Here is a 450,985-nt window from a genome sequence, read left to right as displayed (position 1 = left end):
GGCGAGGACATCTACGGCTGCTTCGTCAAGGACTACGAGCCCAGCCCCTGGTGAGGACGGCGCTGGTCAGCTGGGCTTGCGGCGACGTGAGCGTGGCTGACAGTGGCGGCACCAGAACAGGTTGCGGGCGGCCATCTCCGTACGACTCACGGGCGTCTCGCACACCAGGCAGGGCAGGCCCTCGCGGCGATAGACGTAGACCTCGCCGCCGTGCTTGTCGACGCGCGCTGGGCGTCCCATCGCCTCGGGCGTGTGCTCGGGCAGCACGGTGTCGATGCGGCCGTCACGCACCCCGAGCGGCATGAGCTCGACGAGGTCGTCCCACATCGCCTCGAACTCACCCCGTCGCAGGAACCGGCCCTGCATGAACGGGTCGATGCGCTGCCGGTAGAGCACCTCCGCGCGATAGATGTTGCCGACGCCGGCGAAGATCGTCTGCTCCATCATGAGCGCGCCGATGGCCTTGCGGGACCTACGGATTCGCTCCCAGGCGACCTCAGGATCGGCATCCGAGCGCAGTGGGTCGGGGCCGAGCTTGTGGACGATGGCGGCGACCTCGGCGGGGGAGCGCACCGCGACGACGGTGGCACCGCGCAGGTCCATCGTCATCGGCGGCTCGTCGGCCGACAGCCGCCAGCGCACCTCGCCCACGACCGGCGGCGCCGACTCGGCGGTGAAGAAGAACTTGCCGATCAGGCCGAGGTGGATGTTGACCTGCTGCTCGATGCCCTCGAAGCGCACGAACATCTGCTTGCCGTAGGCCTCGGCGTGGTCGAGCAGGTGCCCGTCGAACAGCGCCGCCTCGTCGCTGAACCGCCCCTGCGGGCTGGTCGAGCGCACCGGCCGGCCACCGAACGAGCGGGTGATCTCGCCGGCGATGCGGTGGACGACGTGGCCTTCGGGCACGGGTCAGCCGACGTGGGCCCGCGCGTTGCGGAACATCCGCAGCCACGGGCTCTCCTGCTCGATCGGCCCGTCGGTCCACGACATCTGCACGTTGCGCTGGACCCGCTCGGGGTGCGGCATCATCGCGGTGAACCGGCCGTCGGGCGTCGTCACAGCGGTGAGCCCCTCGGGTGAGCCGTTGGGGTTCGCCGGGTACGACGAAGCCGCCTCTCCCTGCGCGTCGACGTAGCGTACGGCGCGATGCACCGAGGCGAGGTCGCCGCGGGCGGAGAAGTCGGCGTACCCCTCACCGTGGGCGACCGCGATCGGCAGCCGGCTGCCGACCATGCCGCTGAAGAAGATCGACGGGCTGTCGAGCACCTCGACCTGCGAGAGGCGGGCTTCGTACTGCTCGGACACGTTGCGGGTGAAGCGCGGCCACGCCTCGGCGCCGGGGATGTGGTCGGCGAGCGCCGCGAACATCTGGCAGCCGTTGCAGATGCCGAGCCCGAACGTGCCTGTGCGGTGGAAGAACTCGTGGAACTGGTCGGTCAGGCGCGGGTCGAACAGCACCGAGCGCGCCCAGCCCTCACCGGCGCCGAGCGTGTCGCCGTAGGAGAACCCGCCGCACGCGACGAGGCCGGTGTAGTCGGCGAGCGACGTGCGGCCCTGCTGCAGGTCGGTCATGTGCACGTCGTAGGTGTCGAAACCCGCGCGGTCGAACGTGAACGCCGTCTCGACGTGGGAGTTGACGCCCTGCTCGCGCAGGATCGCGACCTTGGGTCGGGCGCCCGCGTTGAAGAACGGCGCTGCGATGTCGTCGGTCGGGTCGAACGTCGGGTTGACCTGCAGCCCAAGGGAATCCGAGCCAAAGGCCTCGTGCTCCTGGTCGGCCGACTCGGGGTTGTCGCGCAGGCGGCTGATGCGCCACGACACCTCGTCCCAGGCCTGGGCGAGGTCGCGCAGCGGCTCGTCGATGACGGTCTCGCCGGCGACCTGCACGCGCACCTGACGCTCAGCGGTCGGGCCGCCGACGACGCTGACGAGCTCGTCGCCGAGACCGGCGGCCTCGAGGCGGTCGAGCACGACGTCGAGGTGCTCGTCGGGCACCTCGATCAGGGCGCCGAGCTCTTCGGCGAACAGCTCGGCGACCGAGCTCAGGCCGAGCAGCTCGACACCGCAGCCGCCCGCGAACGCCATCTCGCACGCGGCCGCCCACAGCCCACCGTCGGAGCGGTCGTGGTACGCCGTGATCAGGTCGTCGCCGCGCAGCGCGTTGACGGCGTCGACGAGGCGTACGAGGTGGGCCGGCTCGTCGAGGTCGGGCACCTCACCGCCGAACTCCCCTGACACCTGGGCGAGTACGGACCCGCCGAGGCGGTTGCGCTCGGCGCCGAGGTCGATCAGGACGAGTGAGGTCTCGGGTCGGTCGCCACCGCCACCGCGCAGCTGCGGGGTGAGCGTGCGGCGTACGTCGGGCAGCGACGCGAACGCCGTGACAACCAGGGAAACCGGCGACGTGACCTGGCGCGCCTCACCGTCGGCGTCCCACTTGGTGCGCATCGACAGCGAGTCCTTGCCGACCGGCACGCTGATGCCGAGAGCGGGGCACAGCTCCATCGCGACGGCGTGCACGGTGTCGTAGAGCGCGGCGTCCTCACCGGGCTCACCGCACGCAGCCATCCAGTTGCACGACAGCTTGACGCCGCGCAGCGTGATCGGGGCGGCGAGCAGGTTGGTGATCGCCTCGCCGACGGCCATCCGGCCCGACGCGGGCGCGTCGACGGACGCGAGCGGGAAGCGCTCGCCCGTCGCCATCGCCTGACCGGCCAGCCCGGTGAGGTCCGACAGCGTCACCGCCACATCGGCCACGGGAACCTGCCACGGGCCGACCATCTGGTCGCGGTGGGTGAGGCCGCCGACGGTGCGGTCGCCGATGGTGATGAGGAATCGCTTGCTCGCGACGGTCGGGTGGCGCAGCACGTCGTACGCCGCCTGCCGGACGTCGAGACGCGTCACGTCGAGCGGGTCGCAGCCGCGCTCGACACGGCTGACGTAGCGGGTCATCCGCGGCGGCTTGCCGAGCAGCGTCTCCATCGGCATGTTCACGGGCGCGTCGCTGGTCGAGCCGTCCTCCCCGCTGGTTGAGCCGGACGAGGCGCTAGCCGAGTCCGTGTCGAAACCAGGCGCGGCCTCAGGAGACTCGGCGACCACGAGCTGGCCGTCGGCCTGCGCGACGCCGACGACGGCGTACGGGCAGCGCTCACGGTCGGCGAGCGCCGCGAACCGGTCGAGCGACTCGGGCGCGAGGGCGAGGACGTAGCGCTCCTGGCTCTCGTTGCACCAGATCTCCTTGGGCGCGAGGCCGGACTCCTCCAGCGGCACCGCCGACAGATCGAAGCGGGCGCCGAGGCCGGCGTCGTCGACGAGCTCGGGGAAGGCGTTGGACAGGCCGCCCGCGCCGACGTCGTGCACGGCCAGCACCGGGTTGTCGTCACCGAGCGACCAGCAGTGGTTGATGACCTCCTGCGCGCGCCGCTCGATCTCGGGGTTGCCGCGCTGCACCGAGTCGAAGTCGAGGTCGGCGGCGTTGGTGCCGGACGCCATCGACGACGCCGCGCCACCGCCCATGCCGATGCGCATGCCGGGGCCGCCGAGCTGCACCAGCAGGGTGCCCTCGGGGAAACGGACCTTCTCGGTCTGGCTCGCGTCGATCGAGCCCAGCCCGCCGGCGCTCATGATCGGCTTGTGGAAGCCACGGTGCACACCGGCGACGTCCTGCTCGTACACCCGGAAGAACCCGCCGAGCCCGGGCCGACCGAACTCGTTGTTGAAGGCTGCCGCGCCGATCGGGCCGTCGAGCATGATGTCGAGCGGCGAGGCGATGTGCTCGGGGCGGCCGTAGTCGTCGCCCTCCCACGGCTCGTCGGTGCCGGGCAGCCGCAGGTTGGAGACCGCGAAGCCGGTGAGCCCGGCCTTGGGCTGCGAGCCTCGACCGGTGGCGCCCTCGTCGCGGATCTCGCCGCCGGCACCCGTGGCTGCTCCCGGGAACGGGCTGATCGCGGTCGGGTGGTTGTGCGTCTCGACCTTCATCAGCACGTGCGCGTCGGTCTCGCGGGCGCCGTATCGCGTTGGCCCGTCGGGGGATTCGGGGATCCAGCGGGTGATCTTGCCGCCCTCCATGATGGAGGCGTTGTCCTTGTAGGCGACGACCGTGCCCTCGCCGGCGACCTTCTCGGTGTGGCGGATCATCCCGAAGAGGCTCGACGTCTGCACGTCACCGTCGACGATGAAGTCGGCGTTGAAGATCTTGTGCCGGCAGTGCTCGGAGTTGGCCTGCGCGAACATCATCAGCTCGACGTCGGTGGGGTTGCGCTGCAGCCCGGTGAACGCCTCGACGAGGTAGTCGATCTCGTCGTCCGACAACGCCAGCCCGTACGCCGTGTCGGCCTCCTCGAGCGCCGCGCGCCCGCGGGCCAGCACGTCGACGTGCTCCAGCGGCTCGGGCGTGCGCTCCTCGAACAGCAGCGCGCCGTCCTCGGGGCGGTCGAGCACCGACTCGGTCATCCGGTCGTGCAGCAGGGCCGCGACGGCGGTGCGCTGCTCGTCGGTGAGCGGCTGGTCGAGGGGGTGGACGACGTCGTACTCGGTCGCGCGCTCGACGCGGTGCAGGTCGATGCCGCAGTTGTGCAGGATGTCGGTGGCCTTGGAGGCCCACGGCGAGATGGTGCCGAGGCGGGGCGCGACCACCAGCGTCGTCGCACTGCCCGGGACGGGAGGTGCGGGAGGACCGTACGTCAGCAGCTGGGTGACCTTCGCCCGTGTCGTCTCGTCGAGCTCGGCCTCGCTCGCGACCCAGTGGACGTGGCGCGCGACGACGTCGGTCACCTGCGGCGCGACGGCCCGGAGGCGTTCGAGCAGGGCCCGGGTGCGGAACGGCGAGAGGGCGGCGCCCCCGTCGACAGTGGTCAGCACAGGGGCGTGCGACGAGCTCATGTCAGGTGTCTCCGGGGGCTGTTCGAGCGGGGGAGGGACCGCTCAAGGTTACCGACCGGCTTACGACGGCCCGTCACCGCGGCGTCGCGGGCGGGATGAGCTTCCAGCTGCCCTCGGAGATCACCTCGACCGTGCCGTCGACGACCGTGAGGGCGGTGTCGTCGTCGATCGCGTAGGTCGGGGCGGGGATCGTGGCCGCCCACGCCTCGACCTCGGCCAGCGGAGCGCCGTGCGCGTCGGGGTGGTCGAGGTGCGGGACGACCGTGAAGTCGACCAGCCCGAGCCCGTGCTCGGCGTCGTCAGCCATCGGGTGGCCGTCGGGCACGAAGCCGAGGTCGAACTCTGCGTCGACGTTGTGCGACGTGACCGCGATGGCGCCGGCGCTCACCCCGACGTAGACCGTGTCGGTCAGTGACGGGAACAGGTCGGCCAGCCCGGACGCGCGCAGCCAGTGGGTCAGGTAGAGCACGTCGCCGCCCCAGACCAGCAGCGCGTCGGCCTCGCGGACGGCGGGCACCCACATCTCGGGGCGGATCGTCGGCAGGGCGGTCAGCTCGAGGACGCCGAGCGTCCTCCAGCCCAGACCGACGAGCTGGTCGCTGCGGCTGCCGGACATCGCGTCCCACGCCATCCCGGCGCCGCCGCCGAACGGGTAGACGCCCGTCGGGACGAACAACGCGCTCGCCTCCTCGACCGGCTTGCCCAGCAGGTCGACGAGCGCGCCACGGATGCTGGGGTTGGTGACGCCCTGCGAGGTGAGCAGCAGCCTCATCGGACCAGGCCGTAGACCCGCTCGACGTGCAGGTGCAGCGGGATGCGCTCGTCCGCCACCATCGCCCGGCGGTAGTCGTCCCAGTCGGGGTGCTCACCGTTGGCCGCGCGGTAGAGGTCGATCAGCTCCTCGACACTCGCGTCGTGCTCGTCCCGGGCCACGGGCAGCAGCTCGGCGCGGGCCTCGGCGACGGCGTACGACCAGCCGTCCTCGGTCTGCGCCTGCACCGATGCGCGGGGGTCGCGGCGCAGGTTGGCGGTCTTGGCGCGTCCGGCGGTGATCGAGACGCGGATCAGGTCGCACTCGCGGTCGTACACGTAGGTGACGTTGGACAGCTGGGGGCGGCCGTCTCGCTTGAGCGTGGCGAGCACGCCCAGCTGTCGTGAGGCGATCAGGTCACGGAGTGCGTCGTCGCTCATGCGCACATCGTCACACTGCCGGGCGACAGACCGGCAGGTTTCGCAGAAGCGCCGCAGGTGCCGCGTCAGCCGAGCCACCCGCGCACGATCTGCTGCAGCTGGTACGCGCCCAGCGCCGCGAGCAGCAGCGTGTAGGCGAGAACCAGGCCGCAGCCCAGCAGGCCCCAGTCGAACTCGCGTGTCCCTGGCTCACCCGACCAGCGCTCGACTCCTGTGCGCTCTGCTCTCGGGAGTGAGCGCAGGTCGTGCCGCAGCTGGTCGAGTCGGGCCTGGCTAATCGTCCCTTCGGTGGGGGTGTCGACGTGCCAGGCCAGCTGGCTGAGCATCTCGCGCGGATGGCGACCGCGCGAGCGCGCGTACGCGAGGACCTCGTCGTCCGTGGCGTCCTCCAGCACGTAGCCCCAGCGTCCGGCTTGAGCAGGATCGAGAGCGGCGCGGCAGGCATCGCGCAGCGCCCGTCGTATCTCGAAGTCACCCGGGTACTGGGCGCGCAGGCTCGTGAGCCGTTGCCGTGCCATGCCCGCGTCGCCGCGCTCGATGTCGGCGGCTGCGCGCGCCAGCGTGTCCTCGATCGCCACGTCGTCTCCTTCCGGTCGCCGCAACCTAGCGCTCGCCGGCCGTGCGCACCGCGTGATTTCGCTGCGAGGCGGCGTGCCAAGGTCGGGCATGCGCACGGTCCTGCTCGTCCGCCACGCCATGCCCTCGGTCGACCCGACGACCGACCCGTCGACGTGGCCGCTGTCCGACGAGGGCCGCGCAGCCGCAGCTGATCTGTGCGCTCGCCTGCCCGGCGACGCGGTGCTCGTGGCCAGCGACGAGGTCAAGGCGTGGCAGACGCTGGAGCCCGCAGGCGTCGTACGCCGGGACGCTCGGCTCGGTGAGGTCGTGCGTGACGAGCCGTTCGGTGGCGACTTCAGGGCACGTCGCAGGGCATATATTGAGGGTGCTGACCACTCGGAAGGGGAGCCGAGAAAGCTTGTGGCGCAACGCTTCTCGGCAGTCGTCGCGGATGCGTTGTCTGGCGTCGGTACGCCAGTGCTCGGGACCCATGGCATGGCGCTCACCGTGTGGCTGACGTCCGGCGGGGCGCTCGCTGACCCGGGTGGGTTCTGGGGGGCGCTGCCGTTCCCCGCGCTGATCGAGGTCAACCTCACGGAAGGCGGTGCTCGGCTCGCCACTGAGCCGTGCTGACAGGGCTTGCTGTCACCTGACACGTGATGCAGGTCGTGCCAGGAGCGAGCAAGCCCTGTCACCAGGAAGAGAGCGCGTCAGCGCAGTCGCCAGCGGCCCGGGTCAGGCGGTGGGGGCGACGGCTCGCCGATGTCGTCGAACGCCGTCGCCGCCCGAGCGCGTCGCGCCAGGTCGGCCGTCCCGAGGACGCCGGTCGGGAAGTCCGCTCGGGCCGTACGGCGCCGCAGCTCGTCGACGTCGAACGGCGAATCCGAAGCAACGACAACGAGATTCCCGTAGCGCTTGCCCTTCAGCACCTCCTGCAGGGTGACCGCCGCGACGTGCGGAAACGCCGGCAGGAGCGTCGCGATGGCGCGGGCGACGTAGCGCAGGCCCGGCTCGTCGGCAAGATTCATCAGCAGGAGGCCGCCGGGCCTGATCACGCGGCTGGCAGCCGTGGCGAACGCCGCCGACGTGAGGTCGGCCGGCACCCGGCCGTCGTCGTACGCGTCGAGCACCACGACGTCAGCGCTCGCGTCCTTCAGCGCGGCCATGCCCTGGGCCCCGTCGACGGGCCGGACGCGGATGCGGTGACCGCGGGGGAGGGGCAGCTCACGGCGTACGAGCTCGGTCAGCTCGGCGTCGGGCTCGAGCACGATCTGCGGCGAACCGGGACGCGTGTGCTCGACGTAGCGCGCGAGCGTGAGCCCTGCGCCGCCGATGTGGGTGACGCCGACGCGCTCCGGCGCCGATGGTGTCAGCGCGTCGAGTGCGAGGGCGAGGTGCTGGACGTACTCGAACACGAGCAGCTCGGGGTCGTCCGGCTGGACGTACGACTGCGGGTGCCCGTCACGGACCACGGTGACGCCGCCCTGCTCGTCGCGGACCAGCTCGATCTGACTCACGCGCAGACAGTAGTGGCCGCCTCGGCCGGATCGCCCCACCGGCGGCTCCGGTGTGTGATCCTGACCACACTTTACTTGTGAGTAGCGCCACACTTGTGTGCCAGGAGCCCAGGACCCTCAGGAGCACCCATGCTCGTTCGTACGACCGCTGCCGCCGTCACGTCGGTCGCAGCCGCCCTCGCGCTGATCGCGGCGCCGGCCCACGCCGAGACGTCCCGCGGCGTCGAGATCCCCGCGTTCTACGACCCGCCCGCCTCGGTGCCCGCGGCTCCCGGCACGCCCATCCGCGGCGAGCCGATGCCGCTGGCGGTCAACCTGCCGGTGGTCTTCCCCGGCACCTCGACGCGCCTGATGTACTCCACGACCGACTCCAGCGGCAAGGCCACCGCGGTCACCGGAGCGCTCATCTCCTCGACCAAGGCCTGGACCGGTTCGGGCCCACGCCCTGTCGTCGCGTTCGCGGTCGGCACCATCGGCCAGGGCGACCAGTGCGCACCGTCGTACGGCCTGGAGCACCCGGTCGTCCTGGGCGTCGGTGACGGCACGACGACGTTCGGCGTCAACTACGACATGGCGCAGATGACGTTCCTGCTCAACAAGGGCTACGACGTCGCGCTCACCGACTACGTCGGCCTCGGCACGACCGATCGGCTGCACACCTACGTCAACCGGGCCGACCAGGCCCATGCGCTGCTCGACGTCGTGCGCGCTGCCCGGCAGGCTCCGGGGTCGCGCGTGACCGCGCAGACCCAGGTCGGCCTGTGGGGCTACAGCCAGGGCGGCGGTGCCGTCGCGGCCGCGGCCGAGGAGCAGCCGTCGTACACCGCCGACGTCAACCTCGTCGGCTCGTACGCCGGTGCCCCGCCTGCCGACCTCGAGGCCACCATCAAGGGCGTCGACGGCAACCTGATCGCGGGCGTGCTCGGGTTCACGATCAACGGTCTGCGTGAGTCGTACCCGCAGCTCAAGCCGGTCATCGACGCCAACCTCAACGCCAAGGGCGCGGCGGCGCTCGACAGCATCTCGACCGCGTGCATCGGTGACGCGATCGGCAGCTACGCGTTCGCGAAGTCGACGTCGTGGACCAAGGACGGCCGCTCGCTCTCGCAGATCGTGGCCGCTGATCCGGGTGTCCGCGCCATCGTGCAGGAGCAGCGCATCGGTACGCGCAAGCCCACCTCGCCGGTGCTCGTCACCTCCGACCTCGCCGACGGCACCGTCCCGCACGCCCAGGTGCGACGACTCGCCGTCGACTGGTGCGGCAAGGGTGCGCCGGTGACCTACAAGGGTCTCGGTCTGCCGCCGCTGCCCGGTGACACCGACCGACTCGCCGTGCACCACCTCGCGGGGGCGGCCGAGGGTCTGCCGAGCGCGCTGTCGTGGCTGAGCGACCGGTTCGCGGGCAAGCCGGTGACCAACAGCTGCGGCTCGCTCGGGGCGTAGCACCGCTCGACGCGTTCGGCGGGGCGGCAGGATGGACCCATGCCGCCCCGCCGACGCATCGATCCCACCGATGGCCGCGCGGCCGTCGTCCGCTGGCACGCCGACCCGGCTGCCGCTGACCGTACGACGACCGCCACCGCCGTCCGATACACGCTCGAAGAGCTCTCACTCCAGGCGCCCGGTCACAGCGTCGAGGTGCGGGTACCGCCGTTCGGGGCCGTGCAGGTGATCGAAGGTCCGCGGCACAAGCGCGGCACTCCGACGAATGTCGTTGAGATGCAAGCAGATTCGTGGCTTCGGATCGCCACGGGTCAGATCACCTGGGACGACGCCGACCAGGCCGGCCTCCTGCGTGCGTCGGGCCAACGGGCCGACCTGTCGGCGTACCTGCCGCTGATCCCGCTGGACGCCTAGTCTCGGCAGCATGCGATTCGGGATCACGATGCTTCCGGAGTATCCGTGGGCGCAGGCCGCCCCGCTGTGGCGGCGCGCCGAGGAGCTCGGCTTCGACCACGCGTGGACGTACGACCACCTCGTATGGGGCGGACTGCCCGACTCTCCCTGGTACGGCACGACACCCACGCTGACGGCCGCAGCGATGGTCACCTCGACGATCCGGCTGGGCACGTTCGTCACCTCGCCCAACTACCGACACCCGGTGACGTTCATGCGTGACCTGCTCGCGCTCGACGACGTGTCGGGTGGCCGGTTCATCTGCGGCATCGGCGCCGGCGGCGACCTCGACTCACGCCTGCTCGGCGGCCCTGACCTGAGCGGGCGCGAGCGGTACGAACGCCTCGAGGAGTTCACCGTCCTGCTCGACCGGCTGCTGAGAGAAGACCACGTCACCTCCGACGGCACGTACTTCTCCGCCCGCGACGCTCGTACGCTGCCGGGTCCGGCTCGCGCGCGCATCCCGTTCGTCATGGCGGCCAACGGTCCTCGCGCGCTGCGGCTCGCCGCGCGCACCGGCCAGGGCTGGGTCACGTACGGCAAGCCGGGCGGCACGTACGAGCAGTGGTGGGACTCGTTGCGCGAGGTGTCCGCTCGGCTCGACGACGCGCTCGACGCAGAGGGGCGGTCGGCCGACGGGTTCGAGCGGCACCTGAACCTCGACCCCTCGCCGTTCTACTCGCTCACCAGCGTCGAGCAGTTCGAGGACGCCGTCGGGCGGGCGAGCGAGCTCGGGTTCAGCGACCTGATTGCGCACTGGCCTCGGACGACCGACCCGTACGGCGGCACGGTGGACGTGCTCGAGACCGTCGCCTCCGACGTGCTGCCGCGCTGGCGTTGAGCCGGTCTCTGCCCGAGAGCGCACGAACGGCCCGTCACCTCGTCGGTGGCGGGCCGTTCGTGCGCAGTGGCTCGATCAGTCGTCGAGCGGCAGGGGCGACGTGCTCCAGTCGTCGCCGCCGGACGCCTTCGGAGGCTCAGGCTTCTTCTCGGGCTCGGGCTCGGGCTCGGGCTCAGGCTTCTTGTCGGGCTCGGGCTTCTTGTCGGGCTCGGGCTCGCTCGGTGCCTGTTCGTCCTGCGCCGGCGCCTGCTCGGGCGCGGCGCTCGTGGGAGCCGGTGTGCTGTCGTCGAGCGGCGGGGGCGGAGTACCCCAGTCGTCGCCACCGGAGGTTGCGGCGGCCGGCGCGGGAGCGGCTTCCTTCTTCTCGACCGGTGCTGCCGCGGGCTCAGGCTCGGACTGCGCTGCGGGCTTGGTGTCGTCGAGTGCGGGCGGCGGGGCGTCCCAGTCGTCGCCACCGGAGCTGGCCGGTGCAGCCGTCGCGGGAGCGGATGCGGCGGGCTTGGAGTCGTCGAGTGCGGGCGGCGGGGCGTCCCAGTCGTCGCCGCCGGAGCTGGCCGGTGCGGCCGTCGCGGGAGCGGATGCGGCGGGCTTGGAGTCGTCGAGTGCGGGCGGCGGGGCGTCCCAGTCGTCGCCACCGGAGCTGGCCGGTGCGGCCGTCGCGGGAGCGGATGCGGCGGGCTTGGAGCCGTCGAGTGCCGGTGGTGCTGCGTCCCAGTCGTCGCCATCGCTGGAGGCTGCGGGTGCAGCGGTGGCGGGCTTGGAGTCGACGGCGGGCGGCGGGGCGTCCCAGTCGTCAGCCGCGGGTGCGGCGGCTGCGGGCTTGGAGTCGACGGCGGGCGGCGGGGCGTCCCAGTCGTCAGCCGCGGGCTCGGTCTGTGCGACCGGCGCGGCAGCGGCCGCGGGCTTGGAGTCGACCTTGGCTGCGGTCTCGCCCTTGTCGGACGTCTTGGCCGCGGGTGCGGGCTTGGCCTCGGCGCTCGTGGGGGCGGCCTTGGTCTCGCCCTCCTGCGCAGGCGCGCTCGCGGAGTCAGCGGACTCGTCCGTCTCGTCCTGACGGCCGATCTTGTCCTTGGCATTGACGCCGTGGATGCCGACGGAACCACCGCGCGACTTGTTCGGATCACGCATGAACCACCACGCGATCGCAGCAAGAACGACCAGGACGACAAGGAGCCAGACCCACTTCATGACCCCGAACCCTACGCAGCAGTAGTTCTCCGCACCACAGGAGCCACGATGTGGCCACCCGGGGCGCGTCCAGGGCGACCATCTACCGTGGAGGACGTGTCTGATGCCGAGCCCGACCCTTCCGAGCGCACCCGCACCACGCTGCGTCCGGTGCGCCGCGCCCCCAACTTCGCCCAGTTCCTGATCACGGGCACGGTCGTCGGCGTCCTCCTGGGTCTGTGGGTGGGCTCGCGCGACGGCTCGGGCGGCTACTCCGACACGACGGCCATGGGCTTCTTCGCGGTGATCTTCGGCGGCCTCGGCGCCCTGCTCGCCGGCGCGATCGCCGTCCTCATCGACAAGCGTTCGCTGCGCTGAACGACGGGCCCTCGCTGCGCTGAGCGACGGGCCCTCGCTGTGCTCGGCCACGGCGGTCACGACGTCCGCGGGCTGACGCGATTCCGTCTCAGGTGAACGCGCATGGAACACTGGTGGGCGTGGCTGGCGACGGACGTCTTTCGCACGACCTGATTCCTGGTGAGAAGGGCCCGCAGGACGCCTGCGGGGTCTTCGGTGTCTGGGCTCCCGGTGAGGAGGTCGCCAAGCTCACCTACTTCGGCCTCTACGCCTTGCAGCATCGCGGGCAGGAGTCAGCCGGCATCGCCACGAGCGACGGCGACAGCATCCTTGTCTACAAGGACATGGGCCTGGTCAGCCAGGTCTTCGACGAGACGAGCCTGGGCTCGCTGCGCGGCCACCTCGCGATCGGCCACACCCGCTACTCCACGACCGGCGGCAGCACCTGGGAGAACGCCCAGCCCACCCTCGGCGGCAGCGAACGCGGCACCGTGGCTCTCGCCCACAATGGCAACCTCGTCAACACCGTCGAGCTGAGCGAGCTCGTCAAGGAGCGCCTCGGCGGCCGTCGCAGCAAGGGCGAGCTCGCCCGCGGCAACACCTCCGACACGGCCCTCGTCACGACGCTCCTGGCCGCCGACCCCGAGCAGAGCCTCGAGGAAGCCGCCATGGACGTCCTCCCGCGGCTGCGCGGCGCGTTCTGCTTCGTGTTCATGGACGAGAAGACGCTGTACGCCGCCCGCGACCCCCACGGCGTACGCCCCCTGGCCCTGGGTCGGCTGGAGCGCGGCTGGGTGGTCGCGTCCGAGACCGCGGCGCTGCAGACCATCGGCGCGAGCGTCATCCGCGAGGTCGAGCCCGGCGAAATGATCGCCATCGACGAGAACGGCCTGCGCAGCCACCACTTCGCCGAGCCGCAGCCCAAGGGCTGCGTGTTCGAGTACGTCTACCTCGCTCGCCCGGACGCCGTGATCCGCGGCCGGGTCGTCCACGAGGCGCGCGTCGAGATGGGCCGCCAGCTGGCGCGTGAGCACCCGGTCGACGCCGACCTGGTCATCGGCGTACCCGAGTCGGGTGTGCCTGCCGCGACGGGTTATGCGCAGGAGTCCGGTATCCCGTTCGGGCAGGGCTTCGTCAAGAACGCCTACGTCGGCCGCACGTTCATCCAGCCCAGCCAGACGCTGCGCCAGCTCGGCATCCGCCTCAAGCTCAACCCGCTCGAGCACAACATCAAGGGCAAGCGGATCGTCGTCATCGACGACACGATCGTGCGCGGCAACACCCAGCGCGCCCAGATCCGGATGCTCCGCGAGGCCGGCGCGGCCGAGATCCACGTGCGCATCTCGGCGCCGCCGGTCGAGTGGCCCTGCTTCTACGGCATCGACTTCGCCACGCGCGCCGAGCTCATCGCGCCGGGCCTGCAGGTCGAGGAGATCCGTGCCTCCATCGGTGCCGACTCGCTCGGCTACATCTCCGAGGAGGGCATGATCGCGGCCACCGAGCAGCCCGAGTCGCAGCTGTGCCGCGCGTGCTTCACCGGTTCTTATCCCATCGAGCTGCCCGAGGACGGCCACATCGGCAAGCACGTCCTCGAGACGTTGCCGATCCAGGTCCGCACCGGCCACGACGCCTCGATCCAGCACCGACCGCAGGACACCGTGCCGTCACGCGACGGGCAGGACGCCGAGGGCGTCTCGCTCGGCCTGTCCGGCGGCGGCGAGAACGCCCTGCTCCACCCGTGAAAGGTCCTTCCGTGAGCGATTCGCCGATCACCTATGCCGAGTCCGGAGTCGACGTCGAGGCCGGTGACAAGGCCGTCGAGCTGATGAAGGACTCCGTACGCCGGGCGCAGCGTCCCGAGGTGATGGGCGGCCTGGGCGGCTTCGCGGGTCTGTTCGACGCGTCGGTGCTCGCGCGCCTCGCGCACCCCGTGCTCGCCACCTCGACCGACGGGGTCGGCACCAAGGTCGCGGTCGCGCAGGCGATGGACGTGCACGACACGATCGGGTTCGACCTGGTCGGCATGGTCGTCGACGACATCGTGTGCTGCGGCGCCGAGCCGCTCTACATGACCGACTACATCGCCACCGGCAAGGTCGTGCCCGAGCGGATCGCCGCGATCGTGTCCGGCATCGCCGCCGCGTGCGAGCAGGCCGGCGTCGCCCTCATCGGCGGCGAGACCGCTGAGCACCCGGGCCTCCTGGCCCCCGACGAGTACGACGTCGCGGGCGCGGCCACCGGTGTCGTAGACAAGGCCGACCTGCTCACGCCTGACCGTGTTCAGGTCGGCGACGTCGTCCTGGGCCTGGCCTCCAGCGGCCTGCACTCCAACGGCTACTCGCTGGTGCGCAAGGTGTTCGCGAGCCAGGGCTGGGACTACGACCGTGACGTGCCCGAGCTGGGTCGCACGCTCGGTGAGGAGCTGCTCGAACCCACCCGGGTCTACTCGGCCGACCTGCTGCAGCTGATCCGCACCGAGGGCATCGACCTGCACGCGTTGTCGCACGTGACCGGTGGCGGTCTCGCGGCCAACCTCGCGCGGGTGCTTCCGCAGGGTGTGCTGGCCACGGTCGAGCGCAGCTCGTGGAACCCGGCACCGATCTTCGACCTGGTGCAGACGTTGGGTCAGGTGCCGACGGCCGACCTGGAGCGCACGCTCAACATGGGCGTCGGATTCTGTGCGGTACTGCCCGCTGACCAGGCCGATCTCGCGATCGAGGTCATGGAAGGTGTGGACATCCCGACGTGGGTGCTCGGCGAGGTGCAGGACCTCACGGCCGGTGACCCGGCGTACGGGGAGATCGTCAGTGGAGCCAAGGGCGTCGACGCGGGGGCCTGCCAGATGGTCGGGCAGCACCCGAAGATCTGAGGTCGCAGACCCCCGACGTCAGCGCACGCAGAGGGAGAAGGGCGAGCCGCTCAGCGGTCGCCCGACGCCCACTTCTCGTAGTCGCCGTAGTCGTCGTCGCCCTGATCGTCCTCGCTCGAGGCGTGCTCCGCCTCACGTGAGGAACTCGACGCACTCAGCTCACGCTCGAGTGCGTTCAGGTCGGTGTCAGGGGAGAAGTACTTCAGCTCCCGTGCCACCTTCGTCTGCTTGGCTTTGGCCCGGCCGCGCCCCATGGCGTGACCCCCTCTGTGTTTGCCCAGGGCGGCCAGAAATGCCCGCTGCCGCAGAGCGACAACAGGCACGCCGGAGGCCCTTGGGGATCTTCGGTCATGTCGTGTGACAAACGGTACCTCAGGCGGAGCCTGTCTCGCTCACCGCCATACCGTTCATGAGATGTTGACCCCGTCATTGCGGGTCAGAGGCGCGTCGCGACTCAGAAGTCGTCGTCGCGCAGGCGCCCGCGGGCGAGCACTGCCCCGCCCCCGATGAGCAGCAGGGCCACCACGGCAGCGCCGATGATCAGCACCGGATGGTTGGCCGTCTCGTCGGTGCCGACCTTGTCGACCGGCAGCGGGCCGGGGTCGGTGGAGGTCGTCGACGACGACCCGGTCGCCGCTGCGCTGGTGGCGCTCGAGGTCGTCGTACCCGTGTCGGCCGCGGCGCCCAGGGGACTCAACCCCAGCCCGAGCACGACGAGGGCGAGCAGCGGGAGCAGGACACGTCGGCGCACGGGCGCCAGCCTAGGCTCTCGGACGTGACTCCCGCCGCCTACACCACCGTGCAGGGCAGCACCGAGGCCGAGCACGAGGTCAAGCGGTCGCGGTTCCTGTGCCACCTCGAGCGTGTCGACGACGAGGCGGCGGCGCGCGCCGTGGTCGAGACCGCGCGCTCCGTGCACTGGGACGCCCGGCACCACGTGTCGGCGTTCGTGCTCGGGGCCGACGGCGCGGTGCAGCGCTCGTCCGACGACGGCGAGCCCTCGGGGACGGCCGGTACGCCGGTGCTCGACGTCCTGCGCGGCCGTGAGGTCAGTGACGTGGTCGCCGTGGTGACGCGATGGTTCGGGGGCACGCTGCTCGGTGCCGGTGGGCTGGTGCGGGCGTACGCGGAGGCCGCTCGACTCGCGCTCGACGAGGCCACGCTCGTACGACGAGAGCTGGTGCTGCTGGGCACGGTCGTGGTCGACCACGCCGATGCGGGGCGGATCGAGAACGACCTGCGGACGCGTGGCCTGGCCGTGCAGGGCACCGACTACGCCGAGCGCGCGACGGTGCGTGTCGGGGTCGCGCCCGCGCAGGTCGACGAGGCGCACGCCTGGGTCGCAGCCGCGACAGCCGGCCGGTCGAGCCTGGAGCTCGCGGGGGAGTCCTGGGTCGACCGGCCGATCTGAGGTCAGCGGCGCGGCACCCACACGAGCGCGTCGCCCACGTTGCGCTCGACGCCACCGGTGCCGCTCGGGTGGTTGAGCGGCCCGGCCTGCGTCGACATGGTTGTCGACCCGCCTCCGTCGAGGTTGAGCGAGTCGACCAGCCCGAGGCTGTCGGCCACCGCCGCCGTCTCGTCCAGGGTCGTGCCCACCGAGGTGGTCTGACGGCCGTCGAGAGTGGCCAGCACGATCGTGCCGTCCGCGGTGCGGCCGGCGATCGTGCGCGGGTTGCGGGCGAACATCGACCCGGTGCCGGCCGGCACGACGACCTTGCCGCCCTCGGTGAGGCGGTAGCGACCGTTGACGCCGGAGACGTTGCGAGACAAGGGAATTCGCTGACCCTGCTCGTCGCGCAGAGTGTTCTTCACGTCGAGGCAGCCGCTCTGGGTGGCGGCGAGCAGGGCGGCGGTGTCGGTGCCGGTCGCCTGCACGCTCGACTGACCGTGCGTGAGCGTCGTACCCCGCGTCGTCGCGGACGAGCGCACGACGCAGCCGCGCCCGTCGAGGACGACCTCCGCACCTGCACCGGCCGGCGTCGACGCCGCGAAGCCGTCGGTGAACAGCACCGTCTGGTTGGTGGTCGGCGGGTGGTCGACCGACTCCAGCGGCACCCGCTGCTCGGTGTCGCGGTTGGTCAACGAGCCCTCCCACGTGGTCTTGCCGATGAGCAGCCGACCCGTCGAGCTGTCGATCACGAGGTTCTGCTCGGCCTTGTCGGTGGTCGGCTCGCTGTGCAGCCGGCCGTCGTACACCCCGAGGCCCACCGGGTCACCCGGGTAGGTGGGGTTGGCCGTGAAGGTGAAGAACGAGCCGTTGACACCCACGAGGGCGTCCGCCTGCTGGACGAGGGAGGTGGTCGACTCAGTGCGAGCGACATCTGCTCCGTACGTCGAGGCGAGACGGCCGTGGGCGCGTCGCGGATCGATGGTCAGCACCTTCACGACCCAGGGGCCGCGGGTGGTCGTACCGATGTCCGCCGGGTCGGCGGGGGTGTCACCTCGGGTGATCGAGGTGACGGTGACGCCCGGGGCGAGCGTCTGGGTCGAGCGGGTCTCGGGCAGGTCCGCGTCGCCGAGCGGGAGGTGCTCCTGTGCGGCGTACGACGGGGTGACGAGAGCCAGTGAGGTCAGGGCCGCGAGCGAGGCGGCGGCGAGGACGGTCGGACGACGTCGGATGGTCACGAGTCCCGAGCGTGCTCGGGCTGGGCACAGACCGGGCGACGTGAACGTGACCAGTGGACGAACCTACGACGAAGGCCGCGACCCTGGTGCGGGTCGCGGCCCTCGATCGCGATGGTGGCCAGGGACGGGGTCGAACCGCCGACCTAGCGATTTTCAGTCGCTCGCTCTACCAACTGAGCTACCTGGCCAGGTAGTCGTACGTGAACGTACTGGCGACCCCGACCGGGCTCGAACCGGCGACCTCCGCCGTGACAGGGCGGCGCGCTAACCAACTGCGCTACGGGGCCTCGTAATGAGGGGTGATGCAAACTACTACGTATCCCCAACGGGATTCGAACCCGTGCTACCGCCGTGAAAGGGCGGGGTCCTAGGCCGCTAGACGATGGGGACCTGTCCATGTCAGGTCCCGCTCCGCCAAGCAGCAGCTCGGATCCGTCGAGGACTCGGTAAGCATAGGGGTAGGTCTGCCGAACCACCAAAACGAGGTCCGGACCCGCGTCATTCCGCGGGTTTCGGGCACTTCTGAGGTGCCCGCCGTCACACCCAGAAGTTGTCGTGAGCGGCGTAGAACGCGTCCTTCTCGTCCTGCGTCATCGTCAGACCCTCGCCGAGCTGTTTGAGCGTCTCGAAGTACGGCTCGCGCGGAGCGCCAGGCGCGAACAGAAGCAGCATCGACGCCGGCTCGCCCGACTCGTTGCGGAAGCCGTGGACGCCGCCCGCCGGCACGTGGACGAAGTCGCCGGCCGTGCGCTCGCCCCAGTCGCGGCCGTCGTGGATCGTGACGCGGCCGGACAGGATGAAGAACGACTCCGACATGGTGCGGTGGAAGTGTGGGTCGGGCCCGCTGACCGTCGTACCGAAGTTCCAGCGGTACAGCCCGAACTGGCCCGCGGTCTGGTCGCCGCGCGCGAGGTAGTCGACCGTGCCGCCGTTCGCGTAGGTCAGGTCGGGCGGCGCGTCACCCAGCCGTACCCACGCACTCTGCTCGCCGTGCTCGCCGTTGTAGATCGGCTCGGGATAGCTCATGACCTCATCGTGGCTGAAATCCGTTGGTACTGCTCATGATTTGTTGGCCCACCTCCACACGAAACGACCCGCTCCTTGCGAGACGACCCGCGGATCTGCGGGTCGTCTCGCAAAGTGCGGGTCGTCTCGAAGCGGGGCTCCGGGCGCATCAGTGCTTGCGCGCCCAGTCGAGGAGGCGGTCGCGCTCCCAGGTGTTGACGATGCGCTCGACGGGGACGCCGAGGCGTTCGGCGCGCTCGCAGCCGTACTGCTGGAAGTCGAGCTGTCCCGGAGCGTGCGCGTCGCTGTCGATGGAGAACAGGCAGCCCATGTCGAGCGCGAGCGTGAGCAGGTCGTCGGGCGGGTCCTGCCGCTCGGGGCGGGAGTTGATCTCGACGGCGACGTCGTGGTCGAGGCAGGCCTGGAACACCGCGCGCGCGTCGAACTGCGACTGGGGCCGCTTGCCCCGCTCACCCTGGACGAGGCGACCGGTGCAGTGGCCGAGGACGTTGGTGAACGGGTTCTGGGCCGCGCCGACCATGCGGCGAGTCATCGCTTCGGGGCCCATCTTGAGCTTGGAGTGCACGGACGCGACGCGCAGGTCGAGCAGGGCGAACATCTCGTCGGTCTGGTCGAGCGAGCCGTCGTCGAGGATGTCGACCTCGATGCCCTTGAGCAGGGTGAACTCGCCGTCGAGGTGGTCGTTGATCTGGTCGATGATCGTCAGCTGCTTCGAAAGGCGTTCTGCTGAAAGGCCGTTCGCGATCCGAAGTCGCGGCGAGTGGTCGGTGAGCACGAGGTAGTCGTGGCCGAGCTCCATGGCCGTCGTGACCATCTCGGGGATCGGCGAACCGCCGTCGCTCCAGTCGGAGTGGCAGTGGCAGTCGCCCTTGAGCGCGGCTCTGATCTCGGCGCCGCCGTCGACGAGGGGGCCTTCCCACTGCTCCTCGAGCGAGACGAGGTACGCCGGTCGGTCGCCCGCGAGCGCCTCGCGGACGACCGCCTCGGTCGACTTGCCGATGCCGGGGAGCTTGGCGAGCGTGCCGTCAGCGGCGCGCTGCTCGAGCTCGGCCCGCGGCGTACGTCGGACGGTGTCGGCGGCCTGGCGGAACGCCTTGACGCGGTAGGTGCCCGCGCGGGATCGCTCGAGCAGGAAGGCGATACGTCTGAGGGCGTCGAACGGCTCCACCCCGCGACAGTAGCCGAGCGGGGTCAGGCGACCAGGGGCTTCAGCGCCTCGGCGGCCATCGTCACGACACCGGGCACGTGCCCGTTGCCGATCATGTTGATGATGATGCCGTCGACGCCGGGGTCGAGCACCTTCTCCTTGAGCTGTCCGGCGACCTCGTCAGGGGTGCCGACGAACTGACGGCCCGATGCGCGTACCTGCTCGATGTCGAGGCCGAGCTTGCGCGCCTGGGTCTCCTGCAGCGCACGGGCCTCGTCGGTGGTCTCGGCCATCCAGACGGAGGCGAGGTAGCTGGTCGCGAGGGTCGAGCGGTCGCGGCCGAGCTCGTCGCACCGCTGCGCCAGCGCGTCGAGCTTGCGGGGCAGCTCGTCGGGCGCGCAGATGATGTTGAGGTGGTCGGCGTACTGGGCGGCGAACCGGAACGTCTTCCGCTCGCCCGCACCGCCGAGCATGATCGGCAGGGTGTCGCGGACACGCGGCTCGTTGAGGGTGTCGGCGGCGGTGTATCGCTTGCCCTGCAACGACGGTCGCTCGCCGCGCAGCATCGGCTCGATGATCTGCAGCGCCTCGCCGAGCCGCTCGAACCGGTCGGTGAACGTGCCGAACTCGTAACCCATCTGGTCGTGCTCGAGCTCGTACCAGCCGGCGCCGATGCCGAGGACCGCGCGGCCCCCGGAGACGACGTCGAGGGTCGTGACGGTCTTGGCCAGCATCGCGGGGTTGCGGTAGGTGTTGCCGGTGACCAGCGTCGACAGCTGGACCTTCTCGGTGACACCGGCGAGCGCGCCGAGCGCCGTGTAGGCCTCGAGCATCGGCTCCTCCGGGTCTCCGATACCGGGCAGCTGGTAGAAGTGGTCCATCACCAGGACGGTGTCGAAACCGGACGCCTCGGCCTCGCGGGCCTGAGCGGCGACGGTCGGGAAGATGGCCTCCGGGCCACCGGGATAGGTGAAGTTGGGGATCTGGTAGCCGAGTCGAATGGTCATGGCTCGGACGCTACGGCTTCGAGCGCGCTCCAACGCAAGACCCGCCAGCCACCCTGGATAGGGTCGCCTGCCATGAGGACCTGGCTGGTGCCGATCGCGCTCGTGCTCGGCGGCCTGTGGGCGTGGTGGGTGCGAGCGCGGCTGCGGTCGTCGTACCTCGAACGCATCGTCCGCGCGGCGCGCGGCAGCGCTGCGCGCGCTCGTACGGTCACGCTCACCTGGCAGACCACTGCCGCACTCGTCGCCACCGCCGCGGTCGCGGTGGCGATGGTCGCGCAGATCGCCTGGGACGCGGCGTACGTGCGAATCCCGTTGCTGTTGTTGGTGATTGCGGTCTACGTCCCGCTCACGACGCTCGCGAGCGGGCGCGACGAGACGGTGGGCAAGCAACGCAAGGTGCAGGTACGCCGATCGGTGCAGCAGCGACTCGCCGAGGCGGGGGCCAACGCCGAGGTGGCACGGGCCGTCGCCAAGGTCAGCCGACCGTTCTCGTACTACGGCCTGCTCGTGCTGGTCGCCTCAGCGGTGCTGCTGACCTGGCACGACGTCTGAGCGGCGGGCCTCAGCTGTCGCCGAGCAACCGGGTCGAACCGCTGGTGGGCAGGCGCGGGGCCTCGGCGCGGCTGCCTTCGATCTGAGGTCCGCCGTCGCCACCCTGCATGCGGGCTGCTGCCTGCTCGGCGGCCTTGGCCGCCCGGTCCTGCAGCACCTGCGCGACGAGCACGATGCCGACGACGCCGACAGCCATCACCAGTCGGGGGTGCTTGACCCCGCGCCCGAGCAGGAACTGCTCGGCCTTGGCGTCGGCCTTGAGCCCGATACCGGACGTGACCAGGGACAGCCCGCCGGTCACCGCGGCGAGCGTGCCCGCAGCACCACCGGCCATGGCGCCGCGGTCACCCAGCCGACCCGCCAGCGGTGCGGGGGCGCCGGTCGGGTCGGACGAGCCGCCCGTACCGAGCAGCATGGAGGCGCCGGTGCCCGCCGTGTTGGTGGCGAGCATGCTGCGCCGCAGCCACTTCGGGAAGCGCGCGGGACGCAGGAGCGTCACCGCGCCCGCTGCGCCGGCCGCTGCGAGGTTCTTGGCCAGGGGCGAGGTCAGGAAGGTGCTCTTGGAGCTCATGGCTGCACTGTATTGACGACGAGCGGTCGGTGTCGCGTCGCGGTCTCGGCACGTCCGAGAAGACCTGCTCCGCCCCACGCGATCGTGACGGCGAGGACGCCGGCCGCGACCGTCACGGCGAACGCCGGAGTGTGCCCGCCGTGGTCGGCGAGCCCACCCGCGAGAGCCGCTCCCGCGGCGTAGCCCAGCCCGCCCGATGCGGCGAGCAGGGTCATCGCCGCACTCACCCGGGAGGGCGGAGTGACCTGCTCGCCGAGCGTGAACGAGGTGATCATGTAGGGCGCGATGCTCAGGCCCAGCACGAGCAGCGCCGGCGCGAGGGTCATGAGCGAGCCGACCTCGAGCAGCGGCAGCGACAGCACGAGGAAGGCCAGCGAGAACCACCGCTGGCGGGTCGGCAGCGGGACGTGACGGGGGATCCGCGCGACGGCGAGACCGGCCGCCACGCTGCCGATGCCGAGCAGCGCGTGGAAGATGCCGGTGAGACCGGGCTGCCCGGCCGAGGTGGCGAGCACCGACGTGCCGGTCTGCACCGACCCGAACACCGAGCCGATCGCGACCTGAGCCAGGCACAGCACGACGAGCGCGGGCGTGACCAGCCGCCCCGCACCCGTGAGGTGAGCGGTCGCCGTACGGGTCGCTCGTGCTGTCGGGTGCAGCGCGAACCACGTGCCGAACACGAGGAGCAGCCCCGCCGCACCCGCGAGCGCGACCACCGGACTGCTGAGCGCCACCACCACGCCGACCAGGGCCGGCCCGATGACGAACGACGCCTCGTCGGCCGAGCCCTCGTAGGAGAACGCCGTCCGCATCAGCCGTACCTGGGCGCGCGGACCGAACCGCGCGGTGATCGGCCGCCACCGGACCCGGGCCAACGGGCCGACGTGCGGCAGCAGGAAGCCGGCGACGGCACTCGCGCCGGCGGAGTACGCCCACGGCAGGTCGGTGTGCGCGACAGCCAGGAGGGCACCGATCGCCACACTCGCCGACCACGCCTGGATGAGCACGACACGGCGCTGCCCGACCCGGTCGGCCCAGGCTCCCCACAGCGGTGCGCCCACGGCGTTGGCGACCGCGAGCGCACCCGCGCACGCACCGCCCGCGCCGTAGCTGCCGGTCGTGCCGGCGACCAGGAGCAGCACGCCGATCTGGGCCATCGCCAACGGCAGCCGTCCGAGGAACGCCACGACGACGTAGGTCAGCCCGGGCAGCGCGAACAGGCTCCGGTACGACGGGTCCGGGGCGGACAGAGCGGCGCGGGTCGCGGGCACGGGGCGACGGGACTCAGGAGGGCAGGCCGCGCTGGATGCGCTGCATGGCCGTGATCTGCGCCGACTGCACGGCGCCGATGTCGTTGGCCAGCCGTTCGGCGTCGTCGTCGGTGCCCGACTTGGCGCGGTCGGCGACCATCGTGAGCGCGCCCTGGTGATGACGGATCATCAAGGTCAGGAACTGGCGGTCCTTGGCCGGGCCGGTCGCCTTCTGCAGGTCGAGCAGCTGTTGCCTGGTCGCCATCCCGGGCATCGACCCGTGGTGACCGGTCGCGGTCATGCGGGTGTTGGTGGCCTGGGGCGGGACCTTCTCACCGTGCTTGTCGAGCCAGCGCTTCATCGCATCGATCTCGGGCTTCTGCTCGGCCTTGATGCGCCCGGCGAGCGAGCGCGCCTGGCTGTCGGTCAGGCCGGCCAGGGCGATGTCGACCATCGTGATCGCCTGCGCGTGGTGGACGATCATGCCCTGCATGAAGTCGACGTCCGCAGCCGCGGGCCTGGCTCGGGGCTTGGGCTGAGCGGCCGTCCCGGTGAGTGCGGTGTTGGCCTCGCCGGGCTTGCCCGGCTGCAGCACCGGCGCGTCGGGCGAGGACACGGAGGCGGTCGGCGTACCGGTGTCGTCGTCACTGCACCCGGCCGCCCCGAGGACGCCGAGCAGGACGACGAGGGCGGCGGTGCGGCGTACGGGCATTGGGCCATCATGGCCGCGACCGGCCGGTACGCGGAGCCAGCGGCTGCGCCTTTAACGATCCTTGACCAACGCAACCTTGTCGTCAGTCGGCGTTCACGGAAAGGTGAGGTGGCATCCACCTGTCACGAAGGGCGCGCCCGGTCAGCGGGCGCGAGGTGAGGAGCCACCATGACCGCATCGCGACGACGGCTCGGGCTGGCGGTGATCGCGAGCGCGGGACTCGCGATGAGCGTCGGACTCTCGGGCGCAGCCGCTGACCCGCTCAACGACCCGGCCGAGATCGGCCGCTTCGGCACCCAGCTGCAGGCCGACCAGATCGGCCGTAGCGCCAACGTCGAACGCGCCGCGAGCGTCGCCCCCAGCGGTCCACTTGCGACGGGCACCGGGACCGACATCGCGTTCCAGGGCAACAAGGCGTTCGTCGGCAACTACAACGGGTTCACGATCTTCGACGTCTCGAACCCCGCGCAGCCCAAGACCCTGTCGCAGGTGCTGTGCCCCGGTTCGCAGAACGACGTGTCGGTCTCGGGCAACCTGCTCTACCTGTCGACCGACTCGTCACGCTCGGACGACTCCTGCTCCTCGACGTCGCAGTCGGCGACGATCAAGGACAGCTGGGAGGGCATCAAGATCTTCGACATCTCCGACGTGACCAACCCGAAGTACATCAAGTCGGTCGAGACCGCGTGCGGGTCGCACACGCACACGCTCATCCCGGGTGCGACGTCGGAGTACATCTACGTGTCGAGCTACAACCCCGACAAGTCCTACCCCGACTGCCAACCGCCGCACGACGGCATCTCGATCATCGAGGTGCCCAAGGCGAACCCGACCGCGGCCAAGGTCGCCGCCACACCGGTGCTCTTCCCCGACGGCGGCACCGAGCGCGGCAACCTGCTCGCGGGCGGCACGAGCGGCTGCCACGACATCACCGCCTACCCGTCGAAGAAGATCGCGGCCGGTGCGTGCATGGGTGACGGCATCATCATGGACATCAGCAACCCGCTCGCGCCGAAGGTCATCAACCGGGTCACCGACAAGAACTTCGCGTTCTGGCACTCGGCGACGTTCAACAACGCCGGCACCAAGGTGGTCTTCACCGACGAGCTCGGCGGTGGAGGCGCAGCGACGTGCAACAAGCAGACCGGGCCCGAGCGTGGCGCCGACGCGATCTACGACCTGTCGGCCGACCACAAGCTGTCGTTCAAGTCGTACTTCAAGATCTCGCGCTACCAGACGAAGTCGGAGAACTGCGTCGCCCACAACGGCTCGCTGGTGCCGGTCAAGGGCAAGGACATCATGGTCCAGTCCTGGTACATGGGTGGTACGCAGATCTGGGACTTCACCGACTCGGCGCACCCCAAGGAGATCGGCTACTTCGAGCGCGGTCCGGCCGCCGGTGACGACGGCGGCGGCACCTGGTCGTCGTACTACTACAACGGCCACGTCTACTCCTCCGACCTCGGCAAGGGCTTCGACATCCTCAAGGTGAGCGGCCCCGATTTCGACGAGGCCGCGACGGTGCAGATGGACGAGTTCAACCCGCAGTCACAGCCGTACGTCGGCTGACGACCCGCGGTACGACGAAAGGCCGGGCCTCCCGAGTGGGAGACCCGGCCCTTCGGCGTACGGGCTGCTACTTCTGGTCGTCCAGGGCGCGAGCGGCCTTGTCCGCCAACGACTCCAGCGCATCGTCGTGCTGGGCGATCGCGCGCTGGGCACGCTTGCCGTTGCTCTGACCGAGCTGAGGCAGCAGCTGCGCGAGCATCAGCGTCGACAGGGCCGAGCTGTCGCCCGAGCCGCCGTCGGTCTGCACGATGACCGGCTGCGGTGCGCTGTTGGCCAGCTGGGCACCGACGTCGAGACGGCGGCGGGCGAGCTCGTACCCGAGCACCGCACGGTTGTCGCGGTACGCCGTCGCGAGCTGCTCCTGCGCGCGCGCTTCACCTTGTGCCGCAACGAGATTCGTACGACCACGCGTCTCGATCTCGTACTTGACGCGCTGCGCCTCGGTCTCCTGCTCCTCGAGCATCTGCGCGACGTCCTTGCGGGCCTTGTTGAGCGAGGCGTTGACCTCGATCACCTTGGCGTCGCGGACCTTCTTGGAACGCTCGATGTCCATGAGCAGGGTGTCGATGCGGCGCTTGCGGGTGAGCTCCCACTCCTTCTCGTACGCCGACAGCTCCTTGGCGACACGTTCGCGCGTCGAGATGTGCTGGCGGTACTGCGTCGGCAGCTGCACGTCGGGGATGTTGCAGCCGAGGATCTGCACGCCGTAGCGGGCGAGCTGACGGTTGAGCAGCTCCTGCATGTCGGCGACGTCGGAGCCGCGCAGGTCGTACGCGCGCTCGGTGCGCACCATGCGCGAACGCTGGCGGATGGCGTCCTGGACCGAGTTGGACAGCACCAGGTCGAAGTTGCCGGCGCCGATGGTCTGCACGAACTGCACCGCGTCGAGGATGCGGAACTTCAGGAAGAACTCGATCGACTTCAGCGGGACGTTCTCGTGCGTCGGGCACGCGAGAACCGGTGCGTTGTAAGGGATCTCGGTGGTGACGTCGACGACGTACGCGACCCGCGCCCACGGGTGCCACAGGTAGTGGCGGCCCGGCATCAGGCCCGGTCCGGCGATCGCCCCGAACTTGGTGAGGACGCCGACGGTGCCTTCCTCGATCTCGACGATCGAGCTGCGCCACCACCACAGGGCGGCGAGTGCGAGCGCGAGGACGGCGCCGAGAACGGCGGGCACCATCAGCCAGTCGGCGTCGGTGGTGGCTGAGATCGCGCCGGTCGCGAAGAGCCACAACGCGATCCACACCAGCGTCAGCCAGCGCAGACCACGGTTGTCCTTGGGGATGACGACCGGCACGATCGAGCCGGACTGGCCGCCGCGGAGCAGCTGGCGGATGTCACCCCAGCTGCCGAGCACCTCCTTGATGGAGGACATGCCGCGCGGGCGTCCGACGCCGGCGTCGGCCATCTGCTGCTGGACCATCTCGCTCATCGGTCGTTCTCCTGGGTGTCAGCGGCGTTGGGGAGGCGGTGACGCTCGGACCGCGTCTGCGGTGCAGCAGTCGACCCGCTGGTTGAGCCGGACGGAGCGCCAGCGGAGTCCGTGTCGAAACCAGGTACGACGACCGGCTGAGTCTCCCCGGGCGTCACGGGGTTTCGACTCGGGCTCGCGCCTGGGCGCTCGCCCGGCTCAACCAGCGGTGTGGTCGCGCCTGGGCGCTCGCCCGGCTCAACCAGCGGTGTGGTCGCGCCTGGGCGCTCGCCCGGCTCAACCAGCGGTGTGGTCGCGCCTGGGCGCTCGCCCGGCTCAACCAGCGGTGTGGTCGCGCCTGGGCGCTCGCCCGGCTCAACCAGCGGGGTGGCCGGCGTACTCGGCTCGGGCGTGTCCTGCTCGACCGACCTGCGGATCTCCTCCAGGCGGTCGGCGCCGGGCAGGGCGTCGTCGGCGGTCGTCGGCACGATCTCGTCGACCTCGACGGGCTCCGGCGGCTGCAGCAGCGACTCGATCGACGTCTCGCGCGAGCTGATGCGCGCGGAGATCTCGTCCTTGCGCTGGCGGATCTGGTCGAGCTCCTCGGAGGAGAACAGCTGCGCACCTGCGCCGCCGACCAGCCCCTGAGCGATCTTGAGGTAGTCGACGCTCTCGTCGTGGCCACCGACCTGGACGATCTGCGGCAGGGCGCCGCGGACCTGCTCCAGACGGGCCAGGAGGTCCTGCTGGTAGCGGTAGTCGAGGATCTCGGGGGCCTCGGCCGCGCTCATCGCACGGATGTCGAGCGCCTGCGCCTCGAGCAGCGCCGCGTTGGCGTTGGCCTCGGACTCGGCCTCGACGAACCGTTGGCGCGCAAGGGATTTCGCGCGGTTGGTCTCACGCTCCAGCGCGGTGTCCATCTGCGCCTGGTACTTGGCGATGTCGGCCTGGATCGAGCTCAGCGTCTCGTTGAGCGAGGCGAGGTCCTTGTTGAGGTCACCCTCGTTCTGCTCCTTCTTCAGCTGCAGCTCGTACTCGTAGGTGTAGGCCTCTTTGGCGACGCGCACCATCTCGGGCGCGGCGAGGTCCATGCGGTACTCCTGCGAGGACGGCTCGGCGTGCGTGATGTTGGCGTGGGTGAACTCCACGGCCGGCGAGAACTGGTGGTTGAGCTGCTCCAGCAGACGCTGCGTCGACTCGCCGACCAGGTCGTAGATGCCGGCGGCCTCCTGCTCGTAGATGAGCGAACGGGTCGTCTCGGAGATGGCGTTGTTGAGCTTGTCCTGGAAGCCCTGCACGGCGCCGAGCGAGAAGATGAACGCGCGCGGGTCGACGATGCGGAACTGCAGGAACAGGTCGACGCTCGCCTGCACACCGCTCTTGGTGGGGGCCTCGTGGATGGGCGCGTTGAACGGGTACTCGCGCGTGGTGTTGACGATGTACGAGACGCGCTTCCACGGGTTGAACAGGGTGACCAGGCCGGGGCCGACGAGGTTCTCGACCTTGCCGAAGCGGCTGATGAGCGCCTGGCATCCCTCGGGCACCATCACCATGCCGAGCCGCCACCACAGGAACGCGGCGAGCAGCACGAGGATGACCCAGTAGTGCGGTCCGAACAGCGCCATCGACAGCCCGTCGGCCGGCAGCAGCGCGATCGCGCCGGCGACGCCGATCACGGCGAGGACGAGCACCGGCAGCATCCCGATGAACCGGCGGCCCTTGGGCATGACCATCGGGGTGATCACGTGGACCGGACCCTGCGGGCCGGGCTGATAGCTGGACTGGTTGAGCGTCTCGCTGGCGTTGTCGAGCGAGCAGGTCTGCTGCACGATCCGGGTGCCGGTCGAGAAGCCCTGCTGGCGGGCGGTCGCGAAGTCGCCCGGGTCCAGGCCTGCGGGGAGCCGGTCCCCGGCGGCCTGCTGTACGACGTTGCTCACCGCCTCCCGCATGTCGCCGCCCTGCGCGAACTGCGCGGCGGCTTGCCGGATCCGATCTGCTCCTGCCATGGATGACCCCAAAGTCTCGTGTCGTGAGTTCCCCCGCAGCGCGGGGTCCGCGGTGCTGACGGAGTGTGGCACAGCCCGGTTCCCGCCTCGGGCGGATTCCCGACAGGCCGGGTCAGGTGGTGGACGCGGCCGCCATACGGGCACAACCTGGTAAGGGCCCCGTTCGTCGTACACCGATGTAGGGCGAGGGGTGACGTGGGTTGGGGGACTCATGGAGAAGGTCAGCAGAAGGGCTGCGCTGGGCGCGGCCGCCGTAGGAGCGAGCGCCGCGCTCGGGGCGTGCACCTCCGATGACATCAGGCCGCCGGCCGCACTGACCGGTCGGCGAACGCCGACACCCAAGACTTCGTCCACGAGCGCGTCACCGACGCCGACGGGTACGCCGATCGGTGACGGCTCGATGTCCGACACCGGTCCGCAGCCGCACCAGCCACCGCCACCGCAGCCGCTGCGTGCCGGGCAGCGACCGCCGCAGTTCGTGGTGATCTCCTGGGACGGCGGCGGCCAGACCGGCGCCGGGCTGAACTCCTACTTCCAGGACGTGGCGCGGGCGTACGACGCGAGGATGACGTTCTTCCTGTCGGCGATCTACTTCCTGCCGCAGGCCAAGAAGGCGCTCTACCACCCGCCGCACCACCGGGTCGGGGCGTCCGACATCGGCTACTTCCCGGACCGCTACGTCCACGCCACGATCGAGCAGACCGGCAAGGCGTGGCTGGCCGGCCACGAGATCGGCACGCACTTCAACGGCCACTTCTGCGGGCCGACCGGCGTCTCGGCGTGGTCGCCCGCGGACTGGAAGGTCGAGATCGAGCACGTGCACCGGTTCGTCGCGCAGTGGCGGACCAACACCGGGTTCACCGACCTGCCGTCGTTGCCGTTCGACTACCGCACCGAGCTGGTCGGCGGTCGTGCGCCGTGCCTGGAGGGCTCGGCCAACCTGCGCCGCGCCGCGTCCGAGCTGGGCTGGCGTTACGACTCCAGCGCCACCCGCCCGGCGTCCTGGCCGCGTAAGGACTGCGGCTTGTGGGACCTGTCGATGCAGCCGATCCCGCTGCCCGGCACGCGCGCCGGCGTCATCTCGATGGACTACAACTTCATGGCCAACCAGTCGGGCGGCCCGAACGGCGACCCCGCGATGCGGCCCGCCTGGAAGAAGGCGACCGTGGCGTCGTACACCGCGGGGTTCAGGCGGGCGTACGACGGCAACCGGGCTCCGCTGGTCATCGGCAACCACTTCGAGCAGTGGAACGGCGGCATCTACATGGAAGCCGTCGAGGAGGCGATGCGCGTGATGGCGCAGCAGCCCGACACCCGGTTCGTGACGATGCGCGGGCTGTGCGACTGGCTGGATGCGCAGACGCCCGCGGTGATCCAGCGGCTGCAGGCGCTGAACGGCGCGCCGACGGGCGGCTGGGACACCTACCTCCGGCTCACCTGACGTGCCCTCGCTGGTCGAGTAGGCACACCACCGCTGGTCGAGTAGGCGAGCGCCCCAGCGCGAGCCGTATCGAGACCCGGTGACGTCTACGCGACGTCCTGTGGGACGGCGTGCTCCTTGACCTCGTTCAGGGTCTGGACGATCGAGTGCACCTCAGTCATCGGGAAGACCTGGTCAGGCCCCTGGGGTGCGCGATCGGTGAACGGTGACTCGAACAAGCGGCTTGGCTCCATGACACCGTTGGCGGTCAGCTCGTCGACGATGAGCTCGACGAATCGCACCTGGTCGAGGGTGAACTCGCTGCCGCGCAGGTAGCGCGCGAACGCGTCGTTGACCGCGTCGCGGTCGAGCCCGACGAGCGACCGTACGAAGAGCCCGAGCCCGTGCGCCTCGCTCGCAGCCTGCCGCACGTCCTCGGCGTCACCGATGCCGTTGTCGATGAGCATGCGTTCCATCGCGCTGAGGTCGTCAGTGGTGAGCTGCTTGTTGCGCCGGAGTCGTTGCAGCGCAACGTGAGTCTGCTGTTTGCGCAGGAAGGCGGCGGCCTTGGCACGGAAGCGCTCGAAGTCGGTTCCAGGTGTGATGCCGGGCAGCTCGACGCTGGTCGGCTCACCGATCAGCTCGTCCGCGAAGTCGGTGTAGAGCGAGTTCTGCGGGGTGCGCTCGATGAACTGCACGAGCGATCGCACCTTGAGGCGTGCGTGCTCCAGCATCGGGAGCGTGACGTCCTGCCACCACTCGTCGTCGGCCATCTCGCCGAGCAGCTCAGCCTGCTGAGCGACCGACGGGATCGTGGTCTTGTCGAGCAGCGCGGCAGCGATCGCCTGGACTGTGCGGCAGATCTTCTCGGCCTCGCCGGCGTCGCCGTCGAGCTGAGCGAGCTGGCGCCGCAGCATCAGCAGGTCGAACCGCTTGGCGCCCTCGTCGGGGTCGCGGTCAGTCGAGGGGAGGCCCGCGAGGTCCTGGATGACATCGTGAGCATCGTCGGCGGTCAGGGTCGCCCAGGCGTCCCAGTCGGCGTACCGCTCGACCCACCTGCGGTGCGGGCGGACGATGACATTGTCGAGGTTCATCCCCGTCACGAACTCGTGCAGGGTACGAGCGGTGCTCGTGCGCAGGTCGGGCTCGGTGTGCGCGGCGTCAAGAGCTGTCACGAGGCCGACGCGAGCCTCGAACAGCCGCTGCGACAGCGACTTCTGGATCGAACCCTCGCTGCCGGGCAGGTCCTGGCTGAAGAACTCGAGGTTGCCGCAGAAGTCGAAGACGAGGAAGTCCTGCTTGTCCTTGCCGGGGCCGAACAGGTCGGGGCACAGCCGGGTGCCGCGGCCGATCATCTGCCAGAACTTCGACTTGGCACGCACCATCTTGAAGAACACCAGGTTGACGACCTCGGGCACGTCGATGCCGGTGTCGAGCATGTCGACCGAGATCGCGATGTGGGGCGCCTTGTCGGGCGTCGAGAAGTCGTCGATCAGGGTGTCAGCGTGCGACGTCGAGTGGGTGATGACCTGCGCGAAATGCCCTGCCAGCTCTGGGAACTGGGCGTCGAACCGTCGCTGGATGAACTCCGCGTGCCGTTGGTTCTTGGCAAAGATGATGGTCTTGCCGAGGCGGTCGCCACCGGCGACCTTGTGTCCCTCCGTCATCAGCGTGGCGATGGCCTTGTCGACGGTGTCCTCGTTGAACAGGAAGCGGTTGAGCTCCTCGGACCCGACCTCGCTGGGAGGGCCGTCCTCACCCCAGTCGAGAGCGTCCCAGCGGTCCTTCTCGTCCTCGCTGAGGTCGTCGTACCGGATGCCTTGACGCAGGAACTTGGTGCCGACCGAGACGCCGCGCGCGGGTACCAGCCAGCCGTCGTTGACGGCTTCGTCGAGGCCGTACGCGTCGGTCGGGACGCCGTCCTCGAGGTGGAAGAGGCGGTAGGTGTTGTGGTCGACCTCGTCCTTGGGCGTAGCGGTGAGGCCGACGAGCATGGCGTCGAACCAGTCGAAGATCGCGCCGTACTTCTGATAGACGGAGCGGTGCGCCTCATCGATGACGATGAGGTCGAAGAAGCCTGGTCCGAACTTCCGTGTGGTGACACCGTCGCCGTCGGCCGTCAGCCCGTTGATGAGGTTGAGCATCGTCGGGTAGGTCGAGGTGTAGACGCGACCCTCGCCGCTCCGTTCGGTCACGAGATTGACCGCAGTCGTCGACGGCAGGGTGGACTTGAACGCGTTGGTGGCCTGGCGTACGAGGGCGGTCCGGTCGGCGAGGAACAGCACGCGCTTGACCCAGCCGGCCTTCATCATCTGGTCGATCAGTGCGATGACCGTGCGCGTCTTGCCCGTGCCGGTCGCCATCACGAGCAGGGCCTCGCGCTGCTTGCGGTCGAACGCATCACCGACCGCCTTGATCGCGCGCAGCTGGTAGGGCCGACCGGCGATCTCAGCGTTGGCATCAGCGGTGGACAGGGCTTTGCGGGTCGCGCGGCGCTGAACCATCAGCTCCAGCTCGCCACGGGTGTAGAAGCCCTGGACCTCGCGCGGCGGGTAGCCGGCGGCATCGTCCCACAGCCAGTGCTCGTAGCCGTTGGTGAAGAAGATGACCGGGCGCCGGCCGAACTCGGCTTCGAGGCGGTCGGCGTAGAGCTTGGCCTGGTGCTGGCCGATCTGTGCGCTCTTGGTGGTGCGCTTGGCCTCGACGACCGCGAGCGGCAGACCGTCTGCGCCCCAGAGCACGTAGTCGACGAATCCCTTTCCAGTTGCCGACGATCCGGTGGTGCCGGACGCGATCGGCATGCCGGTGACGGGGTACTCGCGGTCGCGCGTCTCGGTGAGCGGCCAGCCGGCCTCGCGCAGGAGGACGTCGATCCACAGGTCGCGGGTCTGGGCCTCGGTGTAGTCGTGCTCGTCGGGCAGGACGTTGGCGGCCTGACCGGCCTTGATCTGCTCCTGGAGTCGGGCGATCTCGGCGTCCTTCTCGGCCGCGAGCTCGTCCTTCTCGGCCAGCGCCTTGGCGTGTGCGTCGTCCTGCGCCTTCATCTTCTGCGCGAGCGCGACGACCTCGGCGTGGGACAGCGGAGCGGATTGGGCCGCCCGCTTCGGGTCGAACTGCTCAGCCGTCGGCACCGCCTGTGGGGCAGGGGAGTGGTTGAACGCTGCCCACACCATGACGTGGTGCAGCTCGCGGAGCACCGACAACGCGACAGGCAACGGGATGGCTTTGGTGTCGTGCACCGCGGAGTTGCCGAGGCGGCGAATCAGGTTGAGCTTCTTGTTGATTCCGTTGCCGGTGACCCGCTTGAACTCGGCGGCGTCGATGCGCGCAGCGATGCGGTCGTCGTACGGAGCATGAAGCCCGAGGACGTCGTAGAGGTGCTTGACGAGGTGCTCGACCGCTCGCCTGCTCCAGAAGCAGGCCGACACCGGGTCGGTGGTGACGTAGGACTCGGCGCGGGCGCAGTCGTCGTACAGCTCGGGCAGGGTCGAACGGACAAAGGCGAAGTTGCTCATGAGCCCTCCCCGGCTCGGTGCCTGCCTCGTGTGCGCGCATATGCCTGGACAGCGCGTCTGCTGGTGCGCCACACGCCGTCGGCGCCCTGAACAGCCTCAAGGCGTCCGCGGGTCGCGGCTTGACGCAGCGCATTGACGGTGAAGTCGTCGTCAGCGAGCGCCGCGAGCGGCACCAGGCGGGCGGGCCCTGCGACGGCCGGCACGATGAAACGGTTGAGGTTGTCGTACATCGCGCGTGCCAGGATCTCGCCCAGCGGCCCGTGATCTCCCTGGTCGCTCTTGGCCATCGCGGACAGGTACGCCGGTCGCTGGGTCTTGAGCACGATGACCGGTGGGTAGCCGAGCCGCACGAGGATGAGGTTGAGGACGAGACGACCCGTGCGGCCGTTGCCGTCGATGAACGGGTGGATGCACTCGAACTCGTTGTGCAGCGACGCCAGGAGCTCGGCGAAGGGCGTATCCGACTCACGTGCCCGTCGGAGCTCGTCGGTGTGCTCCTTGACCTTGCCGACCCAGTCACTCAGCATTGACGGGATGAGCGGCCAGGTCGGTGGTGTCATGCCGCCGTCGAAGGCCGCGATCTCGTGCTCGCGATAGCGACCGGGAGCCTCTCGGTCGGTGGCCTCCGGATGAGGCGCTACCTGCCAGACAGGACTCATGGCGATGCGGTGGATCTCGCAGACCTCGGCCACCGAGATGAGGTCACCGTTGTGCCAGTCGCCCGGGTTGAGCGCCTGGGCGTAGACCCAGCGCGCCGCATCACCGTAGCCCTGGACCTCCATGTACTCCTTGAGCGGCTTCGCGCCGACTGCTCGGCCGTTCTCGAGGAGGGCTTCCACCTCGCGCAGAACAAGCGTGTTGCCTTCGAGCGCGGTGGAGTGATGGGCTTCGAGATGCCAGATGTCTGACCACACGTACTCGGACTCGCGCGGTGACGGCAGTCCGCCGAGACGGTCCTCGAGCTCGGCGATGGCAGCGTCAAGCCGTGCGTAGACGGTGACTCGTGACGTTCGTCCGCGGCCCATGCTTCCCCCTGTCGCGGAAGTTGATCACCCGATCGAACAGCTAATTGAACTTATCAACTTCGCCGCGCGATCGTGGCGATGACTACTCGAAGAAGTCCTCGTCGACCTCGACGACGTCGTAGGTCTGCTTGACCTGTACACCGACGCGGTACTTGATCATCAGGCCCACCAGGCGCTCGCCGTCGATCAGCACGATGCGGGTCGGGATGCTGCCGGCGTAGTCGCGGGCGTGCTGGGTGAACGAGCTGGTCGTGATGAAGACGCCGCGGTTGGCGCCGAAGCCGTGCAGCGCGCCGATGAACGCCTGGATCGTCTCGCGGCCGACGGTGTTGCCCTCGGCGTAGCGCTTGGCCTGCACGTAGATGCGTTCGAGACCGAGCGCGTCCTGGTCGATGACCCCGTCGACGCCACCGTCACCACTGCCGCCGACCCGCTTGCCGCGCTGCTCGGCGCCGCCGTAGCCCATCGCGAGCAGCACCTTGACGACCGCGTCCTCGAAGAACGTCGGGTGGCTGTCGCGCAACCGCTGGAGCAGGTCGTCGCTGACGGCGGCCTCGATGCGGTCGATGCCCGAGCTGATCTGCTCGACCGGGTCGACGTCGGTGCTGCCTTCGGATTCGACTGGTGTTGTCGCGGATTCGCCGTGGGCGGTGCGAGTGCCGGTCGGCCAGTACTCGTGGAATGTGCTCCGCGCCGTCGCGTAGTCGATGACACCGTCGGGGTGGTCGGCGAACCACGCGCGACCTGCTTCGGTGATGCGGTACGACGCTCGCACGGGTCGCTCGATGAGCGTCGCCTTGAGCAGGTTGCTGATGGCCCAGCTGATGCGTTGCTCAGAGCGGTAGCCGCCGGTGTTGAGGGTCTCAGCGCGAGCCGAGTCGGACAGCGCGGCGTGGTCGATGACCTGGTCGACCAGGTCGCGACGCGGCAGCGTTGAGCCATCGGACAGCACGGCGAGCACGTGTCGGACGAAGTGTGGCCAGATCGGCACCTCGCTCGCGCCGTTGTCGTCGGTCATCGGCCCTCCTCCCGGTCCAGATGGTCTCGCAGGCTTTGTTCCCACGCCTTGCACGCGACTGCGAACGCCTCGGTCGACACCGTCTCGTCATCCTGCATCCGCCACAGCTCGTGGTCGCGGTCCCACGGCATGCCGGTCGGGTCCATCCACCGTGACAACGGATCGCCTTGCGGCTCCTCGTCGTTCGAGCCGTCGCCGGTTCCGGGCTCGGGCTCCAGGTAGACCATCTCGGTCAGCACGACCTCCTCCGCCTGCCTGCGGATCGCGTTCAAGCGGCCGACCTTCTCCAGGTACGCCAAGCGCGCGAGGTCGTTGGCGTACTGCTCCTGCAGCTGCTCGCTCACGTCGACTACCCGATCTTGGACTTGCCGACCGAGGTCGGCGAAGAACGCCTGCGGGTCCGGGAGCGCGGCGTACCGCTGCGGCAGCCACCGCTTCCAGTGCTCCATCGCGCGATGTCCGTACGCGGTCATCACTGCCTCCCCTTGGTGTCGGTCTCCGCAGCCTCGACCCGGTCGAAGATCACGGCGTAGTCGTCGTACGTGATGTAGCCACGGCTCGTCGCGATGCCGAGGTCGTCCCACTCGTCGCCCATGCCCGCGACGTTCCACTCGACGATGTCGATGGGCTCGCGTGGTGGGTAGGGCCAGGTCGAGAGCTCGTCGAGCAGATGCTCCCGGTCGATCTCGCCGGCGGAGTAGCGCTCCGCGATCTCCAACGGCCGCTTGCCCGAGAACCGCTCAGCCATCGCGCTCGCCTGCTTCTCGCGCGGCTGTCGCTTTGGGCGCGCGTGTCTCGCTGTTGCGGTCGAGATAGCGGCGCACGGACTCGGTGCTGATGCCGAGGGTCTCGCCGATCGCGGTCTGGGTGACGCGGCCGTCTTCGTACGCTGCGAGCAGCGCCTCCTTGTACGCCGCCTCGGCCGCCTGCCGTGCGCGTGCCGCGTCGGCGAGGCGGGCGAGGTAGGCGTGCTGCTCGTCGGTCAGTCGTGTCTTGGTGCGTGCCATCAGAGCTCGCCCCGAAACGCCCGTGCTTGCAGCGACGCGAACAACGCATCGTCAGCAGCGAGGACTCTCGCCAGGGCCTTCTGCGAATCGTTGATTGCCTCGCTGCGCGCGGCGAAATCCTTTTGCAACGGAAGCGGAGGCACCTCGATCGGAAGGTTTGCGAGCCTGGCCTTTGAGATGTTCGGCATGCTCGCCGCCGAGCCGCTCGACAGATTTCGGACCTGCGAACGTTTGGACGGGGTCATCATCAGCGTCTGAAAATATCGGGAGTCCAGTTGGGTGCGGTCGATATCGAGGCGGAATATCAGGTCTGGAAGGAGGAGCCGTGGACGCACCTCGTCGACGACGGCTACTGCGCCAACAAGATCACGCGTATTCTTTCGGGTCATCAGTACGTCGCCCACGTGGACTTCGTTCGAGGCCATGGCGCCAAGCTCGCCCAGAAATGCCTTGTTCTCTGCCGCGCGGAAGTCGCCATAGGTGACTGCTCCCAATTTGAGGACGCCCCACTCGTTCTCGCCTGCGGGTCGTGCTTCGCAATTCGGGCTCGTGCCGTTTCCGATGACCGGAACAACGTCGCGAAATCTTTCCGTTCGCCAAGGAGCTGTTCCAAAGTTGAACATTTCGCGGAAGATCGACTGGGTGAGGGAGTTGAGGTGGGCGAGGACCTGGCGGCGCTTGGAGCGGATCGCGTCGGCCTGATCCAGGATCGCCGCAATTCGCCGCTGCTCGCCCAGACTGGGCAACGAAATTGGCATGGCCGATGCGAGCTTTAGATTCAAGTTGGAGATGTTGGTCGTCTTGTTGCTGAAGCTGCGTAACGTGGCCTGCGTTCGTGATGACGTGAACCAGCGGTACAGGTAGCGTGGATCGACGTCGGCAGAGGTCGGTCGCAGCGCGGTGACGAATCCGCCGATGGCCAAGCGTTCCGATGTGCGTGGTACCCAGCACGCGCGCCCGACCGCGTACCAACTATTTGCGCTTGAGACCAGCGTGTCGCCCTCGCGCAGATACTGATCGTCGCGCTTCACCATGCTTGCTGGAACTCGCATGATGTCGTCCAGTTCCAGGTATTCCTGCACATTTTTCGTGCGCATTACGCCCACGCCGTCATCTACCACATCGGAAGGCTTGAAGGTTATGCCACGCACGAAAGTGGAGACGTCGCCGAGTTGCACAGCCTTCATCGAAGCATGCCTTTGAGCTCGGCGAGGCCCTTCGCGATCTCGGCTTCGAGGGTCTCGATGTCGGCGATGATGTCGAGCGGCGCACGGTGCTCGACCTCGTCGTACTCGATCTCCTTGTAGCGGTTGAGCGACAGGTCGTAGCCCTGCTCGACGATCTCGGCCTTGGGCACCAGGAACGACTGCTCGGTGCGGGCGCGGTCCTTCTCGGCCGCGCGATTCGACCAGCGGCTCAGGACGTCGGGGAGGTCGTTGGCCTCGGTGGGATTGCGCTTGTCGTCGAGCGAGAAGCCGTCGGCGCGTACGTCGTAGAACCACACATCGTCGGTGCCGCCGACCCCGGTCTTGGTGAAGAACAGGATGGCCGTCGAGACCCCGGCGTACGGCTTGAAGACACCCGACGGCAGCTTCACGACCGCGTCGAGCTTGTGCTCCTCGACCAGGGCCTTGCGCAGGTCCTTGTGCGCCTTCGACGAGCCGAAGAGCACACCGTCCGGCACGATCACCGCTGCGCGGCCGCCGGCCTTGAGCAGCTTGAGGAAGAGCGCCAGGAAGAGCAGCTCGGTCTTCTTGGTCTTGACGGTCTTGAGCAGGTCCTTGGCCGTCGACTCGTAGTCGAGCGAACCCGCGAACGGCGGGTTGGCCAGGATCAACGTGTAGCGCTGGGTGTCCTCGCCCGCGACCTCCGACAGCGAGTCGCGGTAGCGGATGTCGGGGCGCTCGACACCGTGCTGCAGCATGTTCATGCTGCCGATGCGCAGCATTGTCGAGTCGAAGTCGTACCCGTGAAACATGCTCTCGTGGAAGTGATTTCGCTGCTTGGCGTCACTCAGCACGCCCGGGTGCTGGCGGCGGACGTACTCCGATGCGGCCACCAGGAAGCCGGCCGTGCCACACGCCGGGTCGCAGATCTCGTCGTCCGGTTTGGGTGCGGTCATCGCGACCATGAGGTCGATGATGTGGCGCGGTGTGCGGAACTGACCGTTGGTGCCGGACGTGCTCAGCTTGGAGAGCAGGTACTCGTAGAGGTCACCGTTGGTGTCGCGGTCGGTCAGCTCGATGCCGTCGATCATGTCGACGACGTTGGACAGCAGCGCCGGCGTCGGGATCGTGAAGCGGGCGTTCTTCATGTGTGACCCGTACGTGGAGCCGTCGCCGCCGAGGCCCTGAAGGAACTTGAAGACGCGGGTGTCGAAGAGCTCGTACATCGACTCGGCGTCGAGCTGCTTGAACCGCGACCAGCGCAGTTCCTGCTCCTCGCCCGGCATGAACACCGGGTCCTCGATGACGCCGCTGTTCAGCACAGCCTTCTTCTCGGCCAGGATCTGCCGGTCGTCCAGGCGACGCAGGAACAGCAGGTAGGTGATCTGCTCGATGACTTCCAGCGGGTTGGAGATGCCTCCTGACCAGAACGCGTCCCAGACCCTGTCGACCTTGCTCTTGAGCTCACCCGTGATCACACGGCGCAGCGTAGTCACGCTCTCAACAGCCATGACGGCCTCTCTGCTCGCCGGCATCTCCAGCGCAGCCGAGCAGGATGGCACCGACCACTGACAGGGGTCGGGAGCCTGGGTCTCCCTGGCAGTCGCGTTGGTTTCGACACGGGCTCGCCCTGTGGGGCTCGCCCTGTGGGGCTCGCCCGGCTCAACCAGCGGTGGCGGGCATGGTCTCGATACGGCTCCCGCTGGGGCGGTCGCCTACTCGACCAGCGGGTTGGAGCTCGCCCGGCTCAACCAGCGGTTGGGCCACCTGACCTGCGCCAGACCTGGCGGCTGTGAATCCGTCGGTCTCCGTCCGCCGTTCGTTCACGCCTGACGGCTAGGTTCCGAGATACCGGCTCCACGCCGGTGTTCCTGGGGTCGGCACGAGCGGAGTCAGGGTGATGCGGATCGGGGTGCTCGGACCGGTGTCGGTCCGCGTCGATGAGCAGTGGCGTGCGATCGGTGGCGCCAAGTGCCGTGCGGTGCTTGCCGCGCTCGCTGCGCAGGCGCCCGGTGTGGTGTCGATCGAGACCCTCATCGACGAGGTGTGGGGCACCGCGCCGCCCAAGACCGCGCCCACCCAGATCCACGGCTACGTGCTGCGGCTGCGTCGGCTGCTCGACGACGGCGTCGGCCAGGTGGTCGTCACCGAGCCGCCCGGATATCGGCTGTGCGTCCGCCCGGACGATCTCGATGCCGCGGCCGCCGCAGCCGGGCTGGCCGAGGCGACGGCCCTGATGCGCGGGGGCGACCCCGAGGCCGCGGTCGAGGTGCTCGACCGCACGCTCGCGCTGTGGCGCGGTGAGCCGTACGCCGATGTCACCGCGAGCGATCTCGTCCAGTCGCGCGTCGACCGGCTGCGTGAGCTGCGGCTGACACTGCTCGAGACCCAGGTCGACGCCCGCATCGAGGCCGGTCGGCACGGTGAGGTCATCGGCGGGCTGCGTGACCTGATCGCCGAGCACCCGTTGCGCGAACAGCTCTGGCACCGGCTGATGCTCGCGCTGCACCGCAGCGGTCGCCAGGCCGAGGCGCTGCAGGAGTACGCGCGGCTGCGGCGGATGCTCGTCGACGAGCTCGCGGTCGAGCCGTGCGGCACGGTGCAGGCCCTGCACCAGAAGATCCTCAGCGGTGAGGACGACGCCCCGGCGCAGGACCCCGCCCGGTCCGTCGTGTGTCAGCTGCCTGCCGACGTCGCCGACTTCACCGGCCGTCAGGACGAGCTGCGGTGCGTCGTCGACCAGCTCAGCGACAGCGACCCGACCCGACCGCCCGCGGTCGTCGTCGTCCACGGCTCGCCCGGTATCGGCAAGTCGACGTTCGCACTGCACTCGGCGCGCCAGCTCGCGTCGGCGTACCCCGACGGCCAGCTCTACCTCGACCTCGCCGGCACCGCCGACGCCCCGCGCGACCCGGCCGCGCTGCTCGCCGAGCTGCTCGGGTCGCTCGGCGTCAGCGGCCGCGCCATCCCGGACGAGTCGGCTGCCCGCTCGGCGCTGCTGCGCTCGGTGCTGGCAGACCGACGGGTGCTGCTGTTCCTCGACGACGCCTGCTCGGCCGAGCAGGTCAGGCCGTTGCTCCCACCGCACGGCGGCAGCGCAGTCGTCGTCACCAGTCGTCGCCTGCTGACCGGACTGGCCGGTGCGCGCCACGTGCAGCTCGACCCGCTCGACCCGGCCTCGGCGTACGACCTGCTGGCGCGGATCGTCGGATCCGACCGGGTGGCAACAGAATCCGAGGTCGCCCACGACATCACGCGCGCCTGCGGCTACCTGCCCCTGTCGATCCGGATCGCGGGCGGCAAGCTGCTCGGCCGGCCGGGGTGGACCCTCGCCGTGCTGCGCTCACGCCTCGCTGACGAGAGCCGTCGCCTCGAAGAGCTGCGCCTCGGCGACCTCGACGTGCGCTCCAGTGTCGACCTGTCGTTGCGGCTGCTCACCGACGAGGCCCGCCGCGCGTTCGCACTGCTCGGCCTGCTCGGCCTGCTCGGCTCGCACGACTGGCCCGGCTGGGTCGTCGCGCCGCTGCTCGACCGAGACCACGCCGACGACGTGCTCGACGCACTCGTCGACGCCAACCTCGTGTCGTTGACGTCGACAGACCGGCACGGCCAGCCGCGCTACCGGCTGCACGACCTCCTGCGGGTACGAGCGGTCGACCTGTGCGCCGACCTCACCCATGAGCAGCGCCGCGACGCCGTGGCCCGGGTCGTCGCCACCTGGCTGCACCTCGTCGAGGACGCCCGCCACCGACTGCCGCCGAGCCCGCTCGACCCGCCACGCGGCCGGGCGCTGCGCCGACCCGTCGACGACGCGCTCGCGGTCGCTCGCGCAGCCGACCCGTTCTCGTGGCTGGACGCCGAACGCCAGAGCCTCGTCGCCACGGTGCAGCTGGCCGCCGACTGGGACCTGGTCGAACCCTGCTGGGAGCTCGCCGCAACGCTCGCGGCGTACTTCGACGACCGGGCCCTGCTGGAGGACTGGCGGCACAGCCACGACACCGCGCTCGCGGCTGCCGGGGACGACCCGCTCGCGTGCTCGGTGCTGCTGCGCGGCCTCGCCCAGATCCACCTCTACCGGTCCGAGATCGGCGACGCCGCAACGCTGGCCGAGCGCGCGGTCGACCTCGCACGCACCGCGGGCGACCGTCGCGGGCAGGCGATGGCGCTCGGGGCGCTCGTCTCGGCGCACCGGCTGTCGGGGCGTCTCGACGACGCTGCGGCGCTGCTGCACGAGGCGTTGGCGCTGGGCGCCGAGCTGGGCGACCGGGCGTTCGAGGCGCACCTGCGCTGCTCGGCGGGCATGGTTCGGCTCGCTCAGGGCAGACTGCCCGAGGCGCGTCGGTGGTTCAGCCAGTCGCTGGTGATGGCCCGCGAGGAGGGTGACTCGCACCGCGAGGCGGTCGTGCTGCGTGAGCTCAGCCAGGTGCAGCACCGGTGCGGTGACGCGGCCGCAGCACTCAACGGGCTCGACCAGGCCGTCGAGATGCTCGCCGACCTGCAGGACGAGCGCTGCCTCGCGTTCACGCTCACCCGACGCGCCGACGTCCACACCCATCTCGGCCGTCTCGACGAGGCGTACGCCGACCTCGCGAGCGCGGCAATCACGTTCCGCCGCAACGGAACTCTCGCTGATGAGGCGACCTGCCGTCAGGCGATGGCCGCCCTCGACGCGACCCGCGGCGTACGGGCCGTGCGAGCGCCGTCAGCATGACCGACGGGCCGGGCGCCACGAGGCGACCGACCCGTCGGGGCACTGCTGGTCAGGCGTACGTGTCGTAGACCTGGTGGGCGTACGTCTTGCGGGTGGCCGTGTAGCAGGTGCCGCACCGCTCGAAGTAGTCCTGGAACACGACCGTCGCGCCGTCGATCGTGGTGGAGGCGACCAGCGGAGACTTGCCGTAGCCGCTGAACGTGTTGAGCTCGTACTGGATGAACTTCAGCTGCAACGTCAGGGAGTACGGCGACATACCCAGCTTGTTCGCGTACCAGACGACGTTGTCGTTGGCGTAGGTGTCCCACCGCCCACCGACGCTCCACTGGGCGATGCCGCGACCGGCGCCGCCCGCCTGTGACGCGAGCGGGTCGACGCCCGTGCCGGACTCCTGCATCAGGTTGCCGACGATGCCGGCCGACTGCCGCTTGGTGTAGCCGATGCCGACGAAGAAGTTGAACGCCGTCTGCTGGTTGTTGGTGTAGATCCGGTGGGAGGCGTTGTTGTTCTTCAGCGTGCTGTTGAGGTTGGCCTTCACGCCGGGCTGGATCGTCTGCGTCGCACCGAGGTAGCCGGTGTTGTAGTAGACCGTCACCGGTTTGGTGCTGCGGTTCCAGACCGAGGCGGCGTTGTTCTTGACGCACAGGCCCTGCCCGTTGCCGGCGCCCTTGAACTCGTAGCACGTGGGCTGTGTGGTGCCGTAGTCGGACACCGAACCGGTGAAGTCCGACACGGAACCGGCCTGGTAGGAGTTGTAGTAGTAGCAGAACTCGCCGTCGTTGCAGACGCCGTCACGACCGGCGGCCTGGGCCGCCGACGGGCTGACGACACCGGCCATGACGACACCGAGCGTGGCCACCGGGACGAGTGCGAGCGCCGTACGCCGGCGCAGCGGCTTGACGTTCACGTCACACCGCCGGGCAGTGCGTCTTGCGCGACAGGTTGACGGTGCTGTCCGGGTAGACCGGGCTGCCGTCGGCGAACGTCGACCGCTTCACGACACCGCTGAGCTTCTCCTCGAAGTGCAGGTGCGGACCGGTCGAGCCGCCCGTGCTGCCGACGCGGCCGATGAACGTCGTGTCGGAGACCGTCTGGCCGACGCTGACGTTCTGCGACTGCAGGTGCGCGTACAGCGTCTGCCAGCCACCGGCGTGGTCGATGACGATGTACTTGCCGTACGACGTGCCGCCCAGGTCGGCGACCCTGCTCACCTTGCCGGGGGCGGCGGCGTACACCTTCCAGCCGAGGTCGTCGGGGTAGTGGTTGAAGTCGACCGCGTTGGCCGGGCTGTGGTTGGAGCGGGTCTGCGCGGCCCACACCTCACCGCACGGGAACGGCAGGCGGAAGACACCGGTCGTGCCCGGGTTGAGCTGGTGGGAGGCGTTGTTGTTCTTCAGCGTGGTGTTGAGGTTGCCCTTGGTGCCGGCGGCGAAGTCCTGCGAGGCACCGGCGTAACCGGAGTTGTAGTAGACGCGCACCTTGGTGCCTGTGCGGTTCCAGACCGACGCGGCGTTGTTCTTGACGCACAGGCCCTGGCCGGCGCCGGCGCTCTTGAACTCGTAGCACTCCGGCTGCGTGGCGCCGTAGTCGGGGATCGACCCGGCGAAGTCGGAGACCGACCCGGCGTTGTCGGAGTTGTAGTAGAGGCAGAACTCGCCGGAGTCACAGACGCCGTCGCGGGCGGCGGCCTCAGCGGACGTCGGGGCGACGAACGCGGCGGTCGCGAGGCCGAGCGTGACCAGCGGGACGAGGGCGAACGATGCGTTGCGGGACGGGCTGGGCTTCTTCATCGACTTCTCCTGATCTGCTTGGTGTGCAACGGGATTCGGGGGTCAGGCACAGCAGATGTTGTATCCGCGCGCTTCCCAGAAGGTTGTCGGGTTCGGGTTGGTGAGGGTCGGGTCGCCGACGCTGACGGCAGCTGCGGTCTGCCGTCCGATGCGCACCTCGACGTGCGTGTGGGCGGCGCCGCTGGAGGAGATGCCGCGCCAGTCCTCGACCGCGATCTGCTGGCCCTTGGCGATCGACTGGCCAACGCTCAGGGCGACCGGGTCGGAGTGCAGGTAGACGACGGTGCGGTCGAGCGTGGCGTTGTAGATCGCGATCGTCGACAGGCCGTCGCCTCCGCGGGCGCCCTGCGTGACACGGGTGACGGTGCCCGACACCATCGCGTAGACCGGCGCGCCGATCGCGCGGGTCATGTCGACGCCCTCGTGGCGGCCGCTGGTGCTGAGGTAGCCGTCGAAGTACGCGCTCACCGTGCCGGTCGCCTTGTACGGACCGTCCGACAGCGAGCTGCGGGACGCGCTGCCGAACCGGTGGCCGGCGTTCTCGTTCTTGAGCGTGGACTTCAGGTTGGCCTTGGTGCCTGCGCTGATCGAGTCGATCGCACCGGCGTACCCGCTCTTGTAGAACACCGTGACGACGGCGCCGGTGCGGTTCCAGACGGACGCGGCGTTGTTCTTGACGCACAGGCCCTGGCCGGCGCCGGCGCTCTTGAACTCGTAGCACCCCGGCTGGCTCGCGCCGTAGTCGGAGACCGAACCGTCGAAGTCGGAGACCGAGCCGGCCTGGTCGGAGTTGTAGTAGAGGCAGAACTCGCCCGTGTCGCAGACGCCGTCGCGGGCTGCGGCGTGCGCGCTCGGGACGGCCAGGGCCGTGACACCGGCGGCCAGCACGCCTGCAGCGGCGAGGGTGAAGGCCGTGGAGCGGATGCGGATGGTCGACATGGCTTCCTCCTGAGGGGATGGGGTGAGGCGTCAGGCCTGGGCGCGCAGGTACTGCTCCCAGGTGACCTTGGTGACCTGCGGGCCGTCGTCGGGGAGGTTGTTCGCGAGGCCGTTGCGGCCCTGGTAGTAGCGGCCGACCTGCGTCTGGGCGGCGCGGGCGAGGTCGGTGTCGTTGACCGCCACGCCGTGGATGTGCAGCGGCCAGTCGCCCTGGCTCGGCGTCCGCAGCCACGCGGCGAACCCGACCTGACGCAGCGCCGTGACCACTCGGGTGCGGTGGGCGGACGTGAGGGCCTCGGCGTCGAGGTCGACCGCGCCGCCGCCGTCGTGCGTACCGCCCGAGGTCGGGTCGACGCCGGGGGAGTAGGAGCCCTGCTCGACCGCAGGCGTGACGCCCGCCAGCCGGAACGCCTCGCGCAGCATCGCGACCGTGCGAGCGTTGAAGGGGAAGCCCTGGTACGTCGTACGAGCGCCGACCGTGAGGGGACGGACGACGGTGAAGCGGGCGTCGCCGAGAGCGGTCAGCGACGTCTTACCCGGCAGCCCGTTCGCGGCGAGACCGCTGTAGCCGAGGCTCTCCTGCCACTTCCCGTACGCCGTGCGCGTCACCGTGCCGAAGTGGCCGTCGACGTACGACGCGTCGAGCAGGCCGTGCGCGACGAGCGCCTGCTCGACCTTGGTGACGCTCGGGCCCGCTCCGGTGGTGATGCCGGTGCCGGTCTTGACCGGGTCGAGCTGAGCGGCCAGAACGACCAGCTCCATGTCGACGGTGGGGAGAGCGGCGTGCGCGCTCGCGGGCCGCAGTGCCGTGCTCGCGGTGGCCGCGGCGGCGGTGAGCAGGACGGTGCGGCGGGACAGGTGGACCATGTCGACTCCTGGGGGTGAGCGATGTGGCGTGTGCCCACGGTGGCCCGGGTCGCTACTGCCCGGCTACGAACCCGCTACGAAGCCTGACGAAGTCTTGTCCGAACGACGGACCACCCCTGGTCCGACCCCGAGGGTGCGGCAGTAACTTTGGGCGAGAGCGGTGACCGGACAGGGCAACTCAGGCCTCGGAGGCTGACGTGCGAACGCGGATCGTGGGCTACGTCGTCATCGCGATGGTGCTCGTCGCCGGTGGCTACGCCGGCAAGGCCTGGTCGCAGAACCAGGCCGCGTCGCAGGACCACGCCACCAAGCTCACGCAGGCCCAGGCGTCCGCCCAGCTCGCGCAGGCCGGCATCACCTGGCGTTCCAGCGGTGACTGCACCGACTGGTACGGCGCGTCGTGCACGTCGGTGGAGCAGATCAACGAGTCGACCGTGATCGGGCTGATGGCGCTGCGGCGCGCGAGCGGCTGCCCGGTCGTCCTCACCGCCGGCACCGAGGTCGGCCACGACGACGGTGGCGCCCACTGGCGCGGCACCCGGGTGAGCATCGCCAAGAACGCGTGCCTGACCCGCCACCTGCGCGCCACGTACGACGGTGCCTCGGCTCCCGGCGGCTCCCGTGCGGAGTGGGCCACGCCGAGCGGTGTGCAGTTCGCGGACACCGGCAAGCAGTGGGACGTGACCTATCCCGCGGCGTGACCGGCGGCGTACGGACTGACGAAGAGCTCACGGCGAGAACCCATCTCGAGCTTGCGCAGCAGGCTGCGCACGTGCGTCTTGACGGTCGTGACCTCGATGGTGAGCGCGTCGGCGATCTGGGCGTTGGTGAAGTGGCCGAGCATGAGCCGCAGCACCTCGCGCTCGCGCTCGGTGAGCTGCGCGTGGTCGAGCAGTGCGGTGGCGCTGCTGCGCCGCTCAGGGTCGGGACCCGGCTGCCAGACGCGGCCGCCGCGCAGGATGGTGCGCATCGCGTGGAGCAGATCGGCGGGAGAGGCGGCCTTGCCGACGAGTCCGTCGGCGCCGGCCAGCACCGCGGCCTGGATGTCCTGGGCGTCGGTGAACGAGGTGTAGACCAGCGCCTTCGCCGTGGTGGTCGAACGCAGGTGGCGGCACAGCTCGATGCCGGCGAGACGGTCGCCGTCGAGGCGGACGGGCAGCACGATCAGCTCGGGCTCGACACCGCGGACGAACCGGCGTGCGGCGTCCGCGGTCTCGACCTCGCCCACGACGTCGAGGTCGGGCTGCCCGTCCAGCAGCCTGCTCAGGCCGTAGGAGATCAGCGGGTGGTCCTCGACGAGCAGGACCCGGTGCGGCGCGGTCACCCGATCATCATCCCTCGGGGATGAGGCGCAGGCCGCGCGGCCTGCCTAGCGTCGTCGTCATGGTGGACTCCTGTGACGTGATCGTGGTCGGCGCCGGTGTGGTCGGGGCGACCACGGCGTACGAGCTCGCGCGCCGTGGTGCGCGCGTGGCCGTGCTCGACCGGGCGCCCGACGTGGGCGGCGGCTGCTCGTACGCCAACGCCGGCGTGATCGCCGCATCGCACGTGGGGCCGCTCGCGACACCGGCGCTGGTCGCTGAGGGTGCGCACCAGGTGTTCACGAATCCGCCTGCTGTACGGGTGAATCCGCAGCCGTCGCTCGTGCCGTGGATGGCGCGACTGATGTCGTCCGCACGTTCGCGACGCGTCTCGATCGCAACTGCGCGGTTGCAGGAGCTCGCGCACCGCAGCGCCGCCCAGCACCGTGCGTACGCCGACGCCGGGCTGAGTGACACCTACCGCGAGACGGGTGCGCTGGAGATCTACGTGACCGACGAGGGGCCGGCGGGCGCGATCTCCGACGAGGAGGCGCACCGGCTCGTGCCCGCACTGGGACAGGTGCGGTCGGCGTACTGGCAGATCGACGAGGCCGTCGTCGAGAGCCGTTCGTACGTCCGGTCGATGCTCACGGCCGCAGGCAACGCAGGTGCTGAGGTGCGGTTCGGTACGCCGGTCGAGCGGGTCGTGGTCGACGCCGGACGCGTGCGCGGAGTGCAGGTCGGCGGCGAGCTGGTGACGGCCGAGAACGTCGTGCTGGCAACGGGACTCGACACTCCGGCGCTCGCGGGTGCCGCCGGTCTGCGCATCCCGTTGCGTGGTGGGCGCGGCTACGTGATCGACCTCGACGCCGACAACGCGCCGACGATCCCGGTGCGATTCAAGGAGCGCCGGATGGTCGTCTCGCCCATGCCCGGTCGGTTGCGGGTGTGCGGGCTGATGGAGTTCGGCGCCGAGGGTCGGCCGCTCGACCAGCGCCGCGCCGACGCGATGGTGCAGGTCGTCACGGACGCGCTGCCCGGCGTGCGGATCAACGGCGTGCTCGACACCTGGGCCGGCGAACGCCCTTGTGCCGCAGACGGGGTGCCCGTCATCGGGGCGAGCTCGGCGGCGCCCGGTGTGACGGTCGCAGCCGGTCACGGCATGTGGGGGCTGGTGCTCGCACCGGTCACGGCCGAGATGGTCGCGACCGGGTTGCTGGAGGGGGCGCCGACGCTGCACGACCCGCTCCTGACGCCGAACCGTTTCGGTGGCGTCCGAGGGCACGTCGCTGCCTGACCTCGCGCCGTTCGTCTCAGGGTCAACGGGAGTCCACCCGGGCTCGGTTGGGTGGGGTGATCCACCACACGTGACTGAGAGCATCCGAAAGGTGCCCCCATGACCGACATGCGCGACCGCACACCCACACCCGAGCCCGCCCGCGGCATCGACCGTCGTACCGCCCTGCGAGGTGGTCTCGCCGCGCTGGCAGCGCTCGGGCCGCTGCAGGCGCTCGGCGCTCGCACGGCCGGCGCCGCCCCGATGGCCAAGGCCCCGTTCAGCCCCGACTACGGCCCGCTCGCCCCGGTGAAGGACCACACCACCGGCCTGGAGCTGCTGCGGCTGCCGAAGGGCTTCGAGTACATCTCGCACGGCTGGACCGGCGACCCGATGACCGGCGGCGCCCCGACGCCGGGCGCCCACGACGGCATGGGCACGTTCACCGCGCCTGACGGCAAGACCGTCATCGTGCGCAACCACGAGCTGAGCGGCTACACGGGTGCGTTCGGCGGCACAGCGGCGTACGACCCGGCGGCGCGCGGCGGCACGACCACCGTCGTGTTCGACCGGGACGCCGGGCAGTTCCTCGGCACGACGCCGAGCCTCGCCGGCACGATCCGCAACTGCGCCGGTGGTGTCACGCCGTGGGGCAGCTGGCTCAGCTGTGAGGAGACCACCGAGATCGGGCCCGACGGCACCCGCCACGGCTACGTGTTCGAGGTGCCCGCCGACGGGCAGAGCAACGGCGTCCCGCTGAAGCAGATGGGTCGCTTCAGCCACGAGGCCGTGTGCGTCGACCCCTCGACCGACATCGTCTACCTCACCGAGGACGCGACCCCGTCCGGCTTCTACCGCTTCCTGCCGCACGAGCGGCAGAACCTCGCCGCCGGTGGCGAGCTGCAGATGATGGTCATCGGCGACAGCGGCCAGTCCTACGTGACGTACGACGACCCGACCGGCACGTCGTACCGCACCTCCTGGGTCACCATCGACAACCCCGACTACGCCCCCGGTGAGGTGCGTCCGGCACTGCAAGGTCAGGCCAAGGGGGCGGCCGTGTTCAAGCGGCTCGAAGGCGCCTGGTGGGGCAACGACCGCGCGTACGTCGTCTCGACCTCGGGCGGCCCGAAGGGTCAGGGACAGGTCTTCGAGTACGACCCCGCGACCGAGACGATGACGGTGCTGTTCGCCTCGCCGGACGCCACGGTGCTGAACAACCCCGACAACATCTGCGTGTCACCGCGCGGGGGCATCGTGCTGTGCGAGGACGGCGACGCCGGCGAGTACCTGCACGGCCTCACCCAGGACGGTCAGATCTTCCCGTTCGCGCTCAACCAGGTGGTCATCCCTGCCGGTGGTGTGCCCGGCAAGTCGGTGAAGCCCGGCGACTACTCCGGCTCGGAGTGGTGCGGCTCGGCGTTCGACACGGTCAACGGCAACTGGCTGTTCGCGAACGCGCAGACGCCGGGCATCACGTTCGCGATCACCGGCCCCTGGCGTACCGGCTCCCTCTGAAGCCCCACCCGAACAGGCGAGATGTGACCTCGAGGGTCGGTACAACAGCCCTTGAAGTCACATCTCGCCGTGGGAGTGGGGCTTGTCAGGCCCAGGTGCCGGCGATCTGGCGGACGCTGACGTTGAGGCGGTTCCAGACGTTGACCATCGCGACGTGCATGACGATCGCGGCCAGGCCCTCCTCGTCGTAGTGCTGCGTGGCCTGCTCCCACACCTCGTCCGGCACCGGGTCGCTGCTGTCGGCGATCCGGGTGATCGACTCCGCCAGCCGCAGCGCCGCACGCTCGGCGTCGTCGAACCACGGCGCCTCCCGCCAGGCCCCGACCGTCGCGAGACGCTCGTCGCTCTCGCCGGCCTTCTTGGCCGCCCGGACACCGAAGTCGAGGCACCACGCGCACCCGTTGATCTGACTGACGCGCAGGTGGACCAGCTCGAGCGTCGCCTCGGGTACGCCGTGCCCGTGCGGCGCCGCCGCGAGCGCCTGCAGCCGGTCGATCGCACCGAGAGTGGCTCCGGGGTTGGTCATGCGCTGTTCCATGTCGGTCTCCTTCGTCGACGGGGTCTCACCGGGATGACGTACGCCGTCCGCGGAGTGTGACGACCGGCGTACCTGTCACATCCGTGCGCTCGTACTCGTCACCGCAGTGACACCCCTGCCGATGAGGAAGAGTTGACGCCATGACCGATCACGACTGGCTGGCAGCGCAGTTCGAGGAGCAGCGACCACGGCTGCAGGCGGTCGCCTATCGCGTGCTCGGCTCGCACGCCGAGGCCGACGACGCCGTCCAGGAGGCGTGGCTGCGGCTGAGCCGGTCCGACGCTGACGCCATCGACAACCTGCGCGGCTGGCTCACCACGGTAGTGTCGCGGGTGTGCCTCGACATGCTGCGCTCGCGCAGGTCGCGCCGCGAGGACCCGCTCGACGAGTCGCCGGGCGACGTGGTCGAGGACGTCATCGAAGGCCCGGAAAGCCAAGCGTTGCAAGCGGATTCGCTCGGCGCGGCCCTCCTCGTCGTCCTCGACACGCTCGGTCCGGCTGAGCGGCTGGCATTTGTCTTGCACGACCTGTTCGGTCTGCCGTTCGACGAGGTCGCGCCGATCGTGGACCGTACGCCGGCTGCCGCCCGACAGCTCGCGTCGCGGGCTCGGCGTCGGGTCCAGGGTGCGTCGACCGAGACCGACCAGCGGCGACAGCGTGACGTGGTGGAGGCGTTCCTGAAGGCGTCGCGGGAGGGTGAGTTCGACCGGCTGCTCACGATCCTCGACCCCGACGTCGTGCTGCGCGCGGACCGGATGGCCGTCGAGTCGGCGTCGGCGGCGCTGGCGCAGGGCGGGGTTGCCGCCCAGCACGCGCCGCTGCTGGCCGGCATGGTCCGCGGCAGCGCCGGCGTGGCCGAGGTGTTCAACGGCCGGGCCGTCGGGGCACGGCTCGCCGTCATCGACGGTGCGTACGGCGCGGTGTGGGCGCCGGGCGGGGTCGTGCGCTCGGCGTTCGTGATGCAGGTGCGAGGCGACCGCCTGGTCGGGGTCGAGGTCGTCGTCGAGCCCGAGCACATCGCCGCGATGGACGTGCAGCTCATCGCCTGAGGGCGTCCGCGTCCGCGTCCGCTGGCACGCGTCGGCGTCGGCACGCGTCGGGTGCGTCGGGGTGCGCCGGCCGCGGCGTGCGGCGGTAGCGTCGGCGCCGTGACCGTGCCCGCCGAGCCAGCCCACGGCGTACCCCCACCTCGACTCGACGCCGGTCGTCTGCGCCGGGTCGTCCTCATCGTGGCGCTGCTGAACTTCGCCTACTTCTTCGTGGAGTTCTTCATCGCCCTGGCGTCCGGCTCGGTGTCGCTGCTCGCCGACAGCGTCGACTTCCTCGAGGACACCTCGATCAACCTGCTCATCTTCATCGCGTTGGGATGGCCGCTCGCGCACCGGTCGTGGGCCGGCAAGGCGATGGCGCTGGTGATCCTGGTGCCCGCCGGCGTCGCGGGGTGGGAGGCGATCGGCCGGTTCGCCGACCCGGTGGTGCCCCAGGTGCTGCCGGTCGTCCTCGCGTCGTTGGGCGCCGTCGTCATCAACGGTGTGAGCGCTGCGCTGCTGGCCAGCGTCCGGCACGGTGGCGGGTCACTGAGCCGGGCGGCGTTCCTGTCGGCTCGCAACGACGTGCTGGTCAACCTCGCCGTCATCGCGATGGCGCTCGTCACCGCGTGGACCGACTCGGGCTGGCCCGACCTCGTGCTCGGCTGCTGCATCGTGCTGCTCGCCGTGCACGCGGCGTGGGAGGTGTGGGAGGTCAGCGAGGAGGAGCGCCTGGCTGCCAAGGCGCTCTCCGGCGATGAGATCGACTGACGGCGCTCGCGGCCGCCTCGCCCAGTCCCGTTGCGTGGGACCGGGCCTCCGCCCTGGGTCTCAGCCGAACAGGTCGTCCAGGAACGACTTGCGCTTGTGCTGGCCGTAGCGCTGCTTGGAGCTGGCATAACGCTGGCCGCCGGGGTAGCCCTGCGCGTAGCGCTGCTTGGAGTTCGCGTAGCGCTGACCGGAGGGATAGGGCTGGGCGTAGCCGGGCTGGGGCGTCGGGGTGTACGGCTGCTGCGGCTGGGCGTACGGCTGCTGGGGCGGTGCGGCGTACTGAGGAGGAGCAGGCGGCGCCTGCGGCTGAGATGCCTGCTGCTGGTGCGCGACGTCCGGAGCCTGCTGCGGCTCGGGCTGCGCCTGCTGGTGCCAGGCGTTCTCGGCGGCGGACAGGGCTTCGAGCTCGCCCTTGTCGAGGAAGATGCCACCGCAGCCGGTGCACTGATCGACGAGGACGCGGTTGCGCTCGTACGACCGCATCTCGCTCTGGCACTTGGGACAGGTCAGCGTCTGGCTCATGGTCAGCCAACGCCCAGGTACGTCGACCGGTTCCGCTCGCGGCTACCCTTGCTTGGCGCGCTCGGCCAGCCTCGAGCGCCAGGGCCTCTAGCTCAATTGGCAGAGCTGCGGACTTTTAATCCGTAGGTTGTGGGTTCGAGCCCCACGGGGCCCACCACGGGTGATGTACGAAAAGGTGCTCATCACGTTGACGAAACTCGCCACAACGCCGTGCAGCAGGTGTGGCGAGCCGTTTACGGCTCTGGTTGGAGGTTCAGAAGGCCTGGTGAGGGCGTTCTGGGCGGCGCGTGGCGCGACTCCGGCAGCTCAGCGGGCGGTTGGCTCCTAACCTGGGCGTGCGGAGGCAGGGGCCATCGCCGACGGTCGGTATGGCCTATTGGGGTCGTTTCACTGGTCCGGTCTGTCGCCGTTTCGGAGGTCTTCGGCGACCGATCATCTGGTGCCATGCGGGCGCCGTATTCTTCGTCGGCGGTGCTGGCTTAATCGGGGAGTCCGGCAGCGCATTGCCTGGCTCGACCTGGTACCGGCTCGCGATCAGTCTGATGTTGACAGCACCGAGCGCGAATGCCACCCAGAGGCCTACCTTCAGAGTTCCGAAGACTTGGATGCTGCCGCGGGTGAGGCCGCCGTTGTGGGATTTCAGCATGGCGTTGCCCGACTCGACCGAGTTGCGGCGGTGGTAGTCAGCCAGCCACCTTGACGTGCCGTAGGGACTGCTGCACGAACAGGTGACAGTTGGTAGTCATGCCGCCTGATCGGCTGGCGTGGTCATGATGGTCTCGTACTCGATGGGGGTCAACTGGCCGAGGCGGTCTTGGCGTCGACGTCGGTGGTAGGTGCGTTCGGTCCAGGTGATGATCGCGATCCGCAGGTCTTCGCGGGTGTCCCAGGTGCGGCGGTCCAGGACGTTCTTCTGCAGCAGCGCGAAGAAGGACTCCATCGCGGCGTTGTCACCGGCAGCGCCGACCCGGCCCATCGACCCGGTCAGCGCGTGCTGGTTCAAGGCGTGCACGAACTTGCGTGAGCGGAACTGGCTGCCGCGGTCGGAGTGCACGATGCACCCGGTGACGTCCTGCCCCTGCGCGCGTCGCCGCGCGACGGCCGAGTCCAGGGCTGCGACCGCGAGGGTGGACTTCATCCGGTCGCTGATGGAGTAGCCCACGATCCGCCCGGAGCAGGCGTCCTTGATCGCGCACAGGTACAGCTTCCCCTCACCAGTGCGGTGCTCGGTGATGTCGGTCAGCCACACCTGGTTCGGCGCGGCGGCGGTGAAGGAGTGCCGGATCACACCGTGCTCGTCCTGACCAGCGAGCAGGTCATCGTGCACCGGTGGCCCGGGCTTCTTGCCGTGGCTGCCGCGCTTCTTGCCGAAGACCGACCACCACGCGTTCGCCGAACAGATCCGCCACGCCGTGCGCGGCGTCATCACCTCACCCGCGCCGGCGGCCTCCACAAGCAAGTACCGGTACCCGAACTCCGGATCATCACGGTGGGCATCGAACAACGCGTTGGCCCGGTAGGCCGCCTGCAGCTCACGACCGGTGACCGGACTGGCCAGCCAGGCGTAATACTTCTGACGGTGGAGCTTCAGGACCCGGCACGTGACCGTCACGGGAATCCCGTCAGCGGCCAGCTCACTCACGAGCGGGTAGAGCCTTTTCCCGGCAGATGCGCCTGAGACAGGTAAGCCGCCGCCCGGCGCAGCACCTCGTTCTCCTGCTCCAGCAGCCGTATCCGCCGGTTGGCCTCCCGCAGGTCAGCAGACTCAGCCGTGGTCGTGCCCGGCTTGTCGCCATCATCGATCGCGGCCTGGCGCAACCACTTGTTCAACGTCATCGGGTGGACACCGAAGTCCTTGGCGACCTGCTCCAGCGTCACACCCGGCTCACGACCTCGGGCGACGCGCACGACATCATCACGAAACTCTCGGGGGTAGGGCTTGGGCACAGCAACATCCTTCCAGGCCACCCTCACGGGCAAGCCAGATCAGATGTCACCTGTTCGTGCAGCAGTCCCCCCCGCTTGGGACGTAGGGTAGGCAAAGCCCACGGCCATGGCCCATGAGGCCACTGAGCTCTCTGCTGGCTGAGTGCTGGCCTGCCGCACCCACCCCCGATAGTCACCGGGGGTGGTGGCATGCCCATCATGACGGGTAGTCCGGGTCAGCCGGAACGGTGATTCGCGCTCAGCAGCACCCGGGTCAGGAGCTCGGGGACGTCCGCGCTGGCAGTGCCGAACCGCGCGTCGATGTCCAGCACCTGCGGGTTCCCGTCAGGGTCCCGCCGCACGAGTACGTGGACTGGCCCCACTAGCCCAACCGCGCGTACAGCAGCCAGGGCCACGCGGGACACGTCGGGGGCTTCGCTGTCGCCGAGCCGCCGCAGCTGGCTGGCGTCGTCTCCCAGTGCGGTCCGTTCGAGGACGACGACGAGCCGGTCAACGCTCTGGCCCGGGGATGGCCGGTAGGTGACCAGTGAGTACTCCGTGCCGGGGATGAATCTCTGGACGAAATGGTCCCCGCTCAGACCGTCCCAGTCGACGTCGGCTGGGCGGTGGTAAAGGCGCGGCGTGGCCTGGTTCGCACGCCTCTCGCGCGGCTTGACGATCAGTGGGCCGCCGAGGGCGGCAAATGCTGCCTCGGCGGAAGCGAAGTCGCCGATCGCGCCGAACGGCGGGGTGGGCACGCCCCGGGCGCGCAACTGCCACGCGGCGAAGAGTTTGTCGTGCGCGATCGAAACCGGTCCCGGGCCAGCCACCACGACCTCGATCGCTGACCCGAACGCGGACCGTGCTGCGGCAAGGCCGGGCAGCTCTTCACCCAGGGTCGGGATGATCAGGTCGACCTTCTCGCGGCGGGCGAGCTGACGCAGCGCGGTTACCCGCTCAGGAGTGATCGGCAGCGGGAGAACGTGTACAGGCAGCGGCATGTCAGCGGTGGCGGGGGAGGAGTCAACTGCGACGACAGCGATGCCGCGTTCGAGCAGCTGGGCGACAACTGAACGCCCGCTCGGGCTCAGCGCGCCGGTGACCAGCGCGCGCATCTAACAGGCCCCCCTAGCTGGTCGCTGGACAGAGGACGCGAACGGCTTCATCGCTGCGAAGGCAGCGATGAACGACAGCCGGACTTGCATTAGACGATCCCACCCATCACGAACGGACGACGTCGTACATGACGTCGTAGATCCGCAGTGCCCATGAATGGGGGCGGGGATGACAAACGCATTGGCCCCTCGCCCAATGCGCACAGCTCCGGGTCATTGGGTAGGCTGGTAACTCGAGCAACGCCCGCAGGGTTCCTCGGGGCCTGCCCACAACACCCAGGCGCGAACACTGTACGCACGCCGGGTGGGAGCAACAAGTTGTCTCATTTTTCGAGCGACCCGGATCGGCGAGGGCTCAGGTGTGCTAGCGCGCGGGCGAGTTGATCCGTGCGAGCGGCGGAAGGATCTGACAGTGCCCGACGCGGGGACTGGTGAACGCGGTGACCGCACCCGGGGCGACCGGGCGTCCACTCGTGCCGCGATCAAGCGCGCTGGCCGGCACCAGCTGCGCACCTCTGGGCCGGCCGGGGTCGGGATGCGCGCCATCGCGCGAAATGTCGGCATTCCACCCTCGAGCCTCTACCGCTTCTACGCTGACCGCGCCGCCCTACTGAACGACCTGCGTGTCGATGCCTACAAGCGCCTGATCGACGCGATCATCGCTGGCAGGGACGCTGCTGGGTCGAGCGATCCGCTGACGTGCTGGCATGCCGTGGCGACCGCCTTCAGGCGGTGGGCACTGGCGTTCCCGGACGAGTTCGGACTGCTGTACAACGCGCCGGGTAGCGGGGACGAGCCATGGTCGCCCGAGGTCTACGAGCAGCGCGGGCGGGCCGGAGCGGTGGTCGCGCAGCTCATCGCCGATGCCGTGCACGCGGGCCAGCTCACGCGGCCGACGGAAGGAACCTCGGTGCGTCAGGACCAGCCGCCGTGGACCGACCGGACATCACAGCACTTCGACCCGGTCGTTATACAGGTCGCCATGGGCGCGTGGGCAGCCCTGGTGGGCCACCTCAGCATTGAGTCGCGACGCACCGACCTCATCGTCGACCCCGAGCTGCACTTCAGCGAGTTCCTGGCTGCGGTGACCTACGGAATGGGCTTCGACCAGCCCGGACCGGCCGAGCGCTGAGGCTCCGGCCTGGTCGCCGGGGGCTAGGCCGGTGAGGTGGATCACCTCGGACGGGACGGACTTGCGCGACTCTTTCGACGCGTCTTAGCATCGCCAGTGGTTCGGGGGAATCACATCGCGGCACTGACCGACTCGCCATCCCATCGCAACGGATGCTTTGAGGCGGGGTCAGCAGCCGCTGGCAGCTCGCTGGTCGCGAGCCCGCACACAGGGGAACTCCAATGTCTGGGGCATCTAACGATGCCGTCGGCGAGCGCGGGCGTGCCCGTGCGGTCGAGCAGCTGCCCGTGCTCACCGGGTGGGCCCCGACGATCGTGGCGATCGTGCCCGCACACAACGAGGCCGAGCAGATCGGCGAGACGATCCGCTCGCTGCTCAACCAGAGCGTGCCGCCGACGCGGGTGGTCGTCGTGGGCGACAACTGCACCGACGACACCGTGGCGATCGCCCGGCGCTACCCGGTGACCGTCATGGAGACGGTGGACAACACCTTCCGCAAGTCGGGGGCGATGAACCAGGCCTGGCAGCGGTACGGGCGCGACGCAGAGTTCGTGCTGACGATGGACGCGGACACGACTCTGCAGTCCGACACGGTCGAGCAGATGCTGGCCGCGATCCTGGGTGGGCGTTCGCTGGGCGCGGTCTGCGCGCGGTATGCGGCCAAGGACTCCTCGGGTCTGGTGTGGCGGCTGCAGCGCCTGGAGTACGCCCGCTACGACGACAACCGCGAGCTGCGCGGCTGGACTGTGCAGGTCTCCTCCGGTGCGGCGTCGATGTACCGCGGCCAGGCTTTGCTGCGAGCGGTGGAGATGACGAAACGGCCTGTGCCCTGGGACAACTCGAGCCTCATCGAGGATTACGGGCTGACCCTCGACCTGAAGACGCTCGGCTACAAGGTGCGCGCCGCGGACGGGGCGCAGGTGCGCACCGACACACCCGCGACGTTCCGCGAACTGTGGAACCAGCGGCTGCGCTGGGGCCGCGGCGGTATCGACGAGTGCCGCAAGCGGGGCTGGACGCCGGCCACCCGACGCGACATCGCCGCGTACTGGATGTTCGGCGTCGGCATGCTGCTGCGGATCGTCTGGCTGCTGTACCTGGTTGCGCTGATCGTCCTGGCCCTCGGGTTCAGCATCTCCCTGATCGGCTGTATTCCGTTGGCAATCATGTGGATCGACCGCGTGACGTCCATGTGGAGGGTCCCGCAGCGCACACTGCGCGACGTTCTGCTCGCCGCCGTGATGCTGATCGAGGACGCCTACGGGATGTTCCTCGAGGTCTGCACCGCGGTCTGCGTCATCAAGAGTCTGCGCGCCGCGCAGCAGTCCTGGTAGGTCATGAAAGAGGAGAGTTTATCATGCAATACAACAACGGCTCGGGTCCGCTGGTGCAGGCGGGGATGGTCGGAGGCCTTACAGGCATCGGTGCAGGGGTCAGTGTCCTGCACGACGTGCTGTTAGGGGCCACGTTGCTGTTCACCGGCCTTGTGACCATCCGGTTGGTGCGCCGGGGCACGCGCAAGGCGACCCGGTAGTGCGCCGTGGTGGGCCGCTGGCGGCCGGTCTGCTGATCGCGCTGGCGGTCTCCACCTCGGCTGCGGCCAGCACGTCGTCACCGCCGCATCAGCCTGCTGCGGCGGCGTCCCAGACCCGGACAGAGCCCGGGTCGCGCGGCTTAGTCGCGCTGACGTTCGACGACGGCCCCACACCGGCGTACACCGCGCGTGTGCTGGACCTGCTACACAAGCACGGCGTCAAGGCGACCTTCTTCTTGCAAGGCTCGCACGTGGCGGCCTACCCGGACCTGGTGCGGCGGATCAAGGCCGAGGGCCACACCATTGGCAACCACGGCTACACCCATCCCGACTTCACGACACTGTCGGACGAGGAGGCCGACCGTGAGATCACCAGCACGAACACGGCCATCGCCGCGGTGACCGGGTCGACGCCAGTGCTGTTCCGGTACCCGTACGGCAACGAGAGCGCCGGCGGCAACGAGGTCATCCGGCGCGAGGGGATGTGGGGCGGGGTGCTGTGGCACTGGACCAACTCACTGCCGGGCGACTTCGAGTGCCCCGGGGCAACCGCGGTGGCCAGGTACGTCCGGTCCAACGCGGTCGATCAAGGCCTGATCCTGCTGCATGACGGCAACGACGTCACAGACTGTGGGCTCGGGCAGCTGCGCTACCTGGACATCGTGATCCCGCAGCTGAAGCACGACGGCTTCTCCTTCGGGGTTGTCGACATCGCATTCGCGCCGAGCCCGGTCAACCAGCAGTCCTGGGTCCAGGTCGTCCGGCCGTGAGCCGGATTGCCGTGGTACCGCGCCACGCCGGCGCGGTACCACGGCAGGCGGCGACGAGCTGAGTGACAGCTCGCTGCGGTGCGGGCCTGCAAGACCCAGACGCGGCACCGGCCTGCGCCGGTCGAGCGACGCAGGCCGGGGCAGGACCGCTGGGGGGGGGGAGGATCATGCCGGTCCCGCCTGGACGCCCAGGAGAGCCGGGCATCATGCACCGACGTTAGCCAGTTCCACACTGAGGCGGGCGGCGTTGCCGCAACAGGCAGCCGCCAGTGTCCATGCCCGCGCGGAGCCCTCACCGGTGTGGCGGGCACGCGCTGAGATCAGCTTGAGGCAGCCGGCCCGGTGGCGATGGCCGCGTTGAGCGGCTCAATGGTCACCGCAAGGTCATGGATCGACCTCGCCGGCACCTGGCGGTCCTGCAGTACAGCGACGAGGGCTCCGACGACCGTGTCCCAGGTCTGGTCGTTGATGGGCTCGCCGTGGCTGTTGATCACGCCACCGTGTCTGTCTTGCATCTTGCGCACCACGCCGACGGTGAGGCCTTGTTTGGTGACCAGCATCAGGGCGGCCAGGAAGTGGCGTTGCAGGACCTCCAGATCAGTGTCGCGGAAGTAGTCGGCCACATCGGGGTCGGCTGCGGTCCGGGTGTAGAAGTCGGCGACCACTTCCGACCAGGCGTTGTCGCCGGCGCTGTAGCGCAGCCACTCGTACAGCGGCACGTCGGAGCCGAGGTCGGCGACGACCGGGGCGGCAGTGAGCTGGTGGGTGTCCGGCAGGTCGGGGTAGAGCGGGCGGACGCTGCCGGATGCGAGACCGGCTCGCCGGTCCTTCGCGCGCGCCGCGTGCCGTGCCGGTCGTGGTCGGGAGGTTAGCCTGGCGATGAGCACGGCGGTCACGATGAGCGCGACGAGTGCTGCAAGCAGCCAAATCCACATGGTTCTCCTGTCCTGGGCCTGAGCCCACGGGCGGGCCTGGTCACCTGTCGGCTCACGCGCGATGCATGACGTGGGATCGTGAGCAGCGCCCGCCGCACCAAGGCAGCCGATGGTCTTGGTGCGGCGGGGGCTGCACGGGCGAGTTCCCGGCGCGAGCTCAGGCCGCCTTGGTGTGCTCGTTGACCGAGCGGCGCAGCAGGGCGAGGTTGGTGTTGGCCCTGCTGGCGGCCACGTAGATGAACGCGGTGCTGCTGTCCAGGAGCTTGATCAGGTGCAGCTGGTCGCTGAGCGTCAGCAGCATGTCCTCCAGCGTGCTGTCCAGGCGCAGCGCTTCCATCGTCTTGAACTTGCCCTTGACCATCTCGCTGTTGTAGGCGCTGGCCACCTCGAGGTCGAAGTCCGGGCTGGCCGATCGCGACGCGAGAGTCATCCCTGACTCCAGGTCCACGATCGACGCGCCGATGAACCCGTTGACCTCGTTCTGGATCCCCTCGAGGACCCGTTCGTAATCTGCCATTTCTCTCCTTAGGTTGGGACGCGTTGCGCGCCCGGTTTGGGAGGCCGGTGCGGGGCGCAGGCCGGCCTGCTGGGCCCAGCGGGACATGGTCTGTTGCCAGCCCAGGCTCACCCGGTGCCGATCACGAGCTTCTGGATGATTCGCTCGGCCACGCCTCGGGCCTTGACCAGCAGCAGCCCGAGCTGGATGTCCTCGGCGTACGCGCCGAGTACGAAGTGGCCCACACCCTTCAGTTCCACGGCTAGCAGCACGGTGTGGTCAGCCCCCGTGGAGATGTTCACCGTGGTGCCCTCGGCCCCGCCTGCAGTCATCGCCTGGCGATGTGCCGCCCCGACGCTGAACATGGAGCTGGTCAGCGCCGCCAGACGCCCGACGTCGCCCTCCGCGACGCCCAACGTGCATAGGTTGAGCCCGTCGGCGGTGCAGAAGAGCGCGGCGCGCAGCGCGGGCAGCTCGTCGGCGAGCTGGGCCAGGACCGGCTGGACCGCCATCCCTAGGCTGCGAGACCAGATGTCCCAGTCGCGGGCGAGATAGGCCTCAACGCCTTTGACGCCTTCGTCGCTCTCGATGCGCGAGCCGACGGTGGGGCCGCTGCTGGCCTGCGTGCTGGCCATGTCATTGCTCCGTTCTAGGGGTCGTGGCGCGGTCGAGGGCTGCGCGGACCACGCGCTCCACGTCGTGCCGGGCTCGAGGGTCCGCGGCCAGGACTGGGACGCCGGAGGCATGGGCCCCGAGCCGGGCTCGGAAGTCAGCCAGGTCGAGCCCGGGGCCAGGTGCGCCCAGCCTGGTGACCGCCACGCTGAGGCGCTCGTAAGCGCGGGCGTCGATCGTGTGCAAGTGGCGTAGCCAGAGCTCGGCCTCATCGAGTGCGTCCAGGCGGTCACCGAACAGCCACAGAACCAGCGTCGCTCCCGCACTCATGGCGTTGGCGCGGACCATGTCGAAGCGCAGCTGGCCGGGCGTCCCGTACACCGCCACGCGCGGGCGGCCCACCGGGTGCCACTCGCCGTAGTCGATGCCGACAGTGGTGGTCCTCTTGGCGGCATCCGCCGGCTCTGCGTCGGTAGAGGCTGAGCGGCGTACATCGGTGTCAGCCACCGTGACGTCGGAGATCGTCCGCACCGCCGTGGTCTTGCCGACGCCGAACGGGCCCACGAACGCGACCCGCTCCTGGGCGACCAGGCCCACGACGGAGGGCAGGCGGCTACTCACGCGGTCCCCGTCCGGTCCCCGTCCGGGCCTCGTCGACGGCGCTGCCCGGCTCGCGGACGCCCTGGTCCTGCGCACTGGCAGACAGGGCCGGGTGGGTTGCGAGTGCCTGCACCGAGCGCGCCAGCTGTGTGGACTGGCTCAGGGTGAGTGGGTTCGCGCCCTGCAGCATTCCGATCAGGTGCGCAGCGTGGATGGCGTGCTGTTCCAGGGAAGGCGCCAGGGAGTGCTCCAGGAGTGCCCTGATGAGGGGATTGCTGGCGTTGAGGACGACCTCGGCGGTGTGAGGGCCGGCTGCGGTCGGCCACCACAGCGCCAGCCGCTCAGAAGGGCCGAAGCTCTGCACATGCACAGAGAGCCCGTTCGCCAGGAGTGTCTGCGCGCGCTCAGCGAGCTCGTCGGCACGGGCGCGGTCCTCGCCGTCGGCGGGCGTGGTGAACGCGAAGATCGCCTCGTCGTCCACGCGGCGGAAGGTGGCCCGGTCGCTGTCCTGGCTGACGCGTGTCAGCAGATCTGGGTCGTAGGGGTCGTCTGCGCAGACGACGAGGATGTCGGAGTGGAACGCGATGTCACGCATCGCCTGGTAGCGCTCGGTGTCGTCCACGTAGGCGATCTCGCCGCCTGCCGTGACGAGCTCGTCGAGCGTGCGCGGACCTTGGCTGGTGGGGTAGTGCATCGTGGAGCGGACGAGGTCGCGCATGTCGGTGCTGGTGGCCGCCAGGGCCTTCATCCCCGAGGAGTGCAGGCGCAGGATGTCGCCGTACACCGCGGGGGCCCGGTCGTGAACCAGGACCAGCTCGCGCAGGATCTCGTAGCCGAGATGGTCACGGACCGCGTGCAGTGTCAGCGACTCTTGCAGCTGTTCGCGCGATGCGGTCAGCGGCAGGCTTCCCGCATCGAGGACGGCCCGGCAGAAGAAAGCCCAGCCGGGCAGCAGTTGGGTCTCGGAGTCGGCGACCAGCAGCCCGCGTGAGTAGATGCGGTCGCCGGTGCGGTGCCCGGGCGCGGCGGTGTAGGGCAGGACGAAGCAGACGCCAATGACATCCTGCGACTTGGCCTGCAGGGGGACGATGCCCATCGCATCGAAGCCGAACTCCCGGCGGCACCAAGCGATCTGGTCCTCGATGGTCATCTCCCACGGCCGGGGCTGCCCGGACAGCAGCACGCCGTCGACATGGACGTTTAGGCGCATCAGGCCGGCGGTGCGGGCGACGATGTCGGGGACGGCGTCCTTCTCGCACCAGTGCCGGTCCGGTGGCCTGGGGTGGATGCGGACCTCGGTGCCGGGAGCCTCCAGCGGCTCCTCGGCCACCGAGACGGCGTACGTGCCGTCGGCGTGCCCGGAGAAGGCGACGGTCTGCGCGTCAGCGGTGAGCGCGCTGCGGGTGCGCACCTCGATGTGGTCGGCGACTAGGAACGCCGACAGGATGCCGATGCCGAACTGCCCGAGGAACTTCTCGCGGGTGGCGGTGACGTCGTTGCGTTTGGACGAGCCGCCGACCGTGGCCATCAGCTCGTGCACCTGCGGCTGCGTCAGTCCAACACCGTTGTCGCGCACCGTCATCGGCTGGTCATCAGTCGCACTAGTGATGTGCACAGCGCCGCCGCTGAACTGCGGGTCCAGGCGCGTGCGCGCGTTGATGGCGTCAGACGCGTTCTGGACCAGCTCACGCAAATACACCTGCTCACTGCTGTACAGGTGATGACCCAGGATGTCGACGATGCCGCGCAGGTCGACCTTGAACTTCTCTCGCTCCACCGCGAAGGTGCCTCTCTCTGGACGGCGACCTGGGCCGCGCCGAGAGCGCGGCCCAGGAGGCGGCCGGGGTGTCAGATGGTGAGGTCCTGCTCAGCCTTGGACAGCCGGAACCGCGCCATCGCCAGGTTGGCTCGGTCCTTGTCCAGGACCAGGTAGAGGAAGATCCCCGGCTCCTTCCGGAACATGCGGATGATGTGGTACTGGCTGTCGAGCGTGATCAGGATGTCCTCGATGCTCTCCTCCAGGCCCAGGTCCTGCATCGTGCGGGCCTTGGCCTTCACCACGTTGCTGTTGCCTGCTGCGGCCACGGCCAGGTCGAGGTTCGGCGGGTTACCGGCGGTCGCCATGGCCATGCCGCTGGCGCTGTCGACCAGGGCGGCACCGAGGGCACCGTCAACCTGCATCGCGCTGTTGATCGTGTCGTTGTAGTCAGCCATGCGTGGATCGTCTTTCCGTGAGTGTGGTGCGGCCTCCGGTGGGGCAGCCTGGGTTGAGCCGGTGGCTCCGGCAGAGCCGTGGTCCGGCCAGTCCTGCGCGCCTTCGGCGGTGTGTGCGCCGGTGAGGGGCACTGCGGTCCGCCGCGGCAGGTTGTAGGTCCGCGGCCGCGTCGGCAGCGGCCGCGGCGGGCCCTGCGGGAGGCCCGGATCGAAGAACATGTCCTGGGCCGGCTCTGGGGCCGGTCGCGCCTGCTCGCGGTCGGGGCGCTGGGCATCGCCGGGCAGGTCGAGGGACTCGTCCTGCTCGCCGTCGGCCCGCTTCCACCACGCCATGTCAGGACCTCCTCGCGGCAGGCGGGCCGGGGAGGGGCCTCGTCGGCAGGCCCGCGAGTGATGCGTTCCCGCGGCCGACGGACCTTGGCCTGGCGCTACCCGAACCCGCGCGACCAGGGCGACCTGTTGACCCGCGCACGCTGCGCGCCACACCTGCTGCCACTGACTCCAACCCCTGTTCGCTGACTTCCGAGCGGACGCGCACCAGCACGTCCCCGTGAAACTGTGACGAATCCCGTGACTGCCAAAGCCCACAGGCCGCGCTGCGCGCTCTAACCTGGGACCGGCAGGGTGTTGTCCCGCCTGCGTTGGCATGGGTCAGCAATGCGCCATTGAACGCATGTGCACCCGCCCCGGCACATGCAGCCGGGGCTCTCCCCATCACTTCTCCCACCCCAGGATCAGCGCGCCCGCGGTCCAAGGCGTGAGCGTGAGCCGCGCCATGTCGCCAGGCGTCCACCACATGGCGTCCGCGGCGTAGCCAGCCGACGTGGCCAGTGCCGGGTGCAGCGCGTACAGCAGCCGTAGTTGCGCAGGCGCAGAGCCGGACCACACCGAGTGCGTGCCTATGAGGTCGGGACGCTCGGCAACGCCGAGATCGGCCGCGAGCTCAGCGGCCGTGGCCCGCGGGTCCTCGCTGACGGGAACAGCCCGTTCGGGCAGAGTCCACCCATGGGCTGCCGCGTCGCCCGACGGCGGGAGGACCAGGATGCGGTTGGCCCGGTCGCGCACGAGGACGCACGCTCGAAGGACATGCGTGGCCACCCCTGCGCCAACACGGTGCCGGGCAGTGAGGTCGGCTGCGCGCAGAGCCGCACGGCTGAGCGCCTCGGCGGTCGGTTCGAAGCTGGTCATGCGCCCTGGCACCTCGGCGCTGCGGCGAGGTCCTTCGCGGCGGTGTCGTAGGCCGACAGCTGCGGGCCGGCATCCTTGACCATGCCCCGCCAGGTGGCCATGTACTCGGCGAACGTCTTGGCCGCCTCGTCATGCGGCTTGCTCTTCATCATCTCCAGGTGATGTGCCCACCCGTTGTTTACCGGCCGGGCGGTGCGTGCAGCCTGGCCAAGCGCGCGGGCGTGCGCCTTGCACGCCTGTTGTGTGCCGCTGCTGCCCTGCAGCCGCTCACAGGTCCCGGCCACAGCCGTGTAGGCCCGGTCGGCGGAGGCGAACTCGTGCACGTCGCGCGGACCGAACTTCTTGGAGTCAGCCCATCGCCGGGCTGCGGTCTTCGCGCTGATCCGCCCGGCATCAACGTCGACCTGAGCGCGGGTGTGCGTCCGGTACTGCTCGGCCGAGGAGGCCGCAGCGCTGGCCAGCCGGCCGCCGGCCCGGACTTCGGCCTGGCAGGCTGCCAGGGTCGCCTCACCGGGTGTGGCCGAGGCCGCAGCAGCCGGTGAGCCTGGGCTGTGCGCGTGGTGCGCCTCGCCGCCGGTTCGCCTCGGCGTCGCCGTCCCCGGGACGGTCAGCTTCCCGACCGCGACAGCCGCTCCGACAGCGACGAGGGCCACAAGCACCAGGCCGATCAGAGCAGGCGCATAACCCCGGCCTCGCTGGGGAGCCAGGTGCCTACCAGCCATACTCGTTACCAGTTCTGACCGGCAGGCCAGCGCGACGGACTGCCCGGTGCAGCGCGCGACCAGACTCGGACGAATCCGGGCCACCGACCGAAGCTTTCCCGCCTACCGCGACAGTCGTGGCGACGCCGAACAGGCGGGGATGAGAACCGGCCGAACGCCCAAGATCGACGCTTCGCGTTGAGACCAAGCAGATGTCGCCAGCGCCGGAGACACGGCACCCACGACGACGGAACCCGTGCGAGGCCCAGCTGCACATCTCACTCTCCACCTGTCCCACGACCAGGCAACTAACCACGTGGTAGTTGCCAGAGTCCGCAGGGCCCACGAGTGGGGGCGGCGTGCAGCGAGCCGCCCTCCTGACCCGGCCCGCACACGGCAGCGACCGTTCGATACGCTGGCACGCGGTCCTGCTTCGTCAGCAGGCCGTTGTCAGGTCAATTGGTCGCGCGCGAACACTGTACGCGCGGCAATGTGGACCAGCCACAGATCTCACATTGTGGGACAGCCGCGGAGGCCACACCGCAATTGTCTCCCTCCGCTCGCACGATGTGGCACGCCCAGCTGCCCCCGTCGTGAGGACATTCCTGCCGTGACCGCCCCAGCGTCAGAAAGCTGCGAACGGGTGACCCGCGACGTCGGTGACCGCGACGCCACCAGCTCGGCGATCAAGGACGCCGGGCGCCGGCTGCTGCGCACGCGCGGCGAGACGGGAGTCGGCATGCGCGCCATCGCGCGCGAGGTCGGTATGCCGGTATCCAGCCTCTACCGGTTCTACGCGGACCGCTCAGAGCTGGTGACCGACCTGCGAACGGAGGCGTACGAGAACCTCGTCGCCGGTCTCGCCGATGCGCGCGACGCCAGCCAAGGCCCCGCGGCCGTCGACCGCTGGTGTGCCATGGCACACGCGCTTCGTGCGTGGCGGACCGCCAACCCCGACGAGTTCGCCCTGCTGTACTCGCCGGCAGGCAGCGAATGCGGCGCGCGGGCACCCCAGGTCCACCAACAGCGCATGAGCCCAGCCGCGTTGTTCGCCGACACCGTGTCGGAGGCAGTCGCCACCGGCGAGCTCATGCCGCGCGCCGGGATCAACTGCGTGCACGAGGGTACGCAGACCTGGCGTGACCGCCGCGGCGTACCGGTCACGCCGGCCGTGGTCCACCTGGTCATGAGCGGCTGGTCGGCCATGATCGGGTACCTGTGCCTGGAGCCCGCCCGCTCCGCGCTGACCGCGGACCCAGACCAGCAGTTCACGGAGTTCCTCCGAGTCGTCACGACAGGGATGGGGTTCGGCGAACGCAAACGCCCGCCTGCATGACGTGCACCAGGTCGAGATGCAGCAAAGCCCGATATTGCGGATAGATCTGGGCGGACGCGCCAAACTGTGAGGCAGTATGTCGAAGGCATCCGCGGACCAGGAGATTTTCCATCGCCATTGGGGGCGCCAGGCGGCGTCAAAGTGTGGGATTGGGGCAGCGTCAACGAATGGCTCAGAATGAGCAACCTTGGAGGAGATCCTGAGTATCACCCGACGCGAGAGGTGCTAGACGAGTTCAACTGCCACCTGGCGCGCTCACTGTGTTGAGGTGACCGCACCGGCAGCTCATCGAGACGGTTCGCAACGACGTAGCCGAGCGCTGACCGAGATCGTTGCCGTCGGCCGGACCCTGCAGCGCCGACGTCGTAGCCTACTTCGACCGACCGGTACCTCCAACAGGCATGCCGAGGCGACCAATGGCCGCTCCGCCCCCTCAAGTGTGAAGAGCCGGCAACCGTCGAATGACGGGCCCGTAACGTTCACCGTGCGCCACGCTGCAGGAAGTCGTGGCCCGTGGGCATCTGGTCCTAGGTCTGCCCGTCGAGGTCGCGGCCGTTCGACTTAGAGGTACGCCCGCCCCACTGCTTGAAGAAGAACGGCACCCCTGCCTCTAGACAGGTGTCACGGATGCCCCGCGCCCAACGCACGTCCATGGGTCTGTAGTTTTGCCCGGACTCACCGCCGGCGATGACCCAGTCGATTCCCGTGAGGTCCAGTCCATCGAGCGGTGCGAGTAGCGGTTCGCAGGACAGGAACCGCACGGCGGCGGGGACACGCCGCACGTACGCAACGACATTCGCGCGTTCCCCGCGAACGGGTACGGGCGGTCAAGACCCTAGGGCCACCCACCGACAGCCACCCGCCGCGAGCGGGGCCTACGGTGGCCTCTGTGAGCGCCTACGTCTATGCCGCAACCCGTACGCCGTTCGGTCGCTTCAACGGAGGCCTCGCCGGCGTACGCCCCGACGACCTCGCCGCGAGCGCGATCAGCTCACTGCTGGCGACGATCCCCGACCTCGACCGCGCAGCCGTCGACGAGGTGGTCTGGGGCAACGCCAACGGAGCCGGTGAGGAGAACCGCAACGTCGGCCGGATGGCTGCGCTCCTGGCCGGCCTGCCCACGTCGGTGCCGGGCTCGACGGTCAACCGGCTCTGCGGGTCCAGCCTCGACGCGGCGATGCTCGGCTCGCGCGCGATCGAGACCGGCGACGCCGACGTCGTCCTGGTCGGCGGCGTCGAGTCGATGACGCGCGCGCCGTGGGTGCTGCCCAAGCCGGCCAAGGGCTTCCCGGCCGGCAACGTCACCGCCGTGTCGACCACGCTCGGCTGGCGACTGGTCAACCCCGAGATGCCGAAGGAGTGGACGGCCTCCCTCGGTGAGTGCAACGAGCAGCTGCGCGACAAGCACGACGTGAGCCGCGAGCGGCAGGACGAGTTCGCCGTACGCTCCCATCGCCTCGCCGCACAGGCCTGGGACGACGGGTTCTACGACGACCTCGTGACGCCGGTCGAGGGCACCGAGCTCACCCGCGACGAGGGCATCCGACCGGACAGCAGCACCGACAAGCTCGCCGGTCTGCAGCCGAGCTTTCGCAAGGACGGCACGATCACCGCAGGCAACGCCTCGCCGCTGAGCGATGGAGCGTCCGCCGTGCTGCTCGGGTCGGGGGCCGCAGCTGAGCGGGTCGGCGCCGAGCCCATCGCGCGCATCGCCGGGCGCGGTGCGTACGCGCTCGACCCGCAGGAATTCGGGTACGCCCCCGTCGAGGCTGCCGGTCGCGCACTGGCCCGCGCGGGGATCGGCTGGGAACAGGTCGGCGCTGTCGAGCTCAACGAGGCGTTCGCGGTGCAGTCTCTGGTCTGTGTCGACGCCTGGCTCGCGCAGGGCCTGAAGGACCCCGAGCTGGTCAACACCCGGGGCGGCGCGATCGCGCTCGGCCACCCGCTCGGCGCGAGCGGCGGCCGGGTCCTCGGCACCCTCGCGGCGGTGCTGCGCGAGCGCGGTGAGCGCTGGGGTGTGGCGGCCATCTGCATCGGCGTCGGTCAGGGCCTGGCCGTCGTCCTGGAGAACCCCGCGGCGGCCTGACCCGACGGCCCTCGCCGACCGACGGGCGCACCAGGATTCGGGACCTGCCACCGGCGTACGACGGTGGCGAGGTCGCGAGGCGCGCAGGCTGGGGCGAGGCCCGAGACCCGGAGGCGTCCGCCATGAACAAGCCCCTGCTGATGATCGCCGGCACCTACCTCGCGGTGATCGGGCTGGCGCTGCTGCTGGTGCCCGCGCAATTCGGGGTGGACGCTGTGCCGGACGACCCGTCGACCGAGCTGGTCGCGCTGCTGCGTCTGCTCGGCGGGCCGTTCATCGGGATCGCGGTCCTCAACTGGTCGACCCGCTCCGCGGCCCCGCTGGTCGTGCGGCTCGTGCTGCTGGCCAACCTGGTCGGCTTCGGCGTGGTCGCCGCCAACGATGTCGTCGGGGTCGCGACCGGTGAAGCGCGTGATCTGGCAAGGGTTTTCGTGGTCGTGCACCTGGCGTTCGCGGTGGCCTTCGCGGTCGCCTGGGCGCGCGAGCGGCGTACGCCGGCCTGACCGGTCTCGGTCTCGTCCCACCGAATCGAGAGTTACTCTTTGCGCATGCACGCAAATCCGCAAGAACCCATCTGGTCCGAGGAGGTCGTCTCGCTGGCGGTCGAGGTCTTGCGGGTCCTCGCCGACCCGACCCGACTCCACCTCGCGGGGCTGCTGCTCAACGAGGAGCGATCGGTGTCCGAGCTCGCCTCCCTGCTCGGCAAACCCGTGCCGGGCGTGTCCCAGCACCTCGCTCGCATGCGGATGGCTCGGCTGGTGACGACCCGGAAGGAGGGCACATCCGTGCTCTATCGCGTCGAGAACTCCCATGTCCGCCAGCTCGTCGTCGACACGATCGGTCACGTCGAGCACCTGCTCGACGACGTCCCTGCGCACCACCGCCGACTGGAGTCGCTGTCGTGACGCATCGACTCAGCGCGACCGACCAGGCGCATCACCACCATCACGACGAGCACCACGACCACGAGCACGGCTCCGGCGTGCTCGCCGTGGTGCGGCATGCGCTGTCCGAGCTGTTCGGAGCGCATTCGCACGATCCGGCCGATCAGGTCGACGACGCGCTCGAGGCCGACGTCCGTGGCCGCAGGGCACTGTGGGTGAGCCTGCTCGCTCTCGGGGCCACCGCTGCCGTGCAGGCCGTGGTGGTCGTCCTCACCGGATCGGTTGCGCTGCTCGGCGACACCATGCACAACGTCGCCGACGCTGCGACGGCGATTCCGTTGCTGGTGGCGTTCGGGCTTGCGGCTCGCGGAGCCAACGATCGTTTCACCTACGGTTACGGCCGCGCAGAGGACCTCGCCGGTGTGTTCGTCGTCGTGATGATCGCGCTGTCGAGCGTGCTCGCGGCGTGGGAGGCCGTCGACCGCCTGCTCAACCCGCGTGACATCTCTCACCTGTGGGCGGTGGCCGCCGCCGGGGTGGTCGGCTTTGTCGGCAACGAGATGGTCGCGCGCTACCGCATGCGTGTCGGACGACAGATCGGGTCAGCAGCACTCGTCGCGGACGGCCTCCACGCGCGTACCGACGGATTCACCTCTCTCGCAGTTGTTCTCGGCGCCGGAGGCGCAGCGGTCGGGCTGCCCTGGGCGGATCCTGTGATCGGTCTGGTGATCGCCGTGGCGATCCTCGGCGTCCTGCGGTCTGCGGTGAACCAGGTCGGCGCGCGGCTGATGGATGCCGTCGACCCGGCGATGGTGGCGACCGCTCGTGAGGCGATCTGCTCGGTCGACGATGTACGCGGCGTACGCCAGCTTCGGTTGCGCTGGATCGGACACACTCTCCACGCCGATGCGGACGTGGTCGTACGCCGGACGCTCACCCTCGCCGAGGGGCACGAGGTCGCCCACCACGCTGAGGAGCATCTGCTCGAGATGCTGCCCAGACTCGCGGCGGCCGTCATCCATGTGAGCCCCGAGGCCGCGCACCAGGACACGCGAACGAGCTCGGCTGCCTGACAGTCCTGCTGTCAATGGACGTGCGCGAGCACCGGCTTCGCAGGTTATGCGGCCCGTGCTGCTCGCCAACCTGGTCGGCTTCGGTGTGGTTGCGGCCAACGACGTCGTCGGGATTGCGACCGGTGAAGCGCGTGATCTGGCAAGGGTTTTCGTGGTCGTGCACCTGGCGTTCGCGGTGGCGTTCGCGGTCGCCTGGGCGCGCGAACGGCGTACGCCGACCGGCCCGGCGTGAGCCGACGCAGGCGGACCGCGGTCGTGTCAGGACGCGATGGCGCGCCGCGAGCGCCCAGCCGCCGACGCAGATCAGCAGCACGGACAGCACGGCCAACGTCCACAGCCACGGCGTCGAGACGATCTCGCTGCGCTCGGGCTCGGCGGGGTCGTACATCACGGCGACGGTGGCCTTGCGGCGCGGCGCCCGCAGCAGCGGGGTGTCGGTGCCGCGTTGCTGCTCGCCGGTCGCGTCGACGTAGCGGTAGTTGAACGTCGTCTGCGTCTCGCCGGTGTTCTGCCGCTTGGTCCTGACCGAGGTCACCGTGCCGTCGACGCGGGTCCACCGGCGCCGGCGACTCATCGTGCGCCAGAGCATGATGAGGAACATCAGCGCGGTGAGCAGCATGATCACGCCGAACCCGACGAGCGTCCACATGTCGTTCATCCCGCTCCTGATCTCGATGCCGTCCACGCATGCTGGCACGTGCCACGGCGTCGCGGGCGGCTCAGGCGCTGTGGTCGCCCGTCAGATCACCATCTGTCTGATTACCAGCCGCCGTTGGCGAAATTCCGAGCGCGGGCCACATACTGGCTGCGATCAGCAGGGACATATCCAGATGTCCCTCGAGTGGTTCTCGCTAGCCCAGTTGCCAATGGCTTGAGCAAACCGTGACTTCTGGAACTCGTCGCAAGAGATCACTGCTCGGAGGCTTGCGGCGAGTGCCTTGTGGGGTACTGAAAGACCAATCTTCATGGAGATAAGCGCCGCCGTAGCGCGCGCGAGGTCATGACCGTTACAAATAGAAGAATCGTCCTGGGTTGGATAAAGAGAAATGACCTTCTTTCGAACTTCTGTCGCACGGTCGTCGTCGCAGTATTTCACGTCAAGGATTGCCGATATCGGATCAAGGGTATCCCTGGATGCATTTAGAACCAAGATCATCGGGAATGAGTCGAAGGACACTCCGTGCTCGAGCTGGATGGATGCAAGCCGTGCACATCCCACAACTTTCGCGGCAGCCACTATGTCTTGCCTGGCGCTTTCAAGCGTATCCGAGGCGACATCGGGAAGGTACGATTCCAATAAAGTACGCAATATTCGAGGATGACTGACGATGAAATGAGAGTCGATGTCATAGGCCTCGACTGGGACCACATTCTCCGGGATCTCATCCTCGTCATCAAAGTCGCGGTCAACGAGGCCAATAACCCAATCGTCGCCCGCTTCGCGGTGCTTGTTGGCCGCGGCGATCAGGTTCTTCTTTCCACTCGTTGGCGCCAGGCGGATGGATGTGGAATCAGCGTGCCGTCGAATGATGCTGACGTCATCGCTAGATTCAACCATGAGGACTATGCGCGCATCTTGTATGCGGAGCATTTTGTTTGTATTGAAGAAGTGATCGCCCGTGAGGCGCGCCGCCAAGGAATTCACGATTGTTTCAGCTCCACGGTCCGATCCCACCATTTGTCGATGATCTGCGGAGAATGGGTCGCGACAATGAATCTGATGTTGGAGAGTTCCGCGATGCGCGTGATGTCCGAAATGAAAACTGTCTGCCACGCCACGTGGAGGGAGATCTCCGGTTCGTCGATCAAGACGGTTGCGTTTGGAGGAGTGCGAAAGATGAGGTCGTACATGAGGACCAACTCATGCTGTTCCCCGGATGACAGATTAGCTACTCCAACGACATCGCCTGTATCGTCGCGAGTGATGGTCAGGCCACTGTCAATATCGATAGACACGGTCTTTCTCGTAAGTCGCTCATTCATTAGAGCAACAAAGAGCTCGAGGCGTTCTAGAATAGATTGGAAGGAGCCCAGTTTCTTCTCAGTGTCATCAAGGTAAGTCCAGAGGGTTCGGATCTCAATTTCCGTGAGACGTCGGGACGGCAGTGAGACGTCACCCTGCTGGCCGATCAGGTTGAATTGAGAAAGGCGAGAGCGTAGTTCGTTCTGCGTTCCGTATCGAGCTCTCACCGCCTCCTCGGTGGCGTCGGTCGGAACATCCTGCCCCATTATGCGTGATGGAAATGAGCGGTCTAGTTCCTGTCCAATGCGAGAATTATCGGTGATTGCAGCGGCAAGTTGTTCCTTTAGATGTTCGGAATGTTCATTAACGGCGCTCCGCCACCTTGGGCCGTGATTGCGCATGTAAGGCCGGTCGGGCTCCACAGCCTTGCTCTGAATCAGCAGGCGCTGAGTGTGAATGAGGTGGATATTTACGAGGCTCATAAAATCCTCGATCCGCTTCGGTGGCTTCGGCATATCTCTGGTCCCGAAGTCTTCGAGTGACCGCATATGAGAACGGATCACGTTTCGGAAGCGCCGCGCTAGAATTTCGAAGGGGATTATCTCTCCATCGTTCGGGTCCTCCCAAATATCGCCGTCGGGCGTCGCAGGTTCGTACCGGGTGTTCTCGAGGAGCCACTGTGTGACGATATGTCTTTCCGAACGGGGGTAGGAATACTCTATGGCGGAGGATTCCGAATCTTCCTGGAGGCGAACGTTGATCTTTTCGTTTGGCGCCCATTCGAGTGCTCGCTGAATAGAGAGCGTAGCGCCAGAAGTGAATTCGAGATCAATGCGGCTGAAAGGAATATCTTCGAGCGGTGAAGTATCTAGCGAAGCCGCGGCCTTCACGAGTTCCAACAGTTTTGTTTTTCCGATCCCGTTTGGCCCGTGGATGATAACGAATGGCCAATCTGGCGGGAAGTCAATTTCGTGGTCGAAGGCGCCAAGAAGATTAGATACTCTGACGCGGGCGAGCAGCGCGGCTGGGGAGCTCATGTCGGCGATGCTAGATCAATCACTTGATCGGTGTGCGCACGTTGGCTCGGTCGCGCAGGACGCGGCTAGACATTTCGACCTATGCGGTCGCCGGTTCTATGCGGACCTGTCGACAGGTGAGGACGCGACTGCGTCGAGGTGCAGCGCGAGCATCGCGGATTCTGTTCTGTCCCAGGTGAACTCGCACGCACGGCGACGCGCCGATGCTCGTACGACGTCGGCCGGGCGGGCTGCCAGTCGCTCGACCGCGTCCGCCAACGACGACGGGTCGGGGGAGCCCCACGCACCGCACGAACGGTCGACCAGCTCGCGGCCGCCGCCGACGTCAGCGGTCACGACAGGGGTGCCGCACGCGAGCGCCTCCAGCACCGCGAGACCGAACGTCTCGGCCGGGCACACCGACAGGCTGATGTCGGCTGCGGCCAGGCGGGTCGCGAGCTCGCTGCGGGAAGCGACGTGACCGTGGAACACCACCGGCGCGGCTCCCGCGATCGCCTCCAGCTCGTCCCGGTGGGGACCGTCGCCGAGCACGTCGAGCCGCACGGGCACGCCGCGGCGGTGCAGCTCGACCGCGGTCGCGACGGCCAGGTGCGGGCTCTTCTCACGGGAGAGGCGACCTGCGTGCACCAGACGCAACGGACCGTCGTACGCCGGCCGCTCCCGCGGGTGGAACGTCTCCAGGTCGACCCCGAGCGGCACCTTCAGCAGCCGGGCGGTGCGTGGACCGGGCACGCGCGCGAACTCGGCGGCGGCGTACGCGGACGTCACGACGATCGTGTCGAACTGGCGCAGCAGGATCCGGTTGAGCAGTGAGATCGGCGCAGCCACCGATCCCGCGCGGCCGGTGCGCAGCTGGAGCATCGCGCTCATGTGCTCGTGCGAGAACAGCACGGTCGGCACCCCCGCGCGGCGTGCCCAGCGGGTGACCGGCAGCAGCGTCGACTTGTCGGATATCTCCAGCGAGGTCGGCGCGAACTCCTCCAGCACCTCGATGACCCGCCACGGCTGCACGATCATCCGGTAGTCGCCGACGACTCGCGGTGCTTTGATCTGCACGACCGTGCCGGCCGGCGTACGGACCCGGGCGTCCTCGGGGCCGGGGATGACGAGCAGGCGTTCGACGCCGGCACGGGTGTACGCCGCGCCGAGCCGCTCGACGACGACCTTCATCCCGCCCGACACCGGGCCGATGAAGTTGGCGAGCTGGGCGACGCGGGCGGGTGCCGTGGCCTGGCCGTGGATCACAGGGCACACGGTCCCGTCCGCAGGTGAACGCCGGGTGCCCTGCGCGCCGCGGGCCTCTGAAGAAGCGGCGCCCTCAGAAGAAGCGGCGGGCCTGATGAAGAGCCGCTGGCCTGACGAAGAAGCGGCGCCCTCAGATCATGCCGAGCGCCAGCATCGCGTCGGCCACCCGGATGAAACCGGCGATGTTGGCGCCCGCGACGTAGTCACCGGGCGTGCCGTACTCGTCGGCCGTGGTCAGGCAGCGCTCGTGGATCGCGCGCATCGTCTCGGCGAGGCGCTCCTCGGTGTGCCCGAATGTCCACGAGTCGCGTGAGGCGTTCTGTTGCATCTCGAGCGCACTGGTCGCGACACCGCCGGCGTTGGCCGCCTTGCCAGGAGCGAACGTCACGCCGGCCGCGGCGAACGCACGCACGGCCTCCGGGGTGGCCGGCATGTTGGCGCCCTCGGCGACGACGACGCACTCGTTGCGGATGAGCGCGCGGGCGCCGTCCTCGTCGAGCTCGTTCTGCGTCGCGCACGGCAGCGCGACATCGCACGGGACGTCCCAGATCGACCCTCCCGCAACGTGATTCGCGTGCGAGCCACGCTCGTCGGCGTAGTCGCTCATCCGCCCGCGGCGGCCGTTCTTGATCTCCTTGAGGAGGTCGAGGTCGATGCCCTTCTCATCGACGACGTAGCCGCCGGAGTCGGAGCAGGCGATGACGGTGCCGCCGAGCTGGTGGACCTTCTCGATCGCGTAGATCGCGACGTTGCCCGAGCCGGAGACGACGACCCGCTTGCCGTCGAGCGACTCACCGCGCGCCCGCAGGATCTCGTCGGTGAAGAACACCGTGCCGTAGCCGGTCGCCTCGGTGCGGACCTGCGAACCACCCCACGACAGGCCCTTTCCGGTGAGGACACCGGACTCGTACCGGTTGGTGATCCGCTTGTACTGGCCGAACAGGTAGCCGATCTCACGGCCGCCCACACCGATGTCACCGGCGGGCACGTCGGTGTACTCGCCGATGTGCCGGTAGAGCTCGGTCATGAACGACTGGCAGAACCGCATGACCTCGGCGTCCGAGCGGCCCTTGGGGTCGAAGTCGGAGCCGCCCTTGCCGCCGCCGATCGGCATACCGGTGAGGGAGTTCTTGAAGATCTGCTCGAACCCGAGGAACTTCACGATGCCGAGGTAGACCGACGGGTGGAACCGCAGACCGCCCTTGTAGGGGCCGAGCGTGGAGTTGAACTCGACCCGGAAGCCGCGGTTGAGCTGGACCCGGCCCTCGTCGTCCAGCCACGGCACCCGGAAGATGATCTGCCGCTCGGGCTCGCACAGCCGCCGGATGATCTCGGCGTCGGCGTACTCGGGGTGCTTGGGTACGACGGGCGCCAGGCTCTCCAGCACCTCGTGCACCGCCTGGTGGAACTCCGACTCGCCGGGGTTGCGCTGCACCACCTCGTCGTAGATCGGCGTCAGACGATGATCGAGCGTGGACAACGGTTCCTCCTTCGCGCAGGCCCCCGGGGCGGGACCGCTCGCCACGATAACGACGGCGCGGCCGGCGCTCCGGGCTGTTCCGTACGCTGACCGCATGGCCTCCCAGCTCGTCCTCGGCACGATGTACTTCGGCGGTCGCACGGACACCGCCACCTCGCACGCGCTGATCGACCGGTTCGTCGAGGCCGGCGGACGCATGCTCGACACGGCCAACTGCTACGCCTTCTGGGCGGGTGGCAGCGGCCTGTCCGAGACCTGCCTGGGGGAGTGGCTGCGCGCTCACCCGGGTGCCGACGTCGAGCTCGCGTCCAAGGTCGGGGTCAACCCGGCCGGTGACGGCATCGAGGGCCTGGGCGCCGACGTCGTACGCCGCGAGGTCGCCGCCTCGCTCGACCTCCTGGGGGTCGACCGGCTGGACGTCTACTGGGCGCACGGTGAGGACCGGTCCACGCCTGACGTCGAGGTGGTCGAGACGTTCGGTGCGCTCGTGGCCGAGGGCCTGGTCGGCCGCATCGGCCTGTCCAACCACCCGACCTGGCGGGTGTCACGGCTGCGCATGCTGGCCGAGCAGCGCGAGCTGCCGGCGTTCGACCTGCTGCAGCTGACCACGTCCTACGTCGAGCCGCGACCCGGCGCGCACGTCGAGGGGAAGGACCACCCGTACGGCTTCGCCAACCTCGAGACGACCGACTACCTCGCCTCGCACCCGGACGTCGAGCTGTGGGCGTACTCGCCGCTGATCCAGGGCTCGTACGACCGCGCCGACCGGCCGCTGCCGTCGGCGTACGACCACCCCGGTACGACGGCGCGGCTGGCGGCGCTGGCCGACGTCGCCTCCGAGGTCGGGGCCAAGCCGGGGCAGGTCGTGCTGGCGTGGCTGCTCGCTCGCGGGGTGCGCCCGATCATCGGAGCAAGCTCGGTGGCCCAGCTCGACGAGGCGATCGACGCGGCGGCCATCACGCTGACCGACGACCAGCGCGCCCGCCTCGACGCCCCGGCCTGAGGCTCAGGCGCTCAGCGGTTGCGCGGGTGATTCTTGGCGGTGCGCTCGTTGCCGCGCTTGTAGTTGCCCGTGACCCGCGCCATCAGCTCCTGGTCGTCACCTGACTCGACGTCCTCCCGGAAGTGCGCGGCGCGGCGTCCGCGCAGCACGGTGGCGCGTCGGCCGTGGTGGAAGATGACGACCTCGTCGCCGCGGTCGTCGTACTCGAACCCCTCAGGTCTGTTCATGCGCCCGAGCGTGACGTCGTACGCCGGTCGCTGCCACCCGATTTCCGGCGAATCTCGCCTGGTCGGCAGTGCATGGACTGCCGGGTAGACGAGATTCGTACGACATGCGGCGAAGTCTGTCTGGTCGGCAGTGCATGGAGTACCGGGTAGACGAGATTCGTCGCGCCGTCGGCAAAAGCTGGCGAGCAGCACAGGGCGGTCTCAAGCGGTTTACGCAACGTTTTGCTGGTTGAGGAGCTTGTTGAGCTTCTCGGCTGGGGTGGCCCAGCCGAGGGTCTTGCGGGGGCGGCCGTTGAGCTCTGCTGCGACGTTGTCCAGGATGCCGGGGCCGTGCAGGGACAGGTCGGTGCTCTTGGGGAAGTACTGGCGTAGCAGGCCGTTGGTGTTCTCGTTGCTGCCGCGTTGCCAGGGTGAGCGCGGGTCACAGAAGTAGACCGGGATGCCGGTGGCGAGGCTGAAGCTGGCGTGCCGGGCCATCTCGCTGCCCTGGTCCCAGGTCAGTGACCGGCGTAGGTGTTCGGGCAGGGTCATGATCTTGGCGGTCATGGCTTGCTCGACCTGCTCGGCGGTGTGCCCGTTGGGCAGGTGCAGCAGCATCACGAACCGGGTCGATCGCTCGACCAGGGTCCCGATCGCTGACTGGTTGCCGGCGCCGATGATCAGGTCGCCTTCCCAGTGGCCGGGCACGGCCCGGTCATCGGCCTCGGCAGGACGTTCGCTGATGTTGACCATCCCGACGATCTTCGCGTGCTTGCCGGCCCGAGCCGCGCCGCGCGGGATCCGCCGGGCCCGCCCGGACCGCAACGCGTCACCGACCTGCGCGCGCAGGCTGCCACGCCCTTGGACGTACAGCGCCTGGTAGATCGTCTCGTGCGACACCCGCATCTCCGGATCGTCAGGGAAGTCCGTGCGCAGCCGGTGAGCGATCTGCTCAGGGCTATGCCGCTGTTTCAGCCCCGAGACTACTTCGGCCCACAACCGGCTCCCCGGGCTCAGCTTCAACGGCCGACCCGCGTGCCGGGCCGCGCCGGCGGCCCGCGCGTTGTCCTGCGCCAGGCGCTGCGCCCGCGCGGCCTGATAACCGACCGGGTCCTTCGGATCGACCCCGGCCCGGACCAGCTCCCGGGTGATCGTCGAGGGCGCCCGCCCCAGCTGCGCCGCGATCGCCCGCAACGACGGACGCGGCTGCTGTGAGAGCAACCACTGCAGCTGTGCTCGATCTTCCAGGCTCAGGCGCCCACCGGACTCACTCACCCTCGGAGGAATACCACCGGACTGGGCCAACCACACATTGAACCGCCCCGGGATGTCCGGAGACTTCATTACTGGAGGATGAAGTCATGGCACGTCCCTCGAAGTACCCGCGTGAGCTGCGGGAGCGTGCGGTCCGGATGGTGACGGAGTCAGTCGCCGCCGGCGAGTACACCAGCGAGTTCGAAGCGATCCGCACGATCGCGGCTCGACTGGGCATCGGGTCTCCCGAGACCCTGCGTAAGTGGGTTCGCCAGGCCCAGGTCGATGGCGGGACCCGACCGGGTCGCACGACCCAGGAGCTGGAGGAGATCCGGGCGTTGAAGAAGGAGAACGCCGAGCTGCGCCGGGCGAACGAGATCTTGAAGTCAGCGTCGGCTTTCTTCGCGGCGGAGCTCGACCGCCCACCCAGGTACTGACCGAGTTCATCGACACTCATCGTGAGGAGTTCGGGGTCGAGCCGATCTGTCGAGTGCTGTGCGAGCACGGCGTCAAGATCGCCCCGTCGACGTACTACGAGGCCCGCGATCGGGCGCCCTCAGCGCGGACGCTGCGCGATGCGCAGGTCGGCGAGCTGATCCGGTCCGCGCGTCAGCAGCGGTTCGTGACCCGGTTCGGTGCGCGCAAGATGTGGTTGCACCTGCGCAGGCAGGGCCATGACGTGGCCCGGTGCACCGTGGAGCGAGTGATGGCCGCGAACGGCTGGCAGGGCGCACTGCGGGGCAAGCAGGTGCGGACCACCATCGCTGACCCGCGCGATGCCCGAGCGGCGGATCTGGTCCAGCGAGACTTCACCGCCTCGGCCCCGAACCGGCTGTGGGTCGCTGACTTCACCTATGTCGCGACCTGGTCCGGGACCGTCTACGTCGCGTTCGTCATCGACGTCTACTCCCGGATGATCGTCGGCTGGCGCGCGGCCACCAGCATGAGCACCCAGCTGGTGCTGGACACCCTCGAGCACGCGATCTGGTCACGCCGCCAGCACGGCGTGGACGACCTGACCGGGCTGGTGCACCACACCGACGCCGGCAGCCAGTACACCTCTTTCGCCTTCACTACCAGGCTGATTGACGCCGGCGTGGACCCATCAGTGGGTTCGGTGGGCGACGCCTACGACAACGCGATGGCTGAGTCCCAGATCGGCGCGTACAAGACCGAGCTGATCCGTCCCGACGGGCCGTGGCGCGATGTCGAGCACGTCGAGCTCGACACCCTGCAGTGGGTCCACTGGTTCAACCACGACCGACCCCACGAGTCCATCGACGACCTGACACCCATCGAGGTCGAATCAGCCCACTACGCTGCACGAAACCGTCTCATCCCGTCCGGGTAGAGACACAACACGAAGTGTCCGGAAACCCCGGGGCGGTTCACATACCCCGACTGATCGGACACGCCCGCCGCGGCCGCCGCGGCCGCGACCGACTCACCACCGGCCAACGCCTCCCAGAACAGCCGACGCCGCTCCCACGGCACCGGCGGCCTCCCACGACGAGGACGAGACATGCTGCAACACCTGACCTTTCATCACAGGCGTTGCGCGAACCACCTGAGCCCGCCCCTCCACCAGACCCGGGGCGGTTCAAACAGCCGACGCCGCTCCCACGGCACCGGCGGCCTCCCACGACGAGGACGAAACATGCTGCAACACCTGACCTTTCATCACAGGCGTTGCGCGAACCACCTGAGCCCGCCCAGGTATACGTGTGCGGCTCGCCAACTTTTGCCGGTGGGGGCGTGGGGAGAGGTGGCCGATCGGCGTTCGTGAGCGAGGATGGGTCGTGACATGGACCTGACTGACCGCATCCCCGACCCGCCCGACCCCGACTCGCTGTACGACACGTTCGCGAGGTGGGCGACCGAGCGCGGGCTCACGCTCTACCCCCACCAGGAAGAAGCGGTCATCGAGATCGTCGGCGGGGCCAACGTCATCCTCGCGACGCCGACCGGCTCGGGGAAGTCGATGGTCGCGACGGCCGCGCACTTCGCGGCGCTCGCCGAGAACCGCGTGTCGTTCTACACCGCACCCATCAAGGCGCTCGTGAGCGAGAAGTTCTTCGCCCTGTGCGAGATCTTCGGCGCCGACAACGTCGGCATGCTCACCGGTGACGCCGCGGTCAACGCCGACGCCCCGATCATCTGCTGCACCGCCGAGATCCTCGCCAACATCGCGCTGCGCGAGGGTGGCGCCGCCGACGTCGGCCTCGTCGTGATGGACGAGTTCCACTTCTACTCCGAGCCCGACCGCGGCTGGGCCTGGCAGGTGCCGCTGCTGGAGCTGCCGCAGGCGCAGTTCGTGCTGATGTCGGCGACCCTCGGTGACGTGACGATGTTCGAGGAGGACCTCACCCGGCGTACGGGCAGGCCCACCGCGACCGTCGCCACCGCCGAGCGCCCCGTGCCGCTGTCGTTCACCTGGGCGATGACGCCGCTGCACGAGACGCTCGAAGAGCTGCTCACCACCCACCAGTCGCCGGTCTACGTCGTGCACTTCACCCAGCGCGACGCGCTCGAGCGCGCCCAGTCGCTGATGAGCCTCAAGATCGCCAGCAAGGAGGACCGCGAGCGCATCGCCGAGCTGATCGGCGGGTTCCGGTTCGCCGCGGGCTTCGGCAAGACGCTGAACCGGTTGATACGACACGGAATCGGCGTCCACCACGCGGGCATGCTGCCGAAGTACCGGCGACTCGTGGAGACCCTGGCGCAGGAGGGGCTGCTCAAGGTCATCTGCGGCACCGACACGCTCGGCGTCGGCATCAACGTGCCGATCCGCACGGTGGTGTTCACCGGCCTCACCAAGTTCGACGGCACCCGCCAACGGGTGCTCAAGGCACGCGAGTTCCACCAGATCGCAGGGCGTGCGGGCCGCGCGGGCTTCGACACGAGCGGCTCGGTCGTCGTCCAGGCACCCGAGCACCTGATCGAGAACGCCCGTGCCCTCGCCAAGGCCGGAGACGACCCCAAGAAGCAGCGCAAGGTCCAGCGCAAGAAGCCGCCCGAGGGTTTCGTCAGCTGGTCGGAGGACACGTTCGACCGACTCGTCGCCGCGCAGCCCGAGGCCCTGCAGTCACGCATGCGCATCACGCACTCGATGCTGCTCAATCTCGTTGCACGCCAAGGTGATCCGTTCAACGGCGTACGCCGTCTGCTGCGTGACAACCACGAGGACGTACGCCGGCAGCACCGCCTCTCCCGCAAGGCGATCACGCTCTACCGCGAGCTGCTCGCGGCGGGCGTCGTCGAGAAGTTGTCGGTGCCCGAGCCCGACGGCCGACAGGTGCGGCTCACTGTCGACCTGCAGGACAACTTCGCCCTCAACCAGCCGCTCGCTCCATTTGCGCTCGCGGTGCTGGATGTCCTTGATCCTGAGGGAGATTCGTACGCCGTCGACGTCGTCTCGGTGATCGAGTCGATCCTCGACGACCCGCGCCCGATCCTCATGGGCCAGCAGTACAAGGCGCGTGGCGAGGCCGTGGCTGAGATGAAGGCCGATGGCATCGAGTACGAGGAGCGCATGGAGCTGCTCGAGGAGGTCACCTGGCCCAAGCCGCTCGACGAGCTGCTCGAGGCGACGTTCGAGACCTACCGCAGCGGCCAGCCGTGGGTCGGCGAGAACGCCCTCTCGCCCAAGTCGGTGGTGCGCGAGATGTACGAGAACGCCTGGAGCTTCGGCGATCTCGTCAAGCAGTACGACCTCGCCCGCTCGGAGGGGATCGTGCTGCGCTACCTGACCGATGCGTACAGGACGTTGCGCCAGACCGTGCCCGACAGCCGCAAGACCGACGAGGTCGAGGACGTCATCGAGTGGCTCGGCGAGGTGATCCGCCAGACCGACTCCAGCCTGCTCGACGAGTGGGAGCAGCTGACCAACCCCGACGCCGCTGGTCGAGTAGACGGAGCGCTAGCGGAGTCGTATCGAGACCCGGCGGCAGTGCGCCCCGTCACCGCCAACAAGCGCGCGTTCAAGGTCCAGGTGCGCAACGCGATGTTCCGCAAGGTCGAGCTCGCCTCGCGGCGCCGGTACCCCGAGCTGGCCGCTCTCGACCGCTCGGCCGCCGAGTCGACCGACCCGCCGACCGAGACCGTCATGGACGAAAGCGCTTGGTACGAGGACGTTTCCATGTACTTCGACGAGCACGACGAGATGCGCACCGGGCCTGATGCACGCGGCCCGAAGATGCTGCGCATCCGTGAGCAGAGCGACAAGTGGGAGGTCCGCCAGGTCATCGACGACCCGGAGGGCGACGGCGACTGGGGCATCGACGCCGAGGTGCCGCTGGCCGCGTCCGATGAGGCCGGCACCGCGGTGATCGTCGTGCTCGGGCTCAACCGGATGGACTCATGAGCCGACCCAGCGATCGTGCACTGGTGGGCCGAAGTGTGTGCCGACCTGGGTATCAGTCCGCTGAACCAAGAGGCGTGGGCGCAAGGCAGCCTGCCGAAGATCTACCAGGGCACGCGATGCCCGACCTGGGCGATGTACGACGACCGCGCGGCCATCCTCATCTCGCTGGTGCGCTACCGCGGGGTCACAGACCTCGAAGTGGGCGCGATTGACCGTGACACCTGGACGGTGATCAACGAGGCGGAGGGCTGGTCAGATCCGTCTTGGCCTCCACCGGAGGCGGGGTATCTCTTGTCCGATGAGACGGCGAGGTCGTACGCCGTGAGGGCGAGGTCATTCCCAGCGATCGGAGAGCTGTTTACGGCCGTGCCCGCCTCCGACGTGCTGCGGGTCGCTCGGGGGAACATCGTCGCTCTCTTGGAGCACGTTCTGAGCTCGGGCCACTTCGAGGACCGGCAACCGAGCGTGGCGGGCAAGATCACCCTGGAAGGACTTGTGGCGAGGAAGCACCAGGTATCCGCGGTGGCCCCTGAGGAACAACAGGCCTTGCTTCTGGTCAACGCCCAAGCTCGAGCGATCCTGGGCCGGGTCGTCGATGAGTTCGCCGGGATGCTTCGGTCAGATGAGTGGCGAACCTGGCGAGCCTCATGCGATCCCACTGATCACGTGATCCGTTGGCAGGTCGGGGAAGGGCAGTCTCGGGCGCTCGTCGATGTGGACAGTGACTTCGGCACGCCGACGTTGTGGATCGACGTACGCGATGCTTCAGGGCCTTACCTCGGCGCTGCGCGAGAGCAGCGCCCTGCCATGTGGCTGGCACGCATGCACAGCGTGTTGTCCTCTGTTGCTGCTCAACGAGATTGGCCGTCCATCCCAGCGGTCGCCTCCGACCGAACGACGCTCAAGCAGGTCCTCGCCGGCGAGCCACCTTCGTGGACGACGAACGTGAAGGAGCGGCCATGACCCGGGCGGTGACCGGCACGTACAGGCTGCAGCTGCACGGCGGCTTCACGTTCGCCGACGCCGCTGCCCAGGTCGACCACCTCGCCGACCTCGGGGTCTCGCACCTCTACCTCTCGCCGATCCTCCAGGCGGTCAAGGGGTCGATGCACGGCTACGACGTCACCGACCACAGCCACGTCAACGACGAGCTCGGCGGCATCGAGGGCTTCGAAGAGCTGGTCGAGCGTGCGCACGCCTACGACCTGGGTGTCGTCGTCGACGTCGTGCCCAACCACATGGCGTTCGAGACGCCCGACAACCATCAGGTGTGGCAGGTGCTCAAGGAAGGGCGCGACGCCGCCACGGCTGACTGGTTCGACATCGACTGGAAGGCCGGCGGGGGTCGCATCGGCCTGCCCGTGCTCGGCAAGCCGACCCTGGAAGCGTTGAGCGACAACGAGATCCGCCTCGACGAGCATCACGGCGAACCCGTCCTGCGCTACTACGACCACGTCTACCCGGTCGCGCTCGGCACCGACACCGGCGACAACATCGGCGAGATCCTGCAGCGCCAGCACTACCGGCTCACGAGCTGGCGCGACAAGGACGACGTCCTCAACTACCGCCGCTTCTTCGAGGTCGACGGCCTCATCGCGATCCGGGTCGAGGAGCCCGAGGTGTTCGACGTCAGCCACGCGCTGCTGCTCGACCTGCACCACCGCGGACTCATCGACGGGTTCCGCATCGATCACCCGGACGGCCTCGCCGACCCGACGGCGTACCTCGAACGACTCACGGCCGCCTGCGTCAAGGGCACCCCGATCTGGGTCGAGAAGATCCTCGAGAACGGCGAACGCCTGCCGCGCGCCTGGAAGTGCGCGGGCACCACCGGGTACGACGCGCTGCGGGCTGTGCAGGTCGCGCTCACCGACCCGCAGGGCGCGCCGACGCTCGACCGCACCTGGGTCGAGGCCGACGGCGAGCCGTCGTTCGAGGTCACCGTCGAGGAGGCCAAGCGGCAGGTCGTCGCCCAGTCGCTGGCGCCCGAGGTCGAGCGCCTGACCCGCCGGGCCCGCGAGGCACTGCCCGACCTCGACGCCGACCGGTTGCGCGAGGCGGTCGTCGAGCTGCTGGTGGCCGGCGAGGTCTACCGCGCCTACGTGCGCCCCGAGCACCGCCCGAGCCGTACGACGCGGCGCCGCATCCGCGACGCGTTCGCCGAGGCGATCGCCGCCCGACCCGACCTGGAGCGAGAGCTGGGCGCGCTCGTACCCCTCACGACGCTCGCCGACGACGACCTCGCGGCCACGGACTTCGGGATCCGCCTGCAGCAGACCTGGGGCCCGGTCATGGCCAAGGGCATCGAGGACACGTCGTTCTACCGCTGGCACCGGCTGATCGCGCTCAACGAGGTCGGCGGCGACCCGACCGTGGTCGCCGACGCGACCCCGGGCGCGCTGCACGAGTGGGCGGACTGGCAGCAGCGGCACTGGCCGCTCGGCATGACCGCCCTCTCGACGCACGACACCAAGCGCAGTGAGGACGTACGAGCCCGCATCCTCGCGCTCGCCGGAGACCCGGACGCGTGGGACGCCTGCTCGCGAGCCGCCCGTGACGCTGCAGCGGACGCCGGCGTCGACCTGCCGACCGGTCACCTCGTCTGGCAGACGCTCGCCGGTGTCGGCGAGATCAGCGACGAACGCCTGGCCGACTACCTGCGCAAGGCCCTGCGTGAGGCCAAGGTGCACACCGCCTGGGTCGACGGCGACGAGGAGTACGAGCAGCGCGTCATCGACTTCGCCGTCACCGCAGCACGGGGTGGCCCGGTGCGCGAGGCGATCGACGCCGCGGTCGCGGCCAATGCCGACGCCATCCGTGCCACCGTGCTCGGCGCGAAGCTGCTGCAGCTCACGCTGCCCGGGGTGCCCGACACCTACCAGGGCTGCGAGGCGGTCGACCTCTCGCTGGTCGACCCCGACAACCGTCGTCCGGTCGACTACGGCCGGCTGCGTGAGCTCACGTCTCCCGTGACGTCACGTGGTTTCGACACGGACTCGGCTAGCGCCTCGTCCGGCTCAACCAGCGTCTCCGCCGAGAAGGCCCACCTCGTGCGTACGACCCTCGACCTGCGCCGACGCGCGCCTGAGGCGTTCGGCGCCGACGCGTCGTACACACCGCTGGTGAGCGCCGGCGAGCACCTGGTCGGGTTCGTCCGCCAGCACGCGCCCGGGCGGATCGCAGGCGCGCTCGGCCGCGGTCGGCGTACGAGCATCGCCGTTCTCACGACACGAGCGGCTGGGCGCCTTACCCGCACAGGCGGCTGGTCGGGGGCTACCGTCGAGTTGGAGCCCGGCTCGTGGCGCGACCTGCTCACGGGCCGTCAGTACGACTTCGACGGGCCGCCGGCCTGCGCCGACCTGCTTGCGTCGTCGCCGGTGGCCCTCCTGGAGAGGCAGGCCTGATGCAGCCGATTCGCGTGTGGGCCCCCACCCGCGATGACGTGCGTCTCGTGCTCGACGGAGCCGATCACCCCATGTGCCGCGGCGACGACGGCTGGTGGACCAGCGACGCCGCCGTCCGGCCGGGCAGCCGCTACGCGTTCCGACTCGACGGCGGTGACCCGCGCCCCGACCCGCGCTCGCTCAGCCAGCCGGACGGCCCCCACGAGGCGTCCGAGGTCGTCGACCTCGACGCCTACGACTGGCACGACACCGACTGGCGGGGCTCATGGCTCAAGGGCGCGATCATCTACGAGCTGCACGTCGGCACGTTCACCGACGAGGGCACGCTCGACGCGGCAGCCGAGCACCTCGACCACCTCGTCGACCTCGGCGTCACGCTCGTCGAGCTGATGCCGGTCGCGGCGTTCCCGGGCGAGCGCGGCTGGGGCTACGACGGCGTCAGCCCGTACGCCGTGCACGCGGCCTACGGCGGAGCGGTCGCCCTGCAGCGGTTCGTCGACGCGTGCCATCAGCGCGGGCTCGGCGTCTGCCTCGACGTCGTCCACAACCACCTCGGGCCGAGCGGCAACTACCTGCAGGAGTTCGGGCCCTACTTCACCGACCGCTACTCCACGCCGTGGGGCTGGGCGGTCAACCTCGACGGTGCCGGCAGCGACGAGGTCCGGCGCTACCTCCTGGACAACGCCACGTCGTGGCTGCGCGACTTCCACGTCGACGCGTTGCGGCTGGACGCCGTCCACGAGCTGTACGACGCCCGCGCGCAGCCGTTCCTCGAAGAGCTCAGCGCTCATGTCGATGCGTTGTCCGACGCGCTGGACCGGCGGCTGGAGCTGATCGCCGAGTCGGACCGCAACGACCCTCGTACGGTCGTGCCCCGGGCCGCGCACGGCTTCGGCGGCATGGGCGTGCACGGGCAGTGGGCCGACGACGTCCACCACGCGCTGCACGTGCTGCTCACCGGCGAGACGCAGGGCTACTACGCCGACTTCGCCGACGTCGACGCGCTCGCCAAGGTGCTCAACACACCGTTCTTCCACGACGGCACGTGGTCGTCGTTCCGGGGTCGCCACCACGGCCGTCCCGTCGCGCCCGGCACCCCGGGGTGGCGGTTCGTGGCGTCGTTGCAGACCCATGACCAGGTCGGCAATCGCGCTGCAGGACAACGACTTTCGCACCTCGTGAGTCCCGGTCGACTCGCCTGCGGGGCGGCCCTGCTGCTCACCGGTCCCTACACGCCGATGCTGTTCATGGGTGAGGAGTGGGGCGCCTCGACGCCGTGGCAGTACTTCACCGATCACCAGGAGCCCGAGCTCGCCGACGCCGTCTCGCGGGGCCGGCGCGCCGAGTTCGCTCAGCACGGCTGGCAGGGCTCGGTGCCCGATCCGCAGGACCCCCAGACCGCCATCGCGTCGACACTCCGCTGGGACGAGCTCACCAAACCCGAGCACGACGACCTGCTGCACTGGTACCGCTGGCTGATCCGGTTACGGCGTGCGATCCCCGACCTGCAGAGCTCGGCGCTGGGGTCGACCGCGGTCACGCGCGAGGGCGGCGTCGTGCACGTACGCCGCGGCGCGCACACCGTGGTCCTCAACCTCTCCGCCGCCGACGTCCCGCTCGACCTGCCGCACGGAGAGGTCGTGCTCGGCTCCCGCGGCACGTCCGAGCTGCCCGACGGCACCGAGGCCATCCACCCCGACGGTGTGGTCGTCCGCGGACCCAACGGCGGCACGGAGGCCCACCTGATGGAGCAGCGCAGCCGTGGCTGACGAGACGGGTCCGCGGTTCCGCCGCCCGGCGTACCGGCCCCCGGACCAGATGGACATCGAGGGCCAGGCACCCGACCCGGCCGACGTGCGCGAGGTCGCCCACGAGACGGCAGCCGTCCTCGTCGGCGCCGGACGCGCCACCGACGACCCGCAGGTCCGTACGCGGCTGGTGCACCTCGTCGACGAGCTCGGTCTGTCGACCGTCGCCGAGCTGTGGGCGGCCCGGCCGGCGGCCACGCTGCCGGGGGCGTTGTGGCGGCTCTACACCCTGCGCGAGTGGGTCCACCGCGACCCGGTCGGCGCCTCGACCGACTACGACGCCGGGATGCGGCACGCCGACGTCTCGCACGCGGTCGCGGGCGCCGCCGAACCGCCCGGGCCCGAGGAGATCAAGCGGCTCGGCGACGAGATCCTGCGCGGTGTCTTCGAGGGCGACCTCGCGGTGGCGCTGGAGCGGGCTGCGGCGTTCTGCCGGGTGGTCTCGGTCGGGCGCGCCCACCGTGCGGATGACCACGACGGCCACGACGAACCTCGCGCCGAAGCCGCCACCCACAGCGCGTCGGCCCTCATCGGCACCGCCTCTGACCTGCAACGATGCGCTCAGCTGTGGCGCGTCGGTCACCTGGAGTGAGGGGATGCACCGGGGTGACGTACGCCGCACGCCCGGCTGGGCGGGAACACATCACGCCGCCGAGCAGTTAGCCTCTTTCGTGCGTCGGGCCGCGGTAGCCCCGGGTCCCAAAATACGCCGCCACGAGCGGCCGTGCGCCGTGAGGCGCTTCCCGGCCCGACGCTCTACCTCTCGTCGGTGGTCGCCATCCGTACCGGGTGCTTGCCCTTGCACGTCAGCTTGTGCTCGAGCGCGTCACGGCGAGCCTTGTCGCGTGATCTGCGCGCATGCCCCTGCCAGTCGCACGTCTTGCAGTAACCGTAGGCGAAGCTGCCCTTCTCGTGGGTGCCGTCGTCGTCCGGCTCCTCACGAGGGACCTCGGCCTTGATCTCCTTGTGGCTCAGCTCCTTGAGCTGAGCGCGCAGCTGCTGCCGTCGCTCCTTGCCCTTACCCACGTGGTTCATTGTGCGCCCGACCCGGTCGGATGACCGACTCCGCGCAGGCGATCGTGACAGTGATCACGAGCAGTGCACCGATCGTTCATCCACCGCTACGGCCCTGCATACGGTATGAGGCGCCTACTCTGAACCTATGAATCGGGTGATCGTCTCCTCGCCCAGCAGTGAGGACGACGTCAACGACCCCGACCTCGACGACGAGATCGAGCTGGTCGCGGTGCTGGTCGCTGCCGCCCGCCGCAGCGTGGGCCGGCTGTCGCTCTCCGAGATCGACCAGCTGCTCGGCATCCGCCCACAGCACTGACCTGCGTACGACGACCCGCGCGTACGACGACGGCCCGCCACCGCAGTCGCGGTGACGGGCCGTGTCTGTTGGCCGGGAGAACCCTCAGCCGTGCCCTTTGGCTGATCTCCGCGGCCGGCTTCGCGCCGCCTCGGCTAGCGCCTCGTCGATGCTCACCGGCCTGTCGATCAGCCGAAGCGACCGGAGATGTAGTCCTCCGTCGCCTTCTCGTTGGGGTTGTTGAAGATCGTCGTGGTGTCGTCCATCTCGATCAGCTTGCCCGGCTTGCCCGTGGCGGCCAGGTTGAAGAACGCCGTGCGGTCCGAGACGCGCGCCGCCTGCTGCATGTTGTGCGTCACGATGACGATCGTGAACTGGTCCTTCAGCTCGTTGATCAGGTCCTCGATGGCGAGCGTCGAGATCGGGTCGAGCGCCGAGCACGGCTCGTCCATGAGCAGCACCTGCGGCGACACCGCGATGGCGCGCGCGATGCACAGCCGCTGCTGCTGACCGCCCGACAGGCCGGCGCCCGGCTTGTCGAGGCGGTCCTTGACCTCGTTCCAGAGGTTGGCGCCCTTGAGCGAGCGCTCCACGGTCTCGTCGAGTGTCTTCTTGTCCTTGACGCCGTTGAGCCGCAGGCCCGCGACGACGTTGTCCTTGATGGACATCGTCGGGAACGGGTTGGGGCGCTGGAAGACCATGCCCACCGTGCGGCGTACGCCGACCGGGTCGACGTCGGCGGCGTAGAGGTCCTGGTCGTCGAGCATGACCTTGCCCTCGACCCGGCCGCCGGGGATCACCTCGTGCATGCGGTTGAGCGTGCGCAGGAACGTGGACTTGCCGCACCCCGACGGGCCGATGAAGGCGGTCACGGAGCGGGGCTCCACCGTCATGGTGACGCCCTCGACCGCTTTGAAGTCGCCGTAGAAGACGTTCAGGTCACTGACGTCGATGCGCTTGGCCATGTGGTTACTTCCTTGTTGCGTGGTCTGCGGGGGAGGGGCGGTCAGCGGTCGAGCTTGTTGAACCGGCTGATGAGCCGGCCCAGCAGGTTGAGGACCAGGACGAGGACGATCAGCGTGCAGGCAGCGGCCCAGACGCGCTCGGAGTTGGCCTCGATGGCCATGTTGTCGCGGCCGGCGTTGATCATCGTGGGCAGCGTGCCCATGAGGCCGTCGAACAGGTTGGTCGAGATCGACCGGAAGTACGGCGCCAGGATCAGCAGCGGAGCGGTCTCACCCATGACGCGGGCCAGGCCGAGCAGGACGCCCGTCACGATGCCCGAGAACGCGGTCGGGAGGACCACCTTGGTGATGGTCTTCCACTTGGGCACACCGAGCGCGTACGACGCCTCGCGCAGCTCGTTGGGGACGAGCTTGAGCATCTCCTCGGTGGAGCGGACGACGACCGGCACCATGAGCAGCACCAGGGCGAGGCAGACCGCGAACGGCATGCGGTTGAACCCGAACGTCGTGATCCACACGGCGTAGATGAACAGCGCGGCCACGATGGACGGCACACCGGTGAGGATGTCGACCATGAAGCTCACGGCGCGCTTGAACTTGCCGCCGCCGTACTCGACCAGGTAGATCGCGGTCAGTACGCCGATCGGCACCGCGATGAGCGCGGTCACCGCCGCCTGCAGCAGCGTGCCCTGGATGGCGTGGACGGCGCCGCCACCCTCCTCGCGGTTGGTGATGCCCTGCTGGGAGTGCGTCCACCAGTCAGCGGTGAGCAGCAGATGGCCGCCCTTGATGATGACGGTGGCGAGGATCCAGACGAGCGGCACCATGGCCACGAGGAACGCCAGCCACATCACGCCGGTGGCGACGCGGTCCTTGATGGCACGGCCGGAGGACTTGGGTCCGAGGCCGGACGCCTTGCTCGTCGTGGGCAGCGACTCTGCGGTCTCGATGGTGCTCATTCGGTGAAGGCCTTCCGGCGCTCGATGACGATCCGGGCGATCGCGTTGACGACGAACGTCAGGATGAACAGGACCAGGCCCGCGCTGATGTAGGCGCCGGTCTTGGAGGGCGAGTCGAACTCGCCGGCGTTGTTGGCGATCTTGGACGCGAACGTCTCACCGCCGTTGAAGATCGACCAGCTCCACGGGGCGCCGTCGGGCAGCGACGACACGATGAACAGCACCGCGATGGTCTCACCGAGGGCTCGGCCAAGACCAAGCATCGCGGCCGAGATGACGCCCGGCTTGCCGAACGGCAGCACCGCGGTGCGGATCATCTCCCACTTGGTGGCACCGAGCGCCAGCGCGGCCTCCTTGTGTGCGGGCGGCGTCTGGGCGAAGACCTCGCGCGAGAGGGCCGTGATGATCGGCAGGATCATGATCGCGAGGATCACCGAGACGAAGGCGATGGTGCTGGCCGCAGTCGCGGCGGTTCTCTCGAAGAGCGGGAACCAACCAACAACAGCAACGAGGAAGTCCTGCACTGGCTCGAAGTACTGGCCGACGACGAATGCTCCCCAGAGGCCGAAGACGATCGACGGCACTGCGGCGAGCAGGTCGACCAGCGTCGCGGCCGGCTTCGCGAGCCAGCCCGGGGCGTAATGGGTGATGAACAGCGCGATGCACACGCCGAGCGGCACCGCGATCAGCATCGCGAGCACCGACGAGATGACCGTCACCCACAGCAGCCGGGCGATACCGAATCCCATGTTGTCGGGGTCGGAGACGTCCCACTTCTGCGACGTGAGGAAGTTCTCGTGGTTGTCGGCGAGCGCGGGGACTGCCTGGACGAGAAGGAAGATGCCGATCAGCGTCACGAGGGCGACGACGAGGACACCGGCGCCCTTGGCGGCGCCGCCGAAGAGTCGGTCGCCGAGGCGGCCGGTGGAGGCGCGGTCGCCGGCGAGGCGTTCGCGGCCTTCGGGGTCAGGCGTCTCGTCAGCGACGGAGACTCCGGTCACGGAACTCATGGAGGGGTACCTATCTGCAAGACCTGGCTCAAACGGTCGTGTGGTGGGGCGCTTCAGCACGAAGCGCCCCACCACACGAGTGAATCACTGAATCGCGTTGATGGCCGTGCTGACCTTGCTGCGGACCTCGTCCGGCAGGGGCGCGTAGCCGATCTCCTCGATGCCCTTCTGGGTGTCCTCGGAGGCGAAGTGGTTCAGGAACGCCTTGACGCCCTTGGCCGTGGCCGCGTCCTTGTACTTGGAGCAGACGATCTCGTAGGTCACCAGGACGATCGGGTACGCACCCGCCTCCTTGGTGGCGTAGTCGAGCTTGAGCTTCAGGTCGTTGCCCTGGCCGTCGATCTTGGCCGCGGCGATCGCCTTACCGGCCGACTCACCGTTGAGCTCGACGGCGCCCGCGCCGTTGTCGATCTGGGCGATGCCCAGCTTGTTGTCCTTGGCGGCGCCCCACTCGGCGTAGGTGATGCCACCGTCGGTGCCCTTGACGGCCGAGGCGACACCGGCGGTCTTGGCCTTGCCCTCGCCCTTGCCGGTCCACTTCTTGGCCGGCTCAGCGGTCCACTTCGCGGCGGCGGAGCCCTTGAGGTACTTGGTGAAGTTCTCGGTGGTGCCCGACTCGTCGGAGCGGAAGAACGGCTTGATCGGCTTGGCCGGCAGCGTGACGCCCTTGTTGGCGGCGGCGATCTGCGGGTCGTTCCAGGTGGTGATCTTGCCCTGGAAGATGTCGGCGAGCAGGGCCGGCGTGAGCACGAGCTTGTCGACGCCCTGCAGGTTGTAGGCGATCGAGATCGGGCCGGTGACCATCGGGATGTTCCAGGCCGGAGAGCCGCACGCCTTCTGCGCGTCCTGGACCTCGGTCTTGCCGTCGGAGCCCTTGAGCGCCGAGTCGGAGCCCGCGAAGCTGACCTGGCCGGCGATGAACTTCTTGATGCCGTCACCGGAGCCGGTGCCGTTGTAGGTCACCTTCTGGTCGGCGCAGACGCTCTCGAAGCTCGAGATCGCCTCCTGGATGGCGTTGTCCTGGGCGGTGGAGCCCTCGGCGGTCAGCGCCTTGCTGCCGCAGTCGACGTCGCCGCCGGGCGCCGCGGCGCCGGTGCCGTTGTCAGCCGAGGCGGAGGACGAGCCGTTGCCCGAGTCGCCGCCGTCGGTGCCGCCGGTGTTGTCGTCGGAGCCGCAGGCGGACAGCGCGAGCGCCCCGACCAGGGCGATGGCAGGCACACGGCCGATGCGCGTGATCTTCACGTTCGAAACCTCTCAAGAGGAACAAGGTGTGCAGGGGACGGGCACTGACCCGCCGACTGGACAGTAAGGAGGTCGTGTGACGTGATGTCCCCGCGTGGGTGAACGTGAGGTGAACGTCTGCGGTGACCACGGACACGTTCTGGCAACGACGACATGAGCGCCGGGTGAACCACGTCGTGTCGGCGCCTGCACCACCGAGCGTGCCGTACTCATACGGCGCGGCGCAGGCGTTGTGGACAAATCAGGGACGGTGACGTTCGACCGTGACGATGCGCGCCTCGACGCCGCGACGGACGACCTGGCAGACGACGATCTCGCCCTTGTCGATGCCGTCCGAGGCGAGCTCGGACAGCGTGCTCGCCGCAGCCGACCCGGGCAGTGCATGGTCGGCGAGGCGGGTCAGCATCGCCGGCAGCAGCGGCCGGTGCGTGCAGACGGCGGTGGCCTCGGCGCGGGCGAGCATCTTGTCGACGTGGGAGGTCGCCTTGGCCGGCTCGGCCTCGTACCCCTCCTCGGACAGCCCCTTCTTGGGCTTGATCACCAGCTGCTGGCTCTTGGCGAACGGCGCGACCGTCGCCGTACAGCGCTCGGCGGGGGAGGAGATGACGCGCGTGACGCCGTACGCCGCGATGAGGGGGGCGATGGCCTCGGCGCGGGCGCTGCCGGCCGGGTCGAGCGGTCGCTCGCGGTCGGGGGCGTCCCAGCTGCCGCGCGGGAGGGCGTCGGCGTGGCGTACGACGAGCAGCGGCCAGGTCTGCAGCAGACCACGGCGTTCGGCGTCGACGACGGCCTGCAGCTGGAGGCCGTCCCGGACGTGCGTGAGCCGCGCGAACGCCTGCGCCTCGGTGACCCACTTGACCTCGTCGACCTCGTGCTCGAGTGCGCCGTCGCCACCGATCGCCTCGGCCGCCCAGTAGCGGACCTCCTTGAGCTCACCGCGCGGCAACGGGTAGACCGCTCGCGGCAGTGGCATCCCGAGGCGCGCGAGCAGCCCGGTCTCCTCCTCGACCTCGCGTACGGCGGCCCCGGCCCAGGTCTCGTCGACCTCGAGCTTGCCCTTGGGCCAGGACCAGTCGTCGTAGCGGGGGCGGTGGATCATCGCCACCTCGAGACGGCCGCGGCGGCGCCGCCACACGATGGCTCCGGCGGCCCGGACCGGCTGGCGGCCCGCCGCTCGAGGCAGGGCGGGTGTCACCGGCGGCGAGCCTTGCGGCGACGCTTGGAGTACTGGGCGATGAGGTGGGCCTGCAGGTCGGTCAACGGCTCACCGTCCGCTCCCAGGAAGTGCCGTTCCCACTCGCCGTCGGACTGCAGGTGCCAGGAGGACGTGTCGTCCGAGACACCCTCGTCCATCAGCGCCGTCAGCGTCTTGACGTGCCGCGGGTCGGTGATGCGGACGAGTGCCTCGACCCGGCGGTCGAGGTTGCGGTGCATCATGTCGGCGCTGCCGATGTAGCAGGTCGGCTCCTCGTCCTCGACCTCGAACAGGAACACCCGTGAGTGCTCCAGGAACCGGCCGAGGACCGAACGCACCCGGATGTTGTCGGACAGCCCCTCGATGCCGGGCCGCAGCGAGCAGATGCCGCGGACCCAGATGTCGACCTGGACGCCCGCCTGCGACGCGCGGTAGCAGGCGTCGATGATCTTCTCGTCGACCAGCGAGTTGACCTTGATGCCGATGCGGCCTCGGCGTCCCTCACGAGCGGCGTCGGTGACGGCCTCGATGCGCTCCAGCAGGCCCGTACGCACCGAGCGCGGCGCGACGAGCAGGCGCTTGAACTTCGAGCGGGGCGCCATCCCGGACAGCTGGTTGAACAGTCGCGAGAGGTCTTCGCCGACCTCGGTGTTGCAGGTGAGCAGGCCGAGGTCCTCGTACAGGCGCGCGGTCTTGGGGTTGTAGTTGCCCGTCCCGACGTGGCAGTAGCGGCGGATGCTGTCGCCCTCGCTGCGGACGACGAGGCACAGCTTGGCGTGGGTCTTGAGGCCGACCATGCCGTAGACCACGTGGACACCGGCGCGCTCGAGCTTGCGCGCCCAGACGATGTTGTTCTCCTCGTCGAAGCGCGCCTTGATCTCGACCACCGCCAGCACCTGCTTGCCGGCCTCGGCCGCCTCGATGAGGGCGTCGATGATCGGGGAGTCACCGCTGGTGCGGTAGAGCGTCTGCTTGATGGCGAGCACCTGCGGGTCGTCGGCCGCCTGCTCGATGAAGGACTGCACCGATGTCGAGAACGAGTCGTAGGGGTGGTGCAGCAGCACGTCGCCCGACCGGATGGCCGCGAAGACGTCCGGTGCTGCTGCCCGCTCGACCGGGGCGAGGTCGGGGTGGGTCATCGACCCGAACGCCGGCCAGCGCAGCTCGGAGCGGTCGAGGTCGGCCATGATGTTGAGACCGCGCAGGTCGAGCGGCTCGGGCAGCCGGTAGACCTCCTTGGCGTGCACGCCGAGCTCGCGGACGAGCAGGTCGAGCACGTGCTCGTCCATGTCGTCGGCGACCTCGAGCCGCACGGGCGGACCGAACCGGCGCCGCGTGAGCTCTTTCTCCAGCGCCGTGAGGATGTTCTCGGCGTCGTCCTCCTCGACCTCGAGGTCCTCGTTGCGGGTGACGCGGAAGGTGAAGTGCTCGCGTACCTCCATGCCGGGGAAGAGGTGCTGCAGGTGCTCGGCGATGACGTCCTCGAGCGAGACGAACCGGGCGTCGTACAGCTGGTCGGCGCCCTCGTCGTCAGGCAGCTGGACGAAGCGGGGCAGCAGCGGCGGCACCTTGACCCGGGCGAAGTGCTCGCGCTCGGTCTTGGGGTTGATGAGCAGCACGGCCAGGTTGAGCGACAGGCCGGAGATGTAGGGGAAGGGGTGCGCCGGGTCGACCGCGAGCGGTGTGAGCACCGGGTAGATCGTCTTGCGGAACAGGTCGTCGAGGTGGGCGCGGTCGGCATCGGTCAGCTCGCTCGGACGCAGCAGCGTGATGCCTTCGTCCTCGAGCGCGGGACGGATGTGGCGCTGGTAGACGCGGGCGTGGACGCCCATCAGCTCGTGCGCGGCGCCGGAGATCTCGTCGAGCACCTCGCGCGGCTCGAGGCCGGACGCCGACGTGGTCGCGATGCCCGCGGCGATGCGGCGCTTGAGGCCGGCCACGCGGACCATGAAGAACTCGTCGAGGTTGCTGGCGAAGATCGCGAGGAACCGTGCCCGCTCCAGTAGGGGCACCGTCGGGTCGCTGGCCAGCTGGAGCACGCGCTCGTTGAACTGCAGCCACGACACCTCACGGTCGAGGAAACGGTCCTCGGGGAGGGCCTTCTCCTCCTCGGCCAGCTCAGGCGCGATGCGGATGAACCGGCCGTTCTCACCGCGGGCGCGCGGAGTGCGCTGCTTGAGCCGCACCACCGAGCCACCCTCGGCAACGGTCTGTGTCGCTGCGGCCACCGCGTCCTGGTCCGGGTCCTGCTCGGGCTGCGCTGCGGTGTCCGTCTTGCTGGTCATGGCCCTATCGTGACAGGCCTTCGTGAACCCCGCGCGAATACATCACGTCGAGGGCCGACCGCTCGAAGCCGAGGCGCGAGTAGGTCGCCACGGCCGGTGCGTTGTCGCCCTCGACGTAGAGGTCGATGTGGTGGATGCCGCGCTCCTGCAGGTGGCGCAGCCCGAGCGCCGTGACGACCTTGCCGAGACCGTGGCCCTGGTACGCCGGGTCGACCGCCACGACGTACACCTCGCCAGATGCGCTGGTTGAGCCGGACGGAGCGCTAGCACCGCCGGCCGAGTAGCCCGGAGCGCTGGCGGAGGGCGTATCGAGACCAGGTGCACCCTCGGGAGCCTCCACCTTGGTCCAGTGCGACGCTGCGAGAGCGCCGCCCTTGGTGTCCTCCACCAGGATGAGTCCGGCCGGGTCGAACCACGACTGCTGCATGCGGTCCTGCAGGTCTTCGAGCGTCATCCGACCCTGCTCGGGGTGGTACGCGAACGCCCGGGCGTTGACGTCGAGCCATGCCTGCTCGTCCTGCCCGGGCACGAACGCGCGCGCCGAAAATCCTTGTGGCACAACAGGTTCGGGCGTCGGATGTGCCTCGGCGTCGAGCGTCATCTTCCACAGCTCGCGCACGACCTGCAGCCCGGCTGACGCGGCGAGCGCCTGGGCACCCTCGACGTTGCCGTGCGCCCACACGCGAGCATCGGGCCGTACGCCGATCACACCGTCGAGCAGGCGCCTGCCGTACCCGCGTCGCCGGTGCTCGGGGTGGACGACGATCTCGGCCGAGCCGTCACGAGCCACCTGGGCGTACGCCGCGAGGTCTTCACCGTCGCGGACCGACAGGTAGGTCGCCGTCTCGCCGTCGGGACCGGGCTGCCGGTCCAGCGACAGCAAGGTCTCCTCGGAGAGGGGAGCGACGCCGTCGGCGGCGGTCGCAGCGGCGGCCAGGGCGCGTACGGCATCGATCTGGGCGGGGTCGAGTGCGGTCGACTGCTGCATGTCCGGCATTCCATCACGCGGCGTTCACCGAAGGTTCGGCCGAGACGGCCTCGTGCTCTCCTCCGCGCCGCTAGCTGTTGCGGCGCATGAGGTTGGTGACACGGCCGGGTAGCTAAGGGCGGGCAGGTCCCTGCGGCGACAGGATGAAGGTGTCAAGCCGTTCATCACGTCGAGTCAGCCGAAGGAACCTGCCCTATGCCCCACAGTAAAGCCGCCCTGTCGTTCGAAGGACGTCGTCGCCTGGTGCGCCGGTGCCAGCACCGCCCGATCGCGCACGTCGCAGCGGAGGCCGCGGTCTCGCGGCAGTGCTTGTCGAAGTGGTACGCCCGGTGGCGTGAGCACGGCGACGAAGGGTTGCACGACCGGACCAGCCGGCCCCGCCGTTCCCCGACCGCCACACCGCCGCAGGTGGTGGAACAGGTCATCGCGTTGCGCAAACGCAAGTGGTCCGCGCGGCGGATCCATCTGGAGCTGAGCGCCCAGGGCGTCAGGATCGCGGTGTGCACGATCAGCCGGATCCTGGTCCGGCACGGACTGAACCGGCTGCGGCACCTGGACGTTGACGGGGAACCGTTGCGGGCGCCGGGAAAGATCACTGCCCGGTACCCCGGGCACATGACCCACCTGGACGTGAAGAAGGTCGGGCGCATCCCCGACGGCGGCGGGTGGCGGGTGCACGGTCGCGGGTCGGCCCAGGCCAAGGCCGCCGACCGGGCCAAGACCCGTGGCGCCCGCACCGGGTACACCTACCTGCACTCCGCCCTCGACGGGTTCTCCCGGCTGGCCTACACCGAAGCCCACGACGACGAGAAGGCCGTCACCGCGATCGGGTTCTTGTTCCGTGCCCGGGTGTTCTTCGCCGCGCACGGCATCACCCGCTTCACCCGGATCGTGACTGACAACGGGTCCTGCTACCGCGCCAGTGCGTTCACCCGGGCCGTGCACTCCTTCGCGGCCAAGCATCAGCGGATCAAGGCGTTCACGCCCAAGCACAACGGCAAGGTCGAGCGCTACCAGCAGACCTACACCCACGAGGTCCTCTACGCCGCCGCGTACGAGTCCGAGCAGCAGCGTCGCGACCAGCTCCAGGTGTGGCAGGTCCACTACAACTACCATCGCCCCCACACCGCCGCGGGCGATCAGCCGCCGGCCTCACGACTGCCAGCCGGCGTCACCAACCTCATGCTCAGTTACAGCTAGCCTGCCCGGGTCGCGGGGAGGTCAGCTCCCGCGCCCATCGCAAGGAGTGACCCCTCATGAACCGACGCCTCACCACGGGCCTGGCGGCTGCGACGGCCGCGGGTGCCTGCGCCGTGGCGCTCGCCCTGCCGGCCACCGCCGGCTCCGACGACGACAAGGGCAAGCCCGGGCACGGTGCGACCGTGCCGATCCAGCTGCTGTCGTACAACGACTTCCACGGCAACCTCGAGCCGCCGACCGGCTCCAGCGGCCGGGTCGTCGTCGACCACAAGATCGACCCCGCCACCGGCAAGCCGGTCGACGTGACCGTCGACGCCGGCGGCGCCGAGTACATGTCGACCCACCTGTCGCAGCTGCGCCAGGGCAAGAAGGTCTCCTACACCGTCACGGCCGGCGACCTCATCGGCGCGTCGCCGCTGCTGTCGGCCGCTTTCCACGACGAGAAGACCATCGACGCGCTGTCGATGATGGGCACCGACGTCTCGGCGGTCGGCAACCACGAGTTCGACGAGGGCTCCACCGAGCTGCTGCGCATGCAGCGCGGCGGCTGCCTCGACGACGGCGACGGCGCCAACAACCAGAACTCCTGCCCCGACGGCGACGGGACGTTCGACGGCGCCGGCTTCGACTACCTCGACGCCAACGTCATCAACGAGGACACCGGCAAGACGCTGCTGCCGTCGTACACGATCGAGAAGCGCAACGGGGTGCCGGTCGCGTTCGTGGGTCTCACGCTCAAGGAGACGCCCGACATCGTCACCGCGGCGGGGATCAAGGGCCTGGCGTTCGAGGACGAGGTCAAGTCCGCCAACGCGCTCGTGCCCGAGCTCAGGCGCAAGGGCGTCAACGCGATGGTCATCCTCATCCACCAGGGCGGCAACCTGCCCAAGGAGGACTGGAAGGGCCCCGACGGCACGACCTACCAGGTCAACCCGACCCACGACTACGTCTGCGGCAAGGGCGGTCAGCTCGACCCGGCCTCCCCGATCCTGCCCATCGCCAAGGGCCTGGACCCGGCGTACGACGCGATCGTCACCGGTCACACCCACCAGTCCTACAGCTGCAACGTCACCGACCCGGCCGGCCAGCCGCGTACGGTCACGTCGGCCTCGTCGTTCGGCCGCCAGATCACCGAGACGACGCTGCCCTACAGCCGCGTCACTCGCGACATCGTCCGCCAGGACGTCACCACCCGCGACGTCATCGTCACCCGCGACGTCGACAAGGACCCGCGGATGACCGCGCTCATCAAGGGCTCGCAGGACAAGGTCGCCCCGATCGCGAACAAGGTCCTCGGCACGATCTCGACCGACGTCACCAAGACCCAGAACGCCGCCGGTGAGTCGGCGCTCGGTGACCTCATCGCCGACGCCCAGCTCGCCGACCCGTCCGTGGTCACCGGTGGCAAGGCGCCGCAGATCGCGTTCATGAACCCCGGCGGCATCCGCGCCGACCTGCTGTACGCCCCCGACGGGCAGGTGACGTTCGGCGACGCGTTCACGGTGCAGCCGTTCAACAACTACCTGGTCTCGCTCGACCTCACCGGCGCTGACATCTACGCGCTGCTCAACCAGCAGTGGAACGGTACGAACGCCTCGTTCCCGAAGGTGCTCCAGGTGTCGAAGGGCTTCACCTACTCGTGGTCCTCGGCCACCAAGCAGGTCGTGCCGGGCAGTGTCCGGCTGAACGGCACGCCGATCGAGCAGGGCTCGACCTACCGCGTCGTCACGAACAACTTCCTGCAGGGTGGCGGCGACGGGTTCGCGGCGTTCAAGAACGGCACCGGCGTCTACTACGGCGGTCTCGACATCGACGGGTTCGCGGCCTACCTGCAGCAGGTCTCGCCCTACACCCCGCCGGCGCAGGACCGCATCACGGTCGAGTAGGGCCACGCTGGTTGAGCCGGGCGGGCGCCCAGCGCGAGCCCGAGTCGAAACCTGCTGTACGACGAACGCCCCGGTCTCCCTCGCGGAGGCCGGGGCGTTCGGCGTACCGGGCGCCGGCGTTCGGTCACGTTCCCCTTGAGGAAGCGTGAGCTGGTGCTCTCGCTTCGTCACAGGGTGCGCGGGGTTCAGCTGGGTTCGATGTGAGGAAGCGTGAGCTGGTGCTCTCGCTGCGTCACAGGGTGCGCGGGGCACACGCCCGCATGACTTACAGTGCGCTCAACCGCACGGTCAGTCAGACGCCGGCTCAGGCGTCAGCCGCCAGGCGTTGCTGGCGCAGCTCCTGGGCGCCCACGAACCGGTAGCCGACGTTGCGGACCGTGCCGATCAGCGCCTCGTGCTCGGGGCCGAGCTTGGCGCGCAGCCGCCGGACATGGACGTCGACCGTACGGGTGCCGCCGAAGTAGTCGTACCCCCAGACCTCCTGCAGCAGCTGGGCCCGGGTGAAGACCCGGCCCGGGTGCTGGGCGAGGTACTTCAGCAGCTCGAACTCCTTGTAGGTGAGGTCGAGCGAGCGGCCGCGGATGCGGGCGGCGTACGCCTCCTCGTCGATGGTCAGCTCGCCCTGCGTGATCTGGACGGGGTCGTCGTCCTCGTCCTGCTCGGTGCGCGAGATCGCGAGCCGCAGCCTGGCCTCGACCTCGGCCGGGCCGGCGGTCTGGAGCACGACGTCGTCGACCTGCCACTCGGCGGTCAGTGCGGTGAGCCCGCCCTCGGTGAAGATCGCGATGAGCGGAGCGGACAGGCCGCTCGAGCGCAGCACGCGCGACAGGCCGCGCGCACCCGCGAGGTCGCGGCAGGCGTCGAGCAGCACCACGTCGCAGTCGGGCGGGTCGACCAGGGCCTGCGGCTCGGGAGGCAGGATCCGCACGCGGTGACCCAGCAGACCGAGCGCTGGCAGCACGTCAACACTCGCGCCCTGCGAGTCCGTGAGCAGCAGTAGTCTGGCCATTTGCCGGCCAAGAATACTGGGCGGACGTCGGCGTGCCCCCGAGTTCGCCGTACCGTGGGACGAGCCACATCGCCGCCGACCCCGGAGATCATGCCCGTGAGCGCCCCCGCAGCCGTCGACGTCACCGTCCGCTACTGGGCCGGCGCCCGCGCCGCTGCTGGTGTCGACGAGGAGTCACTGCCCGGTACGACGGTCGCCGCCGTCCTGGACGCCGCGGTCACCGCGCATCCCGCACTCGCGCCGGTGCTCGAGGTCGCCTCGGTGCTGGTCGACGGCGTCGTGGCCGAGCCGGCCCGCACGCTGGCGCCGGGCGAGACCCTCGAGGTCCTGCCGCCCTTCGCCGGCGGGTGATGGCAGGATCACCCGCGTGCCTCACGCCCACAGCCGTGCCCTGACACCGGTCGCTGCCCTCGCGACGCTGGTCGTCAGCGCCACCCTGGTCCTCGGTGGGCTCGCGTCCGAGGACGTCACCGCGCTGGCCCTGGTGTTCGGAGCGCTGGTGCTCGCGGTCGGCTGGCCACGACTGCTCGCGCTGCCGAGCGCGCGCGGTGTCCAGGTGGTCCTGCTGCTCACGGCCCTCGCGCTCGCAGGGGTGAGCGTGCTCGGCGACGACGAGCGCGGTCTGCGCTGGCTGCCGACCGTGCTCGCTGCGGCGTTGATCGGCAGCTTCTTGCACCAGCTCGTGCGCCCGGACGGTCGTCCCCGCCTGGTCGCGACCCTGGCCGGCACCTGCCTGGCGATCGGGCTGCTCGGCAGCGGCGCGTTCTACCTCGCCACGATGGACGAGCCCATGGGCGCCGAGCTGCTGATCGCCTGCGTGGTCTCGTGCTCGATCGGCGTCGTCGTCGACCTGGCGCTGGTGCGCTCGTCCACCTTGTCGGAGTGGACGCTTCCGGTGTCGATGGCGCTCAGCGGTGTGACGGCCTACGTCCTCGCCCAGGTCTGGGACGTCCGCTGGAGCGCGATGGTGCTCGTCGCAGTGGTCTCGCCGCTGGTGTCCCACGCCGTACGCCGGCTGCTCAGCTTCGCGTCGACCGCGCGTGACGCGGCCGCTCAGCTCTCGCTCGGTGCGGCGTCCGTGCTCGCGGCCGGGATCGTGGCGTACGCCGTCGCTTGGTTCTACCGCTGAGGTTCAGTCCTCGCCGGTCACACGCGTGAGCTCGGCCGAGAGGTGGCTCTCCAGCGGCTGACCCATCGCGGCCATGTCCATGGCCCACATCAGGTTGGAGTTGACCAGGCCGTAGAGCCGCTTGCCCGCGGAGTACTCCTTGGCGTGCGGGCTGCGGATGACGCCGTCGGTCACCAGCTCCACCTTGGCGGTCTCGGTGCGTCCGAAGTACAGCTCGACGACACCCGAGGAGTGCGACAGCACCAGCTCGACCTCGCCGTCCGGCAGCGGTCGCCAGAACCCCAGCTCGGTCGCCAGCGGACGCACCCGCTCACCGGCCTCGTCGAGCAGCCAGGTGTGGCTGTGCCACTCCAGCACCGGCCTCCCGTCGTGGGAGCAGACGATCTCCTGGGCGAACCGGGCGGACTCGATCGTGGGGTAGCCGAGCGATCCGGCGCCCTCCCAGCGCCCGACCAGCCAGGCCAGGGGAGCGAGCTCACGCGGAAGGTCGAGGTCGAGTTCGAAAGGCACGCCTGTGATCGTAACCAGCGCGACGGGTGCGTACGAGCGCGCGCGGCTCAGCCCGGGGTGTTGGCCCGGCCGTCGTACGTCGACATGCGGTCGGTGCGCAGCGCGGTGCCCAGGGAGGCCATGCGCTCCTGGTCGACGACGTCGATCGAGCCCACGCCCGCGACGGAGTCGAAACCGGAGAACGGCGCGGTGAGGTAGGTGACGTCGCCGCCGCGCAGCCCGCGCAGGCTGATCGCGAGGCTGCGCATCGCGCCGGTGCTGAACGTGTCGTCGACGACGAGGTTGCTCGTGGTGTCGTCGATCATCGAGGTCAGCTTGGCGGGGTTGGTGAGCGTGCCGCGGCTGAGCGACTTCGCGAGCAGCGCCTGGATCCAGGCCTGCTGACGCTTGCCGCGGTCGATGTCACCGGCGCCGAGCTGCTTGCGCTCGCGCACGAACGCCAGCGCCTGGTCGCCGCTCATGTGGTTGACGCCCTTGGTGAAGGTGAACCCGCCCGACGTGGTCGGCTGCTCGACGTTGACGTCGACACCGCCGACGGTGTTGGTGAGGTCCTTGAACCCGTCGAACCCGATCTGCGCGACGTGGTCGACGCGCAGGTCGAGCAGACGCTCCAGGGTCTGCACCAGCAGGGGCGCGCCGCCGTACGCGAAGGCGGCGTTGATCTTGTTCTTGCCCTTGCCGGGGATGTCGACGTAGAGGTCGCGCGGGAAGTGGATGACCTGGGCCGAGCTGCGACCGGAGTCGATGTGCACGAGCTGGATGACGTCGGCGCGGCTGGAGTCCTGGAGGTCCTCGGTGCGGCTGTCCGAGCCGAGCAGCAGGATGTTGACCGCGTCTCCGGCGGCGGGGTCCTTGGCGGTGCGCGACGCCGACGGCAGCAGGCCCGCTCGCCGCACGTTCGAGTCGAGCAGGTGGTTGAGGTAGAGCGCGAAGCCCGCCAGCACGAGCGCGACCACGAGCAGCATCGACAGCACCGTGTAGAGCGCGATCCGTGCGGGGCTGCGTCGCTGCTTGTCGGGTGTGCCGACGCCGTCGTCGTACGCCGTGTCGTCGTCCTCGAACGACTCCTGGTCCGGCGTCGTGTCCTCGTCGTACGCCGACGCGCGGCGACCGTCCGTGTCGTCCTCCCCACCCATGCCGCGAGTGTAGGTGGCGCGGTGGTTCGACGTCACAGGTTCGGACGTACCCTCGAAGCATGACCGCCGACGCCTCGACGCACGCCCCGACCGTCGCACCGAGCCCGCTGCTGACCGCGCCGGGAGCGGTCGCCGGAGACGGTCGCGACGCCGGTGTGGCCGCCCACTACGGCGACCCGGGCCGCGAGCAGCGGCTGCTGCAGGAGGGCCTTGCCGTCGTCGACCTGTCCCACCGTGGCGTCGTGCGGGTGAGCGGCCCGGACCGGCTCTCGTGGCTGGACTCCATGACCACCCAGGCCCTCAAGCAGCTGCCGCCGCACGCGTCGACCGAGTCGCTCGTGCTCAGCCCGAAGGGCCACGTCGAGCACGCCCTGCACGTCGTCGACGACGGTGAGGTCACCTGGTTGTCGGTCGAGCCCGGCACGGCCGACGACCTCGTCGCGTGGCTCGACTCGATGCGGTTCATGCTGCGCGTCGAGGTCGAGGACGCGAGCGACCAGTACGCCGTCCTCGGCGAGCCGCTCGGGTCGGAGTCGACACCGGACGAGCTGCGTGAGCGCGGTGTCATCGCCTGGCGCGACCCGTGGCCCGCGCTCGGGGCCGACACCGCGGCGTACAGCTCGGTGGAGTCCCATCCCGGCGCGGACCGCGTCTGGCGCGAGCTGATCGTTCCCCGCGCGGATCTCGTTGCGGCTGTAGGCGACCGGCCGCTCGCCGGCACCTGGGCGGCGGAGGCCGAGCGGGTCGCTGCCTGGCGCCCGCGGCTCGGGTTCGAGACCGATCACCGCACCATCCCGCACGAGGTCGACTGGCTGCGCACGGCCGTTCACCTCCACAAGGGCTGCTACCGCGGGCAGGAGACCATCGCGCGCGTGCACAACCTCGGGCGCCCCCCGCGGCGGCTCGCGTTCGTACACCTCGACGGGTCAGGGCACGTCCTGCCCGACGCCGGTACGCCGGTCGAGCTCGCCATGGGCGATCGCCCCGTCGGACAGCTGACGTCCGTGGCCCGGCACCGTGAGGACGGCCCGATCGGCCTGGTGCTGCTCAAGCGCAACGTCCCGGTCGATGCCGACCTGGTCATCGGGGGAGTGGCCGCCGCACAGACGGTCGTCGTCGACCCCTGACCGGCGCGGTGTGACCGAGGTCACGCAAACTATGGCTTGCATGGTGCTAACTCCAGCAAGCAGCATGGACGCGTGACGCCCCGAATCCCCGTTCCCGCCGTCCCCGACCTCGGGGGCTACCTGCGGGAGCAGCGCCAGGCCGCACAGCTGTCGATCCGGCAGCTGGCGGACCGGACGGGGATCAGCAATCCCTACCTGTCACAGATCGAGCGCGGACTCAAGCGGCCCAGCGCAGACATCCTGCAGTCCCTCGCCAAGGGGCTGCAGATCTCCGCTGAGCAGCTCTACGTCCACGCCGGCATCCTCGAGGCCCGCGACGAGGAGGTCGCCCCGCGCACCGACGTGCGTACGGCGATCACAGCGGATCCGAGGCTGACCGACCAGCAGCGCAAGGCGCTGCTCGACGTCTACGCCTCGTTCGTGGGCGAGTGAGCCAACAGACCTGAACACCCTGCTCTGAGAGGAATCCCCATGCCTGCCCTGAACGTCCGCAAGACCCTGACCGACCCCACGCCCCTGTACGCCGCCGTCGGTGTCGCCGACCTCGCCGTGTCGTCCGCCAAGACCGCCTCGGACGAGGCCGTCGAGCGCGTCAACGCCCGTGTCGCCGAGGTGACCGGCCGCGTCAACGGTCTGCGCGCCGAGCTCGAGCCCAAGGCCGTCTCGACCAAGGTGCAGTCCTTCGGCAAGGACGTCCAGACGTTCGCCGGTGACAAGGTCGCCCAGGTCCGCGCCGTCCCGGCCACCCTCGCCGAGCGTCGCCAGTCGCTGACCACGCAGGCCGAGAAGTCCTACACCGACTTCAGCAAGCGCGGCGAGAAGGTCGTCACCGACCTGCGCAAGCAGCAGGACAAGACCACCCAGCAGCTCGTCGCCCAGGGCAAGGACGCCGTCGAGACCGCCCGTAAGGCTGCCGACGACACCCAGGCCCGCGCCCGTCGTACCGTCCTGCTCGGCCGCAAGGAGGCCGCTTCGGTCGTCGCCGAGGCTGCCGACAAGGTCGAGGACCTCGCCGGCAAGGTCGAGGCCGAGGCCAAGACCGAGGTCCGCTCCACCGCGCAGCGCACCCGCAAGGCCCCCGCCAAGAAGGCCGTCAAGAAGGCTCCGGCGACCAAGCCGGCCGCCAAGAAGGCCCCCGCCAAGAAGGCCCCCGCCAAGAAGGCTGCAGCCCCCAAGACCGACGCCTGAGGCGCTCCGTCACGCGAGGCCCCCGCAGAGCTCCGGCTCGGCGGGGGCTTTCGTGATGCCTGGGACGGGAGGGGCCGGAGAGGCCGGTCAACCTGTACCTTGGGGCGTAATGGTTCGCCCTCAGGGGTGAAGCGTTCCCTCTCAAAGGTAAATCCGACGCCTCGAAATCGTCGGTTTTGCAACGTTTTGCACGGTGCGGGGCTAGACACCGCGCCCGCGAAAGTGCTCGGGTGTGGGTGAGGGCGCGCTGAGTGTTCCCCTGAGTGCGTCTCCGACGGCAGTTATCCGATCACGAAGAGGGGTCTGGCAGATGATCACCACGGATCAGGTACAGACAGTGCGCGGCGGTAACGCGCTCGACAGCAACGGCGAGAAGATCGGCTCCATCGGCGAGGTCTACCTCGACGACCGGACGGGGAACCCGGCCTGGGTCACCGTCAACACGGGCCTGTTCGGGACCTCCGAGTCCTTCATCCCGCTCCAGGACGCCTCGGTCGAGGGCAAGGACGTCAAGGTCCCTTACACCAAGGACAAGGTCAAGGACGCTCCGCGCGTCGACGCCGAGCAGCACCTCGACGTCGAGCAGGAGAAGGAGCTCTACCGCTACTACGGCGTCTCGTACGAAGGCGCCGGCACCGCTGACGGCCAGGTCGGCCGCACCGGTGGCGACGACGCCCCGACGGAGACCTTCCGCACCGGTGACGTCACGGGTACGGGCACCGGCACCGCCGACGCGGGCGTCGGCACCGGCACGGCGGCCGCCGGCACGGCTGCTGCGGGTACGGCTGCGGCCGGCACGGCGGCGGGCACCGGCCTGGGCGACCGCGCCAAGGAGCGCGAGGCCAAGGCGGACGCCGACGTGGCCACCAACCGTGCGGGCTTCGACGCCGGCCCGGGTGAGCGTGACCGGTCGTCGTACGACACCAAGGTCGGCCAGACCGACACCAAGGCCGGCGTCGCCGACACCAAGGCGGGCGTGGCGGACACCAAGGCCGGTGTGACGGGCGAGCGCGCTGCGGCGGGCGACCCGCGTGACCTCGACGGTGACGGTGTCGTGACCCGCTACGAGGAGCGCCTCAGCGTCGCCAAGGAGCGTCGCGAGGCCGGTCGGGTGCGGCTGCGCAAGTCGGTCATCACCGAGGACCAGACCGTGACGGTTCCCCTCTCGCGTGAGGAGGTCTCGCTCGAGCGCATCGCGATCGACAACCCCGAGGTCGTCGACGGCGACCCGTTCGGTGACGACGTGCGCGAGTTCGTCCTCTACGAGGAGGTGCCCGTCGTCAGCAAGCAGGCGGTCGCCGTGGAGCGTGTCGGCCTGCGCAAGAACACCGTGCAGGAGGAGCGCCAGGTCACCGACAAGATCCGCAAGGAGCAGATCGACCTCGACGGTGACGGCATCCCCGACAATCTCAAGGCGGGCCTCAAGGGTGACGCCAAGGACACCCGCCGCTGACCTCAGCGGCTGAGACGCACTGAGCCCGGTCGGCTGATGCCGACCGGGCTCACTGCTCTGTCCGCCGGCGCTCAGCGCAGCAGGATGGAGTTCTGCTTCGCGGTCTCCGGCGGGTGGCCGGGGTTGGTCGAGGCGTACGTCCGCAGCTCGGTCGCCGTGACCCGGTGCAGGTAGTCGGCGGACGGCTGCGAGATCGGGTCGTGAACGATGTAGTGCGAGCCGTCGTACCCGAGCACCGTGACCCAGTGCGACACCGGGCCGCTCACCGACACGGGGTAGGGCATCTTGTAGACGTCGCCGCCCGCGATCGACGGACGTCCCATCCGCGCCTGGCTGAGGGTGTCCTCGATGCCGCCGTGCCACAGGCTCATGCCGTACTTGCCGAGGCCGGTGACGAAGTCCGGGTACTCCGTGCCGATCTGGTCGCGCTCGGCGGTGCGCGCGAGCTCCATGGCGCCGTAGCGGAAGTTCTCGACGGCCGTACGCCGGGTGGCGACGTCCCAGGTCCAGCCCGACGGTGTCCTGCCCTGGTGGATGAGCAGGCTCAGCGCGGCGACCGGCCCGCAGTTGGACCACTGGGCGTTGCCGGTGTCGCGCTGCATCATCGGGTACATCGCGCCGGAGGTCTTGGCGTTGAACAACGTCGACCACGTGAGCAGCGAGATCGCGTCGGCGCGCGAGATGGCGTGACCGACCTGGAAGGACCACACGTTGCGGCGGGTCTTGGCGCCGTAGTAGCCGGTGCCGTCCATGTGATAGCCGTGCCGGGTCAGCAGCAGCTGCAGGGCGACCACGAAGTTGTTAGTCTGGTTGTAGGTGATCAGCGCGACGCCGATGAGCTTGCGGAACGTCGAGTCGGCGCAGATCCCGTTGGCGGTGAGCCCGCTGCGGGCCTGGAACGCCTTGACCGCGTTGACCGTGGCGCTGTCGTAGGTGTTGGCGATGCCCGCGTTGTGGCCGCGCTGGAGGAGCAGGTAGCGCAGGGCGCGGACCTGCAGGCCGTTCATGCCCGCGGAGAGCGTCGGGAAGATCTGACCCGGGTAGTTCGGAGCGGCTGATGCGGACGAGGCGCCCACGAGCAGACCGCCACCTGCAGCCGTCGCCACAGCGCCGCCGAGCAAGGCGCGTCGTGTCACTGGTGCCGGCATGGGAAGGACTCCTGTTCGTTGCTGACATGACTGACGGGAGCCCCGACTCCCCGACCCACCATGCCAAGGCGGACGCGCCTTGTGTGTGACCAGGGGTGTGAGATGTTGCATCGGCTGCCTACGCTCGGGCGCGTGACCTCAGCTGATGCCCTGTCCACCGCCCCCGTGCTGGCTCGCGTGGTGCGCTCCGGTTTCGTCGAGTCGATGCACCGCGGGCTCGCGGTCGAGGTGGCCGCGGACGGCTCGGTGACCCGGGCGTACGGCGACGTCGACGCCCCGACGTTCCCGCGCTCGTCCAACAAGCCGATGCAGGCGGTCGCGATGCTGCGTGCCGGTGCCGACCTGGACGGTGACCTGCTGGCGCTCGCGACGGCCAGTCATTCCGGGGAGGACTTCCACCTCGAGGGCGTACGCCGGATCCTCGCCTCCGTCGGTCTCGATGAGTCCGCGCTGCAGAACACCCCCGACCTGCCGTACGACGAGCAGGCGCGCACCCAGTGGCTGCGGGCCGGTCGCGACCGCGCGTCGATCGCGCAGAACTGCTCGGGCAAGCACGCGGGCATGCTCGCGGCCTGCGTCGCGGCGGGCTGGGACCCGACGTCGTACCTCGACCCGCAGCACCCGTTGCAGCGGCTGATGGACCAGACGGTGGCCGAGCTGGCCGGTGAGCCGGTGGCCGCGACCGGCGTCGACGGCTGCGGTGCACCCGTGATGGCGATCGGCCTGGCCGGGTTGGCGCGGGCGTTCGGGCGCGTCGCCGCGGCACCGGCCGGGACGCCGGAGGGCCGCGTGCGTGACGCGATCCGGTCGTACCCGGAGTTCCTCGGCGGCACGCGTCGTGACGTGACCGCCCTGATCCGCGGTGTCGACGGGCTGATCGCCAAGGACGGCGCCGAGGCGGTCTACGCCGTGGGCCTGGCCGACGGTCGGGGGTTCGCGGTCAAGGTCGCCGACGGCGGCCAGCGCGCGCGGCCGGTGATCATGGCCGAGCTGCTGCGCTCGGCCGGCGTGACGGGTGCGGCGGTCGACGAGCTGGGGCAGGTGCCGGTGCTCGGTCACGGGCAGCCGGTCGGCACCGTCGAGGTCGAGGGCATCTAGTGCGGGCCGTGCTTCAACGCGTCACCCGCGGCTCGGTGACCGTCGACGGAGAGGTCGTCGGGGCGATCGACCGTCCCGGCCTGGTCGCCCTGGTCGCCGCGACCCACGACGACGGCCCGGCCGAAGCGGCAGCGATGGCGCGCAAGATCGCCGAGCTGCGCATCCTCGCCGACGAGCGGTCGGTGCTCGACGACGGCGCACCCGTCCTGGTCGTCTCGCAGTTCACGCTCTACGGCGAGACGCGCAAGGGCCGGCGTCCGTCGTGGTCGGCAGCTGCTCCCGGTCCGGTCGCCGAGCCGCTCGTCGACGCGGTCGTCGCGGCCCTGCGCGCGCGCGGCGTCGAGGTCGCGACCGGCCGGTTCGGGGCGCAGATGCAGGTCGAGCTGGTCAACGACGGACCGTTCACCGTGCTGGTCGACGTCTGACCCCGGGCGGTCGTCGACGGCGACACGTACCCTTGCGGCATGGATCGGTTGTTCGAGGTGCAGAACCTCATCGCGTTCGTGCTCGGCATCGCGCTCTTCGGGATGCAGCTGTTCGCGTTCATCGACGCACTGCGCCATCGCGAGGACGCCTATCGCGCCGCCGGCAAGCTCACCAAGGTCGCGTGGTGCGCGATCACCGGTGTTGCCGCGGCGGTCGGGTTCGTCACGATGACCAACCCCCTCAACCTGTTCAGCCTGCTCGCCGTCGTCGGCGGTGCGGTCTACCTCGCCGACGTACGCCCGGCGCTCCAGCGGGTGTCCGGTCGTGGCCGCGGCAGCAACAACGGCCCGTACGGACCTTGGTGACCGCACCCGCTCACGCCACCTCGCTACTGCCCACCCGCGAGGGAGCCCTCGAGTACCTGCTGACCGGATCAGGTTCTCCCACAACGGTTTTCGCACACGGACTCGCCGGCTCGATCGACACCACGCGCCCGTTCGGGGGAGCGGTGAGCGGCACTCGGGCGTTCTTCCACTTCCGCGGTCACGGCGCGTCGTCGTCACCCGAGTCGCCGTGGACGTACGCCGCGCTCGCGGGTGAGCTGCTCGCCGTCGCCGACCACGTCGGCGCCTCCCGTGCACTCGGCGTGAGCATGGGCGCCGGTGCGCTGTGCCGGGTGCTCGCCGAGCAGCCCGACCGGTTCGAGCGCGTCGTGCTGGTCATCCCCGCCGTGCTCGACACCCCTCGTCGCGATGCCGCTCTCGACCGCCTGCTCCAGATGGGCGAGCTCGCCGACCAGCGCGACGTCGACGGCGTCACCGAGCTGCTCCTGGCCGAGCAGCCCGCGTCCGAGCGTGAGCGACCCGCGGTGATCGGCTGGTGCCGCACCCAGGCCGAGACGATCGTGCGCACCGACGTCAGCCGGGCGCTGCGGACCATCCCCCACGAGGTGGCGATGGACGACCGCGAGGCGCTCACTCGCGTACAGGCGCCGGTGCTGCTGCTCACGCAGGAGGACGACCCCGCTCACCCCGTGTGGGTCGCCGAGCAGGCCGCTGACCTGCTGCCGCGCGCCGAGCTCACCGTCCTGCCGCCCGGCGGCATCCTGTGGAAGCACCGCGCCGAGGTGCGACGACTGATCGGAGACTTCCTCGCATGAAGGCCACGCTCATCCACGCCCCGGGCGACATCCGTCTCGAGGACGTGCCCGACCCGACGATCATCGACCAGGGTGACGCCGTCGTACGCGTCGTCGCGGCCTGCGTGTGCGGCTCCGACCTGTGGCCCTACCGCGGTGAGAACCCTGTGCCTGAGCCGCGGCGCATCGGCCACGAGTTCGTCGGTGTCGTCGAGGAGGTCGGCCGCGACGTGCGCAGCCTGCGGGTCGGCGACTTCGTCATCGCACCGTTCATGTACTCCGACAACACCTGTCCGCACTGCACCGCCGGCATCCAGTCCGCTTGTGTCGCAGGCGGTTTCTGGGGTGACCACGACCGCGAGGGCCGGCCGCTCGACGGCGGTCAGGGCGAGCTCGTCCGGGTCCCGCTGGCCGACGGCACTCTCGTCTCGTTGCGCGACCAGCCCGATGAGGAGCACATCCCGTCGCTGCTCGCGCTGTCCGACGTGATGGGCACCGGCTGGCACGCGGCGGTCGCCGCGCAGGTCCGCGAGGGCGACACCGTCGTGGTCGTCGGTGACGGAGCGGTCGGGCTGTGCGGCGTCCTCGCCGCCTCGCGGATGGGCGCCGGCCGGGTCATCGCGATGTCACGGCACGAGTCGAGGCAGCGGGTCGCGCAGTCGTTCGGAGCCACCGACGTCGTGGCGACGCGTGGCGCCGAGGGTGAGCACGACGTCCTCGACCTGACCGACGGGGTCGGGGCGGACGCCGTGCTCGAGTGCGTCGGCACCGGCCAGTCGATGAGCACCGCCATCGCTGTGGCGCGAGCCGGTGCGACGGTCGGCTACGTCGGTGCGCCGCACGGTGTCGAGCTGCCGGTGCGCGCGATGTTCAACCGCAACGTCGGCGTCGCGGGCGGGCTCGCCCCGGCCCGCCAGTACCTCCCCGAGCTGCGCGACGACGTCCTCGCCGGCGCGATCTCTCCGGGTGCGGTGTTCGACCTTGACCTGCCCCTGGCCGAGGTCGCCGAGGGCTATCGCGCGATGGACGAGCGGCGTGCGATCAAGACGCTGCTGCGTCCGTGAGGCACGTGCGATGCACCGGCTGACACCCGTCGTCCAGCACTACGCCTGGGGGTCGTACGACGGTCTCGCCCGGGTCTCGGGACGGCCGCACCCCACCGCGGAGCCCGAGGCAGAGCTGTGGATGGGCGCGCACGAGGGCGCACCCGCGGGGCTCACCGTCGACGGCGCCTCGACCACGCTCGACCAGGTGATCGCTGCTGACCCGGTGGGCTGGCTGGGCGCGTCGGTGGCTGCCCGGTTCGGCGCCCGGCTCCCCTTCCTGCTCAAGGTGCTCGCGCCCGCCAAGGCCCTGTCGATCCAGGCTCATCCCGACGCCGACGAAGCGACGTCGGCACCGGAGGGCACCTACGTCGACGGATGGCCCAAGCCCGAGTCGTGGCTGGCGATCGAGCCGACCGAGGCGTTCATCGGGGCTCGCCCGTTCGGCGAGTTCCGTTCTCTGGCAATCGATCTCGGCGTCGAGCGACTGGTCGATCTGGTCGAGTCGGCCGCCGTCGCCGAGTCGCCGTCGCACGAGCTGCTGCGGCTGCTGCTCTCGGCGAACGACGCCCGTGCGCTGGTCGACGAGGTGCTCACCGCGTGCGCCGACCGTGCGGACGACCCCACCGTCGAGGCCGTGCTCCGGGTGGCTCGCGACTTCCCGGGCGACATCGGTTTGGTCGTGCTGCTCACGATGCGACGACTCGCGCTGCAGCCCGGTGACTACGTGTTCCTCGCCGCGGGCGTCATGCACTCGCTGGTGAGCGGACTGCTCGTCGAGGTGCTCGCCAACTCCGACAACGTCGTACGAGCAGGCCTGACGCCCAAGAAGATCGACGTGCCCGAGCTGCTGCGCATCGTCGACGTCGAGCGCGCGATGGTGCCCGAGCCCGGTGACGACGTCGACGGGTGGACGACCTACGACGCCGAGACGCCGTACTTCCGGCTGCGCACTCGCGTGCTCGACGATGGCGCCGTCGCGGTGCCCGCGACAGATCAGCCGCGGATCCTGTTGTGCCTCAACGGATCTGCCGATGTCGACGGGCTCGCGCTCACGTCTGGCGAGTCGTGCTTCCTCGCGCCGGGTGACGAGGCGACGATCACGGGCGACGGCACGCTCTACCTCGCCTCGCCCGGCCTCCCCTGACGAAAACCGTCTGTCCGGCAGTGCATGGAGTGCCGACCAGACGAGATTCGTCAGAAGGAGAGAGGGGCGACGGCGGACCAGGCGACCGTGACCTCACCGAGGCGCCACCGGCTCGCGCTGTCGAGCAACGGCCAGCCCTCCGCTCGCAGCGTCTCGACGGTGGCGAGGAACCGCTGACGGGCGCCGTACGACGCGTGCGGGCTCGCGTGCACCCACGCCCGTCGCAGCGCCTGCAGGAAGTCGTGCACGGGTTCGCCGGGCACGTTGCGGTGGATGAGTGCCTTGGGCAGCCGCTCGGCGACGGCCGCCGGGTCGTCGAGCGCGGCGAGCCGCAGCGACAGCGTGAGCGACTGCGGCCCGGAGCGGTCGATCGCCACCCACGACGCGAGCCGCCCGATCTCGTCGCACGTGCCGTCGACCAGCAGCCCGTGCGGTGCCAGCCGACCCCGTAGCCGCGACCAGGCGCCGTCGACCTCGCCCTCGTCGTACTGCCGCAGCACGTTGAACGCGCGGATCATCGTGGCGTCGCGGCCGTCGAGCGGCACCTCGAACCCGCCGCTGCGGAACGTCAGCCCGGGCCGTTCGAGCGGTCGGGCCGCCGCCACTCGCGCCGGGTCGATCTCGATGCCGACCACCTCGACGTCCGGGCGCACGGCCGACAGCCGCGCGTGCAGCTCGACCGCGGTGGTGGGGGCGGCGCCGTAGCCGAGGTCGACGACGACGGGGGCGGCCGTCGTACGCCGCAGCCGCCACCCCTGCGGACCGGCCAGCCAGCGGTCGCAGCGGCGCAACCGGTTGGGACCCGTCGTCCCGCGGGTGATCGCCCCGACGGGCCGCTGCGTGGTCACGCGTCCACGGTAGTGAGCAGGCCCTGCCGTCGACCCCGAGCCTCGTGCGAGACTCCGAGTGATGAGCGTTCAACCATGCCCGCGGCGCGTCGCGATGATCAGCGTGCACACCTCGCCGCTCGAACGCCCGGGCACCGGTGACGCGGGCGGTCTCAACGTCTACGTCGTCGAGACGGCCAAGCACCTGGCCCGTGCGGGCGTCGAGGTCGAGGTGTTCACCCGGCGGACGACCGCCGCCCAGCCGGAGACCGTCGAGCTCATGCCCGGCGTGCTGGTGCGCCACGTCGACGCCGGCCCGTTCGAGGGCCTCGGCAAGGACGACCTCCCCGGCCAGCTGTGCGCGTTCACGGTCGGGGTCCAGCGCATCGGCGCGGCCCAGCCCGAGGGCTACTTCGACCTGGTCCACTCCCACTACTGGCTGTCGGGGCAGGTGGCCTGGCTCGCGGCCGACCGCTGGCAGGTGCCGCTCGTGCACTCGATGCACACGATGGCGCGGGTCAAGAACGCCCAGCTCGCCGAGGGCGACCGCCCCGAGCCGCCCGGCCGTGAGATCGGTGAGGAGCAGGTCGTGCGCGCCGCCACCTGGCTGGTCGCCAACACCGACCGCGAGGCGGACGAGCTGATCGACCTGTACGACGCCGACCCGGCCAAGGTGCGCGTCATCCCGCCCGGCGTCGACCTGGAGACCTTCACCCCGGGCGACCGCGCCGCGGCGCGTGAGGCGGTGGGCCTGCCCGCCGACGCCGAGGTCCTGCTGTTCGTGGGTCGCATCCAGCCGCTGAAGGCGCCCGACGTGCTGGTCCGGGCGGCGGCCGAGCTGCTGCGGCACGACCCGTCCCGACGCGAGCGGCTCGTCGTCGCCGTGCTCGGCGGGCCGAGCGGGTCCGGGCTCGACCACCCCGAGGCCCTGGCAGACCTGGTCGACGAGCTCGACCTCGCCGACGTCGTACGCCTCGTGCCGCCGGTCGAGCGCGCCGAGCTCGCGCAGTGGTACCGCGCCGCCGACCTGCTGGCCGTGCCGTCGTACAACGAGTCGTTCGGGCTGGTCGCCGTCGAGGCGCAGGCGTGCGGGACGCCCGTGGTCGCCGCAGCCGTCGGCGGCCTGCCCACCGCTGTGGGCGACGGGGGAGCGCTCGTCGAAGGCCACGACCCACACGACTGGGCCCACGCGCTCGGCGACCTGCTGAACGACCCCGAGCGGCGTACGACCCTGGCCGAGCAGGCGGTCGCGCACGCCGCGTCGTACGGCTGGGAACGCACCACCGAACGCCTGCTCGAGCTCTACCGCGCTGCGTGCCACGGTGACTCGGCGTCCGGCGCGGACAAGCAGGCACATCTGACCGGCATTCCGAAGGCAGTGATCCCATGAGCGTGACCGAGACCATCGAGACCTACCTCGCGGACGCCGAGATCGAGTGGGAACCGGGCGCTTCGGAGCGTGAGTACGTCGTCACGCTCCCCGGTGAGCGCAAGCTCAAGACCGTCGCCTCTCTCAAGGTCGGTGAGCAGGGACTGTCCGTGTCGGCGTTCGTCGTCCGCAACGCCGACGAGAACCACGAGGCGTTCTACCGCTACCTCCTGCGCCGCAACCTGCGGCTGCCCGGCCTCGGCTACGCGATCGACAAGAGCGGCGACGTCTACGTCGTGGGGCAGGTGCCGCTGGAGGCGATCACGTCGGCATACCTCGACCAGCTGATGGGCGTGCTGCTCGAGGCGAGCGACGACGCGTTCAACGAGCTGCTCGTGCTCGGCTTCCGCACCTCGATGCAGAAGGAGTGGGACTGGCGCATCTCGCGCGGTGAGTCCACCCGCAACCTCGAGGCGTTCCGCCACCTGCTGGAGCACGACGCCTGACGCGCGAGCGGCATCTCTAGACTCGGCGCCATGACTTACACGCTTGTCCTGCTGCGCCACGGCGAGTCGGAGTGGAACGCCAAGAACCTGTTCACCGGCTGGGTCGACGTCGACCTGACCGACAAGGGCCGGGCTGAGGCCGCCCGCGGCGGTGAGCTCATCCGCGAGGCAGGTCTGGAGCCCGACGTGCTGCACACCTCGCTGCTGCGCCGCGCGATCACCACGGCCAACCTCGCCCTCGACGCGGCCGACCGGCACTGGATCCCGGTCAAGCGCGACTGGCGCCTCAACGAGCGCCACTACGGCGCCCTCCAGGGCAAGAACAAGAAGGAGACCCTCGAGGAGTTCGGCAAGGAGCAGTTCATGACCTGGCGCCGCTCGTACGACACACCGCCGCCGGCGATCGAGAAGGGCTCGGAGTGGAGCCAGGACACCGACGTGCGCTACGCCGACCTCGGTGACCAGGCGCCGCTGACCGAGTGCCTCAAGGACGTCATCGAGCGGTTCCTGCCGTACTGGGAGTCGGCCATCGTGCCCGACCTGAAGGCAGGCAAGACCGTGCTCGTCGCGGCCCACGGCAACTCGCTGCGCGCGATGGTCAAGCACCTGGACCGCATCTCCGACGAGGACATCGTCGGCCTGAACATCCCGACCGGTATGCCGCTGGTGTACGAGCTCGACGAGTCGACCCTGCAGCCCACCGTCAAGGGTGGCCGCTACCTCGACCCCGAGGCAGCCAAGGCCGCCGCCGACGCGGTGGCCAACCAGGGCCGCTGACCCGACCCGTACGACGAAGGCGCCCACCGCGATCATCGCGGTGGGCGCCTCGTGCCGTTGCCGACCCCCTAGGCGATCACGCCTTGGTGACCAGGCCTTCGTCCTCGGTGCCGTAGCTGCCGGTGACGAGGTAGACGATGCGGTTGGCGACGGCCACCGCGTGGTCGCCGAACCGCTCGTAGTAGCGGCTGATGAGCGTGAGATTGACGGCCGCCTCGGTGCCGTACGACCAGTCACCGCCCAGCAGCGTGTTGAAGATCGTGCGGTGCAGCTCGTCGAGCTGGTCGTCGTCCTTGGCGATCTGCACAGCGGCGTGGACGTCCTTGCCGGCGATGGCCTGACCGGTCTTGGTCACGAGGTCGGCGCCGACCTGCTCCATCTGAGCGATGATCTTGGCGACGTCCTCAGGGATCGCGCCCTCCGGGTAGCGGCGACGCGCGACCTTGGCGATGTGGCGAGCCAGGTCGCCCATGCGCTCGATGTCGGAGGCCATGTGCATGGCCGTGACGACCATGCGCAGGTCGGTGGCAACCGGCTGCTGGCGGGCCAGGAGGTCGACGCAGCGGTCGTCGACCTGGCGACGCAGCTCGTCGATGTCGTCGTCGGCAGCGATGACGCTCTCTGCCGTGCCGAGGTCGGCCTCGAGCAGGGCCTTGGTCGCACGCTCGATGGCCTTGCCGACCATCGTGGTCATCTCGACGAGATCGTCGGAGATGCGGTCGAGGTCCTCGTGGAACGCATCGCGCATGGGTGGTCCTTCAATCCTTCGGTCCGAGGTTGGCGTCGGCGCAGCCGACATCGGCGCCCGGGCGGTGCGCTCGGGCCCGACCATGACAGTTTCCCATGAACACCTTTCGGACCCCAGGTGAACAGTCGGCGTCTCCTGCCGGTCAGGGCTCGCTGTGGTCAGTCGGGTGTGCTGGCAGACGTACATTGGTCGGCGTGTCTGACCTGGGTACGACGCTCGTGTGGCTGCTCGTCGGCGCCGTCGTCGGTGCCGTGGCGGCCGCTGTCGTGCTGCACCGGCGTGGCGAGGTCCGCGCCGAGCGGGCAGCCGCCGGGCCTGCCGCCCACGAGCCGTCCCTGCGTCGGGGCGCTCAGGACGTCCTCGGGGTGCTGCGGTCGGTGACCATGGTGGTCGACGCGTCCGACCGGGTGATCCGCTCCAGCCCGGCCGCCCAGGCCCTCGGCCTGGTGCGCGGTGCCGAGATGGTGCACCACGAGCTGCGCTATCTCGTACGTCAGGTGCGGCGCGACCGGGTGATCCGCGAGGTCGAGATGGAGCTGCCCCGCGGCCCGCTCGGCCAGGGGCGCCTGACCCTCGGCGTCCGCGTCGCCGCGCTGCACGGTGAGGTCGTCCTGGTGATGGTCGAGGACCGCACCCACTCCCGCCGCGTCGAGGAGACCCGGCGCGACTTCGTCGTCAACGTCAGCCACGAGCTCAAGACGCCGGTCGGCGGGCTGTCGCTGCTCGCCGAGGCCGTCGAGGGCGCCAAGGACGACCCCGAGGCGGTCGAGCGGTTCGCGATGCGCATGCAGGTCGAGACCGAGCGCCTGTCGACCCTCGTGCGCGAGATCGTCCAGCTGTCCCGGCTCCAGGTCGCCGACACGCTGCACGAGCCCGTGCTCGTCGACGTCGTGGCGTCCGTCGCGGACGCGCTCGACCACCTGCGGCTCGTCGCCGACGACCGTGACATCGAGCTCGTCAGCGCGACCTCCGGGCAGGGGCCGATGGCGGTCTACGGCGACGGCGAGCTGCTCACGACCGCCGTACGCAACCTGGTCGCCAACGCCATCAACTACTCCGACTCGGGCACGCGGGTCGCCACGACGATCAGCCGGTGCGACGACATCGTCGAGATCGCGGTCACCGATCAGGGGCCCGGCATCCCCGCGGCCGAGCAGGAACGCATCTTCGAGCGGTTCTACCGCGTCGACCCGGCCCGCTCCCGCGAGACCGGCGGCACCGGCCTCGGCCTCGCGATCGTCAAGCACGTCAGCGTCAACCACGGCGGTGAGGTCACGGTCTGGAGCGAGGAGGGGCAGGGGTCGACGTTCACGATCCGCCTCCCCGCCGCCGACGAGGCCGCGACCACCGATGCCGATGACGAGACCGCGGACGCCGCCGCCCCCGACGGCGTACCCGCCGACACCTCTCAGCTCAACCATCCCCGTACGCCCTCAGGAAGGACACACGCATGACCCGCATCCTGGTCGTCGAGGACGAGGAGTCCTTCTCCGACCCGCTCTCGTACCTCCTGCGCAAGGAGGGGTACGACGTGTCGGTCGCCGAGACCGGCCCGGACGCCCTGGTCGACTACGACCGCAGCGGAGCCGACCTGGTGCTGCTCGACCTGATGCTGCCCGGCATGTCCGGCGTCGACGTGTGCCGCAACCTGCGGCAGCGCTCCAACGTGCCGGTCATCATGCTGACCGCCAAGGACAGCGAGGTCGACAAGGTCGTCGGGCTCGAGCTGGGTGCCGACGACTACGTCACCAAGCCGTACTCCAGCCGCGAGCTGCTCGCCCGCATCAAGGCAGTGCTGCGGCGGGGGCAGGAGGCCGACGAGCTGCTGCCGGCGACGCTCGAGAGCGGCCCGGTGCGCATGGACGTCGAGCGCCACACGGTCGCGGTCAACGGCGACGCGGTGCAGCTGCCGCTCAAGGAGTTCGAGCTGCTCGAGATGCTGCTGCGCAACGCCGGTCGGGTGCTCACCCGCATGCAGCTGATCGACCGGGTCTGGGGCAGCGACTACGTCGGTGACACCAAGACGCTCGACGTGCACGTCAAGCGGCTGCGCGCCAAGATCGAGCCCGACCCGGGCAACCCCAAGTTCATCGTCACGGTGCGCGGTCTCGGCTACAAGTTCGAGGCACCCTGATCGATCCATGACATGCGAACGGCCACCCCGCTGATGCGGGGTGGCCGTCGTCGTATGTGGATCAGTGGTGCTCGCCGCTGCCCGTGGACTCGCCCTCGGGCTCGTGCGAGGCGGTGCCGTAGGGCGGGTGGTCGAGCAGGACCGGCACCTGGACCGGCGAGCTGCCGGCGCTGCCGGTGCCGAACGTGATGGGCAGCATCGCGCCGGGCTCGACGTTGACCGAGGGCACCGTGACCGCAGGGACCTTGGCCGTGCCGTCACCGGAGGGCTTGCCGTCGAGGCGGACCGCCGTGAGCGGCGGCACGGTGATCGTCTGGGGCTGGCCGCCCGTCGGTGAGATCTGCAGCTGGGCGGCGGACTCACCGTTGTTGGTCACCATGCCGGAGAGGTGGCCGGCCGCCCCCTTGCCCGTCGTCACGACGAGCACGTCGGACAGCTGGAGGGCGCCGACACTCGAGGAGACGCCGTCGGCGGCGTCGTACTTGAGGTCGGTCGTCTGCTCCGAGAGCGACTGGCAGCTGCTGAGCAGGACCGCGGCGCCGAGCGCTCCGGCGCCGGCAAGGGCCCGCACACGACGGGGACTGGTGGCTGGGCGCATCACGGGCGTCAGACTACCGGGCGGTCGGCGGCACTCGTACGCAAGGCCGCACCTCGGACGTGGCCCGTCCGGTCGACGTGACCGGGGTCACGTCGACGTCATCCGCCGATGCCGTTTCCGTACCGCGCGCGAAGCATGTCGACGGCGCTCGTGTCAAGGCCGGATCCGCGGAGTGTGGACGGCCTCATTAGGCCTCTGACCTGCGCAAACGATTCAGTGATGCCGCGGTTCCGTGGTATTCTTTAACCCGCGAAAGGGGCAAACACCATATGGCTTTCAAGGTCGGCGAGACGGTCGTGTACCCGCACCACGGGGCGGCCCTCATTGAAGAGATCAACGTCCGCAAGATCAAGGGAGAGGACAAGCAGTACCTCAAGCTGAAGGTCGCACAGGGGGATCTCACCATCGAGGTCCCGGCCGAGAACTGCGATCTCGTGGGCGTGCGAGACGTCGTCGGCAAGGAAGGCCTCGACAAGGTGTTCGAGGTGCTTCGCGCCGACCACACCGAGGAGCCGACCAACTGGTCGCGCCGCTACAAGGCCAACCTCGAGAAGCTCGCCTCCGGTGACGTGATCAAGGTCGCCGAGGTCGTGCGTGACCTGTGGCGCCGTGACCAGGACCGCGGACTGTCGGCCGGCGAGAAGCGCATGCTCGCCAAGGCCCGCCAGATCCTGGTGTCCGAGCTCGCGCTGGCCGAGCACACCAACGAGGACAAGGCCGAGGCCACCCTCGACGAGGTGCTCGCCTCCTGATTCACCTGAGATGACGCCCGTGACGGTTCTCGTCACGGGCGTCATCCATGTCTGCAGCCTGTTGGTCTGCAGCCTGTTCGTCCGCACGTCGTGAGGAGTGTCGTGAGCACGGTCGGTGTCGTCATCGTCGCCGGTGGCCTGGGCACGCGCCTGGGCGCTGATCGCCCCAAGGCGCTCGTGCCCGTCGCCGGCGAGCCCCTGGTCGTCCACGCCGTGCGCCGGGCGCGGGCCGCAGCCGGCGTACGTCAGGTCGTCGTGGTGGTGCCCGCGTCGCACCGGGCCGAGTTCGACGCCGCGCTGTCCCGAGAGTGCACGCCGCGTCGCTCCGGCGAGGCTCAGAACGACGCGGCTTGCACTGTCGGCACGGCCGAGCTGTTCGTCGTCGAGGGCGGCGCGGAGCGTACGGACTCCGTGGCGGCCGGGCTGCGGGCGCTCGCGCCCGAGGTCGACGTCGTCCTGGTGCACGACGCGGCGCGGGCACTGGCGCCGACCGCGCTCTTCGATGCGGTGACCGCTGCGGTCGAGGCGGGGTACGACGCGGTCGTGCCCGGACTCGCCGTCACCGACACCATCAAGCAGGTCGACGGCGACGGGCACGTCGTCGCGACACCGGACCGCTCGTCGTTGCGGGCGGTCCAGACGCCGCAGGGCTTCAGCCGGGCCGCGCTCGACCGGGCACACGCAGGCGGCGAGCAGGCCACCGACGACGCCGCGCTGGTCGAGCGCCAGGGCGGCAAGGTCGTCGTGATCGACGGAGATCCGTTGGCGCTCAAGGTGACTCACCCCGCCGACCTCGAGACCGTCGAGCGCCTCGCATCGGCGGCGGCCCCCGGTGCGGTGGCGACGACCGCACCGGTCCTCATCGTGCTCGGTGGTCTTCCGGGCGTCGGCAAGACCACCCTGGCGAGGGCGATCGGACGCCGTACGCCGATCGTGCACGTGCGTATCGACACTGTCGAGGTTGCGATGGCCCGAGCGGGCGCGACGGCGGTGCCGCCCGCAACCGGCTACGCGGTCGCCTTCGAGGTCGCCTCAGATCAGCTCGCGCTCGGCACCTCCGTCGTGGCCGACACGGTCAACCCGTTGCCAGTCACGCGTACAGCGTGGCGTGACGTAGCCCGCCGCCACGGCGCCCGCGTTCTCGAGATCGAGCTGGTGTGCTCCGACGAGGTGGAGCACGAGCGCCGCGTCACCGAGCGCGTCGCGGACATCGAGGGCCACGCGGTGCCGAGCTGGCGAGAGGTCCGGGACCGCGAGTACGCCGACTGGGCGCCCACTTTGCGCCTCGACACTGCGGCCCTGACTCCGGGCGAGCTCGCGCAGACCGTGCTGGATGCGGTTGAGCGGCTGTCGATCTGAGAACCGCCCACTCGCAGCAGTACTCAGCGGGTTCGGAGCGTCCTGACCTGAGAACCGCCCGCTCGGCGCAGTTCTCAGGCGGCAGGGCTAGCCACGGCCTGAGAACCGCCCACTCGCGTCGCTTCTCAGCCGGCCGGGGTCGCCGCGGCCTGAGAACCGCCGCTCGCGTCGCTTCTCAGGCGGACCCCTCGGCGTGGGACGATCGACGGCGTGACTGAGCTGCCTCGAACAGGGATCGGCGTCGACATCCACGCGTACGCCGACGACGACCGCCCCCTGCACCTCGCGGGCCTGGAGTGGCCGGGGGAGCGCGGGATCGAGGGCCACTCCGACGGTGACGTGGTCGCCCACGCGATGTGCGACGCGCTGTTCTCGGCGAGCGGGCTCGGCGATCTCGGCCAGCACTTCGGCACGGGGCGGCCCGAGATGGCCGGCGCACGCGGTGTCGACATGCTCGCCGAAGCACGAAAGATCCTGTCCGCCAACGGTTTTCGCATCGGCAACGTCGCCGTTCAGGTCATCGGCAACCGGCCCAAGCTCGGCCCGCGCCGTGATGAGGCGCAGGGTGTGCTCAGCGAGGCGCTGGGCGGCGTACCCGTGTCGCTGTCAGCCACGACCGCCGACGGTCTCGGGCTGACGGGGCGTGGTGAGGGTGTGGCGGCGATCGCGACGGCGCTCGTCGTGCCGGGTGAGGCGCCGTTCATCGGCTGAGCGGGTCACCGGCTGCGCTTCCGGCCGAAGAGGCCGCGTCGTCGTTCGGGCTCGGGCCGTGCCTGCTCGGGCGTCGGCTCAGGGGCGGCGCCCGGAGCGAACACGTGCAGCGACAGCGACGTCAGGTCGACCGCCGAGCCGGGCGCATCCGGGTGGTGCAGGTCCCAGCCGAACATCCACTCGAACACCGCGCGGCCGTAGTCGGCGAGGTCGAACGCGACGGCCGCGCCCGCGAGCTCGGGCCGGTCGTGCTCACCGGCCCAGAACGGCTCCTCGGGCGGCAGCGGGCTCCCCGTGGTCGACCGCGCCAGGTCGGCGTCCGTCATACCGGGCCACAGATCGACCGAGCGCAGCACGGTCGGCGTGGACACGCGTACGGCGTAGGCGTCACTGGTCGTCTGCACCTCGAGGTGCCACAGGCCGTCCGCAACCGGGTCGATGTCGAGCCTGCTCGGGTCGACGCCGCGCACCAGGGCGGTGCCCCCGCACACGACGACACCGACCTCGCCGTCAGCACAGACCTCGCTCAGCCAGCGACCGGTGCGCACGAGCGACCAGTGCGTGCCCGGGAGCAGGTCGCGCACGGACGCGAGCGCGGCGTCGGCGTCGGACGCCCGCAGCATCGTGAGGTCGCCCGCAGGACGGTGCGGTGACAGCGCCGTGCACGAGTACCTGCCCATGCCGGGCAGACTAGACGGCCGGTCCTTGACCGAACCTGGAGGCCGGCGTGACCGGACGTTCACGAGCGCCGCGGCAGCCCGCCGTACGTCCGACAACGGAGTGTCACGCGGGCGTCACGCACGCTCGCCACGGTCAGGCGCATGACCCTCATCACGCGCGGACGCCGCGCCACCCTGCTGACCGTCGCTCTCACCGCTGCGGCCCTCGCGCCGGCGGTGAACACCTCGGCGCACGCCGACGCCAACGCGGTCCCGTCGTACGAGGTCAAGCTCAACCTGGGCGCCTCGGCCCTGGACTCCACGGGTACGCCGACCGCGGCCGTGCGCAGCGCGTTCGGGCTGTCGAGCACCGGGGCGAAGCGGTCGTACTCGTACTACGACACCTCGGCGCTCGCGCTCGACGCGCAGGGGTGGAGCGTGCGGCTGCGGCACAAGAGCGGCAAGGACTTCGAGGAGACCTCCAAGAAGCGGTACGCCGTCTCGAACGGTGACGTCGCGTCGACGCCGCGCTCACGCAGGCCAACACCGAGGGCTTCGACTCCTCCGACACCAACTACGAGGCCCAGGTCGACTGGGGCTACAGCAAGCAGACGCTGAGCTTCAGCAACGAGAAGAGCCACTCGGCGAGCGGCTACAGCGGCACGTCGATGCCGAGCGAGTCGACCGGCCGTACCTGGCTGGTCAACGAGATCCCGGGCAAGCTCGACGACTGGGGCTCGAACGGATGGGGCGGCGACACGTTGAGCGCGTCCCGGCAGCACGGCCCGGTCACCTCGACCGTCTGGAAGGGCACCTGGCAAGGCGTCGAGGTCGACGTCGAGGTGCTGCCCGTGAAGGCGGCGTCGGGCACGGGCACCGAGAACGTCGTCGAGCTGTCGTTCAAGACCGACACCCAGTCGCAGGCGGCGTCGCTGCGCTCGCAGGCGATCAGCACGACCGACGGCAAGGGCTGGCTGCTGCACACCGACGTGCTCAAGACCAACCTGATCCTGAACCGCTACTGAGGCGCCTGTGCCTGCGGTGACGCAGGCAGGTCGCGGCCGGTCTCGCGCAGCTGACGCGCGAGACCGGCCGTGCCCTGCGCGTGACTCACCAGGGCTGGACACCCGTCTCGTCACGGAACGTGCCGCTGGGCCCGCCGTCGGGGAGGGTCGCGAGCTCGAGGAAGACCGCGGCGCCCTGCTCCGGCGTACGCGTGCCACGGTGCCCGTTGAGGTCGGTGGCGACGAAGCCGGGGCAGCCGGCGTTGATCAGGACGTTGGTGTCGGCGAGCTCCTTGGCGTACTGGATGGTGACGGCGTTGAGGTAGGACTTCGTCGGTGAGTACGCCGCGGAGATCGGCCCGACGGCGTCGGCCTGCGCGGTCTGCAGCGTCAGAGACCCGACCGTGCTCGAGACGTTGACGATCCGCGGCGACGGTGCCTGCCGGAGCAGGGGCAGCAGCGCGTTGGTCACCCTGATCACGCCGACCACGTTCGTGTCGACGACCGCGAGGACCTGATCCGCGCTCACCTGGGTCGGCTCCTGCGGCATCCCGCCGGTGATGCCGGCGTTGTTGACGAGGACGTCCAGACCTCCGCGCTCAGCCAGCTGGGTCGCCGCGGCGGCGACGCTGGCGTCGTCGGTTACATCGAGCGGTACGCCGAACACGTCGAGTCCTTCGGCGCGCAACGAGGCGACCGCCTCCTCGCGACGCCCCTCGTCGCGGGCGCCGATCCCGACGCTGAACCCGCGCCGGGCCAGGCCTGCGGCGATCTCGTACCCGATGCCCTTGTTGGCGCCGGTGACCAGTGCTGTCTTGGTGCTGTCAGTGCTGTGCGTCATGTGTTGATGCTGTGCCCGCACCGGTGGCTGGGTCCAAGACCGATCCGGTCGAGGTCGATACCGCAAGGGTATGGAGCCCGGCATACGCTGGATCGGTGGAGACTCGCGAGCTGCGCTATTTCCTCGCGGTGGCCGACGAGCTGCACTTCGGGCGGGCCGCCGAGCAGCTCGCGATGGCCCAGCCGCCGCTGTCACGTGCGATCGCTCAGCTGGAGCGGCGTCTCGGAGCCGCACTGTTCGTCCGTACGCCCCGCGGTGTCACCCTCACGCCTGCCGGTGAGACCTTGCAGCGCGAGGGCCGGGCAGCACTCGCGGCCGTCGAGGCGGCCGAACGCCGGACCCGCCGCACGGTCGAGGCGGCCACCCGGGCCTCCGTCGTCCTGACCGCGAAAGCCGGTGCGTCGAGCGAGCTGATGGCCAAGCTGCTCGACGCCTACGCTGCCGAGCCCGACGCCGCTGAGGTCGAGGTGCTGCTGAGCCCGCCGGGTCACCAGGCGGCGATGCTGCGCGACGGGCGGGCCGACGTCGCGATCCTGCACCGTCCGTTCGACGACCTGAGCGGGTTCGATCTCGAAGAGCTGACGACCGAGAACCAGGTGCTGGTGCTGCCCGCCGGGCACCCGGCGAGCGCGATGACGTCGATGACGGTGCAGGAGGCGGCCTCGATCCCCGATCTGCCGCTGCCGCGGTGGCCCCACCTCGACGGGACCTACCCGGACGGCCCCGGCCCTGAGCTGCGCGACCAGACCCAGATCCTGCAGCTCGTGCGGCTCGGCCGGACGGCGATCATGCTCCCCGAGTCGGCCGGCTCGAGCGTGCGCGAGGGGCTGGCCGTCGTCCCGATCTCGGACGCTCCGCAGGTCACGACCGTCATCGCCTGGCCGCCGCACAGCACCTCACCGGGTGTGGCTGGTCTGGTCCGCACCGCGGCCCGGCTGTGAACCGCTCGTGAGGCGCTACGCCTGGGGCGGTGGGGACTGGTCACGGCCGGTCTCGCGCAGCTGACGCGCGAGCCGGTCGCGCTCGGCCTCGTCCGTCACGAGAGCCGACCGGCCGGTGTCAGTGAGGCGTACGACGTCGCTCACCGCCACGTACCCGGCGCCTTCCAGGGCCGCCAGGTGCTCGTCGAGCGTGGCGTCGGGGAGAGCGACCAGGCGCTGCAGCGTGGCCCGGTCGAGCGCACCGGTAAGGACCAGCGCTGAGCACAGCCGCCGGCGTACCGGGTTGTGCAGCACGGGCTCGAGCGAGGGCGTGCCCATCGGTTCAGCGTACGGGCCTAGAATCGTGGCGTACCCCTGCACTCGACGCCGAGGAGCCACCATGCCGCAGACCGTCAAGGGAGTCGTCGCCCGCGCGAAGGGGGAGCCGGTCGAGCTGGTCGACATCGTGATCCCCGACCCTGGGCCGGGTGAGGCGGTCGTCAAGGTCGAGGCCTGCGGGGTCTGCCACACCGACCTGCACTACCGCGAGGGCGGCATCAACGACGAGTTCCCGTTCCTGCTCGGGCACGAGGCCGCAGGCACGGTCGAGGCCGTCGGCGAGGGCGTCACCGACGTCGCGCCCGGTGACTTCGTGATCCTCAACTGGCGGGCCGTCTGCGGGCAGTGCCGTGCCTGCCGCAAGGGGCAGCCCTGGTACTGCTTCGACACCGCCAACGCCGAGCAGAAGATGACGCTGACGGACGGCACCGAGCTGTCGCCCGCCCTGGGCATCGGCGCGTTCGCCGAGAAGACGCTCGTCGCCGCCGGTCAGTGCACCAAGGTCGACCCCGACGCCGAAGCCGCTGCGGTCGGCCTGCTGGGCTGCGGCGTGATGGCCGGGTTCGGCGCCGCGGTCAACACCGGCAACGTCGGGCGCGGCGACTCGGTCGCGGTCATCGGCTGCGGCGGGGTCGGCAACGCCGCCATCGCAGGCGCGTCCATCGCCGGTGCCACCACGGTCATCGCGGTCGACGTCGACGACCGCAAGCTGTGCCGCGCCAAGGACTTCGGCGCCACGCACACCATCAACAGCAAGGAGTCCGACACCGTCGAGGAGATCAAGAAGCTCACCGGAGGTTTCGGCGCGGACGTCGTCATCGAGGCGGTCGGGCGACCCGAGACCTACGAACAGGCTTTCTACGCAAGGGATCTCGCGGGCACGGTCGTGCTCGTCGGCGTACCCACACCGGACATGAAGATCGAGCTGCCGCTCATCGAGGTGTTCGGTCGCGGCGGCGCGCTGAAGTCGAGCTGGTACGGCGACTGCCTCCCCTCGCGCGACTTCCCGATGCTGGTCGACCTCTACCGCCAGGGTCGGTTCGACCTCGACGCGTTCGTCACCGAGAAGATCGGCATCGGCGACGTCGAGGCGGCGTTCGAGGCGATGCACGGCGGCGACGTGCTGCGCTCGGTGGTGGTCCTGTGAGCTCGGCAGAGACCGTCGTCGACCGTGACGGCGTGCGCATCGAGCGGGTGATCACCGCGGGCACGTTCAGCCTCGACGGCGGCACCTGGGACGTCGACAACAACGTGTGGATCATCGGCAACGACGACGAGTGCGTGGTGATCGACGCCGCTCACGAGGGCACACCGATCCTCGAGGCGATCGGTGACCGCACCCTCACCGCGATCCTGTGCACCCACGCGCACGACGACCACATCAGCGCCGTCGGTGAGGTGTACGACGCCACCCAGGCGCCGTCGTACCTCCATCCGGCCGACCGCGCGCTGTGGGACCGGGTGTACGACGAGGTCGAGCCCGACCGCGATCTGGCCGACGGCGACCGCATCGAGGTCGCGGGCGTGACGCTGGAGGTCATCCACACGCCGGGCCATGCGCCGGGCGCCTGCTGCTTCTCCGTGCCCTCGCTCGGGGTCGTGCTCACCGGAGACACGCTGTTCCAGGGCGGGCCCGGAGCCACCGGGCGGTCGTTCAGCGACTTCCCGACGATCATCGACTCGATCCGCGACCGGCTGCTGACGCTGCCGCCCGAGACGGTCGTACTCACCGGCCACGGCGACTCGACCACGATCGGCGCGGAGGCCCCGCATCTGCAGGAGTGGGTCGACCGCGGCCACTAGGCTGGCTCCGTGCAGATGCTGAGCGAGCTCGACACGGCCCTGGCCGTCGTCCTGCTGCTGCCCGTCGCACACGTCGTCCTCGGCACCTCCGTCGCAGCGGCCGTGAGCGTGCTGATCGCGGTCGTCGCAGCAGTCGCTCTGGCTGTGCGACCGACCGTCTGCCGCTCCGTCGTGGTCGATCGCCGCCGGCGCGCGTGGCGATCGCTGCTCGTCGCGCTGCGACGGCCGGACCTGCCCGGCCGACGGCGGCCGCGCGCCCCCGGCCACAGCCCGGCGGGCGCCTGACCTCTCGGGCTCTCCCGCCTCCGGTCCACCTTTCTCGTTCCACCCTCACCGGAGGTCCCTGCTGTGCCGTCCTTCCTCGACCCTGTCGTGCTGCTGCTCCACGCCGTCCTCGTCCACCTCACCGACGTGCTCCCGGCGGGTCTGGCCGTCGTCGCCCTCACCTGCCTCGTCCGGCTGGCGCTGCACCCGCTCGTGCGGTCGGCGTACCGCGCTTCGCGTGACGGCCGCGCGGGCTGTCTGCCGATCTTGGTGCAGATGCCGGTCATCTCGGTGGTCTACCGGTTGTTCACGACCACCACCATCGCCGGGCACGCCAACCTGCTGCTGAGCCAGAGCCTGCTCGGAGCGCCCCTGGGCCTGCATCTCGTCGCCGCCGCGGGCTGGCAGGTGGCGGTGTTCGCCGTGCTGCTGGTGGCTGTCGCGGCCGTGGCGTGGGCGTCGTACCGGTTCACGCGGCGTACGGCGACCGCGCCGACTCTCCCCGAGAGCGCCACTCCCGAGATGGCCGCGGCGATGGAGCGGACCGCCCGGGTCCTGCCGGCTCTGTCGTTCGGCACCGTGATCGCGGTGGCTGTGCTGCCGCTCGCGGCCGGCCTCTACCTGCTCACCTCGACCGCCTGGGCGCTCGCCGAGCGGCTGTGGCTGCACCGCGCGTACGGCCCCCGCGTCGTAGCCCCCTGACGCACCCGGGTACGCCGGTCCGCGGGCTCGCGCGGTCCGGCGTACCCGCCCGTCGTCGTTAGACTCGGCGCCGTGACTCTGCAGATCTATGACACCGCGACCCGTTCGCTGCGCGACTTCGTCCCGCAGCACGAGGGCAAGGCGGGCATCTACATCTGTGGACTCACCACTCAGGGCTCGCCCCACATCGGGCACGTCCGGTTCACCGTGGCGTTCGACATCCTGCGCCGCTGGCTGACCACCGGCCACGGCCTCGACGTCACGCTCGTGCGCAACGTCACCGACATCGACGACAAGATCCTGCGCAAGTCGGCCGAGCACGACGCCGACTGGTTCGCCTGGTCCTACGCGCACGAGCGTGAGACCAGTGACGCGCTCGACACGCTGGGAGTCCTGCGACCGTCGTACGAGCCGCGCGCCACCGGGCACGTCCCCGACATGGTCGAGATCATGGAAGCCCTCATCGAGAAGGGCCACGCCTACCCCGCGCCCGACGGCAGCGGCGACGTCTACTTCGACGTGAAGTCCTGGCCCTCGTACGGCGAGCTGACGCGCCAGTCGCTCGACGACATGGAGCCGGCGGAGGACGCCGACCCGAGGGGCAAGCGCGACCCACGTGACTTCGCGCTCTGGAAGGGCCGCAAGTCCGACGAGCCGCGCTCCGCGTCGTGGCCGACCCCCTATGGCGAGGGGCGGCCGGGCTGGCACCTGGAGTGCTCGGCGATGGCGCGTCGTTGGCTGGGCGACACGTTCGACATCCACGGTGGTGGCATCGACCTGCGGTTCCCGCACCACGAGAACGAGCAGGCCCAATCACGTGCTGCCGGAATGGGATTCGCGCAGTACTGGATGCACAACGGCTGGGTCACCCTGTCCGGCGAGAAGATGAGCAAGTCACTCGGCAACACGCTCACGGTCGAAGAGCTCACCAAGACCGTGCGCCCGATCGTGCTGCGCTACTACCTCGGCGCTGTGCACTACCGCGCGACGATCGAGTACCACGAGGGTGCGCTGGCCGAGGCCGGCGCCGCCGTCGAGCGCATCGAGAGCTTCCTGCAGCGAGCCGACCCGTCGTCGTACGCCGACCGGTCGCCTTCCGTACCAACGGCTTTCGCCGACGCGATGGACGACGACCTCAACGTGTCGGGCGCGCTCGCGGTGGTGTTCGACGCGGTGCGCGAGGGCAACACCGCACTCGACGACGGCGACACCGACGTGGCGCGCGACCGCGCCGCTGAGGTCGTCGCCATGACGAGCGTGCTGGGGGTCAATCCGCTTGACCCGCACTGGAGCTCGTCGGTCGACTCACGCGCGGAGGACGCGCTGAGCGTGCTCGTCGAGGCGCTGATCTCACAGCGCAAGGCGGCTCGCGCCGACAAGGACTTCGCCACCGCCGACACGATCCGCGACCAGCTGGCGGCGGCCGGCGTGGCGGTCGAGGACACCCCTGATGGTGCGCGCTGGTCGTTGGCCCGCCCCGACGCCGACACCGAGAAGGACTGACATGGCAGGCAACTCGCGTCGTAAGGGCGCCATCCGCAAGGCCGGCTCCAAGAAGGGCATGGTCGTCGGCAGCGGCGGCCAGCGCCGTCGCGGGCTCGAGGGCAAGGGGCCGACGCCCAAGGCGGCCGACCGCCCCAACCACAAGGCGCACAAGGCGGCCAAGCGCGCCGAGAAGTCGGCGTCGGGGACCGGTGGGTCGGGCGGCTCGGGCGGTGGCTCGCGGCCGCGCTCGTCGGGCGGTCGGCGTTCGAAGCAGTCGTCCGAGGTCATCGCCGGCCGCAACTCGGTCGTCGAGGCGCTGCGTACCGACATCCCCGCGACCACGATGTACGTCGCCGGTCGGGTCGACTCCGACGACCGGGTGCGCGAGGCGCTGAAGATCGCCGCCGACCGGGCGATCCCGATCCTGGAGACTCCCCGCGGTGAGCTCGACCGTCTCACCGACGGCGCTGTGCACCAGGGCCTCGCGCTGCAGGTGCCGCCGTACGACTACGCCCACCCTGGTGACCTGATCGACCCCGAGGCACCGGGCATCCCGCTGGTCGTGGCGCTCGACGGCATCACCGACCCGCGCAACCTCGGCGCCATCATCCGCTCGGTGGCGGCGTTCGGCGGGCACGGCGTCGTCGTACCCGAACGTCGTTCGGTCGGCATGACCGCAGCAGCCTGGAAGACCTCGGCCGGTGCTGCCGCGCGCGTGCCCGTTGCGTTGGCAGGCAACCTGACTCGCACGCTCGAGGACTTCCGCAAGGCCGGGTTCTTCGTGCTCGGGCTCGACATGGACGGCGACGTGTCGCTGCCCGAGATCACCCTTGCCGACGAGCCGCTGGTGATCGTCGTCGGCTCCGAGGGCAAGGGCCTGTCGCGCCTCGTCGGCGAGACGTGTGACCAGATCGTGTCGGTGCCGATGAGCTCGGCCGTCGAGTCGCTCAACGCCGGCATCGCCGCCTCGGTGACGCTGTACGAGATCTCGCGCCAGCGCGCGCGTGCGTGACAATGTCGCTGCTCGAGAACGCGCGCGTGACGGGTCCGCTGGTCGAGTAGGTGCGCTGCGTAGCGGTCGGCGTACGAGATGTCTTGTGGGACAGCCTGACTCGCTGAGTCAGTCGGTGCGAGCGCGCACGGGGATGGACTCGGTGTCGACGCCGACGACGGCCTTCTCATCCGGCTTGTCGGGGAGCACGGTCGCGACGTAGTCGACGATGGCCTCCTCGATGGTGACGTCCTCGCCGCGCCGTTCCGACATGTACCAGCGGTGCTCCAGCACCTCGTGGAAGATCTCGGCCGGCTCCAGCTTGGCGCGCATCGAGGCCGGCACCGTGCGGGTGATGGGCTCGTAGATCTTGGTGAGCCAGTCGTACGCCACGAGCTCTTCGTCGTCGTTCTGCCGGTCGGTGGCGGCGCGGTAGGCGTCCAGGTCGTTGAGGAGCCGGCGCGCCTGGTTGTCCTCCACGTCGAGACCGGTGAGCCGCAGCAGACGGCGGCAGTGGTGGCCGGCGTCGACGACCTTGGGCTGGATCTGGATCTCGGTGCCGCCGATGTCGGTGGTGATGTCGAGCTCGCCCACGTCGAATCCGAGGTCGTTGAGGCGGCGGATGCGTTCCTCGACCCGCCACCGGTCGCCGGTCTCGAATCGCTCGCGCTTGGTAAGCTCCTCCCACAGCGAGCGGTAGCGCGTCATGATCTGCTCGCTCACATCGACCGGGTCGACGTCCTCACCGATCAGGCCGCCGGCCTGCAGGTCCATCAGCTCGCCGGCGATGTTGACGCGGGCGATGTCGAGGTCGTGCTCGCGCTGGCCGTCGCTCAGGCTGTCGTGCAGCTCGCCGGTCTCGGCGTCGACGAGGTAGGCCGCGAACTCGCCGGCGTTGCGCTTGAACAACGTGTTGGACAGCGACACGTCACCCCACCAGAACCCGGTCAGGTGGAGGCGGACGAGCAGCACCGCGAGAGCGTCGACGAGCCGGTCGGCCGTGTCGGGGCGCAGCGTCTGACTGAGCATCGCGCGGTAGGGCAGCGAGAACTGCAGGTGCCGCGTCAGCAGACAGGCGTCGAGCGGCTCGCCCGCGGCCGTCGTACGTCCACTCACCACACCCACGGGTACGACGCAGGGCTGGCCGAGGCGTCCGAGGTTGCGCAGCATGGTGTACTCGCGGCGCGCGAGGTCGGCCTTGATCTCCTTGACCGCGATGACTCGGCCCTCGAGGCGGACGAACCGTACGACGTGCCGCGAGATGCCGCGGGGGAGCGCGGCCAGGATCTCCTCGGGCCACTCCTCCAGGGGAACGTCCCAGGGCAGGTCGAGCAGCGCGGGGTACGGGCGCGCGGCCGTGAGCTCCAGAGCCACGTCTCGCATCGTCCCACCGTCGGCCCGTCCGCGCACCAACCCCGGCCCTCGCCGCCCAGCCCAGCGGTTCGCTCGCCCGGCCGTGGGGTCGGAACTGAGTTCTGGTGGTCTGACCGGATTCGAACTCGGTCAGACCACCAGAACTCAGTTCTGACGGGGCTATGGATGAATGTGCCCGCGCGGCCACGTTATCCACAGGGCGTCAGCGGGGGAGCGCGCGATCCGCCACGGTTGGATGCATGACCAGTGCAGATCTCGACAGGCTGGCCGAGTCACGTGCCGGTCTATTCCGCCGGCAAGAGGCCGAGCAGCTGGGCGTCAGCGCGTTCGAGCTGAGGCGCCTCGTCCAGGCCCGACACGTCCGCCAGGTGATTCGCGGGGTGTACTCGACGTGCCCGGAGCCTGGCTTACCGAGTGCCCGACTCGTCGAGCTGAGCCAGGCGATGCTCGTGAGCAACGTCCATGCGGCAGCAGCGGGTCGGTCTGCACTGGCCCTGCACGGCATCGACCTGTTCGGCGTGAGCTACGAGCGGGCGCAAGGAGTGTGGACCAACAAGAGTGCGACGCGGTCGACGCCGAGCGTCATCATTCGCCGTCCGTACGTCATGCCGCAGGTGAGTGACGTCGAGGGCTGGGCGGTGGAGGACGTCGCCTGGGCTGTTGTCGACGTTGCTCGTGATGCAGGTGTCGTCGCAGGCGTGGTTTCCGCGGATCACGCGCTTCGGGTCGGGTCGGTCACCCGGGACGACCTCGAACGGGTGATCACGGTTCTTCATGGGTGCAGTCGGCTGGGGCGTGCATCACGGATGCTGGAGCTCATGGACGCTCGAAGTGAGTCCGTGGGTGAGACGAGGTTGAGGCTGCTGCTCAGGGGTCTGGGCATCGACGTCGAGACGCAGTTCGAGATCGCCATGGACGGGCGGAGCGGTGCCTGCGCCGACTTTCGCGTGGTCGGAACCCGTGTCCTGATCGAGTTCGACGGCGAGGTGAAGTACCAGGGCGATGACGGCGCGAAGGTGCTCGTCGCCGAGAAGCATCGGGAGGACGGCCTGCGCCGAGCGGGATGGACCGTCGTTCGCGTGGTGTGGGCGGACCTGCAGCGTCCGAAGGTGATCCAGGCGAGGATTCAGGCCGCGCTTGCGCTGGCTGCCTGAACCACGAGCAACGCCAGAACTGAGTCCTGGTGGTTTGACCGAGTTCGAACTCGGTCAAACCACCAGGACTCAGTTCTGGCGGTGGGCGGCTGACCGGGGGTACGCCGGGAGCTGAGCCCCGGCGTACCCCGCCTCTGTCCTCCTAGACCTCAGTCGCCGAGGCGTTCGCCGGACTCGGGGTCGAACAGGTGCACGTGGCCCTCCTTGGGCGTGAAGTGCACGGTGGCGCCCTTCTCGGGCGGGGTGCGACCGTCGACGCGCGCGATCATCTGCAGCTGTTCATCTCCGATGAGCGTGTGGCCATAGACGTAGGCGTCGGCGCCGAGCTCTTCGACCACGTCGACCTCGACCGGGATGCCCTGAGCGCTGTCGTTGAGGACGAGGTCCTCGGGGCGGACGCCGAGCGTGACGCGCTGACCCGCACCCGACAGCGCCCCGCGCTCGACCGGGTGCACGACCGAGCCGAGCTCGACGCCGCCGTCGGTGACGGGCACGTCGAGGAGGTTCATGGCGGGCGAGCCGATGAAGCCGGCGACGAACACGTTGTTGGGGTGGTCGTACATGCGGCGCGGGGTGTCGCACTGCTGGAGCAGGCCGTCCTTGAGCACGGCGACGCGGTCACCCATCGTCATGGCCTCGGTCTGGTCGTGCGTGACGTAGACCGTCGTGACGCCCAATCGCCTTTGGAGAGAAGCGATCTGGGTGCGGGTCTGCACGCGCAGCTTGGCATCGAGGTTGGACAGCGGCTCGTCCATCAGGAACACCTGCGGCGAGCGGACGATCGCCCGGCCCATCGCCACACGCTGCCGCTGGCCGCCCGAGAGCGCCTTGGGCTTGCGGTCGAGGAACGGCTCGAGGTCGAGGATCTTGGCCGCCTCGAGCACGCGCTCCTTGATCTCGGCCTTGGGCGTGCCGGCGATCTTGAGCGCAAAGCCCATGTTGTCGGCGACGGACATGTGGGGGTAGAGCGCGTAGTTCTGGAACACCATCGCCACATCGCGGTCCTTGGGCGACAGGTCGGTGACGTCGCGGTCGCCGATCAGGATGCGCCCGCCGTTGACCTCTTCGAGGCCGGCGAGCATGCGCAGGGAGGTGGACTTGCCGCAACCGCTGGGACCGACCAGGACGAGGAACTCGCCGTCCTCGATGTCGATGTTGAGCGCGTCGACCGCGGGCTTGTCGGAGCCGGGATAGACGCGGGTCGCTTGGTCATAGGTGACTGTTGCCATGGGTGGAGCCTTTCCGTCACCGGCAGGAACGTGCCGGACGATCCGTTGTGATGGAACACCGGGCCATGGGGACCCGGTCGCTCGATCCTGCCTCATGTGACCTGGGTCATGGGGCGAATCGCCCGGTACGCCGACGCCGCGGCTTCGCGGACCGCGCTGGCTGGCCCACTGCAGAATTTCTGCAAGATCTTGCAAGACGCTGCAGGAGTCGGGCACTATGACGCAGGTCACATCACACATCTGGTCGCCGTGGCCCCCGGATCGTCAAGGAGCTCTCTCGTGTTCACACGCCCCTTCGCCATCGCTGTCGGAGGGTCGGCAGCTCTCCTGCTGGCCGCTTGCGGCGGTTCGTCCGACTCCGGGAGCAGCGCCTCCGGCTCCGCCGCGCAGACGCCCCCGGCAGCGAGCTCGGGTGCCGGCGACTCCGGTGCGCCGGCCGCCGCGCCGACCACGGTCTCGACCAAGGACCCGGCCCGCGACGCCAAGGCCGACCTGGTGATCTGGTCCGACGCCGACCGTGCGCCCGTGCTGAGCAAGTACGCCGCGCAGTTCGGCGAGGAGAACGGCATCACCGTGGCGGTGCAGATCGTCACCGACGCCCGCCAGCAGTTCAAGGACGCCACCAAGGTCGGCAAGGGCCCCGACGTGCTTGTCGGTGCGCACGACTGGCTGGGTGAGCTCGTCCAGAACGCCACCGTCAGCCCGGTCAACCTCTCGGCCGCCGACCAGGCGAAGTTCCAGCCGCAGGCGATGGCCGCGACGAAGTTCAACAGTCAGGTCTACGGCGTGCCGTACGCCGTCGAGAACATCGGCCTGATCCGCAACACCGAGCTCGCGCCCGAGGCGCCCAAGACGATGGACGACCTGCTGTCCACCGGCAAGAAGCTCGTGGCCAGCAAGAAGGTCACCAACATCCTCGCCCAGCAGATCAGCAAGAAGGGTGACGCCTACAACGGCTACCCGTACCTGTCGGCGTACGACGGTGGCATCTTCGGCACCAAGGCCAACGGCGACTACGACCCGGCCAAGGTCATCGTCGGCAGCCCCGGCTCGGTCAAGGGCGGCCAGCTGCTCGCCAAGATGGGCAAGGCGGGCGCGCTGTCGACCAACATCGACGACAAGAACGTCGACACGCTCTTCAACTCCAAGAAGGCGCCGTACATGATCAGCGGCCCCTGGGCGATCGACAAGGCCAAGAAGGCCGGCATCAAGTACGCCATCAGCCCGCTGCCGAGCGTCGAGGGCGGCGGCTCGATGAAGCCGTTCCTCGGTGTGCAGATGTTCTACGTCTCGGCCACGGCCAAGAACGCCGCGTTCGCGCAGGAGTTCGTCACCAGGTACGTCCCGCGCCAGGACGTGCAGGAGGCGCTGTTCACCGCCGGCAACCGGCCGCCGGCCCTGAAGGCGGCCTACGACAAGGTCTCTGCGGCCAACCCCGACGTGAAGGCGTGGTTCGAGGCGGGCAAGGAGGGCAAGCCCATGCCCAACATCCCGGCCATGAACTCCGTCTGGGAGCCGATGGGTCTCGCGATCGCCGACGTGATCTCGGGCAAGGCGCAGCCGCAGGCGCGGTTCACAGCGGCGCAGAAGGAGATCGTCGCCAACATCGCCAAGGGCTGACCGCCCACGGGGTGCGACGGGTGCCCGCCACCCGTCGTACCCCACCTCTCCCTGCTGACCTGCGACACCCACGGAGTAGTGCATGAGTACGCCGACCGCGCAGCGTGTCGAGCCCACCGGCCTCGGCCCGGTGAAGACCCCGATCTGGGCTATTGCGTTGAAGTGGCTGGCGATTGCGGCTGCTGTCGCGCTCGCGTTCTACGTCGCGACGAAGCTCGCGGACGACGGCCACTGGTTCGCGGTGAGCCTGGTCGCGATGGTCGCGATCGCGGTGCTCGCGGTCTACGGCACGCGGCGTGCGGTGCCGATGAAGTACCTCCTGCCCGGCATGCTGCTGTGCCTCGGGCTGCAGGTGTGGCCGATCGCGTACACCGTGATGACGTCGTTCACCAACTACGGCGACGGGCACCTGATCAGCAAGCAGGACGCCACCGAGCAGAACATCGCCTACTCCGTCCGTGAGGTGCAGGGCGCTCCGCGTTACCAGCTGTCGGTGGCGGTGAAGGCGGGTGACCCGGTCGCCACGGGTGAGCCGCACTACCTGCTGACCGCACCCGACAAGAAGACGTACGACGGCACAGCGTCCGGGCTGGAGCCGCTCGACCCGAACGGCTTGGTACGCAACGGGATCGGGCGCATCACCCAGGCTCCGGGGTTCACCGTCCTGATGCCGCGGCAGGTCAACGCCCGGCAGGACCTGCGGTCGTTCGCCGTGCCCACCGACGACGGCGGCGGCATCAAGGCCGTCGGCCTGTCGGAGGCGTTCGAGGGCAAGCCGACCCTGACCTGGGACAAGGGTGCGGGCACCCTCACCGACACGGCCACCAAGAAGGTCTACGTCGCACAGGACGCACGCTGGGTGCCGCGCGACGGCCAGGGAGAGGCACTGCCCGTCGGGTGGAAGGAGAACGTCGGCCTGGACAACCTGAAGGAGGTCACGACCAACTCCACGATCCGCGACGGATTCGTCAAGATCTTCGCCTGGAACCTCGTCTTCGCGTTCTTGTCGGTGGCGACGACGTTTGTGCTCGGCATGCTGATCGCGTTGCTGTTCAACGACTCTCGCATGCGCGGCCGAGGGATCTACCGGTCGCTGATCATCCTCCCGTACGCCATCCCGAGCTTCGTGACCGCGCTGCTGTGGGCATCGATGTTCAACCAGGACTTCGGCCTGGTCAACGACCTCACGGGCCTGCACGTCGACTGGCTCGGTAACCCGTGGGCGGCCAAGGCGGCCATCCTGATCACCAACCTGTGGCTGGGTTTCCCGTACTTCTTCATCGTGTGCACTGGTGCGCTGCAGTCGATCCCGCACGACGTGCTGGAGGCCGCCAAGGTCGACGGCGCCTCACCATGGCGCACCATCCGGTCGATCATCTCGCCGCTGCTGATGGTGGCGGTCGGACCGCTGCTGATCGCGTCGTTCGCGTTCAACTTCAACAACTTCGGGCTGATCTACCTGATGACCAAGGGCGGGCCGTTCGTCGAGGGTGACGCGTCGATCGGGTCGACCGACCTGCTCATCACCTATGCGTTCCGCCTCGCGTTCAGCGGCAACAACCCCAACTACGGGCTGGCGTCGATGGTCTCGATCTTCATCTTCGTGATCGTCGCCCTGATCAGCGTGCCGGCGTTCCGTCGTACGAAGGCCCTCGAGGAGGTCAACTGATGGCTGCCATCTCGCAGACCACCGCCGTCGCGGTGCCCGACGAGGTCGTCGACCGTGAGCCGCCGCGCGGGTCGGGTCGCACCTGGTGGCGGCACCTGCTCGGAGTGATCGTGCTCGTGTGGGCGCTGTTCCCGGTGCTGTTCCTGCTGTCGGCCGCGCTCAACAAGACCGGTTCGCTGTCGACCACCGAGCTGATGCCGACGTCGTTCTCGGGCTACAACTTCGACCGGCTCTTCAACGACGAGTCGCGGCCCTTCACGACCTGGTACAAGAACTCGCTCATCATCGCCGGCGGCGGCGCACTGGCGACGGTGTTCATCGGCGCGTGTGCGGCGTACGCGTTCTCGCGCCTGCGTTTTCGCGGTCGCCGCCCTGGTCTGCTCGCGCTCCTGCTGCTGCAGCTGTTCCCGGGACTGCTCGCCGTCGTCGCGCTCTACCTGACCTTCTCGCACATCGGTGACGTGCTCCCGCCGTTCGGGCTCAACACCACGATGGGCCTGATGCTCGCCTACCTCGGCGGCGCGATGGGCTCCAACATCTGGCTGCTCAAGGGCTACTTCGACACCGTCCCGCGCGAGCTCGACGAGGCCGCCCTGGTCGACGGTGCCTCGCACGCGCGCATCTTCTTCACGATGACGCTGCGGCTGGTGATGCCGATCCTGGTCACGGTGTTCATGCTCGCGTTCGTCGGGCTGTTCGGTGAGTTCATGCTCGCGAGCATCTTCCTGGTCGACAGTGACCAGCAGACCCTCGCGGTCGGGCTCTACGGCATGAACTACGGCAACGAGGCCAACCGCCTCTACGGCCAGTTCGCGGCCGGTGCGCTGCTCGGGTCGGTGCCGACGGTCCTGCTCTACCTCGCGTTCCAGAAGCAGCTCATCAGCGGCGCGACGAGCGGGTCGGTGAAGTGAGCGGTCATCGTCTCGGCCTGCCACACCACGACGGGTCGCCGCTGTACGTCTCCACGTCCGCGCCGGCGCTCGACGAGCGGGTCCGCGTCCGCGTACGCGTCCCGCACGAGTACGCCGTTCGCGCGCTCCACGTCCGCCAGGTCACCGACGCAGAGCCTGAGTTCCGTTCGCTGGCACAGGTTTCCAGCGACGAGCGCGAGTCGTGGTGGGAGGGCGAGGTCGTCTGCCACAACCCGGTGACGTCGTACCGGTTCGTCCTCGAGGGCGGGCCGACGGGCTATGCGTGGCTCAACGGCTCCGGGCTGCACGAGCGCGATGTGCCCGACGCGGCCGACTTCCGGCTGGTGGCCTACGACGCCCCGCCCGCCTGGGCGCTGGACTCCGTTGTCTACCAGGTGTTCCCGGACCGGTTCGCCCGGTCGAGTGCCCGCGGTCCGGTCGCCGACGAGGCACCCGGGTGGGCGGTGCCCGCCGAGTGGGACGACCCCGTCGCCATCGAGGAGCCGACCGTCGCGACCCAGCTCTACGGCGGTGACCTCGACGGCGTCCGTGAGCACCTCGACCACCTGGAGCGGCTCGGGGTGACGACGCTCTATCTCACGCCGTTCTTCCCGAGCGCGTCCAACCACCGCTACGACGCGTCGTCGTTCGAGCAGGTCGACCCGCTGCTCGGCGGCGACCGTGCGCTGCGTGAGCTCGCTGCGGAGTGCCACCGGCGCGACCTGCGACTGCTCGGCGACCTCACGACCAACCACACAGGCGACACCCACGAGTGGTTCGTCGCTGCGCAGGCCGATCCGCAGGCGCCGCAACGGGACTACTACCTCTACGACGAGAGCGGCGACTACGTCTCGTGGCTCGGGGTGCCCTCGCTGCCCAAGCTCGACCACAGCGACCCGGGTCTGCGGCGCGCGCTCTTCGACGACCCGACCAGCGGCGTACGCCGGTGGCTGCGCCCCGAGGCCGGTGACGACGCGCTCGACGGTTGGCGGGTCGACGTCGCCAACATGACCGGCCGCTGGGGAGCGCAGGACGTCAACCACGACGTCGCCCGCCACATGCGGGCCACGGTGGTCGACGAGCGACCCGACGCCCTCCTCATCGGCGAGCACACCCACGACCACAGCCAGGACGCCCGCGGTGACGGCTGGCACGGCGTCATGAACTACTCGGGTTTCACCCGCCCGGTGTGGACCTGGTTGCGCGACAAGGGTTCTGCGCCGAAGTTCCTCGGTGCCCCGGTCATCGTGCCGCGCCTCGGCGGTGACGCTGTGGCGGCGACCATCGACGAGTTCGGGGCGATCGTGCCGTGGCGTACGCGCGTGCACAGCTTCACGCTCGTGGGCTCGCACGACACGACGCGAGTGCGCACGCTGGTGGGCGACGACGCGGCGTACGTCGTCGTCGCAGCCGGTGTGCTCCTGGCGCTGCCGGGCATCCCGATGATCACCTACGGCGACGAGATCGGCATGGAAGGGACGTTCGGCGAGGACGGGCGCCGCCCGATGCCGTGGGACGAGTCTCGTTGGGACCACGAGATATTCGAGTCCTTCCGCAGGCTGATCGCCGCACGTCGCGAGCTCGCGGCCCTGAGCCGCGGAGGGATGCGCTGGGTGGCCACCGACGACGACGCGCTGGTGTTCCTGCGTGAGCTCGACGGCCAGACGGTTCTCGTGATGTGTACGCGCGCGGCCGCCTCGGTCACCGCTCCGGTGCACCATCTGCCCGACGTCTCACGCGCACGCACTGTGCTCGGAACGACGTTGCGGCGTCACGGTTCTGACGTGATCATGGCTGCGGACGGACCACAGGTGTCGATCTGGGTCTGGGGCGAGGACGGGGTGAGCTGATGGGGATGCGGCTGTCGGAGGTGGCCGCGCACGCCGGCGTCAGCGAGGCGACCGTGAGCCGGGTCCTCAACGACCGACCGGGTGTCGCGCAGGCGACGCGCGAGGCGGTGCTCACCTCGGTCGACGTGCTCGGCTACGACCGGCCGAGCGCGCTGCAGCGTCAGATGGTCGGCATGGTCGGCCTCATCGTGCCGGAGCTGACCAACCCGATCTTCCCGGTCTTCGCGCAGACCATCCAGACCAGCCTGGCGAGCTCCGGCTACACCGCGGTGCTGTGCACCCAGGCGCCCGGCGGGGTTCACGAGGACGACTACCTCGGCATGCTGCTCGCCCGTGGTGTCGCCGGCGTGATCTTCGTGAGCGGTCAGCACGCCAACCTCGACGTGGGCGTCGAGCGCTACCTGGCCCTGCGCAGCCGGGGGCTGCCGATGGTCTTGGTCAACGGGCACCGCGACGAGATCGACGCTCCGTCGCTGTCCAACGACGAGGCGGCCGCGGTCGACCTGGCCGTCTCGCACCTGGTCTCGCTCGGTCACGAGCGGATCGGCCTGGCCACCGGCCAGCACCGTTACGTGCCGGTGGTGCGCAAGGTCGAGGCGTTCGACCGGATCATGCGCGAGCGGGTCGGCGTCGACGATCCGAGCGAGCTCGTGGCCGAGACGTGGTTCAGCGTCGAGGGCGGTGTCCTCGCGGCCCGGACGCTGCTCGACAGAGGCGCGACGGCGATCGTCTGCGGCTCGGACCTCATGGCGCTCGGCGTCGTGCGCGCCGTCCGTCAGGCCGGTCTGCGGGTGCCGGAGGACGTCTCGGTCGTGGGCTACGACGGGGCGCTCATCTCGGGCTACACCGACCCGCCGCTGACGACCGTGCGTCAGGACGTCGGCGCGATGTGCGAGGCGGCCGTGCGCGCGCTGGTCGACGAGATCGGCGGCCGGCCCCAGCCCAGAGGTGACGCGTTGTACGCACCTGAGCTCGTCGTACGCGCCTCGACCACTCGCGTACGCACCTGACCGTCGCTCAGCGGGTACGCCGTTCGAGCACCTCGCGCAGCACGGCGACGGCCTGCGCCGGGTCGCCCACGCGGTGCTGGGCGGCGGTCGGGCCCTCGCCGACCTTGACCGTCACATGGCTGTGGTGCTGGAGCACCGCGAAGGCCTTCTCATCGGTGACGTCGTCGCCGAGGTAGAGCGTGGCTTCGCTGGCCGTGATCGATGAAAGGGCTTGCAGCGCAACGCCTTTGGACACGGCGACGACGCTCAGCTCGACGACGTCCTTGCCGCGCATCGCGTGGATGCCGGGGTCGGAGTCGGGGATGCGCAGGGCGGCGGCCGTGGCGGACTCGGCCTGGGCCGCTTCGACGCCGCGGGTGTGCAGGACGACGCCGACGGGCTTGTGCTCGATGCGCACGTCGGGGTGACCGGCCGCGATCTCGTGCAGCTCGGAGGCGGCGCCGACGAGCCTGTGCCGAGCGGCGTCGTCCATCTGGTCGCCGAGGTCGAGGTCGACGCTGGTCTCGGCGCCGTGCGAACCGATCAGGACGACGGGTGAGTCATCGGGCAGCTCGGCGAGCAGGCGCAGGGTCGCCAGGTCGCGCCCCGACACGATCGCAGCGGTCACGCCCGGCAGCTCTGCCAGCGACACGAGCGTGTCGATGGAGCCGGGCAGGGGGCGCGAGGTCATCGGGTCGTCGACCAGGGGTGCGAGGACGCCGTCGAAGTCGGAGGCGATGACCACCTTGGACCGTGCGACCAGTCGGTCCAGTGCGGTGACGAGTGCAGGAGGCAGGGCGGACATGACGACTCCCGTCAGGCGGTGGGCTTCTCGGGCGCGAGGCGCAGGGCGTCGAGGTACTTGGTCGCCCACGCCTGCACGTCGTTCTTGGCGACCTGCTTGCGCAGCGCGCGCATCCGTCGTGACCGTTCGTCGGCGGGTGTGTCGATGGCGGTGAGGATGGTGTTCTTGAGCGCCTCGATGTCGTGCGGGTTGCACCGGAACGCCTGCTTGAGCTCGCCGGCGGCCCCGGTGAACTCGCTCAGGACGAGCGCGCCCGGGCCGTCGTGACAGGTGACGTACTCCTTGGCGACGAGGTTCATGCCGTCGCGCAGCGGGGTGACGAGCATGACGTCGGCGGCGCGGTAGAGCGCGGCCATCTCCTCGCGCGGGAACGAACGGTGCATGTAGGTGACGGCCGTCGAGCCGATGGGGGAGTAGGCGCCGTTGATGTTGCCGACGGTGCGCTCGACCTGGTGGCGCAGCTCGCGGTAGGCGTCGACCCGCTCACGGCTCGGCGACGCGACCTGCACGAGCATCGTGTCCGTCGGGTCGAGGCGACCGTCGCGCAGCAGCTCGTCGAACGCCTTGAGCCGGTGGCGGATGCCCTTGGTGTAGTCGAGGCGGTCGACGCCGAGCAGGATCGTGCGGGGGTTGCCGAGCTGTTCGCGGATCTCGGCGGCGCGGGCCTTGACCGGCTCGGACTCGGCGAGGGCTGCCAGGTCGGCCGCGTCGATCGAGATCGGCACGGCGGCCGCACGGACGCGCCGGTCGCTGTCGGGCACCTCGACGACGTCGCCCTTGGTCTTGGCCATCAGCAGCCGGCGGCAGGCGCGCAGGAAGTTCTCGGCGTCGGCCGGCCGCTGGAAGCCCAGGAAGTCGGCCCCGAGCAGGCCCATGAGCAGGGAGTGACGCACCGGCAGCTGAGCGAACAGCTCGACCGGCGGGAACGGGATGTGGTTGAACCAGCCGATGCGGACGTCCGGCCGCAGCACGCGCAGCATCCGCGGGACGAGCTGCAGCTGGTAGTCGTGGATCCAGACGGTCGCGCCCTCGGCGGCGACGTCGGCGACCCGTTGGGCGAAGCGTCGGTTGACCTTCTCGTACGCCGCCGCCCAGCTGCGTCGGAACGTCGCCGGCACGATCACGTCGTGGTAGATCGGCCACAGGCTGTCGTTGCTCTGGCCTTCGTAGTAGGAGGTGACCTCGTCGGCGCTGAGCTCGACAGGCACGAGCAGGAGGTTGTCGTCCTTGAACGGCTCGGGCGCCTCGTCGGCCTGGCCGGACCAGCCGACCCATGCGGCGTCGCGACCGCGCATGACCGACTCCATCGCGGTCACCAGGCCACCGGGGCTGCGCTGCCACTCGACCGAGCCGTCGGTGGTGACCACCCGGTCGACGGGCAGCCTGTTCGCAGCGATCACGAAGTCGTACGTGTGTGCTGAGCTCACTTCAACCCCTTCGCCTTCACGTGCTTCGGAGCCTATCCGGCGGGCCTGGACGGCCTGTGCGTCGCCTGACCGCTCGCGTCAGGGCGGTGACGACGGCGTGTGACCGGCGTTACATTCAGACATGCGCATCAGTGATGTCATCCGCCACAAGGGTCAGTCGGTCGTCACGATCTGCAGCGACGCGACGATCCAGGACCTCGTCGCGCTGCTGGCCGAGCACCGCATCGGCGCTGTCGTGGTGTCCGACGACCCCGACGCGGGAGTCGTGACGGGGATCGTCAGCGAGCGTGACGTCGTCCGCGCGCTGCAGGGCGCCGGGCAGGGGTTCTTCGCGACGCCCGTCTCGCAGATCATGACCGCCGACGTGCACACCTGCGCGCCGGACGAGGAGATCGAAGCGGTCGCTCGAGAGGTCACCGATCGGCGTATCCGGCACGTCCCGGTGCTCGTCGACGGACAGCTCGCCGGCATCGTCAGCATCGGCGACATCGTCAAGCACCGCATCGACGAGCTGCAGATGGAGCGCGACCAGCTGACGACGTACATCCAGGGCTGATCGCCGGCGCGACGCGAAAGGCCGGCGCTCTCGGCGCGCTCTGAGCAGACGTTCAGACTCGACCGCATACCGTGGAGCCCATGACCGCTGATCCGCGCTCCGAAGGCGACCCGGCGACGGCTGCCCACCGTCTGCCACGGGGTGGCCTGCTGCGTGGTGTGCACGGTCCCGGCGGTCAGGAGGACCACACCACCGAGCTGCCGCCGGCGTACGAGACGCTCGGCCCCTACCGCCTGGTCTCCAAGCTCGGCGAGGGCGGCATGGGCGTCGTCCACAAGGCCCTCGACGCGCACGGCACCGAGGTCGCCATCAAGGTCCTGCGCACCCACATCGCCCACGACGCCGACGCGCGCGACCGGCTACGCCGTGAGGTCAGCACGCTCGCGCGGGTCCAGCACGAGTCGGTCGCGCCGGTGCTCGACGCCGACGTCGACGGTGACCGCCCCTACCTCGTGACCCGCTACGTCCCAGGCCCGCCGCTCGACGACGTGGTCGAGGAGCGCGGTCCGCTCGGTCCGCAGCAGCTGGTCACGCTCGGCCGCGGGCTCGCCGGCGCGCTGCGCGAGATCCACGCCGAGGGCATCGTCCACCGCGACCTCAAGCCCGGCAACGTGCTGATGGTCGGCGACGACCCGGTGCTCATCGACTTCGGCATCGCGCACGTCGCCGACGACGTCCGGCTCACGATGACCGGCCTGGTCATGGGTACGCCGGGCTACCTGTCTCCCGAGGTCGTCGAGGGCGCGCCGGTCACCGAGTCGACCGACTGGTGGGGCTGGGCGGCGACCCTCGCGTTCGCGGCGTCGGGGCAGGCGCCGTTCGGGCGCGGCCCGATGCCGGTCGTGCTCGACCGTGTCACCCGCGGCCAGGCCGATCTGTCTGGTGTCGACGAGCGTCTGCGCCCCTTGCTCGAGAGCGCGCTGTCGCCGGTGCCCGAGCACCGCCCCACCGCCGAGCGCGTGCTCGCCGAGATGGAGGAGTACGCCGCCGGCGGCCACACGACCGGCATCCCGGTCACGCCGCCCGGTGGTGCGGCCGGAGCGGCCGGCGTCGGTGCCGCCGGTGCTGCCGCAGCAGGTGCCGCCGCGGGTGCGTACGCCGGTGGCCACGTCGCCGACGACGAGTCGGCCCGCCGCTACGCCCGTCCCGCGACCGAGCCGATCCACCAGCGATCGGCCCACCCGCAGACGCAGCAGACGCCTCGCGCCGACGCCACGCAGGTGACGCCGGTGCGCCAGCCCGACCCGACCGGCGTACTGCCCGTCGCGCCCGCAGCCACGCCCTACTCCGTGTCGTCCCCGCCGCCGGCGCCCGCGTCCGGTGCGCGCCCCGCGTCGTACGCCGCAGGTCCGCAGACCGGGCAGTACCCGGGCGCCCAGCCGACCGGCGTACAGCCGTCGCAGCCCTCGAGCCAGGCGGCGCGGTGGCAGGCCGGACCCGGTCCCGGCCCGGCTCCGGCGAGCCAGTGGCAGCCGCCGGGCTCCGACCCGCGCATCGGGCAGCCGGCGCGCAGCTGGACCCTCACCGCCCTGCTCGCGGCCGCCGTCGGGCTGTGCGCGATCCTGCCGATCCTCGGGTTCACGCTGCTCGTGCTGTGGAGCCTGGCCGCGCGGCTCGTCGACCGCTCGATGACCGCGATGGTGCTGCGCCGCTACGAAGGCGGACGCCGCAGCACCGACGGGCTGATGGCCGCGATCTCCTCGCCCTGGCACCTGTTCAGAGCGGCGCTCGCGACGCTGTTCGCCCTGCTCGTCCCCCTGTTCGTCGGAGGCTGTGCCGCGGTCACGACCGCGCTCGCCCTGTCGATGCGCGACGGCGACAGCCCTGCCCTCGACCGTGGCCTGCCGCTGGCGGTCGGCGCTCTCGTGATGGCCTGGGTGCTGTGGTGGGGTCCGGGTGGCACCTCGATGCGGCGCGGTTCGCGCAGCATGGTGCGCGGCGCCTTCCCGTCGCAGCCGATGACCCAGATCGGTGTCGGCATCGCCGTCGTCATCGCCCTCGGCTGCGCGGCGCTGTCGGTCAGCAGCGGCGGTGAGATCGGCTGGTGGCCGCTCACCGGTGCGCCCGACTGGTCGTTCAACGACTGGCTGCCGGACCTGTCCCAGGGCTGACCCATGAGTGACGAACGACCCCGTCGACGGCCGCGTGAGCGGCTGCTGCGCGGTGAGCCCGTCACCGAGCCGCTGCCGATCTCGGAGTCGCTGCGGCTGACGCCCTACCGCGACCCGCGGGTCAGCCTCGCCCCCGAGGAGGAGGCCGAGACCCGCAAGAGCCTCGACCTGGCCGTGCGGGTGGGCGAGCTGCTGCTGCGCTGCGGCGCCGGCACCCGTGACGTCGAGGCCAGTGTCGTCGCGGTCGCCGCCGCGGCCGGGCTGCGCCGGCTCGAGGTCGACATCACCAACCAGTCACTGCTCGTCCAGTGCCCCTCGTCGTCCGGTACGCCGGTCACGCTGCTGCGCGTCGTGCGCTCCTCCACCCGTGACTTCGCCCGCCTCGCCGCCGTCCACCAGTTCGTCGACCGCATCGTCAGCACCGAGTTCGACATCGACCGAGCGTTCGAGGAGCTCAAGGCGATCCAGCGTGAACCGCGGCTCTACCCGCGCTGGCTGGTCATGCTCGGGTTCGGCGGTCTGGCCGGCGGTGTCGCGATGCTGCTCGGCGGCCAGCGCGTCGCCGTCGTCGTCGCGGTGATCTCGTCGATCCTCATCGACGTGCTCGGCCGGTGGCTCGCGCGACGCGGCCTCCCGGCGTTCTACGTCGCGGCTGCGGGCGGTGCGGTGTCGACGATGCTCGCGTGGGCGGCGTACAACCTCTCGCAGAACCTCCCCGACGACTACCAGATGAGGAGCACCGGGTTCGCCGTCGCGGTGGCGGCGGGCATCGTGGTGCTGCTGCCGAGCCGCACGATGGTGGCGGCGGTCGAGGACGCGGTCACGGGCTATCCGGTCACCGGAGCCGGGCGCTTGCTGACAGTCGTCCTGGCCGCGGCCGGCATCATCGTGGGCGTGGCTGCCGGGCTGCAGCTCAGCCTGCGCATCGACTCGGCGTTCGACCTCGACCTGAGCAGTCCCAACTCCCTCAAGCTCGACCAGCTGACCAACCCCAACCCCGGCCTGGCGCTGGCTCTGATCGGTGGTGCGATCGGTGCGTTCTCGGGTGCGGTCACGATGCGTTCGCGACCGCGCATGCTGCTGCCCACCGCCGGGCTCGGTCTGGGCGCCGCGGCGGTCAACTACGGCCTGAGCCACGGCCTCGACGTCGGCGCGACGACCGCGGTCGCCATCGCCGCGGTCGGCGTCGGCATCGTCGGGCGCATGCTCGCGCTGCGGCTCGGCGCACCCGCGCTCGTGCTCGTCGTACCCGCCGTCTCGCCCCTGCTGCCCGGACTGCGGATCTTCCGAGGCATGTACGAGGCGATCGCCGGCAGTGCGGTCGGCGCCGAAGGTGTGGCCGACCCCGGCACCGGTGTCGCGTCGCTGGTCGGAGCCGCTGCCGTGGCGCTCGCCATCAGCACCGGAGTCGTGCTCGGCGACGTCATGTCGGCCCGTTTCGACCGGCCGATCGTGCAGCGTCGTCGGGCCCGTCGACGCTGATCCGAGGGCCTTATACAGCATCTCGGGCGGGTCCACCGGGCTTGCGGAGATGTTGGCCAACGTGTGATTTCGTTCGTAACGTTTCGCCCGTGCGGGTCGATGTTCCCGCCGAGTGCAGCCCGATCCCGGGCCGCCGGACACAACTGCATATGGCCTTGTGCGCGCGCCCGAACGCTGAACCTCGTCACTGGCGCGACCTCCCGGATGGTCCGGGCGCACGGACGAGGGTGGGGGACCCACGTACGACGACGCAGCAGTCAGGCGTCTTGGGGTGAAGCCGGTACGCCGGCCGGGCACCTGACAGCCCGAACCCGACAGCTCACCTCACAGGCGTTCGTCAGGAAGGAATCAGCTGTGCGCTATACCCCCAAGCACGCCTCTGAGAAGCAGTCCTCGAGCCCTGTGACCGGTCGTCGCGTGCTCGGTGTCGCTATGGCGTCCGCTGCGGTCGCCGGTGCCGGTCTCGCCACCGCTGGTGAGGCCAAGGCCGCGACGCCCTACAACGTGTGGGACCGCGTCGCGGAGTGCGAGTCCGGTGGCAACTGGTCGATCAACACCGGCAACGGCTACTACGGCGGCCTGCAGTTCTCGTACTCCACCTGGAAGGCCTACGGCGGCCAGGCCTACGCGTCGACCGCCAACCGCACCTCGCGCGACAACCAGATCCGCATCGCTCAGCGCACCCTGGCCAGCCAGGGCCCCGGTGCGTGGCCGGTCTGCTCCAAGCGCGCGGGTCTGACCCGCACCAACGGTGCGGCGGTCCAGGTCGGCGGCGGCACCACCTCGCGTGGCGGCTCCACCTCCACCGGCGAGCTCGCGGTCGACGGCTCGTTCGGCCCGCTCACCACCAAGGGCGTGCAGAAGTGGGTCGGCACCACGCAGGACGGCTCGTTCGGCCCGATCACCAAGCGCGCACTGCAGCGCAAGGTCGGTGTGACCCAGGACGGCTCGATCGGTCCCAAGACCGTCGCCGCCCTGCAGTCCAGGATCGGCATCTCGCGTGACGGCGCCTCCTACCTGAACTCGCGCACGGTCACCGCGCTGCAGCGTTACCTCAACTCGCACGTGCTCTGACGCACCTCGAAGGGCCGGCCGGACCGTTCTCCGGCCGACCCTTCGTCGTGTGCTCGCCCATCGGTCGACCCGGTGATGGTGCGGGCCCCCACCTCTCCGCCGCCTCGGAAGGTGGGGGTTCGCACGATCGTCCGGGCCGTCCACAGGCCGTCTGCGCGACGACCGCTCGCGACGGCATCATGTGCGCGTGCTCCTCGTCCTCCTCGCCGCCTGCGTCGGCACTGCCCTCGGCTGTACGACGCTCGCCTGGCTCCGGCGCGGGTCGTGGCGGCTCCCGTCCGAGCCGGTGCCGTCGTCGTCGTACGCGTGGGTCGTGCCCGCGTCCGCGCTCGTGTGTGGGGTCCTCGCCTGGAAGCTGCGGGTGCTCGCGCTCACGACGGCCTGGCCGGCGTTCGCGGTGCTCGCCTGCGCCGGGGTGGCGCTCGCCGCGGTCGACCTGCAGGTGCACCGGCTTCCGGACCTGCTGACCCTCGGCGGCCTCCCCGTCGTCGCGGGGCTGCTGGTGCTCGCGTCCGCACTCGAGAGCGACTGGCACCGGATGTCGACCGGGCTGTGGTCGGCGGTGGTGGCGCTGGTGGTGTTCGCGGTGCTCGTGCTGGGCGGGCTCGGCCTGGGCGACCTCAAGCTCGCGGTCCTGCTGGCGCTGGCGCTGGGGTGGCTCGGCCTGTTCACGGCGCTGCTCGGGATCGGGGCCGGGTTCGTGATCGGCGGGCTGTGGGCGGTCGTGCTCGTGGCGCGGGGTGCGTCGCGGACGGCGCGGTTCGCGTACGGCCCGTCGATGCTGGTGGGCGCGCTGGTGGCCGTGCTCGCCACCAGCGCTGGTTGAGCACCCCGCCTCCTGCCCGTCCGCCCCCGTCGGATGTCGAAAGGCCCGGCGGTTGGCAGGTGTCTCGTCAGCGAGCGGGCCACGGTCGGCGAGGAAGCCACCCCTCGACGACGGTGCGCGGTCGACCGCGCCCACAGAAGTCGGCGACCGGCGTACCCGCCAGGTAGCATCGTCGCGGCTGCCGCGCCCTTCGGTGTGGCTGCTCGCCGGTGTAGCTCAGTTGGTAGAGCGCTTCACTTGTAATGAAGATGTCGCGGGTTCGACTCCTGTCACCGGCTCCAGCACGACCCGGGCTAGATTCCCTCCTGTGGTGCGCGATCGGCGCGCCCCGGCGGTGGGAGCCAGACAATGACGGTCACCGACTCAGCCGTACGCCGGCGCCGGCGGTTGATCCTGCCGCTCGCCACCATCGGGTCGGTGCTGCTCGTGCCGTGGACGGTCTACCTGGCGTTCGCGCTGCCGCACCACTACGTCGCGCGCCGCTGGGCGTGGACGTGGACCGGCTTCGACATCGTGCTGACGCTCGCGCTCGCTGCCACCGCGCTGCTGGCGTGGAAACGCCGACTCATGACGGTCGTCGCGGCAGCGGTGGCCGGCACGATGCTGCTGGTCGACGCATGGTTCGACGCGATGACCGCGACGAGTGGCGACCAGGACGAGTCCCTGCTGACCGCGCTCCTGCTCGAGGTGCCGATGGGACCGCTGCTGCTCGCCACCGCCGCGCAGATCACGCTCCGTGTCGCGCGTGCGCTCGCGACAGCGCAGGGTGCGCAGCACGCTCGGTGGTGGCAGGTGCCGATGCAGCGGCCGTACGACGCCACAGCGCCAGCCCGGCCAGACCCGACACCGTGAACCACACGTCGGCGCCGAAGCCCACGACCTGGTAGTCGCTGCCCATCACGTCGAACAGCACCGCCGGCGCACCCCGCAGCAGCGCGAGCACCGAGCAGATCAGGGTGGCGCGCCGCAGCCGAGGTGTCACCCGTCCGACAGCGAGCATCAGCGCACCGGCCGCGGCGGCGTACATCAGCAGCCCGGCGACGATGTCGTACGCGAGGAACCAGGGGCGTTCGAAGATCGAGTCGAAGGAGTCGGGCAGGCCGCCGCGCCAGCCGGCCGCCCACGCCATGTGGACGCAGGCGAAGCCGAAGCTCCACACCGCGAGCAGGATGCCGAGGGTCTGAGTACGTCGTGTCGTCGTCATGGGTGCGACGGTGGCGGTCGGCGTACGCCACCGAACACCTCCGCAGGTGCGAACCCTCTCCCACGATCGGGCGAGCCACAGCGTGTCGGCGGGGCCGGCACGAGCTCACGCGGTAGACCGTGACCATGAGCGAGATCTCGATCCCCCGCCCCACGCAGGGCGACGTCGTCGACCTGATCCTCGACGACCACCGATTCTTCGAGTCGCTGCTGCGCGACCTGCGCGACGCGACGGCTGACCGTGAGGCCGCCCGAGCCGCCCTGTCGGCCGTCCTGATCGCCCACGGCGAGGCCGAGGAGGAGAAGGTCTACCCGCAGCTGCAGCGCAAGGACGCCATCGACGAGCACGAGGCCGAGCACGGCGAGGAGGAGCACGCCGAGGGCAACCAGGCGCTGCTGCACCTGCTGGAGTGCAAGGGCACCGACACCCAGAAGTTCGACGACGCCGTCGAGAAGCTCGCCGAGGCGCTCAACCACCACATCGGTGAGGAGGAGCAGACGATCCTCAACCCGGCGCGCACCGAGGTCGACGAGAAGGTGCGTCGTGACCTCGGTGAGCAGTGGCTGGCCCGTCGCAGCGAGCTGCTCGACGCCGACTGCGGCTCGATCGAGTTCGTCACGAAGGTCGTCGCCCGCGCCGAGCGGGAGGGCAAGCTGCCCGACGAGGGCGAGGAGAAGGACTAGTCGCTCAGCGGGGCGGCATCCGCAGCGCGCCGTCGAGGCGGATGACCTCACCGTTGAGCATGCCGTTGTCGACGATGTGGGCCACCAGCGCGGCGTACTCGTCGGGCGAGCCGAGCCGCGACGGGTGCGGCACCTGCGCCTCGAGCACCGACTTCACGTCGTTCGGCAGCCCCGCCAGCATCGGCGTCTCGAACGTGCCCGGCGCGATGGTCATGACGCGCACGCCCTTGTCGGCGAGGTCGCGCGCCGAGGTCAGGGTGAGACCGACGACGCCGCCCTTGGACGACGCGTACGCCGCCTGGCCGATCTGGCCGTCGAACGCCGCCACCGAGGCGGTCATCACCACGACACCGCGGTCTCCGTCGACGGGCTCGTTCGCGACCATCGCCGCGGCCGACAGGCGCAGCACGTTGAAGGTGCCGATCAGGTTGATCTCGATGACGGTGCGGTAGTCGTCGAGGCCGAGCACGCCGCGCTTGCTGATGATGCGGCCGGGCGTGCCGACGCCGGCGCAGTTGACGACGACGCGCAGCTCGCCGAGCTCACCGGCGGCGTCGACCGCAGCCTGCACCTGGGCCTCGTCGCGGACGTCGGTGGCGACGAAGCGGGCACGGTCACCGAGCGATGCGGCGACCTCGGCGCCCTTGGACTGCTCGAGGTCGGCGATGACGACGGCCGCACCGTCGGCGGCGAGACGGCGGGCGGTGGCCTCGCCGAGGCCGGAGCCTCCGCCGGTGACGAGTGCGACGGTGGAGTCGTTGATCTGCAAGGAAATTCGCCTCTCTAGTCCTGAAGCAGCTGGCGTGAGATGACCAGGCGCTGGATCTGGTTGGTGCCTTCGAAGATCTGCGTGACCTTGGCGTCGCGCATCATCCGCTCGGCCGGGAAGTCCTGGGTGTAGCCGGCGCCGCCGAGCACCTGTACGGCGTCGGTCGTCACCTTCATCGCGGCATCGGTGGCCGTGAGCTTGGCGATCGCGGCCTCACGCGTGAACGGCTTGCCGGCGTCGCGCAGGCGGGCTGCGTACAGGTAGGCGGTGCGGCCCGACGAGACGGCGGTCGCCATGTCGGCGAGCATGAACGCGAGCCCCTGGTTGTCGGCGATCGGCCGGCCGAACTGATGGCGTTCCTTGGCGTACGAGATCGCGAGGTCGAGCGCTGCCTGGCCGAGTCCGGTTGCGGCTGCTGCGATTCCGAGCCTGCCGGAGTCGAGAGCCGACAGGGCGATCTTCATGCCTTGGCCCTCCTCGCCGATGAGTCGGCCCGAGTCGACCACGGCGTCGTCGAGGATGACCTCGCGCACCGGGTCGCTCGCCAGGCCCATCTTGCGCTCGGGCGCCCCGAACGAGATGCCCTCGACGTCGGCCGGGATCAGCAGACAGGACAGACCGCGCGACGGATGATCGCTCGTACGGACGAACGTCGTGTAGAAGTCGGCATGGCCGGCGTTGGAGATCCACGCCTTGCGGCCGCGCACGACGTACGACGACCCGTCGTCGGTGCGGCGCGCCCGGGTCGAGATGGCCGAGACGTCGGAGCCGGCCATCGGCTCGGACAGGCCGTACGCGCCGAGCAGGCGGCCGCTGAGCATGTCCGGCAGGAACTCCTTGCGCTGCTCCTCGGTGCCGAACGACGCCAGCGGATAGCAGGTCAGCGAGTGCACGGACGTGCCGACAGCCACGGACATCCAGGCGGAGGCGATCTCCTCGACCACCTGGAGGTAGACCTCGTACGGCTGCCCGCCACCGCCGTACTCCTCGGGGTAGGGGAGCGAGAGCAGGCCCGCCTCGCCGAGGGTGCGATAGACGTCGCGCGGCATCTCACCGGCGCGCTCGGCCTCGTCGACGCGGGGTGCGAGGACGCCGCGGGCGAGATCGCGGGTGAGCTCGATCAGGTCCTCGGACTCCGGAGTGGGGAGGAGGCGTGACACGGACATGCGGATGAGGGTAAGCGGAGCGGCGAAGGTGACCGCAGCGAAGGTTGGGCGCGCAGCGACGGAGGAGCAAGCGTCCGGCCGTAGCGAAGGGCGCCAGAGCGCGACAGTGGTCGCCGTCACAGGGATTCCTGGAATCGGTGCAGACCGGCTTGCTGGACGAATAATCTCCGGCTTACGCTGGTTGTGGCAGTAAAAAATCCCGTGCGAGGTAGGTGTTCTGGTGAGCGTGTTCCCGAAGGTGCTGGTCGAGCAGGCGCACAGCAGTGCGTGGTCGCTCAGCCGCGAGGTCGCGGCGACGATGAACCCCGCCAACCCGGCCGACGCGAGCCTGGCTCGTGCGGGCGAGGTGCTCGCCGCGCGCGGCCTGCAGGTGCACGCCCACTCGCGCGGCCCGCTCGACGCCGACGCGCTCGCCGAGCACGACGTGCTGGTCATCGCTCACCCGGCCGAGGCGCGTTCCGAGCGTGTGATGGGCGACCTGCCACCGGTGCTCGGCGCCGACGAGATCGAGGCGATCGAGGCGTACGTGCGCGACGGCGGCGGGCTCGTGGTGCTCGCCGAGTGCGACCAGGACACCTACGGCAACAACGTCAACGACCTGCTTGCGCGCTTCGGGCTGCGCGTCACGAGCACGCTGGTGCACGAGTCGGCCGACGGCGGTCGTCGCCACCAGAGCAACGCCACGTGGGTGCTCGGCCAGCCCGGTGCGGGCCTCGGCCAGGGTCTGCTCGCGGGCGTCGACGAGATGTGCTTCTACCGCGCCGGGGTCATCGACACCACCTCGGCTCCCGACGCGCTCGTGCTCGCGCGGACCAGCCCGACGGCGTACCCGGCCGGCCAACCCCTCGCCGTCGCAACGCGATTCGGCTCCGGTCGCGTCGTCGTACTCGCCGACTCCGACCTCGTCGGCGACGACTCCATCGACGAGCTCGACAACGCCCGGCTGTGGACCAACGTCGTCACCTGGGCCTCCGGCGGCATGCGTACGACGGCCGCCGCGCCCGCGCGCAGCAGCGAGTCCGCATCGCTTCCGGAGTGGCTGCGCCTCAAGGCCGCCGTCGAGGAGCTGCGGCTCATGCAGGCCAAGGACGGCTCGATCCCGGATGCCGAGCGCCACCCGCGCGCTACGGCCCTGGTCGAGTCGATGAAGGTCGAGATCGCAGCGCTGGCATCGCGATTCGCGCACGACGCCGCCTACCTGGAGGCGCTGCCGGTCGACCTCGACCGCTGGGTTGCGGGTGGGTTCGCCAAGCCCGACTTCCTCGACTCGCTCATGGCGTTCCGGCCCGACCTGTGTCGCGAGGACGGGATCGAGCACCTCGTCGTCTTCCCGATGTACACCCAGAACGGCAACCTCGACCGCGTGTTCGAGGCGCTGCTGATCTCGGTGCAGTGGCCCGACTGGCTGGCCAAGGTCGAGGAGACCTACGACAACCCGATGTTCCTTGCGGTCAACTTCATCGACTTCACCCCGGGCTACGACACCAACTCGGCCGTGCTCTTCCCCGAGACCGTTGCGGTGCGCGAGGTCCCGAAGTTCAGCTGGGGCGCGATCTTCTGCGACCGAGAGGGCGCGCGCTTCCGTCGCGTCGTCTCGTCGGCGGCCGAGCTGCTCAGCCTGCAGCTGCCGCCCGACGCCGAGCGCCTCGTCGCCTCACAAGAGCTCGCGCAGTCGACGTTCGCGATGTGGGACCTCATCCACGACCGGACGCACAGCCACGGTGACCTGCCGTTCGACCCGTTCATGATCAAGCAGCGGATGCCGTTCTGGATGTACGCCCTCGAAGAGCTGCGCTGCGACCTCAACACGTTCCGCCAGGCGGTCGAGCTCGAGAAGCAGGGCCAGGCGTACGCCAAGTCCGTCCAGTACGCGATCCTGTTCGACCGGCTGTTCCGCTTCCCGATCACCGGTGAGCGGGTGCGCAACTACGACGGGCTCGGCGGCCAGCTGATGTTCGCCTACCTGCACAAGAACGACGCCCTGCGCTGGACCGACAACAAGCTGTCCTTCGACTGGCGCCGGGTGCCCGAGGTCGTCGTCGCGCTCTGCGAGGACGTCGAGCGGCTCTACCGCTCCGGCATCGACCGGTCGCGCGTCGGTCACTGGCTCGCGTCGTACGAGTTCGTGTCCTCCTACGTCGCCCCGCACCCCGCCTCCACCTGGGCCCAGGGCGCGCGGGCGCTGCCGCTCGACGGCCCGCCCAAGGGTCTGACCGACCTGGTGCAGCCGGACGAGTTCCCCCTCAACGTGTTCTACGAGGCGCTCCGTAAGAAGATGGCCGACGTGATCGCGTCGACGTCCGGCATCACCGCGTCGACCCCCGAGCGTGAGAAGGAGTCGGCATGAGCAACGACACCACACCTTCGGGAGAGCCCGGTTCCGCTGGTCGAGTAGGCGAGCCCGATTCCGCCGGTCGAGTAGGCGAGCCCGATTCCGCCGGTCGAGTAGGCGAGCCCCCCAGGGCGAGCCGTATCGAGACCTCCGTAGCCGCGGACGCCGAGTCTCCCTCGCAGGCACCGGGTCTCGATACGGACTCCGCTAGCGCTCCGTCCTACTCGACCGGCGGGACGTCGGACTCCACCGGCGGGACGACCGGCGGGATGTCGGGTCTGGTCGTCGTCGTGACCGGGGCCGCGGGTGCGGCGGGTCCGCCCGTCGTACGCCGGCTGGTCGCCGCCGGGGCCACGGTCGTGGCCGTGGACGTCGACCCCGCCAAGCTGGAGGCCGCCGCTGCCGACGTCGAAGGGCCGGGCCGGGTCGTCACCGCGGTCGTCGACCTGCTCGACGAGCCGGCCACGCTCGCGTGGGGTCACGAGCTTGCCTCCGAGTACGGCCGCGTCGACGGACTGCTGCACCTCGTGGGTGGCTGGCGTGGAGGCAAGGGCATCGTCGAGTCCGACCTCGGCGACTGGGATGCCTTGCACGACAGCCTGATTCGCACACTGCAGCACGCCTCGCGTGCACTGCACGACCCGATCAAGGCCTCGCCGCAGGGCCGCCTCGCGATCGTGTCGAGCGTGCAGGTCGACAAGCCGTCGGCCACCAACGCGTCGTACGCCGCGGCGAAGGCCGCCACTGAGGTGTGGACCAAGGCGGTCGCCGACTCGTTCAAGGACTCCGACGCGGCCGCGGTCGTCGTACGGGTGATGGCGTTGCTGACGCCGGCGATGCGTGAGGCCAAGCCCGAGGCCAAGTTCAAGGGCTTCAGCCATGTCGACGACGTCGCCGACGCGCTCGTCGCGCTCTGGAGCAAACCGGCGAGCGAGCTCAACGGTGCCGTCCTCGACATCCGCTGAAACCCGTTGCGGCTCAGGCGGATCAACGCGACGGTGAGGGCATGACCGACACCGATTTCACCGGGCTGTGGCCCGACGGCGAGACCGGCCCGCGCGAGATGCGGGCCACCCACGGCGAGCGTGACGCCCTCGTCGACTACCTGAAGAACTACCGCCTCACGCTCAAGATCAAGTGCACGGGCCTCGACGCCGAGCAGCTCGCACGTCGAGCGGTGCCACCGTCGACGATGTCGCTGCTCGGCCTGGTGCGCCACATGGCCCGTGTCGAGCACAACTGGTTCGTGCGCGTCCTGCAGCAGCAGAAGGTCGACCGGATCTACTGGTCGGAGCAGGACGACGACCTCGACTTCAACGGCGCGGTCGCCGACCCGGCGGTCGTGGCCGATGCCCGCGAGAGCTGGGAGCGTGAGGTCGCGGCGGCGGAGGCGTACGTCGAGGGCCAGACCGACCTCGGCCTCACCGTGCCGCTCGGCGACGACGACACGATCGAGCTGCGCGAGGTGCTCGTGCACATGATCGAGGAGTACGCCCGTCACTGCGGCCATGCCGACCTCATGCGTGAGGTCATCGACGGCCGCACCGGTCAGTGAGCCACCCGACAAGACTGAGAGCATCGAGCACGTGACTGATGAGCTGAACCCCCTGCACGACCCGAGCCGGCGCGGCTTCGCGAGCGACAACTACTCCGGCATCCACTCCGAGGTGCTGGCGGCGATCGTGCGGGCCAACGGCGGCCACCAGGTCGCGTACGGCGACGACGTCTACACCGCCGAGCTGCAGCGCGTGTTCCGCGAGCACTTCGGCGAGCGCGCGGAGGCGTACCCCGTCTTCAACGGCACGGGCGCCAACGTCATCGCGCTGCAGTCGGTGACTGCTCGCTGGGAGGCCGTGGTGTGCGCCTCGACCGCTCACATCAACGTCGACGAGGGCGGTGCGCCCGAGCACGTCGGCGGTCTCAAGCTGCACACCGTCGACACCCCGGACGGCAAGCTCACACCCGCGCTGCTCGACACGCTCCCGCAGGACAAGACCGGCGACGAGCACTACGCCCAGCCCCGGGTCGTCTCGATCACCCAGACCACCGAGCTCGGCACCGCCTACACCGCCGACGAGATCAAGGCGATCGCCGACTACGCCCACGACCGCGACTGGGTCCTGCACGTCGACGGCTCGCGCCTGTCCAACGCCGCCGCGACCCTCGAGCTGCCGTTCCGTGCGTTCACCACCGACGTCGGCGTCGACATCCTCTCGTTCGGCGGCACCAAGAACGGTCTGATGGTCGGCGAGGCGGTGCTCGTCCTCAACCCCGACGCGGTCCGCGGTGCGAAGTACCTGCGCAAGACCTCGATGCAGCTGGCGTCCAAGATGCGGTTCATCTCGGCCCAGCTGATCGCGCTGCTGAGCGACGACCTCTACCTGCGCAACGCCCGGCACGCCAACGCGATGGCCCGCCGGCTCGCCGACGCCGTACGCGACCTGCCGGGCCTGACCATCGCGCGACCGGTGCAGGCGAACTCGGTCTTCCCGGTGCTGCCCGTCGAGGTGTCCCGGCGGCTGATGAAGACGTTCCCGTTCTACTTCTGGGACGAGGCCGCCGGCGAGGTGCGCTGGATGTGCGGCTTCGACACCACCGAGGCCGACATCGACGCCTTTGTCGCGGCCATCCGATCTGAGCTCGGGTCTCGCAAGAATCCCTGAGTTCGCCCGCGCGCGTCGCGGTCGGTGGGCAGGATGGTGGCGTGGACGCGGCACCCCTCACGGTCGGGCTCCTCCACCCCGGGGCGATGGGCGCGGCGGTGGGGGCCGCACTCGTGCGCGGCGGCGTCGAGGTCGTGTGGGCCTCCGCGGGCCGGAGCGAGGCGACTCGGGCCAGGGCCGACGAGGCTGGTCTGGTCGACCTCGGCACGGTCGCAGCGCTCGTCGAGCACGCTCACGTCGTGGTGTCGGTGTGCCCACCGCACGCGGCGTTCGAGACCGCGACCCAGGCGGCGGCGTTCACCGGCATCTACGTCGACGCCAACGCCGTGTCGCCCGGCACCGTACGCCGGGTCGCGGCGGCCGTACCCCACGCGCGGTTCGTCGACGGTGCCCTCATCGGGTCACCGCCCGTCAACGGCGGCGGCACCCGCATCTACCTGTCCGGGGACGGGAGCGGGCTCGTGGCCGAGCTGTTCGCCGGGACCGCTCTCGAGGCGCGAGTGGTCGAGGGCGGTATCGGGTCGGCCTCGGCCCTGAAGATGGCGTACGCCGCCTGGACCAAGGGCGCCGGTGCGCTGCTGCTGACCGCTCGTGAGCTCGCCCGCGCCGAAGGCGTCGAGGACGACCTGCTCGCCGAGTGGGCGCACTCGCTGCCTCAGCTCGGCGACCAGGTCGTGTCCGCCGAGCGCTCGGCGGCGACCAAGGGATGGCGCTGGGTCGGTGAGATGGACGAGATCGCGATGGCGATGCGCGAGACCGGCCTGCCCGACGGATTCCACCGTGCCGCGGCGCAGACCTACGCCCACTACCCGCGCCCACGGCACTGATCGCCTTCCGAACCGCCGGGCGCCGACCGCTGGGCGACCGGTGAGCCCGGCGACCGGCGTACCGTGTGCCCGGCGCGACAACGGACGAAGGGGCGCGGATGACGGGGGAGACGGGGCTGTCCCGGGTCGGCAGGGCGTGGCGGGTGGCCGTGCTGCTGCTCGTCGCGGGCGGAGTCACTGCGGGCACGTTCGGCGAGAACGACCGCTCGTGGCCGTTCGCGCCGATGACGCAGTTCGCGTTCAAGGTCGACCCGAACGGCCAGATCCACTCGCTGGGCATCGAGGCCGACGACACGGCCGGCGCGCACGTCGAGGTCCCGCTCGGTGGCGGCGGCATCGGGCTCGAGCGGGCCGAGATCGAGGGCCAGGCGAGCCGCATCGAGGCGGAGCCGCGCCGGTTGCAGGCGATCGCCGACATGTGGGCGTCGTACGCCCCCGACCGGCCGCGACTCACCCGCGTCCACCTCGTCGACACGGTGAGCACGCTGCGCGACTCCAAGGTCGTCAGCACGCAGCGGACGACCCTCGCGAGCTGGGTGGTGCGGCCATGACCGGCTGGTTCTTCCCACAGGTGCCGCTCGGACGGGTGGCCTGGCTACGCCGGTTCGTCTACGCCGTGGTGCTGCTCGACGTGCTGGTGCTGACGGCGTTCCCGATCGGCCACGGTGACGTGCCCGCCGAGCTCTACAAGCCGCTGCCCTTCCGTGAGCTGCTCCACCTGCCGCAGCCGTCGCCGGCGTACGTGCAGGTGCTGCGGGTCGTGGTCATCGCCTCCGCGCTGGTCGCGATGTCAGGTCGGCTGCCGCGGCTCGCCGGCTGGGTGTGCGCCGCCGGCATGCTCGACTGGCTGAGCAACGCCTACTCCTACTCCAAGATCAACCACGACCACTTCGCGCTCGTCGTGGCCCTGTGCGTGCTGCCACTGGTGGGGCGCGCGCTGGCGAGCGACCGGCGTACGTCGGACTCCGCGGGCTGGACGCTGCGCATCATCCAGGTGGCGGTGGTGGCGACGTACTTCCTCGCCGCAATCGCGAAAGTCCTTGATGCGGGCTGGGGTTGGGCGTCGTCCGCGGTGCTGGTGTGGGCGCTGACGCGCCGCGGGTCGTTCCTGTCGGACTGGCTGGTCGACCTGCCCTGGCTGACCTACGTGTTCCAGTGGATCGTGTTCGTGGCCGAGCTGCTGTCGCCGGTGATGCTCTGGCTGCGCGGGCGGGCGCTGTACGCCGTCGTGGTCTTCTGGCTCGGCTTCCACGTCTCGACGTATCTGCTGCTGTCGATCCACTTCATCCCGACCGTGGTGTGCCTGCTGGCGTTCCTGCCCCTCGAACGCCTCACCGGCCTGCGATCACGGATCCGCACCGCCCGCCGTCACCTCTCCCTCGACGAAAACCGTCTGTCCGGCAGTGCATGGAGTGCCGACTAGCCGCCGCCTCCCTGGGCGCCAGCCCGTGGCAGATCTTCCGCCTCGTGACGGTTCCGCTGACCGCGCCTGGAATCGCCGCCGGCGCGGTGCTGTGCTTCGCCCGCGCGCTCGGCGAGTTCGGCGCGACCATCACGTTCGCCGGCTCCTTCCCCGGCGTGACGCGCACACTCCCGATCGCCTCGTACCTCGCGATGAACTCGGACCCCGACACCGCGATCGCCCTCGCACTCGTCCTGCTCGCGGTATCACTGGGTGTGCTCCTCGCACTCCGCGACCGATGGCTGCCAGGCACCGCATGACCTTCGAGCTCACCGTCTCCGCACGTATCCCACGCCCCGCCTTCGACGTAGTCGTGGAGCTGAAAGCGGATCCCGGAAGTGTGCTCGCCGTCGTCGGACCGAACGGTGCCGGAAAGTCCAGCGCCATCGCGGCGATCGCCGGCTTCACCGAGTCCCACGGCACGATTCGACTGGGGGACAGGGATCTGGCCGGTCTTCCTGCTGACCAGCGAAGGATCGGCGTCATGTTTCAAGACCTGCTCCTCTTTCCTCACCTCACGGTGCGCGAGAACGTCGCCTTTTCAGCCAAAGTCCGCGGTGGGCGTTGGTCCGCCGCCCGGCGCAGCGCAGACCCTTGGCTGTCTCGTTTCGGAATGGCGGACCTGGCAGAGAGTTACCCCAGTGCACTCTCCGGCGGGCAAGCTCAGCGTGTAGCGCTAGCCCGTGCCCTCGCATCCGAGCCGAAGGCACTGCTCCTCGACGAGCCGCTCGCGGCGCTGGACGTGGAGTTCCGGGATGCCGCCCGTGCCGACCTCGGTCTGCGTCTCCGCCAGTTCGCCGGTCCGACGATCCTCGTCACACATGACCGTGAAGACGTCGAGGTGCTCGCTGACGAGGTGATCGTCCTTGACGCAGGGCGCATCACGCAGCGAGGAAGCCTCGCCGATCTGACACGAAATCCTGCGACCGCATGGATTGCCCGCTTCACAGGTACCCGGGGAAGATGGGACGCAGACGGTGTCAGGTACGGATGATGACTTCCTCTTGGGGCTCGCTGGAACGCCGTCATGGGAGACAGAGAAGGCGCAAAGCCTGAACATCCGACAGAGAACTGAGCCGCGCCCTTGCTTGGTCGCGAGGGGAAAGATGTCCCGACGTCTACTGTTCGTCTTCGTCGAAGGCGACGCGTGCGCGTTCAATGTTCGGCAGTTGCTCATCTGCCCAGGCGACGAGCGCGTCAATCGGCCCGCGCAACGTCTTACCCAAGGCAGTGATCCCGTACTCGACGGCCACCGGCCGCGTGCTGATGACTCGGCGTTGCACGACGCCGTTTCGCTCCAGCCGACGCAACGTCGCCGTGAGGGACTTCTGCGTCACTCCCGGAATCGCTCGCCGTAACTCGTTGAACCGACAGGGTCGCTGGCACAGTTCGTTCAGCACGCTGAGTGACCACTTGTCGAGCACCTGGTCGAGCAGCTCGCGATGCGGCGTCGCGATACGCAGCTCGCTTTCGCGTACGGCGTCGGTATCGGCCATGAAACCAGGTCTCCTTGAAGTGTCCTTCAACTACCAAGTATCAATAGTAAGCCACCAACGAAGAGGACCTTCTATGCCAGTCACACGCTTCAGTCCCGCCGGTCTCCAGCCAGGAACGCCGTATGATCACGTCGCCATTGGCACCGGCACGCGTCACGTGCATATCAGCGGCCAGGTCGCCCGTAGTGAGGAAGGAAAGCCCATCGCGGTCAACGATCTCGCGGGTCAGGTCGCGGAGGTTCTCCGCAACACAGCTCGTGCGCTCGCAGGCGCGGGTGCATCCTTCGACGATGCGCTTCGGATGACCTTCTACGTCACCGATTGGGAGCCCGAGAAGATCGCACCCTTCATGGACGGGATCGCTCGGGTCGCTGAGGAGCTGAAGCTGCCTCAGCCCTTGCCGCCCGCGTCCCTGATCGGGGTCGACTACCTCTTCGAGCCGGACGTTCTCGTTGAGCTCGAAGTCACCGCGATTCTCGATTAGCCCGTGTTGTCCGACTGCACAACGTAGTGCGCGCGGCGCCTCTCACCGGACCGGTGAGAGGCGCCGCTTTGGCAGATCGGTCAGGCTGCGATGTGAGACACGAGGAACCAGCGGTCCTTGTCGAGACCTCGCTGGATCTCGATCGCGACGTCCTGACTGGTCAGGTCGATCCCGTCGAGGCCGTCAACCGCTGCGCGGACGTCCGCGAGGAGCCTGTCGATGTCTGCGATCACCGCGTGCACAAGGTCGTCTGAGTTCGCGAAGTCGGCCGGAACGCTTGTCACGGAGCTCTTCTCGGCGACCGCGCTGACGCGGGCGTCGAGCGGGAGACCGAGGGCGACGATGCGTTCCGCCGCCGCGTCGGCGAACTCGCCGGCGTTGCCTGCGATGGTGTCCAGCAACTCGTGAACGCCGACGAAGTTCGCGCCACGCACGTGCCAGTGCGCCTGCTTGGCGTTGATGGTCAGCGCCTGAAGGCCGAGTACGACGGGGGTGAGGAACTGCGCGGTCGCGACAACCGCTGTCGGGTCGCTCGCAGTCGTGGCGATGGTGTCTGTGCTGCTCATATCAATCGTTCGGGACTGCTGCACGAACAGGTGACATCTGATCTGGCTTGCCCGTGAGGGTGGCCTGGAAGGATGTTGCTGTGCCTAAGCCCTACCCCCGAGAGTTTCGTGATGATGTCGTGCGCGTCGCCCGCGGTCGTGAGCCGGGTGTGACGCTGGAGCAGGTCGCCAAGGACTTCGGTGTCCACCCGATGACGTTGAACAAGTGGTTGCGCCAGGCCGCGATCGATGATGGCGACAAGCCGGGCACGACCACGGCTGAGTCTGCTGACCTGCGGGAGGCCAACCGGCGGATACGGCTGCTGGAGCAGGAGAACGAGGTGCTGCGCCGGGCGGCGGCTTACCTGTCTCAGGCGCATCTGCCGGGAAAAGGCTCTACCCGCTCGTGAGTGAGCTGGCCGCTGACGGGATTCCCGTGACGGTCACGTGCCGGGTCCTGAAGCTCCACCGTCAGAAGTATTACGCCTGGCTGGCCAGTCCGGTCACCGGTCGTGAGCTGCAGGCGGCCTACCGGGCCAACGCGTTGTTCGATGCCCACCGTGATGATCCGGAGTTCGGGTACCGGTACTTGCTTGTGGAGGCCGCCGGCGCGGGTGAGGTGATGACGCCGCGCACGGCGTGGCGGATCTGTTCGGCGAACGCCTGGTGGTCGGTCTTCGGCAAGAAGCGCGGCAGCCACGGCAAGAAGCCCGGGCCACCGGTGCACGATGACCTGCTCGCTGTTGAGGACGAGCACGGTGTGATCCGGCACTCCTTCACCGCCGCCGCGCCGAACCAGGTGTGGCTGACCGACATCACCGAGCACCGCACTGGTGAGGGGAAGCTGTACCTGTGCGCGATCAAGGACGCCTGCTCCGGGCGGATCGTGGGCTACTCCATCAGCGACCGGATGAGGTCAGCCCTCGCGGTCGCAGCCCTGGACTCGGCCGTCGCGCGGCGACGCGCGCAGGGGCAGGACGTCACCGGGTGCATCGTGCACTCCGACCGCGGTAGCCAGTTCCGCTCACGCAAGTTCGTGCACGCCTTGAACCAGCACGCTGACCGGGTCGATGGGCCGGGTCGGCGCTGCCGGTGACAACGCCGCGATGGAGTCCTTCTTCGCGCTGCTGCAGAAGAACGTCCTGGACCGCCGCACCTGGGACACCCGCGAAGACCTGCGGATCGCGATCATCACCTGGACCGAACGCACCTACCACCGACGTCGACGCCAAGACCGCCTCGGCCAGTTGACCCCCATCGAGTACGAGACGATCATGACCACGCCAGCCGATCAGGCGGCATGACTACCACCTGTCACCTGTTCGTGCAGCAGTCCCTGCCCGCGGCCGAGAACCTGTAACCAAGTACGCCGGTTACACCGATAACCGGACAGTCCCGCGGCCTCCTTTGCCAGTGTCACGGGGTGCCGCAGCGGGAGCACTATCCCCGCCGTGCCGAGCAGTATCTGCTGCGTCGATGCGGCGAGGTAGCCAAGGTAGGGGACGGGGTCGAAGATCTGACCTGCGTCGCCGAAGTCGCGCGGTCGCCGCATCGGCACGTCCCGCAGCCAAAGGGCCCGGAACCCGAGCCTGTCGGCGAGCTGCGCACGCTCCTGATGCCGCGTCAGATCAGGGAGTAGACCCTGACCCGAGACGTCTCGTCGGGCGAGGTCATTGTCCATGGGCAGCTCGATCCCGAGGGACAAGCCGTCCTCGGTGAGCGCGTCTAGAGCTGTCATGGCATGCTCCATTCAGTACCACGAGGGCTTGTCGCCGTCGGTGCCAGGCTTGTTCACGCCAAGCGAGGCACCGATGCTGTCGGCCGGGTTCTTGACGAGCTCGGCGACGAGCGCGCCGACACTCTTGCGGGACACCTCGGTGCCCTGGAAGGGCTCGCCCTTCTGGGTCAGCTCGTAGTCGACCTCATCATCGTCGGACAGCCAGGCGGGACGGATGATCGTGTAATCGAGAGCGGACTCCTCGATCACTTTCGCGGCGGCGCTGTACGTCTGCAGGTATCCGCCGTCGAGCATCTGGTGATTCCACTTGCCGTACTCGCCGGGCACCTCGTCGTAGATGCCGAGGGTAGAGATCCAGATCAAACGTCGCGTTCCCGCGGCGGTCAGCGCTGCGACGACGGCGCGGGCTTGAGCTTCGATGTCGCTTCCGCCGAGGTTCGCGTAGACGATGTCCTGTCCCGTGACAGTGCGTGTGAGGAGATCTTTGTCGAGCACGTCACCCTCGACGACCTGGACGCGGCCGCTGGGAACATCCGGCAGGCTCTGGGGGCGACGCAGGTAGAGGGTCAGCTCGTTGGCAGGCTCCTCGAGGAGCGCGGCGATGGCGTGTTTTGCGCTGCGTCCGCCGGCTCCGAGCACGGTGATCTTCGTCATGGTCTTCCTCTTTCGTTTGTGTGGTCTTGGGGGATGGTCAGCGGTTCACGTCGACGACGATCCGGCCGCGGATGCGGCTGTCCAGAAGGTCATCGGCAACGGAGAGGGCCTCGCTCAGGCCGACCTCGCGGCTCATAGCGGGCAGCAAGTCCAGGTCGAGCTCGTCAGCCAGGCGGTTCCATGCTGCGACGCGCTTGTCGTGGGGCTGGGTGACGCTGTTGATGCCGAGCAGGCTCACCCCGCGCAGGATGAACGGTGCGACGGTGGCGGGCAGATCCATGCCCTGTGCGTTCCCGCATGCGGCGACGGCGCCGCCGCCTTCGTCCCGGCACAGGCATTCGCAAGGGTATGGCTGCCGACGGAGTCGATCGCAGCCGCCCAGCGTTCCTTGCCGAGCGGCCGGCCGGGCTCCGACAGCTCTGTCCGGTCGATGATCGTCGTGGCGCCGAGGCGGCGCTGGTAGTCGGCTTCAGCGGGACGGCCGGTCGACGCAACGACCGAGTAGCCGCCGCGTGCCAGCAGCGCGATCGCGAACCCGCCGACTCCGCCGTTCGCGCCCGTGACGAGGACATCACCCGCATCAGGGCTGAGGCCGTGCGATTCGAGGGCCATGAGGGAGAGCATGGCCGTGTATCCGGCTGTGCCGATCGACATCGCCTGCCGCTCCGAGATCGCATCAGGAACCGGCACGAGCCAGTCCGCGCTCACACGAGCCCGCTGGGTGAGGCCGCCCCAGTGCGTCTCGCCGATGCCCCACCCATTCACCAGCACCCGGTCACCAGGCGCATAAGAGGGGCTGTCGCTGTGTTCCACGACACCGGCGAGGTCGATCCCGGGCACCATCGGGAAGCGGCGCACGACCGGCGCCTTTCCCATGATCGCGAGGGCATCCTTGTAGTTCAGGCCGCTGTACGACACGCGCACCGTGACGTCACCGTTAGGTAGCTCGCTCTCGTCGAGTTCGCGCAGCGCGGCCTGGTATCCGGCGTCGGTCTTGTCGATGGAGATTGCGCTGAACATCATGGTCTCCCGGGATGGATGCGGGCGGATGCGAGGTAACCGGCGAAGAACACTTCCATCGGTCGGACGTCGCGGGTCAGGCGGGCGCGAAGGATCGCGCCTTCCCAACCCACCCAGAAGAACGACGCCAGTTCGGCGCAGTCGGAGCCGGGCGGGATCTCGTCTGCGTCTGCGGCCAGTCGCAGGCACGCCGCGACGCGACGTTCCCAGTCGCGCAGCACGTCTTCGAGTGCTTCACGGTAGCCGTCGGGGAGGGTGGAGACCTCTTGGCCGAGATCGCCGACTAGGTGTAACTGAGCATGAGGTTGGTGACGCCGGCTGGCAGTCGTGAGGCCGGCGGCTGATCGCCCGCGGCGGTGTGGGGGCGATGGTAGTTGTAGTGGACCTGCCACACCTGGAGCTGGTCGCGACGCTGCTGCTCGGACTCGTACGCGGCGGCGTAGAGGACCTCGTGGGTGTAGGTCTGCTGGTAGCGCTCGACCTTGCCGTTGTGCTTGGGCGTGAACGCCTTGATCCGCTGATGCTTGGCCGCGAAGGAGTGCACGGCCCGGGTGAACGCACTGGCGCGGTAGCAGGACCCGTTGTCAGTCACGATCCGGGTGAAGCGGGTGATGCCGTGCGCGGCGAAGAACACCCGGGCACGGAACAAGAACCCGATCGCGGTGACGGCCTTCTCGTCGTCGTGGGCTTCGGTGTAGGCCAGCCGGGAGAACCCGTCGAGGGCGGAGTGCAGGTAGGTGTACCCGGTGCGGGCGCCACGGGTCTTGGCCCGGTCGGCGGCCTTGGCCTGGGCCGACCCGCGACCGTGCACCCGCCACCCGCCGCCGTCGGGGATGCGCCCGACCTTCTTCACGTCCAGGTGGGTCATGTGCCCGGGGTACCGGGCAGTGATCTTTCCCGGCGCCCGCAACGGTTCCCCGTCAACGTCCAGGTGCCGCAGCCGGTTCAGTCCGTGCCGGACCAGGATCCGGCTGATCGTGCACACCGCGATCCTGACGCCCTGGGCGCTCAGCTCCAGATGGATCCGCCGCGCGGACCACTTGCGTTTGCGCAACGCGATGACCTGTTCCACCACCTGCGGCGGTGTGGCGGTCGGGGAACGGCGGGGCCGGCTGGTCCGGTCGTGCAACCCTTCGTCGCCGTGCTCACGCCACCGGGCGTACCACTTCGACAAGCACTGCCGCGAGACCGCGGCCTCCGCTGCGACGTGCGCGATCGGGCGGTGCTGGCACCGGCGCACCAGGCGACGACGTCCTTCGAACGACAGGGCGGCTTTACTGTGGGGCATAGGGCAGGTTCCTTCGGCTGACTCGACGTGATGAACGGCTTGACACCTTCATCCTGTCGCCGCAGGGACCTGCCCGCCCTTAGCTACCCGGCCGTGTCACCAACCTCATGCGCCGCAACAACTAGGGCGTGTCTGATAATTGCTGGGTCCAGGCGATGGCGGCGTGGATGAGGACGGCGGCGCGGTAGATGATGGCGTGTTTGTCATAGCGGGTGGCCAGTGCGCGCCATTGCTTGACGTGGCAGAAGCGGCGCTCGATGGGGCCTTGACCCGTGATCGTGGACACGGTGTCGTTTCGGTTATGCCGCTTCCGCGAGGGTAGTCGAGTACGCGGCTTCGTAGGTGTTCGGGGCGATGTTGCCGATCGCTGAGTGGCGTCGGCGGGTGTTGTACCGGTTCGCCCACCGGAACGCGGTCCGGTACGCCGACGCCTGGTCGGCGAACGCCGGCGCGCCGGCCAGGAGCTCGCGTTTCAGGGACGCGTTGAACGATTCCGCCAACGCGTTGTCCGCTGACGAGCCGATCGCGCCCATCGACTGCGTGACGCCGAAGTCGGTGCAGAGGCGGACGTAGTCCTTCGACGTGTAGGTCGAGCCGTGGTCCGAGTGGAACACCGCGCCACGCAGCGAACCGCGTTCGGCGCGGGCGGCCTTGAGTGCGTCCTCGACGAGCGCGGTGCGCATGTGGTCGGCCACCGCCCATCCGGCCAGCTTCCGCGAGCACAGGTCGATCACTGTCGCCAGGTACAGGTTCGTGCCGTCCGCGATCGGCAGATATGTGATGTCGCCGACGTACCGCAGGTTCGGCGCCGACGCCGTGAAGTCGCGTTGCAACAGATCGGGGAACTTGCGCCCTGACTGATCTGGGACCGTTGTCTTGACCCGGCGTCGCAGCCGGATGCCGGCCAGGTCGTGCTCGCGCATCACTCGGGCGACGCGCTTGCGGTTCACCGGCTTCGCACCGGGCGTCGACTCGTTGAGTTCCGCGGTGATCCGCGGCGCCCCGTACGCCCGGTCGCCGCCCTGCTCAGGGTCCTGCAGCACCCGGATTCGGTCGGCCAGTTCGGCATCCGCCGCCGCCCGCGCGGCACGCCTGGGCCCCGCCGCGACCCAGGCGTAGAACGAGGAACGCGACACGTCGATGACTTCGCACAACCGCTTCACGCCGTAGGCGCCCTGGTGGTCCTGGACGAACTGGAAGCGGTTCACCAGTTCGTCTCCCCGGCGAAATACTTCGCCGCCTGACGGAGGATGTCCCGCTCCGTCTCGAGCTTGACCTGCTCCGCTTTCAACGTCGCGTTCTCGGCCTCCAAGCGAGCGATCCGCGCCGACTGCGATTCCGCCCGCCCGGCCGCCTGGGCCGGCCGCGGGACCGCGCCCGTCGTGGCCCCGGTACCGAACCGATCGACCCACTCCGCCAGCGCGCCCCGGCTGATCCCCAGGTCCGCTGCGATGCCCTTCAACGACGCTCCCGGCGTCGATTCGTACAAGTCGACCGCACGCCGACGGAACTCGTCCGTGTACTTCTTCCTTGCCATCCCTTGGATTCTCGCTTCCCCAGCACCGTGCTGGAATCAGCGTGTCCAAGATCAGGGGTCAGGTCCCATGACGTTGCGGTTCTTGTAGTCGGCGGCATCGAGCCCGACGGGTCTGCCACCGCGTGATCCGCGGCGCTTGCGGTGGCCCTTCTGGTCGTCGGGTTCGGGGATGACGGCCTTGATCCCGCGGGCACGTAGGTGAGCGCGGATCGCGCGTGAGGAGTACGCCTTGTCGCCGCGGACCGCGTCTGGTGTGGTGCGTGGGCGCCCCACGTCGCGGCTGACGCGAAGGTGTCCCAGCAGTGAACCGCCCCGGGGTTTCCGGACACTTCGTGTTGTGTCTCTACCCGGACGGGATGAGACGGTTTCGTGCAGCGTAGTGGGCTGATTCGACCTCGATGGGTGTCAGGTCGTCGATGGACTCGTGGGGTCGGTCGTGGTTGAACCAGTGGACCCACTGCAGGGTGTCGAGCTCGACGTGCTCGACATCGCGCCACGGCCCGTCGGGACGGATCAGCTCGGTCTTGTACGCGCCGATCTGGGACTCAGCCATCGCGTTGTCGTAGGCGTCGCCCACCGAACCCACTGATGCGTCCACGCCGGCGTCAATCAGCCTGGTAGTGAAGGCGAAAGAGGTGTACTGGCTGCCGGCGTCGGTGTGGTGCACCAGCCCGGTCAGGTCGTCCACGCCGTGCTGGCGGCGTGACCAGATCGCGTGCTCGAGGGTGTCCAGCACCAGCTGGGTGCTCATGCTGGTGGCCGCGCGCCAGCCGACGATCATCCGGGAGTAGACGTCGATGACGAACGCGACGTAGACGGTCCCGGACCAGGTCGCGACATAGGTGAAGTCAGCGACCCACAGCCGGTTCGGGGCCGAGGCGGTGAAGTCTCGCTGGACCAGATCCGCCGCTCGGGCATCGCGCGGGTCAGCGATGGTGGTCCGCACCTGCTTGCCCCGCAGTGCGCCCTGCCAGCCGTTCGCGGCCATCACTCGCTCCACGGTGCACCGGGCCACGTCATGGCCCTGCCTGCGCAGGTGCAACCACATCTTGCGCGCACCGAACCGGGTCACGAACCGCTGCTGACGCGCGGACCGGATCAGCTCGCCGACCTGCGCATCGCGCAGCGTCCGCGCTGAGGGCGCCCGATCGCGGGCCTCGTAGTACGTCGACGGGGCGATCTTGACGCCGTGCTCGCACAGCACTCGACAGATCGGCTCGACCCCGAACTCCTCACGATGAGTGTCGATGAACTCGGTCAGTACCTGGGTGGGCGGTCGAGCTCCGCCGCGAAGAAAGCCGACGCTGACTTCAAGATCTCGTTCGCCCGGCGCAGCTCGGCGTTCTCCTTCTTCAACGCCCGGATCTCCTCCAGCTCCTGGGTCGTGCGACCCGGTCGGGTCCCGCCATCGACCTGGGCCTGGCGAACCCACTTACGCAGGGTCTCGGGAGACCCGATGCCCAGTCGAGCCGCGATCGTGCGGATCGCTTCGAACTCGCTGGTGTACTCGCCGGCGGCGACTGACTCCGTCACCATCCGGACCGCACGCTCCCGCAGCTCACGCGGGTACTTCGAGGGACGTGCCATGACTTCATCCTCCAGTAATGAAGTCTCCGGACATCCCGGGGCGGTTCACAGTGGCAGGAACACGGGTGAGTCGCCGGCCTGTCCCGCAGTGATCAGCGTGACCAGCGGCAGCCCGTTGCCGTCGACGAGCTGGTGGATCTTCGTCGACAGCCCGCCCCGGGAGCGGCCGATGGCGTGGTCAGGCGGCTCTTGCAGCAGATTCGTGTAGTTCGACCCAGCCCCCTGTGGTACGGGTGGTGTTCGTCGCGTGCTGGTGCGCCCTGGCGATGGTGGAGTCCACCGACAGCGACCAGTCCACGATCCCCGCAGCGTCCGCGGCGGCGGTGAGCTTGGCCAGGACCTTGTCCCAGGTGCCGTCCGTGGCCATCCGGCGGTGCCAGGTCCACACCGTCTGCCACGGACCGAACGACTCCGGAAGGTCGCGCCACGCGATCCCGCACCGGTACCGGTAGATGATGCCCTCGAGCATCGTGCGCGCGTCGGAGAACGGCCGACCCCTGCGGCCCGTAGGACGCGGCAACATCTCCTCGATCAACGACCACTGGGCATCCGAGAGCAACTGGAAACGAGACACGTCCGCAGAATCTCAGCCCAACACCGAACTATTTGTCAGACACGCCCTAGACGAGTTTCGTACGAGGGTGCGGCGAAGGCTGTCTGTCCGGCAGTGCATGGAGTGCCGGACAGACGAGATTCGTGATCAGGTGGTCTTGGTGACCTTCTGCAGGCCGCGCGGGCGGTCCGGGTCGTAGTGCCGTGACAGAGCCAGCTGCAGGGCGAGCTGCTGCAGCGGCACGACCTGCGCGATCGGCGCGAGCTGCTCGATCATGCCGGACGGCAACGGGATTCGCGCAGCCGACGTCGCGGTGACCTCGGGCGGAGCAACGAGGCAGACGTCGGCGCCGCGCGCGTCGAGCTGTTCGAGCACCGGCTGCAGCGCCCGACCACCCGCACCGTCGGGGCAGATGACGACGACCGGCCGGTCCTCGTCGATCATCGCGAGCGGCCCGTGCAGCAGGTCGGCCCCCGAGAACGCGTGGGCCGACAGGTAACAGGTCTCCATCAGCTTCAGCGCTGACTCACGGGCCGTCGGGTACGCGAACCCGCGCGACGTCGTCACGAGCCGCTCCACGAACCGGTACCGCGACGCCACCTCGCTCACCTCGGGCCGGTCGAGCGCACCGGCAACCCAGTCGGGTACGCCGGCCGCGGCGTCGAGCGAACCACCCGCCCAGCCCTCGACCAGCAGCCACAACCACTGCAGGCTCGCGGTGTAGGTCTTGGTCGCCGCGACCGAGCGCTCGACGCCCGCCAGCATCGGCAGGCGCAGCTCGGCGGCTGCCTCGAGCGGTGAGCCGTCGGCGTTGGTCAGCGCGATCGTGAGCGCCCCTGCGGCGCGGGCCTTCTCGGTCGACTCGACCAGGTCGGGCGAGCCACCCGACTGGCTGACCGCGATCCACACGACTCCGTCGAGGTGGGCCTGCGCGTCGTACGCGGTGTAGGTCGACGTCGACACCAGGCCGACAGGTAGGCCGAGCCGGGTCTCGATGAGGTACTTCGCGTAGATCGCGGCATGGTCGGACGTCCCGCGCGCGACCAGCAGCACCGACCGCGTGTCGTGGGCGCGCAGACGTGCGAGCACGGGAGACAGGTGTGCGTCGTACGACGACAGGATGTGCGCGAGAACCGTTGGCTGCTCGGCGATCTCAGCTGCCATGAGGTGTCCGGGCGTGGTCATGACCAGAGCTCCTGAAGCCACTGGACGGACGCGATCTCGGCGTCGGCCGCGCCGCCCTCGTGGTCGTTGTAGGGATAGACGTCGAGCGTCTTGGGTCCGGCGTAGTGATGGTAGGCGGCGAACACGCCGGAGGGTGGGCAGATCTCGTCCATCAGCGCGACCGAGAACCGCGCCGGTGCCGTGGCGTGGGCGGCGAGGGTCGTGCCGTCGACGTAGTCGATCGTCGACAACGCCTGCTCCGCGGATGCGCGGTGAGTACGCAGGAAGGCAACCAGCTCGCTGTAGGGCTTGGAGCCGGTGATGGTGACCTCGCGGCGCACGTCGCACAGGAACGGCACGTGGGTCACCGTGGCGTCGACGAGCGAGGGCGCGAGGCCCGAGACGCCGAGCGCGATCGCGCCGCCCTGACTCATGCCGACGGCCGCGACGTGGGACGGATCGGTGCCCGGCAGCGTACGGACGGCCTCGAGTGCGCGGACGCCGTCGGTGAGCACGCGGCGGTAGTAGTAGTCGTGCGGGTCGAGCACGCCCTTGGTCAGGAAGCCCTCGACGTGCGGCGACGCGCTACCGGCGGGATCGCCTGTGGCACCTGCCCTTCGGGCGCGTGCGCCCTGACCGCGGGTGTCGACGACGAGCACCGCGAAACCCGCGGCCGGCCACATCAACCAGTCGACCGGGGTGCCGCGTCCGTCGCCGTAGCCGAGGAACTGCACGACCGTCGGCAGCACGCCCTCGACGCCGCTCGGGCGCAGGTGCCACGCCCGGATCGGGTCGCCGCCGAAGCCCGCGAACGTCACGTCGTGCACGACGACGTGCGGGAGGTACGCGGCCGCCCGCTCGCTGCGTACGTCCAGGTCGTGGGTGCGCGCCTCAGCGAGGGTCGAGGACCAGAACTCGGCGAAGTCGTCGGGCTCGCGACGAGGCGGGGCGTACTGCTCCAGCTCGTGGAGCGGCAGGTCGTAGTGCGGCAATCGTGGCTCCTGGCAACGGTTTCAGGGGACTACTGCGCGAGCAACCTGATGTGCTCCTTGACGGGGGCGTAGTGCTCCTCGATGGCTGCGTGCAGGCGGTCGAGGTCGCGGGCGGCCGTCGCGGAGACGATCTCGATGTGGGCGTTGGCCGTGCGCAGCCAGCTCTCCTCGGTGACGGCGAGCGACGGCGCGACGCGTGACTGGACCTCCCAGAACGCCCCGGTGAGCTGGACGACGAGCTCGTTGCCGAGCGGTTCGAGCAGCAGCAGGTGGAACTCGCGGTCCTGCTCGATGTAGGGCTTGCCCTGCTCGGCGAGATCGCGCATGGAGTGGGCGAGCGCGCTCAGCCCGCGCTCCTGCTCGGGGGTGAAGCTCTCGATGATGTGCGTGGCGAGGCCCTGCTCGAGCATCTGGCGGACCGACACGAGGTCGGCGAGCACGGTGTAGTCGCTGCTGCTGCTGAGCAGCGAGCGGAACGCCAGGCTCTCGACCATCGCGCTCATCGACAGACGCCCGACGAACGTGCCGTGGCCGTGACGGACCTCGACGATGTCGAGCGCGCTGAGGGTCTTGATGGCCTCGCGGACGCTGGAGCGGCTGGCGCCGATGGCCTCCATGAGCTCGGCCTCGGTGGGCATGGCGTCGCCGGCGTGCAGGTGGTGGTCCAGGATGTACGCCTTGATGCGCTCGGTGACCTCCGACTGGGCCGAGCGTGGACGTGTCGTGACTGCTGCCATGAACCCCTCCTGTGCCGTCGCGCCGCATCATCATCCCTGCCCGTCCACCGTCGTCGGTGGTGATCTGCGGCGAATTGACCATATCAATGTCAGACGTCTGATGTCTGATGTATGGTCCATCACATTCACCCCACGGCACTGGAGGCAGATGTGTCCCACGACAAGCCTTTGCACCACCTCTCCGGCTCGACCGGGACCACCCGGCGCGTTTCCTCAAGCTCACCGGCACGCTGAGCGCAGCAGCAGCGATCACCGCCACCGTGAGCGCCTGCAGCAGCGGTCCGCAGTCCACGGGTGGCGGCGACGCCAAGGGTGGCGGCTCGACGACCTCGCCTCGATCCACGACGCCGTCGACGTGCCGGTCATCGGCCCCAGCTGGTTCGCCGACGCCGTCACCCGCTGAGCGAAAACCGTCTGTCCGGCAGTGCATGGAGTGCCGGACAGACGAGTTTCGTACGAGGGCCCGGCAAAAGGTGGGGCGAGCACAGGTAGGCGTGTGCGGCTCGCCAACGTCTGCCGGGGGCTACCAGAGGGAGAGCGAGCTGCGGAAGATCTCGGAGACGTCGGGCTCGGTGACCTCGCGTGGGGCGGTGGCCAGCAGGCGTTGCTGCTTCATCGTGCCCTCGACGAGCGCGGGGATGTCGGCCTCGTCGTAGCCCACGGCACCGATGCCGCCGGGGATGCCGATGTCCTTCATCAGTGCGGTCAGCACCGACGGCAGCTGGTCGGCCGGGTCGTCGGTCGTCGCGGCCTCGCGGTCGAGGATGCGGGCGACCTTCAGGTGCCGAGCCGGCGACGCGTCGTAGGTGAACCTGAACGCCGCCGGTGCGGTCAGTGAGACGGCCATGCCGTGCGGCACCATCGGCTCGTCCTGCGGATAGCCGTCGGGGTGAAAACCCTTGACCTGCCCCGCAATCGGATAGGCATTGGCGTGGGGCACGTGCACGCCGGCGTTGCCGAAACCCATGCCCGCGAACGTCGCCGCCATCGCCATGTCGTGCCTCGCCGCACGGTCGTCGCCGTCGTGCACAGCCCGCCTGAACGCACCGGCGAGCAGCTCCAGCGCCTTCTCCGACCACATGTCGGCGATCGGGTTGGACCCGCAGTACGGCACCCGCTCGTGAGGCTGCTTGCGCTCGTACGACGTGTAGGGGCGGGCCGTGTAGCTCTCGAGCGCGTGGCACAGGATGTCCATCCCGGCGGCGGCCGTCACGCCGGCGGGCTGGGTGAGGGTCAGCTCGGGGTCGATGACAGCGGCGGTCGGGCGCAGGCGGGCGTGCGAGATGCCGGTCTTGACCTTCTGCGACAGCACGTCGAGCACACAGATCGTGGTGCTCTCCGAACCGGTGCCGGTCGTCGTCGGCACGGCGATGAGCGGGTGCAGCGGTCGCGACGGCGCCCGGCCACCGCCGACGGGTACGTTGATGTAGTCCATCAGCTCGCCGTCGTTGGTGGTCATCAGGTTGATCGCCTTGGCGGTGTCGAGGCTCGACCCACCGCCGACGGCGACGAACGCGTCGAACGGCCCGTGCTCGCGCGCCCACGCCACCGCGGCGGCGAGGCTCTCATCGGTCGGCTCGACGTGGCTGCCGTCGAAAACCGTTGCCTCCACCCCGAACTGGGCCATCTGGTCGGCGACACGCTGCGGTCCACCGGTCGCGGCCACGCCGGCGTCGGTGACGACCAGCGCGCGCTTCGCGCCGGTGAGGCTGAGGTCGTAGCCGATCTCGTCACTGGCGCCCGGGCCGAACTTCAGCTGTGGCGCGCCGTAGGTGTAGACCTGCTCGGGGTTGCTGGGGGCGAACGAGCTCATGTGTCCACTCTCGCGCACGATCCCTCCTGCAGGCGAGCGCCCCGCTGGTCGAGTAGGCGAGCGCCCCAGCGCGAGCCGTATCGAGAGCCGGTGACCGCGGCGACGAACGTCTCAGGCCTCGTACGCCGACAGCTCGATCGCCTTGAGCGTCGCCCAGACGACCGTGCCCGGGGCGAGACCGAGCTCGGCCACCGACGCGGCGGTCACCTCGGCCACCAGCTCGACGGCACCGGTGAGCGTGACGCGTGCCGACTGCCCGGCGAGCTCGACCGACGACACCGTGAGCTGCCAGGAGTTGCGCGGCGACCCGTGCGGCTCGGTCGGCCACAGCGCGACAGCGGACGGGCGAGCGGTGACCCAGAGGTCGGCGGCGTCGGGCAGGTCTGCGATCGTCACCGCCTCACCCGACGGCAGGCGTACGACATCGCCGTCACGCCGGGCCCGCCACAGGTTGAGCCCGACGACCCGGGCGACGTAGGGGCTGCGCGGGCGGGAGACGACCTCGGCCGGAGTACCGGACTGCACCACCCGGCCGGCGTCGAGGAAGACCAGCCGGTCGGCCAGTGTGAGCGCGTCGAGCGGGTCGTGCGTGACGAGCACGGTGCATCCGTCGTAGCCGCGCAGCCGGTGACCGAGCGAGACGCGGGTGGCGCCGCGGGTCTCGGGGTCGAGGGCCGAGAGCGGTTCGTCGAGCAGCAGCAGTGCGGGCGAGGTGGCGAGCGCGCGGGCGAGCGCGACCCGCTGGGCCTGCCCGGTGGAGAGCGCGCGCGGGCGCGACGACGCGTGCTCGGTGAGGCCGACGGCCGCGAGCTCGGCGTCGGCCGTACGGCGCGCGTCGGCTCTCCCTGCGCCTCGCGACCGCGGCCCGAACGCCACGTTGTCGCGGGCGGTCAGGTGGGGGAAGAGCAGCGGTTCGGCGAGCACGAGCCCGACCGACCGGTGGCGTGGTCCGACCCATGCGCGGCCGGCGTCCCATGCGGCGCCGTCAGGCCCGTGCAGGGCGCCCCCGTCGAGAGCGTCGAGCCCTGCGAGGGCGTTGACGAGTGTGGTCTTGCCGCTGCCGTTGGGGCCGAGCACGGCCACGACCTCACCGGGCTCGACGTCGAGCGTCGCGTCGAGCGCGAAGTCGCCCCGGCGTACGACGCCGTCGAGATGCATTGTCATCGCCACCACCGCCCTCGCAGCAGTGCGAGCACGACGACGCACACGACGAGCATCAGCATGCTCAGCGCGGTCGCGGCGTCGGGGTCGACCTCGAGCGCCTGGTAGACGGCCAGGGGAGCGGTCTGGGTGCGGCCCGGGAACGAGCCGGCGAACGTGATCGTCGCGCCGAACTCGCCGAGCGCGCGCGCCCACGCGAGCGTCGCGCCGGCGGCCACGCCGGGCAGCACCATCGGCACCGCGACGGCACGGAAGGTGCGCCAGGGCGAGGCGCCCAGCGTGGCTGCGATGTCGTCGTACCGGCGGTCGAGCGAACGCAGCGCGCCCTCGACGGCGAGCACGTAGAACGGGATCGACACGAAGGTCTCGGCGAGCACGACCCGCACCCACGAGTAGGGGATCGACCAGCCGAACCAGTCGTGAATCGGCCCGCCCACCAAGCCTTCTCGGCCCCAAGCCATCAGCAGGGCGACGCCGCCGACGACCGGTGGCAGCACCAGCGGCACGGTCACCAGGGCGCGTACCCACGGCGGCCACCGACCGGACGACCGCGCGAGCACCCAGGCGAGCGGCGTCCCGAGCACCACGCACAGGACGACGGTCGTGAGGGTCGTGCGCAGGGACAGGCGGAGTGCGTCACCGGTGCCGGCTGCTGTCAGGGCCGTCCCGAGGCTGCCCCACTCGACGCGCGCGAGCAGGGCGATCAGCGGCACGACCAGGACGAGCAGCGCGAGAGCGGCCGGCAGCGCGAGGACGCTGCGGGCCGGGCTGTCGTGGCGGTTGGTGCGCGGGCTCACGGCGTGCCAAAACCCCTGTCGCTCAACACCTTTCGGCCGGCAGGTGAGTTGAGTGCGTCGAGGAACGCCTTCGACGCCTCGTCGTTGTTGAGTGAGTAGACGGGCAGGCGGGTGGTGACGTTCTGGTCGGTCTTGATGGGTACGCCGCGCACGGCCTTGCCGGCAGAGGCGACGTCGGTGACGTAGACGATCGCGGCGTCGGCCTCACCCAGCCGCACCTTGGCGAGGGTGGCCTTGACGTCCTGCTCGTACGACACGACGTGTGGGGTGACGTGGCTCTTGTCGAGGACCTTCTTGGCGGCTCGCCCGCAGGGCACCTGCGGTGCGCACAGCACGGTGTCGACGTCGCCCGACGTGAGCGTGGCGAGGCCGGTGACCTTGCCCGGGTTGTCGGCGGGTGTGGCGATGATCATCTGGTTGGTCGCGAACAGATGAGGCCTCGCCCCCTTGAGGACGTCGGCCTTGAGCGTCGTGCCGGCCTTCTCGTCGGCCAGGGCGACGATGTCGGCGTCGGCATGGTTGTTGACCTGCTGCACGATCGTCGAGCTCGCGGCAAAGCTGACGCGCACCTCGACGTCGGGGTGCGCCTGCTCGACCTGCTTCTTGAGGTCGCCGAACGCCTCGGTCAGCGAGGCCGCGGCCAGCACCGTGACGACCTTCGAGCGGGCGGGCTGGTCGTCGCCGCCGCATCCGGCGAGTCCGCCCGCCAGGGCGGTGGCGGTGAGGACGGCGGTCCCGGTGCGCAGCGCGGTAGCAGTCATGTCAGCGACCCTAGACGCGCGCCCTCGCTGCCCGGATCGAACGGCGTCTGATGTTGCTGACCGTGCTCGAGCTGCGTCGGGAGCATCAGTCGCAGTACGAGCGTGAGGCCGGCGTCAGATCGAGTCGACGGGTGACACGGTCGGGCGCTTGGGTGCGCGGCCGTCGCCCGAGCTGCGTCCTTGCAGGCGGCGCTGCACCCACGGGCTCAGATGCGTGCGCACCCAGGCCGCGTGCGAGCCGGCCGCCTCACGACGTGACAGCGGTGCGGCGGCGGGCAGCGGGGTCTTCCAGTCGAGATCGCCGGCGGGCAGGCCGAGGGTCCAGGCCGCCTGGGCCGCGACCCGCTCGTGCCCGAGCGTCGACAGGTGGATGCGGTCCTGCGCCCACATCCGCGTGTCACGCAGCGACCTCAGGGTCCACATGTCGATGACGTAGCAGCCGTGCCGCTGCGCGATCGCCCACAGGTTGTTGGTGTGCACCGACAGGCGCGGGCGCACGTGCTTGAGGACGGGTGCCCAGCCGGGGTCGGCGGTCGTCGAGAGCAGGACGTCAGCACCGGCGGCCCGCAGGCGTACGACGGCCGCCTCCAGCTGGGCGGCGACGTCGTCGAGGTCGACCTTGGGTCGCAGGCAGTCGTTGGCGCCCCCGACGATGCTGACGAGGTCGGGCTGCAGGTCGAGCGCGGCGTCGGTCTGCGGGCCGACCACATCGGCGACGAGACGTCCGCGGATGGCGAGGTTGGCGTACCCGAAAGGCTTGTCCTGCAACGCGTTTCGTGCACCGAGCTGTGCGGCGAGCCGGTCGGCCCAGCCGACGTAGACGTCAGGGGTGGTCGGCGACGGGTCGCTCATGCCCTCGGTGAACGAGTCGCCGATCGCGACGTAGCGCTCCCACACCCGGGTCATGCGAGGCTCCAGTCGATCGGGTCAGCGCCCTGCTGCTGCAAGAGCTCGTTGGTGCGGCTGAACGGGCGAGACCCGAAGAACCCTCTGTACGCAGACAGAGGCGATGGGTGGGGACTCTCAACGTACGGGACGCTGCCGAGGTGCGAGGCGAGCTTGCGAGCGGGGGCACCCCACAGGATCGCGACCAACGGTCCGCCGCGCGCGACGAGCGCCGATATCGCGGTAGCGGTGACGTGCTCCCAGCCCTGACCGTGGTGACTTCCCGACTCGCGCGGCCTGACGGTCAGCACACGATTGAGCAGGAGAACACCTCGATCAGCCCACGCAGAGAGATCCCCGTGTGGTGCGGGCGGGATGCCGAGGTCGGACTCCATCTCGGCGTAGATGTTCGTCAGGCTGGGAGGCAGTGGAGTAACTCGGCGGTCCACGGAGAAGGCGAGCCCGACCGCATGACCGGGCGTCGGGTAGGGGTCCTGCCCGACGATCAGCACACGCACGTCGTCGAGCGGCCGGCTGAACGCGCGCAGCACGTGCTCGCCGGCCGGGAGGTAGGGGCGGCCCTCGGCGATCTCGGCGCGCAAGAACTCGCCCAGTCGGGTCAGGTGCTCCTCGGCGGGAGCGAGGGCGGTCGCCCAGGTCGGGTGGACGAGCTCGGTGAGGGGCCGTGCGGGCATGGGATGCAGGCTACGACCGGCCTAGACTCCGCACGTGCATGGGTTCACCGATGAGACCAGGGCGCTCGGCGAGGAGATCCTTCGCTATGCCGCCGAACGACTCGCCCTCGACCCCGTCCCGCTCGACGGTACGCGGACGGTCGCCGAGCTCGATGCCGTCGCCGGCGGCGCCATCACCGCCCAGGGCAAGGGCGGCCAGGACGCGCTGAAGCTGTTCGAGGACCACCTCGCGCTCGCGTGCCTGTCGACCGACCATCCGCGCTACCTGTCGTTCATCCCGTGCGCGCCCACGCGCGAGGCGGCGATGTTCGACCTCGTCGTCGGGGCGTCGTCGATCTACGCCGGGTCCTGGCTCGAGGGCGCGGGTGCGGTGTACGCCGAGAACCAGGCCCTGCGCTGGATCGCCGACCTCGTCGGCCTGCCCGAGGCGGCGGGCGGGTCGTTCGTGCAGGGCGGCACCATCGGCAACCTGTCCTCGCTCGTCACGGCCCGGGCGACCGCGCGTGAGCGCGCCACCGGCGGGGCGCGCCCGTACCGCATCGCCGCGACGGTCGGCTCGCACTCCTCGATCGCCACCGCGTGCCGGGTGATGGACGCCGAGCAGGTGCCCGTGCCGATGAACGACCGCATGCAGATGACGGGCGACAACCTGCGAAAGGTGTTGGAGGACAACGGTCCTGAGACGTTCTTCGCGGTCGTCGCGACCGCCGGCAGCACCAACTTCGGCGTCATCGACGACCTCGACTCCATCGCCGACGTGTGCGAGGAGTACGGCATCTGGTTCCACGTCGACGGCGCGTACGGCGGTGCCGGCCTCGCCGCTCCGTCGGTGCGTGACAAGTACGCCGGCGTCGAGCGCTGCGACTCCTTCATCGTCGACCCGCACAAGTGGTTGTTCGCGCCGTTCGACTGCTGTGCGCTGCTCTACCGCGAGCCGGCGCTGGCGCGGGTCGCGCACACCCAGCACGCGTCGTACCTCGACGTGCTCACCGACACCCCGGACTGGAACCCGACCGACTACTCGGTCGGCCTGACCCGTCGCGCCCGTGGCCTGCCGTTCTGGTTCTCGCTGGTGGCCAACGGCACCGACGCCTACACCGCGGCCATCGAGCGGACGCTGGAGGTCACGCGGTTCGCGCAGGCCGAGATCGAGCGGCGTGACCACGTCGAGGTCGTGCGCGAGGCCGACCTGTCGGTGCTGGTGTTCCGCCGGCTCGGCTGGGAGGCGAAGGACTACCACGCCTGGTCCGACGGCATCCTGGCCCGCGAGGAGGGCTTCGTCGTCCCGACCTCGCACCTGGGCGAGACTCTGGCGCGGTTCGCGATCGTCAACCCGCGCACCACCGAGGACGACATCACCGCCCTGCTCGACTCGATGGCCTGATCCGGCCGGCGCCGGCCGGTCCGTTCGATGTGAGGAAGCGTGAGGTCGAACTCACGCTTCCTCACATCGAGCTCGGGTCCGCGGCGCTCAGACGTTGGGCTGCGGCTTGAACTCGCGGATCTCCTGCGGCCACCCGCACGCGACGGCGATCTTGCCGCCCCACTCCTTGGCGGCCTCCAGGTCGGGGACCTCGACGACCATGAACCCGCCGAGGAACTCCTTGGTCTCGGCGAACGGTCCGTCGGTGAAGACCACCTCACCGCTGGTGGCGTCGACGGAGACGGCCTCCTCGACCTCCTCGACGAGACCGCCGGCGAACACGTAGACCCCGGCATCACGGGCCTCACGGGTCACGGCCATGGCCAGCGGCGCCCGGCTCCGGAACCACTCGCCGCTGTGGTCGCCGACCCACTGCTGGTTGAAGTAGATGAGGTACTCGGTCATGTCTGCTCCTCGTCCGGGGCACGGCCCGTCGCCGGCCTCCACGATCTCCACGAACGGGGTACGCCGGATGCGACAGCCTCGGCGCCACGAGCTCGGTCACGTACGCCGATGGTCCCGCGAATCCTGTCTGTCCGGCACTCCATGCACTGCCGGGCAGACATCTTTCGTGGAGGGTGTCGCAACGGGCCGCACCCGTTCGTGGAGGTGGTGAGAGCAACCCACACCACGAAGGAGCAGCGATGACCACCACCGACGCCCCAGCCGCGACGCGGCGTGAATGGATCGGCCTGGCCGTCCTCGCGTTCCCGACGCTGCTGCTGTCGATCGACATGAGCGTGCTCTACCTCGCGCTCCCGAGCCTGACCGAACAGCTCCACCCGACCAGCACGCAGCAGCTGTGGATCATGGACTCCTACGGCTTCATGGTCGCGGGCTTCCTCGTCACGATGGGCACGCTCGGTGACCGCATCGGACGCCGGCGCCTGCTGCTGATCGGCTCGGCCGGGTTCGCGGCCGCGTCGGTGCTGGCGGCGTACAGCACGTCCGCCGAGATGCTCATCGTCGCCCGGGCGCTGATGGGCATCACGGGCGCGACGCTGATGCCGTCGACGCTGGCGCTGATCAGCAACATGTTCCGTCAGCCCGCTCAGCGCGGTACGGCCATCGCGATCTGGATGAGCTGCTTCATGGGCGGCATGGTCGTCGGACCGCTGACGGCCGGTGTGATGCTGCAGCACTTCTGGTGGGGCTCGGTGTTCCTGCTGTCGATCCCGATGATGGTCCTGCTGTACGCCGCCGCGCCGGCTCTGCTGCCCGAGTACCGCGACCCTGACCCCGGTCGCCTCGACCTGCCGAGCGTGCTCCTGAGCCTCGCCGCGATCCTCCCGGTCGTCTACGGGCTGAAGGAGATGGCTCGCCACGGTGTCACCGCCGGCACGGTCGTCCCCGCGCTCGCAGGTGTCGCGGTTGGTGTCGTGTTCATCCGTCGGCAGACCCGGCTCACGCACCCGCTCATCGACGTGCGGCTGTTCGCGATCCGCCGGTTCTCGGTGTCGCTCGGCATCAACGTGGTCGCCGGTCTGCTGATGGCGGGCATGTTCTTCCTGACCACGCTCTACCTCCAGCTCGTCCTCGGTCTGAGCCCGCTCGGCTCGGGCGCCTGGATGGTGCCGGTGCAGCTGTGCATGGTGGCCGCCTCGCTGGCGGCGCCGCGGATCGCGCGACGTGTCCGGCCGGCGTACGTCATGACGGCCGGCCTGGCCCTCACCGCCGTCGGGTACGCCGTCGTCGGCCTCACCGCGATCACCGGCTCGTACGACGCGGGCCCGCTGCGCGTCGTCATCGGCTTCGCGATCGCCTCCGTCGGCATCGCCCTGCCGACCGCGCTGATCATCGACCTCGTCGTGGGGTCGGCCCCTCCGGAGAAGGCGGGCTCGGCGTCCTCGGTGTCGGAGACGTCTGCCGAGCTGGGCATCGCCTTCGGCGTGGCACTGCTCGGCAGCCTCAGCAGTGCGGTCTACCGCTCGGGCCTCGTCCTGCCCGACGGCCTGACGAGCGCGCAGCAGGCAGCGGCCCGCGACTCGATCGGCGGAGCGGTCGAGACCGCGCAGGGTCTGCCGGCACAGGTGGCCGCCGACCTCATGGGGAGTGCGCGCGACGCGTTCAGCACCGGCCTGGCGATCGGCGCGGCCATCGCCGTGGTCGCGTTCGCCGCGGCAGCCGTGGTGACGCACCGGATGCTGCGCGACGTCGAGGCGTACGACGAGGAGGTGGGCGCGGGCGTACCGGCCGGTCCTGCCGAAGCGCCCACACCGGCGCTGGCGGCTGCCGTATCGTCGCCGGGTGAGTGACATGCAGACCTCAGTGGCCACAGCAGTCACAGGCGACCCAGACACCTCATCGTGGAATGACACCGGTGTGATTCGCCCTCTACTATCGGGATCGGACAGTGATCTCGACGACGTCGAGCAGACGTCGATGGAGGACCGCAATCACATGAGTGCCGCGGAGCAGGCGCAGCAGCCGGCGGGCGCACAGCTGACCGAGCGCGACGAGCAGATCCTGGCGTTCGAGCGGCAGTGGTGGAAATACCCCGGCGCCAAGGAGCAGATGATCCGCGAGCGGTTCGACATGAGCTCCACCCGCTACTACCAGGTGCTCAACACGCTGCTGGACAACCCGGTCGCCCTCGAGCACGACCCGATGCTCGTCAAGCGGCTGCGCCGGCTGCGGGCCTCCCGCCAGAAGCAGCGCTCCGCGCGCCGGCTCGGGATCGAGATCTGAGGATCCCCATGAACGTGCGACGCCCGTCTCGGTATCACCCCGGGGCGGGCGTCGCTCATATCCAGGTGACGCACCGATGCGTCACCGGAACGCCGGACCGCCCAGGAGGCGTCGCAGGCCCATGAGCATCGACGGAGCCAGCAGCGACGGAGTCCACGAGACCAACCCGTGCCGGGCCGCCTACCTGCGTCGCATCGAGCGCAACCGGCACCGCTCGGTCAGTGAGCTGATCGACGGGCTCGGCTGCGAGTTCGCGGTCGCCGTCGACGTCATCGCCCAGTACGCCGACCTCGCACCCGAGGCGGTCCGCTGCGCCCGTGCCACGGGTCACGCCACGGGCCCGAGAGAGCACCGCCTGCTCGTCGAGCTGTACGCCCTGTGCCAGACCGTCGAGGACGTGCTCGGTGCGAGCGCCGCGACGTGGTTCGCCGGCACCGACCAGGCGCACGCGCTCGACCGGCTGCTGCGCGAGGCGCGTCCCGCTCATCTCGTGGCCTGAGACCCGCCACCAAAGTCGGGGTCGCTGTGGCCCGAAGGCTGATGTGCTGAGACCTCGCGGGCAGGCACCGTGGTGGTCGTCATGGCGAAGACACAGCGATACCTGATCACCGTCCGCGGCCGCGAGCACGTGCTGAGCAGGACCGAGAAGGGCTTCCAGCAGATCCTGGTGCACACGGTCGACGGCGCCGAGGTCGCGCGGCGTACGACGAGCGACCAGCGGGTCACGCTGAAGCCGTCGGACCCGGCCGAGGGAGTGCTCAAGGTCCGGCTCACCGTTCTGGGGGCGGTGAGGCGGGCGACCCTCGTGCTCGACGACCTCGAGGTCGACCTCGACCCCGAGCCCGGTTCGCGGGCGGCGTTGCTCGAGGCCAGGGCTCGCGAGCGACCACGGCTGTACGCCGCCCGGCACGTCGTCGGCGCCGCGGCCGGCGTCCTGCTGCCGCTGCTCGGGATCGGGCTGCTCATCAATGTCGTCCTGCGCTGGCTGGGCGGACTGCTGCCCGACGTCGACGGGCCGGACCTGCCGTCAGTGCCGACACCCGATCTGCCGGACATCCCGTGGCCCGACTGGGAGCTGCCCGACTGGCAGCTGCCGGGCTGGGTGCAGGCACTGGCCGCTGCCGCGAAGTTCGTCGTCCCGATCCTGATCGCCCTCGGCGTGGCGGCGCACGAGGTGCGGCGCCGCCGCCAGCAGGACGAGCTCAAGCAACAGTTGCACGACGGCACCGTGGAGTCGAAGTCGGGCGACCGGCGTACGGACTCCTCGTGAGCATTTGCACTCGGAGGGGTCGAGTGCTAATCATGGCCTTAGCACTCTCCCTGTGAGAGTGACAGACCAGACCGTACGTCGAGGGGCTGGCCGAGCGGGTGACGTGAGCTCGCGCGGTGGTCTCGTCCGTCGCGGGCGTCGTGCGGTCGATTCGCTTTCGTGTGGGAGGAACCACCGCGCATGGCCAAGACCATTGCATTCGACGAGGAGGCGCGCCGCGGGCTCGAGAAGGGTATGAACACCCTTGCCGACGCCGTGAAGGTGACGCTGGGCCCGAAGGGCCGCAATGTCGTGCTCGAGAAGAAGTGGGGCGCGCCCACCATCACCAACGATGGTGTGAGCATCGCCAAGGAGATCGAGCTCGAGGACCCCTACGAGAAGATCGGCGCCGAGCTGGTCAAGGAGGTCGCCAAGAAGACCGACGACGTCGCCGGTGACGGTACGACGACGGCCACCGTTCTGGCCCAGGCGATGGTTCGCGAGGGTCTGCGCAACGTCGCCGCGGGTGCCAACCCGATGGCGCTCAAGCGTGGCATCGAGGCCGCCGTGACCGCCGTGAGCGAGTCGCTCGCCGGTCAGGCCAAGGAGATCGAGACCAAGGAGCAGATCGCTGCCACCGCGTCCATCTCCGCTGCCGACTCCCAGATCGGCGAGCTCATCGCCGAGGCCATGGACAAGGTCGGCAAGGAAGGCGTCATCACCGTCGAGGAGAGCAACACCTTCGGCCTCGAGCTCGAGCTCACCGAGGGCATGCGCTTCGACAAGGGCTACATCTCCGGTTACTTCGTGACCGACACCGAGCGCATGGAGACCGTCCTCGAGGACCCCTACATCCTCGTCGTCAACTCCAAGATCTCGGCGATCAAGGACCTCCTCCCGCTGCTGGAGAAGGTCATGCAGTCCGGCAAGCCGCTGGCGATCATCGCCGAGGACGTCGAGGGCGAGGCCCTGTCCACGCTGGTCGTCAACAAGCTGAAGGGCACCTTCAAGTCGGTCGCGCTCAAGGCTCCCGGCTTCGGTGACCGTCGCAAGGCCATGCTCGGCGACATCGCCATCCTCACCGGTGGCCAGGTCATCTCCGAGGAGGTCGGCCTCAAGCTCGACACCGCTGAGCTGGACCTGCTGGGCCGCGCCCGCAAGATCGTCGTCACCAAGGACGAGACCACGATCGTCGAGGGTGCCGGCGAAGCCGACGCCATCGCCGGTCGCGTCGCGCAGATCCGCGCCGAGATCGACAACAGCGACTCCGACTACGACCGCGAGAAGCTCCAGGAGCGCCTGGCCAAGCTCGCCGGTGGCGTCGCCGTCATCAAGGCGGGTGCCGCGACCGAGGTCGAGCTCAAGGAGCGCAAGCACCGCATCGAGGACGCCGTCCGCAACGCGAAGGCTGCCGTCGAGGAGGGCATCGTCGCCGGTGGTGGCGTGGCTCTGCTGCAGGCGACCGACGCGGCTTTCGCCGGTCTGAAGCTCGAGGGCGACGAGGCCACGGGTGCCAACATCGTCAAGGTGGCCGCTCAGGCGCCGCTGAAGCAGATCGCCTTCAACGCCGGTCTCGAGCCGGGCGTCGTGGTCGAGAAGGTCCGCAGCCTCACCCCGGGTGAGGGCCTCAACGCGGCCACCGGCGACTACGTCGACATGATCAAGGAAGGCATCATCGACCCGGCCAAGGTGACGCGTTCCGCGCTCCAGAACGCCGGCTCGATCGCTGCGCTGTTCCTGACGACCGAGGCCGTCATCGCCGACAAGCCGGAGAAGGCTGGGGCGGCTCCGGCCGACCCGACCGGCGGCATGGGCGACATGGGCTTCTGACGAAGCGAAGCGAGGAAGAAGCCCAGATGACACAGGGCTGAGTGGATGCCAGGGATGAACGTAGTGAGTCCCTGGCATCCGCGAAGTCTGGGCTTCTAAGTCCGGCAGAGCCTGACAAGGGCTCAGCTCAACGCGAAGGGCGGTCCCGTACGGGGCCGCCCTTCGTCGTACCCGCCCAACCCCTTCAGGCCGAGTGCGCATGTCGTGCTAGTTCAGGTCGCTCGCAACGAGCACGACATGCGCACTCGGCCGGAAGGGGAGGCCGCGCGACATGCGCAGTCGGCCGGGTGGGCCTGCTGCCATCATGGGGCCATGAGCGAGCAGGCGTACGTCTACGTCCGGTCCGGCGATCCGAGCGGCCCCGTGGTGGTGGGCGTCGACGGCTCGGGCACCGATGAGCCCGCGGTCACCTGGGCGGCCTACACCGCGGCCCGGCACGGCGTGCCGCTGCACCTGCTGCACTCCAACGAGGTCGCGCTCAGCGGCGCGGTCCAGGACGACCCGGGCGCGGGCAGCGACGAGACCCTCGAGGCGTTGCGCGCCCAGGGCCAGGCGCCGCGCGCCGCCGACGACCTGGTGGCGCGCGTACGACAGGCGCACCCTGGTCTTGACGTGGTCGCGACCGAGACGTCGGGAGCCGCGTCGGAGTCGTTGATGTAGGAGCAGGACTCCGCGCTGGTGCTCGTCGTCGGCTCCGGGCGTCGAGGTGGCATCGGCGAGCGCATCCTCGGGTCCACGTCGCTCAACATCGCGATGCACGCGACCTGCCCGGTCGCGGTGGTCAACCCTGGGGTCGACGTCGAGGCCGAGCTCAAGGGCGAGATCGTGGTCGGCGTCGACGGCAGCCGTGACAGCGCGGCCGCGGCCGAGATCGCGTTCGCCGCAGCGGCGGCGCGGGGCAGCCACGTGACATGCCTGTCGAGCTGGTACCTCGAGGTCGCCGACGGAGTGGTCGTCACCGACGAGGACACCCCGCAGCGGCGCGCGATCGACGACCGCCAGCGTGAGCGGGTCGAGTCCGCGATCACGGCGGCGCGTGAGGCTCACCCTGACGTCGCCTACGACATCGAGGTCGTCAACGGTCCGAGCAGCAAGGTCTTGGCCGCTCGCTCGGAGCAGGCCGACGTGCTGGTGCTCGGCACCCGCGGGCGAGGCGGGTTCGCCGGCAAGCTGCTGGGCTCGGTCAGCCAGAAGGTCCTGCAGGCAGCCCAGTGCCCGGTGGTCGTCGTGAAGTCGAAGACCGACTGAGCAGGTCCTGACCTCGCAGTACGCCGTTCGCTCGCCGGGCTCCTCGGATACGGTCGAGTCCTCATGGCTCACAACGTTCTTGTCACCGGCGGATCGAGCGGCATCGGCGCCGCGACGGTCCGGTCCTTCGCCGCTCAGGGCGACGTCGTCTGGTTCACCTATCGCAGCGGCGCCGATCGCGCCGAGGCGCTCGTCGAGGAGGTGACGGCTGCCGGGGGCGAGGCGGCGGCGTACCCGTTCGACCAGGGCGACCGCGCCTCGCAGGACGAGCTGCTGACGCAGCTGCCCGGCCCGGTCGACGTGCTCGTCAACAACGCCGGCCTCGGCTCCAAGACCGTCGAGTCGTACGCCGACGACCCGGCAGAGCAGGACCGAGCGCTCTTGCAGGTCAACGCTGTTGGCGTGCTGTGGCTGACCCGGGCGCTCGTGCCCGGCATGCTCGAGCGGGGCTACGGCAAGGTCGTGTCGGTCGCGAGCGTCGGAGGGGGAGTGACCCAGTTCCCGGGGTTCCAGCTCGCTGATGGCATGAGCAAGGCGGCGGTGGCGTTCATGGGGCGCCAGCTCGCGGCCGAGCTGGCGCAGACGCCGGTCGACGTCTTCACCGTCTGCCCCGGAGCCACCGACACGGCGATGTTCGCGGCGAGCACGCTCGACGGGCTCGGCGCCGACGAGCGTGCGGCGTTCGACGCGTCGCTGCCGAAGCAGCGGCTGATCGACCCGAGCGAGATCGCCGAGGTGATCTGCTACCTGTGCAGCGACGCGGCGCGGGTCATGCACGGCGCCGTGATCGACGCGTCGATGGGTCTCGGTGTCCACCCAGGGCTGATCTCAGGAGGGCAGCGATGAGCGCACCCGGCATCTCGACGCGCGCGGCCCGCATGGTCGGCGAGCCGAGCCACCTGGTCGAGGCCCACACGACTGCTGTCGCGGATCCCTTTGACCCGCAACGCAATCCGCAGGGTTACGTCAACCTCGGCACCGCCGAGAACGAGCTCGTCTCCGACCTGCTGCTTCCTCGGTTGCGCGCCGCCCGTGAGGTCGTCGCGTCCGACACGCACTACGGGTCACTGCACGGCACCGACGAGTTCCGTTCTGCCGTGGCCGATCTGCTGACCTCACACGCCGGTCGCCCCGTCGACGGCTCGCGCCTCGTCGCGATGTCCGGCACGTCCGCTGTGCTCGACGCCCTGGCCTACGCGCTGTGCGAGGAGGGCGAGGCGGTCGTCGTACCCGCTCCGTTCTACGGCGGGTTCGACGTCGACTTCACCGCTCGTGCTCGCGCGCGGCTCGTCCCCGCCCCGTTGTCGTCGGGCGACGGGTTCGCGCTGTCCGCCCGCGCAGTCACCGACGCCGTCGAGCAGGCGCGCGCCGCGGGTACGACCGTGCCCGCCGTGGCGCTGATCTCGCCGCACAACCCCACGGGGCGCGTGTATGCGGCCGATGCGCTGCGTGAGGTCGTCGACGCGACCCGGGCGCTCGGCGTACACCTGGTCGTCGACGAGATCTACGCCCGCTCGGTGTTCGGCGACGTGGTGTTCACCTCTGCGCTGTCGTTCGAGGACGAGCACGTGCACGTCGTGTGGGGGTTCGCCAAGGACTTCGCGCTGTCGGGCTACAAGGTCGGCCTGCTGCACACCCGCCACGACGACGTGCTGGCGGCGGTGACCGCTCAGGCCTACCTCTCGCCCGTCTCGAACGACGTGCAGCGCACGCTGGTCGGTCTGCTGGGCGACGCTCGCTGGGTCGCGGACTTCACGGCCGAGTCGGCCCGTCGTCTCGCGGTGTCCCATGCGCTCGTGGTCGACCGCCTCGCCGAGCTGGGCGTCGAGACGGCTGGTGCGCAGGCCGGAGTGTTCGCGTGGATCGACCTGCGCGCGCAGCTCACCGAGCAGACCTGGGCGGCCGAACGCGCTTTGTGGTCAAAGCTTTTCGACGACGCGCACATCAACATCGCGGCCGGCGAGCTGTTCCACGGCGACGAGCCCGGGTGGTTCCGCATCACGCACGCGGCCGATCCCGTGCACGTCACCGAGGCGCTCGACCGGCTCGGCCGGGTGCTGGCTCACGATGAGTGACCGGGTCGTACGCCGGGCGCGCGCCACGGACCGCGACGCGTTCGTCGCGCTGCGTGCGGTGATGTTCGAGGCGATGGACGTGCCCGGCTGGGACGACGACGAGTGGCAGCAGGCGGCGGGCGAGTGGTTCGAGCGGTCGTGGGGCAGCGCGGAGCACTGCATCGTCGTCGCCGAGGTCGACGGGCGGGTCGTGGCCACGTCCGTGGCGAGCCTGCGCGACGCCGTGCCGTCGCCGGGGCAGCCCGCGGGCCGGCGGGTGCTGGTGCACAACGTGTGCACCCTGCCCGAGGCGCGCGGGCAGGGGCACGCGCAGGCGGCGTTCGCGGAGATGATGCGCTGGGTGCGCGAGGAGTCGGGGGCCGAGGGCGCTGAGCTCTACGCCACCGCCGCCGGGCGGACGATGTACGAGCGTGCCGGCTTTCGTGAGTCGACCTACCCGGCTCTGCGGCTGGGCCTGACGTCCCACGGCTGATCCGAGACCGAGCACGGGCTGGTGCGGACGCTCGCCCGGCCGTTGACGAGATCCCCGACGGTTGCAGGGGGCTTCGTCAACGGTCGGGGTCACGTCGTCGAGAGGAGGGCCCGTGCCGCGAGACGTGGTTCACGCGAGCGACTCCTCGACGCGGTCGAGCCACTCGTGGACGAGCGCGGTGAAGAGGACCTCCTGCTTGAGGTGCACGTTGTGGCCGGCCCGATCGAGCACGGCGCACGTCATGCGCGGGAAGCGCTCCAGCAGCGCCCACTGGTCGGCGTAGCCCACGACGTTGTCCTGACGCCTCGCGACGAGCAGGCTCGGACCGTCGAAGTGCTCGACCGGTGACGCCTCGAACGCACCGGTGTAGGCGCCCGAGATCCGTTGCACCGCAGCCTCATCCGCGATCTCGGTGCCGACGATGATCTCGTCGTGCATGCGGTGGACGACCCGAGCGTCCTGCACGACGGCGATCGACTCGACGTCGGCGCGCTGCTCGTCGGTGAGATGGGCGTACGACGACGGGTCGGCCACGAGGGTCTGCGCGGGTGGCACCGTGCGCCGCGCGTGCTCGGCGATCACGGCCGGAGCGATCAGGCACAGACCCGCGTAGCGGCCGGGATCTGCCGCGACCAGGCCTTGGGTCAGGTATCCGCCGTAGGACTCACCGGCCACGACGAGCGGCCCGCTCGGCACGATCTTGGCGACCACCTGCCGCACGACGTCGAGCACCGCGTCAGTGGAGTCGACGCGGGCTCCCGCGACGCTGCGTCCCATGCCCGGCAGGTCGACGTAGACGCGCCGCCACCCGTCGCGGGCGCTCATAACCGGTTCGAACGCGCCGGTCATCAGGCGGTGGTCGGCGGGGAAGCCGTGCAGCAGGACGGCCGTGCCGAACCGAGGGCGCGCTGGCCCGTGCTCGACGATGTGGACGAGGGAGTCGTGGACCGCGACGAAGTCACTCACGCGGGTGAGATTAGCCGCGGTGGACGACAGTCAGTCGCGGTCCTGCCAGGTGCAGATGCACGCCTCGTTGCCCTCGGGGTCGGCGAGCACCCAGAACGCCCTGGCTCCGGCATCGCTGACCAGGCGCCCGCCTGCCTCGAGAGCGGCGGCGAGGCGCTGCTCGGCGACGTCGTGGGTGAGCCAGACGTCGAGGTGGGTCTTGTGCCGCTGCGGTGCAGCCGGGTCGAGGCCGGCGGCGGGCGAGGCCGGGTCGACCTGCTGGAACCACACGGCCGGCCCGAGGCCGTTGGGGTCGCTGATCGCGCGGACCGTGTCGCCCTCGACGGCAGGCGGCTCGTCGGCGTACGCGAGCAGGGCCGTCCAGAACGGGCGGATCGCGTCGATGTCGACCGCGTCGATGCCGACCTCGACGAGTCGGACGTCGCGCGGCTGCGACACGACGGATGCGCCGACGGCCAGCTCGCTGATCGCGCGGGCGAGCGCGATGTCGCGGTCGGTGACGGCGTGCACGTCGTGCGAAGTGGTGCTGATGTGCAGGACGCCGGGATAGCGGATGTCGAGCGACGGGTGGTGGCCGAGGCGATCGGCGGTCGCGGCGACCCGTGAGGCGAAAGCACCCGCCTCGGCGTACGAGCTCAGCCGGAACGCCGCCCGCAGCTCGTGACTGAGGTAGCGCCAGTCGTCCAGGCCGAGCGTGGCGAACTCGGTGGCAGTGACACGAGGGCTCATGCCTCGACCGTACGACCGAGGACTGACGTCAGGCTTGACGTTGCAACAAAGTGCATATGAAACTTGGCGCATGTCGCTGGAGCACGCCATCCTCGTCTCCCTCGCCGAGCAGTCGGCGAGCGGGTACGACCTCGCGCGCCGGTTCGACCGGTCGCTGGGGTTCTTCTGGAATGCCACGCACCAGCAGATCTACCGGACTCTCGCGCGGATGGAGCGTGAGGGGCTCGCCGCCTCGCAGGTCGAGACCGGCGACGGTCGCCCAGACCGCAAGGTCTACGCGCTCACCGACCACGGCCGTCACGAGCTCGAGGTCTGGACGCGTACGCCGTCGCCGCCCGAGCTGCCGCGCAGCCTGTTCGCGGTCAAGGTGCGGGGGATGGGGCACGGCGACCGGGGCGCCGTGATCGCCGACATCCGACGCCAGCGCGACCACCACGTCGAGCAGCTGGCGTACTTCGAGGCCAACGCCGCCAAGCACTACCCCGACCCGGGTGCGCTGTCGGCCGACGAGCTGCCCGTCTACCTCGTCCTGCGGGGCGGGATCCTGACCGAGAAGACCTACGTCGAGTGGTGCGACGAGATGCTCGATCTCCTTGCGCCCCAGCATGATTCGCAGACAACCGAGGAGAAGTCGTGAGCTACGAGCACCTGCTGTCCCCGCTCCAGGTGGGCCATCTCACCCTGCGCAACCGCATCGTGATGGGGTCGATGCACACCGGCCTCGAGGACAGGGCGAAGCACTTCCCCGACCTCGCTGCGTACTTCGCCGAGCGCGCCAAGGGCGGCACCGCGATGATGATCACGGGCGGCTTTGCGCCCAACGTCGAGGGCTGGCTGCTGCCGGCGGGCTCGCTGATGCGCACCCGGCGCGCGGCCGACAAGCACCGCCAGATCACCGACGCGGTGCACGAGCACGACTCGCGCATCCTCATGCAGGTGCTGCACGCCGGGCGCTACGGCTACCACCCCCTGATCCGGTCGGCGTCCTCGCGCAAGTCGCCGATCACGCCGTTCAAGCCCCGTGCGCTCAGCACGCGTGGTGTGGACGCGACGATCGACGCGTTCGTCCGCGCCGCGACCCTGGCCCAGCGGGCGGGGTACGACGGCGTCGAGATCATGGGCTCCGAGGGTTATCTGATCAACCAGTTCCTCGCTGCTCGCACCAACGACCGCACCGACGCCTGGGGCGGGTCCGCAGAGAACAGAATGCGATTCCCGGTCGAGATCGTGCGTCGCACACGTGAGGCGGTCGGCGACGACTTCGTGATCGACTACCGCATCTCGCTGGTCGACCTGGTCGACAACAGCCAGACGTGGGATGAGGTCGTCGAGCTCGCCCACAAGATCGAGGACGCCGGCGCGTCGATGCTCAACACGGGCATCGGCTGGCACGAGGCACGCGTGCCCACGATCGTCACCTCGGTGCCACGCGCGGCGTTCGCCGACTGGAGCGCGCGGATCAAGGCCGAGGTCGAGATCCCGGTCATGACCTCCAACCGCATCAACACCCCCGAGGTGGGCGACGAGCTGGTCGCAGCGGGCAAGGCCGATCTGATCTCGATGGCGCGTCCGATGCTCGCCGACGCCGACTTCGCCAACAAGGCGGCCGCGGGCCGGGCCGATGAGATCAACACCTGCATCGCGTGCAACCAGGCCTGCCTCGACCACACCTTCGCCAACCAGCGCGCCAGCTGCCTGGTCAACCCGCGCGCCGGACGCGAGCGGGACCTGGTGCTGCTGCCCGTCCCGAAGCCGCGCGCCAAGAAGGTCGCCGTCGTCGGCGCCGGCCCGGCAGGTCTCGCCGCTGCGGTGTCGCTCGCCGAGCGCGGCCATCAGGTCACGGTGTTCGAGAGCCGCGACGAGATCGGCGGCCAGTTCCGGATGGCCATGCGGATCCCGGGCAAGGAGGAGTTCCGCGAGACGCTGCGCTACTACACCCGCCGACTGGAGGTGCTCGGTGTCGACGTGCGGTTGTCGACCGCGGCCACCCAGGCCGACCTCGCGGCGTACGACGACGTGGTGCTCGCCACCGGCGTCAAGCCGCGCGTCCCGAGCATCCCGGGCATCGACCACCCCAAGGTCGTCGCGTACGACGCGCTGCTGCGTGGCGAGGTCGAGGCGGGTCACAAGGTCGCGGTCATCGGTGCCGGTGGCATCGGTTTCGACGTGAGCGAGTTCTTGCTGCACGACCAGGACGAGAAGCTGCCCGAGTGGCAGGAACGCTGGGGTGTCACCGAGGACCCGGACGCCGTCGGCGGGCTCACCGCCAAGAAGCCGCAGAACCCGCGCCGTGAGATCTATCTGCTGCAGCGCAAGGCCAGCTCGCTCGGCAAGGGCCTGGGCAAGACCACCGGCTGGGTGCACCGGCAGACGCTCAAGGACAGCAAGGTCGAGATGATCGGCGGGGTCGTCTACGAGCGCATCGACGACGAGGGCCTGCACATCACGGTGCCGGTCAGCGCCCCGAAGCCGAGTGCGTCCAAGAGCCGAATCCCGTTGCCGCGCAAGGCCAAGGAGGCCGACGAGCCGGTCGAGCGGGTCAGCCGCGTGCTCGACGTCGACACGGTCGTGGTGTGCGCGGGCCAGGAGTCGGTGCGTGACCTCGTGGCCGACGGCGTGCACGTGATCGGTGGCGCCGACGTCGCGGCCGAGCTCGACGCCAAGCGGGCGATCAAGCAGGCCACCGAGCTGGCCGCCTCGATCTGACCGGCCGGTCACCTGCGGCGGGCCCTGCCGCAGGTGACCGCACGGCGTACGCCGATCAGGTCGGCATGAACGTGCGGCGCACGTCGGTCTCGGTGGTGCGGTAGACCGTCGCGGCGCCGCCCAGCGCCTTGCTGATGCGGGTGAGGCTGTCGGCGACGTTCTTCTGCTGGCGCTGCCAGTCGTTGTGCAGGGTGGCGTACTGGTTGGCGGCCGTGCCCTTCCACTGCCCCTGCAGCGTGGCGAGCTTGCGGTTGATGGCGTTCATCTGGCGGGTGATGTCGGTGGCGACCGTGTTGAGGTCGGTGCCGTGGCCCGAGATCGCGTCGGCATCGACGGTGTAGCCGGCGCCGGACGTGCCGCCGCTCTTGTCGGTGGGGTACATGAGCCCTCCTGAACAGGCCCGCCGCCGGTCGGCGGGACGATGCGCGGAACGCTACGACTCCTGAGCGACCTGCCTCGGCCGTTGTCCACAGGGTCCGGCAGCACCTTCGGGGGAGCGACCTCGGGTCCACATCAGGGTCGAACCCGAGTGCGGTCCGCCGCGCGCTCGCCTAGCGTCGAGGTCATGACGACGACAGTGGCGGCCCGGACCGTCGGTCTGACCAAGGCGTACGGCGACGGCGAGGCTCGGGTGACCGCGCTCGACGACGTGTCGGTCGAGCTGCAGCAGGGCGAGTTCACCGCGATCATGGGCCCGTCCGGCTCGGGCAAGTCCACGCTGATGCACTGCCTCGCCGCCCTGGACACCCCGACCTCGGGCGAGGTCTACCTCGGCGACGAGGCGCTCGGCCGGCTCGGCGACAAGCGGCTGACCCAGCTGCGCCGCGATCGGATCGGGTTCGTGTTCCAGGCGTTCAACCTCGTGCCGACGCTCACCGCGCAGGAGAACATCCTGCTGCCCCTGTCGATCGCCGGTCGCAAGCCGGACGCCGCGTGGTTCGACGAGGTGATCGACACCGTCGGCCTCCGGCCGCGTCTCGGCCACCGCCCGAGCGAGCTGTCCGGCGGTCAGCAGCAGCGGGTCGCGTGCGCTCGCGCTCTGGTCAGCCGCCCCGAGGTCATCTTCGCCGACGAGCCGACCGGCAACCTCGACTCGACGTCGGGGGAGGAGATCCTGCGCTTCCTGCGCCACAGCGTCGAAAGCCTCGGGCAGACCATCGTGATGGTCACGCACGACCCGGTCGCCGCCGGTTTCACCGACCGCGTCGTGTTCCTCGCCGACGGTCGGGTGATCGACGAGATGCGCGACCCGACCGCCGAGCGCGTGCTCGACCGGATGCGTGACACCGCCGGCGAGAGCGTCTGACCGATGTTGCGTGCATCGTGGAAGTCGTTGTGGGCCAGGAAGATCCGGCTCCTGATGAGCACGTTCGCCATCGTGCTCGGCGTGGCGTTCGTGGCCGGGTCGCTGGTGTTCACGGCAGCCCTCGACCGGGCGTTCACCAGCATCATGAACGGCACGGTCGGCGACGTCATGGTGCGCCCGGCCGGGCAGCAGGCGGGCGACTCGAGGGCTCAGACCCGCACCGTGCCCGCGTCCGTCCTCGAGCAGGTACGCCGGGTGCCCGGCGTCGCGCGCGCCGAGGGCGAGGTGACGTCGTACACCACGTTCGTCGTGGGTAAGAACGGCAAGATCGTCGGCGGCCAGGGTGCGCCCGGGATCGCCGTCAGCTATCACGACGCACCTGCTGGTCACGACACACCCGGCCTCACCGTCCGTGAGGGGCGCGCACCGCAGCGGGCCGGCGAGCTCGCCCTCGACCCGGGCACCGCCGACCGTGCCGGATACCGCGTCGGCGACACCGTCAACGTCGTGACGAGCGGTGAGAAGCCACGGCTGGCAGGCACACTCGTCGGTCTCGCTTCCTACAGCGCAGGCTCGATGGTGGGCGCGAGTCTGGTCGTGCTCGACCCCGCGACGGCGCGGGCGACCTACGTCGGCGGGCGACCGGCGTACACCGACATCTGGGTCGTCGCCGAGCCCGGTCACAGCCAGCAGCAGGTGCGCGACGCCGTCGCCGCGGTGCTGCCGCGCGACACCGAGGCCGTCACCGGCGACCAGGCGGCCGACGAGGCGAGCGACGACATCAAGCAGGCGCTGAGCTTCATCACGACCTTCCTGCTGATCTTCGCGGGGGTCGCGCTGGTGGTCGGGTCGTTCCTGATCGTCAACACGTTCTCGATGCTGGTCGCGCAGCGCAGCCGTGAGCTCGCGCTGATGCGGGCCCTCGGTGCGTCGCGGCGTCAGGTGACGGGGTCGGTGCTGTTCGAGGCGCTCGCGGTCGGGGTCGTGGGCAGCACGGTCGGACTCGGCCTCGGGCTCGTGCTGGCTGCGGGCATCAAGGCGCTGTTCGCGACGTTCGGGCTCGATCTCAGCGGCACGCCACTGGAGCTGACCCCGCGAGCGGTGGTCGCGTCGTACGTCGTCGGCATGCTCGTCACCGCGGTGGCCGCCTACCTGCCCGCGCGCCGCGCCTCGCACATCGCCCCGGTCGCAGCGCTGCGCGACGACGTCGCCCTGCCCGAGGGCACCGTCGTACGCCGGGCGGTCGCCGGTGCAGTGCTGGTCGTGCTCGGGGCGGCCGGGCTGGTCTGGGTGCTGTCCGGTGACCGGCCGCGCGAGACCTACTGGCTGGGCGGCGGGCTGCTCGCGGTCATCCTCGGAGCGGTCCTGATGAGTCCGGTGATCGGGCGCCCGGTGATCCGCGGTATCGGGCTCGGCTACCGGCGGGCGTTCGGGGCCGTCGGCACGCTCGCCGAGCAGAACTCGCTGCGCAACCCGCGTCGTACGGCCGCGACCGCGTCGGCGCTGATGATCGGCCTGACGCTGGTGGTGATGATGTCGGTGTTCGGGGCCTCGGCGACCAAGAGCGTCGACTCGCTGATCGCCAAGAACTTCACCGGCGACTACGTCGTGTCGGGCACGTTCGGTACGCCGTTCTCGCCGACCGTGACCGACCAGGCGGCGCGGGTGCCCGGCGTCGAGACGGTGGCGCGCACGCGGTTCGCGCAGGCCGAGGTCAACGGTGACCGAGGCGGGCTCGGAGCCATCGACCCCGGGCCGCTCTCGAAGGTCGCCCGCATCGACGTGCAGCAGGGCTCGCTCGACGACCTGGTCGGGTCGACCGCCTTCGTCACGGATGACGCGGCCGAGGAGCACGGCTACGCCATCGGCGACCGGCTCAGGGTCACGCTCGGCGGCAGGACCACCTCGATGCGCGTCGTCGCCGTGGTGAAGGCCATGCCCGCGCTGTTCGACGTGACCACCTCGATCAAGGGGTACGAGGCCGCGGGCGGGCCGCGTCAGGACAACTACGCGTTCATCGGTCGGGCTGCGGGCGCCGATCCGGCGCAGGTACGGGCAGGGCTCGAACGCGTCACAGCCGGCATCCCGACGGTCGCCGTCAAGGACCAGGGCGAGTTCGCCGCCGAGCAGCGTGAGCCGATCGACCAGATGCTGATGCTGATCTACGCGCTGCTCGGGCTCGCCGTCGTCATCGCCGTGCTCGGCATCATCAACACCCTCGCCCTGTCGGTCATCGAACGGACGCGCGAGGTCGGGCTGCTGCGGGCCGTCGGACTGAGTCGTGCTCAGCTGCGGCGCATGGTGCGCCTGGAGTCGGTCGTGATCGCGATGCTCGGCGCGGTGCTCGGCGTGGTGCTGGGCATTGCGTTCGGGATCGTGCTGCAGCGGTCGCAGTCGGGCCAGGGCGTCGCCGAGCTGGCGATCCCGTGGGGCCGGATCGGGCTGTTCGTCGTGCTGGCCGCCGTGGTCGGGGTGCTCGCAGCGTGGTGGCCGGCCCGCCGCGCGGCGCGGCTCGACGTCCTCAAGGCCATCGCCACCGAGTGAGCCTCGCTCAGGTCACGCCCGCCTCGCTCGGTTCGCGCCCGCCTCGAAGCAGGGGTGGGGCGAAGGCGGTCACTGGGCCCAAGGCGGGGTGATCTGCGTGCCGTCCGGGGTCATCGCCCGGATGCCCACCGACGTCGTCACCCACATCGACGCGGGCTGGTCGCCGGTGTTGGCGGCGGTGATCTCAGCGCCGGCCGGCACGCGTACGACGTCACCGGGGTGCGCGTCGTACACCGTGTCGTCGACGGTGAACGTGGGCGCTCCGTCGAGCACCAGGAACACCTCTTCATGGCTGGGCGTGTGCGGCTGCCCGGGTGTGCGCGGTGCGAGCTCGGTGCGCCAGGCGCACAGCTGGGTCGACCCGGTGCTGGGCGAGACGTAGGCGTGAAATCGGGCGCCGTGCATGGCATGGGTGGTGGCGGTGTGCAGCATGGTGTGCCCTTCGATGTAGTCAGTCTTTCTGACTACATGGTCAGGCGGGCTGACCGTTGTGTCAAGGTGGTCGGCATGCGTGACGACGAGGTGCCGTTCCTCCTGCTCGCCGCGGGCAATGCGCTCGTGGCGGCGATCGACGAGCAGATGCGCGAGCGCGGGTTCGGTGACATCCGGCCCGCCCACGGGTTCGCGTTCGTCCGGCTGTCCGGCGCGGGATGCACCCTCGTCGAGCTCGCCGAGCACCTCGGGATGACCAAGCAGTCGGCCAGCACGCTCGTCGCGGAGCTCGAGCGCAAGGGGTACGTCGCCCGGTCACCTCATCCGGACGACCGGCGAGCAACGTTGCTACAGCTCACTTCTCGGGGTGTCGACGCCACGCGCGCTGCCACCGAGGCCGGACGCGCCGTCGTACGCCGATGGAAGCGCGAGGTGGGTGCGGCGCGGGTCGACCTGGCAGCCGAGGCGCTGGCGCCGCTCGCCCGTGAGGGGCGCGTACGCCCCACCTGGTGAGGCCGCCCGCCGCTCGCCGGCAACGGCGTTTCTTGCAGGCAACGCAGTTGCCTCGCAGGTGACGCAGTTGCCTGTACGCCGGCGCTCGCCTTGGCCGGCCACGCGGGCCCGGCCGCGGCGCCGGGTCAGGCGGCGAGCTCGTCCGGCAGCGGCTTGCTGTGCAGCACGGTCAACGCCGAGACGGCGCGCGTGAGCACGACGTAGAGCCGGCGCAGGCCCGTCCGCTCGTCCGGCTCTGCCGCCGCGATGTCGGTCGGCTCGATCACGACGACCCGGTCGAACTCCAGGCCCTTGGCCACCGTCGCCGGCACGAGCTGCACCTGGTGGTCCTCGTCGTCGCCGTGGTCGCGGTCGAGGCGACCGTGCCCGATCTCGTTGCTGCTCAACGCTTTTGACAGGTCTTCGAGCGTGGTGTCCGGTGCGATGACCCCGATCGAGCCGGGCGTGGCGGCGGCCGAGCGCAGCGTCGACACGAGCGCGTCGGAGACGCCCCCGGCGTCCACCGCCACGAGGTCGAGACGCCCCGGGTTGTCACGCACCGACACCGGCGCGCCCAGCCCGGGGGCCATCGACGGCAGCAGCCGCGCGGCGTACTCGATGACGGCCGCCGGCACGCGGAACCCGCGGTCGAGCACCTCGAGGTGGTGGTCGGTCTTGCCGAGGTGCGTCATCGTCTCGTCCCACGACTGCGTCGCCCACGGCGTGGTGCCCTGCGCGATGTCGCCGAGCACGGTGGCCGAACCCGTCGAGCAGCGCCGCCCCACCGCACGCAGCTGCATCGGCGAGAGGTCCTGCGCCTCGTCGAGCACGACGTGCCCGAGGCTGGTCATGCGGGTGATGTGATCGTGCGCCTCATCGAGCAGAGCCATGTCGGCCAACGACCACCGCGCAGCGCCCTTGGTGCGAGATGGCTTGTCCCACAACAGGATCGACTGCTCTCCGTTGCTGAGTACGCCGGCCGCAGCCACGCCGAGCGCATCGGGTGACGACCACAGCTCCCACAGCACCTGAGCGGCGTCGATCTGCGGCCAGACCGAGGCGACGTACTTCTTCATGGGCGCCGACTTCGCGACGGCGTCCTGCACCCGGTCGTCGGGGGAGTCGCCGGCCTGCTCCATGAGCAGCAGCACGGCGTGCGCGAGGCGCTGCGAGAGCATCTGGCGCGCGGCGTCGTACCGGACTCCACGGGCCTTGAGCTCATCGAGGATCTCCTGCACCTCGTACGCCGGCACGCGCCACTTGCGGATGCCGCGCGGCACGATCAGGGGTTCGGTCGCGCGCCGGACGTGCGACCACACGGCCTCGCGGATGACCGACGCGAGACGCGGATCGCCTTTGATGACACCGACGTTCGCCGGCTCGGTCGTGCGGATGGGTCCGTGGTCGAGGAGGTCCTCGATGGTGGCATGCCCGACCCGGATCTCGCCGAGAGCAGGCAGCACCGCGCCGATGTGCTCGAGGAACGCCTTGTTGGGGCCGACGACGAGCACGCCCGTGCGGTCGAGCCGCTCGCGGAAGGAGTACAGCAGCCACGCCGCGCGGTGCAGTCCGACGGCGGTCTTGCCGGTGCCGGGTGCACCCTGCACGCAGATCGTCGTCCCGACGTCGGCTCGCACGATCTCGTCCTGCTCGGGCTGGATCGTCGACACGATGTCGCGCATCGGGCCGGTGCGCGGGCGCTCGATCTCGGTGGCCAGGATGTCGCTGCTCTGCGTGGCCTCGGACGGGTCGGTGAGGTGCTCGTCCTCGATCGCGGTCAGCAGTCCGTGGTCGACACCGAACCGGCGCCGCAGCACGACGTCCATCGGCTCGGCGTGCGAGGCGCGGTAGAACGCCGTCGACACCGGTGCGCGCCAGTCGATGACGACGGGGTTGCCCTGGGCGTCGGCGACGTGACGGCGGCCGACGTACCAGCGGTCCGACGCCGGCGCTGCCATGTCGATCCGGCCGAAGAACAGGGTCGTCCGCGGGTCGTCCTGCAGGGCGGCGATGCGGCGGGCGAGCGTGTGGCTCAGGGCCTCGCCCGAGACGGCGTCGCTGGCCTTCGAGGCATCGAGCGCCTCGGCGGACTCGCGCATGCGGGCGAGCTCGGCGCGGGCGTTCGCGAGGTAGTGCTGCTCGGCGGTGAGGTCGTCATCGAGGGTCGTGGTGTCGCTGGGCATGACGAGCTGGGGCCTCTCTGAGAGCTGGGAGAAGGAGTCGGCACGCACGTCCCGCACCGTGGGCCTGCCGGGCGCACGGCAACGACACCGTACGGACAGGGGGAGGAGCGACGTTACCTGCGCATCCGGCGTTGTGTCGACCGGTTCGGCGGTACGACCGCGAGCGTGCCCAGCCGGGTGCGGCTCACCATGTGTCGGCGAGGCTGTGGCCGAGCTGCCTGTACGCCTCGAAGTCCCACTCGTCGTAGGACTGGTCGCCGGTCGAGCGGCGCGGGAAGTCGGGGTTGTCGAGCGTGTAGTGCTCGACGTCGGCGGTCAGGTCGTCGGTGAGCAGCGCCTTGAGGAACACGACGTCGGCGACGTGCGCCGGTCCGTCGTCGGCCGGGTACGTCGCGGTGCCGACCGACCAGGCCGACGCCGCACGAGCGGTGTCGCTCGACCGCAGCCGGGTCGTGTCGACGTCCACCTCGATCCCGAGGTCCATCCGGGCGGTCGCGACAGCGTCGGCAAGGGCGCCGAAGGAGTTCTCGGCGTCGTTGCTCGCGTCGATCACCACGACCCGATCAGGTCGACGGCGGAGCGCCTCCAGCAGGCCGAGGTTGTCGTAGTGCCCGCCGTCGGTGACGTAGAGCCTGCGGTCGTACAGCGACGGTCGCCCGAACGCCTCCCGCAGGAGCCGGTACGGGCCCGGCTTGGTCGCGAGACTGGTCGCGCGGGCGGCCACCACCCAGCCGCGGGCCCGCCAGCGGTCGCGCGAGGTCGCGTCGGGTTCGCCGGCGCGGTCGCGCTCGCGCAACGCCTTGGTCGTCAGCGCCGGGGGCCGGGCGTACGGGTTGGGCAGCCAGACCCCGAGGCGCGCGTTGAGCACCGTCAGCAGCACCCGGACCGGTCGGGTGCGTGAGCTGGCCCGACCTGCGAGCGGTGAGACGGCCGCGCCGCTGATCGCCATGGCGGCCGGGACGGTCAGGTCGCGTCGGTCGAAGTCGGCGCTGTACTCGTACTCCTGCGTCGCCCGCGTCCCGCCGGGCGGGAGGGAGGGGTCGCCGACCACGCCGGTCCGTGCGGCCGAGATGACGAACGGCACGCAGCCGCGCCCGGCCGGCACGTAGTCGGCGTCGGCGACGTTGGCGACCGCCGCCATCACCAGCTCGGGCCGACCGGCCGAGGCACCGGCCTGGTCCGACACCCGCAACGGCTTGTCGTACGGCTCGGCCTTGGCCTCCCCGGTCCGCAACCGCTGCACGAGAAAGGTGGTCGCGAGCCGCTCACGGTAGAAGTGGTGCAGCGAGGTGCGGTTGACGTCGGACAGGGCCCGTACGACGACGACCACGGCCCCGGCCCACAGCGCAGTGCTCCAGCCGGACCGCCACGCCGGCGAGGTGGCGTACGCGTAGGTCCAGCGCACGAGCACGACGTACGCGGCGATCACGATGAGGGCTGTGCCGAGCCACGGTGCGACGACGAGCCGCAGCCGGGTCGCGAGCCGCGAGATCCACCGCTGCTCGTCGCCGACCTTGTTCGGCCGGTCGCGACCGACCGGCCGAGCGCGACCAGGCCCGTCACGAGAGCGGCGACGGTCGCGGCGCTCACGGGTCCGGGGTCGACGAGGTCCTTCAGCGTGCCCGGCAGGGTGTGGTCCGCCTGCGAGGTCAGCCAGCGCAGGGTGAGAGGTACGCCGAGGAGCAGCACCGCGGTCGCCGTCCCGACCGCGAGGAGGCTGCCGATCCAGGAGCGGACCTCGCGGCGGGCGGTGTCGTCGACCTGCCCGAACCGGTCGACCACCTTGTCGACGAGCACGAACAGGGCGACGGCGAGCAGCCAGCCGAGGACGGCGACCAGGACCCAGCCGCGCGGCAGCGTCACCGTGGTGGTCCGCCCGTCGCGGCGGACGACGTCGTACTCCTGGAGGTACCACCCGAGCACCCAGGCGATGGCGCGCAACGACACGAGGATGAACACCACGTTGATCGCGACCCCGAACAGCACCGACATCACGCCGCGGAACACCTCGACGCCGCGGGGGAGCAGGTAGCGGGTGTGCCGACGAAGCAGCGCGAGCTCGGTCGAGCCCTGCGCGAACGGCGGCCTCTCGTCGTCGGTGACGCTGCGGCCGGTGATGTGGAAGGCGGCCGCCATGTAGCCGCCGCCGCTGACCCCGATGACGGCTCGTGCCTGCCGGTAGACGCCGGCTCTCATCAGCGACTGCAGCGCGCCGAGGCAGAACGACGCCGAGCGGATCCCGCCGCCGGAGCAGGCGATGATCGTGCCGCCGGACGCGCCCGGTGCGGTCTCGGCGTGGGTGGCGCGGCTGAGCGGGTCGACCATGCGTTGGACGCGTTCGCCGCCGCGCTGCCACCACACGACGACCAGGGGTACGGCGCCGACGACCGCGAGCGCGATCCACACGGGCGACAGCCAGCCGATCCAGACCGTCGGCATCGCGTCGGGGCCAGGGGCCAGGCGCCGCCACAGGAGGGCGTTCTCGATGAGGTCGAGTATCGCCGCGGCGACGAGAATGCCTGCGCCCCAACGGATTCCGCGATATCTCCGATCGAGGTAGGACCGAATCTGCTTGTCGTCGGCGAGGGTGTCGACGGCGTAGCGCTGCTCGCACGCCCGGAGGTACTCACAGCTGCGGAACGCCGCCACCGCCAGCGTGAGTGCGAACCCGCAGTCGAGCAGCACGGACAGGCGGCCCGCAGTGGTGCCGGGCGCATCGGCGTACGACGACCGTGACGCGGCCAGCCACATCGGCACCTGGAGGGCGAGCAGGACGAGCGCGATGACCACGGCGTGGCGGACCGAGGCGCGCAGCATGCGCAGCTCGATGTCACCGACGTGCTCCGAGGTCTCCACGGAAGGAGGAGCCGGGCGTGTCGGCGGGTGATACGCGAACGGCGCCCGCAGGGAGATCCCTGCGGGCGCCGTACCCCGTGGCTGTGGCCGGTACGCCGGCCGTCAGGGTCAGCGCTGGGCGCCGACCAGCTCCAGGTCACGCTCCGGCGGGGGCGGAGCGGTCTTGTCCTTGCGGTCGCCGTGGCCGGGCCACCAGGCGGCGTGCCCGAGCAGTGCGGTGACCGCGGGGGTGAAGAACATCGCCATGACGAACGCCGCGATGCCGATCCCGAACGAGATCGCGAAGCCCATCGACACCATGAGCTCGTTGCCCGACAGCATCAACGAGGCGAACGAACCCGCCAGGATCAGACCGGCTGCGGCGACCGTGGGTCCGGCGTGCTGGAACGCCTTCGCCGCGGCTTCCCTCGGTGGCAGACCTTCGCGGGCCTCCTCGCGCAACCGGGCCACCATGAGGATGTTGTAGTCGGTCCCGAGGGCGACCACGAACAGGTACATGTAGACCGGAAGCATGAAGATCAGGCCGCCGCTCTCCGAGGAGTTCTGGATGAGCAGCACGGTCGCGCCGAGCGTCGCTCCGAAGCCCAGACCCACCGACGCCATGAGATAGAGCGGCGCGACGAGGCTGCGCAGAAGCAGCGCCAGGATCGCCATGATGATCAGCGCGGCGACCGGGAAGACCACCTTGTAGTCGCGCACCATCGCGTCATCCAGATCGACGAAGACCGATGTCGTTCCCCCGACATACGCGGTCGTCCCCGGTGGTGACTGGTGGGCGGCGTCTCGCAGTGGCCCGCCGACGACGTCGATCGCCTTCTCCGACATCGGGTCGTCCTTGAGCACGACCTGATAGGTGGCGGTCGACCCGTCCTTGCTGATCTCGGGCGGCGACACCTGGCCGACGCCGTCGACCTTGCCGAGCCGGTCGGCGTACGACGTCAGCTCGCCCTGGTCGAGCGCACCCTTGTCGCTGGTCACCAGCACGGTGCTCGGGTCGGTGGCTCCGGCCGGCAGACCCTTCTTGATCGTGTCGAGCGCGACGGTCGACTCGACGTCCTTCGGAAGGCTGCTGGAGCCGAAGTCGAACGACGGCTTGAACCCGAACGCGAACACCGACAGGACGACGAGCACCCCACCGGTGACGAGGGCGTACGCCGCGGGCCGGCGACCGAGCGAGCGGCCGATCCGGGCCGACGTCGTGTGCTTGGGCTCCTTCTTCCAGGCCTTGCTCGGCCAGAACACCTTCGAACCCATGAGGGACACGACGGCGGGGACGAGTGTGAGACCTGCGACGAGCATGACGGCCACCGCGATGGCGAGCGACGGACCGATGGCTCGGAAGATCCCGAGGGAGGACAGGGTCAGGGCCATGAAGGCGGCGATGACGGCGCCTGCGGCGGAGGCGATGGCCTCACCGACGCGACCGACCGAGCTGACCATCGCGGTCCGCTTGTCCTCGCCCATCCGCAGGCGTTCGCGGTAGCGGAACATCAGGAACAGGATGTAGTCGGTGCCGATACCGAACATCACGATGATGAGGATGACGCTGATCGAGCTGTCGGCGTTGAGGTCGAAAGCCTTGTTGGCGTAGGCGATCAGGCCGGTGGCGACCTGCGAGACCAGCATGATGAGGACGATCGGCAGCAGCGCGAGCACGGGGCTGCGGAAGATGAGCAGCAGCAGCAGGATGATCAGGCCGAAGGTCGCGAACGCGATGAGCTGCTCGGACTTCTTGTCCGACTCCTCACCGTCGATGGCCTGCGGCGTCGGGCCGGTCATGGCCACACGCAGGTCGCTGCCTTTGACCTGGTTGCTGAGGTTGGTGCGCATGCCCTTGATGACGTCGCGGGCGTCCTCGTCACCGTAGGTGTCGGTGCCGCGGACGAAGTTGACCATCGCGGTCTGCACGACGTGGTTGGGTGCGGGCTGGCCGGCGACGACCGACTGCACGGGCTTCTTCGCGTCGGTGGCGAGGCCGCCGATGAGCTGCTTGACCTTGGCCTGGTCGGCTGTGGTGAGCGCCTTGCCGTCCTTGCGGTCGAAGACGACGATGCCGCCGAGCGTGCTGGTGTCGGCGTACTTCGACTCCTGCAGCTGCATCGCCTTGATCGACTCGTAGTGCTTGGGCAGGAAGTCCGACTCGTCGTTGGACGTCGTCAGCTTCGGTGCGGTGGCGATGACGGCGGCGGCGACGATGATCCACGCGCCGATCACCCACCAGGGATGAGCGACCACGCCCTTCCCGAGCTTGGAAAACATGTGTACCCCTGAGTTGTGGCCGGGTCCGGAGCGCATCGGAGAAAGGCGCGCTTCGGCTGATGCTGATCAGCCTGCGGTACGCGCGGGTGCGCTGTCGTCACGCCAGAGGCTGTTTCAGGGGCGGCTCAGGGATGGTTCGGGGGTAGCCCTGAAGGGGGACGTCCCGGTTGCCGTGCGTCATACCAAAGTTGGTTGCGGCGCCGGCGATGAGCGCGGTGCGGGAACGACCGCGGGGCGTCGTACCTGGAGAAGGTGCGACGCCCCGCGGGATCCGGTTGCTTCCCCGGATCTACCCCGTTACAGACCGGCCGGGCGGAGGAAAGGGAACCCCGCCGGTCCTTGGTGCCATCACGAGCTGCTGGTGTCAGCTCCCAGCGTTGCCGTGATGTTCTGACGCTTGCCGTCCCGCACGACGGTGAGCGTCACCTTCTGGCCGACAGCGCACTCGCGTACCTGTCCGACCAGAGAGGTCGATGAGTCGACGTGGTCGCCGCCCAGCGCCACGATCACGTCGCCCTGCTTGATGCCGGCCTTCTGCGCGGCGCTGCCCGGGTTGACCTGGGCGACCTGGGCGCCGTTGACGGTCGCGCTGCCGTCCTTGACCTGGCCGGTCGTGGCGCTGATGCCGAGCTGGGCGTGCTGCGCCTTGCCCTTGGTCATGAGCTGGTTGGTCACGAGCTTGACGACCGTGGTCGGGATCGCGAAGCCGATGCCGATGTTGCCGGCCTGCCCGCTGCTCGAACCACCCGCGTTGGGGATCGAGGAGTTGATGCCGATCAGCTCGCCGCTGCCGTTGACCAGGGCGCCACCGCTGTTGCCGGGGTTGATCGCAGCGCTGGTCTGGATGGCGTTGGTGACGACCTCACTGGACTGCTGCGGCTGCGACCACGGGCTCCCGCCCTGGTCGCCCTGGCCGCCGCCGCTCTGCTGCGTGCTGACCGGACGGTCGAGCGCGCTCACGATGCCGGTGGTGACCGTGCCGGACAGGCCGAGCGGGTTGCCGACCGCCATGACGGGCTGGCCGACGACGAGCTTCTTGTCGTCGCCGATGGTGATGGGCTTCAGGCCCGACGGCGGGTTCTTGAGCTTGATCACCGCGAGGTCGGTGGAGGCGTCCGTGCCGACGACCGTCGCCTCGTAGTTGCGGCCGTCGTTGAGCGTGACGGTCAGCGTGCCCTGGTCGGCGACGACGTGGTGGTTGGTGACGATGTTGCCCTTGGTGTCGAGGATGACGCCCGAGCCCTGGTCGCCGCCGCTGGAGGTCTTGAGCGTGATCGACACGACCGACGGCGAGACCTTCGCTGCGGTGGCCGACCAGTTGACCGTGCCCGCGTCGGCGAAGTCGGCCGGGTCGGCCTTGACGACCGTCGTCGATCCGGCTGATGCGGCGGCGGTGCCGCTGCTGTCGTCGTGCGTCGCGGCGTAGGTGCCGCCGCTCGCGAGCGCTGCGGCGAGGAGGGCGGCCAGCGGGACGGCGACCCACGGCGCCTTGCCCTTGGTGCGGGCCGGCTGCTGCTGGGCGTAGGACGACGTCGACGCGTAGGGCTGCTGACCGGGAGCCGACCAGGCGCTCTGCGGGTGCTGGGGAGCGGCGCCGTGCGGCGCGGCGTGCTGCGGCTGCGGGGCGTACTGCGGGTGGCCGTGGCTCTGCGGAGCGTGCGCGCCGGCGTACGGGGCACTGCCCTGGCCGTACGCCGAAGGCCCGGCCTGCGGGGTCTGCTGCGAGCCGCCGTCGTGCGCCGGGATGGCTGGGGGAACCGGCGGAATGGGTTGAGTGTGCTCAGGATTGGCGCCCTCGGCCGGGCGGGGCTGCTGGTCGTCCTGTGTCATTTCGTGCTCCTCGGTCACATCCGTGCGCTCCACTCGGAAGCGCTGAGAACTACTCAATCGCGTGCGTCTGGACAGGTGCTGGCCGGTCTCTGTGAGAGACCTGTGGGATGCGCACGACGAACGTCGCACCGCCGCCCGAGGTCTCGTCGACGTGCACCGAACCGCCGTGCGCCTGCACGATCGCGGCCACGATCGCCAGGCCCAGACCGCTGCCGCCGCTCGCGCTGTTGCGGCTGGCGTCGGCCCGGTAGAACCGCTCGAAGATCCGCTGGCGCTGCTGCTCGGGTACGCCGGGGCCGTGGTCGCGGACGTGCAGCTCGGCCTGGTCGGCCCGCGCCCCCACGACGATCTCGATGGGAGTGTCCTCGGGGGTGTAGCGGATCGCGTTGGCCATCAGGTTGGTGACGACCTGGCGCAGGGCGTCCTCGTCACCGTGGACGACCACCGGCTGCACCGGACCGTCGAGCCCGACCAGGCCGATCTCGCGGCCGTGGTCGAGGGCCTGGGCGTCCTGGGCCGCGTCGGCGCCGATCACGGTGAGGTCGACCGGGCCAAGGTTGCGCGGGTGCTCGCCAGGCGAGGACTGGCGTCGTTCGAGGCGGGTCAGGGTGAGCAGGTCCTCGACGAGCACGCCCATGCGGGCCGCCTCGTCCTCGATGCGCCTCATCGCCGAGCGCAGGTCGTCCGGGTCGGACACCGCGCCCTGGCGGAACAGCTCGGCGTAGCCGCGCACGGTGGCGAGCGGCGTACGCAGCTCGTGCGAGGCGTCGGCGACGAACTGCCGCATGCGGTCCTCGGAGGCCGCGCGCACTGCGAACGACTCCTCGATCTGGGCGAGCATCACGTTGAGCGAGTGCGACAGGCTCGACACCTCGTCGTTGGTGGCCGCCTCGGGCACGCGGCGGCTGAGGTCACCGGCGGCGATCGCCTTGGCGGTGTCCTCGATCTGGCGCAGCGGGCGGAACGCCCGACGGATCGCGAACCAGCCGAGCAGGGCCAGCGCGAGCAGCGCCAGCATCGCGATCGTGACCCCGAACCAGCGGACCTTGTCGATGATCTCGTCGGTGCGGTCCAACGACACGGCGACGGCGTAGATGCCGCCGTCGGTCGTCTCGCCGGCGATGATCATCCACCGGGTCGAGCCGCCGCCGACGGACTGCACCACGAACGGCCGGTGGTCGTGGACCCGCTCGGAGTCGAGGGTGAGGTCGGGGAAGCGCGGCTTGGGCCCGTCAGCCGGCGAGGCGCTCTCGTCGCTGTCGGTCGAGGTCACCCGCAGGTCGCGGATCTGTGGCAGCGGTCGGCTGACGCCCGCCGGCAGGATGATCCGCGTGTAGTAGGTGTTCTCGGGGACGACGGCGTTGATCGTGGTGTTGCGGTTCTCGACGACGGCCTCGTGGGCGGCGTTGGCGATCGGACGGTAGGACTGCGCGAGCTCATTGGCCTGCCGGTCCTCGAGGTAGCCACGCAGCTGGAGTACGCCGGCCGCACCGGTGATCGCGAGCGCTGCGGCGAGCAGGCTCACCATGACCGCCACGAGCCGCAGGCGCAGCGGCATCTCGTGCAACGGCTCGGCGAGTCGCTCACGGGTCCGCAGGCCGGGAGGTGCCTGCGGTGGGGGCAGCGGTGTGCTCACTCCCTCGGCTCACGCAGGACGTAGCCGACGCCACGCTTGGTGTGGATGAGCGGCTCGGCGTCGACGTCGATCTTGCGGCGCAGGTAGGAGATGTAGGACTCGACGATGCCGGACTCTCCGCGGAAGTCGTAGTCCCAGACGTGGTCGAGGATCTGCGACTTGGACAGCACGCGACCGGCGTTGAGCATCAGGTAGCGCAGCAGCTTGAACTCGGTGGGGGAGACGTCGATGACCTTGCCGGCGCGGCGTACCTCGTGGGAGTCCTCGTCGAGCTCGAGGTCGGCGACCGTGATCGCGGCGCGGTCGCCGGGGTCCTCGGTCTGCGTACGCCGCAGCACCGCGCGAATGCGCGCCACGACCTCCTCGAGGCTGAACGGCTTGGTGACGTAGTCGTCGCCGCCGACGGTGAGGCCCTTGACCTTGTCCTCGACCGAGTCGCGCGCCGTGAGGAACACGATCGGCACCTCGTGGCCGTTGCCGCGCAGCTTGCGGGTGACGGTGAAGCCGTCCATGTCGGGGAGCATCACGTCGAGGACGGCCAGGTCGATCTCGTGGTCGTCGGCGAGCTCGAGGGCGTCGCGGCCGTTGGCAGCGGTGTGCACCTCGAAGCCGGCGAACTTCAGGCTGGTCGCCAGCAGCTCGCGGATGTTGGTCTCGTCCTCGACGACGAGCAGGCGTGCCTCAGGCGCAGATGTGCTCATGCGATCACTGTGCGCTCGAAGCCTGTGAGTCGTCTGGGAGTCCGCTGGGGGCGTCTTCCTGTTATCGGAATAGTTAGCCAAGGCAATGAGTTAGTGTAGTTAACACAACTAACTGTCCTGGGAGGAACCACGACCACCCGATCAGCACCGATGTCCACGGCCGCGCGTCGCCGCCTGGCCGGAGAGCTGCGATCCGTCTGCATGCGGATCAGCCGCCGCTCCCGCTTCGAGAACACCGAGACGATCGCGCCGCACCAGTTCTCCGTCCTCGCCCGGCTCGAGAAGTCGGACGCCACCGCGCGCGAGCTCGCCGAGCACGAGCGCGTCAGCGCACCGTCCATGTCGCGCACGATCAAGTGCCTCGTCGACGAGGGCTACATCGCTCGTACGGACGACCCGCACGACGGCCGCCAGACGATCCTCAGCCTCACCCCCGAGGGCCGCACTGCCCTCAAGCAGACCCGGCGCTCGCGCGACGAGTGGATGCTCACGCGCCTCGGAGACCTCACCGACGAGGAGTGCGCCGTCCTGGAGCAGGCGCGCGACATCCTCGGCCGGGTGGCCGCCCGATGAGCCCCGCTCCTATGACATCCCTGCCGGCGCTCCTCCACCGGCCCGACTCGCAGGCTCCCCGGGGCCGGGATCGTCGCACCTTCGCCTCACTGTCGATCCACAACTACCGCATCTACTTCACCGGCGCGCTCGTCTCCAACATCGGTACGTGGATGGGCCGGGTCTCCCAGGACTGGCTCGTGCTCACCGAGCTCACCGACCACGACTCGACCGCGCTCGGCATCGTCACCGCGCTGCAGTTCGCGCCCGTCGTGCTGCTCGCCCCCTGGGCCGGCGCCCTCGCCGACCGGTTCCGCAAGCGCCGCATCCTGTTCGGCACCCAGACCGCGCTCGCCGTCACCTCGGCGATCCTGGCCGCGGTCACGCTCGCGGGCGTCGTCCAGCTCTGGCACGTCTACCTGCTCGCACTCCTGCAGGGCATCGCCACCGCCGCCGACAACCCGACCCGGCAGGCGTTCGTGTCCGAGATGGTGCCGCAGGACCGCATCAGCAACGCCGTCGGCCTCAACAGCGCATCGTTCAACGCCGCTCGGCTCATCGGCCCCGGCTTCGCCGGCCTGCTCATCGCCTGGATCGGCACCGGCTGGACCCTGGTGTTCAACACCGTGTCGTTCGTGTCGGTGCTGGTCGCGCTGAAGGTCATGCGCGGCAGCGAGCTGCAGAAGCCGCCGCTGTCGAAGGGACACGGCGGCATCCGGGCAGGGCTCGCGTACGTGCGGCACCGCCCCGACATCATGCTGATCATGGCGATCGTGTTCATGCTCGGCACGTTCGGGATGAACTTCCAGATCACCACCGCGCTGATGGCGACGACGGTGTTCGGCAAGGGTGCCGGCGAGTTCGGGCTGCTCGGCTCGATCATGGCGGTCGGGTCGCTCTCAGCGGCGCTGATGTCCGCCGGCCGTTCGCGACCGCGCCTGCGGACCCTGCTGCTCGCGCTCACGGGCTTCACCGTGGCGTCGGCCGCGGCGGCGCTCGCACCGTCGTACCCGTTGTTCGCGCTGTTCCTCGTGCCGGTCGGGCTGACCGCGCTGACCGTGCTGCCCACCGCGAACTCGATGGTGCAGCTGAGCGTGGCACCCGAGATGCGTGGTCGTGTGATGGCGCTCTACATGGCGATCTTCATGGGCGGCACGCCGCTCGGCGCGCCCCTGATCGGCTGGGTCGGCAGCGAGTACGGCGCCCGCTGGACCATCCTCGTCGGGAGCATCGCGACAGGACTCACCGTGGTGGGTGCGACCATCTACCTCATGCGACGCGACGACATCAGGTTCAGGTACGAGTGGGACCGAGGGCCGCACCTCAACGTGCTGCGCCCCCGCGACCGGGTTCAGGCGCTGACTCCGGAGCAGGTTCGATGATGTCGCCGCGCTTCCGCCGCTGGATCGTCATCGTCGCCCTGGTCGCGCTGATCGGCGTCCCGATCCTGTCGGCGTTCATCTCCTGAGCCGACTCCGCTGGTGGAGCCGGGTTTCGACGCGGCCTCGCGCTGGGGGGCGCTCGCCCGGCTCAACCAGCGGTGACGCGGCTCGCAGACCCCCACCGGCATCCCCGCTGGGTGACCAGCAGGTTCGCTCGACCGACCGGCGGGTTTCGCCTGCTCGACCGCGGGCGGCCCCGGGTCAACCCGCGGTGACGGCCGCCTGCGCTCGCAGCGCGCGGCGGTGGTCGTCGAGCGCCTCGATCACGATGCGCCGCAACGCGGCCGGCGCCTGTGCGTGGTCGTCGAGCCACGCCTGCGCCTGGCGTACGACCGGGTGCTGCTCGGGGTCCTGGCCGGGCTCGAGCGCCCCACCGGGGTAGAGGCCCTCGGCGAGGACCTCGGCCATGACCATCGAGCGGGCGCTCCACCAGCCGACGAGCGAGTCGAAGTAGCGGTCGGAGTACGCCGGCGCACGGGTGCCGCTCGGGTGACCGAAGCCCTCGACGAGCGAGCGCAGGTGGTCGTTGGTCAGCGACTCGTCGGTGGTCGCGCGCTCCCAGACCTCGGCCTTGGCATCGGCGCCCGGACGCGATGCACGCGCCAGCAGGTACGCCGTGCGGCCCGTCATCGTGTCGTCCGCAGCCAGAGCGGCGTCAAGCTCGTCGAGCGTCGCGGCGTCCTGTGCGGCCAACCCCTGCCAGCACGCCCACCGCAGGTCGGCGTCGACGTCGAGACCGGCCGGGACAGCGGTGCCGTCGAGCAGGCCGCGCACCGTGTCGAGACCCGCCCCGCCGATTCCGGCGATCTGCGCGAGGTTGCGAGCGAGCACTGCCTGGGAGTCCGAATCGGCCTCTGCTGCCTGCAGACTCGCGACCAGAGCCTCACCGAGAGCAGCGCTCGCGGCCGGGCGCTCGGCCTTCGGGAGGTAGTTGACGACCGCGCTCTGCGCCTGGCCGAGCACGATGTCCTGCAGGGAGGCGTTGCCCTCGGAGCCGACCTGGTCGCCCACCACCTGCAGGTAGGTTGCCGCCGGCAGCAGCGCGTCCCGCACCGAGCTCCACAGCGACGACCACAGGAGTGCCCGCGACAGGGGAGCCTCGACCGTCGTCAGCAGCCGGCTCACGGTCTGCAGCGAGCGCTCGTCGAGGCGGACCTTGGCATAGGTGAGGTCGTCGTCGTTGACGAGCACCAGGTCGGCCGGCGTACCGACGGCATCGGCGACCTCGGTCTCATCACCCGTGACGTCGAGCTCGACCGACCTCACCCGCTCCAGGCGTCCGTCGCGCTCGGCGTAGAGGCCCACGACGAGGCGATGCGGACGCGAAACTGCTTCTCCTGTCGAGGGATCCGTCGACGACTGCGTGATCGTCAGGCGGGTGATGACGCCCTGCTCGTCGACCTCGACGTGCGGCGTGAGCTCGCTGATGCCGGCCGTCTCGAGCCAGACGTGCGACCACTCCTTGAGGTCTCGACCGGACGCCTCCTGCAGGCACACCAGCAGGTCGTCCAGCTCGGTGTTGCCGAACGCGTGCCGCGCGAAGTACGAGCGCGAGCCCGCGAAGAACTCATCGCGTCCGACGTAGGCCATCAGCTGCTTGAGCACCGAGGCGCCCTTGGCGTAGGTGATGCCGTCGAAGTTCTGCCGCGCGGCCTCCAGGTCGTCGATGGTCGCGACGACGGGGTGGGTGGTCGGCAGCTGGTCCTGCCTGTACGCCCACACCTTGCGGCTGCTCGCGAACTTGGTCCAGGCGTCGCTGAACTCGGTCGCGGTGGCGTTGACGTCGTACCCCATCAGGTCGGCGAACGACTCCTTGAGCCACAGCCCGTCCCACCAGCGCATGGTGACCAGGTCGCCGAACCACATGTGCGCCATCTCGTGCATGGTCGTGTTGGAGCGGCGCTCGCGCTGCCCGACGGTCGCCCTGCCCCGGTGGATGTAGGTCTCGGTGAACGTCACGAGGCCGGGGTTCTCCATGGCGCCGAGGTTGTACTCGGGGACGTAGATCTGGTCGTACTTGCCCCACGGGTAGGGGTAGGCGAACTCGCGGTCGAAGAAGTCGAGCCCCTGCTTGGTGACGGTGAAGATCTCGTCGGCGTGGAAGTGCTCGGCCATCGAGCGGCGGCACAGCGCGCCGAGCGCGATCTGCTGGGTCGAGCCGTCGGCCCGCGTGGTGCTCCAGGTGTCGTCGGCGCGGTGGTAGGGACCGGCGGCGACCGCGGTGATGTACGTCGACAGGGGCGGCGTCTCGGCGAACGTCACCGTTGCGAGCTCGCCCTCGGTCGTGCGGGACACCTCGGGCTGGCCGGAGATGATCTCCCAGTCGGCCGGTGCCGTGACGACGAACGTGAAGCGCCCCTTCAGGTCGGGCTGCTCGAAGTTGCCGTAGAGGCGACGGGCGTCGGTCGGCTCGAAGTGGGTGTAGAGGTAGGTGCGGTCGTCGACCGGGTCGGTGAACCGGTGCAGGCCCTCACCGCTGCGGCTGTAGACGCAGTCGGCCTCCACCACCAGCACGTTGTGCCCGGCGAGGTGAGTGACCGGGAGGCGGGCGCCGTCGTACGACGTCGTGTCGAGCGGCTCGCCGTTGAGGGTGGCTGTGGTGACGCGGTCGGCGATGAGGTCGACCCAGGTGCTCTCACCCGTCGCGGTGAACGTGATCGTGCTGCGCGACCGGAACGTGCGGGCGCCGGCGTCGGGAGCGGTGCGCAGGTCGAGCTCGACGAGGTAGGTCTCGACGTCGACCACGGCTGCCCGCTGCTGGCACTCGGCGTGGGTGAGGTTGGTGTTCTTCTCGTTCACCTCCACAGTGAATCAGCCGCGAGATGCGCTCGGGCGGGCACTGCGGCGTTCCGGCGTGATCACCGGGCCTCGGCGATGCAGGCGGTGGCCGTACGCCGGAAGCCCACCCGCTCGTACACGCTCGCCGCATCCATCGAGGCTGCAGCCAGGAAGACGGTCTCGATGCCGGCACCGAGGGCGTCGGCGACGAGCGTCGACGTGATGGCCTGTCCCACGCCGTGTTTGCGCGCGCGGGGGATGACGGCGATGCCGGTGAGCTCGGTCGTCCTGCCGCGCGGCCCGTGCGAGCCCCCGCCGACCGCTCGGCCGTCGGCGTCGAACGCGCCGACGAGGGTCAGCAGGCCGCGGTCGATCATGCTGGCGCGGTTGCCCGGGTCGCTCGGGCCGACCTCGTCGGTGTGGCCGAACGACGCGTGCAGCGCGGCCTGGACGTCGCCGATGCGCGGGCCGTCAGCCGAGAGTCGTTCAACGGTGAAACCTGTTGGTGCTGATGCCTTCTCGTGATCCTGGAGGACGAGCAGCGGGCACTCCTCGATGGTCAGCGCGTTCGTCGTACGCGCGGCCGGCAGCAGTGACGGCGTCGTCTCGTGGACCCACTCGATCGCCCGAGGTACGCCGAGCTCACGCTGCCGGTCGAGCACCTGCTCGACGTCGGCGGGCGCGAACGTCGCGTCGCCGGCGAGGCGCGGACGGGCGTAGTAGGGGAACCCACCCTCCTCAGCGCGCAGGAAGAGCGTGAAGGGGCCGACCTCCTCGGTCGTGGCGAGCGGTCGGGGAGCGGCGTCGTAGTACGCCTCGAGAGTCTCCAGCACCCGCTCACTCTGGCGCCCGGCCGTGCCGCCGGCAATCGGTTTGTGGGTGCATGACCGCCGAGGTGGGTCAGAGGCGTTCGACGATGTGGTCGATGCAGCGGGTGAGCGCGGTGACGTCGTCCGGCTCGACCGCGGGGTACATGCCGATGCGCAGCTGGTTGCGGCCGAGCTTGCGGTAGGGCTCGGTGTCGACCACGCCGTGCGCCCGCAGCACACTCGCGATCCGCGCGGCGTCGACAGACTCGTCGAAGTCGATCGTGCCGACCACCAGAGAGCGGCCGCCCGGCTCGGTGACGAACGGTGTGGCGTACGACGACTGCTCGGCCCACGCGTACAGTCGCGAGCTGCTGTCGGTCGTACGTGACACGGCCCAGTCGAGGCCGCCCTGGTCGTTCATCCACCGCAGCTGGTCGGCCATGAGGGCGATCGTCGCAAGCGCGGGCGTGTTGAGGGTCTGGTCCTTGCGCGAGTTGTCGATGGCGGTCGGGAGGCTGAAGAACGCTGGTACCCAACGGGATTCGGCGACCGTGGCCGCGCGTTCGAGGGCAGCCGGAGAGAACGCCGCGAGCCACAGGCCGCCGTCGGAGGCGAAGTTCTTCTGGGGCGCGAAGAAGTAGACGTCGGTCTCGGCGATGTCGACGGGAAGGCCGCCGGCGGCCGAGGTGGCGTCGATGACCACCAGCGCGTCGTCGTCGGCGCCGGCCACGCGGCGTACGGGCGCCATCGCGCCGGTGGAGGTCTCGTTGTGCGGCCACGCGTAGACGTCGACGCCGGCCTCGGCGCGCGGCGCGGCCACCGTGCCGGGCGCCGCCTCGATGACGCTGGGCTCGGCGAGGAAGGGCGCCTGCTGCGTGGCCGTCGCGAACTTCGACGAGAACTCGCCGAACACCAGGTGCTGAGCCTTGTCGCGGATCAGGCCGAACATCGCGATGTCCCAGAACGCCGACGCGCCCCCGAGGCCGAGCACGATCTCGTAGCCGTCCGGGAGGCGCAGCAGGTCGGCCAGGCCGGTGCGGACGTCGCGCACGAGCGACTTCACCGGCGCCTGCCGGTGTGACGTGCCCATGACGGTCGGACCCAGCGACGACAGCAGCGCCATCTGCTCGGGCCGCACCTTGGAGGGTCCGGACCCGAACCGGCCGTCGCTGGGCAGCAGCTCCTGGGGCAGCACGATCTCGCTCACCCGCCGCAGTGTGCCAGCGCCGTACGCCGACCGGTCGGGGCGTCCTACCTGATGGCCGACGTCAGGCCGCGTGGACCTGCACGAGCTGCCCGTCCGGGTCGGTGACGGCGGCCCCGGTCCGAGGCGGAGTTCTTGCGAACGCCGGTGGATCGGGAGCCATTGGCCGGACGCGCCGCTGTGGGTGGCAGGCTCGGTGTCATGACCGACCTCAGCGCGCGCCAGGACTATGACGGAGACGGCATCGACGAGGCGGCCCTGCCTCCTGCGCCGTGGTCCGCGCTGACCGGCTGGCTGGCTGACGCCCGTCAGAGGGAGGCCGACCGCGGTGACGTGCCCGAGCCCGAGGCGCTGTCGGTCGCGACGATCGACGAGACCGGCCAGCCGCACGTCCGGACGGTGCTGATGCGCTACCTCGACACCGACGGACCGGGCTTCTACACCAACCTTGAGTCGCGCAAAGGCCTTGACCTGCAACGCAATCCGGCTGTCGCAGCGTCCCTGACCTGGCAGTCGATGTACCGCGCGATCCGGTTCGTGGGCCATGCCGTGCCGCTGCCCGAGGACGTCGTGACCGGCTACTTCACGTCGCGCCCGTGGGGCTCGCGCATCAGCGCCTGGACGTCATTGCAGTCCCGCCCCGTCAAGACGCGCGAGGAGCTGGAGGCGACGTACGAGACGTACGCCGCGCGCTGGCCCGACCACGGGCGTACCGACGACGTGCCGGTGCCGCCGTTCTGGGGTGGCTACCGGATCGACTGCCACGAGGTCGAGCTCTGGGGTGGTCGGCGCAACAGGCTGCACGACCGGCTGGTCTACGTGCGCGCCGGTGAAGGCGGTCTCGACACCGAGGGCACCTGGACGATCGAGCGTCGCCAGCCCTGAGCGACCCACCTCCACGAGACGACCCGCCTCTTGCGACACGACCCGCCGATGAGCGGGTCGTCTCGCAAAGGGCGGGTCGTTTTGTGTCGTCGTCCGGGTACGCAACAGCCCGTGGGCTCCCGCCTCCTTCGAGACGGGCGCGCGATGGACGAGTCGCGCTCCCACGGGCTGCGGTGACTGCGTTGTATTGCCACCACGTCCGACGTCGGCGCACCGGAGGTGTCCGACAGACGAGCTGCGCTAGCGCGCAGTCACCTCACGCGTCCTAGAAGAATTCACCTCTGGACCACCTCCTCTCTCGTGTACCCAGAACGCTATGTCGCGTTCGACAGGGCGGCAACGGCATTTCGCGATCCGCGAACGAGAGCCCCGATGACGGCGTACGACTCGCAAGGGACTGCGTCACCTGCGAGGTAACTGCTTCTCCAGCAGATGACGCACTTGTACGCCGGTCAGACTCGTGAGGCGCAGTTGCCTACGAGGGAGTGGTGGGCGGCGGGGAGAGGTGCGGCGTACGCAGGTGGACGCCCGGCGTACCGACGATGCCGACTCGACGGAGCCTGCGACGCCGATCGGAGGAGGAGATACGCCCAGAGGACATAAGAGGGCCGGTTGGCGCGGACAGGGGGGAACGCGCCAACCGGCCGGGACACCCGAGGGTGTCCGATGGCCCCTGGGGAGGGGCCCGGCGCCGCGGCACAGGGGGGAGGTCGCCGCGACGCTCGTCTGGTCCAACGGCTGACATCGCCGAAGGATTCCCGCAGACCATACTCCTAGCGGGTGGGGTCGGGGAGTGGTTGGGCCCCTCGTTTCTTCAGGTAGTCCGTCATGAGAGTGATCTCGCTGCGCTGTCCGTTGACCATGGTCTTGGCCAGGTTGACCACGTCGGGGTCCTGGCAGGTCTCGACGCACGCCTGAGCCATCGTCACCCCGGCGCGGTGGTGGATGATCATCAGCTGCAGGTAGAGCACCTCGGCCGCCTGGCCCTGCAGGGTGCGCAGCCGGGCCATCTGGGCGTCCGTGGCCATGCCCGGCATGCGTCCGTCGGGCATCACCATGGTGCCGGGGGCCAGCCCGGTGTGGTTGTGGCCGGACTTCTTCATCCAGTCCATGGGCTCGCCCGTCCGGGCCTGGGAGAGCCCCCAGGTGACGAGCCAGCCGCGCATCTGGCCGCGCTGGTTCTCCTGGCTGGTGGCGATGTCGTACGCGAGGGTCGAGACGTCGGACCGCGGGCCCGCTCCCCGCACGATCCAGGACATCTCGACGGCCTGCGCGTGGTGGGCGCCCATGTCGCGGGCGAACCCGGCGTCGGCGCTGTCGTCGGCCGGGTACGACGGTCGCGCGAGCAGCCAGCCGCCGAGGCCGGCGACCAGGGCGATCACCAGGGCGCCGGCGCTGAGGAGGAGCGGCCGGCGTACCTCGCGCATGGTGAGTGGCGCCGAGGCGGGCTCCTCGGGGTGGGCGTCGTGCTCGCTCACCCGATCACATGCCCCCGCCGGTCTGGCCGGTGTTGGGGTCGTACGCGCCGCTGCAGGAAGCGCCGGGCTCCTGCGTCTGCGGGCCCTGCACGAAGTCCTTGAGGAAGGAGTCGATCTTGGGGTCCTTGGCGCTGTTGAGGTGCATCTGCTTGCCCCAGGCCGTCATGACGATGGGCGTGGACTGCGTCTTGTCCTGGGACATCAGGATGTAGTCCTGGGAGCGGGCCTTGCCCTTGAGCCGGTTGAGGTCGGCCGTGGACAGCGCGCCCGGCTTGTACGTGATCCAGACGGCGCCGTGCTCGAGGGAGTGGACCGCGTGCTCGTTGGGGACGACCTTGTCGTAGACGCCGCAGTTGGCCCACGCGGCGTTGTGGTTGCCGCCGACCGGCGGGTTCTGCGGGTACTTCACCTTGGTCGTGACGTGCTCGCGGCCGAGGTTGTTGTACGTCTTGATCTGGCCGATGTCGCCGCCGGCGCTCTGCTGGTCCTTGTCGCGCTTGATCAGCCAGGCGCCACCGCCGGCGAGGGCCAGGACGAGGGCCGCGATCACCACGCCGATGACCAGACCGCCCCGGCGCTGCTGACGCGACTGCTTCTTCTGCATCGTCGCGAGCTTGGCGCGGGCGTCGTCGCGGGCCGAACCGACCTGCTCGGTCGTGGGCTCGTTCTCATCAGACATGGGGTGTGAACTCCTGAGGCGTCGGGCTGGCCGCGCGCCATTATGTCCCAGCACCCTGGGCAGGAGCCGAGTGCGCGGACGTCGGCTGTCGGATGTCGGCGCCGAATGGCACCCTTAGCGGGTGAGCGACCTGATCGACACCACCGAGATGTACCTCCGGACGATCTTCGACCTGGAGGAAGAAGGCATCCCACCGCTGCGCGCCCGCATCGCCGAGAGGCTCGGTCACTCCGGCCCGACCGTCTCCCAGACCGTGGCGCGGATGGAGCGTGACGGTCTGCTGACGCTCGCCGGCGACCGCCACATCGAGCTGACCGACCACGGCCGCACCCTGGCGACGCGGGTCATGCGTAAGCACCGTCTCGCCGAGCGCCTGCTGGTCGACGTCATCGGCCTCGAGCTCGAGTACGTCCACGACGAGGCCTGCCGCTGGGAGCACGTCATGAGCGAGCGTGTCGAGCGCAAGATCCTCGACCTGCTCAAGGAGCACCAGCTCTCGCCCTACGGCAACCCGATCCCTGGGCTGGCCGAGCTCGGCGAGGACATCGAGATCGAGCAGTTCCGTGACGGGGTCGCCGCGTTGAGCGAGGTGGCGGTCGACGAGCCGCGTGAGGTGCTCGTACGCCGCATCGGTGAGCCCGCACAGGCCGATCACGACGCGCTGATGGTGCTGACCGCGGCGGGTGTCCAGCCGGGGGTGCGCGTCGCGGTCCGCAGCGAGGGCGGCCGGGTTATCGCGGTGCCGGCCGGGCGCAGCATCGAGGACGGGGTGTCGCTGCCCGCGGACGTCGCCTCGCACGTGTTCGTCGCGGTCCCGTAGGCCGTTCACAGGCTCGTTCCTACTGATCGGTACGACGTTCCGGCCGGAACGTCGTACCGATCAGTGTTTCGGTCGTGGGTGTCATGTCCTGTCATGTCGATGCGCCCACCTGAACGCCCGGGATTCCGGGCGTTTTCCGGTGTGGACGAGAGAGCTCCACCTTTTTTCCGACCCGGGCCCACGAGCCCCTTCGCGGGCGTGTACGTTTCTTCCCGGCCCTCACAAAAGAGGGCTCCCGTGCTGGCACCGCCGAGTCCTGTCAGTCGGCGCGGGTGTGACAGTGCCGCAGGCAGGAGCGGGGGAACCATCAACGGGCGTCGCGAGACGTCCTGGGGTGAAGCCAGCGCACGTGCTCGTCGGGGATGCACGTTCGGTGGCCGGGTGATCTCCCACCCGAACCCGACAGCTCACCTCGTAGGCGTAGGAGAGGTTCATTCTGTGATCGAGCAGACCCGTCCCCGTGGGCGCCACCGCGCGCCCAGCAACACGTCCGCCACCGCGGTGCGCGTCTCCGCCGTCGTCGCCGTCTCCGGCGGTCTGGTCGCCGGTGTCGCGGCTCCCGCCGGTGCATCCGGTGTCGCCACCCTGACCACCCCGAACGAGGCCGGCCACGTCGCCGCGGCGCCTGCAGCCCTCACGCTGCCTGCCGCCTCCAGCTCCGCCGGTGTCCTGTCCGTCGGTCAGGTCCGCCTGCCCGACGTGGTCGAGGCCCGTGACCTCGTCAAGAAGAAGCCCGTCGAGGTCAGCCGTACGACGGCCGCCCCGGTGGTCAAGCGTGCGTCGCGCTCCGTCGCCACCAAGGTCACGCCGCACCGCTCCACCGAGAGCAGCTCCTCCGACTCGTCGACCTCCAGCAACGACGACTCGTCGACCTCGAGCAGCAACAGCGCCATCGGCGACCGCATCGTGGAGATCGCCAAGCGTTACATCGGCACCGACTACGTGTACGGCGGCACCACGCCCGACGGCTTCGACTGCTCCGGCTTCACGAGCTACGTGTTCCGCCAGGTCGGCATCGAGCTCAACCGCACGGCTCGTACCCAGCAGCAGCAGGGCTACCGCGTCAGCAACCCGCAGCCGGGCGATCTCGTGTTCTCGGGCTACCCGGCCGGTCACGTCGCGATCTACGTCGGCAACGGCATGGTGATCGACTCGCCGAAGCCTGGTGGCGAGGTCAAGATCCACAAGAACTGGAGTGGCGACAGCTACCGTCGCGTGCGCTGACCACCGAGCACACCACCAGCAAGGCCCGCACCGGACGGTGCGGGCCTTGCTGTCTTCGGGGCTGTTCGCCGCGGCCGCGATCCGCACCCTGTGAGGAAGCGTGAGGTGGTGCTCTCGCTTCCTCATGTCGAGCGCGACCGCGGGGTCAGCCACCCTGTGAGGAAGCGTGAGGTGGTGCTCTCACTTCCTCACAGGGTGCGAGCAGGTCAGGCGGGCTGCCGGCGGTCCGTCTCGTCGTCGAAGCGGCCCAGCACCTCTTCGATCAGGTCCTCCAGCGCGATCGCACCGCGCGGCCCGTCGGCGTCGACGACCAGCGCCAGGTGCGCTCGTCGTGCCCGCATCGTCTGCAGGGCGTCGATCAGCGGCAGATCGGCCGACAGCTGCTCGAGCGGCCTCAGCACGGACCGGACCGAGGTGTCCGCGGGGGCGGTGATGAGATCGCGGACGTGCACCAGACCGGTCGGCACGTCGCTGTCGACCACGACCAGTCGGGAGCGCCCGGTGGCGCGGCTGATCTCACAGCCCCGCTCGGCGGTGCCGTCGGCCCCCACGGTCACGACGTCGGACCACGGGCGGATCACGTCGGCGAGCGTCGTGTGCTCCAGACGCAGCGCGCCCGAGAGCATCGTGTGCTCGGAGTCGGGCAGGGCGCCGTGCTCGTGCGACTGAGCGAGCAGCAGCTGCAGCTCGTGCGGGCCGTGGGCGTCGGCGACGGTGTCGACCGGGTCGACCTTCAGCAGCCTGACGATGGCGTTGGCGATGCCGTTGAGTGCCTGCAGCGCCCAGCGTGATCCGCGCGCGAACGCCCTGAACGGCAGGGCCAGCAGGATCGCGGACCGCTCCGGGTGCGAGATCGCCCAGGACTTCGGGGCCATCTCGCCGACCACCATGTGCAAGAACACCACGAGCCCGACGGCGAGCAGCAGGGACACCGCGCTCGCCACCCCCTCGGGCAGCCCGGTGGCCTTCAGGACGGGGGCGAGCAGCTCCTTGACGGCCGGCTTGGCCAGGGCGCCGAGACCCAGCGTGCACAGCGTGATGCCGAGCTGAGCCCCCGCGAGCATGAGCGTGAGCTCGCGCGAGCCGGCGACGGCTGCGCGTGCGGCCCGGCTGCCACGGGCGGCCTCCTCCTCGAGGCGGTGGCGCTTGCTGGAGATCAGAGCGAACTCGGCCGCGACGAAGAACGCGTTCAGGACGAGCAGGACGACCGAGACGCCCAGAGCAACACCGATGCTCATCGGGAGGCCTCCTCGTGGTCGGGCGTGCTGTCGGCGTCGGTCTCGGACGTGACCGGACCGAGGTCACTCACCCCGACGCGCTCGGGCACATGGCGTTGGACGGTGCGTACGACGATGCGGGCGGTGCGGCGTACGGGCTCATCGCCCTCACGGCCGGTCCACTCGACCTCGACCTCGTCGCCGACCGCAGCGACCCGGCCGAGGCGGGCCAGGACCAGACCGCCGAGCGTGTCGTAGTCGTCGTCCTCGGGCAGGCTGATGCCGGTGAGGTCCTCGACCTCGTCCAGGCGCAGGCGCGCAGGCAGCGAGCCGTCGTCGTACGCCGGGTCGCCGGCCTGTGTGGTCACGTCGCCCTCGTCCTCGATGTCACCGACGACCTCCTCGGCGACGTCCTCGAGGCTGATGATGCCGTCGAGACCGCCGTACTCGTCGACGACGACCGCGAGCTGCTGGTGGGCCTGCCGCAGTGCGGTGAGGACGCCGGGGAGCGCGAGGCTGCTGGGCACGCGTACGGGCTCGATCATGACCTCGCGGACCCGGACGGACCCGCGCCGGTCGGCGGGCACCGACAGGATCTCCGGGGTGCCGACGATGCCGACGACGTCGTCGATCGACTCGCCCACGACGGGGTAGCGGGAGTGGCCCGAGGAGAGCGCCTCGACCACGTCGTCGAGCGTGCCGTCGGCGTCGACCGTGACCGCGTCGACCCGGGGCGTCATGACCTCGGCCGCCGTGAGGTGGCGGAAGGTGAGCCCGCGGTCGAGCAGGTGCGACAGGTCGTCGTCGAGCAGACCACCCGCCTGCGACTCGTCGATGATGTGGTGCAGGTCCTCTGGGGTCGCACCGTGCGGGAGCTCCTCGACCGGCTCGATGCCGACCGAGCGCAGCAGCTTGGTGCTCGCCCCGTCGAACAGTCGGATGATCGGGCCGGCGACCGTGAGGTAGATCAAGGTGCTGCGCGAGAGCCAGCGCGCCAGGGCCACGGGGCGGGCGATCGCGTAGTTCTTGGGCGCGAGCTCGCCGACGACCATCTGGATGACGGTGCTTAGCACGAGCGCGATCAGGACCGAGATCGACAACGAGAGCGCTTCGTTCAGCCCGGTCGTGTCGGTCAGCAGGTCGGCCAGGCCCTTGCCGAGGTAGGGCTCGGACACGTAGCCGACGAGCAGGGCGGTCACCGTGATGCCGAGCTGGGCGCCCGAGAGAGCGAACGACAGGCGGCTGGTGACCTTCAGCGCGCGTGCTGCGGCGGCGTCGCCGTCGTCGGCGAGCTGCGACAGGCGCGAGCGGTCGACCGCGACGTAGGCGAACTCCTGGGCAACGAAGTAGGCCGTTGCGAGGGTCAGCGCCAGGATGCTGACCAGGCCGATCGTGATGTTCATCGGCCGCGTCCTGCGGGGAGCCGGGCGTCACCCGGCTGGGTACTGCAGCTGTCAGCGGCGTCTTCAGTGGAAGGCGTCATGCCCACCATCGTACGTGGCCGTGGGGAGTACGTTGACCGACGATGTCCTCAACCCCGCTCCCGGTCGACCCCGACGAACCCGCTGTGCCCTCGCCGTCGACCCCCTCCGTCCTGGCCGCGATCGCGCTCGGCGGCGGGCTCGGAGCCCTCGCCCGGGCCGGGGTCGCCGAGCTGCTGCCGCACCCGTCCGACGGGCTCGACGTCGCCACGCTGGTCACCAATGTCGTCGGCAGCATGCTGCTCGGGGCGCTGATGGTGCTGGTCGTCGAGCACAGGCACGGCCACCCGTTGCTGCGGCCGTTCGTCGGCGTGGGTGTGCTCGGAGGGTTCACGACCTTCTCGACGTACGCCGTCCACGCGCGCGGGCTGCTCGCCGACCACCCGGTGCTGGCGCTCGCCGAGCTCATCGGCGGCGTGGTGCTGTGCCTCGTGTCGGTCGGCGTCGGCGTCGGCCTGATGCGGCTGTGGGGCGAGGAGTGAGCGCGCTCGGCTGGCTCGCGGTGTTCGTGGGCGGCTGTGTGGGTGCGCCGGCTCGCTACCTGATCGACGCGTGGGTGAAGGCCCGCGTCGACGGGGGAATGCCGTTCGGGACGCTCACCGTCAACCTGCTCGGGTCGTTCGTGCTCGGCGCGGCCGCTGCCGGGCTGGACGGCTCGGCGTACGCGCTGGTCGGCACGGGGTTCTGCGGTGCGCTCACGACGTTCAGCACGTTCAGCTTCGAGACCTGGCGGCTCGGAGAGTCGGGCCGGCTCGAGCTCGCGCTCACCAACGTGGGTGTGTCTCTCGTCGGCGGTGTGCTCGCCGCCGCGCTCGGGTGGTGGCTGGTCGCCTGACCGGTCAGCGGTCGCGCGTGAGCCGGTCGGCGAGTGCCGGCCACACGCGTACGGGCGTCATGCGAATGAGCTTGAGTGGCAACGCCATTCGGTGAGGGAAGGCGATCTCGACGCGCTCGCGCTCGAGGCCGTCGCAGATCGCGCGACCGGCCACGTCGGGGTCGATGCTGAACGGCAGCCGCAGCCGCGACGCGGACGACAGCCGCGTGCGTACGGCCGTCGGGGCGATCGTCGTGACGTGGATGCCGTGCTGGTTGCCCTGAGCGCGCAGACCCTCGAGCAGGTTGAGCATGCCGGCCTTGGTGGCGCCGTAGGCCTCGACCGTCGGGAACCCGCGGTAACCGGCGGGCGAGGTGATGCCGGCGATGACACCTGTACGCCGGCGCAGCATGCTCGGGAGTACGGCGCCGATCGCGTTGCTGGTGCCGACGAGGTTGACCTGCACGGTCTCGGCGAACGCGTCGGTGTCCCAGGACAGGATGTCCATGGTGTTCCAGGCGCCGGCACCGATGACCACGACGTCGATCGGGCCGAGCGTGTGCTCGATCGTGGAGGCGCAGTCGACCATGGCGGCGGCGTCGGTGACGTCGGCCGGCAGCACGAGCATGGCGCCACCGGACACCTCGGCCAGCTCGGCCTCTCGGCGGGCGGTGATGGCGACCTTGGCGCCGCGCGCCTGCGCCTCACGAGCGAGGGCCGCACCGATGCCGCTGGAGGCGCCGACGACCCAGACGACCTTGTGCTGCAGGTCCACGCGTCCTCCTGAGGGGTGCTCGCTCGTCGCGCTCTTGCCGCGGCCAACCGTAGTCCAGGCCGGTGTCGCGCAGGTGAGCAGCGTTCGTACGAAACAGTTCGGGCGCCCCCGGCATGTCGCCGTGATGGTTCGGACTACGGTAGGTCGTCCCCATGCGAAACCACCCCGAAAGGCACACCCTCGTGACCCTTGCAGCAACCCTGCTCCAGGAGCAGGTCCGCCCGGCCGTCGTCGCCGATCTCGCCGCCACCATCGACGCCGAGGTCAGCGACAAGAAGGGCCTGTCGGGCACGGCCGTCAAGGCGGCGTACGCCACCGCCAAGAAGGTCAGCCCCACCATCGCCTCCAGCGCGACCAACCGCATGCTGCCCGAGTTCGCGTCCGCGCTCGAGCCGTTCTGGGCCGACTTCGGTGGCAACGGTGACTTCGGCGCCTACCTCGCCGGTCGCGGCGACGAGGCCGCCGACGCGCTGCTCTCGGTGACCGACAAGCGCGCCGAGTCGACCGACCGCGACGTGCTCCGCAAGGCCTACGGCAGCCTGCGCGGCAAGGCCCACGACAACGTGAAGGCCGCCCTGCCCCGCATCGGCGCGGCTGTGCAGAAGCACGCCTGACCCGCTCGTACGACGAAGGCCGGTGACCCTGTCGGGTCACCGGCCTTCGTGCTGGGCGGAGGGCTTGACCACCCTGTGAGGAAGTGTGCGGTGGTGCTCACGCTTCCTCACAGGGTGGAGCAGGCGGGCTTGGGCTCGCTGTGAGGAAGTGTGCGGTGGTGCTCACGCTTCCTCACAGGGTGCGCGCGGCGTTCAGCGGCCGCGGCGTCCCGCCGACGTGCTGGAGGAGAACGCCACCACGCTGCCGCCGCTGCTGCGGGTCTGACCGCCGGAGCGCCCAGACTGGCCGCCGGAACGGCCCGACTGACCGCTCGTACGCCGACCGCCGCCCTGAGCAGAACCGCCGGCGGCCGCACCGCGACCGCGTCCACGACCGCCACGCGAGCCACGCGCCTCCTGGGACTCCTGGCCCTGGCCGCCGCCGGACCGACCGCCTCGCGAGCGCTGTCCCTGGCTGCGCCCCTGACCACCACGGCCACGACCGCCGCCACCGCCCTGGCCGCCTCGACCGTTCTGGCCGGGCACCTCGAGCACGAGACCGCCCTCGACGAACGAGCGCTCACCGGGAGCGATCTCGAGCAGCAGCGGGTGGCTCGGGTCGACGCGCGTCGTACGCGGCTTGATGCCGGCTGCGCGGGTCAGCGCCTTCACGTCGCGCACCTGCTCGTCGAGCATCATCGTGACGACGGTGCCGGCGTTGCCCGCCCGGGCCGTACGGCCGGCGCGGTGCAGGTAGGCCTTGTGCTCGACGGGCGGGTCGGCGTGCACGACGAGCGCGACGTCGTCGACGTGGATGCCACGCGCGGCGATGTCGGTGGCGACCAGCGTCGTCGCCTTGCCCGAGTGGAACGCCTCGAGGTTGCGCTGACGCGCTCCCTGGCCGAGGTTGCCGTGCAGCTCGACCGAGGGCACGCCCTGGGCGTTGAGCTGCTTGGCGAGCTTCTTGGCGCCGTACTTGGTGCGGGTGAACACGACCGTACGACCGGGCGCGGCGGTGAGGTCCTTGAGCACCGGCAGGCGGTGGTCAGCGGTCACGTGGAACACGTGGTGGTCCATCGTCGAGACCGGCGACTGGGCCGAATCCGTCTCGTGCGTCACGGGATTCGTGAGGTAGCGCTTGACGATGACGTCGACTCCGGCGTCGAGCGTCGCCGAGAACAGCAGGCGCTGCGAGTCACGCGGCGTCGCGTCGAGGATGCGCTTCACGCCGGGGAGGAAGCCGAGGTCGGCCATGTGGTCGGCCTCGTCGAGCACGGAGACCTCGGCCTGGTCGAGGCGGCACGCGCCCTGGCCCATCAGGTCGAGCAGGCGGCCGGGGCAGGCGATGAGCACGTCGACGCCGGCACGCAGCCCCTTGACCTGCGGGTTCTGGCCGACGCCGCCGAACACGGTGAGCGTGCTGAGGCCAGTGGCAGCCGCGAGGGGCGCGAGTGAGTCGGCGATCTGAACGGCGAGCTCACGGGTGGGGGCGAGGATCACCGAGCGCGGTCGCGTCGACTGGGCGGGGCGCCCCGACGCGACCAGGCGGGCGACGACCGGCAGCAGGAACGCGTAGGTCTTGCCCGAACCGGTGCGACCGCGTCCGAGGACGTCGCGGCCGGCGAGCGAGTCGGGCAGCGTGGCGGCCTGGATGGGCGTGGGCTCGGTGATGCCCTGCTGGGTGAGGGCGTCGGACAGGACTGCAGGCACGCCGAGGCGCGCGAAAGTGCTGGGCACGAAAAGAACTCCGAATGGTGCGGCGTGTCTCGCCAGCGCGCTCAACCCGCGGGTCGCAGGTGGCGGCTCATGAAATGGGGGACCACGTCACTGGAGGCCGAGGCAAGACGGAACGGCAACTCCGGGGCGGAGTCTACCGGCCACGCCGCTGACAGCCGAACCGGCGCGGCGTGCCGTCTCCCACACCAGCCGGTCCTGCGGACGCCGTCGGGTGGCCCCGAGGTCCGCGCCTGCGTACCGTGGCCGCCCATGGCTTCCGTGCTCTTGCCCGACCGCTCGGCCCGTCGACGCACGGCCGGTGCGCTGCTCGTCGCCGGTGTCGCCGTCGGTCTCGCCGGATGCAGCGGGGGAGCGAGCGGGTCGTCGGGCACGGCCTCGTCGGGCGGGTCACCGACGTCGACGAGCACGGCCGAGCCGAGTCGTACGACGGCCGCCTCCTCTGCGCCCGCGGCACCCCTCGCGGGGCGGGTCGTCGTCATCGACCCCGGCCACAACGGCGGCAACGCGAGCAACCCACGCGAGGTGAACCGACAGGTCGACGCGGGCTTCGGCGTACGAAAAGCGTGCAACACCACCGGAACTGAGACGAACGCCGGTTATGCGGAGCACGCGCAGGTGTGGGACGTGTCGACCCGGCTGGCGTCGCTGCTGCGGGCGCGGGGCGCGAAGGTCGTGCTCACACGCAGCTCGGACGACGGTGTCGGGCCGTGCGTCGACGTGCGCGGTCGGGCGGGGACGGCGGCCAAGGCCGACGCGATGATCTCGGTCCACGCCGACGGCAACGCATCGGCGAGCGCACGCGGCTTCCACGTCATCTGGTCCGGACGCATGGTCGGGGGCGCGAAGGCTCAGGACGCCTCGAAGCAGCTGGCGACCGCCGTGCACGGTGCGTTCGCGCGGGGCACGGGCATGCCGAACGCCGGATACCTGGGCGGCGGCTCCGGCATCACCCGGCGTACGGACCTCGGCACGCTCAACCTGTCGAGCGTCCCGAGCGTGATGATCGAGTCGGGCAACATGCGCAATGCCACGGATGCCCGGCTGCTCTCGGACCCGGCGTTCCGTCAGCGTGAGGCGACCGCGCTCGCGGACGGGCTCAGCGCGTACCTGCGGCGCTGATGACGCGCGTACGCGCAGACGACGCCGACATGTCAGCGTCGTCTGCGCGTACGCGCGTTGTGCGGGTCAGCGGCCGGCTGGCACCGGCTCGGGTGTGACCGGCGGAGCGGGCTCTGGTGCGGACGGGGCCTCCGACAGCCCGAACCTGCGGTGCAGCCGGGCCAGGGGAGCGGGCGCCCACCAGGCGCGGTCGCCCATGAGCCGCATGGCCACGGGTACGAGCACGCCTCGGATCAGGGTCGCGTCGACGAGGACCGCGATGCCCGCGCCCAGGCCGAACATCTGGATGAAGCTGACCGAGCTCGTACCGAAGGCGAAGAAGCTCACGGCCAGGATGACGGCGGCCATCGACACGATGCGACCGCTGCGGGCGAGCCCCTCCGTGACCGACTCACGCAGCCCGGCGCCGCGCTCGTGCATCTCCTTGATGCGGCTCATGACGAACACCTCGTAGTCCATCGAGAGCCCGAACGTGATGCAGAAGAGCAGCAGGAGCATGCTCATCTCGAGCGGCTGAGGAGTGAACCCGAGCCAGCCCGCGAGGTGGCCGTCCTGGAAGATCCAGACGAGGACGCCGAGTGTCGCTGACAGCCCGATCACGTTGAGTACCAACGCTCTCAGCGGTTGCAGCACACTGCCGGTGAACAGGAACAGCAGCACGAACGTCGAGACCGCGATGAGCACGGCGGCCAACGGGATGCGCGACGTGATGGCGTGCTGCCCGTCGACGAACGCCGCGGTCGGCCCGCCGATCGCGAACGACGTGCCGGGCGGCTCCGGCAGGGCGCGTACGCGGTCGAGCAGGTCGCGCGCCTGGTCGGACTGGGCGTCGTACGGCATCACCACCGACAGCCGTTGGGCGTCCGGTCGAGCGTTGCGCGCGTCCGCGGGTGAGCTCGCGACCTCTTGCCCTCGTACGAACGTGCCCGCGCTGGAGTCGACCCGTTCGACGCCGTCGATGCGGGAGATGGCGGCGGCGTACGACGTGACGGCGTTCGCCGGGACGGCACGGTCGCTGACGGCGACGATCGCGTCGGTGTCGTCGGAGGTGAACTGGGTGCGCAGCGAGTCACCGGCGACTCGGCTGGTCGCGCTCTGCGGCAGCACGCGGTCGTCGGGCGTGCTGAACCCGACGTGAGCGAGCGGCGCGGCCATGAGCAGCAGGGCCGCGAGCACCGGCAGTGCGGCGAGGGCCGGGCGGCGCATCGCCGCGCCCGCGAGCCGGCCCCAGAACGGCGCCACCGTGGCGGGGGAGCCCTTCACCCAGGGCAGGCGGCCGGCGTTGATGCGGGTGCCGAGCACGGTGAGCAGAGCAGGCAGCACCACGAGGGCCGCGAGCATCGCGATGAGGATGACGCCGATGCCGGCGTAGGCGAACGACCGCAGGAAGTACAGCGGGAACAGCAGCAGCGCGCCGAGCGCGACGGCCACCGTGGAGGCGCTGAACAGGATCGTCCGCCCTGCCGTCTCCACGGTGCGGACGACGGCGTCGTCGGTCGAGCCACCGTGCGCCAGCTCTTCGCGGAAGCGGCTCACCATGAGCAGCGCGTAGTCGACCGCGAGCCCGAGCCCGAGGCTGGTGGTCAGGTTGATCGCGAAGATCGAGACGTCGGTGAGCGAGCCGAGCACCGACAGCTCGGCGAACGTCCCGAAGATCGCGAACACCCCGATCGCGAGGGGCAGCAGCGCAGCGACGAGGCTGCCGAACGCGAGGCCGAGCAGCACCAGCATCAGCGGGATCGCGATCGACTCGGCGAACGCGAGGTCGCTGGTGATCTGGTCGTTGACGTCGAGGTTGACGCCGCTCTCGCCGCCCATCGCGACCGTGAGGCCGTCGTGCGACCCGCCGTACGTGGCGAGCACGTCCGTGGCGACCTCGGCCTGGTGGTCGAAGTCGCCCGGAATCGAAGCGACGACAAGGGCTTTCGTGCCGTCGGCGGACTTCATCGACGGCGCGCCGGTGGTCCAGTACGACGCGACGGTGCCGAGGTCGTGGTCCTGCGACAGGCGCTCGGTGAGGGCGCGGCCCGAGGCGGCGGCCTGGTCGACGGGCTTGCCCGCGTCGACGACGAGGACGAGGTCGGGGTCGTCGCCGAACCGCTCGGTGACGACCGTCGAGGCGGTGGTGGACTCGGCGTTCGGGTCCTCGAACCCGCCGCCCTGGAGCTTGCTGAACGCGCCGACACCGAGCACGGCGGCGGCGATGAGGACGACGACGGTGGCAGCGAGCACCAGCCGCGCGCGTCTGACGACGAGCAGTGCGAGGCGATGGAGCATGGTGGTTCCCCTGATGTGGTCGGGCGTAAACTTTGTGGGTGTTAACTTGCCATCAATGTGTACGCCCGTCAACATCCATGTCATGAACGCCTACCACCACGGAGACCTGCGCAACGCCCTCATCGACGCGGCGGCCTCACTCGCCGCCGAGGGCGGGCCGGAGGCTGTGACGGTGCGCGCCGCCGCCCGGCAGGTCGGCGTCACCCCGACCGCGGCGTACCGGCACTTCACGGGCCACGACGAGCTGATCACGGCCGCCAAGGCCGAGTGCGTCGCCAAGATGGGCGGGGCGATGCGCAAGCGCCTCGAGGCCCTCGAGCCGACCGACGACCGCGTCGAGTCGCTGCGCGCCCGGATGCAGGCGCTCGGGCAGGGGTACGTCGACTTCGCGTTCGCCGAGCCGGGGCTCTACCGCACGTCGTTCACCGGTGGGGTTCATGGTGATGACGCACCCGACGAGTACGAGGCGCCTGATCACCCGCACCAGATGCTGGTCGGCCTCGTCGCCGAGCTGGTCGACCTGGGCGTGATCTCCGAGGCTGATCGCCTGGGCACCGAGATGACCGCGTGGAGCATGGTGCACGGCCTGGCGCTGATGATGATCGACGGCCCGTTCGCTGGTCTCGACGCTGCCGAGCGTGAGCGGGTCGTGGCCGAGACGCTGCGGGTCTTCCGGCAGATGCTCTGGCCCGACGCCACGTGACCGGCTGATCGTCGTCGCTGGGCAGGACCGGGTCCTGGCCCCGGTCCTGCCCAGCCGTGGTGCTGCCTCAGTCGCCCTTGACGTTGACGACCTGACGCAGCGTGTGCCGGATCTCGACCAGGTCGGCGGCGTCCGCCATCACCTGGTCGATGTCCTTGTACGCCGCCGGGATCTCGTCGATGAACGCGTCGGTGTCGCGGTACTCGATGCCCGTCATCGCCTCGCGCAGCTGCTCGCGCGTGAACGTCTTGCGGGCCTTCGAACGCGAGTACTCACGACCGGCGCCGTGCGGCGCCGAGCAGAGCGCGACCGGGTTGCCGAGCCCGGAGACGACGTACGACGCCGTGCCCATCGAGCCGGGGATCAGCCCGGCTCGGCCGCGCTCGGCGTTGATCGCACCCTTGCGCGACAGCCACACGTCCTTGCCGAAGTGGCGCTCCTGCTCGGTGTAGTTGTGGTGGCAGTTGATCTCCTCCAGCCGCTCCACGTCGACACCGGCCCACTCCGACACCTGCCGGACCACGCGGTCCATCATCTCCTCGCGGTTGAGCAGCGCGTAGTGCTGCGCCCACCGCATCTGCGAGATGTACGCGTCGAACTCGTCCGTGCCCTCGACGAGGTAGGCGAGATCGCGGTCCGGCAGCCGAATCCACCACTGCTCACACAGGTTTCGGGCGACCTCGGTGTGGTGCTGCGCGATCTTGTTGCCGACACCGCGCGAGCCCGAGTGCAGGAACAGCCACACCCGCTGCTGCTCGTCGACCGTGATCTCGATGAAGTGGTTACCCGACCCGAGCGTGCCGAGCTGGAGCTCCCAGCGCCGCGCGTACGACGACGGGTCGAACCCCGCCTCCGCGGCCAGGGTGTGCAGCTCGTCGAGGCGACGCTGCGTGTGCTCGCGGCTGACCTTGCGGTTGGCCGCGCCGGCACTGAGCGGGATCGCCCGCTCGATGGCCTCGCGGACCGGGCGCCGGTCGGTGGGCAGGTCGTCGAGGGACAGCTGCGTGCGGACCGCGATCATCCCGCAGCCGATGTCGACGCCGACTGCGGCCGGCATGATCGCGCCCAGGGTCGGGATGACCGACCCCACGGTCGCGCCGCGCCCCAGGTGGGCATCGGGCATCAGCGCGAGGTGCGGGTGGATGAACGGCATCGTGGCCGTCGTACGCGCCTGCTCGCGGGTGCCCTGCTCGAGGATCGACGCCCAGCTGATGAGCGTGTCGGTGATGTGCTCCATCGTCCTTCCAGTCTCTCGCCGCTCGCGGACCGAGCGGTGCGAGAACGACGCTAGGAGCCCGAAAACCGTTTGTGCATGCGGTTATTCGCGTGAGTGCGGATCAGACCAGGCGTCTGCCGAGGAACACGCGGCCGCACACCCGCAGCAGGCCGAGGCCCGTACGCAGTCGGCGGGCGGAGCCGAGGACGGTCGTCACCGTCGTCGTCGACGAGCCCGCCACGGCGACCCCGGCGAACCTCTCGGTGAGCCAGGTGATCACCAGTGGTCCCGAGAAGATGTGCAGGGTGAAGTGCTCGCTGAGGCGATCACGGACGTACATCACTGTCGTGCCGCGGTCGGCGAATCCCTTTGCCATCCGGTCGATTCCGGCGACCGGCACGATCTGGTCGCGCACCGCCTGCAGGATCAGGACCGGCATCGCCGGCGTGCCCAGCCCGGGCTTGATGTCGGCGAAGATCGCCTGCATGCGGGGGTCGTCGAGGAACGCCTGGACCGGCACCCGCATGAACCTGCCGAAGTCGGTGAACGCCATGTTGGCGATCGCGTGACCGGTCTGCAGCTCGACGGCGTCGTCGATCAACGCGCGGCCGTCGGCGTCGACATGCTCGTCGACGAGCTCGCGCATCTCGGGGTAGATGCGCACCAGGCTCGCGATGACCAGCCCGGCGAGCCCAGCGAACAGGTGGCCGTTGGCGCGCCGGAAGACCAGCTCGGGGTCGCCCACCGGCGAGCCGAGCACAGTACCGACCGTGTTGAGCTCGGGGGCGTAGTAGTCGGCCATCTCGGCCGCCCACGCGGTGCCCCAGCCGCCGCCTGAGTAGCCCCACATGCCGACGGGGGAGTGCTCGGACAGACCGAAGTCGTGGTGGCGCAGGGCTGCGCGGACGCCGTCGAGGGCGCAGTGGCCGGACTCGCGCGGCGCTCCCCAGTTGCCGTGCGGGCCCTCGTGGTCAGGCACCGAGACGACCCAGCCCTGCGCGAGCGCGCACGCGATCTGCAGCAGCTCGAGCTGGACCACCTCGCCGGTCGTCGGAGCGCCGAGGCGGTGGGCGTACGACGGGAAGGCCTCGGGTGACAGCGCATCGATGGCGCACTGGTAGGACAGGATCGGCCGCTCGGGCAGGTCGGGCGCGCCCTCGGCGATGAGGACCGTGGTGGCCGTCGTCGTACGCTCGCCGTGCATGTCGAGCGTGGTGTAGAGCAGCTGAACGGCCTTGGCCCGCAACGGTATTCGGCCGAGGAACGCCGGGTCGACGTCGCGGCTGCGCAAGGTCGTGCCGGGTTCGGTCGACTCCCAGCCGCTCGGTGGCCGGTAGAACGGGTCGAGCGCCGGGCGCAGGGGGCGCCGGCCGCGCTCGTCGGTGTGCTCGGCGGGCCAGGCCCACCGCGTCTCGACTGCAGCAGTGCTCATCCGTCACGCCTCCATCTGCGAACCTACGTCCGGGTAACTTAACCCCCGGCGGCTGCCGACAGCCAGGACATCCACCCTTGACAGACTGCAGCCCATGGTCATCGGTGAGGGCGCTCAGAGCAACGACGTCCGTACGGAGCGGCTGGTGCTGCGTCGGTTCACCGACGGCGACGCGCAGTTCGCGTACGACCTGCACCAAAACCCGACGAGACGCTCGAGCTGTTCGAGATCAGCCGCCCGTGACGCGAGGTTGCCTGGCCGTCAATCGCGCCCCTGCCCGCAAACCCAGACTTTGGTGGAGTTGCGTTCTGACCATTCTGCAACATCCGCATACAGCGCCGTCGAGCGCAGGCTCTCGCAATCGAACGCTGCTCGCAATGACCGCTCGAGCACCTTGGCTCCGACTTTCTCTTGGGTCGCCAATGCCCCTATTTTCCCGACAGCTGCAACAAAATCGTGGCCATTGCATATTGAGGACGACCCAATCTGGCAATCACGAATTTCCTTCGAGACGATGCTAGAAACGTCCTGCGGGGACATCGGGCTGTCTTTCGACTTTGCGCAGACTATCTTGTAGAATCTTTCGAGGTCCATCTTCGCGGGGCTGCCAGAGATTACCTCGTGGATGGGCACGGACGAAATGTTCAAGCCGAGTCCATCTCGTCGCGAGGCCATACGCAGCAGGCTGACTGGGCGCAGAATTTCGGCCACCGCATCGCCCATGCTGAGCATGGACGAGTTCCCGAGGACTCGTTCAAACGCGTGGTTATCGAAGTGCGCCCGGATAACACGTTGAAGCACCTTCTGGTCGTTGCTGAACGCAATCTCCGTCTCCATATCGCACCACGTCGTCATAATGATGTTGGTGCAACTTGGAGCGGTTCCGATTATCCGATGTTGGTCGCTGTCGATCACGCCGAGGACTCGGTCTATGAATAGGTCCTGTGCTCTGGAAATCGCGCCCAAGACTACATCTCTGCCATTTGTCGGTATCGTTTGGCAAAGAACCTCGTCGACGTGTGGATCGAGCGCGCTTGAGTCCTCGTCACTCTCGACGAGAACGATCGTCCGTGGATCGGCCGCGCGGAGCAGAAGGACATGGCTGATCGTGTCGTCCGCGGTTATGAGATCTCGCATCTCAGGGTCCGACTACCCCGCCATCAAGTCCAACGGCGCGTTCCCACCACTTGTGAATAATTTGTGGTGAATGTGTGGCGACTACGAAGCGGACGCTTGTCAGATCGGCTATCCGAGAGAGATCATCAAGAAATTTTTGTTGCCACGCAACGTGCAGCGATATCTCGGGTTCATCGATTAGGACCAGGGATCCTCTTGCGGCATTGAACAGGAGGTCATATACAAGCACCAGTTCGTGCTGCTCCCCGGATGAGAGCTGATCTGGGCGTAGTTTTGTTCCTCGGCGAGTGATGAATTGGAATCCGACGGCAGGGTCTATCCGAAGCTCTTTGTTGATGAAACGAGAATTAACAATCTCCATGAGGAGTTCGACCTTGCCAAGCAATTCGTCGAACGTCCTCAGCTTTTCGGACGTGTCTTCGAGGTAGTTCCAAAGAACCCGCCTTTCCCAGGGCTGGAGCTCGCGGGTAGGCAGTGGAAGGTCCTCGGCCCCGTCGAGAACTCCAATGTTTGCGAGCTTCGTGCGCTGGTTGCTTTGCTCTTCGTAGCGCCGTCGGATTGTTTCCTCGGTTACTTGGATGTCCCCTTCTTGCACTTGGAGGAGGCGTCGGGGAAATGATCTATCGAGTTTCTGTGACGTTCTGGAATTGTGCGCGAGGGCGATGCTGAGGCGTTTCGTCAAATCCTCTGCGAACGTTTCGACTCGGGGTATTAGCCCTCGGTCAATTGCATTGGAACGGTCCGATGGTTCCGCGAGAAGGAGTCGTTGGGTTTCGATGAGGTGGACGCGCATCGTCGCGAGGTAATTCCTAATTCTTTCGCCGCCGTCGCCCAGATCGCTTTGGTCTTCGCGAAGAAATCTCTTCAGGCCGGGGTATCGTGACACGAGCGCCCGCGTGTCGTACAAACGATCGTATCGGATATCGCGCCACAGCCCGCGCTCGATCCTTGTGAGAAACGGGTACTCCATGCTGATTTGCCGTGAAAACCCAGCAAGGTTCCTTGGTTCGAGGGGCGCGGGCCGCCACTCGTCGATGGTTCTGCCGCCCCTTGTCATGCGGGCTGTGATTGGAGCCAGCACTAGATCGTAATCCGACTCTAGCTCCGGAAGTGCTGCTTGGCCGCTTCGCGCGACAGATATCGTCGTGCCGTCCGAGAATGACATGTCGGCTGCCTCGAACGGGATCGACGATATCGTCGATGGGTCCGCATCAATGGTCGCTCGAATCAGTTGGAGCAATTTGGTCTTGCCGACTCCGTTTGGGCCATGGAGAATGACAAAGCTCCAGTTCTGGGGAAATTCAAATTCGTGCTCGAACTCTCCTAGAAGTCCCGTGATTCGAACGAAACGCAATTGTGCAGGGCTAATCCTATGCGAGTCCGTGTCCACCCCTGGAGTCTAGGCAACCAGGTGCGTGTTTTGGTTCGAATGGCGCACCAAGGACTACTACGACGGGTCGCTGGAGCTGTACGAGATCCGGCGCGCACAACGCGAGGCGCCTGGGGCGACGCGACGTGTTCGTCGGCGTACGGGCTGTAGCGCGTGCGCGGCCGAGGAGCTCGCGTCGTGGCGTTCAGGTCGTGCAACCGTGCCCCCGGGCTGATTCGAACAGCCGACACCCGCTTTAGGAGAGCGGGCAAGCGGTAGGTTTTGACTGTGCGCAAGCCTCTGACCTGCGTGTTTGTCTGCCAGAGTTCGACATGTCTCGCCACGGGATGACTGACACAATGACTGACGTGACTGACGACGAGAAGAAGCCGCCGCGGGACAAGGGCACCGGCTCGGTGTTCCAGCGCAAGCGCGACGGACGATGGGTCGCGCAGATCGAAGCCGGGTTCACCCGCTCAGGCGCGCGCCGCTACATCACCCAGAGCGCGAAGACCGAGACCGAGGCGAAGCGCAAGCTGCGGGCGATGCAGAACAAGGCCGCGAAGGAAGGCATCCCCGCGGCCGGCGGCGGGGGCATGACGGTGAAGAAGTGGTCGGACACGTGGCTGCCGCTGTACCAGCAGCGCGTCCGTCCTTCCCGGTTCACCGACGCCCGCGGCGTCGTACGCCGCTACATCGTGCCCACGATCGGGACCCGCAAGCTCGATCGGCTCACGCCGGCCGACGTGCGCTCCGTGCACAAGGCATGCCGGGACGCCGGGTACGAGGAAGCGACCGCGCTCCGCTCGCACGACGTGCTGATGGTGATGCTCAAGGCGGCCGAGCTGGAAGGTCACGCGGTGCCGTCGAACGTGCGCCTGACTCCGCGGCCACGCCTGCCGGAGTCGGGCCGTGACGCGATCCCGCTCGACGAGGCGATGGCGCTCCTGAAGGCGGCCGGCGACCGACCTGATGCGACACGGTGGGCAGCTGCCCTCCTGCAGGGGATGCGCCAGGCCGAGTGTCTTGGCCTCACCTGGGACTGCGTCGACCTCGACCGAGCCCTCATGGACGTGTCCTGGCAGCTGCAGCGCCTGCCGTACGACGACCGCGCTCTGGAGACGTTCCGAATCCCACGGGACTACACGGCTCGCAGGCTCGTCGGCGCCGCGCACCTGGTGCGGCCGAAGTCGCGCGAGCGGGTCGTGCCGCTGGTGGAGCCGATGGTCGAGGCGCTGCGCTGGTGGAAGGAGACCGCCCCGCCGAACCCCTACGGGCTGGTGTGGACCGAGGCCGAGGCGCGCCCGGTGCGCAAGGGCACGGACCGTGACGCCTGGTTCGCGCTGCAGGACGCCGCCCGGGTCGCGCACGTCGACGAGCACGGTGTCGGCCGCCGCTACACCCTGCACGAGGCCCGCCACACCACCGCGACCCTGCTGCTCGAGCTCGGCGTCGACTCCGAGGTGATCCGGGCAATCGTCGGGCACAGCAGCGTCACGACGACGAGGGGCTACCAGCACGTGTCCCAGGAGCTCTCGCGGCGCGCGCTGGAAGGGCTCGCCACGACGCTGCAGTTCGGGGCGCAGCGTCGTACGCTGCTGCCACAGCCTGAGGGGGACTGATGAAGACCACGCTCGCGACCGCCGCCGCGGTCCTCACGCTCGCGCTCGCGGGCTGCTCAACCGAGAGCCACGCCGAATCGGCCGAGACGCGCCTACCCGACGTCGTCATGACCGCACCCGACGACGCACCACAGACGCAGGTCGTGGCATACGACGAGACGGCCACGGGCGCAGCCGGGCAGACGGTGCGAGTGCGGGAGCCCGCCTTCATCGACTCCGACCCCGCGGCGGGTCATGTGCGGGTGCAGGTCGTGCTCGGGAACACGACCGGCGACCCGTACGGCGCACGGGACGTGTCATTCGCAGCGACATGCCACGGGAAGACCGCAGCCGAGTACGTCGCCCCGGACGATGCCGGCGTGCCGGTCCGGTACGTCATGCCGTCGAAGCGGGTCCGGTTCCGGCTGTCGTTCCAGTGCGACGACCCGGCCGCGCTCGCGGTCACGGCATCGACGGCCGCGGGGCCGGTCGCGACGTTCGCCCCTCAGCCCTCGTCGTCGTCGGGTGCGGTCGCGTCGCCGCGGTCCTGCTGCGGCAACGACGCCCGCAGCTGGGCGGCGTAGAACGCGTCGTCGCGGTGCGCGTGCATCTGGTCGACGCTCTGCTCGCTCATGAGTCGAGGGTACGGGGGCGTACGTCGTCCTCGTGGAGCCACGCGCCGGCCTCGCCCCACTCGGTCTGCCAGCGCACGTGCACGGACTGCTCGAAGTGGCGTACGGCGTGCCCGTGGACCTGCATCTCGCCGGACTCGGCAAACACGACGCGGGCGGTGACGTCGGGGCGTTTCGGGTCGTAGCCGATCGCGGAGTAGTTCGGGTGGTCGGGCGGCCAGGTGTTGGTGACGTGCTCGACGGGGTACTCGTCCATGCGCTCATCGTCGCGCGGGGGTACGACAAAGAGCCCCCTCGATCCCGAAGGACCGAGGGGGCTTCATATTGCAGGGGTTTTGACCTGCCCTGACTTCAGGGCACCGACACGGCGGCGACGATCTCGGTCACGCTCCCAGTGATCCCGCCGAGCAGCAGCGCGAACCGCTCCTCCGCGTCGTCGCAGTCATCGCCGAGGTCGACCCGGTCAGCGACGTCGAGCCGCCACAGAGTCAGCGCGGCATGGGTGGACTCGTGCGCGATGATCTCCGGCGTCACCCGGTCGAGCGCGAGCCTCATCGTCCCGGCGAACCCGCCCGTGACGTCGACCCACTCGCCGGCGACGTGCCGCTCGCGGCGTACGGCGGGGTGCCAGCAGCCGAGGACGTCGTCCCACGGTTTGCTGGTCTCGTCACGGCGGCGGGTGTAGCGGTCGGCGTGCGCTTGCAGGTCAGTGGCGGTGTCGTGCAGCGCGAGTCGGAGGTATCGGGACGGTGCGTCCGCGCGCTCGCGGTCGACGTAGATCCTGCTGACGTACGCGACTCTCACGGCACTGTGACGCGGGCGAGCTCGGCGAGCGCGTGGCGGCCCCACGCTGCGAGCGCGAGGCCGGTGAAGCCGACCGCTGCGACGATCCACGGCCGCGACGAGACACGCTCACCCGTCCGCCACGCGCGGGCGCTCACAGCGGAGTCACCAGGACGGGTGTGAGTGTCCCGCCCGAGTCGAGGCGGAAGATCGGCGTCGTCGGAGCCGCAGGCGGCACGTACGGGCCGATGAAGTCCGCCGCCGCGTCATCCGACGCGAGCGCGTCCAGGTAGAACGAGTACGACGACGACCCACCGTAGGAGCCGGCGCAGCCGAAGCGGACCGCACCGAACGAGCCCGTCCCGACCGCAGCACCCGTCACCGAGTACGACCCACCCGTGACCGGCGTCGTGGACGACCCCTCGTAGTACGCGCACTTCACCGCGCCGGCCTTCGTCACGTACAGCTCGACCCGGACCCACGTCGCCAGCGGCAGTGCGGTTGTGGCCGCCCACGACCCGAACGCGCCCTTCAGGTCGACCTGGATCTTCCGGTCGGCGTTGATCTGGACGTTCACGTCGCGTGCGCCGCTGGTGTCTTCGGTGCGGATGAGGATGATCGACGACGCGGGCGCGGCTGGCAGGTAGACGTAGGCGCGGGCCGCGAGCGTCGCCGCGGTCAGGCTCGACCATCCGACGGCGGCGTATTTGCTCGCGCCGATGTCGAGGCGGGCCGACTTCGTCCCGGACACCTTCTGCGCGGTGTCGTACTGGATCGCGGCCGGGATGCCGTTGACGTCGAAGTAGGTGAACGCGTCACCGTTGCCCGCGCCGCCACTGTTGGCCTGCGTGACGTTCGCACCTGGGGTGCCGGCGTCGAAGTGGTTCTGCCTGATGGTCACCAGAAGGCTCCGATTCGTTTGGCGCCGGCAGGCTGCCCGATGAGGGCGGCGATGTCGGCGGGCAGCGGTTGAGCGGTGGAGTGGTCCACACCGACCGCCTGATGGTTCGCATCCAGTGGGTCCGTCGCGGACACCACGGACGAGCCCTCACTGCTGGTCGCGGACTGCATCGCGGCCAGGGCGGTGAACGTTCGGATGCCCGAGGAGTAGGTGCCCACGTCCGGGGTGATCCACGCGTACTGCGGCGCGGTCGTCCAGTGGTAGACGTTCGACGCGATTACCGGGTGGTACGCCGCCCACAGCCTGCCGCCGCCAGTGTTGCGTTCGAGGTCGTCGATCGCGAGGACGGACTGCACGTTCTGGCCGTTGCCGGCGACGATGTTGTTGCAGCACGCGAGGTCGTTGATCTGCCACACGTTCTGCGGCTGGTCCCAGAACCCCGTGTCGGGCTGGCGGGTGTCCTTGGCGTACCCGGTGTTGCCGGGTCGGCGGTTGTCCTGCCGGAACAGGATCGCGCGCCGCTGCCCGGACGGCGGCAACGTGGCCCCGCCGAGGGTGCGGCAGGTGTTGTTGTAGACCCGCGCCCGGTCGGTGTTGTGGACGTTGATGTGGGAGCGGCCCGTCCCGACGAACCGGTTGTTCGCGATGATGCCCGACCCCGACAGCTCCTGCTGCACGGCGTCGCGGGTGTTGTTCTCGAACAGGGACGACACGACGTGGAAGGCGTACACCGACTGGTCGGTCCACGCCCCGTGCAGGCCGTTGCGGAAGACGGACCGTTTGATGATGCCGCCCTGCGCCTTGCAGACCTTGACCCCGCCGGAGCCGGGCGCGTTGTAGTTGAACCCGCCCGAGCACGTCGCGTCGAACAGGCACCGGTCGAACGTGAGCCGGTCCGACTTGTTCGTGTTCACACCGATGGACCCGGTGCGCTGCACGGTGACCTTCGTCAACGTGGTGTCGGCGCTGGAGTCGATGTTGATCCCGAACGCGCCGACGTCCTGCACGACGACGTTCTCGAGGGTGAGGCGTTGCCCGTCGGCGTACAGCGCCCCGTGCGTCGCCATCGCCGAGGCGTACCGGCGCACCCCGACACCGCGGAGAGTGACCCGGTCCCCCTTGACCGTCGCGAGCTTCGCCTTCGCGGCATAGCGGACGGTCTTGCCGGTCGGGTCGTCGCCGAGCCACAGGCGGGTCCCGGCGAACCACTTCGCAGTGGTCGTCGCACCGTCGACCCAGAACTTCCCGGGCGCGAGCTTGTCCTTGTCGGTGACCTGCTCGTAGGCGACGCCCGCGACCCAGACCGCGTCGGGCCAGCACGCCTGCGGGTAGGCGGGGTCGACCCAGTTCCATCCGGCGTCGGTGGAGTCGTTCGCACCGGACGACATGGTCGGGGAGCGGTCGAACACCCGGTCGTAGGCCGTCGACCAGAACCCGTCTGCGGCGACCCACCCGGTCGCGACCTGGGAGCCGTCGAACCACACGGCCTCGCCGGGGTACGCCTGGATCGTCAGGTCGGACCGGTCGACGTAGATGCCGGCCGGGTAGGTCTGTGACTGGGTGTCGGCGCCCTCGAAGTAGGTGCCGGCGCGTACGACGACGGTCCCGTCGTCGCCGGCGAGCGCGACAGCCCTGGTCAGCGTCGCGACCGGCGCGGCAGCGGTGCCGGCGTTGGAGTCGGAGCCGGTCGTAGCGAGGTAGACCGCGCCCGAGGGTGCGGCGTACGTCGCCGCCCCGACCGTGACCGACCCGGCGTCGGCGACCGGTGAGGCCGCCGCCGAGCCGGGAATGATGCTCCCGTCGAGCATTGACCGCCAACCGTCGGCGGTCGCCGAGTAGACCCGGTATGCCACGTCAGGCCTGCGGCTTGAACAGGTAGTCCGACCCGGACACGTAGTCGGTCGGGTTCGGGTCCGTCGCTGTCGCGGCGAGGTAGTTGCAGGTGATGTCGGTGCGGGTCGTACCCCGTGCCTGCCAGGCGCCGGACACGTAGCGGCGGGTGATCGTCGCTCCGGCCGGGAGGTCGTCCACGGTGGCCGCTGCGAGGGTGATCGTCGGGTCGCCGGATGCCCCGTTGCCGTTGGTGACGGTCAGGCGGGACGTGCCCGACTTGATGGTGCGCGTGAACGCCGTCGTGCCGGATGCTCCGAGCACGGTCAGGCCACCGCCCGTGGTCCCGGCCAGCGCGGTGAGCCGGTCGGCCTTCGTCTGCTTCCCGTCGAGCCCAGACGTGAGGGAGGTCGTCGTCGCGTACGACGACAGGGCGCCCGGCTGAACGGCGGTGTCGGCCTTCGCACCCTGCGCGGATGTGGCGTACGACCCGGCAGGCTGGGCGCCGATGTCGTCGGGCGAGTCGGGGATGGCCGGCTTGTCCGGCAGGCCGGCCCACGTCGCGGACCCGCCGCCGCCCGTGACCGGGACGCCGTCGCCGTTGAGGACGTTCCCGTCAGCGTCGAGCGCGGCCACACCATTCGGGGAGCCCTTCGGCCCGTACGAGTCGAGGCGGGCGTTCACCGTCGCGAGCGCATCCGGCGCCAGCAGCGGACCAGGCGGCGCAGCGAGCGTCAGGTCCAACGGAGTGTCATCCGTGTGGGCTTCGGTCACGAGGATCTTGTGAGACCGGATCGAGATGCCCGGGAACGAGTACTGGACGTCGTACTCACCCACCACCAGCCACTGACCGATCGCGTCCTGGCTGTCCTTCAGCTGGCCCTGCGCGTTGATCCGCGACGTGACCTTGAACGGAAGCACCGTCGCCGGGCTCGGCTCGAGGACACGGATCTCCCTCGTCGGGGTGAACGTGATCGTCGCGCCCTCCAACGCCTTCGCGTCCGGGAGACGATCAGCGTCCGGGCCGTCGGACTGCGCACCGAGCAGCGTGAACGTCACCTTCCCCGAGTGCACAGCCTCGGGCATCGGGACATCGGGCAGTGGTGTGGTCATGCGGGGTTACCTCCGAAGCAAGACGGTGCGGGTATGGGGGAGGCCCCGCCTACGCGGAGGAGCGCGCAGACGGGGCCAGTCAGGGGGAGTGGGGTGTCAGCCGCCCCAGGCGTTGCAGGCGGGGAGGCTGCCCTCGTCGGGGCCGTCGGTCTCGGCGACGAGCGCACGGAACACGACCTTGCCGTACCCGAGTGAGGTCGGCAGGTCGACCGTGGGTGTGCTCATGTCAGATCGGGTCCTCTCCACGGACCGGGCGGGTGTTCGGGGTGCCGAACACGGCGCCGCCGGTCAGGACCATCGCGGCGCCGATCCCGACCCACTCAGGTCCGGTGACACCCGTCCCGCCGGGCGAGGAGTCCTGCACGGCGGCGACGAGCGCGACGACACCGGGCGCGATGAACGCGACGACGGCCTTGGCATACGGGCGGACCTTGTCGAGAGCAGGCATGGTCAGAATCCCTTCTTGTTCAGCAGCTCGGCGGCACCGACGAAGTGGCCGTTGTCCTGCAGGTACTTGGTCAGGTAGTACGCCGTGACGTGATCCCAGACCCCGGTCACGGGGATGTCGCCGAGGCGGTTGGTGCGGGCCTTGAGCCAGGGCTCGTTGAGGAACGTCTGCAGCGCGCGGATGAACGTCGACGGGGTCGACGCGACACCGTCCTCGACCGTGCCGACGCTGCGCTGCGCGGCGGTCTTCGTGAGCTTGCCGATGTCGCCGTCGACGTCGAGGTTCGCGCCGTGGGAGACGTTGAGGACCTGCTGCCAGCGGCGGCGGGTCCACTCGTGGAGCCCGGCGTTGAGGTCCTGGTCGGCGGGCGCGGGCACGAGGGCGTCACCGAACGCGAGGAGCGCCTGGTACATCGTGTTGCGGGCGGTCCACCCGTTCGGCTTGAGGGTGCTGTCGGGGTTGCCGCGGTTGACGCCGTTGGAGACGCCCTCGAAGTCGCCGCGGCGGGCGTACGTCCAGAGCCCGTTCGCCTCGAAGTACCAGACGGCGGTGAGCCAGAACCAGCGCTTGTCGCCGAGCGCGCCGGGGTTCTTCACGAACACGTCGGCGTCGGTGACGAGGCCCTTGGTCTTGCACCAGGCGCCGAACTTGCCGTAGTTGTATCGCCACGTGCACTGCACGGCACCGCGACCGATGAACGGGTAGTAGTCGTTCTGCCGGTCGCGGATCGCGGTACCCGGCCGGCCGAGGTACTCCGTCGTCGTGCGGAGCCAGCCGGATTCCATGATGCACGTCGCGAGGAACGCGGCGGCCTCCTGCGGGGTCGTGACCTTCGCCTGACGGAGCGCGTCGTCTGCGCCGGCCGCGAGGTTGTCGAGCGTGTCGAGCTGTCGCCCGCGGGCGCCGACGGCGTCGAGGGCCTTCCCGAGCATGGAACCGTTGAGGGGCATGGTGATTCGGTCCTTTCGTGGGCATGCGAAACGCCCCGGACCGGCCGGTCCGGGGGTTGTGGAGCGGTGCTTCAGCGGGTGGTGTCGTCTGGGTTGTCGTCGACGGGCATCGGGGGCGGCTCGGTGAGGAGACGCACCTCCGACCAGCGGGCGATGAGGTCCGCCCACGCCGTGCGGAACCGCTGCAGCTGTCTGGACATGGAGTCAAGGCGGCGGTCCTGGTTTCGGGAGTGACCGCGTTCCTTGTTGAGGTCCGCCTCGAGTTTCTCGATGCGTCTGTCCTGCTCGCCGATCCGCTCCTCGAGCGGCTTCACGAGGGCGGCGGCTGCGCGGGTGAGAACGGCGGTTGCGTCCGCGTCGGTCTTGCGGGCCGACGCGGCGGCCTGGTCGCGGGCTTCGACGGCCTGCCCGCGTGCGGTTCGGGCGTCGCCGCGTGCCTTCCAGGCGACGCCGACGAGTCCGACGATTGCGGTGGTGAGTACGCCGAGGTAGGTCCACGCTTCGGGGCTCATGGGTGGTGGGCTCCTGGTGTTAGTAGCGGCGTGCTGAGCGCCATGCGCGGGCGTACAGCCCGGTGCCGTCGATGGTTGAGTTGCCGCCGGTGTCGGACATGGTCGGCCCGTTCGGTGTCTTCCTCGAGGAGATGAAGCGGGGGTGACCGTTGACGTCGAGGCCGAGGTAGATCCCGACGTGGTCGACCTGCCCCTCTTCCTCCTCCGGGTCCGAGGTGGCGTCGAACCCGATGATGTCGCCGACCTGCAGGGTGGCGATGAGAGCCGGGTCGGGTGCGACGGCGCCGGTGTGGGCGATGATCTGCACGCCGGGCGCGGTGGACCCGACCTGGTCCTTGGAGATGCGGGGGATCGCGGTGCCGCCGCCGTTGCCGTTGGTGACCTTGAGGCCGGCGCCGGCGGGCCCGTAGACCATGCGGACGAACCCGGAGCAGTCGAGTGACCTGACTGCGGCCTGGTCGGCCTCCGGGGCGTCCTTCGTCCCGGCGTAGTCCCAGGTGAGGTTCATGTAGTCGTTGAGGTCGCCGCCCTCCTGGCGGCCACCGGTCCCGTCGGTGGAGTACGGGCCGTACGACGCGGGGCCACGGACCTGCACCACACCGCGGGTGGCGACAGCGGCTGCCGGGGTGAACGCGGCGGCGATGTCGAGGACGTCCTCAGACGTGTCGACCAGTGCCTGGGCAAGCCAAGACTGCAGGTCCGCTGTGACGATACCGCCGAACGGTGACGGGAGCACCCGGACGCGCCACGGTGTGACGACCTGCGCCGGGTCAACGACCTGCCCCGTGCACGCGTAGTTCGCGAACCGCACCACCGGCGAGCTGATCCCCGACGAGGACGCGATGACCCCGGCCCGACCCGACGACCATGTCGGGTCGTCGACGGCGACGTCCCACGCGTACGGCACCTCCGGCACGTCCGTGGCGGTCACGCACGCCCGGACCTGCCCGTCGGAGTGCTGCACCCACAGTCGCAATGGCTGCCCGTCCGGGGCCGGCATGGCACCCGACGGGTAGGTGTGCGACCCGAGCAGCGTCGCCGTGGACTCCTGGAAGCGGTGGACCTCCAGCACGGTGCCGACGTTGTCGTTGCCGTCGATGACGGCGGTGAACGCCCGGTACCGCACCCGGACGGGGAGCGTGTTCGTCGTCGACCCGAGCGCGTAGGACCGCAAGCCCACGGCGCCGGTGCCGGTGATCGCGGTGTCGGTGGCCTGCACGGTCCACTCGCCAGGCTCCTGCGCGCCGTCGGCCCACACCCGCAGGTACAGGTCGGCGCCGACCTGCTTCGCGCGGACGTTCACGAACGTGTCCGCGGCGTACGTCAGGCCCGTGTCCGTGGTGGTCACCAGGTCGGTGACGGTGCCGGCGACGACCGACTGCAGGATCGCGTAGACCTTGCCGTCCTCACCGAACCGGACCCGGGCGAGATAGTGGTTGCTGGAGTCCTTGTAGCGGAGCATCACCGCGCCGGTGATCCCGCCGCCGGCCGCGACGACAGAGCACTGCACACCAACCGTCACGTCAACGTCGGACGCACCGACCTGCACGTACGACCTGCGCGAGGAGTTCACCGTGGTCAGCGCGTGCACCGCCCGCGGGTCACCCGCGCCGGCAGTGGCGTAGTCGCCCGCGTCGCCACCGGCGAACAGCCACGGGTGCCCGGTCGTCGCTGTGCCCCACCCGGACGGAACGGTCCGGTCGAAGTCGTCGACGACCTTCGGCGCCCGGTTCAGCAGCCGCACCCGGTAGTGGTTGCTGGTGTCCTGGTACCCGACGACCACGCCGGCGCACAGCGACCCCACGGTCACGACCGGCCGAGTGATGTCGACACCGACCAGCGCACCCGCGAGCTGGTAGTTCCCCAGCACCGCACGCCGCGAGCTGGAGTCCGTCGACAGGGTGATCGTCGCGGACCCGTTCGTCGCCGAGAAGTCGGCCAGGGTGCCGCCGGTGCAAGACCACTTCCCGCCCCGCTCGGCCACACCCCACCCGGTGCCGGTGCGCGTGCGGGGGAACGTGTCCGTCAGGGGCACGTCGGACTGCGCGAACGTGCGCTCCCCGAGCTGGGGGCCGCGCACGAGCACGGTGCGGGCGCCGTCGGTCATGACCGCCTCCGACCCGTCGGAGGCGGTCACGATGGACCGGGCCGGGTTGGCGGCGCGCTCGACGGCGTACGGCGACGTCAACGACCTGAGGCGCCGTACGCCGCGCCACGCGCCGCCGTAGTGCTTCAGCACCTTCGCCCGGCCCACCGCCACGTCGACGGTGTCGGCCGCCGAGGCGGTGCCGTTCTGGTCGGTCACGACCAGCTGGAACCGCAGCGTCTCGCCGAGCCCGCCCGGCGCGACGAACGAGCACCGCGGCCCGTCCTTGGTCAGCGACACCGTGGTGCCGGCGGTCTGCGTCCACGCGTAGTCGCGGACCAGCCCGTCCGTCGAGGCCGATGCGGACCCGTCGAGGGTCACCCGGTCGAACGCGGCAGCCGACGTGTCGGCGCCGGCGTTGGCGGTGATCGTCACCCGAGCACCTCCACGATGTCGAAGTTGTCGATGAAGTACGCGCCACCGATCGGCGGCAGTGGCGTGGATGCGTCCTTCGGCACCCACGTGACGGGCTGCCCGTCACCGGGCTGGATCGACGCCCGCGTCGGCCACGTGTTCGTCGCGGCGTTGAAGAACAGCAGCGCGTACCCCATCGCCCACCGGTCGTTCGACCCGCCGGGGATCTCGGGCAGGTCCGACATCCGCACCTGCGCGCCGTGCGCCTGCGTGATGGAGTACCGCCAGGTGCGGGTCACGTCGTGGTACCCGGGCGTCGGCGCGTTGCGGCGGAACGTGGCCGTGACGACCGTGACGAACCCGCGCGACCGGGCAGGCAGCTCGGGCAGGTCGTTCGGGGTGACCGTTACGAGCGGGGACGGGTTCGCCTCCGTCACCGCGACCGGGACACCGACACCGGCCGGGGCCTTACCGGTCCCGATCAGCGACACGTCCCGGTCGTAGGAGACGGTCACCTGCGCGGACCACCCGGACGCCGCCAACGGCACACCCGTCGGCGCGACGAGGTCGAGGACGAGGTTCGTCATGCCCGACCCACCCGGAATCGACCGCCCAGGCGCCACCAGGCGCCCGTCGTCAACGCGGACCGCTGCGCCGCGAGCGGGAACCGCTGCCCGTCACGGCGGGTGACGACGACATGCTTCGTGCCGATCAGCTGCGCGTCCATCTCGATGACCGACTCATCGGCCGCCATCTGACAGCGCGCGTACAGCTGGTAGGACTTCCAGTCGACCGTCTCCAGGGGCAGCTGCCACACGTAGTAGTCGTCGCCCTTGTTGTCGACGCTCTTCCAGTCGTGCTGGATCTCGAAGAAGCAGTGGCTGCGGATCCGCTGGTACCACCCGGTCAGCCCACCGCCGGGCGCGTACGCCGCGCTGAGGTCCTTCCCGGCGTACCAGTACGGCGTGAACGCCTTCAGCCCGATGTCCGTGACGACCCACCCGGTCTGATTCCACTCGTAGAGGATCTGCGCCGGCTCGTGCACGACCGCCCGGTAGTCGTCCTCACCCAGCTGGTTACGGGGGAACCGCTGCTCGAGCTGGGCGAACGACTGGACCGGTGTGGCGGTGCGTCGGGCGAGGCCGGCGTCGAGGCTGCGGGACCAGTCGTCGATGACGTCGCCGTAGTCTGTGCCCTGCAGGATCGGCAGGCCAGTGGTGGGAGAGGTCAGCATGGTCTGCCTTTCAGTCGGTCGGGGCCGGGGGCTCCGGCTCCTCGGTCGCGGGCGGCTCGGTGGGTGTGGTGATCGCCTTCGTGACGATCGAGTCGACGCGGTACGTCTGCCCGATGCGCGTCAGGGACACCACGTCCCCGAGCGCGAGCGTCAGCCCGGCGGAGACCGTGACCGGGATCGCTGACTCCAGCCAGACGACGATCACCCGGCCAGTCCCGCCTGGCTGCGGCACCCACGCGACCTCGGCGGTGTTCGCCTGCGGTGGCGGGGCCGCGAACAGCGGCTGTGGCATCACGCACCCCCGGTCAGGCTCGTCAGGGCGGAGATGTCGAACGACCGTGCCTGAGCGTCGATGACGCCCTGGTTGCCCAACGGCACCGTGAAGGACCCGAGGACGAGGTCGTACGCGTCGGTGTCGGTGATGACCGTGATCGGGTCGTCGGCCTCGAGCAGCGGGTTACGCAGGCCGGTGAAAGCGACGTCGAGGCGGTTCCCGACGGACCGGTCACACAGGGCCTTCGCTGCCGCCTCGCACTGCTCCCGTGACGTCAACAGGCTCGTGCGCATCGTGTTTCGGTTCACCCCGAACGGGCCGTCGACGCGGGTCGCGGACGCCGGGTTGGTGTCCTCGTACACGCCCTGCACCGCGGCCTGGTCGGCGCGCTCGGTCACGACCCGCCACGCGTTGTAGACCTTCGACCAGTCGACCTTCGTGTCGACGTCGATCAGGGTCTCCTTGTGCGCGAACTCCCACAGCGCCGGCGCGCCCGGTGTCGTGATCGGGCGGATGACGTAGACGTGCGGCACGGGGGAGGCGTAGACGCGGGCGCCGATCGCCGCCGCCAACGCGGTGACGGCGTTGATCCGCGACGTGAGGTCATCAGCCCACACGACCTCGGGGATCGTCTCGTCGTTGCCGGTGAGGTCCACGATCTGCGCCTGCGGGTCGCACTCCTCGATTAAGTACGCGATCGCATCGACGTACGTGCACGCCGGGTTGGACACCACCGGTCGGGTGAACCCGTTCTGCGCGACCATCACCATCAGGTCCGGCGACTCCACCCGGATGCGGCCCTCCGGCCACGACGCCGAAGGGGTCATGCACCGGCCCGTGTGGACCGGCACGAGCTCGGACGCACCGTTGCCGTGCCGGACACCGGTCGTGACCCGCAGCTCGACGCCGGGCTGCATCAGGACGCGGGCGAGGTCTCGCCCGTCGGAGTCGTAGTCGGCCTGGAACGTCAACGATGCGGTGCGCCGCACGTTGGAGTCGAGGTCGACCCGAACGGACGACTCGTCCTGCAGCAGCGGCAGGTTGGGCCACACCGGCTGGTCACCGAGCCACGCATCGACGCGGGAAGCGACCTCGTGGGACTCGACGTGCGCGGCTAAGAACGCCGGTGACACCGTCAGGTCCGCGACGGGCATCGTGCGGACGAGGTCCCCGAACGGCCGGTCGATCAGGTTCAGGATCGGCGGGTCCGGCCACGACGGCTCGGGAGGCTCCGGGTCGGGGTTCTCCGGTGTCGGGTCGGGCGGCGTCGGGTTCGGCTGCTCCGGGTCGACTGGGTCGTCCGGTGTGGGTGTCGGGTTCTCCGGGGTCGGCGCCGGCGTCGGGGGAGTCCAGAACGTGCCGCGGAAGATGATCGTGGAGTACGTCCGGTCGTCGCGGGTCTTCTTCGCGACGGTGCCACCATTCGACATCGACTCGCTGATGCCCGGCGTGCTGGTGTTGCCCTCGATCGTGCGCAGGTTGTGACCTGTCGTCTGCGAAAACTCAACGATGCCAACGTGATACGGCGTCCCGTTCGACCGCAGGTAGAAGATCACGTCGCCCGGCTTCGCCGCCGCGTACGACACCTGATCCCACAGGTCGTCCTTCTTCATCCACGCCACAAGCGCCGGGGTGTACGCCGGGCTGCTGCAGTACTTCGCCCAGTCGTACCCGGTGCCCTTGCGGATCGCGAGACGAACGAAGTCCGCGCACCAGTACTCCGGCTGCCGGCCGAGCTCGGCCAGGCCCGGCCAGGCGGTGCCGTAGTACTTGCCCTTGTACTTCGTCCACAGCGCGTTCGCTGAGGCGACGATCTGCCCGGGGGTGCCGAGGATCGTCCCGGACGGCTGCGTTGTCGGCGACGTCACGGGAGGCTTCGGCGCCGACGCGGCCGTCGGGACGATGCTCGACCCGAGCGCCTTGAACGCGTTGAACATGCGCGTGCGCTCGGTCATGCCGTACGGGGTGCCCGTCGACAACGGTGTGCCACGGTTCACCGCACGCGACACCAGCAGAATCGAGCCGGTGTCGGCGACCTGCATCAGGTTCTTGTACGTGCCCCACGTGGTGCGGGGGATCGTCCAGTACCAGACGCCACCGAGCCACGCCCACCGCATGTCGCCGAGCGCGGACGGGTTGTTCACGAACACGTTGCCGTCAGTGACCAGGCCCTTGCTCTTGGCCCACGACCCGAACGCCCGGTAATTCGACTGCCACGTCACCTGCTCGAACGTGCGCCCGATGTACGGGGCGTACCGCTGCCCGGTGCCGTACTCCCTCGTCGTGCGGAAGTACGCCGACTCCTGCGCCATCGTCGCGAGGAACGCCGCCGCCTGATTCAGCGTCCGGACGCCCATCATCTTCATGGCCTCGTTCGCGCCGGCCGCGAGCCGGTCGAACGTGACGACCTGACCACCGACCGCACCCACCGACGCTAGCGCGGTCTTGATGTGCGCACCAGTCAGAGCCACGCCGGGTCCTCCCGATCCTGTTGTGCCCGTGGGCTGTTCGCGTGTCAGAGGAGATCGGCGGGCTTCGCAGCACCGTCCGCGATCGTGCGGTGCATGTCGTCGATCGGCAACGCCATGTCCCGGATCCGCAACCGCTCAGGCAGCGGCACCGTCGACGGCCGCCGGATCTGCTGCCACGACATCGACCACACCCGCTCGAAGTCGTCGCACACGTCCGTGACCCGGGCGCGCTTCACCTCCAACGGCTGCACCCACGACGGCAGGTCCAGCCCCGGGTGCGCCGAGATGAACAGCGGGCCACCGTCATCCAGCAGCGCGTCGAGCCGGTCCGCGTCCGCGAGCGTCGAGGTCGCGAACGACGTCGACCCGGCCTGCTTCCGGCGCCGACCCGACCGGACCACGATCACGTCGTCACGACCCGGCACATCCACGAACGTGGCGTCCAGTGCCCGGGTCCGGTCGTCGTCGGACTCGACCTCGACCGGGATCGACAGGCCCGGCCGGTACGGGTGCACCAGGTACGTCGCCTCCAACGTCGGCATCGTCACCGTATCCGTGGACCGGCCGTTGATCTCGTACCGGGCCTGCACACCCTGCTGCAGCTCGTAGTCGCGCCAGGTGCGGGAGTCCTCCGACGTGGTGCGGACACCGTTGCGGACCTCCCGGCCGGTGCGGGGGTCGATGGTGACGCGGATCAGCGACGACAGCGCCGACGTCGCGGTGATGAGGATGTGCGGTGCGCCGTCGTCGACGACCTCGGTGACGGTGATCTCCTGCGGCCGGAACGTCATCGCCCGCACCGACGCGGTCGCCCACAGCCGGTTCGGTTCGTCCTCGACGGAGAAAACCATCAGCACGGACCCGTCAGGGTTACGCACCACCCCGGCGTACATCGCGTACAGGCCCAGGTTCGTCGGGTCCGGGTACGTCGAGAAGTTCCGGCCGCCGTCGACCGACAGCGCCCACCGGAACGGGCCGTGCGTGCCGTCGATCACCGGCTGCTGCCGGTACACCAGCATCAGCGTGTCGTCAGCGACCTGCGCGATCGTCGGCGACCCCGACGCGCCACCGACCGCCTCCGACCACCCATCCCAGGTGACCAGGTCACGCGACCGGGACGTGCGCGTCACGTAATCGACGTCGCACCGGACCGCCATCACCCACTGCGACCCGTCCCACACCAGCTTCGGCTCCGCCAGGTCAGCGTTCACCGCGGCACGGTTCGGGAAGATCGCCGGCGACCACGTCGCACCCATGTTCGTCGACACGACGTACATCGGCTCCCAGTGGGCCGCGCCAGGGCCACGCCCGTACGCCGTCGCGACCAGCTGCACCGTGCCGTCGGGCAGGGTGCGGGTCGCGAGGTCGTTCCCGAAAGCCCACGACGCGCCCGCGAACGGCACCGGCCCGACCCGCGTCCACTTCGCCCCGTCGGTCGAGGTGACGAGCTCCTGGGTGTACGTCTTCGGGGTGCCGGTGCCGGCGACGACGACCATCAGCGCGTAGAACCGTGCGACCTTCTCGACCCACACGACACCGACCGGGGACACACCGGCCGTCGTGGACGGGGCGTCCCACACCATGCCCCGCTGCGTCCACGTCATCCCGTTGTTCGTCGACGTCGCGCCCTTCGCGTGCGACGTCGGGTCCGTCGCGTGCCCGTACTCCTTCGCGGACCGCCACAGGGCGACCACGACCGTCTTGTTCCGCGCGACCACCGGGAACGAGTCGTACCGGGCCGCCTGGTCGAACACGACCCGTGTCGGCTGCTGTGGCGTCAGGTCGATCATCGCTCCACCCCCGGGATCGTCGAGCCGTACGACGCCTGCTGCGCCTGGTAGGTAGTGGTCGACTGCCCGATCACACGACCGTCGAGCTTCACCACGGTCTGGCCCGGCTGCACCGTCGGGACGGGCAGCGCACCGACGACCTCGGTCACGATCTGCCGCACCGACGGGCCGGCGTACGACGACACCTGCGGGCCGGCCATCGCGTACGCCTGGTTCGTCGCACCCCGCAGCCCGATCAGCGCCATGTTCGCGTCCCGGCGAGCCTTCACCGCCGCCGCAGCAGCCTCACGCGCCGCCTTCGCCTTCTCCTGCTTCGCGGCCAGGTCAGCAGCCTTCTTCTCCTGCAGCGCCTTCTTCGTCGACCCGTCCAGCTGGCCGAGCAGCTTCGCGCGCCGGTCCTCGAGCGCGTCGTTGTACGCCACACCCCGGGCAGCCGCGAGCAGCTGCGACGCTGACCCCTTCGCCAGGGACCGCGCCGTACGCTGCGCCGTCGCCGACCCGTCCTGCAACAGCGACAGCGCCAGCTTCGGCTGCCCCTTCTTCCGGATCGTGTCCAGGTCGTCGAGGAACTGCCTGGTCATGTACGACGTGTTGCCCGTCGCCTGCACGAACAGCTGCCCGTCGGTCTTCTTCGACGCCGACACCTGCGCGTTGTACGACGCGGTCGCAGCGTTCACGTTGTCCTGCGCCTTGGCCTGCTTCGCCAGGGCGTTCGTGACCGCGTTCGCTGCCGCGACCCGCTGCGCGTGCGACGCGTGCTTGTCCAGGCCATCACGGCGAGCCCGGGCCGCCCGCAGGTCACGGTTCGCCTTCGCGAGCGCGTCCGTGAACCCCTTCAGCCGGCCCTTCGTCTCCGAGATCGTCTGAGCGTCCACGCGCAGCGACCCGGTCAGCTGGATGATGCTGCTGATGTCGGGGTTCCACCCGATCAGCGACTCACCACCGCCTGCGTACCCGGGCAGCCCGGACGCGGCGCCGCCGCCTGCGTACCCGGCGACCATCCCGGCACGGACGATCTTCTCCAGGCGGCCCTGGCGGGCGAGCGCACGCATCGCGTACTGGGTGGCGTGGCCGCCGCCCTTCTCGACCTCGTCACCGGTCCACACGTGCTCGAAGTTCGACAGGGCGTAGTGCCCGGCGCGGCCCTTCGCGAGGACCGAGTCCGACGTACGCGACCCCGGGCCACGAACCTGCCCGCCACGCAGCGCGTCGAACGCCTCGCCGCCGGTCTGGTAGCCGGGGAGCACACCACCGATACCACCGGTCGCGTTACCGGCCATGACCTCACGGCCAGCCCTGGCGACACCACCGATCGTGCGGACCTTGTACGTGATGGACCGTGTCACGTCGACCGCCGTCGACAGCAGCGACCGAACACCGCCAGCCGCGCTGGCCGCGTTCGTGGTGTACGTGATCCGGGCGCTCTTGTCCTTCGTCGCGTTCAGCAACGAGATCACCACGGTCTTCGTACCGTTCGCGTTCGTCGATGTCGTGATCGTCGGGGACTGCTTGTCGAGCGTCTGAGCGGCTCGAGTCGCAGCCTCCACCGAACGCCGCGACTCCGGGGCGTCCGTCGACGTGTGGATGTTCGGGGACTGCTTGTCCGCCGTCTGCGCCGCCGACGTCAGCGACCGGATCTTCGCCGTGTCCGCCGCCGCAGACGGAGCCTTCGAGTCGATCGTGATCGTCCCGTCAGCGTTCACCCGAGCCGACGCCAGACCGTCGATCTGCCGCTTCACAGCAGCCGCCAACGGAGCCGACGGCGTAATGACGATCTTCGACCCGTTCATCGACATCGCCTTCGCCGAGATCCCAGCGAGGTTCGCGATGATCGCCTGCGCACCCGGCGTCGACACCGGGATACTCACGTTCCGGCCGTCGAGCTGGATGACCTTCTGCCCGAACTGGTCGATGCCATACGACGCGCCAGGAAGGCCCGGAACCGCGACAGTGGTACTGACACCCTTCGGCAGCTTGAACAGCGAGTTCGCGAGCCCCTCAGCCTGGGTCTTCGACATGCCCATGGCTGTCGCGTTCTGGATGAACGACGAACGGCCAGCCGCGAGAACGGCATTCGCCTGCGCCTGCGACCCGCCAGCCTTGAGGATCGACGACGCGTACCCAGTCGCCGACGACGCGATACCGTCCAGTGCAGCCTGGTTCGCGCGACCCTTCGACGTGCTGATGTCGAGGGTTCGGCCGTTCTCCTTGACCGCCGAGTTCGCGTCGTCGATGGCCTGCTGGAACCCACGCGCCGAGTCACGCTCGCCAAGGAGACCCTGCCCGAGAGACTTGTACCCGTCAGCGAGGCGCTTCGTAGCCTCCGCAGCGTCCTTAGCCGCGATGCCGGTCCGCTTGATCTCCTGACCAAACGCGTCGACCTGCGGGGCCGCAGACGCGGCAGTGGTCTTCGTCTCCTTGAGTGCCGTGTTGTACTGCGAGAACATCGCCGCGACCGCCGGACGGTCCTTCGGGTCGATCGCCGACATCAGCTTCTCGTACGACGCACGAGCCTGATCCGCGTGCCCCGACTGGACCATCTGAGCCAGCCCGCCATCCATGCGGGTGACGGACTCCTTGAACTCGTTCGACCGGCGCGACCCGTCCTGCAGGTTGCCGAGCCAGTCCGTGAACCCGTCGTTGAACGACGCGAAGTGACCGCGCGCGTTCACACCGAACCGCTGCAACGCCTCGTCGGTCGTGATGACGTCGTTGCGGAACGGGCCCATGCCCTGCCCGCCACCGAACATGCGGAACGCCTCACCCGACAGGTTCGCGTTCTTCCCCAGCGCGCCGAGCTCGGTCGACAGCTCGGACGCGGAGTGACCGCCCATCATGGCCTGGGTCTGGAACTGCGCCAGGCTGGAGGCGAGTGCAGCGACCCCGACGACGGGGGCAGCCGCCACCAGGAGCCGCTGCGCAGCAGCGAGACGGGTAGCAGCACCGGTAGCGGTCGTCATGCCGACAGCGGATGCCTTCGCCGCGGTACCGGCAGCGGTCATGCCCGCGGCGGACGCCGTCGACGACGCGCCGAGCCGGGTCATGGCGCCGGACAAGCCACCGACGATCGCTGCGAGCCCGTTCCACGCCTTGAACGCCAGGCCCCCCTGGACAGCGAGGGTCACCAGCGCTGTGAGGACCGGCGTCGGGATCGCGTTGATTGCCGACGCGAGCGCAGTGATCGCCGCGACGGTCTGACCGCCCAGTGGGCCAAAGGCCGCGATCAGGTGACCCACGGCCGGGATTAACTCGGCGAGCATCTGCTCGACCGCGGGCAGCTGTGACTGTGCCCAGGATGCGAAGTCGCGCATCCCGGACCCCTTGGTCCAGGTCTCGAACTTCGCGGACAGGTCGACGGCGTGCAGGCCGATCGTCTGCATCAGCGGGTCGAGCGACTGGAAGATGTTAAGCAGCCCGGACGCGCCGTGTGAGGCCGCGATGCCGAACGACGACGACAGCCCAGCAACGGACTTCGTCAACGCGGGCATGCGCGACTGCAGCCCGGTGACCTGGGACTGGAACGGGCCGAGCACGTTTGCGGCCGCCGTCGCAGCGAGGTCGTCGAGGTTCCCCTTGAGCGACGACAGGCCGGACGCGTACGCCGCAGCCTGGGGCCCGGACGACTTCATCGCGTTCGAGATGCCGTAGATCGCCAGGCCGCCCGCGACACCCATGCCCGCGAGGCCGATGCCAGCCGCAGTCGCGGCGCCGGCGAGCGGCACCAGGCCGGGGCCGAGAGCTGCCGCCGCGACGACAAGGCTGCCGATGGACAGCGACGACCGGTCCGACAGCTTCTGCGTGGTCTGGATCGATCGGCCGAGACGGTCCTGGTCCGCAGCAGCCTTACGCGACGCGCTGCCGAGCCGGTCAACGTTCGCCGACGCGGAGGCCGTGGACTGCCCGAGCGCCTTCGTGTCCCGCGACGCCCGGTCACCCTTCGACGCAAGCTGATCGGTGGCCGCCGCCGCAGCCTCGATCTTCGCGATGTACCCCTCAACAGAGGCGTCGAGGTCGACCTTGACTTGGCGGCGATCGGACATCCCGCACCTCCGATCAGGGGTACGCTCAGCGCTCTGAGCAGAGGGGGATGGGGATGAAGGGCAGTAACAAGACGACGCCGGCGACACTCATGGCCGGCGGGATGGTCATCGCGGTGGTCGCGTTCCTGATCGGAGCCGCAGAGCCGATGTCAGACACCGGGCCGGTCTTCTACCTCGGCCTCGTCATCGCGGCAGCCGGCGCAGGATGGTGGCTAGCGCGCGGTCACCTCGCCGAACATCGCGCCCGGAAAGCGCGACGCTCTACCGGCGACGGCGCCTGAGCTGCGGACGGCCGAACCGCATCCAGCCGCGCTGGTCCTCGCGGGCAGCCCTGTGCGCCGCCTCCTGCGCCTTGCACGAGTAGCAGGGTGTCGGCGGGGCCATCCGGTACGCCGCGACGTTCGCCTCGTCGGTCGTCTCGTGCAGCGGGTTACCGCACCCCGGGCACAGCCCGTCCTCGAGCTCCTGCAACGCGAGCGCGGCGGCACGGTCCTCGTACCGCCACGCCCGCCACTGCGACATGCTCAGCCCGTACGATCGGGCGCACCTCAGCTCTGAGACGAGCCCTTCCTGCCCAGGACTTCCGAGGTGCTCGGCGAGAAATCCGGCAACACCACCGAACGCTCAGTGAGGTCGAGCGCCGCCGTGTAGATGTCGAGGAACCGGCCAGCACCGATGCGCTTCCCGAACTCGCGCCACTGATCGGCGGTCAGCTTCGGCTCGACGACCTGCACGGCCAGCTGCTCGTGTCGCAGGTCGAGGCTCTTGTTCGCCATGGATCGGTTGACGAACTCGCGCCAGGTGTCAGGGTCGATCGCGCGGATTCGGAACTTCACCGCTGACGCGTCCATCTCGTCGCGGAGGCGCTTCGCACGGTTCGCGTGCTTGCGGGCCTCGGCAGCGTGCTTCTTCTGCGCGTCGTCGTCGCCCTCGGCTTCAGCGATCCGAGCCCATGTGAGCGCGGCGTCAGCCTCGGCCTGGGCTTCGGTGAACTCCTTGGTGCGGTTGATCTGGAAGACCGTCACGGTCTCCTCGTCGACCTCGAACCCGTTGAGGAACGCCTCGAAGTCGAACGCGGCCGGGTCCTGCACGTCGGCAGCCTTCTTCGCGGCGGCCATCAGGCGTCACCCTCCGGGCGGGTCCAGCCCAGCTGCTCGAGCAGCGCGACCTGGTCCTCGGGGATCTCGACGTGAGACAGCCCCTCGTAGTCGGTGGTTTCCATCGGGATGTGGATGGTCAGCGTCGGGAAATCGTCATCGTCGCCGACCTCGATCTTGAGGTCGCGGTTGACCATCTGCGAGACGTCTAAGCCGTTGATACGCAGGTTGCCGACGTTGCGCAGGCCGTCCCAGGACAGTGAGACATGGTTGCTCGGAACGGAGACGCCGTTCGCTCGCGCTCGCTCGGCGTTCAACGCCTCGACTGCGCTGCGCGCGTTCTCCATCGACTCGATGAACTTCTCGACGTTCGCGTCGAGGTTGATGGTCACGCTTCTGCTCTCAGGCATGGTGAATCTCCTTGCGGCTGTGGGTGTTTCACGGCTCGCGGCTGATGAGAAGTTGAGGACCGGGCGCGCTCCAGCCGCAGGAACGCGCCCGGCCCGATCAGAGGGGACGTCAGGCAGCGACGACGACGTCCTCGAACAGACGACCCGACACGACGAACTTCTGCTCCACGAGCAGCTCCCCGTCCTCGCTGATCTGCTGCTTGTTCTGCGAACCCGCACGGACCGTCCACACGTCCACGACGTCAGCGGCCACGATCACGGGGTTGTCCTGCACGTCCTTGCCCCACCGGGCAACGAAGTACCCCGCCGTGCCACGCGGGATCGCGGCGTACATCTTGTTCGTCAGGCTGTCCGGGTTCTGCGGGTCGTACACGTACATGATCGGGTCGATCGACAGCTTCCGCTTGCCCAGACCCTCATAGGTCTCCTTCGAGCACAGACGACGACGCTCCTTCGTCTCGTCCTCACTCTTGGGCTTGAAGTTGTCGTCGGTGATGTAGCAGGAGATGTTCAGCGACGTGCCGGCGTTGATCTCCGCCAGCGACGGCGCACCCGGCGTCGTGAGGGTCGGAACCCACATCACGAGCAGGTTGCCGGCCGCCTCCAGGCTCGGGGGGAGCTCCATCGCGGGGACAGACATGTCAGGACTCCTTGCCCGCGCTCTGCGGCGCGCTCTTGCTCGACGGGGTGGTCTTCGGGGTGGTGGGCTGGCCGGCCTTGTCGGTCCGCGGCTTCGCAGGCAGCGGCAGACCAGCGGCGTCGACGGCGTCCTTGCTGTCGAGCACCTTCAGGCCGTGCGACTTCGCGCCGGCGCGGGTGATGGTGATCTGAGCCCCCGTGTCGGGGTCCTCGGCGCGCACCAGGTCGTACGGTGCAGCAGACATGAGCCCTCCTCGGGCGTCGATGGAATGGGTTGGTGCGGCTGGCTTTCGGGGCACGGCAGAGCACCGCTCACGGGTGCGAGCGGTGCTCTCTACGTGCGGTGGGGTGGGGTCAGGCTCGGGTCGACACGAGCCGCCACGACGACGCGCCCTGGAACAGGCGCCGCGTGCCGACCATCTCGATGTTCGGCGGCATCGACCCGTTGTGACCGATCCGCCTCGTACGCCGACCCACGAGCACGGGCCGGGCACGGTAGATCGCCGAGTGGACCCGGGACGCGTACGCCTCGACACCCTCGGCGGACAGCGACACCACGACCGTGCGGAAGTCGACGTCGAACCGGTTCGGCACGTCACACAGGCGCGTCGCGGTCTCTAGCTCGGGCGGCAACCAGAACACGACGTACGGGAACCGCGCCGCAGCGAGACCCTTCAGCTCTTCGTCACTCGGCGGGTCGTTCACGAACGCCCGCGTCCCCGCAGGCAGCAGCGCCAACAGCGCGTCACCGACGGCGCTCACAGGATGTCCGCCCCGACGTCGAGCAACGCACCCGACAGCTTCGGAGCCTCACGCTCCGCAGCACGCGACGGGTCCGGGACCGACGGGCCGGTCTTGTAGTTGCCCAGGTAGAACAGCTGCACCGACCCGATGTCATCGAGCGTCGGGCCGATCTCCGCGTTCAGCCCCTTCTGGTCGTACGAGATGTCAGCGGCGAACTTCCGGTGACGGGTGCCGGAGTCGAACGCGACAGCCTCCTGCTGCATCTGCGTCTTCACGTTCAGCGCACCCTTGGCGACGACCTTCTCGGCCTTCACCTCGATGCTCTGCGCGGCGTCGCGCAGGTCGTCCGCGAGTCGGCGGACCTGCGACATGTCCAGGTGGAAGCCCACGTCACACCTCCGAGACGCCCAGGCGGCGAGCGGTCGTCTGCGATGCCGCGTGCTCGCGGCGGATCCACACCTGGCGGCCGACCAGCGCCGGGTCGTGCACGCCGGTCAGCGCCGTCGCGCGCATCCCCTCACGCACCCCGGCCGACGCCTCGACAGGCAGGTGCAGCTCCAGGGGCAGGAGCGTGATCGTGGACCCTTCGACGACGACGCCCTGGCTTTCGCCGGTGCCGCCGTTCTGTTTCCACCGGCACCGGCCGCGGTACATCTCCTCGAAGGTTTCCTCGTCCTGCCCGGTCTCGGGGTTGTACCGGGTCTTCCCGGTCTTCGCCTCGACGAGCACCTCGTCGACCATGCGTGCCTCGGCGTGCGCGCGGAGCTCGGGGATCGCGGCCTCGATGTCGTCGCCGAACCAGGTGCTCACCACGAGCACCCCGGCGCGTACGACGGCGTGATGGTGAACGCCTCCGACCCATGCCCGGCCGGCGTCAACCAGACCCACCACTCGGGCAGGATCGTCAGCTGACCGGATGCGTTGTCGAAGGTGCTCGACCGGGTCACGGACCCGTCATCGACGGCGACCGTGTGCTGCTCCTGCCGAGACTGGTCAGGACGCTTCAGCCGCAACGTGATCGCCTCGATCAGGACCATCGCGAGCGTGTCCTGATCCAGCTGGTCGAGGTCACCGAGCCGGGCCCGGATTTGGTTCTTCGCCCAGCCCAGCCACAGCTGGGCCTGCTCGGTCTCCTGCTGGGTGAGGGGGCGACCAAGGTTGGTGCCGATGCCCTTGAGCAGGTCGTACTCGTTCATGACCGCCCCCTCGCCGTCAGGACTGGTCGCCGGTGGGCGACTTCTTCGCAGCGCGCGCGGCCGGCTTCTCGGCGGGCGCGTCGGTGTCGTCGACGTGGACGAGGCCCTCGGCCCACTCGGGGACCTCGGTTCCCTCGACCAGCGCGACGGCCTGCAGCGACTCCGGGTGGCGGACGATGACCGTCCGCTTCATGGCCGCCATCAGGACAGCACCTGGATCGCCATGGACGCGTTCGGGTTCGCCGCGACGGGCTCGCCGATCGCGTCCGCCTCGACCTCGACGGAGGAGCCGACCTTTTCGTCCTTGAAGACGCCGCAGACGATGCCCGGCTGCTCGTCGGCCTCGATGCCCCACGACTCGAACTGCGCCGACACGGTCAGACCCCAGTAGGTCGCACCGAGCTGGGAGCCGTCCTCGCTGTCGGGTGCGACCGGCTCGGGGAGCAGGTACACCTTCTTCGGGTCGAGCACCTTCGTGAGGACGCCGTCGATCGACACCGAGCGGTCGTAGATCTCGTACTCCGGCAGTCCGGCGCCGGCGGCGTACGCCTGCACCTCGGAAGCCAGCGGCGGGCGCGAGGCCGAGCCGACGAGCGTCTTGAACTGGTTGCCGGCGGCGAACGCGTTGTACGCCTGACGCGAGCCGAACACCATACGGCCCGGCGCGACGCCGTTGTTCAGCGACGCGTAGAGGTCCTGCCAGGTCGACAGGGCGGTGAGGCGGTCGACGGCGTTGTCGTTCCACCAGCCGCCGGCGCCCGCAGTCGCGGACAGCGACGCGGAGCGTCCGAAGACGTCGTTGATCGCGAAGTTGTCCGCGTCGACGACGAGAGCACCCGAGTCGATCACTCGACCGCGAGCCCACTCCTGGCGCTGCGAGATCGCCTGCACGTTGCGCCGGATCGACGCTTCGATGCCCTTCTTGACGCGGTCGTCCGACAGGCGGGCGAGCTCCTTCTGGGTCATCTCGTCCAGCGGCTCCGTGCGCGCGATCGCCGGGAGGTCGATGGTCGACGCCTTGGCGCCCTGACCCTTGCCGATCTGGGGGCGATCGTTGAACGCACGGTACGAGGCCGCGTCGACCAGGCCGGTCGAGGACGGGTAGAACTTCACGTGGTCGGACGGCACGAACACGTTCGGCAGGAACCGGGCGAGCGTGCCGCCCTTGGCCTGCTCGATCTCGTACTGCTCGACGCGTGCGATGCCCGTCGCCTCGACGGGGTTGATGAGGTCAGTCCACAGTCCCATGTGTCATCAGCTCCAGAACGCGAACCGCGGCTGGGGCGCGGTGGACGGGACAGCGAAGCCAGCGAGCGGCACCTTCGCGGTCTTGATGTTGGCTCGGACGACGACGGCGCAGTTGACGTCCTCGACGCCGTCCGTCTTGTGGTCGCCCTTGAGGAAGCCCAGGACGGCGCCGGCGGCGTCGGTCCAGGGCTTGATGACGTCGCGGTCGGCGACGTTCACGGGCAGGCCCGAGGGGAAGTACCCGTCGGGGAAGTGCGTGGCCTTGGTGAAGGTGCTGACGTCCAGGACACCCCCGATGGCCTCATCGAGACCATCGGTGTTGAGCATCCAGGAGTAGTCACCGGTGCCGTACGAAGTGGTCTTGAGACCGGGCATGGTGGTGTCCTTTCAGGACTCGTGTGAGGGAACTACTGCGCCTTGCGCGCCGTGCGGTCAGCCATCACCTGCGCGACGCTCGTCGCGCGCGTGCCGCTGCCGCTGCCCTGCCCCTGGGAGGGGTCAGGGCGGGGTGTCCTCGGCTTGCCCGAGTCCTGGGTGTCACCGCTCGGCGCGAGCCGAGCAGCGAGCTTCTCCATCGCGGCCTGGTCCTTGATGTCGGACAGGAGCGCGAGGTCGTCGTCGTCGGTGATCTTGTGGCGTCGCGCCACGTCATTCACGACGGAGGTGTGAGTGAGGGAGTCCAGCTGGGTCTGCAGCTTCGACACGAGGTCGTCGGTGCTGACCTTCTCCTTGTCCTCGATGCCGAGCGCGGCCTTGAAGCCGTCGCGCATCGAGTTCAGCTTCGTCTCGAGGTCGCGGTTGACCTGCCGCTGGGCCTCGAACCGGTCCTTGTAGTCCGGCTCGTCGTCCTGCTTCTTGGCCTCGTCCTCGTCGGCCTTCGCGGCCGGGGTGTCGGACGGCTTCGGCGCCGGGGGCGTGCCGCCGCCCTGCTCGCCGTCGGTATTGAACAGCGGCCCGAACCCCATCGCGGCGTTCCGGGTGCGCTTGCTGGTGCGGTGCATCGTTCCTCCGGGGAGGTCAGCCCGCCGGCCTTGCGCCGTCGGGGAGGTCTGGGTCGGCTAGCGGACGTAGCCGTAGAGCTTCAGGAGGCGGATCGCGTCTTCGCGGGATTCGGCAATCTCATAAATGCTCTCGGGCATCAGGCGCGGCGCCTTCGATCGTGAGTACCGTTCGCCCTTGCGGCGGATGTCGTCAGCGGCCCGGTTCGCGCGGTTGTCGCGCATCGACCGGTACGCCTCGCCGCGGCGGGTCGTGCCCTCCGTGGTGATGAACAGGTCCCGGCCGTAGACGTCCACCCGTGCCGCGCGTCCCCGTGCGGTCCACCGGTCGCCACGGCCACGGTCGACGACCTGCGCGGTCGACATGCCGGCTCGGGCGTTCACGACCTGCGCCAGGTCGGCGCCGTCGCGGATCGCCTGCGCGCCCGCCTTCGTGAACGACTTGTCCTGCTCGGCTCCGGTCATCGACTCGAACGCCAGGCTCGGGTTCGTCGTCAGGTCGAACGCGGTGTCCTCGACGGCGGGGATGTGGATGCAGTCGCACAGCGGGTGCCGCTCGAACCCCTTGTTGAACCGGTAGAACGCACCGGCCAGGATGATGCACCGCGAGCACGACGGAAGCACCAGCTGCCGCGTGTAGCCCGTGATCCCTGGCCTCGACGTCGACGCCAGCGACGCGCCCGTACGAGCGGTGTCCTGCAGCTGCGTCGCGACGATCCGCTCGAAGTCGACACCCTGCTTCGAACGGCCGTAGTCCAGCAGCGTCGCGAGCGGGCGACCATCCGACGCGAGCTCGGCGAGCGCTTCGAACTGCGGCACCGCGACCGGGTCAGCGGTCACGTTCTGCTCGGCGAGCATCGCCGGCACGGCCTTCACAGCGCGGCCGAACAGCAGGAGACGGAACGCGGTCACGACCTGCAGCAGCCGCGCGAGCGGCTGCGTGCGGACCTCGCTCGCAGCCGTCACCCCAGCCGCGACCAGCAGCGCCTGGCTGCGCTGGGCCTCAACTGCCGAACGAAGCGTCTGCGGCTGCCGCGTCGCCATCGCTCACCCCACGGAGAAGACGAGGTACGACACCCTCGACGGCCTCGTCGGCGAGGCGCTGACGCTCCTGCGCCTTCCGTGGCTCGTCCCAGCCGAGCTCGTCCCACACGCCCTCGACGGACAGGACGCCCTCGGACCGCAGCTTCGTCAGCGCGTCGGCGCGCTGCGAGTACGTCGGGGTCGCCGGGTCGAACCACAGGGTGCGGATGCTGTTCCGGTCGCCCCACTCGCCGGTCCGGAAACGCTCCTCGAGGCCCATGACCCACGCCCACGCGTCGCCGTCGTACCGGTTCATCTCCTCGACGCGGGTGATGAGCCGCGACTCGTCGGCGCGGATCGCGCCCTCAGCGGCAGGGTTCACCGACTGCTGCCCGGCGTATCGGGTCGGGAGACCGAGGACGGCCGCGCACCACGCGAGCATGTTGTTGACGGTGGAGTGGAAGTTGTCGAGGTTCGCCGCAGCGAACTGCCCGAACTTCGCCTCAGGGTTCGACGTCGTCTTGATCGCGGTCATGTACGCCTCCCACGTGGGGAGCGCCTTCCCGTCCTTGTCGACGAAGTCTTCCTTCTTCATGCCGGCCGCCCACCGGTGCGGCAGCGCGAGGGTCTCCGCGGCCACGGACATGTTCGTGATGAGACGCGCGATCGAGTCCGTCATGCCGATGACGTCGGCCATCTCGGACGTGCCGTTCCACTGCCCGGCACGGCGTCGGTTCAGGAACATCACCAGCGGTACGACGCCGAGCTTGTGGCCGTCGCGGTCGTCGACCTCCCAGCCGTTGCGGCCACGCGACACGTACAGAGTCGAATCGGCGAGGTACAGCGTGCCCCGCGTCGTCCGCTCAGCCTCGTCGCGGTAGAGCCGCAGCGCTGACCGGATCGCCCGACGACGCGGGTCCACGTCGCACGCGATCTGCCGCGGGTCCTCCACGGTGATGAGCGGGTGTTCCTCGTCGTCAGCGTTCGACCCGACCGCGACGAACGACCGCCCGAAGATCTTCTCCTCACGCTGCACCAGAGACGACTCCGAAGGCAGGTTGTTGTACTCCCACGCCTCCTGCAACGCCTCATCAGGCTTCGTCGAGTCGTCACGCCGGTAGAACGCGCGCAGCACCTGCCGTCGAGCGGGCTCGTCCACGGCCATGCGCGGCACGTTCACGACCGTCTCGAACTTCCGCAGCTCGGCCGGCACCGCCAAGCCGATGTGCTGCAGCCGCTGCGTGCCCTCGAAGTACCGGTCGAGGCGGACCATGCCCTGCTCGTCCTTGCGCAGACGCGCGGACAGGCGGTTGATCGTGTCCTTCTCGTCGTCGGACAGCACAGACGCCTGGGGGAGAGTCGCCACGCGAACCTCCCATCGGGTCAGGTGAAGCAGAACACTCGGGTGTCGGTGTCGTCCCAGCCCTCAGCACGGGCATCGGACGCCGCCTCATGGCAGATCGTGGAAGTCACAGCGGCGTCGATCTTCTGGTGCTGCGCCGGCTTCCCCAGCTGGTACGTCTCGTTCGGCTTCGCGAGCTTCCGAGCGTTGTTCACGTGCAGGGTCGTGATCGGACACCCGTCGTGCGTGACCGCACCCGACGCGAGGTCCGTGACCATCCGGTCCAGCGCCTCATGCATCGGCCGCGCACGCTTCGTGTCCCAAACCAGGAACGTGTCCGGGCCATGCTGCTCGTCCCACCGCTCAATCTCGGTCTGCCACTGCCACGGGTCGCAGTAGACCCGCCGCAGCTGGTACGTGCGCGCGATCTCGTCCCACGCCGCGTGGACTTCGAGCCTTGGGACGGTGCCGCCCCACTCGGCGGGTAGCCAGATCGTCGGGCGCCGGTCTGGCCCGTACCGGGGCGTGAACAGGTGCCCGCCGCGGGTCTCGAGCTTGATGACCGTCGCGTCGTCGACAGTCGACCCGTCGAACCCGCCACACACCGGCGTACCCGCCGGCGGCGGCTCAAGCCACGTCATCTTCGGACGCACCGGCCCACGCTCCATCCCACAGGCCCGGCGGCAACCACGAACCCTTACCGCGCACCAGACGATTCCCGAAGAACCGCTCCGCCTGCGCCGGGTCGGTCTCGATGAGCTCCTTGGACTCGGCGTCGATGCTGTCGATGTTGATGTGCGTCGCGCCGGCGTACACGTACGCCAGGATCCGGCGCCGCTCACGAGCGTTCATGAACGACAACGGCGTACCGTCCGGGCGCTTCAGCACCGCATCCGGGTCACGCCAGTACCGGAAGATGTCCGTCGCCTGCGACTCCTGCGTCAGCTGCGCAGCGGACGCCATCGCCGGGTCGAACGCGTTCGTCGTCTCCATCGACCGGCCACCCATCGCAGCAGCGCCACGACGCATCGTCTGGAAGACCTCGATGAGCTTGTTCGACTTCGTGTACAGGCCCGACTCGTCGAAGAACGCCTCGTTGATCGGCGCGCCCAGACGTGACTGCGCAGACGCCGTCACACGGTCGATGCGGTCCATGTCCTTGTCGCCCGACGTGCCGACGATCCGCACGAACTCACCACGGGGCAGGAGCGTCTCCCGCAGCGGCCCGAGCCCGATCATCGACACCAGCGGACGCCAGATGTTCGCGACCTGATCGTCCGACGTCGCCATGATCTGGATCAGCGGCGACGGGTGACGCATGCCCAGCGGCTCACCGGGCTCGTACGCCCACACCCACCCGCACGAGCAGCCGTTGTCCTCGCAGTGGTACTCGTCGCCCTCGACCGCCCACCCGGCGAACTCCGACGGCCCCACGGCCGCGAGGCACACGCGCGCCGCAGTCCACGGGCCCTTACCCATCTTCTGCGGTGCGATGACCTGCGAGCGCCGGTAGTGGAACGCCTGGTTCAGCGGAGGCCGGTCAGGGTCGTACACCGCGTCCGGGCGGACCCGCCCATGGTTCGCGGTGCACCAGAACTGCCAGTCGTACTCCCGGAACGCCTTACCCCGCTCGTGACGGTCAGGCACCCGGCAGTGCTGCTCGATCCACCCCGACCACAGGTCACCCAGCGTCGGGAAGTCGACGACGAACTCGTCGTCAGGCGCCGCCACTGACTGCTCGCATCCGCCGCTCACGCTTCGGCTGCTGGGGCGCAGGATCCGACGCACGGTCAGCACCTCGAGCGCCGATCTGATCCGCCGCCACGGCCCAGCCGTTCTCCTTCAGCCCGGCCGGCGTCATCCCGATCTGGTCAGCGAGCCGGTGCAGGCTGTTCTTGTCGGCCGCGGTCGCCTCCGACGACTCGCACAGCACGAACGTCCGCACCCACAACGCGATCGTGTGCAACCGCCACGACTCCGACGGCATCGACCACGCGCACGCCTGCGGGGTGTGCCACGCCCACGCCCACAGCTCGAGCTCTCGCGCCTTGACGTCCTCGGTCGCCGCGTGGTCGTACACCGGCACGACCCGGCCGTTCTCGTCGGTCTCTTTGCGGAACACCTGACGCACCATCAACGGCCACCCAGGAGCCTCGCCGGCGAACCCCTCAGCGGGCAGAGCAGTCAGCTTGAACCCGAGACGATCACTGCGGCCCGAGCTCTCGTCCTTCTGAGGGCCTGAACCGCCCCGGGATGTCCGGAGACTTCATTACTGGAGGATGAAGTCATGGCACGTCCCTCGAAGTACCCGCGTGAGCTGCGGGAGCGTGCGGTCCGGATGGTGACGGAGTCAGTCGCCGCCGGCGAGTACACCAGCGAGTTCGAAGCGATCCGCACGATCGCGGCTCGACTGGGCATCGGGTCTCCCGAGACCCTGCGTAAGTGGGTTCGCCAGGCCCAGGTCGATGGCGGGACCCGACCGGGTCGCACGACCCAGGAGCTGGAGGAGATCCGGGCGTTGAAGAAGGAGAACGCCGAGCTGCGCCGGGCGAACGAGATCTTGAAGTCAGCGTCGGCTTTCTTCGCGGCGGAGCTCGACCGCCCACCCAGGTACTGACCGAGTTCATCGACACTCATCGTGAGGAGTTCGGGGTCGAGCCGATCTGTCGAGTGCTGTGCGAGCACGGCGTCAAGATCGCCCCGTCGACGTACTACGAGGCCCGCGATCGGGCGCCCTCAGCGCGGACGCTGCGCGATGCGCAGGTCGGCGAGCTGATCCGGTCCGCGCGTCAGCAGCGGTTCGTGACCCGGTTCGGTGCGCGCAAGATGTGGTTGCACCTGCGCAGGCAGGGCCATGACGTGGCCCGGTGCACCGTGGAGCGAGTGATGGCCGCGAACGGCTGGCAGGGCGCACTGCGGGGCAAGCAGGTGCGGACCACCATCGCTGACCCGCGCGATGCCCGAGCGGCGGATCTGGTCCAGCGAGACTTCACCGCCTCGGCCCCGAACCGGCTGTGGGTCGCTGACTTCACCTATGTCGCGACCTGGTCCGGGACCGTCTACGTCGCGTTCGTCATCGACGTCTACTCCCGGATGATCGTCGGCTGGCGCGCGGCCACCAGCATGAGCACCCAGCTGGTGCTGGACACCCTCGAGCACGCGATCTGGTCACGCCGCCAGCACGGCGTGGACGACCTGACCGGGCTGGTGCACCACACCGACGCCGGCAGCCAGTACACCTCTTTCGCCTTCACTACCAGGCTGATTGACGCCGGCGTGGACCCATCAGTGGGTTCGGTGGGCGACGCCTACGACAACGCGATGGCTGAGTCCCAGATCGGCGCGTACAAGACCGAGCTGATCCGTCCCGACGGGCCGTGGCGCGATGTCGAGCACGTCGAGCTCGACACCCTGCAGTGGGTCCACTGGTTCAACCACGACCGACCCCACGAGTCCATCGACGACCTGACACCCATCGAGGTCGAATCAGCCCACTACGCTGCACGAAACCGTCTCATCCCGTCCGGGTAGAGACACAACACGAAGTGTCCGGAAACCCCGGGGCGGTTCAGCCCGAACGGTTCCGCGCGCCACCACTGCCCATGCTCGATCACTCCTCAGCGGCCTCGCGCCGCGAACCGTCAGCGACTGAGCCTCGCGCTCAGCCGATCAATGCCAGCTGCTCGCCGCCACCTCGCGCGCCCTTCGACACGTTGCACCGCAGGTGAGCGAGCTGCACATTCGCCGGCGCATGGTCGCCGCCTTCCGAAAGCGGCACGACATGATCGAGAGACGGGCTCATCGGATGCGGCCAGACAAGATCCATGGCCACACGCCGACCGCAGAGACCACACTTGAACCCATCGCGCTTCGCGATCACGTCCCGCTCGACCGGATCGCCCGTCGACGCCGAGACCTTCAACGCCCGGCGCCGGTGGTACGAGTCCCGCCGGGCGTCAGTCCACGGCGTCTTAGTCGAGATCCTGCCCTCAGCGCGGAGGACCCGGCGATAGTGCATGTTGCACATGCCCTTCGCCCGAACCGACCTCTCGCAATCATCGGCCGAGCACCTCTGCGACGCGGCGTCTCGGTACGCCGCGCTCTTGCATCTCGCCGAGCAGAACGTCGATCTGCCTCCGCGGGCGAACTGACGACCGCAGCGAGCGCACTCCCGCCAGTCGAGGACCGAGAACGCGCCATCCCAGTCCGGCCAGGCCGGTTGGTCATGAACTCTCGGAGTACGCACTCGACGAGCGAGATACCGCGCGCGGTCGTAATGGTTCCGGCAGAGGCCGCTCGCGCAAATGGTGCGCACGCAGTCTTCTGACGAGCAGGTACGCTCGGTCATGTCAGCCTGTTCCTTCAGGTTGGACACGCCCTCGGACGGTTGCAGCCGTCGCGGGGGCTTCTTATGCACTCTGTGGTATTCGAAACGCACCCGCCGAATGTCTGAACCCGATTTTTATCGGAGACAGCTCTCCGGCGGTAAACGTGGCGGCCCGCTTCGGCCCCACCCCCCTGGTGCCTGGTGCTATGCCGCGACTACATCCCGCTTCGATGAGTTGCAGTGGAGGCAGCAGCATCGGAGGTTCGTCAGGGTGTGTTCGCCGCCTCGGCTGAGCGGGACGACGTGGTCGACGGTCGCGCTTCGAGGGTCGAATGGCGAGGTCGCTTTGCTGGTGTCGGTGCCGCAGAGGTAGCAGCGGAAGGCGTCGCGCTCGAAGATCGCTTCGCGTTCGACGTGATGGATCACGGTCGCCCCGAGCTTGGCTGCTCTCTGCATGGCTGATGCTGCCCAGTCGTATCCGCTGTGCGTTGCCACGCCGAACTGGATCAGCGTTCGGCAGCGGACCGAGCAGGCCGGTTCGCGCCGCTCGTCGGCGAGGCGTGTGACCTCGGTGCCACAGGCAGCGCATGGCACGAGCACCTTGCGGTGTCGCTCGTCTGGTTCGTAGCGCGCTTGGTTGTAGTGGGTGACGCACAGCCCTTTGGCTCGGTGCGGCTTGTCGCATCCGTCGACGGTGCAGGTACGCTCGCTCATGTTGTTCCCCTCCAGTGGGAATGACCGAGCCCCCGGCGACTGCAATCGCGCGGGGGCTACTTGTTGGTGTTGCTATCTCGGCGTGCGGCGGCCACCGTCTGCTGCGTTGCATGAGAGGTGGGCCATTCCGCGGTATCCGCTGCGGTCCTCGGTGTGGTCGAGGGCGAGAGGCTGACCCTCGTTCATTGGCTCGCCGCAGAAGTGGCACGGTTGGCCGATGGCTTGTGGCAGTAGCTGCGCCCGAGTGCGTCGGTGGTCGCTGCCGTAGCCGCGCTCTGCCGGCGTACCTCGTGCTTGGTCGCGTTGGCGTTCGTGTGTGGGGCAGCGGGTGCGGTCGGTGATGGTTGGGCAGCCTGGTTCGGCGCAGACGCGGCGTGCCATGGCTGCTCCCTGGTTTGGCCGGGGCCCAGCTCGAGCGTGGCTCGTGTGGGTGGCGTGTCCCGTCGGCCCGCGCGTGGTGGGCCTTGGGCGTTGCTGAGTGCTGGGCTCCGGGGATCTGGGGCGCGTCCGGGCATGCAAGAAGCCCCGACCCTGGTGGGTCGGGGCTTCTTTGCGGTCAACCGGTTGAAGGGTTGATGGATGCGCTGTGCGCAGCATAGCAGGAGAGTGCTCGGTCTATGTCAAGCCGGGCGTGCGTGGTCTGACACCGCGTGGGCGTCGTCGGCCGCGGTGCGCGTCGGCGTCGGCGGCGAGGACGTCGGACTCGCGGTAGAGCTTGCGGTGCCCCAGGGCAGCGGTGGGGGTGAGGCGTCCTTCGGTGATCCATCGGCGGATGGTGGACGTGGGTCGGTCGACGGCGCGGGCCGCCTCCTCGATGGTGAGGAGGCGGCCGTACGGGTCCCAGGTCACGACGCGACGACGACGGCGAGGCGGGCGTACTCGTCCTCAGTCCAGATGCGTTGGCAGTCGCGGTTGTTGCAGAGCACCTTGCCGGCGCCGTCCTCTCGGGTCAGGGTCCTCTGGTCGCAGCTGGGGCAGCGCTCGCGGATGCGGTGGATGAGGTCGTCGGTGCCGGTCCGTCGCTGGAGTCGTCGGGCGTAGCGGTGGGCGTCGTCGTAGGTGGTCTCGTGCCAGTCGACTCCGAGGACGGTGTCGACGTGGTTGGTGAGGTAGGTGATGTGCTGGGTGAGTGCCCACTTCACGGGGACGCCGTCGACGCGGTATCGGAACGGTCCGTGCTTGTGGCCGAGGTGGTCGGCTATCGCGAGGGCGATGTCGTAGGCCCAGTCGCAGACGTCGTCGACTTCGTCGATGGCGGGTGCGGGTGAGTGCTGGTCGACCTTGGTGGCGCGCCGGTCTGGGGTGTCGGTGTTGGTGCGGGTGATGAGTCGGCCGCCGGGCATGTTGTGGGCGGTGACTGCGAGGTCGGGGAGTGCACGGAGGTTGGTGAGGAAGCGGTCGGTGCAGCGGGTGCAGTAGTGGCCGGTGGTGGCTGGTCGTGGTGCGCATCTGAACCGCCCCGGGGTTTCCGGACACTTCGTGTTGTGTCTCTACCCGGACGGGATGAGACGGTTTCGTGCAGCGTAGTGGGCTGATTCGACCTCGATGGGTGTCAGGTCGTCGATGGACTCGTGGGGTCGGTCGTGGTTGAACCAGTGGACCCACTGCAGGGTGTCGAGCTCGACGTGCTCGACATCGCGCCACGGCCCGTCGGGACGGATCAGCTCGGTCTTGTACGCGCCGATCTGGGACTCAGCCATCGCGTTGTCGTAGGCGTCGCCCACCGAACCCACTGATGCGTCCACGCCGGCGTCAATCAGCCTGGTAGTGAAGGCGAAAGAGGTGTACTGGCTGCCGGCGTCGGTGTGGTGCACCAGCCCGGTCAGGTCGTCCACGCCGTGCTGGCGGCGTGACCAGATCGCGTGCTCGAGGGTGTCCAGCACCAGCTGGGTGCTCATGCTGGTGGCCGCGCGCCAGCCGACGATCATCCGGGAGTAGACGTCGATGACGAACGCGACGTAGACGGTCCCGGACCAGGTCGCGACATAGGTGAAGTCAGCGACCCACAGCCGGTTCGGGGCCGAGGCGGTGAAGTCTCGCTGGACCAGATCCGCCGCTCGGGCATCGCGCGGGTCAGCGATGGTGGTCCGCACCTGCTTGCCCCGCAGTGCGCCCTGCCAGCCGTTCGCGGCCATCACTCGCTCCACGGTGCACCGGGCCACGTCATGGCCCTGCCTGCGCAGGTGCAACCACATCTTGCGCGCACCGAACCGGGTCACGAACCGCTGCTGACGCGCGGACCGGATCAGCTCGCCGACCTGCGCATCGCGCAGCGTCCGCGCTGAGGGCGCCCGATCGCGGGCCTCGTAGTACGTCGACGGGGCGATCTTGACGCCGTGCTCGCACAGCACTCGACAGATCGGCTCGACCCCGAACTCCTCACGATGAGTGTCGATGAACTCGGTCAGTACCTGGGTGGGCGGTCGAGCTCCGCCGCGAAGAAAGCCGACGCTGACTTCAAGATCTCGTTCGCCCGGCGCAGCTCGGCGTTCTCCTTCTTCAACGCCCGGATCTCCTCCAGCTCCTGGGTCGTGCGACCCGGTCGGGTCCCGCCATCGACCTGGGCCTGGCGAACCCACTTACGCAGGGTCTCGGGAGACCCGATGCCCAGTCGAGCCGCGATCGTGCGGATCGCTTCGAACTCGCTGGTGTACTCGCCGGCGGCGACTGACTCCGTCACCATCCGGACCGCACGCTCCCGCAGCTCACGCGGGTACTTCGAGGGACGTGCCATGACTTCATCCTCCAGTAATGAAGTCTCCGGACATCCCGGGGCGGTTCAATCCGGTGCAGTGGTTGGTGCAGCTGTCGGGGCATTCGGTGGTGTGGGTGCAGTCGGGCTGGTGGTTGCCGCGGGTGGTGCAGCCTCTCGTGCAGGGCTGGGGCATGGGTGCTCCTGGTGCTGGGTCCTCGGGTGAGTGCGCTGTTTAGTTGGGCCGTGCGGTGGTGCGGGTGGGCTCCGTGCGGATGTGCGTGAGCCCACCCGCAGTGTCGGGTCAGGTGGCGTTGTCGAGGTCGGCGAGGGTGTCTCGGTGCTGGACTGCCTGGCTGCGTAGGTCGGCCGCGACGAACGCGGCCGACGTTGCGTGCGCCTGGTCAGCGAGGGTGTCGCACTCGTCGGCGCGGGTCTGCGTTTCGAGCGCCGCCCATGCGCGCTCCTGCGCTTCGGGGGCGGCACCGGTCATGATCGCCATCACGACCTTGATGCGCCTGGCTCTCATGGCGTCTGTGGTGCTCATCCGCATCAGACGTCCTTGTTGGTGGTGGGTTCGGGTGCGGGCTGACCCCACATGCGGCCGACGGGGTGGATGACGGGCACGGCTGCGCCGATGCTCACGGGCACGTACCGCTCGAACGGGTACTCGCGGCGGGCGGAGTCGATGTCCTCGGGGTCGAGCCACACCCGGAACCCGGGGTGCCACTCCTTGACGCTCAGCACGAAGTCGTCGTCACGATCGGCGACGAGCTGTGGGCCGGGCTGCGGGAACGGCGCGGGCTTGAGGAGGTCGGGGTTGGATCGGGGCAGGCCGGCGTCGGCGTTCCACCCGTAGGGGGCGGTGATGCCTTCGGGGCCGTCGTGGGTGGCGGCGTCGAGGTCGGCGACGCCGCTGCGTCGGGTGAGGTCGGTCGGGTCGATGGTCATCGCTTCTCCTGGTGGCAGGTGCAGTCGCAGTTGGTGGGTTGGTCGGTGGTGTGATCCCATGCGGACTGGTCGCAGGCGGTGTGCTTGCCCTGGTCGCAGTCGGGGGACGGGTGGACGCTCATGGCTCAGTCCTCCACGCGCTCGTACGTGGCGGCGAAGATGTCCGGCTTGGCGCTAGCCCCGCTTGAGGTAGCGGATCGCTGCGCGGAGCCGTGCAGGGTCGTCGCGGAAGAACCCGAGACCCTTGTTGCACGAGTCGCACAGGACCCCACGAACACGCTCAGAGACGTGGCGGTGGTCGATTCGCAGCCGCTCAGTGTTGCCACAGATCGCGCACTTGCCTTCGCGCATGAGTTGCTCGTACTCGTCCAGTGGGATGCCGTAAGCGGACTTGGCCTTGTGGGCAGCCACGCGCTCCTTGTTGGCCGCAACCCACTCGCGGTGCTTGGCCTTCTGGCGTTCCTTGTTGGCCGCGTAGTACGCCGCGCTCTTGGCGCGAGAGCAGGCCTTGCACCACCCTGCGCGCTTGCGAACTCCGTAATAGTCCTCACGGGGCTTCATCTCCCCGCACTTCGGACACCGAATCAGTTCGTTCATCGTCGGCAACTCTCTCGTAGGTTGCCTCAAATATATCACTCTTGCACGGGTAGAACTCGCCCTGCACGCCACGGATGATCCAGTCGTCTCGGCCAGCCACCATGCGCCCTTCGAGGGTGTTGATCGCTACGAGGTAGGGCGGGCCGTCGCCGTGGCAGTCGGCTGACTCAAGGCGAGCGGCGGATCCGGTGAACGCGAGCACCTCGTCCGCGTTCTGGCCGGTCCACTGGATGGCGTCGATGACGACAGGCTTCTTGCGGTACTCGGGCATGGGTCAGTCCTCCTGGGTGGTGTTGGTGGTTCGGTCTCGGTGTCGAGTGCGTCAGCGACGGCCTGGGGCATCGGGGTGCACCGGGTCGGAGCGTTCGCAGGCGCACTGCACGGCTCCCCGGGCTCGCAAGTGAAGTGCGGGTCGATTCCGCGCAGGTCGGTCCACCTCAGAGGGCGGCACACGCAGCCGTCACGGGCACAGTCCCGCTGGGCGACCCCGCACGTCCGCGAGTAGCCCTCGGGCTCTGTGGCGGCCTCTCGTGGCTCCGACGTGGGCGTGAACCGGTCGCGGCGGCTCATCGGTCGGCAACTCTCTCGTAGGTTGCCTCAAATATATCACTCTTGCACGGGTAGAACTCGCCCTGCACGCCACGGATGATCCAGTCGTCTCGGCCAGCGACCATGCGCCCTTCGAGGGTGTTGATCGCTACGAGGTAGGGCGGGCCGTCGCCGTGGCAGTCGGCTGACTCAAGGCGAGCGGCGGATCCGGTGAACGCGAGCACCTCGTCCGCGTTCTGGCCGGTCCACTGGATGGCGTCGATGACGACAGGCTTCTTGCGGTACTCGGGCATGGGTCAGTCCTCCTGGGTGGTGTTGGTGGTGCGGTGTGGGTTGGGCGTCGGATCGGGGTACGTCGCCTGCACAGCGCGGGCGTCCTGATGCCCTGCGTCGTAGCCCTCGCCCCAGGCGTCGGCACGGATCGTGCGCTCGTACGCCTCCCATGCCTTGGCCTCGAACACCACGACGCGGCGCACGTACTCGCGGCGCTGGTAGCTGCTGGGACCGCGCATGAGCGCCATCGCGAGCGTGATGCGGGCTTGGCGGACCTGCTCGGGGGTGTCAGCGCTCATCGCGACCACACCCGAACGGGATGCGCGGGCCAACCGTGCCGTGAGCGCCGTGGAACTCGGTGTGTCCGTCCTGCGTGAGCCAGTCCTCTCCGTCCCACTCCAAGACCTGCCACTCGGCTGCATTGGGGCGCAGGACGGGGTAGAGCCCAGGTGCGCGATCGTGGGTGTTCGGTTCGGCGCTCGCCTCCCCGCCAGCCAGGGCGGCAGCCTGATGCGCCGCGAATGCCCGGTCACGACGGATCGTGACCTCCTCATCCCCGCGCTCGGGGTAAGTCTCGGCTCCGCAGCGGCACCGGTCTGGCGCTCCGTAGGACATACCCGACTGCTCCCTCTGGTGCATCGCTAGGGTGTCAAGCGCGTCGGTGCGTCGGGCACGCTCGGCGGCCACGTCAGCCGAGGCCGACGTGACGCGGTCGCGCCAGTAGTCGCGGGTTGTCGTGAGCGCGTACACCTGGCAGGTCAGTCGCTCGTTCTCGGCACGCTCAGCAACCACTTCCCTGGACATGTCCGCGAGTTGGTGCGCGCTCGCTCGGATGGCCTCCTGGAGTGAGTCCACAGAGGCGGTGAGTGCGGCCACGTCGGACTCGGACTGCTCCCTGTCAGTCTCGCTGCTGATGCGCAGGCCGCGCTCGTGCTCGGAGCGTTGGCGCTCAGCAGCCAGGTCAGCCTTGGCCTTCGTGAAGTCCTCGGCGGCGCGGGAGAGGTCGGCGCGCGCGTCGAGCAAGGCGGCCTCAGTGAGCGCGAGGCGAGAGGTCTGCTCCCGCAGCCGATCGACCTCGGCCTCGGCCTTCTCGGCGCGGGCACGCTCAGCAGCCAGGTCAGCCCGCAGGCTCGTGACAGCCATAGCGAGCGACTCGCGTGGGTTCGGGTCCTTCACGAGGTCGGTCAGGTCCGATGCCGCGACGGCGAACTCGGCTGACCGTTCCCGGTTCCACTCGACGGCGAGGGTTGCTGCACCGTCCCGCAGCCGCTCGTTCTCGGCGGTGAGGGCATCGTTCTCGCGCTTCATGACGTCCCAGTGCCAGTCGAGACGGTCGTAGGTGGTCGCCTTGCGCGCGACGTCCATCATCTGCTCTCGCAGGTGGTTCTTCTTGCCCTGCCAGACGTCGCGGAGGATGGCCTCGATGACTTCTTCTGCGATGCGCTGGAAGGCTGGGGTCGCCCACATGGGCGCGTACTTTCCCTCGTACGTGCGGGGGTGCCATTCGGCCTTGTGGCGCTTGTCGTGGTCGGCCAGTCGCTCCCGCAGCCGCTCGACCTCGTGTCGAAGTTCTTCGATCTCGCTCATTACGCGGCCCTTCTCTTGGCTTCTCGTTGGCATGTGATGCAGTTCCTCTTGCCCTTCCAGACCCGCGTGTTCTCCGCGCTGTACTCATGGCCTTGAGGGCAGTGCGTGATCGTCGCGGCCCATCGGCGAACGTTGTCGCCGCGCGTGACTGCCTCAAGGTGCTCAGGTCTCACGCATCTCTTGTTGCGGCACAGATGATCGACAGTCATGCCGTCTGCGATTGGCCCGTTCGCCAGTTCGTACGACACGCGGTGCGCGAGACACCTCCGAGACTGGTTGTTGAACTGGCCGTATCCGTTCGCCCACGTTGCCCCGGTCCACTCCCAGCACCCGTCGCCCTTGGCGACCTTCGCCCAGAACCGCTCTTGTGGCGGGGCGTAGCGGTTAGCCACGGTTCACCTCGGCGGTGAGTGCGGCCACGTCGGGCAGCTCGCCCAGCACCGCATCGACGGCGATCCGTGCGAACATCACCGAGGAATCGGGGTCGGGGTCTGCATCCGATGCCCACGCTGCTGCTACGGCCTCCACGAGCGCGTCGAGGTCGGGGGTGCGGGCCGCGCGCGCCTCGCCGACGGTCACGGTGCGGGTGCTGCCGTCGGCGTAGTGCAGCGTGAGCTCGGTGCCGGGCGTGCGCAGCGCGTCGTAGGCCGAGCTCGTCGCGGGCTCAGGTGTGGCGTCGTACGCGAGCGTGTGCTTGCTGATGCACTCGGCGTACGCGCCGCCGTGCTCGCGGCAGGTCGTGCGCTCGTCGGTGGCGTCGTGGCGGGGCTCGGGGGTGGTGGTCATGCGGCTGCCTTCCTGGTGTGGTCCCACGCGTTGACGCGGGTGTCGAGCGCGGGTCGTGTGGTGGCGCCGGCGCGGGCCTTGCACCCGCACCGGCAGAACGCGATGTGCCGGCCGGCGTGGTGGCGGCGGCGGGGCCGCTCGGTGGTGCTCATGCGACGAACGCGGTCGGTGCCCATGACGCGAGGTGCGCTCGGATGAGTACGCCGGCGCCGGTCGGCTCGGGCGCGTAGATCTTCGACACGTGCGTGTCGACGACGCGGCCGTCGTCGACGTACACCACGCCCGTGAGCGCGTCCAAGATCGCGCGCTCGAGCTTGTCGACGTCGGGCTTCACTGCGGGCCGCATGGGCGCGGACGCGCGCAGTGTGCCGGCGTTGCGGCCGGTGCCGTAGTGCCCGCGGGGCCGCTCGATCATGAACACGATGCGCAGCTCGATCGGTGCGTCGACCGGGGGTCGGCCGAGCATCGCCTGCCGGGCGCCGAGCGTGACGCGTGCACGCCACGGCTTGAGCTTCGCGTCGTTGTCGTCGAGGATCACGGGCCGCCTGCCGTGGCGGCCGATCTTCTTTGACCCCTGCGGGATCGGGTCGCCGGCGATGTGCAGGCTCACGAGCTGGTTGCCGGTCATGACGCGGCCTGCAGTGCTCGGGCGACGCGGGCGCGGCGCCGGCGGTGCGAAACGCGGTAATAGACGCGGCGGCCTTCGGTCGCCCATTCGGACGTGTCGCCACGCTCGCACGCGGACCGTGCGGCGCGCAGCTCGTCGTCGGTCCAGTCGTCTTCGTTGGCGTGCACGATGCGCGGCATGTTGCGGAACCGTGCTTGCTGCCCGGTGCGGCGTAGGTCCGACGCACGGTCGACGTCGGTCCGTGTCCAGTCGAGCAGATCCGCGACGGACCGGTCGTCAGGAACCATCGCGGCGAGCACGACGACGAGCGCGTACAGCTGCTCGGTGGTCGCGCTGGTGAGGATCTCGTGCACGGGCTCGGTGTCGTCGCGTACGAGCGTGACGAGCTGGGTCGCGGTGGGGATCGCGGCCTTGACGAGTCGGGCCTTGCGCTTCTGCTCGGGCGTGCTCATCGCTGCACGCCTTCGAGCTCGGAGACGCGGGCGCGCAGGCGCTCGACCTCGGCGATCAGGTCGCGCACGTCAGCCCATGACGCGGCGAGAAACTTGCCGTTGGGGTTGCGAACGTCGCAGATGTCGGCGCGGTACACGCGCTCGTCGTCGCGTGGGGTGTCGTCGGGCAGACCTTGCGCGCGGGCGACCTGGTAGACGGCGACGTCTTCGACGTTGCGCCTGATGTGGTTCTCGTCGGTGAGCGCGAGCCTCGCGTCGCTGCGGGGCTGGTCCCACGATTCGGCTGCCCATGCGCGGATCTCGTCCTCGATCTGGTCCTCGGTCATGGTCGTGTACTCGCGCAGCGACTCGCGGTTAACGTCGGCCTCGCGGCCGGTCGTCGATCGGTCGACGGTCACAGTGGAGACGACCTCGCAGACGCCGACGCCAGGCTGCCGGCCGCACAACGCGGCGGAGTGGTTGTCGGTGTTGCCCCACCAGAACCACGGGCCTTCGGTGGTCGCGGCGTGGCGGGCGCGGATCGCGTCGAGGTCGAGCTCGGTCGCGGCCGTGTGGGTCTCGGTGCTGGTCATGGCTGTTCGTCCTCGTCGTTCTCGTCGGTGGTGGTGGGTTCGGGCTCGGTGCGGTTGCGCCAGTCGGGCGGCGCGGTCGTGAGGCCGGCGTTGCACTCGTCGCACACCCGTTGCCGGTTGCCGTGCGCGCAGGTCGAGTGCTGCCGCTGCTCGCCCTTCGGCGTCTGCGACCAGTGCGCGCCCGGCCGAGGGATGAGACCGGGTGTCTTCGCCTCGGAGTTGCCCGCTGCTCGGATCGCGGCGACGCACACGTCGACGGCGGTCGCGTCCTTCGCCGCCTCACGCACCGCGGTCTCGATGCCTGGCAGGTCCCAATCGCGGCGCAACAGGTGCACGAGCTCGCACAGGCGTTTCCCCTGCTGCTGTGTGAGTCTCATCGGATGCCACCTAGCGGCGCAGCCGGCATCATCACGTCGCGGCGGTGGTCGGCTCGGGTGCGGTCGCTGGGCGCGGTCCGGGCCACGCGCGTTACGTAGGTGACGCCATGATGCAAAGCTGCGCCGCGTGTTCCCTTCCCTTCCTTATTCCCTTCCCTTCCCTTCCCTGACAGGGTTTTGCAAACACGCTCAGTGAGGGTGCAGTGAGGGCTCAGTGAGTCGGTCACTATTCCTCACCCGGCTTGTCGTGGATGGTGCACGGCGGGATGCGTGAGGGTGTCGGGCGGTTGACACGCTGGTGCTCGCGCCACGACACGATGTGCAGGTAGCGCTTGCCGTCGACGACGTACCGGCACAACGGGCCGGATTCCGTTATGGCGCAAAGGTGTTCGTCGATCTTCTTCGGCGTAATCTTGTCGTCGAGCGGGTAGAGCTCGGCCTTGATGAGCCGGGTCTCGTCGAGCCCGCGGCCGACGTCGTCGAGGTAGGTGAACAGCCCGGCGAACGTCCATCGGACGTCAATCGGCCACGCGCAGACCGTCAGCGATGAGAACATCGACGGCTTGATCGTGCGGATACGTGCCACGTCAGGACACCGACAACTCTGTCAGCACGTCCCATTCGGCGACCGGAACGCGGTAACACTCGCTGTATCCGCGGCCGTCGGGCAGCATGAGCCGGCGGGCGACGTCGTGCGGCGTCATGACGCGACCTCGATGTCGAGGTCGAACATCGCGCGTTGCCCCTCGATCTGTTCCGCAGGTGGCTTGTGTCCTGCAGCTTTCGCGCGTTGCTTCGGGTCGGTGGTGCGCCAGGTCGCGAGGCGGCAGTAGTCGGCGGACATGTCGACGCTGATGCCGTGTCGGCCGAGCGCGTCTGCGACGAGCGCGGTCGTGCCGGTGCCGCCGAACGGGTCAAGCACGACGCCGCCGGCGGGCGACCAGGCGCGGATGATGCGCCGCGGCCACTCGGTCGGGAACGCCGCGAAGTGGTCGACGCCGAGGTGGTCGGGTACGTGCAACGGCTCGGTGGCGATGGACCAGACCGAGCCCGGTAGCGAGCCGGCCGCGTTGCCGGTGTTGTGCCGCTCGCCTGTGACGTCGCCGAACTTCCCGGCGCGACCCCACGGGGACGGGGCCCCGCCGTCGCGCGGCTGCGTCCGGGCCGACTTATGCGGCTCGCGAATCGGGTCGACGTCGGCGTAGTAGCGCGGCTCAACTGTGAAGTGGAACCACTGCTCGTGCGAGCGGCGTACGCGGTCGGTGACGGACTCGGGGAGCCCGTTCGGCTTCGACCAGATCACCTCAGCGCGCAAGATCAGCCCGAGGTCGTCGATGCACCGCAGGGCATACCGCCACGGGATGCCCATGAGGGACTTATTCGGGATGCCGATCGCTTTCGGGTTGCTGCGTCGCCAGTAGTCCGACGAGGACATCGTCGACTGTCGGCTGCTGTTCTGCTGCTGTGCGCCGCTGTACTTGTCGCCGAGGTTGACCCAGAGGGAACCGGACGGCTTGAGCACGCGGACCATCTCGCGGGTGCACTCGATGAGCGCGTCGACGAACTCGGTCGGGGTCGCCTCGTCGCCGAGCTGCCCGTCGTAGTGCTCGCCGCCGTCCTGGTACGAGCGGAGACCGAAGTACGGCGGCGACGTGACGATCAGGTCGACCGCGCCGTCTGCGATGGGGAGTGCGTGGGCGTTGCCGCGGACGATCGCGGACATCACTCGGCCGCCTTGTTCTGCTCGTCGTGCTGCTCGATGAGCGCGGCCCGGACGGCGCGCATCTCGTCGTTGGTGAGGTCGGCCGCGGTCGCGATGTCGGGCCGGTCGGTGAGCTCGCGGCAGAACGCGAGGCGTGCGGCATTGTCGGGCAGGCCGACGCGGTCGAACAGCTCGGCGAGGCTGGGCTCGTCGGGCTCGACCTCGGCGTCGACGACGTCGGGCTCGGCGGCCGGTACGGCGAGGGTGGCGAGTCGGTCACGCGCGGGCGCCGTCGCGGCGGCCTCGGCGGGCCGGTCGGCCTGCTGCATCTCGTCGTCGGTGTAGATACCCGACAGATCCTGCGGGAACGCCATACGCCACGCGAGAGCCTCGGCGCACTTCGCGATCTGCCCGCCGGGCCGCTGCGCCCACATGCGGGTCAGCTCGCCGTTGCGCTTCGTCTGCGCGTACTCGTCGAACAGTGCGGTCGCGGTGAACGGGTCGCCGTCACGGCGGATCGTGACGCGGGCCGCTACGGGGTTGCCCCACGACTTCGACCACACGGGCGACCACCCGCGCTGCTCGCCGGCCCACTCGACCGCTTCGACGGACACGGTCTGTCGTGCTCGAGCGGCGGCGCGGCGGCCGATGAGTCGGAACCCGTCGATGCCGGTTTGGATCGTCCACTTCGTGACCTTGACCCACCCGTCGCCGTTCGGGTTCGGCTGCGACTCCTGCCGGCCGATCATGTAGATCTGTCGGGCGAACGGGTCGAGACCGGATCGCTTCGCGACGTGGAAGAACAGACCGAGGTCGCCCTCGGGCGCGTCGGCGACTCCGATGTGCGCGAGCGCGGCGCGCTGCTGGTCGGTGAATGCGTGCTGTCCCTCTGCGATCGTGAGGTCGGTGCCGGCGCGGTGCTGCTCAAGCTCGGTGTTGGTCATGGTGCGTCCCTTCGGGTCGTTCTGGTCGGTGGTGGTCATGCGGCCCATCCGGGCCGGTGCAGCTCGGTGATGCGGTCGGCGTACGCGGGCCAGTGATCGCGGGCGAGGCAGTCGGCGTACAGGTCGATCGCGTGGCGGGCGCGTTCGCGGCCGGCGTCGATCCATGACTCGGCGAGGGTGTGCACGCCGACGAGGTACGGCGGTTCCTTCTCGACGGTGACGAACACGAACAGCGCGTCGGGGTCGTCGATCACGCCGGCGGCGTTCGCGAGGTCGACGTACCACGGGGCCTGCACGTAGTAGCCGAACTCTTCGACCTTGCGCGCGAACGTCGCGGGGTTGCTGCCTCCCTTCGGCGTGGTCTTCACGTCGACGAACACGGGGCGCCCGTCGGCGGGGTGCGTGGTGAGCCGGTCGAACCGGCCGCGCAAGATCACGCCGGTCTGCGGGTCTTCGGCGTACATCGACCGCTCGGACACGCCTTCGCGGGCGAGCAGCGGACCGGCGATGTCGTGGTTGCGCACGGCGGAGGCCATGCGGCGGGCCTCGCGAAAGTCCTTGCGCAGCAAAGGAACCCGGCCGGCCTCGCGTGCGGCCTTCGCTGCGTCTTTCGCGGCGTTGGTGCGCCAGTCGGCCGCGTCGACGACGTGCACGCCTTGCCCGGTGCCGAGGATCATCTCGTGCACGGCGTGGCCGATGTCGTACGCCGCTTTGGTGACGGGGTGCGCCATGTCGTACCGGAACCGGGCCGGGCAGTCGAGCAGCAGCTTCGCGCCGGACTGCGACAGGCTGCTGCGGTCGGCGTGGTAGGTGGCTTCGTCGTTCTGCACGAGCGGGTCGGTGTCGTACCCGTTCATGCTGCGACCCGCCCGTTGTGGCGGTTCTCGGCGCGCGAGCGGGATACCGACCGGGGGTGCACGCCGAGGATGCGCGCACTGTTCGCGGTCGACATGCCGAGCGCGTCGAGCGCGGCGACCTGCCGGCGCAACGGCGACAGCCGGGTCGCGGCGAGCACGTCGGGGTGCTCGTCGTCGAGCTGCACGGGTGCGGCGACGTACGCGACGTCGACGGGTGCGGGTTGCCGTTCGGGTGCGTCGATGAGCCCGAGCATGGTGAGCAGCCGGCGGGCGTCGTCCGTGCTCGTCGCGTGCTCGGCGACCGTGACGCGGGCGCCGTGCACGAGGTGCCCGGCGGTGTCGGGGAGAGGCTTGTACGAGAGGCCGGCGCGCATGTACGTGCCGATGTCGGATCCGGGGAGCATCAGAGGGTGTCCTTGCGTGGGTAGGTGCGGGGTTTAGGCGGCGTACTCGGTGGCGAAGTCCCCGGCGAACGCGAGGCACGCGGCGTACGCCTGCTGTGGGACGACGCCGTTGCCGGCTGCCTTGATTTGTGCGTTGCGTGCGGTCGAGGGCTTCATTCCGTGCCAGATCGCGGGGTCGGTGATGTGCCCGTCGGGCAGTCCCATCAAGAACTCTGAAAACCTCGCGCTCAGGCGGTGTTTGCACGTGCAGCCTTGACCCACGTATTCGAGGCCATCCGCTGCTCCCTGTCCTCCCGCCAGTGCAGCCTCAGGTGGCACGACGCGCACAGCGTCATCAGGTTCGCCGGTTCGTCGTTCCGCCAGTTCCGGTCCTTGTGGTGAACGTGCAGCCGAGTCGTCGAGCCGCACGCCTCGCACGGCTTGCCGGGGAACGTCGCACCGCACCGGCGGCACGTGTCGTCGTAGCTCATGCACGCCCCTCGGCCTCGGCGTCGAGGTAGGCGTCGAGCACGTCGGCCGCGTAGTCAAAGCTGTTCGCGCGCAGCGTGGCGGAGTACGAGCGCGGGCACCCGGTGCCGACGTTGCGTACGGCGCGGTGTCCCTCGGGCACGGTCGGGATGACTTCGACGCGAACGACGGCAGGCTCGCTACACACGAGGAACCCGCTTGCGTGGAACCATGCGCCGTGCAGCCGGGTCGCGTACGTCACGTGCTCGACCCGCGTCGCGCTGATTCGGTACGTGACTACGGCGAGCGTGCCGTTCGGGTGCTCGGCGGTCGCCGGGTCGAGCTTGTCGGCGTCCTCGCGCAGCCCGGCCGCGAGCACGGGGTCGGGGCCGGCGTAGTAGTCGGAGGCGACGCGCAGCGCGTCGGCGGTCTTCTTGTCCTGGTCGTGGTCGGTGGCGGGCATCAGGCGGCGACCTCGGCGCGCAGCGTGGCGAGCACGCGGTCGGGCAGGTCGGCCGGCATCGGGTCGTACGCGAGCGCGGCCCGGTCTGCCTTGCGGAGCACGGCGAGCGCGCGGCGGTTGCGGCGGGCGTCGCTGCCCCGGCCGTTGAGGATGCGCAGCGCCTTCGCGATGCCCTTGTCGCGGTGCAGCTCGGCGAGCGACTGCCGGTGCAGCGCGGTCTCGTTGAGCACGTGCGCGGTGATCGTGTGGTGCATGTCGTGGTCGTTCATGGGATCCTCGTTTCTGGTGGTGGTGCCCCGGTCGTGCTGTGGTAGGTGCGGGCCGGGGTGCTGCTCTGTTGGTGGTGGGACGCCTGCCTGACCTGTGCTGTCCGGTCAGGCGTCCCACGGCTCGGGTGCCGGGTGGAATCGGCGGGTGGTGCGGCTGCGACGTCGCTCACCGAGGCTCGCCGCCGAGCATCGAGGCGAGCAGCTTCGTGCGGGTGCTGTCTTCTTCGATCAGGTCGGCGACCTTTTCGAGGACGGTGATCGCGGCACCGTGCACCTCTGGCGTGAGGGCTTGGGACGCGCCGCGCAGTGCCTCGGGTGTGACGGCAATCTGGACCTTGATCGTCTTGACGGTCATAGCGGGTCAGTCCTTTCCTGGTCGAGGTGCGCGGCGTGCGATGGGCAGGGGTAGCGGTCGCAGCGGTGGCAGATGTCGCGTTCCATGCCGGTGATGAGCTCGCGTAGGTCTTGCTCGGCGACGGGTTGCCCTGCGAGGTCGACGGTTTCGACGTCGCGGGTGTTCTGCGCCTTGTAGAGGCGAGCGAGCGCGTCTTGTGCGTCGTCGAGGGTGGTCCGGGTGAGCGGGCCGTCGGTGGTGGTGAACCACGCGTGGTCGCCGTGGACGTCGATGGTGATGCTCACGGGGTGCCCTCGGCGGTCTTCTTGTCCTGGTCGGTGCTCATGCGGTGGTCCTCTCCGCCCAGAAGGCGTTCACGGCTTCCAGTGATCGGGTCTCACCGCCCTCGGCGTCGACCTGCTCGGGCTCGAAGGTGACGCCGATGGCCTCGATGAAGCGGTCGCGCTCGGTCTCGTCCAACGGGCGAGGGATGGACAGTCGGCCCACGATCGTCCCGAGCAGGTAGCAGCGGGCGGTCTCCCTCCCGCTGCGGTCCCGCAGCGCGCGGATGGCGTCCACCAGGGTCGTCTCCGCGGGCGGGTCGAGCTTGTCGGCCTCGGTGCGGTTGATGTCCGCGCACGCGGGGTGGCCGATCTGGTCGAAGATGTCGGCGTTGGCGCGGAGCAGGTCCGCGATCTTCTTGGTCTCTTCGGTGGTGGTGTTCATCGGTGGTCCTTCCGGGTCGCGCGGTAGATCACCGCGGCGGTGAAGATGAGGGAGAGCGCCAGCCATGCGAGGCCGACGGCGGCGTCGGCGTTCACGGGACGTGGTCCTCGTGCTCGGCCGGGCGACGCTGGTACGCCGACTGCGCGAACTCGGCCCGCACCTGGTCGATCTGGCGGCCGGCGCGCTTCCAGTCCTTGCGGAGCACGTACGCGAGGTAGGCGCCGGCGAGGAGCGCGACGAACAGGTAGACGAGGTCGTTCATGGGAAGATCCCTTCGTTGGTTGGCCCCGGCGCGCGCTGTGGTAGGTGGAGCGCCGGGGCTGACTGCTGTTCGGATGTGGTGCGGGGCGGGCGACGGACCGCCACAGAACGCCGCCCGACCCGGTCTGTTGGCACCTGCCCCCGCTGAGACCTCGCGGAGTCCATGGGCATCGGGCCCACCAGCGGAGACAGGTGGTCACTCCGGCTCGGGCCCGCCGAGCCAGACGAGGTTCCGGCTGTACCGGCGCGACGCCCTCGTGGTCTTCGTCATCCGCACCGCGTGGATACGGCCGGCGGACGCCCACCCACCCATCACGGCGGGGATGAGGTTCGGGCTGTGCGGCTCGACGTCGGCGGGCGCCAACTTGTCGGCGAGCTCACGGACGTCCTCGGCGGTGAAGGTCATACCTCCGTTCGCGAGGGCGTCGAGCGCGGCGCGGACGTGGTCGCCGTACCCGCGGTGCGGTGCGACATCAGCCGCGATCACCGCGGCCGTGCCCTCATCACGCAGCTCCTGGCCGGTGCTCATCGCTGACCCGCCTCGTGCCGTGCCCGCTGAGGGCCGCCCTTCGGTGCCGCCATCAGCACCCGCAGGTCGTGAATCGCCTTGTCCTGCGCACGTATCAGGCACTCGATGTCCTTCATCTGCCCAGCGGTGAGGGCCCGGCCGTGCCCGTTGAGGCCGGCCTCCTTCACCGCGATCAGGCGGTCACGCTGCCGCTTCGCGTACTCCGCGCGCTGCCGGTCACGTGCTGCGGCCTTCCGATCACGGGCCTTCGCAGGGTCACGCTTCCCGCGGCCGTAGTGCTGCCCGGTCGCACGCCGCGCCATCCTGGCCACGTCACGGGCGACCCGCTCGTCAGCCGTCTGCGACAGCCCGATCGGTGCGGCACCGCTCGGGTGCGTGAACGTCATGACGCCAGAGGCGTTCTCGTGGTCGTAGGCGTACCCGAGCGCTTCGAGCTCGGTCACGGCCCACTTCGCCCATCGCTTCATCGGTGGTGCCTCCCGTCGTCGGGGTGGGTGTGAGGTGCCCGGCCGCTCGACCCATCAGGGGGGAGGTCAGGGGAGCGGCCGGGCGGAGCGACCTGCCAGCCCGGACAGGGGGGAACGGGCACGGTGGTCGCGGTGCGATCGCCCGACTGTGCACGGGCCGCGCGCTGACCGCGGGATCGCTTGCAGGACAACAGGATTCGTTGCCCTTGGGGTACTTCACTAGGACAGGGACGCGCTTACGTTGTCTGCCGGGGCCTTGCGCTGGTCCGGTGTGCCGTCACGGCAGTCCGGTTCGCTCGCTCCCTCACGGCGTGTGCGCCCCGTACCAGTAGGGGCCCGTATCCTCGGCGCGTCCTGCTATTCACGTTTCAAGCTGCTGGTGGTGCTGAGTGCCGCCCCCGGACTCGAACCGGGGTGGAAGTCCTCCATGTCCATCGCCTCGACCAGCGCCCGCAGCAGCGACATCGCGTCGCGGCGGTCCACGCTGATCTGCCACGCGTTCTCCCGTCCGGGCCCGGTGCCTGCCGGCGTGAGGTGGATGAAGCTGGGGTCGTCGGTGCAGTACGTCGAGTCGACCGGGCCGGCGATCACGACCATGTGCGACGGCGCTCGGAGGTCGGCCATCAGCGGACCTCGGGCCAGGAGTCGCCAGCCTTGTGGCGCAGGATCTTCATCGACTTGCCCTGACGCCAGGCGTTCCACGCCTTGATGAACCACGCCAGCACCTCGGGCGACTCCGTCGCGAGGCGCGTGCTCCCATCGACCGAGAGCCGGTTCCGCAGAACGAGGATCGGGCTACCCTCCTCGAGGCCGGCGCCGGTGCGCAGTGCCCCGAAGAACTCGTCAGCCATCGGCCGCGACTTCGCAGCGAAGAGGTAGTAGGCGAGTCCGAGAGTGCTTGCAGCGCAACGGATTCCCTTCGCGCCGCGCGTGTGGTCGGCGACCACAGCGGCGTCAACGACCTCTGGGTGCTGGTCGAGGTACGCCTGCATCTCCTGCTTGGTGGGGGAGAGAGACGTGTTCGTGAGTGAACCGCGCTCCAGCATGATCGTGCGGCGCAGAATGCTCGCCGTCGTCTTCGCGTGGGTCGACTGGCCGCTGAGCTGCAGCACGTCGGACATGGCGCGCTTACGGCCGTCGTCCATCGTGGCCTGCGCTTCGGCCGGCAGGTTCCACACGACGAACACGCGGATCGTCGCCCCTGACTTCACACACGCGGCGAGCCGGTGCTGGCCGTCGAGGAGGGTCCCGTCTGTGGCGAACCGGATCGAGTCGCCGTTGTTCAGGAAGTTCCCGCCAGCCATGTCGCGGGCGAGCTTGGCGACATGGATGGGGGAGATCGTCCTGTTGCGGGTGTTCCGTTCGGCGAGGATGTCTCGAGCCTGAGCGGGGGTGATCGTCATCAGCCCGGAGCGGGGACCATCGGTGCCGGTGTCGAGGTTGCCGGTGATCGGGTTCAGGGTGAGCGTGCTCATGTAAACTCCTCAGTGGATTTCTGGAAGGGACTCGATGACCTGGTTCAGCAGGTCTCGTGCTCGGAGAAGGTCGCTGCGGTTCGCCGCGGCGACCTTCTCCGCGTTCTGGGCGAATCGGTCGTCCTCGGCGAGGCGTCCGATCCGTTCGGTGACCTTGCGGAGGTCGTAGGAGGCCTGCCAGAACGCGTCTGGGAGGGGCTTCCGCTTCGGCTTCGGCTGTGGCCGGGTGTAGGTCTTGCCGTCGAGCCCGGTCACCCTCTGCGGCTCGGGCTCGGGCTCGGGCGTCGGCTCAGGTCGTGCGTCGAGGTCGGCCTGGTCGGTGACGTAGTCGGCCTCGGGCTCGTAGTCGTCGGAGACCTCGCCGGTCTCGACGTTGACCATGGGCTGCGGTGCAGGTGGTACCTCGGGTACCACCTCGCTCGCCTGGCGATCCTTGACCACCGTCTTGTGCGTGACGCCGACGACCGGCGCGATCGCCCTCGTGCTCAGCCCGGCCTCGGTCAGCTCGCGCACCACCTCGCGCCGAAGCGGCGCACCGAGCCGGGTCAGGGTGTCGCCGAACCGCTCCGACACGTACGCCCCGGGGGATGCGTACCCGAGCGCGGCGTACGCCTGCCGCTCGATGGCCTCACGGATCAGAGGCATCACCGCGGTGTAGTTGTCAGCGATCGTGTCGAGGCGCAACGAGATTCGGTTGGTGATGCGCTCGGCCTCCACCTTGTTCATCGGGGCAGTGGTCGCTTCGAGTGCGGTCATCGCATCTCCTTCCGGGTGGGGTGGTTGAAGTGGCCCGGCCGCTCGACCCACTGATAGGGGGATGAGCGGGGAGCGGCCGGACCGTGCCGCCGAGCGACGTGGATTCGCTGCCTCCGATTCCCAAACGGGTGGATGGACTGGTCTCCGCGCTCGACGACGAGCGGCCTATCGCACGGGGGTACGGCAGGCCGCAGCACTCGCGCCGGGGATCGGACCCAGGTCGCCGCCCCACGTTCGTTGGCGGCTCGCGAGCGTGAATCCCGTTGGTGTTGCTCGGGATTCATCGGTACTTGTCACAGATTCACTGTTGATTTATCGACGGTGGCGTAGCCGTCAGACCGGGCGTCCCTCGATGGCGAGGTGCACCCTGGCGAGTCCCGGTCTTCCTTGGTCCATCTGCTGCGTGCCGCCCCCGGACTCGAACCGGGGCGTATGCCGTCGCGGCGGTCAGGCGTCAGGGAGTTGCTGCAGCCACGCGACAAGGTCGGCGTGGAGGATCAGCCGGTCGCGGTTCCCGATCCGCTTGCTCGGCAGCAGCGGGAGCCCGGCTTCCTGGGCATCGGTCGCGTTCATCGCTCGGTCGATGAGGCGACGGGACTTCCCGATCGCCCGCGCCGCCTGATCTGGCGAGTACGACAGCTGCTCCATCAGGGCAGCGCCCCCTCGATCGCCGCCTTCCGATCAGCGATGCGCTTCCGGATGAGGTCGACGCCCCGCGGCGTGACGTAGAGGGTGTAGTGGTCGCACGCGCCGAAGTTGTGGTTCACGACCGTTGCCTTGGCTTCGAAGTGCGCCCGGTACTCGGCCTTGAAGTCGTAGGTCAGAGACCCGCAGAGCGACTGCCGGCGGAAGATCAGTCCCTCTTCGAGGAGGAAGGCGCGGAGCGCTGTCTCCTTGATGTTGAGCGTCTTGGCGACCTCACGGACGAGACGTCCGTTTGGCTTGCTCAGGAGGTAGTTGTCAGCGATCTCGGCCTTCGGCTCCAACTCTGCGACCTTGCCCTGGAGCGCCTGGATGCGCTCCTGGGACTCTGTGATGACCCGGAGCGTCATCTCCTCGAACGACAGCTCGCGCGGTGGCGTGGTCTCTGCCTCTCGGGTGCGGACCGCGAAGTACGCCTGGGCTGCGGCGACCTCGGCCTTGCGCGGGTCGCCGTTCATCGCGACGAGGTAGCAGGCGAAGCGGGTGAGGCTGTAGTCAGCGACGGTCTGCTGGCCCCAGCGACCCCCCTCGATCACTTTCCCGGCGCCGGGAAAGTGATCGACAGCGTTGTTGCCCTGGGCCATCGCTGACTGCTTGGCCCGCTCGACGCTCCCCTCGAAGCGCTCCCACTTGTCGTAACCGAGTAGCGGCATCAGGTCGCGGGCGGACCAGAACTCCGAGCCGTCCTCACGGGTCTGACGGATCGAGTCGAACGGGCTGACAGCCCTCGGGCCAGTGGGCTGAACGTCGTACATCAGGAGGCCTCCGAAATCTGCTCGGCGGCGGCGTGCGGGTTGGCCATCAGCACTCGGCGGTCGGTGATGGCGAGCGCCGCGAGCAGAGCGTTGTAGACCTTCGGGCTCACTCGGCGGCTGTGGCCGAGCTCGATCTTTGCGATGTAGGGGCGCTTGACGCCGACCTGATCGGCGAGATCCGCGACGCCGATGCCGGAGCGGACCCGCAGCTCGCGGAGCGCGTAGCCGTTGACCTCGACGGTCGTAGCGGTGGGGTTCATGGGAGTAGATAACCACACCTAGGAACACATGGCAACAGATGGAAACAGGAACATTTGGTCAGTTGGCCTGCGGAAAGACATCGCTGTCATTTGCTGGGCTCACTCAGTGGGTGCAGGTGTTCCTGAGCGGATGTAGATGTTCCTAGGTGTGTCTGGCACGGTTGGCGCGTGGACATGAACCAGACGGATCGCGAGCGAATCGCGCAGCGCGTCAAGGACCAGAGGACTGCCAAGTACGGCACCAAGTCAGGCGCCTACCAGGCGGCTGGGCTGAACGCTGCAACGTGGGACCGGATCGAGTCAGGGCAGTCCGTCCGGGAGGATCGTCTGGTCGCCGCGTTGAAGACCTTGTGGCCCGACTCTGGCGGGAACTGGAGGAAGGTGCCGGGCGCCCTGTCCATCGGGGAAGGCCCCGTCTTCAGCGGTCAATACTCGGACCCGGGCTACATCAACAACGTGGAGAACTGGGTGAGCGAGCTACAGGACCGCATCGAGGCGCTGGAGGCCGAGGTGTACGGCAAGGCAGGCAGCGGGCGCGCAGAGGAGCGCCTATCGGACCTGCGGGTCGCGGCGAACGAGGGCGGTCAGACGGAGCAGAACCGGCGCGCACGCCAGGCCGAGGCCGACGCGGCCGGCGAGGAGAACCAGGACCCGGGAGACGAGATGTGACCGGTGTCGCACGCCACGCCTAGGTTCTCCGCATGATGCATCCGTGGCGGGCGCTCAGGGGACGCCCACACCTCGATGTCGTGTTCGCGGAGCTACCCCCGCGCACGCACGGGCTGATCAAGTCGGACGGGACCGTCGTGCTCGCGCGCGACCTGAACCAGGTGGAGCGGCGCTGCGTGCTGATGCACGAGCTCGTCCATGACGAACGGGGGATCCCGGAGGTGCCGTCGGCGGCCGAGGAGGCCGCGGTCGAGCGGGAGGTCGCGCGCCGGCTGATCCCGCTGAACGACCTGCTGCGGGTGGCTCGGATGTGCCTGCCGGCCGAGGAGGCCGCCGAGGAGCTGTGGGTGACCGAGGACGTTCTGACGTGCCGGCTGGCGTCGCTGGACGGGGGCGAGCGGTTCGCATGGCGGGCGATGCTGGCCGACCTCGCCGAGCACGAACCGTGCTGATGACTGACGTCGTACGCTTCTTGCACGAAATGACTGAAGGATGACTGATCTTCGGCCCCGCTGGATCGAGACTTCCCAGTGCCCCCGGGCTGATTCGAACAGCCGACACCCGCTTTAGGAGAGCGGTGCTCTATCCCCTGAGCTACGGGGGCGGATAGACCAGCTGCGATGGTAACCGAGGACGCCATCCAGTCCGCCCGGCGGTCACTGCAGGCGCGGGTCCTGCGAGGGGTTGGCGTACCGACCAGGGCAGCCGTCGCGCACGGCGTCCGGCCGCAGCTCGAAGTGCCACGGCTCGTTGTCGTACACCCGGCACAGCCCGTACGCCGCGCCGTGCTTGCCGAGCCACTTCGCCGCGAACGACGGGCCGACGTCGACCGCATCGCCCGACACGTGCGGTGAGGTCTGCGGAGTCGCCACCCAGCGGGCCGCCTTCTCCTGCGACCCGTACTTCGCGACCGCCTCACGCAGCAGCTGCTCCTGGTACGCCGGTGAGCGCCACCCGCTGTTGACCTCGAACCGCACCCCGTCCTGGGAGGCCCCGTCCGCCGCTCGTCGCAGGGCTGACCGCAGTGCGGGGTGGAGCCTGGCCACGGCCGGCGCCGACGAGAAGACTGTCGTGCCGTCGGGGACGACACCGTCCTCCTCGTCGACGACGTCGTCCTCCTGGTCGGCGCCGTCGTCGTGGACGTCGGTGCCGGCCTTCCGGGGAGCGCTGGACGCGGTGGTCGCGTCGCTCGTCACCTGCGGCGACCACGGCAGCAAGGTCCGTGACGGGCTCGGCGACGGTGACCGCACCGCGCCGATGAGGCCGATGCCGATGGCGAGCAGGACGAGCAGGACCGCGATCAGGGTGAGGCGCGACGTCCGGCGTACAGGTGTGTGGGTGACCATGCCGACCAGCCAACGAGCGGCGACGTTGCCAGGGCGTATGGCGATTTCGATACACCGGCGATACGCCCTCGCTCGTAGCATCGAGGCACGATGCGCGTACTGGTCGTCGAGGACGAGCCCCTGATGGCGCAGGCCATCCGCGATGGTCTGCGCCTGGAGGCGATCGCCGCTGACATCGCCCTCGACGGCGACACGGCGCTGGAGATGCTCGACGTGCACGCCTACGACATCGCGGTGCTCGACCGTGACGTGCCCGGGCCGTCCGGCGACCAGATCGCCCAGCACATCGTCGCCTCCGGCAGCGGCACGCCCATCCTGATGCTGACCGCGGCCGACCGCCTCGACGACAAGGCGTCCGGTTTCGAGCTCGGCGCCGACGACTACCTCACCAAACCGTTCGAGCTGCGCGAGCTGGTGATGCGACTGCGGGCGCTGGACCGTCGGCGTACGCGCAGCAGACCGCCGGTGTACGAGATCGCCGGGCTGCGGCTGGACCCGTTCCGTCGCGAGGTGTTCCGCGACGGGCGCTACGTCGCGCTGACCCGCAAGCAGTTCGCCGTGCTGGAGGTGCTCGTCGAGGCCGAGGGCGGTGTCGTGAGCGCCGAGGACCTGCTCGAACGTGCCTGGGACGAGAACGCCGACCCGTTCACCAACGCCGTACGCATCACCGTGTCGGCCCTGCGCAAACGACTCGGCGAGCCCTGGGTCATCGCCACCGTGCCCGGCGTCGGCTATCGCATCGACACCGGCATCGACACGAGTGATGGCCGTGGCTAGACCGCCCGGGCCGAGCGTCCGGCTGCGGCTCACCCTGAGCTACGCGGCCCTGGTCATGGTCGCGGGGGCGCTGCTGCTCGCGGTCGTGTGGGTGTTCCTGCTGAGGTACGTGCCCGATCAGGCGACCGTGGTGCCGACCCGGTCCCGGCCCGGCACCGGTGGGGCGCCCGGCGGGCCGGGCCAGTTCGTCGCCGGCCGCTCCGACCTGTGGCGGGCGTTCGCGCCGAAGGCCGCGTGGGCCCTCGCCGCGCTGCTGCTGCTCGGCCTGGTCGGCGGGTGGGTGCTCGCCGGACGGATGCTCGCGCCGTTGAACCGCATCACCGACGCCACCCGGGTCGCAGCGACCGGGACGCTCTCGCACCGCATCCGCCTGGAGGGGCACAGCGACGAGTTCCGTGAGCTGGCGGATGCGTTCGACACCATGCTCGCCCGCCTCGAGGCGCACGTCGAGGAGCAGAGGCGTTTCGCCGCCAACGCCTCGCACGAGCTGCGGACCCCGCTCGCGATCACGCAGACGATGCTCGAGGTCGCACGCGAGGACCCCGACCGTGACACCGACGAGCTGCTGCGCCACCTCGACGCGGTCAACGCCCGTGCCATCGACCTCACCCAGGCGTTGCTGCTACTCAGCCGCGCCGACCAGAGGACGTTCGCGCGCGAGCCGGTCGACCTCTCACTGCTGGCCGAAGAGGCGACCGAGACGTTGCTGCCCCTGGCCGAGCGGCACGGCGTACGCATCGAGACGACGGGCGAGCCCGCACCCACCGAGGGGTCCGGCGCGCTCCTGCTGCAGCTCACGACCAACCTCGTGCACAACGCGATCGTGCACAACCTGCCCGAGCGCGGGAGCGTGCGCGTGGTGGTGCGTGCTGAGGCCACCACGGTCGCCCTGAGCGTCGAGAGCTCGGGCGAGCATCTCGACCCGGCCACGGTCGCGACCCTCACCGAGCCGTTCCAGCGCGGCGCCGAGCGCACCCGCGACCGACACCCGGGCGTCGGGCTCGGCCTCGCCATCGTCGACAGCATCACGCGCGCGCACGACGGCACCCTGACGCTGACGCCGCGGCCCGAGGGCGGCCTGCAGGTCGTGGTCGAGCTGCCTAGGGCTTGACCGGCAACGACCGTGCGACGTCGAGGCCGCGCTCGACCCACGCGCGCAGGTCGTCATCGGACTCCAGCCGCGACTCCGACACCCGCAGCCACCCGCGCAGCGCCTTGCCCCGCATCTCGAACGGCTCGACGCCGGCTTCGAGCACGAGCCGCTCGGCGTCCTCGGGTTCGGCCCGCGACATCAGCCCGCCCGAACCGCTGACCGCCACCGACATGTGCCCGTTGACCAGGAACGCCAGGCCGCCGAACATGCGCTTCTCGGTGACGTCGAGGTCGTCGACGACCAGGTCACGGATGCGCTGGGCCAGCCCCTCGTCGTACGCCATGACGCGAGTCTGCCGCCTCCCACCGACAGGCGGAAGGCGGCAGACTCGGCCGGTCAGCTGCTGCGCTCGGCCCAGGCGTAGGAGGTGGTCTCCTCCGCCTGGAGCGACTTGAGCACCTCGGGGCCGCTCATCTTCTCGATCTTGCCGCCGACGACCGGGATCTTGGCCCTGAGGTCGGCGTCGACGGTGACCTTCGAACCCGTGCCGTCGGGCTCGATGCGCGTCGTGCCCTTGAGCGAGATCGGCTGGCCCTTGAACGCCACGTCGAGGACGCCCTGGCGCGAGCCGTCCGCCTCACGGGCGCCCCAGGTCACGACCTCGACGATGTCGACCTTGTCGCCGACGATCTTCTTGACCAGGTCGGGCACGTCGCCGGAGGGCATCAGGCGCTTGACGGTGACGACGTGGCCACCGTCCTGCTCGGTCACCTCGCACTCGTACCTGAGCGCGCCGGCCTCCTCGCACTTGTCGTTCTGGAACTCGACCTGCGTCGTGTCGGCGTACGCCTGGTCGGGGTCCGTCGTCACGGTCCACGAGTGAGTGATCTGCATGGGCGCAACCTACGCCGCGGTAACCCCGATGTGAACCAGATCACCCAGACCCGTCTCATCCCGTGAGGTTCGCGCCGCCTCGCCCGGGCGTCGCCTCAGGTGTACGACGACTCAGCCGGTCGGCGTACGCCCTGGCCCCGCCGCCTCACCCGCCTGGGCGGCGAGCGCGCCGTGTGCGGTGGCAGGAGTGACGTCGGACGCGCGCTTGGCCCCGGTACGCAGGTCGATCTGCTCGCCCAGGTAGCGCACCAGCACCGACAGCAGGGCGACCGTCGGGACGGCGAGGAAGGCACCGATCACGCCGTTGCCGTGCGAGCCGACCGCGATGCCGAGCAGGACCAGGGCCGGGTGCAGGTTCATCGAGCGCGACTGGAGCATCGGCTGCAGGACGTGGCCCTCGAGCTGCTGCACGGCGATCACGATGCCGAGGACGATCAGCGCCGTCACCCAGGACTTGGTGACGAGGGCGACGAGCACGGCGAGCGCGCCCGCGACCGTCGCACCGACGATCGGGATGAACCCGCCGAGGAAGGTCAGCACCGCGAGCGGCAGCGCGAGCGGCACGCGCAGGATCAGCAGACCGCCGCCGATGAGCACGGCGTCGACGGCCGACACGATGGCCTGGGTGCGGATGAAGCCGCCGAGGGTGTTCCACATGCGCACGAGCAGCTCGGTCAGGTGGGCGCCCGCGCGCTCGCCGGACACCTGACGCAGCCAGGGCAGGAAGCGCGGGCCGTCCTTGACCATGAAGAACGTGAGGATGAGCGCGAGGACCAGCGTCACGATGAGGCTGCCGGCCGTGGAGACCCCGCTGAACACGCCGCCGGCGATCTGCGAGCCGCTCTCGCGCAGCTTGTCGGTGATCGCGGTGACGCCGTCGTCGATCTGCTCGGGGCGCACGTTGAGCGGCTCGCCCTGCACCCAGTCGCGCAGCTCGTTGACGCCGGCGATGGCCTTGTTGGACAGGTCCTCGGACTGATCGACGACCGACGGGACGATCGCGGCGATGACGCCGCCGAACAGCACGAACGAGCCGAGGATGGAGCACGCCGCCGCCAGAGCGGGGGCGAACCCGTGGGCCCGCAGCCAGCGCGTCGGCGGCCACAGCACCGTCGAGATGACGAGCGCGAGGATGACCGGCAGGATCGCCACCCACAACGGGGCGAGCGCCTTCTGCAGCAGGTAGAGCGCGAACAGCACGACGATCGTGCGCAGCGCCCAGCTCGCGGTCCAGCGCAGCCCGTCGCCGATCACCGCACCTCGGTCGAGCGGGGTGCCTTCGGCGGGTGGGGGCGGCGTGCCCTCGGGGTCAAGGCGGCGAGCCATGCGCGTCTCCTCGGGTGATGGGGGCCCAATTCTTGGAATGTGACGGATTCCTCACAGAACTTGTCGCACGGGTAACCTACGTCCTCATGGGTAAGCACAACGCCGAAGCCGCGCCGCCGCCGAACGGCCGCCGTGCCGCGATCGCCGGTGGAGCCGCACTTGCCCTCGTCGCGGGCGGTTTCGGGGTCAGCAAGGCCGTCTCCTTCATGGGCGACGACGGCGGCAGCTGCAAGACCCCCGCGAGCGTACGCGTCGTGACCACGCCCGAGATGTACAACTCCGTCGTGGCGGCCGCCGACACCGTCGAGTCCGAGGGTGCGGCGTGCGCGTCGTACGACGTCTCGGCCCAGGGAGCGGGCGAGACCGCCAAGGCCATCGAGACCAGCTCGTCGGTGCCGGACGTGTGGATCCCCGACAGCACGATCTGGGCCGACAACGTCAACGCCCAGCTGGGTTCGTCGGGCTGGCTGACGCCGGGCGAGACGCTCGCGACCAGCCCGGTCGTGGTGGGCGTGCCCGCGAGCCTGCGCGACGACCCGCGGCTGTCCAAGCCGCAGTCGTGGGCGAGCATCCTGGAGACCCAGTACCCGTTGACGATGATCAACCCCGACCAGTCTACGCCCACGCTGACCTCCGTCGTCGCGGCCAACCAGGCGGTGTCCGGTGCGGGGCAGCAGGAGAACAAGCGCGAGCTGCTGCGCTCGTACCTCCGTCTGAGCCGGTCGCTCAGCACCGAGGAGACGCTGTTCGCCAAGGCCAAGTCGTCCAAGGACGTCGCCCGCCTCTTCCCGGTCAGCGAGCAGCAGCTCACCGACTACAACAAGAACAACCCGCAGGGCCAGCTCTCGCCGCTGGTGCCCAAGGAGGGCGCCGCCCAGCTGACCTACACCTGGACCACGCCCGTACGCGGCAACCCGGCCCCGCAGGCCGCGCTCGACGCCCTGCGCGACCAGCTCGTGTCGGCCGACGGCAAGAAGGCGCTGACCGAGGCCGGTTTCCGGGTGCCCGGGGCTCAGCTGCCGACCGCCTCCGCCGTGCCGGCCGGTGTCAAGATCGTCCCCAAGGCGAGCACGGCCGACAACCAGGGCGCCCAGCGCGCGTGGGCCAACCTCGGCAAGGACGCCCGGATTCTCGTCGTCCTCGACGTGTCGGGCTCGATGCTGCAGGAGATCCAGCCCGGGCAGTCCCGCGTGGACATGCTCACCAAGATGTGCACCCAGGCGCTCGACGTGCTTCCTCCGACGACGTCGATCGGCGGCTGGGCGTTCTCGACCGACCTCGACGGCAAGGGCAAGGACTACAAAGAGCTCGCCCCCTCGATCGAGAGCATCGACGACACCCCGCAGGGTCGAGCCCACAAGGCCCAGCTGAAGGCCGCTCTCAAGACCGGTCACTCGCTGGCCGAGCGCAACGGTGACACCGGCCTCTACGACACCGTCGCGGCCGCGTACAAGCACGTGCACGACACCTACGACGCCCGCTACGTCAACTCCGTCGTGGTCATGACCGACGGTGCCAATGACGACCCGGGCGGTGGCCTCGACCTGCAGCAGGTGCTCACCCAGCTGCGCGGCCAGTACGACCCCAAGAAGCCCGTCAAGATCGTCACGATCGGCATCGGCAACAAGTCCGACCCCAAGGCGCTCAAGGACATCGCCACCGCCACCGACGGCCTGTCCTACGTCACCAAGACGCCCGACGAGATCACCAACGTGTTCGTCGACGCGTTCCTGCGGCGTGAGTGAGCCTGCACGGAGTGAGACGTCGTCGCCGTTAACCTCGGAGAGGTGACTGCAGACCAGACTCAGGGCGCGACCGTCGACGGTCGCCGGGCACGGGTCGCCTCTGCAGTCCGGACCTGGAGCAAGCACCTGGTCGACCTCGGCGGGCGCAACACTCTGCTGTGGCACCGCGACCTGCCGAGCGGCAGCCTCGACATCACCACCGCGCACCCCGCGGGTGTGGCCAAGCTGCTCGCCGGTCATGCCGTGCGGATGTCGGAGCTGGTCCGTGAGCCCGCCGCGTACGCCGAGGCCATCCGTCGTGCGCGCGCCATCCGTGCCAAGGCCGCCGAGCTCACCCAGGAGCGCGGCATCTCGGCCGGGTTCCTCGCGGTCGGGATGGCGACCTGGGACGTGCCGGCGTCGTACAGCCGCGTGCCTCAGGCGCCGGTGTTCCTGCGCCGGGTGACCTTGCGGCCGGTCGTCGGCGACAGCGACGACCTCGTCGTCACCCTCGGTGACCAGGTCGAGGTCAACGCCGTGCTGCTGTCCTACCTGGAGTCCGAGCGGGGGCTGGCGCTGGACGAGCGCAAGATCGCCGGGCTGGCCTACGGCGCCACCGGCGGCTGGGACCCCCAACCGGCGTACGCCGCCCTCACCGCGGTCTGCGCCGAGGAGGGCATCGCGGGGTTCCGGATCCGCCCGTCGCTGGTGCTCGGCACCTACTCCTACGCCAAGCTGCCGATGGTCACCGACCTCACCGCGCAGGGCGCCGACCTGGCCGACCACGACGTCATCGCCGCGCTCGCGGGCGACCCCGAGGCCATCGAGACGGTCCAGGCCACACCTCCCGCACGCATCGGCGAGAGCCTCCTGGACGAGGAGCGCCTGGTCCTGGACGCCGACACCTCGCAGCAGGCCGTCATCGACGCGGTCTGCGCGGGCTCGCACCTGGTCGTCAAGGGCCCGCCCGGCACGGGCAAGAGCCAGACCATCGCTAACCTCGTCGCCACCTTGTCCGCCCGCGGTCAGCGGGTGCTGTTCGTGGCCGAGAAGCGCGCCGCGATCGACGCGGTGGTCGGACGCCTCGAACGCCGGGGCCTGGACGAGCTCGTGCTCGACGCGCACGACGGTCGCCCCCACCGCGCCTCGCTCGCGCAGTCGATCGTCGAGACGCTCGACCGCGTCGCCGCCGACGAGCCCACGCCCGCGCCGGCCGTCGACCCCCGGCTGGTCGACCGCCGCGACAGGCTGATCGACCACCGCCGGTGCATGCACGACGAACGCCACCCGTGGGGTGTCACGGCTGACGAGGCGCAGACCGAGATCCTGCGCCTGGCGTCCTTGCCCCACCCGCCGCGCTCCCACGTCCGGCTCACGGGTTCGGCACTGCACGCGATCACCGCGCGGCGGCGTGATGAGCTGCTCGGCGAGCTGTCCGACATCGCCGACCTCGGCGCCTGGACCCAGGGCGAGCCCGACCCGTGGTTCGGTGCACGCGTTGTCGGTGAGGACCAGACCCAGCGCACCAAGGCCCTGGTCGTCCACCTGGCCACGCGCGGGATGCAGGAGCACCGTGACCGCCTCGACGCGCTCGCCGACGCGGTCGGTCTGACCCCGCCGCGCACGATGATCGAGGCCGACGACCAGCTCGAGCTGATGAGCCGGGTGTTCGCCACGCTCGAGACGTTCCGCGCCGAGCTGTTCGAGTCGCCGGTCGACGACCTGGTCGCGGCCACCGGCTCGCGCGCCTACCGCAAGGAGCACGGCGTCACGCTCAGCCAGCTCGAACGTCGTCGGCTGCGGCAGCAGGCCCGTTCGTTGCTGCGCCCGGGCCGCCCGCCGGCCGACCTGCACGGCGTGCTCGTGCGCGCCGCCGAGCAGCGTCGCCAGTGGCGCGCGGCCAGCGGCGGGCAGGCGTCGCGCCCGGCTGCGCCGGTCGAGGTGCCCGACGTCCAGCGCGCCCACGAGCGGCTGCGCGAACAGCTCGACTGGCTCGCGGCGCGACTCGAGGGCACCGCCGAGGGCCACGACCTGCACCAGACCGACCTGGACGACCTGCACGACCGGCTGCTGCGGCTCGCCGACGCCGGTGACCGGCTCGCCGTCGTACCCCAGGTCGTGTCGCGTCTCGACCGGTTGCGTGCCAACGGTCTGGGTGAGGTCATCGACGACTTCGCCCGACGCGGCCTTGCCCCCGAGCGGGTGCCCGAGGAGTTCGCGTTCGTGTGGTGGAGCTCGGTGCTCGCCGAGGTGTCCGAGCGCGATGCGACCTACGGCTCGCACGACGGCCCGCAGCTGAGGCAGATCGAGCTCGAGTACGCCGACCACGACCGCGCCCACATCGACGCGGGTGTCGCGCGGGTGCAGGCGGCGGTCGACGCGCAGGTACGCCGGGTCGCCGCCGACCTGCCCGACCAGGCCGACGTGGTGCGGGTCGAGGCGGACCGCACGCGAGGCCACCTGTCGTTGCGTGAGCTGCTCACCGAGGCGCCCGAGCTGATGACCTCGGTGCGGCCCTGCTGGGCGATGTCACCACTCGTGGTGGCGTCCGTCGTACCTCCGGGTCTGTGGTTCGACGTGGTGATCTTCGACGAGGCCTCGCAGGTGCCGCCCGCCCAGGCGATATCGGCCATCTCGCGCGCCAATCAGGTTGTGGTTGCTGGAGATCCGCGTCAGCTGCCACCGACGTCGTTCTCCATCACCGACGACCCCGACGAGGACACCACGCCGGAGGACCTCCAGGCCGAGGGCGTCGTGTCGGTGCTCGACCTGCTGTCGACGATGCTGCCGACGCACGAGCTCACGTGGCACTACCGCTCGCACGACGAGCGGCTCATCGCCTTCTCCAACGCCCAGATCTACCGCGGCGGTCTCGTGACGTTCCCGGGCGTCGGGGGCGACGGCGGCGTACGCCTCGACGTCGTCACCGCACGCGGCGACGGTGAGACCTCCACCGGTGAGGTCGACCGCGTGGTCGAGGTCGTCCTCGACCACGCGCGCCGTCGCCCGCAGGAGTCGCTCGGCGTGATCACGTTGGGGCACAAGCACGCTCAGCGGGTCGAGGACGCACTCCGCCGCGCGCTCGCCGACGCCGACGACGTGATGGGCTTCTTCACCGGTCGCGCGCACGAGCCGTTCTTCATCAAGCCGCTCGACCGGGTCCAGGGCGACGAGCGTGACGCCGTGGTGCTCTCGATCGGCTACGGGCGGCGGGCCGACGGGAGCGTGCCCCACTCGTTCGGGCCGATCAACCTTGAGGGCGGCGAACGACGTCTCAACGTCGCGATCACGCGGGCGAGGCGCCGCATGACGGTGGTGTCGTCGTTCTCGGCCGACGAGCTCGTGACCAACAAGTTGCGGGCGCGCGGTGCGCAGATGCTGCGCGACTTCCTGCTGTACGCCGCCTCCGGTGGCGCCGAGCGTCGGGTCCGGACGGCGGGCGACGACGGTGCGCCCCAGCCCGGTGAGGGAGCCGCGCCGACCATCGTCGGCGGACGGCGCCGTCGTACGGCCTCCACCGGCAGCGTCCTCGACCGGCCGCTGGTGCCGGAGCCGCCGCAGCGACCGATCACTCCGGTGGTCTCCGACCTGGCACGCCGGCTGCGCGACAAGGGGCTCGTCGTCCACACCGGTCACGGCATCTCGGCGCACCCGCTCGACCTGGCCATCGAGGACCCGATGCGCGCCGGCGAGCTCCTCGTCGCCGTCGAGACCGACGGTCCGGTGTACGCCGCCACGGCGGGCGTGCGTGAGCGTGACCGGTTGCGTACCGAGCAGCTGCGGCGGCTCGGCTGGGCGCACGAACGCGTCTGGTCGGTCGACGTGTTCCGTGACCCGGCACGCGATGTGGCCCGGATCCTCGACACCGTGCGGCTGACGTCGCAGCAGCGTGCCGAACGGCGCCGCCGTCTGGCTCACGACGCAGCCCACACTCACGACGCAGCGCACAAGGCGCAGGAAGCCGTCGCAGCAGCGGTGCTCGCTCAGCAGGAGCAGGCCGCGCCCGCGTCCGAGCCGGCCGCCGACGACGCCGAGCCCGAGAAGGCCGTGGTCGTCGACACGTCCGATCGTCCCGTCGAGGCCGTAGCGGAGCCTGCGGCGCAGGCGGACTCCGAGCCTGAGCGCGAGCCGGAGTCCGAGCCCTCACCTGAGGAGACCTCGCAACCCGAGGTCGAGTCGGAGGCGGAAGCGGAGCCTGAGGCCGAGCCGGAGACGGGCGCAGAGTCCGAGACGGCGCCAGAGCCCGAGCCTGCTGGGGACGCGGACTCCGTGGGCCAGGCGGAGGCGCAGCCAACCGCACCTGCGGTGTCCGGCGAACCCGTGGAGCCCGAGCTCGATCTCGACTGGAGCGACGCCGGCGCGGACGCTCCGGCGGATGAGTCGACCCCCGAACGTGATGCGCCAAGCGAGGACCCGACCGAGGAACGACCGGTCATCGGCGACACCTCCGATGAGGAACGCGGTGCCTGACCAGTCCGAGCATCAGGGCGACGGTGCCGCGGAGCCGCCCGTCCGACGACCGCGTCGCCGTCCACGTCGCGCGACACGGGCAGCGACAGGAGGCGTCGACCAGGTCGGTGGTCGCCCCGAGCAGACGCGTGACGACCTGGACGAGCCGTCGGGAGCCACCCCGGCCGACCGCTGGTGGCAGGAGCAGCGTCCGCCGCACTGGGAGTGACGCCTCGACCCGACAACCCCTGAGCGGCAAGGCGGCTCAGCTGCGAGGACGCCGAGACGCGGCTGATTCAGCGGGTACGCGAAGCGGGGCAGGACCTCGAAGGTCCTGCCCCGCTCGGCTCGTCCCGGTGCTACGCCAGAACGGTGGGCTGCTGTGCGATCAGCGGCGCGCGCGCAGCTCGTCGCGGATCTCGGCGAGCAGCTCGAGCTCGGTCGGGTCGACCTCCTCGACCTGGCCGCGCTTGCGACGCTCGTTGAGCTTGTTCATCGGCAGCACGATGACGAAGTAGACGACGGCCGCCGTGAGCAGGAAGACGATCAGCGCGTTGATGATCGTGGAGAAGTTGATGAACGTGTTGGCCTGGCCCGACTTGATGTGGAACCCGAGACCCGCGCTCTTGGCGCTGCCCATCGCGTTGATCAGCGGCTGGATGATGGCGCTGACGAAGGTGTCGACCACCTTGGCGAAAGCAGTACCGATGACCACGGCGACAGCCAGGTCAACGATGTTGCCTCGCATGATGAAGTCCTTGAAGCCCTTCATGGCGTGCATTCCTTTGCTCTGAGGGGAACTAAGCGGCCCTCAACCTAGCGGAGAGACGAGTCGGCGAGAACTATCCGATTCGGTCGCGCGCGTCACGCTGCTGAACAATTTCCCGAGCGTACGAGCGGTTCACGGGTGATCGTTGCGGATGTCACCCCTGGTGCCGTTGGTGTTCATGTGACAGGCGTGAATCCCAGAAGGACCGCTGATCCGGGCGACTGGGCGCCGGCCTGGGCCTGCGCGAACCGACTCGCCACCGCCGGGGGCACGGCGAGCAGCACGGCGGCCGGCCCGTCGGCCGCGGCGCTCGCGGCGAGCCGTCCGGCAGTGGGTGTGCTGGGTGTGACCGTGGCGACGACCCGCAGCCTCGACCCGATTCGCGCGCCGGTCTGCGCCGACCACGCATCGACGGTGTCGCCGACCCGCACGGTCGAGGTGAGCGTCGGATCTGCGAGCGGAACGCTCACCACCACCTCGCCTGCTGCCGTCTGCGGCAGGGTGCGGGTGCCGCGCAGGCGGGTCGCGGTGACCGGTTCGCCCGAACGCAGGGGAGTGATCACCGATCGGCCGACCAGGCCGTTGACCGTCGCCGAGGTCGGCGTCTGCACCGAGACGGGCCAGCGCACCGTACGCAGGTCGCCCGCCGTGAGGCGCGTGCCGGCCGCGACATCATGGGCGGCCACGACGACAGCGCGGGTCGGCTCGTCGGCCGGGCGGACAGCAGCGACTGTCGACACGGCCGCCGTCGCGGCGACGAGGCCCGCGGCCACACGTCGGGCGCGCGCACGCCGCCAGGCAGCCTCGCGACCCGGTCCCTGCCACGTCTGCGGCAGCAGCCGCTGGGCGGCGCGTGCGACCAGCGGCATCACGGCAGCTCGATCGGGAGCTGCAGCCCGTCGAGCACGCGACGACACGAGCACGTCGCCGTGTCGTCGGCCTCCGGCTCGGGCAGCGCCGCGATCGTCGAGCGGAGGAGCGTCTTGAGGCCTTCGATGTTGTCGGCGAACACGCGCAGGACCTCGTCGTGCGTCACGTGCTCGCCGGCCTCGACACCGGCGTCGTGGTCGGTGACCAGGCACACCGAGGTCAGGCACATCGCGAGCTCGCGCGCGATCGACGCCTCGGGCATGCCGGTCATGCCGACGACGTCCCAGCTCGCCGCCTGGTGCCACTGCGACTCGGCGCGGGTGGAGAACCGGGGCCCGTTGATGACCACCAGGGTGCCGCCGTCGGTCGCTGCGCCCGCGGCACGGTCCTGCGACGCGGCGAGCACAGCGGCCCGCCCGCGTGGGCAGTACGGGTCGGCGAACGCGACGTGCGCGACCGGCCCGATCTGGTCGTACACCGTGTGCTCGCGCCCCCAGGTGCGGTCGACGACCTGGTCAGGGACGACGACCGTGCCGGGGCCGAGCTCGGGGCGAAGGGACCCGACCGCACACGGTGCGAGCACCTGGCGCACGCCGAGCGAGCGCAGCGCCCAGAGGTTGGCGCGGTAGGGGACGCGATGCGGTGGGAAGCGGTGCCCCTGGCCGTGACGGGCGAGGAACGCGACACGTCGGCCGTCGAGCTCGCCGAGGGCGACCTCGTCGCTCGGCTCCCCGAACGGGGTGTCGACGCGCACCCGCTCGACGCCGTCGAGGAAGGAGTAGAAACCGGATCCGCCGATCACACCGATGTCGGCGCGGGGTGTCTGGGTCATGCGGGCAGGCTAGCCAGCGGCGGTGTCGCCTCCGACGCCGCTCGCACCGCCTGTGGACCCGCGGTCACGGGGTCCTGGGCTGTGGACGGTCAGGCCGCGCCGGACGTCGTACCCGAGGAGGAGCTGCTGGTCGACGACGAGGACGACGCGGAGTCGGACGAGCTCGCGGACGACGTGCTCGTGGAGGACGTCGTCGAGGACGAGGTGCTCGACGCGGTGGTGCTGGAGGAGGAGCTCTTGCCGTCACCGCGGCTGTCGTTGCGGTAGAACCCGGAGCCCTTGAACACCACGCCGACCGAACCCCACACCTTGCGGAGCTTGCCCTGGCACTGCGGGCACTCGGTCAGGGCGTCGTCGCTGAAGGACTGGAACACCTCGAACTGGTGACCGCACTCGGTGCAGGCATAGGGGTACGTAGGCATGTGTCGTCGACCTCTGCGTGATCTGCGAATCGGGTTGGCACTCGTCGTGCTCGACTGCCAAGTGTACGACGACCGGAGACTTGCTCCGCACCATCGCCGTTCGGGGCGGTCCGCGGTCAGCCCGCGGGGGGCCGCTCGACGGAGGGCCGCCAGCCCGCGAGGCGGCCCTCGCGTGAGACGTCGCGGATGCGTCGGATCGTCTGGCGACGGACCTTCTGGGTCGTGACGACGAGCAGCGAGTCGCCGCGCCTCAGTGCCGTCCGCATGGTGGGGACGAACCCCTCACCGTCACGGACCACGAGGGTGACGTTGGCTCCGGGCGGCAGGCGCAGCTCGAAGATCTCGACGCCGTGCAGCCGGGAGGTCTCGCCGACGGACACCTGGACGACGTCGGCGTCGAGCTGGTCGAGCGGGGTCGCCTCGATGTCGACGTCGAGGGTCGGTGCGGACTCGACGATGCCGAGACGTCGGGTGATCCAGGGCAGGGTCGGCGCCTGCACGAGCGTGAAGATCACGACCAGGACGAACACCAGGTCGAGGATCCACTCGGTGTCGGGGGTGCCGAGCGTGAACGGCACGCTCGCGAGCACGACCGGGACGGCACCACGCAGGCCCGCCCACGACAGGAACGCCTGCTCGCGCAGCGGCATCCGGAACCACGACATGGTCGCGAGCACGGACAACGGCCGGGCGAGCAGGAGCAGCACCAGACCGACCACGAGCGCGGGGCCGAGCTGGTCGAGCAGTCGGTCGGGCGAGGCGAGCAGGCCGAGCATGACGAACAGCCCGATCTGGGCGAGCCAGCCGACCGCCTGACCGAACCCGCGGACGGCCGCCCGGTGGGGCAGGTGCAGGTTGCCGAGGACGAGTGCGCAGACGTAGGTCGCGATGAACCCGCTGGTGTGCACGGCGTCGGCGGCGGCGTACGCGAGCACGGCGACGCCGACGACGGCGATGGAGAAGAGGCCGGACGAGCCGGGCGAGCTGGTGCGCAGCAGCCGGCCGAGGAGGTAGCCGAGGGCCAGGCCGATCAGGGCCCCGCCGATCAGCTCGAACGCCGCCTCGCCGAACACGAACAGCCACGAGTGGTGGGGCCCGGACGGCGCGGCCTGCTCGGCGAGGGCGACCACGAGCAGCACGACCGGTGCGTCGTTGAAGCCGGACTCGGCCTCGAGCATGCCGCGCAGCCGGGCCGGCAGCGGCACCACCCGCAGCACCGAGAACACGGCCGCGACGTCGGTGGAGCTGACGACCGCACCGAGCAGCATCGAGACGTTCCAGGACAGCCCGAGCAGGAAGTGCACCGAGACGCCCACCACGACCACGGAGACGAGGACGCCGAGGGTCGAGAGCAGGGCCGCCGGTGCGACCGAGGGTCTGATCGCCGACCACGACGTGGTGAGGCCGCCCTCGGTGAGGATGAGGATGAGGGCGCTGTAGCCGAGGACCTGCGCGATCGCCGGGTCGTCGAACTTGATGCCGAGCCCCGACTCACCGAGCGCGATGCCGATGGCGAGGTAGAGCAGCAGCGTCGGCACACCCCACGTGTTGGCCAGGCGCACCGCCGCGACCGACACGAGCAGCACGATCGCGCCGATCAGGAGCCAGCCGCTGAGCCGGTCGGTGAGCAGCGCACTCGAGGGGGCCAGGGCAGGCATGAGCTGGTCTCCTCTCGGCGTGGTGTGGCGCCTAGTCTCTCAGGCGGAGTGTCCCTCCGCTGGGGAGGTCCACGAGGCCGTGTCCCGGTGTCACGACGGCGTCCACGGCCTGGTCGTGCGGGTCGGTGGGGACGCCGGCGGCCAGCTCGTCGTCGTACACGAGGGCGATCAGGCGAGTGCCGGGCGTGCGGCGGGCGAGCGCCCGGTCGTAGCTCCCGCCGCCCTGGCCGAGCCGCATCCCGTCGCGTCCGATCGCGAGGGCCGGGACGACGACGAGACCGGCCTCGCCGATCGCGGCGCGGCCGAGCGGCGTGCTGTCGGAACCTGCCGCGCGCCAGTCGAGGTCGTTGTCGGGCAGCAGGACGGGCAGGAGCACGCGATGGCCGGCGGCCGTGAGCCGGGCGATCAACGTCTCGGTCGGAGGCTCGGTCGGGAGCGACTCGTACGCCGCCACGGTGGTCGCCTCACCCAGCGTGGCCAGCACCGCGTCGGTGAGGGCCGCGGCGTCGGCGGCGCGGTCGGCGTACGACGGTGTGTCGCGTCGGTGCCGACGCTCGGCGCGCACGACCCGACGGGCCTGCGCCTTGGTGTCGGGAAGAGTGCGCCACATGGTGTCGATTCTCTCGTGAGACGCACAGGCGCGGCCGACCCTCCGGAGCGAGTCGGGATAAGTACCCTGACCGCCATGACGTCGACCTCACGACCTGCACCCGTACGCAAGGCCGTCATCCCTGCGGCCGGCCTGGGCACCCGATTCCTCCCCGCGACCAAGGCGATCCCCAAGGAGATGCTGCCGGTCGTCGACAAGCCGGCGATCCAGTACGTCGTCGAGGAGGCGGTCCGGGCGGGCCTGACCGACGTCCTCACGATCACGGGACGCAACAAGGCCGCGCTCGAGGACCACTTCGACCGGCACTGGGAGCTCGAGCAGGCGCTGGAGAAGAAGGGCGACCAGCTGCGGCTGCGCCGGGTGCACAAGTCGGCCAACCTCGGCGAGGTCCACTTCGTACGCCAGGGCGAGCCCCGCGGTCTCGGTCACGCCGTGCTGTGCGCCCGCTCGCACGTCGGCAACGAGCCGTTCGCGGTGCTGCTCGGTGATGACCTGATCGACGAGCAGGAGCACCTGCTGGAGCGCATGATCGAGGCGCAGACCAAGCACGGCGGCAGCGTCATCGCGCTGATGGAGGTGCCCGAGGACCAGATCCACCTCTACGGCTGCGCAGCGGTCACCGCGATCGACGGCGAGGACGACGACGTCGTGCGCGTCACCGACCTGGTCGAGAAGCCCGCCGTCGGCGAGGCCCCGAGCAACCTGGCGATCATCGGCCGCTACGTGCTCGACCCGTCGATCTTCGACATCCTCGACCACACCGAGCCCGGTCGCGGCAACGAGATCCAGCTGACCGACGCGCTCAAGGAGGCCGCGGGCGTCGACGGCGCCGGCGGCGGTGTGATCGGCGTCGTCTTCCGCGGGCGCCGGTACGACACCGGTGACCGGCTCGACTACCTCAAGGCGATGGTGCGCCTCGGCGTCCGTCACCGCGAGCTCGGCGCCGACTTCCGCGGCTGGCTGCTGGAGTGGGCTCGCACCGACGAGGCGCTCGGCCGCACCAACGACGCCCACCTCGACGAGGAGACCCACTGAGCCCGATCAGCGTCGAGCAGCACCTGTCCCGCGTCGTCGGGACGGTGCGCCCGCTCGACCCGCTGCGGGTCGCGACGATCGACGCGCTCGGGCTGGTCCTCACGGCGCCGGTCCGCAGCGCCGTCGACCTGCCTGGTTTCGACAACTCCGCGATGGACGGGTACGCCGTCGTCGCCGCAGACCTCGCAGGTGCGACGCCGGATGCGCCGGTCGCGCTGCCCGTGCTCGGCGACATCCCGGCCGGTGACACCGAGCGGCACACGCTCACGGCGGGTTCGTGCTGGCGCATCATGACCGGTGCGCCCGTGCCCGAGGGCGCCGATGCGGTGGTGCAGGTCGAGCTCACCGACGCCGGTGTGCAGCGAGTGCAGGTCCGGGCCGAGGTCGCGGTCGGCACCGCCGTCCGCCGCGCGGGTGAGGACGTCCGCAAGGGCGACCTCGTCCTCGACGCCGGTGTCCGGCTGCTCCCGCACCACATCGCTGCCTGCGTGGCGGCCGGCGCCGCAGACGTCGAGGTACGCCCCGCCCCGCGCGTGGCCGTCATCACCACCGGCGACGAGCTCGTCCCCGTCGGCGCTCCGTTGCGGCACGGCCAGATCCACGACAGCAACGGCCCGATGCTGGCCGCCGCTGTCCGTGCCTGCGGTGCGGTCGTCGCGTCCCTCGTCCACGTCGGTGACCGTGACGACGAGTCGCTCGCCGACGTCGTACGCCGCGTGGCCGGCGACGCCGACGCGATCGTGACGTCCGGCGGCATCAGCGCGGGGGCGTACGAACCCGTCAAGGAGGCCTTCGCGTCCGGTGACGCTGTGCGCTTCGACAGCGTGGCGATGCAGCCGGGCAAGCCCCAGGGGTTCGGGCTGGTCGGCGACGGTGTGCCGTTGTTCGCGCTGCCCGGCAACCCGGTGTCGTCCCTGGTGTCGTTCGAGACGTTCGTCGTGCCGGCCCTGCGGTGCATGGCCGGACGCGACCAGGCTCGAGTCTCGTGGCGTGCCAGCGTGACTCGTGGCTGGCGGTCGCCGGCCGGGCGCGTCCAGCTCGCCCGCGTGCTGCTGACCCGCAGCGCCGGCGGCTGGCAGGTCGAGCCGTCCGGTGCACAGGGCAGCCACATCCTCGGCGGTCTCGCCGCGGCCAACGCGATCGCCGTGATCGCTGCGGACGTCGACGTCGTACGAGAGGGTGACGAGGTCGACGTACACCTGCTGCCCGGTGAGGAGATCCCGTCATGACGTCCGACCCCGACCGGCTGACGCACGTGCGTGACGACGGCACGGCCCACATGGTCGACGTCAGCGCCAAGCAGGTAACGGCTCGCGAGGCGTCGGCGGCCGGACGGGTGCTGCTGTCGGCGGCCGCGGTCGCCGCCCTGCGTGACGGCACCGTGCCCAAGGGCGACGCGCTCGCCGTGGCGCGCATCGCGGGCATCCAGGCCGCCAAGCGCACTCCTGAGCTGGTGCCGCTCGCACACCCGGTCGCCGTGCACGCGGTCACGGTCGACCTCACCGTGGCCGATGACGGCGTCGACATCACCTCGACGGTGCGCACGGCCGACCGCACCGGCATCGAGATGGAGGCGCTGACCTGCGTCAGCGTCGCCGCGCTCGCCCTCGTCGACATGGTCAAGGCCGTCGACAAGCACGCCCGCATCACCGACATCCGCGTCACCGCCAAGTCCGGTGGCCGCTCGGGCGACTGGCGCGAGGGTGGTGCCTCGTCGTGACCGGTCCGGAGGCGAGCACGGTTGCGCTCGACGTGAGGAACCGTGAGCAGGAGCGCACGCTTCCTCAAGTCGTGCGGCGGTCGAGCGGGTGCTCGACATGACACACGGTGAGCAGGAGCGCACGCTTCCTCACATCGAGGGCGGGCGCCGCGCCGTCGTCGTCACGTGCTCGACGCGCGCCGCTGCCGGCACGTACGCCGACCGCACCGGACCGCTCATCGTCGAGGCCCTGCGCGACTGGGGTCTGACCGTCCGCGAGCCGGTGGTCGTCGCGGACGGCGCTCCCGTCGAGGCCGCGCTGCGGGTCGCGGTCGCCGAAGGGGCAGCCCTGGTGATCACCACGGGCGGCACCGGCCTCACCCCGACCGACCGCACACCTGAGGCGACCGCTGCCGTCGTCGACCGTCCGGTGCCCGGCATCGCCGAGGCGATCCGCGCTGCGGGAGTCGGTGCCGGCGTACCCACCGCGATGCTCTCGCGCGGCACGGCCGGGCTCGCCGGTCACACGCTCGTGGTCAACCTGCCCGGCTCGACCGGCGGCGTCCGCGACGGGCTCGCCGTCCTGCAGTCGGTGATCGCCCACGCCCTCGACCAGATCGCCGGCGGCGACCACTGATGCCCCGGCAGTGGCCGGTGACGCTCGAAGGCCTGCACTACGGCACCCACGTGCGACTGCGGCCGATGCACGCCCGACGCGACCGGTCGGCGTTCGCGCTGCTGCGCCGTGACAACGCCGAGTGGACCCGCGCCTGGGACTCCACCTCACCGCACCCGCAGGCGGGTCAGCTGAGCTTCGGGCGGGTGGTGCGGGCGCAGGAGCGCGAGGCCAGGGACGGGCGGCTGCTGCCGTTCGCGCTCGAGGTCGACGGCGAGCTGGCCGGGCAGGTGCACCTGTTCAACATCGTCCGGGGTGCACTGCAGAGCGGTGCAGCGGGCTACTGGATCGCCGAGCGCCACGCCGGGCGCGGGATCGTGCCGTACGCACTGGCCCTGATGATCGACCACGCGCTCGGGCCGCTGCGGCTGCACCGCGTCGAGGTCAACATCCGCCCCGAGAACACCAAGAGCCTGCGCGTCGTCGCCAAGCTCGGCCTGCGCGACGAGGGCGTCCGCCGGGGCTACCTGCACATCGCCGGCGAGTGGCACGACCACCGGTCGTTCGCAGTGACTACCGAGGACCTCGCCGGTCAGAGCGCTGTGCAACGTCTGCATCACGATTCCCACTAGTCACATTCGCGACACGCGGCAAAAGTCCCGGAGTCGGGTCGCGATCGCACCTATTTTCGATCGCGTGAGCAGCAGCAGCCTGATCTTTCTGGTCATCGTCATCATCTGGGCTGCCTACCTTCTCCAGCACTGGGTACGCCGCCGTGAGCACCTGGCCACGGCCCGTTCGGTCGACCGTTTCTCCGAGGGCATGCGTGTCCTGGAGCGTCGACCCACGTCCCTGCATGGCGCCACCGAGGCCGCAGACGCCGAGCACGGGGCCGTTCTCGCGGCCACGACCGAGCAGCCGCGCCCCACGTTGCGTGCAGGAGCCCCCATGACGCACGACGAGTTCGACGAACCCCCGAATCCCAGCCGTACCAACGGTTCTCATCCGATCCCCGCTGCTCGCGACGCCCAGTCGCCGGTCGAGCACGAGCGCGTCAAGCCGCAGCAGGTACGGGCCGCCGCGCTCGTCGGCACGGTCGCGCTGTTCGCGCTCGTCGTCGTGCTGACGCCGTTCGGCATCACACCGTGGTGGACGCCGCTGCTCATGCTCGTCGGGCTCGGCGGGGTCGTCGCCTGGCTGCGCAGCGCCGCCGTCAAGGCGGCCTACGCCGCTCACGCCGAGACCGCGCCCGCCCGACCCGAACGCCGACCGGCCCCGCGCCGCGCACCTCGCGCCGAGCGCACCGCGCCAGCCGGGAGCGCCGAGGTGTACGACGACGCGCCCGCGACGGAGCGCACCGCCCCGGCCGCCGCCGAGGAGATCAGCGCGTCGGTGTCGGACGACCCGCACGCCTGGAAGCCGGTCGAGGTGCCGCCGCCCACCTACACGCTCAAGGCCAAGGCCGAGCGACCCGAGCCCGTCGTGGCCGACGAGCCGGTGTTCGACGCGGCCGCGCACGAGCCGGTGTCCGTCGAGGCCGAGCCGACTCCGGCTCAGGCGCCGGTCGCGGAGCCGGAGCCCGCTGCGGAGCCCGAGCAGCCGGCGTACGCGCAGATGGCTGTCGAGGACCTGCCGTTCGACGGGCTGGCCCTGGACGAGGAGCTCGAGGACCTGCCGCCGGTGCACCGCGCCGGCTGAGAGCCGCCCACTCACGAAAACCGTCTGTCCGGCAGCGCATGCACTGCCGGACAGACGGTTTCGTACGAGGGGAGGCCGTCAGGCGGGCGGGGCGCTGGGCGGCGGACCGGGCTTGGGCGCGGCGCCCGCCTCGGCCTGCGGGGTCGGCGTACCTGCCGCGCCCAGGGCCTGGTTGACCTTGGCGATCGCGTCCTGCTCGGCGGGCGCGACGCTCCTGGACGCCTCGGCCACCTGCTGGCAGGCCTTGGTGATGACGTCGGTGAACGCCTGCCGGTCGGCAGGGTCCTTGGCGAGGATCTGCACGGCCTGCTGCACGTCGCCGAGAATGGCCTGCTCGATCTCGGCGGCGCTGCCGCCGGAGGGCGGCCCGACCAGGCCGCCCTTGAACAGCTGCTTGATCGTCTCGGGCGCGGTGGCGAGGACCTTCGACCCGGCCGCGCTCTCCTTGAACGTCGCGAAGAACCCCGGGTCAGCCTTCGACACCAGAGCGATGGCGCCGAAAGCGGCGCGACGAATGACGTCCTTCTCCTGATCGGTGTAGTCAGCCATGCCGGTCACACTATGGAGCCCGGCCGCCCAGGGGAAGGTCCGGCGCCGCAGGTACCGTCGTCGTACGTGAGTGACATGACGTACCGCCCGTTGGGCGACTCGGGTCTGATGGTCAGCGCGGTGGGGATCGGCTGCAACGCGTTCAGCCGTCGCGTGGACGCGGCCGGTGTGCGCGACATCCTGGGCGCCGCGCGCGACGTGGGCGTGACCCTGCTCGACACGGCCGACATCTACGGCAACCCGCCCGGTGGCTCCGAGACGCTGCTCGGCGACGCGCTGCAGGGGCAGCGCGACGAGTTCGTGCTCGCCACCAAGTTCGGCATGGACATGCAGGGCGCCAACGGTGCCGACCACGGCGTACGCGGGTCGCGGCGCTACATCCGGCGCGCGGTCGAGGCGTCGCTGCGGCGACTGCAGACCGACCACATCGACCTCTACCAGCTGCACCGCCCCGACCCGGTCACGCCGATCGAGGAGACCCTCGGTGCGCTGACCGAGCTCGTCCAGGAGGGCAAGGTGCTCTACCTCGGCTGCTCCAACGTCGCGGGCTGGCAGGTCGCCGACGCCGACTGGACCGCGCGCACCAGCGGGTACGAGCGGTTCGTCTCGGTGCAGAACCGCTACTCGCTGCTCGACCGCACCGTCGAGGACGAGGTCGTGCCCGCCGCCGAGACGTTCGGGCTCGGCCTGCTGCCGTTCTTCCCGCTGGAGTACGGCCTGCTCACCGGCAAGTACCGCCGCGGCCAGGCTGCTCCCGACGGCTCGCGCGCGGCGCTCGACCCGAGCCGGGCCCAGTGGCTCGCCGACGCCGACTGGGACCGTATCGAGGCGCTCGAGGCGTACGCCGCCGATCGCGACCTCTCGGTGCTCGACGTCGCGATCGGCGGGCTCGCGGCACAGCCCGCGGTGGGCTCGGTGATCTCCGGCGCCACGTCCGGCGACCAGGTGCGGACCAACGCCGCGGCGCTGCGGTTCGACCCGACGCCGGCCGACCTCGCAGAGCTCGACCGGATCACCGGCGCGGGCGAGGCGGACGCGTGACCGGCGTACGAACGACGCCCACAAGGCGTCCCGGTAACACGTTGACAAACAATGCATCGTGTGCGTCATCCGAGGCCCTTCTCGTCTGGACGACGCCCCTGACGGACGAGGACACTCGTGACCATGAGCGGTGAGTTGTTCATCCTGATCCTGGTGGTCATCACGGCCCTCGGATTCGACTTCACCAACGGCTTCCACGACACCGGCAACGCGATGGCCACCTCCATCGCCACCGGCGCTCTGAAGCCCAAGGTCGCGGTGGCGCTGTCAGCGGTCCTCAACCTGGTCGGGGCTTTCCTGTCCGTCGAGGTCGCGGCGACCATCACCAAGGACGTCCTGAAGATCCAGACCAAGAGCGGCGATCTCGTCCAGGGCCTCGATGCCGAGAAGGCGATGATGATCATCTTCGCCGGACTCATCGGCGGCATCCTGTGGAACCTGCTGACCTGGCTGCTGGGCCTGCCGAGCAGCAGCTCGCACGCCCTGTTCGGCGGCCTGATCGGCGCCGGCCTCGCGGGCGCGGTCACGATCAACTGGAACGGCATCTTCTCCAAGGTGCTCATCCCGGCGCTGCTGTCGCCGGTCATTGCCGGCCTCATCGCCGCGATCGGCACGTTCAGCGTCTACGCCATCGTGGCCAAGGCGCGGGCCGACAAGAAGAACGAGGGCTTCCGCTGGGGCCAGGTCGGCACGGCCTCGCTCGTGTCGCTCGCGCACGGCACGGGCGACGCTCAGAAGACGATGGGTGTCATCGCGCTGGCTCTGATCGCGCACGGCACGCTCACCGCCGACGGCATCGAGAACGACGGGCTGCCCGTCTGGGTGATCTTCAGCTGCGCGCTGGCGATCGCGCTCGGCACCTACCTCGGCGGTTGGCGCATCATCCGTACGCTCGGCAAGGGTCTGGTCGAGATCGAGTCGCCTCAGGGCATGGCGGCCGAGGCCTCGTCCGCCGCGATCATCCTGACCTCCAGCCACTTCGGCATGGCGCTGTCGACCACCCACGTCGCGACCGGCTCGATCCTCGGTTCGGGCGTCGGCAAGCCGGGCGCTCAGGTGCGCTGGGGCGTCGCCGGCCGCATGGTCGCCGCCTGGCTCACCACCCTGCCGGCGGCGGGCCTGGTCGGCGCGGCCTGCTACGGGCTGGCTCACCTGATCGGCGGGGTGCCCGGGGCGATCACCATCTTCGTCATCCTGGTGGCGCTGTCGGCGTACATGTACCTGCGCAGCCAGAAGCAGAAGGTCGACCACAGCAACGTCAACGACGAGTGGGACGGCGTCGACCTCGACGACCTGGCCACCGCGACCTCCCCCTCGGACGAGAAGGCGACGCGATGAACCTGGACTGGAGCGGCATGGCCGAGTCGACGATGAAGGTCCTCGTCGCCGGTCTGATCTTCGGCGCGGGCCTGCCGGCGCTGTTCGCCGGCGGGGTGCGGCTGTGGAGTGACGGCAGCGGCGAGGTCGCGGCCGACGGCACCGTCGTACGCCGTCGCAACCCAGCCCTCACGGTCGCGGCTTACGTGGTCTTCGCGATCGTCCTGCTGGTCATCGCGGTCGCGGTGCTGTGGATCACCAAGAAGAGCCTGGACCACTACTTCGGCTGGAAGCCGTTCGGGGACGCCAAGTGAGCGGCCCGATCGCGGCGATCCTGGGCTGGCTGCGCGCGGGCTATCCCGACGGCGTACCCGCCAAGGACTACCACCCGCTGCTCGCGCTGCTCACCCACACGCTCGGCCCGCGCGAGGTCGAGCAGGTCGTGCAGCAGCTGGTCGCCGAGCGCACCGACCGGGTGATCTCGGTCGAGGAGGTCGACTCGGCGATCGAGGAGGTCAAGCAGGCCCCGCCGAGCGACGACGACGTGCGCGCTGTCGCCGCCCGGCTCGCCGCGGTGGGCTGGCCCCTGGCGGGTGGCAGCTCGCCGGCGGTGTCCGATGCGCGGGCCGCCACCGGCGTACCAGAGGCGGATCCTGCCGAGAGCTCGGTCGGTGCCGAGCCGCCTGCGGACCCGGGCCCGGCTGTTCCTGCAGCGCCGACCGTCGACGAGGAGTACGCCGGTCGGACGCCGTCGATCGCCACCGACGTCCTCGGACCGAGCACTCCGGCGAGCGAGCGGCCGGCACTGCTGCGCCGCGTCGTCGACTGGTTGCGCGAGGGCTACCCGGAGGGCGTGCCGTCCGTCGACTACCAGCCGCTGCTGGCGCTGCTGCGTCGCCGCCTGACCGATGACGAGGTCAAGCAGATCTGTCGCGAGCTGATCGCGGCCGAGGGCGGCGCGGACGGTCCGCGCTCACCGATCAGCGCGGTCGACGCGCAGGTGCTCATCACCAAGGTCACCAACGACATGCCGGCCGAGTCCGACATCGACCGGGTGCGAGCACGCCTGGCGTTCAAGGGCTGGCCACTCGAAGGCTGAGGCTGGGGAACACCGGTTGCGCGCCTGGTCCTCAATCCCGATGCTCGGCTGAGGTCTGGGGTTTGGCCACTCACTTGGGGCCGGGCTCGACCGAACCGCTGTGGTCTAATACCTCACATTAGTGGCGACGTCGACCGGTCGGCCGCGCAAGTCGAGGGCGGGCTGTCGTTGAGATGGTTGGGGGATGATGATGCGTCCAAATTTCGCGGACCTCTACTTCGGCAAGAGTGATTCTGTCCACGAAGCCCTCGAGCGCCGTGACGAGTTCATGCGCAGCTACGTCGACTTGGATGGTGCCGTCGGCCAGGTCGTTTCTGGCGAAAAGACGCTTATCCTGGGTCCGAAGGGTACTGGAAAATCGGCCCTCGGCGTCTACATCGAGAAGGGCAGCGGGGAGGTACACTTTGCACGAATGCGGAACGCCTCGTCGCTTCCCCTCGCCGAGATTCCACAACTCGACACGGGCCAGGATCCGGGCGCAGCCAGGACGTACAATGCGTGGAAGTTCATCCTTCTCGCAAGCTACTTAGATGTAGCGTTAACCGACTCATCGGTTCAAGTCCCGTCGCTCCGCGAGATTCGACGGGTCGTCCGGACGCTTCGGGATGCCGGTTTTATTGGGGATGGTTCCGGCCAAGTACTGCTGGGAGTAAGCAAAGCATCATACTCGCTCGAAACCGCGCAAATGGGCGCGCTATTTCGAAACGAGGGAGGTCGTCCTCTCAATATTTTCACTCTGACTCCCCATCTAGAAAAATGGGCGAAGTCCCTTCGGTCTAAACGCCGACACATCCTGCTTCTGGACGGCCTCGATTCGATTTTCCTGAATGATTCGCGGTACGACGAATCGATATCCGCACTCGTTCAGGCAGCGCATGACTTGAATCTGGGATTCAAGCAGCACAGCGCAACGGGGACAATTGTGCTTCTGTTGCGCAACGATATCTTCTCGAGAGTATCTTCTCGCCTTCCCGATGCCCATAAGATGCGTGATTTCGCGTACGATCTAGATTGGAGAATTCTATCCGGGGCCGCAGGGGAGTCGGCGCCTCTCGTACGCCTAATAAACCGGAAGGCAGGTCAGGAACGTGGCGGAGAGATCGACTTCCTGTCGTACTTTCCTCGGCGAATAGAATTGGGCAGAAGTCGGCGCGGACGCCGTACGACGCCGAGGCTGAAGTATCTTCTCAATCTAACGCGCCACACGCCCCGTGATATGTTGCAGTTATTGGAATATATTCGGCGGGTCGAAGAGGCTCAGGGGCGACCTTCTGGTGGTAGCACGATTGCCGACAGGGTCGTTCGAGAGGGTGTTCTGCAGTATTCGACAAAGTATTTTGTGGATGCCGTACGCGGTGAATTTGCGGGGTATGAAGGCGGTCCGAGTGAAACGGAAGCCGCGCTGAGGGCCCTTAAGCTGATGGAAGGTTCGAAGTTCACGCGCACAGACTTTCGCGCGGCGATTGCGCGAGACACGCCGGGACTAGAGGCGAAATCAGACTCCCTTCTCAAGCTTTTCTTCTATGCGGGCGCGGTTGGTAATTTATTTGACAACGGGGGCGAGCGCTACATGGTCTTCTACCATCGCCGTGATGACGTCGACTTGAAAACTCAGGGATCCCTCGTCCTGCATAACGCACTTACTCATGCGTGGTCGAGGAAGTTCGGCCTAAGGTGACGAAGTTGTGTTAGATCGTCTGTCTGGTCTCGCGTACGAGTTTCGGTATATGCGCGCGTCCGTTCTTGTCGGCGCCGTTATCGTCGCCTTCGGTGCGCTGGCCTATTGCGCTCGACCAGAGGCGCGCGGTCCAATATTCGGCGCGCGCCTGGAGGAACTTGTTAGTGCAATTGGCAAGCCCGGGGTCTGGGTCGCCGCGTTGTTTGCGGTTGTCCTTGTTGGTGGTTGGTGGTGTGACTTCGCGGTAGCGACGCTCTCATGCATCTTACGTCTAGCGCTTCGAGGTATTCCGTTCGACCAGCAGGTGAGTTCCTGGGGTGTCTTGGAGCGAGTGCGATGCCCGTTGGCACGTCGCGATGTAGCGATCCTCCAGCGGAAGATGGAGGGCATTTCTCGATATCAGGATCTCGATTTTGAAGATCGAGCCTTTGCGTTCAGGATGTTTTTGAGGGATTGTATGCAATGGTCGCGCGGCGAGATATTCTCCTTGGGGGATGAAGTTGGGGAGACCTCTCTGATTCGGCGACTGACTGACGTCCGATTGTCGTGCGGTTTGATTCCGTGGATGCCGCTGTTCTTCATTGCGCTTGCCCTGAATGTGCGCGCTGAACATGGAGGGATCCGAGTGGCGTTGTTCGCTGGGGCGGGGATAGTGTTATTCGTGTTGCTAGGCACTCTTCTCGTTGAGGTACGTGCAGCGTCGGCGCAGATTGTTCATGCGGCCGCTTCGAATACCGAGCTAGAGCGCTGCGCAGGGGCAGCAGTTGATGCCAGTAGAGACCCTCTGGACATTGAGCGTGCGCTTGACGAAATTGGTTGAGGGTTTGGCGCGAAACGCTGAGGAGTGGGTCAAGTCCCTCGTGGTGGTGTAGCGCTGCGTTCTCCTCTTGCTTGGGGTTTAGGCGGTCAGTGCGGGTAGGTCGTTCACTCCTGTGTCGGGTTCGGTGGTGGGGATGATGGTGATGCGGCAGCGGGCCAGGAGGTCCAGTCCGAGGTAGCGGCGGCCTTCGGCCCATTCGTCGGTCTGCTCGGCCAGGACTGCGCCGACCAGGCGCACGATCGCGGCGCGGGTGGGGAAGATCCCGACGGCGTCGGTGCGGCGGCGGATCTCGCGGTTGAGGCGTTCGGCGGGGTTGTTGGACCAGATCTGGGTCCACACGTCCTTGGGGAACGCGGTGAACGCGAGGATGTCCTCGCGGGCGTCACCGAGGTGGGCGGCGACCTCGGGCAGCTTCTCGGCGGTGTACTCGATGAGCCGGTCGAACTGGGCCTGGACGGCGTCGGCGTCGGGTTGGTCGTAGACGCTGTGCAGCATCGCCTTGACCGCCGGCCACATCGATTTCGGTGTCACTGACATGAGGTTCGCGGCGTAGTGGGTGCGGCAGCGTTGCCAGGTGGCACCGGGCAGGTTCGCTGCGACGGCTTCGACCAGGCCGCGGTGGGCATCGGAGGTGACCAGCCGTACCCCGGTCAGGCCGCGCGCGGTCAGGTCGGCGAAGAACTCATTCCACGCCGCACCGGTCTCCGCGGTCGCTACCCGCAGGCCCAGGACCTCGCGGTGCCCGTCGTCGTTGACGCCGGTCGCGATCAGCACCACGGCGTTGATGACCCGGCCGCCCTCGCGGACCTTCATCGTCAGCGCGTCCGCGGCCACGAACGTGAATGGTCCCGCCTCACCGAGGGGTCGGTGCCGGAAGGAGTCGACGTGCTCATCCAGCTCGGTCGCCATCCTGGAGACCTGCGACTTGGACAACCCGTCGATCCCCAAGGTCTTGACGAGCTTGTCCATGCGGCGGGTGGACACCCCGGCGAGGTAGCAGTCCGCGACGACGGTGATCAAAGCGGACTCCGCCCGCTTCCTGCGTTCCAGCAGCCACTCCGGGAAGTAGGTCCCGGTGCGCAGCTTGGGGACCGCGACATCGATCGTGCCGACCCGGGTATCCAGGTCCCGGTGCCGGTACCCGTTACGTTGCGCCGTGCGGGCCGGTGAGGGGCGGCCGTACTCGGCGCCCACGACCGCGTCAGCGTCCGCGGACAGCAACGCGTTGATGACCTGCTGCAACAACGAACGCATCAGATCCGGGGTGAACCGCCCCGGGATGTCCGGAGACTTCATTACTGGAGGATGAAGTCATGGCACGTCCCTCGAAGTACCCGCGTGAGCTGCGGGAGCGTGCGGTCCGGATGGTGACGGAGTCAGTCGCCGCCGGCGAGTACACCAGCGAGTTCGAAGCGATCCGCACGATCGCGGCTCGACTGGGCATCGGGTCTCCCGAGACCCTGCGTAAGTGGGTTCGCCAGGCCCAGGTCGATGGCGGGACCCGACCGGGTCGCACGACCCAGGAGCTGGAGGAGATCCGGGCGTTGAAGAAGGAGAACGCCGAGCTGCGCCGGGCGAACGAGATCTTGAAGTCAGCGTCGGCTTTCTTCGCGGCGGAGCTCGACCGCCCACCCAGGTACTGACCGAGTTCATCGACACTCATCGTGAGGAGTTCGGGGTCGAGCCGATCTGTCGAGTGCTGTGCGAGCACGGCGTCAAGATCGCCCCGTCGACGTACTACGAGGCCCGCGATCGGGCGCCCTCAGCGCGGACGCTGCGCGATGCGCAGGTCGGCGAGCTGATCCGGTCCGCGCGTCAGCAGCGGTTCGTGACCCGGTTCGGTGCGCGCAAGATGTGGTTGCACCTGCGCAGGCAGGGCCATGACGTGGCCCGGTGCACCGTGGAGCGAGTGATGGCCGCGAACGGCTGGCAGGGCGCACTGCGGGGCAAGCAGGTGCGGACCACCATCGCTGACCCGCGCGATGCCCGAGCGGCGGATCTGGTCCAGCGAGACTTCACCGCCTCGGCCCCGAACCGGCTGTGGGTCGCTGACTTCACCTATGTCGCGACCTGGTCCGGGACCGTCTACGTCGCGTTCGTCATCGACGTCTACTCCCGGATGATCGTCGGCTGGCGCGCGGCCACCAGCATGAGCACCCAGCTGGTGCTGGACACCCTCGAGCACGCGATCTGGTCACGCCGCCAGCACGGCGTGGACGACCTGACCGGGCTGGTGCACCACACCGACGCCGGCAGCCAGTACACCTCTTTCGCCTTCACTACCAGGCTGATTGACGCCGGCGTGGACGCATCAGTGGGTTCGGTGGGCGACGCCTACGACAACGCGATGGCTGAGTCCCAGATCGGCGCGTACAAGACCGAGCTGATCCGTCCCGACGGGCCGTGGCGCGATGTCGAGCACGTCGAGCTCGACACCCTGCAGTGGGTCCACTGGTTCAACCACGACCGACCCCACGAGTCCATCGACGACCTGACACCCATCGAGGTCGAATCAGCCCACTACGCTGCACGAAACCGTCTCATCCCGTCCGGGTAGAGACACAACACGAAGTGTCCGGAAACCCCGGGGCGGTTCAGGGAGGCCTCGGACAGGGCTTCACCCAGCAGGCCGCCAGGGTCGACAATGTGTGGTGCGGTCATCGTGATGACTCCATTCGAGAGTGCTGTGAGAGGTTCACTCGAAGGATCACGCGGTGGCCGCACCCACGTCCACGACCAACTCGTCAACGATGGCCAGCGACCGCGCTACACCACTATCAGGGACTCAACTGAGGAGTGTGCTCGCTCATCTGTGGCTACCGCGCAAGAGCCAATTCTCAGGGTCCGTTGAGCAGGTCGGCCAGGACGGCGAGGTGGCTCCGGTCGAGCTCGTTGGTCGCGGTCACCAGCGTGACCGGCCCCTCGTCGGCTTGCCGTCGTAGGTCGTCGAGAGCCGCCGCGCGCTCGGGCGCGGCCAGCTCGTGCTCGTACCTGCGGCGGAACTCCTTGAACCGCTCCGGCTCGTGGCCGTACCACCGGCGCAGGTCGTTCGACGGCGCGACCTCCTTGACCCACTCGTCGATGCGCGGGTCGTCCTTGCGGATGCCGCGCGGCCAGAGGCGGTCGACGAGGAGGCGCCGGCCGTCGTCAGCCGTGCGGTCGTCGTACACCCGAGCCGTCCTGATCGATCCCGTCATCCCGCCACGATAGGGCGCCCACGAGCACGGTCCCCCGCGCTGCACGCACGGCTGACAGAGACGAAGCCCGCCGGACCGTGTGGTCCGACGGGCTTCGTCGATGCTAGTGGAGCTGAGGGGATTCGAACCCCTGACCTTCTCATTGCGAACGAGACGCGCTACCAACTGCGCCACAGCCCCAGAGCGGGAGCAACGATAACACCGCCCCAGCGCCAACCTGAAACCGGCGTCGTGTGGCGCTTGCGCCGGCTGACGCGAGCACCTCGCGACGCCCCGATGACCTCGGCCGCGCTCGACCTGCAGGACGGGCGTTCGCGAGGAGGTCACGCCATCGCGGGGCTACATGCAGAAGGCCGACGGCGTTGCGAACATGTAGATCACCACCAACGCGCTCATGGTGATCGATGCTGACGCCAGCATGATCCAGACGGGGTTGCGGAACCATGCGGCACCAGCGACGAACGGAACGACCCACAGGAGCGCGGCCCCGATGACGATCCATCCGCCGGTCATGTCGACCTGTGGGTCAGCGGTGTGCACGCCGCACCGGGTGTCCGCTGCAGCGAACCAGCCGATGGCGACTGCCCATCCGGCGAGCACCGTCCAGCCGACAAGGACCGCAATGACGGTCGACCACAGCACGACGCGGCGCGCGGAGGGATGAGGTTCGTTCATGGCGCCATCGTCGGTGCGAGGCGTCGGTCGCGGATGCGCAGTACTACTCAGCCGGGGCGTACGCCGGCGTCCTCGGGCTCAGGACCGGTCGGCGTACGCCGTGCTTGAGGACTCCGGCGGCGACGATCACGGCCGCCACCGCGATCGACAGCCACAGCTCGAGGCGCTGACCGTCACGGATCGCCATCGTCACGAGCACCGCGACGATGAACGCGATCGTCACCCAGGTCAGCCCGGGGTAGGCCCACATGCGTACGGGTGGCGTGCGGCCCTCGGCGTCGAGCTGGCGGCGCATCCGCAGCTGTGAGGCGGCGATCACGATGTAGACGAACAGTGGATCGCACCCGAGCTGGCGAGCAGGTAGCCGAAGATCTTGTCGGGCAGGAGGTAGTTGCCGAGGACGCCGAGGAAGCCGACCAGCGTGCTCATCACGATCGCCCAGGCGGGTACGCCGCGCGAGGTCGTCGTCGACCAGGCGCGCGGCGCGTCACCACGGGTCGACAGCGAGAACGCCATCCGTGAGGCGGTGTAGAGCGCGGAGTTCAGGCAGGACGCGACCGCCGTGAGGACGACCAGGTCGAGCACGGTCGACAGCCCGCCGAGGCCCATCTGGTCGAGCGCGAACTGGTACGAACCCTTCTCGACCAGGCCGGGTGCCTTCCAGCTGACCAGGGCGACCACCACGAAGATCGAGCCCAGGTAGAACAGGCTGATCCGCCAGATCACCGAGTTGACCGCCTTGCGGATGCCGCCGACCGGGTCGGGCGACTCGGCCGCCGCGATCGTCACGATCTCGGTGCCCATGAACGTGAACATCGTCGTGAGCATGGCCGCGACGATGCCGCCGACGCCGCCCGGCATGAAGCCGTCCGACCACAGGTGCGAGACGCCCGAGGTGTGGGAGCCGGGCAGCGCCCCGAGGACCGCGAGCAGACCGATGACGATGAACGCGACGATCGCGACCACCTTGATGAGCGCGAACCAGAACTCGAACTCGCCGTAGTTGCCGACGCTGAACAGGTTGGTCACCATCAGCAGGCCCGTGATGAGCAGCGCGAACACCCACTGCGGCCAGTCGGTCCACGACGACAGGATGGACGCGCCCGCCGTCGCCTCGACCGGGATCACGACCACCCAGAACCACCAGTACAACCAGCCGATCGAGAAGCCCGCCCACCGACCGAGGGCGCGGTCGGCGTACGTCGAGAACGACCCGGTGTCGGGGTGTGCCGTCGCCATCTCGCCGAGCATCCGCATCACGAGGACGACGAGCGTGCCCGCGAGGGCGTAGGAGATGAGCACGGACGGCCCGGCGAGCTGGATCGCGCTCGCGGACCCGACGAACAGGCCGGCGCCGATGACGCCGGCCAGCGAGATCATGGTGACGTGGCGGGGTTTGAGGCCACTGCCGAGCTGGTTGGACATCTCGTCAGAGTGGCACGCGGCGCAGCCTCGGATGCGGTTGCCGCGCCTGCGAATCCGCGGTGGGGGTGCGTGAGAAGGTGAGGCCATGGACCTGCGTGAGCCCGCCCATCGTGTGAGCCCGCGCGCCCGGGCGTACTGGGCGACGTCGTCGGGTCTCGGCTGGTTGGTGCTGCTCGGCGTGCAGGTCGTCGCACTCGTGCTGGTCGACGAACGCCGCTGGTGGCAGTGGGCGTTGATCGCGCTGACCGTGGTGCTCGCGGTCAGCGGGCTGCTCGTCGTCCCCGCGTGGCGCTATCGCGTGCACCGGTGGGAGGTCTCGCCGACCGCTGTCTACACCCAGCGCGGGTGGGTCACCCAGGAGCGGCGCATCGCCCCGATCTCGCGCGTGCAGACCGTCGACACCGAGCGCGGCCCGTTGGCCCAGCTGTTCGGGTTGTCGACCGTCACGGTCACGACGGCGTCGTCCGCCGGGGCGCTGCGGATCGAGGGCCTCGACCGCGACGTGGCGGCTCAGCTCGTGCACGACCTCACCGTCGTCACCGACCGCACCCAGGACGACGCGACGTGAGCAGCCCGTACGACGGTGGCCGGCCCGGGGGAGAGCCGGCGGCGTACGACGGCGGCCCGCCCGCGCCCCTGGATGCGCCCGATGCCGACGAGTGGCGCCGCCTCAGCACCCGCATGATGCTCGTGCACCCGGTCAAGGAGCTCATCCGGTTCCTGCCCGCCGTGATCGGCCTGCTCATCGCCGGCTCCACCAGCAACGGCGGCCAGTGGTGGTGGGGTCTGATCGGTACGGCCTTCGCGATCGGCCTCGGTCTGCTGCGCTGGTTCACGACGCGCTACCGGTTCAGCGACGAGCAGGTCCAGCTGCGGCACGGCCTGCTGAGTCGTACGACCAAGACCGCGCCGATCGACCGGGTCCGCACCGTCGACGTCACGGCCTCGCCGCTGCATCGCCTGCTCGGGCTCGCCGAGGTCAAGATCGGTACGGCGGCGGCCACCGACGACAACGAGCTCGCCCTCGACGGCCTCACCACGGCCGAGGCGGCCGCACTGCGCGGTGACCTGCTGCACCGCAGACGCGGGGTGGCCGGCGGGGAGAGCCGGCCGGCCGGCGTACCCGACGAATCTGCTTCAGAACCAACGGCTTTCGAGGAGGAGATCGTTCGTCTCGACCCGCGGTGGATCCGGTTCGCGCCGTTCGGGCCGAGCGGCGTCATCGCGGCCGCGGCGATCCTCGGTGTCGGGTTCCAGGTGCTCAACGAGATCGGGTTCGACCCCGACGAGAACGCCGCCGTTCGCGAAGGACTCGACCAGGCCGAGCGCATCGGTGTCTGGATCGCGGTGCTGCTGCTCGTGATCGGCGTCGCCGCGCTGGTGGTGCTGCTCTCGCTCGCGGGCTATGTGCTGCTCTACTGGGGCTTCCGGCTCACCCGGCACGCGCAGGGCGGCACTCTGCACGTCAGCCGCGGGTTGCTGACGACGCGCGCGATCACGTTGGAGGAGAAACGGATTCGCGGGGTCGAGCTGAGCGAGTCGCTCGCGTTGAGATCGGTCGGCGGCGCGCGGCTGTCGGCGATCACCACCGGCCTCAAGGGCAGCGACGACAAGGCGTTGAGCTCGCTGCTCGTGCCGCCGGCGCCGCGCGTGGTCGCCGCTGATGTCGCCGATCGGGTGCTGCGAGCAGCCGGCACGTTGGCCGTGCCGTTGCGCAGCCACGGGCCTGCTGCGGCGCGGCGCCGCTACACCCGGGCTCTCACCGGGGGCCTGGCCGTGGCGGCGGTCGTCGCTGTCGCCGGCTACCTGGTGCACCCGGCGCTCGCGCTGCTGGCCGTCCTGCCGGTGTTCGCGGCGCTGCTGCTGGCCGCTGACCGCGTGCGCTCGCTGGGGCACCAGGTGACCGACCGCTACCTCGTGGCGCGCTCGGGCAGTCTCGTGCGCGGCACGGAGGTCATCGAGCGCAGCGGCGTCATCGGCGTCACCATGCGTCGCTCGTACTTCCAGCGCCGCGCCGGCGTCGCCACCCTGACCGTCGCGACGGCTGCGGGAGCGGAGCGGTACGAGGTGCTCGACGTGCCGTACGACGCGTCCGCTGACCTCGCCGAGGCGCTGCTGCCGGGTCACCTGGACACCTTCCGCCAGTAGCGCTGGTTGAGCCGGACCGGAGCGGGTCTCGATACGGCTCGTTCCTCGCCTACGCGACCCACGTAGCGGAGGTCCTGTCGAGACCCGGTGCCGCACAGGGAGACTCGGCCGTCCGCGGTCGCGGCGGTTTCGACACGGTCTCGCCCCTCCACCCCACGAAGTTCTCCGCTCGTTCCTCGCTCCGATACTTCGCGGGGACCCCGGAAGGGGCTCGCCCGGCTCAACCAGCGGCGGCGGGCTCAACCAGCGGTGGCTCGGCTCGCGCTGGACGGGCCTCGATACGCGCCTCCGCACGCTCCGGCGCTCCTCGACCCACGTCGTCTGCTCGACCAGCGATGGTCTTCGGCGAAAGGTGGCGGGCCGCACACGTATGGATGTGCTGCTCGCCAACTTTCGCCGGGGGTTGGTCCACCACACGAACCAGTGCACACTGCGCGTCGAACAGGGGTGCCGACCAGCGGCCCGCCCGGCGCGACCGGCGTACGGGCACTAGATCCAGCTGGGGAACCACATGTGGGCGTTCCACTGCTGGTACGGGATCACCTGCGCGGTGTAGATCGGCCACCAGAACACGAAGAACGCGACGGCGAGCGCGACATAACCGCCGACGACGGCCCGTCCGACCTTGCGCCGGTGCGGGCTCGCATCAGCGCCGCCCAGCACCAGGCCGCAGACGTAGACCACGGCGAGGACGACGTACGGGGCGAAGGCCACCGCGTAGAACGTGAAGATCGTGCGCTCCTGGTACATGAACCAGGGCAACCAGCCGGCCGCGATGCCGCCGAGGATCGCGGCGGCCCGCCAGTCGCGACGCAGCAGCCACGCGAACAGCAGCACGGCGAGCGCGGCGGTCGCGACCCACCAGATCGAGACGTTGCCGAGCGAGGTGATCGCCTTGCTGCACGCGTCGACGTCGCAGCCCTCCTGACCGCGCTTGGGGCTCTCGTAGAAGTACGACGTGGGCCGGCCCTGGATCATCCACGACCACGGGTTGCTCATGTAGTCGTGCTTGGAGGTGATGCTCGCGGCCGAGTTGTACATCTCGGTGTGGTACTTCCACAGCGAGCGCATCGAGTCGGGCATCCACGAGAACAGCGAGCTGTCGGCGGCGAGGCCGTTGTCCTTGACGGCCGGGTTGTCCTGCGCCCAGTGGCGGTCGTAGCCGTCGGTGGAGCGGAACCAGCCGGTCCAGGTGACCAGGTAGGTCACGAGCGTCAGCCCGACCATCGTGACGGCCGCGGGGATCGCGTCCTTGATGAACGTCGCCGACACCCACCGGCGTACGCCGACCGCTCGACGGGCGCCGAGGTCCCACCAGACCGTCATGAGACCGAACGCCACGAGGTAGAAGCCGACCGACCACTTGGTGCCCATGCCGAGGCCGAGGCAGATGCCGGCGACCCAGCGCCACGGACGCAACCCGAGCCGCGGCCCGGCGAGCAGGGAGGAGCCGGTGAACGTGCCGCCGTCGCGCATCACGGCGACCTTGTCGGCCAGGCGGACGCGGGCCCAGTCGCGGTCGGCGAGGATCGCGACGAACGCCGCGAGCGCCCAGAACATCACGATGCCGTCGAGGATGCCGACGCGCGAGTGAACGAACTCCATGCCCTCGACGGCGAGCAGCAGCGAGGCGACGGTCGCGAGGAACGCCGACCGGAACAGGTGCCAGGCCGCGCGACCGACCAGGAAGATCGCGATCGTGCCGAGCAGCGCGACCGCGAACCGCCACCCGAACGAGTCGTCGATCCCGAACATCTTCTCGCCGAGGCCGATGAGCCACTTGCCGACGGGAGGGTGGACGACCAGGTCGCCCTCGGTGCCGTACGCGAGGCCGGGCGTGCCGTTGGTGAACAGCGCGTCGGGCGACTTCACGTCGGACGGCACGCGCATCTCGGTGCCGGACCGGATCATCGACCAGCCCTGCTTGACGTAGTAGGTCTCGTCGAAGACCAGCTGGTGGGGACGCCCGAGATCCCAGAACCGCAGGACGCCGCCGATGACGGTGACGATGGCCGGGCCGAGCCAGGCCCACAGCTTTTCCTGGGCCGTCCGCGGCCTGCCGAGCAGTCGACGGCGCAGCATCGCGCGGGTCGCGCTGGGCGCAGCGGCGGGATCGGGTGCGGCGGGGGTCGGCGAGTCGACCTCGTCGCGCAGCGCGGTGCTGGCCACGCACCCTCCTCGTACAGGCTCGTCGTCAGTGCCGTCCTGACACCCTGGGTGAGGTTAACCGAGAGACCTGGTCGCTGCGTGGGCCTCGCCCAGACCAGCGGCGCGGTCGTCGTACGAGGCGTGCCAGGCTGGCGCCATGACCGGAACCCTCGTCCTCGCGGCCACCCCGATCGGCGACCCTGCGGACGCCGCGCCCCGGCTGGGGCGTGAGATCGCGGGGGCCGACGTCGTCGCCGCCGAGGACACCCGGCGTACGCGCCGCCTGTGCGACGCACTCGGGGTGGTTCCCGGTGGCGAGGTGCTCAGCTATCACGAGCACAACGAGGCGTCGCGGACGCCGGTGCTGCTCGAGCGGCTGCGCAGCGGTCAGCGCGTGGTGCTCGTGACCGACGCGGGGATGCCGTCGGTGTCCGACCCGGGCTACCGACTGGTGGCCGCCTGCGTCGAGGCCGACATCCCCGTGACCTGCGTGCCCGGGCCGAGCGCGGTGCTGATGGCGCTCGCGGTGTCGGGTCTGCCGGTGGACCGGTTCTGCTTCGAGGGGTTCCTGCCGCGCAAGGGCGGTGAGCGGCGCCGGGTGCTCGCCGACGTCGCGACCGAGCGCCGCACGATGGTGTTCTTCGAGGCGCCGCACCGACTGGCCGACACGTTGAGCGCGATGGCCGAGGCGTTCGGCGCCGACCGGCGCGCGGCGGTCTGCCGTGAGCTGACCAAGACCTACGAGGAGGTACGCCGGGGGCCGCTCGCCGAGCTCGCCGAGTGGGCGGTCAAGGGCGCACGAGGTGAGATCACGGTGGTCGTCGCGGGAGCCGAGCCGGTCACGCGCAGCCTCGACGACGTCGTACCGATGATCGTGCAGCGGGCTGCTGCGGGGGAGCGGCTCAGGGACGTCTGCGCCGAGGTCGCGGGTGAGACGGGCCTGTCGAAGAAGGCGTTGTACGACGCCGCCCTCGCCGCCCGTTGACCGTCAGTCGGTCGAGTCGTCGGGCGTGAGCCGCACCTTGGCCTGCTCGACGCCGCCCGTGCGGTAGGCCGCGCGGCCGACCATGTGGCCGGCGACCGGCACCGTCAGCAGCTGGAAGGCGCCGATCAGCACGAGCATGCCGACGTCCAGACCCGACCGGATCCGCAGTCCGACACCGATGAGCACGAGCAGGACGCCGAGCACCTGAGGCTTGGTGGCGGCGTGCATGCGGGTCAGCAGGTCGGGGAACCGCAGCAGCCCGATCGCGGCGCACAGGCACAGCACGGCTCCGGCCGTGAGGCAGGCGAGGCCTACGACATCGGCGACCTGGGTCCAGCTCATGCCGACCTCCCCGGGTCGTCGGAGTCGTGCGGGTCGAGGACGCGACCGGCCGGCTCGCCACTGCCGTCGGCCGGCACGTCGCGGTCGCGGGCGACGAAGCGGGCGACCGCGACCGCCCCGACGAACCCGACCAGCGACAGCGAGATCAGGATCGGCAGGGTCGTGCTGTGCCGCGTCAGGGCCGCCTCGGCGCCGAGCGCGCAGACCACGATCGACACCAGCACGTCGGTGCCGATCGCGCGGTCGAGCACGCTCGGGCCGCGCACGACCCGCACGAGCGCGAGCAGGGCTGCGAGGGTCAGGAGGGCGCCGATGACGGCGAACGTCCACCCGGTGGCGCTCATGCGGACGCTCCTGAGTCGGTCGAGGCGGTCGCACCACGGCCGCACGACGGGTCGGTGGCGAGGGCGCGCAGCACCCGGCGTTCCTGGGCGAGGACCTCGCGTTGCACCCGGCGCGCGCCGTCGACGTCGTGGACCCCGAGCGCGTGGATGGTGAGGACGCCCGCGGTGGGGTCGAGGTCGATGACGACGGTGCCCGGCACGAGAGCGACCATCTCGGCGGTCACGGTCTGCAGCAGCTCGTCTCGGCCGCGCAGCTCGACGTCGAACACCACGCCGCGCACCGGTGGTCCCGGTCGGACCGTCAACCAGGCGACGTGCACGGAGGCGCGGACGAGGTCGTACACGAAGTGGCCGATCAGCAGCAGCAGCGGCCACGGGCGCACGGTCACGCCGACGACGAGCCGGGGCAGCGGGAACACCATCAGGATCACGAACCCGAGCGCGAGGCCGCCGAGCACGTTCGCCCAGGAGACGTTGCCCCACAGCAGCACCCAGACCACGGTGAGCCAGAGCAGCGGGAACAGATGGACGCGTCGGCGGATCACGGCGACCACCCCTGGGCCGCGGCGTCATCACCGAGGACGGCACGCACGTACGTCGTCCGGTCGAGCAGGTCGGCCGCGGCGCGGTCGGTGATGTGGAACAGCGGCCCGGCGATGACGGTCAGGCCGACGCCGACCGCCACGAGCACCGTGGTCGGCATGACGACGCCGTACGCCAGTGCAGAGTCCTGGTCGTGCGTCGCCTCGTCGGGGACGGCCTCGGCCGGCGCCCGCCAGAAGGCGCGGCCCCAGACCCGGCTGACGGCGTACAGGGTGAGCAGGCTGGTGACGGCCGAGCCCGCGAGCAGCAGGTAGGCCAGGGGCGTGCCGAGGTCGGCGCCGGCCTGCATCAGGCCGACCTTGCCGAGGAAGCCCGAGAACGGCGGGATGCCGGCGAGGTTGAGCGCGGGGATGAAGAACAGCACGCCGAGCAGCGGAGCCGAGCCCGCGAGACCGCCGAGCCGGCTGAGCGAGGTGGAGCCGCCGAAGCGTTCGATCAGGCCGGCCACCAGGAACAGCGTCGTCTGGATCGCGATGTGGTGGACGACGTAGAAGATCGCCGAGGAGTAGCCCTGCTCGGAGTCGATGGCGATCCCGAACAGCATGTAGCCGATGTGGCTGACGAGCGTGAAGGACAGCATGCGCTTGATGTCGTCCTGCGCCACGGCGCCGAGGATGCCGATCAGCATCGTGAGCAGCGCCGCCCACAGCAGCAGGGTGTTGAGGCGTCCGTCGGGGAACAGCAGCGTCTGGGTGCGCAGCATCGCGTAGACGCCGACCTTGGTGAGCAGGCCGGCGAACACCGCGGTCACCGGGGCCGGCGCGGTGGGGTAGGAGTCCGGCAGCCAGCCCGACATCGGGAACACCGCCGCCTTGATCGCGAACCCGAGCAGCAGCAACGAGTGCAGTGCAAGCGAGGTGCCGGACGGCAGGGCGTCCAGACGCTGGGCGAGGATCGCGAGGTTGACCGTGCCGGTCGAGGTGTAGATCAGCGCGATCGCGACGAGGAACACCAGCGACGACAGCAGCGAGACGTAGGCGTAGGAGATGCCGGCGCGGACACGGTCGGCGGTGCCGCCGAGCGTCAGCAGCACGAAGCTCGCCGCGAGCAGCATCTCGAAGCCGACGTAGAGGTGGAACAGGTCGCTCGACACGAACGTGGTCGAGACGCCCGCTGTCAGCACCAGCAGCGTCGGGTGGAAGATCGGCAGCGGCGCCTCGCCGTCGTCCTCCTCGTCGAACGCCGATCGCCCCTGGCCCACGGAGTACCTCAGCACGGCGAGGATCACCGCCGAGGACACGATCAGCATCAGCGCCGAGAGCCGGTCGGCGACCAGGGTGATGCCCTCGGCCGGCGGCCAGCCGCCGGCGTGGACGACCTGCGGCCCGCGCTGGTCGGTCGCCCACAGCAGTCCGATCGACGCGGCGAGCACGAGCGTGACGACGGTGAGGCTGGTGAGGCGCTGGACCTTCTGGTGGCCCGCCGCCGCGAGGGTGATGCCGGCGCCGACGAGCGGCAGGATCACCGGCAGGGGTACGAGCGTGGCGAGGTTCATCGGCCGCCCCCGTCGTCGGTGGGCTCGGCCGGGGCGTCCCGTTCGTCGAGCTCGTCGTCGTACGTCGCCGGCCCGTCGGGGACGGGGCGGCCGTCGGGCGACGGCGCGAGGGGTTCGTCCTCGGGCCGCTCGGGTGAGGCGAAGTCGCTCTCGGACATGTCGTTGTCGACGGCGCGCCGCTGGATACGAGCGTCCTCGAGGTCGTCGGCAAGCACGTCGGTCTTGGACAGCTGCCACGAGCGGTGGGCCAGCGCCAGCATGAACGCGGTCATGCCGAGGCCGATGACGATCGCGGTGAGGACCATCGCCTGGGGGAGCGGGTCGCTCATGCGGGCACCGTCGTTCTTGCCGACGATCGGGGCGCGCCCCGCGTCACCGCTGGCGACCAGGAACAGGATGTTGGCGCCGTTGCTGAGCAGCATGAAACCGATCAGCGCACGCACGACCGACCGGGCGAGCAGCAGGTAGACCCCGGTCGCGAACAGGCCGGCCACCACGAGCAGGAGCACGATGTTGGGTGTCATGGCCGGGCCTCCTCGTGCAGGGTCGGCTGGGCGCTCGGGTCGTCGGCGTCCCTCTCGATCTGGGCGTCGAGGCGAGCACCGAGCGCCCACAGGATGTCGAGCATCAGGCCGATGACGACGAGGTAGACGCCGACGTCGAAGAACACCGACGTCACCAGGTGGACCTCGCCCAGCAGGGGCGGGTGCAGGTCGAAGCTCCAGCTCTGCAGCGGGTCGCCGCCCGCGAGCATGGCGCCGAGCCCGACACCGGCCGACAGGAACAGGCCGGCGCCCATCAGCAGACCGGGCATGACGGGCGCCGCGGCGAGCAGCTCGTCGCGCGAGCCGGCGAGGTAGCGGACCGCCAGGGCCAGACCGCAGACCAGGCCGGCAGCGAATCCGCCGCCCGGGTGGTTGTGGCCGGAGAAGAGGAGGTAGAGCGACCACACGATCATCGTGTGGAAGATCAGCCGCGTCACGACCTCGAACAGCGTCGAACGGCGCTCGGGGCGCACCAGGCCACCTTCGGCGAGCCAGCGGCTGCCGCTGCCCTCGGCCCCACCCACCTCGGTGTACGACGACCGCCGCTCCCACGAGGAACGCACCAACCGGCGGGACCGGGCGTGGGCGTCGCCGCCGAGGAAGATCAGGCTCGCGACACCGGTGGCGGCGACGAGCACGACGGACAGCTCGCCCATGGTGTCCCAGGCGCGTACGTCGACCAGGATGACGTTGACGATGTTGTGACCGCCGCCGTACTCGACGGCGCTGCGGGGCAGGTCGGACGCCGCGGGCGGCTGGGTGCGTACGGCCGCCGCGGTCAGGGCGAGCCCGGCCGTCACGGCACCGACGCCGATGCCGAGCAGCGCGCGCCACCGGCGTACGGCGGGGCTCGGGTCGTCGGGGAACTTGCCGGACAGGCGGCGCAGCACCAGCACGAACACCACGAGCGCGACCGTCTCGACGAGGATCTGGGTGAGCGCGAGGTCGGGTGCACCGTGCAGCAGGAACAGCATCGAGGTGCCGTAGCCGGTGACCCCGAGCAGGAACACCGCGCGCAGGCGGCGTCGGGCTCGGGCCGCGGCGATCGCGGCGACGACCACGACCGCGCCGACGGCGGGCTGGGCGAGGTTGTCCCACCAGCGCACCTCGTCGGGCCAGGTGACGCCGCCCCAGATGAGCTGGCTGCCGGGCAGCACGATGAACACGGTGAAGATCAGACCGAGCGACAGCGGCAGCGAACCCCGCTGGAACGCACCCGTGACCTCCAGCGAGGCGCGGTCGAGCGAGCGCATGAGCAGGCGGTAGGTCTGCTCGGCGGAGTACGCGTGGGGCAGGCGCGCCTGCCCGGCCTCGACCGCAGTGCGTGCGGCGAACAGGCACGAGCCGGCCGCCCAGGTGAGCACCGAGAGCAGCAGCGCGAGGTTGAACCCGTGCCAGCCGCCGAGGTGGACGGCGTGTGAGGGGGGCGGCCACTGCTCGGCGTACGGCGCGAGGAGCGGCTCGATCCAGGTGGCCGCCAGGCCGGCGACCAGACCGCTGACGCCCAGGACGACCGGGATGACCGTGAGCCACGGGCCGCGCTCGAACACCTCGGTGACGGGCTTGCCGGGCGCTCCCGCGAACGCACCCCACAGGAAGCGGGCGGTGTAGGCGAAGGTGAGCACCGAGCCGAGGACGAGCACGACGAGCAGGACGACGTCGGCGGTGGCCGAGCCGGTGGGGCCCTCGTGGTGCTGCGGTCCGAGCAGGAACGCCCCGAACGCCGCCTCCTTGCCGAAGAACCCGAGCAGCGGTGGCAGGCCGGCCATCGACATACCGGCGAGGCAGGCGGCGCCCGCGAGCAGTGGCATCCGCGAGCCGAGGCCGTTGAGCTCGCGCAGGTCACGGGTGCCGGTGCGGCAGTCGATCGCCCCGACCGTGAGGAACAGCGTCGACTTGAACAGCGCGTGCGACAGCAGCAGCCCGACCCCCGCGAGCGCCGCGCCCCGGCCGCCCGCGCCGATGACCATCGAGATGAACCCGAGCTGGCTGACCGTGCCGTACGCGAGCAGCAGCTTGAGGTCGACCTGCCGCAGCGCTCGCCACGCCCCGAGCAGCATCGTGGCCCCGCCGAGGGAGAGCACCGTGACCTGCCAGGCCCGCAGGTCGGCGTACGCCGGGGCGAACCGGGCGATGAGGTAGATGCCGGCCTTCACCATGGCGGCGGCGTGCAGGTAGGCGCTGACCGGGGTGGGCGCGGCCATCGCGCCGGGCAGCCAGAAGTGGAACGGCACGAGCGCCGACTTGGAGATGCCGCCGATCAGCAGCAGCACGACCGCGGTGGTGACGGCGGTGCCGCTCGGGGGCGAGGCGAGGATCTCGCTGATGCGGTAGGTGCCCGCGCTCTGCCCGATGATGATGAGCCCGACGAGCATCGCGAGCCCGCCCGCGGTGGTCACGACCAGCGCCTGGGTCGCGGCCGAGCGGCTGTCGTGGCTGGTGGTCTTGTGCCCGATCAGGAGGTAGGACAGCACCGTCGTGGCTTCCCAGAACAGGTAGAGCACGAGCATGTCGTCGGTGGTGACCAGGCCGAGCATCGCGCCGGCGAACCCGGTGAGGCAGCCCGCGAACCGGCCGAGCCCGGGGGAGTCGTCCTCGAAGTAGGACGAGCAGTAGATCAGGATCAGCGCGCCGACCGCCCCGACGATGATCGTCATCAGCCAGCTGAGCGTGTCGAGCGTGAACGTGAGGTTCATGCCGAGCGAGGGCACCCACGAGATCGCCTCGCTCGGACCGTGACCGTCCTGGACGGCGCCGGTGCGGGTGAGCGCCCAGACCGCGCTCGCGGCCGGGGCCAGTGCGAGGACGCCGAACGCGCGGCGACCCAGCGCGCGTACGAGCAGAGGGGCCGCGACGGCGGCAGCGCCGTGGACGAGGAGCAGCGCGATGATCATGCGGCCTCCGCGTCGTCGTCCGGCGTGGCCCTGAAGGCGTCCGGGCAGGGCGGTGCCACGGCAGATACCTCAAGGGATGGTCAGCCCCACCCTATCGCGCGTCGGGTCGTGGCCCGAATCGTTCAGCAGAGCGGGTCCATCGGCAGGCGTACGCGCGTCTCGCCGTCGGGGTCGACGCACAGCCACGCCGTACGACCCTGCGCGACGTACGCCGCGGTGCTCACCTCGTGCGTCGCGGTGTGCTCGGAGCCGCCGTCGCGATAGCGCAACGTGAGTCTGGTGCGGTCGCCGTCCGGGCGTTCGTCGGTGACCGTCGTCGAGACCATCCGGTCCGGTGGTGCGGGCTGGCGGGAGCGCTGCCACAGGATCACCGCGACCAGGGCGAGCAGCACGGCGAGGCCGATGAGCAGGGCGGGGCGTGGTCGGGGAGGGCCGGCGAGCGGTGCTGGCGTCGGCTGTCGGGTCATGCGGGGCACGTCAGGCAGGTTGCCCGATCCCGCTGCGCCGTCGCGCGCGCATCCGGCGGATCCGCCGCCACAGTGCCCAGACCGCCCAGATCATCAGGACGAACGCCACGACGACCAGCACGGGGATGAAGATCGCGGTGACGCTCAGCCCGATCGACGCGACGTCCTCGACGCCGGAGATCACGGGCGCGCCAATGCCGGCCGTGGAGACGTTGACCGCAGGTCTGATCGCGGCCTTGGTGGTGTGCACGAGGCCGGCGATGACGACACCGCCGACGGCGCCGACCCACGGGTGCTCGGTCATCCAGGTGGACTTGTCGAGGTCCTCGGCCGACTGGGTCGCTGCGAAGACCACGCCACCGATCGTGGGGCGTACGGCCGTGCCGATCAGGTCGTTCATCGAGTCGATCGCGGGGATCTTGTCGAAGATCACCTCCAGCACCAGCAGCAGCGTGGCCCCGGCGATGGCCCAGCCCGACTCGATCCAGGCGAACGACGACGGCAAGGTGATGACGTCGCTGAACCGTGCGACCAGCGCCACCATCAGGAACGGCACGTACGCGTTGAGCCCGGCGGCCGCCGACAGCCCGGCCCCGGTCAGTGCGGCGAACATGTGAACCTCCCCGCGCGACCGCCCTCGGGTCTCGCGCGAGCCCCACATTCCCACAACCGCGGCACCGTGCGCCCCTTCCGGCGGCGCTCAGGGCTCGGGCGTGGCTCACGGCCTCGCTCGATGTGAGGAGTCGTGAGGTCGTGCTCACGCTTCCTCAAGGTGTACGAGCGTGGCCGCGTCCTCGATGTGAGGAACCGTGAGGTGGTGCTCACGCTTCCTCAAGGGGTACGGGCGGCCCCGTCGGCGATCGCGGCCTGCAGGCGGGCGCGAGTTTCGGGATGGGCCAGGTCGAGGTCAGCGATCTCAGCGGCGGTGAACCAGCGCAGGTCGTCGTGCTCCTCGGGTGCGGTGTTGGCGGGCTCGCCGCGCCAGCCCGTGACCAGGAAGGCGCTCGTACGCAGGGCGGGGTCGTCGACGGCGATCGGGTACGGCGCGTACGCCACGATGTCGACGCCGAGCTCTTCACGGCACTCCCGGCGTACGGCGGCCTCGGGCGTCTCGCCCGGCTCGACGTGCCCACCGACCAGAGCCCAGCGGTCGGCATAGTGCTCGCGCAGCGGGTGGCGATGGACCAGCAGGACCCGCCCGTCGCGGACGAGTGCCGCTGTCGCGATGTGCGTCGTCACGTCCGCCAGTGTGCTGACCCCCACCGACAACCCGTGGCTGGTCCTTGGTGCCGTCGCCTCCGGAGCAGCAATCACCTCAGAGGCGACGTGCCGTGCGGAATCCGCGGGTGAACGGTCCGGGGCCGTCCAGGGTGGAGTGCCGCCCGATGTCGCCCATGTTGGGCCCGTCCGGTTCGCCGCGGCTGGAGATGAAGCGATGCTGGCGGCTGCTGTCCAGGCCGAGGTAGATGCCGGAGTGGTCGATCCCGGTCTCCGTGTCCGTCTCGAAGAACACCATGTCGCCCGGCTGCAGCCGTCCCAGCTCTGCGACGGGTGACTGAACGTTGCGGTCGGGGATGACGGAGATCCCGGGAGCGTAGGCGGCCATGGCGTAGGCCTCTCGCCTGGTCACGCGTGTGATGGGTGTGTGGTGGTCTCGGTGCTCGCCCGCGAGGACCGTGAGCGCGTCAGGAGCTCGCCGGTCCCAGCAGGTTCTGCATGGTCCGGATCTCTGCGTTCTGCCCCGTGATGATGGCGTTCGCGAGGTCGTTGACCTGCGTATTGCTCGTCGTCTTCGTGACGGCAGTCGCCATGGTGACGGCGCCCTGGTGATGCTTGATCATCATCGTGAGCCACATCCGGTCGAAGGCCGCACCGCGTGCCCCCTTGAGGTCGGCCATGTCCTGCTCGGACATCATCCCGGGCATCCCAGGCATGCCGGACATGTCGTGGCCGCTGTGCGCACCAGTACTGGGAACCTGCGCGCCCCACGAGCGCAACCACCCGCTCATCGTGCTGATCTCCGGGCCCTGGGCGCGCTTGATCGAGGTGGCCAGGCGAGTCACGTCCGCCGACACCCCATTCCTGCCCAGGGCTAGGTCGGACATCTGTACGGCCTGTCGGTGGTGGGGAATCATCTGCTGCGCGAAGGCGATGTCGCCCTGTCGCCCGGCCGCCGCCGCGGGCGCGGCTGAGCTCGTCGATGACATGTGCGACATGTGCGACGCGCTCGTGTGCTCGTCGTCACCGCTGCCGCACGCGGAGAGCGTGAGCGCCAGTGCGGCTGTGCAGGCTGCTGCGAGGGCGGCGCGGGAGGTCGACGTCATGTGATCCAGGTTCGCCCTGTCGTACCGCGCTGGAGCCGCGATTCCATGAAGGTTCTATGGAGTTGGCAGGGTGAGGCGGAACGTGGCCCCTGTCCCCGGTCCGCCGCTGTGGGCGGTGATCGAGCCGCCGTGAGCACGCATGACCGATCGGCAGATCGCCAGGCCGATGCCTGCTCCTCCGTGATCGCGGTCGCGCGCCGTGTCGGTGCGGTAGAAGCGTTCGAACACGTGCGACAGGTGCTCCTCGCTGATGCCGTCGCCGTCATCGGTCACCTCGATGACCAGGGCCCGGTTGCGGACGTACGTGGTGATCGAGATGTGCCCACCATCACGGGTGTGCCGCTCGGCGTTGTCCAGCAGGTTGGTCAGGACCTGCTGGAGGCGGTGGTGGTCACCACGCACCGGGGCGTCCGTGCCCTCGCGCAGCGTGAGTGTCACGGCACGCTCGACGAGACGCCCTCGTCGATGCCCGGTGACCGAGGTCAGCAGCTCGTGGACGTCGACCGTGTCGTGCTCGAGCGTGATGGCGGCTTCTTCGGCACGCGAGATCACGTTGACGTCTCCCGCAAGGCGATCCAGGCGCGCGACCTGCTCACGGAGCACGGCGATGAGAGCGGGGCCGGAGGCGACCCCGTCGTCGGCGGCATCCAGGTAGACCGTCATCGTGGCCAACGGAGTCCGAAGCTCGTGACCGAGGTCGGACAGCATCTGTGCTCGAACCTCCTCCGTGCTCGCGAGCTGGACCGACATCTGGTTGAACGCTGCGGTCACGGCGGCGATCTCGCGCAGCCCGGACGCGTTGGGGACGGTGAGGCCGTCCCGTCCGGCGGCGACGAGCTCGGCCGCCGTGGCCAGGTCGTCGAGGGGCCGGGTCAGCCGTCGGCTGAGCGCTGCGGCCACCACGACAGCGGCGATCGCCGCGGACAGCAGGGCGGTGGCCAGGGTGATGATCCCTGCCGAGCGGAACGCCACTTCAACATGGTCGAGGGTGGTCCCGGAGGGGTCCTCGCCCGCCTGGACGAGATGCTCGTGGAACAGGTGTGGCCCGACCACTGCTGCTGCTCCGACAGCGACCAGGACTGCGACGCAGAGCACGACTCCCTGCGCGGTGAGCAGCCACGTCACCAACCTGCGGGAGCCGTCGCGGGTTCTCACGATCCCTCGCCCATGCGGTAGCCGATGCCGCGCACGGTGGCGATGAACCGCGGCTGTGCGGGATCGTCCCCGAGCTTGCGGCGCACATGGGCCACGTGCGTGTCGACCAGGTGCTCGTCGCCCACCCAGTCCGAGCCCCAGATCTCGTCGATGAGAGCGCGGCGACCGAACGCGCGTCGCGGCTGCCGCAGCAGGGTGGCGAGGACGTCGAACTCAGTGCGGGTCAGAGGGACCAGGGTGCCCTCGAGGCGCACCTCTCGCGCCTCGGTGTCGACCTCCAGTGCACCGCATCGGAGCGGGGCGACCGGGACGTGGCCGGAGCTGCGCGGCCGGCGTAGGAGCACGCCGACCCGGGCCACGAGCTCGCGCACACTGAAAGGTTTGGTCATGTAGTCGTCGGCACCGACGGACAGACCGATCAACGTGTCCGTCTCGCCGCCGCGTGCCGTGACCATGAGCACGAGGCAGTCCGAGAACGTGCGGACCTGTCGGCACACCTCGACGCCGTCGAGCCCGGGTAGGCCGAGGTCGAGCACCATGACGTCAGGCGACCAGGACCGAGCAATCGCCACCGCCTCGTCGCCGGTGTGCACCATCTTCGCGTCGTGCCCGGCGCGGTCGAGGTAGTTGGAGATCATCCCGGCCAGAGCTCGTTCGTCGTCGACCACCAGGACTCGTGCCTGCCGGTCGTGCTGCCGCGCGGTCATGCCCTCAGTCTCACGGCTGAGGCAGGTGGACGTGACCACTCGTGCCCGGTGCAGCCGAATGATCAGAAGATCTTCGTCAGATCTCCATCGACGCCGGGCGCTGCCGTGAGGCCGAGCCCACGGCGTACTCAGGACCTGCCGTCTGCGCGCGCGAGTGAAACGCGTGTGAGGTGTACGCCGTGCGCCTCCTAGGATTGCCCACCATGAGCAAAGTCCTGACTGCCGTCGCCTGGCCGTACACCAACGGCCCGCGCCACATCGGCCACGTCGCCGGTTTCGGCGTGCCCTCCGACGTCTTCAGCCGTTACATGCGGATGGCGGGCCACGACGTGCTCATGGTCAGCGGCACCGACGAGCACGGCACCCCGATCCTGGTGCTGGCCGACCAGGAGGGCGTGACGCCCCGTGAGCTGGTCGACCGCTACAACGCGGTCATCGCACGCGACCTCACCGACCTGGGTCTGTCGTACGACCTCTTCACGCGTACGACGACCGGCAACCACTACGCGGTCGTGCAGCAGATGTTCGAGGCGTGCCGTCGCAACGGCTACATGATCGAGCAGACCACGCGCGGTGCGATCAGCCCGTCGACGGGTCGCACGCTTCCCGACCGGTTCATCGAGGGCACCTGCCCCATCTGCGGCTTCACCGAGGCGCGCGGCGACCAGTGCGACAACTGCGGCAACCAGCTCGACCCGACCGATCTGATCGACCCACGCTCGAAGGTCAACGGTGAGACGCCGGAGTTCATCGAGACCGAGCACTTCTTCCTCGACCTGCCCGCGCTCAAGGACGCGCTCACCGAGTGGCTCGACGGGCGTGCGGCCGAGGGCGGCTGGCGTCCCAACGTCATCAAGTTCAGCCAGAACATCCTCAAGGACATCCGTCCGCGCGCGGTGACGCGTGACATCGACTGGGGCATCCCGATCCCGGTCGAGGGCTGGGACACCAAGCGGTTCTACGTGTGGTTCGACGCGGTCATCGGCTACCTCTCGGCCTCGGTCGAGTGGGCCCGCCGCCTTGGCCCCGGCCACGAGGACCGCTGGCGCGAGTGGTGGAACACCGACGCCGGACAGGTGAACCCGACTGCTACGCAAGCGGACTCAGGCGGAGCCCAGAAGACATCGGAAGGACGCGAGGCGAAGCGCGACGAAGGAGCGCATCGCCACGCGTACTTCATGGGGAAGGACAACATCGTCTTCCACAGCCAGATCTGGCCGGCCGAGCTGCTGGCGCACAACGGGCAGGGCGCCAAGGGCGGTGAGCCGGGCGAGCTCGGTGAGCTCGTGCTGCCGACCGACGTGGTGGCGAGCGAGTTCCTCACGATGGAGGGCAAGCAGTTCTCCACCTCGCGCGGCCACGTGATCTACGTGCGCGACGTGATCGACCGCTACGGCCCTGACCCGCTGCGCTACTTCATCACCGCTGCTGGCCCCGAGAACCAGGACTCCAACTTCACCTGGGCCGAGTTCGTGCAGCGCAACAACTCCGAGCTCGTCGCCGGTTGGGGCAACCTCGTCAACCGCACCGCGAGCATGATCCACAAGAAGTTCGGTGAGATCCCGCAGCCGGGCCCGCTGGCCGAGGTCGACGAGACGATCCTGCAGACGGTGGCTGACGGGTTCGGGTCGGTCGGCGCGCTCATCGACCAGCACCGGCAGAAGGCTGCGCTCGCCGAGGCGATGCGTCTAGTCGGCGAGGCCAACAAGTACGTCTCCGACACCGAGCCGTTCAAGCTCAAGGCCGATGACGAGCAGGAGCGCCTCGCGACGATCCTGCACACTCTGGCCCAGCTCGTGACCGACCTCAACACGATCCTGGCGCCGTTCCTGCCGCACGCCTCCAACCGGGTGCACGCGGTGCTGGGCGGCGAGGGTGAGTTCACGCCCATGCCGCGGGTCGAGCAGGTGACCGATCTCGACAACGGTCGCGCCTACCCGATCATCACGGGTGACTACTCCGCCACCCCGCGATGGGAGCGTCGTCCGGTGACGGTCGGTACGCCGGTCGCCAAGCCTGCGCCGGTGTTCGTCAAGCTCGACCCGAGCGTCGTTGACGACGAGCTCGAACGGCTCGCCGGAGGCCCAGCCGGGGGAGACGTTGATCACACCGGAACGCAGGCGGCCGGCGTACCGACCGACGCTGACGGTGCCGCCGAGAGCACTGCTCTCGCGACCTCCGACGAGAGCTGAGCGGGCGATGAGCAAGGGGCACGAGACGGGCCACCACGGCGACAAGCCGGAGGCGCCCGACCGGCTGCCCCTGCCCGTCGTCGACAACCACACCCACCTCGACATCGCCCGCGACGGCGCGCCGCTCCCGGACGTGCGCCAGGTGATCGACGAGGCGACCGCGGTGGGGGTCGACCGTATGGTCCAGATCGGGTGCGACCTGCCCGGTGCGCGCTTCACGGTCGAGGTCGTCGACCAGCACCCCGAGCTGCTCGGTGGAGTCGCGATCCACCCCAACGAGGCGCCCGCGCTGCACGAGCGCGGCGAGCTGCAGTCGGCGTGGGACGAGATCGAGCAGCTCGCCTCCCATCCGCGGGTGCGGGTGATAGGTGAGACCGGCCTCGACTACTTCCGCACGGGCCCCGAAGGCGTTGCTGCTCAACAGGACTCGTTCCGCTGGCACATCGACCTGGCCAAGCGCACCGGCAAGGCGCTGCAGATCCACGACCGCGACTCCCACGACGACGTGCTGCGCATCCTCAAGGAGGAGGGCGCCCCCGACAAGACCGTCCTGCACTGCTTCTCCGGAGACATCTCGATGGCGCGTGAGTGCATCGAGCGCGGCTACTTCCTGTCGTTCGCCGGGACGGTCACGTTCAAGAACGCTCGGCCCCTGCGCAACGCGCTCTCGATCGTCCCGCTGGAGCAGGTGCTGGTCGAGACCGACGCCCCCTACCTCACGCCCTCGCCCCACCGCGGCGCCGTCAACGCGCCCTACCTCGTACCCCTCACGGTGCGTGCCATGGCGGGGGTCCTCAACGTCGACGTCCCGGCCGTCTGCCGGGCGGTGTCGGACAACAGCGAGCGGGTCTTCGGACCCTGGTGAGCGGTCGTCGTACGACGGCGTGGTCAGGCCGAGCGGCGGGTGTTCCCCTCGCGGGTGACCGTGACCGAAACTTGACCTGGCGTACGACGGTCGCCACCGTAGTGGGGTCCAACCCGAGTGCGGTCGTACTCGGACGTGTCCGCCTGGCGGGCCCTGGGGCAGATGTCACCCCCATGACATCGACGGTGGAGTCAGTGCGCGTACCCCGTCGCCGACCGAGCCGCTGCCCGCGTCCGGATCGCCGAGGGGCCGCACGACATCGGAGAACTGTGACTCTCAGCACCAAGAAGACCTCTGCCCGTACTGCGGCGGTGTCGCTGCTGTCCGTGACGGCCCTGGCCGGTTGCGGTACCCAGGCCCCCGACGGCGCCACCAAGGCTCAGATTGAGCTGCCGCCGGTCACCGTCAAGAGCGGGACGACCGCTCCGACCGCGGCCCCCACCACCGCGACGCCGAGCCCGACGACGACTCCGGCGCCGACCACGACGACCAAGGCCCCGAAGCCCGCGTCGCGTCACAAGGTCACGAGCACCATCACGACGCGCGAGGTCAAGAAGACCCGCACCGTCCACTTCGACGTCAAGCGCATCGAGAGCGACGAGCTCGCCAAGGGCAGCACCAAGGTCGTGCGTGCGGGCGAGGACGGCAAGAAGGTCGTCACGATCCGCGAGAGCATCGTCGACGGTGACGTCGTCAAGACCAAGGTCATCGACACCGAGATCACCCGCGAGCCGGTCGACAAGATCATCGCGGTCGGCACCAAGTCCGAGCCGAAGCGCGTGGCCCCGCTGCCGCGCAAGACCTCCGAGCCGCGCGAGTCCACGCCGTCGCCGTCGCCGTCCACCTCCGACGAGCCGTCGACCTCGGGCAGCAGGATCAACCTCGCGCGCGCGTCCATGTGGGACCGCATCGCTGAGTGCGAGTCCGGTGGCAACTGGTCGATCAACACCGGCAACGGCTACTACGGCGGCCTGCAGTTCGACCTGCAGACGTGGCGTGGTGCTGGTGGCCGTGACTTCGCCTCGCGCCCCGACCTCGCGTCGCGCGCCGAGCAGATCACGATCGCCAACCGGGTGTACGAGGACCGCGGCACCTCGCCGTGGGGTTGCGCCTGACGCACCCCGAGAGTCGTCCCCCCGAACGCCGCCGGACCCACCCCCGAGGGTCCGGCGGCGTTGGGGTCGGTGCGGCCTAGAGTGAGCGACCATGACCGACCAACCCCACCTGCTGGGCGCCACGGAGATCCGTGACATCGCCGGCAGGCTCGGCATCCGCCCGACCAAGCAGTGGGGGCAGAACTTCGTCATCGACGCCAACACGGTGCGCAAGATCGTGCGCCTCGCGGGTGTCGGCGAGCACGACTCGGTCGTCGAGGTCGGGCCCGGGCTCGGCTCGCTGACCCTGGCGCTCCTCGGCGCTGCCGCGCACGTCACGGCCGTCGAGGTCGACCCGGCGCTCGCGGCTGAGCTGCCGAGCACCGTCGAGAGCCTCGCACCGGCGTACGCCGACCGGCTGTCCCTCGTGGCCGCCGACGCGTTGACCGTCACCGAGCTGCCCGACCCGCAGCCGACCGCGCTCGTCGCCAACCTGCCCTACAACATCTCGGTCCCGGTGGTGCTGTCGTTCCTGGAGCGGTTCCCGTCGCTGCAGCGCGTGCTGGTGATGGTCCAGCTCGAGGTCGCCGAGCGCCTGGCCGCCCAGCCCGGGTCGAAGGTCTACGGCGTGCCCAGCGTCAAGGCCCGGTGGTACGGCGACGTCCGGCTCGCCGACCGCGTCGGACGCAACGTCTTCTGGCCCGCGCCCAACGTCGACTCCGGGCTCGTCTCGCTCGTCCGCCACGACCCGCCCGAGACCACCGCCTCGCGCGAGGACGTGTTCGCCTGCATCGACGCGGCGTTCGCACAGCGTCGCAAGACGCTGCGGGCCGCGCTCGCGGGCTGGGCCGGTTCGCCGGTGGCGGCCGAGGAGGCGCTGGTCGCGGCCGGGATCGACCCTCGTACCCGCGGTGAGCGCCTGCGCGTCGAGGACTTCGCGCGCATCGCCGCAGCCCACCGGGCCTGACCGCCTGCCCACCGGGCGGTCGGGGTGGCGGACTCCCTCGACGGTGGCTCTAGGGTGGGCGCATGAGCGCACCGGTCCTGCCGCCACGTGGGGTCTCCGTGCGCGTCCCGGCCAAGGTCAACCTCGAGCTGCGGGTCGGTCCGCGGCGGGCTGACGGGTTCCACAGCCTCTCGACGGTCTACCACGCGGTCGACCTCACCGACTCCGTGCTCGCCGAGCCGGCGGACGAGTGGGGCATCACGGTGCTGGGCCCCTACGCCGACCGCGTGCCCACCGACGAGTCCAACCTCGCGATGCGGGCCGCCCGCATGGTCGCCGAGATCGGCGGCGTCGACGAGCCGGTTCACCTCACCATCGACAAGGCGATCCCCGTCGCGGGCGGTATGGCGGGTGGTTCGGCAGACGCCGCGGCTGCGCTGGTCGCGTGCGACGCGCTGTGGCAGACCGAGCTGAGCCGGACCCAGCTCGACGAGGCTGCGGCCGAGCTCGGCAGCGACGTGCCGTTCCTGCTCACCGGCGGCACCGCGCTGGGTTCCGGGCGTGGTGAGCAGGTCGTCCCAGTGCTCACCCAGGGCTCGTTCCACTGGGTGTTCGCGCTGCACCACGACGGCCTGTCGACCGCCGCGGTCTACGCCGAGTGCGACCGGTTGCGCGCCGACGACGACATCCCCGAGCCCGTGCCCAGCCAGGAGCTCATGACCGCGCTGCGCGCCGGTGACGTCGACAAGCTCTCGCTCGCGCTGATGAACGACCTCGAGCCCGCCGCGTGCTCGCTCAACCCGCGGCTGCAGCAGACGATGGCGGCCGGCCTCGCGCACGGCGCGCTCGCGACGACGGTGTCCGGCTCCGGTCCGACGGTGGCCTTCCTCGCCCGCGACAAGGCCGGCGCCCTCGACCTGATGGTCGCGCTGTCGGCCGACAACATCGCCGACGAGGTCGTCCACGCCCGCGGTCCCGCGGCCGGCGCCCACCTGCTGAGCGACATCACCGTCCGCTGAGGCCCGCAGCCGCCTCAGAACCGTACGGGCCGAGCCGCAGCCCAGCCAGTGTGCCGGTCAGGGCGGCCAGGACGAGCACTATCGCGAACGCCGGGTGCCGGGCCTCCCCGCACCGCAGATGCACGTACGCCGCGCCCAGCATGAGTAGCGTGAGCCCGATGGCGGCTGCGTGGTTGAGCGACTCCGCGACGCTCAGGGCGGCGGCGCGACGAGCGCGACACCGGCGGCGATCTCGGCCGTGTGCCCTGCGGACAGTGCCCTGCGGTCGGCGCCATGCGGCCGCCTCCGGCAAGGGGCGAGCGATGCCGACAGAGATGGATCAGCCTGCTACGTCAGCCTTTCGCGAGCGTCGCACCGCCGAGGTCGAGCCCGCGCGGCTCCGCTCGGCTCACGTGCGGAGGCGTCGGCGTTCGTGTCGGGCGTTTGGGTGGTCGTAGCCTCGGGTGGCCGTGGCCTCGGGAGTCGTGACGTAGGTGCGGCCGGTGTGCGGGCTGGTCCAGGTGCAGGTGCCCTCGGATGTCATGGCGACCGCCCATCCGGCCTCATGCTTGGCGCGGTGGTGGTGCTTGCACAGCAGCTGGAGGTTGTCGGCGCTCGTGCGGCCGAGCGGCCACGGGGTGACGTGGTCGGCTTCGCAGTAGCGGCCCGGCTGGGAGCAACCCGGGAAGCGGCAGTGCTGGTCGCGCAGGACCAGGAGACGTCTGATGGCCGCGGTGGGGCGGTAGGAGGACGTGCAGGTCTCGAGGAGAGTGCCTGTGGAGGCGTCGACCAGGGCTCGAGTGATGCGGGTGCCGACCGCGCGTGTCAGCTCAGCGACGAGCGCGCCGCTGATGACCCCGATACCGGGGACGATGGCGTCGGCGAACGGCGATGCCGCAGAGACGTCGTGGACGGGCTCGGATGTGACTGCCTGGTCGAGCGCGCTGAGCTCGGCCTGCTCGGCGCAGAAGGCGTGGACCTCGTCCCACCAAGGGTCGTCGAAGTCGGGCAGCGGTGGTGGGCCCGGGTCGGTGGCCACGAGGACGGCCAGTGCGGCATCCCAGTCAGCCAGGTCGTGGGCAGTCGGCTGATCGGGCACTGCGTCTGGATCGTGTTGTGTGCCAGTGCCTTTCGCGGTGCTGGCGGTGCAGCGGCTGGTTGCCATGGTGCCTGCATACCGACCCGGCTGGTGCTGATCGTCGCTGACGGGCGCGTGGACGGTGATGTGTGTCGTGACGTCGGCCCGTTGCAGGATGAGGTCGGTGAGGGCGTCGATGCGGCACTGGCCGAGGGTCTTGCCGGTCAGGTTGTCGGTGTGCAGATGTCGGGCGAGCGTCTCGACGGCGGCGTGGGCCGGCGCAGCCAGCTCGGTGGGAATGACCGCGGTCCACTCACACTGGCCGGGTTCGCGGCCGGGCCGGGTGAACAGTCCGGTCTGCTCCACCACCCGGCGTCGGCGGGCGGCCTTGAGAGCAGCAGGGTCGGTCTGCTGGACCAGTCGGCGGGTACGGGCACGGGTCTGGGCGGCGGACCAGCCGTGCACACCGCGATCGAGCAGGGCGCTCTCGACCTCGGCGCACACCGCATCGGGTGCTTCGATCAGCTCGTCGGTGACCGCGCGGAGTCGAGTCGGGTCGAGGTGCCCGTCGGCCATCAGGTCGAGCAGGCGGGGAGTCTTGGTCGCCGCGTCGATGGCTTCCTCGACGCGGGCGGTGGCATGGCGAGGGCCCCAACCCAGGGCGGGTGCGAGGTCGACGTCGGCGAACTCGGCGGCGTACCCCAGCTCGTGTGCGACCTCGCGCGCTTTGCCGCTATCCGGATCGCTGTGCTGCGTCGTGGCGGCGAACTGCGCGATGCGCACCAGCTGGACCGCCATGACTGTGTTGACGAGCGCCTGCGTCGCCTCGATCTGCGCGACCAGGTCGGACGCTCGTAACGCGCTCCTGTCGGAGGACGTCGCCTCGTAGACCGCGCGCACGGCGCCCTGACACGCGTGCAGGAGCTCGAGCGAGCCCGCAGGATCCTCGCCCACCGATTCCCCTCGCGGGACCCCGGCCAGGGCAGCACGTGGCGCGCTGCGCTCGGCGGCGTCCTCGGAGTGTGCGCGGTGCTGCCCCATGCCAGACATCGTACAACAGTTCGAATGATGGGGACGTGCTTGTGGAGACCCGAGTAGGAGACCCGCTGGGTAGCCTGCGTCCATGGCAGACCTGGATCCCGTCGCCTGGCCGCCCGCCCCCATCCGGACCGAGCGCCTCGTGCTGCGCGCGCCGGAGGCCCGTGATCGCGACGCGTTCATCGAGATGCTGGCGTCGGCGGACGTGCACGTCTACCTCGGCGGGCCACGACCGCGCGAGGACCTTGAGCGCGAGCTGCCGGAGGTCCCGGAGTCGTGGCCGGGCAGCCTCGTCGTCGAGCGCGGCGGGCTGATGGTCGGCCAGAACCTGCTTCGCCGAGCCACCGAGCACCGCCCGGCCGCGCTCGGCAAGATCGATCTCGGTTACCTGTTCCTGCCTCGGGCCTGGGGGCTCGGCTACGCCGGTGAGGCGTGCCGCGCGGCGCTCGACTGGTTGGACCAGGCCCTGCCCGGCGAGACCGTCGTCCTCGCGACGCAGACCGCCAACGCCGCGTCGATGCGCCTGGCGGCGCGGCTCGGGTTCACCGAGCTCGAGCGTTTCCACGCGTGGGGTGCCGACCAGTGGCTCGGTGAGCGCGTGAGTCCCGGCCGGGGCGGGTCGTGCTGACCGAGGTGGCTGACGGGGTGCTGGTCAGGCAGAGCGCGTTCTGCCTGAGCAACGCCGTGGTCGTGCTCGGCGGTGAGGGCGCGCTGCTCGTCGACCCGGGTGTCACGGGCGCCGACCTGGTCGAGCTGGCCGACGACCTCGACCGGCTCGGCCTACGCGTGCTGGCCGGGTTCGCGACCCACCCGCACTGGGACCACGTGCTGTGGCATGAGCGGTTCGGAGACGTCCCGAGGTACGCCACCGCCGCCTGCGCGGCTTACGCCCGTGACGGCCTGGCCCACCTGCGCGAACAGCCGGGTGCCGATGCCCCAGGGGCGCCGCTCGACCTCGTGGGTCTCCTGAAACCGTTGCCTCCCCACACGATTCGCCTCCCATGGGACGGTCCTGATGTGCGCGTCCTCGAGCATCGCGCCCATGCCCCCAGCCACGCGGCGTTGCTCGTGGAGGACGCCGGCGTGCTGATCGCCGGTGACATGCTGTCCGATGTCGAGATCCCGCTGCTCGACGTCGACGCCGAGGACCCGATCCACGACTACTCGGCGTCGCTGGCCCTGCTCCGTTCGGTGGCTGCACAGGTGCGCGTCGTCGTACCTGGCCACGGCAACCCCGGTCGTGACGTCGCCGCTCGACTCGCCGCCGACCGCGCCTACCTCGCCTCGCTGACGAGGGAAGGCCCGTCGGACGACCCACGGCTGGCGCCCGACGCGGCGTACGGCACCGATTGGCTCCCGCAGGCCCATCTCGACCACGTCCGGATGGCCATCCGCAGCTGAACGACGATCGGCCGACAGGTGGCGCCGTCATCTGACACGACCTGCAGGTCGTGTCAGATGACAGCAACGCCTGTCGCCGCGAGCCGGTAGGGAATGCTCTCGCCCCCGCCGGGCCGGACGCGTGATCAGGCATCGCCTCAGGTCACCTAGGCTCGGAGCACCATGGCCAACCTGCTCTCCGCCGAACGCATCTCGCTCACGCTCGGCACCCGACACATCCTCGACGACGTCAGCCTCGGCATCGGTGGCGGCGACCGCATCGGCGTCGTCGGCCGCAACGGTGGCGGCAAGTCCACCCTCCTGAAGGTCCTCCTCGGCACGCAGCTCGTCGACGACGGCCGGGTGACCCGCGTCGGCGGCCTCACCGTGGGAGTCCTGTCCCAGGACGACCGGCTCGACCCCGCGGCCACCGTCGCCCAGGCCGTGCTCGGCGACCTGGCCGAGCACGAGTGGGCCGGCGACCCGCGCATCCGCGACGTCCTGCACGGGCTGCTCGGCGGCCTCGACCTGGCCGCGCTCGGCGGTCCCGACGCCACCGTCGGCCCGCTGTCAGGTGGCGAACGACGCCGAGTTGCGTTGGCACGCCTACTGATCGAGGACCCCGACCTGCTGCTGCTGGACGAGCCCACCAACCACCTCGACGTCGAGGGCGTGCAGTGGCTGGCCGACCACATCGTTCAGCGCCGCACCCGCGCCGAGACCGCCGTCGTCGCCATCACCCACGACCGGTGGTTCCTCGACGCGATCTCCACCAACACGTGGGAGGTCGTCGACGGCCGCGTCGAGCAGTACGAAGGCGGGTACGCCGCGTACGTCCTCGCCAAGGCCGAGCGCGCCCGCGTCGCCGCGGTCACCCAGGAACGCCGCGACAACCTGTTGCGCAAGGAGCTCGCCTGGCTCCGCCGTGGCGCCCCGGCACGGACGAGCAAGCCGAAGTTCCGCATCGAGGCCGCCAACGAGCTGATCAAGGCCGAGCCGCAGCCGCGCGACGACGTGGCACTCGCACGGTTCGCGACGACGCGGCTCGGCAAGGACGTCATCGACCTGCTCGACGCGACGATCACCGTCGGCGACCGCACCCTCATCGACAAGCAGACCTGGCGGCTCGCGCCGGGCGAGCGCACCGGCATCGTGGGCGTCAACGGTGCCGGCAAGTCGACGCTGCTGCGCGCGATCGCCGGTCAGGTGCCCCTCGCGGCCGGCAAGCGCAAGGAGGGCCGCACCGTCCAGCTCGCCTACCTCACCCAGGAGGTTCGCGAGCTCGAGCGCGTCGCCGGCTGGACCGTGATCGACGCGATCACCGAGGTGAAGTCGTACACCATGCTCGACGGCAAGGAGGTCAGCGCCAGCCAGCTCGCCAAGCGCCTCGGCTTCTCCGGGCCGCGCCAGCAGGTGCGCGTGGGCGACCTGTCCGGTGGTGAGCGTCGCCGGTTGCAGCTGTTGCGGCTGCTGATGGAGGAGCCCAACGTGCTCCTGCTCGACGAGCCGACCAACGACCTCGACATCGAGACGCTCACCTCGATGGAGGACGTCCTCGACGGCTGGGCCGGCACCCTGCTCGTCGTCTCGCACGACCGCTACCTGCTCGAGCGCATGTGCGACCGGCAGGTCGCCCTGCTCGGCGACGGCCGCATCCGCGAGCTGCCGGGCGGTGTCGAGCAGTACCTCCAGCTGCGCCACGAGCAGTCCCGTACGCCGGACGCCCGACCCGCGTCGACGTCACCCTCGGCAGCGGCGACCGCGCCCACCGCGGCCGCGACGGCGTACACCCCGGCGCAGCAGCGCGAGGCCCGCAAGGACCTCGCCCGCATCGAGAAGGCCCTCACCCGCGCGGGTGAGAAGGAGGAGCGCCTCCACGAGCAGATGGTCGCCGCAGCCAGCGACCACGAGCGGGTCGCGAGCCTGAGCGCCGAGCTGCGCGAGCTGCACGACCTCAAGGACGAGCTCGAGCTGCAGTGGTTGGAGGCCGCCGAGATCGTCGGCTGACCTCGCCCCGAAACCCGTTGGTGCCGGGGAGCCTCCGGCTGCTGCCCGCTCACTACGCTGGGACGCTCGGGGGCAGAACGAGGGACTGACGTGAAGGATGTCGGAAGTCGTCTGCGCACGCTACGGCGTGATCGTGGGTTGTCGCAGACCGAGCTGGCCGGTGATCGGTTCACCGCCAGCTATGTGTCGCACCTCGAACGCGGCCGTCGCCGCATCAGCCCCGAGGCGTTGGAGTACTTCGCCGAGCGGCTCGGCGTCGAGGTGTCGACGCTCGGCGACGTCGTCGAGTCGGGCCGCGCGCCGAGCGCACAGGTCACCAGCGCTCTGGTCGAGTCCGAGGCCGCCGTACGCCGGGGCGACCACCAGCGCGTGGTCGAGATCGCCCTGGGGTCCAGGGCCGGCGTCGACCGGGACGAGCACCCCGAGCTGTGGTGGGTGCTGCAGCACCGCCGCGTCGAGGCGCACCTCGAGCAGCACGAGTTCGGTCCGGCGTTGTCGGCCTGCCGCGACCTGATGCGGTCGCCCGTGACCGCGGCCGAGCCGTCGCTGCACCTGCGCGTCCTGGCCCAGCACGCCCGTGGCGCGCTCGCGGTCGGACGGCTCGACGAGGCCGTCGGCTCGGCCCGGCGAGCGGTCGCGGCGTCGCGTGACCAGACGCTGGACCACCAGCTGCTCGCCCTGCGCGCGCTGATCGCGGTCGCTGCCGAGCACGACGACGAGCATGTCCTGGCGCAGGCGCAGGAGGTGCTGGACGGCGTGGTGCTGCCCAAGCACCCGCCGCCCGCCGTGGCGCGTGCCTACGCCGAGCTCGGCCGTGCCTGGATCGGACGAGGTCGGGTGCGTTCGGGGTGCCGATGCCTCGACCGCGCGGCGGTCCTGATGCGCGGTCGGGTCGACCTCGCCGACTGGTCGCGGTTCTGCCGTGAGAGCGCCACGCTGCGGATGAGCGTCGGCGCTCTCGACGGCGTGACTGCTCTCGTCAAGGAGCTCACGGTCAGCGCCAATCGCGCTGGTACTGCTGAAGATCGGGGTGAAGCCCTGCTCGTCGCGGCTCGGTTCGCGGTGCTCGTCGGAGACCGTGCCGAGGCCGAGCGGCTGCTCTCGGCGGCCGACCGGTCGTGGGGTGTGAGCGCGGCGGCGGTGCGTGCCCTGCGGGACGAGCTGCGGGCTGCGTTCGCAGGCGCGGGCCGAGCGGCCGTCGTACGCCGGGCCGTGCCGCTCAGGGGCCACCATCGCCCCTGAGCGCTTCAGTCCTCGAGGGCCGCGAGGAGCGTACGCAGGCCGGACGCGAGGCGGTCGCGCTCGCGTGCGGGCAGGTGGCTGAGGATGTCCTGCTCGTGCTGCAGCAGATCGGCCATCGCGGCGTCGACCACGCGTCGGCCGTCGGCGGTGAGGCGTACGAGCACACCGCGGCGGTCGCTGGGCGCCGGGCGGCGCTGCACGAAGCCGCGCTTCTCGAGCCGGTCGACGCGGTTGGTCATCGTGCCGCTGGTGACGAGCGTCTGCTGCATGAGCGCGCCGGGGGAGAGCTCGTACGGCGTACCGGCCCGGCGCAGTGCGGACAGCACGTCGAACTCCCAGCCCTCGAGGCCGTGCTCGGCGAACGCGCTGCCGCGGTCCTGGTCGAGCCGGCGGGCGAGGCGAGAGATGCGTGAGAGGACGTGCAGTGGAGCGACGTCGAGGTCGGCGCGCTCGCGCTGCCAGGCGTCGACGATGCGGTCGACCTCGTCCTGCTCGCGTGCAGCCATGCGGGCCAGTGTAGGCAGCATCAAGTTTCTTGACATCAAGAGATCTGCGAGTATCTTGACGTCAAGATAGTTGCGCTGATCACCGTCGATCGCCAGGAGGCTCGTCATGGCCGTGTGGGCCCCGTCGCAGTACGAACGTTTCGCCGATCAGCGCAACCGCCCCTTCTTCGACCTCCTCGGACGCGTTGACGCCGAAAAGTCTTCTCTCGTGGTCGATCTCGGCTGCGGCAACGGTCCGCTCACCCTCGCTGCGGCGCAGCGGTGGCCGGGCGCCCGGGTGGTCGGCGTCGACAGCTCGGGCGACATGCTCGACCGGGCGCGAGACCTCGACACGGACGGCCGGGTCGAGTGGGTGCAGGCTGACGTGGCGCGCTGGGACCTCACCGGAGCCGGGGCCCCGGACGTCATCGTCAGCAACGCCACCCTGCAGTGGGTGCCGGGGCATCTCGACCTGATCCCCGGCTGGCTCGATGCCCTGCGACCCGGCGGTTGGTTCGCCATGCAGGTGCCCGGCAACTTCCGGGCGCCCTCGCACGTCGCGATCCGCGAGGTCGCCGCCGCCCAGCCCCGAGGCGCCGAGCTCACCGCGGCCCTGCGCGCCGACCCCGTGGCCGAGCCCCCGGCGTACGCCGAGGTGCTCGCCTCACGCTGCGCTCACCTCGACGTGTGGGAGACGACCTACCTGCAGGTGCTCGACCCGGCGGGGGAGCAGGACGCGCCCGTGCTCGAGTGGGTCAAGGGCACGGCCCTGCGGCCGCTGCTCGACCTGCTCGAGGGCGCCGAGCGCGAGGCCTTCCTGGCAGACCTGCGCGACCGGCTCGCGCACGAGTACCCACGGGCGGCGTACGGCACACCGTTCCCGTTCCGGCGCATCTTCGCCGTCGGGCAGGTGGCGGCATGAGCGTCATCGGGCTGCACCACGTCCAGATCGCCTGCCCGGCCGGCTCGGAGGACGCGCTGCGGGCGTTCTACGGCGGTGTGCTCGGGCTCGCCGAGATCGAGAAGCCGGAGGCGCTGCGTGCTCGGGGCGGCTGCTGGTTCCGGGCCGGGGCGCAGGAGATCCACTGCGGTGTCGAGGCCGACTTCCGGCCGGCGCTCAAGGCGCACCCGTGCCTGCTGGTGGACGACGTCGACGAGGTCGCCGACGCCGTGGCGGCCGTCGGAGGTGAGGTGCGCTGGGACAGCCAGATCGTCGGCGTACGCCGCTTCCACACCGACGACCCGGTCGGCAACCGCGTCGAGGTCCAGCAGGCCTGAGCTCGGTCAGCTCTGCGAGAGGCGCGGCTTGCTCTCCAGGCCGGTCAGGCCGTTCCAGATGAGGTTGACGACGTGCGTCGCCAGCTCGTTCTTCGTGATCTTGCGGCCCGACTCCAGCCACCACTCACCGGTGAGCGCGATCGCTCCCAGCAGCATCTGCGCGTAGATCGGCGCGGTCCTGGTGTCGAGCTTGTTCTTCTTGAACGTGGCCGCGAGCGCCCGCTCGACCTGCACCGCGATGTCGGACATCAGGCTGCCGAGCGAGCCGCCGTTGTGCCACGACGGCGAGTCGTGCGTGAGCACCCGAAAACCGTCCGGCGACTCCTCGATGTAGTCGAGCACGGCCAGTGTCGTCTGCTCCAGCAGCTGCCGCGGGGTGCCGGGCAGCGACAACGCGTCGGCGATCGTCTCGAGCATGCTGGCCATCTCGCGGTCGACCACGACGGCGTACAGGCCCTCCTTGCCGCCGAAGTGCTCGTAGATCAAGGGCTTCGTGACGCCCGCCTCGTGGGCGATCTCCTCGACCGTCGCCGAGCCCACACCCCGTTCGGCGAAGACCTTGCGACCCACCGTGATCAGCTGCTCGCGCCGTTGCTTGCCGGTCATCCTCGACCGCCCGCTGTTGCTGCCCATCGGCACATTGTGGCGCTCCACTACCCTGTTCGGTGGCCCGCGGGGGCCGTTCCCCGGTTGCTCTGCTGGTAGGGGCCGCCTGACTTTGAATCAGGATTAGCGACGTAGGTTCGATTCCTACCCGGGGAGCCCCGCCCCTAGCGCGGGTCAGAACTGAGTTCTGGTGGTCTGACCGAGTACGAACTGCGTCAGAACACCAGAACTCAGTTCTGACCACGGCGAGGCGAGGGCGCCGCCCGCGCGGCCACCGGGGTACGACGGCTGTTGGGTGACGTACGTCCCACTGGCCCGCCCGGTAGCCTGACTGGCCGAGCGCATCACCCATGCGCCCGTACGCCTGGCCCCAAGCCCCCGGAGTGTCCTCGACGTGAGTGTCTCCCGCCCCGCTGCCGTCATCGTCCTCGCTGCCGGTGACGGCACCCGGATGAAGTCCGACCTCAACAAGATGCTCCACCGCATCGGTGGCCGCACGCTGGTCGCCCACGCGCTGCTCGCCGCCGCGGGCACGCAGGCGCCGCACGTCGCCGTGACGGTCCGCGCGCAGCGTGAGCGCGTTGCCCCGCACGTGGCCGCGGTCTGGCCGCAGGCGCTGATCGCCGACCAGGACGAGATCAAGGGCACCGGCCGGGCTGCTGAGTGCGCGCTCGACGCCCTGCCCGGCGACCTGAGCGGCACCGTCCTCGTGACGTACGGCGACACCCCGCTGCTCACCAGCGACACGCTGCTCGAGCTCACGCAGGTCCACGAGGACGCCGGCAACGCCGTGACCGTCCTGACCGCTCACCTCGACGACCCGACCGGCTACGGCCGTATCTTCCGCGGCGCTGACAGCACCGTGCAGGCGATCGTCGAGCACAAGGACGCGGTCAAGGCACGTGAAGAGGGCGGCGAGCTGCGCGACGCCCTCGACATCACCGAGATCAACTCCGGCATCTATGCGTTCGACGTGGCGGTGCTGCGCTCGTCGCTCGCGCAGGTCACCACCGACAACGCCCAGGGTGAGAAGTACCTCACCGACGTCCTCGCGATCGCCCGCCGCACCGGCGGCCGCGTCGACACCCACTCGATCGAGGACATCTGGCAGATCGAGGGCGTCAACGACAAGGTGCAGCTGGCCCGCATGGGCAAGGAGCTCAACCGCCGCCACCTCGACGTGCTGATGCGCGAGTCCGGCGCCATCGTCGTCGACCCCGACACCACGTGGGTCGACGCCGACGTCACGGTCGGCCGCGACACCGTCCTGCAGCCGGGCATCCAGCTGCTCGGCGCCACCACGATCGGCGCGGGCTGCACGATCGGACCCGACTGCACGCTCAAGGACACCGAGGTCGGCGACGGCGCGAGCGTCGTACGCGCCCAGACCGACCTGGCCACGATCGGCGCCCACGCCAGCGTCGGCCCGTTCTCCTACCTGCGACCTGGCACGACGCTCGGTGAGGGCGGCAAGATCGGCGGGTTCGTCGAGACCAAGAACGCCGACATCGGCCCGGGCGCCAAGGTGCCCCACCTGACGTACGCCGGCGACGCGACGATCGGGGAGGGCGCCAACATCGGCGCGGGCACGATCTTCGCCAACTACGACGGGGTCGAGAAGAACCACACGACCGTAGGCAATCACTCGTTCGTCGGGTCCAACTCGGTGCTCGTCGCGCCCGTCGAGATCGGTGACGGCGCGTACGTCGCAGCGGGGTCGGCGATCGACGGCAGGGTCGAGCCCGGCCAGATCGCCGTGGCCCGGGGGCGCCAGCGCAACATCGACGGCTGGGTCGCGAGACGTCGCGCCGGCACCAAGACTGCTGCGGCCGCCGAGGCGGCCTCGGCCGAGCACGACTCCCCGAACACGGACGACAGCGAGGGCACCCCGGCATGACCGCCATCAGCATGAAGCGCACCACCGAGAAGAACCTCATGGTGTTCTCGGGTCGGGCCCACCCCGAGCTGGCCCAGGAGGTCGCCAAGGAGCTCGGCACCGAGCTGGTGCCCACCGAGGCCCGCGCGTTCGCCAACTCCGAGATCTACGTGCGCTACGAGGAGTCCGTACGCGGGTGCGACGCCTTCGTGATCCAGAGCCACACCGCTCCGGTCAACGAGTGGATCATGGAGCACCTGATCATGGTCGACGCGCTCAAGCGCGCCTCGGCCAAGCGCATCACGGTCGTGCTGCCGTTCTACGGCTACGCCCGCCAGGACAAGAAGCACCGCGGACGTGAGCCCATCTCGGCCCGCCTGATGGCCGACCTGTTCAAGACCGCGGGTGCCGACCGGCTGATGGCCGTCGACCTGCACACCGACCAGATCCAGGGCTTCTTCGACGGTCCGGTCGACCACCTGATGGCGCTGCCGATCCTGTCGAACTACGTGCGCGAGAAGTACGGCAACGAGGACCTCGCGGTCGTCTCGCCCGACGCCGGCCGCATCAAGGTCGCCGAGCACTGGAGCTCGCGCCTCGGTGGCGCCCCGCTGGCGTTCATCCACAAGACGCGTGACATCACCCGGCCCAACGAGTCGGTCGCCAACCGCGTCGTCGGTCAGGTCGAGGGCCGCACCTGCATCCTGGTGGACGACATGATCGACTCCGGCGGCACGATCTGCCACGCGGCCGAGGCGCTCATGAAGGACGGTGCCGCGAGCGTGGTCATCGCCGCGACGCACCCGATCTTCTCCGACCCGGCCCGCGAGCGCCTGATCAACTCGGTCGCCCGCGAGGTCATCGTCATGGACACGCTGCCCATCGCGCAGGAGAACCGTTTCGACAAGCTCACCGTGCTGTCGATCGCACCGCTGCTGTCGACCGCGATCCGTGAGGTGTTCGAGGACGGCTCGGTCACGAGCATGTTCGACGGCCGCGCCTGAGCAGCAGCCACGCGCTACGAGACGACCCGCTCTTTGCGAGACGACCCGCTGATCTGCGGGTCGTCTCGCAAAGGGCGGGTCGTCTCGTGCTGGGGGAGAGTCTCCCTCGCGGTCACCGGGTCTCGATACAGCTCGCCCTGTGGGGCTCGCCTACTCGACCAGCGGAACGGGCGAGATTTGGGTGCGGGCGCGCGGTCGTCGTACGATCGTCGGCGTTGCCTCGGCGAGGGACGCTGCACGCGCAGGGTCCGTGATCGACGCGGTGGTCCAGATGTCGACGTACGACGTCCGCCGGACTCCCGTGCGTCCCGCCCGCTCGCGCGTACGACGTCCCGCGTCGAGGCCACCGCCTCCATCCACCAGCGACACCCATCAGGAGTCCCTCATGGCCGCCAGCAGCAACAACGAGCTCCGCCTCGTTGCCGAGACCCGTACCGAGTTCGGCAAGGGCGCGGCTCGCCGCATCCGCCGCGCCGACAAGATCCCCGCCGTGCTCTACGGCCACGGTGAGGCCCCGACCCACCTGACGCTGCCGTTCCACGACACCTTCCAGGCGCTCAAGCACGTCAACGCGCTGCTCACCATCGAGCTCGACGGTCAGGACCAGCTCGCGCTGGCCAAGGACGTCCAGCGTGACCCGCTGAAGCCGATCATCGAGCACATCGACCTGGTCATCGTCCGCAAGGGCGAGAAGGTCACCGTCGACATCCCGGTGCACGTCGAGGGCGAGGCCGGTCCCGAGACCGTCATCACCGTCGAGAACCAGACGCTGTCCGTCGAGGCCGACGCCACCGACATCCCCGAGTCGCTCACCGTCTCGGTCGAGGGCCTGGAGGCCGGCAGCCAGATCCTGGCCAAGGACGTCACCCTGCCCGCCGGCTCCACCCTCATCGCCGACGAGGAGCTGCTGGTCATCAACATCACCCAGCAGGTCTCGCAGGAGGAGCTCGACGCCGAGCTCGAGGAGGCCGAGGCCGAGGCCGGCATCGAGAAGGACGAGTCCGACGAGGCTGCCGAGGGCGGCGACGACGCTGCCGAGGGTAGCGAGGACAAGGCCGACGACGAGGGCTGATCCCCGTCTCTTCGCTTCACGACGAAGGCCCGTCCGGCACTGCCGGGCGGGCCTTCGCTCGTCCGTGCTCGAAGGAGTGACATGACCGACTGGGGTGACGACGTCGGCGTACGCCTGCCAGGTGGCAACGTCGGCGGTGCGTGGCTGGTCGGCGACACGGTGCGGCGTACGACGGGTCCGTGGTCGCCGGCCGTGCACGCTCTGCTGCAGCATCTGGAGGATCGCGGGCTCGGCGGCGTGCCCCGGTTCCTCGGGCACGACGACCTGGGCCGTGAGGTGCTCACCTATCTGCCGGGCCGTGTCGTCGACGTCGACCACGACGAGCTGACCGACGCGCAGCTCGTCGACATGGTGGCGTGGACCCGTCGGCTGCACGACGCGCTCGCCGGGTTCGAGCACCCGGGGCCGTGGCGCTTCCCTGGGCCTGATGCGCCAACGACGTTGGGGCACAACGACATCGCGCCCTACAACGTGTGCTTCGAGAGCGACCGGCTGGCGGGGGTGTTCGACTGGGACCTCGCCGGCCCGACCACCGCGCTGCTGGAGCTGGGCATGCTCGCGTGGACGGCGGTGCCGCTGTTCCGCGAGGTGCCGGACGCCGACGTCGTACGCCGGCTGCGGCTGATCGCACGACCTACGGCGGAGTGTCGGCGACGCAGGTGCTGGAAGCCTGCCTCGAGCGGGCGCAGCTGGCGATCGACGGCATCGCCGCCGCAGTGGCCGCAGGTGACGAGGGCATGATCCACCTGGCGCGCACGACCGGTGAGCCCGAGCCGATGCGCCGCCGCCGTGCAGCGCTGCTGGAGCGGACGCCGAGGCTGCTGGCGCTGCTCGAGGTCTGAGAGGATCTGCCCCGTGGATACCTGGCTCGTGGTCGGACTCGGCAACCCCGGCGCGTCGTACGCCGGCAACCGGCACAACGTCGGTGCGATGGTCATCGACGAGCTCGCGCAGCGCGGGGGAGCGACGCTGCGCACCCACAAGGCACGCGCCCGCGCCGCGGAGGTCCGCCTCGGCACGCTGCCGGGCGGGGCGCCCTGCCCGAAGGCCGTCGTCGCGGTGCCGCTGACCTACATGAACGAGTCGGGCGGCCCGGTCGCCGGGCTCATGAACTTCTTCAAGGTGCCGGCCGAGCGCCTGATCGTGGTGCACGACGAGCTCGACATCGACTTCGCCCAGCTGCGCCTCAAGCTCGGCGGCGGCGAGGGCGGCCACAACGGTCTGCGCTCCATCACCAAGTCGGCCGGCACCAAGGACTACCTGCGGGTGCGCGTCGGCATCGGTCGTCCGCCGGGCCGGATGGACGCTGCGGCGTACGTGCTCAAGGACTTCTCGCCGAGTGAGCGCAAGGAGCTGGACTTCCTGCTGCCCGACGCGGCCGATGCGGTCGAGCGGCTGGTGCACGACGGGCTGACGACCGCCCAGAACGTCGTCCACGCCCGCTGAACACGATCTGCCCACCGGACCGACGAGCTGTACCTCGAGCATGACGGTCGGTTGACCTTTTCTTGACGTTCTCCGGACAGGCAGGGGTTGTACCTCGTAACCTGTGCTGGTCAGGGGAGTGGTCTGGTCGGGGGGGGGGGGGGATCAGGCCGCGCAGTCAAGGGGCGATCAAGCAGAGCTGCTTCAGCATGTTTCGGCCGCGTGTGAGCGCCATCACACACATCACACCGCTCGCGGGTGATGTTGAGCGCGCCGCGGCGACCGGATCGAAGTGGCGGACCACCTCTTGACCAAGTCTTTACTTTTTCCTGACCTTTTCAGTAAGGTCCGGTTCTGACGGGGAAGGTGTTCAGGGGGCAAGGCATGAGGGGCACGACGCAGCCGGCGTCGGCCGCGCGCGGAGCGCGGTCACGTGGCGCCGGGCAGGTGGCGCGGGCATGACGGACATCATTCAGGCGCCGCAGCAGGTGTCGGACGCCGAACTCGCCCAGGCGTGGGCGAGCACGGGCTCACCCGCGCGACCGCGTCGCGCCCAGCGGGACGACGTTGCCGCGGCACCGCGCTCTCGGCGCCACCAGCGCCGCGCGACCTGGCTGCCTCAGTACGTCCGCCGCGCGCTCGCCCTCGACGCGTTCGCGGGGCTGGCCGCCACCCTGGTCGCCCTCGCGATGGTGCGCGTGAGCGACTCCGCGCGCGTCGGTCCGGTCGTGGCCACGCTCGCGCTCGTCGTGGTCCCGGCTGCCTGGCTCGCGGCGATGGCGCAGGCCCGCGGCTACGAACGCCGCCTGCTGGGCGTGGGCGCCGAAGAGCTGCGCGCGGTGCCCCGCGCCGTCGTACGCCTGCTCGCCGTGACCGCTGTCGTGACACTGGCCGTGGGCGACCCCGTCACCGACCTGGCGCGGGTGCTGGTCCTGGTCTTCGTGCCGGTTGTGCTGGTGCTCTCACTGACGTTGCGCTACCTGCTGCGACAGGGGCTGCACCGGCGCCGGCACCGCGGCTCCGCGATGCAGCGCGCGGTCGTCGTCGGCTGCGGTGAGGCTGCTGGCGAGCTCATCGCCGACCTGCGCCGCGACGCCAGCCAAGGGCTGCGTCCCGTCGCGGCCTGCACCACCGCCACCGAGCCGGTCGCCGAGGGCCTGGCCCGACACGCGGGCGTCTCCGACACGTTGCGGATCGTCGACGAGACGTTCGCCGACGTCGTCGTGATCGCCCACCCGTCGGCTCTGACGCCGCCCGAGCTGCGACGGCTGTCCTGGGCGCTGGAGTCGCGCCAGGTCGAGCTGATGATCTCGCCCGGCATCATGGAGGTCGCCGGACCTCGGCTGTCCTTCCGTCCGTCCGCGACGCTCTCGCTCGTGCACGTCGAGCAGCCCGCCGCTGACGGGGGAGCGCTGCTCGGCAAGGCGCTGTTCGACCGGTCGCTCGCGCTGATGCTGCTCGTCATCGCCTCGCCCGTGCTCGCGCTCACCGCGCTCGCCATCAAGATCGACAGCCGCGGGCCCGTGCTGTTCCGTCAGGTGCGCGTCGGCGCCCACGGCAAGTCGTTCAAGATCCTCAAGCTGCGTTCGATGGTGGTCGAGGCCGAGGACCGGCTCGAGGCTGTCCGCGCTGAGGCCGACCACGGCAACGGCCGGCTCTACAAGCGACACGACGATCCTCGAGTCACCAATGTCGGCAGGGTGATCCGGCGGTTCTCCATCGACGAGCTGCCGCAGCTCGTCAACGTCGTGCGCGGCGACATGTCGCTGGTCGGTCCGCGCCCGCCGCTGCACGACGAGGTCGCCCAGTACGAAGACGACGCGATCCGTCGGCTGCGTGTCCGGCCCGGTCTCACCGGCCTGTGGCAGGTCAGCGGTCGCAGCAACCTGTCCTGGGACGAGTCGCTGCGGCTCGACCTGCGCTACGTCGACAACTGGTCGATGATGCTCGACCTGCAGATCCTGTGGCGCACCGGCCGGGCCGTCCTGCGCGGCGAAGGAGCGTACTGAATGTCGTTGCGTATCAACGGTTCTCACGCGGCGGCGGTCGCAGTCTTCGTACTGGCACTCGGGCTGAGCGGCTGCGGGGACGACGCGTCCGAACCGGCCGCCGGCGTGGCCGCCCAGGCAGCGGCGACCACTGGGACGTCGGGCGTGCCCACCGAGTCGATGCCCACCACGGCGCAGCCGCCCGCGGTGCGTCGAGCGCCTGCGAGCCCGACACCGGTCCTGCGCAACGGGCACAAGCCGAAGCCGACAGCGTCCGCCTCCGCACGGGCACTGCGCGAACAGGTGTCCTACTCCGACGGCTTGCACCTGCAGGTCACCCGGGTCGTGCAGGGCAAGATCAGCGGGCAGGGCCCCGGGGTCTTCAACAACCGGCCGACCACGTCCTTCGACGTCACGCTCACCAACAGCACCGCGCGACCGGTCGACCTCAGCGCCGTCGTCGTCTCCGTGTCCTACGGCAAGCCTGCCGTCGAGGCACCGCCGGCGTACGACGACCGCTCGCTCGACTTCGGCGGCGTCGTCCAGCCAGGGCGCACGGCCAAAGCCACGTACGGCTTCTCGGTGCCCGCCGCTCAGCTGGGGTCGGTGACCCTCGCGATCGACATCGACGGTGAGCACACCGTCGCCACCATGACGGGCGCTGCCCGATGATCACCCACCCGCCGACGAGCTCGGCCGCCACATCAGGAGCACCCATGCCGCACTCACGACCCGGTGCCTCCGCGCTCCGGGCCGGCGCTCTCGCCGTCGCCTTCGCCATGCTGGCGGTGCTGCTCGGCACCGTCACCTCGGCTGGCCGTGCTGTCGCCGACACCACGCCGGACGACGGCGTCGCGGCCACGGTGAGCTCGGACGCCCTGCCCACCTGGCAGATCAACGGTGTCGTGTGGCAGCAGGTGACGATCGGCACCACGGTCTACGCGGTCGGCGAGTTCTCCAAGGTGCGCCCGCCAGGTATCGCTCCCGGCGGAGCGGGCGAGCGCGACGCGGGCAACATCTTCGCCTACGACATCCGCACCGGTAACCCCGTCACCGGGTTCGACCACTCCCTCAACGGGCAGGCGCTGTCGATCACCACCTCGCCCGACAAGTCGCGCATCTACGTGGGTGGCGACTTCACCGCCGTCGACGGTCAGCCCCGGGGCCACATCGCGGCGTTCGACGTCTCGACCGGCGCGCTCGACGCGTCGTTCAAGCCCTCGGTCTCCGGGCGTGTGCGAGCGCTCGCGGCCACGGCCAGCACGGTCTACGCCGGCGGCGAGTTCAACGGTGCGGCCGGGCAGATCCGCAAGCGGCTGGCCGCCGTCAACAGCTCGACCGGCGCGCTCCTGCCCTGGGCACCGCAGACCGACGGCTACTACGTCTGGTCCATGACCCTGACCCCCGACGCGTCCAAGCTCGTCGTCGGCGGCCAGTTCCAGCGGCTCAACGACCAGGTCGTCAACGGTATGGGCGCGCTCGACCTCAGCACCGGCCAGAACCTCCCGTGGGCGGCCAACTCGGTGATCAAGGACTACAACAACGGCGGCATCGTGTCGCTGCGCGCCGACGGCCAGCAGGTGTACGGCACCGGCTTCGCGTTCGGCAGCGGCGGCACCTTCGAGGGCACGTTCGCGCTCGACCCGAGCAACGGCGGTATCAACTGGCTCAACGACTGCCAGGGCGACACCTACGACGCCTACCCCATGGGTGAGGTCGTCTACACCGTCAGCCACGTGCACTCCTGCGACATGATCGGCGCCGTGCCCGAGGGCAACCCGCGATCGCTCAACCAGCGGCACGCGCTGGCGTTCTCGACCCAGGCCAACACCGTCAACGACGGCCCCGACCAGTACGGCTGGAACTACAAGGGCCGCCCGGGTTCCAAGGCGCTGCAGTGGTTCCCGGACTTCGCCTGGGGCAGCTACACCTCCTCCAAGCAGGCCGGCTGGACGGTCACGGGCAACGGTGACTACATCGCCGTGGGTGGTGAGTTCCCCGCGGTCAACGGTCGCAACCAGCAGGGCCTCGTGCGCTTCGCCGTCAAGGACAAGGCACCCAACCAGCGCGGCCCCCAGACCGGTCGAGGCCCCAACCCGGCGGCGTCCGCCACCGGCAACGGCACCGTGCGGCTGACGTGGGGTGCGGCGTCCGACGAGGACAACGAGAACCTCACCTACGAGATCCACCGCTCGGGCACGACCGGCCCGGTGGGTCAGGTCTCCGGGCGTTCGACCTTCTGGAACACGCCCACCATGACGTTCACCGACGCCGGTGCGCCCTCAGGCCAGAGCGTGACCTACACCGTCAAGGCCAAGGACTCCTTCGGTAACACCCTGACGCTGCCGACCACCTCGCCGGTGACGAGCACGGGTACGCCGCCGTCGGCGTACGCTCGCCGGGTCCTGTCCGACGGGGCCGACCTCTACTGGCGACTCGGTGACTCGGGCAGCACGATCCGCGACTGGGCCGGCAGCAACAACGGCACGACCCGCGGCAACGTGTCCCGCGCGGTCACCGGTGCGGTCAGTGGTGACAGCGACCGGGCGCTCGAGCTCGACCCCAGCGGCTTCCTCACCAGCGCCGGCGCGGTGTCCAGCGGTTCGTCCGTGGCCGCTCCGCAGACCATCAGTGTCGAGGCCTGGGTCAAGACGTCCTCGACCAAGGGCGGCAAGATCCTCGGCATCGGCAGCTCCAAGACGGGCACCTCGTCCACGCACGACCGCAACCTTTATCTGGACAGCTCCGGGCACCTGGTCTTCGGCGTCAGCGACGGCAGCGTCAAGACCGTCCAGAGCCCGGCGACCTACAACGACGGCACGTGGCACCACGTCGTCGGCACGGCCACGGGCGGCTCGCTGAAGCTGTACGTCGACGGCTCCGAGAAGGCTGCCCGCAGCGATGTCGGCACGCCCCGGGCCGTGAGCGGCTACTGGCGCAGCGGTGACAGCCTGTCCGGCTGGCCGGGCGACCCGAGCGCCGACTCGGTCGACGGCGTGATCGACGACGCGGCCGTCTACCCGACGGTGCTGAGCGCCGCGTCGATCGCCTCGCACCACCAGCTGGGCTCGACCGGTGCGATCGCCAACGTCCCGCCGACGGCGGCGTTCACCGCGACGGGCGGACAGCTGTCCGCGACGTTCGACGCGTCGGCGTCCTCCGATGCGGACGGCTCGGTCGCGTCGTACGCGTGGGACTTCGGTGACGGGTCGAGCGGCACGGGCGCGAAGCCGTCCCACACGTACGCAGCGGCCGGCACCTACACCGTGCGTCTCACCGTGACTGATGACAAGGGCGCCACCGGCACCCTGACCAAGCAGGTCACCGTGACCGCTCCGCCGGCGAATCAGCCTCCGGCAGCAGCGTTCTCGAGCGATGCGACCCAGCTGACGGTGGCGCTCGACGGCAGCGCGTCGACCGATGCGGACGGCTCGGTCGCGTCGTACGCGTGGGACTTCGGTGACGGGTCGAGCGGCACGGGCGCGAAGCCGTCGCACACGTACGCCGCCGCCGGCACCTACACCGTGCGTCTCACCGTGACCGATGACAAGGGCGCCACCGACAGCGTCAGCCACGACGTCACCGTGCAGGCCCCGGCGGCCGCGATCGTGGTCGACGACTTCAACCGCGATGTCACCGGTGGGCTCGGCTCGGCCGACACCGGTGGTGCGTGGACCCTGTCCGGCTCGGCCGCGCGCTTCTCGGTCGACGGCGACAAGGGCCAGCTCGAGATGGCGGCAGCCGGCAGCGGCGTGAAGGCCTCGCTGGGCTCGGTGTCGGTCACCGACACCGACCTCACGGTCGACACCGAGCTCAACAAGGCTCCGGCAGGTGCGTCGGTCTACACCTACGCGACCGTGCGCCGGGTCGGGACGACCGCCTACGTCGCCAAGCTGCGCTGGCGTGAGACCGGTGCTGTCGAGCTCTACCTCACCAAGGTCGTCGACGGGGTCGAGACCACGCTCGCCGGTGGTGGCAGCATCCCCGGCGTGACGGTCGACGACACCCTCACGCTGCGGCTGCAGGCCGTCGGTACGACGGTGCGCGCCAAGGTGTGGACGGCCGGCTCGACCGAGCCCAGCACCTGGCGCAACAGCGTGACCGACACGACGGCAGCCCTGCAGCGGCCCGGCGGCATCGGCCTCGAGGTCTACCTCGCCGGCACGGTCACCAATGCCCCCATCAAGGCGCTGTTCGACAACCTCCTCGTGAAGCCCGCCCAGGAGTGAGGAGTGCCGGCGGATGACCTCACGGTCATCCGCCGGACCTGATGGAGTGTGAGATCGGATGACGAACGCCGACGTGCGGCCGGCGCCCCCGAGCGGGCTCGGCCGCCGCGCGGTCCGTGGGGCTGTCCTGGTCGTCGGCGGCCAGGTCGGGCGCATCGTGATCCAGGTCGTCTCGGTCGTCGTCCTCGCACGGCTGCTCGCACCGCACGACTACGGGCTCGTCGCCATGGTCATGGCCGTGGTCGGGGTCGCGGACATCTTCCGCGACTTCGGGCTCTCGGCGGCCGCGGTGCAGGCGCGCGAGCTGTCCAGGGCGCAGCGCGACAACCTGTTCTGGATCAACGTCGTGCTCGGGCTCGGACTGGCGGGGTTGGCCGTGCTCGCGGCACCGCTGGTGGCCGATGCGTACGGCCGCGATGAGCTCGTCGACCTCACACGGGTGCTCGCGCTGCTCTTCGTCGTCAACGGCGTCGCGACGCAGTACCGCGCCGACCTCAACAGGCGCCTGCACTTCGGTGCGCTCGCGTTCGCTGACGTCGCCGCCTCGCTGGCCGGGTTGCTGGCGGGGGTGATCGCGGCCCTCAACGGCGCGGGCTACTGGTCGCTCGCGGCCCAGCAGCTGACCCAGGTCACGACCATGATGGTGCTGGTCGTCGTCCGTGCCGGATGGCGGCCGGGCGCCCCGGACCGTTCGGCGCCGATGGCGGGGCTGGTCCGGTTCGGCTGGCACCTGGTCGGCTCGCAGGTCGTCGGCTACGTCGGCAACAACGCCGACACGTTCGTGATCGGGACACGTTTCGGGGCTGCTCCGCTCGGGCTGTACAACCGCGGGTTCCAGCTGCTCATGACGCCGCTCGGCCAGCTGCGCGGGCCGACGACGTCGGTGGCGCTGCCCGTCCTGTCGCGCATCCAGGACGACGTGCCCCGCTACCAGTCCTTCCTGCTGCGAGGGCAGCTCGCGCTCGGCTACGGCCTGGTGGTCGGGCTGGGGCTGGTCGCCGGAGCCGCGGCCCCGATCACCGCGGTCTTCCTGGGGGAGCAGTGGGTCGAGGTGGTCCCGATCCTGCGCGCCCTTGCCATCGCCGGCGGGCTGCAGACCCTGGCCTTCGTCGGCTACTGGGTCTACCTGTCCCGCGGACTCACCGCGCAGCTGCGGCGCTACACCGTCCTCACGGCGGGCCTGCGGATCGGGTGCATCCTGATCGGCAGCCACTGGGGCGTCCGTGGGGTGGCGGTCGCCTACGCCACCGCGGCTGCGCTGGAGTGGCCCCTGTCGATCTGGTGGTTGTCGCGCATGTCACCGCTGCCGGCCGGTGGGCTGGTGCGCGGAGCAGTCCGCATCATCGTCGTCGCCGCAGCCGCCGGTGTCGCGTCGTGGGGTGCGGCGACCGCGGCCGCGACGTGGGCACCTGCGGTCGGGCTGCTGCTGGCGGCTCTCGCCGGGCTCGCAGCGGTCGCCGTCCTCGTGCGGGTCGTCCCCGCACTCGGCGACGACGTACGCCAGGTGCTCGCGGCCGTCCGACAGGCCAGGAGGGCGCGCGCATGAGCGAGGCTCTCCGGTCGACGGCGATCGTCGTCGTCAGCTATGCCAGCGCGCATCTGCTGCGCACCCACCTGGTCGCCGTCGCAGACTCCGCACCCGGCGTACAGGTCGTTGTGGTCGACAACTGGACGACCTCCGAGGAGCGCGCCGCGGTCGAGCAGCTGTGCGCCGAGCAGGGCTGGACCGCGATCTGCTCCGACACCAACCTCGGGTTCGGCGGTGGCGTCAACCTCGGCGCGACGGCTGCGCTCGAGGCGGGCGCCGACGTCCTCGTGCTGCTCAACCCCGACGCGTCCGTCGACGGTGCGAGTCTGGGACGCATGATCGACCGGGTCCGGCACGACCCCTGGGCGATGCGCGCACCGCGGATCGTCCGCTCCGACGGCAGCCTGTGGTTCGACGGCATCGACCTGTGGCTGTCCGACGGTCACATGAGCGCGACCCGCAACCGACCCGCGGGCACCGACGAGACCGAGGTCGTCCCGTGGCTGACGGGTGCGTGCCTGGTGCTCAGCCGTCAGCTGTGGCAGCGGCTCGACGGCTTCGACGAGGAGTACTTCCTCTACTGGGAGGACGTCGACCTGTCCCACCGCGCTCTCGCATCCGGCGCGAGCATCGCGGTCGACCACGACTGCACAGCGGTCCACGACGAGGGCGGTTCGCAGACCTCGGGTTCGGGCGCCCGGGACAAGTCCGACCTCTACTACTACTTCAACATCCGTAACCGTCTGCTGTTCGCGGCCAAGAACCTCGACGCCGGCACCCAGCGGCGCTGGCGCCGCACGAGTACCCGGGCGGCGTACGACATCCTCCTGCGCGGTGGCCGCCGGCACCTGCTGTCCCGGCGCGGGCCGGCGCCGACCGCGGTGCGCGCGACGCTCCACGGGCGACGCGCGCTGCGCCGGACGGGAGGCTGAGTCATGTCGTCCCTGCCTCTGGGGCTCAGCTCGGGCCCGAGTGTCGACCGGCTGGTCCTGCTGGGCGCCGCCGCGACGTTCGCCGCCCTGCTCGTCGTCGCGCTCCGACGCTCCACGCGCGCGGCACTCGGGCTCTGGCTGGCCGTCGCGTGCTTCGTGCCGTGCTGGATGAGCGTCAAGGTCCAGTTCGACTTCCCGCCGACCTCGGCGATCGGACTGGTCGTGCTCGCGGCGGCCGTGCCGTTCGCGGTGACCCGGCTGCACTGGGTCGACTGGCTGCTCCTGTCGTTCGTCGGCCTCGTGGTCCTCGCGCTCCTCATGCGCGCGGGGTCCCTCGCCGGTGCGTTCGCGGTGCTGGCGCAGTGGGCCGTCGGCTACCTGGTGGGTCGCATCCTGCCGTCGAAGGTCGGTCTGACCTGGACCTACCGGTGCATCACGGTGCTGTTCGCCGTCGTCGCGGCGCTGGCCCTCGTGGAGTTCCTGCTCTCCTGGAACCCGTTCGTCTCGCTCAGCCGAGGCAACGCGGCGTACGAGCTGTGGGGGCAGCTGCAGGAGCGCGGCGGGATCGTCCGCGCGGAGGGGGCGTTCGGGCACTCGATCGCGCTGGGCGCCTGCCTGGCGATGGCCGTCCCGGTCGCGCTCGCGTCCGACCTGCGCCCCCCGCTACGGGTGAGCATCGCGGTGCTGCTGGTCGCCGCCACGGTCGTGACGTTCAGTCGTACGGCCATCGGCTGCGCCCTGCTCGGCCTGGTGCTGATGCTCCTCCTGGACCGCAGCGGGGCGCTGCCCACCCGAGCACGACTCGGCCTCATCGGCTGTCTGGTCGTGGCGGCCGTCGCACTGCAGTCGCGCATCCTGGGCGTGTTCAGCGCCGCGGGCGACGAGGCGACCAACAGTGCGGCGTACCGGCTCGACCTGCTCGGCCTGCTGCCCGATGTGAGTCTGCTCGGCGAGAGCCCGAGCGTCACGCGCAGCCCGACCGGCGACGTCTACGTCGGGGCGTTCCACTCGATCGACAGCGCCTGGCTGCTGCTCGGCCTGACCTACGGTGCGCTCGCCCTGGGGCTGGTCACGGTGGTGTACGCCGGCGCGGCGCTCGCGGTCCTGGCACGTCGGGCCACAGCGCCGACGATCGCGGTGGTGGCGCAGGGACCGGCGCTGGTGACGGTCGCACTGATCACGCAGTACGCCACGGTCTTCTGGTTCTTCGCGGGCCTGGCTGTGACCGCACAGCTCGCGGCCCGTCCGGCCACGGGCGAGAAGTCCGCAGAACGACGGCTCGAGCACGAGCCGCAACTAGACTCCTCCGGGTCAGCCGTGGTGGCTGGGACGGGGACATCTGATCGACGACAAGGGGACCGGGCACACATCGCCCGGCGCATCGAGCTGAGGGCACCACGATGAACGACCAACCGAACCGCACGACCGCGACGGGGATCCGGCACTACCTGAGCGTGCTGCGCAAGCGGTGGTCGATCATCGCAGCGCTCACGGTCCTGGGCGGCTCGTCGGCCCTGGCGCTGTCCGTCGCGGCCACACCGACCTACACCTCGGTGTCCCGGGTCTACTTCTCGCTGCCGACCGGCACCTCGGGCAGCGACCTGTCACAGGGCTCCACCTACGCGCAGAGCCAGATGGTCTCCTACGCCTCGCTCGCCGAGCAGCCCCTCGTGCTGGACCGGGTGATCGCCTCACAGCACCTCGACATGACCGCGCAGCAGCTCGCCGACAAGATCAAGGCCACGGCCGCCAAGGACACCGTGATCCTGCAGATCGCCGTGACCGACACCTCCGACGTGCGGGCTGCTCAGATCGCCAACAGCGTGTCGACCGAGCTCTCCCGGGCGGCGCGCGAGCTGGCGCCCAAGGGTGAGCAGGACCGCGCCACCATCGAGGCGACGCCGGTCGCGGTCGCGACGCCTGCCAAGCATCCGTCGTCCCCCAACACCCGACGCAATGTCGCGGCCGGCCTGGCAGCAGGTCTGGTGCTCGGAGTGCTGACGGCGTTCGCGCGTGATGCTCTCGACACCCGCGTGCGCACGGCGGAGGACATCAACGGTCTGACCGACGCGCCGGTGCTCGGTGAGGTCGGTGTCTCCAAGTCGCCCGAACGGCACGGGCACCTCGTACGCCTCGCGCCCAGAGGGCGTGAGGCCGAGGCCTTCCGCCGGGCTCGTACCAACCTGAAGTTCCTCGGTATCGACCAGCGACCGCTGATCGTGGTCATCACCTCGGCCGTCGAGGGCGAGGGCAAGTCCAGTACGGCGATGAACCTCGCGGTCGCGATCGCCGAGGCGCACACCCGGGTCCTGCTCATCGACGCCGACCTGCGCCGTCCCTCGCTCTCGCGCTACACCGGTCTCGAGGGCAGTGTCGGCCTGACGACCGTGCTCATCGGACAGGCCGACCTGGACGACGTCATCCAGCCCTGGGGTGACACGAGCCTGGACATCATCACCTCGGGTGACATCCCGCCCAACCCGAGTGAGCTGCTCGACTCGCGGGCGATGCAGCGTCTCCTGGACCAGGCGCGTCCGTCGTACGACGTCATCCTGATCGACTGCGCGCCGGTGCTCCCCGTGACCGACCCGGCCATCCTCGCGCGGTCGGTGTCCGGTGCGGTGCTGGTCGCGAGCGCGGCCAAGGTGACCCGTCAGCAGGTGGGCGAGGCCCTCGACCGTCTGCGTGCGGTCGATGCGCGGCTGCTCGGCGTCGTGCTCAACCAGGTCAAGCGCAAGGACGAGTTCGCCTACTACGAGTACGTCCCGGACGAGGAGCCGCAGACGCGCTCGCGGGCTGCCCGAGCGCGGCGGGCTTCCGCTCCCGCCGAGGCACGGCCGGTGCTGCCGCCTGCGTCGTCCGCGGCCGACGGCTGGAGCCCGACGACGAGTGTCGCCGAGGCGGACGACGCCGGTGAGGACCAGACACTGACGGACCTCACCCCGCACCGCGACGCCCGCGCCGTACGCGACGTACACGACGACGCGGATGGCGCGCCGGAGCCGCGCCGCTCGCTGGGAGCGTCGTACGACGACCGGTCCGAGGACTCCGAGGACGAGGAGCCGGACCTGCCCGAGGCGGACGACGATCGCGAGCGCGCCGGGCGCGGTGCGAGCCGCTGGTCGGCCCGTCGTGGCTGACGTCGCATCTGGTCCGACCGTCCTGGTCGCCCATCCGGCTGCCGACGTCTACGGGTCGGATCTGCAGCTGCTCGAGTCGATCTCGGGCCTGGTTGCTGCCGGTTGGCGCGTGGTCGTCGCGATGCCCGAGCACGGACCGCTGCACGAGCTCGTACGCCGACGTGGCGGTGAGCCGCAGGTCGTCGACTTCCCGGTGCTGCGGCGCGCCAGCAGCTCAGCCGGCGGGCTCGCCGGTCTCGCCGTCGCCGGCGCACGGGCGGCCACCGGCCTGCGACGCGTCGTCCGCCAGGTCGGTGCAGACGTCCTGTACGTCAACACGGTGACCCTCCCGTGGTGGCTGACGGCCGGACGACTCGCGCGGGTGCCGACCTTGTGCCACGTCCACGAGGCGGAGGACCAGGACCCGTGGCCGGTACGAGCCGCCCTCGGCGCACCGCTGCTGCAGGCCCATCGGCTCATCGTGATCAGCCGGGCCGCGTCTGCGGCCGCCGAGGTCGTGCCCGGCCTCCGACGCCGAGCACGCCTGATCTACAACGGTGTTCCGCAGCCCGAGACCGCCGTGACTGCGGGATCCCCGGGGCCGGCGTTCCGGCTCGCGGTGGTCGGACGCCTCTCACCGCGCAAGGCCCCGCACGTGGCGCTGGAGGCTGTCGCGCTCCTGCGAGCACAGGGCCGTGAGGTCACTCTGGAGGTCTGCGGGACGGCGTTCGCGGGGTATGAGGCGTACGAGTCCGAGCTGCGCGAGCGAGCCGAGCAGGACGACCTGCGCGGAGCAGTGCAGTTCTCGGGCTACGTCTCGCCCATCTGGTCGGTGCTCGAGCGTGCGGATGTCGTGGTCGCTCCGTCGTTGCGTGAGCCGTTCGGCAACGCGGTCGTCGAGGCGCAGCTCGCCGGACGACCTGTTGTCGCCGCCGCTGCTCTCGGACACCTCGAGACGATCGAGGACGGCGTCACCGGTCTGCTGACCCCGCCCGGCGATGCCGAGGCCCTCGCCCGAGCAGTCGCCACCTTGATGGACGACCCGTCGCGTGCGGCGTCGATGGGGGAGCGGGCGCGGCTCGAGGCGCGGCGAAGGTTCTCGGTCGAGCGCTATCAGCGCGAGGTCGTCGAGCTGGTGACCTCGCTCGTGCCCTGAGGGGTCACGACTCGCGTGCGTACTGCTCGTACGGTCGGCCGACGGCGCCGTCGATCATGCCGAGCCCGCGGTGGAGCACGGCGAGTCCGCGTGCGTGATGGTGAGCCGAGCCCGACACCCGTCCGACACCGGAGCGGGCCCACCCCTGGCCGATGAGGACGGCACCTGCTGCGAGCCGGCGCGCGCGGACGCGGCGACGCGCCGCCGTGCTCGTCGCGAGGTGCAGGTCGACGAGGCTGGCGACGTTGCCGTGGCTTCGCTTGCGCTGCAGGACCCACGAGCGGGTGAGGCGCTCGACGGGGACGCGGTCCTCGACGACCGCTTCGTCGCACCAGCGGATCTCGCCGCCTGACGCGACCAGCCGGCGCCCGAAGAGCGTGTCCTCGCCGCCGGTCAGGCCGAAGGGCTCCTCGAACAGCAGCCCGGCGCGGCGTACCTGATGCAGGTCGAGCAGCAGGTTGCCTGCGGCGGCCGTCGGCATCGTCGAGCCGGTCACGCGGACCGGCCGGTCGAAGAAGCCGCCGGCGAGCAGCCACGGGTCCGGCTGTCCCAGGTAGGACGGCACCACGCGTCCCGGCACGGCGGCCGCACCGGTGTCGTGCCACACGCGCAGCAGAGCGTCGAGCCAGCCGTCCCGCGGTCGTTCGTCGTCGTCGATGAACACCAGCAGGTCGGCGGCGGAGGCCTCGTGCAGGGCGCGGTTGCGCGCCGCCGCGATACCCGCCTGCGGCTCGACCACGTAGCGCAGGTGGGGCGCTGCGAGGGCCGCGACGGCTGACCGCGCGCTCGCGGCCGGGTCGTTGTCGACCACGCAGACCTCGACCGGGTGATCGCTCACCTGTGCCTGTGCGAGCACAGCGGGGAGGTTGGCGCTGAGCTCGTCCGGCCGCTGATAGGTGAGCACCGCCACCAGCACCCGCGGCAGGTGCGATGGCCTGGTCATGACGCGGTGGGCACGAGCGGGCTGCGGCGCTCGTGCCCCTGGACGGCACGCCGGAACGCGTCGACGTGCAGCGCCGCCGAACGCTCCCACTCGCGCGCGCTCAGGTCAGGGCGGCCTCCGGGCCGACGGTTGCTGACGGCGTCGAGCGCGCGCAGCAGGTCGGCTCCGCTCAGCTCGCCGTCGTAGAGGTGGACCCAGTCGGAGCCCACCTCGGCCCGCAGATCACGGTTCACGTCGTTGTCCTGCATCAGGACGGGGCGGTCGAGGGAGAGGGCGGCGAGCGCACTGCCGGAGTTGTGCATGTCGCGGTGGGGCAGCACCACGAGCTCGGCGCGGGTGATCGCGGCCACCAGGTCGGCGTCCTCGAGGAAGTCGAGGGTGAGGTGGATGCGGTCGTCGCGGGCGGCGTACGCGCGCAGCCCGTCGGCCAGCGTCTGCGTGGACGGTCGACCCTCGACGGTGAGGCTGAGCTCTGGCCGTGCCGCGTGGGTCTCGGTGAACGCCGCGCACAGTGCGTCGACGCCCTTGTAGCGGCGGATCATGCCGACGTAGGCGATGCGGCCGGCGACGGCGTCGTGCCGCGGGAACCGGTCGTACCAGTCGCGGTAGTGGCCGTGCGCGATGATCGAGCGGGATGCATCACCCGGCGTCGGGGTGTGCTCGTTGAGGCAGACACGGTGTGTGGTCTGCCGGTCAAAAGCCTTGAGCAGCAACGTCTCTCGGCGGCTGAGGCCTTGCGGGAGGTCGATGTTGTGGACCGTGCGCACGATGGCCGTGCCGGTCAGCCGCCACTTGACCAGCGCGGCAGCGAACATTGCCTGCCGGGCAGCGCGCACCGCGGCCGATCGGCCGTTGAGGCGCGCCTCGGGCCAGTGCGCGTGAAAGACGTCGTGACGTCGCAGCAGCGCCTCGCGCCAGCTGAAGTAGCGCAGGTCGATCTCGGGCGACCGGTCGAGCCACTGGCCGAGCATGACGTTGTAGGGGTTGGTCGTGGGGAGCGGTCGTGGACCGGACTGCAGCACGGTGAGGGCGCCGGTGCCGTCACGTCCGTGGTCGGCCGTCACGGCTGCGCGGCCCGGTCGGCGTCGATGCGGCGCAGCTCGGCGTACCAGCGCACGAGGCCGATCGCGAGCAGGCCGACGTTGGCGGCCGCCAGCAGGGCGTAGACGGTGACGAAACCGGCGTGCCAGCCCCAGAGCAGGAACACCAGGCAGAGCAGCCCGTAGTCGTTGGGGATGACGATCAACGACCGCAGCACCGAGGGTCGACCGTCGTCGGGCGCGGGGGTGATGCCGACCCGGCGACGCAGCTGGTCGACCAGGATGATCGCGAAGAAGAACACTGCGGACTGCACGCAGAACACGATCGGCACGAGCAGCCATCCGTCGGACACGTCGAACCCGCGGTACCACCCGATCAGCACGGCGAGGTGCAGGGCCGAGATCTTGAGGCAGTCGACGACGTGGTCGAGCCACTCACCCGACATGCTGCCGGCGCCCGTGAGCCGCGCGAGCTGCCCGTCTGCCGCATCGAGGGCGTAGCCGAGCACGAGCAGCACCGCCACGGCGATGCCGGTCCACAGCGACGCCGGCGCGAGGGCGATCAGCGCGACGCCGGTGAAGGTCGTCGCGGCACTGATCAGGGTGACCTGGTCAGGCGTGCGTCCGAGCACGTACGCCGTGGCCGCCAGTCGCCGTCCGAGCGGTCGGTTGACCCACCTGGAGTACGCGGCTGCACCGCGGTTGCTCTTCTGTGCGGCTGCGAGGCGGGCCACGGCCTCACCCCACGTCATGGCCCCAGCAGCCGGGCGCGCGACAGCGCTGCGCATCACATCCCCCTTCTCCCCGTTTTGCGCATTCTAAACGCCTAGATGATCTAACCTCGACCGTTGGGGAAACTCTTGGCGCGGGCTGCTGCGCTGTGTAACGACGTGACTTTGGGGGAGCTCTTCAGTGCGCATTGCCTTGATCGGGACCAGGGGTGTGCCCGCGCGATACGGGGGTTTCGAGACGGCGGCCGAGGAGATCGGTCGCCGTCTCGTCGAGCGCGGGCACGACGTGACCGTCTACTGCCGTGACGACGGGTCGGGCGCACGCCCGGAGCGCCATCTCGGCATGGAGCTGGTTCACCTGCCCGCAGTGCGGCACCGCACCCTCGAGACGCTGAGTCACACGGCGCTGTCGGTGCTGCACCAGGCCGCCACGGGGCGCGCCGACGTCGCACTGGTCTTCAACGCTGCCAACGCGGTGTTCCTCCCGATGCTGAGGCTGCGGCGTACGCCGGCCGCGACCCACGTCGACGGGCTGGAGTGGCGCCGTGGCAAGTGGGGTCCGGGTGGCCAGCGCTACTACCGGATGGCCGAGGCGCTCTCGGTGCGCTGGTCGGACGCGCTCATCGCCGATGCTGCGGGGATCGCCGACTACTACGAGGACGAGTTCGGCGCGGTCACGCACCAGATCGCCTACGGCGCCCCGATCCTGGAGGTGCCCGGCCACGCGAAGCTCGACGAGCTCGGTCTCACGCCCGGCGGCTACCACCTCGTCGTGGCGCGCTTCGAGCCCGAGAACCACGTCGACGTCGCCCTCGAGGGCTACCTCGCGAGCGACGCTCGGCTGCCGCTGGTCGTCGTGGGGTCGGCTCCCTACAGCAGCGCGCACGTCGAGCGCATCGAAGAGCTCGCCGCCTCCGACTCACGGGTTCGCCTGCTCGGCGGCGTCTGGGACCAGGAGCAGCTCGATCAGCTCTACGCCCACGCCGTCACCTACGTGCACGGTCACTCCGTCGGCGGCACCAACCCCTCGCTGCTGCGCGCGATGGGTGCCGGCGCGTTCACGCTCGCCTTCGACGTGACGTTCAACCGCGAGGTGCTCGGTGGGTCCGGCCGGTTCTTCCGTACGCCGGACGACCTCGCGCGACTCCTGGCCGACGCCGAGACCTATCGCGAGGCCGTGCAGATCCTCGGTGACGTTGCGCGTGAGCGTGCCGCGTCGTCGTACGCGTGGGAGGACGTGGCCGATCGCTACGAAGAGCTGTGCGTCGAGCTGTTGGCGGGGTACTCCCAGCGCGGCGACCACAGCGGTCGGCGTTCCGGCATCGGTCGGTCGATCGCCGAGAGCGCCGCGGTCCGGCGGTTCGCGCGGCTACGAGGCGAAGTGGCGCAGCGTGGCGCGCAGCAGCGTGCTGGACGTGTGGATCGTGTATGGGAGGTAGGCGACCTCGACACCGACGCCGCCGAAGTCCCGCTCGAGCTTGTCGCCCTTGGCGGTGCCACGCCAGTCGTCGCCCTTGAAGATGACGTCGAAGGGGTGTTCGCGCCACGTCGCTAGCTTGTCGGGCACGGTCTCGACGACGGCCTCGTCCACGAACGAGATGTGCTGGACGATCTCGAGACGCTCGGCCAGGGGCACGACGGGGCGTCGGCCCTTGGCCTGCTCGGCCATCTCGTCGGAGACGACACCGGCGATCAGGTGGTCGCAGCGCTCGCGGGCTCGTCGCAGGACGTTGAGGTGGCCGATGTGGAAGAGGTCGTAGACCCCGGGGGCGTAGCCCACCCGCGGGCGCGTCTCGTCTGAAGTCATGCCGTGCTTCCCCTGATCCCTGAATGCCGGTCGGCCCCCTGGCCCGACCTTCAGTAGACGGTAATCGAAACGTAAAGTCCGTGCCCCGCGTACGGGCGGATCTGTGGCCCTCGTCGCGCGCCGTCGGCCTGTCGGTGGCTCGTGGCACCATGGATGTGCACCCCAGGTCGAGCCCCGCGACACCCCGTCGCGACTTGAGCTGGGGCTCTCGTGCTGTCCAAGGAGATGCTCGCGTGACCCTCTCGCCCCTGCTCGATGTCCTCACCGCCGACGACGCCGTACGCCGGGTGCTCGCCCTGGTCGGCGACGCCTCGGTCGTCGACGTGGCCGCGGCGCCCGGTGCGCGCGGTCCGCTCATCGCGGCGATCAGCGGGGCGCGTGGTTGTGCAGCGGCGGCGCAGCCGACGACCGTGCTCGCGGTCACCGCGACCGGTCGCGAGTCCCAGGACCTCGCCGCGTCGCTGCGCTGCTTCCTCCCCGAGGAGTCGATCGCGGAGTTCCCCAGCTGGGAGACCCTGCCGCACGAGCGGCTCAGCCCGCGCAGCGACACCGTCGGTCGTCGTCTCGCCGTGCTGCGGCGCCTCGCGCACCCCGACACGACCGATGCGGCGTACGGCGAGCTGCGCGTGGTCATCGCCTCGGTGCGCGCCCTGCTGCAGCCGATCGCCAAGGGGCTCGGTGACCTGGCGCCGGTCGCGCTCAAGGTCGGCGACGAGCAGCCGCTCGACGACATCGTCGAGGCGCTCGCGGGGGCCGCGTACACCCGTACCGACATGGTCGAGCGGCGCGGCGAGTTCGCGGTGCGCGGCGGCATCCTCGACGTGTTCCCGCCCACCGAGGAGCACCCGCTGCGCGTCGAGCTGTTCGGCGACACCGTCGATGAGATCCGCTGGTTCAAGGTCGCTGACCAGCGTTCGCTGGAGTCCGCCGAGCACGGGCTGTGGGCGCCACCGTGCCGCGAGATCCTGCTGACCGACGAGGTCCGCGCGCGGGCGGCCGAGCTCGCCGAGCAGCTGCCCGGTGTGGCCGACATGCTGCACAAGGTCGCCGAGGGCATCGCGGTCGAGGGCATGGAGTCGCTCGGCCCGGCGCTGCTCGAAGGCGGCATGGAGACCCTCGTCGACGTGCTCCCGCAGGGCACACACGTCGTGCTGTCCGACCCCGAGCGGGTCCGCACGCGCGCGCACGACCTGGTCGCCACCAGCGCCGAGTTCCTCGACGCGTCCTGGAACAACGCCGCCGCCGGCAACGTCGTCCCGGTCGACCTGCAGGGAGTCCTGGGCCAGGCGTCGTACTGGACGCTGTCCGACATCCGTGAGCACACCCTCGGGCGTGACCTGCCGTGGTGGTCGCTGTCGTCGTTCGCCACCGATGAGGACCTCGCCGAGTTCGTCGAGGACGAGCTGCCGGGGGAGCGTGTGACGATCGCGACCGAGGAGGTCCCGGCGTACCGCTCCAACACCGACGAGGCCGTCGCCGACCTGAGTCAGTGGGTGCGGGCGGGCAAGCGCGTCCTGGTCGTCACCGAGGGTCCCGGCCTCGCGCAGCGTGTCACCGAGGTGCTGCACGACCACGACGTACGAGCGCACTCACTCGATGCGCTCACGCCGGGTGCCGTCGAGATCACCACCGGTTCGCTGGGGCACGGATTCTCTTTGCCCTCAAGCGATCTCGTCGTCCTGACCGAGTCCGACCTGACCGGCGCGGCGGCGGGCACGGGCGGCTCCACCAAGGACATGCGCAAGATGCCGTCGCGGCGGCGCAAGGTCGTCGACCCGCTGCAGCTGCGGCCCGGCGACCACGTCGTCCACGAGCAGCACGGCGTCGGCAAGTTCGTCGAGATGATGCAGCGCACGGTCGGCGGTGCGACGCGCGAATACCTCGTGCTCGAGTACGCCCCGTCCAAGCGGGGCCAGCCGGGCGACCGCCTGTTCGTGCCGACCGACCAGCTCGACCAGGTCACCCGCTACGTCGGCGGCGAGATGCCCAACCTCAACAAGATGGGCGGATCCGACTGGCAGACCACGAAGTCCAGGGCCAAGCGGCACGTACGCCAGATCGCCGGCGAGCTGATCCAGCTCTACTCCGCGCGCATGGCCACCCAGGGGCACGCGTTCGCGCCCGACACCCCGTGGCAGCGCGAGCTCGAGGACGCCTTCGCCTACATCGAGACGCCCGACCAGCTGTCGTCCATCGACGAGGTCAAGGCCGACATGGAGAAGACCGTCCCGATGGACCGCCTCATCTGCGGTGACGTCGGCTACGGCAAGACCGAGATCGCGGTGCGCGCGGCGTTCAAGGCGGTCCAGGACGGCAAGCAGGTCGCGGTGCTCGTGCCGACGACGCTGCTGGTCAAGCAGCACCAGCAGACCTTCTCCGAGCGGTACGCCGGGTTCCCGGTCGTGGTGAAGTCGCTGTCCCGGTTCCAGACCGACAAGGAGGCCCGCGAGGTCATCGACGGTCTCGCCGACGGCAGCGTCGACCTGGTCATCGGGACCCACCGGCTGCTGTCCAAGGAGGTCCAGTTCAAGGACCTCGGCCTGGTCGTGGTCGACGAGGAGCAGCGCTTCGGTGTCGAGCACAAGGAGCAGCTCAAGCAGCTGCGTACGGCCGTCGACGTGCTCGCCATGTCAGCGACGCCGATCCCGCGCACCCTCGAGATGGCGGTGACCGGCATCCGCGAGATGTCCACTCTCGCAACGCCTCCCGAGGAGCGGCACCCCGTGCTGACGTTCGTCGGCGGCTACGACGAGAAGCAGATCACCGCCGCGATCCGCCGCGAGCTGATGCGCGACGGTCAGGTGTTCTTCGTCCACAACAAGGTCCAGTCGATCGAGAAGACCGCCGCCCGGTTGCGCGAGCTCGTCCCTGAGGCGCGCGTCGCGACCGCCCACGGCAAGATGAGCGAGCAGCGCCTCGAGGAGGTCGTCGTCGACTTCTGGGAGCGCCGCTCCGACGTGCTGGTCTGCACCACGATCGTCGAGACCGGCCTGGACATCTCCAACGCCAACACCCTCATCGTCGAGCGGTCCGACGTGCTCGGTCTCTCTCAGCTGCACCAGCTGCGCGGCCGTGTGGGCCGTGGGCGCGAGCGCGCGTACGCGTACTTCCTCTTCCCGCCCGACAAGCCGCTGACCGAGACCGCGCACGACCGCCTCGAGACGATCGCGAGCCACACCGACCTCGGCGCCGGTATGCAGGTCGCGATGAAGGACCTGGAGATCCGCGGCGCCGGCAACCTGCTCGGCGGTGAGCAGTCCGGTCACATCGCGGGCGTGGGGTTCGACCTCTACGCCCGGATGGTCGGCGAGGCCGTCGCCGACTTCCGCGGTGAGGGCGGCGACACCGGGCCGGTCGAGGTCAAGATCGAGCTGCCCGTCGACGCGCACCTGCCCCACGACTACGTGCCGGGTGAGCGGCTGCGGCTCGAGGCGTACAAGAAGCTCGCGACCGTGCAGGACGAGGCCGGTCTGCAGGAGATCGTCGACGAGCTCGTCGACCGCTACGGTCCGCTGCCCGAGCCGGTGCAGCACCTCATCGAGGTCGCCCGGCTGCGCACGATCGCCCGCCAGGCGGGCGTCGCCGACATCGCCGTGCAGGGCAAGTTCGTGCGGTTCGGCCCGGTCGACCTGCGCGAGAGCCAGGCGATGCGCATCCAGCGCCTCTACAAGGGCACGCTCATCAAGGAGGCGCAGCATCAGGTGCTCGTGCCGGTGCCGATGACCGCGCCGGTCGCCGGCAAGCCGCTGCGCAACACCGAGGTGCTCCAGTGGGCCGGTCAGCTGGTGCGCGCGGTGCTGCTTGACGACGTCCCGGCGGCGGCTGCGGCCTCGGCGCGCTGACCCGAAGTGTGACTGGCATCATGTTCTCGGCAGACCCAGCGAGAGGACCTCACGTGTTCCGTTCACCGCGCCATGTCGCACCGGCGCTCGTCGTCGCCGCCACGCTCACCCTCACCGGGTGCGGTGGCGGGCTGATGACCGACGGCAGCAAGGCCGCCAGCTATGGCGACACCACGGTGACCACGCAACAGGTCCAGGACGCGCTCAGCGACCTCACCAAGGCCTCGCCGGGTGGGGTCGACGGTCAGACCGTCGCGGTGTTCCTCGCGCTGCGCCCGCAGCTCACCGCGCTCGCCGGGCGCTACGGCATCGGGGTCTCGCGCGACCAGGCCGCAGACTCGCTGACCTCGGTCCCCGACCCGAGCGCTGCGGCGATCGACACGGTCCAGTCCAACAACGCGCTCGCGGCGTTGCGTGAGGACCCCCGCAGCCAGGCCGCGGTCCAGCGGCTGATCAACGAGGCCGACATCGACCTCAACCCGCGCTACGGCACGTGGGTCAAGGGTCAGGGCCCCGGCGAGCCCGCCGCCAAGAACAACTGGCTGGCGCGCGTGGCAGCGACGCCGACGCCGACCCCGGCGTCCTGATCGGCGTGCCGGGCCGTCTCACCCTGCTCGTCTGCAGCCCCCGTGTCGCGGCCGGGCTGCTCACCCGTGATGCCTGGACCGTCCTCGGCGACGCGGCCCACGTGCTCACCGCTGATCCTGACGAGCCGACCGCGAGCGCCGTTGCGGCATCAGGCATCTCGGTCGAGCAGGTCGACGACGCCGGCCTCCCGCTCGCACGCCGGCTGGTCGAGTCGGCGACGTCGGCCGACGTCGTCTGGATCGGGTCACCCGACGGCGACCCCGGGCTCACCGACGCCCTGGCAGCCGAGCTCTCGCGCGCGGACGAGCCGCCCGAGGTCGAGGTGCTCGTCGGCTCCTGGGACGTGACCGGTGCGCGGCTGCTCGACGCGGTCGCTGTCATGGACCGTCTGCGCTCGCCGGGTGGCTGCCCGTGGGACGCCGAGCAGACCCACCAGAGCCTGACGCCGTACCTGCTCGAGGAGGCCCACGAGACGGTCGAGGCGATCGAGTCCGGCGACCTCGGCCACCTCGAGGAAGAGCTCGGCGACGTCCTGCTCCAGGTGCTGTTCCACTCGCGGGTCGCGCAGGAGCACGACGAGGCGCCGTTCGACATCGACGACGTCGCGGCGGGCCTCGTCGCCAAGCTCGTACGCCGCCACCCTCACGTCTTCGGCGACGGCGACGCGTCGACGCCCGATGAGGTCGAGGCGTCGTGGGAGCAGATCAAGGCTGCCGAGAAGCCCGACCGTGAGCGCGATGACCTGCTCGCCGGCATCCCGGCCTCGCTGCCGTTGCCGCTGGTCGTCGCGAAGGTGCGCGCCCGCGTACGACGGCGTGGCGGTGACGAGACCCTCGACGGCCGCCTGGCGGCCTTGGGTGACGAGGCAGTGGCGCAGGTCGAGCGCGACCGCGACCGCCTGCGCGACCTGCTGAGCTGACAACCCCGCACCGCCGCTTTCCCGAACGCCCACTCACCGGGCGAAATGTGACTTCACGGGTCGGCATACCGACCCCCGAAGTCACATTTCGCCTTGCAAGTGGGGCTTATGGCGTCGCGAGGCCGATGTGCCGCAGGATCTGCGCGACCACGTCCTCGACTCCCGTCCGGCCGGTGTCGATCTCGAGCGTCGTGCCGCGTCGGAGCAGCGGCTCGACCGTCTCCTTGTACGTCAGCGCCGCCGCGCGCTCTGCCGGATCCTTGCCGTACGGATTGGTCGTCCGCGTCATGAGCCGGTGCGCCATCACCTCCACGGGTGCGGTGAGCAGGACGATCGCATCGAACCGGTCGTAGAGCTCGCCCTGGTTGCGCGCCGTGGCGACCACCACGAGCAGCTCGCCCTTCTCGTCGGCCAGCGCAGCGTCGAGACGCTCGGTGACCAGGAGGGGTTCGGTCGTCGTACGCCCGTCCGGGCCCTCGACCTGCACGTCGCGCAGCCAGCCGTCGTCGTCGGTCTCGATCACGCGGTGACCGAGTGCGGCCAGCCGGGCCAGGACGGTCGACTTGCCCACACCGGACAGCCCCGTGATCAGCACCCGCCGCATGCGTGGACAGTACGCCGGTGGCGGCTCCCGCCCGCACCGAGTCGCGGCGGCGCAGGGGTAGGGTCGCCGCCGTGGCAGCGCTCAGGATGCGGGGGAACGTGCTCGTCGTGTGCACGGGCAACGTGTGCCGCTCGCCCTATCTCGAGCGCGTGCTGCGCGACCAGCTCGGAGGCACGGGCATCACCGTGACCAGCGCTGGTACCGGTGCGCTCGTCGGTCGGCCGATGGACGTCGAGGCGCGGCGCGCCCTGGCTCGCGAGGGCATCGACGCCGAGGGCTTCATCGCTCGCCAGCTCGAACCCGACCTGGTCGCGTCCGCCGATCTGGTGATCACCGCGACCCGCGACCATCGCTCGGCCGTGGTGCAGCTGCTGCCGCGTGCCGTACGCCGGGTGTTCGCCCTCACCGACCTCGCGGACCTGCTCGACGGTGCCCGCGTCCGGCCCGCGCCCAACCCCGTCGGCGAGGTCGTCCGGGCCGCGTCGGCCAACCGGTCCTCCGTCATGCCTCGCGCCGCCTCGGACGCCGACGTCATCGATCCCTACCGTCGCGGGCCTGACGTGTTCGCGCAGGCGGCGCAGCAGGTGCACGCCTCCTTGCCGCCGATCGTCGACGCCCTCCGCCGCGCCAGCACCTGAACCGATCCCGTCTCGCACCCCGCAGGCAACTGCGTCGCCTCTTAGGCAACTGCGTCTCCTGAGTTCGACCGGCATACAAGTTCGTCCGACTCGGGCGACGCAGTTGCCTGCGCTGCTGCGCTGCTGCGCTGCTCCGCCGGAACGTTCGCAGTGCGGGTCGGTCCCTGGTCGCTGAAGGCCTACCGGCTACGCTCGGCGAGGACGCCACAGGGCATCCGAGACCCGCTTCCACGCACGTGCAGGAGACATCCCTTGGCCACCATCGAAGCAATCGGCGCCCGCGAGATCCTGGACTCTCGCGGCAACCCCACCGTCGAGGTCGAGGTCGCCCTGGACGACGGCACCATCGCCCGCGCGGCCGTTCCGAGCGGTGCGTCCACCGGCCAGTTCGAGGCCGTCGAGCGCCGTGACGGCGACAAGAAGCGCTACGGCGGCAAGGGTGTCGAGGACGCCGTCGACGCCGTGCTCGAGCAGATCGCCCCGGCCCTGCTCGGCTACGAGGCCAGCGAGCAGCGTCTCGTCGACGCCGCGATGCTCGACCTGGACGGCACCGACAACAAGGGCTCGATCGGCGCCAACGCGATCCTCGGCGTCAGCCTGGCCGTGGCCAAGGCCGCCGCCGACTCCTCCGACCTGCCGCTGTTCCGCTACGTCGGTGGTCCTAACGCGCACGTCCTGCCAGTCCCGATGATGAACATCCTCAACGGTGGAGCGCACGCCGACTCCAACGTCGACATCCAGGAGTTCATGATCGCGCCGATCGGCGCCGAGACGTTCCGCGAGGCCCTGCGCTGGGGCGCTGAGGTCTACCACGCCCTCAAGAAGGTCCTGCAGGAGCGCGGCCTGTCCACCGGCCTCGGTGACGAGGGTGGTTTCGCCCCCAACCTGGAGTCCAACCGTGCGGCGCTCGACCTGATCGTCGAGGCCATCAAGGCGGCGGGCTACGAGCCGGGCACCCAGATCGCGCTCGCGCTCGACGTCGCGGCCAGCGAGTTCCACGACAAGGGCACCTACACCTTCGAGGGCCAGGCCAAGACCGCGGCCGAGATGTCGGCGTACTACGCCGAGCTGGTCGCCGCCTACCCGCTCGTCTCCATCGAGGACCCGCTCGACGAGGAGGACTGGGAGGGCTGGGCACACATCACTGCCGAGCTCGGCGACAAGGTGCAGCTGGTCGGCGACGACCTGTTCGTCACCAACCCGACGCGCCTGCAGAAGGGCATCGACACCGACACCGCCAACTCGCTGCTGGTCAAGGTCAACCAGATCGGCACGCTCACCGAGACCCTCGACGCGGTGTCGCTGGCCTCGCGCAGCGGCTACACGTCCATGATGAGCCACCGCTCGGGTGAGACCGAGGACACCACGATCGCCGACCTGGCCGTCGCCACCAACTGCGGCCAGATCAAGACCGGTGCCCCGGCGCGCTCGGACCGTGTCGCCAAGTACAACCAGCTCCTGCGCATCGAGGAAGAGCTCGACGACGCCGCGGTCTACGCCGGCAAGAGCGCCTTCCCGAGGTTCAAGGCCTGATCGCATGGCGCGCGACCGACGTACGACGACGGCCGGCCGTGGACGACCGTCCGCGGGCAGCCGCCCGGGCTCACGCTCGGGCACGGCTCGTACGACCTCGCGCACCCGCGGCACGTCCCGTCCGACGGTGCGTGCCGCGGGCACGGCGACCGGTGCTGCCGGTCCGCGTCGCCGGCGTCCGCAGTCGATGCGGCGCATGGTGACGCTCGGTCTGATCCTGGTGTTCCTCGCGGTGCTGATCATCCCGACGCTGCGCAACTACCTGCACCAGCGTTCGCAGATCGACAGCCTCAACGACAAGGTCGCGACCCAGCAGCAGTCGGTGGGCTCGCTGAAGGCCGAGCGCGACCGCTGGGCCAACCCGGCCTACATCCAGCAGCAGGCGCGTCAGCGGCTCGGCTTCGCCAAGCCGGGGGAGCGCGCCTACATCCTGATCGACGACAAGGGCGCCAAGCACGAGGCGCCCGCGGAGGACGGCGTGGCCAACGACACCAAGCATGCTGACCGGCCTTGGTACGGCCAGGTCTGGGAGTCCGTCAAGGGCTCCGGCGGCACGGCTCCGGCCCAGTGAGCGCCGCTGACACGGGCAACGCGCCCGACATCGCCCAGGCCGACCTCGACCTGATCCAGCACCAGCTGGGCCGGCTGCCGCGTGGCATCGTCGAGATCGCCCACCGCTGCGAGTGCGGGTGCCCGACCGTCGTACGCACCCTGCCGCGGCTGCCGGACGGCACGCCGTTCCCGACGTCGTTCTACGCCACCTGCCCGCGCCTCACCGGCGCCATCAGCACGCTGGAGTCCTCGGGCCTGATGCGCGAGATGAGCGAGCGGCTGCAGGCGGATCCCGTTCTGGCGCAGGCCTATTCGAAGGCCCACGACGACTACCTGCGGCGTCGCGGCGAGCTCGGCGACGTGCCCGAGATCGACGGCATCTCCGCGGGCGGCATGCCCACCCGCGTCAAGTGCCTGCACGTGCTGGTCGCCCACTCGCTCGCAGTGGGGCCCGGCGTCAACCCGCTCGGCGACGAAGCCCTGGCAGCGCTGCCGCGCTGGTGGGAGGGCGGCTGCTGTCGACCCCAGGAGGACGACCGTTCGTGACCCGTGTCGGAGCCATTGACTGCGGTACCAACTCGATTCGCCTCCTGATCGCCGACATCGACGGCGGCCGTCTCACCGACGTGGTGCGTCGCATGGAGATCGTCCGGCTCGGCCAGGGCGTCGACGTCACTGGGGCGATCGCGCCCGAGGCGATGGAGCGCACGCTGCGACAGGCCGCCGAGTACGCCGCTCAGTGCCGTGAGCTGGGCGCCGAGCGTGTCCGTTTCGTCGCCACCTCGGCCTCGCGCGACGCGTCCAACGCGAGTGAGTTCGTCGCCGGGATCCGTTCTGCGTTCGACGGATTCGACGTCGAGCCCGAGGTCGTGTCCGGTGACGAGGAGGCCGCGCTGAGCTTCACGGGCGCGACCGGTGACGTGATCGCGGCAGGTGCGCGACCGCCGTACCTCGTGGTCGACCTGGGCGGTGGCTCGACCGAGCTGGTGCGTGGTGACCGCACCGTCGAGGCCGCGCGGTCGGTCGACATCGGGTGCGTGCGCATGACCGAGCGGCACCTGCGTTCGGACCCGCCGACCGACACCGAGATCGCGGGCGCGCTGAGCGACATCCACGCCGCGCTCGACCTCGCCGAGCAGACGGTCGACCTCAGCGGCATCGGCACGCTCGTCGGTCTGGCCGGTTCGGTCACGACGATCACGGCCCACGCCCTCGGGCTGCCGGCCTACGACTCCAGCGCCATCCACGGAGCACGCCTGTCGGTCGAGGCCGTCCACGGCGCCTGCGACGACCTGCTGCACCGCACGCGCGCCGAGCGGGCCGAGCTGGGGTTCATGCACCCCGGCCGGGTCGACGTCATCGGTGCGGGGGCGCTGGTGTGGCGCACAGTCGTCGAGCGGCTCGTCGACCGGTCCGGCATCACCGAGGTCGTCGCGAGCGAGAAGGACATCCTCGACGGCATCGCGCTGTCGATCGCCTGACGCACCGGCCGGCTGGTCGCGCGCGGTGTGACGTACGGCGCGGCGGTGGTCGCGGTGTGACGGATCGCGAGGTGAGGCCGGCTGCTGCGGTGTGACCCACCGAGCGGCACGGGTCGCGGTGTGACTCACCGTGAGATCAGCCGGGCGGACTCAGTCGTACTCCCACGAGAGCCCGCTGATGCACGGCCCCGTCGGCTCGGTGACCAGGTGCACGCGGTTGCCGTGATGGATCGGCACCGGGCGTCGACGGGTGTCGGGGTCCTCCAGCCGGCGCCGCAGGAACTCCTCGACCCGCACGGGCAGAGCGGCCGGGTCGAACTGCAGCTCCACCACGTGGATGCCGCCGCGGTGCAGGTGCATCCGGTAGTGCTCGGACGTGGCGACGCGGTTGTCGTCCTTGACGGCGTACTGGAACACGTGCGACTCACCCGGCGCGAGCAGCCGGTCGAAGAGCAGCTCGGCCACCAGCAGCGCGGTCGGCTCGTGGTGTCGCACGCGCCCGACCCGGCAACCGGCGACGGCCTCCAGGGTGAGCAGCGACGGGTCGGCACCGATCTCGCCCTGATAGGTCACGACCTGCCGGTCGACCTCGTGGCCGGCGCGCACGACCTGGTGCACGTGCTTGGTCTCCAGCGAACGCTCACGCCCGATGGTGATGCCCTCGATCGTGCTGAGGTTGGTGGCGGCACCCATCGTCGTACTGCCCATGTCGCGGATGAGCTCGTCGACGGTGGTGGCGTACGACGTGAGCCCGGCGATCTTGCTGCGTCGCGGTTCGCGCTGCTCGCCGACGGCGACGAGCGCGGACAGCGAGCCGGGCGTCAGCCGCAGCACCTGCTCCAGCGCCTCGACCACCGGCAGCGACCGCTCGGTGGGTTGGCGCTCGCCGTTCTGCCAGTACGACAGGGTGCTGACCCCGACGTGCTGACCGCGGGCGGCGAGGTGCTCGCGGACGCGTCCGAGAGCCAGGCCGCGTTCGGCGATGGCCGATCGCAGGACGTCGTCGAACGACGCATGGCCGCGGCGGCGTACGACTCGTGCCGTGTCGTCGACGGGCACCTCCTCTCGGGCGGCGTTCACGACCCGCGGGTGTGGGGTGAACGTTCACCGGATGCCAGTCCTGTGGCCGCATCGACGCCGCCTGCGCGCGGTGGAACGTTCACCGTGGCTCGGGCGGGTCTGGCGCTGCCGACCTCATCGCACCATCTTTGGGCCACTTCGAGAGAGGAAGTGCCCCCCATGAGACGAATCTCCCCTCATCTGAGACGCGCCGGTGCGGCCGTCGTGCTCGCAGGAGCCGTCGTCAGCACGGCGGTCCCCGCGCACGCGACGTCGCGGGACCTCAACATCTACGGGCAGGCGCAGCAGCAGTCGAACTGGTGCTGGGCGGCCACGGGCAACACGATCGCGGCGTACCACGGCGTCTCGGTCTCGCAGAACACGTTCTGCAACCTGGCGTTCGGGCGCAGCACGAGCTATCAGTGCCCCAACGACCAGGCCACGCTCGGCAACGACCAGCGGGCGTTCGACGCCCTCGGCATCAACCCCGGCTACTACGTGTCGTACCCGGTCAACTTCGCCACGGTCGTCGCCGACGTCAACGCCGGTCGGCCGCTCAACACCCGCATCCAGTGGTCCTCCGGCGGCGGCCACATGATGTCGATCTACGGCTACGACGACTCCTACGGCGAGGTCAGCTGGTACAACCCGTGGCCGGACGACAGCCGCTACAACTACGGGTCCTACAGCTGGTACCGCAGCAACGGCTCGTTCAGCTGGACGCACTCGCTCTACGGGATCGGGGCCTGACGATGACCACACGTGCTCTCACCGTCGGCCTCATCGGAGCCGGCGCCCTCACGTTCCTGCCGATCGCGTCGGCCTCGGCCGACGGTGGTGCCCTGCGGCCCCGTCGGGTCGTCGTACGCCGCCTCGGCCGACGCCGCCGCCTCACGAGCCGTCTCGGACGGCGTGCTCCAGCGCTACGCCACCGAGAAGGCCAAGGCGACCGGAGTCGCACCGAGCAGGGACGCCGTCCCGCAGAAGGCAGCCGACGCGGTGCCCGTGTACGAGCTCAGCCCGGCCTTCGTCCGTTCGGGTGCCGGGCCGGTCGGTGAGGCGAGGTACGCCGTGACGACGTACGCGCTCGGCTCGGAGAAGGCCTCGGTGGCCTCAGCACCACAGGCCGACGGCGTCTGGCGGGCGGTCAACGTCGCCTCCGGAGACACCGAGGCCCGGATGGCTGCGGCCGCGCAGGGCAGCCCGCTGCTGCACGAGCCGCAGGTCGATGCGTGGTACGCGGTGCGTGGCGGCCGGGTCGTCGCCCTCGACACTGATGCCCGCTCGGCGCTCGGCAAGGGTTCGGCAACCGTCGCGGAGTACGCCGCCCTGGTGCACGACCGCTACTCCGACAAGCTGCCGGGCAGCGCGTACGACACCTCGGGCTACGCCGGTGGCTACGCGGTGTCGGCGCCGAAGGCTGCCGGCACGACCCACGGTGTCGTGTGGGGTGCGGGCGGTGTGGCCGCGCTCGCAGCCGGTGCGGTGGCGCTCAGTCCCAGGACCAGGACAGCCCTGAGATCCCGGGGACGAGCTGTTCGGTGACCAGGTAGGCCCGGTTGCCGTCCTGGAGGTCGACGACGCGTCGGCGTACGTCGGGCTCCTCGAGGTTGCGGCGGTAGAACTCCTCGACCTGGGACGGCAACCGGTCCGGCTGGAACTCGATCTCGGCGACGTGGATACCGCCGCGCTGGATGTGCAGGCGGTAGTGCTCGGTCATCGGCAGGCTGTTGCCGTCGGTGATGCGGTACTGGAAGACGTGCGGCTCGTGGCGGCGCAGGTTGCGGTCGAAGAGCAGCTCGACCAGCAGCAGACCCGCCTCGGCGTCGGTGCGGGTGCGGCCGACGCGGCAGCCGCTCGTGGCCTCCAGGCGCAGCAGCTCGACGTCGCAGCCGCGCTCGCCCTGGTAGGTGACGATCTGCCGGTCGACGTCGTCGATGGCGCGGATGACCTGGTGCACCTCCTTGTGCTCCAGGGCACCGGTGCTGCCGATCACGAGGCGTTCGATGACGCTGAGGTTGACGGTGTGGCCGGGGCCGGTCGTACCCATCTCGCGGACGAGGCGGTCGACGGTGCCGGCAAAGCTCGCGGCCGCGCTGAAGCGGCCCTGGCGGGAGGCGCGTTCGAGGTCGGCGGGCAGCAGGGTCGTGAGCGTGCCCGCAGGGATGTCGAGCACCTCCTCGAGCGCCTGGATCACCGGCAGCGACCGCGTCGTGGGGCGACGCGCGCCGTTCTGCCAGTACGACAGGGTGCTCACGCCGACGTGCTGGCCGCGTGCCGCGAGATGGTCGCGCAACCGGCTCAGCGCGAGACCGCGGGTCAGGATCGAGGCGTGCAGCACCCGGGCGAACTCGGCACCCGTGGGGTCCCGGTCCGGGATCGTGGGCGCCGTGCCCACTTCGCGCGTCTGCTCCATCGTCGTGACGTCTCTCCTCGTCGGCCCAGTCCCCGTGACAACGCCCCATCGCACCACCTTTGTGCCGAGAACGTCAGGAAATCGCCAAAAGGCGCGGTATTCCTTCGGTCTCGGCCCGGCGCGAGGACGAGCGCTGCCGTGAGGGCGCAGGCCCCGCGCCCGTACGCTGAGTGCGCCCTCGTGGCCCAACTGGCAGAGGCAGGCGACTTAAAATCGCTTCCGGTGCGGGTTCGAGTCCCGTCGAGGGCACGGCACCTGGCATGCACGAGGCCCGCAGCGCGTCGCTGCGGGCCTCGTGCCGTACGCCGTCGTCGTACGACGGGTGCGCGTCAGCGCAGGTCGAACCTGTCGAGCTCCATGACCTTGGTCCAGGCGGCGACGAAGTCCTGCACGAACTTCTCGCGGGCGTCGTCGGAGGCGTAGACCTCGGCGACCGCGCGCAGCTCGGCGTTGCTGCTGAACACCAGGTCGGCGCGGCTGCCCGTCCAGCTCTGACCGTGGGCGCCGGTGCCGGCGTACCGGCCGTTGCCGCCGGCCGGCTGCCACGTCGTCCCGAGGTCGAGCAGGTTGACGAAGTAGTCGTTGGTCAGCTGGCCGGGCTTGTCGGTGAGGACGCCGACCTGCGAGCCACCGGAGTTGGCGCCGAGCACGCGCAGACCGCCGACGAGGACGGTCATCTCGGGTGCCGACAGGTTGAGCAGGTTGGCCCGGTCGACGAGCGCGTGCTCGGCGGGCATGCCGGTGTCGCCGGCGTCATAGTTGCGGAAGCCGTCGATGCGCGGCTCCAGCGGCTCGAACGACTCGACGTCGGTCTGCTCCTGGGTGGCGTCCGTGCGGCCCGGTCGGAACGGCACCTGCACGTCGGAGCCCGCGGCCTGGGCCGCGTCCTCGACGCCCACGCCACCGGCGAGCACGATCAGGTCGGCGAGCGAGACCTGCGCGCCACCGGCGTCGTTGAACGCCTTCTGCACGCCCTCGAGCACGCCGAGCACCTCCTGCAGCTGCTGCGGGTCGTTGGCCTCCCAGCTGCGCTGCGGCTCCAGGCGGATGCGTGCACCGTTGGCGCCGCCCCGCTTGTCGCTGCCGCGGAACGAGCCCGCTGCGGCCCACGCGGTCGAGACGAGGCGGTCGACACCGAGTCCGCTCTCGCGGATGCGCGCCTTGAGGTCGGCGACGTCGGACTCGCTGACGAGCGTTCCCTCGGCTGCCGGCACCGGGTCCTGCCAGATGAGCTCCTCCTGCGGCACCTCCGGTCCGAGGTAGCGCACCTTCGGGCCCATGTCGCGGTGGGTCAGCTTGAACCACGCGCGGGCGAAGGCGTCGGCGAACTCCTGCGGGTTCTCCAGGAAACGGCGCGAGATCTTCTCGTACGCCGGGTCGAACCGCAGCGACAGGTCGGTGGTGAGCATGGTCGGCGGGCGGTTGAGGGTGCCGTCCTCGGGGTCGGGCACGGTGTTGGCTCCGCCGCCGTCCTCGGGCTGCCACTGGTTGGCGCCGGCCGGGCTCTGGGTGAGCTCCCACTCGTGCGCGAACAACGTCTCGAAGAAGCTGTTGTCCCAGGCGGTCGGCGTCGCGGTCCAGGTGACCTCGATGCCGCTGGTGATGGCGTCGCGACCCTTGCCGCTGCCGAAGCTGTTCTTCCAGCCGAGGCCGCCCTGCTCCAGCGGAGCGCCCTCGGGCTCGGGGCCGACGTGCGCCTCGGGATCGGCCGCACCGTGGGTCTTGCCGAACGTGTGACCGCCGGCGATCAGCGCGACGGTCTCCTCGTCGTTCATCGCCATACGACGGAACGTCTCGCGGATGTCGACGGCCGCCTTGACCGAGTCGGGCTCGCCGTTGGGGCCCTCGGGGTTGACGTAGATCAGGCCCATCTGGACGGCCGCGAGCGGACGCTCCAGGTCGCGCTCGCCGGTGTAGCGGGCGTCGCCGAGCCAGGTGGTCTCCGAGCCCCAGTACACGTCGTCGTCCGGCTCCCACGCGTCGACGCGACCGCCGGCGTACCCGAACGTCGAGAAGCCCATCGACTCCAGGGCCACGTTGCCGGTGAGCACGAGCAGGTCGGCCCACGACAGGCTCTCGCCGTACTTGCGCTTGACCGGCCACAGCAGGCGGCGGGCCTTGTCGAGGTTGCCGTTGTCGGGCCAGCTGTTCAGCGGTGCGAACCGCTGCTGGCCGCTGCCGGCTCCGCCGCGTCCGTCGCTGATGCGGTAGGTGCCGGCCGAGTGCCAGGCCATCCGGATCATCAGCGGTCCGTAGTGGCCGAAGTCGGCGGGCCACCAGTCCTGTGAGGTGGTGAGCACCTCGGCGATGTCCTTCTTCACGGCTGCCAGGTCGAGCGCGTTGAACGCTGCGGCGTAGTCGAACTGCTCACCGAGCGGGTTGGCGACAGCCGGGTTCTTGGCGAGGATGCGCAGGTTGAGCCGCTTCGGCCACCACTGCTGGTTGGCGTCGCCCTGGGTCGGCGGGATCAGGTCGTGGACGACGGGGCACCCGTTGGTGGCGCCCTCGTCGTTCATCTCGCCGACCTCGGTGGTCTGGTCGACGTGCTCGCCGGACTCGTTCACGGACATCAGGATCCTTTCGTGTGGTGCTGGGTGGTCGTGGAAGAGGCGGAGCTGCAGGCGGGGCACACGCCCCAGAAGATGACCTCGGCCTCGTCGATCGCGAAGCCGTGGTCGTCGGTGGGGTGCAGGCACGGCGCGGCGCCGTCGGCGCAGTCGGTGTCGACGACCGCCCCGCACGAGCGGCACACGAGGTGGTGGTGGTTGTCGCCGACGCGTAGCTCGTAGCGCGCTCGACCCGGCCGGCTGGATGCGGCGTACGAGCCCGGCCCCGCTGAGCGCGGCGAGGCAGTCGTAGACCGCCTGGCGCGAGACGGTGGGCAGGTCGGCCCGGACCGCGTCGAAGACGGCCGCGCTGTCGGAGTGGGGGTGGTGCTCGAGCACGGCGAGCACAGCAGTGCGCGGCCGCGTCACCCGCAGACCGGCACCGCGGAGCACGTCCTCGTAAGCCGGGGCCATGTGACCACCCTCACGGCCAATCTGGAACGAGTTAAGACTTTGCGGGGAGGTTTTCTGGACTCGTTCAAGTCACGTTCGTGGCTCGGGAACTCTCAGGCGGCGCCGTCGCTTCTACACTGTGAGTCAGACGCGCGTTGGACGCGTACACCATGACGCCTGGAGGAGCAATGGCAAGCAACCCGGTGTTCAACCGGTTCGAGAAGGAGCTGTCCGAGGGCCGGTACGCCGGGTTCGGCCAGCAGGGTCAGGGCCAGCCCCAGCAGGGCATGCCCTCCCAGCCGCAGTTCGGTCAGCAGGGTGGGCCGCAGGGTCAGCCGCAGTGGGGTCAGCAGCCGCAGCAGGGTGCCGGGATGGGCGCTGCGTGGGGTGCCCAGGACCAGCTGAGCAACCAGCAGCTGGAGCAGATGTACAACGCGGGCACCGCAACGCCGCAGCAGACGGGTCGGATGACGCTCGACGACGTCGTCATGAAGACGCTCGGCCTGTTCGCGATCGTGCTCGTCTTCGCCGGAGGCGCCTGGTACCTCTCATCGCAGAACGAGTCGGCCGGGATGGGGCTGTGGGGCGTCGGCCTGGTCGGCACGCTCGTCCTCGGACTGGTCATCGCGTTCAAGAAGACGATCTCCGTCCCTCTGATCGTGCTGTACGCCGCGCTCGAGGGCCTGTTCGTCGGTGCGATCAGCCAGACGTTCAACGACATTCCCGGCTACGAAGGCATCGTCTTCCAGGCAGTCCTGGCGACGCTGTGCGTGTTCGCCGGCATGTTCGCCGGCTGGAAGTTCGGGGTCATCAAGGTGACCGCGCGCTCGCGCCGGATCTTCGGCCTGATGCTCATCGGGTACGTGCTCTTCGCCCTGGTCAACCTGGTGCTCCAGCTCGTCGGCGTTTTCGACGAGCCGTTCGGCCTGGGCGGCTCTGGCCCGTTGGGCATCGGCATCTCGATCTTCGCAGTCGGCCTGGCGTCGTACTCCCTCGCGATCGACTTCGACACGATCGACCAGGGCGTGCGCGCGGGACTGCCCGAGAAGTACTCGTGGCTCATGGCCCACGGTCTGATCGTGAGCGTCGTGTGGCTCTACCTCGAGATCCTGCGCCTGCTCGCGCGTCTGCGCGACTGATCGCATGACTCATCGCTCGCCGGTCACCGATGACGTGGCGGTCGAGCTGAGGCGCGTGGTCCAGCGGTGGCATCAGCTGCCGTTGGACCGCGCGCTTTCTCATGCGCCGGCCGTCCGCGAGCTGGTCCAGCAGCTGGCCGACGCGACCGCGACGGCGCAGGGTCGCGAGCCCGCCGCCGTACCCGACCTCGGCCCCGCTGTCCTGCCCGACCAGCTCACCGTCATGGCGTACGACGTGTGCGCTGCCGGCCTCGCAGCCGACCTCGACCTCGCGACCCGGCTCGCCGGCGTACGACGGCTCCTCGCGTAGCCGCCCGCGGTCACCTCACGGTCGATAGGCTCGCGCATCGTGACCGAGTCCGCTGATGTGGCAACGAGATTCGCCGACGAGTTCGCGTCGTGGGCGGTGACGCTGCCTGCTCCTGCTATCGAGCAGCACCGAGACGGCACCCTCTACGCGAGGGGCTGGTCGATCCGGTGGTGCTGGCACACCGACGGTGCGCTCGAGGTGCGGTCCTCGCACCGCATGACCGATGAGCGGTGGTCGGTGCTGCAGGTCGACGGCAGCACGCAGCCGCGCGACGTGCCGGCGGCGATGATGGCCTACATGCCCGGCGACGACGTGACCCGGATCCGGGCCGAGCACAAGGCGGCCTGGAGTGCGCACGGTGAGAAGGTCACGGCCGCCGGCATGGACTTCGGCGAGCTGCCCGACAGCATCCGCGTCGAGGAGTCGACGATGATCTGGCGCTGCGACGGCGACGACTGGACCACCACAGTGCTGCCGCCTCGGCCGGCCCTCTGACCGGGCACGGCGAGCTCCTGCTCCGTACGACGAAGGCCCCGACCGTCGTGGTCGGGGCCTTCGTCATGCGGGCAGCCTCAGCTGAGACGCTCGTAGATCACGGCCATGCCCTGGCCGCCACCGACGCACATCGTCTCGAGGCCGAACGTGCCGTCCGTGGACTGCAGGCCGTTGAGCAGCGTCGTGGTGATGCGCGCACCGGTCATGCCGAAGGGGTGGCCGAGCGCGATCGCGCCGCCGTGCACGTTGAGCTTGTCGAAGTCCATCTCGAGGTCGTCGGCCGACGGCAGCACCTGCGCGGCGAAGGCCTCGTTGATCTCGTACAGGTCCATGTCCTTGATGGTCATGCCCGCACGGGCGAGGGCCTGCTTCGATGCCTCGACCGGGCCGAGACCCATGATCTCGGGGGACAGCGCCGACACTCCGGTCGAGACGACGCGGGCCAGCGGCGTGAGGCCGAGCTCCTTGGCCTTGGTGTCGCTCATGACGACGAGCGCGGCAGCACCGTCGTTGAGTGAGCAGCAGTTGGCGGCGGTGACGGTGCCGTTCTCACGGAACACCGGCTGCATCGTCGACACCTTCTCCAGCGTGGTGCCGGCGCGGGGGCCGTCGTCCTTGCTGATGACGGTGCCGTCGGGCAGCGTGACGGGCGTGATCTCCCGCTCGAAGAAACCGGCGGCGATGGCCTTCTCCGCGCGGTTCTGCGAGGTGACGGCCCACTCGTCCTGACGCTCGCGCGACACGTTGCGGTAGGTCGCGACGTTCTCGGCGGTCTGACCCATCTGGATGTAGATGTCGGGCAGGCCGCCCTCGGAGCGCGGGTCGGTCCAGGTGGCGTTGTTCTTGGCGATGTCGGCCGTCCGCGCCTCGGCGTCGGCGAAGACCGTGTTCTTCCACTCGTCGGGTGAGGTGCCCGCGCCGCTCACATCGGCGTAGCGCGAGACGGTCTCGACACCGGCCGACAGGAAGACCTCGCCCTCACCGGCCTTGATCGCGTGCGCGGCCATGCGGGTGGTCTGCACCGACGAGGAGCAGAAGCGGTTGATCGTGGCACCCGGCAGGTGGTCGAACCCGGCGAGGACGGCGACGAGGCGAGCCATGTTGTTGCCCTGCTCGCCCCACGGCTCGGCGCAGCCGAGGTAGAGGTCCTCGATGAGGGTCGGGTCCAGACCGGGCACCTTCTCCAGCGCGGCCTTGATGGCCAGCACGGTGAGGTCGTCCGGGCGCATGTCTTTCAGGCTGCCCTTGAACGCGCGCCCGATCGGCGTACGCGCTGCAGAGACGATGACGGCTTCAGGCATGTGTCCTCCAGATCGCGGGGCCCGTGACCGGGCCGGCTCGCGGGCGGCCAGCAGCGCCGCACCGCACAGCCATCCACTCTACGTGGGCGGTCAGCGCCGGGGTGCCCGGTCCGTACGACGGTCGCCGGGTCGGCCACGTTCAGGCGCTGCGGTCGGAGTCCTCGCCGGGCTGCTCGTGGTCCGAAGGAGCTTCGTCGACCTGCTCGGCCTGCGCCTCGCCCGCATCGGGCATCGGCTGGCGACGCCGCCTGCGCAGCACGGCCCAGCGTCCGCGATGGCCGACCTGGCTCCCGTGCACGTCGGTGCCGCTGACCTCGCTGCCCGGGTCACGCACGGCGCGGACGGCGGTCTCGGAGACGGGGCCGACACTCTCGCCGCGGCGCCGGTCGGGCACGTGGCCGGCGTCAGGCGTGGCGTGCCCGAGAGCGTCCAGCACGCTCGGCAGCAGCGCCGACGCCGCCCTGGCATAGCCGGCGGGCGAGGGGTGGAACTGGTCCTTGCTGAACATCACCGTCGGCCGCTCGTCGAAGTCCGGGCCGATGAGGTCGCCGAGCGAGACGGTCCGGCCGCCTTCCTCGACCACGGCGACGGTCTGGGCGGCGGCGAGGTCGCGGGAGTAGCGCCGCGCGACCGCGCGCAACGGCTGGGGGAGCGGCCTGACCGTGCCGAGGTCGGGGCAGGTGCCGACGACGACCTCGGCACCCACCTCCCGCAGCCGGTGGACGGCCATGGCCAGGTGGCGTACGGACGTCGACCGGCTCAACCGATGGGTGATGTCGTTGGCGCCGACCATGATCAGCGCGACGTCGGGCTCGGGCACCTGCTCCAGTGCAAGGTCGATCTGGCCGTCGAGGTCGGTCGACTCGGCGCCGACGACCGAGACGTTGGTGAGCTGCACGGGCCGACCGGTGAGCGCGGCGACCGCGACCGAGACGATGCTGCCGACGGTCTGCCATTTGGTGTCGACGCCCATGCCGCGGGCGCTGGAGTCGCCGATGACGAGCAGGTGGACCGGGTCGCCGAAGCCGTGCCCGTAGGTGCCGGAGTCATCAGGGGTGTCGTCGAACGGGGTGCCGACGACGCGACGGGCGATCTGAGCCTCGGCGCGCAGGATGCCGTACGCCGCGGCCGCGCTGGCTGCGGCCCCTGCCGCGGTCACGCCCCCGCCGTACGCGGCCTTGGCCGCGATCTTGCGCGCTCGCCTCGCTCGTCCCATCCCTGGTCAACCTCTCTGTCCGCCCTGGGAACCATCGTCTCACCGGACGGAGTCGTGCCCATGGGCCACCACCGTGTCCAGAACCTGAGACGATGCACGGGTGAAGTACGCGGAACACATCGCAGACCTGGTCGGCCACACGCCGCTCGTCAAGCTCTCGTCGGTCACCGAAGGCATCGCCTGCACGGTGCTCGCCAAGGTGGAGTACCTCAATCCGGGCGGGTCGGTGAAAGACCGGATCGCCCTGCGGATGATCGAGGCCGCCGAGAAGGCCGGTGAGCTGCAGCCCGGCGGCACGATCGTCGAGCCGACGTCCGGCAACACCGGAGTGGGACTCGCACTCATCGCTCAACGCAAGGGGTACAAGTGCGTCTTCGTCTGCCCTGACAAGGTCAGCGAGGACAAGCGCAACGTGCTGCGCGCCTACGGCGCCGAGGTGGTGGTCACCCCGACGTCGGTTCCGCCCGAGCACCCGGACAGCTACTACTCGGTGTCCGACCGGATCGCCGCCGAGACGCCGGGCGGGTGGAAGCCCGACCAGTACTCCAACCCCAACGGGCCGGCCTCCCACTACGACTCGACCGGGCCCGAGATCTGGGACGACACCGACGGTCGCGTCACCTCGTTCGTGGCGGGCATCGGCACCGGCGGCACGATCACCGGTACGGGTCGCTACCTGCGCGACGTGTCGGCCGAGCGCGAGGGCGGACGCGTGCACATCGTCGGCGCCGACCCCGAGGGCTCGGTCTACTCCGGCGGGACGGGGCGGCCCTACCTCGTCGAGGGTGTCGGCGAGGACATGTGGCCCCGCGCGTACGACCCCAAGGTCCCGGACGAGGTGATCGCGGTCAGCGACGCCGAGTCGTTCGCGATGACCCGGCGCCTGGCCCGTGAGGAGGGCCTGCTGGTCGGCGGCTCGTGCGGCATGGCCGTCGTCGCCGCACTGCGCCACGCGGCCACGCTCCCGGCCGACGCCACGGTCGTCGTGCTGCTGCCGGACTCCGGCCGCGGCTACATGTCCAAGATCTTCGACGACGACTGGATGAGCTCCTACGGCTTCCTGCGTGAGTCCGGCGAGCGCACGGTGGGCGAGGTGCTGGCCGGCAAGGACGGCCGGATGCCGGCGCTGGTGCACACCCACCCCAACGAGACCGTGCGCGACGCGATCGAGATCCTCCACGAGTACGGCGTCTCGCAGATGCCGGTCGTCAAGGCCGAGCCGCCGATCATGGCCGGCGAGGTCGCCGGCTCGGTCAGTGAGCGCGAGCTGCTCGATGCCCTGTACGCCGGTGCGGCCCACCTGGCCGACTCCGTCGAGAAGCACATGTCCGCCCCGCTCCCGCTGATCGGTGCGGGCGAGTCCGTCAGTGAGGTCCGTGCCGACCTCGAGAAGAACGACGCCGTGATGGTCGTCCAGGACGGCAAGCCGGTCGGCGTCCTCACGCGCGCGGACCTGCTCAACGTCCTGATCGACTAGTCAGACCCGGTCGTTCGTCGACCCCGCCGGCCCTCGTGGCAGGCGGGGTCGACGCGTGTCCGGGGGCCGCAGTCGGGGCGTCGACAGCCTCGATTTGTACATCGCGGCAGGCGTGCCCTAATGTTCTCGATGTCAGCCCGACAGGGCAGGCGGGGCCGGACCGAGAGGGCCGGCCCACCGGGGAAAGCCACTCACTGAGTGTGCTAACCTGGAACTCCACTCGGAGCCAAGCGCGCGAGAATCTGGCAGATCGTTACAGCGAGAACGCCGATTTGACGCCCAAGAGCCGGGTAGGAAACACTAGAGAAAGAACGCCTCACGGGGCAGCGCTTGAAAGAGCGTGAAACCGAGTGTGCGGCTGTTTCTTGAGAACTCAACAGCGTGTCGAATGATTGATGCCAAATGTTTGTTTGGTTGATATTGATCAAGTTCAAGTCGTTTGATTTGAATCTCTTTCAATTTCGGCCAGGTTTTGATTTTCTACGGAGAGTTTGATCCTGGCTCAGGACGAACGCTGGCGGCGTGCTTAACACATGCAAGTCGAACGATGAAGCCCGAGCTTGCTCGGGTGGATTAGTGGCGAACGGGTGAGTAACACGTGAGTAACCTGCCTTTCACTCTGGGATAAGCCTGGGAAACTGGGTCTAATACTGGATATGACTGACTGTCGCATGGCGGTTGGTGGAAAGTTTTTCGGTGGAAGATGGACTCGCGGACTATCAGCTTGTTGGTGGGGTAGTGGCCTACCAAGGCTTTGACGGTTAGCCGGCCTGAGAGGGCGACCGGCCACACTGGGACTGAGACACGGCCCAGACTCCTACGGGAGGCAGCAGTGGGGAATATTGCACAATGGGCGAAAGCCTGATGCAGCGACGCCGCGTGCGGGATGACGGCCTTCGGGTTGTAAACCGCTTTCGCCAGGGACGAAGCGCAAGTGACGGTACCTGGAGAAGAAGCACCGGCTAACTACGTGCCAGCAGCCGCGGTAATACGTAGGGTGCGAGCGTTGTCCGGAATTATTGGGCGTAAAGAGCTTGTAGGCGGTTTGTCGCGTCTGCTGTGAAAGACCGGGGCTTAACTCCGGTTCTGCAGTGGGTACGGGCAGACTAGAGTGTGGTAGGGGAGACTGGAATTCCTGGTGTAGCGGTGAAATGCGCAGATATCAGGAGGAACACCGATGGCGAAGGCAGGTCTCTGGGCCACTACTGACGCTGAGAAGCGAAAGCATGGGGAGCGAACAGGATTAGATACCCTGGTAGTCCATGCCGTAAACGTTGGGAACTAGGTGTGGGCCTCATTCCACGAGGTCCGTGCCGTAGCTAACGCATTAAGTTCCCCGCCTGGGGAGTACGGCCGCAAGGCTAAAACTCAAAGGAATTGACGGGGGCCCGCACAAGCGGCGGAGCATGCGGATTAATTCGATGCAACGCGAAGAACCTTACCAAGGCTTGACATACACCGGAATCATGCAGAGATGTGTGAGTCTTCGGACTGGTGTACAGGTGGTGCATGGTTGTCGTCAGCTCGTGTCGTGAGATGTTGGGTTAAGTCCCGCAACGAGCGCAACCCTCGTTCCATGTTGCCAGCACGTAATGGTGGGGACTCATGGGAGACTGCCGGGGTCAACTCGGAGGAAGGTGGGGATGACGTCAAATCATCATGCCCCTTATGTCTTGGGCTTCACGCATGCTACAATGGCCGGTACAGAGGGTTGCGAGACCGTGAGGTGGAGCGAATCCCTTAAAACTGGTCTCAGTTCGGATTGGGGTCTGCAACTCGACCCCATGAAGTCGGAGTCGCTAGTAATCGCAGATCAGCAACGCTGCGGTGAATACGTTCCCGGGCCTTGTACACACCGCCCGTCAAGTCACGAAAGTCGGTAACACCCGAAGCCCACGGCCTAACCCTTGTGGAGGGAGTGGTCGAAGGTGGGACTGGCGATTGGGACTAAGTCGTAACAAGGTAGCCGTACCGGAAGGTGCGGCTGGATCACCTCCTTTCTAAGGAGCTGCTAAGCCCTTTCATCACCGAGTGTGTGGTGGGGGTGTGCTCATGGGTGGATCATCAATCATAGTGCCGTGTCTGATTGGGTGCTGATGCAAGTACAGCTTCCTGGTTTGTCCAGGGGTGAGGAAAGTGTTGGTGTCTGGTGGGGTGTGGTGTCGACACGTTGTTGGGTCCTGAGGGGACAGCCGGCTGCGGGTTCTTCGGAGCTTGTGGTGGTTGTTGCTTCTGTTGGGTGACGGGCCTGTCCGGCTTACATGCGGTTGTGTGTTGGTTGGTGGGTTTTCCGTGTGTTGTTTGAGAATTGCATAGTGGACGCGAGCATCTTTGTGGCCAAGTTTTTAAGGGCGTACGGTGGATGCCTTGGCACCAGGAACCGATGAAGGGCGTAGGAATCTGCGATAAGCCTCGGGGAGTCGATAACCAGACTGTGATCCGAGGGTACCCGAATGGGGAAACCCGGCAAGAGTCATTTCTTGTCACCCGCACCTGAATATATAGGGTGTGTGGAGGGAACGTGGGGAAGTGAAACATCTCAGTACCCACAGGAAGAGAAAACAACAGTGATTCCGTGAGTAGTGGCGAGCGAAAGCGGATGAGGCTAAACCTGTTTCGTGTGATACCTGTCAGGGGTTGCGGAATGGGGGTTGTGGGACCTTTTGGTCAGTGCTGACACGCTGACGGGGAGTAAGAAATCATGGGTGTAGGTGAAGCAGCTTGAATGCTGTGGCGTAGAGGGTGGAACCCCCGTAACCGAAACATTCATGACTCCTGAAGGGGATCCCAAGTAGCACGGGGCTCGAGGAATCCCGTGTGAATCTGGCAGGACCACCTGCTAAGCCTAAATATTCCCTGGTGACCGATAGCGGACTAGTACCGTGAGGGAAAGGTGAAAAGTACCCCGGGAGGGGAGTGAAATAGTACCTGAAACCGTGCGCCTACAATCCGTCAGAGCCCCCCTGGTTGGGGTGATGGCGTGCCTTTTGAAGAATGAGCCTGCGAGTTAGTGCTCAGTGGCGAGGTTAACCCGTGTGGGGAAGCCGTAGCGAAAGCGAGTCCGAATAGGGCGTTTGAGTCGCTGGGTCTAGACCCGAAGCGGAGTGATCTACCCATGGCCAGGTTGAAGCGCCGGTAAGACGGCGTGGAGGACCGAACCCACTTAGGTTGAAAACTGAGGGGATGAGCTGTGGGTAGGGGTGAAAGGCCAATCAAACTCCGTGATAGCTGGTTCTCCCCGAAATGCATTTAGGTGCAGCGTCACGTGTTTCTTACCGGAGGTAGAGCTACTGGATGGCTAATGGGCCTCACCAGGTTACTGACGTCAGCCAAACTCCGAATGCCGGTAAGTGAGAGCGTGGCAGTGAGACTGCGGGGGATAAGCTTCGTAGTCGAGAGGGAAACAGCCCAGATCACCAGCTAAGGTCCCTAAGCGTGTGCTAAGTGGAAAAGGATGTGGAGTTGCTGTGACAACCAGGAGGTTGGCTTAGAAGCAGCCACCCTTTAAAGAGTGCGTAATAGCTCACTGGTCAAGTGATTCCGCGCCGACAATGTAGCGGGGCTCAAGCACACCACCGAAGCTGTGGCAATGACACACTTCCCTAGGTTTTCCTCAGGGGTGTTGTTGGGTAGGGGAGCGTCGTGTGGCGAGTGAAGCGGCGGAGTGATCCAGTCGTGGATGCCACACGAGTGAGAATGCAGGCATGAGTAGCGAATCGAGAGTGAGAAACTCTCGCGCCGAATAACCAAGGGTTCCAGGGTCAAGCTAATCTGCCCTGGGTAAGTCGGGACCTAAGGCGAGGCCGACAGGCGTAGTCGATGGACATCCGGTTGATATTCCGGAACCGGCGAAGAACCGCCCATATCGAATCAAGGGATGCTAACCACCCGAACCCACGACGTTCCACACCTTCGGTTGTGGTGTTGCTGGGGGAGCGTGGGACCCGATCTTGTAGTAGGTAAGCAATGGAGTGACGCAGGAAGGTAGCCTCCGCGTGGCGATGGTTGTCCACGTCCAAGAGTGTAGGCCGGTCAGTAGGCAAATCCGCTGACCATATGGCTGAGACTTGATAGTGACCACGTAATGTGGGAAGCAGGGTGATCCTATGCTGCCGAGAAAAACTTCTAGCGAGGTTCGAGCCGCCCGTACCCCAAACCGACTCAGGTGGTTAGGTAGAGAATACCAAGGCGATCGAGTGAATCGTGGTTAAGGAATTCGGCAAAATGCCCCCGTAACTTCGGGAGAAGGGGGGCCCAATCCCTGAAGAGACTTGCTCTCTAGGGGTGAGGGCCGCAGAGACCAGGGAGAAGCGACTGTTTACTAAAAACACAGGTCCGTGCGAAGAAGCAATTCGATGTATACGGACTGACGCCTGCCCGGTGCTGGAACGTTAAGGGGACCGGTTAGTCACTTGTGGCGAAGCTGAGAACTTAAGCGCCAGTAAACGGCGGTGGTAACTATAACCATCCTAAGGTAGCGAAATTCCTTGTCGGGTAAGTTCCGACCTGCACGAATGGCGTAACGACTTCTCCACTGTCTCAACCACGAACTCGGCGAAATTGCACTACGAGTAAAGATGCTCGTTACGCGCAGCAGGACGGAAAGACCCCGGGACCTTTACTACAGCTTGGTATTGGTGTTCGGTGCGGCTTGTGTAGGATAGGTGGGAGACTGTGAAGCATTAGCGCCAGCTAGTGTGGAGTCATCGTTGAAATACCACTCTGGTCGTTCTGGGCTCCTAACTTCGGACCATGATCTGGTTCAGGGACAGTGCCTGGTGGGTAGTTTAACTGGGGCGGTTGCCTCCCAAAAGGTAACGGAGGCGCCCAAAGGTTCCCTCAGCCTGGTTGGCAATCAGGTTTCGAGTGTAAGTGCACAAGGGAGCTTGACTGTGAGACAGACATGTCGAGCAGGGACGAAAGTCGGGACTAGTGACCCGATGGTGGCTTGTGGAAGCGCCGTCGCTCAACGGATAAAAGGTACCCCGGGGATAACAGGCTGATCTTGCCCAAGAGCTCATATCGACGGCATGGTTTGGCACCTCGATGTCGGCTCGTCGCATCCTGGGGCTGGAGTAGGTCCCAAGGGTTGGGCTGTTCGCCCATTAAAGCGGTACGCGAGCTGGGTTTAGAACGTCGTGAGACAGTTCGGTCCCTATCCGCTGTGCGCGTAGGAAGCTTGAGAAGACCTGTCCCTAGTACGAGAGGACCGGGATGGACGAACCTCTGGTGTGTCAGTTGTTCTGCCAAGAGCACCGCTGATTAGCTACGTTCGGAAGTGATAACCGCTGAAAGCATCTAAGCGGGAAGCACGCTTCAAGATGAGGCTTCCATCAGGATTTCCTGGAGAGGCTCCCAGCTAGACGACTGGGTTGATAGGCCGGACGTGGAAGCACAGTAATGTGTGGAGCTGACCGGTACTAATAAGCCGATAACTTGATACCACAAAGAAGCTACGCGTCCACTATGCAACTCTGGAACAACACACCACCCAGAGACCACAACCCCACCACCCACCAGTGGGCAAGGGGAAGATGGTCTTGATGGTTTGACAGGTGAATACAGGCAACGTAACCCGTAGCCGAAGAGTTCCACAGGGTTACGGCGGTTATAGCGAAGTGGGAAACGCCCGGTCACATTCCGAACCCGGAAGCTAAGCCCTTCAGCGCCGATGGTACTGCACTGGGAACGGTGTGGGAGAGTAGGACACCGCCGGACAAACATTCCAGAAATGGCCAGCACCTGAGGGTGCTGGCCATTTCTGTATGTCCGCACATGGTTTGCAGAGCGTCTCCTGCGAGTTGCCACGTGAGGCCGTGCGTTCGGTCATCATGGAGGACGGTCGCCCTGGCAGGTCAGGGGTCGTTGTCAGGAGACAGGCAGATGTTGCAGCCCCTCAAGGGCACGTTCCAGCCCTATGGCGGCGCAGCGGCGTCGAAGGTGCCGGCCCCTTCGGGTGCGGAGCGCATCGCGCAGTGGCTCGGCAGAGTTCTCCTGCTGGCGGCGCTGTGGTCGCTCATCAGCATTCCGATCAAGCACCGTGGGATCCCGGCAGTGGTGTCGGACCTGTTCGAGATGCTCAACATCCCCGCCGAGCCGAGCCTGTTCGTCGTGGCGCTGCTGCTGGCGTGGTCCGGTGCGGTGCGCCGTCGGTTCCGTGCGGCTCATCTGGTGACGGTCGTCGTCATGGGCCTGTCCGTTGCCGAGCAGGTGCGCTGGATCGTCAAGGTCATCGCGTCACCGGGCTTCCCCGAGAACCCGTTCCACGGCTTCGCCCGGGTCTGGTGGGACTGGCGCAACGAGCTGCCGCTCAACCTGATCGCGCTGGTGGTCGGCGTGGCGGTTCTCGTGATCGCGTGGTCCGCGCGTCCGGCGTTCACCGCACGGCTCACGCCGGGGTCACGGCGTACGGCCGCGGTGGTCCTGGTCTGTGGTCTTGCGATCTCGATGGCCGTGACGTCAGCGCTGACGTTCGTCTTCCCCCGCACACTGGACGGACCGCTGGAGAAGCTGGCCTGGTCGTTGCGGTCGGTGTTCGGCATCACGACCCCGCCGGATGAGCCGGGCTTTCGCGGCCACCTGGGCCACCACTGGATCTACTCCTGCGCCGGCGTGCTGTCGGCCGGTGCCCTCGTCCTGGCGATCCTGGTGCTGTGGCGCTCGGGGCGTTCGGGCCAGCACCAGGACGCGGAGGAGGAGCTGGCGGTGCGCCGGCTGCTCCTGCAGTACGGCGAGTCGGACTCACTGGGCTACTTCGCCACCCGCCGTGACAAGAGCGTGGTGTTCGCACCGGACGGTCAGGCTGCGGTCACCTACCGCGTCGAGGGCAGCGTGAGCGTGGCGAGCGCCGACCCGATCGGACGGCACAGCTCGTGGCCCGGCGCTGTCGAGGCCTGGTTGGCCGAGTGCCGCCGACACGGCTGGTACGCCGCCGTGCTGTCCTCCAGTGAGGAGGGCACCCGCCATTACGTCGACGCCGGTCTCAAGGCGTTCGCCCTGGGCGACGAGGCGATCATCGACGTCGACCGGTTCCGGCTGCGTGGCCGATCCATGCGCCCTGTGCGGCAGGCCGTCACCCGGATCAGTCGAGCGGGCTACACGACCCAGGTGCGACGGCATGCCGATCTCAGCCAGGACGAGCTGCAGCAGATCGCCGACCTGGCGCAGGCCTGGCGCGGTGACGAGACCGAGCGCGGCTTCTCGATGGCGCTCAACCGCCTGGCCGATCCGGCCGACGGACGCTGCGCACTCATCACCGCGCACGACAAGGACGGCCGCATCCGCGGGTTCCTGTCCTTCGTGCCGTGGGGTGCACGCGGGCTGTCGCTGGACCTGATGCGGCGTGACCGGGCCGCCGAGAACGGCCTCAACGAGTTCATGGTCGCGCGGCTGGTGGAGGCCGCCCCGAGCATCGGCGTACGACGGATCTCGTTGAACTTCGCGGTGTTCCGCAACGTGTTCAGCAGCGCCGACCAGCTCGGTGCCGGGCCGGTGACGAGACTGACCGATGCCTTCTTGTCGTTCGCGTCGCGGTTCTACCAGCTCGAGACGTTGTACCGCGCCAACGACAAGTACCACCCGCAGTGGGTGCCGCGTCTGCTGTGCTACGACCCCGCTCTGACGGTCGCCCGCGCCGGGATCGCGATGGGTGTCGCCGAGGGCTTCCTCCCGCTCGTCGGACCGCGCTTCCTGGTCGGGCCGAAGGTGTCGGACGTCCAGCCGCCGCGTGACGAGCCCGGCTTCGTGCAACAGGTGCTGCGCCAGGAGGAGCAGCTGCTCACCCCGGTCGCGCCGGTGACGACCTCGAGCGAGCAGCAGCGGGTCCGGCAGGACAAGCTGCGCCGCTGGGAGGCGGCGGGGCAGGAGGGCTACCCGGCCGGCGTACGCCGCACCCACCGGGTCGCGCAGGTGCGTGCGGCGTACCCGTCGCCGGCACCCGGTACCCGCACAGCGGACGTGGTCGCGGTAGCGGGACGGATCCGGGCCCTGCGCGATCTCGGCGGCGTGGCGTTCGCGGTCCTCGAGGACGAGGCCGTGCGCATCCAGGTCATGATCACGCGCGACGAGACCCCTGCGCCGGCTCGACAGGGCTGGGACGAGGTCGTCGACCTCGGCGACCTCGTGAGCGTCACCGGCACGGTCGCGGCATCGCGCACCGGCGAGCTGTCGGTGCTGATGGAGTCGTGGGAGCTCGCGGGCAAGTGCCTGAGCCCCGTACCGGACCTGCACGCGACCCTCTCGGACGACGCTCGCGCGCGGCAGCGTGCGCTGGACCTGATCGTCACGCCCGGCTCCGTCGAGGCCCTGCGACTGCGGTCAGCGGGTGTGCGCGCGTTGCGTGACGCGTTCGGCCGACGTGAGTACGCCGAGGTCGAGACACCCGTGCTGCAGGCCGTCCACGGCGGCGCGGCGGCTCGCCCGTTCCGCACCCACATCAACGCGTACGACATGGACCTCTACCTGCGAATCGCACCCGAGCTCTACCTCAAACGGCTCTGCGTCGGGGGGATGCAGCGCGTGTTCGAGCTCGGCCGCAACTTCCGCAACGTAGGTGTCGACGCCACGCACAACCCCGAGTTCACGTCGCTGGAGGCCTACCAGGCGTACGCCGACTACTCCACGATGCGTGAGCTGACGCGCGAGGTGCTGCTGGAGGTGGCGACCGCGGTCAACGGCCGACCCGTCGCGCGGCGCCCCGAGGGCGAGGTCGACCTCGACGTGCCCTGGCCCGTGCTCACGGTGCACGAGGCGGTCAGTCGGGCGACCGGCGTACGACTCACATCGGCGTCGACCGCCGAGGAGGTCGCGGTGGTGTGCCGGTCCCACAGCGTGGCCGCGGCGCCCGGCACCAGCGCGGGCCGGCTGGTGGTCGAGCTGTACGAGGCGCTGGTCGAGAAGCAGACGACGTTCCCGACGTTCTACACCGACTTCCCGCTCGAGACCTCACCGCTCACACGTCGGCACCGGAGCGACCCGGCCCTGGCGGAGCGCTGGGACCTGGTCGCGTTCGGGGCGGAGATCGGCACGGCGTACAGCGAGCTCACCGACCCGGTCGACCAGCGGCGACGGCTGACCGAGCAGTCGATGGCTGCATCGGCCGGCGATCTGGAGGCCATGCAGCTCGACGAGGCGTTCCTCCAGGCGCTGGAGTACGCCATGCCGCCGACCGGTGGCCTCGGGCTCGGCGTCGACCGCGTCATCATGATGCTGCTCGGCACAGGCATCAGGTCGACGTTGGCATTCCCGTTCGTACGGCCGAACGCCTAGGCGTACCAACGCAACTGAGCACGGCGAAGGCCCGGCACCTCGGGGAGAGGTGCCGGGCCCGTCGTACGAGCGTCGTCGCGGTGGCTCAGCCGCCGGTGTTCTCGGTGGTGCGCGCCGGTCGCTGGCCGAGCTCCTCGTCGAGGCGCAGCAGGCCGGGGCCGTCGTCGTCGATGAGCTCGATGCGGCCGACGATCTCGCTGACCGTCGCCTCCTCCTCGAGCTGCTCGCTGATGAACCAGTTGAGCAGCGGTCGGGAGTCCAGGTCGCCGGCCTCGTCGGTCTTGCGGTAGAGCTCGCGGATCGCCTCGGAGACGCGCTGCTCGTGCTTGAGCGCCGCCTGGAACGCATCGAGGACGGTCTTGACCTCGACCTTCGGGCCCGGGACGGTGCCGATGACCGCGTGGTTGTCGCGGTCGTTGACGTGGTCGATGAACTTGTTGGCGTGGACGATCTCCTCGTCGGCCTGGTGACGCAGCCACGCGGCCATGCCGGGCAGGTCGCGGATCTCCATCTCGATCGCGAGCTGCCGGTAGACGATCGACGCCTCGAACTCGAGGGTGATCTGGTCGTTGAACGCCTTCTCCAGCTCCGTCGTCAGCTTCATGCGCCGACTCTCACGAGGGCCGGAGGCTGAGGCGAGACCTCGGCCGGTCAGGCGGCCGGCTGGCGCACCGACGCCTTGAGGACGTCGAGCGAGGCCTCCAGCAGGGTCTCGCGCAGCACCGTGTCGGTCGCTTCTCCGACCGTGATGGAGGAGGACAGGACGCCGCCCACGACCTCGGTCGCCGCCACGGCGCGGATGCGGTCCTCGACGCTGGCATCCGGACCTGCGAGCCAGCGGTGCAGGCGGCCGGTGAGGGCGAACATCTCGCCGAGCACGTCCTCGAACGCCGTCAGGGCTCCGAGGTCGCGCGCGAGCCACACGCCGACGTCGCGGTGACGGATCAGGGCATCGATGAAGTTCTCGAGGACCTCGCGGGTGGCGGCGGGAGACCAGGTGCGCTCGTCCAGCCCCTGCAGGGCCTGCCGCATGTCGTCGACCAGCGGCATCAGCAGGGCGCTCACGAGCTCCTGCTTGGACGCGTAGTGGTAGTACAACGACGCCTTCGTGATGCCGACAGCCTCGGCGATCTCACGCAGACTCGCACCCTCGACACCCTTGGCCGCGATCACGTCGAGCGCGGCCTTGCAGATGTCGGACTTGGTATCTCTGGCCATGGGCCGACAGCCTTCCATGAACCCCGACGGACAAACCTCTTTGCACAGCCTACCGGGCGGCAGGTAATCTATCTACCGTGCGGCAGGTCAGCATTCAGGACATGCAGCGCCCGCAGGGTCACGGACTCGCGCGGACGCCGCTGACCGCTGTCACGTATCAGGCCTCGGCAGACGTCTTCCTTGTGTGGAAGAGCCCCGAGACCTCAGGGGTTCACCCGGGCACCTTCGGGGATGTCACCGATGGTGCGGCCGGGCGCAGGACGGGACGGTGATCTGGTGACGACTCGGCACTTCGACCGCGTACTGCCGCACACGCGTGCGGGTGACGCGGTGCTGACCTGGATCAGGAACCGGCCCGGCCTCATCGAGCTCGGGCTGATCGCGATCCTGTACGTCGGCTACAGCGCCTCCCGGCTGCTCGCCAGCGACGACCTGGCCGCCGCGCAGGAGCGTGCCCATCGCATCCTCGACTGGGAGAAGGCCGTCGGTCTCGACGGTGAGTCCGGGCTAGGGCACTGGTTCGCGACCCATGACGTCGTGGGCATCCTGGCGAGCTACTACTACGCCTCGGCGCACTACATCGTGACCGCCCTGGTGCTGCTGATGCTCTACCGCCGCGGTGGCGAGCTGTACGTCCGTGCCCGCCGCGCCCTCGTGGTCTCGACCGTGCTCGGCCTGGTGATGTACCTCCTGCTGCCGACCGCACCGCCGCGGCTCACCGACCTCGGCTACGTCGACGTCCTCGCCGAGCACGCATCAGCGGGCTGGTGGGGTTCGGACGCCTCGGCGCCCAAGGGGCTCGGCGGGATGACCAACGAGCTGGCCGCGATGCCGTCGCTGCACGCCGGCTGGGCCCTGTGGGTCGCGATCGTGGTGTTCGTCTGGACGCCCAGGCTGCACTGGCGGCTCCTCGGCAGCGCCCACGCGCTCATCACCGCGCTGGTCGTCATCGGCACGGGCAACCACTGGGTGAGCGACGTCCTCGTCGGCTGGTACGTCATCGTCGTCGGCGCGCTCATCGCCTGGCCCCGCGAGGTGCGTCGGGTACGCCGACCGCTCAGGGGAGCGACCGGCACCGCGGCTGCACTGGCGGCTCAGGCCACACCACGCAAGAAGGCTCAGGTCTGAGCCCAGCCCGTCAGCTCGGCGTACCGAACCACGGCAGGCAGCGTTCGACGCCGCTCACGGTGACCAGCCGACCCTGTCCGGACGTATGCCACTGCTCGGCCGTGAGCCGTAGGTGCTGGAGTCGTACGCGGCCCGTGCCGGAGGCGTTCAGGCTGACACCGTTGTCGGCGTAGCCGATGCGCCGGGACACCCCGAGCGAGGACGCGTTGTCCTCGCGGGCGGACGTGACGGCGGCAGCGGCCCCGAGGTGGTCGAACGCCAGCCCGAGAACGGCCCGCCGCATGGCCACCCCGTACCCGCGTCCGCGGACGTCGCTCACCAGCCAGGACGTGGTGTCGACGGTGCCGATGCCGGCGAGGTCGTCCGTTTCGAGCGTCTGTACGCCGACCGGTCGCCCCTGCGCGGACACCGTGAGGTCGAGCCGCCACGAGCTCGGGGCCCAGGTGCCACGAGCGCGCCAGACATCCTGGCGCAGCAGGCGACGACGGTTGGCGGCCAGGTCCAGCCACGGGAGCAGCTCGGCACGCGGGTCGTGCTCGAAGTCGTCCGGGAGACGGTCGACGAGGACGTCGAGATCGGCGTCACGGACCGGGCGCAACGTGACGTCGCCGCACGCCAGTCCGAGGTCGGTCAGCGGCCAGTCCGGTCGGTGCATGCTGCCCAGGATCGCACCGACCGGACGACGTGCTCACCGGAACTGGTGAGGCACCTTGCGCATGTCGACGTCGAGCAGCTCACCGGTGTCCTGCTGGCCGTTCGGCAGCGTCTTGGCCTTCAGCTGGAAGGGCGCCGTGTCGTTGGCGAGGCCGTCGATGCCGAAGTCGCTGTCGTTGGAGATCACGAGCCGGCGGCCGTGATCGAGGACCGCGACACCCTCGACCTTGTCGTGCCCGAAGAACCCGCCGGTCGGGTCGATCGCGCTCACCAGGCCGGCGACGTCGAGGAACAGCTCGGACCGCACCGGCCGCACACCCACGCCGCGCAGGGCTGCGTCCGCCTCCGTCGTACTCGCCTGTCCCACAACGCTTTCCAGCGACGTGCCGTCGATGAGCAGGCCGCCCTTGGCGGCGTCGTACGTGCTGCCCTTGACGCTGCGGGCGCTGCTCACATCGGTCGCCTTGCGCAGGTCGACCTTGTAGAGCTTCTTGTCGGCGCCGGGCTGCATCGCGCCGTCGCGCTCGTCGACGAGGAGCTCGTGGTTGCTGATCGCCGAGATCTCGCTGTTGGCCGTGGTGACGCCCTTGGCGGTGGTGTGCAGGAGGTAGACGTACTGGCGAACGGCGCGCGTACGCAGGTCGATCGTGACGATGCGGGTGAACGGCACGGTCTTGGACTTCGGGCCGTCGGGTGCGTTGAGCCCGGCCTGCATGATGCCGACGAGCGTGCGCCCGTCAGGAGTGACCGTCAGACCTTCCATGCCCTTGTTGGGCTCGCGCTCGGCGAGCTCTCCGGGCAGGCCATGGCCGAACGGGCTCAGGCGCTCGATCTCGCGGCCGTCCCGCGAGAAGTGGGTGATGAACGGGCCGTACTCGTCCGACACCCAGAACGAGCCGTCGCGCATCGCGGCCAGCCCCTCGGGGTCGTAGCCGTACGGGCTCGCGGGCAGGGCCTTGCCGTCGAGGCCGACGATCGTCTCGCCCGTGCCGCCGGGAGAGATGACCTGACCGTTGAACGGCGTACCGTCCGCAGCCTTGAGCGTGATCTTGCGGACCAGTACGGCCTTGCCGCCGCGCAGCACGAACTCGCCGATGGCCGGCGTGAAGTCGGGCACCGGCTCGACCTTGACCTTGTCCGGGCCGTCGACGTTCGGACCGCGGTCGGTCAGCCCGTAGAACGTGTTGCGCGCGCCCGGCTTGGCGGTGAACGACGAGCCGTACGCCGCACCGTCGATCCTGACTCCGCCGATCGTGGCCAGCGGGCCGACGTCCTGGGAGTAGGTGCGCACGGCCGCACGCGGGTCGTCATGACCGTGGTGCGGGCGGGCCGAGGCGGCGGGAACGGCGGCCGACGCGCACGCGAGTGCGGCGACGGCGACAAGGGCGGTACGACGGGACATGCGTCCTCCATGGGCAGGCGATGAGCAACCGAGCGGACTCTGCTCCGCCGAGGTGACCTGCGAGCGAGCGCTTGCGGTCGATCCGGTGAACGGCTCCTGCTGCTCAGGCGTGCAAGGACAGCGCGGCCAGCAGCACGTCGTGCCAGGCCTCGGGCTGCTCCAGGTGGAGGTCGTGCCCCGCGTCGACCTCGGCGAGGTCGACGCCCGGACGCCCTGCCATCCGGGTGATCTGGGCGTCGGGGATCGCGCTGCGGGTCGCGCGTACGAGGGTGGTCGGGCAGGCGACCGCGTCCCACTCGTCCCAGTGCTCGCGCTCGCCGATCCCGGCCAGGACCTGCGCCAGCACATCGGCGTCCCAGCGGGGCCGGCCGCCGTCGGGGGCGTGTGCGAGCCCGTCCCACCAGACCTCGGCCACCTGCGTGGTGGTGCCAAGGACCGACGTGAGCTCGTCGACATCGCTGACCGGCGAGGGCCAGGAACGGAACCAGTCGATCGTGGCCTGCTGGTTGGAGGAGCTGTCACCACCGACGCCGGCCTCGACCAGGACGAGGCGGTCGACACGCTCCGGGTGTGCGGCCGCGGTGACCAGGGCCGTGTGGCCTCCGGCGGACTGGCCGACGAGAGTAGCCGCCGGCACCCCGAGCGCGTCGAGGACCGCGACCACGTCGTCGGCGTGGGCCGCACGCGACAGGTCGGAAGGTCTGGTGCTGCTCAGCCCGTGCCCGCGCTGGTCGAACGCGACCACCCGGACGTGCGGTGCGAGTGCGGCGGCCGTGCGTGCCCACTCGCCGTGCCAGCCGCCGAGTCCGTGCAGCAGGACGACCACCGGGCCGTCGAGGTGGTCGACCGTGGCGACGTGCAGGTGTACGTCGCCGCTGCTGACCTGCACGGCCGTCGTGAAGGGGTCGGTCGGACGTCCGCTCATGCGGCGACCGTAGTGCGGCCGCCGCGCACCGGCGTACGGGCGGACGGGACGAATCCGGCGTGACATCCGGGCGCCGTCTGAGGCACCCTGGAAGACGGTCGCTTCCTTCCGGTGCGGCCGAGCACAGTCGACGACAGGACGAGGAGCGAGTGATGCAGCGCGTCATCGCAGCGAGCGAGGTGGCCCATGGGGCCTGCTCAGCTGTCGCATGCCCTGCCACCGCTTGACCCCTTTCACCCGTACGACGACCAGCCGCGGGCTGCCGTCGTACGAGGACACCTCGTCCCTCACCCGTGACCGCCGGTGGCGCCTCGGCGCGCCCTGAGCGGTCCCATCGACTGGAGCACATCTCATGAACCCCTTGACCGAGAACGACATCCGTTCATCCTTCGTCAACGCCTCGCGTCGTGAGAGGTCGCAGGCGACCCTGCCCGACCTTGACACCCTCGACTGGGACTCCCTGGACTACCTCGGCTGGCGCGACGCCAAGCGGCCGCTCAACGCCTACGTCGTCGTGGAGGTGGCCGGCACCCCGACCGGGCTGCTGCTGCGCACCGCCCCACGGGTGGAGGGCCGGCGGGCCGGCCTGTGCTCGTGGTGCCAGGACGTCGTCGTCGGCGTGGACGTGAGCATGTACGTCACCAAGCGCGCCGGCGCCTCGGGCCGCCGCGGCAACACGGTCGGCACGATGATCTGCACCAACCTGTTGTGCTCGCAGAACGTGCGGCGTACGCCGACCGCGTCCGAGGTCGGCAGTGACGACCCCGGCGACCGACAGCGGTACATCGAGCGCCGGATCGACGGCCTGCGAGAGCGGTCGGAGAAGTTCGTCGCGCAGGTGATGGAGCAGTAGCGCCCCGTCATGCAGGAGCAGTGTCATGGCACCGCTCCTGCATGACGGAGGTCATCTCGATCGCCGATTACCGTGGGAGGCGATGTCGTGGTGGGCGCGGGTTCCGATGGCGTGGCGGCTGAGACTGATCGCGCACGGCCTGGCGCTGCTCGCGTTCGTGCTCGCGGGCGTCACCGCGCTGGTGTGGGGTGAGGACGCGGCCGTCGAGATCGTCTTGCTGATGGTGCTCGCGTGCGCCGCCCTGGTGTGGGCGGTCGTGCTGCAGGTGCGGCACGGGTTCCAGCGCCCGTACGGCGACGGCTGAGCCGGCCCCGGTCAGACGTTGTTGAGGGAGGTCAGTCGCGGCTCTGGACGAGCTGCACCGAGCTGCCGTCCGGGTCGGTCACCCAGGCGACCCGCAGGCGCTCGCCGAAGTCGCGCGGCTCACTCAGCACGTGGACGCCGTCGACGTGCAGGCGTGCGAAGTCACCGTCGAGGTCGTCGGTCCACAGCACGATCTCGAACCGGTTGCCGGTCAGGTCGGGGTCGAGCCCGTGGACCCGTCGTGCTGCCTCGACGGTCGCGATGCCGAGGGTGAACCCGTCGACCCGCAGCTCGACGTGCTCCGCGTCGCCCTCCACCGGCGTACGGAAGGTCTCGCGCAGCCCGAGGCCGGCGTAGAAGGCCACGAGCCGCGGCAGGTCGTCGGTGTAGAGGTTGATCTGGGCCGAGCGGATCATCGGTCGTCTCCTGGTGTCATGGACGGGTCACGGTGATGACGCACGAGTACCCCCAGCATCGACACACGACGGAGTCAGGCGTCGGCCGAGCCCTCGCGGTAGATCTTGCCCCTGCGGATGAGCCCGGCCGAGACGTCGTACACCCCGATGATCGAGGCGGACCGCGACTCGCCCTCGTGCGACCACGTCTCACGCATCTGTGCCGCGACCGCGTCGCCGCCGTCGATGACGCGCTCGACGCTCAGCCGAGGCGTGAGGTGCTCGAACGCTGCGGTGAAGAACGCGCGCAGCTCGGAAGTGGGGACGACATCGGTGCCGGTCACCCACGACGCGTCGTCGCAGAACCCGGCCATCAGCGCGTCGATGTCCTGGGCGTTGAACGCCGCGACGTGGGCCTCGACGACGGCGCTGCCGTCAGCCACGCGGCGGGTGGACGGACTGCTGGCTCGGCAGCTGGTCCTGCTTGACGACGCCGACCGGGCAGGTCATGCCGTTGGGGCCGTGGTTGCAGTAGCCGCCGGGGTTCTTGTGGAGGTACTGCTGGTGGTAGCCCTCGGCGTAGTAGAACTCACCGGCCTCCGACGCTGGTCGCATCTCGGTCGTGATCTCGCCGAAACCGTTGTCCTGCAACACTTTCTGGAACGCATCGCGCGTCGCGAGAGCAGCGCTCTCCTGCTCGGGCGTCGTCCAGTAGATCGCCGAGCGGTACTGCGTGCCGATGTCGTTGCCCTGCTGGTTGGCGGTCGTCGGGTCGTGGTTCTCCCAGAACGCCTTCAGCAGCTGCTCGGGGGAGGTGCGCGACGGGTCGTACGCCACGAGCACGGCCTCGGTGTGACCTGTCCGCCCGGTGCAGGTCTCCTCGTAGGTCGGGTTCTTGGTGAAGCCGCCCATGTAGCCGGCTGCGGTCGTGACCACGCCGGGCAGCTGCCAGAAGATGCGCTCGGTGCCCCAGAAGCAGCCCATCGCGACGTACAGCACCTCGGTGCCCTCGGGCCACGGGCCGCGCATCGGGGTGCCGAGGACCTCGTGCACCTCGGGGACACCGGGCAGCGGATCCTCGCGTCCGGGCAGGGCCTGCTCGGGGGAGACCATCGTCGTACGTCGTCCGGTGCCGAAGATCATGGGTTCGAGTCTCACACCTGCATCAACGCACGTCAGCCCCTTCGCCATCCCGGCGACGGTCCTTCGTTCACAGTGGATCGAGTGCGTCATGCCGTGGCGTGCACCCGCCGGCTGACCAGACGCCCGACGGATGTCGGGGTGTTCATCAACCGGCGGGGTGGTGTCGCGCACGACTCTCCGACCACAACTCGGTCGCCGAGAGCAGCTCGGGGTGGAAGGGTCGGGCGGGTGGTGGACGTGATCGCGGTGGACCCGCTGTCGGAGGACGCTGAGCAGCGGCAGCTGTTCAGTGACTGGCTGGATGTCGAGACGACGTCTCAGCGCGACGTCTTCGGCCCCGACCACAGCGCGTGGTCCGCGGACGAGGTCCGCGGCCGACGCCGGGGCAGCACCCACCAGTTCACCGATCGCGCCGCGGTGGGCGAGGGCGGGCGGGTCGTCGGCATGCTGAGCGTCGCCGAACCGCTGCACGACAACCACGAGCTCGCCCTGGTCAAGCTGTCCGTCCTGCCCACGGCACGCCGCCGGGGCGTCGGACGCCTCCTGCTCGCCGAGGCCGAGAGTGTCGTACGCGCTCACGGCCGCGCGCTCGTCCAGGCCTCCACCGAGGGCTCGCGAACCGGTGTCGACGGGCCGGGCGACGCGTTCGCCGCGAGCCAGGGGTACGAGCCGGCCCAGACGATGCTGCGCAGCGTGATGCCGTTGCCCGCCGACCGCCACAAGCTGGAGTCGTACGCCGACGGCGACGGTGTCGAGGACGCCGCGGCGTTCGCGGTCGAGGCGAGCTGGGACGGCGTACCCGAGGCCTGGTTGGACGACCTCGCCGTGCTGGAGCAGCGCATGAGCACCGACGCCCCGATGGGTGACCTCGCGCTCGAGGAAGAGGACTGGGACGCCGAGCGAGTGCGGTCCGAGCTGCAGTGGGCGCTGGACGCCGGTCGCCGGCTGGTGGTCGTCGTCGCCCGCGACCTGTCGGTCGACCGGCTCGTCGGCTTCACCCAGGTCCAGGTGTCGCAGGACTCGCCCGAGGTGGCCTACCAGCAGGACACACTCGTGCTGACCGAGGCGCGAGGCAACGGCCTCGGCCTGCGGATGAAGGCCCGCGCCGCCCTGGAGCTGATGGACGAGCTGCCGGGCGTGGCCGGCGTACGCACCTGGAACGCCGACGACAACACGCACATGCTCGCGGTCAACGCCGACCTCGGGTACGAGCCCGGCGCCTACCTGCGCGAGTGGCAGAAGCGACTGTGACTCAGGCCACAAACCGCTGTCCACATGGCAGGCGGTGACACGGCGTACCTGCGCGTTTCTTAGGCTGTCCTAACGGCACAGCCAGGCGAGAGGAACGTGCGCGTGAGAGACATCCGGGTCGCAGTCGTCGGTGGAGGACCCGCCGGCATCTATGCAGCAGACATCCTGACCAAGGCGTATCCGAACGCATCGGTCGACGTCATCGAACGGCTGCCCGCGCCCTACGGTCTGGTCCGCTACGGCGTCGCGCCCGACCACCCGCGCATCAAGGAGATCATCAAGGCGCTGCACCGGGTGCTCTCGCAGCCGCAGATCCGCTTCCTCGGCAACGTCGACTACGGCACCGACCTGAAGATGAGCGATCTGCGCCGCTTCTACGACGCCGTCATCTTCTCGACCGGCGCGATGGCCGACCGACCGCTGGACATCCCCGGCGTCGACCTGCCCGGCAGCTACGGCGCAGCCGACTTCGTGAGCTGGTACGACGGTCACCCCGACGTGCCGCGCGAGTGGCCGCTGGAGGCCAAGGAGGTCGCCGTCGTCGGCGCCGGCAACGTCGCGCTCGACGTCGCCCGGATGCTCGTCAAGACCGCCGACGAGCAGCTGACCACCGAGATCCCCGCCAACGTGTACGACGGGCTGAAGGCCAACGCCTGCACCGACGTCCACGTCTTCGCCCGTCGCGGCCCCGCGCAGATCAAGTTCTCGCCGATGGAGCTGCGCGAGCTGTCGCACTCGCCCAACGTCGACGTGATCGTGCACCCCGAGGGGTTCGAGATCGACGAGGCCGGTCAGGAGGCGATCAACTCCTCCAAGCAGACCAAGATGGTCGTCAACACGCTGCTGAAGTACGTCGAGACCGAGCCGACGGGTGCGCCCCACCGCATCCACATCCACATGTGCCAGTCGCCCGTCGAGATCCTCGGCGACGGCAAGGTCGAGGCGTTCCGCACCGAGCGCACCGAGCTGGTCGACGGCAGTGCCCGTGGCACCGGCGAGACGACCGACTGGCCTGTCCAGGCGGTCTACCGCGCGGTGGGCTACCTGTCCTCGCCGCTGGTCGACCTGCCCTTCGACCACCAGGCCGGGGTCATTCCCAACGAGGCCGGTCGCGTCATCGACATGGACGGCAACCACCAGCCCGGCACCTACGTCACCGGCTGGATCAAGCGCGGCCCGGTGGGCCTCATCGGCCACACCAAGTCCGACGCCTCGCAGACCATCGACTGCCTGCTGGAGGATGTCGACTCGCTGCAGCCGGCCGAGGTCAGCGACCCCGACGCGATCGTGCAGCACCTGGTCGAGCGGGGTGTCGAGGTGACGTCCTGGGAGGACTGGGGTCGCCTGGACGCCCACGAGATGGCGCTCGGTGAGGAGCAGGGCCGGCTGCGGGTCAAGGTCGTGCCGCGCGAGGAGATGGTCAGCCGCTCCCGCGGCTGACTGCCGTACGAGCCGACCCTTCGGGTGTCGGAATGCGTGCCATGACACGCATTCCGACACCGGTTGTCCTGTCCGGGCGCGGAGCAGGACCCCGCCCATCTGATACATCACGATTCCGTGATGCCCAGGGGGTTCACAGCGGGCGACCGGTCGTCGTACCGTTGAAAACGTTGCCGTGGTGGGGGAGACATCCGGCAGCAGCACAGGGGAAGGCCGGCACGCGGACTGGGGGTCCGCACGACCGTTGCTCGGGGGAGCCGGCGGCCGGTCAGAGACGCCGCGCGCGTCGTTCTCATCCGATCTCCCGTGACGTGGGGGAGCACGCGCATGCCCGTCGACAACAACCATCGCCTGACGTACGTCGGCCCGCCCGACCCGGACCACAGGTTCCCGATGTGGTTCGAGGACGAGACCGGCACCCGGCTGGACCTGGTCCTCACGCCCGACCGGTTCGCGCCCGAGACCGGTGGGCTGCCGTTCCCGGCACGACCGGTGTCGTTCCCGGACAACTTCCCGGACGAGGGCTTCTACTTCACCGCCGACGCCGAGATGGCCGTCGGCGGGGCTGGCCAGGTGGGGCGAGCACGACTGATCCTGGCTCTCGAGGCAGCCTTCAGCGGCACCGGCGAACCAGCGGAGGGAACGCGAGTCGTGTTCTCGCGCATAAGGGTTCGGATGGACGACGTGATCCCGGGCGCGGAGTACGTCGTCACGCACCCGTACGGCCAGACCCGCCCGCTGATCGCCGACGAGGACGGTCGCGTCATCGACACGGAGGACCTGGGCGTCGCTGAGGAGGACTTCGAGACGGTGCTGCGCTCGGGTCACGTCGCACCGTTCCTGCGAGCCACCGACGCACCCGACGGGCACCTCGGCGACGGAGCCTCCGAGACACCCGTGACAGGAAGTCCGTTCGGTACCAACATGTTTCGCGTCGACGGCCCACGCGTGGGCGACGCCGGTGGCCCCACCGATCCCGACGACCCGGACAACATCGACAGGATCCAGACAGACCTGTTCGTGGTGCAGGGACGCCTCGCCACCGCGTTCGGCGCCGAGCCGACCCGCATGACGTACAGCCGAGGACAGGACGGTACGACGATCGTCGACGCCTTCGCGCGCACCGCACCGGGTCAGGAGGTCGAGCTGCTCGGACGTGGCGTGCCGCGTACGGCGTTCGTCGCGTCGGAGGGCGACTACGTGGCGCGTGCCCAGGTGCCCGCGCCACCGCAGCGGGTCGAGATCGCGAACGTGCTCGACGTGCCGATCACGCGCACCGAGGTGCCGGTCGTGGATGAGGTGATCGGCCGAGCGACGTACGACCCGACGGCGCGCACCCTGCTCGTACAGGCTCAGTCCTCCGACGCCCAGGCGCCGAAGCTCACGGTCGAAGGGATTGGCGACCTGCCCGCTCCGGAGCACACCTTCGACGGGGTGACCGCTGTGCCGTCCACGCTGACGATCACCTCCAGCGCCGGCGGACGCGCCGATCTACCGGTCGTGCTCGCCGGAGCCGTGCCGGACGCGCTGCCCGTGGTCGCCGACGCCGGACCCGACCAGACCGCCATCACCGGCCGGGTGGTGACCCTCGACGGGTCGTCCTCGCGCGGTGACATCGTCCGTGGCCGCTGGACCCAGCAGGCAGGCACCGCAGTCACGCTCGACGACCCGAGCGCGATCGCGCCGACGTTCACCGCGCCCGAGCCCGGCGCCCTCACGTTCGCGCTCACCGTCGACGGTCCGGGAGGTTCGGCCACCGACTCCCTCGACGTGGTGGTCACGCCCGCGCCTCCACCAAATGACGTCACCGTCGACCGAGCCGAGTTCCGCACTCGCACAGGCCAGTTCAGGATCGCTGGTACGGCATCGGGCGCGCAGGCGGACGAGGTCACTGTGACATTCGACGGCACCGAGATCGGGCGAGGCCCCGTGACCGCGACCGGCGACTGGGACGTACGACGCACCGTCACCGCGGCGGAGCCCGAGCTCGTGCCGGGTGTGGGCTCGCGTGTGGAGGCGAGCACTCCGGGCAGCGAGCCGGTCGTCGTACCCGTCAGCATCCGAGCCTGAGGAGTCCACCATGCGTTACGAGCTGACCGGCACGTTCCTCGAGACGTGCAACTGCAAGGTCGTCTGCCCGTGCTGGGTCGACGAGAGTCCCGACGAGGACCATTGCACCGGCGTGTTCGCGTGGACGTTCGACGAGGGCTCGCGCATCGGTTCGCACGATGTCGGCGGCCACAGCGTCGTCAGCGTCACCGTGCACAGCGACGGGCGGCGCGGGGGAGCCAACGAGTCGGCGATCTACGTCGACGAGCGGCTGGGCGGGGCAGCAGCCGCGGTGATCGAGCGGGCGTTCGCCGGTCGGGCGGGCGGGCCGCTCGCCGAGCTGGCACCCGTCACCGGTGACGTCGTTGCCTCGGGCACCGCGAAGGTCGCCGTCGAGCACGAAGCGACCGGCTGGACGCTCACCGTGCACTCCGGCGCCGCCCGGCTGGTCAACGCGAGCGGCTCGCCGAAGCACCTCGATGCGAGCGCGCACCCGCTGACCCTGGCCCACACCGCGCTCGCCGACGAGCTCGGCACCGGTGCCGACCCCGTCGTCGCTCAGATCAGTGACAACCTGGAGGTCAACGTCTCGGCCCTGCCCGGGGCACCGGTGGACATCGAGCGTCGTTCGGGGATGACCGGTCGGTTCCGCTACCGCCACGACGGTCGCGACGACGACGTCGACGACAACGCCGACGACGATGACGACGACGATGACGACGACTGAGCCGACGCAGCACATGACGCAGCTGCGCGGCGAGAGCCCGGGACGAACGACGCGGCCGGGCGGGTCCGCACGGTCGACGGCGCTCGTCACGGCAGTCGTGCTCGCGGCTGCCGGCGCGGCCTGGCTCGTCCTCGCGACCCTGCCGGTCGGGCGCGCCGCCCATGGGAGCGGTGCCCATGGAGGCGGCGCGCACGGAGCCGCTGCTCACGCCGGCCACGCCGCAGAGCCCGGCGCCGGGCTGTGGTTCGCCGGGTGGGCGCTGATGGTCGTCGCGATGATGCTGCCGCCGGCCCTGCCGTTACTGAGGACCATCCGGCAGGTCGCCACGCGCCGTACCCGTCCCGGGACCTTGGTCACCGCCTGTCTGCTCGCCTTCGTCGGGGTCTGGACCGGCGTCGGAGTGCTCTACCTCGGCGCCGACAGGCTGGCCGCGGCGTACGTCGACCGGCTCGCGATCCTGCACGCCCACCCGCAGGTGCCGGCCGGGCTCGCGGTCGTCGCGACGGACGCTTACCAGCTGACGCCGTGGAAACGCGCGTGCCTGTCCGCGTGTCGTACGCCCCGGTCGGTCGTGCTGACCGTGTGGACGGGCGCCCGACCGCCGGTCGTCGAGGGCGCCGCGGTCGGCGCGCTCTACGGCGCGATCTGCGTCGGCTGCTGCTGGGCGCTGATGCTGCTGACGCTCGCAGTCGGCGTCGCTGCGCTGCCAGTGATGCTCGTCGCGGCCGTCGTCATGAGCGCTGAGCGGTTGCTCCCACACGTGCGCCCACTCGTACCCGCCGTCGCGGTCGGGTCGATCGCGCTCGGCCTCCTGGTGCTCGCGGGGATCGTCCCCGCTGCGTTGGGCACCAGCCACTGACGCCCACCTCGGACAGAGAGGACACGATCATGACCCCTACCCACCACCGGGTCGTCGCGATACAGATGCCCATCGTCTACGACGGTGACGGCGACCACGACCCTGACGGTCTGATGTTCGCGCTCCAGGCGCACCGCCCGCTGCTGGAATGGGTCCGCGATCGCTGGGAGGACGACGACGAACGGCTGCCGCGACTGCACCGTCGGCGCCAGCTCGCCCAGGTCGTCGTCGACAACCTGGCGCGGCTCGAGCTGATGATCGAGCGGCTGCGCAGCGGGGACGACGACGATCTGCGGCTGCTGACCGACCTCCTGCGCCGGGAGCAGGTGCCGGAGTACGACGAACCCGAGGACCGGCTGTCCCACGGGCCACGCCGACGGTCGTCTAACGCGGGCGCCGTGCGCACCAACGTCCACCGCACCCTGGAGGAGCTGCGGCTCGCGCTGACCGAGCTCAGTGACACCGACGGCCTCCCGCAGTGGCGCGACCTCACCCACCCGCCGCTGGAGCCGGAGGCCGACGCGGAGGACGAGGTGGACGAGGAGTCCGATGATGGCGAGGGCACCGACGACGAGGACCTGCCGCTGCGGGTCGTCGGCCTCAGCCGCGGTCAACGGGCGGCCTGGAGAGCCAGCTGGCAGGAACAGATCCGCATCCTCGACGACGCCATCGCGACCTGCTTCGAACGGATGGAGTCCGATCCCGAGCGCCGCTTCGACGCGGCGGCGCTCGCCGAGGCGTCCGGGATGCCCGAGCGCCGGGTCCGCCGGCTCGTGCTCAACGACCACCGGCGTGGCGTGAGCGGACGCGGCGAGCTCACCCCGGCGTACGACCGGTTCAACCCGATGCGACCGGTGCCGGTCGTGGCACCCCTGGTGCTGCGCACCCACGTCGGTGAGCGCGTCACGGTGGAGGTCGAGAACCAGATCCGCGGCAGGCGGCTCGGCTTCCACCTGCAGGGCGACGGGCTGGCCGGGCCGGGCGGCAAAGGGGTGCGGCACGGCGACGGCGCTCACGTCGGCGGCAACCCCGACACGACGCTGGCGTACGGCGAGCGGGCGACGTTCACCTATGCCGCACGGCACGAAGGCGCCTGGCCGATCAACGACCTGGCCGACGTGCGGGGAAGGCAGGACGGCTCCAACGTCCACGGCCTGTTCGGTGCGCTGCTGGTCGAGCCGGAGGGCTCGCACTGGCACGACCCGGAGACGGGTGAGGACCTGACCGAGACGTCGTACTGCGGGCTGCAGCACGTCGACGTGATCATGCCGGACGAGCGGCCGGGGACGCCTGAGCACGCGGACTTCGTCGACTTCAACCTGGACGACGTGCCCCGCAGCCATCGTGAGTTCACGGTGTTCATGCACGACGAGCCGGAGGTCCACTCGGCGTTGCACCTGGGCAGCGAGCACACGGTGATGCCGATCTCGTATCGCGCCGAGCCGATGGGCAACCGACTACCCCACCGCATGCGCCGGCTGGCCGAACGCACATCTGCGGAGCCACCGGACGACCAGCAGAGCGTCGACCGGTCGGCGGTGAAGTGGGAGCTCGGCCCCGACCTGGACGAGGTGTTCTGGACCGCCCGAACGCCCGAGGGCGACTGGCTCGAACGGGTTGCGGGGGAGGAGCAGCACCACAGCTCGTGGCTGTTCGGTGACCCCGTGACTCCGATCCTGCGCGCCTACCGGGGCGACCCGTGCCGGATCCGGCTGATCCACGGCGGTGTGAAGGAGACACACGTCTACCACCTGCACGTGCACCAGTGGCGGGCGGTTGCTGCCGACACCGCACCTCCCGGCACGTGGGGCCTGGATGCGTCAGGAGCGTTGCGGCGCAGGGGTTCTCAGCTGATCGACTCCATCACGATCGGTCCCCAGACAGCCTTCACGATCGAGCCGCTGTACGGCTCGGGCAGTCGGCAGGAGGCGCTTGGCGACATCATCTGGCACTGCCACCTCTATCCCCACTTCCACCACGGCATGTGGGGCCTGTGGCGCAGCTTCGACCGGTTGGTCGACGGCACGCGAGCCCTTCCCGACGGCACACCGTGCCGTGCGCTGGTGCCGCTGCCGGGTCGTACGCCTCCCGCGCCGGACCGCGAGCACCCGGGCTTCCCGTGGTTCATCGACGCGGTGCACCCGATGAAGTCACCGCCACCGCCCGCAGCCGTCGCTGACCAGGTCGACGGGCGCAGGCGGCTGCTCGGGATGCCTCCCGCCTCCGATCGGGAGCGCGCCGCGATGCACCCGGCCTGCCGTGACGGTGAGCAGCCCGGCGCGCTGTTCGTCGACCTCGACGGTGATGCTGCCGCGTGGAACGAACGGTGCGGTCTGCCACGGCCGCGCGTGCTGTCGTACGACATCGAGGTGCTGACCAGTCGTATCGACTACAACATCGACGGATGGCACGACCCGAACGGCCATCGCTACCGCCTGCTCGCCGCGCAGATCCGGGAGGTCGACGACCAGGGCAGGGAGACGGTCGTCGAGGAGGAGTGGTTCGACCTGACCCGGGAGGGCAACCCCGAGCCGGTCTTTCCGCGCGCCAACCACGGCGACATCGTCGAGCTGCGACTGCACAACGCGCTCGGGAGCTTCCCGGCCGACCAGTACGACCTGGCCCAGCTGCCGGTGGAGTGCGGCTTGCACGTGCACCTCGTGAAGTTCGACGTGCTCGCGTCCGACGGGTCCTCGACGGGCTTCAACTACCTGTCCGGGGCCAGCTGTCGCGAGGTCGTCGGGCCGGACCGCCCGGGTGAGCTGCGCACCGTGAGCCGGCACCGGTGGGTGGTCGACGAGGAGTTCGGGCCGTGCTTCTTCCACGACCACCTGCTCGCCAACTATCGGCAGAAGCGCGGGCTCTGGTCGGCGCTCCAGGTGCAGCCGTACGGTGCCCAGTGGCACACCAGCGACCAGACCCGCACCGCCTGGCACGAGCCGCAGGCGGTCATCGTGCCCCCGGCGGAGACGGGCCTGCCGGCCTACCGCGAGGCGTGCCTCGGCGTCGGCGACTTCATCCCGCTGCTCGACCGCGGAGGCCGTACGCTGAACCCGCCCGGCGAGCTCGGGGGTGACGACGACCCGGGGTCGATGGGCGTGGGCTATCGGTCCGCACCCCTGACCTTCAGAGGCGACGACCCGTCGCGCTGGTTCAGCACGAGCGCGCGTAGTGACATCAGCTTCCACGGCACTCGTGGCGACCCGGACACCCCTGTGCTGCAAGGCTATCCGGACGAACGGCTGCGCATCCGGCTCGTGCAGGGCTCGCACGAGGAGCAGCACTCGTTCGGCATCCACGGCATGCGCTGGCGTCGTGACTGGCACCAGCCCCGGTCCCGGCTGGTGAACCAGCAGACCATCGGCATCTCCGAGGCGTTCACCGTCGACATCGACCCGGTCGACGCCGGCCGCTACGGACCGGGCGACCACCTGTGGCGCCTCGGCGACATCGACGACACCTGGGTCGGCTGCTGGGGGTACGTGCGCATCAACCAACCCAGGACCGAGTCCTACGCCGCGCTTCCGCCGCTGCCGAGACCCGGTGAGAGTGCCGCCGAGGCGGACGAGCGGATGAGGTCGGCGCGCGCCACACCGCCCCGGCCGCAGCGCATCGCGGACGACGAGTACGACGAGTCGGTCCGCACCTACGTCGTCGTCGCACGCCGCACCGAGCACCTGCACACCGGACGCCACCTCACCGACCCGTGGGGCCTCACCTACCTGCTCGCCGAGATGGACCCGCAGGAGTACGCCGAGGCGCGGCGTGAGGGGGAGTGGCGACCGTCCGTCGTACAGCCGAGCGAGGGACCGCTCGTGCTGCGCGTGCACCGAGGCGAGTGGATCCGGCTGTTCCTCGTCAACGAGGTGCTGCGCGACGACGACGCCGAAGCCGTCCGGCTACCGAGGTTCGGCGTCGAGCCCAACCCGCCGCGGCTGCCGCTGGAGCACCTCGATGACCTCGGTCAGCCGGACCGCCGGACGGTGACACCGCGCGTCTCGATCCATGCGGCGCTGCTGCAGTACGACGTACGCACCCACGACGGCGCGCACGTCGGCCGCAACGTCGACGGCACGGTCTCGCCGCTGCGTACCCAGAGCGCGCACGAGCACGAGCCCGAGGACGAGGGCGCCGGACGCGTCGTGCTGGGCGACCGACACCATGCGCGGGAGAACTGGCGCGAGCTGTGGTGGTACGCGGACGAACAGCTCGCACCGGCCAGTCACGCGGACGGCCCCGGACAGGTGTGCCTGCTGCACGACGTGGCCGACGTGCGCAACCACCGCCACCACGGGCTGATCGGCGCGATCGTGGTGGAGCCGGGAGACGTGCGCCCGTACCGACGGCGCTCGCGGGCACGACGGCCCGATGGGTACGCCGGTGTGGCCGCCGAGATGCGCGACCGTCGCGGAGCGGTCGTCGCGCACGAGGCGGTGGTGCTGATGCAGGACGGCCTGCGGCTGTCCGTGGACGGACACCCGGAGCTGCCGGTGCCCGACAACGATCCCGGTGGCGATCCGGAGGACCGTGGCCAGAAGGGCCTGAACCATCGGACGGCGCTGATGCACCGCGGCCGGCCTCCGCACGGGGCGTTGGCCGGTCCGCCGCTGGCGACGGTCGAGCAGGGCGTACCTCTGTGGCTGCGCGTGGTCGGCGCGGGTGACAAGCCACGTCAGCACACGCTGACCGTGCACGGCCTGGCCTGGCCCGTGGCGCCGTGGGTGCCTGGGTCCGCGTGGGTGGGCTCGCTGTCCGGCATCGCCGGCGGCACCACGGAGGACGTCGTGGCGCTCGTCGAGCACCCGGGCGACCATGCCCTACGGTCCGGAGCCTTCCGCTGGGCCACCGAGACCGGTGTCTGGACCATGGTGCGAGTCGAGCCGCACGGCTGACGCGCGTCGGCGGCACCTACGCTGGCGAGGTGCCGCGACTCATCGTCCTCAACGGTCCACCCGCGGTGGGCAAGTCGACCCTCGCGTCGCGCTACGTCGACGAGCACCGGCTCGCGATCGCTCTCGACCTGGACCGGTTGCGGCTGCTGGCGTTCGGCGCTGCCGACGTCGCCGGCGTACCCGCGATGAACGCCACCCGAGACCTCGCGCTCGGCGCGGCCCGTGCGCACCTGCGTGCGGGCCGCGACGTCGTGGTGCCGCAGTACCTCGGGCGCCCCGACTACCTCGAGGCGCTCGAAGGGCTGGCCGCCGAGGTCGGCGCCGACTTCCACGAGATCGTCCTGATGGACAGTGAGCAGCGGCTGGAGCAGCGGTTCGCCGAGCGCACGGCCGCCGCCACCCGGATCGAGCACGTCGCCGCGGCGGCCGGCATCCAGGACGAGGGCCCCGAGTCACTGGCTGCGATGCGGGCGCGGCTCGTGGAGCTCGTGGCCACCCGTCCGCACGCCGTGGTCATCGAGTGCCCCGAGGGCACCGAGGACATCACCTACCGCGCCGTGCTGCGCGCGATCGGCGACCCCGCGTAATTCAGGTGCCCGTCGCGCGGTCCGCTGCGAGGCTGTTGCTTCATGGACGGACTGCAGATCGCCACCCTCGCCGAGCGCCCCGACCTGGTCGACCGCTGGTACGACGTCGAGTCCTCCTGGCCCACGTTCATCGGGCACGACCCGATCGGTGACGCGCTCTGGGACACCACGCTGCGGATGTTCCCCGAGTACGCCGTCGTCGCGACCCGCGGCGACGAGGTGGTCGCGCGAGGCAGGTCGGTGCCGTTCGCGTACCCCACGCAGGAGCGTGCTGAGCTGCCCGCGAGCGGCTGGGACCGCGCCCTGATCTGGGCGATGCTCGACCACGAGGCCGGCGTGAAGCCCACCGCCGCCAGCGCGCTGGAGATCCAGATCGGCACGCCTTATCGGGGCCAGGGGCTGTCGCCCGTACTAGTGGGAGCGCTGCGCGAATCCGTTGCAGCACAAGGAATCTCGACGCTGTATGCACCCGTGCGACCCAACGGCAAGACCGACCCGCACCAGCCGATGAGTGAGTACGCCGCGCTCACCCGCCCCGACGGTCTGCCGGTCGACCCGTGGTTGCGGGTGCACGTGCGAGCGGGGGCCACGATCGAGGAGGTCGCGCCGGCCTCGATGGTCGTCCCGGGCTCGCTGCAGGAGTGGCGCGAGTGGACCGGGCTGCCGTTCGACGAGGACGGCGACGTCGTCGTACCTCAGGCGCTCGCACCCGTGCGCTGTCACCTCGCTGAGGACCTGGCGGTCTACGTCGAGCCCAACGTGTGGGTCCGGCACGGTCTCGCCTGAGCAACGCGTTCGAGGGCAGCGGTGTCGCGCCGGTAACCTTGCCGGGTGCTGACCGTGCAAGACGCCCTCATCCGCCTGCAGAAGTTCTGGACCGACCGTGGCTGCATGGTCGTCCAGCCCTACAACTCCGAGGTCGGAGCCGGGACGATGAACCCCGCCACCCTCATGCGGGTGCTCGGACCCGAGCCGTGGCGGGCGGCGTACGTCGAGCCGTCGGTGCGTCCTGACGACAGCCGTTACGGCGAGAACCCCAACCGGCTGCAGACGCACACCCAGTTCCAGGTGATCCTCAAGCCCGACCCGGGCAACCCGCAGGAGCTCTACCTGGAGTCGCTCGAGGCCCTCGACATCGACATCCATGCCCACGACGTGCGCTTCGTCGAGGACAACTGGGCGCAGCCGGCCATCGGCGCGTGGGGCCTGGGCTGGGAGGTCTGGCTCGACGGGATGGAGATCACCCAGTTCACCTACTTCCAGCAGGTGGGCGGGCAGAACCTCGACCCGGTGAGCGTCGAGCTCACCTACGGCATCGAGCGCATCATGATGGCCCAGCAGGGCGTCACGCACTTCAAGGACCTGCAGTACGCGCCGGGCGTCACCTACGGCGAGGCGTTCGGGCAGCAGGAGTACGAGATGTCTCGTTACTACCTCGACGACGCCGACGTCGACGCCAACCGCGACCTGTTCGAGCACTACACCGCCGAGGCCCAGCGCCTGGTCGACGCACGCCTGCCGATCCCGGCGCACAACTACGTGCTGAAGTCCTCGCACGCGTTCAACGTCCTCGACTCCCGCGGTGCGATCTCCACGACCGAGCGCGCCAAGGCGTTCTCGACGATGCGCCGCCTCGCCCGCGAGGTGGCCCGGCTGTGGGTCGAGCGGCGCGAGGAGCTCGACTTCCCGCTGATGAAGTCGCAGACCGACGTCAAGGTGCAGGTCCGCTCCGCGATCATGCCGCCCCGCCCGGACGCTGAGGCGCCCGAAACCGTTGCCACGTCTCACGACTCGCAGCCCCTGGCCATCGAGATCGGTGTCGAGGAGCTGCCCCCGCACGTGGTCGTCCAGGCGATCGAGCAGGTCCGTACGACGCTCACCGAGCGCCTCGGCGCGACCCGCCTGACGCACGGCGCGATCGACGTCGTCGGCACGCCGCGGCGCATCGTGGCCACGGTCGCTGATGTGTCGGCCCACGAGCCCGACGCCGAGTCGCTGCGCAAGGGGCCCAAGGTCGCGGCGGCGTACGACGCCGACGGCAACCCCACCAAGGCGTGCGAGGGCTTCGCCCGCGGCCAGAAGGTCGATCCATCGAGCCTCGTTCGTGCTGAATTTGATGGCGCCGAGCACGTCGCCGTCACGGTGACCGAGAAGGGCCGCCCGGTCATCGAGGTGGCCGAGCAGCTGGTCGCCGACCTCGTGACGAGCCTGCGCGCCGACAAGAACATGCGGTGGAGCGACCCCCAGCTGGCCTACAGCCGTCCGATCCGGTGGCTGGTGGCCCTGTGGGGTGCCACCGTGGTGCCGGCCGAGGTGTCGTCGCTGCGCGCGGGCCGCACCACCTACGTGCACCGCACCGACGTCGACCCGCTCGTCGAGGTCAAGGACGCCGCCTCGCTGCGCAACACCCTCGAGGCCCACGGGCTCGTGCTCGACCCGGTCGTCCGTCGTACGCAGGTCGTCGACGCGGCGCGCACGCTGGCGGCGTCGGTCGGCGGCACCATCGACTTCGACGGCGAGTCGGCCCTGGTCGACGAGATCACCAACCTGGTCGAGCAGCCGCAAGGCATCCTCGGCTCCTACGGCCCGAAGTACCTCGAGCTGCCCGAGCAGATCCTCACCACGGTCATGCGCAAGCACCAGCGCTACCTGCCCGTGCGCGACGAGGCCGGCGAGCTCATGCCGTACTTCGTCACCATCGCCAACGGCGACTGCGACGACGAGCTGGTCCGCCTCGGCAACGAGTCGGTCATCCGCGCGCGCTACGAGGACGCGGCGTTCTTCTACGACGCCGACCTCAAGGTGCCGCTGACCGACCTGCGCGCTCAGATCAGCAAGCTGACCTTCGAGGACCGGGTCGGCTCCATGGCCGACCGCGCCGACCGCATTCGCGACGTGGCCGCTGCGCTGGCGTCGTCGATGTCGCTGTCGGCCGAGGAGTCGAAGACCCTCGCGCGCGCCGGCGAGCTGGCCAAGTTCGACCTGTCGTCGCAGATGGTCGTCGAGCTCTCCTCGCTCGCGGGCACCATGGCCAAGGAGTACGCAGCCCGCGCCGGTGAGACCCCGGAGGTCGCCTCCGCGCTGCTCGAGATGGAGCAGCCGCGCTCAGCCGGTGACGCGGTGCCCGAGTCGCGCCCGGGTGCGCTGCTCGCGCTCGCCGACCGGTTCGACCTGCTCATGGCGATGTTCGCGCTCGGCGCCAAGCCGACCGGTTCGTCCGACCCGTTCGCGCTGCGTCGTGCCGCGCTCGGTGTGGTGTCGATCCTGCGCAAGCACGACGCCCTCAGCACGGTCACCGTCGCGTCCGGGCTGGCGGCTGCGGCCGACCGCCTGCGCCAGCAGGGCCTCGACGTGAGCAGCGAGTCCGTCGACGCCGCAACGGAGTTCGTGATCGGCCGGTTCGGTCAGCAGCTGCGCGACGAAGGCGTGTCGGTCGATCTCGTGTCGTCCGTCAGCTCGCTCGCCGGCTCGCCGGGCAAGGCCGAGCAGGCGCTCGGCGACATCGCATCGGTGCGGCACAGCGACACGTTCGCGCCGCTCGTCGAGGCCGTTCAGCGCATCACGCGCATCGTCCCCGAGGGCACGCAGCCGTCGTACGACCGTGCGCACCTGACCGAGCCCGCCGAGGTCGCGCTCGCGGACGCGGTCGACGGTCTGCCCGACCACGCGGCCGACTCGATCCCCGAGTGGGCTGCTGACGCCGGTGCGCTCGTCGAGCCGCTCGGCCGGTTCTTCGACGACGTGCTCGTGATGGCCGAGGACGCGGACGTGAAGGCCGCCCGGCTCGGGCTGCTGCAGACGGTCGTGTCACGTGCGCCGCGCGGCATCGACTGGCAGGCGCTGCACACCGCCATCGCCTGAGCCGCCGATCCCGGCGCGGCGGGGCACAGCGGGTCGGCGGAGGCGGTGCATGGTCGGCGTCGCGCGGGCCTAGCCTGGGCTCATGACAGAGCAGTCAGCGCAGCCAGGGTTCTCCACGCGTGCGATCCACGCCGGCCAGGAGCCGGACCCGCGCACCGGAGCCGTCGTCCCCGCGATCTACCAGACCTCGACCTACAAGCAGGACGGCGTCGGTGGCTTCCGCGAGGGGTATGAGTACTCCCGCTCGGCCAACCCCACGCGTACGGCGTTGGAGACCTGCATCGCCGAGCTCGAAGGCGGCGCACGAGGATTCGCGTTCGCGTCCGGTCTCGCCGGTGAGGACACGATCATGCGGGCCCTGCTCGCGCCCGGGCAGCACATGATCGTCCCGACCGACGCGTACGGCGGCACCTACCGCCTCATCAACAAGGTGCAGCGGGCCTGGGGCGTCGACCACAGCCTCGCCAAGGTCAGCCAGCCCGACGCGATCCGCGGCGAGATCCGCCCCGGCGTCACCAAGATGGTGTGGATCGAGACGCCCACCAACCCGATGCTCGGCATCTCCGACATCGCCGCGGTCGCCGAGATCGCTCACGAGGCGGGCGCGCTGCTGGTCGTCGACAACACGTTCGCGTCGCCCTACCTGCAGCAGCCGATCTCGCTCGGCGCCGACATCGTCGTGCACTCCACCACGAAGTACTGCGGCGGTCACTCCGACGTCGTCGGCGGCGCTGTCGTGGTCGCGAAAGACGTTGCGGTGCAAGAGTTCTCGGACGCGGCCGAGCGCATCGGGTTCCACCAGAACTCCATGGGAGCGGTCGCCGGTCCGATGGACTCCTGGCTCACGCTGCGCGGCCTGAAGACCCTCGCCGTACGCATGGAGCGGCACAGCGACAACGCCGAGAAGGTCGTCGAGTTCCTGCAGTCACGCAAGGACGTCACGCACATCCACTACCCGGGCCTGGACTCCCACCCCGGCCACGACATCGCCGCCAAGCAGATGAAGCGGTTCGGCGGCATGGTGAGCTTCCAGATCGAGGGCGGGGTCGACCGCGCGCTCGACGTCGTGGGTCGTACGAAGGTCTGGACCCTCGGTGAGTCGCTCGGCGGCGTCGAGTCGCTGATCGAGCACCCGGGGCGCATGACCCACGCGAGCGTCGCGGGCACCGAGCTGGAGGTGCCGGCCGACCTGATCCGCCTGTCGACCGGCATCGAGGACGCCGACGACCTGATCGCCGATCTCGAGCAGGCCCTCGGCGCCTGACCGCGGTCCGAGCCATCCGCCCGGGCTCCGAGTGAGCGTCGGGCTCGCGTCAGAACTGAGTCCTGTTGGTATGACCGGGTTCGAACTGCGTCACATCACCAGGACTCAGTTCTGACGGCGAGAGGCGGGGGAGCGCTGACGGCGCGGCCGAGGCTGTGGGCTAGGGGCGCCAGGCGATGTCGCGGCCGTTGTGCGCGAGCAGCTGCTGCAGCTCGGGCGCGCCGGCGGGCGTCGCCACCTTCGGACCGAACGCCTCACCCGAGCCGCCCTCGTCGAACTGGCTCGCGAACGTCAGGCCGCTCTGCAGGGAGGCCGCATCAGGCTCGTACGACTGACCGGTCGCCGCGGCGAGGTCCCACCCATGTACGAGCACCTCGTTGAGCGCGACGAGGCCGCCGACCTCGCCGGGCATCTCGACACCGCCCGCCTGGGTCATGCCGTCCCAGGCGTCGGGGGACTCCCAGGCTGTGGCGAGGTCGCGCAGCCGGGCCGGGATGACCGTGCGCCAGTCGTCGACAAGGTTGTCGCGGCTGCCCGGTGCAGGCGGCTCGCTCAGCCGGTCGAGGCCCTCCTTGCGCGCCGCCCAGGTGAACGCGGTCGACAGGCCGGCGACGTGGTCGAGCAGGTCGCCGACGGAGTAGTCGGGACATGGCGTGGGGGCGTCGAGCCGGTCGTCGGGCACCGCCTCGACGGTGCGGGCGACCAGGGTGGTGGCGGCGTGCAGGTCAGGTCGTGCGGACATCGGCGGGCTCCGTCTCCTCGGGTGGTGGCGTCGGTTCGAGGCTGGCACCCGCGACGGCGTACGACAACGCTTGGCGCCCGAACTGAGCAGGATCGGGGCGGTCAGCCGCGTCGCAGCTCCATCTCGTGCATGACCTCCAGCCTCTCGAACCCGAAGGCGGCGTTGATGCGCTGCATCAGGGCTTTCCATAGGGCATCTGCGCAGAAATGGAGATGCCCTCTGTCGGTGGTCACTGCGACGATGTCGCTCGTGACTGAAGCAGTGCGAGCAGAAGGCCTCGTCAAGCACTACAAGGACGTCAAGGCGATCGACGGTGTGTCGCTGAGCGTGCCCGAGGGTACGGTCCTCGGCGTGCTCGGGCCCAACGGCGCGGGCAAGACCACGACGGTGCGGGTGCTGACGACCCTCATCAAGCCCGACGCGGGCACGGCCACCGTCGCCGGCCGCGACATCGTCAAAGAACCCGACGAGGTGCGCAGCCTGATCGGGGTGTCGGGTCAGTACGCCGCGGTCGACGAATACCTCACGGGCTACGAGAACCTCGAGATGATCGGTCGGCTCTACCACCTGGGCGGCTCGGCCTCTCGCGCTCGCGCGCGTGAGCTGCTGGCCGAGTTCCGGCTGGAGGACGCTGCAGACCGTCCGGCGAAGACGTACTCCGGCGGTATGCGCCGACGCCTCGACCTCGCCGGTGCACTGGTCGCGCGCCCGCCGGTGATCTTCCTCGACGAGCCGACCACCGGCCTCGACCCGCGCAGCCGCGGTGACATGTGGGAGGTCATCGCCGGCCTCGTCCGTGAGGGCACGTCGCTGCTGCTCACGACGCAATACCTCGAAGAGGCCGACCGCCTGGCCGACAACATCATCGTCGTCGACCGCGGGCAGGTGATCGCCGAGGGCACCGCCGACCAGCTCAAGGACCAGGTCGGCGGCGAACGCCTCTCGGTGACCGTCGCCGACGCGGCCCGACTGCCCGAGGTCGCCGAGCTGCTCGGCCGGCTCGGGTCCGGAGCCGGCGAGATCGACGAGCACACCCGGACGGTCATCGCGCCGGTGAGCGGCGGCGTCGAGTCGCTGCTGCTCGCCGTGCGCCAGCTCGACGACCGTTCGATCACGGTGCAGGACATCGGGATTCGTCGCCCGACCCTCGACGACGCCTTCCTCTCACTGACCGGTCACAAGGCCGAGGACGATCAGCAGGAGCAGGGCGAGCCCGAGGACGAGCGCGAGCGAGAGGCACAGCGAGCATGAGTGCAGCCACCCTGGTGGGCGACGCGACCACGGTCGCCCGTCGCAACCTCATCAAGATCAAGCGGGTCCCCGACCTGCTGGTCTTCACCACGATGCAGCCGATCATGTTCGTGCTGCTGTTCGGCTTCGTGTTCGGCAGCCTGGCCCCGGCCGACCCGCAGGGCTACCGCGAGTTCATGATGGCCGGCATCTTCGCGCAGACCATCGTCTTCGGCGCCACGATCACCGGCTCCGGCATGGCCGAGGACATGCAGAAGGGCGTCATCGACCGGTTCCGTACGCTGCCGATGCACCCGAGCTCGGTGCTGGCCGGTCGCACGGTCTCCGACCTGCTCAACAACGTCATCGTCCTGATCGTCATGTCACTCACCGGCCTGCTGATCGGCTGGCGCATCCGCGAAGGCGTGGTCGGCGCCCTGGTCGCGTACGGCCTGATGCTGCTGTTCGCCTACGCGTTCTCGTGGGTGTTCGCCTACGTCGGGCTCAAGGTGCGGGCGCCCGAGATCGTCAACAACGCGGCGTTCATGGTGATCTTCCCGCTGACGTTCATCGCCAACACGTTCGTGCCGGCCGAGAACATGCCCGGCGTCCTGAAGGCCATCGCCGGCTGGAACCCGATCTCGACGATCACGCATGCGGCGCGCGACAACTTCGGCAACCTGTTCGCGATGCCCGATCCGGGCGGTCGCTCCCAGGCGGCCCGCCTCGACGAGATCGAGTACACCTGGGCGCTCCAGCACGCCGAGATCTACACCCTCGGCTGGATCGTGCTGCTGCTCGCGATCTTCGTCCCGCTGTCGACGGCCGCGTACAAGAAGGCCGTCGCCCGCTGACCTGAGCAGGTACGACGAAGCCCGGTCCCGCACGCTGGGACCGGGCTTCGTCGTACCTGCGCGCGACTCAGGCGGCGGGTCGAGCCAGGTCGGGCCAGACGCGTGAGGAGTACGTCGTCCGCAGCTGCGGGGCGATGTCGCTGACGAACGTCTCGACCGATCGGCGTACGACGTCGTCGGGCAGGCCGGGCACCTCCAGCGGGATGCCGGTCAGCTCGTGCCCGAACGCCTCGTGGTAGCGGCCGAGCTTGTCGATCACCTGCTCACGCGAGCCGACCAGGGCCGAGCCCTGCTCGATGAACTCCTCGACGGTCGTGAACGGCAGCTGGTTGTGCTGCGCGCCGGGGGAGCGGACGAACGCCTCGAACGCCGGCCGGTACGTCCGGACCGCCTCCTGTGAGGTGGGAGCGACGAGCAGGGCGATGAATCCGGCGCCCACGACCGCGTCCGCCGGGGCGTGGCCATGAGCCTCCCAGCGCTCGCGGTAGTGGCGGATCAGGGCGGCGTACTTCTCCAACGGGTGAAAGCCGTTGGCAGAGAAGAGCGGCTCGCCGAAGCGCGCCGCGAGCTCGGTGGACTCGGTGGATGATGCCGAGCCGTGCCAGACCGGGATGCTCGGCTGCTGCAGCGGTCGTGGCTGCGTGGTCGCGTCGACGAGATCGGGGCGGTAGCGGCCCGACCAGGTCACGTTCTCCTCGTGCAGCAGCCGGCGCAGCAGCTCGTACTTCTCGCGGTTGCGGTCCCACTGGCCCTCGAGGTCGTACCCGAACAGCGCGTTCTGCTCAGGGTCGTTGCCCTTGCCGATGATGATGTCGAGCCGGCCGCCGCTCAGCTGGTCGAGGGTCGCGTAGTCCTCGGCCACCCGGACGGGGTCCAGGAGTGAGAGCACCGTGACCGTGGTGAGCAGCCGGATCCGCGACGTGCGGGCAGCGATGTACGACAGCACGACCGGCGGCGAGGACGACACGAACCGCTGTGCGTGGCGTTCGCCGACGCCGTACGCGTCGAACCCGAGCTCCTCGGCCCACTGCGCCTGACGCACGACGTGCTGGAACCGGTCGTGCGGCGAAAGCGCTTGCCCTGAAACAGGATCCGGGCTGTTGTCGATCAGGGTGTACGTGCACAGCCTCACGCGGGCTTCCTCTCGCCGGCGGTCACGGGCACGTCGATCACGTTGCCCTCGGGCGGCGCCGGGCAGGTGCCGAACTCGGTGAACGCGTACGGCAGGTTGACCGCGCGGTTGAGGTCGACGAGGACGTCGCCGTCAGGCCCCGGCCGGCGCGTGGTGACGGTGCGCCATCCGGCGGTCTCGGTGCCGTTGGTGGTGTCGTGGAAGAGCACCTGCAGGGTGCCGTCGGCGTTCTCGCCGGCTCGCAGCCGGTACTCGTGGCCGTGCACGTCGAGCGCGAGCTCGCCGATGACGGTCACGTGCTGACGCAGGTCGGGGCGCGCGGTCGACACCTCGACCCGGAGCGGGGCGGCATACCGGGTCAGGCGGCCCTCGACCACCCAGTCGGGGTCGAAGTCGAAGACGGGCACCGAGCTGAACCGCTTCCGGGTGGGCGCGAGCGGGTCACGGGTCCGCAGGGCGAACCGGCCTCCGCGGCGCAGCAGCTGGACGCGAGTGGCGCCGACCTCGGCCCAGTCCAGCGAGCCGGCTTCGTCGACGACCGCGGTCGAGTCACCGCTCACGGGTTCACCGCCGACCCGTACGCCGGCGCCCACCTGCGGGCTCCGCCCGCAGGTGGGCGCCGGTGTCGGTGGCCCACCACTGACCGGGCAGACCACCCACGGTGGAGGGGCTGTCGGCGAGCCAGCTGAAACCGGTCAGTGACAACCAGCCGTAGTCGGTCGCGAGGTCGGCCTCCCGCTGGACGTGCCACCGCTCCCACTCGACCTCGGCGCGGATGTCATCGGTCACGGCGCTCATGACGCCACCGCCGCGGGCGCCTCGTGGTCGGCGTGGCCCGCTGCGCGCTCACGTCGAGCGACCTCGTCGCGCACGAGAGGGATGACGTGCCGCCCGAAGTCGACCGCGTCGTCGTACAGGTGATAGCCGCGTGCGGAGAAGATGCGCACGCCGAGGTCGTAGTAGTCGAGCAGCGCGGCGGCGACGGTCTCGGGCGTGCCGACGAGCGCGGTCGAGTTGCCGCCGCCTCCGGTCGCTGCGGAGGTGGCGGTCCACAGCGCGCGGTCGTGACGTTCGCCGTCCGCGGCGGCGGCGAGCAGGCGCTGCGACCCGGCGTTCTCCGGGGCGCCCTGCCGAAGTCGTCCGCGCGGGCTCGGCGTGGCGGTGATCTGACCGAGTGTGCGCTGGGCCTTCTCCCAGGCGAGCTCGTCGGTCGCTGCGAGGATCGGCCGGAAGGCGACCTGGATCGTCGGCAGCGGACGGCCGACGTGCGCCGCTGCGGTGCGGATCGTGTCGATCTGCTCCCGTGTGCCGGCGAGCGGCTCACCCCAG

The 450,985-nt window shown here is 69.8% G+C and carries 445 protein-coding genes, 9 tRNA genes, 3 rRNA genes, 12 pseudogenes, 2 riboswitches and 5 other annotated features (2 of these 476 cut by a window edge); of the genes and pseudogenes, 206 read left to right on the top strand and 263 right to left on the bottom strand.

Features of this window, described 5'->3' with window-relative positions; all coding sequences use genetic code 11:
• A protein-coding gene (locus VV01_RS15935) for an SDR family NAD(P)-dependent oxidoreductase (RefSeq protein WP_082221251.1) crosses the window boundary here: on the top strand, positions 1-54 show its 3' portion. It extends 1,398 nt beyond the left edge of the window; 54 of the gene's 1,452 nt are visible here — the last part of the coding sequence; its start codon lies beyond the left edge, outside the window; the stop codon is at positions 52-54.
• Positions 55-66: 12 nt separating this feature from the next.
• On the opposite strand, the gene VV01_RS15930 is transcribed toward VV01_RS15935, so the two are convergent.
• From VV01_RS15930 to VV01_RS15910, 5 genes are all read right to left on the bottom strand, one after another.
• On the bottom strand, positions 67-906 hold the full coding sequence (locus tag VV01_RS15930; protein ID WP_050670734.1) for an Fpg/Nei family DNA glycosylase: 840 nt from the start codon (positions 904-906) through the stop codon (positions 67-69).
• A 3-nt stretch (positions 907-909) separates the two neighbouring features.
• On the bottom strand, positions 910-4,881 hold the full coding sequence (purL, locus tag VV01_RS15925) for a phosphoribosylformylglycinamidine synthase (RefSeq protein ID WP_050670733.1): 3,972 nt from the start codon (positions 4,879-4,881) through the stop codon (positions 910-912).
• Between the two features lie 73 nt (positions 4,882-4,954).
• A complete protein-coding gene (locus tag VV01_RS15920; protein ID WP_050670732.1) occupies positions 4,955-5,653 on the bottom strand; it encodes a Type 1 glutamine amidotransferase-like domain-containing protein in 699 nt (232 codons plus the stop codon).
• The gene (locus tag VV01_RS15915) at positions 5,650-6,072 is read right to left on the bottom strand and encodes a PPOX class F420-dependent oxidoreductase (RefSeq protein WP_050670731.1); all 423 of its coding nucleotides are present in this window, start codon (positions 6,070-6,072) and stop codon (positions 5,650-5,652) included. The genes VV01_RS15920 and VV01_RS15915 overlap by 4 nt, the downstream gene beginning before the upstream one ends.
• A 65-nt stretch (positions 6,073-6,137) precedes the next feature.
• Positions 6,138-6,650, bottom strand: coding sequence for a DUF6584 family protein (locus tag VV01_RS15910; protein ID WP_050670730.1), 513 nt, complete (start codon positions 6,648-6,650; stop codon positions 6,138-6,140).
• A gap of 88 nt (positions 6,651-6,738) precedes the next feature.
• On the opposite strand from VV01_RS15910, the gene VV01_RS15905 reads away from it, so the two are divergent.
• Entirely contained in the window at positions 6,739-7,263 is a 525-nt protein-coding gene (locus VV01_RS15905; protein WP_050670729.1) for a histidine phosphatase family protein, read from the top strand.
• Between the two features lie 77 nt (positions 7,264-7,340).
• Here VV01_RS15905 and VV01_RS15900 read toward each other — a convergent pair whose 3' ends face one another.
• Positions 7,341-8,186, bottom strand: a complete 846-nt coding sequence (locus VV01_RS15900) for a spermidine synthase (protein ID WP_331456457.1) — start codon at positions 8,184-8,186, stop codon at positions 7,341-7,343.
• A gap of 90 nt (positions 8,187-8,276) precedes the next feature.
• Here VV01_RS15900 and VV01_RS15895 point away from each other — a divergent pair, with 90 nt between their 5' ends.
• From VV01_RS15895 to VV01_RS15885, 3 genes are read left to right on the top strand one after another with little or no spacing between them, the layout of a single operon-like run.
• Positions 8,277-9,590, top strand: coding sequence for a lipase family protein (locus VV01_RS15895; RefSeq protein WP_050670728.1), 1,314 nt, complete (start codon positions 8,277-8,279; stop codon positions 9,588-9,590).
• Between the two features lie 39 nt (positions 9,591-9,629).
• Positions 9,630-10,004 (top strand): sterol carrier family protein, encoded by a 375-nt coding sequence (locus VV01_RS15890; protein WP_050670727.1) that lies wholly within the window; start codon positions 9,630-9,632, stop codon positions 10,002-10,004.
• A 10-nt stretch (positions 10,005-10,014) separates the two neighbouring features.
• Entirely contained in the window at positions 10,015-10,884 is an 870-nt protein-coding gene (locus tag VV01_RS15885; RefSeq protein WP_050670726.1) for an LLM class flavin-dependent oxidoreductase, read from the top strand.
• A gap of 75 nt (positions 10,885-10,959) precedes the next feature.
• Here the strand turns inward: VV01_RS15885 and VV01_RS15880 are convergent, their stop codons facing one another.
• Positions 10,960-12,072 carry a hypothetical protein gene (locus VV01_RS15880; RefSeq protein ID WP_050670725.1) on the bottom strand — a complete coding sequence of 371 codons (1,113 nt, stop codon included), beginning with the start codon at positions 12,070-12,072 and terminating at the stop codon, positions 10,960-10,962.
• Positions 12,073-12,168: 96 nt separating this feature from the next.
• On the opposite strand from VV01_RS15880, the gene VV01_RS15875 reads away from it, so the two are divergent.
• The 3 genes from VV01_RS15875 to purM all read left to right on the top strand — a co-directional run bounded on the left by VV01_RS15875 (position 12,169) and on the right by purM (position 15,277).
• The gene (locus tag VV01_RS15875; RefSeq protein WP_157508875.1) at positions 12,169-12,429 is read left to right on the top strand and encodes a hypothetical protein; all 261 of its coding nucleotides are present in this window, start codon (positions 12,169-12,171) and stop codon (positions 12,427-12,429) included.
• 113 nt (positions 12,430-12,542) lie between these two features.
• Positions 12,543-14,150: an amidophosphoribosyltransferase gene (purF, locus tag VV01_RS15870; RefSeq protein ID WP_050670723.1), complete on the top strand. Its 1,608-nt coding sequence runs from the start codon at positions 12,543-12,545 to the stop codon at positions 14,148-14,150.
• An 11-nt stretch (positions 14,151-14,161) separates the two neighbouring features.
• Positions 14,162-15,277: a phosphoribosylformylglycinamidine cyclo-ligase gene (gene purM / locus VV01_RS15865; protein WP_050670722.1), complete on the top strand. Its 1,116-nt coding sequence runs from the start codon at positions 14,162-14,164 to the stop codon at positions 15,275-15,277.
• A gap of 50 nt (positions 15,278-15,327) precedes the next feature.
• On the opposite strand, the gene VV01_RS15860 is transcribed toward purM, so the two are convergent.
• On the bottom strand, positions 15,328-15,531 hold the full coding sequence (locus VV01_RS15860; protein ID WP_050670721.1) for a DUF3073 domain-containing protein: 204 nt from the start codon (positions 15,529-15,531) through the stop codon (positions 15,328-15,330).
• A gap of 200 nt (positions 15,532-15,731) precedes the next feature.
• Positions 15,732-16,028, bottom strand: coding sequence for a hypothetical protein (locus VV01_RS24440; protein ID WP_050670720.1), 297 nt, complete (start codon positions 16,026-16,028; stop codon positions 15,732-15,734).
• Between the two features lie 24 nt (positions 16,029-16,052).
• On the opposite strand from VV01_RS24440, the gene VV01_RS15850 reads away from it, so the two are divergent.
• The gene (locus VV01_RS15850; protein ID WP_050670719.1) at positions 16,053-16,688 is read left to right on the top strand and encodes a YigZ family protein; all 636 of its coding nucleotides are present in this window, start codon (positions 16,053-16,055) and stop codon (positions 16,686-16,688) included.
• A 2-nt stretch (positions 16,689-16,690) separates the two neighbouring features.
• On the opposite strand, the gene VV01_RS15845 is transcribed toward VV01_RS15850, so the two are convergent.
• The 7 genes from VV01_RS15845 to VV01_RS15815 form a co-directional block, all read right to left on the bottom strand.
• Positions 16,691-17,905, bottom strand: coding sequence for a phosphodiester glycosidase family protein (locus tag VV01_RS15845; RefSeq protein ID WP_050670718.1), 1,215 nt, complete (start codon positions 17,903-17,905; stop codon positions 16,691-16,693).
• A gap of 112 nt (positions 17,906-18,017) precedes the next feature.
• A tRNA-Phe gene (locus VV01_RS15840) sits at positions 18,018-18,093 on the bottom strand.
• Between the two features lie 22 nt (positions 18,094-18,115).
• Positions 18,116-18,192: transfer RNA gene (locus tag VV01_RS15835), tRNA-Asp, on the bottom strand.
• 30 nt (positions 18,193-18,222) lie between these two features.
• Positions 18,223-18,295: transfer RNA gene (locus VV01_RS15830), tRNA-Glu, on the bottom strand.
• A gap of 147 nt (positions 18,296-18,442) precedes the next feature.
• Positions 18,443-18,931: a cupin domain-containing protein gene (locus tag VV01_RS15825; protein ID WP_050670717.1), complete on the bottom strand. Its 489-nt coding sequence runs from the start codon at positions 18,929-18,931 to the stop codon at positions 18,443-18,445.
• 148 nt (positions 18,932-19,079) lie between these two features.
• Positions 19,080-20,099, bottom strand: coding sequence for a PHP domain-containing protein (locus VV01_RS15820; protein WP_050670716.1), 1,020 nt, complete (start codon positions 20,097-20,099; stop codon positions 19,080-19,082).
• Between the two features lie 23 nt (positions 20,100-20,122).
• Positions 20,123-21,085 carry an LLM class F420-dependent oxidoreductase gene (locus tag VV01_RS15815; RefSeq protein ID WP_050670715.1) on the bottom strand — a complete coding sequence of 321 codons (963 nt, stop codon included), beginning with the start codon at positions 21,083-21,085 and terminating at the stop codon, positions 20,123-20,125.
• 72 nt (positions 21,086-21,157) lie between these two features.
• Between VV01_RS15815 and VV01_RS15810 the strand changes: the two genes are divergently transcribed.
• The gene (locus tag VV01_RS15810; protein ID WP_157508874.1) at positions 21,158-21,637 is read left to right on the top strand and encodes a hypothetical protein; all 480 of its coding nucleotides are present in this window, start codon (positions 21,158-21,160) and stop codon (positions 21,635-21,637) included.
• A gap of 10 nt (positions 21,638-21,647) precedes the next feature.
• Here the strand turns inward: VV01_RS15810 and VV01_RS15805 are convergent, their stop codons facing one another.
• From VV01_RS15805 to VV01_RS15795, 3 genes are read right to left on the bottom strand one after another with little or no spacing between them, the layout of a single operon-like run.
• The gene (locus VV01_RS15805; protein WP_050670713.1) at positions 21,648-22,208 is read right to left on the bottom strand and encodes a hypothetical protein; all 561 of its coding nucleotides are present in this window, start codon (positions 22,206-22,208) and stop codon (positions 21,648-21,650) included.
• Complete coding sequence (locus tag VV01_RS15800) at positions 22,205-23,479, bottom strand: MFS transporter (protein WP_231635257.1); 1,275 nt, start codon at positions 23,477-23,479, stop codon at positions 22,205-22,207. Before VV01_RS15800 ends, VV01_RS15805 begins: the two co-directional genes overlap by 4 nt.
• A gap of 13 nt (positions 23,480-23,492) precedes the next feature.
• The gene (locus tag VV01_RS15795) at positions 23,493-24,170 is read right to left on the bottom strand and encodes a DUF305 domain-containing protein (protein WP_050670712.1); all 678 of its coding nucleotides are present in this window, start codon (positions 24,168-24,170) and stop codon (positions 23,493-23,495) included.
• A 168-nt stretch (positions 24,171-24,338) separates the two neighbouring features.
• Between VV01_RS15795 and VV01_RS15790 the strand changes: the two genes are divergently transcribed.
• Positions 24,339-25,739: an LVIVD repeat-containing protein gene (locus tag VV01_RS15790; protein ID WP_050670711.1), complete on the top strand. Its 1,401-nt coding sequence runs from the start codon at positions 24,339-24,341 to the stop codon at positions 25,737-25,739.
• Positions 25,740-25,806: 67 nt separating this feature from the next.
• Here the strand turns inward: VV01_RS15790 and VV01_RS15785 are convergent, their stop codons facing one another.
• Both VV01_RS15785 and VV01_RS15780 read right to left on the bottom strand, forming a co-directional pair.
• Positions 25,807-27,174: an SPFH domain-containing protein gene (locus tag VV01_RS15785; RefSeq protein ID WP_197275065.1), complete on the bottom strand. Its 1,368-nt coding sequence runs from the start codon at positions 27,172-27,174 to the stop codon at positions 25,807-25,809.
• Complete coding sequence (locus VV01_RS15780) at positions 27,171-29,159, bottom strand: SPFH domain-containing protein (RefSeq protein WP_050670710.1); 1,989 nt, start codon at positions 29,157-29,159, stop codon at positions 27,171-27,173. Before VV01_RS15780 ends, VV01_RS15785 begins: the two co-directional genes overlap by 4 nt.
• Before the next feature lie 400 nt (positions 29,160-29,559).
• Between VV01_RS15780 and VV01_RS15775 the strand changes: the two genes are divergently transcribed.
• A complete protein-coding gene (locus tag VV01_RS15775) occupies positions 29,560-30,600 on the top strand; it encodes a polysaccharide deacetylase family protein (RefSeq protein WP_231635256.1) in 1,041 nt (346 codons plus the stop codon).
• A gap of 86 nt (positions 30,601-30,686) precedes the next feature.
• Here VV01_RS15775 and VV01_RS15770 read toward each other — a convergent pair whose 3' ends face one another.
• From VV01_RS15770 to VV01_RS15735, 8 genes are all read right to left on the bottom strand, one after another.
• Positions 30,687-34,094, bottom strand: coding sequence for a DEAD/DEAH box helicase family protein (locus VV01_RS15770; RefSeq protein WP_050670708.1), 3,408 nt, complete (start codon positions 34,092-34,094; stop codon positions 30,687-30,689).
• Complete coding sequence (locus VV01_RS15765; protein ID WP_050670707.1) at positions 34,091-35,119, bottom strand: Fic family protein; 1,029 nt, start codon at positions 35,117-35,119, stop codon at positions 34,091-34,093. The genes VV01_RS15770 and VV01_RS15765 overlap by 4 nt, the downstream gene beginning before the upstream one ends.
• Positions 35,120-35,201: 82 nt before the next feature.
• Positions 35,202-36,137 carry a restriction endonuclease gene (locus tag VV01_RS15760; RefSeq protein ID WP_050670706.1) on the bottom strand — a complete coding sequence of 312 codons (936 nt, stop codon included), beginning with the start codon at positions 36,135-36,137 and terminating at the stop codon, positions 35,202-35,204.
• Complete coding sequence (locus VV01_RS15755) at positions 36,134-36,610, bottom strand: hypothetical protein (protein WP_157508873.1); 477 nt, start codon at positions 36,608-36,610, stop codon at positions 36,134-36,136. Before VV01_RS15755 ends, VV01_RS15760 begins: the two co-directional genes overlap by 4 nt.
• The gene (locus VV01_RS15750) at positions 36,610-36,885 is read right to left on the bottom strand and encodes a hypothetical protein (RefSeq protein WP_050670704.1); all 276 of its coding nucleotides are present in this window, start codon (positions 36,883-36,885) and stop codon (positions 36,610-36,612) included. The genes VV01_RS15755 and VV01_RS15750 overlap by 1 nt, the downstream gene beginning before the upstream one ends.
• On the bottom strand, positions 36,878-37,144 hold the full coding sequence (locus VV01_RS15745) for a hypothetical protein (protein WP_050670703.1): 267 nt from the start codon (positions 37,142-37,144) through the stop codon (positions 36,878-36,880). Before VV01_RS15745 ends, VV01_RS15750 begins: the two co-directional genes overlap by 8 nt.
• Positions 37,144-38,331, bottom strand: coding sequence for a restriction endonuclease subunit S (locus VV01_RS22430; protein WP_071606412.1), 1,188 nt, complete (start codon positions 38,329-38,331; stop codon positions 37,144-37,146). The genes VV01_RS15745 and VV01_RS22430 overlap by 1 nt, the downstream gene beginning before the upstream one ends.
• The gene (locus VV01_RS15735; RefSeq protein ID WP_331456456.1) at positions 38,328-39,821 is read right to left on the bottom strand and encodes a type I restriction-modification system subunit M; all 1,494 of its coding nucleotides are present in this window, start codon (positions 39,819-39,821) and stop codon (positions 38,328-38,330) included. The genes VV01_RS22430 and VV01_RS15735 overlap by 4 nt, the downstream gene beginning before the upstream one ends.
• Before the next feature lie 389 nt (positions 39,822-40,210).
• Between VV01_RS15735 and VV01_RS15730 the strand changes: the two genes are divergently transcribed.
• Positions 40,211-43,021: an AfsR/SARP family transcriptional regulator gene (locus VV01_RS15730; protein WP_050670700.1), complete on the top strand. Its 2,811-nt coding sequence runs from the start codon at positions 40,211-40,213 to the stop codon at positions 43,019-43,021.
• 49 nt (positions 43,022-43,070) lie between these two features.
• Here the strand turns inward: VV01_RS15730 and VV01_RS15725 are convergent, their stop codons facing one another.
• Genes VV01_RS15725 through VV01_RS15710 form a run of 4 tightly spaced genes read right to left on the bottom strand, consistent with a single transcriptional unit; the run spans position 43,071 to position 46,617 of the window.
• Positions 43,071-43,928, bottom strand: coding sequence for a phage tail tip lysozyme (locus tag VV01_RS15725; RefSeq protein ID WP_231635255.1), 858 nt, complete (start codon positions 43,926-43,928; stop codon positions 43,071-43,073).
• A gap of 1 nt (position 43,929) precedes the next feature.
• Entirely contained in the window at positions 43,930-44,811 is an 882-nt protein-coding gene (locus VV01_RS15720; protein ID WP_050670699.1) for a peptidoglycan DD-metalloendopeptidase family protein, read from the bottom strand.
• Between the two features lie 42 nt (positions 44,812-44,853).
• The gene (locus VV01_RS15715; RefSeq protein ID WP_050670698.1) at positions 44,854-45,750 is read right to left on the bottom strand and encodes a peptidase inhibitor family I36 protein; all 897 of its coding nucleotides are present in this window, start codon (positions 45,748-45,750) and stop codon (positions 44,854-44,856) included.
• 30 nt (positions 45,751-45,780) lie between these two features.
• Positions 45,781-46,617 (bottom strand): hypothetical protein, encoded by an 837-nt coding sequence (locus VV01_RS15710; RefSeq protein WP_050670697.1) that lies wholly within the window; start codon positions 46,615-46,617, stop codon positions 45,781-45,783.
• Positions 46,618-46,814: 197 nt separating this feature from the next.
• Between VV01_RS15710 and VV01_RS15705 the strand changes: the two genes are divergently transcribed.
• Positions 46,815-47,318 carry a hypothetical protein gene (locus tag VV01_RS15705; RefSeq protein WP_157508872.1) on the top strand — a complete coding sequence of 168 codons (504 nt, stop codon included), beginning with the start codon at positions 46,815-46,817 and terminating at the stop codon, positions 47,316-47,318.
• Here the strand turns inward: VV01_RS15705 and VV01_RS15700 are convergent.
• Positions 47,303-47,941, bottom strand: coding sequence for a response regulator (locus VV01_RS15700; RefSeq protein ID WP_050670695.1), 639 nt, complete (start codon positions 47,939-47,941; stop codon positions 47,303-47,305). The genes VV01_RS15705 and VV01_RS15700 overlap by 16 nt on opposite strands.
• Before the next feature lie 59 nt (positions 47,942-48,000).
• On the opposite strand from VV01_RS15700, the gene VV01_RS15695 reads away from it, so the two are divergent.
• Positions 48,001-49,215 carry an NAD(P)/FAD-dependent oxidoreductase gene (locus VV01_RS15695; RefSeq protein WP_050670694.1) on the top strand — a complete coding sequence of 405 codons (1,215 nt, stop codon included), beginning with the start codon at positions 48,001-48,003 and terminating at the stop codon, positions 49,213-49,215.
• Between the two features lie 99 nt (positions 49,216-49,314).
• Positions 49,315-50,712, top strand: coding sequence for an alkaline phosphatase PhoX (locus VV01_RS15690; protein WP_050670693.1), 1,398 nt, complete (start codon positions 49,315-49,317; stop codon positions 50,710-50,712).
• Between the two features lie 85 nt (positions 50,713-50,797).
• Here VV01_RS15690 and VV01_RS15685 read toward each other — a convergent pair whose 3' ends face one another.
• The gene (locus tag VV01_RS15685) at positions 50,798-51,250 is read right to left on the bottom strand and encodes a carboxymuconolactone decarboxylase family protein (RefSeq protein WP_050670692.1); all 453 of its coding nucleotides are present in this window, start codon (positions 51,248-51,250) and stop codon (positions 50,798-50,800) included.
• 140 nt (positions 51,251-51,390) lie between these two features.
• On the opposite strand from VV01_RS15685, the gene VV01_RS15680 reads away from it, so the two are divergent.
• Both VV01_RS15680 and VV01_RS15675 read left to right on the top strand, forming a co-directional pair.
• Positions 51,391-52,299: a sigma-70 family RNA polymerase sigma factor gene (locus VV01_RS15680; protein ID WP_050670691.1), complete on the top strand. Its 909-nt coding sequence runs from the start codon at positions 51,391-51,393 to the stop codon at positions 52,297-52,299.
• A 99-nt stretch (positions 52,300-52,398) separates the two neighbouring features.
• On the top strand, positions 52,399-53,049 hold the full coding sequence (locus VV01_RS15675; RefSeq protein ID WP_082221028.1) for a cation transporter: 651 nt from the start codon (positions 52,399-52,401) through the stop codon (positions 53,047-53,049).
• A 60-nt stretch (positions 53,050-53,109) separates the two neighbouring features.
• On the opposite strand, the gene VV01_RS15670 is transcribed toward VV01_RS15675, so the two are convergent.
• The gene (locus tag VV01_RS15670; protein WP_071606411.1) at positions 53,110-53,571 is read right to left on the bottom strand and encodes a TFIIB-type zinc ribbon-containing protein; all 462 of its coding nucleotides are present in this window, start codon (positions 53,569-53,571) and stop codon (positions 53,110-53,112) included.
• 81 nt (positions 53,572-53,652) lie between these two features.
• Between VV01_RS15670 and VV01_RS15665 the strand changes: the two genes are divergently transcribed.
• Positions 53,653-53,728 (top strand) — tRNA-Lys (locus tag VV01_RS15665).
• 585 nt (positions 53,729-54,313) lie between these two features.
• On the opposite strand, the gene VV01_RS15660 is transcribed toward VV01_RS15665, so the two are convergent.
• Positions 54,314-55,518, bottom strand: a protein-coding gene (locus VV01_RS15660) for an IS3 family transposase (RefSeq protein WP_157508871.1) whose coding sequence is annotated in 2 segments (ribosomal slippage) — positions 54,314-55,231 and positions 55,234-55,518 — 1,203 coding nt in all. Because the reading frame shifts where the segments join, the coding sequence is not laid out codon by codon here.
• A 215-nt stretch (positions 55,519-55,733) separates the two neighbouring features.
• Positions 55,734-56,612 (bottom strand): ATP-grasp domain-containing protein, encoded by an 879-nt coding sequence (locus tag VV01_RS15650; protein WP_050670688.1) that lies wholly within the window; start codon positions 56,610-56,612, stop codon positions 55,734-55,736.
• Positions 56,613-56,916: 304 nt separating this feature from the next.
• On the opposite strand from VV01_RS15650, the gene VV01_RS15645 reads away from it, so the two are divergent.
• From VV01_RS15645 to VV01_RS15635, 4 genes are all read left to right on the top strand, one after another.
• On the top strand, positions 56,917-57,744 hold the full coding sequence (locus tag VV01_RS15645; RefSeq protein ID WP_331456455.1) for a TetR/AcrR family transcriptional regulator: 828 nt from the start codon (positions 56,917-56,919) through the stop codon (positions 57,742-57,744).
• A gap of 221 nt (positions 57,745-57,965) precedes the next feature.
• Positions 57,966-59,078 carry a glycosyltransferase gene (locus VV01_RS15640; RefSeq protein WP_082221027.1) on the top strand — a complete coding sequence of 371 codons (1,113 nt, stop codon included), beginning with the start codon at positions 57,966-57,968 and terminating at the stop codon, positions 59,076-59,078.
• Positions 59,079-59,101: 23 nt separating this feature from the next.
• Positions 59,102-59,278 carry a hypothetical protein gene (locus VV01_RS23955; RefSeq protein ID WP_197275064.1) on the top strand — a complete coding sequence of 59 codons (177 nt, stop codon included), beginning with the start codon at positions 59,102-59,104 and terminating at the stop codon, positions 59,276-59,278.
• Complete coding sequence (locus VV01_RS15635) at positions 59,278-60,048, top strand: polysaccharide deacetylase family protein (protein ID WP_050670685.1); 771 nt, start codon at positions 59,278-59,280, stop codon at positions 60,046-60,048. The genes VV01_RS23955 and VV01_RS15635 overlap by 1 nt, the downstream gene beginning before the upstream one ends.
• 320 nt (positions 60,049-60,368) lie before the next feature.
• On the opposite strand, the gene VV01_RS15630 is transcribed toward VV01_RS15635, so the two are convergent.
• The 8 genes from VV01_RS15630 to VV01_RS15595 all read right to left on the bottom strand — a co-directional run bounded on the left by VV01_RS15630 (position 60,369) and on the right by VV01_RS15595 (position 66,752).
• Positions 60,369-60,983, bottom strand: coding sequence for a globin family protein (locus VV01_RS15630; protein ID WP_050670684.1), 615 nt, complete (start codon positions 60,981-60,983; stop codon positions 60,369-60,371).
• A gap of 157 nt (positions 60,984-61,140) precedes the next feature.
• Entirely contained in the window at positions 61,141-61,500 is a 360-nt protein-coding gene (locus VV01_RS15625; RefSeq protein WP_050670683.1) for a hypothetical protein, read from the bottom strand.
• A 107-nt stretch (positions 61,501-61,607) separates the two neighbouring features.
• Positions 61,608-62,114, bottom strand: coding sequence for a roadblock/LC7 domain-containing protein (locus VV01_RS15620; RefSeq protein ID WP_050670682.1), 507 nt, complete (start codon positions 62,112-62,114; stop codon positions 61,608-61,610).
• Position 62,115: 1 nt separating this feature from the next.
• A complete protein-coding gene (locus tag VV01_RS15615) occupies positions 62,116-62,712 on the bottom strand; it encodes a GTP-binding protein (protein ID WP_050670681.1) in 597 nt (198 codons plus the stop codon).
• Positions 62,705-64,468 (bottom strand): ATP-binding protein, encoded by a 1,764-nt coding sequence (locus VV01_RS15610; RefSeq protein WP_050670680.1) that lies wholly within the window; start codon positions 64,466-64,468, stop codon positions 62,705-62,707. The genes VV01_RS15615 and VV01_RS15610 overlap by 8 nt, the downstream gene beginning before the upstream one ends.
• A 71-nt stretch (positions 64,469-64,539) precedes the next feature.
• Positions 64,540-65,238: a roadblock/LC7 domain-containing protein gene (locus VV01_RS24435; RefSeq protein WP_231635253.1), complete on the bottom strand. Its 699-nt coding sequence runs from the start codon at positions 65,236-65,238 to the stop codon at positions 64,540-64,542.
• A 381-nt stretch (positions 65,239-65,619) separates the two neighbouring features.
• Entirely contained in the window at positions 65,620-66,093 is a 474-nt protein-coding gene (locus tag VV01_RS15600) for a hypothetical protein (protein WP_050670679.1), read from the bottom strand.
• Complete coding sequence (locus VV01_RS15595) at positions 66,090-66,752, bottom strand: hypothetical protein (protein WP_157508869.1); 663 nt, start codon at positions 66,750-66,752, stop codon at positions 66,090-66,092. The genes VV01_RS15600 and VV01_RS15595 overlap by 4 nt, the downstream gene beginning before the upstream one ends.
• 685 nt (positions 66,753-67,437) lie before the next feature.
• On the opposite strand from VV01_RS15595, the gene VV01_RS15590 reads away from it, so the two are divergent.
• Positions 67,438-68,130 carry a TetR/AcrR family transcriptional regulator gene (locus VV01_RS15590; protein ID WP_050670677.1) on the top strand — a complete coding sequence of 231 codons (693 nt, stop codon included), beginning with the start codon at positions 67,438-67,440 and terminating at the stop codon, positions 68,128-68,130.
• Between the two features lie 527 nt (positions 68,131-68,657).
• On the opposite strand, the pseudogene VV01_RS15585 reads toward VV01_RS15590, so the two are convergent.
• Positions 68,658-68,915, bottom strand: a pseudogene (locus VV01_RS15585) (DUF5131 family protein); the annotation flags it as partial.
• A 104-nt stretch (positions 68,916-69,019) separates the two neighbouring features.
• Here VV01_RS15585 and VV01_RS15580 point away from each other — a divergent pair.
• The 4 genes from VV01_RS15580 (at position 69,020) to VV01_RS15565 (ending at position 72,173) form a co-directional block, all read left to right on the top strand.
• Entirely contained in the window at positions 69,020-70,216 is a 1,197-nt protein-coding gene (locus VV01_RS15580) for a thiolase family protein (RefSeq protein ID WP_050670676.1), read from the top strand.
• Positions 70,217-70,338: 122 nt separating this feature from the next.
• Complete coding sequence (locus VV01_RS15575) at positions 70,339-70,719, top strand: hypothetical protein (protein WP_050670675.1); 381 nt, start codon at positions 70,339-70,341, stop codon at positions 70,717-70,719.
• Between the two features lie 45 nt (positions 70,720-70,764).
• Complete coding sequence (locus tag VV01_RS15570; RefSeq protein ID WP_050670674.1) at positions 70,765-71,121, top strand: ArsR/SmtB family transcription factor; 357 nt, start codon at positions 70,765-70,767, stop codon at positions 71,119-71,121.
• Complete coding sequence (locus VV01_RS15565) at positions 71,118-72,173, top strand: cation diffusion facilitator family transporter (protein WP_050670673.1); 1,056 nt, start codon at positions 71,118-71,120, stop codon at positions 72,171-72,173. Before VV01_RS15570 ends, VV01_RS15565 begins: the two co-directional genes overlap by 4 nt.
• Here the strand turns inward: VV01_RS15565 and VV01_RS15560 are convergent.
• From VV01_RS15560 to gdhA, 5 genes are all read right to left on the bottom strand, one after another.
• Entirely contained in the window at positions 72,115-72,831 is a 717-nt protein-coding gene (locus tag VV01_RS15560; RefSeq protein WP_050670672.1) for a DUF3592 domain-containing protein, read from the bottom strand. The two genes, VV01_RS15565 and VV01_RS15560, sit on opposite strands and share 59 nt — an antisense overlap.
• 153 nt (positions 72,832-72,984) lie before the next feature.
• Entirely contained in the window at positions 72,985-73,818 is an 834-nt protein-coding gene (locus tag VV01_RS22425; RefSeq protein WP_071606410.1) for a DUF4435 domain-containing protein, read from the bottom strand.
• The gene (locus VV01_RS22420) at positions 73,815-75,173 is read right to left on the bottom strand and encodes an AAA family ATPase (protein ID WP_071606409.1); all 1,359 of its coding nucleotides are present in this window, start codon (positions 75,171-75,173) and stop codon (positions 73,815-73,817) included. Before VV01_RS22420 ends, VV01_RS22425 begins: the two co-directional genes overlap by 4 nt.
• A 96-nt stretch (positions 75,174-75,269) precedes the next feature.
• Complete coding sequence (locus VV01_RS15550) at positions 75,270-76,418, bottom strand: glycosyltransferase (protein WP_197275063.1); 1,149 nt, start codon at positions 76,416-76,418, stop codon at positions 75,270-75,272.
• 130 nt (positions 76,419-76,548) lie between these two features.
• On the bottom strand, positions 76,549-77,898 hold the full coding sequence (gene gdhA, locus VV01_RS15545) for an NADP-specific glutamate dehydrogenase (protein ID WP_050670670.1): 1,350 nt from the start codon (positions 77,896-77,898) through the stop codon (positions 76,549-76,551).
• A gap of 94 nt (positions 77,899-77,992) precedes the next feature.
• Here gdhA and VV01_RS15540 point away from each other — a divergent pair, with 94 nt between their 5' ends.
• Entirely contained in the window at positions 77,993-78,901 is a 909-nt protein-coding gene (locus tag VV01_RS15540) for an aldo/keto reductase (RefSeq protein WP_050670669.1), read from the top strand.
• An 11-nt stretch (positions 78,902-78,912) separates the two neighbouring features.
• On the opposite strand, the gene VV01_RS15535 is transcribed toward VV01_RS15540, so the two are convergent.
• Both VV01_RS15535 and VV01_RS15530 read right to left on the bottom strand, forming a co-directional pair.
• The gene (locus tag VV01_RS15535; RefSeq protein ID WP_050670668.1) at positions 78,913-79,128 is read right to left on the bottom strand and encodes a hypothetical protein; all 216 of its coding nucleotides are present in this window, start codon (positions 79,126-79,128) and stop codon (positions 78,913-78,915) included.
• Between the two features lie 210 nt (positions 79,129-79,338).
• Positions 79,339-80,367 (bottom strand): annotated as a pseudogene (locus VV01_RS15530) (IS30 family transposase); the annotation flags it as partial.
• 101 nt (positions 80,368-80,468) lie between these two features.
• Between VV01_RS15530 and VV01_RS15520 the strand changes: the two are divergent.
• Positions 80,469-81,712, top strand: a protein-coding gene (locus tag VV01_RS15520) for an IS3 family transposase (protein WP_157508689.1) whose coding sequence is annotated in 2 segments (ribosomal slippage) — positions 80,469-80,757 and positions 80,757-81,712 — 1,245 coding nt in all. Because the reading frame shifts where the segments join, the coding sequence is not laid out codon by codon here.
• Positions 80,756-80,884, top strand: a sequence feature (AL1L pseudoknot). Its footprint overlaps the gene before it by 129 nt.
• Positions 81,713-81,750: 38 nt before the next feature.
• Here VV01_RS15520 and VV01_RS25025 read toward each other — a convergent pair.
• Positions 81,751-81,885: pseudogene (locus VV01_RS25025) on the bottom strand (IS30 family transposase); the annotation flags it as partial.
• Between the two features lie 280 nt (positions 81,886-82,165).
• On the opposite strand from VV01_RS25025, the gene VV01_RS15515 reads away from it, so the two are divergent.
• Genes VV01_RS15515 through VV01_RS15495 form a run of 5 tightly spaced genes read left to right on the top strand, consistent with a single transcriptional unit; the run spans position 82,166 to position 90,528 of the window.
• A complete protein-coding gene (locus VV01_RS15515; RefSeq protein ID WP_050670666.1) occupies positions 82,166-84,724 on the top strand; it encodes a DEAD/DEAH box helicase in 2,559 nt (852 codons plus the stop codon).
• Between the two features lie 15 nt (positions 84,725-84,739).
• Positions 84,740-85,687, top strand: a complete 948-nt coding sequence (locus tag VV01_RS15510; RefSeq protein WP_050670665.1) for a hypothetical protein — start codon at positions 84,740-84,742, stop codon at positions 85,685-85,687.
• On the top strand, positions 85,684-88,128 hold the full coding sequence (gene treY, locus VV01_RS15505; protein ID WP_050670664.1) for a malto-oligosyltrehalose synthase: 2,445 nt from the start codon (positions 85,684-85,686) through the stop codon (positions 88,126-88,128). Before VV01_RS15510 ends, treY begins: the two co-directional genes overlap by 4 nt.
• Positions 88,128-89,897 carry a malto-oligosyltrehalose trehalohydrolase gene (treZ, locus tag VV01_RS15500; protein WP_050670663.1) on the top strand — a complete coding sequence of 590 codons (1,770 nt, stop codon included), beginning with the start codon at positions 88,128-88,130 and terminating at the stop codon, positions 89,895-89,897. The genes treY and treZ overlap by 1 nt, the downstream gene beginning before the upstream one ends.
• Positions 89,890-90,528 carry a hypothetical protein gene (locus VV01_RS15495; RefSeq protein ID WP_082221020.1) on the top strand — a complete coding sequence of 213 codons (639 nt, stop codon included), beginning with the start codon at positions 89,890-89,892 and terminating at the stop codon, positions 90,526-90,528. The genes treZ and VV01_RS15495 overlap by 8 nt, the downstream gene beginning before the upstream one ends.
• 164 nt (positions 90,529-90,692) lie before the next feature.
• Here VV01_RS15495 and VV01_RS15490 read toward each other — a convergent pair whose 3' ends face one another.
• Positions 90,693-90,962 (bottom strand): hypothetical protein, encoded by a 270-nt coding sequence (locus tag VV01_RS15490; protein ID WP_050670662.1) that lies wholly within the window; start codon positions 90,960-90,962, stop codon positions 90,693-90,695.
• Positions 90,963-91,098: 136 nt separating this feature from the next.
• Here VV01_RS15490 and VV01_RS23950 point away from each other — a divergent pair, with 136 nt between their 5' ends.
• Positions 91,099-91,269: a hypothetical protein gene (locus tag VV01_RS23950; RefSeq protein WP_197275061.1), complete on the top strand. Its 171-nt coding sequence runs from the start codon at positions 91,099-91,101 to the stop codon at positions 91,267-91,269.
• A gap of 167 nt (positions 91,270-91,436) precedes the next feature.
• Here the strand turns inward: VV01_RS23950 and pstB are convergent, their stop codons facing one another.
• The 7 genes from pstB to mshD all read right to left on the bottom strand — a co-directional run bounded on the left by pstB (position 91,437) and on the right by mshD (position 99,892).
• Positions 91,437-92,213, bottom strand: coding sequence for a phosphate ABC transporter ATP-binding protein PstB (pstB, locus tag VV01_RS15485; protein ID WP_050670661.1), 777 nt, complete (start codon positions 92,211-92,213; stop codon positions 91,437-91,439).
• 41 nt (positions 92,214-92,254) lie between these two features.
• Positions 92,255-93,172, bottom strand: a complete 918-nt coding sequence (gene pstA, locus VV01_RS15480) for a phosphate ABC transporter permease PstA (RefSeq protein ID WP_050670660.1) — start codon at positions 93,170-93,172, stop codon at positions 92,255-92,257.
• Positions 93,169-94,182: a phosphate ABC transporter permease subunit PstC gene (gene pstC / locus VV01_RS15475; protein ID WP_050670659.1), complete on the bottom strand. Its 1,014-nt coding sequence runs from the start codon at positions 94,180-94,182 to the stop codon at positions 93,169-93,171. Before pstC ends, pstA begins: the two co-directional genes overlap by 4 nt.
• Positions 94,183-94,266: 84 nt before the next feature.
• Positions 94,267-95,424, bottom strand: coding sequence for a phosphate ABC transporter substrate-binding protein PstS (gene pstS / locus VV01_RS15470; protein WP_050670658.1), 1,158 nt, complete (start codon positions 95,422-95,424; stop codon positions 94,267-94,269).
• A gap of 241 nt (positions 95,425-95,665) precedes the next feature.
• Complete coding sequence (locus tag VV01_RS15465; protein ID WP_269431134.1) at positions 95,666-96,619, bottom strand: NUDIX hydrolase; 954 nt, start codon at positions 96,617-96,619, stop codon at positions 95,666-95,668.
• The gene (locus tag VV01_RS15460) at positions 96,616-98,904 is read right to left on the bottom strand and encodes an RNA degradosome polyphosphate kinase (RefSeq protein WP_050670657.1); all 2,289 of its coding nucleotides are present in this window, start codon (positions 98,902-98,904) and stop codon (positions 96,616-96,618) included. Before VV01_RS15460 ends, VV01_RS15465 begins: the two co-directional genes overlap by 4 nt.
• 4 nt (positions 98,905-98,908) lie before the next feature.
• Entirely contained in the window at positions 98,909-99,892 is a 984-nt protein-coding gene (gene mshD / locus VV01_RS15455; protein ID WP_050670656.1) for a mycothiol synthase, read from the bottom strand.
• A gap of 195 nt (positions 99,893-100,087) precedes the next feature.
• On the opposite strand from mshD, the gene VV01_RS15450 reads away from it, so the two are divergent.
• Together VV01_RS15450 and VV01_RS15445 are read left to right on the top strand one after the other, a co-directional pair.
• Positions 100,088-101,092, top strand: a complete 1,005-nt coding sequence (locus VV01_RS15450) for an IS481 family transposase (RefSeq protein ID WP_050668343.1) — start codon at positions 100,088-100,090, stop codon at positions 101,090-101,092.
• 56 nt (positions 101,093-101,148) lie between these two features.
• A complete protein-coding gene (locus tag VV01_RS15445; RefSeq protein ID WP_050670655.1) occupies positions 101,149-102,978 on the top strand; it encodes a bifunctional metallophosphatase/5'-nucleotidase in 1,830 nt (609 codons plus the stop codon).
• A 304-nt stretch (positions 102,979-103,282) separates the two neighbouring features.
• On the opposite strand, the gene VV01_RS15440 is transcribed toward VV01_RS15445, so the two are convergent.
• On the bottom strand, positions 103,283-103,987 hold the full coding sequence (locus VV01_RS15440) for a response regulator transcription factor (RefSeq protein WP_050670654.1): 705 nt from the start codon (positions 103,985-103,987) through the stop codon (positions 103,283-103,285).
• Positions 103,988-104,083: 96 nt separating this feature from the next.
• Between VV01_RS15440 and VV01_RS15435 the strand changes: the two genes are divergently transcribed.
• Together VV01_RS15435 and VV01_RS15430 are read left to right on the top strand one after the other, a co-directional pair.
• Entirely contained in the window at positions 104,084-104,338 is a 255-nt protein-coding gene (locus VV01_RS15435; protein ID WP_231635251.1) for a MoaD/ThiS family protein, read from the top strand.
• 16 nt (positions 104,339-104,354) lie between these two features.
• Complete coding sequence (locus VV01_RS15430) at positions 104,355-105,116, top strand: hypothetical protein (protein WP_050670652.1); 762 nt, start codon at positions 104,355-104,357, stop codon at positions 105,114-105,116.
• A 3-nt stretch (positions 105,117-105,119) separates the two neighbouring features.
• Here VV01_RS15430 and VV01_RS15425 read toward each other — a convergent pair whose 3' ends face one another.
• Both VV01_RS15425 and VV01_RS15420 read right to left on the bottom strand, forming a co-directional pair.
• Positions 105,120-105,626 carry an FABP family protein gene (locus tag VV01_RS15425; protein WP_050670651.1) on the bottom strand — a complete coding sequence of 169 codons (507 nt, stop codon included), beginning with the start codon at positions 105,624-105,626 and terminating at the stop codon, positions 105,120-105,122.
• A 47-nt stretch (positions 105,627-105,673) separates the two neighbouring features.
• Positions 105,674-106,762, bottom strand: a complete 1,089-nt coding sequence (locus tag VV01_RS15420; RefSeq protein WP_231635250.1) for an LCP family protein — start codon at positions 106,760-106,762, stop codon at positions 105,674-105,676.
• Positions 106,763-106,821: 59 nt separating this feature from the next.
• Between VV01_RS15420 and ygfZ the strand changes: the two genes are divergently transcribed.
• The 4 genes from ygfZ to VV01_RS15400 all read left to right on the top strand — a co-directional run bounded on the left by ygfZ (position 106,822) and on the right by VV01_RS15400 (position 110,530).
• Positions 106,822-107,889, top strand: a complete 1,068-nt coding sequence (gene ygfZ / locus VV01_RS15415; protein WP_050670650.1) for a CAF17-like 4Fe-4S cluster assembly/insertion protein YgfZ — start codon at positions 106,822-106,824, stop codon at positions 107,887-107,889.
• A 72-nt stretch (positions 107,890-107,961) separates the two neighbouring features.
• Positions 107,962-108,321 (top strand): helix-turn-helix domain-containing protein, encoded by a 360-nt coding sequence (locus VV01_RS15410; RefSeq protein ID WP_050670649.1) that lies wholly within the window; start codon positions 107,962-107,964, stop codon positions 108,319-108,321.
• Positions 108,322-108,360: 39 nt separating this feature from the next.
• Entirely contained in the window at positions 108,361-109,077 is a 717-nt protein-coding gene (locus VV01_RS15405) for a hypothetical protein (protein WP_050670648.1), read from the top strand.
• A gap of 310 nt (positions 109,078-109,387) precedes the next feature.
• The gene (locus tag VV01_RS15400; protein WP_050670647.1) at positions 109,388-110,530 is read left to right on the top strand and encodes a DUF2382 domain-containing protein; all 1,143 of its coding nucleotides are present in this window, start codon (positions 109,388-109,390) and stop codon (positions 110,528-110,530) included.
• 71 nt (positions 110,531-110,601) lie between these two features.
• Here VV01_RS15400 and VV01_RS15395 read toward each other — a convergent pair whose 3' ends face one another.
• Positions 110,602-111,678, bottom strand: coding sequence for a peptidoglycan-binding domain-containing protein (locus tag VV01_RS15395; RefSeq protein WP_197275059.1), 1,077 nt, complete (start codon positions 111,676-111,678; stop codon positions 110,602-110,604).
• Between the two features lie 132 nt (positions 111,679-111,810).
• Here VV01_RS15395 and VV01_RS15390 point away from each other — a divergent pair, with 132 nt between their 5' ends.
• The 6 genes from VV01_RS15390 to manA are packed head-to-tail and all read left to right on the top strand — an operon-like array spanning position 111,811 to position 116,530.
• The gene (locus VV01_RS15390) at positions 111,811-112,776 is read left to right on the top strand and encodes an asparaginase (protein ID WP_407942923.1); all 966 of its coding nucleotides are present in this window, start codon (positions 111,811-111,813) and stop codon (positions 112,774-112,776) included.
• Positions 112,776-113,201, top strand: coding sequence for a D-aminoacyl-tRNA deacylase (gene dtd, locus VV01_RS15385; RefSeq protein WP_050670644.1), 426 nt, complete (start codon positions 112,776-112,778; stop codon positions 113,199-113,201). The genes VV01_RS15390 and dtd overlap by 1 nt, the downstream gene beginning before the upstream one ends.
• Before the next feature lie 39 nt (positions 113,202-113,240).
• The gene (locus VV01_RS15380) at positions 113,241-113,567 is read left to right on the top strand and encodes a DUF2516 family protein (protein WP_050670643.1); all 327 of its coding nucleotides are present in this window, start codon (positions 113,241-113,243) and stop codon (positions 113,565-113,567) included.
• Positions 113,564-114,361, top strand: a complete 798-nt coding sequence (locus tag VV01_RS15375) for an alpha/beta fold hydrolase (RefSeq protein ID WP_231635249.1) — start codon at positions 113,564-113,566, stop codon at positions 114,359-114,361. The genes VV01_RS15380 and VV01_RS15375 overlap by 4 nt, the downstream gene beginning before the upstream one ends.
• Positions 114,358-115,404, top strand: coding sequence for a zinc-binding dehydrogenase (locus VV01_RS15370; protein WP_050670641.1), 1,047 nt, complete (start codon positions 114,358-114,360; stop codon positions 115,402-115,404). The genes VV01_RS15375 and VV01_RS15370 overlap by 4 nt, the downstream gene beginning before the upstream one ends.
• 10 nt (positions 115,405-115,414) lie before the next feature.
• On the top strand, positions 115,415-116,530 hold the full coding sequence (gene manA / locus VV01_RS15365) for a mannose-6-phosphate isomerase, class I (RefSeq protein WP_050670640.1): 1,116 nt from the start codon (positions 115,415-115,417) through the stop codon (positions 116,528-116,530).
• 50 nt (positions 116,531-116,580) lie between these two features.
• On the opposite strand, the gene VV01_RS15360 is transcribed toward manA, so the two are convergent.
• The gene (locus tag VV01_RS15360; protein WP_050670639.1) at positions 116,581-117,378 is read right to left on the bottom strand and encodes a class I SAM-dependent methyltransferase; all 798 of its coding nucleotides are present in this window, start codon (positions 117,376-117,378) and stop codon (positions 116,581-116,583) included.
• 61 nt (positions 117,379-117,439) lie between these two features.
• On the opposite strand from VV01_RS15360, the gene mshA reads away from it, so the two are divergent.
• From mshA to VV01_RS15345, 3 genes are read left to right on the top strand one after another with little or no spacing between them, the layout of a single operon-like run.
• Positions 117,440-118,747, top strand: coding sequence for a D-inositol-3-phosphate glycosyltransferase (mshA, locus tag VV01_RS15355; RefSeq protein WP_050670638.1), 1,308 nt, complete (start codon positions 117,440-117,442; stop codon positions 118,745-118,747).
• Positions 118,744-119,232, top strand: coding sequence for a YbjN domain-containing protein (locus tag VV01_RS15350; RefSeq protein ID WP_050670637.1), 489 nt, complete (start codon positions 118,744-118,746; stop codon positions 119,230-119,232). The genes mshA and VV01_RS15350 overlap by 4 nt, the downstream gene beginning before the upstream one ends.
• A gap of 30 nt (positions 119,233-119,262) precedes the next feature.
• Positions 119,263-120,009, top strand: coding sequence for a phosphoglyceromutase (locus VV01_RS15345; protein ID WP_050670636.1), 747 nt, complete (start codon positions 119,263-119,265; stop codon positions 120,007-120,009).
• A 76-nt stretch (positions 120,010-120,085) separates the two neighbouring features.
• Here the strand turns inward: VV01_RS15345 and phoU are convergent, their stop codons facing one another.
• Entirely contained in the window at positions 120,086-120,757 is a 672-nt protein-coding gene (gene phoU, locus VV01_RS15340; RefSeq protein WP_050670635.1) for a phosphate signaling complex protein PhoU, read from the bottom strand.
• A 194-nt stretch (positions 120,758-120,951) separates the two neighbouring features.
• Here phoU and VV01_RS15335 point away from each other — a divergent pair, with 194 nt between their 5' ends.
• Both VV01_RS15335 and VV01_RS15330 read left to right on the top strand, forming a co-directional pair.
• Positions 120,952-122,211, top strand: a complete 1,260-nt coding sequence (locus tag VV01_RS15335) for a sensor histidine kinase (RefSeq protein ID WP_071606407.1) — start codon at positions 120,952-120,954, stop codon at positions 122,209-122,211.
• Positions 122,208-122,891: a response regulator transcription factor gene (locus VV01_RS15330; RefSeq protein WP_050670634.1), complete on the top strand. Its 684-nt coding sequence runs from the start codon at positions 122,208-122,210 to the stop codon at positions 122,889-122,891. Before VV01_RS15335 ends, VV01_RS15330 begins: the two co-directional genes overlap by 4 nt.
• A 61-nt stretch (positions 122,892-122,952) precedes the next feature.
• Here the strand turns inward: VV01_RS15330 and VV01_RS15325 are convergent, their stop codons facing one another.
• Positions 122,953-123,492, bottom strand: a complete 540-nt coding sequence (locus tag VV01_RS15325) for a hypothetical protein (RefSeq protein WP_157508868.1) — start codon at positions 123,490-123,492, stop codon at positions 122,953-122,955.
• A 266-nt stretch (positions 123,493-123,758) separates the two neighbouring features.
• On the opposite strand from VV01_RS15325, the gene VV01_RS15320 reads away from it, so the two are divergent.
• The 3 genes from VV01_RS15320 (at position 123,759) to ispF (ending at position 126,311) form a co-directional block, all read left to right on the top strand.
• On the top strand, positions 123,759-124,241 hold the full coding sequence (locus VV01_RS15320; protein ID WP_050670632.1) for a CarD family transcriptional regulator: 483 nt from the start codon (positions 123,759-123,761) through the stop codon (positions 124,239-124,241).
• 102 nt (positions 124,242-124,343) lie between these two features.
• Complete coding sequence (gene ispD / locus VV01_RS24780) at positions 124,344-125,600, top strand: 2-C-methyl-D-erythritol 4-phosphate cytidylyltransferase (protein ID WP_071606406.1); 1,257 nt, start codon at positions 124,344-124,346, stop codon at positions 125,598-125,600.
• A gap of 210 nt (positions 125,601-125,810) precedes the next feature.
• Positions 125,811-126,311, top strand: coding sequence for a 2-C-methyl-D-erythritol 2,4-cyclodiphosphate synthase (ispF, locus tag VV01_RS15310; RefSeq protein WP_050670631.1), 501 nt, complete (start codon positions 125,811-125,813; stop codon positions 126,309-126,311).
• Between the two features lie 5 nt (positions 126,312-126,316).
• Here the strand turns inward: ispF and VV01_RS15305 are convergent, their stop codons facing one another.
• Positions 126,317-126,991 (bottom strand): DUF6928 family protein, encoded by a 675-nt coding sequence (locus VV01_RS15305; protein WP_050670630.1) that lies wholly within the window; start codon positions 126,989-126,991, stop codon positions 126,317-126,319.
• A gap of 141 nt (positions 126,992-127,132) precedes the next feature.
• Between VV01_RS15305 and VV01_RS23945 the strand changes: the two genes are divergently transcribed.
• Positions 127,133-127,588: a CYTH domain-containing protein gene (locus VV01_RS23945; protein ID WP_197275058.1), complete on the top strand. Its 456-nt coding sequence runs from the start codon at positions 127,133-127,135 to the stop codon at positions 127,586-127,588.
• A 50-nt stretch (positions 127,589-127,638) separates the two neighbouring features.
• Entirely contained in the window at positions 127,639-127,995 is a 357-nt protein-coding gene (locus tag VV01_RS23940; protein ID WP_197275057.1) for a hypothetical protein, read from the top strand.
• A gap of 85 nt (positions 127,996-128,080) precedes the next feature.
• Here VV01_RS23940 and VV01_RS15295 read toward each other — a convergent pair whose 3' ends face one another.
• On the bottom strand, positions 128,081-128,815 hold the full coding sequence (locus tag VV01_RS15295) for an SDR family oxidoreductase (protein ID WP_050670629.1): 735 nt from the start codon (positions 128,813-128,815) through the stop codon (positions 128,081-128,083).
• A 95-nt stretch (positions 128,816-128,910) separates the two neighbouring features.
• Between VV01_RS15295 and VV01_RS15290 the strand changes: the two genes are divergently transcribed.
• Positions 128,911-129,756, top strand: coding sequence for a LysR family transcriptional regulator (locus VV01_RS15290; protein ID WP_050670628.1), 846 nt, complete (start codon positions 128,911-128,913; stop codon positions 129,754-129,756).
• A gap of 15 nt (positions 129,757-129,771) precedes the next feature.
• Here VV01_RS15290 and VV01_RS15285 read toward each other — a convergent pair whose 3' ends face one another.
• Complete coding sequence (locus VV01_RS15285; protein ID WP_050670627.1) at positions 129,772-130,074, bottom strand: winged helix-turn-helix domain-containing protein; 303 nt, start codon at positions 130,072-130,074, stop codon at positions 129,772-129,774.
• A gap of 61 nt (positions 130,075-130,135) precedes the next feature.
• Between VV01_RS15285 and VV01_RS15280 the strand changes: the two genes are divergently transcribed.
• The 6 genes from VV01_RS15280 to rlmB all read left to right on the top strand — a co-directional run bounded on the left by VV01_RS15280 (position 130,136) and on the right by rlmB (position 135,340).
• A complete protein-coding gene (locus VV01_RS15280; RefSeq protein ID WP_050670626.1) occupies positions 130,136-131,221 on the top strand; it encodes an S-(hydroxymethyl)mycothiol dehydrogenase in 1,086 nt (361 codons plus the stop codon).
• The gene (locus VV01_RS15275) at positions 131,218-131,877 is read left to right on the top strand and encodes an MBL fold metallo-hydrolase (protein ID WP_197275056.1); all 660 of its coding nucleotides are present in this window, start codon (positions 131,218-131,220) and stop codon (positions 131,875-131,877) included. Before VV01_RS15280 ends, VV01_RS15275 begins: the two co-directional genes overlap by 4 nt.
• Before the next feature lie 15 nt (positions 131,878-131,892).
• Positions 131,893-132,162, top strand: a complete 270-nt coding sequence (locus VV01_RS15270) for a DUF6412 domain-containing protein (protein WP_071606582.1) — start codon at positions 131,893-131,895, stop codon at positions 132,160-132,162.
• A 63-nt stretch (positions 132,163-132,225) separates the two neighbouring features.
• Positions 132,226-132,843, top strand: a complete 618-nt coding sequence (locus tag VV01_RS15265; protein ID WP_050670624.1) for a YidC/Oxa1 family membrane protein insertase — start codon at positions 132,226-132,228, stop codon at positions 132,841-132,843.
• A 72-nt stretch (positions 132,844-132,915) separates the two neighbouring features.
• The gene (gene cysS / locus VV01_RS15260) at positions 132,916-134,346 is read left to right on the top strand and encodes a cysteine--tRNA ligase (protein ID WP_050670623.1); all 1,431 of its coding nucleotides are present in this window, start codon (positions 132,916-132,918) and stop codon (positions 134,344-134,346) included.
• A 1-nt stretch (position 134,347) separates the two neighbouring features.
• Complete coding sequence (rlmB, locus tag VV01_RS15255; protein WP_050670622.1) at positions 134,348-135,340, top strand: 23S rRNA (guanosine(2251)-2'-O)-methyltransferase RlmB; 993 nt, start codon at positions 134,348-134,350, stop codon at positions 135,338-135,340.
• 108 nt (positions 135,341-135,448) lie between these two features.
• Here the strand turns inward: rlmB and VV01_RS15250 are convergent, their stop codons facing one another.
• On the bottom strand, positions 135,449-136,693 hold the full coding sequence (locus tag VV01_RS15250) for a DUF4032 domain-containing protein (protein WP_050670621.1): 1,245 nt from the start codon (positions 136,691-136,693) through the stop codon (positions 135,449-135,451).
• Positions 136,694-136,854: 161 nt separating this feature from the next.
• Here VV01_RS15250 and VV01_RS24945 point away from each other — a divergent pair.
• Together VV01_RS24945 and VV01_RS24420 are read left to right on the top strand one after the other, a co-directional pair.
• Positions 136,855-137,067 (top strand): annotated as a pseudogene (locus tag VV01_RS24945) (type IV toxin-antitoxin system AbiEi family antitoxin domain-containing protein); the annotation flags it as partial.
• Positions 137,068-137,331: 264 nt separating this feature from the next.
• Entirely contained in the window at positions 137,332-137,847 is a 516-nt protein-coding gene (locus VV01_RS24420; RefSeq protein ID WP_231635248.1) for a hypothetical protein, read from the top strand.
• A gap of 149 nt (positions 137,848-137,996) precedes the next feature.
• Here VV01_RS24420 and VV01_RS15240 read toward each other — a convergent pair whose 3' ends face one another.
• Positions 137,997-139,076 (bottom strand): ABC transporter ATP-binding protein, encoded by a 1,080-nt coding sequence (locus VV01_RS15240; RefSeq protein ID WP_050670619.1) that lies wholly within the window; start codon positions 139,074-139,076, stop codon positions 137,997-137,999.
• A gap of 279 nt (positions 139,077-139,355) precedes the next feature.
• Between VV01_RS15240 and VV01_RS15235 the strand changes: the two genes are divergently transcribed.
• The 5 genes from VV01_RS15235 to VV01_RS15215 all read left to right on the top strand — a co-directional run bounded on the left by VV01_RS15235 (position 139,356) and on the right by VV01_RS15215 (position 146,136).
• Entirely contained in the window at positions 139,356-140,696 is a 1,341-nt protein-coding gene (locus VV01_RS15235; protein ID WP_071606405.1) for a sugar ABC transporter substrate-binding protein, read from the top strand.
• 82 nt (positions 140,697-140,778) lie between these two features.
• Positions 140,779-142,365, top strand: coding sequence for an ABC transporter permease subunit (locus VV01_RS15230; RefSeq protein WP_082221014.1), 1,587 nt, complete (start codon positions 140,779-140,781; stop codon positions 142,363-142,365).
• Entirely contained in the window at positions 142,365-143,276 is a 912-nt protein-coding gene (locus VV01_RS15225) for a sugar ABC transporter permease (protein ID WP_050670618.1), read from the top strand. Before VV01_RS15230 ends, VV01_RS15225 begins: the two co-directional genes overlap by 1 nt.
• Entirely contained in the window at positions 143,273-145,126 is a 1,854-nt protein-coding gene (locus VV01_RS15220; protein WP_050670617.1) for a glycoside hydrolase family 13 protein, read from the top strand. Before VV01_RS15225 ends, VV01_RS15220 begins: the two co-directional genes overlap by 4 nt.
• Positions 145,126-146,136, top strand: a complete 1,011-nt coding sequence (locus VV01_RS15215; protein ID WP_050670616.1) for a LacI family DNA-binding transcriptional regulator — start codon at positions 145,126-145,128, stop codon at positions 146,134-146,136. The genes VV01_RS15220 and VV01_RS15215 overlap by 1 nt, the downstream gene beginning before the upstream one ends.
• A gap of 7 nt (positions 146,137-146,143) precedes the next feature.
• On the opposite strand, the gene otsB is transcribed toward VV01_RS15215, so the two are convergent.
• On the bottom strand, positions 146,144-146,920 hold the full coding sequence (gene otsB / locus VV01_RS15210; RefSeq protein ID WP_050670615.1) for a trehalose-phosphatase: 777 nt from the start codon (positions 146,918-146,920) through the stop codon (positions 146,144-146,146).
• An 11-nt stretch (positions 146,921-146,931) separates the two neighbouring features.
• Positions 146,932-148,347, bottom strand: a complete 1,416-nt coding sequence (locus VV01_RS15205; protein WP_082221013.1) for an alpha,alpha-trehalose-phosphate synthase (UDP-forming) — start codon at positions 148,345-148,347, stop codon at positions 146,932-146,934.
• Between the two features lie 121 nt (positions 148,348-148,468).
• On the opposite strand from VV01_RS15205, the gene VV01_RS15200 reads away from it, so the two are divergent.
• The 8 genes from VV01_RS15200 to VV01_RS15165 all read left to right on the top strand — a co-directional run bounded on the left by VV01_RS15200 (position 148,469) and on the right by VV01_RS15165 (position 156,283).
• A complete protein-coding gene (locus VV01_RS15200; RefSeq protein ID WP_050670613.1) occupies positions 148,469-148,903 on the top strand; it encodes a CBS domain-containing protein in 435 nt (144 codons plus the stop codon).
• A gap of 80 nt (positions 148,904-148,983) precedes the next feature.
• Complete coding sequence (locus VV01_RS15195) at positions 148,984-151,014, top strand: serine/threonine-protein kinase (RefSeq protein ID WP_050670612.1); 2,031 nt, start codon at positions 148,984-148,986, stop codon at positions 151,012-151,014.
• 3 nt (positions 151,015-151,017) lie between these two features.
• On the top strand, positions 151,018-152,496 hold the full coding sequence (locus VV01_RS15190; protein WP_050670611.1) for a threonine/serine exporter family protein: 1,479 nt from the start codon (positions 151,018-151,020) through the stop codon (positions 152,494-152,496).
• A gap of 170 nt (positions 152,497-152,666) precedes the next feature.
• A riboswitch (cyclic di-AMP (ydaO/yuaA leader) is annotated at positions 152,667-152,844 on the top strand.
• Positions 152,845-152,898: 54 nt separating this feature from the next.
• Positions 152,899-153,570 (top strand): transglycosylase family protein, encoded by a 672-nt coding sequence (locus VV01_RS15185; RefSeq protein ID WP_331456453.1) that lies wholly within the window; start codon positions 152,899-152,901, stop codon positions 153,568-153,570.
• Between the two features lie 187 nt (positions 153,571-153,757).
• A complete protein-coding gene (locus tag VV01_RS15180) occupies positions 153,758-154,396 on the top strand; it encodes a prepilin peptidase (RefSeq protein WP_197275054.1) in 639 nt (212 codons plus the stop codon).
• 205 nt (positions 154,397-154,601) lie between these two features.
• Positions 154,602-154,677: transfer RNA gene (locus tag VV01_RS15175), tRNA-Thr, on the top strand.
• A 67-nt stretch (positions 154,678-154,744) separates the two neighbouring features.
• Positions 154,745-155,248: a hypothetical protein gene (locus VV01_RS15170; RefSeq protein ID WP_050670608.1), complete on the top strand. Its 504-nt coding sequence runs from the start codon at positions 154,745-154,747 to the stop codon at positions 155,246-155,248.
• A 477-nt stretch (positions 155,249-155,725) separates the two neighbouring features.
• Positions 155,726-156,283 (top strand): hemerythrin domain-containing protein, encoded by a 558-nt coding sequence (locus tag VV01_RS15165; RefSeq protein WP_050670607.1) that lies wholly within the window; start codon positions 155,726-155,728, stop codon positions 156,281-156,283.
• A gap of 4 nt (positions 156,284-156,287) precedes the next feature.
• On the opposite strand, the gene VV01_RS15160 is transcribed toward VV01_RS15165, so the two are convergent.
• Entirely contained in the window at positions 156,288-157,052 is a 765-nt protein-coding gene (locus VV01_RS15160; RefSeq protein ID WP_050670606.1) for an SDR family NAD(P)-dependent oxidoreductase, read from the bottom strand.
• A 14-nt stretch (positions 157,053-157,066) separates the two neighbouring features.
• Positions 157,067-158,218, bottom strand: a complete 1,152-nt coding sequence (locus tag VV01_RS15155; RefSeq protein WP_050670605.1) for an acyl-CoA dehydrogenase family protein — start codon at positions 158,216-158,218, stop codon at positions 157,067-157,069.
• A gap of 220 nt (positions 158,219-158,438) precedes the next feature.
• On the opposite strand from VV01_RS15155, the gene VV01_RS15150 reads away from it, so the two are divergent.
• From VV01_RS15150 to VV01_RS22410, 9 genes are all read left to right on the top strand, one after another.
• Positions 158,439-160,565: a DUF6421 family protein gene (locus tag VV01_RS15150; protein WP_050670604.1), complete on the top strand. Its 2,127-nt coding sequence runs from the start codon at positions 158,439-158,441 to the stop codon at positions 160,563-160,565.
• A gap of 254 nt (positions 160,566-160,819) precedes the next feature.
• Entirely contained in the window at positions 160,820-161,515 is a 696-nt protein-coding gene (locus VV01_RS15145; protein WP_050670603.1) for an SDR family NAD(P)-dependent oxidoreductase, read from the top strand.
• A 41-nt stretch (positions 161,516-161,556) separates the two neighbouring features.
• The gene (locus VV01_RS15140) at positions 161,557-162,105 is read left to right on the top strand and encodes a DinB family protein (RefSeq protein ID WP_050670602.1); all 549 of its coding nucleotides are present in this window, start codon (positions 161,557-161,559) and stop codon (positions 162,103-162,105) included.
• A 31-nt stretch (positions 162,106-162,136) separates the two neighbouring features.
• On the top strand, positions 162,137-163,213 hold the full coding sequence (locus VV01_RS15135; RefSeq protein WP_231635247.1) for a threonine aldolase family protein: 1,077 nt from the start codon (positions 162,137-162,139) through the stop codon (positions 163,211-163,213).
• A gap of 41 nt (positions 163,214-163,254) precedes the next feature.
• The gene (locus VV01_RS15130; protein ID WP_050670601.1) at positions 163,255-164,040 is read left to right on the top strand and encodes an NAD(P)-dependent oxidoreductase; all 786 of its coding nucleotides are present in this window, start codon (positions 163,255-163,257) and stop codon (positions 164,038-164,040) included.
• A gap of 98 nt (positions 164,041-164,138) precedes the next feature.
• Positions 164,139-164,591: a hypothetical protein gene (locus tag VV01_RS15125; RefSeq protein WP_157508867.1), complete on the top strand. Its 453-nt coding sequence runs from the start codon at positions 164,139-164,141 to the stop codon at positions 164,589-164,591.
• Positions 164,588-165,463, top strand: coding sequence for an HTTM domain-containing protein (locus tag VV01_RS15120; protein ID WP_050670599.1), 876 nt, complete (start codon positions 164,588-164,590; stop codon positions 165,461-165,463). Before VV01_RS15125 ends, VV01_RS15120 begins: the two co-directional genes overlap by 4 nt.
• Positions 165,464-165,507: 44 nt before the next feature.
• Complete coding sequence (locus tag VV01_RS15115; RefSeq protein ID WP_331456452.1) at positions 165,508-165,762, top strand: hypothetical protein; 255 nt, start codon at positions 165,508-165,510, stop codon at positions 165,760-165,762.
• Positions 165,759-166,496 carry an ABC transporter ATP-binding protein gene (locus VV01_RS22410; protein ID WP_071606404.1) on the top strand — a complete coding sequence of 246 codons (738 nt, stop codon included), beginning with the start codon at positions 165,759-165,761 and terminating at the stop codon, positions 166,494-166,496. Before VV01_RS15115 ends, VV01_RS22410 begins: the two co-directional genes overlap by 4 nt.
• Positions 166,497-166,620: 124 nt before the next feature.
• Here VV01_RS22410 and VV01_RS15110 read toward each other — a convergent pair whose 3' ends face one another.
• Positions 166,621-166,998 (bottom strand): winged helix-turn-helix transcriptional regulator, encoded by a 378-nt coding sequence (locus VV01_RS15110; RefSeq protein WP_050670598.1) that lies wholly within the window; start codon positions 166,996-166,998, stop codon positions 166,621-166,623.
• Between the two features lie 73 nt (positions 166,999-167,071).
• Between VV01_RS15110 and VV01_RS15105 the strand changes: the two genes are divergently transcribed.
• Positions 167,072-167,482, top strand: a complete 411-nt coding sequence (locus VV01_RS15105) for a RidA family protein (protein WP_050670597.1) — start codon at positions 167,072-167,074, stop codon at positions 167,480-167,482.
• An 80-nt stretch (positions 167,483-167,562) separates the two neighbouring features.
• On the opposite strand, the gene VV01_RS15100 is transcribed toward VV01_RS15105, so the two are convergent.
• Positions 167,563-168,048: a Dps family protein gene (locus tag VV01_RS15100; RefSeq protein WP_050670596.1), complete on the bottom strand. Its 486-nt coding sequence runs from the start codon at positions 168,046-168,048 to the stop codon at positions 167,563-167,565.
• An 80-nt stretch (positions 168,049-168,128) separates the two neighbouring features.
• On the opposite strand from VV01_RS15100, the pseudogene VV01_RS23420 reads away from it, so the two are divergent.
• Positions 168,129-169,331: pseudogene (locus VV01_RS23420) on the top strand (IS3 family transposase).
• Here VV01_RS23420 and VV01_RS15085 read toward each other — a convergent pair.
• The 20 genes and pseudogenes from VV01_RS15085 to VV01_RS14985 form a co-directional block, all read right to left on the bottom strand.
• The gene (locus tag VV01_RS15085) at positions 169,319-169,765 is read right to left on the bottom strand and encodes an LLM class flavin-dependent oxidoreductase (RefSeq protein WP_082221246.1); all 447 of its coding nucleotides are present in this window, start codon (positions 169,763-169,765) and stop codon (positions 169,319-169,321) included. The pseudogene VV01_RS23420 and the gene VV01_RS15085 sit on opposite strands and share 13 nt — an antisense overlap.
• A gap of 12 nt (positions 169,766-169,777) precedes the next feature.
• Positions 169,778-170,419, bottom strand: coding sequence for an SDR family oxidoreductase (locus VV01_RS15080; RefSeq protein ID WP_050670594.1), 642 nt, complete (start codon positions 170,417-170,419; stop codon positions 169,778-169,780).
• Between the two features lie 37 nt (positions 170,420-170,456).
• Positions 170,457-170,699: an MDR/zinc-dependent alcohol dehydrogenase-like family protein gene (locus VV01_RS24660; RefSeq protein WP_269431133.1), complete on the bottom strand. Its 243-nt coding sequence runs from the start codon at positions 170,697-170,699 to the stop codon at positions 170,457-170,459.
• Positions 170,654-171,442 carry an acrylyl-CoA reductase family protein gene (locus tag VV01_RS15075; RefSeq protein WP_269431132.1) on the bottom strand — a complete coding sequence of 263 codons (789 nt, stop codon included), beginning with the start codon at positions 171,440-171,442 and terminating at the stop codon, positions 170,654-170,656. The genes VV01_RS24660 and VV01_RS15075 overlap by 46 nt, the downstream gene beginning before the upstream one ends.
• Positions 171,439-171,831 carry a TetR family transcriptional regulator C-terminal domain-containing protein gene (locus VV01_RS22405; protein ID WP_082221006.1) on the bottom strand — a complete coding sequence of 131 codons (393 nt, stop codon included), beginning with the start codon at positions 171,829-171,831 and terminating at the stop codon, positions 171,439-171,441. Before VV01_RS22405 ends, VV01_RS15075 begins: the two co-directional genes overlap by 4 nt.
• Positions 171,723-172,727: an IS481 family transposase gene (locus VV01_RS15065; RefSeq protein WP_050670135.1), complete on the bottom strand. Its 1,005-nt coding sequence runs from the start codon at positions 172,725-172,727 to the stop codon at positions 171,723-171,725. The genes VV01_RS22405 and VV01_RS15065 overlap by 109 nt, the downstream gene beginning before the upstream one ends.
• A gap of 121 nt (positions 172,728-172,848) precedes the next feature.
• Positions 172,849-172,998, bottom strand: a pseudogene (locus tag VV01_RS15060) (IS5/IS1182 family transposase); the annotation flags it as partial.
• 28 nt (positions 172,999-173,026) lie between these two features.
• Positions 173,027-174,264 (bottom strand): IS3 family transposase gene (locus tag VV01_RS15055; protein ID WP_157508866.1). Its coding sequence is split into 2 segments (ribosomal slippage): positions 173,027-173,952 and positions 173,952-174,264, totalling 1,239 coding nucleotides; the frame shifts between segments, so codons are not numbered across the junction.
• Positions 174,265-174,330: 66 nt separating this feature from the next.
• Positions 174,331-174,567: pseudogene (locus VV01_RS15045) on the bottom strand (IS5/IS1182 family transposase); the annotation flags it as partial.
• Positions 174,568-174,607: 40 nt separating this feature from the next.
• Positions 174,608-175,851, bottom strand: a protein-coding gene (locus tag VV01_RS15040) for an IS3 family transposase (RefSeq protein WP_157508676.1) whose coding sequence is annotated in 2 segments (ribosomal slippage) — positions 174,608-175,563 and positions 175,563-175,851 — 1,245 coding nt in all. Because the reading frame shifts where the segments join, the coding sequence is not laid out codon by codon here.
• Positions 175,436-175,564 (bottom strand) — a sequence feature (AL1L pseudoknot). It overlaps the preceding gene by 129 nt.
• A gap of 48 nt (positions 175,852-175,899) precedes the next feature.
• Positions 175,900-176,425 (bottom strand): annotated as a pseudogene (locus VV01_RS15030) (IS5 family transposase); the annotation flags it as partial.
• A gap of 126 nt (positions 176,426-176,551) precedes the next feature.
• Positions 176,552-177,589: an SIS domain-containing protein gene (locus VV01_RS15025; protein WP_050670590.1), complete on the bottom strand. Its 1,038-nt coding sequence runs from the start codon at positions 177,587-177,589 to the stop codon at positions 176,552-176,554.
• Entirely contained in the window at positions 177,586-178,560 is a 975-nt protein-coding gene (locus tag VV01_RS15020; protein WP_050670589.1) for an acetylxylan esterase, read from the bottom strand. The genes VV01_RS15025 and VV01_RS15020 overlap by 4 nt, the downstream gene beginning before the upstream one ends.
• 29 nt (positions 178,561-178,589) lie before the next feature.
• On the bottom strand, positions 178,590-179,297 hold the full coding sequence (locus VV01_RS15015; protein ID WP_050670588.1) for a FadR/GntR family transcriptional regulator: 708 nt from the start codon (positions 179,295-179,297) through the stop codon (positions 178,590-178,592).
• 523 nt (positions 179,298-179,820) lie between these two features.
• Positions 179,821-181,110 carry a hydroxyacid-oxoacid transhydrogenase gene (locus tag VV01_RS15010; RefSeq protein WP_050670587.1) on the bottom strand — a complete coding sequence of 430 codons (1,290 nt, stop codon included), beginning with the start codon at positions 181,108-181,110 and terminating at the stop codon, positions 179,821-179,823.
• A 111-nt stretch (positions 181,111-181,221) separates the two neighbouring features.
• Entirely contained in the window at positions 181,222-182,274 is a 1,053-nt protein-coding gene (locus VV01_RS15005) for an ABC transporter ATP-binding protein (protein ID WP_050671966.1), read from the bottom strand.
• Positions 182,271-183,068, bottom strand: coding sequence for a molybdate ABC transporter permease subunit (gene modB, locus VV01_RS15000; protein ID WP_050670586.1), 798 nt, complete (start codon positions 183,066-183,068; stop codon positions 182,271-182,273). Before modB ends, VV01_RS15005 begins: the two co-directional genes overlap by 4 nt.
• On the bottom strand, positions 183,065-183,829 hold the full coding sequence (gene modA, locus VV01_RS14995) for a molybdate ABC transporter substrate-binding protein (RefSeq protein ID WP_050670585.1): 765 nt from the start codon (positions 183,827-183,829) through the stop codon (positions 183,065-183,067). The genes modB and modA overlap by 4 nt, the downstream gene beginning before the upstream one ends.
• Positions 183,830-183,943: 114 nt before the next feature.
• Positions 183,944-184,735, bottom strand: a complete 792-nt coding sequence (locus tag VV01_RS14990) for an SGNH/GDSL hydrolase family protein (protein ID WP_050670584.1) — start codon at positions 184,733-184,735, stop codon at positions 183,944-183,946.
• Positions 184,732-185,409, bottom strand: a complete 678-nt coding sequence (locus tag VV01_RS14985) for a uracil-DNA glycosylase (protein WP_050670583.1) — start codon at positions 185,407-185,409, stop codon at positions 184,732-184,734. Before VV01_RS14985 ends, VV01_RS14990 begins: the two co-directional genes overlap by 4 nt.
• A 34-nt stretch (positions 185,410-185,443) precedes the next feature.
• On the opposite strand from VV01_RS14985, the gene VV01_RS14980 reads away from it, so the two are divergent.
• Positions 185,444-186,793 (top strand): pyridoxal phosphate-dependent decarboxylase family protein, encoded by a 1,350-nt coding sequence (locus tag VV01_RS14980; RefSeq protein WP_050670582.1) that lies wholly within the window; start codon positions 185,444-185,446, stop codon positions 186,791-186,793.
• An 87-nt stretch (positions 186,794-186,880) separates the two neighbouring features.
• Here VV01_RS14980 and VV01_RS14975 read toward each other — a convergent pair whose 3' ends face one another.
• Positions 186,881-187,237 (bottom strand): YciI family protein, encoded by a 357-nt coding sequence (locus VV01_RS14975; RefSeq protein WP_050670581.1) that lies wholly within the window; start codon positions 187,235-187,237, stop codon positions 186,881-186,883.
• Positions 187,238-187,476: 239 nt separating this feature from the next.
• Between VV01_RS14975 and VV01_RS14970 the strand changes: the two genes are divergently transcribed.
• The 10 genes and pseudogenes from VV01_RS14970 (at position 187,477) to VV01_RS14925 (ending at position 196,394) form a co-directional block, all read left to right on the top strand.
• Entirely contained in the window at positions 187,477-189,087 is a 1,611-nt protein-coding gene (locus tag VV01_RS14970) for an MFS transporter (protein WP_050670580.1), read from the top strand.
• A gap of 145 nt (positions 189,088-189,232) precedes the next feature.
• Positions 189,233-189,520 carry a DUF3263 domain-containing protein gene (locus VV01_RS14965; protein ID WP_157508865.1) on the top strand — a complete coding sequence of 96 codons (288 nt, stop codon included), beginning with the start codon at positions 189,233-189,235 and terminating at the stop codon, positions 189,518-189,520.
• A gap of 121 nt (positions 189,521-189,641) precedes the next feature.
• On the top strand, positions 189,642-190,019 hold the full coding sequence (locus tag VV01_RS14960) for a hypothetical protein (RefSeq protein WP_050670578.1): 378 nt from the start codon (positions 189,642-189,644) through the stop codon (positions 190,017-190,019).
• Positions 190,020-190,100: 81 nt separating this feature from the next.
• Positions 190,101-190,790: a hypothetical protein gene (locus VV01_RS14955; protein ID WP_157508864.1), complete on the top strand. Its 690-nt coding sequence runs from the start codon at positions 190,101-190,103 to the stop codon at positions 190,788-190,790.
• A 180-nt stretch (positions 190,791-190,970) separates the two neighbouring features.
• Positions 190,971-192,599, top strand: coding sequence for a chaperonin GroEL (gene groL, locus VV01_RS14950; RefSeq protein WP_050670576.1), 1,629 nt, complete (start codon positions 190,971-190,973; stop codon positions 192,597-192,599).
• 237 nt (positions 192,600-192,836) lie between these two features.
• Positions 192,837-193,370: pseudogene (locus VV01_RS14945) on the top strand (universal stress protein); the annotation flags it as partial.
• Positions 193,353-193,847, top strand: coding sequence for a universal stress protein (locus VV01_RS14940; protein WP_231635335.1), 495 nt, complete (start codon positions 193,353-193,355; stop codon positions 193,845-193,847). The pseudogene VV01_RS14945 and the gene VV01_RS14940, both read left to right, overlap by 18 nt.
• A gap of 63 nt (positions 193,848-193,910) precedes the next feature.
• Positions 193,911-194,693 carry an SDR family NAD(P)-dependent oxidoreductase gene (locus tag VV01_RS14935; protein ID WP_050670573.1) on the top strand — a complete coding sequence of 261 codons (783 nt, stop codon included), beginning with the start codon at positions 193,911-193,913 and terminating at the stop codon, positions 194,691-194,693.
• Positions 194,690-195,922 (top strand): aminotransferase class I/II-fold pyridoxal phosphate-dependent enzyme, encoded by a 1,233-nt coding sequence (locus tag VV01_RS14930; protein WP_050670572.1) that lies wholly within the window; start codon positions 194,690-194,692, stop codon positions 195,920-195,922. Before VV01_RS14935 ends, VV01_RS14930 begins: the two co-directional genes overlap by 4 nt.
• Positions 195,915-196,394, top strand: coding sequence for a GNAT family N-acetyltransferase (locus VV01_RS14925; protein ID WP_050670571.1), 480 nt, complete (start codon positions 195,915-195,917; stop codon positions 196,392-196,394). Before VV01_RS14930 ends, VV01_RS14925 begins: the two co-directional genes overlap by 8 nt.
• Positions 196,395-196,523: 129 nt before the next feature.
• Here the strand turns inward: VV01_RS14925 and VV01_RS14920 are convergent, their stop codons facing one another.
• Positions 196,524-197,360, bottom strand: a complete 837-nt coding sequence (locus VV01_RS14920) for an alpha/beta fold hydrolase (RefSeq protein WP_050670570.1) — start codon at positions 197,358-197,360, stop codon at positions 196,524-196,526.
• A gap of 30 nt (positions 197,361-197,390) precedes the next feature.
• Complete coding sequence (locus VV01_RS14915) at positions 197,391-198,089, bottom strand: VOC family protein (RefSeq protein ID WP_050670569.1); 699 nt, start codon at positions 198,087-198,089, stop codon at positions 197,391-197,393.
• A gap of 70 nt (positions 198,090-198,159) precedes the next feature.
• Between VV01_RS14915 and VV01_RS14910 the strand changes: the two genes are divergently transcribed.
• Both VV01_RS14910 and VV01_RS14905 read left to right on the top strand, forming a co-directional pair.
• Positions 198,160-198,726 (top strand): PadR family transcriptional regulator, encoded by a 567-nt coding sequence (locus VV01_RS14910; protein WP_050670568.1) that lies wholly within the window; start codon positions 198,160-198,162, stop codon positions 198,724-198,726.
• Complete coding sequence (locus VV01_RS14905; protein WP_050670567.1) at positions 198,723-200,795, top strand: NADPH-dependent 2,4-dienoyl-CoA reductase; 2,073 nt, start codon at positions 198,723-198,725, stop codon at positions 200,793-200,795. Before VV01_RS14910 ends, VV01_RS14905 begins: the two co-directional genes overlap by 4 nt.
• Positions 200,796-200,850: 55 nt before the next feature.
• On the opposite strand, the gene VV01_RS14900 is transcribed toward VV01_RS14905, so the two are convergent.
• Positions 200,851-201,177 carry a WXG100 family type VII secretion target gene (locus tag VV01_RS14900; RefSeq protein ID WP_050670566.1) on the bottom strand — a complete coding sequence of 109 codons (327 nt, stop codon included), beginning with the start codon at positions 201,175-201,177 and terminating at the stop codon, positions 200,851-200,853.
• A 183-nt stretch (positions 201,178-201,360) separates the two neighbouring features.
• On the opposite strand from VV01_RS14900, the gene VV01_RS14895 reads away from it, so the two are divergent.
• Positions 201,361-202,101, top strand: a complete 741-nt coding sequence (locus VV01_RS14895; RefSeq protein ID WP_050670565.1) for an ABC transporter ATP-binding protein — start codon at positions 201,361-201,363, stop codon at positions 202,099-202,101.
• A 3-nt stretch (positions 202,102-202,104) separates the two neighbouring features.
• On the top strand, positions 202,105-204,645 hold the full coding sequence (locus VV01_RS14890; protein WP_050670564.1) for an ABC transporter permease: 2,541 nt from the start codon (positions 202,105-202,107) through the stop codon (positions 204,643-204,645).
• 69 nt (positions 204,646-204,714) lie between these two features.
• Here the strand turns inward: VV01_RS14890 and VV01_RS14885 are convergent, their stop codons facing one another.
• The gene (locus VV01_RS14885) at positions 204,715-205,077 is read right to left on the bottom strand and encodes a cupin domain-containing protein (RefSeq protein WP_050670563.1); all 363 of its coding nucleotides are present in this window, start codon (positions 205,075-205,077) and stop codon (positions 204,715-204,717) included.
• Positions 205,078-205,152: 75 nt separating this feature from the next.
• Between VV01_RS14885 and VV01_RS14880 the strand changes: the two genes are divergently transcribed.
• Positions 205,153-205,590 (top strand): MarR family winged helix-turn-helix transcriptional regulator, encoded by a 438-nt coding sequence (locus tag VV01_RS14880; protein WP_050670562.1) that lies wholly within the window; start codon positions 205,153-205,155, stop codon positions 205,588-205,590.
• Positions 205,591-205,715: 125 nt separating this feature from the next.
• Here VV01_RS14880 and VV01_RS14875 read toward each other — a convergent pair whose 3' ends face one another.
• From VV01_RS14875 to VV01_RS14845, 7 genes are all read right to left on the bottom strand, one after another.
• Positions 205,716-207,800, bottom strand: coding sequence for a HelD family protein (locus tag VV01_RS14875; RefSeq protein WP_331456451.1), 2,085 nt, complete (start codon positions 207,798-207,800; stop codon positions 205,716-205,718).
• 136 nt (positions 207,801-207,936) lie between these two features.
• Positions 207,937-209,181, bottom strand: a complete 1,245-nt coding sequence (locus VV01_RS14870) for a hypothetical protein (RefSeq protein ID WP_050670561.1) — start codon at positions 209,179-209,181, stop codon at positions 207,937-207,939.
• A complete protein-coding gene (locus VV01_RS14865; protein WP_050670560.1) occupies positions 209,178-210,608 on the bottom strand; it encodes a patatin-like phospholipase domain-containing protein in 1,431 nt (476 codons plus the stop codon). Before VV01_RS14865 ends, VV01_RS14870 begins: the two co-directional genes overlap by 4 nt.
• 108 nt (positions 210,609-210,716) lie before the next feature.
• Positions 210,717-212,867: an MMPL family transporter gene (locus VV01_RS14860; RefSeq protein WP_050670559.1), complete on the bottom strand. Its 2,151-nt coding sequence runs from the start codon at positions 212,865-212,867 to the stop codon at positions 210,717-210,719.
• Between the two features lie 348 nt (positions 212,868-213,215).
• A complete protein-coding gene (locus tag VV01_RS14855; RefSeq protein ID WP_082221003.1) occupies positions 213,216-214,697 on the bottom strand; it encodes a S1C family serine protease in 1,482 nt (493 codons plus the stop codon).
• A gap of 49 nt (positions 214,698-214,746) precedes the next feature.
• Positions 214,747-216,333: a sensor histidine kinase gene (locus tag VV01_RS14850; protein WP_231635246.1), complete on the bottom strand. Its 1,587-nt coding sequence runs from the start codon at positions 216,331-216,333 to the stop codon at positions 214,747-214,749.
• Complete coding sequence (locus tag VV01_RS14845; protein ID WP_050670558.1) at positions 216,330-217,034, bottom strand: response regulator transcription factor; 705 nt, start codon at positions 217,032-217,034, stop codon at positions 216,330-216,332. Before VV01_RS14845 ends, VV01_RS14850 begins: the two co-directional genes overlap by 4 nt.
• 150 nt (positions 217,035-217,184) lie before the next feature.
• Here VV01_RS14845 and VV01_RS14840 point away from each other — a divergent pair, with 150 nt between their 5' ends.
• The gene (locus VV01_RS14840) at positions 217,185-217,607 is read left to right on the top strand and encodes a MarR family winged helix-turn-helix transcriptional regulator (protein ID WP_050670557.1); all 423 of its coding nucleotides are present in this window, start codon (positions 217,185-217,187) and stop codon (positions 217,605-217,607) included.
• 11 nt (positions 217,608-217,618) lie between these two features.
• Positions 217,619-218,968, top strand: a complete 1,350-nt coding sequence (locus VV01_RS14835) for an MFS transporter (RefSeq protein ID WP_082221002.1) — start codon at positions 217,619-217,621, stop codon at positions 218,966-218,968.
• A 261-nt stretch (positions 218,969-219,229) separates the two neighbouring features.
• Here the strand turns inward: VV01_RS14835 and pepN are convergent, their stop codons facing one another.
• From pepN to serC, 3 genes are all read right to left on the bottom strand, one after another.
• On the bottom strand, positions 219,230-221,827 hold the full coding sequence (pepN, locus tag VV01_RS14830) for an aminopeptidase N (protein ID WP_050671961.1): 2,598 nt from the start codon (positions 221,825-221,827) through the stop codon (positions 219,230-219,232).
• A gap of 59 nt (positions 221,828-221,886) precedes the next feature.
• Complete coding sequence (locus VV01_RS14825) at positions 221,887-222,639, bottom strand: GNAT family N-acetyltransferase (protein WP_050670556.1); 753 nt, start codon at positions 222,637-222,639, stop codon at positions 221,887-221,889.
• Positions 222,640-222,706: 67 nt separating this feature from the next.
• Complete coding sequence (gene serC / locus VV01_RS14820; RefSeq protein ID WP_197275191.1) at positions 222,707-223,831, bottom strand: phosphoserine transaminase; 1,125 nt, start codon at positions 223,829-223,831, stop codon at positions 222,707-222,709.
• A 189-nt stretch (positions 223,832-224,020) separates the two neighbouring features.
• Here serC and pdxH point away from each other — a divergent pair, with 189 nt between their 5' ends.
• Positions 224,021-224,704 carry a pyridoxamine 5'-phosphate oxidase gene (gene pdxH, locus VV01_RS14815; RefSeq protein ID WP_050671960.1) on the top strand — a complete coding sequence of 228 codons (684 nt, stop codon included), beginning with the start codon at positions 224,021-224,023 and terminating at the stop codon, positions 224,702-224,704.
• 773 nt (positions 224,705-225,477) lie between these two features.
• Here pdxH and VV01_RS14810 read toward each other — a convergent pair.
• Positions 225,478-226,182, bottom strand: a complete 705-nt coding sequence (locus tag VV01_RS14810) for a DUF305 domain-containing protein (RefSeq protein WP_231635245.1) — start codon at positions 226,180-226,182, stop codon at positions 225,478-225,480.
• Between the two features lie 4 nt (positions 226,183-226,186).
• Positions 226,187-226,861, bottom strand: a complete 675-nt coding sequence (locus VV01_RS14805; RefSeq protein WP_050670554.1) for a DUF3105 domain-containing protein — start codon at positions 226,859-226,861, stop codon at positions 226,187-226,189.
• A 121-nt stretch (positions 226,862-226,982) separates the two neighbouring features.
• On the opposite strand from VV01_RS14805, the gene VV01_RS14800 reads away from it, so the two are divergent.
• Positions 226,983-227,681 (top strand): metal-dependent transcriptional regulator, encoded by a 699-nt coding sequence (locus VV01_RS14800; RefSeq protein WP_050670553.1) that lies wholly within the window; start codon positions 226,983-226,985, stop codon positions 227,679-227,681.
• A gap of 271 nt (positions 227,682-227,952) precedes the next feature.
• Positions 227,953-228,117: riboswitch (cyclic di-AMP (ydaO/yuaA leader) on the top strand.
• A 2-nt stretch (positions 228,118-228,119) separates the two neighbouring features.
• Positions 228,120-228,905, top strand: a complete 786-nt coding sequence (locus VV01_RS14795) for a C40 family peptidase (protein WP_050670552.1) — start codon at positions 228,120-228,122, stop codon at positions 228,903-228,905.
• Between the two features lie 206 nt (positions 228,906-229,111).
• On the opposite strand, the gene VV01_RS14790 is transcribed toward VV01_RS14795, so the two are convergent.
• Positions 229,112-230,143, bottom strand: coding sequence for a hemolysin family protein (locus tag VV01_RS14790; RefSeq protein WP_050670551.1), 1,032 nt, complete (start codon positions 230,141-230,143; stop codon positions 229,112-229,114).
• Positions 230,140-231,525 carry a hemolysin family protein gene (locus VV01_RS14785; RefSeq protein ID WP_050670550.1) on the bottom strand — a complete coding sequence of 462 codons (1,386 nt, stop codon included), beginning with the start codon at positions 231,523-231,525 and terminating at the stop codon, positions 230,140-230,142. Before VV01_RS14785 ends, VV01_RS14790 begins: the two co-directional genes overlap by 4 nt.
• Before the next feature lie 122 nt (positions 231,526-231,647).
• On the opposite strand from VV01_RS14785, the gene VV01_RS14780 reads away from it, so the two are divergent.
• Together VV01_RS14780 and crcB are read left to right on the top strand one after the other, a co-directional pair.
• A complete protein-coding gene (locus VV01_RS14780; protein ID WP_082221000.1) occupies positions 231,648-232,085 on the top strand; it encodes a fluoride efflux transporter FluC in 438 nt (145 codons plus the stop codon).
• The gene (gene crcB, locus VV01_RS14775; protein ID WP_050670549.1) at positions 232,082-232,438 is read left to right on the top strand and encodes a fluoride efflux transporter CrcB; all 357 of its coding nucleotides are present in this window, start codon (positions 232,082-232,084) and stop codon (positions 232,436-232,438) included. The genes VV01_RS14780 and crcB overlap by 4 nt, the downstream gene beginning before the upstream one ends.
• Positions 232,439-232,442: 4 nt before the next feature.
• On the opposite strand, the gene VV01_RS14770 is transcribed toward crcB, so the two are convergent.
• The gene (locus VV01_RS14770; protein ID WP_050670548.1) at positions 232,443-233,192 is read right to left on the bottom strand and encodes an SDR family NAD(P)-dependent oxidoreductase; all 750 of its coding nucleotides are present in this window, start codon (positions 233,190-233,192) and stop codon (positions 232,443-232,445) included.
• Positions 233,193-233,374: 182 nt separating this feature from the next.
• Here VV01_RS14770 and VV01_RS14765 point away from each other — a divergent pair, with 182 nt between their 5' ends.
• A complete protein-coding gene (locus VV01_RS14765; protein ID WP_050670547.1) occupies positions 233,375-233,806 on the top strand; it encodes a DUF6918 family protein in 432 nt (143 codons plus the stop codon).
• 192 nt (positions 233,807-233,998) lie between these two features.
• On the opposite strand, the gene VV01_RS14760 is transcribed toward VV01_RS14765, so the two are convergent.
• Positions 233,999-235,522 (bottom strand): DEAD/DEAH box helicase, encoded by a 1,524-nt coding sequence (locus VV01_RS14760; protein ID WP_050670546.1) that lies wholly within the window; start codon positions 235,520-235,522, stop codon positions 233,999-234,001.
• Between the two features lie 249 nt (positions 235,523-235,771).
• On the opposite strand from VV01_RS14760, the gene VV01_RS14755 reads away from it, so the two are divergent.
• A complete protein-coding gene (locus VV01_RS14755) occupies positions 235,772-236,641 on the top strand; it encodes an N-acetylmuramoyl-L-alanine amidase (RefSeq protein ID WP_071606401.1) in 870 nt (289 codons plus the stop codon).
• Positions 236,642-236,707: 66 nt separating this feature from the next.
• Here the strand turns inward: VV01_RS14755 and VV01_RS14750 are convergent, their stop codons facing one another.
• A complete protein-coding gene (locus VV01_RS14750; protein WP_050670545.1) occupies positions 236,708-238,918 on the bottom strand; it encodes an MMPL family transporter in 2,211 nt (736 codons plus the stop codon).
• A 55-nt stretch (positions 238,919-238,973) separates the two neighbouring features.
• Here VV01_RS14750 and VV01_RS14745 point away from each other — a divergent pair, with 55 nt between their 5' ends.
• Positions 238,974-239,621 carry a TetR/AcrR family transcriptional regulator gene (locus VV01_RS14745; RefSeq protein WP_231635244.1) on the top strand — a complete coding sequence of 216 codons (648 nt, stop codon included), beginning with the start codon at positions 238,974-238,976 and terminating at the stop codon, positions 239,619-239,621.
• Between the two features lie 67 nt (positions 239,622-239,688).
• On the opposite strand, the gene VV01_RS14740 is transcribed toward VV01_RS14745, so the two are convergent.
• From VV01_RS14740 to VV01_RS22860, 4 genes are all read right to left on the bottom strand, one after another.
• Positions 239,689-240,858, bottom strand: a complete 1,170-nt coding sequence (locus VV01_RS14740) for an RtcB family protein (protein WP_050670543.1) — start codon at positions 240,856-240,858, stop codon at positions 239,689-239,691.
• A 100-nt stretch (positions 240,859-240,958) separates the two neighbouring features.
• Positions 240,959-242,269, bottom strand: a complete 1,311-nt coding sequence (locus VV01_RS14735) for a lipase family protein (RefSeq protein WP_050670542.1) — start codon at positions 242,267-242,269, stop codon at positions 240,959-240,961.
• A 261-nt stretch (positions 242,270-242,530) separates the two neighbouring features.
• Entirely contained in the window at positions 242,531-243,184 is a 654-nt protein-coding gene (locus VV01_RS22400; RefSeq protein WP_157508863.1) for a hypothetical protein, read from the bottom strand.
• A gap of 223 nt (positions 243,185-243,407) precedes the next feature.
• On the bottom strand, positions 243,408-244,796 hold the full coding sequence (locus VV01_RS22860; RefSeq protein ID WP_157508862.1) for an AAA family ATPase: 1,389 nt from the start codon (positions 244,794-244,796) through the stop codon (positions 243,408-243,410).
• A 347-nt stretch (positions 244,797-245,143) separates the two neighbouring features.
• Between VV01_RS22860 and VV01_RS14730 the strand changes: the two genes are divergently transcribed.
• Positions 245,144-246,397: a tyrosine-type recombinase/integrase gene (locus VV01_RS14730; protein ID WP_197275052.1), complete on the top strand. Its 1,254-nt coding sequence runs from the start codon at positions 245,144-245,146 to the stop codon at positions 246,395-246,397.
• Between the two features lie 484 nt (positions 246,398-246,881).
• Here VV01_RS14730 and VV01_RS24655 read toward each other — a convergent pair whose 3' ends face one another.
• The 18 genes from VV01_RS24655 to VV01_RS14650 form a co-directional block, all read right to left on the bottom strand.
• Positions 246,882-247,010, bottom strand: coding sequence for a hypothetical protein (locus tag VV01_RS24655; protein WP_269431131.1), 129 nt, complete (start codon positions 247,008-247,010; stop codon positions 246,882-246,884).
• Positions 247,007-247,264: a hypothetical protein gene (locus VV01_RS14720; protein ID WP_050670539.1), complete on the bottom strand. Its 258-nt coding sequence runs from the start codon at positions 247,262-247,264 to the stop codon at positions 247,007-247,009. The genes VV01_RS24655 and VV01_RS14720 overlap by 4 nt, the downstream gene beginning before the upstream one ends.
• A gap of 95 nt (positions 247,265-247,359) precedes the next feature.
• A complete protein-coding gene (locus VV01_RS14715; protein WP_050670538.1) occupies positions 247,360-247,812 on the bottom strand; it encodes a hypothetical protein in 453 nt (150 codons plus the stop codon).
• Positions 247,809-247,949, bottom strand: a complete 141-nt coding sequence (locus VV01_RS23415) for a hypothetical protein (protein WP_157508861.1) — start codon at positions 247,947-247,949, stop codon at positions 247,809-247,811. Before VV01_RS23415 ends, VV01_RS14715 begins: the two co-directional genes overlap by 4 nt.
• On the bottom strand, positions 247,946-248,692 hold the full coding sequence (locus tag VV01_RS14710) for a hypothetical protein (protein WP_050670537.1): 747 nt from the start codon (positions 248,690-248,692) through the stop codon (positions 247,946-247,948). The genes VV01_RS23415 and VV01_RS14710 overlap by 4 nt, the downstream gene beginning before the upstream one ends.
• The gene (locus VV01_RS14705) at positions 248,689-250,500 is read right to left on the bottom strand and encodes a right-handed parallel beta-helix repeat-containing protein (RefSeq protein WP_157508860.1); all 1,812 of its coding nucleotides are present in this window, start codon (positions 250,498-250,500) and stop codon (positions 248,689-248,691) included. The genes VV01_RS14710 and VV01_RS14705 overlap by 4 nt, the downstream gene beginning before the upstream one ends.
• 46 nt (positions 250,501-250,546) lie before the next feature.
• Positions 250,547-251,635, bottom strand: coding sequence for a hypothetical protein (locus VV01_RS14700; RefSeq protein WP_157508859.1), 1,089 nt, complete (start codon positions 251,633-251,635; stop codon positions 250,547-250,549).
• A gap of 96 nt (positions 251,636-251,731) precedes the next feature.
• Positions 251,732-251,860, bottom strand: coding sequence for a hypothetical protein (locus VV01_RS24650; RefSeq protein WP_269431130.1), 129 nt, complete (start codon positions 251,858-251,860; stop codon positions 251,732-251,734).
• Between the two features lies 1 nt (position 251,861).
• Positions 251,862-252,083 carry a hypothetical protein gene (locus tag VV01_RS14695; protein ID WP_050670534.1) on the bottom strand — a complete coding sequence of 74 codons (222 nt, stop codon included), beginning with the start codon at positions 252,081-252,083 and terminating at the stop codon, positions 251,862-251,864.
• Positions 252,084-252,085: 2 nt separating this feature from the next.
• Complete coding sequence (locus VV01_RS14690; RefSeq protein ID WP_050670533.1) at positions 252,086-253,033, bottom strand: hypothetical protein; 948 nt, start codon at positions 253,031-253,033, stop codon at positions 252,086-252,088.
• Between the two features lie 71 nt (positions 253,034-253,104).
• The gene (locus VV01_RS14685) at positions 253,105-253,545 is read right to left on the bottom strand and encodes a hypothetical protein (protein ID WP_050670532.1); all 441 of its coding nucleotides are present in this window, start codon (positions 253,543-253,545) and stop codon (positions 253,105-253,107) included.
• A gap of 19 nt (positions 253,546-253,564) precedes the next feature.
• A complete protein-coding gene (locus tag VV01_RS14680) occupies positions 253,565-256,066 on the bottom strand; it encodes a PKD domain-containing protein (RefSeq protein ID WP_050670531.1) in 2,502 nt (833 codons plus the stop codon).
• Positions 256,063-256,632 (bottom strand): hypothetical protein, encoded by a 570-nt coding sequence (locus VV01_RS14675; RefSeq protein WP_050670530.1) that lies wholly within the window; start codon positions 256,630-256,632, stop codon positions 256,063-256,065. The genes VV01_RS14680 and VV01_RS14675 overlap by 4 nt, the downstream gene beginning before the upstream one ends.
• Positions 256,629-257,279, bottom strand: a complete 651-nt coding sequence (locus VV01_RS14670; RefSeq protein WP_050670529.1) for a hypothetical protein — start codon at positions 257,277-257,279, stop codon at positions 256,629-256,631. The genes VV01_RS14675 and VV01_RS14670 overlap by 4 nt, the downstream gene beginning before the upstream one ends.
• Before the next feature lie 10 nt (positions 257,280-257,289).
• Positions 257,290-257,571, bottom strand: coding sequence for a hypothetical protein (locus VV01_RS14665; protein WP_050670528.1), 282 nt, complete (start codon positions 257,569-257,571; stop codon positions 257,290-257,292).
• Positions 257,571-260,024, bottom strand: coding sequence for a DUF5047 domain-containing protein (locus tag VV01_RS24645; RefSeq protein ID WP_050670527.1), 2,454 nt, complete (start codon positions 260,022-260,024; stop codon positions 257,571-257,573). Before VV01_RS24645 ends, VV01_RS14665 begins: the two co-directional genes overlap by 1 nt.
• Positions 260,025-260,068: 44 nt before the next feature.
• Positions 260,069-261,814 (bottom strand): sialidase family protein, encoded by a 1,746-nt coding sequence (locus VV01_RS14655; protein ID WP_050670526.1) that lies wholly within the window; start codon positions 261,812-261,814, stop codon positions 260,069-260,071.
• Positions 261,811-265,854: a hypothetical protein gene (locus VV01_RS14650; RefSeq protein WP_050670525.1), complete on the bottom strand. Its 4,044-nt coding sequence runs from the start codon at positions 265,852-265,854 to the stop codon at positions 261,811-261,813. Before VV01_RS14650 ends, VV01_RS14655 begins: the two co-directional genes overlap by 4 nt.
• A 53-nt stretch (positions 265,855-265,907) precedes the next feature.
• On the opposite strand from VV01_RS14650, the gene VV01_RS14645 reads away from it, so the two are divergent.
• Positions 265,908-266,135, top strand: coding sequence for a hypothetical protein (locus VV01_RS14645; protein WP_157508858.1), 228 nt, complete (start codon positions 265,908-265,910; stop codon positions 266,133-266,135).
• On the opposite strand, the gene VV01_RS14640 is transcribed toward VV01_RS14645, so the two are convergent.
• The 18 genes from VV01_RS14640 to VV01_RS14555 form a co-directional block, all read right to left on the bottom strand.
• On the bottom strand, positions 266,116-266,376 hold the full coding sequence (locus VV01_RS14640) for a hypothetical protein (protein ID WP_050670523.1): 261 nt from the start codon (positions 266,374-266,376) through the stop codon (positions 266,116-266,118). The genes VV01_RS14645 and VV01_RS14640 overlap by 20 nt on opposite strands.
• Positions 266,377-266,402: 26 nt before the next feature.
• On the bottom strand, positions 266,403-266,972 hold the full coding sequence (locus VV01_RS14635; RefSeq protein WP_050670522.1) for a hypothetical protein: 570 nt from the start codon (positions 266,970-266,972) through the stop codon (positions 266,403-266,405).
• A complete protein-coding gene (locus VV01_RS14630) occupies positions 266,972-267,361 on the bottom strand; it encodes a hypothetical protein (RefSeq protein WP_157508857.1) in 390 nt (129 codons plus the stop codon). The genes VV01_RS14635 and VV01_RS14630 overlap by 1 nt, the downstream gene beginning before the upstream one ends.
• Positions 267,362-267,470: 109 nt before the next feature.
• Positions 267,471-268,001 carry a phage tail tube protein gene (locus VV01_RS14625; protein ID WP_050670520.1) on the bottom strand — a complete coding sequence of 177 codons (531 nt, stop codon included), beginning with the start codon at positions 267,999-268,001 and terminating at the stop codon, positions 267,471-267,473.
• 1 nt (position 268,002) lies between these two features.
• Positions 268,003-268,245, bottom strand: coding sequence for a hypothetical protein (locus tag VV01_RS14620; protein WP_050670519.1), 243 nt, complete (start codon positions 268,243-268,245; stop codon positions 268,003-268,005).
• 109 nt (positions 268,246-268,354) lie between these two features.
• A complete protein-coding gene (locus tag VV01_RS14615; RefSeq protein ID WP_050670518.1) occupies positions 268,355-268,762 on the bottom strand; it encodes a hypothetical protein in 408 nt (135 codons plus the stop codon).
• Entirely contained in the window at positions 268,759-269,133 is a 375-nt protein-coding gene (locus VV01_RS14610) for a hypothetical protein (RefSeq protein WP_050670517.1), read from the bottom strand. Before VV01_RS14610 ends, VV01_RS14615 begins: the two co-directional genes overlap by 4 nt.
• Position 269,134: 1 nt before the next feature.
• A complete protein-coding gene (locus VV01_RS14605) occupies positions 269,135-269,554 on the bottom strand; it encodes a DUF6093 family protein (protein WP_157508856.1) in 420 nt (139 codons plus the stop codon).
• Complete coding sequence (locus VV01_RS14600) at positions 269,551-269,940, bottom strand: hypothetical protein (RefSeq protein WP_050670515.1); 390 nt, start codon at positions 269,938-269,940, stop codon at positions 269,551-269,553. Before VV01_RS14600 ends, VV01_RS14605 begins: the two co-directional genes overlap by 4 nt.
• A 16-nt stretch (positions 269,941-269,956) precedes the next feature.
• Positions 269,957-270,142 (bottom strand): hypothetical protein, encoded by a 186-nt coding sequence (locus tag VV01_RS14595; protein WP_050670514.1) that lies wholly within the window; start codon positions 270,140-270,142, stop codon positions 269,957-269,959.
• Positions 270,142-271,188: a major capsid protein gene (locus VV01_RS14590; protein ID WP_050670513.1), complete on the bottom strand. Its 1,047-nt coding sequence runs from the start codon at positions 271,186-271,188 to the stop codon at positions 270,142-270,144. The genes VV01_RS14595 and VV01_RS14590 overlap by 1 nt, the downstream gene beginning before the upstream one ends.
• A 6-nt stretch (positions 271,189-271,194) precedes the next feature.
• Complete coding sequence (locus VV01_RS14585; RefSeq protein ID WP_050670512.1) at positions 271,195-271,563, bottom strand: type 2 periplasmic-binding domain-containing protein; 369 nt, start codon at positions 271,561-271,563, stop codon at positions 271,195-271,197.
• 32 nt (positions 271,564-271,595) lie between these two features.
• Positions 271,596-272,189 carry a hypothetical protein gene (locus tag VV01_RS14580; RefSeq protein ID WP_050670511.1) on the bottom strand — a complete coding sequence of 198 codons (594 nt, stop codon included), beginning with the start codon at positions 272,187-272,189 and terminating at the stop codon, positions 271,596-271,598.
• A 57-nt stretch (positions 272,190-272,246) separates the two neighbouring features.
• Positions 272,247-273,230, bottom strand: coding sequence for a hypothetical protein (locus VV01_RS14575; protein WP_050670510.1), 984 nt, complete (start codon positions 273,228-273,230; stop codon positions 272,247-272,249).
• Positions 273,190-274,575, bottom strand: coding sequence for a phage portal protein (locus VV01_RS14570; protein WP_071606398.1), 1,386 nt, complete (start codon positions 274,573-274,575; stop codon positions 273,190-273,192). The genes VV01_RS14575 and VV01_RS14570 overlap by 41 nt, the downstream gene beginning before the upstream one ends.
• Positions 274,576-274,592: 17 nt before the next feature.
• The gene (locus VV01_RS23410) at positions 274,593-275,192 is read right to left on the bottom strand and encodes a terminase TerL endonuclease subunit (protein ID WP_050670508.1); all 600 of its coding nucleotides are present in this window, start codon (positions 275,190-275,192) and stop codon (positions 274,593-274,595) included.
• On the bottom strand, positions 275,179-276,282 hold the full coding sequence (locus VV01_RS14560; protein ID WP_050670507.1) for a hypothetical protein: 1,104 nt from the start codon (positions 276,280-276,282) through the stop codon (positions 275,179-275,181). Before VV01_RS14560 ends, VV01_RS23410 begins: the two co-directional genes overlap by 14 nt.
• Complete coding sequence (locus tag VV01_RS14555) at positions 276,269-276,673, bottom strand: hypothetical protein (protein ID WP_197275051.1); 405 nt, start codon at positions 276,671-276,673, stop codon at positions 276,269-276,271. Before VV01_RS14555 ends, VV01_RS14560 begins: the two co-directional genes overlap by 14 nt.
• Positions 276,674-276,838: 165 nt before the next feature.
• On the opposite strand from VV01_RS14555, the gene VV01_RS14545 reads away from it, so the two are divergent.
• Positions 276,839-278,082, top strand: a protein-coding gene (locus tag VV01_RS14545; protein WP_157508689.1) for an IS3 family transposase whose coding sequence is annotated in 2 segments (ribosomal slippage) — positions 276,839-277,127 and positions 277,127-278,082 — 1,245 coding nt in all. Because the reading frame shifts where the segments join, the coding sequence is not laid out codon by codon here.
• Positions 277,126-277,254 (top strand) — a sequence feature (AL1L pseudoknot). It overlaps the preceding gene by 129 nt.
• A gap of 130 nt (positions 278,083-278,212) precedes the next feature.
• Here the strand turns inward: VV01_RS14545 and VV01_RS23935 are convergent.
• The 5 genes from VV01_RS23935 to VV01_RS14520 all read right to left on the bottom strand — a co-directional run bounded on the left by VV01_RS23935 (position 278,213) and on the right by VV01_RS14520 (position 282,326).
• Positions 278,213-278,569, bottom strand: a complete 357-nt coding sequence (locus tag VV01_RS23935; protein WP_050670506.1) for an HNH endonuclease — start codon at positions 278,567-278,569, stop codon at positions 278,213-278,215.
• A 513-nt stretch (positions 278,570-279,082) separates the two neighbouring features.
• The gene (locus VV01_RS24405; protein WP_050670505.1) at positions 279,083-279,592 is read right to left on the bottom strand and encodes an HNH endonuclease; all 510 of its coding nucleotides are present in this window, start codon (positions 279,590-279,592) and stop codon (positions 279,083-279,085) included.
• A 615-nt stretch (positions 279,593-280,207) separates the two neighbouring features.
• A complete protein-coding gene (locus VV01_RS14530) occupies positions 280,208-280,441 on the bottom strand; it encodes a helix-turn-helix domain-containing protein (RefSeq protein WP_050670504.1) in 234 nt (77 codons plus the stop codon).
• On the bottom strand, positions 280,438-280,935 hold the full coding sequence (locus VV01_RS14525) for a hypothetical protein (protein ID WP_050670503.1): 498 nt from the start codon (positions 280,933-280,935) through the stop codon (positions 280,438-280,440). The genes VV01_RS14530 and VV01_RS14525 overlap by 4 nt, the downstream gene beginning before the upstream one ends.
• 147 nt (positions 280,936-281,082) lie before the next feature.
• A protein-coding gene (locus VV01_RS14520; protein ID WP_157508676.1) for an IS3 family transposase occupies positions 281,083-282,326 on the bottom strand; the annotation gives its coding sequence in 2 pieces (ribosomal slippage) (positions 281,083-282,038 and positions 282,038-282,326; 1,245 coding nt in all).
• Positions 281,911-282,039, bottom strand: a sequence feature (AL1L pseudoknot). (Overlaps the previous gene by 129 nt.)
• Before the next feature lie 17 nt (positions 282,327-282,343).
• Between VV01_RS14520 and VV01_RS23405 the strand changes: the two genes are divergently transcribed.
• Positions 282,344-282,523 (top strand): hypothetical protein, encoded by a 180-nt coding sequence (locus VV01_RS23405; RefSeq protein WP_157508854.1) that lies wholly within the window; start codon positions 282,344-282,346, stop codon positions 282,521-282,523.
• Between the two features lie 65 nt (positions 282,524-282,588).
• Here VV01_RS23405 and VV01_RS14510 read toward each other — a convergent pair whose 3' ends face one another.
• From VV01_RS14510 to VV01_RS14360, 36 genes are all read right to left on the bottom strand, one after another.
• Positions 282,589-282,831, bottom strand: coding sequence for a hypothetical protein (locus tag VV01_RS14510; RefSeq protein ID WP_157508853.1), 243 nt, complete (start codon positions 282,829-282,831; stop codon positions 282,589-282,591).
• Positions 282,832-282,836: 5 nt separating this feature from the next.
• Positions 282,837-283,235 (bottom strand): hypothetical protein, encoded by a 399-nt coding sequence (locus VV01_RS14505; protein ID WP_050670501.1) that lies wholly within the window; start codon positions 283,233-283,235, stop codon positions 282,837-282,839.
• A complete protein-coding gene (locus VV01_RS24640) occupies positions 283,232-283,357 on the bottom strand; it encodes a hypothetical protein (protein ID WP_269431128.1) in 126 nt (41 codons plus the stop codon). The genes VV01_RS14505 and VV01_RS24640 overlap by 4 nt, the downstream gene beginning before the upstream one ends.
• 52 nt (positions 283,358-283,409) lie before the next feature.
• Positions 283,410-283,796 (bottom strand): endonuclease VII domain-containing protein, encoded by a 387-nt coding sequence (locus VV01_RS14500; protein ID WP_050670500.1) that lies wholly within the window; start codon positions 283,794-283,796, stop codon positions 283,410-283,412.
• Entirely contained in the window at positions 283,783-284,103 is a 321-nt protein-coding gene (locus VV01_RS14495) for a hypothetical protein (protein ID WP_050670499.1), read from the bottom strand. The genes VV01_RS14500 and VV01_RS14495 overlap by 14 nt, the downstream gene beginning before the upstream one ends.
• Before the next feature lie 295 nt (positions 284,104-284,398).
• A complete protein-coding gene (locus VV01_RS14490) occupies positions 284,399-284,674 on the bottom strand; it encodes a hypothetical protein (protein WP_050670498.1) in 276 nt (91 codons plus the stop codon).
• 3 nt (positions 284,675-284,677) lie between these two features.
• The gene (locus VV01_RS14485; RefSeq protein WP_050670497.1) at positions 284,678-284,953 is read right to left on the bottom strand and encodes a hypothetical protein; all 276 of its coding nucleotides are present in this window, start codon (positions 284,951-284,953) and stop codon (positions 284,678-284,680) included.
• Positions 284,943-286,241: a coiled-coil domain-containing protein gene (locus VV01_RS14480; RefSeq protein WP_050670496.1), complete on the bottom strand. Its 1,299-nt coding sequence runs from the start codon at positions 286,239-286,241 to the stop codon at positions 284,943-284,945. The genes VV01_RS14485 and VV01_RS14480 overlap by 11 nt, the downstream gene beginning before the upstream one ends.
• Entirely contained in the window at positions 286,241-286,489 is a 249-nt protein-coding gene (locus VV01_RS24940) for an HNH endonuclease signature motif containing protein (RefSeq protein ID WP_407942939.1), read from the bottom strand. The genes VV01_RS14480 and VV01_RS24940 overlap by 1 nt, the downstream gene beginning before the upstream one ends.
• Positions 286,490-286,625: 136 nt before the next feature.
• A complete protein-coding gene (locus tag VV01_RS14475; RefSeq protein ID WP_050670495.1) occupies positions 286,626-287,027 on the bottom strand; it encodes a hypothetical protein in 402 nt (133 codons plus the stop codon).
• Positions 287,024-287,179 carry a hypothetical protein gene (locus VV01_RS23400; protein WP_157508852.1) on the bottom strand — a complete coding sequence of 52 codons (156 nt, stop codon included), beginning with the start codon at positions 287,177-287,179 and terminating at the stop codon, positions 287,024-287,026. Before VV01_RS23400 ends, VV01_RS14475 begins: the two co-directional genes overlap by 4 nt.
• The gene (locus VV01_RS14470) at positions 287,176-287,655 is read right to left on the bottom strand and encodes a RusA family crossover junction endodeoxyribonuclease (protein WP_050670494.1); all 480 of its coding nucleotides are present in this window, start codon (positions 287,653-287,655) and stop codon (positions 287,176-287,178) included. The genes VV01_RS23400 and VV01_RS14470 overlap by 4 nt, the downstream gene beginning before the upstream one ends.
• Complete coding sequence (locus tag VV01_RS14465; protein WP_050670493.1) at positions 287,652-288,107, bottom strand: hypothetical protein; 456 nt, start codon at positions 288,105-288,107, stop codon at positions 287,652-287,654. The genes VV01_RS14470 and VV01_RS14465 overlap by 4 nt, the downstream gene beginning before the upstream one ends.
• Positions 288,104-288,679, bottom strand: a complete 576-nt coding sequence (locus VV01_RS14460) for a hypothetical protein (protein WP_050670492.1) — start codon at positions 288,677-288,679, stop codon at positions 288,104-288,106. Before VV01_RS14460 ends, VV01_RS14465 begins: the two co-directional genes overlap by 4 nt.
• On the bottom strand, positions 288,676-289,056 hold the full coding sequence (locus VV01_RS14455; RefSeq protein ID WP_050670491.1) for a hypothetical protein: 381 nt from the start codon (positions 289,054-289,056) through the stop codon (positions 288,676-288,678). The genes VV01_RS14460 and VV01_RS14455 overlap by 4 nt, the downstream gene beginning before the upstream one ends.
• A 226-nt stretch (positions 289,057-289,282) precedes the next feature.
• Complete coding sequence (locus tag VV01_RS14450) at positions 289,283-289,642, bottom strand: hypothetical protein (RefSeq protein WP_050670490.1); 360 nt, start codon at positions 289,640-289,642, stop codon at positions 289,283-289,285.
• A gap of 114 nt (positions 289,643-289,756) precedes the next feature.
• Positions 289,757-290,779 carry a DNA-methyltransferase gene (locus tag VV01_RS14445; protein ID WP_050670489.1) on the bottom strand — a complete coding sequence of 341 codons (1,023 nt, stop codon included), beginning with the start codon at positions 290,777-290,779 and terminating at the stop codon, positions 289,757-289,759.
• Positions 290,779-291,741 (bottom strand): recombinase RecT, encoded by a 963-nt coding sequence (locus VV01_RS14440; protein WP_197275050.1) that lies wholly within the window; start codon positions 291,739-291,741, stop codon positions 290,779-290,781. The genes VV01_RS14445 and VV01_RS14440 overlap by 1 nt, the downstream gene beginning before the upstream one ends.
• Positions 291,738-292,559: a PD-(D/E)XK nuclease-like domain-containing protein gene (locus VV01_RS14435; protein WP_050670487.1), complete on the bottom strand. Its 822-nt coding sequence runs from the start codon at positions 292,557-292,559 to the stop codon at positions 291,738-291,740. Before VV01_RS14435 ends, VV01_RS14440 begins: the two co-directional genes overlap by 4 nt.
• Entirely contained in the window at positions 292,556-292,963 is a 408-nt protein-coding gene (locus VV01_RS14430; protein ID WP_050670486.1) for a hypothetical protein, read from the bottom strand. Before VV01_RS14430 ends, VV01_RS14435 begins: the two co-directional genes overlap by 4 nt.
• A 33-nt stretch (positions 292,964-292,996) precedes the next feature.
• A complete protein-coding gene (locus VV01_RS23395; RefSeq protein WP_157508851.1) occupies positions 292,997-293,167 on the bottom strand; it encodes a hypothetical protein in 171 nt (56 codons plus the stop codon).
• A gap of 23 nt (positions 293,168-293,190) precedes the next feature.
• A complete protein-coding gene (locus VV01_RS14425) occupies positions 293,191-293,433 on the bottom strand; it encodes an HNH endonuclease (protein WP_050670485.1) in 243 nt (80 codons plus the stop codon).
• A complete protein-coding gene (locus VV01_RS14420; RefSeq protein ID WP_050670484.1) occupies positions 293,430-293,873 on the bottom strand; it encodes a hypothetical protein in 444 nt (147 codons plus the stop codon). Before VV01_RS14420 ends, VV01_RS14425 begins: the two co-directional genes overlap by 4 nt.
• Positions 293,873-294,142, bottom strand: coding sequence for a hypothetical protein (locus VV01_RS14415; protein ID WP_050670483.1), 270 nt, complete (start codon positions 294,140-294,142; stop codon positions 293,873-293,875). Before VV01_RS14415 ends, VV01_RS14420 begins: the two co-directional genes overlap by 1 nt.
• Positions 294,143-294,308: 166 nt before the next feature.
• Complete coding sequence (locus VV01_RS14410) at positions 294,309-294,497, bottom strand: hypothetical protein (protein WP_050670482.1); 189 nt, start codon at positions 294,495-294,497, stop codon at positions 294,309-294,311.
• Positions 294,494-294,781, bottom strand: coding sequence for a hypothetical protein (locus VV01_RS14405; RefSeq protein ID WP_050670481.1), 288 nt, complete (start codon positions 294,779-294,781; stop codon positions 294,494-294,496). Before VV01_RS14405 ends, VV01_RS14410 begins: the two co-directional genes overlap by 4 nt.
• Before the next feature lie 37 nt (positions 294,782-294,818).
• Positions 294,819-295,202, bottom strand: a complete 384-nt coding sequence (locus tag VV01_RS14400; protein WP_050670480.1) for a hypothetical protein — start codon at positions 295,200-295,202, stop codon at positions 294,819-294,821.
• A gap of 91 nt (positions 295,203-295,293) precedes the next feature.
• Positions 295,294-295,464: a hypothetical protein gene (locus VV01_RS23390; RefSeq protein WP_157508850.1), complete on the bottom strand. Its 171-nt coding sequence runs from the start codon at positions 295,462-295,464 to the stop codon at positions 295,294-295,296.
• A 195-nt stretch (positions 295,465-295,659) separates the two neighbouring features.
• Positions 295,660-295,992, bottom strand: coding sequence for a hypothetical protein (locus VV01_RS14395; protein WP_050670479.1), 333 nt, complete (start codon positions 295,990-295,992; stop codon positions 295,660-295,662).
• Positions 295,989-296,459 carry a hypothetical protein gene (locus VV01_RS14390; protein WP_050670478.1) on the bottom strand — a complete coding sequence of 157 codons (471 nt, stop codon included), beginning with the start codon at positions 296,457-296,459 and terminating at the stop codon, positions 295,989-295,991. Before VV01_RS14390 ends, VV01_RS14395 begins: the two co-directional genes overlap by 4 nt.
• A gap of 357 nt (positions 296,460-296,816) precedes the next feature.
• The gene (locus tag VV01_RS14385) at positions 296,817-297,083 is read right to left on the bottom strand and encodes a hypothetical protein (RefSeq protein WP_050670477.1); all 267 of its coding nucleotides are present in this window, start codon (positions 297,081-297,083) and stop codon (positions 296,817-296,819) included.
• On the bottom strand, positions 297,083-297,934 hold the full coding sequence (locus VV01_RS14380; RefSeq protein ID WP_050670476.1) for a hypothetical protein: 852 nt from the start codon (positions 297,932-297,934) through the stop codon (positions 297,083-297,085). Before VV01_RS14380 ends, VV01_RS14385 begins: the two co-directional genes overlap by 1 nt.
• A gap of 9 nt (positions 297,935-297,943) precedes the next feature.
• On the bottom strand, positions 297,944-298,690 hold the full coding sequence (locus tag VV01_RS14375; RefSeq protein ID WP_050670475.1) for a hypothetical protein: 747 nt from the start codon (positions 298,688-298,690) through the stop codon (positions 297,944-297,946).
• A gap of 447 nt (positions 298,691-299,137) precedes the next feature.
• Positions 299,138-299,338: a hypothetical protein gene (locus VV01_RS14370; protein WP_050670474.1), complete on the bottom strand. Its 201-nt coding sequence runs from the start codon at positions 299,336-299,338 to the stop codon at positions 299,138-299,140.
• Positions 299,338-300,147, bottom strand: coding sequence for a phage antirepressor KilAC domain-containing protein (locus VV01_RS14365; protein ID WP_050670473.1), 810 nt, complete (start codon positions 300,145-300,147; stop codon positions 299,338-299,340). Before VV01_RS14365 ends, VV01_RS14370 begins: the two co-directional genes overlap by 1 nt.
• The gene (locus tag VV01_RS14360; protein WP_050670472.1) at positions 300,147-300,407 is read right to left on the bottom strand and encodes a helix-turn-helix domain-containing protein; all 261 of its coding nucleotides are present in this window, start codon (positions 300,405-300,407) and stop codon (positions 300,147-300,149) included. The genes VV01_RS14365 and VV01_RS14360 overlap by 1 nt, the downstream gene beginning before the upstream one ends.
• A 168-nt stretch (positions 300,408-300,575) precedes the next feature.
• On the opposite strand from VV01_RS14360, the gene VV01_RS14355 reads away from it, so the two are divergent.
• Positions 300,576-301,076: a hypothetical protein gene (locus VV01_RS14355; protein ID WP_050670471.1), complete on the top strand. Its 501-nt coding sequence runs from the start codon at positions 300,576-300,578 to the stop codon at positions 301,074-301,076.
• Between the two features lie 137 nt (positions 301,077-301,213).
• Entirely contained in the window at positions 301,214-301,528 is a 315-nt protein-coding gene (locus tag VV01_RS14350) for a hypothetical protein (RefSeq protein WP_157508849.1), read from the top strand.
• Between the two features lie 79 nt (positions 301,529-301,607).
• On the opposite strand, the gene VV01_RS14345 is transcribed toward VV01_RS14350, so the two are convergent.
• Both VV01_RS14345 and VV01_RS14340 read right to left on the bottom strand, forming a co-directional pair.
• A tRNA-Arg gene (locus tag VV01_RS14345) sits at positions 301,608-301,680 on the bottom strand.
• Positions 301,681-301,732: 52 nt separating this feature from the next.
• Positions 301,733-302,422: a M15 family metallopeptidase gene (locus VV01_RS14340; RefSeq protein ID WP_050670469.1), complete on the bottom strand. Its 690-nt coding sequence runs from the start codon at positions 302,420-302,422 to the stop codon at positions 301,733-301,735.
• Positions 302,423-302,512: 90 nt separating this feature from the next.
• Here VV01_RS14340 and VV01_RS14335 point away from each other — a divergent pair, with 90 nt between their 5' ends.
• Positions 302,513-303,199: a response regulator transcription factor gene (locus tag VV01_RS14335; protein WP_050670468.1), complete on the top strand. Its 687-nt coding sequence runs from the start codon at positions 302,513-302,515 to the stop codon at positions 303,197-303,199.
• Complete coding sequence (locus VV01_RS14330; RefSeq protein ID WP_269431127.1) at positions 303,186-304,310, top strand: sensor histidine kinase; 1,125 nt, start codon at positions 303,186-303,188, stop codon at positions 304,308-304,310. Before VV01_RS14335 ends, VV01_RS14330 begins: the two co-directional genes overlap by 14 nt.
• Here the strand turns inward: VV01_RS14330 and VV01_RS14325 are convergent.
• The 3 genes from VV01_RS14325 to VV01_RS14315 form a co-directional block, all read right to left on the bottom strand.
• The gene (locus tag VV01_RS14325) at positions 304,300-304,635 is read right to left on the bottom strand and encodes a TfoX/Sxy family protein (protein WP_050670467.1); all 336 of its coding nucleotides are present in this window, start codon (positions 304,633-304,635) and stop codon (positions 304,300-304,302) included. The two genes, VV01_RS14330 and VV01_RS14325, sit on opposite strands and share 11 nt — an antisense overlap.
• Before the next feature lie 53 nt (positions 304,636-304,688).
• Positions 304,689-305,186 (bottom strand): DUF2505 domain-containing protein, encoded by a 498-nt coding sequence (locus VV01_RS14320; protein ID WP_050670466.1) that lies wholly within the window; start codon positions 305,184-305,186, stop codon positions 304,689-304,691.
• A gap of 111 nt (positions 305,187-305,297) precedes the next feature.
• The gene (locus VV01_RS14315; protein ID WP_071606396.1) at positions 305,298-306,512 is read right to left on the bottom strand and encodes an AI-2E family transporter; all 1,215 of its coding nucleotides are present in this window, start codon (positions 306,510-306,512) and stop codon (positions 305,298-305,300) included.
• Between the two features lie 86 nt (positions 306,513-306,598).
• On the opposite strand from VV01_RS14315, the gene VV01_RS14310 reads away from it, so the two are divergent.
• From VV01_RS14310 to VV01_RS14300, 3 genes are read left to right on the top strand one after another with little or no spacing between them, the layout of a single operon-like run.
• Positions 306,599-308,257 (top strand): substrate-binding domain-containing protein, encoded by a 1,659-nt coding sequence (locus tag VV01_RS14310; RefSeq protein ID WP_050670465.1) that lies wholly within the window; start codon positions 306,599-306,601, stop codon positions 308,255-308,257.
• Between the two features lie 42 nt (positions 308,258-308,299).
• On the top strand, positions 308,300-312,706 hold the full coding sequence (locus VV01_RS14305; protein WP_071606395.1) for an AAA domain-containing protein: 4,407 nt from the start codon (positions 308,300-308,302) through the stop codon (positions 312,704-312,706).
• On the top strand, positions 312,699-312,914 hold the full coding sequence (locus VV01_RS14300) for a hypothetical protein (RefSeq protein ID WP_050670464.1): 216 nt from the start codon (positions 312,699-312,701) through the stop codon (positions 312,912-312,914). The genes VV01_RS14305 and VV01_RS14300 overlap by 8 nt, the downstream gene beginning before the upstream one ends.
• A 159-nt stretch (positions 312,915-313,073) precedes the next feature.
• On the opposite strand, the gene mscL is transcribed toward VV01_RS14300, so the two are convergent.
• From mscL to VV01_RS14270, 6 genes are all read right to left on the bottom strand, one after another.
• Positions 313,074-313,457 (bottom strand): large conductance mechanosensitive channel protein MscL, encoded by a 384-nt coding sequence (mscL, locus tag VV01_RS14295; protein ID WP_050670463.1) that lies wholly within the window; start codon positions 313,455-313,457, stop codon positions 313,074-313,076.
• A gap of 173 nt (positions 313,458-313,630) precedes the next feature.
• Positions 313,631-314,323, bottom strand: coding sequence for an SAF domain-containing protein (locus tag VV01_RS14290; protein WP_157508848.1), 693 nt, complete (start codon positions 314,321-314,323; stop codon positions 313,631-313,633).
• Positions 314,323-315,156 carry an S-methyl-5'-thioadenosine phosphorylase gene (locus VV01_RS14285; protein WP_050670461.1) on the bottom strand — a complete coding sequence of 278 codons (834 nt, stop codon included), beginning with the start codon at positions 315,154-315,156 and terminating at the stop codon, positions 314,323-314,325. Before VV01_RS14285 ends, VV01_RS14290 begins: the two co-directional genes overlap by 1 nt.
• Before the next feature lie 89 nt (positions 315,157-315,245).
• On the bottom strand, positions 315,246-315,578 hold the full coding sequence (locus VV01_RS22385; RefSeq protein ID WP_071606394.1) for an FmdB family zinc ribbon protein: 333 nt from the start codon (positions 315,576-315,578) through the stop codon (positions 315,246-315,248).
• Between the two features lie 116 nt (positions 315,579-315,694).
• Positions 315,695-317,236, bottom strand: a complete 1,542-nt coding sequence (locus VV01_RS14275; RefSeq protein ID WP_050670459.1) for a potassium/proton antiporter — start codon at positions 317,234-317,236, stop codon at positions 315,695-315,697.
• A gap of 31 nt (positions 317,237-317,267) precedes the next feature.
• Positions 317,268-317,846 carry a 5-formyltetrahydrofolate cyclo-ligase gene (locus tag VV01_RS14270; RefSeq protein WP_071606393.1) on the bottom strand — a complete coding sequence of 193 codons (579 nt, stop codon included), beginning with the start codon at positions 317,844-317,846 and terminating at the stop codon, positions 317,268-317,270.
• 75 nt (positions 317,847-317,921) lie between these two features.
• On the opposite strand from VV01_RS14270, the gene galU reads away from it, so the two are divergent.
• The 6 genes from galU to VV01_RS14240 all read left to right on the top strand — a co-directional run bounded on the left by galU (position 317,922) and on the right by VV01_RS14240 (position 322,894).
• A complete protein-coding gene (galU, locus tag VV01_RS14265) occupies positions 317,922-318,881 on the top strand; it encodes a UTP--glucose-1-phosphate uridylyltransferase GalU (protein WP_050670458.1) in 960 nt (319 codons plus the stop codon).
• Positions 318,815-320,110 carry a molybdopterin molybdotransferase MoeA gene (locus tag VV01_RS14260; protein WP_407942920.1) on the top strand — a complete coding sequence of 432 codons (1,296 nt, stop codon included), beginning with the start codon at positions 318,815-318,817 and terminating at the stop codon, positions 320,108-320,110. The genes galU and VV01_RS14260 overlap by 67 nt, the downstream gene beginning before the upstream one ends.
• Complete coding sequence (gene moaC / locus VV01_RS14255) at positions 320,107-320,601, top strand: cyclic pyranopterin monophosphate synthase MoaC (protein WP_050670457.1); 495 nt, start codon at positions 320,107-320,109, stop codon at positions 320,599-320,601. The genes VV01_RS14260 and moaC overlap by 4 nt, the downstream gene beginning before the upstream one ends.
• 97 nt (positions 320,602-320,698) lie before the next feature.
• The gene (locus VV01_RS14250) at positions 320,699-321,217 is read left to right on the top strand and encodes a MogA/MoaB family molybdenum cofactor biosynthesis protein (RefSeq protein WP_050671953.1); all 519 of its coding nucleotides are present in this window, start codon (positions 320,699-320,701) and stop codon (positions 321,215-321,217) included.
• Positions 321,217-321,828 (top strand): GNAT family N-acetyltransferase, encoded by a 612-nt coding sequence (locus VV01_RS14245; RefSeq protein WP_050670456.1) that lies wholly within the window; start codon positions 321,217-321,219, stop codon positions 321,826-321,828. Before VV01_RS14250 ends, VV01_RS14245 begins: the two co-directional genes overlap by 1 nt.
• A 64-nt stretch (positions 321,829-321,892) precedes the next feature.
• On the top strand, positions 321,893-322,894 hold the full coding sequence (locus VV01_RS14240; protein ID WP_050670455.1) for a hypothetical protein: 1,002 nt from the start codon (positions 321,893-321,895) through the stop codon (positions 322,892-322,894).
• 78 nt (positions 322,895-322,972) lie between these two features.
• On the opposite strand, the gene VV01_RS14235 is transcribed toward VV01_RS14240, so the two are convergent.
• Complete coding sequence (locus VV01_RS14235; protein ID WP_050670454.1) at positions 322,973-323,443, bottom strand: hypothetical protein; 471 nt, start codon at positions 323,441-323,443, stop codon at positions 322,973-322,975.
• A 75-nt stretch (positions 323,444-323,518) separates the two neighbouring features.
• On the opposite strand from VV01_RS14235, the gene VV01_RS14230 reads away from it, so the two are divergent.
• The 6 genes from VV01_RS14230 (at position 323,519) to VV01_RS23380 (ending at position 329,398) form a co-directional block, all read left to right on the top strand.
• Positions 323,519-324,484, top strand: a complete 966-nt coding sequence (locus VV01_RS14230) for an aldo/keto reductase (protein ID WP_050670453.1) — start codon at positions 323,519-323,521, stop codon at positions 324,482-324,484.
• Positions 324,485-324,607: 123 nt separating this feature from the next.
• Positions 324,608-325,822, top strand: coding sequence for an inorganic phosphate transporter (locus VV01_RS14225; RefSeq protein ID WP_050671952.1), 1,215 nt, complete (start codon positions 324,608-324,610; stop codon positions 325,820-325,822).
• Entirely contained in the window at positions 325,819-326,115 is a 297-nt protein-coding gene (locus tag VV01_RS14220; protein WP_050670452.1) for a hypothetical protein, read from the top strand. Before VV01_RS14225 ends, VV01_RS14220 begins: the two co-directional genes overlap by 4 nt.
• The gene (locus VV01_RS24400) at positions 326,112-326,900 is read left to right on the top strand and encodes a DUF3349 domain-containing protein (RefSeq protein WP_231635242.1); all 789 of its coding nucleotides are present in this window, start codon (positions 326,112-326,114) and stop codon (positions 326,898-326,900) included. The genes VV01_RS14220 and VV01_RS24400 overlap by 4 nt, the downstream gene beginning before the upstream one ends.
• Positions 326,901-327,084: 184 nt before the next feature.
• Complete coding sequence (locus VV01_RS23385; protein WP_157508847.1) at positions 327,085-328,578, top strand: P-loop ATPase, Sll1717 family; 1,494 nt, start codon at positions 327,085-327,087, stop codon at positions 328,576-328,578.
• Between the two features lie 7 nt (positions 328,579-328,585).
• A complete protein-coding gene (locus VV01_RS23380; RefSeq protein ID WP_157508846.1) occupies positions 328,586-329,398 on the top strand; it encodes a hypothetical protein in 813 nt (270 codons plus the stop codon).
• 78 nt (positions 329,399-329,476) lie between these two features.
• Here the strand turns inward: VV01_RS23380 and VV01_RS14210 are convergent, their stop codons facing one another.
• Complete coding sequence (locus VV01_RS14210) at positions 329,477-330,694, bottom strand: IS256 family transposase (RefSeq protein WP_050670451.1); 1,218 nt, start codon at positions 330,692-330,694, stop codon at positions 329,477-329,479.
• Between the two features lie 17 nt (positions 330,695-330,711).
• On the opposite strand from VV01_RS14210, the gene VV01_RS14200 reads away from it, so the two are divergent.
• Positions 330,712-331,955, top strand: a protein-coding gene (locus tag VV01_RS14200; RefSeq protein ID WP_157508676.1) for an IS3 family transposase whose coding sequence is annotated in 2 segments (ribosomal slippage) — positions 330,712-331,000 and positions 331,000-331,955 — 1,245 coding nt in all. Because the reading frame shifts where the segments join, the coding sequence is not laid out codon by codon here.
• Positions 330,999-331,127, top strand: a sequence feature (AL1L pseudoknot). It overlaps the preceding gene by 129 nt.
• Before the next feature lie 280 nt (positions 331,956-332,235).
• Here the strand turns inward: VV01_RS14200 and VV01_RS14195 are convergent.
• From VV01_RS14195 to VV01_RS14180, 4 genes and pseudogenes are all read right to left on the bottom strand, one after another.
• Positions 332,236-332,595: a DUF488 domain-containing protein gene (locus tag VV01_RS14195; RefSeq protein ID WP_050670450.1), complete on the bottom strand. Its 360-nt coding sequence runs from the start codon at positions 332,593-332,595 to the stop codon at positions 332,236-332,238.
• Positions 332,596-332,702: 107 nt separating this feature from the next.
• A tRNA-Ala gene (locus VV01_RS14190) sits at positions 332,703-332,775 on the bottom strand.
• Positions 332,776-332,934: 159 nt separating this feature from the next.
• Entirely contained in the window at positions 332,935-333,270 is a 336-nt protein-coding gene (locus VV01_RS14185; RefSeq protein ID WP_050670449.1) for a hypothetical protein, read from the bottom strand.
• A 43-nt stretch (positions 333,271-333,313) separates the two neighbouring features.
• Positions 333,314-334,650 (bottom strand): annotated as a pseudogene (locus tag VV01_RS14180) (amino acid permease).
• Positions 334,651-334,780: 130 nt separating this feature from the next.
• Between VV01_RS14180 and VV01_RS14175 the strand changes: the two are divergent.
• Complete coding sequence (locus VV01_RS14175) at positions 334,781-335,263, top strand: PH domain-containing protein (protein WP_050670448.1); 483 nt, start codon at positions 334,781-334,783, stop codon at positions 335,261-335,263.
• Positions 335,260-336,843, top strand: coding sequence for a PH domain-containing protein (locus VV01_RS14170; RefSeq protein ID WP_050670447.1), 1,584 nt, complete (start codon positions 335,260-335,262; stop codon positions 336,841-336,843). Before VV01_RS14175 ends, VV01_RS14170 begins: the two co-directional genes overlap by 4 nt.
• A gap of 489 nt (positions 336,844-337,332) precedes the next feature.
• Here VV01_RS14170 and VV01_RS14165 read toward each other — a convergent pair whose 3' ends face one another.
• Entirely contained in the window at positions 337,333-338,925 is a 1,593-nt protein-coding gene (locus VV01_RS14165) for a dolichyl-phosphate-mannose--protein mannosyltransferase (RefSeq protein ID WP_050671950.1), read from the bottom strand.
• Between the two features lie 223 nt (positions 338,926-339,148).
• Here VV01_RS14165 and rsmI point away from each other — a divergent pair, with 223 nt between their 5' ends.
• Entirely contained in the window at positions 339,149-339,976 is an 828-nt protein-coding gene (gene rsmI, locus VV01_RS14160; protein WP_050670446.1) for a 16S rRNA (cytidine(1402)-2'-O)-methyltransferase, read from the top strand.
• A gap of 3 nt (positions 339,977-339,979) precedes the next feature.
• Here rsmI and mnhG read toward each other — a convergent pair whose 3' ends face one another.
• From mnhG to VV01_RS14095, 13 genes are all read right to left on the bottom strand, one after another.
• Positions 339,980-340,318, bottom strand: a complete 339-nt coding sequence (gene mnhG / locus VV01_RS14155) for a monovalent cation/H(+) antiporter subunit G (RefSeq protein WP_050670445.1) — start codon at positions 340,316-340,318, stop codon at positions 339,980-339,982.
• On the bottom strand, positions 340,315-340,662 hold the full coding sequence (locus VV01_RS14150; RefSeq protein WP_050670444.1) for a monovalent cation/H+ antiporter complex subunit F: 348 nt from the start codon (positions 340,660-340,662) through the stop codon (positions 340,315-340,317). Before VV01_RS14150 ends, mnhG begins: the two co-directional genes overlap by 4 nt.
• Positions 340,659-341,207, bottom strand: a complete 549-nt coding sequence (locus VV01_RS14145; RefSeq protein ID WP_197275049.1) for a Na+/H+ antiporter subunit E — start codon at positions 341,205-341,207, stop codon at positions 340,659-340,661. The genes VV01_RS14150 and VV01_RS14145 overlap by 4 nt, the downstream gene beginning before the upstream one ends.
• Positions 341,204-342,760 (bottom strand): Na+/H+ antiporter subunit D, encoded by a 1,557-nt coding sequence (locus VV01_RS14140; protein WP_050670443.1) that lies wholly within the window; start codon positions 342,758-342,760, stop codon positions 341,204-341,206. Before VV01_RS14140 ends, VV01_RS14145 begins: the two co-directional genes overlap by 4 nt.
• On the bottom strand, positions 342,757-343,284 hold the full coding sequence (locus VV01_RS14135; protein WP_050670442.1) for a Na(+)/H(+) antiporter subunit C: 528 nt from the start codon (positions 343,282-343,284) through the stop codon (positions 342,757-342,759). The genes VV01_RS14140 and VV01_RS14135 overlap by 4 nt, the downstream gene beginning before the upstream one ends.
• Complete coding sequence (locus VV01_RS14130; RefSeq protein WP_231635241.1) at positions 343,281-346,199, bottom strand: Na+/H+ antiporter subunit A; 2,919 nt, start codon at positions 346,197-346,199, stop codon at positions 343,281-343,283. Before VV01_RS14130 ends, VV01_RS14135 begins: the two co-directional genes overlap by 4 nt.
• Positions 346,200-346,321: 122 nt before the next feature.
• Positions 346,322-346,666: a hypothetical protein gene (locus VV01_RS14125; protein ID WP_050670441.1), complete on the bottom strand. Its 345-nt coding sequence runs from the start codon at positions 346,664-346,666 to the stop codon at positions 346,322-346,324.
• Between the two features lie 10 nt (positions 346,667-346,676).
• Positions 346,677-347,279, bottom strand: a complete 603-nt coding sequence (locus VV01_RS14120) for a DUF4126 domain-containing protein (protein ID WP_050670440.1) — start codon at positions 347,277-347,279, stop codon at positions 346,677-346,679.
• A 218-nt stretch (positions 347,280-347,497) separates the two neighbouring features.
• Positions 347,498-347,905 carry an NUDIX domain-containing protein gene (locus tag VV01_RS14115; RefSeq protein WP_050671948.1) on the bottom strand — a complete coding sequence of 136 codons (408 nt, stop codon included), beginning with the start codon at positions 347,903-347,905 and terminating at the stop codon, positions 347,498-347,500.
• 76 nt (positions 347,906-347,981) lie between these two features.
• Positions 347,982-348,272: an NlpC/P60 family protein gene (locus VV01_RS14110; RefSeq protein ID WP_050670439.1), complete on the bottom strand. Its 291-nt coding sequence runs from the start codon at positions 348,270-348,272 to the stop codon at positions 347,982-347,984.
• A 79-nt stretch (positions 348,273-348,351) separates the two neighbouring features.
• Entirely contained in the window at positions 348,352-348,990 is a 639-nt protein-coding gene (locus tag VV01_RS14105) for a DUF305 domain-containing protein (protein WP_050670438.1), read from the bottom strand.
• Between the two features lie 54 nt (positions 348,991-349,044).
• On the bottom strand, positions 349,045-350,145 hold the full coding sequence (locus VV01_RS14100) for a sensor histidine kinase (RefSeq protein ID WP_050670437.1): 1,101 nt from the start codon (positions 350,143-350,145) through the stop codon (positions 349,045-349,047).
• Positions 350,142-350,852: a response regulator transcription factor gene (locus tag VV01_RS14095; protein ID WP_050671947.1), complete on the bottom strand. Its 711-nt coding sequence runs from the start codon at positions 350,850-350,852 to the stop codon at positions 350,142-350,144. Before VV01_RS14095 ends, VV01_RS14100 begins: the two co-directional genes overlap by 4 nt.
• A gap of 203 nt (positions 350,853-351,055) precedes the next feature.
• Between VV01_RS14095 and metG the strand changes: the two genes are divergently transcribed.
• The 5 genes from metG to VV01_RS14070 all read left to right on the top strand — a co-directional run bounded on the left by metG (position 351,056) and on the right by VV01_RS14070 (position 356,968).
• Complete coding sequence (gene metG, locus VV01_RS14090; RefSeq protein WP_082220991.1) at positions 351,056-353,044, top strand: methionine--tRNA ligase; 1,989 nt, start codon at positions 351,056-351,058, stop codon at positions 353,042-353,044.
• A 7-nt stretch (positions 353,045-353,051) separates the two neighbouring features.
• Entirely contained in the window at positions 353,052-353,909 is an 858-nt protein-coding gene (locus VV01_RS14085; protein ID WP_050670436.1) for a TatD family hydrolase, read from the top strand.
• A gap of 269 nt (positions 353,910-354,178) precedes the next feature.
• Entirely contained in the window at positions 354,179-355,024 is an 846-nt protein-coding gene (locus VV01_RS24635; RefSeq protein ID WP_050670435.1) for a resuscitation-promoting factor, read from the top strand.
• A gap of 91 nt (positions 355,025-355,115) precedes the next feature.
• Positions 355,116-355,970: a 16S rRNA (adenine(1518)-N(6)/adenine(1519)-N(6))-dimethyltransferase RsmA gene (gene rsmA, locus VV01_RS14075; RefSeq protein ID WP_050670434.1), complete on the top strand. Its 855-nt coding sequence runs from the start codon at positions 355,116-355,118 to the stop codon at positions 355,968-355,970.
• 62 nt (positions 355,971-356,032) lie between these two features.
• Entirely contained in the window at positions 356,033-356,968 is a 936-nt protein-coding gene (locus tag VV01_RS14070; protein ID WP_050670433.1) for a 4-(cytidine 5'-diphospho)-2-C-methyl-D-erythritol kinase, read from the top strand.
• Here the strand turns inward: VV01_RS14070 and VV01_RS24935 are convergent.
• The gene (locus tag VV01_RS24935) at positions 356,955-357,260 is read right to left on the bottom strand and encodes a DoxX family protein (protein ID WP_071606390.1); all 306 of its coding nucleotides are present in this window, start codon (positions 357,258-357,260) and stop codon (positions 356,955-356,957) included. The two genes, VV01_RS14070 and VV01_RS24935, sit on opposite strands and share 14 nt — an antisense overlap.
• 96 nt (positions 357,261-357,356) lie before the next feature.
• Positions 357,357-359,066: an HNH endonuclease signature motif containing protein gene (locus tag VV01_RS14065; RefSeq protein WP_050670432.1), complete on the bottom strand. Its 1,710-nt coding sequence runs from the start codon at positions 359,064-359,066 to the stop codon at positions 357,357-357,359.
• Positions 359,067-359,148: 82 nt separating this feature from the next.
• Here VV01_RS14065 and VV01_RS14060 point away from each other — a divergent pair, with 82 nt between their 5' ends.
• The 4 genes from VV01_RS14060 (at position 359,149) to VV01_RS14045 (ending at position 363,692) form a co-directional block, all read left to right on the top strand.
• Positions 359,149-359,691, top strand: a complete 543-nt coding sequence (locus VV01_RS14060; protein WP_050670431.1) for a GNAT family N-acetyltransferase — start codon at positions 359,149-359,151, stop codon at positions 359,689-359,691.
• 5 nt (positions 359,692-359,696) lie between these two features.
• Positions 359,697-360,464 (top strand): MBL fold metallo-hydrolase, encoded by a 768-nt coding sequence (locus tag VV01_RS14055; RefSeq protein ID WP_231635240.1) that lies wholly within the window; start codon positions 359,697-359,699, stop codon positions 360,462-360,464.
• Positions 360,465-360,626: 162 nt separating this feature from the next.
• Entirely contained in the window at positions 360,627-362,450 is a 1,824-nt protein-coding gene (locus tag VV01_RS14050; RefSeq protein WP_050670429.1) for an ABC-F family ATP-binding cassette domain-containing protein, read from the top strand.
• 90 nt (positions 362,451-362,540) lie between these two features.
• Positions 362,541-363,692 carry a helix-turn-helix domain-containing protein gene (locus VV01_RS14045; RefSeq protein ID WP_050670428.1) on the top strand — a complete coding sequence of 384 codons (1,152 nt, stop codon included), beginning with the start codon at positions 362,541-362,543 and terminating at the stop codon, positions 363,690-363,692.
• A 5-nt stretch (positions 363,693-363,697) separates the two neighbouring features.
• On the opposite strand, the gene VV01_RS14040 is transcribed toward VV01_RS14045, so the two are convergent.
• Entirely contained in the window at positions 363,698-364,198 is a 501-nt protein-coding gene (locus VV01_RS14040) for a MarR family winged helix-turn-helix transcriptional regulator (RefSeq protein ID WP_050670427.1), read from the bottom strand.
• Between the two features lie 106 nt (positions 364,199-364,304).
• Here VV01_RS14040 and VV01_RS14035 point away from each other — a divergent pair, with 106 nt between their 5' ends.
• Together VV01_RS14035 and VV01_RS14030 are read left to right on the top strand one after the other, a co-directional pair.
• Complete coding sequence (locus VV01_RS14035) at positions 364,305-365,099, top strand: methyltransferase domain-containing protein (RefSeq protein ID WP_050670426.1); 795 nt, start codon at positions 364,305-364,307, stop codon at positions 365,097-365,099.
• Positions 365,096-365,455: a VOC family protein gene (locus VV01_RS14030; RefSeq protein WP_050670425.1), complete on the top strand. Its 360-nt coding sequence runs from the start codon at positions 365,096-365,098 to the stop codon at positions 365,453-365,455. The genes VV01_RS14035 and VV01_RS14030 overlap by 4 nt, the downstream gene beginning before the upstream one ends.
• A gap of 6 nt (positions 365,456-365,461) precedes the next feature.
• Here VV01_RS14030 and VV01_RS14025 read toward each other — a convergent pair whose 3' ends face one another.
• Positions 365,462-366,088, bottom strand: coding sequence for a TetR/AcrR family transcriptional regulator (locus VV01_RS14025; protein WP_231635239.1), 627 nt, complete (start codon positions 366,086-366,088; stop codon positions 365,462-365,464).
• A 50-nt stretch (positions 366,089-366,138) separates the two neighbouring features.
• On the opposite strand from VV01_RS14025, the gene VV01_RS14020 reads away from it, so the two are divergent.
• The 14 genes from VV01_RS14020 (at position 366,139) to VV01_RS13950 (ending at position 384,390) form a co-directional block, all read left to right on the top strand.
• A tRNA-Gln gene (locus VV01_RS14020) sits at positions 366,139-366,217 on the top strand.
• A 238-nt stretch (positions 366,218-366,455) separates the two neighbouring features.
• The gene (glmU, locus tag VV01_RS14015) at positions 366,456-367,958 is read left to right on the top strand and encodes a bifunctional UDP-N-acetylglucosamine diphosphorylase/glucosamine-1-phosphate N-acetyltransferase GlmU (protein ID WP_050670424.1); all 1,503 of its coding nucleotides are present in this window, start codon (positions 366,456-366,458) and stop codon (positions 367,956-367,958) included.
• Positions 367,955-368,941, top strand: coding sequence for a ribose-phosphate diphosphokinase (locus VV01_RS14010; RefSeq protein ID WP_050670423.1), 987 nt, complete (start codon positions 367,955-367,957; stop codon positions 368,939-368,941). Before glmU ends, VV01_RS14010 begins: the two co-directional genes overlap by 4 nt.
• A 385-nt stretch (positions 368,942-369,326) precedes the next feature.
• Entirely contained in the window at positions 369,327-370,013 is a 687-nt protein-coding gene (locus VV01_RS14000; RefSeq protein ID WP_050670421.1) for a 50S ribosomal protein L25/general stress protein Ctc, read from the top strand.
• Positions 370,014-370,094: 81 nt separating this feature from the next.
• Positions 370,095-370,754 carry a phosphotransferase gene (locus tag VV01_RS13995; protein ID WP_231635238.1) on the top strand — a complete coding sequence of 220 codons (660 nt, stop codon included), beginning with the start codon at positions 370,095-370,097 and terminating at the stop codon, positions 370,752-370,754.
• Between the two features lie 114 nt (positions 370,755-370,868).
• A complete protein-coding gene (gene pth / locus VV01_RS13990) occupies positions 370,869-371,459 on the top strand; it encodes an aminoacyl-tRNA hydrolase (RefSeq protein WP_050670420.1) in 591 nt (196 codons plus the stop codon).
• Positions 371,460-371,896: 437 nt separating this feature from the next.
• Entirely contained in the window at positions 371,897-373,447 is a 1,551-nt protein-coding gene (locus VV01_RS13985) for a sugar transferase (protein ID WP_082220987.1), read from the top strand.
• Positions 373,448-374,098, top strand: coding sequence for a hypothetical protein (locus tag VV01_RS13980; protein ID WP_050670419.1), 651 nt, complete (start codon positions 373,448-373,450; stop codon positions 374,096-374,098).
• Between the two features lie 44 nt (positions 374,099-374,142).
• Positions 374,143-377,655: a PKD domain-containing protein gene (locus tag VV01_RS13975; RefSeq protein ID WP_050670418.1), complete on the top strand. Its 3,513-nt coding sequence runs from the start codon at positions 374,143-374,145 to the stop codon at positions 377,653-377,655.
• A gap of 58 nt (positions 377,656-377,713) precedes the next feature.
• A complete protein-coding gene (locus tag VV01_RS13970) occupies positions 377,714-379,201 on the top strand; it encodes a lipopolysaccharide biosynthesis protein (protein WP_050670417.1) in 1,488 nt (495 codons plus the stop codon).
• The gene (locus VV01_RS13965) at positions 379,198-380,115 is read left to right on the top strand and encodes a glycosyltransferase family 2 protein (protein ID WP_050670416.1); all 918 of its coding nucleotides are present in this window, start codon (positions 379,198-379,200) and stop codon (positions 380,113-380,115) included. The genes VV01_RS13970 and VV01_RS13965 overlap by 4 nt, the downstream gene beginning before the upstream one ends.
• A gap of 3 nt (positions 380,116-380,118) precedes the next feature.
• Positions 380,119-381,519 carry a hypothetical protein gene (locus tag VV01_RS13960; RefSeq protein WP_050670415.1) on the top strand — a complete coding sequence of 467 codons (1,401 nt, stop codon included), beginning with the start codon at positions 380,119-380,121 and terminating at the stop codon, positions 381,517-381,519.
• Positions 381,516-383,255 carry a polysaccharide biosynthesis tyrosine autokinase gene (locus VV01_RS13955; RefSeq protein ID WP_050670414.1) on the top strand — a complete coding sequence of 580 codons (1,740 nt, stop codon included), beginning with the start codon at positions 381,516-381,518 and terminating at the stop codon, positions 383,253-383,255. The genes VV01_RS13960 and VV01_RS13955 overlap by 4 nt, the downstream gene beginning before the upstream one ends.
• Positions 383,248-384,390: a glycosyltransferase family 4 protein gene (locus VV01_RS13950; RefSeq protein WP_050671944.1), complete on the top strand. Its 1,143-nt coding sequence runs from the start codon at positions 383,248-383,250 to the stop codon at positions 384,388-384,390. The genes VV01_RS13955 and VV01_RS13950 overlap by 8 nt, the downstream gene beginning before the upstream one ends.
• Before the next feature lie 4 nt (positions 384,391-384,394).
• On the opposite strand, the gene VV01_RS13945 is transcribed toward VV01_RS13950, so the two are convergent.
• The 3 genes from VV01_RS13945 to VV01_RS13935 are packed head-to-tail and all read right to left on the bottom strand — an operon-like array spanning position 384,395 to position 387,161.
• Entirely contained in the window at positions 384,395-385,333 is a 939-nt protein-coding gene (locus VV01_RS13945; RefSeq protein WP_050670413.1) for a glycosyltransferase family 2 protein, read from the bottom strand.
• On the bottom strand, positions 385,330-386,397 hold the full coding sequence (locus VV01_RS13940) for a glycosyltransferase (RefSeq protein ID WP_050670412.1): 1,068 nt from the start codon (positions 386,395-386,397) through the stop codon (positions 385,330-385,332). Before VV01_RS13940 ends, VV01_RS13945 begins: the two co-directional genes overlap by 4 nt.
• On the bottom strand, positions 386,394-387,161 hold the full coding sequence (locus VV01_RS13935) for a CDP-alcohol phosphatidyltransferase family protein (RefSeq protein WP_050670411.1): 768 nt from the start codon (positions 387,159-387,161) through the stop codon (positions 386,394-386,396). Before VV01_RS13935 ends, VV01_RS13940 begins: the two co-directional genes overlap by 4 nt.
• A gap of 154 nt (positions 387,162-387,315) precedes the next feature.
• Here VV01_RS13935 and VV01_RS13930 point away from each other — a divergent pair.
• Positions 387,316-388,419 (top strand): annotated as a pseudogene (locus VV01_RS13930) (glycosyltransferase); the annotation flags it as partial.
• Between the two features lie 54 nt (positions 388,420-388,473).
• Here the strand turns inward: VV01_RS13930 and VV01_RS13925 are convergent.
• The gene (locus VV01_RS13925; RefSeq protein WP_071606388.1) at positions 388,474-388,911 is read right to left on the bottom strand and encodes an adenylyltransferase/cytidyltransferase family protein; all 438 of its coding nucleotides are present in this window, start codon (positions 388,909-388,911) and stop codon (positions 388,474-388,476) included.
• A gap of 233 nt (positions 388,912-389,144) precedes the next feature.
• Between VV01_RS13925 and mfd the strand changes: the two genes are divergently transcribed.
• The 3 genes from mfd to VV01_RS13910 are packed head-to-tail and all read left to right on the top strand — an operon-like array spanning position 389,145 to position 394,260.
• Positions 389,145-392,753: a transcription-repair coupling factor gene (mfd, locus tag VV01_RS13920; RefSeq protein ID WP_050670409.1), complete on the top strand. Its 3,609-nt coding sequence runs from the start codon at positions 389,145-389,147 to the stop codon at positions 392,751-392,753.
• 53 nt (positions 392,754-392,806) lie between these two features.
• Positions 392,807-393,340, top strand: coding sequence for a SurA N-terminal domain-containing protein (locus tag VV01_RS13915; RefSeq protein WP_050670408.1), 534 nt, complete (start codon positions 392,807-392,809; stop codon positions 393,338-393,340).
• 5 nt (positions 393,341-393,345) lie between these two features.
• Positions 393,346-394,260 (top strand): MazG family protein, encoded by a 915-nt coding sequence (locus VV01_RS13910; protein ID WP_050670407.1) that lies wholly within the window; start codon positions 393,346-393,348, stop codon positions 394,258-394,260.
• A 106-nt stretch (positions 394,261-394,366) separates the two neighbouring features.
• Here VV01_RS13910 and VV01_RS13905 read toward each other — a convergent pair whose 3' ends face one another.
• Positions 394,367-394,864, bottom strand: coding sequence for an AAA family ATPase (locus VV01_RS13905; protein ID WP_050670406.1), 498 nt, complete (start codon positions 394,862-394,864; stop codon positions 394,367-394,369).
• Between the two features lie 71 nt (positions 394,865-394,935).
• Here VV01_RS13905 and VV01_RS13900 point away from each other — a divergent pair, with 71 nt between their 5' ends.
• The 5 genes from VV01_RS13900 to VV01_RS13880 all read left to right on the top strand — a co-directional run bounded on the left by VV01_RS13900 (position 394,936) and on the right by VV01_RS13880 (position 399,068).
• On the top strand, positions 394,936-395,502 hold the full coding sequence (locus VV01_RS13900; protein WP_157508843.1) for an arsenate reductase/protein-tyrosine-phosphatase family protein: 567 nt from the start codon (positions 394,936-394,938) through the stop codon (positions 395,500-395,502).
• 252 nt (positions 395,503-395,754) lie between these two features.
• A complete protein-coding gene (eno, locus tag VV01_RS13895; protein WP_050670404.1) occupies positions 395,755-397,035 on the top strand; it encodes a phosphopyruvate hydratase in 1,281 nt (426 codons plus the stop codon).
• Between the two features lie 4 nt (positions 397,036-397,039).
• Positions 397,040-397,606: an FtsB family cell division protein gene (locus VV01_RS13890; protein WP_050670403.1), complete on the top strand. Its 567-nt coding sequence runs from the start codon at positions 397,040-397,042 to the stop codon at positions 397,604-397,606.
• A complete protein-coding gene (locus VV01_RS13885) occupies positions 397,603-398,133 on the top strand; it encodes a DUF501 domain-containing protein (protein WP_050670402.1) in 531 nt (176 codons plus the stop codon). The genes VV01_RS13890 and VV01_RS13885 overlap by 4 nt, the downstream gene beginning before the upstream one ends.
• Positions 398,130-399,068: a Ppx/GppA phosphatase family protein gene (locus VV01_RS13880; protein ID WP_050670401.1), complete on the top strand. Its 939-nt coding sequence runs from the start codon at positions 398,130-398,132 to the stop codon at positions 399,066-399,068. Before VV01_RS13885 ends, VV01_RS13880 begins: the two co-directional genes overlap by 4 nt.
• A gap of 150 nt (positions 399,069-399,218) precedes the next feature.
• Here VV01_RS13880 and VV01_RS13875 read toward each other — a convergent pair whose 3' ends face one another.
• Positions 399,219-400,148, bottom strand: coding sequence for a hypothetical protein (locus VV01_RS13875; RefSeq protein WP_050670400.1), 930 nt, complete (start codon positions 400,146-400,148; stop codon positions 399,219-399,221).
• A gap of 159 nt (positions 400,149-400,307) precedes the next feature.
• Here VV01_RS13875 and VV01_RS13870 point away from each other — a divergent pair, with 159 nt between their 5' ends.
• Positions 400,308-400,877 (top strand): papain-like cysteine protease family protein, encoded by a 570-nt coding sequence (locus VV01_RS13870; protein WP_157508842.1) that lies wholly within the window; start codon positions 400,308-400,310, stop codon positions 400,875-400,877.
• Between the two features lie 87 nt (positions 400,878-400,964).
• Complete coding sequence (locus tag VV01_RS13865) at positions 400,965-401,672, top strand: hypothetical protein (RefSeq protein WP_157508841.1); 708 nt, start codon at positions 400,965-400,967, stop codon at positions 401,670-401,672.
• Here VV01_RS13865 and VV01_RS13860 read toward each other — a convergent pair.
• Positions 401,620-402,543 (bottom strand): hypothetical protein, encoded by a 924-nt coding sequence (locus VV01_RS13860; protein ID WP_050670397.1) that lies wholly within the window; start codon positions 402,541-402,543, stop codon positions 401,620-401,622. The two genes, VV01_RS13865 and VV01_RS13860, sit on opposite strands and share 53 nt — an antisense overlap.
• A 174-nt stretch (positions 402,544-402,717) precedes the next feature.
• On the opposite strand from VV01_RS13860, the gene VV01_RS13855 reads away from it, so the two are divergent.
• Positions 402,718-402,792 (top strand) — tRNA-Leu (locus VV01_RS13855).
• Positions 402,793-402,872: 80 nt separating this feature from the next.
• Here the strand turns inward: VV01_RS13855 and katG are convergent.
• Together katG and VV01_RS13845 are read right to left on the bottom strand one after the other, a co-directional pair.
• On the bottom strand, positions 402,873-405,113 hold the full coding sequence (gene katG, locus VV01_RS13850) for a catalase/peroxidase HPI (RefSeq protein WP_082220982.1): 2,241 nt from the start codon (positions 405,111-405,113) through the stop codon (positions 402,873-402,875).
• Positions 405,113-405,563 (bottom strand): annotated as a pseudogene (locus tag VV01_RS13845) (Fur family transcriptional regulator). The gene katG and the pseudogene VV01_RS13845 overlap by 1 nt, the downstream one beginning before the upstream one ends.
• Before the next feature lie 167 nt (positions 405,564-405,730).
• On the opposite strand from VV01_RS13845, the gene VV01_RS13840 reads away from it, so the two are divergent.
• From VV01_RS13840 to VV01_RS13830, 3 genes are read left to right on the top strand one after another with little or no spacing between them, the layout of a single operon-like run.
• A complete protein-coding gene (locus tag VV01_RS13840) occupies positions 405,731-406,681 on the top strand; it encodes a Bax inhibitor-1/YccA family protein (protein ID WP_050670396.1) in 951 nt (316 codons plus the stop codon).
• Positions 406,682-406,685: 4 nt separating this feature from the next.
• Positions 406,686-406,991 (top strand): hypothetical protein, encoded by a 306-nt coding sequence (locus tag VV01_RS13835; RefSeq protein WP_050670395.1) that lies wholly within the window; start codon positions 406,686-406,688, stop codon positions 406,989-406,991.
• A gap of 39 nt (positions 406,992-407,030) precedes the next feature.
• On the top strand, positions 407,031-407,486 hold the full coding sequence (locus VV01_RS13830) for a hypothetical protein (protein ID WP_050670394.1): 456 nt from the start codon (positions 407,031-407,033) through the stop codon (positions 407,484-407,486).
• A gap of 77 nt (positions 407,487-407,563) precedes the next feature.
• On the opposite strand, the gene VV01_RS13825 is transcribed toward VV01_RS13830, so the two are convergent.
• Both VV01_RS13825 and VV01_RS13820 read right to left on the bottom strand, forming a co-directional pair.
• Positions 407,564-408,787 carry an acetyl-CoA C-acetyltransferase gene (locus VV01_RS13825; protein WP_050670393.1) on the bottom strand — a complete coding sequence of 408 codons (1,224 nt, stop codon included), beginning with the start codon at positions 408,785-408,787 and terminating at the stop codon, positions 407,564-407,566.
• A 139-nt stretch (positions 408,788-408,926) separates the two neighbouring features.
• Complete coding sequence (locus VV01_RS13820; RefSeq protein ID WP_050670392.1) at positions 408,927-410,003, bottom strand: SGNH/GDSL hydrolase family protein; 1,077 nt, start codon at positions 410,001-410,003, stop codon at positions 408,927-408,929.
• 100 nt (positions 410,004-410,103) lie between these two features.
• Between VV01_RS13820 and VV01_RS13815 the strand changes: the two genes are divergently transcribed.
• The 5 genes from VV01_RS13815 to lysX all read left to right on the top strand — a co-directional run bounded on the left by VV01_RS13815 (position 410,104) and on the right by lysX (position 420,747).
• The gene (locus VV01_RS13815) at positions 410,104-411,480 is read left to right on the top strand and encodes a cystathionine beta-synthase (protein WP_050670391.1); all 1,377 of its coding nucleotides are present in this window, start codon (positions 410,104-410,106) and stop codon (positions 411,478-411,480) included.
• Positions 411,481-411,959: 479 nt separating this feature from the next.
• Positions 411,960-413,480: ribosomal RNA gene (locus VV01_RS13810) — 16S ribosomal RNA — on the top strand.
• 335 nt (positions 413,481-413,815) lie between these two features.
• Positions 413,816-416,924, top strand: a 23S ribosomal RNA gene (locus VV01_RS13805).
• A 156-nt stretch (positions 416,925-417,080) separates the two neighbouring features.
• Positions 417,081-417,198, top strand: a 5S ribosomal RNA gene (gene rrf, locus VV01_RS13800).
• The 16S, 23S and 5S rRNA genes sit together here, the layout of an rRNA operon.
• Positions 417,199-417,363: 165 nt before the next feature.
• On the top strand, positions 417,364-420,747 hold the full coding sequence (lysX, locus tag VV01_RS13795; RefSeq protein WP_082220981.1) for a bifunctional lysylphosphatidylglycerol synthetase/lysine--tRNA ligase LysX: 3,384 nt from the start codon (positions 417,364-417,366) through the stop codon (positions 420,745-420,747).
• An 85-nt stretch (positions 420,748-420,832) separates the two neighbouring features.
• Here lysX and VV01_RS13790 read toward each other — a convergent pair whose 3' ends face one another.
• Positions 420,833-421,351, bottom strand: coding sequence for a ferritin (locus tag VV01_RS13790; protein WP_050670390.1), 519 nt, complete (start codon positions 421,349-421,351; stop codon positions 420,833-420,835).
• Between the two features lie 47 nt (positions 421,352-421,398).
• Positions 421,399-421,965: a TetR/AcrR family transcriptional regulator gene (locus VV01_RS13785; RefSeq protein ID WP_050670389.1), complete on the bottom strand. Its 567-nt coding sequence runs from the start codon at positions 421,963-421,965 to the stop codon at positions 421,399-421,401.
• 276 nt (positions 421,966-422,241) lie between these two features.
• Here VV01_RS13785 and VV01_RS13775 point away from each other — a divergent pair, with 276 nt between their 5' ends.
• Positions 422,242-423,093 (top strand): phosphatase PAP2 family protein, encoded by an 852-nt coding sequence (locus tag VV01_RS13775; RefSeq protein ID WP_197275047.1) that lies wholly within the window; start codon positions 422,242-422,244, stop codon positions 423,091-423,093.
• A gap of 10 nt (positions 423,094-423,103) precedes the next feature.
• Here the strand turns inward: VV01_RS13775 and VV01_RS13770 are convergent, their stop codons facing one another.
• From VV01_RS13770 to VV01_RS13760, 3 genes are all read right to left on the bottom strand, one after another.
• The gene (locus tag VV01_RS13770) at positions 423,104-423,748 is read right to left on the bottom strand and encodes a GNAT family N-acetyltransferase (protein WP_050670386.1); all 645 of its coding nucleotides are present in this window, start codon (positions 423,746-423,748) and stop codon (positions 423,104-423,106) included.
• Positions 423,749-423,781: 33 nt separating this feature from the next.
• The gene (locus VV01_RS13765; protein WP_050670385.1) at positions 423,782-425,149 is read right to left on the bottom strand and encodes an esterase-like activity of phytase family protein; all 1,368 of its coding nucleotides are present in this window, start codon (positions 425,147-425,149) and stop codon (positions 423,782-423,784) included.
• Positions 425,150-425,252: 103 nt separating this feature from the next.
• On the bottom strand, positions 425,253-426,074 hold the full coding sequence (locus VV01_RS13760; protein WP_050670384.1) for an alpha/beta fold hydrolase: 822 nt from the start codon (positions 426,072-426,074) through the stop codon (positions 425,253-425,255).
• A gap of 352 nt (positions 426,075-426,426) precedes the next feature.
• On the opposite strand from VV01_RS13760, the gene VV01_RS13755 reads away from it, so the two are divergent.
• Positions 426,427-426,927, top strand: a complete 501-nt coding sequence (locus VV01_RS13755) for an FBP domain-containing protein (protein WP_050670383.1) — start codon at positions 426,427-426,429, stop codon at positions 426,925-426,927.
• An 82-nt stretch (positions 426,928-427,009) separates the two neighbouring features.
• On the top strand, positions 427,010-427,231 hold the full coding sequence (locus VV01_RS13750) for a hypothetical protein (RefSeq protein ID WP_157508840.1): 222 nt from the start codon (positions 427,010-427,012) through the stop codon (positions 427,229-427,231).
• Between the two features lie 31 nt (positions 427,232-427,262).
• Here VV01_RS13750 and VV01_RS13745 read toward each other — a convergent pair whose 3' ends face one another.
• The 3 genes from VV01_RS13745 to msrA form a co-directional block, all read right to left on the bottom strand.
• On the bottom strand, positions 427,263-427,646 hold the full coding sequence (locus VV01_RS13745; protein ID WP_050670381.1) for a VOC family protein: 384 nt from the start codon (positions 427,644-427,646) through the stop codon (positions 427,263-427,265).
• Positions 427,647-427,720: 74 nt separating this feature from the next.
• Positions 427,721-428,068, bottom strand: coding sequence for a nuclear transport factor 2 family protein (locus VV01_RS13740; protein ID WP_050670380.1), 348 nt, complete (start codon positions 428,066-428,068; stop codon positions 427,721-427,723).
• Entirely contained in the window at positions 428,061-428,768 is a 708-nt protein-coding gene (gene msrA, locus VV01_RS13735) for a peptide-methionine (S)-S-oxide reductase MsrA (RefSeq protein WP_050670379.1), read from the bottom strand. Before msrA ends, VV01_RS13740 begins: the two co-directional genes overlap by 8 nt.
• Positions 428,769-429,005: 237 nt before the next feature.
• On the opposite strand from msrA, the gene VV01_RS13730 reads away from it, so the two are divergent.
• The 10 genes from VV01_RS13730 (at position 429,006) to VV01_RS13685 (ending at position 445,698) form a co-directional block, all read left to right on the top strand.
• Positions 429,006-430,019 carry a GNAT family N-acetyltransferase gene (locus VV01_RS13730; RefSeq protein ID WP_157508839.1) on the top strand — a complete coding sequence of 338 codons (1,014 nt, stop codon included), beginning with the start codon at positions 429,006-429,008 and terminating at the stop codon, positions 430,017-430,019.
• Positions 430,020-430,115: 96 nt separating this feature from the next.
• Complete coding sequence (locus VV01_RS13725) at positions 430,116-431,459, top strand: FAD-dependent oxidoreductase (protein ID WP_407942919.1); 1,344 nt, start codon at positions 430,116-430,118, stop codon at positions 431,457-431,459.
• A gap of 327 nt (positions 431,460-431,786) precedes the next feature.
• A complete protein-coding gene (locus tag VV01_RS13720; RefSeq protein WP_050670376.1) occupies positions 431,787-433,529 on the top strand; it encodes a PKD domain-containing protein in 1,743 nt (580 codons plus the stop codon).
• Positions 433,530-433,539: 10 nt separating this feature from the next.
• Positions 433,540-434,235: a DUF1326 domain-containing protein gene (locus VV01_RS13715; RefSeq protein ID WP_050670375.1), complete on the top strand. Its 696-nt coding sequence runs from the start codon at positions 433,540-433,542 to the stop codon at positions 434,233-434,235.
• Positions 434,222-435,094, top strand: coding sequence for a DUF2182 domain-containing protein (locus tag VV01_RS13710; RefSeq protein ID WP_157508838.1), 873 nt, complete (start codon positions 434,222-434,224; stop codon positions 435,092-435,094). The genes VV01_RS13715 and VV01_RS13710 overlap by 14 nt, the downstream gene beginning before the upstream one ends.
• Positions 435,095-435,123: 29 nt before the next feature.
• Positions 435,124-439,986: a multicopper oxidase domain-containing protein gene (locus tag VV01_RS24630; protein WP_197275046.1), complete on the top strand. Its 4,863-nt coding sequence runs from the start codon at positions 435,124-435,126 to the stop codon at positions 439,984-439,986.
• A gap of 29 nt (positions 439,987-440,015) precedes the next feature.
• Positions 440,016-440,573, top strand: a complete 558-nt coding sequence (locus VV01_RS13700; RefSeq protein ID WP_050670372.1) for an AAA family ATPase — start codon at positions 440,016-440,018, stop codon at positions 440,571-440,573.
• A gap of 42 nt (positions 440,574-440,615) precedes the next feature.
• A complete protein-coding gene (locus VV01_RS13695; protein WP_050670371.1) occupies positions 440,616-441,359 on the top strand; it encodes a hypothetical protein in 744 nt (247 codons plus the stop codon).
• Positions 441,360-441,404: 45 nt separating this feature from the next.
• Positions 441,405-444,434, top strand: a complete 3,030-nt coding sequence (locus tag VV01_RS13690; RefSeq protein ID WP_050670370.1) for a glycine--tRNA ligase — start codon at positions 441,405-441,407, stop codon at positions 444,432-444,434.
• An 82-nt stretch (positions 444,435-444,516) separates the two neighbouring features.
• On the top strand, positions 444,517-445,698 hold the full coding sequence (locus VV01_RS13685; RefSeq protein ID WP_050670369.1) for a cystathionine gamma-synthase: 1,182 nt from the start codon (positions 444,517-444,519) through the stop codon (positions 445,696-445,698).
• Between the two features lie 160 nt (positions 445,699-445,858).
• Here VV01_RS13685 and VV01_RS13680 read toward each other — a convergent pair whose 3' ends face one another.
• Positions 445,859-446,440 carry a TIGR03086 family metal-binding protein gene (locus VV01_RS13680; protein WP_050670368.1) on the bottom strand — a complete coding sequence of 194 codons (582 nt, stop codon included), beginning with the start codon at positions 446,438-446,440 and terminating at the stop codon, positions 445,859-445,861.
• Between the two features lie 249 nt (positions 446,441-446,689).
• On the opposite strand from VV01_RS13680, the gene VV01_RS13675 reads away from it, so the two are divergent.
• A complete protein-coding gene (locus VV01_RS13675; protein ID WP_157508837.1) occupies positions 446,690-447,691 on the top strand; it encodes an ATP-binding cassette domain-containing protein in 1,002 nt (333 codons plus the stop codon).
• Positions 447,688-448,524, top strand: a complete 837-nt coding sequence (locus VV01_RS13670; protein WP_050670367.1) for an ABC transporter permease — start codon at positions 447,688-447,690, stop codon at positions 448,522-448,524. The genes VV01_RS13675 and VV01_RS13670 overlap by 4 nt, the downstream gene beginning before the upstream one ends.
• 67 nt (positions 448,525-448,591) lie before the next feature.
• Here the strand turns inward: VV01_RS13670 and VV01_RS13665 are convergent, their stop codons facing one another.
• The 4 genes in view from VV01_RS13665 to VV01_RS13650 are tightly spaced (at most 4 nt apart) and all read right to left on the bottom strand, a layout consistent with a single transcriptional unit that may run on beyond the window.
• A complete protein-coding gene (locus tag VV01_RS13665; RefSeq protein WP_050670366.1) occupies positions 448,592-449,656 on the bottom strand; it encodes an LLM class flavin-dependent oxidoreductase in 1,065 nt (354 codons plus the stop codon).
• Positions 449,653-450,216, bottom strand: a complete 564-nt coding sequence (locus tag VV01_RS13660; protein WP_197275045.1) for a DUF1684 domain-containing protein — start codon at positions 450,214-450,216, stop codon at positions 449,653-449,655. The genes VV01_RS13665 and VV01_RS13660 overlap by 4 nt, the downstream gene beginning before the upstream one ends.
• Before the next feature lie 4 nt (positions 450,217-450,220).
• Entirely contained in the window at positions 450,221-450,454 is a 234-nt protein-coding gene (locus VV01_RS22850) for a hypothetical protein (protein WP_050670364.1), read from the bottom strand.
• Positions 450,451-450,985, bottom strand: the final stretch of a protein-coding gene (locus tag VV01_RS13650; RefSeq protein ID WP_050670363.1) for an LLM class flavin-dependent oxidoreductase. Its footprint extends 584 nt past the window's final position; the window shows 535 of its 1,119 coding nt (coding positions 585-1,119); its start codon lies beyond the right edge, outside the window; the stop codon is at positions 450,451-450,453. Before VV01_RS13650 ends, VV01_RS22850 begins: the two co-directional genes overlap by 4 nt.

Source organism: Luteipulveratus halotolerans, from assembly GCF_001247745.1.
Lineage (GTDB): Bacteria > Actinomycetota > Actinomycetes > Actinomycetales > Dermatophilaceae > Luteipulveratus > Luteipulveratus halotolerans.
Note: the sequence above shows the minus strand (reverse complement) of the source record. Positions and strands in the feature narration are given on the sequence as shown.

What these genes read in the sequence shown, in the direction of transcription:
- purL (WP_050670733.1), bottom strand. Translation starts at nt 4,881, where the DNA reads ATGAGCTCGTCGCACGCCCCTGTGCTGACCACTGTCGACGGGGGCGCC.
- VV01_RS15920 (WP_050670732.1), bottom strand. Translation starts at nt 5,653, where the DNA reads ATGAGGCTGCTGCTCACCTCGCAGGGCGTCACCAACCCCAGCATCCGT.
- VV01_RS15915 (WP_050670731.1), bottom strand. Translation starts at nt 6,072, where the DNA reads ATGAGCGACGACGCACTCCGTGACCTGATCGCCTCACGACAGCTGGGC.
- VV01_RS15905 (WP_050670729.1), top strand. Translation starts at nt 6,739, where the DNA reads ATGCGCACGGTCCTGCTCGTCCGCCACGCCATGCCCTCGGTCGACCCG.
- VV01_RS15895 (WP_050670728.1), top strand. Translation starts at nt 8,277, where the DNA reads ATGCTCGTTCGTACGACCGCTGCCGCCGTCACGTCGGTCGCAGCCGCC.
- VV01_RS15890 (WP_050670727.1), top strand. Translation starts at nt 9,630, where the DNA reads ATGCCGCCCCGCCGACGCATCGATCCCACCGATGGCCGCGCGGCCGTC.
- VV01_RS15885 (WP_050670726.1), top strand. Translation starts at nt 10,015, where the DNA reads ATGCGATTCGGGATCACGATGCTTCCGGAGTATCCGTGGGCGCAGGCC.
- VV01_RS15880 (WP_050670725.1), bottom strand. Translation starts at nt 12,072, where the DNA reads ATGAAGTGGGTCTGGCTCCTTGTCGTCCTGGTCGTTCTTGCTGCGATC.
- VV01_RS15860 (WP_050670721.1), bottom strand. Translation starts at nt 15,531, where the DNA reads ATGGGGCGCGGCCGGGCCAAAGCCAAGCAGACGAAGGTGGCACGGGAG.
- VV01_RS15825 (WP_050670717.1), bottom strand. Translation starts at nt 18,931, where the DNA reads ATGAGCTATCCCGAGCCGATCTACAACGGCGAGCACGGCGAGCAGAGT.
- VV01_RS15815 (WP_050670715.1), bottom strand. Translation starts at nt 21,085, where the DNA reads ATGACCATTCGACTCGGCTACCAGATCCCCAACTTCACCTATCCCGGT.
- VV01_RS15810 (WP_157508874.1), top strand. Translation starts at nt 21,158, where the DNA reads ATGAGGACCTGGCTGGTGCCGATCGCGCTCGTGCTCGGCGGCCTGTGG.
- VV01_RS15805 (WP_050670713.1), bottom strand. Translation starts at nt 22,208, where the DNA reads ATGAGCTCCAAGAGCACCTTCCTGACCTCGCCCCTGGCCAAGAACCTC.
- VV01_RS15795 (WP_050670712.1), bottom strand. Translation starts at nt 24,170, where the DNA reads ATGCCCGTACGCCGCACCGCCGCCCTCGTCGTCCTGCTCGGCGTCCTC.
- VV01_RS15790 (WP_050670711.1), top strand. Translation starts at nt 24,339, where the DNA reads ATGACCGCATCGCGACGACGGCTCGGGCTGGCGGTGATCGCGAGCGCG.
- VV01_RS15785 (WP_197275065.1), bottom strand. Translation starts at nt 27,174, where the DNA reads ATGAGCGAGATGGTCCAGCAGCAGATGGCCGACGCCGGCGTCGGACGC.
- VV01_RS15780 (WP_050670710.1), bottom strand. Translation starts at nt 29,159, where the DNA reads ATGGCAGGAGCAGATCGGATCCGGCAAGCCGCCGCGCAGTTCGCGCAG.
- VV01_RS15775 (WP_231635256.1), top strand. Translation starts at nt 29,560, where the DNA reads ATGTCCGACACCGGTCCGCAGCCGCACCAGCCACCGCCACCGCAGCCG.
- VV01_RS15770 (WP_050670708.1), bottom strand. Translation starts at nt 34,094, where the DNA reads ATGAGCAACTTCGCCTTTGTCCGTTCGACCCTGCCCGAGCTGTACGAC.
- VV01_RS15765 (WP_050670707.1), bottom strand. Translation starts at nt 35,119, where the DNA reads ATGGGCCGCGGACGAACGTCACGAGTCACCGTCTACGCACGGCTTGAC.
- VV01_RS15760 (WP_050670706.1), bottom strand. Translation starts at nt 36,137, where the DNA reads ATGACCGACGACAACGGCGCGAGCGAGGTGCCGATCTGGCCACACTTC.
- VV01_RS15755 (WP_157508873.1), bottom strand. Translation starts at nt 36,610, where the DNA reads ATGACCGCGTACGGACATCGCGCGATGGAGCACTGGAAGCGGTGGCTG.
- VV01_RS15750 (WP_050670704.1), bottom strand. Translation starts at nt 36,885, where the DNA reads ATGGCTGAGCGGTTCTCGGGCAAGCGGCCGTTGGAGATCGCGGAGCGC.
- VV01_RS15745 (WP_050670703.1), bottom strand. Translation starts at nt 37,144, where the DNA reads ATGGCACGCACCAAGACACGACTGACCGACGAGCAGCACGCCTACCTC.
- VV01_RS22430 (WP_071606412.1), bottom strand. Translation starts at nt 38,331, where the DNA reads ATGAAGGCTGTGCAACTCGGCGACGTCTCCACTTTCGTGCGTGGCATA.
- VV01_RS15735 (WP_331456456.1), bottom strand. Translation starts at nt 39,821, where the DNA reads ATGGCTGTTGAGAGCGTGACTACGCTGCGCCGTGTGATCACGGGTGAG.
- VV01_RS15730 (WP_050670700.1), top strand. Translation starts at nt 40,211, where the DNA reads ATGCGGATCGGGGTGCTCGGACCGGTGTCGGTCCGCGTCGATGAGCAG.
- VV01_RS15720 (WP_050670699.1), bottom strand. Translation starts at nt 44,811, where the DNA reads ATGAAGAAGCCCAGCCCGTCCCGCAACGCATCGTTCGCCCTCGTCCCG.
- VV01_RS15715 (WP_050670698.1), bottom strand. Translation starts at nt 45,750, where the DNA reads ATGTCGACCATCCGCATCCGCTCCACGGCCTTCACCCTCGCCGCTGCA.
- VV01_RS15710 (WP_050670697.1), bottom strand. Translation starts at nt 46,617, where the DNA reads ATGGTCCACCTGTCCCGCCGCACCGTCCTGCTCACCGCCGCCGCGGCC.
- VV01_RS15695 (WP_050670694.1), top strand. Translation starts at nt 48,001, where the DNA reads ATGGTGGACTCCTGTGACGTGATCGTGGTCGGCGCCGGTGTGGTCGGG.
- VV01_RS15690 (WP_050670693.1), top strand. Translation starts at nt 49,315, where the DNA reads ATGACCGACATGCGCGACCGCACACCCACACCCGAGCCCGCCCGCGGC.
- VV01_RS15685 (WP_050670692.1), bottom strand. Translation starts at nt 51,250, where the DNA reads ATGGAACAGCGCATGACCAACCCCGGAGCCACTCTCGGTGCGATCGAC.
- VV01_RS15680 (WP_050670691.1), top strand. Translation starts at nt 51,391, where the DNA reads ATGACCGATCACGACTGGCTGGCAGCGCAGTTCGAGGAGCAGCGACCA.
- VV01_RS15670 (WP_071606411.1), bottom strand. Translation starts at nt 53,571, where the DNA reads ATGAGCCAGACGCTGACCTGTCCCAAGTGCCAGAGCGAGATGCGGTCG.
- VV01_RS15650 (WP_050670688.1), bottom strand. Translation starts at nt 56,612, where the DNA reads ATGCGCGCGCTGGTCACCGGCGCGCTGAGCCCGAGCGGGCGTTCAGTT.
- VV01_RS15640 (WP_082221027.1), top strand. Translation starts at nt 57,966, where the DNA reads ATGTCTGGGGCATCTAACGATGCCGTCGGCGAGCGCGGGCGTGCCCGT.
- VV01_RS23955 (WP_197275064.1), top strand. Translation starts at nt 59,102, where the DNA reads ATGCAATACAACAACGGCTCGGGTCCGCTGGTGCAGGCGGGGATGGTC.
- VV01_RS15630 (WP_050670684.1), bottom strand. Translation starts at nt 60,983, where the DNA reads ATGTGGATTTGGCTGCTTGCAGCACTCGTCGCGCTCATCGTGACCGCC.
- VV01_RS15625 (WP_050670683.1), bottom strand. Translation starts at nt 61,500, where the DNA reads ATGGCAGATTACGAACGGGTCCTCGAGGGGATCCAGAACGAGGTCAAC.
- VV01_RS15620 (WP_050670682.1), bottom strand. Translation starts at nt 62,114, where the DNA reads ATGGCCAGCACGCAGGCCAGCAGCGGCCCCACCGTCGGCTCGCGCATC.
- VV01_RS24435 (WP_231635253.1), bottom strand. Translation starts at nt 65,238, where the DNA reads ATGGCGTGGTGGAAGCGGGCCGACGGCGAGCAGGACGAGTCCCTCGAC.
- VV01_RS15600 (WP_050670679.1), bottom strand. Translation starts at nt 66,093, where the DNA reads ATGACCAGCTTCGAACCGACCGCCGAGGCGCTCAGCCGTGCGGCTCTG.
- VV01_RS15575 (WP_050670675.1), top strand. Translation starts at nt 70,339, where the DNA reads ATGAACAAGCCCCTGCTGATGATCGCCGGCACCTACCTCGCGGTGATC.
- VV01_RS15570 (WP_050670674.1), top strand. Translation starts at nt 70,765, where the DNA reads ATGCACGCAAATCCGCAAGAACCCATCTGGTCCGAGGAGGTCGTCTCG.
- VV01_RS15560 (WP_050670672.1), bottom strand. Translation starts at nt 72,831, where the DNA reads ATGAACGACATGTGGACGCTCGTCGGGTTCGGCGTGATCATGCTGCTC.
- VV01_RS22420 (WP_071606409.1), bottom strand. Translation starts at nt 75,173, where the DNA reads ATGAGCTCCCCAGCCGCGCTGCTCGCCCGCGTCAGAGTATCTAATCTT.
- VV01_RS15540 (WP_050670669.1), top strand. Translation starts at nt 77,993, where the DNA reads ATGGCCTCCCAGCTCGTCCTCGGCACGATGTACTTCGGCGGTCGCACG.
- VV01_RS15535 (WP_050670668.1), bottom strand. Translation starts at nt 79,128, where the DNA reads ATGAACAGACCTGAGGGGTTCGAGTACGACGACCGCGGCGACGAGGTC.
- VV01_RS15515 (WP_050670666.1), top strand. Translation starts at nt 82,166, where the DNA reads ATGGACCTGACTGACCGCATCCCCGACCCGCCCGACCCCGACTCGCTG.
- treY (WP_050670664.1), top strand. Translation starts at nt 85,684, where the DNA reads ATGACCCGGGCGGTGACCGGCACGTACAGGCTGCAGCTGCACGGCGGC.
- treZ (WP_050670663.1), top strand. Translation starts at nt 88,128, where the DNA reads ATGCAGCCGATTCGCGTGTGGGCCCCCACCCGCGATGACGTGCGTCTC.
- VV01_RS23950 (WP_197275061.1), top strand. Translation starts at nt 91,099, where the DNA reads ATGAATCGGGTGATCGTCTCCTCGCCCAGCAGTGAGGACGACGTCAAC.
- pstB (WP_050670661.1), bottom strand. Translation starts at nt 92,213, where the DNA reads ATGGCCAAGCGCATCGACGTCAGTGACCTGAACGTCTTCTACGGCGAC.
- pstA (WP_050670660.1), bottom strand. Translation starts at nt 93,172, where the DNA reads ATGAGCACCATCGAGACCGCAGAGTCGCTGCCCACGACGAGCAAGGCG.
- pstC (WP_050670659.1), bottom strand. Translation starts at nt 94,182, where the DNA reads ATGAGTTCCGTGACCGGAGTCTCCGTCGCTGACGAGACGCCTGACCCC.
- VV01_RS15460 (WP_050670657.1), bottom strand. Translation starts at nt 98,904, where the DNA reads ATGACCAGCAAGACGGACACCGCAGCGCAGCCCGAGCAGGACCCGGAC.
- mshD (WP_050670656.1), bottom strand. Translation starts at nt 99,892, where the DNA reads ATGCAGCAGTCGACCGCACTCGACCCCGCCCAGATCGATGCCGTACGC.
- VV01_RS15450 (WP_050668343.1), top strand. Translation starts at nt 100,088, where the DNA reads ATGCCCCACAGTAAAGCCGCCCTGTCGTTCGAAGGACGTCGTCGCCTG.
- VV01_RS15445 (WP_050670655.1), top strand. Translation starts at nt 101,149, where the DNA reads ATGAACCGACGCCTCACCACGGGCCTGGCGGCTGCGACGGCCGCGGGT.
- VV01_RS15440 (WP_050670654.1), bottom strand. Translation starts at nt 103,987, where the DNA reads ATGGCCAGACTACTGCTGCTCACGGACTCGCAGGGCGCGAGTGTTGAC.
- VV01_RS15420 (WP_231635250.1), bottom strand. Translation starts at nt 106,762, where the DNA reads ATGGGTGGGGAGGACGACACGGACGGTCGCCGCGCGTCGGCGTACGAC.
- ygfZ (WP_050670650.1), top strand. Translation starts at nt 106,822, where the DNA reads ATGACCGCCGACGCCTCGACGCACGCCCCGACCGTCGCACCGAGCCCG.
- VV01_RS15405 (WP_050670648.1), top strand. Translation starts at nt 108,361, where the DNA reads ATGCCTGCCCTGAACGTCCGCAAGACCCTGACCGACCCCACGCCCCTG.
- VV01_RS15400 (WP_050670647.1), top strand. Translation starts at nt 109,388, where the DNA reads ATGATCACCACGGATCAGGTACAGACAGTGCGCGGCGGTAACGCGCTC.
- VV01_RS15395 (WP_197275059.1), bottom strand. Translation starts at nt 111,678, where the DNA reads ATGCCGGCACCAGTGACACGACGCGCCTTGCTCGGCGGCGCTGTGGCG.
- VV01_RS15380 (WP_050670643.1), top strand. Translation starts at nt 113,241, where the DNA reads ATGGATCGGTTGTTCGAGGTGCAGAACCTCATCGCGTTCGTGCTCGGC.
- VV01_RS15370 (WP_050670641.1), top strand. Translation starts at nt 114,358, where the DNA reads ATGAAGGCCACGCTCATCCACGCCCCGGGCGACATCCGTCTCGAGGAC.
- manA (WP_050670640.1), top strand. Translation starts at nt 115,415, where the DNA reads ATGCACCGGCTGACACCCGTCGTCCAGCACTACGCCTGGGGGTCGTAC.
- mshA (WP_050670638.1), top strand. Translation starts at nt 117,440, where the DNA reads ATGAGCGTTCAACCATGCCCGCGGCGCGTCGCGATGATCAGCGTGCAC.
- VV01_RS15350 (WP_050670637.1), top strand. Translation starts at nt 118,744, where the DNA reads ATGAGCGTGACCGAGACCATCGAGACCTACCTCGCGGACGCCGAGATC.
- VV01_RS15345 (WP_050670636.1), top strand. Translation starts at nt 119,263, where the DNA reads ATGACTTACACGCTTGTCCTGCTGCGCCACGGCGAGTCGGAGTGGAAC.
- phoU (WP_050670635.1), bottom strand. Translation starts at nt 120,757, where the DNA reads ATGCGCGATGCGTTCCACGAGGACCTCGACCGCATCTCCGACGATCTC.
- VV01_RS15330 (WP_050670634.1), top strand. Translation starts at nt 122,208, where the DNA reads ATGACCCGCATCCTGGTCGTCGAGGACGAGGAGTCCTTCTCCGACCCG.
- VV01_RS15320 (WP_050670632.1), top strand. Translation starts at nt 123,759, where the DNA reads ATGGCTTTCAAGGTCGGCGAGACGGTCGTGTACCCGCACCACGGGGCG.
- VV01_RS15305 (WP_050670630.1), bottom strand. Translation starts at nt 126,991, where the DNA reads ATGGGCAGGTACTCGTGCACGGCGCTGTCACCGCACCGTCCTGCGGGC.
- VV01_RS23945 (WP_197275058.1), top strand. Translation starts at nt 127,133, where the DNA reads ATGACCCTCATCACGCGCGGACGCCGCGCCACCCTGCTGACCGTCGCT.
- VV01_RS23940 (WP_197275057.1), top strand. Translation starts at nt 127,639, where the DNA reads ATGCCGAGCGAGTCGACCGGCCGTACCTGGCTGGTCAACGAGATCCCG.
- VV01_RS15295 (WP_050670629.1), bottom strand. Translation starts at nt 128,815, where the DNA reads ATGACGCACAGCACTGACAGCACCAAGACAGCACTGGTCACCGGCGCC.
- VV01_RS15285 (WP_050670627.1), bottom strand. Translation starts at nt 130,074, where the DNA reads ATGGGCACGCCCTCGCTCGAGCCCGTGCTGCACAACCCGGTACGCCGG.
- VV01_RS15280 (WP_050670626.1), top strand. Translation starts at nt 130,136, where the DNA reads ATGCCGCAGACCGTCAAGGGAGTCGTCGCCCGCGCGAAGGGGGAGCCG.
- VV01_RS15270 (WP_071606582.1), top strand. Translation starts at nt 131,893, where the DNA reads ATGCTGAGCGAGCTCGACACGGCCCTGGCCGTCGTCCTGCTGCTGCCC.
- rlmB (WP_050670622.1), top strand. Translation starts at nt 134,348, where the DNA reads ATGGCAGGCAACTCGCGTCGTAAGGGCGCCATCCGCAAGGCCGGCTCC.
- VV01_RS15240 (WP_050670619.1), bottom strand. Translation starts at nt 139,076, where the DNA reads ATGGCAACAGTCACCTATGACCAAGCGACCCGCGTCTATCCCGGCTCC.
- VV01_RS15230 (WP_082221014.1), top strand. Translation starts at nt 140,779, where the DNA reads ATGAGTACGCCGACCGCGCAGCGTGTCGAGCCCACCGGCCTCGGCCCG.
- VV01_RS15225 (WP_050670618.1), top strand. Translation starts at nt 142,365, where the DNA reads ATGGCTGCCATCTCGCAGACCACCGCCGTCGCGGTGCCCGACGAGGTC.
- VV01_RS15215 (WP_050670616.1), top strand. Translation starts at nt 145,126, where the DNA reads ATGGGGATGCGGCTGTCGGAGGTGGCCGCGCACGCCGGCGTCAGCGAG.
- otsB (WP_050670615.1), bottom strand. Translation starts at nt 146,920, where the DNA reads ATGTCCGCCCTGCCTCCTGCACTCGTCACCGCACTGGACCGACTGGTC.
- VV01_RS15200 (WP_050670613.1), top strand. Translation starts at nt 148,469, where the DNA reads ATGCGCATCAGTGATGTCATCCGCCACAAGGGTCAGTCGGTCGTCACG.
- VV01_RS15195 (WP_050670612.1), top strand. Translation starts at nt 148,984, where the DNA reads ATGACCGCTGATCCGCGCTCCGAAGGCGACCCGGCGACGGCTGCCCAC.
- VV01_RS15190 (WP_050670611.1), top strand. Translation starts at nt 151,018, where the DNA reads ATGAGTGACGAACGACCCCGTCGACGGCCGCGTGAGCGGCTGCTGCGC.
- VV01_RS15170 (WP_050670608.1), top strand. Translation starts at nt 154,745, where the DNA reads ATGACGGTCACCGACTCAGCCGTACGCCGGCGCCGGCGGTTGATCCTG.
- VV01_RS15165 (WP_050670607.1), top strand. Translation starts at nt 155,726, where the DNA reads ATGAGCGAGATCTCGATCCCCCGCCCCACGCAGGGCGACGTCGTCGAC.
- VV01_RS15155 (WP_050670605.1), bottom strand. Translation starts at nt 158,218, where the DNA reads ATGTCCGTGTCACGCCTCCTCCCCACTCCGGAGTCCGAGGACCTGATC.
- VV01_RS15145 (WP_050670603.1), top strand. Translation starts at nt 160,820, where the DNA reads ATGTCGGGTCTGGTCGTCGTCGTGACCGGGGCCGCGGGTGCGGCGGGT.
- VV01_RS15140 (WP_050670602.1), top strand. Translation starts at nt 161,557, where the DNA reads ATGACCGACACCGATTTCACCGGGCTGTGGCCCGACGGCGAGACCGGC.
- VV01_RS15125 (WP_157508867.1), top strand. Translation starts at nt 164,139, where the DNA reads ATGACGGGGGAGACGGGGCTGTCCCGGGTCGGCAGGGCGTGGCGGGTG.
- VV01_RS15120 (WP_050670599.1), top strand. Translation starts at nt 164,588, where the DNA reads ATGACCGGCTGGTTCTTCCCACAGGTGCCGCTCGGACGGGTGGCCTGG.
- VV01_RS22410 (WP_071606404.1), top strand. Translation starts at nt 165,759, where the DNA reads ATGACCTTCGAGCTCACCGTCTCCGCACGTATCCCACGCCCCGCCTTC.
- VV01_RS15110 (WP_050670598.1), bottom strand. Translation starts at nt 166,998, where the DNA reads ATGGCCGATACCGACGCCGTACGCGAAAGCGAGCTGCGTATCGCGACG.
- VV01_RS15105 (WP_050670597.1), top strand. Translation starts at nt 167,072, where the DNA reads ATGCCAGTCACACGCTTCAGTCCCGCCGGTCTCCAGCCAGGAACGCCG.
- VV01_RS15100 (WP_050670596.1), bottom strand. Translation starts at nt 168,048, where the DNA reads ATGAGCAGCACAGACACCATCGCCACGACTGCGAGCGACCCGACAGCG.
- VV01_RS15085 (WP_082221246.1), bottom strand. Translation starts at nt 169,765, where the DNA reads ATGACAGCTCTAGACGCGCTCACCGAGGACGGCTTGTCCCTCGGGATC.
- VV01_RS15080 (WP_050670594.1), bottom strand. Translation starts at nt 170,419, where the DNA reads ATGACGAAGATCACCGTGCTCGGAGCCGGCGGACGCAGCGCAAAACAC.
- VV01_RS24660 (WP_269431133.1), bottom strand. Translation starts at nt 170,699, where the DNA reads ATGGATCTGCCCGCCACCGTCGCACCGTTCATCCTGCGCGGGGTGAGC.
- VV01_RS15075 (WP_269431132.1), bottom strand. Translation starts at nt 171,442, where the DNA reads ATGATGTTCAGCGCAATCTCCATCGACAAGACCGACGCCGGATACCAG.
- VV01_RS15065 (WP_050670135.1), bottom strand. Translation starts at nt 172,727, where the DNA reads ATGCCCCACAGTAAAGCCGCCCTGTCGTTCGAAGGACGTCGTCGCCTG.
- VV01_RS15025 (WP_050670590.1), bottom strand. Translation starts at nt 177,589, where the DNA reads ATGACCACGCCCGGACACCTCATGGCAGCTGAGATCGCCGAGCAGCCA.
- VV01_RS15015 (WP_050670588.1), bottom strand. Translation starts at nt 179,297, where the DNA reads ATGGCAGCAGTCACGACACGTCCACGCTCGGCCCAGTCGGAGGTCACC.
- VV01_RS15010 (WP_050670587.1), bottom strand. Translation starts at nt 181,110, where the DNA reads ATGAGCTCGTTCGCCCCCAGCAACCCCGAGCAGGTCTACACCTACGGC.
- VV01_RS15005 (WP_050671966.1), bottom strand. Translation starts at nt 182,274, where the DNA reads ATGACAATGCATCTCGACGGCGTCGTACGCCGGGGCGACTTCGCGCTC.
- modA (WP_050670585.1), bottom strand. Translation starts at nt 183,829, where the DNA reads ATGACTGCTACCGCGCTGCGCACCGGGACCGCCGTCCTCACCGCCACC.
- VV01_RS14990 (WP_050670584.1), bottom strand. Translation starts at nt 184,735, where the DNA reads ATGACCCGGGTGTGGGAGCGCTACGTCGCGATCGGCGACTCGTTCACC.
- VV01_RS14985 (WP_050670583.1), bottom strand. Translation starts at nt 185,409, where the DNA reads ATGCCCGCACGGCCCCTCACCGAGCTCGTCCACCCGACCTGGGCGACC.
- VV01_RS14975 (WP_050670581.1), bottom strand. Translation starts at nt 187,237, where the DNA reads ATGACCGAGTACCTCATCTACTTCAACCAGCAGTGGGTCGGCGACCAC.
- VV01_RS14970 (WP_050670580.1), top strand. Translation starts at nt 187,477, where the DNA reads ATGACCACCACCGACGCCCCAGCCGCGACGCGGCGTGAATGGATCGGC.
- VV01_RS14965 (WP_157508865.1), top strand. Translation starts at nt 189,233, where the DNA reads ATGAGTGCCGCGGAGCAGGCGCAGCAGCCGGCGGGCGCACAGCTGACC.
- VV01_RS14960 (WP_050670578.1), top strand. Translation starts at nt 189,642, where the DNA reads ATGAGCATCGACGGAGCCAGCAGCGACGGAGTCCACGAGACCAACCCG.
- VV01_RS14955 (WP_157508864.1), top strand. Translation starts at nt 190,101, where the DNA reads ATGGCGAAGACACAGCGATACCTGATCACCGTCCGCGGCCGCGAGCAC.
- groL (WP_050670576.1), top strand. Translation starts at nt 190,971, where the DNA reads ATGGCCAAGACCATTGCATTCGACGAGGAGGCGCGCCGCGGGCTCGAG.
- VV01_RS14940 (WP_231635335.1), top strand. Translation starts at nt 193,353, where the DNA reads ATGCACGCGACCTGCCCGGTCGCGGTGGTCAACCCTGGGGTCGACGTC.
- VV01_RS14935 (WP_050670573.1), top strand. Translation starts at nt 193,911, where the DNA reads ATGGCTCACAACGTTCTTGTCACCGGCGGATCGAGCGGCATCGGCGCC.
- VV01_RS14930 (WP_050670572.1), top strand. Translation starts at nt 194,690, where the DNA reads ATGAGCGCACCCGGCATCTCGACGCGCGCGGCCCGCATGGTCGGCGAG.
- VV01_RS14925 (WP_050670571.1), top strand. Translation starts at nt 195,915, where the DNA reads ATGAGTGACCGGGTCGTACGCCGGGCGCGCGCCACGGACCGCGACGCG.
- VV01_RS14915 (WP_050670569.1), bottom strand. Translation starts at nt 198,089, where the DNA reads ATGAGCCCTCGTGTCACTGCCACCGAGTTCGCCACGCTCGGCCTGGAC.
- VV01_RS14910 (WP_050670568.1), top strand. Translation starts at nt 198,160, where the DNA reads ATGTCGCTGGAGCACGCCATCCTCGTCTCCCTCGCCGAGCAGTCGGCG.
- VV01_RS14900 (WP_050670566.1), bottom strand. Translation starts at nt 201,177, where the DNA reads ATGTACCCCACCGACAAGAGCGGCGGCACGTCCGGCGCCGGCTACACC.
- VV01_RS14895 (WP_050670565.1), top strand. Translation starts at nt 201,361, where the DNA reads ATGACGACGACAGTGGCGGCCCGGACCGTCGGTCTGACCAAGGCGTAC.
- VV01_RS14890 (WP_050670564.1), top strand. Translation starts at nt 202,105, where the DNA reads ATGTTGCGTGCATCGTGGAAGTCGTTGTGGGCCAGGAAGATCCGGCTC.
- VV01_RS14885 (WP_050670563.1), bottom strand. Translation starts at nt 205,077, where the DNA reads ATGCTGCACACCGCCACCACCCATGCCATGCACGGCGCCCGATTTCAC.
- VV01_RS14880 (WP_050670562.1), top strand. Translation starts at nt 205,153, where the DNA reads ATGCGTGACGACGAGGTGCCGTTCCTCCTGCTCGCCGCGGGCAATGCG.
- VV01_RS14860 (WP_050670559.1), bottom strand. Translation starts at nt 212,867, where the DNA reads ATGTTTTCCAAGCTCGGGAAGGGCGTGGTCGCTCATCCCTGGTGGGTG.
- VV01_RS14855 (WP_082221003.1), bottom strand. Translation starts at nt 214,697, where the DNA reads ATGACACAGGACGACCAGCAGCCCCGCCCGGCCGAGGGCGCCAATCCT.
- VV01_RS14845 (WP_050670558.1), bottom strand. Translation starts at nt 217,034, where the DNA reads ATGAGCACATCTGCGCCTGAGGCACGCCTGCTCGTCGTCGAGGACGAG.
- VV01_RS14840 (WP_050670557.1), top strand. Translation starts at nt 217,185, where the DNA reads ATGTCCACGGCCGCGCGTCGCCGCCTGGCCGGAGAGCTGCGATCCGTC.
- VV01_RS14835 (WP_082221002.1), top strand. Translation starts at nt 217,619, where the DNA reads ATGACATCCCTGCCGGCGCTCCTCCACCGGCCCGACTCGCAGGCTCCC.
- pdxH (WP_050671960.1), top strand. Translation starts at nt 224,021, where the DNA reads ATGACCGACCTCAGCGCGCGCCAGGACTATGACGGAGACGGCATCGAC.
- VV01_RS14805 (WP_050670554.1), bottom strand. Translation starts at nt 226,861, where the DNA reads ATGTCTGATGAGAACGAGCCCACGACCGAGCAGGTCGGTTCGGCCCGC.
- VV01_RS14790 (WP_050670551.1), bottom strand. Translation starts at nt 230,143, where the DNA reads ATGAGCATCGGTGTTGCTCTGGGCGTCTCGGTCGTCCTGCTCGTCCTG.
- VV01_RS14785 (WP_050670550.1), bottom strand. Translation starts at nt 231,525, where the DNA reads ATGAACATCACGATCGGCCTGGTCAGCATCCTGGCGCTGACCCTCGCA.
- VV01_RS14780 (WP_082221000.1), top strand. Translation starts at nt 231,648, where the DNA reads ATGTCCTCAACCCCGCTCCCGGTCGACCCCGACGAACCCGCTGTGCCC.
- VV01_RS14755 (WP_071606401.1), top strand. Translation starts at nt 235,772, where the DNA reads ATGGCTTCCGTGCTCTTGCCCGACCGCTCGGCCCGTCGACGCACGGCC.
- VV01_RS14750 (WP_050670545.1), bottom strand. Translation starts at nt 238,918, where the DNA reads ATGCTCCATCGCCTCGCACTGCTCGTCGTCAGACGCGCGCGGCTGGTG.
- VV01_RS14745 (WP_231635244.1), top strand. Translation starts at nt 238,974, where the DNA reads ATGTGTACGCCCGTCAACATCCATGTCATGAACGCCTACCACCACGGA.
- VV01_RS14740 (WP_050670543.1), bottom strand. Translation starts at nt 240,858, where the DNA reads ATGGAGCACATCACCGACACGCTCATCAGCTGGGCGTCGATCCTCGAG.
- VV01_RS14735 (WP_050670542.1), bottom strand. Translation starts at nt 242,269, where the DNA reads ATGAGCACTGCTGCAGTCGAGACGCGGTGGGCCTGGCCCGCCGAGCAC.
- VV01_RS24655 (WP_269431131.1), bottom strand. Translation starts at nt 247,010, where the DNA reads ATGAGCGAGCAGAGCGTCGACCAGATGCACGCGCACCGCGACGACGCG.
- VV01_RS14720 (WP_050670539.1), bottom strand. Translation starts at nt 247,264, where the DNA reads ATGGACGAGTACCCCGTCGAGCACGTCACCAACACCTGGCCGCCCGAC.
- VV01_RS14705 (WP_157508860.1), bottom strand. Translation starts at nt 250,500, where the DNA reads ATGCTCGACGGGAGCATCATTCCCGGCTCGGCGGCGGCCTCACCGGTC.
- VV01_RS14700 (WP_157508859.1), bottom strand. Translation starts at nt 251,635, where the DNA reads ATGACCACACCACTGCCCGATGTCCCGATGCCCGAGGCTGTGCACTCG.
- VV01_RS24650 (WP_269431130.1), bottom strand. Translation starts at nt 251,860, where the DNA reads ATGAGCACACCCACGGTCGACCTGCCGACCTCACTCGGGTACGGCAAG.
- VV01_RS14695 (WP_050670534.1), bottom strand. Translation starts at nt 252,083, where the DNA reads ATGCCTGCTCTCGACAAGGTCCGCCCGTATGCCAAGGCCGTCGTCGCG.
- VV01_RS14690 (WP_050670533.1), bottom strand. Translation starts at nt 253,033, where the DNA reads ATGCCCCTCAACGGTTCCATGCTCGGGAAGGCCCTCGACGCCGTCGGC.
- VV01_RS14685 (WP_050670532.1), bottom strand. Translation starts at nt 253,545, where the DNA reads ATGAGCCCCGAAGCGTGGACCTACCTCGGCGTACTCACCACCGCAATC.
- VV01_RS14675 (WP_050670530.1), bottom strand. Translation starts at nt 256,632, where the DNA reads ATGACGAACCTCGTCCTCGACCTCGTCGCGCCGACGGGTGTGCCGTTG.
- VV01_RS14670 (WP_050670529.1), bottom strand. Translation starts at nt 257,279, where the DNA reads ATGCTGACCTCTCCCACCACTGGCCTGCCGATCCTGCAGGGCACAGAC.
- VV01_RS14665 (WP_050670528.1), bottom strand. Translation starts at nt 257,571, where the DNA reads ATGCCACAGCCGCTGTTCGCGGCCCCGCCACCGCAGGCGAACACCGCC.
- VV01_RS14655 (WP_050670526.1), bottom strand. Translation starts at nt 261,814, where the DNA reads ATGATCGACCTGACGCCACAGCAGCCGACACGGGTCGTGTTCGACCAG.
- VV01_RS14650 (WP_050670525.1), bottom strand. Translation starts at nt 265,854, where the DNA reads ATGTCCGATCGCCGCCAAGTCAAGGTCGACCTCGACGCCTCTGTTGAG.
- VV01_RS14645 (WP_157508858.1), top strand. Translation starts at nt 265,908, where the DNA reads ATGAAGGGCAGTAACAAGACGACGCCGGCGACACTCATGGCCGGCGGG.
- VV01_RS14640 (WP_050670523.1), bottom strand. Translation starts at nt 266,376, where the DNA reads ATGTCGCAGTGGCGGGCGTGGCGGTACGAGGACCGTGCCGCCGCGCTC.
- VV01_RS14635 (WP_050670522.1), bottom strand. Translation starts at nt 266,972, where the DNA reads ATGGCCGCCGCGAAGAAGGCTGCCGACGTGCAGGACCCGGCCGCGTTC.
- VV01_RS14630 (WP_157508857.1), bottom strand. Translation starts at nt 267,361, where the DNA reads ATGCCTGAGAGCAGAAGCGTGACCATCAACCTCGACGCGAACGTCGAG.
- VV01_RS14625 (WP_050670520.1), bottom strand. Translation starts at nt 268,001, where the DNA reads ATGTCTGTCCCCGCGATGGAGCTCCCCCCGAGCCTGGAGGCGGCCGGC.
- VV01_RS14620 (WP_050670519.1), bottom strand. Translation starts at nt 268,245, where the DNA reads ATGTCTGCTGCACCGTACGACCTGGTGCGCGCCGAGGACCCCGACACG.
- VV01_RS14600 (WP_050670515.1), bottom strand. Translation starts at nt 269,940, where the DNA reads ATGAACGAGTACGACCTGCTCAAGGGCATCGGCACCAACCTTGGTCGC.
- VV01_RS14595 (WP_050670514.1), bottom strand. Translation starts at nt 270,142, where the DNA reads ATGGCGGCCATGAAGCGGACGGTCATCGTCCGCCACCCGGAGTCGCTG.
- VV01_RS14590 (WP_050670513.1), bottom strand. Translation starts at nt 271,188, where the DNA reads ATGGGACTGTGGACTGACCTCATCAACCCCGTCGAGGCGACGGGCATC.
- VV01_RS14585 (WP_050670512.1), bottom strand. Translation starts at nt 271,563, where the DNA reads ATGCCCGGTCTCAAGACCACTTCGTACGGCACCGGTGACTACTCCTGG.
- VV01_RS14580 (WP_050670511.1), bottom strand. Translation starts at nt 272,189, where the DNA reads ATGCACCGCACCAGCAAGCGCACCCGGAACGCCGCGATGGGGTTCGGG.
- VV01_RS14575 (WP_050670510.1), bottom strand. Translation starts at nt 273,230, where the DNA reads ATGGCGACGCGGCAGCCGCAGACGCTTCGTTCGGCAGTTGAGGCCCAG.
- VV01_RS23410 (WP_050670508.1), bottom strand. Translation starts at nt 275,192, where the DNA reads ATGACGTGGCTTGAGCCGCCGCCGGCGGGTACGCCGGTGTGTGGCGGG.
- VV01_RS23935 (WP_050670506.1), bottom strand. Translation starts at nt 278,569, where the DNA reads ATGCACTATCGCCGGGTCCTCCGCGCTGAGGGCAGGATCTCGACTAAG.
- VV01_RS24405 (WP_050670505.1), bottom strand. Translation starts at nt 279,592, where the DNA reads ATGAGCGAGCGTACCTGCACCGTCGACGGATGCGACAAGCCGCACCGA.
- VV01_RS14525 (WP_050670503.1), bottom strand. Translation starts at nt 280,935, where the DNA reads ATGCCCGGCGGCCGACTCATCACCCGCACCAACACCGACACCCCAGAC.
- VV01_RS23405 (WP_157508854.1), top strand. Translation starts at nt 282,344, where the DNA reads ATGAAGTCTCCGGACATCCCGGGGCGGTTCAATCCGGTGCAGTGGTTG.
- VV01_RS14510 (WP_157508853.1), bottom strand. Translation starts at nt 282,831, where the DNA reads ATGAGCACCACAGACGCCATGAGAGCCAGGCGCATCAAGGTCGTGATG.
- VV01_RS14505 (WP_050670501.1), bottom strand. Translation starts at nt 283,235, where the DNA reads ATGACCATCGACCCGACCGACCTCACCCGACGCAGCGGCGTCGCCGAC.
- VV01_RS24640 (WP_269431128.1), bottom strand. Translation starts at nt 283,357, where the DNA reads ATGAGCGTCCACCCGTCCCCCGACTGCGACCAGGGCAAGCACACCGCC.
- VV01_RS14500 (WP_050670500.1), bottom strand. Translation starts at nt 283,796, where the DNA reads ATGAAGCCCCGTGAGGACTATTACGGAGTTCGCAAGCGCGCAGGGTGG.
- VV01_RS14495 (WP_050670499.1), bottom strand. Translation starts at nt 284,103, where the DNA reads ATGCCCGAGTACCGCAAGAAGCCTGTCGTCATCGACGCCATCCAGTGG.
- VV01_RS14490 (WP_050670498.1), bottom strand. Translation starts at nt 284,674, where the DNA reads ATGCCCGAGTACCGCAAGAAGCCTGTCGTCATCGACGCCATCCAGTGG.
- VV01_RS14485 (WP_050670497.1), bottom strand. Translation starts at nt 284,953, where the DNA reads ATGAGCGCTGACACCCCCGAGCAGGTCCGCCAAGCCCGCATCACGCTC.
- VV01_RS14480 (WP_050670496.1), bottom strand. Translation starts at nt 286,241, where the DNA reads ATGAGCGAGATCGAAGAACTTCGACACGAGGTCGAGCGGCTGCGGGAG.
- VV01_RS14475 (WP_050670495.1), bottom strand. Translation starts at nt 287,027, where the DNA reads ATGACCACCACCCCCGAGCCCCGCCACGACGCCACCGACGAGCGCACG.
- VV01_RS23400 (WP_157508852.1), bottom strand. Translation starts at nt 287,179, where the DNA reads ATGAGCACCACCGAGCGGCCCCGCCGCCGCCACCACGCCGGCCGGCAC.
- VV01_RS14470 (WP_050670494.1), bottom strand. Translation starts at nt 287,655, where the DNA reads ATGACCGGCAACCAGCTCGTGAGCCTGCACATCGCCGGCGACCCGATC.
- VV01_RS14465 (WP_050670493.1), bottom strand. Translation starts at nt 288,107, where the DNA reads ATGAGCACGCCCGAGCAGAAGCGCAAGGCCCGACTCGTCAAGGCCGCG.
- VV01_RS14460 (WP_050670492.1), bottom strand. Translation starts at nt 288,679, where the DNA reads ATGACCAGCACCGAGACCCACACGGCCGCGACCGAGCTCGACCTCGAC.
- VV01_RS14455 (WP_050670491.1), bottom strand. Translation starts at nt 289,056, where the DNA reads ATGAGACTCACACAGCAGCAGGGGAAACGCCTGTGCGAGCTCGTGCAC.
- VV01_RS14445 (WP_050670489.1), bottom strand. Translation starts at nt 290,779, where the DNA reads ATGTCCGCGATCGTCCGCGGCAACGCCCACGCACTCCCCATCGCAGAC.
- VV01_RS14440 (WP_197275050.1), bottom strand. Translation starts at nt 291,741, where the DNA reads ATGACCACCACCGACCAGAACGACCCGAAGGGACGCACCATGACCAAC.
- VV01_RS14435 (WP_050670487.1), bottom strand. Translation starts at nt 292,559, where the DNA reads ATGAACGGGTACGACACCGACCCGCTCGTGCAGAACGACGAAGCCACC.
- VV01_RS14430 (WP_050670486.1), bottom strand. Translation starts at nt 292,963, where the DNA reads ATGCTCCCCGGATCCGACATCGGCACGTACATGCGCGCCGGCCTCTCG.
- VV01_RS23395 (WP_157508851.1), bottom strand. Translation starts at nt 293,167, where the DNA reads ATGGGACTGCCCGACGGGCACATCACCGACCCCGCGATCTGGCACGGA.
- VV01_RS14425 (WP_050670485.1), bottom strand. Translation starts at nt 293,433, where the DNA reads ATGAGCTACGACGACACGTGCCGCCGGTGCGGTGCGACGTTCCCCGGC.
- VV01_RS14420 (WP_050670484.1), bottom strand. Translation starts at nt 293,873, where the DNA reads ATGCCCGCCACCGACCACGACCAGGACAAGAAGACCGCCGACGCGCTG.
- VV01_RS14415 (WP_050670483.1), bottom strand. Translation starts at nt 294,142, where the DNA reads ATGAACGACCACGACATGCACCACACGATCACCGCGCACGTGCTCAAC.
- VV01_RS14410 (WP_050670482.1), bottom strand. Translation starts at nt 294,497, where the DNA reads ATGACCGTCAAGACGATCAAGGTCCAGATTGCCGTCACACCCGAGGCA.
- VV01_RS14400 (WP_050670480.1), bottom strand. Translation starts at nt 295,202, where the DNA reads ATGAACACCACCACCGAAGAGACCAAGAAGATCGCGGACCTGCTCCGC.
- VV01_RS23390 (WP_157508850.1), bottom strand. Translation starts at nt 295,464, where the DNA reads ATGAACGACCTCGTCTACCTGTTCGTCGCGCTCCTCGCCGGCGCCTAC.
- VV01_RS14395 (WP_050670479.1), bottom strand. Translation starts at nt 295,992, where the DNA reads ATGAGCACCGGCCAGGAGCTGCGTGATGAGGGCACGGCCGCGGTGATC.
- VV01_RS14390 (WP_050670478.1), bottom strand. Translation starts at nt 296,459, where the DNA reads ATGAAGCGATGGGCGAAGTGGGCCGTGACCGAGCTCGAAGCGCTCGGG.
- VV01_RS14385 (WP_050670477.1), bottom strand. Translation starts at nt 297,083, where the DNA reads ATGGCCGACCTCCGAGCGCCGTCGCACATGGTCGTGATCGCCGGCCCG.
- VV01_RS14380 (WP_050670476.1), bottom strand. Translation starts at nt 297,934, where the DNA reads ATGAGCACGCTCACCCTGAACCCGATCACCGGCAACCTCGACACCGGC.
- VV01_RS14375 (WP_050670475.1), bottom strand. Translation starts at nt 298,690, where the DNA reads ATGACCGCACTCGAAGCGACCACTGCCCCGATGAACAAGGTGGAGGCC.
- VV01_RS14370 (WP_050670474.1), bottom strand. Translation starts at nt 299,338, where the DNA reads ATGGAGCAGCTGTCGTACTCGCCAGATCAGGCGGCGCGGGCGATCGGG.
- VV01_RS14365 (WP_050670473.1), bottom strand. Translation starts at nt 300,147, where the DNA reads ATGTACGACGTTCAGCCCACTGGCCCGAGGGCTGTCAGCCCGTTCGAC.
- VV01_RS14360 (WP_050670472.1), bottom strand. Translation starts at nt 300,407, where the DNA reads ATGAACCCCACCGCTACGACCGTCGAGGTCAACGGCTACGCGCTCCGC.
- VV01_RS14340 (WP_050670469.1), bottom strand. Translation starts at nt 302,422, where the DNA reads ATGGTCACCCACACACCTGTACGCCGGACGTCGCGCCTCACCCTGATC.
- VV01_RS14335 (WP_050670468.1), top strand. Translation starts at nt 302,513, where the DNA reads ATGCGCGTACTGGTCGTCGAGGACGAGCCCCTGATGGCGCAGGCCATC.
- VV01_RS14330 (WP_269431127.1), top strand. Translation starts at nt 303,186, where the DNA reads ATGGCCGTGGCTAGACCGCCCGGGCCGAGCGTCCGGCTGCGGCTCACC.
- VV01_RS14325 (WP_050670467.1), bottom strand. Translation starts at nt 304,635, where the DNA reads ATGGCGTACGACGAGGGGCTGGCCCAGCGCATCCGTGACCTGGTCGTC.
- VV01_RS14320 (WP_050670466.1), bottom strand. Translation starts at nt 305,186, where the DNA reads ATGCAGATCACTCACTCGTGGACCGTGACGACGGACCCCGACCAGGCG.
- VV01_RS14315 (WP_071606396.1), bottom strand. Translation starts at nt 306,512, where the DNA reads ATGGCTCGCCGCCTTGACCCCGAGGGCACGCCGCCCCCACCCGCCGAA.
- VV01_RS14310 (WP_050670465.1), top strand. Translation starts at nt 306,599, where the DNA reads ATGGGTAAGCACAACGCCGAAGCCGCGCCGCCGCCGAACGGCCGCCGT.
- mscL (WP_050670463.1), bottom strand. Translation starts at nt 313,457, where the DNA reads ATGAAGGGCTTCAAGGACTTCATCATGCGAGGCAACATCGTTGACCTG.
- VV01_RS14290 (WP_157508848.1), bottom strand. Translation starts at nt 314,323, where the DNA reads ATGCCGCTGGTCGCACGCGCCGCCCAGCGGCTGCTGCCGCAGACGTGG.
- VV01_RS14285 (WP_050670461.1), bottom strand. Translation starts at nt 315,156, where the DNA reads ATGACCCAGACACCCCGCGCCGACATCGGTGTGATCGGCGGATCCGGT.
- VV01_RS22385 (WP_071606394.1), bottom strand. Translation starts at nt 315,578, where the DNA reads ATGCCTACGTACCCCTATGCCTGCACCGAGTGCGGTCACCAGTTCGAG.
- VV01_RS14275 (WP_050670459.1), bottom strand. Translation starts at nt 317,236, where the DNA reads ATGCCTGCCCTGGCCCCCTCGAGTGCGCTGCTCACCGACCGGCTCAGC.
- VV01_RS14270 (WP_071606393.1), bottom strand. Translation starts at nt 317,846, where the DNA reads ATGTGGCGCACTCTTCCCGACACCAAGGCGCAGGCCCGTCGGGTCGTG.
- galU (WP_050670458.1), top strand. Translation starts at nt 317,922, where the DNA reads ATGACGTCGACCTCACGACCTGCACCCGTACGCAAGGCCGTCATCCCT.
- moaC (WP_050670457.1), top strand. Translation starts at nt 320,107, where the DNA reads ATGACGTCCGACCCCGACCGGCTGACGCACGTGCGTGACGACGGCACG.
- VV01_RS14250 (WP_050671953.1), top strand. Translation starts at nt 320,699, where the DNA reads ATGACACACGGTGAGCAGGAGCGCACGCTTCCTCACATCGAGGGCGGG.
- VV01_RS14245 (WP_050670456.1), top strand. Translation starts at nt 321,217, where the DNA reads ATGCCCCGGCAGTGGCCGGTGACGCTCGAAGGCCTGCACTACGGCACC.
- VV01_RS14235 (WP_050670454.1), bottom strand. Translation starts at nt 323,443, where the DNA reads ATGGCTGACTACACCGATCAGGAGAAGGACGTCATTCGTCGCGCCGCT.
- VV01_RS14230 (WP_050670453.1), top strand. Translation starts at nt 323,519, where the DNA reads ATGACGTACCGCCCGTTGGGCGACTCGGGTCTGATGGTCAGCGCGGTG.
- VV01_RS14225 (WP_050671952.1), top strand. Translation starts at nt 324,608, where the DNA reads ATGAGCGGTGAGTTGTTCATCCTGATCCTGGTGGTCATCACGGCCCTC.
- VV01_RS14220 (WP_050670452.1), top strand. Translation starts at nt 325,819, where the DNA reads ATGAACCTGGACTGGAGCGGCATGGCCGAGTCGACGATGAAGGTCCTC.
- VV01_RS23385 (WP_157508847.1), top strand. Translation starts at nt 327,085, where the DNA reads ATGATGATGCGTCCAAATTTCGCGGACCTCTACTTCGGCAAGAGTGAT.
- VV01_RS14210 (WP_050670451.1), bottom strand. Translation starts at nt 330,694, where the DNA reads ATGAAGTCTCCGGACATCCCGGGGCGGTTCACCCCGGATCTGATGCGT.
- VV01_RS14195 (WP_050670450.1), bottom strand. Translation starts at nt 332,595, where the DNA reads ATGACGGGATCGATCAGGACGGCTCGGGTGTACGACGACCGCACGGCT.
- VV01_RS14185 (WP_050670449.1), bottom strand. Translation starts at nt 333,270, where the DNA reads ATGAACGAACCTCATCCCTCCGCGCGCCGCGTCGTGCTGTGGTCGACC.
- VV01_RS14175 (WP_050670448.1), top strand. Translation starts at nt 334,781, where the DNA reads ATGGACCTGCGTGAGCCCGCCCATCGTGTGAGCCCGCGCGCCCGGGCG.
- VV01_RS14165 (WP_050671950.1), bottom strand. Translation starts at nt 338,925, where the DNA reads ATGCTGCGCCGTCGACTGCTCGGCAGGCCGCGGACGGCCCAGGAAAAG.
- rsmI (WP_050670446.1), top strand. Translation starts at nt 339,149, where the DNA reads ATGACCGGAACCCTCGTCCTCGCGGCCACCCCGATCGGCGACCCTGCG.
- mnhG (WP_050670445.1), bottom strand. Translation starts at nt 340,318, where the DNA reads ATGAGCTGGACCCAGGTCGCCGATGTCGTAGGCCTCGCCTGCCTCACG.
- VV01_RS14150 (WP_050670444.1), bottom strand. Translation starts at nt 340,662, where the DNA reads ATGAGCGCCACCGGGTGGACGTTCGCCGTCATCGGCGCCCTCCTGACC.
- VV01_RS14140 (WP_050670443.1), bottom strand. Translation starts at nt 342,760, where the DNA reads ATGAACCTCGCCACGCTCGTACCCCTGCCGGTGATCCTGCCGCTCGTC.
- VV01_RS14135 (WP_050670442.1), bottom strand. Translation starts at nt 343,284, where the DNA reads ATGACACCCAACATCGTGCTCCTGCTCGTGGTGGCCGGCCTGTTCGCG.
- VV01_RS14130 (WP_231635241.1), bottom strand. Translation starts at nt 346,199, where the DNA reads ATGATCATCGCGCTGCTCCTCGTCCACGGCGCTGCCGCCGTCGCGGCC.
- VV01_RS14125 (WP_050670441.1), bottom strand. Translation starts at nt 346,666, where the DNA reads ATGACCCGACAGCCGACGCCAGCACCGCTCGCCGGCCCTCCCCGACCA.
- VV01_RS14120 (WP_050670440.1), bottom strand. Translation starts at nt 347,279, where the DNA reads ATGTTCGCCGCACTGACCGGGGCCGGGCTGTCGGCGGCCGCCGGGCTC.
- VV01_RS14110 (WP_050670439.1), bottom strand. Translation starts at nt 348,272, where the DNA reads ATGGCCGCCTACGCTCCCGGGATCTCCGTCATCCCCGACCGCAACGTT.
- VV01_RS14105 (WP_050670438.1), bottom strand. Translation starts at nt 348,990, where the DNA reads ATGACGTCGACCTCCCGCGCCGCCCTCGCAGCAGCCTGCACAGCCGCA.
- VV01_RS14095 (WP_050671947.1), bottom strand. Translation starts at nt 350,852, where the DNA reads ATGACCGCGCGGCAGCACGACCGGCAGGCACGAGTCCTGGTGGTCGAC.
- metG (WP_082220991.1), top strand. Translation starts at nt 351,056, where the DNA reads ATGAGCAAAGTCCTGACTGCCGTCGCCTGGCCGTACACCAACGGCCCG.
- VV01_RS14085 (WP_050670436.1), top strand. Translation starts at nt 353,052, where the DNA reads ATGAGCAAGGGGCACGAGACGGGCCACCACGGCGACAAGCCGGAGGCG.
- rsmA (WP_050670434.1), top strand. Translation starts at nt 355,116, where the DNA reads ATGACCGACCAACCCCACCTGCTGGGCGCCACGGAGATCCGTGACATC.
- VV01_RS14070 (WP_050670433.1), top strand. Translation starts at nt 356,033, where the DNA reads ATGAGCGCACCGGTCCTGCCGCCACGTGGGGTCTCCGTGCGCGTCCCG.
- VV01_RS14065 (WP_050670432.1), bottom strand. Translation starts at nt 359,066, where the DNA reads ATGGGGCAGCACCGCGCACACTCCGAGGACGCCGCCGAGCGCAGCGCG.
- VV01_RS14060 (WP_050670431.1), top strand. Translation starts at nt 359,149, where the DNA reads ATGGCAGACCTGGATCCCGTCGCCTGGCCGCCCGCCCCCATCCGGACC.
- VV01_RS14050 (WP_050670429.1), top strand. Translation starts at nt 360,627, where the DNA reads ATGGCCAACCTGCTCTCCGCCGAACGCATCTCGCTCACGCTCGGCACC.
- VV01_RS14040 (WP_050670427.1), bottom strand. Translation starts at nt 364,198, where the DNA reads ATGGCTGCACGCGAGCAGGACGAGGTCGACCGCATCGTCGACGCCTGG.
- VV01_RS14035 (WP_050670426.1), top strand. Translation starts at nt 364,305, where the DNA reads ATGGCCGTGTGGGCCCCGTCGCAGTACGAACGTTTCGCCGATCAGCGC.
- VV01_RS14030 (WP_050670425.1), top strand. Translation starts at nt 365,096, where the DNA reads ATGAGCGTCATCGGGCTGCACCACGTCCAGATCGCCTGCCCGGCCGGC.
- VV01_RS14025 (WP_231635239.1), bottom strand. Translation starts at nt 366,088, where the DNA reads ATGGGCAGCAACAGCGGGCGGTCGAGGATGACCGGCAAGCAACGGCGC.
- VV01_RS14010 (WP_050670423.1), top strand. Translation starts at nt 367,955, where the DNA reads ATGACCGCCATCAGCATGAAGCGCACCACCGAGAAGAACCTCATGGTG.
- VV01_RS14000 (WP_050670421.1), top strand. Translation starts at nt 369,327, where the DNA reads ATGGCCGCCAGCAGCAACAACGAGCTCCGCCTCGTTGCCGAGACCCGT.
- VV01_RS13995 (WP_231635238.1), top strand. Translation starts at nt 370,095, where the DNA reads ATGACCGACTGGGGTGACGACGTCGGCGTACGCCTGCCAGGTGGCAAC.
- VV01_RS13985 (WP_082220987.1), top strand. Translation starts at nt 371,897, where the DNA reads ATGACGGACATCATTCAGGCGCCGCAGCAGGTGTCGGACGCCGAACTC.
- VV01_RS13980 (WP_050670419.1), top strand. Translation starts at nt 373,448, where the DNA reads ATGTCGTTGCGTATCAACGGTTCTCACGCGGCGGCGGTCGCAGTCTTC.
- VV01_RS13975 (WP_050670418.1), top strand. Translation starts at nt 374,143, where the DNA reads ATGCCGCACTCACGACCCGGTGCCTCCGCGCTCCGGGCCGGCGCTCTC.
- VV01_RS13970 (WP_050670417.1), top strand. Translation starts at nt 377,714, where the DNA reads ATGACGAACGCCGACGTGCGGCCGGCGCCCCCGAGCGGGCTCGGCCGC.
- VV01_RS13965 (WP_050670416.1), top strand. Translation starts at nt 379,198, where the DNA reads ATGAGCGAGGCTCTCCGGTCGACGGCGATCGTCGTCGTCAGCTATGCC.
- VV01_RS13960 (WP_050670415.1), top strand. Translation starts at nt 380,119, where the DNA reads ATGTCGTCCCTGCCTCTGGGGCTCAGCTCGGGCCCGAGTGTCGACCGG.
- VV01_RS13955 (WP_050670414.1), top strand. Translation starts at nt 381,516, where the DNA reads ATGAACGACCAACCGAACCGCACGACCGCGACGGGGATCCGGCACTAC.
- VV01_RS13945 (WP_050670413.1), bottom strand. Translation starts at nt 385,333, where the DNA reads ATGACCAGGCCATCGCACCTGCCGCGGGTGCTGGTGGCGGTGCTCACC.
- VV01_RS13935 (WP_050670411.1), bottom strand. Translation starts at nt 387,161, where the DNA reads ATGCGCAGCGCTGTCGCGCGCCCGGCTGCTGGGGCCATGACGTGGGGT.
- VV01_RS13925 (WP_071606388.1), bottom strand. Translation starts at nt 388,911, where the DNA reads ATGACTTCAGACGAGACGCGCCCGCGGGTGGGCTACGCCCCCGGGGTC.
- VV01_RS13905 (WP_050670406.1), bottom strand. Translation starts at nt 394,864, where the DNA reads ATGCGGCGGGTGCTGATCACGGGGCTGTCCGGTGTGGGCAAGTCGACC.
- VV01_RS13890 (WP_050670403.1), top strand. Translation starts at nt 397,040, where the DNA reads ATGGCGCGCGACCGACGTACGACGACGGCCGGCCGTGGACGACCGTCC.
- VV01_RS13870 (WP_157508842.1), top strand. Translation starts at nt 400,308, where the DNA reads ATGAGACGAATCTCCCCTCATCTGAGACGCGCCGGTGCGGCCGTCGTG.
- VV01_RS13860 (WP_050670397.1), bottom strand. Translation starts at nt 402,543, where the DNA reads ATGGAGCAGACGCGCGAAGTGGGCACGGCGCCCACGATCCCGGACCGG.
- katG (WP_082220982.1), bottom strand. Translation starts at nt 405,113, where the DNA reads ATGTCCGTGAACGAGTCCGGCGAGCACGTCGACCAGACCACCGAGGTC.
- VV01_RS13840 (WP_050670396.1), top strand. Translation starts at nt 405,731, where the DNA reads ATGGCAAGCAACCCGGTGTTCAACCGGTTCGAGAAGGAGCTGTCCGAG.
- VV01_RS13835 (WP_050670395.1), top strand. Translation starts at nt 406,686, where the DNA reads ATGACTCATCGCTCGCCGGTCACCGATGACGTGGCGGTCGAGCTGAGG.
- VV01_RS13825 (WP_050670393.1), bottom strand. Translation starts at nt 408,787, where the DNA reads ATGCCTGAAGCCGTCATCGTCTCTGCAGCGCGTACGCCGATCGGGCGC.
- VV01_RS13820 (WP_050670392.1), bottom strand. Translation starts at nt 410,003, where the DNA reads ATGGGACGAGCGAGGCGAGCGCGCAAGATCGCGGCCAAGGCCGCGTAC.
- lysX (WP_082220981.1), top strand. Translation starts at nt 417,364, where the DNA reads ATGTTGCAGCCCCTCAAGGGCACGTTCCAGCCCTATGGCGGCGCAGCG.
- VV01_RS13790 (WP_050670390.1), bottom strand. Translation starts at nt 421,351, where the DNA reads ATGAAGCTGACGACGGAGCTGGAGAAGGCGTTCAACGACCAGATCACC.
- VV01_RS13785 (WP_050670389.1), bottom strand. Translation starts at nt 421,965, where the DNA reads ATGGCCAGAGATACCAAGTCCGACATCTGCAAGGCCGCGCTCGACGTG.
- VV01_RS13770 (WP_050670386.1), bottom strand. Translation starts at nt 423,748, where the DNA reads ATGCACCGACCGGACTGGCCGCTGACCGACCTCGGACTGGCGTGCGGC.
- VV01_RS13765 (WP_050670385.1), bottom strand. Translation starts at nt 425,149, where the DNA reads ATGTCCCGTCGTACCGCCCTTGTCGCCGTCGCCGCACTCGCGTGCGCG.
- VV01_RS13760 (WP_050670384.1), bottom strand. Translation starts at nt 426,074, where the DNA reads ATGAGCGGACGTCCGACCGACCCCTTCACGACGGCCGTGCAGGTCAGC.
- VV01_RS13755 (WP_050670383.1), top strand. Translation starts at nt 426,427, where the DNA reads ATGAACCCCTTGACCGAGAACGACATCCGTTCATCCTTCGTCAACGCC.
- VV01_RS13750 (WP_157508840.1), top strand. Translation starts at nt 427,010, where the DNA reads ATGTCGTGGTGGGCGCGGGTTCCGATGGCGTGGCGGCTGAGACTGATC.
- VV01_RS13745 (WP_050670381.1), bottom strand. Translation starts at nt 427,646, where the DNA reads ATGATCCGCTCGGCCCAGATCAACCTCTACACCGACGACCTGCCGCGG.
- msrA (WP_050670379.1), bottom strand. Translation starts at nt 428,768, where the DNA reads ATGATCTTCGGCACCGGACGACGTACGACGATGGTCTCCCCCGAGCAG.
- VV01_RS13720 (WP_050670376.1), top strand. Translation starts at nt 431,787, where the DNA reads ATGCCCGTCGACAACAACCATCGCCTGACGTACGTCGGCCCGCCCGAC.
- VV01_RS13715 (WP_050670375.1), top strand. Translation starts at nt 433,540, where the DNA reads ATGCGTTACGAGCTGACCGGCACGTTCCTCGAGACGTGCAACTGCAAG.
- VV01_RS13710 (WP_157508838.1), top strand. Translation starts at nt 434,222, where the DNA reads ATGACGACGACTGAGCCGACGCAGCACATGACGCAGCTGCGCGGCGAG.
- VV01_RS24630 (WP_197275046.1), top strand. Translation starts at nt 435,124, where the DNA reads ATGACCCCTACCCACCACCGGGTCGTCGCGATACAGATGCCCATCGTC.
- VV01_RS13695 (WP_050670371.1), top strand. Translation starts at nt 440,616, where the DNA reads ATGGACGGACTGCAGATCGCCACCCTCGCCGAGCGCCCCGACCTGGTC.
- VV01_RS13685 (WP_050670369.1), top strand. Translation starts at nt 444,517, where the DNA reads ATGACAGAGCAGTCAGCGCAGCCAGGGTTCTCCACGCGTGCGATCCAC.
- VV01_RS13680 (WP_050670368.1), bottom strand. Translation starts at nt 446,440, where the DNA reads ATGTCCGCACGACCTGACCTGCACGCCGCCACCACCCTGGTCGCCCGC.
- VV01_RS13670 (WP_050670367.1), top strand. Translation starts at nt 447,688, where the DNA reads ATGAGTGCAGCCACCCTGGTGGGCGACGCGACCACGGTCGCCCGTCGC.
- VV01_RS22850 (WP_050670364.1), bottom strand. Translation starts at nt 450,454, where the DNA reads ATGAGCGCCGTGACCGATGACATCCGCGCCGAGGTCGAGTGGGAGCGG.